We start from the raw sequence: 461,373 nt of genomic DNA, 5'->3' as shown, positions 1-461,373 counted from the left end.
CCTCGGGTGTGAAAAGCTTTTTAAAAAATAATAAAATTACAGATGAAACTTGTTTTTGTATTGGTCAAACCACCGCAAAAGCTTTGGAACATCTAACAAATAAAATCATCATCGCAAGTCAACCCAGCGTGGAGAATGTGATTGTACAAGTTATAAATTATCTAGGTTGCCAAGCCTCAAAAGGGCAGAACGGCAATGCTTAAATAATTTGTAGAGAACAGAAATAAATTATTAAAAATACAAGTAAAATATGAACGATACCAATATTCCCCCTTTGGGGGCTAGGGGGCTTAAAAACGACCTATTCTTAAGAGCATTAAAAGGAGAAACTGTAGAACGTCCACCGGTATGGATGATGCGTCAAGCAGGAAGATATTTACCAGAATTCAGAGCCTTACGTGATAAATATGATTTTTTCACGCGTTGTGAGACCCCTGAATTAGCGGCTGAAATTACGGTTCAACCTATCCGAATTGTAAAACCAGATGCGGCGATTCTATTTTCAGATATCCTAGTAGTTCCAAGAGCTATGGGAATTCACGTGGAATTAAAGGATAATTTAGGGCCTATTATTCCACATCCTATTCGTACAATGGAGCAAGTGGAACAAGTTTTTATCCCAAATATTGAAGAAAGCTTGGGTTATGTGATGGATGCCATCAAATTGACTAAGGAAATGCTGAATGACGAAGTGCCTTTGATAGGTTTTGCAGGTTCTCCATGGACCATCTTTTGTTATGCTGTAGAAGGAAAAGGGTCTAAAAGTTTTGATACCGCTAAAGGTTTCTGCTTCTCAAATCCTGTTGCAGCACATAGCTTATTGCAAAAAATTACCGATACGACCATTTTATACTTGAAAGAAAAAGTAAAATCAGGGGTGAATGCGGTGCAAATTTTCGATTCTTGGGGCGGTATGTTATCACCAGTAGATTACCAAGAATTCTCTTGGAAATACATCAACCAAATCGTGGAAGCATTAGCTGAAGAAACAGAAGTTATTGTTTTCGGAAAAGGCTGTTGGTTTGCGTTGAACGAAATGTCAAAATCAAAAGCATCCGCTTTAGGAGTGGATTGGACGTGTTCACCTACTAATGCTCGTTATTTAACAGGTGGCAACATTACGTTACAAGGAAACTTCGACCCATCTCGTTTGTTATCACCAATACCAACCATCAAGAAAATGGTACACGAAATGATTGACGAATTCGGAAAAGATAAATATATTGTAAATTTAGGACACGGTATTTTGCCAAATATTCCTGTGGACCATGCGAAAGCTTTTATTGAAGCAGTGAAGGAGTATAATCAGTAATCAGTTTTCCTGCAAGGTTTTCAAAACCTTGTAGGATTCTAAATATATAAATCCAATAGGGAAATTATATCAGCAATCCTTTAGTACCAACAGATGAAAATCAGTTACATAATTTTATCATGGTTAATTCGGAAAGATTAAAATATTATTTCCCAATTACTTTAGCTCTAAATACAACTTTAGAAAAGATTAAAGATATATTGCTGCTAAGACAAAAAGTATTGGAAATAAATGAAAAATAAATTTTATACTTTTATATAAATTCTGGAAATCATAGTTAAATATATCCTGCAAGGTTTTCAAAACCTTGTAGGTCTGAAAATTTAAAATCAGAAGTTTTAGAAAAGGATTGTTTTTATCATATATATAACCGTGGAAATAACGGGGAAACTATTTTCATTACCGATGGAAACAAATCTTATTTTCTAAGATTAATGAAGAAGTATTTTGAAAATGTTTTAAGTATATATTCCTATTGTTTGATGGATAACCATTTTCATTTGGTTGTTCAACTAAAAGAAGAGGAAAAGGTGGTTACGCAAAAATTATCTAATTTTTTTAATGCCTATGCTAAAGCTTTTAACAAGGAACAAAATAGAACAGGTAGCTTATTTGAAAAGCATTTTAGAAGGATAAAACTGAATGACGAAGAGTATTTGAAAAATCTTATTATTTATATACATCTAAATCCAAAGCATCATTTAGATGTTGATTTTGAAACTTTTAAATTTTCTTCGTATGCTTCAATTTTGAGTGATAAACTGACTAGTTTGAAAAGAGAGGAAGTGATTGAATTGTTTGATACTGTAGAAAATTTTATATTTTGTCATAAACAAAAAGCAATGCAGTTATCTGAAAAATATACTTTTGAATAAATTAAAAAAATACCTACAAGGTTTTGTAAACCTTGCAGGATTGCAAAATGGAAAATAAATTTAAGAATTTTGATATCAATCCTTTAGTACCATCCGATGTAAATCAGTTGCATGATTTTATTATGGCTAATTCGGAAAGATTAAAATATTATTTTCCAGTTACTTTAGCCCTAAATACAACTTTAGAAAAGACTGAAGAATATATTGCTACTAAGACTGTAGAGATTAAAGCTAAAACGAATTTTACTTTCGCAATTCGGAATAGTGTCAATCAGCAAATAGCGGGGTTAATGATTATTAAAAAAATTGATTGGAAAGTAAGACAAGCTGAATTTGCTTATTGTATAGGCGCAGAATTTGAAGGTCAAGGATTAACATCTTTTGCCGTAAGAGAAATGTCTAAATTTGCTTTTGAGAAGCTTGGTATTCAAACCATTCAAATAATAGCCCACAAAACCAATCGAGCTAGTTGTAAAGTCGCAGAAAAAAACGGTTTTATTTGGCAACGCACGTTATTGAAGGAGTTTACTCCTGTAAATGAGGAACCATTAGATATGGAACTGTATGAATTGTATGAGTTTGTTCGTCAATAAAGTTTGAAATAGAAAATGGGAAAGTTAAATTTTCCTAATAATCAATATACTTGAATTTAAATATGAAAATATTTCGTTTTTTTTTAATTTTAATTATTAGCATTCAAACATTTGCACAAAAAGTGACTAATGGTAGCCAAGGGTATCAAGTTACTATTGCGACTAAAAATTTAAAAGCTCAGAAGTTGCTTCTATTTATGAAATACGGAGTGAATAATCAAGTGGTTATTAGCGATAGTCTGACAATAAAAACGAACGATCAAAAAGTGGTTTTCAAGAAAAACCAAAATCTATTAGGGGTTATTTATTTTTTAAAATTAGCCTCTCAGCCTCAGGGAATTATGTTGGCTTTAGATAATGGTACTCAAGCCAGTTTAGAATTGTATGATGCAAATGTTGAAAACATTAATTGTGTGCAGAGTAATTTGAATAAGGATTTTATAGCCTATCAGCGACTAAAAAAAACAGAAAATTCAAGTGTTCAATTAAAAATATTGCGAAACACTTTACTTCCAAAATATCCCAAATCAATAGTTAATCTTTATTTGAGAATAGAAGATAAAATTCTAGAAAATGCTCCCTCCACTATTGAAGAAAAAATAAAGTTTAATCATAGTTTTTTTACCACGATAGATAAGAGTGACCAGAGAATTTATTTGTTGCCCAATATTAACCAGTATCTCTATGCATTTACAATATCTACTCCTGTAACGGATGACTATTATAAAAAAAATATAGATTATGTTTTGAAAGGTATGGATTGTAAATCCAGAAATTATCAGGTATATGCTCGTTGGTTTCTTTCTAATTTAAGTTATTTTGAATCTTTTAATCTGGATCTATCCTTTAATCATCTTTTTAAAAATTATATTGAATCTAATTCATGTAAATTGTTTTCAGATAGTGAATTAGTCACCTTTAGAACCAAATCGATAACAAATACGTTGTTACCCAATTATATCAAATTGCCTTCAATCTCTTTTGTTGACAAGGAAAATAAGACTTTCAGTTTAGAAACTTCTTATGCTAATTATGATTATACATTCTTGGCGTTTTTTAGTCCTAGTTGCCATCATTGTCAACAAACTATGCCTATAGCAAGTAGTACTTTTGCAGCTTTAAAATTAAAATACCCAAATAAAAAAATTCAATTGATTACTGTTTTAAATGATGCGGACGAATCGCAATGGCAGCAATTTATAGCCGAACGCAAGTTGAGCGGATGGCTGAATTTAAAATCAGATGACCCTAAAAGAAAATATCAAAGTGAACTAAATGCTTTTTCAAATCCCAATTTTTTCTTAGTCGATTCAAAAGGACATATTCATTTAAAGTCTTTTAATCCAAAAGCAATAGAAGAAATTTTTTTGAAGAAAATATAGTTTAATTTTGTAAAAAATAAAGATGAAAGAACAATTCTATAGCTACATACAAACCCTTCAAGACCAAATTTGTAAAGGACTTGAAGATATAGACGGAGTGGCAAAATTCCGTGAAGACTTATGGGACAGACCTGAAGGCGGAGGTGGTCGCACACGCGTGATTGAAAACGGAGCTGTTTTTGAAAAAGGCGGTGTAAATATTTCGGCCGTTCATGGCAAATTACCCGACACCATGCAAAAAATGTTCGGGGTAGGTGAAGCTGATTTCTTTGCTTGTGGACTGAGTTTGGTTATTCATCCTAAGAGTCCTATGGTGCCCACAGTACATGCCAACTGGCGTTATTTTGAAATGTATGACGATAACGGTACCATAATCAATCAATGGTTTGGTGGTGGACAAGATTTAACGCCTTATTATTTGTTTGAAGAAGATGCTATTCATTTTCATCAAACCTGTAAAACGGCTTGCGATAAACATAATTTGGAATTTTATCCCAACTATAAAAAGAAATGCGACGAGTATTTCTGGAATGCACATCGCAATGAAGCTCGTGGTGTAGGTGGGTTGTTTTTTGATTATTTGAAAGCGACTGATGCTATGAAAATGGAAGATTGGTTCAATTTTGTAACCGAAGTAGGAAATTCTTTCCTGCAAGCGTATGTTCCTATTGTACAAAGAAGAAAAGATTTGCCATTTACCCAAGAGCAACGCACCTGGCAAGAAATTCGTCGTGGTCGTTATGTCGAATTCAATTTGGTTCACGACAAAGGAACTTTATTTGGACTGAAAACGAACGGAAGAATAGAAAGTATACTAATGAGTTTACCACCGCATGTACAATGGGTATACGACCATCACCCAGAAGCGGGAAGTGAAGAGGAAAAATTACTAGAAGTTCTAAAAAATCCTAAGGACTGGTTATAATACGATGCGATATCTTTTTATGCTACTTTTAGTGATTGGAAATGGTTTTTTACTTGCTCAAAACAGAGTGGGTGAAATAAACCATGCAGAACACTATAATTACAAATTAGATTACCGTGTAAACTATTTTGATAAAATGATTTTCAAAGTAGATGTCAATACGGATATTGATAATTTTTATATCCCAAAATTAAATTATACAAACGATAGACGAAGTATTTTTTCGCCTGACGAGCAGTTAAAACTTAGATTCTCATTTGATTATAAGTTTCTAGGTATAAGTTATTCATTTTCACCTGATTTTATACCTGAAAATAATTACAAGAAGGCTGATACCAAGACACTTGATTTGAGTTTTAAGTTTTTTTATTCTGACCGTTTGCGTCAAGAAGTTATATTTAAACAAGTAAAAGGGTTTACATTAAAGAATCCGGATGATTTGTCGCCCATTGATGTTTTTAATGATTTGCAAATCAATACGCTGGGAGGGAAAACATTTTATATTATGAATAATAACTTTTCCTATCGCGCTTATGAATCTCAAACAGAACGGCAATTGAAAAGTGCAGGAACTTTTATGCCTTCTTTATCGTATTATTTGAATAATTTATATACAAATAACCCCAATCATAATATTGAATCTTTAAGTCGAATTCGTTCCTTTGATTTACGATTTCAGTTTGGGTATATGTATAATTATGTGATCAATAAAACATGGTTCGCCACAGGAGGTTTACATCCAGGTATAGGAATTAATGCGTCTAAAAGTTATTATGAAAACTCAGGCTTTACGCGTGAAGAAAATAACCCTAAAGTATTGCATTACAATTTTGATTTTAATTTTTCTTTAGGTTATAATCATGAGAACTTTTTTTCAGGAATAAGCGCTAATTATAAAAATTACCAATACGATAATAGCAAAATAAGTGATATTATGAGCACTAAATTTAATGCTTTACTTTTTATTGGTTATCGTTTTAACGAGGTTAAGGGGGTTAAAAAAGTTTTTGAAACCCTAGAAAAGAAATTGCATTTATAAAAAATAAAAATATGTTTCCATTACACAGAGGTAGAAGATTACGAGTGAACGAAAGTATCCGTTCCATAGTTAGAGAAACGAGTTTGAGTCCAGCCGACTTTATGTTTCCTATGTTTATCATGGAAGGGGAAAACACAAAAGTAGAAATTCCATCAATGCCAGGAATTTTTCGCCGCACACTCGATTTAACGGTAGAAGAAGTTAAAGAATTATTTGCTTTAGGCATTCGTGCTGTGAATATTTATGTTAAAGTAAATGACGATTTAAAGGATAATACAGGAAAAGAAGCTTGGAACCCAGAAGGTTTGATGCAACGTGCCATTCGTGCCATTAAAAGTGCTTGTCCAGAAATGTTGGTGATGCCAGATGTAGCTTTAGACCCTTATTCGATTTACGGTCATGATGGAATTATTGCAGATGGGGATGTAGCAAACGATGCTACCAATGAAGCTTTAGTAAAAATGGCTGTTTCTCATGCCGAAGCAGGCGCCGATTTTGTGGCGCCTAGTGACATGATGGATGGTCGTGTGTTGCGTTTGCGACAAGGGTTAGATGCTGCAGGTTTTCATAACGTAGGAATTATGAGTTACTCGGCTAAATACGCTTCGGCTTTTTACGGGCCATTCCGCGACGCCTTAGATTCTGCACCAAAAGATGCGGATGTTAAAGTACCAAAAGATAAGAAAACCTATCAAATGGATTATGCAAACCGTATAGAAGCGGTTAAAGAAGCTTTGTGGGATGTAGAAGAAGGTGCTGATATGGTTATGGTTAAACCTGGAATTGCTTATTTGGATATCGTTCGAGAAGTAAAAGACGCTGTTGATGTACCCGTAACGGTTTTCCATGTTTCGGGTGAGTATGCTATGATTAAAGCAGCTTCAGAAAGAGGTTGGTTAGACCATGATAAAATTATGATGGAACAATTGATGTGTATTAAACGTGCGGGTGCGAGTTTGATTTCTACCTATTTTGCTAAAGAAGCTGCAATTTTGTTGAATGATATATCTCATAGATAATACTATCTCTTGGAAGTAACTTTGAAATAAAAAATGAAAAAAATTATAGCCACTCTTATCGTTTTAAGTTTGTTTTCTTGTAAAAAAGAAAATCAAGAAAATTTTGGAAAGCCCTCGGAAACAGTAACCGAGACTGCCGCTCAAAAACCTGTAGATTTAGGGAAAGAAATTTTTGAGGGCAAAGGGACTTGTTTCAGTTGCCACAAAGCTGAGGTAAAAACAGTAGGACCTTCCTTGAAAGATATTGCTAAAATTTACAAAGAAAAAAAGGGAAATATAGTGGCTTTTTTACAAGAAAAGAGCGAACCTATTGTAGACCCAAGTCAATTTGCGACTATGAAAACCAATTTTGCTATTACTAGAAATCTTCCTGAGGAAGAACTAAAAGCCTTAGAGGCGTATATTTTGAGTTTTTAAAATTTATTTAACTGCAGGTTACACAAAGTAGTTATGCAAAGTATACTTTAGTTTGTGCGCTTTGTGATAACTTTGTGTACCTTGTAGTTAAAAATCATGGAAATAGCCTTTATACATTCTCCCCTAGGTGTCACCAAAATTGAAGGGGATAAGGACGGTATTGCTATGATTTCTGTGTTGGCAGATGGAGAGGTTTCTCCAGTAATTCCTGAAGCACTCAAAGAAGCGGTACAACAACTACAAGAATATTTTGAAGGGACACGAACCGAGTTTACTTTCAAATTAAATCCCAAAGGCACTGAATTTCAACAAAAAGTTTGGAAAGAATTACTCAATATTCCTTTTGGGAAAACGACTTCATATCTAGAATTATCTAAAAAATTAGGCGATGTTAAGGCCATTAGAGCGGTTGCTTCTGCCAACGGTAAAAACCCATTGTGGATAGTGGTGCCTTGCCATCGTGTAATCGGTTCTGATGGTTCGTTAACCGGTTATGCTGGAGGATTATGGCGTAAACAATGGCTGCTGGAACATGAAAATCCAAATAAACAACAGCGTTTGTTCGGATAATTGACTTAAACAATTTTTATATTTAACTCAATTTACTATCTTTCGTTTGAAAATGTAATCTATAAAATAAGGTTTCTTATGATTGAAAAAATCCAACTCGAAAATATTTTATTTCTTGACATTGAAACGGTTCCCGAAGTGGGGCAATTTTCAGATTTGGATGATGTTAAAAAGGAACTTTTTGCCTTAAAAACGCAATACCAACGTAAAGACGATTTTACTCCAGAAGAATTTTATGATCGTGCGGGTATCTGGGCTGAATTTGGAAAAATCATTTGTATTTCTGTTGGTTTCTTTACTTTTAAAAGTGATATTAGACATTTTCGTGTTACCTCTTTTTGGGGCGATGAAGTGAAAATTCTCAGCGATTTTTCAAATCTATTGAATTCGCATTATAGTCATCCATACAATCTGCTTTGTGGACATAATGCTAAAGAATTCGATTTTCCATATATAGCACGTAGAATGATTATCAATCAGTTGCCTATTCCTCAAAAACTAAATCTTTTTGGCAAAAAACCTTGGGAAATTCCTCATTTGGATACTTTGGAATTATGGAAATTTGGTGACTATAAGCATTACACGTCACTTAAATTATTAACCAATGTGTTGGGCATCCCTTCGCCCAAAGACGATATTGATGGTAGTGAAGTAGCACGTGTTTTTTACCAAGAAAAAAATATTGATCGCATCATTACTTATTGCGAGAAAGATGTTGTTGCTGTTGGGCAAATCCTTTTACGCTTACGTGGTGAAGAACTCTTGATTGATGATGAAATAGTCTTTGTATAACAAATCTTATATTTCCTTTTACATTAATAATCTACTAAAAAATTGTTCCATGAAAAAGTTGCTTTTTAGTGTGTTTGTCTTTTTGACTTTTTTGCACACACAACATGCTCAGGAGTCAAATGTTGAATCTAAAAAATACCGTTTTGTTTTTCAAATGGATAACCGATTTTCAAGTCTTCGCGGTGTTGATATTTCTATTTTAGGCGGAAAGTTAGGCTTTCAATACAAAAAACTTTTTCGTCTAGGTTTAGGAACTTCTTTTATACTATGGCCTGTGACTATTTCTTATGTAAATAAAAAAACACATACCGTTACGGATAACAAAGTGAGTTTTTGGTATGTGAGTGTTTTCAACGATTGGATTTTATATAAAAACAAACATTGGGAATGTTTTTTGACAGAACAGGTTGGTTTTGGAAAACCGAGTTTTGTTAGGGAGGTTAACGATGCAGTTGTGAGTGATGTAAATATTCCGTTGTATGTTAATGAGGTTTCTGGTCAGGTAAACTATAAAATTACCGATTGGATAGGTGTAGGTACAGGTATTGGTTATAGGAACATATGGAATCAGAAAGCGGCTTTAAAAGCCACTTTTGACGCTCCCATTTATATAGGGAAAATAATAATTTATCCAGAGGGTTTGTTCGGTAATTCAAAATAGATGCCGCTAATTATAGATTTGTCCCTCTTAGTTGATTTGGTTAACCGGTTATAAAATAGTTACATTTACAAAAATTTACATTTATGGTTTTAAGCAGATTTTGGCTCGTAATATTCATTTCTTCAATTACTTTTATAGTAGTGAGTCTTTTCACAGGGAGTAATTATTCAACCGATTTTATTTTAAATGGAAAAAAAGACGACCCTGTTTTAGTGTCTGAGAAATATTTGAATCAAGTTCCAAAATTTGTTGCGGATAGCATTGAGAAAGCTCCAGAAATGACGCTTGTGGTTAATAATGACACTTTGAATGCCGACACAACCTACGTGTACAAAAACCAAACGGTTAAGTTATACAGCGGCGTGCAAAAAACAGATGGTTTATTACCTACCTGTAAAAACAGCTTGATGGATTTGATTCTGCCTTTGATGGCTTACTTAGCTTTCTTTTGTGGATTGATGGAGTTGCTTATTATTTCAGGAGCTTCGGAGAAATTAGCAAAGAAATTAAGTCCTCTTTTTGCTCAAGTATTTCCTTCTATTCCTAAAAATCACGAATCAATTTCATACATGACTTTAAATTTTGCAGCTAATTTCCTAGGTCTAGATTCGGCAGCAACACCTTTTGGATTAAAGGCGATGCAAAGTTTACAAGAGTTAAATCCAGAAAAAGATAAAGCGAGCGATGCACAAATCATGTTTATGTGCTTGCATGCCGCAGGACTTACTTTAATTCCTACCTCTATCATTGGTTACCGAGCGGCCGAAAATGCTGCGAACCCTGCCGATGTGATGTTGCCTTGTATTATTACCTCTTTTATCGGTACCATTGCCGCTTTGTTAATTGTGGGCATCCGTCAGCGCTTGAATTTCAAGAGTGTTGGCTTGTTAGCCGCTTTAATGGGCGTGATAGGAGCTATCGTTGGTTTATTGTTTTACATAAACGGTTTGGACTTGATTGGTAAAAACATGTTTACAGGTAACTTATCCGGATTGATGTTGATTGCGATTATTGGATTTACCTTGGTTTTTTCATTCATCCATGAGAAGAAATTCACTGAAGCTGGTACAACCATTTTTGATACGTTTGTTGAAGGCGCACGCAATGGTGTGAATACCGGAGTAAAGATTTTTCCTTATGTAATGGGAATGTTAGTGGCAATTTCATTTTTTAGAAACAGTGGTTTATTTGAAATTATCAGTAATGGCATCAGTTTTGTGTTCTCACAAATTGGTGTGAGTAAAGAAATTACCGATGGTTTGCCAGTAGCCTTATTGCGTCCGTTTAGTTCTGGTGGTTCGCGCGGTTTTATGATTGATGCCATGCGAAACTCTGGGGTAGACTCGTTTACGGGACGTTTGGTGTGTATTTTCCAGTGTAGTGCTGAGACTACGTTTTATGTTATTGCCGTTTATTTTGGTTCAGTGAATATAAAAAACACGCGTTATACATTAGCCACCATGTTATTGGTTGATTTTATTTGTGTACTAGCGGCTATAGCGGTAGCTAGTTGGTTTTTTATACGATAAGATATGCGCTACTGGATTTTCATTTTCATAAGTTTCCTTTTTAGTTGTAAAGATACACCTAAAAAGGTGGCAAAGTCAACTGCTCAGCCTGTTTCAAAAACTAGTGAGAAAACTGTTTTAAGCATTGATACTATTGCTTTTTCGCAGGGAAATTATGTTTTGGCTAAACTTTTATCTAAAACATATAGTAAGGACAGTATTTGTGATGCGACTTTTGCCCTTGAATTTAATTTTAAAAAGGAACCTAAGGCAGTTACTAAACTATATATAAAAGGTTTTGATGAAGGTTCTGAGTGGTATGGCAATTATGTATTAGACTCTGTTTATTCGCCTTTAAAAGAAATTTCTTTGGGTTATCCTGCCTGTGGCTATACGCGCAACCACTATTTATTTCATTTGAATAAAAAGAAACAACAGTTGATTCATGAATGGTACAGCATGGGCGACAGCGGATGGAGCAGTGGAGGCGAAATTGTGGGTGGTACTCAAAATCATATCATTTTCAGAAATGAATCTTTCCTGCCTGACGAGCAGAATACCGATTCTGAAACAGACGAATGGGGAATTAATGGGTTTTCCGATTCGATACATTTGGACTACCAAAATGGTACTTGGGTTAAGAAACTCATTACTCCTAAAGATAAGGTCTATCATTCGGTTAGAAAATCTTTTGAAGAGTATCATAAATAACATTCTCTTAACTCAAATGACATTTATCGTATCTAGATGAATTATATTTCTTATTTTTGTAATCTTAATTCAATCTAAATAAAATAGATGAAAATTAATTTGTCCCAATTAATCCAAGGTCAGAAAGGCATCATCGAAGATTTTGATATCGACCATGTCCCTTTAAAATTATTAGAAATGGGCTGTTTGCCTGGTAATGAAGTACAATTACTTCAGGTGGCTCCTATGGGCGACCCTTTGTATTTATTGGTCAACGATTCGCATCTTGCTATTCGTAAAGAAACGGCGCAAGCCATTCAAGTAACTATTTCTGACGCAAGCTAATGAAAGTTGGAAATATTAACATCGCATTAATCGGTAATCCCAATGTGGGGAAAACTTCAGTTTTTAATCAACTGACCGGCTTGAATCAACAAGTAGGAAATTATCCTGGAATTACTGTAGAGAAAAAAGTTGGCGTTTGCAAATTAGCCTCCAACCTAAAAGCCACCATTCTCGATTTACCAGGAACCTACAGTTTAAATGCAAGTTCGTTGGACGAAAATGTGGTTATCGAACTGTTGTTAAACAAAAACGACAAAGATTATCCTGATGTAGCCATCGTAGTTACGGATGTAGAAAACTTAAAAAGAAATCTTCTTTTATTTACGCAAATTAAAGACTTAGAAATCCCGACTATTTTGGTTGTCAATATGGCGGATAGGATGCGTTATAAAGGAATTTCTTTAGATATACCTTATTTAGAAAAAACATTAAAAACAAAGATTGCTTTAGTAAGTTCCCGCAAAGCAGAAGGCATTGAGGAATTAAAAAACTTAATTGTCAATTATAAAAACTTGCCTACTGAACCTTGCTTGAATGCTTCTGAAATTGACCCAGAATATTTCGGCAACCTGCGCAAAGCTTTTCCGAATCAATTGTTATACAAACTTTGGTTGGTAATTACACAGGATGTTAATTTTGTAAACTTAGACCGTAAGGAATTACCGAATCCTTCGTTTACCAAGTCGAAAGATCATTTAAAAAAATTACAACATAAAGAAACCATCAAACGCTATCAGTTTATCAATGATACCTTGAAACGTGGACAAGCCATTGATATTCACCAAGCGAAGGACCTAAGAAGCCGATTAGACCGTGTTTTGATGCACAAAGTGTATGGCTATGTGATTTTCTTTTTGGTATTAATGCTCATTTTTCAATCCATTTTTGATTGGGCGAGTATCCCGATGGACTTTATTGACGGTACTTTTGCTACACTGTCAACATGGGTGGCTACTCAAATGCCCGCGGGAATTTTAACCGATTTAATCACTCAAGGGATTATTCCAGGCATAGGAGGAATTATTATATTTATTCCGCAGATTGCCTTTTTATTTATGTTCATTTCCATTTTAGAAGAAAGTGGTTATATGAGTCGTGTGGTATTCATTATGGACAAAGCCATGCGCCGATTTGGCTTGTCTGGAAAAAGTGTTGTTCCATTAATTTCAGGTACAGCTTGTGCTATTCCAGCCATTATGGCCACCCGAAACATTGAAAACTGGAAAGAACGTTTGATTTCTATTTTGGTTACTCCATTTACAACCTGTTCCGCACGTTTGCCTGTTTATGCTATCATTATTTCCATTATAGTGCCTAACCAGCGAATTTTATATATCTTCAACATGCAAGGCTTTGCACTGATGGGCATGTACCTCATCGGATTTGCAATGGCTTTAATTTCTGCTTGGATATTACACAAAACATTAGACATTCGTTCTAATTCGTATTTTGTGGTTGAAATGCCTAATTACAAGTTGCCTATGTTTAAAAACGTAGCCATCAATGTAGTTGAAAAAACAAAATCCTTTGTATTAGGCGCTGGTAAAATCATTTTGGCATTATCTATAGTGTTGTGGTTTTTAGCGTCGTATGGTCCTGGTAAAGACTTTGATAATGCGGCTCAAATTATTACTAGTCAAAATCCGTCGGGCAAAGATGTAACAGCTAAAATTGCAGCTTACAAATTAGAAAATTCTTATATAGGTCATGTGGGTAAAACCATAGAACCTGTCATACAACCTTTAGGATACGACTGGAAAATTGGTATTGCCTTAGTATCCTCGTTTGCGGCACGAGAAGTTTTTGTAGGTACCTTAGCCACCATTTATAGTATTGGTGATTCGGAAGACCAAGATAATACGGTAAAAAACAGATTAGCACAGGAAGTAAACGCGCAAACAGGCGATAAGCTTTTTAATACCGCTACTGGGGTTTCACTCTTGTTATTTTATGCTTTTGCAATGCAATGTATGAGTACATTGGCGATAACGAAAAAAGAAACTAATGGCTGGAAATGGCCGTTAATTCAATTGGTTTTTATGTCAGGATTTGCTTATACCGTAGCATTTATAGCCTACCAATTATTAAAGTAATTGTTACTTAATACTAAATTTGAATTGAAAACAGTAACTTATTTATTAAAAAAATAAAATGTTTCAACAGATTGTTGCTTTTGGATTACTGATTGTCGCATTAGTATATCTTGCGAAGAAATTCTTGTTTAAGAAAAAATCAAATAAGAAAAACTGCGATAACGATTGCGGTTGTCACTAATAACCCAATTCAATTTTATAGTCCTTTTTGTCAAGAGGTTTTTTTTGAGAAGGACCAGGTGTTACCACAACAGACTGTAATGCTTTTTTTGTTTTAGGCAATCGCTTGGCAAACCAGGCAATAATTTCTTCTTGATTATGCGGATTAAGGGTCAATTGTGTTTGTTCAATTAACTTTTGATGATCATAAACGGCAACTGCTATTGTAACTTCGCCCGCCCATATACATTGTACCCCTTCTGGACAACGTGAATCGTTAATGACCTTCTCTAAGACAATTTCACGGGTATCTTTGGCGTCTAATTTTTGGTCTATTTGAGTGATATGCTGAGCTGAGCTACAGGAAGTGAGCGCAGTAATAAAGCTAAAAAGGGCTATAAATTTTTTCATAAAAATGGATTATTCAAAGATACAGGAATTGTAACAAAATTTATGCTAATTTGAATAATCCACCAAAAATATTTCAATTGTTAATCTATTTTTACAATGTACAATGGAATTGAGATGGAGTGTCGTAATTTATCCACTGTAGTTCCGAATAAAATGTCTTTGTATCCGGTATGTCCATGTGTACCCATTACCAAAATATCATAATTGCTAGCGTTTACAATTTTGGCTATGGCCCGAGTGGGTTTGCCAAAACCTAATTTAACCTCTATTTTGTACCCCAAATGCACCAAATTTTCCTTGTACATATTCAAAAGTTTTTCATCTATTTTGGTCTCTTGGTCTTTGATATTTTTTCCATACATAATGGCGCCAACACTTTCTACCACGTGTATTAAAGTATAGTTCGCTTCTTTTCCACCTAATTCTAAAGCATGGTTTAAAGCTAACTCATCGGCATTTGAAAAATCAAGAGCAATAGCAATATTTTTTCTGCTTATTTCAAAATTTGGATTAAATTCAACACTTACATGATGCATGGAATTTTCTTTTTTGTCTATTTCCCCTTTTCTAATAAAAGGTTTGATTATAATGTATAAAAGTAGTAGTGCAAAACCTACCGCAATGGGTACTACAATCAAACCTGTGAGTGTGGGGTATTCCGCATTTTCAATAAGATTTTGAATTTCACCCACAACTAACTTTGCATTCAACCCTACAATCACCAAGGCAATTAACCAAGCAATGATTTGTGTTATTTTACCAATTTCAAAACCATTCATTTTTTCTTTATCACTTACAAAATGAATTAGTGGAATGATTGCAAAACCGAGTTGCATGCTCAAAATTACCTGACTAAAAATTAACATCTTACCGGTTACTGCCTCTCCAAAAATGGAAATAACAATCACAGCGGGCACTATGGCAATTAATCGTGTCAAAATACGACGTACCCATGGTTGAATGCGTAAATTCAAATACCCTTCCATCACAATTTGCCCTGCTAAAGTACCCGTAATAGTAGAGCTTTGTCCCGCGGCAATCAACGCAATTGCAAATAAAGCAGCGGCCCATTTAGTACCTAGCATTGGTGCTAATAATTGATGCGCATCCTGGATTTCAGCCACATCATATAATCCATTTTTATAAAAAGTTGCCGCTGCCAAAATCAAAATGGCTGCATTAACAAAAAAGGCTAAGTTGAGAGCGATGGCTGAATCAATAAAATTATATTTAATAGCTTGACGAATTCCTGTTGAGCTTCTGTCAAATTTACGTGTTTGTACTAAGGAAGAATGCAGATACAAATTGTGTGGCATTACCGTTGCTCCTATAATACCAATGGCAATATATAAAGCATCTTGATTTTGAATACTCGGGATTAAACCACTAGCTATTTTACCGAGTTCCGGTTGCGCGAAGAGCATCTCAAAAATGAAAGAAACCCCAATAATGGCCACCAAAACAATTATAAAAGCTTCCATCTTTCGGATACCTTTATTGATTAAGAACAAGAGTAAAAAGGTATCTAAAACCGTTATAGCAACGCCTTGCAACAAGGGAATATCAAATAACAAATTAAGCCCAATGGCCATACCTAACACTTCGGCTAAATCGCATGCTGCTATGGCTATTTCCGCTAAAATATACAGCAAAATATTTACAAAGGGTGAATAGGTTTCACGAGACGCTTGCGCTAAATCTCTTTGGGTAACTATGCCCAAACGTGCACTCAAACTTTGTAGCAACAAAGCCATCAGATTACTCATTAATAATACCCATAACAAACTGTAACCAAATTGACTTCCTCCCGCTAAATCTGTTGCCCAGTTTCCTGGGTCCATATACCCTACACTTATTAAGTAAGCTGGCCCTAAGAAAGCTAAGGTACGTTTTAACCAACTGGTTTTATTCTGGGTCGAGACACTTTCGTGTACTTCTTCTAAGGACTTACTCATGATTGTACTGGTTTTACAAATAAATTTTCAGCGATTTTATGAGAAATAGTTAATGGCTTTCCGCTTACTTCAATATGTAACGAAGCATCAAATTCCTCTTTGCTGACAATGTTTAGTATAACTCCTAGCGAAATATTCTGTTTGTCTAAATACTGTAGGAATTCAACCGAAGAATTTTTTACCCCAACAAAGAGGTAGGATGAGTTTGTAGTAGCTTCACTTAACACTAGTTTATGCATCATTTTTATTTCTCCATTCTTGTTGGGTATGGGGTCACCGTGCGGGTCAAAAGATGGGAAATCGAGAAATTCATCTAATTTATCGGTCAATTTTTCAGATTGTATATGCTCTAATTCCTCAGCGATTTCATGCACTTCATCCCAAGCAAACCCCAGTTTTTTGACCAAAAAAACTTCCCATAAACGATGCTTACGGATAATCATTTTTGCGGCAAGCAATCCCTTTTCTGTTAATGTTACTCCTTGATATTTTTGATAATCGACTAATTCTTTTTCAGCCAATTTTTTCAGCATATCTGTTACTGAAGAGGCTTTGGTCTCCATCATTAAGGCAATGGCATTGGTATTAACCCCTTTGGGAGTCGCTCCATGTAGATGGTATATAACTTTTAAATAATTTTCTTCAGAATGTGTCAAACCTATTTTTATTAAATTTATAACAAATTTAGTGATTTTTTACAAATACAAAAAAATAAAATTAGACGTGACTAAAAAATGTAATTATATGAAAATCTTTTGGTTAGCCTTTTTGTTTAGCTTGAACGGCATTGCTCAAGAGCTTCCCATTCAACCCGAAGAAACACCCTATTTACTTAAACCTTGGCAAATTCAATTAGAAAACAGTTTAACCTTACGAAATGAAACAAAAACTACAAACACTATTATACTTCCCAATACTCTTTTCAAAATGGGAATTTTAAAAAAATTAGAATTCAGATTCGGGCTAGAACACCAACTCGTACACATCGAAACGCAACAAAATGGTTTCAATCCTTTTATTGTGGGCTTTAAAACGAAATTATGGAAAGAATATAAAGCGCTCCCCGAAGCAGCGCTTGTGGCCCAAACAACCATACCCAAATGGGCAACTCATGAATTCCAACAAGACCATTGGGCACCTGAACTTCAAGTACTACTCCAGGGAAATTATACCGAGAGTTTCTCTATGAATTACAATTTTGGCACAAAATGGGACGGCTTTACCTCTAATCCTTTTTATACTTACAAAATAACAGCGGGCTATATGCTAACTAAAAAGTGGTGTTTATATGCCGAAGTTTTTGGACATCAACATGTAGAATCCCCTTCTCATGTAAGCTATAATAATGGGTTGATGTTTCAAATAAATGAAAATATGATGCTGGATGTATCTGGAGGATTGGGAATAAATAAAGAAGCACCACGAAGCTTTTGCGCCCTTATTTTTTCCTTTCGTTTATAGTAAATTGTTAATAGTTTAGGTAGATATTTATTTATTTTTTAGCTTTGTCTAAAAATTATTTTTTAGATAATGAAAACATGTTTTATATATTTCCTATTGTTACTTCCTTTTGGAGCACTACAAGCACAATATAGCTTGGAGGGGCGTATAATGACCGACACGCTGAGTATGCCCAATACGGTTGTGAAATTAAACAACCAAAAAAAGACAACTACAGACCTTAACGGGATGTTTCGATTTGAAAATTTACCTGCTGGGAACTATGAAATCTGTGTGAGTGAAAAAGGTTTTAAAAAATTCAAAACAAACATCGCGTTAGAAAGCAATCAATTTATCACGTTAACATTAGAACCCGAAGAAACTAAATCAAATTTAATTGATGAAATTGTGGTGACAGGCACTCTGAAACCTATTAGTCGTTTAGAGAGCGCTGTACCCGTTGAAGTTTTTAAACCTTCATTTTTCAAAAAAAATCCTGTTTCAAACATTTTTGAGGGCCTCCAAAATGTTAATGGAGTGCGTCCACAACTAAATTGCAATATTTGTAATACTGGCGACATCCATATCAACGGTTTAGAAGGCCCCTATACTTTGGTACTTATTGATGGCATGCCGATAGTAAGTGGATTATCAACAGTGTATGGCTTATCGGGAATTCCTAACGCATTGATTGAAAGAGTTGAAGTGGTAAAAGGACCTGCTTCGTCATTGTATGGAAGTGAAGCGGTAGGTGGATTAATAAACATTATTACTAAAAATCCAAAAACAACTTCGCCTTTTTCGGTCGATATGTTTACCAACAGTTGGGGAGAAACCAACGTAGATTTTGGCGGTAAATTTGAAAACAATCATTTTTCTGTCTTAACAGGAATCAATTATTTTAATTATACAAATCCTGTGGACAATAATCACGACAATTTCACAGACGTAACTATTCAAGACCGTATATCTGTTTTTCAAAAATGGAATTTAATTCGAAAAAATCACAAGCTATTTTCACTAGCCGGACGTTACTTTTATGAAGACCGCTGGGGTGGTGAACTACAATGGAATAAATCGTATCGAGGGGGGAATGAAGTATACGGTGAAAGTATTTATACGAGTCGTTATGAAGTATTAGGGTTATATGAATTTCCAACGGTTGAGAAATTGAAATTAAATTTTTCGTATACCAATCACAACCAAAACTCTGTCTATGGAACAACACCTTTCTTAGCACAACAAAACATAGGGTTTGCTCAACTTACCTGGGATAAAAACATAAAAAAGCATGATTTCCTCGTGGGAATTGCTGGGCGCTACCAATTTTATAACGACAATACACCTGCTACAGCACTGGCTGATAGAAATTGGATTCCAAGTATTTTTGCCCAAGATGAATTAAAACTGAATGAAAATCACAATATCCTACTGGGTTTTCGATACGATTATAATAAAAATCACGGAAATATTTTCACCCCACGATTTGCTTATAAATGGAAACCTAATAACCAAACCGTAGTACGACTAAATGCAGGCACAGGATTCCGAGTGGTAAATTTATTTACGGAGGAACATTCGGCGCTAACAGGGTCACGCAAGGTAGTTATAGCAGAAGATTTGCTACCAGAACAATCCTATAATATCAATGCTAATCTATTGAAAAAATGGTATCTAAAAAAAGGAGGCTTCATTAGTTGGGAGAATTCAATATGGATAACCCATTTTACAAACACCATTTTACCCGATTACGAAACCAATCCTGATGAAATTATTTATAAAAATCTTGATGGATTTGCGCGTTCTATGGGATGGAGCACAAACTTAGATGTGATTTTAGGTAATGGACTTAAAGCTACTCTTGGGGCTACTTTTATGGATGTTTATCGCAAAGAAAATGGAGTTAGAAAAAGTCAATTACTTACGGAGAAATTCTCAGGTACTTGGTCTATTTCTTATGCCATTCCAGAATGGTTTCTTTCGTTGGACTATACGGGTAATGTTTATGGTCCAATGAAATTACCGTTATTAGGTACTTTAGACCCAAGAAAACCCTATTCGTCCATGTATAGCATTCAAAATATTCAGTGTACTCTTACAAGAATTAAAAATTGCGAAATTTATTTAGGCGTAAAAAATCTATTAAATTGGACACCCAATCGTGGGAATCCTTTCTTAATTGCCCGTGCGCACGACCCGTTTGATAAAAACGTACAATACGATAGTCAAGGTCAAGTAATGGCTACTCCTGAGAATCCTTATGCCTTAACTTTTGACCCAACCTATGTATATGGACCTAATCAAGGATTGAGAAGTTTTATTGGTATTAGATATTCTTTGTAAGATAGTATATCTGTTGCTCATACATTTAAAAATATGCTAAGAAAACTAATAATGTCCATGATTCTAATCACTATGCAATTATTTATAGGTTGCGCTAGTTTTTCAAAAGAATCGTTTAAAGATGAAATGATGTATTTGTCAGAAAACAACTTCACAAATATTAATGGAAGCTATAAGACCTATCCATCAAAGGTATACGAAGAGGATATGAAGAAAATAATTTCCTCAAAAATGTTAACAAAAACAAATACCTATAAGTTATTCAATCTTAATCATAAAGTTAACTCCCTTGACTCTTTGAGTTTAAATAACAATATTGATAGAATAGAAATCATTTTTGCTAATTCAAAAGAATTTGAAGTCAAATATTTCATCGGTAAAACAATGAATTCAAACATTAAAATGTCTGGTGAGCTTAAAAATGGATTTTTTTACTTAGACGATAAAATCTCTAATAGTTGGGGAATTCCTTTGCTTTTTGGCGGGTATAACAGCCATAAACGACGAATAGGCCTCTCAAAAAAAGGGAATCTAATTTTTAATTCAGTTTATGATAAAGGAGGAGGAATGCTTTTTATTTTTTCAAATGGAAGTAGTTATAATATTTCTTATGAAATTGAAAAATTAAAGTTATGAAAAAACCTAGATGCATCCTCTTTGATTGTGATGGAGTACTAGTAGATAGTGAAACGATTGGGAACCAAATTTTACTTGAAATGGCTGGTGAATACGGATTCCAAATGACTAACGAAGAAGCACAACATCATTTTAATGGGAAGAGTTTAAAGTCAAGTTTTGAATATATTGAAAACAAAATCCAGAACAAACTTCCCAGTACTTTTGAAGCTGATTATAGACAACGCAGTTTTGAAGCTTTTCGGATGAACTTAAAAGCTGTTGAAGGTGTTAAAGAATTCCTTGAAACACTCGATATTCCATTTTGTGTAGCTTCAAGTGGTCCTGTTGAAAAAATAAGATTAAACCTGACTAGCACGGGACTGATTTCCTTTTTTGAAGGTGCTATTTTTAGTTCTTACGAAATCAATAGTTGGAAACCTGAACCCACTATTTTTTTACATGCCGCATCACAAATGGGATTTACACCTCAGGAATGTATCGTAATTGAAGATAGTGTTTCTGGAGTAGTAGCTGGAATTACGGGCGGATTTATGGTGTATGGACTAGCTAATGATTACAATGCTACTAAATTGCAGGAAGCTGGTGCCTTAACGTTTAGAAGTTATAAAGAGCTCAACAAAATGCTCAAATTATAATCCCCTGATCTATCGAATAAATCAGGGGATTTTTGGTAGTTATTCTTCTTTGTTTTTTAAAACCATTAATAAAGTATATGCATCTTTAGTTACTATCGTTTTATCTTTAAAGTCTAGGGCATTCTTTACTTCGGTAAAATCCTTGTTGCTTTGTCCAAGAATTACAGGTGTCATTTGATATTTTTCTTGACTTACTTGAATAAACAAATAGTCTTTTCCTTCATAAGATACTATGGCTTGATTGTTTATAGTTTTTGCTTCAGGAATTGTGGTTTCAATTTCCGCATTCATATAATTGCCTACCATTAATCTGTTTTTAGGATTTTGAATTCGTGCTACTATTTCCATTGCATTATTTTCATTGACACTTTTATTTATAAATAAAATTTGAGTCGCATATAGTTCTGAATTGGAATTGCTATAGGCTTTTATTTTTTGACCTGTATAAAGATGAGCAGCATCTTTGTCAAAAACATTCAATGTTAAAAATAAAGAGTGATTGTTTATAATTTCAAAAAGCATGTCTGTAGGGTTTACATACTTGCCTAGGTTGATATTGGTTTTTGATACGATTCCGCTGATGGGAGCTATCAGTTGTACCGATTTTGTGATGGAATTAGCCGTTAGTGTCTTAGGATTAATGTTTGCCAAACGTAATTTTTCTTCTAACGATTTGAGTGCGATGCGCTGTTTGGCCATTTCATTTTGAGCCATTTCAAAGGTTTTATCGCTTACAGCTTTACTTGCATTTAGTTCTTTCTGACGCTGGAAATCTTTATACAAAAAAGCCAATTGTTCTTTAGTAGTTAAATAATCCTGTTGTAATTGTACGTATTGCACATCTTCTACAATGGCTAAAACTTGCCCCTTTGCTATTTGCATGCCTTGCATGACATTTATGTTTTTTACGTAACCTCCTAATGGTAAGCTTACACTAGCCATAGCTTGTGGAGCTAATGTGATTTTTCCGTTTACTTTTAGCGTGGTGCTAAGCGGTTGTTGAGTTAAAAAACCTGTTTCAATTTGGGTGTTTTTCAATTGCTCCTTTGTGAGCGTAATTTCTAATGCATTGGTTGTTTCCGAATTTTTTGCGGTTTCAGTCTTGTCTTTGCAAGCAAAAAATAAAAGACTTATAGTATATAGGAAGATGAATTTTTTCATAGTATTTTAATTGGTATATAACATTTGAATCAGTGTGTCGTTGTGTATTTTCACAACTTCTAAATATTGTAATTGTGTGCTTATTACCTGATTAGTTAATAGGCTCCAATCCATAAAGTTAATTTCACCTTTTGAAAATTGAAGCTGTGCGGTACTTGCAATTTTTGAGGCCTCAGGCAAAAGGATTTTTTGGTAATGATCTAAAATCGATTTGTTCGACAGGTGTTGTATTTCAAACAATTTCAACTGGTTTTCGAGTTGTTGTTTTTTAGCTTCTGTTTGATAATTTAAAGCAGAATTTTCGATTTTCAATGCTGCTCTTCGAGCTTTATTAGCTTGTTGAAAAACAGGAATTTCTAGGTTAACTTGTATTGAATGAAAACGGTCGCGACTACTATACGTTTTATCGTCTGAACCTGTTCCTTGCATGGTTGTACTAAAATAGCCTAAATTAATCTCAGGAAAGTTTAGTGTTTTTTCAACCGCTATACTTGCTTGGTTTATCTTTTTGTTTTGTTCTAATAAAGTTAACTCTAAGTTGTTTTTTACAAAATCGGTTGAAATGCTTTCAGAAAGAATTAAAGTATTAGGAATGATTTTCTTATCAACTTGTAACCATTGTTGTAATTGAAACTGTAAAGCATTGGTCTGTTGTAATACAGCATTCCATTGTTGTGTCCATTGGGCTCTATTTAATTCGGCAGAAGCTTTTTCTACTAAATTAGTTTCGCCAAGTTTTAATCGTAATTGTGCTTTGTTGATAAACTGAGCATAAATAGAATCTGCTTTTTTGTAAATTTTCTCCTTTTCTAACTGGTTGGCCAAATCGGAATAAGCTTGAGTAATCATTTTTTTCAAATCATTTTCACTCATTTTATAATTTATCTGAGCTGCTTGATATTGATTTTGTAGCAAATCCCTTTTTTTAGGTTGGCTGACTAAGAAATTTAAATTTTGGCTTACACCAAATTTGTTGTCTATATAAGCACTATTTATTTGTCCATATTCGGCACTCAATGCCAGCATTGGAATTTCATTGGCTGATTTAATTAAGGTTTTACTGCCTTGGACTCTTTCTTTATCTGCTTTTAGGAGTAAGCTATTCGTTATACCTAAGTCTAAAGCTTCTTTTAGCGATAAAGGGGTTTGTCCGTACTGACTAAGTGTACAGAAAAATAACAAGGGAACAACTTTTTTTATACTTGGAAAAGTAAACTTTCGGTTTTCAAATTGCATATACAAAATGGGTAATAAGAATAGGGTTAAAAAAGTAGCGACTAGTAAGCCCCCGATAACCACGGTAGCTAAAGGGCGTTGTACTTCAGCTCCAGATCCGTTGCTAATAGCCATAGGTAAAAAACCAAGCGAGGCTACGAAAGCAGTCATTAAAATAGGTCGTAATCTTTTCTGAGTTCCTTTTAAAATGATCTCTTGAATTTGTGTTACTCCAGCATTTTTTTGGGCATTAAATTCAGCTAAAAGAACGATACCGTTAAGTACAGCTACACCAAAAAGAGCAATAAAACCAATACCCGCACTGATACTAAAAGGCATACCACGAAGTGCTAAGAAGGCAATTCCGCCAATCATGGATAGCGGTATGGCACTATAAATTAATAACGCTTGTTTGATAGAATTAAATGCAAAATAAAGCATGAGCAAGATGAGTAGTAAGGATACGGGTACAGCTACCATTAATCTACTTTTGGCTTCATTTAGGTTTTCAAAACTACCGCCATACGTTATGGTGTAACCTTCCGGTAGTTGTATTTGTTTTTCAACTTTTTGAGTTAATGTTTCTACCAGTGTTTGTACATCGGTATCAGCATTAAAACCTATTACGATGCGTCTTTTCGTATCTTCACGTTGTATTTGGTTCGGACCATTGATTATATTTACATCTGCCAAAACATAAAGAGGTACCTGCGCTCCTGAAGGTGTAGGAATTAATACATTTTTAATATCCTCTAAATTTTGTTTTGCTGTAGCATCGAGTTTAACCACAATATCAAAACGTTTTTCTCCTTCAAAAAGTTTTCCTGTGCTTTGACCTGCAAAAGAAGTGTTTATAATCCGATTAATATCTGTTATGTTTAATCGGTACTGGGCAACAGCGTTTCTATTGTATTGAATAACTACTTGTGGCATTCCTCCAATAGGCTCTACATATAAGTCTTTTGCTCCTTGGATTTTTGAAACAATTCGGCCTACTTTATCAGCGTATTTTGATAAAGTGTCTAGGTTTTCCCCATAAATTTTGCAAACCACATCCTGTCTTGCGCCCGTCATAAGTTCGTTAAAACGCATTTGTACGGGATATTGAAAACCGAAAGTAGCACCAGGAACCGCTTGTAGGGCTTTGCTCATCTGTTCTGAAAGTTCGTTAAAAGTGCTGGCTGATGTCCACTCGCTTTTATCTTTTAAAATAACCATCATATCAGCAGCTTCCATAGGCATAGGGTCAGTGGGTACTTCACCGCTACCTATTTTTGTTACTATTTTTTCGACCTCAGGAAATTGTGATTTCAAAATATCGGCAGCTTTTTGTGTACTGTTTATTGTGGTATTTAGGTTACTACCCGTTAGTACCCGTGTTTCAACCGCAAAATCACCTTCTTCTAAAGCAGGGATAAATTCACCGCCTAATTGACTTAAAACTAACAAAGATAGTGTAAAGGCTATCAGTGTTCCTATGATGATTTTTTTCTGATGGTGCAGCACAAGTAATAATCGGTTTTGGTATATTTTTTCTAAATAAGACATCATGCGTTCTGAAATACTAGAAGGATTGTGTTTGATGTTTTTTAAAACCAAACTGCTCATCATGGGAATATAAGTAAGTGACAAAATGAAAGCGCCTAAAAGGGCAAAGGCTACGGTTTGCGCCATGGGTTTAAACATTTTTCCTTCTATTCCTTGTAAAGTGAAAATTGGGAGGTACACAATAAGAATAATAATTTGTCCAAAGACAGCACTATTCATCATTTTTTTTGCAGACGTTTGTACTTCGTTATTTACATTTTCTTGAGTTAAATGTGCTTGTGTTGTTTTTTTATGATGCGAATGAATTTGATGAATGACGGCTTCAACTATTATTACGGCTCCATCTACTATAAGTCCAAAATCTAAGGCGCCTAAACTCATTAAGTTGCCGCTTACCCCAAAGGTATTCATTAGTATAATAGCAAAAAGCATGGCTAGCGGTATAACAGAAGCAACCAGTAAACCTGCTCTAAAATTTCCTAAGAATAAAACTAAAACAAATACAACGATCAAAGCACCTTCAATCAGATTTTTTTCCACAGTCCCTATGGCGTTATTTACCATTTTAGTTCGATCTAAGAAAGGTTCAATTACAACTCCTTTGGGTAGTGTTTTTTGGATTTGAGCGATACGATCTTTAACGTTTTGAATGACTTCACTACTATTTGCTCCTTTTAGCATCATGACAATGGCACCAGCAACTTCGCCATCAGTATTAAAAGTCATGGCGCCATATCTGGTGGCATAACTAATTTTTACAGTAGCTACATCACGCATTAAATAACTGCTACCATTCTTCGAACTGTTAACTACAATGTTTTCAATATCAGTTTGGTTTTTAAGGAGACCTTCGCTACGTACAAACAGTACCGAAGCCTCTTTTTCTATATATGCCCCTCCAGTATTTTGGTTGTTTTTTTCTAGAGCATCAAATACATCTGTTATTGTAAGACCTAATGCGTTTAGTTTGTTAGGATGAATGGCAATTTCTAATTGTTTTAATTTCCCTCCAAAACTACTTACTTCAGCTACTCCTTTTACCCCTACAAGTTGCCTTTTAATCAACCAGTCTTGGATGGTTCTAAGGCTTGTAGCATCGTATTGTTTTTCATATCCTTTTGCAGGTCGTACCACATATTGGTAAATTTCACCTAGACCAGTGGTTATAGGGCCTAAACTGGGAGTTCCCATGCCTTGAGGAAGATCGTTTTGAACTTGTTGCAAGCGTTCAGCTACTTGTTGTCTTGCCCAATACACATCGGTAGCGTCGTCAAAAACTAGAGTAACTAGCGATAATCCAAATCGAGAAAAACTGCGTATTTCCTTTAATCCAGATATGTTTGCATTAGCTTGCTCAATAGGAAAAGTAATTAGTCGTTCAATATCTGTGGCGCCAAACGAAGGAGCTTGTGTAATGATTTGAACTTGATTGTTTGTAATATCGGGTACAGCATCAATGGGTAATTTGGTCACATTATAGATACCAAAACCAATGAGCACAAAAGTAAATAAGGCGATAATGAGTTTATTCTTAACAGAAAACTCTATGATTTTATTTAACATTTTAAAATAAGCTTAATTAATTTAAATACATAACTATTCTTTCCAATCAAAAAAGGTTTAGAAGCTTTTTTTGAAAGGGGCTAGTTTGCGGGTATTAATTAAGTTAATTTAGGGGGTTGCCATATGGCATATTGAGGACTCGTAACTGCGTGAACTAAATATTTGAAGTTAGGTCTGAATTCTTCTTTAAATTTGATAAGAGGCTCAAAAAGAGGTGCTTCTTTAGGTAAGGCTAAAACAATGTTAGGATGATTGTCTTGAAAATTCTTGAATGGCAATTGCATGTCTTTCTCGTAGTCAGAATCTTTAAGATTGCCTTTTAAGTAATGGAGTTCGAGAAAACCAATGATTGTTAAAGATTGATTTTTTTGTTTGTGTTCTTTGTAATGCTCTAATAATACGGGCATTTTCAACAACTGATGAAGCTCAGTAGTCGAAAAAATATAGCCGAATAGTAATATGTAGAGGATAAACTTTCTCACTTCACAAACTTACAAAAAATAAGTACTACAAATAGCGCTAAGATTAATAGAATTTCTAAATTTGCCATTGTTAAAAATTATAGTATGTTACAAATAGCAGTAATTAGAGAAAACCAAGAAGCGGTAATCAAAGCTTTAGCAAAAAAGAATATCGATGCTACAGCAATGATAGAAAATGTGGTAGCTCTGGACGAAAAACGTCGTGCTACTCAAGTGGAGTTAGATAATGTTTTGGCGGAATCTAATAAACTGTCCAAGGAAATTGGTGCGATGATGAAAGCAGGCGAGAAAGCTAAAGCCGAAATCATCAAAGAAAAAACTACTCAATTACGTGATAAAAGTAAAGAGTTAACCGAAGCTCTAAATGCTATTGCGGAGGAATTAACCCAGCAATTATATCAATTACCCAATACTCCTACGGAAATCGTTCCTGAAGGGAAAACTGCCGACGATAACCTAAATGTTTTTGAAGAAGGCGAAGTACCTAGCTTACACGAAGGAGCTATGCCACATTGGGAATTGGCTAAAAAATACGATATCATCGATTTTGAATTAGGAACCAAAATAACGGGAGCTGGTTTCCCTGTGTATAAAGGAAAAGGGGCTAAACTACAACGTGCGTTAATCAATTATTTTATTGATAAAAATACAGAAGCGGGTTACCAAGAGGTACAAGTACCGCATTTAATTAATGAAGCTTCGGGGTATGGCACAGGACAGTTACCAGACAAAGAAGGGCAAATGTATCACGTAGGTATCGATGATTTATATTTGATTCCAACGGCTGAAGTACCGGTAACCAACTTATACCGTGATGTGATTTTGCAAGAATCAGAATTGCCTGTACAAGTAACTGGATACACGCCTTGTTTCCGTCGTGAAGCAGGTTCGTATGGTGCACACGTACGTGGATTGAATCGTTTGCATCAGTTTGATAAAGTAGAAATTGTTCGTGTTGAGCATCCAGATAATTCTTACCAAGCGTTAGATGGTATGGTAGAACATGTAAAAGGTATTTTAAAAGAATTGAAATTACCTTACCGTATTTTGCGTTTATGCGGTGGCGACATGAGTTTTGCTTCTGCGTTGACTTATGATTTCGAAGTCTTTTCAACGGCACAAGACCGTTGGTTAGAAATTTCTTCGGTTTCTAATTTTGAGACTTTCCAATCGAATCGTTTGAAATTACGTTTCAAAGGGAAAGATGGAAAAACGCAATTAGCCCACACGCTTAACGGAAGTTCATTAGCTTTACCGCGTGTATTGGCTGGTATTTTAGAAAATTACCAAACGCCAGAAGGCATCGTAATTCCAGAAGTTTTACGTAAATACACAGGATTTGATATTATCGACTAATTGAACTAACAAGTAGGTCTTAAACTAATGATAAAATGTACTAAAGTGGCAGAATAATTGCTATCTTTAGTACATTCTTTTTTAGTGAAAAATGAAGAAAATAGCTCGTTTACTACTCTTGCTTACTGTCTCAGTTTGGGGACAAGAATACACGGTTACGCCTCCTATTGGTGGGAATCCGCAAGCGCACATGCCTCAAAATAATACTGCCAACGAGTATTTAGCTCAAAATTATTTTGACCGCGGAGAATTTGACAAAGCCGTTGTCATGTATGATGAATTAGTTAAAAGACAACCTAATAATTACCAATTTTTTCAAAAACAAATTGCCTGTTACCAGCAATTAAAACAATTTGACAAAGCAGAAGAAGTAATTCAATCGCGAATCACTCGTTTAAAATATCCAAATTTGTACGTTGAATTGGGGTACAATTACCAGTTACAAAAACAACAAGATAAAGCCGATAAAAATTACCGAATTGCCCTCGATAAAATCAAAGAAAACCCTAACAATGTTTACACCATTGCGAGAGATTTTGAACAAAAAGTGCTTTTAGCGCAAGCTGTAGAAGCATATACTTTGGGGCAAAACCTCAACCCACAAATCAATTTTGACTATCAAATTGCTTTATTGCAAGGACAAATGGGAAATATTGATTTCATGATACAGTCGTTATTGGATTATGCCTTCAAAAACCCAAGTAATTTGGTGTTAGTTCAAAATCAATTAAACCGCTTTTTAGCTGAAGACCACACTAAAGTTTTTGCTGATACCTTGCGAAAATCATTATTGCTAAAGACGCAAAAAACACAGGAGCTTTTTTGGAATGAGTTTATGAGTTGGTTTTTTATCAGCCAAAAAGAATATGGCAAAGCTTTCATACAAGAAAAAGCCATCTACCGTCGTAACCCTGAAAGTTTTAATAATCTTTTCAATTTAGTCCGCTTAGCCTCGCAAGATAATGACCGAGAAACCGAACGTGCGGTGCTGAATTTTATTCTAGAACATGCCACGCAATCTGATGTGATTTTAGATGTCAATTACAACTTACTCCAATTAGATGTTGAAGACGCAAAGAAAGAAGAATACCTCATCATTGCTGACCGTATCAATAAATTATTGGATGCGCATGGTTACACGGCTAGTACGGTTAAATTGCAAATTCTGAAAGCACATTTTGAAGCGTTTTACCTTAAACAGTTTCCTTCAGCAATACAATTGTTGCAAAAAGCATTAGAGTTACCATTAAACACTTATGCTAAGGCAGATGTAAAACTAGAATTGGCCGATATTTTACTCATCAACGAAAAGTTTAATCAAGCCATCATTTACTATGCACAAGTAGAGAGTGATTTAGAGAATGATGCGGTGGCTCATGAAGCCAATTTAAAAATGGCTAAAGCCAATTATTTCAAAGGCGATTTTGAATGGGCAAAAAAACAGTTTGAAGTATTAAAATCAACCACGTCTCAGTTAATTGCCAATGATGCTTTAGAACTTTACCTATTGATTACTGACAACACGGTAGAAGATTCGACTCAAGTAGCTTTGAAAAAATTTGCTCGTGCAGATTTCTTACTTTTTCAAAATAAAAATGATGATGCCTTAACTGCATTCAAGGAGATATTAGCACAACATCCAAGCGAAAGTATAACGGATGATGTTTTGATAAAAATGGCTGAAATTTACGAAAGAAAACAGTTGTACCCCGAAGCATTAGGACATTACCAACAAATTATAGAAAAACATAATGAAGAAATTTTCATTGATGAAGCCTATTTTTTTAGCGCTGAAATCTATCGAAAGTATCTCAATGACACGGACAAAGCCAAAGCTTTCTACGAAAAAATCTTGTTCAATCATCCGGATAGTATTTACTTTGTAGACGCACAGCTGAATTACCGAAAACTGAGAGGTGATAATAACCTTTAAATTTGAAGAGTGCTGTAATCAGTGGTCAGAACTCAGTGTTCAGTGCTCAAAAATCTAATATCAAAATTTAATATCAAATGATAATTTACAACGTAACCATCAACATACACGAAAGCGTTCACGACCAATGGTTGGACTGGATGCAAAACAAACATATTGCGGAAGTAATCGGAACAGGTAAATTTACCTCAGCAAAAATGGTAAAGGTATTAGTGGAGGAAGAAATGGGAGGCGTAACTTACGCGATTCAATATTTTACTGATAGCAAAGAAACTTTACAACGCTATTATGACGAAGATGCTCCTGCTTTACGCGAAGAGGGCTTACGTCTTTTTGGTGACAAGATGTTAGCTTTCCGTACCGAATTAGAAATAATTTCTGAACACTAAGAGTGATGCAAGTTACGTTTCAGACAAAGGAAGAAAGTAATAGACAACAACGCGAAGCATTCTTGAAATTATCAGGAGCTGAACGTGTATTTGCTTTTATTGAATTATCGAAACAAATTAATGCCTTTCCTACGAAACACAAACCTGAAAAATCGAATAATTTTATTATTGATTTTACTAAAAAATGATAGAAAATTGGGATAACGAAATTCAACAATTCATTAAACTCTGTAATGAATGTAAAGTAAGAATGTTAATGGTAGGCGGTGGAGCAGTAAATTTCCATGGATATCAAAGACATTCAGCTGATGTTGATTTCTGGATAGAAACAACAGAAGAAAATTTTAAAAAACTAGTTGATGTTTTTAAGCAAATGGGATTTGAAATTGACGATTTCCCAGCTGATGTTAAAAGCCAAAATCAAAATATATCAATTAAATTTTCTCCTACTAGCTTGAATATAGAACTCATAACAAGATTTTCTGTAAATAGGACTTTTGAAGATGCTTACAATGAAAGTGTTCATGCCATTGTGGAAGAAAACAAACTTTTAAAATGGAATGTTTTATCTTTAGATGATTTAATCATAAGTAAGGTTAAATCAGGAAGACCCAAAGACCTTTTAGACATTCAGCAATTAAAAGAAATAAATGGTAAGCACTAAGTCTAACCTGAAACTTTTCACGTAACACAAGCTAACGTGAAACCTGAAACAAAAAATAATGGATAAAGTAAAAGCAAAAAAACACCTTGGGCAACATTTCTTAAACGATGAAAACATTGCCTCAAAAATAGCCGATGCCTTAACGCTAGAGGGCTATCAAAAAGTATTGGAAATTGGTCCAGGAATGGGTGTTTTAACCAAATACTTATTGGACAAACCCATTGACACGTATGTGATTGAAATCGATACCGAATCGGTGGAATATTTGCAAACGCATTATTTAAAACTTTCCAATAAAATTCTTTCGGAAGATTTCTTGAAATTCGATTTGACCCAAGTTTTTGGTAACGAACCTTTTTCTGTGATTGGTAATTTCCCGTATAATATTTCTACGCAAATTGTGTTCAAAGTATTGGAAATGCGTGACCAGATTCCTGAGTTTGCAGGTATGTTTCAAAAAGAAGTTGCGGAGCGTATTTGTGAGAAAAAAGGGAGTAAAGCTTACGGAATCCTGTCCGTTTTAGCACAAGCTTTTTACGATACTGAATATTTGTTTACAGTATCAGAACATGTTTTTACCCCACCTCCAAAAGTAAAATCGGGCGTGATGCGTATGCGTCGCAAAGAAAACTACCAATTGCCTTGTGATGAGAAATTATTGTTCAATGTTGTCAAAACCGCCTTCAACCAACGAAGAAAAACATTGCGAAATAGCTTAAAAAGCCTGAATTTGTCGGATATGTTGCGAGAAGATAGTATCTTTGACCTCCGTCCGGAACAACTTTCGGTAGAACAATTCATAGAACTCACTCAAAAAATCCAAGCCGATGGAGTTTAAAATTAGCCCAGAATTTATCGCTCAAGTAGAGCAACTCATCAGTGAAAACAAAGCGCAAGAGTTAGAAAACTTATTGCAGGATGTCCATTTTGCTGATATTGCCGATATTTTAGATGAGCTTGATGAATTTGGAGCTAATTATGTATTTAAACTACTAGATTCTGAAAAAACCGCAGATGCGCTTTTGGAATTGGACGATGAGGTTCGTGTAAAAATCCTTAAAAACCTTTCTGCTAAAGAAATTGCAGAAGAAATTGACGAGTTAGACACGGATGATGCGGCCGACATTATTGCCGAATTACCCCAATCTAAAAAGGAGGAGGTAATTCTTGAATTAGAAGACGTTGAACACGCTAAAGACATTGTAGAATTATTACGTTACGATGAAGATACAGCGGGTGGTTTGATGGGTAAAGAGTTGGTAAAAGTCAATGAAAACTGGAATGTACTAACGTGTGTTAAGGAAATGCGTATGCAAGCCGAGCACGTTACCCGAGTGCATTCTATTTATGTGGTAGATGATGAAGACCGTTTAAAAGGACGACTTTCCCTTAAAGATTTGTTGACTACATCTACCAAAACACCCATTAGTGAGGTGTATATTAAAAAAGTAGATTATGTAAAAGTAGATACGATGGACACGGAAGTAGCCCGTATCATGCAAAAATACGACTTAGAGGCCATTCCTGTGGTTGATGAAATGGGACGCCTGGTAGGTCGCATTACCATTGACGATATCGTAGATGTTATCAAGGAAGAAGCCGATAAGGATTACCAGATGGCGGCGGGTATCTCACAAGACGTTGAGGCGGATGACAGCATTTTAGAACTCACCCGTGCGCGTTTGCCTTGGTTGGTTTTAGCTTTATTAGGAGGATTTGTAACCGTACGAGTTTTGGGCTTATTCGAACCGGCAATGAAAGAACATCCACAGTTATTCTTTTTCACACCGCTTATTGCTGCTATGGGAGGAAATGTGGGCGTACAATCTTCAGCTATTATTGTGCAAGGGTTAGCTAATAGCTCTATTAGCGGTACACTTATTCAACGTTTGCTAAAAGAATTGTCGTTGAGTTTGTTAAATGGTTTGATACTTTCTACCATTTTACTTTTAGGAAGTTATTACTTGTTAGGGTTTGAAATACATATTGGACTTACTGTAACGACAGCATTACTTTCAGTTATTGTCATAGCTTCCTTAATTGGAACTTTTATTCCAATTGTTTTGAGTAAAAATGGGGTAGACCCTGCTTTAGCTACAGGTCCTTTTATAACCACAAGTAACGATATTTTAGGGATTTTAATCTATTTTACCATTGCGCGTTTGATATTAGGTTTTTAATGACTCATAGCTAAAAGTTATCGTTCCCCGTTCCATTCACCATAAAACTGTTCCAAAAATTGCTCCATGTATTCGTGTCTTTGTTGTGCAATTTTCTTGCCCGTAGAGGTGTGCATACGGTCTTTCAATAACAACAATTTTTCATAAAAATGATTGATAGTAGGTGCTGTTGAATTTTTATATTCTTCTTTAGACATTGCTAACTTCGGGGAAATAGCAGGGTCATAAATCACCCTATTTTTATAGCCACCATAATTAAAAGTACGTGCAATTCCTATAGCTCCAATAGCATCTAAGCGGTCAGCATCACGTACAATATCTAATTCGATAGAATTGAATGTTGTTTCAAAGTTTCCTCCTTTAAATGAAATGTTCGCTATAATTTGTACCACGTGTGTTATCGTATCTGTTGAAACACCTTGTTTTTGAAGAAAATCAGTCGCTATTCTCGGTCCTACACTTTCATCACCATTGTTAAATTTGCTATCGGCTATATCATGTAATAAAGCACCTAGTGCCACTACTTCTTTATTACACATTTCCTCTTTAGCAATCAACATTGCGTTTTTGTATACGCGTTCTATATGAAACCAATCGTGACCACCTTCGGCACCTTTTAATTGATCTTTGACAAAATCGATTGTCTTCTGAATAGTGTTATCCATAAAATAAAATTATAAAACCAAAACTATTTACATTTGTTTATTTTGAGATGAAAGCACAAAAAAATCACCTCATTGGTGATCTTTTCTATTTTAAGTTAAAGGTTTATTAAATGCCATCACTAGAATAAGCCGCTATAATTTCCTCAAAAACTTCAAGTAAAGCATTGTGGTCATCAAGTGTGACCAACTTTTGTCTGTGGTCTTTAAAATGTGGAATTCCTTTAAAATAATTGGTATAATGACGTCGCATTTCAACTATGCCTACACGTTCCCCTTTCCATTCCATGGACCAAATTAAATGATTGCGCGCCGCTTGTACACGATCGGCAATGGTAGGTGCATTCATTAATTCACCTGTAGCAAAAAAATGTTTGATTTCATTGAAAATCCATGGGTAGCCAATGGCTGCACGACCTATCATTATACCGTCTAATCCGTAGGTGTTTTTGTACTCCAACGCTTTTTCAGGAGAATCAATATCGCCATTTCCAAAAATAGGAATATGAATCCGAGGGTTATTTTTTACGCGTGCGATATGTGACCAATCCGAATGACCCTTGTACATCTGTGCGCGGGTACGTCCGTGAATGGTAAGGGCATGGATACCTACGTCTTGCAATCGTTCGGCTACTTCATCAATGTTGATAGAAGCATCATCCCAACCCAAACGGGTTTTTACCGTAACAGGTAAATTGGTACTGTTGACCACAGCTTTAGTCAAACGTACCATCAAATCTACATCTTTCAAGACCCCAGCTCCAGCTCCTTTGCAAACTACTTTTTTTACGGGACATCCAAAATTGATATCTAACAAGTCAGGTTGAACGGTTTCTACAATCTTAGCACTCATGGCCATGGCTTCTTCGTCACCCCCAAAGATTTGAATACCCACGGGACGTTCATAGTCAAAGATGTCAAGTTTCTGACGGCTTTTGATAGCATCACGAATGAGTCCTTCGCTCGAAATAAATTCGGAGTACATCAAATCAGCTCCATGCATTTTACACAAACGACGAAAAGGAGGGTCGCTCACATCTTCCATAGGGGCTAACAATAAAGGGAAATCGGGTAATTCTATCTTGCCTATCTTAACCATTGAGACTATATTTTGGCGCAAAATTACGATAATAAACCCAATCGCAAAAGCATATTCCTAGTTTCAACTTATCAGTGCTTTGAAACTGACGATTTTAAACTATATTTGCATATTAAATGCGTTAAGGATTGTAGCGGCATCCTTTTAAGGGCATGGTGAAACCAAATGCCCTTAAAAGATAGAGCGGAAAGCCTGACCCGCAGGGGAACGCCCTGAAACTGATACGTCAGTGGTGACAAAATGATATTTAGAACGATGAAGAAAATTAGAAATTTTTGCATTATTGCACATATTGACCATGGTAAAAGTACCTTGGCCGACCGTTTATTAGATGCAACACAAACTGTAACGGCTCGTGAAGCCCAAGCACAGTTGCTCGATAATATGGACTTAGAGCGTGAACGTGGAATTACCATTAAAAGTCACGCCATCCAGATGGAATATACTTACAAAGGAGAACAATATATTTTAAACTTAATTGATACTCCTGGACATGTGGATTTTTCTTACGAAGTATCCCGTTCGATTGCTGCTTGTGAAGGGGCTTTGTTGATTGTAGATGCGGCACAAAGTATTCAGGCGCAAACTATTTCCAACTTATATTTGGCTTTAGAAAATGACTTAGAAATTATTCCAGTGTTGAATAAAGTGGATTTGCCAAGCGCTAATCCTGAGGAAGTAAGCGATGATATCGTAGATTTATTAGGATGTAAACTAGAGGATATTATTCATGCTTCTGGTAAAACAGGCTTTGGTGTCGATAAAATTCTAGAAGCTATCGTGGAGCGTATTCCTGCTCCAGAAGGGAATCCAGAAGAGCCTTTACAAGCCTTGATTTTTGATTCGCATTACAATCCGTTTCGTGGGATTGAGGTAATTTTCCGTGTAGTTAACGGTGAAATAAAAAAAGGTCAGAAAGTAAAATTCATGGCAACAGGCAAGGAATATTTTGCTGACGAAATTGGTACCTTAAAATTGAACCAAGTACCGAAACAAACGGTTTCTACAGGGGATGTTGGGTATTTAATCTCAGGGATAAAAGAGGCGAAAGAAGTAAAAGTAGGGGATACCATTACGGATGCTAAAACGCCAACTACGAATATGATTACAGGTTTCGAAGATGTGAAGCCGATGGTATTTGCGGGTATTTACCCTGTTGATACCGAAGATTATGAAGAGTTACGCGCTTCGATGGAGAAATTGCAATTGAATGATGCTTCGTTAGTTTTCTCTCCAGAGAGCTCAGCGGCTTTAGGATTTGGTTTCCGTTGTGGATTCTTAGGAATGTTACACATGGAAATTATTCAGGAGCGTTTAGAGCGTGAGTTTAATATGACGGTGATTACCACCGTTCCCAACGTATCGTATTTGGCTTATACTAAAAAAGAGCCTACGACTCCAATCATAGTAAACAATCCGAGTGATTTACCAGATGCTACTAAATTAGACCGTGTAGAAGAACCGTATATCAAAGCAACTATTATTACCAAATCGGATTTTGTGGGTAATGTAATGAGTTTGTGTATTGAGAAAAGAGGGCAAATTACAAATCAGACGTATTTAACTACGGAGCGTGTGGAATTGAATTTCGATATGCCACTAGCCGAGATTGTATTTGACTTTTATGATCGATTGAAAACGGTTTCTAAAGGATATGCTTCTTTTGATTATCATCCTATCGGAATGAGAGAATCAAAATTGGTAAAAATGGATATTTTACTAAATGCGAACCAATTAGATGCACTTTCAGCATTGATACATGCGGATAATGCATATACTATTGGTAAAAAAATGTGTGAGAAATTAAGAGAATTAATTCCACGTCAGCAATTTGAAATTCCTATTCAAGCTTCTATTGGGGCTAAAATTATTGCCAGAGAAACCATCAAAGCCTTACGTAAAGACGTAACTGCTAAATGTTACGGTGGTGATATTTCTAGAAAGCGTAAGCTTCTTGAAAAGCAGAAAGCAGGTAAAAAGCGTATGCGTCAAGTGGGTAACGTAGAAATTCCTCAAGAAGCATTTATGGCGGTATTGAAATTGAACGATTAATATTTTTAAAGAGGCTTATGCCTCTTTATTTTTTATATTGTATTAAGATTTTAAATTAATGCAGAAGACTAACGGAACAACTAAACTATCTTAATATGATCACTTCTCTTGGATTACTGCTGTTTTCAATTTTTGCTTTTTTAGGAGCAATACACCTTTACTGGGCTTTTGGTGGCACATGGGGCACTACTGGCGTATTCCCTAGCAAGAACGAGCATGAAATTCCCCCAATGCCAGGTAAAGTCCCTACGCTCTTTGTAGCCTTTATACTTTTGCTTTTTGGCCTATTGATTTTAAAAAAATCAGATATTTTATTTTTTGACCTTCCAAGTCGGCTCGATGCCTATGCTTTGCGCATACTTACAGGCGTATTTATGGTACGTGCTATAGGCGATTTTAAGTATGTGGGCTTTTTTAAAAAGATTAAGCACACAACTTTCGGGATAAAAGACCGCAAGTATTACACCCCTTTGTGTGCAGTGATGGCTTTTCTACTATTGGTACTGCATGTGTTAACCGCTTAAGTGTATTTTTTAGTAAATAATTCAACCACAAATACTCAAGGCAATGGGCATTTGTGGTTGATTAGCTAAAAAGTAGCTTGAGGTTGTGTTTTTTATTTCCCCATTAAGAGCAACTCGCTTACTACGATTTCCGTGCTTGAACGTTTCTCTCCGTTTTTATCTTCCCAGTGGCGGTAAGTAAGTTTTCCTTCAATCATGATTTCTTTGCCTTTGTTTACAAACCCTTCAATCACTTCGGCGGTTTTGCCCCAAGCGGTCAACTGATGCCATTGGGTATCGGTAACTTTTTCTTTGCGGTCGTTATAATACACCTCGTTAGTGGCTAAGGTGAATTTGGCTAATTTTTTGCCTCCGTCAAGGATTTTGATTTCAGGTTCTTGACCTACGTGACCGATTAACTGTACTTTGTTTCGTAATGCATTCATGGCGTATAAATTTTTAAAGTTATTGTGTATAGACTGTCGCAGTGTGTTGTTTACTTTCGACAGGACAAAGTTGCACACTTTCGCAAGGAGGATTCGGTAGTAAAACATTTACTGTCGGATGTAAATGTTTGTTGTCGGTTGTTGTTGAATAAATGCGTATATTTGGGTGTTATGCGAAATTTGTAAAAAAATGAGTCGATTAATAAAAGTTCTTTGGGTTTCTTCGATCCTTCTTGGTTTATATCTTTTAATAAAATTTGTCACATATACTTTTTCCTATTTTTCACTATTGTACTATAATGAAAGGTGTGTTAATCTTGAAAAATTTGCACAAATAGGTGATTTTATAGGTGGTTTGTAGGAACTATTTTTTCTTTTGTGGGTTTAATTCTTCTTATTGATACATTAAGAAGTCAGCTAAATGATTCAAAAATTAATAGAGAATTAATTCAAATACAACAATTTGAAAATACTTTCTATGAACTATTAAATCTGCATAATAGAAATATTGAAGCAATTGAATTTTATGATGTATTTGGATATCAAAAAAAAGGGAAATTATTTTTTGATAGTAAAAAAGAGGAATTGTACAATACTTTTAATGCAAGTTTTTCACTATCCAAAAACAAAAGAAATGCAGTGAGTAATTTTGAACTTATTTACAATATGCATGAAGAAATATTTTCAACTTATTTTAAAACATTGTATCAACTCTACAAATTAATTGATAAGGAGGATATTCCAAATAAATATAAAGTAAAATACTCTAAAATTCTAAGAGCGCAATTATCAAACTCAGAACTCTTTTTTATACGCTACAATGCACTATCCGAAATCGGAGACGAATCAATCCCTTATTTAAATAAATATAATTATTTAAAACATTTATCAAATTTTGAATTATTGGAGTTTAAAAAGTGGTGGATTAAATTAGATAAATTTGAGAAGAATGGTTTAGGACACATTTTTAAAGATTTGAAATATCTGCTAAAAAATATAATTGACGATAGAAATACTGATACGTTAGAAAAGATTTTTAAACAGAGTAAATATAAAATTATCATTAAGTCAAAGGAGAAATTTGAATTAGAAATAAAAATCATCATCAACAATAACATTAATCCTCAAGGCAAATTTTTAATTGATGGTTTAGATAAATTTAGTGTTAAAGAAATTGAAATTCTTTTTAAATATGTTGTTAGAGAATACCTTATATATTCCAACTTTAACCGCTTCAATGTGAGAAGACAATTAGATATAAGATCATCAATAAATGGAAATGAAATCACAATTCAAATTGAACAATTTTTGAAAAAAAGAATTAATTTCTACAACAAAAGCTTCACATAACAGTTAAGGTTTCGTTGGGCTCAAAGAGCCAACAATGAATTACAATCCCTGAACACAAAAAGAAACAAACCAAGTGAAGTAAACCAGTATTGAAAGCAACCATTCTACTTCCATTATCATTGCAATTGATTTATAGGATATTTTTCAAAAAACTATTTTGGTTATCTTAGGGGAAGTTTGTGCAATTTTTTACAGATTTACGTTATGTGATATTTTTAATAAATTGGTCTTTTTAAGCCAATAAGTAAAAATAGGCTTAAAAAGACCAATCGTTCTTTTTTAAGTATTTACTCTACGTACTAACCATATATAATATTGGCAAAAACACAAAATTGGTCAAAAAGAGGCAATTATTTAAAAAAGGCTTTTTTTGACCAATTTTATTTATATTTGGATAAATCTCATTAAAATAATGATAGCAGTAATTACAGGTGACATAATAAATTCAAGAAAAGTAAATTCTGAAATTTGGCTTCCAAAACTTAAAGAATATTTTTCAAAGATTATATCAGACCCCGAAAAAAGGGAAATATATAGAGGTGATAGTTTCCAAATTGAAGTTAGTTTGGAAAGTGCGTTAGAAATTGCACTATGTATAAAAGCATTAATAAAGTCTAGCAACAAAATAGACGTAAGAATGTCAATAGGTATAGGAGAGAAAACTTTTAAAGGAAAAAAAATAACAGAATCCTATGGTACTGCATACATAAATTCTGGAGAAAGTTTTGAAAATATTAAAAATACCACTTTAATTTTAAGAAGCCCATTCAATGAATTTGACGATTATTTCAACCCAATATTAAAATTATTAAGCTTCATTAGCAACAATTGGAAACCAGTAACCTCTGAAACTATATACTATACTTTAACACACCGTGAATTAATGCAAAAGGAAATAGCTGAAAGATTATCAAAAGATAAAACTACAGTAAATAAAGCTCTAAAAAGAGGTGGTTATGATGAAATATTAGAAATCCTAAATTTATATTCTAAAAAAATGCAGCAATGTTTGAACTAATAATAAAAATTACCTTAGCTCATCTAGTTGGAGACTTCGTGCTTCAAACCAAAAACATGGTTGATGACATCGAAAGCAAAAAATTTCAATCGAAATATTTGTACATACACGCAATCATCCACTTATCATTAATTTTAATGATTACAAAATTCGAAAAGCAATACTTGTTACCTGCAATTGTATTGTCTATTCTGCATTTAAGTATAGATATAATAACAAAAATATTAATCAAAGATAAAATCAATAAGGTTAGCAATTTATTCCTTGATCAATTACTACATTCAATCACTATAGCTTTATTTATAAAATACTTCCATAATTATGAAATAGATTCTAACATAATATTTAATTCCAAAAACTATTTATTACTCATCGCTTTAGTCAGCGTTACATATGTTTCTGCAGTTTTAATGAAAAAAATAATGGAACTATTTAACTATCCTTTACCGAATGATGGAATTGAAGATGCTGGAAAATACATAGGAATGCTAGAGCGTCTATTCATTTTTGTATTTGTAATCACATCTTTTTGGGAAGGAATTGGATTTTTATTAGCCGCTAAATCAATTTTTAGATTCGGAGACTTAAAAGAGAATAAAGAGATTAGGTTAACTGAGTATATATTGATTGGAACTTTATTAAGTTTTGGAATAGCAATTTTAATAGGTGAAATATATCTAAAATTTAAAAACCTCACATGAGAGCTAAGATTCTGTTGGGCTCAAAGAGCCAACAATGAATTACAATCGCTGAACACCAAAAAAAAACCAAGCGAAGTAAACCAGTGCGGTACGAAAACAGAAACTCAAAAAGAGGCATGCTATGGAATTTAGTATTCGAAATCCGTTTTATAAATATTTCAAAAAATTAAAAACATACTTCCAAATCAAGAGCCTAGTCATAAATGATTCCTTAATTTTACCACAAACCTAATTCATATCATGCAAGTTAAACCGCTCCACCTAAGCTTCCTCGAAACTGAAAGACTACTGTTGATTCCCTATACCCAACAAATGTGTGAAAAGCTACTAAAGAGTGATTTTAGCGATGTAGAGCATCTAAATTTAAAAAGAGGACTAAGTTGGCCCGACGAGGATGTTATAGAAACTCTACCTCGCATAGTGCTTAATTTAGCAAAGGTTGAAGCACCCACGGGTTTTGAGTCCTGGATGATTATCAAAAAGGAAACGCGTGAAATTATTGGCGATTTGGGATTCAAAGGGTTCAATGTAGCCGAAGGCACCATCGATATTGGTTACGGAATCATCAAGGAGGAACGACGTAAAGGTTTTGCCGAAGAAGCCGTGAAAGAGTTGATGCAATGGGCATTTTCAAACGATGAGGTCAAAGAAATTACGGCTAGGTGTTTGATTGAGAATACAAATTCTATAAAGTTACTTACTAAATTTAATTTCACCGAACAAAAAACAGAAAACGGGATGAAGCATTGGCGTTTGTTGAATCCTAATAAGTAACACATGCTGAATTTATATAGTTGCAGAGTTAGTAAGAGAATACCTATATTTACATACCAAAAAACAATATTCCATCTGCAAATTCTTTTTATATGCTAGAGCGACTAAAAAATTACACCATACAATTTACCAAAGAAATCATTCCTGTGATTGCGGGTATTTTGATAGCTTTATTTATTGATAATTGGAATAATGACCGAAAGGATAAGAATTATATCGACCAAGTATTTTCTACCATTAATAGTGAATTAGAGGAAACCCAACAAGAAATTAAACGTGATATTCCCCAGCAAAAATCCTTAGTAGATTCGCTGGCTCATTATGCTAATAATCCAAAGGTTACGGTATTAGACGTTGCGATGAAATGCGGTGGAATTCAAATTCCCAACATCAAAATGAATGCATGGAAATCGGTTTCAAATGCTAAAATTGATTTGATTGGGTACAATAAAATTACCTCCTTATCCAATATCGAGGAGCTAAAAGGCGTGTTGAAGGATAAAACAGATTTTTTAATGCAACTGTTGTATTCTAATATGTACACGACGGAGAAAGATAAAAAGCAAACGTTTAAAATTGTGGTGCTGGATATTATGTCTACCGAACAAACCATACAAAAACATATACAAAAATTCAAAAAAGAATAAGCAAACGGGCTGAATTTTATTTGAATTTAGATACTTAGGTCGTTACTTTAAGAATGTTTTAAGAGTATTGGTTTACAACCAAGGTTTAGTTTGCGTATCTTTGAGATAAACTAAAAGTATGCAACTCGAAAACCTAAAATTCCCCATAGGAACTTTTGAATATAATCCGAATGACCAACCCCAACCCATCCAAAAATGGTTGGATGTCCTTCGTGAATTCCCACAACATTTGGAAACCAGTGTGCAGGATTTGACGCCTGCGCAAATGCATTGGCGCTATCGTCCCGACGGTTGGGCCATTTTGCAAGTGGTACACCATTGCGCAGACAGCCACATGAATAGTTTTACCCGTTTCAAGTTGGCATTAACCGAGGAAAATCCTGTAATCCGCCCTTATGAGGAACATTTATGGGCAAACATGTCGGATGAACTTACGGCAGATGTTTCCAGTTCCATGGCTATACTCAAGGGCGTGCATCAACGTTGGGTGTATTTCCTAGAGCGTTTGTCCCCCGACGAATGGCAAAAAACGTTTGTGCATCCCGCCAGTCAGAAAACCTATACACTAGTTGAAGCTTTGGGCTTGTATGCTTGGCATTGTGCGCATCACTTGGCGCATATTCATCAGGCTATAGCACACCAAGGGGAATTTGGAAGTCTTGAAAATGAAATCATCCGTTAAACTTTGAAATCCTCACTATGCTGGTATCCTTTAATAAATCATTTATTACCCAAAACATACTTTTACGGATTGTCTCCTTGAGGGGAATTGGTGTTATAATGATGGTGTTTTTTAGAGGAAATTCAAGGTTAAAAGGATATAATTTATGAAGTATATTTCAGTAAAAGTAAGCAACAAAAAATGAAAGCCTGTTTAGAATGTGGTGAGAAAATTTTGGGTCGCGAGGATAAAAAATTCTGTAGCGACGGTTGTAGGAATACCTATAACAACAAAATGAATAAAGATAGTACTAATTTGATGCGCAATATCAATAATAAACTGCGTAAAAATTACCGTATTCTTAGCGCATTGAATATTGAAGGGAAAACCAAAGTCAACCGGAATAAACTCGTGGCACATGGTTTTGATTTTGACTACTGTACTTCGGTGTACACTACTAAAACAGGAAATGTATATTACTTTTTATATGACCAAGGCTATATGGCATTAGAAAATGAAGCCTACATCTTGGTAAAAAGAGAATCTTAAAATATGAAACAACAACAAACCCTTGCTGTATTAGGTTGTGGGTGGTTAGGATTGCCCTTAGGCAAACGTTTAGTTGCCAACGGATATACCGTAAAAGGTTCGACCACCACAGCAGATAAACTGCCTCTTTTAGCGTCCGCTGGACTGCAAGCTTTTCCTATCACGCTAACCGCTGATGCCGAAGCAATACAGGCAGAAACTCTCCGTGCTTTTTTAGAAAATGTATCGGTATTGTGTATTGATATTCCACCAAAATTGAGAGTATTACCTGCTGAAAATTTTGTTGCCAAAATAGAAAATATTATCCCATATATCGTCGAGGCTAAAATTTCAAGAGTAATTTTTGTAAGCTCTACTTCGGTTTTTGCAGACCAAGTTGGTTTTCCAACGATTACGGAGCAAACACAACCCAATCCTGATACCGAAAGCGGAAAACAATTATGGACTACCGAGCAACGACTACAAGCACAACCGCAATTTGAAACCACAGTAGTGCGTTTTGGTGGGTTAATAGGTCCCGAAAGGCATCCTGTAAAACATTTGGCGGGTCGTAAAAATGTTGAAAATCCATTGGCTCCTATAAATTTGATTCATCTAGAAGATTGCTTAACCGTTTTAGAGAAGCTAATAACAAATGACAAAACTGCTGGACAAACGTATAATGTGGTCGCTCCTTTTCATCCCAGCCGAGAAACCTATTATACAGCAAAAGCTAAAATAAATAATTTGCAAGCGCCTGAGTTTACGCATACGGAACAGCAAGTGGGAAAATTAATTGAGGCTGATTGTATAAGCACAACGTTAGAAGTTACTTTCAATACCGAGTTGTATTAAGGAGCGTTATAAACCCATCCTAAACCGCACAGGTCTTCAAGACGACTTAGGTTTATAAATTTAAATAAATGAAACCACTACAAAAAATAAAATCGTTAGGATTGCCCATGTTAGCCCTTTTGTGGGTTTGTTTTTTTTGGGGTACTACTTGGTTAGCCTCTAAAGAAGGAGTACAGCACATGCCCGCTTTGCAATTAGCAGCCATCCGCCAGTTTATAGGTGCGGTTTGTTACCTTTCCTTTTTTATGTTCAAAAAAACGCCTTGGCCTAAGGGGAAGCAGTGGCGCACCATTTTTATTTTAGCAATTTTAAATTTTGTATTAAGCAACGGACTAAGTACTTGGGGGGTGAAATATATTTCCAGTGGACTGGGTGCGGTTTTAGGCGCTATATTCCCCTTGTGGATTGTGATTATTAGCTTGTTTAATGGCGAAAAATTATCACGTTTATCCATAACTGGATTACTCGTAAGCTTTGTGGGAGTTTGTATCGTTTTTTCGGATTATTTGTCTGATTTGATTCAGCCGGATTTCCAATTGGGCATACTGCTTTCTATTACTGCAACCATTACTTGGGCATTAGGTAGTATGTACACTAAAAAGAAAGCTAAAAATTTCAATCCTTATTTTAGTTTGGGACTCCAAATGCTGATTTCGAGTATCCTGCTTTTTGCTTATACAGGTGCTACGGGTACTTCAGTTCCTATATTAGCTATTCCAGCCCAAGCGTGGTGGGCTATTGCTTACCTCGTCATTTTTGGTTCTATAACCACTTTTGTTGCTTTTATTTATGCCTTGCAACATTTGCCTACAGAAATAAGTAGTATTTATGCCTATATCAATCCACTAATTGCGGTACTATTAGGAGCCATAATTTTTGGAGAACCCTTGACCGTTGTACTCGGTATAGGGATTTTGGTGGTATTGTTCGGAATTTATTTGGTGAATAAAGGGATAAGTGTTAAAAAGTAATAACGATGTAACAAACTACCACTCAATAACTACCAATAGTATAAAATCAATCAATCTAAATATGAAAAGAATAATTTTAAATGGTCTTCTGTTATGTGCTATAGGAATTCAAGCACAGGACAAGAAAAATCTGGTTTTGCCCAACGAGAATTTAATTGCTGAAAACATTGTTCCGATTTCAAAAGAATTGGCACAAAAGGTAAAGAAATATGCCGAATCGCGAGGTGCATCCTTAGTCAGTGTGCATCCAACCAAAAAGGAAATCATTGTGAGTACTCGTTTTGCCTCGACCAATCAATTGCATAAAGTGGTGCAACCCATGGGCGCACGTAAACAAATTACTTTCTTTGATGAACCTATCGCAGGTGCGGTGTACGAACCAACTAAAGGAGACTATCTTATTTATTCGCGTGATGCTGGTGGAAACGAATTTGGTCAATTGTATAAATTAGATTTAAAAACCTTACAATCGACTTTATTGACCGACGGAGGGCGTTCGCAAAATGGAAATATAACTTGGAAGAAGGATGGTTCTGGGTTCTTTTTTACCTCTACGAAAAGGAACGGGGGCGATAGAGACATTTATTATATGAATCCAAACGACCCCAATACGACCAAATTGATTTTAGAAGTAAAAGGCGGTGGCTGGAATATTCAGGATATTTCAGAAGATGGCAAACAATTAATCATTGGGGAATCTATCTCGGCTAATGAATCTCATTTGTGGTTGCTCGATGTGCCTACAGCTAAACTGACTGAAATTACCAACCGTTCAGAAAAAAGTATTGTACAAGGTGATGCTTCGTTTGGAAAAAATCCTAATGAAATTTGGTTTACAACCGACAGGGATAACGAATTTCAGCGCTTAGCTACGATGCATTTGCAAACCAAAAAAATCACCTATTATTCATCATCCATCCCATGGAATGTAGAAGGCTATCAACTGTCAGAAGATAAAACTAAATTAGGTTTTATTACCAACGAAAGTGGTTTGCATAAAGCTTATATGATGGATACGGCGACTAAAAAGTTTAAAGTAGTCCCTAATTTGCCCATAGGTCTTTTTGGAGGTATGCATTTTACAAAAGACGGTCAAGGTATCTTTTTTGCACAATCTACCTACGATAGTACCAGTGATGTGTATTATTTAGATGTCAAAACAAATACTGTTACCCGTTGGACGGAAAGTGAATTAGGCGAATTTCAAAAAGCGGATGCTTCGCAACCTAAATTGATTGAATGGAAGAGCTTTGATGGCTTAAAAATATCAGGTTTTTATTATCCTGTTGCTTCAAAATTTACGGGTAAACGTCCTGTAATGATTAATATACACGGAGGGCCTGAAGGACAATCGCTGGCAAGCTTTTTAGGCGCAAGTAATTATTATACCAATGAAATGGGGGTAGCTATGATTTTTCCTAATGTACGTGGTTCCTCAGGTTTTGGAAAAACGTATTTGGCAAAAGACAACGGTTTTCTAAGAGAAGACTCGGTAAAAGATATTGGCGCTTTACTGGACTGGATTGCCCTACAACCAGAATTGGATAAAGACCGCATCATGATAATGGGAGGAAGTTATGGGGGGTATATGACCCTAGCTACGGCTTTCCATTTTGCCGACCGTATTCGTTGTAGTGTAGATGTGGTGGGAATTTCTAATTTCAATACGTTTTTGAAAAACACAGAAGAGTATCGTCGTGATTTACGTCGTGTGGAATATGGTGATGAACGTGACCCAAAAATGTATGAATTTTTAGATAAGATTTCACCGTTGAACAATACCGATAAAATCAAAAAACCAATGTTCATCATTCAAGGGACTAACGACCCTCGCGTACCTGTTACGGAAGCTACGCAAATGCGCGATAAACTAAAAGCACAAGGCAATACCGTATGGTATCTGGAAGCTAAAGATGAAGGGCATGGTTTCCGCAAAAAAGCTAATGTTGATTTTCAGCGCTTGGCAGTCATCCGTTATATGGAAGAGTATTTGTTGAAGTAAGTCAATACAAAGATTTCCAAGGCATTTCTGAGAGTTGTTAGTTTTTGGAAATGCTTTAAAAAATAATTCGCCACTATTTCGAATTCAAAACAAGGTTTAATTGTACCTGAAAGGAATTTGAAATTAGTGGCTATTTTTATCTGAGAAAACGTAATTATTTTGTTAATTTCAAATCTTTAATGATCTTAAAAGCTTTATCAACTACTTCTTCATCCACTAAAACAGTAAACTCATTTGAGGTTGATATTACTTCATAAATTACGATGCCTTCCCAAGCTAATCGTTGAAAAATAAAGTAGTAGATTCCAGGTGTAACTGTATTTTCTTTAGGAAGTTTAACAGTAATTGATGAAAGGTTTTCTAATTTTTGAGTCAGTCTTTCATTTTTAAAATGCTTTTCAACTAAACCGCATAGCGATTCACTAATAACTATATTCGTTTCATTCACTCCTCTAGATGATGTGAAAAAGGCATCTGGATGCTGGTTAATCTCAGAAATCAGTTCTGCTTGTCTTTGAAAAATGGTATCCGAAACTAAAAAAGTATAATCATTCAAGGAGGAACGTACCGTTATTTCTCCAATACCTCTGAGTACTTTGGTTACTTTATGATTTACTTTAAAACTCAAATCTTCTGATAAGCGCTTCAATGCCATAATCACAGCTCCTTGCTTTACATCTTTACCTAATTCTGACTCTAGTTCCTCGGTCATTACACGAGCTAATGAAGTCAGGTTAATAATACCTTGTGCCAACGCATTTAAAAGAAATGGCTTAGACTTGATATAATTTTCAACTACAGAAGAAATTGTTTTCATGTGATACGAATTTTAATAACATTAAATTCGTTTTTTAGTTTTGCTTATATTTATTTAAATATAATTGATTATTTGGCAAATATATTTAAATATTTAAGATATTTTCTCTGGTAAATGGTTAAATTTCTTCTACAAAACACTCTGTTTGTTATATTTAACTTTAAAAATGATAAAAAGCATCTTCCAAATGCTCGATAGTATATTCATTCCCTTTTTTAATTACTGAAATAATATCAAAACGAATATCTAAATCAATGTCAGTTTCTTGCACAAATTCATCTATGGCTTTTACCAATAATTTTATTTTTTTCTTATCTACAAAATCCTCTGGATTTCCAAAATCTGCTGAAGAACGTGTTTTGACTTCCACCACGATTAACCAATCGTCTTTTCGTGCAATAATGTCTATTTCCGCTTTACGAGCTTGATAGTTGGTTTGTATTATTTCATAGCCTTTCGAAATAAGATACTCTACTGCAACCGCTTCACCTTGTTTTCCCGTTTCGTTATGTTCTGCCATTTTGATTTTCGATTAATGATTTAAGATTTTAGAAAAAACTCGTAAAGCCTCCTCATTCAACAATCTTACTAGTATTCAAAAACTACTTTACTGCATTCTGCAGTTACATTTATAGATATTTGGCTGCCAAAGGGTAAAGCCCTATTGTCTTTGATATGACCCGCTGGGAAATTATAAATAATGGGAACATTGTATTTTGCCGTCACATCTTGAATAATTTGCAATGCATCTTTTCCCCAAGGGATGTCGTTATCGCGCATTTTTGTCATTCCGCCCACTAAGATGCCTTTAATACTTTCTAAACAGCCGTTGCGTTTCAAATTCATCATCATACGGTCGATATGATATAAGTATTCATCTAAATCTTCGATAAATAGTATTTTATCATTACAGTCAATGGCAGAAGGAGAACCAAACAAACTGTACAAAATGGATAAGTTTCCTCCCACTAATTCGCCTTTGGCATTACCCAATTTGTTCATCGGATGAGGTTCTAAATCATATTCTAAACGTTCTTTCCCAAATAAGGCTATACGCAAGCTTTCTTTTGCTTCTGATGTAGCCTTAGCCACCGTAACAGGCATAATCCCATGAATGGATTGGTATCCCATGGTATTTAAATGACTGTGTAATACCGTTACATCACTAAACCCAACAATCCATTTCGGATGCTGTTTGAATTTTGAAAAATCTAGTAAATCTATCATACGCACAGTACCATAACCACCACGTACGCACCAAATCATTTTAATATTCGGATTGTCTAATTGGTCTTGGAAATCCTTGGCTCTTTGCTCATCAGTACCGGCCAATTGGTTTAAATCTAATCCAATGGAACTACCTATTTTTACTTCTAATCCCCAACTTTTAAGTAAATCAATTGCGGGTTTTAAATTATCATCAACATTTTTACGCGCAGTAGCTACTATAGCCACCGTATCGCCTTTTTGTAAGTAAGCAGGTGTAATCATTTGCTTTTGAGAATAAGAATAACAAAAGGTTAAAAGAAAAAATATATAAAATTTCATATTTTTGTTTGAAACTTTTACGCAAAACTAATTTTTAACAAACATAAGCTAAAAAATTATGAGAAGAATATACCTTGCTTTATTTTTATCTTTATCCTTAATAGGAACGGCTCAAACTACAGCTAAAAAGAAAACTGTGGCTACAACTAAAACTACCGCTACTAGCAAACCTAAGACAACTACAACAGCTACAAAGACAACCGAAGTTGCTAAAACAAGTTCGCAAAGTACTTCAAGACCCACTTCAACTAAAGCCCGTTCTAATTCAAACTACCCTTTAGGGATTGGGAAAGTACAATTAAATGCTGGAGCAGGTGCAAGTACTTGGGGATTTCCTGTATATGCAGGTATAGATGTGGGATTAACTAAAGACATCTCTTTGGGATTTGAAACTTCATATCGCGTACATGATTATGGGCGCTATTCAAACTACTATTATTATAATGTCAATCAAAAGACAACTGTGTTAGGTTTTATGGCAAATGGGAATTACCATTTTAATAAACTTTTAAAACTACAGAAAAAATTTGATGTTTATGCAGGGGTATCTGCAGGGTATTTGCTAAGAATTGATGATAATAAAAATGAATTATACAATGGTGTTTATTATAATTACACCTCTCCATATGCATCTGGGGTAAGCGCTAATGTACAAGCTGGAGCACGTTATTTTCTAAACGAAAATCTTGCTATCCATTCGCAAATTGAAGCTGGGAATTTAAATCAGGCTTTTAAAGCAGGTATTACCTACAAATTTTAATCGGTTCTTATTGATATAAAAAAACTGCGATTGGGTTATAATCGCAGTTTTTTTATGTATATCCGCTTTACTTTTTTAATTATAACAAAATAGAATAGTATTTTTGCACCTTTATTGTAAGGTTCTTTTCAAAGCGAAAAGTAACCAAAATAGTTAAAGAACAATTTTATGATTGCAAATCCAAAAAGATATACCATTACAGCGGCACTTCCGTACACTAATGGTCCCATACATATTGGTCATTTAGCTGGAGTTTATGTACCTTCAGATATTTATGCCCGTTTTTTAAGATTACAAGGTAAAGATGTGGCTTTTATTTGTGGAAGCGACGAACACGGAGTAGCTATTTCGATGAAAGCTAAAAAAGAAGGCATCACACCTCAGGAAGTAATCGATAAATACGATGGAATTATTCGTAAATCATTTGAAGATTTCGGGATTTCCTTTGATAATTATTCACGTACTTCAGCTGCTATTCATCACGAAACAGCTTCTGCTTTTTTCAAAAAAATGTATGATGAAGGGAAGTTTATTGAAGAAACAACCGACCAATTGTTTGATGAAGAAGCACAACAATTTTTAGCAGACCGTTTTGTAACAGGTACATGTCCTAAATGTGCCAATGAAGAAGCTTATGGTGACCAGTGTGAAAAATGTGGTACCTCGCTTAATGCAACTGATTTAATCAACCCAAAATCTACCATTACTGGTTCGACTCCTATACTAAAATCTACCAAACACTGGTTTCTACCTTTAGACCAATATGATGCATTCTTGAAAGAATGGATTATTGAAGGTCACAAAAACGACTGGAAACCTAACGTGTACGGACAAGTGAGTTCATGGCTAAACGATGGTTTAAAACCTCGTGCTGTAACCCGTGATTTAGATTGGGGTATTGATGTACCAGTAGAAGGTGCTGAAGGTAAAAAACTATATGTTTGGTTTGATGCGCCTATTGGTTATATTTCATCTACTAAAGAATGGGCTCAGAGAGAAGGTAAAGATTGGGAACCGTATTGGAAAGACCAAGATACCAAATTGGTTCATTTTATTGGAAAAGATAATATTGTTTTCCATTGTGTGATTTTCCCTGCGATGCTAAAAGCTCATGGTGATTATATTTTACCAGACAATGTACCAGCCAATGAATTCCTAAATTTAGAAGGCAACAAATTATCGACGTCTAAAAACTGGGCGGTATGGTTGCACGAATATTTACAAGATTTCCCTGAAAAACAAGACGTATTGCGTTATGCTTTAACAGCTAATGCCCCAGAAACAAAAGACAATGACTTTACTTGGAAGGATTTTCAAGCAAGAAACAATAATGAGTTGGCGGCTATCTACGGAAATTTCATCAACCGTGTGGTGGTATTGACGCATAAATATTATGAGGGCATCATCCCTACACCTAATGCGCTTACTGAAGTAGACGAGCAAACGTTAACGGAATTGAAAGCTTATCCAGCGGTGATTGCTTCTTCTATTGAAAGATACCGTTTCCGTGAAGCTTTGAGCGAATTGATGAATGTAGCTCGTTTAGGAAATAAATATTTAGCTGACGAAGAACCTTGGAAAATGGTTAAAACCGACCCTGAACGCGTAAAAACTCAAATGTATGTTGCGCTTCAAATTGCGTCGGCTTTAGCAGTACTTTCCGAGCCTTTCTTACCGTTTACTGCAACTAAATTAAAGCGCATTTTAGAAATTCCTGCCGATGCGCAAGCGCAATGGAATGCGATTAGTCAAGGAATGCCTATTATTGATGCGAATCATACCATTGGTCAAGCAGAAATATTGTTTGCTCAAATTGAAGACACCGAAATTCAAAAACAGATTGATAAATTAGAAGCTACAAAATCTGCAAACAAGGCAGAAATAGCTTCCACAAAAAATACCGTTATGCCTCAAAAAGAAGCAACAACTTTTGATGATTTTGCAAAAATTGATTTGCGTGTAGGAACCATTATCGAAGCAGAGAAAATGCCAAAAGCAGATAAATTATTGGTATTAAAAGTGGATACTGGAATTGATGTTCGTACCATCGTTTCAGGAATTGCTGAACATTTTACACCAGAAGAAGTGATTGGTAAACGTGTTACAGTATTAGTCAATTTAGCGCCAAGAAAACTACGTGGTGTAGAAAGTGAAGGTATGTTGTTATTGACAAATAATGCTGAAGGTAAATTGGTTTTTGTAAATCCAGAAGCTGATGGAGTGGAAAATGGAGCTTTGATAGGGTAATTAGGTACTAAATAAATTTTTAAAAATAGGTTGTCTTTTTGGCAACCTATTTTATTTTATAAGAAAATATTTTTAGCAAGTTTATAAGAAAGTTCATTAGTAATGAAACAAATTGGGGTATCTAATATTTGAAGGGTGCAATTATGTACTTACAAATTCTAAAATGAATTTGTGGTTAAATAGCTAGTAGCAGCTGTTTATGTTAAAACTCAAAACGCAATTGTACGACAATTGTTTTTTTGATTTCTGTGTTTAAATTTGAAAGCGAAATTCCGAGTAAACGTACCGAATCTTTCATACGGTCTTGATATAGCAATTCTTTTGCAGTTTCAAACAATAAACCTTTATCAGCGATAAAATAGGGTAGCGTTTTACTGCGTGTTTGTTGTGTGAAATCGGAGTATTTAATTTTTAAGGTCACCGTTTTTCCTGATAACTTGTGTTTGTGGAGTCTTCGAGAGAGTTCCTCAGCTATTCGGTTCAGTTTTTCTTCCATAAAAATTTCCGAGGTCAAATTAGTGTAAAAAGTATGTTCCGCGGCTACTGATTTTGTAGCGCGATTGGGTCTCACTTGGCTATTAGAAATTCCTCTTACAAGATAATAATAATGGCGACCGCTTTTCCCAAAGTGTTCATCAAGGTATTCTAAACTTTTTGATTTTAAATCGGATCCGGTATAGATTCCCATTTGGTACATCCGCTCGGCGGTAACTTTGCCAATGCCGTAAAATTTTTTAACATCCAAGCCCTCTAGAAAGTGTTCAACTTCATCAGGATTGATGGTTTTTTGCCCATTCGGTTTGTTGTAATCGGATGCTATTTTAGCAACAAATTTATTGATGGAAATTCCAGCAGAAGCGGTAAGTCCAACCTCTTCATATATTCGTTTTCTAATTTCCTGAGCTATAAGTGTGGCGCTAGGATTCCCCTTCTTGTTTTGCGTCACATCTAAATAGGCTTCGTCTAAGGAAAGAGGTTCTACTAAATCGGTATAATCGTGAAAGATTTTGCGAATTTTTTTGGAAATTTCTCTGTAACGATCAAAACGAGGCTTGACGAAAATCAATTCAGGACACAATCGCTTAGCTTGAGCGCCACTCATAGCGCTGCGCACCCCGTATTTTCGGGCTTCATAACTCGCTGCCGAAACCACCCCTCGTATTTCATTGCCACCCACAGCTAAGGGTAATCCTTTAAGTTCAGGATTATCCATTTGTTCAACAGAGGCATAAAACGCATCCATGTCAACATGGATTATTTTACGAGTATTGGTTTCCATTTTGTAAAAATACTATCTTTAAGGCATGATTGAAATAGAAAGAAAATTTTTAGTTAAAAACAATGATTTTATTGCTCAAGCCACTCGACAAGTTCGTATAGTGCAAGGGTATTTGAGCGCTAACCCAGAGCGAACTGTTCGTGTGCGTATAAAAGGTGATAAGGGGTATATTACTGTGAAAGGGAAGAGTACTGGATCTGGTATAAGTAGAATGGAATGGGAAAAGGAAATTACAGTAGCTGAAGCTGAGCAGTTGCTGGCTATTTGTGAGGCGGGTGTAATTGATAAGGTAAGGCATGAAGTTCCTGTTGGGAATCATCTTTATGAAGTAGATGTTTTTACTGGAGATAATGAAGGGTTGCTTTTAGCAGAAGTAGAGCTTCAAGAGGAGAATGAGTGGTTCTTAAAACCTGATTGGTTAGGGGAAGAAGTGAGTGCTGATGAGCGCTTTTATAATGCTTATTTGAGTGTGAAACCTTTTAAGTATTGGACTAGTTAAAATAGTTCTCCCTGGATCCCACGCGAATCCTTTAGTGTGGTAAGAAGATGTAACATAATTATAACACAACAAATCCAGTGCATTTTAATCACTGGATTTTTATATAACAAAATAGTATATTTGATAACAACAGGGGATATATATCCCTTTTTTAAAGAACACAATTCCACGCGAAAGGATTCTTTCGCGAGCGTTGGTTATACTATCTTTATATATTTAGAAGTTAATTCAATAATATTTAAAATTTGTTCCTCAGTTGGATAATTTATATTATCAAACCCTAGAAGATTATTGGCTTTATTTAAGCTTTCTAGGCTAATCAAATTTCTCTGCAAAAAAAAAACACTATCCTTGTGTCGTTTGTCACTTTTAATAAATTATTAAGTATATCAACTATCAAAAAACAAGTTGTTGTGTTTCCTTTAAAAAAATTAATATAATTGCCATAAAAAAAAAGTTGTTCTAAATATATGAAAGATATATTTTGATGCTCAATAATCAAAAAAACACTCCATAATTCATCGTCGTCTAAAGGGAATTTTAATAAATCCATTGGAAAATATGGATTATCTATAATGTAATTACTTCCTTTTCCAAGGCATAATATTGAAGTAGAAAACAACTCATTATGATTCTTTAAATTATTTAATAATTCATTTACCTCATTGGTATTTAGGGTCTGCTGAAAAACTAACTCAACGTAAAATCCTATCATTTTCTACTAAAAATCTTCAATTTTAGTAACTTTTGAAAGTTATTAATTCTATTAGAGCTTGTAAATTTGAGTTTAAAAATTATAAATTGCAAACATTTGATTTTTTGGTGCAAGGTTTTTGAAGGTGTTTGTGTAGAAACCTTGCACCTAATAATAAAATTCAAGCTCTGAATTACTGGTTTTTATGAGGATTATAGTTTTTCAGCAGACCCTATTTAATGTTTTTTGATGAAATTTAATATCATTATATAACTCAGTCAAAAATATTTCGTCTCTGTAATTTATCATTTCACAATTTCTCTACTACAAATTAAACTAATTTTTCGATAAACTGCCTATTTTGACTTTTAATAAAAACTATAATGTAAAAGCTATTGCTTTAATTATCTTATCGCAAAATCAGGAGACTTTTCTGAGCATGTGTATGAGTAAGGTGGTGAAGTAAGTGCTGATGAGCGTGAAACCTTTTAAATATTGGAGATGTTAAAATAGTTACCTCTATTAGAAATGGATTATTTTTTCAAAGCTATTTCAATTTTAACACGCATTTCTCCGCCTCCATTGCCATTAGCCAAATATTTAAAGGCTTTTCTTGATAAGTCTATTTCTCTGCCTCTGTGATGAGGACCTCTATCATTAACTTTTACTATAATGCTACGACCGTTTCGTAGGTTAGTTACTCTAAGTTTAGTGCCAAATGATAATCTTCTGTGTGCAGCAGTAAGTTTGTCGCTATAATAACGTTCGCCACTAGCAGTGCGTTTCCCATTAAATCGATTAGCATAATAAGAGGCAGTTCCTTTGCTTTTGTATAATTTGTAGTTGTATAAACCAGTTTCTATAGAAAGACTATCAATGGTTAAGCTATCCTTCAGGCTGTCTTTTTTTACGGTATCCAGAACAATAGATTTGTTTATAAAAGCATTGCTTTCAAAAGTCTTAAAAGAGTATTTTGAGGCTAATAAAGTTGCAATAATCAGCGTGAAACCAAAAAGTATTCTATTGATCATAAGTTTGTTTTTTGTTAAATATAAACAAATATCGTTCCTTAAAATGAAAAGAGCCCTATAAAAGGGCTCGAAATTTTTCTATGCTAACCATGAAGACCATGGGATTCTTGATAAAATTAGGACTAATCCTATAGAGTAAAAAATGGCAATTTTTTTGAATTTGTCAACATTGGTTTCCATTTTTTTGTGTTTAGACCATCCTATGGTGATTAATGCGATAGCTATTAAATTAATGAAAGGATGTTCTAATGAGGTTAATCGCAATGCGCTGTCTTTCATGTTGAAACCTGCCATTCCTAAAGGTGAAATGAAATAAAGAATAATACCTATTAAAAACTGCGTATGTGTTGCAATAAGGGCAAATAAAGCAATTTTTCGGTCTTTAGCAGTGAATTCTTTGTTGGATGAACTTCCTAAAAAGCTGTTCACAATAGCTACAACTAACAGGATCAAAGTTAAATAAGCCCATCCTGAATGAAATTTTTGTAAAAATTCGTACATATTATTTAGTTTTGGTGGTTATTACTTGGTTGAAGCTTGTTCTTCATTCAATTTTCTTTCTAATTCTGCCTGAAATTCTTCCATTACAGGTTTAACAGTGCTCTCAGGTAAATCAGCAATACGAATGTACATCAATCCGTCGATAGCGTTGTTAAACATTGGGTCAACATTAAAAGCAACTACACGAGCATTTTGCTTGATGTATTTTTTGATCAAAACGGGTAAACGCAAATTTCCTGGTTCAACTTCGTCAATGATTTTGTCAAATTTGTTCAAATCTGATTCAGCTTCATTAAATACAAAATCTTTGTCAGCATCTTTTAGTTTAACTTTATATTCTTTTTTAGGATGAATATATTGCGCTATATAAGGATCGTAAAAATTAGATTTCATGAATTCGATCATCAAAGATTTAGAGAATTCAGAAAACTGATTACTGATGCTAACACCTCCTATTAGGTATTTGTGTTCTGGGTGTCTTAAAGTTGTATGTACAATTCCTTTCCATAAAAGGAAAAGAGGCATGGGTTTTTGTTGGTACTCATTGGTAATAAAAGCACGACCCATTTCGATTGATTTGCTCATCATGTCGTACAACTCGGGTTCAAAGCGAAATAGATTTTGAAGGTAAAAACCGTCAATGCCGTATTTAGCAAATATTTTTGAACCTAATCCCATGCGGTAGGCACCTGCTATTTTCTTAGCATCATCGTCCCATAAAAACATATGATGGTAGTAGTTGTCAAACTCGTCTAAGTCAATCGACTCATTTGTTCCTTCCCCTACAGCTCGGAAAGTAATTTCCCTAAGACGACCAATTTCGTGTATGATGTTCGGAATTTCTGATGCTTCGGTTAAAAACACTTCGTAGTTTTTGCTTTGCAATAAACGAGCGTCTTTTTTGCGAAGTTTCTCAACTTCTTCAATCATTTTCTCTTGGTTTGCACCTGTTACAATGGTTTTTGCAGGTTTTGTAGCAGGCTTTAAAATAGGAGTTTCAAATAATTTTTTCTCTTCGGAAAAACCATTAGCAAGCATATAGGTTTTTTTTCTCAAAAACTCCGTGTAGTCCTCGAGTGTAGTGTATTCGTTTTGCTCTGCTACTGAAATAGGTTTACCGATACGAACTTTAATTACTCTGTCTTTTTGTGAGAGCAATTCAGAAGGTAATTTGGCAGTACGTAAAGTGCCACTTATTTTTGATAAGAAATAAAATAATTTGCTGTTTTTAGCATGGAAGTAGATAGGAACTACAGGGACTTGTGCTTTACGAATCACTTTAATAGCGCCCTCTTCCCAAGCTTTGTCAACTACTAATTTGCCATCTTTGTAAGTTGAAACCTCACCTGCTGGGAATATTCCTAGAGGTTTTCCATCGCTTAAATGACGGAAAGTTTCTTTTAAGCCTATCACACTCGATTTAGCGTCCTTATGAGTTTCAAAAGGATTAACGGGCATGATATAAGGCTTTAACGGCTCTATACGATGGAGTAAAAAATTAGCAATGATTTTGAAATTTGGCTCTCTCTCAAGCATTAATTTCAATAGTAAAATCCCGTCTATCCCTCCTAGAGGATGGTTAGAAATAGTAATGTAAGGCCCTTCTTTAGGTAGCCTTTTCAAATCCTCCTCGGGTATTTCGAATTTAATTTGAAATTCATCTAAGATAGCATTAAGGAATTCTACATCACTCATATGTTTATTCCTGTCATAAATATCATTTAAGGTTGATATTTGAAGTATCTTCATTAACAACCAACCCGAAAAAGTTCCTAATGGCCCGTATTTGTCCGTATTGATTGCTTTGGCAACTTCTTTTGCTGTAACTAAACCCATTTATTATTATTATGATTAATGCAAGTTGCAAATATAGAAAAAGTTCAAAACATATTGCAGTCGTTTTGGGTTGCTTTCCAAAATTGACTAGCTTTTTTAACAATAATCATGTTGAATCTGAATCATTTGTTAATTGTTTTAAAAAAAGATAAAAATGCATCTAAATATTGCATATTTTTGAACAAATCGAGCGCAATGAAACTAGAGATGCTTGATGGCTTATAAACTGTTATTTACGAGACAATGAAGATTATTTCTTATAATGTAAACGGAATTCGCGCCGCCATTACTAAAGGATTTTTAGAATGGTTGCAAGCTGCAAATCCCGATGTAATTTGTTTGCAAGAAATTAAAGCAACACAAGATCAAGTTCCTGTTATGGATATACAGTTAGCAGGATACCCTTTTCAATATTATTTTCCAGCGGAGAAAAAAGGATACAGTGGGGTGGCTGTTTTTTGTAAAAACGAACCCAAAAATGTAGTTTATGGTACTGGTATTGAGCATATGGACAAAGAAGGTCGAAATTTAAGAGTTGATTTTGAGGATGTCTCTGTAATGAGTTTATATTTGCCTTCAGGGACCAATAGTGATCGATTAGACCATAAATTTATGTATATGGATGATTTTCATGATTATGTTGATCAACTGAAAAAGGAAGTGCCTAATTTAATCATTTGTGGTGATTACAATATTTGTCATGAAGCCATTGATATACATGATCCTATTAGAAATGTTAAAACGTCTGGTTTTTTGCCTGAAGAAAGAGCCTGGTTGGATAAGTTTATAAAGTCTGGATTTATGGATAGTTTCAGGCATTTTAATACCGATCCCCATCATTATAGTTGGTGGAGTTATAGAGCAAATGCAAGAAACAATAACAAAGGGTGGCGTATTGATTATTGTTTAGTACACGAACCCTTGAAATCAAGAATGCAACGAGCTTACATTTTGCCTGATGCTAAACATTCAGATCATTGTCCAGTAGTTGTAGAAATTGAATAACCCCAAGTTTAAAAATATGATTAAAAAAACCTCAATAGGATTGTTGTTACTTGCTTTAAGTACTACATCATGCGTGTCAAAAAAGATTTATGCAGATTTAGAAAATAAATTTGCTGAAGTAAAGAAAGAACGTAATGCGTTAGCAGATGAAAATGAATTGTTAAAATCGGGGAAAAGTCAATCAGATTTAGATTTGACTAACGTGAAGTCTGAATTAGATAAAGTGAAGGCAGAGCGTGATAAACTGTCAGCTGATTATGCGGCCACTTCTAATAATTTGAAAACGCTTCAAAATTCGTATAATGCTTTAGAGAAAAATAGCGATGAAGCGCTTAAAGCAAACATGGATAAAAACCGTGAATTACTCGCACAACTAGAAGCAAAAGAAAAAGCACTTGCTGCTGAAAAAGCACGTTTGGATAAATTAAGTCAAGATTTTAAAGACCGCTCCGATCGTGTGGCGGAATTAGAAAAACTGGTTGAGGCTAAAGAAGCTTCAATGAAAAAATTGCGCGAAACTTTATCAAAATCTTTAAAAGCTTTTGATGGAAAAGGCTTAGTGGTACATCAAAAAGATGGAAAAGTATATGTTTCTATGGAAAATAAGTTGCTTTTCGAATCAGGAAGTTGGACTGTAGGTACTGAAGGGAAAAAAGCCGTTGATTTAGTAGCAAAGGTTTTAGCCGATAATCCAGATATTTCAGTGCTTATAGAAGGGCATACTGATAACGATAAAATCACAGGAGCACTAGGTGGCGGAGTGGAAAACAACTGGGACTTGTCTACAAAGCGTGCTACGGCTATCGTAAATATTTTATCTTCGAATGCAAAAGTGAAGAAAGAAAATCTTACCGCTGCTGGACGAAGCGAATACAATCCTTTAGTGTCTAATGAAAATGCTGAAGGAAAAGCTAAAAATAGAAGAATTGAAATTATTCTTACCCCTAAATTAGACGAATTAACTAAGGCATTAAATGAAATTTAATTAATAAGTTTAAAATGATAAAAGCTTCAGGAGTTCTGGAGCTTTTTAGTTTTACAAAAATTGAAAAAGTAAATTGCAAATGAAATACATTAAACTACCTCATACCGACTTAGAAGTAAGTGATATTTGTTTAGGGACTATGACTTTTGGGAATCAGAATTCAGAAACCGAAGCGCATTACCAAATGGATTATGCTTTTGAAAGGGGTATTAATTTTTTTGATACCGCTGAGATGTATCCCATAGGAGGGAATGCTCAAATTTTTGGAAATACGGAAAGATATATTGGGAGTTGGTTTAAGAAATCGGGTAAAAGAGAACGAATAGTATTAGCAACCAAAATTGCAGGTCCTAACCGTGGTTTGGAATATATCCGTCAGCCTTTGGATTTTTCAAAGAAAAGTTTAGAAGAAGCTGTTGATTTGAGTTTGAAAAATTTGCAAACGGATTATATCGATTTATATCAAATGCATTGGCCAGAAAGGGTTATGAATATGTTTGGTAAACGCGGTATTACACATACGGACGCACAATGGCAAGATAATATTTTAGAAGTGCTAACTGTTTTTGATGGGTTGATTAAGGCTGGTAAAATCAAGCATATTGGGGTTTCTAACGAAAATCCTTGGGGAGTAATGAAGTTTTTGAATGAAGCCGAAAAACACAATCTGCCTCGTATTAGCACCATTCAAAATCCATATTCCTTATTAAACCGTTTGTTTGAAGTAGGCCTTTCTGAAATATGCATGCGTGAAAACGTAGGTTTATTAGCTTATTCGCCTTTGGCTTTTGGCTTTTTAACAGGCAAATACCTCGAGGGGACACCAGCGGATTCACGTATGGGGTTATTTCCTAATTTTGTACGTTATACGAATGAAAATTGTTATAAAATTACCCCAAAATACCAAGAGTTAGCACATTGTTTAGGATTGACACTAACTGAATTGGCAATAGCTTTTGTATATCATCAACCTTTTGTTACTTCTACAATTATTGGAGCTACAACTATCGACCAATTGGAAGAGAATATTAATGCTTTCGAAGTTCGATTGACAGATGAAGTGATTGAAGCGATCAATAAAATTCACGAATCGCAACCTAATCCTGCTCCTTGATTTTAGTATTCAGTTTTTTTCAGTATTCAGTGTTCAGTGCTGAATACTGAGCACTGAACACGGATCACTTTATAAATTCCCTATCGTCTTATCCTTCGGATATTTGACTACATAGCTAATTCTAATTTTTTTGGTTTCATTAGACTTTAAATTTAATTCCCAAGTTAAAATGCCTGTTTCGGTATTTACTTTTGCACCGTCTTTTTCTAATAATTCAATTTCTATTTCCTTGTCGGTTGATAAGGGATATTGGTCTTTCAATAACATATATACCGCCTCTTTTTTATTGTTGCGAAGGGTGATGTCATAGGTAAAGGTTTGTTCTTTTTTAGAGGATAAGAACTTAGTCCCCGACTTGTCAGCTACTTTCTCTCTTTTTACCGATACTTTTTTATCTCTTCCTAAACTTAAATTCAATGTGTCAGCGGTTTGATTTGGGTTGATATAGGTTTTACCCACATACATACCTTCAAAAATAATGTTGGCTTCACCTGCTAGTAAGTTATATTTGCCATAATCGTTGATTTCTGCCATTAAAAAAGCTTCTTTTTCCACTCTTGGAGCCGAATAATATTTGAATGTGGCAGGAATTTTAAAATCTTTCAGGGCTACACTATGCGCTTTTCCGTTCGATAAAATATCGTAAGGAATATCAATATCAAAGGAAATATTAAGTTGACTTTCTACTATATCTACATAACCTGATAAACTCGAAGTTGACATTTCTTCTTTTAGTGCATCATTTTGGACTTGTACCCCCGCAGCTCTACTTTGCAACTGATTCATGACGCCTTTTTGTTTGTAACTATAATTCGGGTTGGCATAGTTTAAAAACCACGAACTCAAAATAGGCGCTTGGTTGTTCTGATTAGGATTGCCAGAAGATAAGGTCAACTTAATTTTTTTCCAGTCCAAGCCCGTGTTTTGTACCACTTGTGCTTTATACATCATTTGGATAGGTTCTTTTACGTTTTCAGCCCGTAGCTCGTAAAATGGATTCCAACTGGCATTCGGACTGATGTATGAAATTTCCAAAGGGACATTCCCAGCCGAAGTATTCATAAGTTGTAAGACCAGTTTGCCTGTTGTTGTTTTTTCCTCTTTGCTACTGTCTATTTCTAATTTTGCATTCAAACGTTGCAAAATCGTGTTCAGTTTTTTCTCTTTTTCTTCTAAAACGTTAATGGAATTGCTGATTTCAGTTCTTTTGTTTTTATAATAATCCACCATCTTGGATAATTCTATCACACTTAAACCTGAATTTTGTCCAAATACTTGTTGGTTTTTATCTAATAATTCAATGGTTTTTTGCTCGGCAGTTTTCGAGTTTCCTAATTTGATGATTTCTTTTTGTACGAGTTGAATACTATCGCGCACTTTTTTGATAGCTGGCGAGTTCGCATCCAAATCATATTCGGAAATATAATCGTTGGTGTATTGCACGGAAAGGACAGTAACCGTAGCAGGTGCGCCTATTTGAATGGAGTTTTCATTCAAGTAATTGGCAACATTTTTAACTACCACTTCACTAGTACCGTTAGTCAGGAGTACATGAGCTTGGTGAACCATCTCGGCCGAATTAAAATAAACGGTAGCTTCTTTTAATTTGGCATTGGTAAAAATAGGTTTTTGTGCCAGCAACTGAGCCGACACAAAAACCAGCATGGAGGTTAGTATAGTCTTCATCTTTTTGATTTTCGCTTATATTAGATAAGAGTACAATTTAATCAAAAAGGTTGGGAAAGATGTTTAAATTAATCTAAAATTTCTTCAACTGGAGCTAAAATACTATCTTTTGCAATGCTATCTTGTGGGATTTTGATGCGTAAAAGATTTCGTGCACGACCCGAAATATAAACAGGTACTGATTGTCCAATGGTGTCATCAACAGTAATCAATGCACGGCGTAGCATCAAGTTCTTGATAAATTTCTGATGTTTTTCTGCATAGGATTTCTGATTGCCTTCTTCATTGAACTGATACATGAATTTTTTAGGCTTTGGCACTATAGATGCCAAAAATAAACATTCATTCAAACTCAATTGTTGCGGTGTTTTTTGGAAATAGTATTGCGATGCTTCGCCTATACCATATACATCAGGCCCCCATTCAATAATATTGAAATATACTTCTAACATACGTTGTTTAGAGGCAATACGGTTGTTTTCTAAAATATAGACTAACAAAATTTCTTCTAATTTACGTGATAAGGTTTTCTCACGGGTCAAGAATACGTTTTTGACTAATTGCATACTAATAGTACTGGCGCCTCGGGCAAAGCGTTTGGTGCGTATGTTTTTAGTGATTGATTGTTTGAAAGCTTCCGAAATAAATCCACGGTGGCGCATAAATGATGGGTCTTCACTAGTGAGGACGGCATCTTTTAAATAAGACGGAATAGAATCCAAGGGGGTGTAATTCGGGTTAGCGTTGCCCACCCAAACCGCACGTTGTGGTCTACCATTTTCGATAGCACGGTATTTGAATTCAGTATTCAATTTCTCTAAATTGGCTTGACCGTATTTGCGTATGCGTAGATTGTTTTTGTTGAATTTACTATCAAAAACCAATTGATGTGGCTTGTTGATATTGACTTCAAAATTCAAAAGATAATCAAATTCTCCCTCAGCTTCCATGCCTTCAAAATGCGAAAATAAACCTTCAGGCAATGAAGAAATGAAATCCTGTGCTTTCATTTTCTCTAAGTTGAGTTTCATTTTGTAAATGGTATCCTTGGCGGTATTGTATTCTAAAAACGGTTTAACTTTAATTTTGTTGAGTTTAGCAACCGAATTTTCACTCAATGAAATGAAGTCACTTCCTAATACAAATTGAAAATCAAATTCCGCATCGCGAACAATAACGTCTTTACTAGCAATTTTTGGATGATTTACAGTCAAATTAGCAATAGAGGCTAAACCATTAATGTTGAGCTCACCAAAATTCATTTCTATTTGGTCTACTTTCAAGCGTATTTTATCGAAACTGGTTTTTAAACCAAAACGTTTTTCTATATATGGAATTTGAATTTGAGTGGTATCGGCAGAAGCAAATATCAAATCGGTTTGTTTTTTTCTGGCGTTAGCATAGCCTTGAATATTCCATTTTTGCGAAAAATCATCGGCTGTAACTTGAATCTGCGTCTGTAATTGGTCTTCTTTTAAGCTTAAATCATTCATATAAAATGCCACTTTTCGATGCATATCTTGTATGCGAAGCGACAATTTTTGAAGATGCATTTGCGTAGGAATAAGATTTAAGGCTTTGTTCAAAATGCGATTTGCTAATTGTGCATAATTCCTTTTGTCAGTAACTATTTCTTCTTCATCCTTATTTTTTTTAAGAAAAGCATCAAAGTTTCTACCTTTTTCGTTTTTAACCAATTGGATAAAACCGTTTTGCATTTCTAAATTTTGCAATTGCAAATCGCCCGTGACTAATTTAAATAAGTTGATTTCGGTTTTGATTTTTTCTACCGAAAGTAAAGTGTCTTTAGCAATGGGAATAATACAGATATTTTCCATGGCTACACTCGAGGCACCAATGAATTCGGCTTTACCAATATGGAATTCGGTGTTATAATCCGTTTTGAATTTATGTTGTGCTTTTTGCACAGCTTGTTGCAATAAGGTATCTCTAAAGAAATATAGACCTGCAATACTTAGTAACATGATACCTCCTAAAATTTTTAAAACTAAAAATAACCACTGCTTTTTTGTTCTCATTTTGTTTGGGGATTATTGCGACAGCGAAACTACAAAATCTTCCACTTCTTTTTTCTGTTGTGCATATTTTTCTTGTAGGGTAGAGCCTTCCCCCATACGTTTGTAGTATTCTAAAGCTTTATTCGCAAAAAAAAGTTGCTTGTCATCCGCTGGGCTAGGAATGTGTGGGAAGGTTTTGTGAAATAACATTTCGTAGTAGGCTTGCCATTCGCGCTCGTTTTTATCCATGACGAGGGTTTCAGGTGCTTTTTGAGCCACGTGTATCATTTCGTGTGCAATCAAATTCAGCATGAGTTTGAATTCAAAAGCAAAAGTATTTTCAGGAATGCGAATGATTTGTGGTTTGCCGAATTCCCCTTCTGTAGTCATCAAAATAAATTTGGGTTCCGCTTTTTCACGCAATTCGAAACTACCAAAATTAGGATGTTTGATGCCAAAGGTTTCAATCACATAATTCGCACAAGCGATGGTTTCTCCCAGTTCGTGGTAGGTATGAACGGTTTGAAGGATTTCTTCGAAGGATTTCATAGGATATTATTTTAGACCTAACAGGTTTTCAAAACCTGTTAGGTGTTTGACTGAACGTAAAAGTTAATTATCCAAACAATTCACTCACCACATCTTCAATTTTAGCGACCAATTTAACTTGAATAGCAAAATCTTGAGTCGTGATTTTATTATATTTTGAAACAAATATGGTGGAGAAACCTAATTTTTCGGCTTCTTGTATGCGTTGCTCGATACGGTTTACTGGGCGAATTTCGCCAGAAAGTCCTACTTCGCCTGCAAAACAAATGTCTTTGCCTACAGGAATGTCTTCGTTGGAAGAAAGGATGGCACCTACAACGGCCAAATCAATAGCGGTATCATCAACGGTGATACCTCCTGTTATGTTCAGGAATACATCTTTAGCACCTAATCGAAATCCAGCTCTTTTTTCTAATACGGCCAAAATCATGTTGAGTCGTTTCGCATTGTATCCTGTGGTACTACGTTGCGGTGTTCCGTACACAGCGGTTGAAACTAGGGCTTGAATTTCTATCATAATCGGTCGCATACCTTCCATAGTAGTGGCAATAGCTGTTCCGGATAGTTCTTCTTCCTTGTGAGAAATCAGAATTTCAGAAGGGTTAGCGACTTCTCTTAGTCCTGAACCTTGCATTTCATAAATGCCTAATTCAGCCGTAGAACCAAAACGGTTTTTCAATGAACGCAAAATACGGTATATGTGATTACGGTCGCCTTCAAACTGCAAAACCGTGTCGACCATGTGTTCCAAGATTTTAGGTCCAGCAATGTTTCCATCTTTAGTAATATGACCAATAAGAATCACGGGAGTATTCGTTTCTTTGGCAAATTTGATAAGCTCTGCAGTACATTCTTTAATTTGAGAAATGCTCCCTGCCGAGGATTCAATGTAATCGGTTTGTAAGGTTTGTATCGAATCGATGATGACCACATCGGGCTCGATAGCCTCAATTTGACGGAAGATATTTTGTGTCTTGGTTTCGGTTAAGATATAGCAATTGTCGTTTTGAGTGGTTATGCGTTCGGCACGCATTTTTATTTGCTTTTGACTTTCCTCTCCTGAAACGTATAGCGTTTTGTAGGGTAATTTTAGAGAAATTTGCAAAAGTAAAGTACTTTTTCCAATGCCAGGTTCACCGCCTAATAGCGTTAAAGAACCAGGTACAAGACCACCACCCAATACGCGATTCAATTCACCGTCGGTCGTATTCATGCGAATTTCTTCGGTCGAATCAATTTCGTGTACTAAAAGCGGTTTGGCTACTTTTTTGGTAGGGGAAACGTCGGTTTTCCAAGCTACTTTTTCTTCTTTTTGGATAACTTCTTCTACTATGGTATTCCACTGTTTACAAGCAGTACATTGTCCCTGCCATTTAGAAAATTGAGTGCCACAACTTTGACAAAAAAAAGCGGTTTTTACTTTGGCCATTGTTTACTTGGAATATTTATATGTTTTTTTATATGGGAAAGACTTGAAAGGGGAATCCCATCAAGTCTTTGTGTTTTGTAATTATAAGAAGTGTTAGTCTTGTTTCTTTTCTTCTTTTGGCGTTTCCGCTGGCGTTTCCGCAGGAACTTCTTCTATGATTTCTTCGGCTTTTTTATCTTTAGCTTTTCCGCCCTTTAACTTGTCTTTTTTAGGAAGCAAGGCTTTTAATTCTTCGGCTTTATTCATCATGAAATCCTTAGTGATATCGCCAATTTCTGCTTTTGAAAACGAATCTTGGTAAAATTTCAAGGCTTTTTTTGTCTCGCCACGTTTTTCCCAATACATTCCCATGTGGTATTCGTACAACATGGTTTTTTCATATTGTTGTCCCGAAATTTGAGCTAGTTGCTCGTATTCATACCAGGCTTCGTTTTTCTTGATAGCCGATTCTATGGCTTTCATATCATTCAAACGCATTTTCATTTTAACCCCTAATGCTTTTTCAATCTGTTCGTATTTTTTGTTTAAATACTCTACATAACCTTCTTTAAGAACTACAATTTTTTCTTGATATTCTATAGAACTGATAGGTTGATACACTGCAAAGATTTGATACAACGCACTAGGTATTGCATTTGGAGCTATTCCGTAATGAGCAATGCCTTTGAAATCATCAAATTTATAATTTAACAAATCATTTTTGATAGTTTTGATGTTCGTATCTAAGATTTTGATGTTTTTTTGAAATTTTCTCAAATCGCCATCAGATGTAGCTTGGTAATAGTGTAGCGGCTCTTTAGTTTCAGCTAGACGCGCCGCTATCCTGCCTTCCATGCCTAAAGCTAAATCTGGACTCATCGAAATATAACCAGTGAATAATGGCGTTTCTTTGTATAAAAAAGAATTGATAAAGCCTGCAGTAGTATCTAAACCAGCGATGATTCTGAAGGGTGAAATTCTGTATTTTTTTTCTAAATGTGGTAAAAGTTCAGTGCTTATAAATTCAAAGAAAGCGGCACCTTTACCCGTGGGTAATCCTGTAGATTCATCCATTTGTGAATCAGCATATCTTTCATCGTTTTTGTTTTGATGAATACCGACCAAGATTACTTCAGGCATATCGTCCCAATAATTTCCATATTTTAAAGTGCCTTCAAAAGGAGCAAAAAGGAATTCGCTGTCTAATACAAGAATCATAGGGTAGGAGCGATCAGGATTCGCTTGATATGACTCAGGGAGTTTTACAGTTATGTCACGCTTCGTGTTAAGTTTTATAGAGGCAAAATGATCTACTGTTGTCTGACAAGTTGCGATGATACTGGTAAACAGGGCAAAAGCCAAGATTATTTTTTTCATAGTGAAATATGACTTGAATTGAAGAAGCAATTTAGTGAATTATTTTCTACGATTCACTAATGGTAAAGCTAAAAACCCAAATAACCCTAAGAATACAGTTATGATAAGTTGAGAAATCCAAATTATCCAACCCAAAGCAGTACCTGCTTCTTCAGGGATATGGTAAAGAATAAGGATTTTTGAAATTAGAGCAGGAAAAAAACCAAAACCTCCATTAGTGAAAGTCATAACTAATCCACCAATAACAAAAGCTACTATAGTAGTACCTAAAGTCATGTTTTGAGTGGCATCAAGAGATTGAACGGTTAAGTAGAACATCAAGATATACGAACCCCAAATAAGTAAGGTGTGGAATAAAAATGGCCATTTGTTAGGCATGTTGAAGATGGTTAACACCCCTTCATTAAGCCCTTCAATTTTTGATTTCAACTGGATTATCAATTTCCATTTGGAATATTTATAGAGATAAATAGAAGTTAAAAGTCCTAGAAAACCTAAAATAGCCAAAATTAGTAACAGTGGAATAGGAATGTTTTTTAAAAGAAATTCTTTTAAGGTGTTAAATTCCAATGCTACTGCTGTTAAAATAAGCAGTATTAAAATAAAGAAATCGACTATGCGTTCGGCTATAATGGTTCCGAAAGCCTTGTCAAAAGGAATTTCTTTATATTTTTTTAGTACTAAGGCTCTGGATACTTCTCCTGATCTAGGGATGCCAAGATTAACCAAATAGCCTATGCTGACCGCTAAAAAATTGATGGTAAAACCTGGGTAGCTGCCTATCTCAGCTAAAGTGTATTTCCAGCGATAAGCTCTAAAAACATAGCCTAAAAAAGCTACAAAGAGCGCCATTGCTACAAAATTGTAATTTGCAGTAATAAAATAGCTTTTCATTTTAGCTAGCTGAGCTGGCGTAAATGAGGTGTAGATATAATATGTCAACCCTGCTCCAAGCAGAACAGGAATGGCTACACTGGCCACATTGCGTAATTTAGTACTGCTCACTAGGTCTTATTGTAATGAGTTGTTCTCTTCGTTAGGGAAAACAATTGAAGGTTTGAAATTTTTTGCTTCACTCATTTCAATACTGCCATAAGAAATAATGATAATAATATCCCCTTCGTGCACTTTTCGAGCAGCAGGACCGTTTAAGGTAATTTCACCACTATTTCTTGGTCCAGTAATAGCGTATGTTTCAAGTCTTTCGCCATTATTGATGTTAACAATAGAAACTTTTTCGCCTTCAAAAATATTAGCGGCTTCCATTAACGCTTCGTCAATAGTGATACTTCCGATATAATTTAAATCGGCACCGGTAACCTTTACGCGGTGAATTTTTGATTTTACAACTTCAATTCGCATAGTGCAAAGTTATATTATTTTAGTGAAATGTTATCAATCAAGCGGATATTGTTTACAAAAACAGCAATAAAAGCTCGGTAGTTTTTGTTTGACTCTTTTGTGTTGCATGTCAAGAGTGTTTCCTCTTCTGCAATTTCAAAGTACTCTAATTCAAAATGCTTTTGATTTTCAAAAACTTTAACTACCCATTCATTTACCGATTGAGGTGTTTCTGTTTTAAAAAGTTCTTTTGCTTGATTTAAGGTTTTGTATATTATAGATGCCTCAGCGCGTTCTTCTGCAGATAAACGTTCGTTGCGTGAACTCATTGCTAGTCCGTTTTCTTCTCTAAAAATTTCGCAACCCACAACTTCTACTGGAATATGATGTTTTTCAACTAGTTTTTTTACAATTTGTAATTGTTGAAAGTCTTTTTTTCCAAAGTAAGCCCGGTTGGGTTGAACGATTTCGAATAGTTTTTTTACAATAGTTCCTACACCGTCAAAATGACCTGGGCGATGTTTGCCTTCCATTTGAAATTCTAAACCGTCATAGTCAAAATGAGTAGACTCTGTTTTGTTAGTGTAAATATCTTCGATGCTAGGAGCATAGACTATAATGCTATCGTCTAATTGATTTATTTTATTCAAATCACTTTCTAATGTACGAGGGTATTTTTCTAAATCTTCTTGGTTGTTAAATTGGGTGGGATTTACAAAAATACTTACTACTGTAAAGTCATTATTGTGTTTTGATTGTTCCATTAATGATAAGTGACCTTGATGTAAGGCACCCATAGTAGGAACAAAACCAATGGTTTTATTAGCGGCGATTTGTGCTGATAAATAGTGCTTTAAGTCACTTTGTTGTGTGTATAAAGGCATACGAATATTTTGAAAATATGTGCAAAATTACTATTTTAGTCGTTATCTCCATAAAATTTTGTAATTTTGCGTGATTTGTGTCCAATAAACAAAACAGGAAAATAAGCATGGAGGATAAAAGGATTTTATATGTATCATCCGAAGTAGTACCGTATCTACCCGAAAATGAGGTTTCTCAAATGTCATTCGATTTACCAAAAATGATTAATGATCAAGGTGGTCAAATTCGAATTTTTATGCCGAGATACGGTAATGTAAATGAAAGAAGACATCAGTTGCATGAGGTAATACGATTATCAGGAATGAATTTGGTGGTGAATGATGTAGATATGCCATTGATTATCAAAGTTGCTTCTATACCCAAAGAGAGAATTCAGGTATATTTTATTGATAATGATGAATATTTTAAACGTAAATCTACGTTTTCTGATGAGGAAGGAGTTTTGTATCCTGATAATGATGAACGCGCTATTTTCTTTGCTAAAGGAGTGGTAGAAACGGTTAAGAAGTTGAATTGGGTGCCAGATATTATCCATGTTCAAGGGTGGTTAGCTTCTTTGTTACCAGTTTATATGAAGCATTATTATAAAGATGATGCTTTGTTTTCAGAGACGAAAATTGTGACTTCTATTTTTGGTGAAGGTTATCAAGGTGAATTGGATATGGAAATGTCTAAGAAAGTACAGTTTGATGGCGTGCCACAAGAGGCTGTTGCGGATTTAGATACGCCAAGTTATGAAAACTTGATGAAAGTAGCTATAATGCACTCGGACGGGGTTGCCCAAGGGTCAGAAGAAATTTCTTCAAATTTAACAAAATTTATAGAAGCTTCTGGAAAACCTTTTTTACCTTTCGCTGCGAAAGATGTATTAGCAGATGCTTATACACAATTTTATAATACACATATATTAGGATTGTAGATGAAATATAATTGGATTAAGAAAGTTGCTTTGGTTTTGACTATTGGAACTTTAATTTCATGCGATAAAGATTATAATACTATAGGTTCTGAGTTGCTTGGGACTCAAACCTTTGATTTTTTAGCTGGGGAAGATAAAAGTGATCTTGTATCTTTTGAGAATATAGAGGCCTCTAAGGTTCAAACTAATAATTTATTGGTTAATCAATTGGGGGTTTATCCAAATGAAGATTTTGGAACTACAGAAGCATCTTTTGTTTCGCAATTAACTTTAGCTGAAAAAGGGGTAGTCTTTGATAAAACTTTGAGTCCGTCTATCGATAGTGTGGTATTGAGTTTGCCTTACTTTAGTACAAAATTATCTACAGATTCAAATGGGAAAAGTACTTATCGATTAGATTCAATTTTTACGAATAAAAAAGATTATTATACGGATTATAGTACTACTAAATTGCCAAAGATAAAGTTAGAAGTATTTAGAAATAATTTTGCTTTGAACGATTTTGACGCTAATAATCCTCATTTAGGTGCAAAATATTATTCCGATCAAACTAATATATTATCTCAGGTAGGTGAAAAGTTAGCTAATGTGGATTTAGAATTTAATCAAGCTGAGTTTGAACAGCCAAAAGTTGATGCGAATAATGTTTTATTGGATATTAAAGGGAAGCCAGATAATGTTCAAGCTCGCTATTCTCCTCGTGTTCGTATTAAATTAGATAAAGATTTTTTTAGTGCAAATGTTTTAAATGCGCCAAAATCAAATTTAGCAAATGATGATGCTTTTGTGAATAATGTGAGGGGGATTACCCTTAAGGCGTCTCAAATTGGTGTAGATGGTGCTTTAGCAATGTTAGATTTTAAAAAAGCTGATGTTACTATTTATTATAAGCAAAAGAAAGCAGCATCTGATCTTGATAATGCTGTAAAAGATATGAAAACTTTTGTTTTGAAATTGTCAGGAAATAGTGTTAATATCAGGCCTACAGTGCCTGTGGTTAAAGATCCTTCTAAGGTTTATTTAAAAGGAGGTCAGGGTTCTATAGCTACTTTGTTAATTAAGGATGAGTTAATTAATGAATTAAAAGCTAAAAAGGGACTCTTGAATGATGCAAGTTTGTATCTTACAGTTGATCCATCATTCGTAGCTAAGTTATCGGCAACTGGTTCTAAATCGTTTAATTATTTGAATCCAATGCGTTTGTATTTGTTTGATTACGATAATAAAACTTCTCTGGTTGATTATTTTTCAGATAATACAACAGTTAGTAGTTTTCCTAAAAAAAACAAAGTAGTTTTTGGTGGACAATTATTAAAAGTTGGTGATAAATATATGTATCGTATCCGTATTACAGATCATCTTAATCGATTGTTGACTAATACTACAGGGGCTTACAAGAATGTGAAATTGGGCTTAGCGATTACGGAGGATATACGTTTAGTTCCAGAATCTTTAGGGAATTTAGCTTTTTCGACAGCTTTTGTAAATGGTAAAGAATCTTTCTTTCCAATGTCATCTGTTTTGAATCCTTTAGGAACGATTCTAGGTGGAACAACAGGTGCAGATAAAATTCAATTAAAAATTAGTTATACTAAACCTAATTAAATATGTGTGGAATAGTAGGTTATATTGGACATAGAGAAGCGTATCCTATTGTAATCAAAGGATTGAAACGCTTAGAGTATAGAGGCTATGATAGTGCTGGAATTGTGTTGTATGATGGAACTGACCTAAAGTTGTCAAAAACAAAAGGTAAAGTTTCTGATCTAGAAGCTAAATCAGTTAATGAAATTACTCTTAATGGAAATATTGGAATTGGGCATACACGCTGGGCTACGCATGGCGTGCCTAATGATGTGAATTCTCATCCACACGTTTCTAATTCAGGTGATTTAGTTATCGTGCATAATGGTATTATTGAAAATTATGAGCCGTTAAAAAAAGAATTGATCAAAAGAGGCTATACTTTTAAGTCAGATACTGACACGGAAGTTTTGGTGAATTTGATTGAGGATGTGCAGAAAAATGAAGGTTTAAAATTAGGTAAGGCTGTTCAGGTAGCTTTAAAGCAAGTTGTTGGTGCATATGCTATTTGTGTGTTTGACAAAAAAAAGCCAAATGAAATTGTAGTGGCTCGTTTGGGAAGTCCATTAGCAATTGGTATTGGTAAAGATGAGTTTTTTATTGCTTCTGATGCATCTCCTTTTATTGAATATACTTCTAATGCTATTTATTTAGAAGATGAGGAATTGGCAATTGTAAGTTTGGAAAAACCACTGAAAATAAGAAGAGTTAAAGATGATTCTTTAGTAGATCCTTATGTTCAGGAATTACAAATGAACTTAGAGCAAATTGAAAAAGGAGGTTATGATCATTTTATGCTTAAAGAGATTTATGAGCAACCAAATGTAATTAAAGATACTTACAGAGGGCGTTTGTTGTCTAATGATGGTATTGTGAAAATGGCTGGTGTTGAAGATAATATAGATAAGTTTACAAATGCTAATCGCATCTTGATTATTGCTTGTGGTACTTCATGGCATGCTGGTTTAGTTGCTGAGTATATATTCGAAGAGTTTGCTCGTATCCCTGTTGAAGTGGAATATGCTTCGGAATTCCGTTATAGAAATCCTATAATTTATGAAAATGATGTTGTAATTGCTATTTCACAATCGGGTGAGACTGCAGATACATTAGCTGCAATCAAATTAGCAAAAGAAAAAGGAGCTTTTGTGTTTGGTGTTTGTAATGTAGTAGGTTCTTCAATATCTAGGGAATCTCATGCTGGTGCTTATACTCACGCTGGTCCCGAAATTGGAGTGGCTTCAACCAAAGCGTTTACCACTCAAATTACTGTTTTGACTATGATGGCATTGCGTTTAGCTAAAGCTAAGGGTACTTTGTCTACTTCAGATTTTTACCGTTATTTGTCAGAGTTAGAGTTAATACCCGAAAAAGTGCAAGAAGCGTTATTAACTAATGATGTTGCTAAACAAGTGGCAGAGGTTTACAAAGATGCTACAAATTGTTTGTATTTAGGGCGTGGGTATAATTTCCCTGTGGCTTTAGAAGGTGCACTAAAATTAAAAGAAATCTCCTATATACATGCCGAAGGGTATCCAGCTGCTGAAATGAAGCATGGTCCTATTGCTTTAATTGATGAGCACATGCCAGTGGTTGTTATTGCGCCTAAACAAGTACATTATGATAAGGTGGTAAGTAATATTCAAGAAATCAAATCACGAAGTGGTAAAATCATTGCTATTGTGACTAAAGGTGACGAGCAGGTAAGTGCTTTAGCGGATCATGTTATAGAGATACCAGAAACTTCAGATGCATTATCGCCATTATTGGCAACTATTCCATTGCAATTGTTATCATATCATATTGCTGTATTGCGTGGTTGTAATGTAGATCAACCTAGAAATTTAGCTAAGTCTGTTACGGTAGAATAAAAATATTTCAAAGTATAGATTAAGAAAGCAGGAATTTTTCCTGCTTTTTTTATTTTTAAAGTATTAAAGATTAGTGCTTTTGTGTAGTATTTGTGTTAAAATATAGGTAAAACAGTTTGTCAATTGTTTGAAAAAAAGGAGAGCAAATTTTATTAGTTAAAAAAAAATGTCGTAATTTGGTGATATAAACCAATCAAAAATTTAGCGAATGAGAGTCTATTTTACTTTTTTGTCATTGCTTTTTAGCATTTTGACATTTGCTCAAAGTTCTATTTCTGGGAGTGTTACTGATGATAAAGGTCAGCCTGTGCCAGGAGCAAATGTTAAAATTGTTGGAGCTTCTTCAAGTACGTCTTCTGGTTTTGATGGGAGATTTTTTTTGAAAAATGTATCAAATTTTCCTTTTCAAATTGAAGTAGTAATGCTTGGTTATGGAAGTCAAACTGTAACTGTTGAATCTAAAGAGCAGGTAATTGCTATAGTGTTACGAGAACAGTCAACAAGTTTAAATGAAATTGTGGTATCTGCATCTCGTGCTCCAGAACGTGTTATTGAGTCGCCAGTAACGATTGAACGTATGGGGTTGAAGGAAGTTAAAAATACAACCGCTCCCTCTTTTTATGAAGGATTAGAGAATTTAAAAGATATTCATTTTAATACATCAAGTTTTAATTTCAAATCGGTGAATACTCGTGGTTTTGCAACTATTGGGAACACACGTTTTATGCAGTTAGTTGATGGAATGGATAATTCTTCTCCAGCATTAAATTTTGCTGTAGGAAATTTATTAGGTGTTTCTGATTTAGATGTGGCTAGTGTTGAGATTTTGCCAGGAGCTTCTTCTGCTTTATACGGTGCTAACGCTTTTAATGGAATCATGTTTATGAACAGTAGAAATCCATTCAATAAAGAAGGTTTGTCTGCTTATTTTAAATATGGAGTGACTTCACAAGATGTTGCGGGTACTAATAATTTTTATGATTTAGGAATAAGAGGGGCTAAACGTTTTTCAGATCATTTTGCTGCAAAAGCGAACTTTACTTATTTGCAAGCTACGGAGTGGATGGCTGACGATCGTAGAAGTTTAACTACTGGAGGTGTGGGTCATGCGGTGAATCGTAATTATGATGGATTGAATACTTATGGTGATGAAATCAGTGTGTTTATTCCAGGTGTGGGTCAAGTGAGTCGTACGGGTTATGCTGAAAAAGAATTATCTGACGGTAAGATTAATAGTGCAAAACTAGATGCCTCGGTGCACATACGTCCTTGGGCTACTACCGATTCTAAATTTGCTAAAAATATCGAATTTATTGGACAGTATAAAGTAGGTATTGGTAATACGCTTTATCAAGGAGGTAATCGTTATGCTTTGAAAGATTTCTTTATGGATCAGATTAAATTTGAAGTAAAAGGAGATAATTTCTTTGCAAGAATTTACCGTTCAGGTGAAGATGCAGGTAATTCGTATAACTTAGGGTTTGCGGCATGGAATGTGAATCGTGAGGCTAAGTCAGATCCGGCTTGGTTTAAAGATTATGCTACTGCTTATATTATGTCAAACACTGTTTTAGGGCTGCCGGTGGATCAAGCGGATCAAAAAGCAAGAGCCTTTGCTGATTATAATATGGCGATTAGTCCTTTTGTGCCTTTAGCTCCAAGTGGAGGTGTTCGTTTAGAGCCTGGGACTGCTGAATTTAATACAGCATTAACAAAAGTGAAATCGAGTGCCGATTTGACTAAAGGGGCTAAGTTAATAGATCATTCAAGAATTCATCATGTTGATTTGAATTATAATTTTAAAGACATGATCAAGTTTGCGGAAGTGCAAATAGGAGGCTCAGGTCGTCGTTATACTATGGATTCAAAAGGAACGATATTTACTGATAAACCAGGTGAGCCGCTAACTTATAATGAATATGGTGTGTATACACAATTGCAAAAGAAATTAGTAGACGATCGTGTTAAAGTTACGGCTTCTGCACGTTATGATAAATCGCAAAATTTTAAAGGGAATATTTCGCCAAGATTATCGTTATCGTATGCAGCGGGTAAAGAGAAACAACATAATCTTAGAGCTTCTTACCAAACGGGTTTCCGTAACCCAACTACTCAAGATCAATATATTGGTCTAAATGTAGGGCCTGTTGCTTTTGTGGGTTCTGCGGAAGATAATTTATTGCGTTATAAAGAGGTTATTCCGTTAAGTCAAGCTGGTATTGATGGAGGTTTTGGTCAAACTGCAACTGTAACAGCTTATGATGCTTATTATAATTCATTTACTTCGGCTTCGGTAGATCAATACAGACAGACGTTGAATAAGGCAGATTTGAAAATAGCAACCGTAGGATTAGTGAAACCGGAACGTGTGCAGGCTTTTGAAGCAGGATATCGTTCTATTTTTAAAGACATTTCATTCGATTTGAATGCTTATTATAATGTTTATAATGATTTTATCAGTAATTCAAATGTGGTGAAACCTTTGTATGGTGATGTACATACGGATATGACGGGTGCTGAAACAGCAATAAAAAATTCAGATACTAGAAAATTCCAAGTGTACACCAATTCAAAATCAGAGGTTACTTCATTGGGAGTAGGAGTTGGAGCAAGTCGTAAGATTGGTAAATTCAATGTGAGTGGTAGCTATAATTATTCGGATTTTAAATATGATAATAGTCAAGACCCAGATTTTGAGGCAGGATTCAATACGCCTAAGCATCGTGCTAAAGCATCTTTAGGTAGTGACAACTTGTTTATGGGTATTGGGTTTAATGCAAATGTTCGTTACAATTCAAAATATTTATGGGAATCTACTATGGTGGATGCTATAGTACCAGAAAACGTGGTGTATGATGCGCAAATTAATTCTGTAATTCCGTTCTTGAAGTCAATAATCAAAGTTGGAGGTACAAATTTATTTGGTAAAGATTATATCCAAGTACCTGGTGCTGGTAAAATTGGGCGTCAGTATTATATTTCTTGGACAATCAATCCGTAATGTTTAATTTAAAGTAGAGAATTATGATTAAAAATATAAAATGGGTTTTGTTAGCTTCATTTGCTTTTATGGCATGTGATAAAGATTTGGAAGAAGAAGTAGTGGCTGATGTTCCTGTGACAGCGGGTGAGGCAAACTTTTCTAAATATGTAGCATTAGGAGATTCTTTTGGTGCTGGTTATAGTGATAAATCCTTGTTTGTTGCTGGGCAATTGAACTCGTATCCTGAACAAATGGCACGTCAATTCGCAGCAGCAGGTGGTGGAGTTTTTAAATCTCCACTTATGACCGATAATATTGGAGGTTTGTTAGCTGGAGGTGCGCAAATACCTGATTTTGATACAAGATTATATTTTGATTTTGCTACACAAGGTCCTTTGCCTGTGGGAGGGAAGATAGTTAATGATGTTTTTCCAGGAGTTGCTAATTTGGGGCCGTTTAATAATGTGAGTGTGCCTGGGGCGAAATCCTTTCATTTGACTTTTGCAGGTTATGGTAGTCCTGCGGGTTTAGCAACTAAAACCGCAAATCCTTATTATGTTAGATTTGCTACTTCACCTAGTACAACTATGTTAGCGGATGCTGCTTCGCAAAATCCTACTTTCTTTTCTTTGTGGATAGGCGGAAACGACGTTTTGAGTTTTGCTACCTCTGGTGGTGTTGGTGTAGATCAAACAGGTAATACAAATCCTTTAACTTATGGAGGTTATGATATTACAGATCCTAATGTCTTTGCAAATGTGTATAGTGGAATAGTAGACCAGATGACTAAAAACGGAGCAAAAGGTGTGGTGGCTAATTTGCCATATGTAAGTACATTGCCTTTGTTTACTACAGTTCCATTTAATCCAGTGCCTTTGGATGCTGCTAAAGTAGCATTGTTAAACGATGCATTTACGGGCACTCCTACTTCGCCAAAGTATAATTTAGCTTTGTTGTCAGCTGTTAAAAATGGTTTGATTACGCAAGCTGAAGCTAATATGAGAACAATTGTGTTTAAAGTTGGCCAAAATCCTGTGGTTATAGTTGATGAAAATCTTAAAGATTTATCGGCTTATGGTATCCCTTCTTATAGACAGACTACAAAAGATGATTTTATCTTATTGCCGTCTCGTACATTTATTGGGACAACTGTTGGTGGTAATCCATTGTTGATTAATGGTTTGTCAGTGCCTTTGGAAGACAAGTGGGTATTAACGTCGAAAGAGGCAGAGTTGGTTAAAAATGCTACTGATAAATACAATCAAACTATTCAGGCTGTAGCTAATGCTAAAGGCTTGGCTTTCTTTGATGCGAAAGCAGCTATGGATCAGCTTTTAGCGGGTAATGTGCGTTTTGGTGATTATAGTTTAACGGCGGACTATGTAAAAGGGGGAGCTTTTTCATTAGATGGAGTGCATCCAGGTGCAAGAGGTTATGCTTTTATTGCTAATAAAATGATCGAGGCTATCAATGCTAAATATAAATCTACAATTCGTATGATTGATATAGGTAAAAAACCTGCGTTGTATCCGCAAACAATTCCTGCTAATAATTATGTGAATTAATACATTTTTCACAACCTAACAAGACCGACTATTAGTCGGTTTTGTTGTTTTAAAGAGGTTTGGAGCTTAAGAATTAAAAAAACCAAAATTTTGTATTGGAATTCACAATATTAAAATTATCTTTGCACTCTGAAAAAACACAGCGTTTTTTATAACTAAATAGCTATTTAATAAATACATAAGTATGTCTAAGGTAATAGGAAAAGTTGCGCAAATCATTGGTCCCGTAGTAGACGTGGTTTTCAATGCTGCAGAAGTTGAACTTCCAAAAATTTACGATTCATTAGAAATCACTAACCAAGATGGTACAAAACTTGTTCTTGAAGTACAATCACACATCGGAGAAAACACAGTACGTACTATCTCTATGGATTCTACTGACGGTTTAAGCCGTGGTGTTGATGTAGTAGCTACTGGAGCTCCTATTCAAATGCCTATCGGTGGAGATATCTATGGTCGTTTGTTCAATGTAGTAGGTGACGCAATTGATGGTTTAGGTGATTTGCCTAAAGAAGGTGCTAACGGATTGCCCATCCACAGACAAGCTCCTAAATTCGAAGATTTATCAACTTCATCGGAAGTTTTATTTACAGGTATTAAAGTAATCGACTTAATTGAGCCTTATGCAAAAGGAGGTAAAATTGGATTATTCGGTGGTGCTGGTGTAGGTAAAACAGTATTAATCCAGGAGTTGATTAACAATATTGCTAAAGGTCACGGTGGTCTTTCTGTATTCGCAGGAGTAGGGGAAAGAACACGTGAAGGAAATGACTTATTACGTGAGATGTTAGAATCAGGGATTATCAAATATGGTGATGATTTCATGCACTCTATGGAAAATGGAGGATGGGACTTGACTAAAGTTGATAAAGCTGGAATGAGAGATTCTAAAGCTACTTTCGTATTCGGTCAGATGAACGAACCACCAGGAGCTCGTGCTCGTGTGGCATTATCAGGTTTATCTATTGCTGAGTACTTCCGTGATGGAGCTGGTACTGACCAAGGAAAAGACGTACTTTTCTTCGTTGATAACATCTTCCGTTTTACTCAAGCGGGTTCTGAGGTATCTGCGTTATTAGGTCGTATGCCTTCTGCGGTAGGTTACCAACCAACGTTAGCAACTGAGATGGGTGCTATGCAAGAGCGTATTACATCTACTAAAAAAGGTTCAATTACTTCAGTACAAGCAGTATATGTACCTGCGGATGACTTAACTGACCCAGCGCCAGCTACAACTTTCGCGCACTTAGATGCAACTACGGTATTATCTCGTAAAATTGCCGAGTTAGGTATTTATCCAGCGGTAGACCCATTAGATTCTACTTCTCGTATCTTATCTCCAGAAGTTTTAGGTGCTGACCACTACAACTGTGCTCAAAGAGTAAAAGAAATTTTACAAAAATATAAGCAATTACAAGATATCATCGCTATCTTAGGTATGGAAGAATTATCTGAAGAAGATAAATTAGCGGTATCACGTGCTCGTCGTGTACAACGTTTCTTATCGCAACCATTCCACGTAGCAGAACAGTTTACAGGTATCCCTGGGGTGTTAGTAGATATCAAAGATACTATCAAAGGTTTCAACATGATTATCGACGGTGAGTTAGACCACTTACCTGAAGCTGCTTTCAACTTGAAAGGTACCATCGAAGATGTTATCGAAGCAGGTCAAAAAATGTTAGCTGAAGCGTAAAATAGTAACTAGTGATTAGTGAAAAGTAATTAGCTTGTTTTTTATATTAACTATTTACTATTTACTATTTACTAATAACTCAAAAAGTTATGATTGTAGAAATAGTATCACCAGAAGCTACATTATTCAAAGGAGAAGTTACTTCGGTAGCGGTTCCTGGAGTAAATGGCGAGTTCCAAATGTTAAACAACCACGCACCTATAGTGTCGTTGTTAGGAAAAGGTAACGTGAAAATTGAAGGTTCGAATATTAAAATTGCTAAAGAATTTGTAAGCAAGTTTAATAAAGTTAATGAACAAACATTTTGGTTGCCTATCAATTCTGGAACTATCGAAATGAATGATAATAAAATTATTGTTTTAGTGGACTAAAACAGTAAGAAATATTAAGAAAGCCAAACAGCAATGTTTGGCTTTTTTTGTTATTTTAGTTCCCTCAAATCGTATCATTATGAAGGCAAAATTTTTTGTATGGATGACCGTTCTCGGTTTTTGGATGAATGCTTTGCAAGCGCAAGGATGTACTTTGATCTTGACAAATGTAAAAACGAATAAGAAAATCAATATATGTGTGCCCATCGACCCTGATAAGGTGGAAGCTATTTTGGGCAAAGCCATTACTTTAGATAAAGAAATTCAAGAGAAAGGTGAGCCAGCCGTATTTTCATTTACTTACGACGGATTAACCATGCTCATGCAGGACAATCGATTTAAAAATGTGACGATTACCAATAAAAAATGGAAATTGAACGGATTTACCATTGGTACTTTGTTTGAAGATATCGAAGCCAAACATGAACAAATTAAAAAGATTTATTTTGCCGACTTCAAATTCAAAATTAAAGAGAGTAATGGGTTTTTGTTTATCGATGTGGATAAATTGAAGAATGTGAAACGTATAGGGGTGGAGTTTTAATGTCTGTGAATTTACCAAATAGCTTATTAGAAAAGCTTGAAGTACGTCAGCAAAACAACGCCTTACGCACTTTACCTGTTTATCAAGACCGAATCGATTTTTCTTCAAACGATTATTTAGGTTTTGCTCAATCTGAAGCTATTTTTGATGCTACGCATACGTTTTTAGTTGAAAATGGGTTTAAACTAAATGGGGCTACCGGTTCGCGTTTAATTTCGGGGAATCATGCCTTGTACGAAAAAGCAGAACACTGTATAGCGCAATTTCATCAAGCTGAATCTGCTTTATTGTTTAACTCGGGTTATGATGCCAATGTCGGTTTTTTTAGCTGTGTACCCCAGCGCAATGACGTTATTTTGTATGACGAATTGTGTCATGCTTCTATTCGTGATGGGATTCAATTAGGACACGCCAAATCTTATAAGTTTCAGCATAATGATGTGGAAGATTTGGAGCGTTTGCTTTTGAAGTTTACCGACCAACATCCAACACCCCTCACCTCTCATCCTTCATCCCTCTATATCGTTATTGAATCGGTTTACTCTATGGATGGCGATTCGCCTCCTTTAGAAGAATTGACTCATCTATGTGAGCAGTATGGCTGTTATTTGGTGGTTGACGAGGCGCATGCTTTAGGTGTTTTTGGCGAAAAAGGAGAGGGTTTGGTGCAAAGTTTAGGCCTGCAGGATAAAGTATTTGCCCGAATTATGACCTTTGGAAAAGGGTTGGGTTGTCATGGAGCTGTTATTTTGGGTAGTGGCTTGTTGCAATCGTATTTGGTGAATTTCGCCCGTAGTTTTATTTATACCACAGGGCTTTCTCCGCATGCGGTGGCGACTATTTTAATAGCTTATCAGTATTTAGAACAATCTACCCAAGCTATGGAATTGTTGAAAGCCAATATTATTCAATTCAATCAATGTAAGCAACTTTTAGGGTTAAAACCACTATTTGTGTACAGCAAATCCGCCATTCAATGTGCCATTGTTTCGGGTAATGAGAAAGTAAAAACTATTGCTCAGCAATTGCAAGCAAAAGGTTTTGAGGTGAAACCTATTTTATCACCTACAGTGCCTGAAGGGCAGGAACGTTTACGTTTTTGTTTGCATGCCTACAATACGCCTGAGCAAATAGCTGTAGTTTTGGAATCTTTAATGCAATTAATCCTATAATTTTATGAATGCTACATTCAAACAAGTGGCTTCGTTTCAGTTTTCTTCTGAAGCGATTATCGTTAAAGGTAAATTAGAATCAGAACAAATTCCTGTTTTATGTTTGATAATTACACCATTGATACCGACCCGATGGTGAGTCATGCCATAGGAGGTGTTAAATTGTTTGTTAAAACAGAAGATTTTGATAAGGCTGTGTTGGTTTTGGAATCCATCAATAAGTATGCAATGACAGATGATGGGAAAAATATTAGTTGTCCACAATGCCAAGGAAAAAAGGTAGATTATTACACTACGATTAAGGATATCAAATCCCTATTGAGTTTCCTTTTTTCTTTTCTGTTATTTATGTTGCCATTTTATACCAAAAGAAAATACAAGTGTACTGATTGTAGTTTTGAGTTTGATGTGCAATAAATTTTATCTTTCTGAAAAATCAATTTTATCTCGTTTAGAGAACTCTACGGCAATGATGATTATACTCTTTGATGTTTCTTCAATCAAGTAGTGAATGTGATAAGGGAATTATCTGATTTTATGTAACCTGACATTTTTATAAACAATGTCATCACCATAGGGATTTGTAGTGATATAGTTTTTACCTTCTTTAATACGACTAAGGAATGCTTTAGCTAAACTCTTAGAGATAGTTTTGTAGTAACTATTCGCTTTTGTCAAGTCATTTTTAACTTGTGGAAGCGCTACAATTTTATATCTCATTTTCTAAATCATCTAGAAGTTGGTCAAAATCGATTCTAGTTTTTGGATTTTGTTTTAAATAAGCTAAGCGCTCTTCTAAAAGTTGTTGAGTTGTTTCTGAGGGTTCTGAATAGTTTTCATTTGAAGGTAGAATGATAACTTCCACACGTTTGGCTCTAAAATCATCTGGAAGTATGACCTCGAATTTTTGGTCTTTTACATCAATAAATTGCCTGATTGCATCCATGATTTTTATTTTTTTGAATAAGTGATAATACAAATATAAATAAAAGATAGGTGTAGAAATGTTAAGGTGTATTTTTAAAATTTTTTCAATTTTCTTGTAACGTTTCTACATTTTGAATACTTACTTCTCAAACTAGCGTTACACAGTTATTGCGTTTATCCTAAAAGGTTTTGAAAATAAAAGAACAAGAATTTTTAGCCCGTATAGAAAATCATAAAGGAATCCTGCATAAGGTTTCCAAAATGTATATGGACAATCCTGACGACCAGCAGGATTTGTTCCAGGAAATTATCTATCAGCTTTGGAAAGCCTATGATAGTTTTAAAGGCGAAAGTCAGTTTTCGACATGGATGTATCGTGTGGCTATCAATACGGCTATTGTTTTTTTAAAGAAGGAGAAACGCAAAGTGGATACGCATGAAATTGCTTCTGAAAATATCAAAGATGAAGACGAGGATTCGCTTGTCAAAGAAAGTCAACTGGACCATTTTTATCGCGCCGTGCAAAAGCTGGATAAAATTGATAAAGCGATTATTTTTTACCAATTGGAAGGCTATTCACATAAAGAAATTGGTGAAAATTTAGGGATTTCAGAAGGGAATGCTCGAGTGAAATTGAACCGAGCGAAGGAAAAATTAAAAGAAATTATTAAAAATCAAGGTTATGGATTTTAACGATATTGAAAAAGCTTGGAAAAACGAAAAGACGCCCGAAATGGCTCTTCCTTCCAACTTAGACAAACTAGCAAGTGTCAATATGCCATTGGATAAAATCAGAAAAAATTTGAAAAATGAGTTAATCCTGCAAGCGATTTCTGTGGGTATTATTGGAGGCTTGCCTTTTTTATATCGTTTTTCAGGCGATTTAAAGGCTGTGTTTTATATGTTGTTTTTGCCTTTTGTGGCAATTTGTAGCTATTTTTTAATCAAATTATACCAGTTTTATAAACGATTGCCCAAACAACAATTAAGTACAAAGGATAGTTTGTATGAAACGTATTATGATATTTTATTGAATATCCAGTTGTATAAATCTTTTACCTATTCGCTGGTGCCCTTTGCGTTGGTTTTTGTAGGCATGATAATGTTGCATGACTTTCAAGGGGTGCTTACAGATTTTTTTAATCCAGAAAAAAATAGAAAAGCCATTGGTTTTGCAGTTGGTTTTTTTATTGGGATGACCGCAAGTATCGGTTTTGTTACAGAATGGTGGGTCCATAAATTTTATGGTAAATACGCTAAAGAAATTCGAAAGGTCTTGGATGAATTGAAGGAGTAAAAAATCAAGAATTAAATTTATTTAGTGTTCTTTGTGATGGCTTCGGGTTCCTTGTGGTTAAATAAACCATAAAAGCGTTGTAAATTTCATCTTTTCTTACCGAACTTTGCCCAAAAAAGTTACCATGAAACTATTTATAACGGGTATAGGTACCGATGTTGGAAAAACAGTAGCCTCAGCTATTGTTACTGAAGCGTTGGAAGCAGACTATTGGAAACCTGTACAAGCAGGCGATTTAGATAATTCAGATACAGATAAAGTCAAGTCAAAGGTAAAAAATACAAAATCAAAATTCTTTGATAACGCGTATGCGCTTACAACGCCAGCCAGTCCGCATCTGTCTGCACTATTAGATAGTGTGACTATCGATTTAACTAAAATTGAGACTCCTCAAACGGATAATCATTTGGTAATAGAAGGGGCAGGAGGGTTGTTTGTCCCTCTAAACGACACTGATTGTGTTATTGACTTAATACAGCCTGATTATAAAGTTATCGTTGTTTCTCGTCATTATTTAGGAAGTATCAATCATACCTTACTGACCATTGAAGCCTTGAAAAATAGAAATCTAGATATTGCTGGAATTATTTTTTCTGGAGATGAATATCCTTCTACGGAGGATGTTATCCTGAATAAAACAGGGTTAAAAATGTTAGGTCGTATTGACAATGAACCCTATTTTGACCAAAATGTGATTAGCTATTACGCGGATAAATTCCGTGAGAATCTTTTAAATTTACAAGGAGAATAGAGTAAAGATAGATAGTTAAAGATAGATAGTTAAAGACAGATAGATAAAAGACGGATAGATAAAAGATATAAGCAGATGTCTATCATCCATCATCCATCATCCGTCATCCGTCATCCGTCATCCATCATCCATCATCCATCATCCATTCTCTTCTAAAAACATAATTATGAATACTAAACAAATTTCCCCTTTGGGGGTTAGGGGGCTGTTATCAGAAAAAGACAAAAAATACAACTGGCATCCCTATACCCAACATCAAACAGTAAATGACTTTCCAGCCATTGTAAAAGGGAAAGACGCATTATTGTGGGATGAAAATGACAAGGAATATATTGATGCGATTGCTTCGTGGTGGGTCAATCCGTTTGGACATTCGAATACTTTTATAGCGGATGCGATTTACAAACAGCTTACAACATTAGAGCACGTGTTGTTTGGTGGTTTTACCCATGATAAAGCGGTTGCTTTAGCGGAGAAATTGGTCACTATTTTGCCCTCGAATCAAAAGAAGTTTTTTTATTCTGACAATGGTTCCACGGCGGTTGAAGTAGCCATTAAAGCATCGTTTCAGTATTTTTATAACAAAGGAATTAAAAAAAATACCATCATTGCATTTGAAGATGCTTTTCACGGCGACACCTTTGGTGCCATGGCAGTGAGTGGGGTTGGGTTGTTTACGCAAGCTTTTCAAGATGATTTGATTACGGTCATTCGTATTCCAGTGCCTGTAGAAGGCAAAGAAGGAGAAAGTTTAGAAGCACTGCGCAAGGCCATTCAAAATGAAAAAGTAGCCGCTTTTATTTTTGAACCTTTGGTGCTGGGTGCTGCGGGGATGGTGATGTATGAGCCTGAAATTTTAAATCAACTCCTTGCAATTTGTAAAGAAAATAACATTTTTACTATTGCTGATGAAGTCATGACGGGTTTTGGAAAAACGGGCAAGTATTTTGCTTGTGATTATCTGACGCAACAACCTGATATGATGTGTCTTTCGAAAGCCTTGACAGGTGGAACGATTCCGATGGCTATCACTTCGTTTACCGATGCTGTTTTTGAAGGATTCAAGAGTGAAAATATTAATCATGCATTTTTTCATGGGCATACTTTTACGGCCAATCCCACGGGTTGTGCGGCCGCTTTGGCAAGTATTGAATTGATGGAGCAAGCGGAGACCAATGAAAACATAAAACGTATTCACGAAGCACACCTTGCTTTTCAAGCTAGAATTGAAAAGCATCCCAAAGTAAAAGCTACTCGTTTGCGTGGGGTGATTTTTGCATTGGAAGTAGTTACTAACGGGGAAACTTCGTATTACGGTTCTATTCGGAATAAACTATATAATTTTTTTATTGAAAATGGTGTTATCCTCCGCCCTGTAGGGAATATTGTTTACATTTTGCCGCCTTATATCATTACCGATTCGCAATTGAAAAAAATCTATCAAACAATAGAAAACGCCTTGGAAATTGTGTAATAAACTTGCGGTCTCGATAAAACTTTGCGAACTTTGCAGTCCCAAAAAAGAACGGACTGCATTGCTTTTCGCTATTACGTATGAAAGAAAAAATTGCCATTACCTCGTTAGTTACCCTGTCAGCTTTAGGAAATCAACCTGAAGAAATTTGGCAAAACTATTTGTCGGATAAGACTTTTATTACGAAAAGACGAATGAATAATGCCGATGAATACGTTGCTCCATTGTCTTTAAAATCTAAAGCTTTATTGGAGGAGTTGCGTCTTTCAGAACAAAAATACAAACCATTAGACGAAACCGTTTTGATGGCTATTTTGTCCTCTAGAGTAGCGGTAGAAAAAGCAGGCTGGGGAGCTGGGACTGATTTTGGAATTAATATAGGCTCTTCACGAGGCGCTACGCAAATTTTTGAATCTGCTCATAAAACCTTTTTAGAGACAGGGAAAACTCCAACCTTAACTTCGCCAACTTCTACTTTGGGAAATATTTCCTCTTGGGCGGCACATGATTTGAAAAATACAGGCTTGGCTATTTCACATTCCATTACCTGTTCGACTGCTTTACATTCTTTGTTAAATGCGGTGGCATGGTTGCAAGCGGATATGGCTGATAAATTTTTGATAGGAGGAAGTGAAGCACCTCTTACCGACTTTACACTAGCACAAATGAATGCTCTCAAAATCTATTCAAAAGAGCAAGGGGCTTATCCGTGTCGTGCTTTTGATTTTGAAAAGAAAAAAAATAGCATGGTGTTGGGTGAAGGAGTTGCAGTGGCATGTTTAGAAAAAGGGAATCCTAAAAACACGCTTGCTTTTATTGAAGGTGTGGGGTATGCCACCGATGAATTGCAGCATAATATTTCTATTTCCGAAGAAGCGATTTGTTTTCAAAAATCCATGCAAATGGCGTTAAAAAATACAAATCCAGCGGAAGTAGATGTTATAGTGATGCATGCACCTGGAACGTTAAAAGGGGATACTTCGGAGTATAAAGCCATTCAAAAAGTTTTTAGTGAAAAAGTACCCATGCTAACGACAAATAAGTGGAAAATGGGACACACTTTTGGTGCTTCGGGTTTGTTGAGTGTTGAATTAGCGGTATTGATGATGCAGCACCAGCAATTTATAGGAATTCCTTATTTAAAAATACCCAATCAAAAAATGCAGATTAAAAAAGTAATGGTCAATGCCGTAGGTTTTGGAGGTAATGCGGTGAGTGTGCTTTTGTCGGTGTAACTTACTCGTTTTCCATTTTTCCCAATTCCTCTAATTTGTCAAAAATGAAATGACTCTCGTAGCCTTTTCGGTATAGAAAGTCACAAAACTTCTTCTTTTTCTTTTGTGGATTACTTTCTTTGATGCTGTTCCATTCCTTTTCTGCCAATTCATGAAAGTTTTTTTGGTAGTCCTTTTCTGTTATTTCTTTCAATGCTGTTTCAATATTGAATTTGGAAATCTGTCTAAATTTCAATTCGTTAGTGATACGTAACCGACCCCATTTTTTGATGTTATGTTTGCCTCTAGCGAAGGTACAAGCAAAACGTTCCTCGTTCACAAAGTTGTGTTCTATGAGATAAACTAAATAAGCGTCAATTTCATCCGAAGGTACTTTAAGTGCAATTAGTTTCGATTTAACTTCTTCGTGACAGCGTTCTTGGTAAGCGCAGTAGTGTTCTATTTTAGAAATTGTACTAGGAATAAGCATGTTTGTATGGTATTGTATATCAGCTTTTTGTTAAAAAGTTTGGTCGCTAATTTTTAAATCTCTAAATTTAGTAAACCCTAAGTTTACAATTTACGAGGTTCAAATAACTAAAAAAACTGCTTATGAAAAAAATTTTATCTTTAGTAATTTTTATTCTTACTATTCAATCTACTTTGTATGGGCAGTGTAATCTTACATCAAATACAAATGCAAGTACATTGACCTGTGGAACGGCTCCGTTAACGGGTTGTGGCGGGATAGTATATGTTGGAGACGGTGTTACTCCTATGACATTATCTATGAATGCAAATTTAGATTTGACGTGTTTAGGTGCAATACGTTTTATAGTAAGAAATAATGCTGTTTTAGATTTTGCTCCTTTTAATGGTGCAAATTTTGATTTATCATTGGGTGCGGGTTCTTCAATTGAGTTTGAGTTAGGTGCAAATATCAATGGCGGTAATTCTGGAAGTTGTAGTAATTCAGATCGGATTACTATTGGAGGAGTAGTTATAGCAACTTGTCAAGGCGGTGGGACACCTTTGAGTTTTGTCGAACTAGTTGCGGCTGGAGGTTTTACTCCTTTTACAATTGTTGCTAGTCCAAGTTCAGGATGTAGTCCATTAGCTTCGACTATAACAGTGACACCAAACTCTCTTCTTTCAGGTGTTACTATAAATTCTGTTAAATGGTATACTGTTTCTACAGGTGGTACTGCTGTATATACTGATAGTACTTCTCCTTATTCGTATGCTTTAACTGGATTAATATCTACAACTACTTATTATGTAGAAATGGTTACTTCAACCTATACTACCGTTAGAATTCCAATAACAATAACTGTAAATGCCAATAACACAGCTGGCGCTGCTTCATCGAGCCCGTCAGTTTGTATCAGTACGGCTATCCCTACTATTACGCATGTAACTACAGGAGCTACGGGTATAGGGGTAGCTACGGGTTTACCTACAGGAGTTACGGCATCATGGGCTTCAAATACCATTTCAATTACAGGTACGCCAAGTGTAGCAGGTACTTTTAATTACAGCATACCTTTAACAGGCGGTTGTGGAAGTGTTTCGGCTACGGGGACAATAACGGTGAATAGTTTGCTAACAACACCAACGATTGGTGCAATTACACAGCCAAGCTGTGTTAATGCGACAGGTAGTGTTGTGTTGGCTGGTTTGCCATCTAGTGGAACTTGGACTATCAATCCTGGTGCGATTTCAGGTACAGGCACTTCAACGACTTTAACAGGATTAAATCCTAATACTTATAATTTTACGGTTACCAATGCCAATGGTTGTGTTTCATTACCTACTTCAAATTTGGTTTTAAATAGTGTATTAACAAATACTTGGAATGGTAGTGTGTGGAGTTTAGGAGCCCCGCCTACGATTACTCAAAGTGTTGTGATTGCAGGAAATTACAATACGAATTTAGGTAATTTTAGTAGTTGTAGTTTACTGATAAATCCAGGTGTTACAATAACAGTAAATAGCAACCAATACATTGAGGTTGACAATGGAATAGTAAACAATGGAACTTTGTTTGTAGATGATGATGGCTCGTTGATACAAAATAACAATGCCTCAGTTAACTCTGGTATAGGGACAAATACAATGGTGAGAAAACCGACTAACTTGCATCTATTTGATTATGTCTATTGGGCTTCTCCTTTGGTTTCTACCCCTTTTAGTATGATTCCAAATTCGAGATATTATGAATGGGTTCCTGATTTTGCTAACCCTGTTGGGTATGGATATGGAAATTGGGTTACGCCTTCAGGGTCAAATATGACCGTAGGGAAAGGTTATATTTTTAGAGTGCCAAGTAATTTGAATCAGGATGTAACTTTTACAGGTGGGCAATTCAATAATGGAGTGGTTACAGCAACAATTAAAAAAGGACCTTATACAGGTGTTTTCTTGCCCCCACCTGGGATAAATGGTCCTATTACGATTTATGATGATAATTATAATTTAATAGGAAATCCTTATCCTTCAGCTATAGATGCGATACAATTTGTAACCGATAATAGTGCCGTTCTGGAAGATGGTTCGGTGAGTTTGTGGAGACATTTAACGTCTATTTCAAATTCCAATTCTAGTCCTTACTATCAATCATTTTCATACAATTACTCGGCTAATGATTATGTTATTTATAATGCTTTAGGTTCAAATCCACCTGGCGCTTTTGACGGAAAAATTGCTTCGGGTCAAGGGTTTTTTATTGTAATGAAAGATAATAGTAGTGTGCCTTCTAGCTCTAGTGTAGTATTTAACAACGGGCAAAGAAGTAAAACATATGATAACAGCCAGTTTTATAAATCTACTAGAGATAATAAAGTTTCAGTTCCTGAAAAGCATCGTATTTGGTTAGATTTGGTGGATAGCTTTAAAATGGCTACGGGACAATTAATTGGTTATATAGATGGAGCCACTAGTGGGGTGGATTTTCTATACGATTCGAAAGAAAGTTTGGCAGAAGGTTTCAAATTCTATTCAATTTCAGGAAATGATATTTTTAATATCCAAGGAAAAGGGTTGCCTTTTAATAACGATGATCAAGTAAAACTGGGATTAATAGTGCCTAAAGATGGGAATTATACTATAGCTATTAATGCTGTGGATGGTCGATTCTTGCAAAATGAAAATAAAATTTATCTAGAAGATAAGAAGATGGGTATTATTCATGATTTAAAACTTGCTCCTTATACTTTTACAATCAATAAAGGAAATACAGTTGATCGATTTGTGCTGCGCTATACTAACAATAAACTTGACATTGCAACAGGAAATAAAGTTTCAAATGTTTTGAAGGTTTTAAGAGATCAAAATACTATAGAACTTGTTTCGGAACAATTGGGAATTAAAAAAGTGCTTGTTTATAATTTATTAGGTCAATCGGTTTATAAAAATGAAAAAGTAGAAGCTAAAAATTGTAAAATTCAAACCTCTGATTTGCAAGATCAGATGTTGATTATAAAAGGAGAATATGAAGACGGAACCAGTTTTGTTCGAAAAATTGAACGTTAATATATTTTTTTAATTTGATAAAATATAGCTGTTTTTTAGATTTTTATTGTTCATTCGGTAACAAAAATATGTTTTGAGTAAATCATAATGATAATTTAATAATTACAAGGTATAGCTTGTAGAAAAAATTCTATAAATTTGGACGCTTTTCTGGAATTTAAATCATTGATTTTCAGAAAGGCGTTAAATTTTATAGTATGAAGATAAAATTAATGTTACTTGGGTTATTAGTAAGTGTTGTAACTTTTGGGCAAACTACTATTGCAAGTCAAAGTTTTGAAACAGTTCCATCATCACCGAATTGGGCTTATACAAAAAATGGAGGGACTGTGTCAACTACAAATACAGGAACTCCAACAAACCAGAGAATTCGAACAGGAGCTAAATCATTGCAGTTTAACAGTGAATCTGGTGACATTACGTTCAATGATATTTCGGTTTCTTCTTATAGTTCAATTAAGATCACCTTGAGAATTTCAAGTATATCGGGGAATAGTGCTAATGGTGCAGATGGAGGTGATTATTTGAGAGTTTTTACTAAATTAAATAATGATTCCTTTAAAGTTAATTCAGAAGCTAACTCAGAAATTACCGTAAAAGGGGATACTAATGCTAGATGGGGTTTTAATGCTTCAGGAGTTACCACCACAGCAGGAGTTAATACGGTTGTATCAGGAACATCAGGTACTAATCAAGGAACTGTTTATTCAACTCTGACCATAAATATACCAGATGGTACATCTAAAGTAGGACTTAGAATTAATGCCCTTAATGATGCTAGTAATGAGTTTTGGTGTTTAGATGATATTGAAATTACGGGACAAACTTGTTCAACTTACCCAACAGACCCAGTGGGTTCAATCACTGTTTCTGCAAATCCTGCCTGTGGATCTGCTACCCTAACGTATCCTTCAGGTTATTATTGGCAAACATCAGCCACAGGAGTTAGTACTTCCTACCCAACTTCTTCAAACTATACCGTTTCAACTACAGGTACTTATTATGTTAGAAACTATAACGGGACTTGTTGGAGTACAAACGCTTTGAGCTCAGGAGTTGTTGCAATTAATGAGTCAGCATCAATTAGTATTCAACCTTCAAATATTAGTGTTAGTAATGGAGGAAACACAATAGTTACAGTTGTTGCATCAAATGCTTCTTCATACCAATGGCAATTAGATACAGGTACGGGGTTTGTAGATTTATCAGAGGGTGGAATGTATTCAAATACAACTTCAGCAAGTTTATCAATTACAGGTGCTACTATAGGTATGAATGGTAATAAATATAGGTGTTTAATAATATCTAATGCTCCTTGTGGCTCAGTTATTTCAAATGAAATGGAACTTACTGTTACGAATATAACGACTACTGTTTTCAAACCTGGTGAATTGCTTTTTGTTGGTTTCGATGCTACAGCTGAATGTGTTTCAGGTTCAGCCATGGATAAATTTTATTTAACCTCTTTGGTTGATATTAAACCAGGAACAGAATTTTCAATTATAAATTCAAGGTATGAAGCAGGAGCTGGTGCAAATATTAGGACAAATAAATGGTATGGAGGAGCTGATGATCCGTTTCAAGATCTAGGAATTTTGACTTTTATATGGAATGGTTCTAGTAATATCCCCGCAGGATCTATCATTTCATTCAATGTAAAAGCATTCACAATATCAGATATTAGTATCAATAATATTATAACAAATAGTTTTTCAACAAGTACAAATTCAAATCAATGTAATATTTCATCTTCAGATTCTGATCAAATTTATATAGTCCAAGGTAATTTTACAGCATATGGAACCGTTGGTTCTAATCGTTATAATTTACTGAATGGGAAAGTGCTTTTTGGATTGACGAATGGTATTTCATGGGTTCCCTTTACAAGTGCTGTTTCAGGTGGTGCTACAAGAGAATCAAGATTGCCTGAAGATTTGCAGTGTTTTAATATCGAGTTAACCTCGATGGATGGTGTACGTTATTATAAAAACTCGGCTATTCATAATGGTTCGAAGAATGCAATACTTGGGGCAATAATGAATAGTTCAAATTGGGATACGCCAGTTAATGATGAATGTTTGAATATTACAGAAGATTTTACATCACCTTATACTAATATCGCAATTGGTAAACTGTTTGTTATTACTAATGGTAATCCTGATGGTTATTGGACTGGGAATGATGATACAAATTGGTTTAATTGTAAAAACTGGGAAGGGCTATATGTTCCTACCGAAAGTACTGATGTAACTCTTACTGATAAATCGAAAGAGCCTTCCATTGGAAGTGCAACTACAAAATATCCGAACGGAGCTTATGCTAAGAATTTACTAATTGAAACAGGTTCTACTTTGAAAATGAACAATTCGTCGAGCAGACTTCATTTGTATGGTAACTGGACTAATAATGCTGGGAACTCAGCTTTTTCAGAAGGGAACGGAACTGTTTATTTTGAAGGCACAAGTTTGCAAGTTATTAATAATGTATCTCCAGAAGGAACTGAAGTTTTCAATAATGTCATTCTGAACAATAATTTCAATACTTCCGTTTCTAATGATTTGCAGGCTAATGGCGACTTAACTTTAGCGACTAATAAAACCTTAACTATTGCTTCTAACGATTATGTGCAAGTAGCTAAAAATGTAACAAACAATGGTAGTGTTGTCATTGAGGACAATGGGTCATTAGTGCAAACAGATGATTCGGGAACTTACTCAGGTGCTGGGTCTAATTCAATGTCTAGAAAACCAACTAATTTGCACACATTTGATTATGTGTATTGGACATCCCCTCAAGTTACTACCTCATTTGCCACTATTCCGAATTCAAGATTTTATGAATGGAAACCAGATCATTTTAATGGGAATGGGTATGGGTATGGAAACTGGTTTGTACCTACAGGAACAAATTTTAGTCCAGGAACGGGTTACATATTTAGAGTGCCGAGTAGTTTAAATCAGGACGTGAACTTTTCGGGAAGCCTATTCAATAATGGCGTTGTTAATGTAACTATAAAAAAAGGAGGATATACTCTTTTAGTGCCTCCACCACCAGGTATAAATGCGCCAATTAATCGTTTTGATGATAACTGGAATTTAGTTGGGAATCCGTATCCTTCAGCAATTGATGCTGTTGAGTTTCTGACGGATAATGCAGCTGTATTAGAAAATGGATCAGTCTGTTTATGGAGGCATATCAATACTATAAGTAATGCTAATCCCAGTCCTTATTATCAAACATTTGGATATAATTATTCAGGGGACGATTATGTAACATATAATGGTACAGGGGCAGTTCCTTATGGTAAATTTGATGGAAAAATTGCTGCAGGACAAGCCTTTTTTGTAACCATGAAAGACGATGTCTCTGTTCCTACAACGGCTACCATGCAGTTTAATAATTCCCAACGCTCAAAAGCACATAATAATAGCCAATTCTTTAAGACGAGTAGTAATGAGAAACATAGAATATGGTTAGATTTGATAGATTCTTCTAAAAATGCTACAGGTCAATTGGTGGGGTATATAAGCAACGCTACGAATGAAGATGATTTTATTTTTGAATCAAAAACGAGTTTGCAATCTGGTTTTTCATTTTATTCCTTGATAGATAATACAGCTTATTCAATCCAAGGGCGTCAATTACCTTTTGATGAAAATGATAATGTGCCATTAGGAATGATTGTACCTGCTGAGGGTAAATATAGCATTGCTATTGCAAATGTAGATGGTCGATTTACAGATCGCTCACAAGCGATTTATCTTGAGGATAAAAATACAGCTGTTCTGTATGATCTTACTAAAGCACCGTATGAGTTTACTGTAAGCAAAGGAATTACAAACAATCGTTTTGTTTTGCGTTATACTGATAAAAAATTATCAAATACTGCTGTTAATATGGAAGATAATGAGGTAGCAGTATTTGTTTCGCAAGATGTGATAAAAATAGATGCCAATGAAAATACCATTACAGAAATAGATGTTTATAATGTGCTTGGTCAAAAACTCTATGGTCAAAAAATTAGTAACTTGAGGCAATTACAAATTAACACGATTACTAAAAATAATCAAGGGTTGATTGTAAAAGGAACCCTCGAAAATGGGAAAACCTTTACTAGAAAAATTATTTTTTAATTCATAAAAGAGCCTCAGTTTTTCTGAGGCTTTTTTGTATCAATTGTAGTTTGTTTTTTCTTAAAATGGATCATCGATTTCTATAGTTTTTCTAATAATTCCTGTGCTTTTGTATAATCTTCCTGATCTTCTTTAATTTGAAGTAAATAGTTTTTACAATCTTCTAAATGGTTTTGTTTTAATTGCGATAAAGCTAAATACCAAGTGGCTTTGTCTTTATAAATTGAACTGCCTTTTTGTAAAAATTTAAGTTCGTTTTCGGCATCCGTATATTGATTGTTTTCTATAAGCGTTATGGCATAATAAAAATGGATTTCAGGTGTTTTTTGTGAACTTAAAATCTGTCTGAAAATGCCTTCCGCTTTTTTGTAATCTTTTGTATTGAATGCTTTTTCGGCATTTTTAAACAAAATATTGCTTCCCCCTCTTTCAGTAAAACTAGCCATTTCATGCTGGTCATAATCGGTATAGTTAGGGTTTTCATGTTGCATTAAAAACCAAATCCCGACTGCGAAAACTACCGAAGCTGCCATAGCTAACCAAGGGCGTAAAGTAATAATTCTTGGAGCTTTTTTCGAAACTGTTGGAGAATGTTGTTGGGCTATAGCACGTAAATTTGCTTTGAAAGCCAGAGTATCTGGGCTGTTTGTGGTTTGCAAATAAGCTTGTGTTTCTTGATACAAGTTAAATGCCGTAGCAAAATCAGCATCTTGAGTTACTCGTGTTTCAAATTGATCTTTTGCAACTGTATCTAATTCGTTATTCAAATATTGATCAAATAACAAGTACATCGATTCTTTCATGGCATTACGATTTTAAAAGTTTGTACTTAGCCGATTGTTGAATCATTTCTGTAAGTTGTCCTGTGCATAATGATTTTTTCTTGCGAACATATGCATAACTCACGTTGAGCATTTCGGCTACTTTTTCCATAGAGGGAATTGAGAAACTTAATTGCAGGACTTCGCGACATTTTTCGCCCAATTGCTGAAACATTTCGTCAAACAATTGGCGTTTTTGGTCAAAAAGGGTTGCTTGTTCCACCATTTCCAATAGGTTTTCATCTTTAAATACAAACTCTTCTGTATTTGTTACCCCTGTACGTGTATTTTTTTTGAGCTCGTTAAGCCATTTTCTTTTGCAAAGCAAAAAGAAAAAAGCATCAAATGGACAAGTGAGTTCAAAATCAGGTTTCTGTGCCATGTGATACAAACTAATCAACACTTCTTGAACCACATCTTGTGCTTGGTCTTCATCACCAGAATTGTTCTTTATATAATAAATAACTTTTGGGACAAAATTCTTGTATATCGCATTGATTATGGCAGAATCATTCGTTGCCAAACCTTTGATGTATCTATAATCTTCATGCATCATAAAAATTTTTTTCAAAAAATGAGGTAACATTATTTCATAGAAGTTGATATAACTATAAATCAGCTTTTTCAATTCAAGTGTAAGTTACCATTAAAAAATAAATTGACAAAACGGGGTAACAAAAAGAAAAGGGAGTTGATATAGTAAAAAAGAGAATTAATAAACAAGAACTTTAAAATTTAGAAATCATGAAAACTCAAATTAAAATTTTAGGATTGGCATTCGTAGCAAGTATATTGTATGTAAGTTGTAGTACTGATGATGTGGTAACGGATATACCGCTAACGCCTCCATCAGCGCAAGAAATGAAAGATTTACGCGCTGCTGCATTGTCTAAACATTCACAGGTTTTTACCCTTTCAGCTCTTGATAGTATCAAGCAGTTTACCTCTCCCAAAGGCGTTAAGTTTACGATAAAAAGAAATAATTTACGCCTAAATGGAAATCCTGTTACAGGTGATGTAACTATAGATTATGCCGAAATTTTTGATGGTGGAAGTATGCTAACCACTCACAAAACAACTATGGGTGATTTAGGAGGTGGTGTAATGGGAATGATTATTTCTGGTGGTGAATTTTTCTTAAATGGAAAAGCCAATGGAAAACAGCTAGATTTAATAGCACCAGTTCCTTTCATTATTCCAGCAAATTTAACCGGACAAGCTGATCCTGCAATGCAACTTTGGAATGGAAATATTGATAATGACGGCAATATTGATTGGGTAAGAAAAGATGTGGCTAATGGCGCTGCGGGCGGTGTAAAAGTAGACGGACAAGGATCAAATGCTAATTATTTTGCTACTTTTTCGCAATTTGGCTGGACTAATGTAGATAAATTTTATAGCGATCCAAGACCCAAAACCACCATTCAAGCGACTGTGCCTTCGGGATACACTAATTCTAATTGTGCTATTTATTTGCACTATGATGGAGAACCTAACGGATTAGCTTTATTAGATACTTACAATTCGAGTACTGGAATTTTCAGCGAGCATTATGGTCAAATTCCTATAGGATTAGCTTGTCATATCATTTTTGCAACAGAAGAAAATGGGCAATGGCGTTATGCTATCAAGGCGGCAACCATTACAGCAAACGCTACTTATAGTTTTACTTTAGCAGAAACAACAGTCGTGAGTGAAGCTCAATTAGTATCGGCAATTAATGCACTACCATAATACCTATCGTTTTTAATTATTCTTGGAAAAAGCGGCTAGTTCTAGTTGCTTTTTCTTACATTTATATAGGCAAACTATTAAAAATCAAAAACATGACTAAGTTTTTTACCTCCATTTGCTTGTTAGGTTATAGCTTGTTGTTTGGACAAGTTACATCTAAAGATACAGTGACTAGAAAAGCCAGCATAACTTTTGAAAAAAAGGGAAATCAAGTTTTCTTTGTGCCTCAAGTACCGCCCTTATTGCAAATTTCAGGTGCTCCTAAAGCTTATTATTCTTATTTCTGGGAGTTGGGCGATGGGAATTATAGCAGAGAGGAAAAACCCAAGCACGTTTACAAAAAAACACCTAAAAAAGTCAATTTAAGTGTGACTAATAATTATGATTATGGGAAACCACCCAAGACACGTCCCATTTCTTTTACTATTGATGAAATTACAGAACTTCAATATACAGAACTAGCCTCCTTGCAAGATACGGTTCAAATTAAAATGTTTAATACTAGAGAGCCTGTTCCAGAAGAAGAAATGATAGTCGTAGTCAGTTATAAAAACCCATTGGATTATGTAGCAAGTGGTAAATTGTATTTGTTCTATAACGATAAAGAATTTAAAAATGATAATTTTCAGTTGCAGGAAGCTCGAACTTATTTTGATGAAAAAGAAGTCATAGAAGATGGCTTGACCGTGCATTCAAATTCTACAAATCAGTATTGGAAAGATTTGGCTGATCAAGACAGCAATCGACTGTTTAAAAATGATTTTATCAAAGAAGACAACTTAGATATAACCCTCCTAGATGCCAAAACTAATTTTAAGAATTACAAAGTCTTTGAAGTCAATGCTGTTAATCCGAACGAGACCCGAAATGTGTTTTTCTCTTTTAAGACCACTCCAGAAATGATTAAAGATACCACTGCCACAGTTCGCATGCGTAGTGTGTATGTGCCTGATAGGAGTTATAAAAATCATAAAAAGAAAACCTTAGAAATGCAGATTGTTACTTCGCACGACCCTAATAAGATGTCTAGTAATGCTACATTTATGAATTATAGGTTAGTACGATTTAAAAAATTAAAATTTAAAACTCAATTTCAAAATGATGGTGAAGGACCAGCCAGAACCATTCGTTTAGAAACGGATATACCTGATATGTTTGACAAACGAACTTTGGAAATTTTAGATTCTTATCCACAGTGTCCCATTTGCCCTAAAAATGAAGAAGTACGGTATAGCTGTTTAGATACGATTATCAAGCAAAAACAAATACATTTTACTTTTAAGAATATTTATTTACCAGGCAGTAATCAAACTAATGTGACTGAAAAAGACAGTACCAAAGGGTTTGTGCGTTATACATTAAAGTTTACTAAAGATTTTCATAAAATTAAAACCAAGAGTAAAACAGCTATATTTTTTGATAAAAATGAACCTGTGATTACTAATTATGCCGTTACTCGATTTAAACCAGGACTTTCAATAGGTGGAAAAGTGGGGTATAATTTTTTTCCAAAATTAGAAAATTCAAAAAGCTATTTTACTTCGGTTACTTTTTCTCCCTATAAATCGTATCGTTGGTATTGGCAAGCCGAATGGCAAAATAGTTTGCATCAATTTAATAGTGCGGCTACTGTGAGTGAATCTAGTATTGTGGGCAATAATGGCGTGAAACAATTGCAACGCATAACCACTCAATCAAATACCAAACAAATTACTATGGAAATCCCAGTTTTAGCAAGATATAACATCAACAATTATGTGGGGCTAGGCGCTGGAATGACTATGGGGGTTAATGTGTCAGCTAAAGAAACCGTTAATACCACTAAAGAAACATTTGAAAGTGGAAGAAGTGTATTGCTGAATACTAAATCAGATCAGCAAGAAAACGACAAAGGATTTTCCACCTTTCAATCTGGTATGCTAGTCGAAATTACGGCAGGTTTTGCACGTATAGGACCTAGTTTAGGGGCTCGATATGTCTTTAATTTCCAAAAAGATTTCAATTATGTGCAACTGTATGGGATTTGGAAATTTTAAATACGTAATATTCTTATGGATTACTAGTATTGCTTTTTCCCAGCAAAAAATATTTTGGGAAGACCAAATTTATGCGGTGACTGATGCTTTAGTGGCTCTTCCTAATGCAAAAAATATGGAACAGGCTGAAATCTTAGAAACGCAATTTTATCAGTCTGCTCAACCCAAATCGGTTAATTCGTATTTAGCTTTAGTGATTCTGTATTGTAACAAAGCATATTATCAAAACCAGTTGGGAAGACCTCTTGATGCGATTGCTACGTACGAAAAAGCTTGGCGACTTTTTGCTTCGAAACAATTAGATCGTTATGATATTGTTGAGTATTGTTATAAACCTTTAGGGAATCTATATCTGCAAACAGGTCAATACAGCCTTGCTGAAAATTGTATCAAACAATATTATTATTTAAGTACCAAAAATAACAATACAGCGCAAAAGGTAAGCGCTGTTATTAATTTGTCAATTGTGTATCAAAACACAGGACAAGCCGAAAGAGCTTTCAGTATGCTTGAAGAAGCATTAGAAAAGGAAAGCATGACGCTTGAACAGCGTTGTAAAATTTGGAACAATTTGGCAACTAATGCCATGTTGCTCAAAAAATATGCAAAAGCTAACTATTATCTGGATCAAATACTCAATGCGCATCGAAATGATGACTTACATTGGAAAGCACTCAGGAATAAGATGCAAATGTATTTAGAAACGAATGAATCTGAACAAGCCCTACAAACTTTAATAAAAGCGGAGCAAATCAGCCTAAAGTTGTCTAACATAAACAAAAGAGATTTCGCTCGTTTTTGTTACGAAAAAGCTGTGGTTTGGGTACAACTTCAAAATACCATCCAAGCCAAGAAAGCACTTAATGAGGTTTATGATTTGCTTTTACCGCAATTCAGTTCTAAAAATAGATTTCCCAAGGCTAGTGACTTGTATTTAGATACTTTGTTTTTAGATGTATTGGATTTGCAAAAGCAGATTTTATATGCTGAACATCAAGTTGAAGAAGCGTTGCAAGTAGCGCAACAAGCATTTTTATTTGAAGAAAAATTAATGCGAAGTTTAGCTTTCGAGCAAAATCAATTGATTCTTCAAAGTCAAAGTCATAAGCGGGTTGCGTGGTGTTTAGACGTATATTTAGAATTGTATGCAAAAACCAAGAAAAATAATTGGTTGGAACAGGCTTTTCTTATGTCAGAAAATCATAAGTCAGCCATGCTGTTGCGTAACCAGCAGAAATATAGTACGCCTTCAGTAAAGGAAAAAAAATTATATCAGGAAATCAATACGCTTGGGCTTTTAATCGAAAAAGAACAGCAAAAGTATGCTCATGCGAATATCAACGCCATCAATCGTTGGATTGTACAACAATCGGACTGTGTTTTAGCATTGAAAACCATGCAACAAAAAGCTGAGGTGGGTATTCAATGGAATTTGAAAAGTATATCCCAGTTTTTGCAAAAAAACAAGCAGACTTTAGTTAGTTATTTTATGGGCGATGAGCATACGTTTTTTTTCAAATTAGAAAATGGAAACTTGAGTTGCTCTAAATTATGTACCTCTGAGATGTTGAAATCTAAAATTCGATCCTATTTAGCATATTACACCTCCCCTGAAAAAATTACAAGTCATGTGACTCAATTCACTACAGAAAGCCATAATTTGTATCTTGCTTTAGGATTGCGTGCTATTCAGAATAAGAAAATAATAATCATTCCTGATGGACTTTTACGGTTTTTACCTTTCGAATCTTTGGTGGTTTCAAAATCTGCCAGTACAAATTTTACAAAAATTCCGTTTTTGGTTTTTAATAAGGAAATTTCTTATAATCATTCCATAAACACTTTGAAATCCGATTTTAAACGGTATAAATCTCCTAAAGTATTGGGAGTATTTCCTGTTTTCAAAGGTTCTGAGCAAGAGTTGGTCTTTTCAAATGATGAAAAAAACGATTTGCAAGATAAATTTGAAGGGAAGTATGTTACAGGGGTAAATGCAAATTTTATAACATTTGTAAAAGATGCAAAGCACTATCAACTGTTGCATTTGTCTACACATGCATCTGCGGGTGATTTAGAAACGTCAGCCTCTATAAAGTTTATTGATCGTGACGTGTTTTATTCTGAATTATATGGTTTGAATTTGCATCCTGATTTAGTTGTATTAAGTGCATGCGAAACGGGTTTAGGTAAGTTGTATTCAGGTGATAGTCCGCTGAATGTAGCAAGAGGTTTTCAAGTTGCTGGTGCTTCAAATTTAGTTTTTACCTTATGGAAAGTAAATGATTTTACGACTTCAAAACTCATGAGTCATTTTTACGATCAATTGAAAAAGGGAAGGCATTACGAGCAAGCATTGCATTTGGCCAAGTTGGATTTTTTAAAAGATGCAGAGGTTTCGAATGCAAAAAAATCACCCTATTATTGGGGAGCATTTGTATATTATGGTCAAGTAGAAAAGTCAGAAACGAGTCCTTTGTTTTTTGTGTTGGGGGTTATTTTGTTAGTGGCGATTTTGATTTTAGAAATTGGTCAACTATTTTTTAAAAATAAAGAGTAATCGTGCTAACCAGCAGGTGTGACACGATTACTCAAATTTTTATAAAATTTCACCCGTTGGAAGGCATTCCGCAATAGGTAATCCTGTTTTTTTCAATTCACTTTGTATGTCTGCGCCTTTACCCACTGCAAATACATGGCAATTATCGGCAAGAAAAAAGTGTTGAGCCACACGTAATACGTCGTCGGTGGTTACCCGATTCATATTCTCGATATAGTTTTCATAGAAATCAGAGGGTAAATTTTGAATTTCGGTATGCAAAGCATAACGCGCAATGGCTTCTGGTTTTTGAGATTGCATGATAAAATTACCGATATACTTCGATTTAGCTAATTGCAAATCGGCCTCACTTACTAGAGTAGTGCGAAGCAATTTTATCTCTTTTAAGATTTCAATGATGGCATCGCCCACTACATTATGACGAACTTGAGCCGATGCTTTGAATTTCTGTGTGTATTTGCCAGCACCAATAGTTGAATAGGAGCCGTAAGTCCAACCGTGTTTTTCTCTTAAATTTAAAAACAAACGCCCGTCAGCACCACCGCCTAAAATTTGATTTGCAATGACTACTGGGAAATAATCTGGGTCATTCATGGGTAAATCCATCGTGTTCACAACGCTAATGTCGGTTTGTACGGCATGGTCCATATTCACCCACGTAATTTGTGTTTGAGCAACAGTGGGAGGGATTTCGTAAGTAGTAGTAGGATAGGGGTTGGCTTTCCAATCGGAAAACAAAGTGGTGACTTTGGTTTGTACAGTTTCAAAATCAACATCACCTATAATGACTAAATAAGCTTGTTGTGGGTTGAAATAGTTTTGATAATTTGCTATTACGTCTGCTAAAGTCACATGATTGAGTGTTGCTTCTGTGGTAAATTCTCCTTTAGGATGGTTTTCGCCAAAGGTTACCAAGTTTTCAATACGAGCCAGTGTATGCTGTACGTTTTTTTCATTGGAGCGTAATGCTTCAATTAATTTGTTGCGTTCCTTGTCAAGTTCTTCTTGAGTAAAATTAGGATGCAAACAACCTTCTGCAAATAATTCCAGCATGCGTCCAGCGTATTTAGATAGACCTTCTGCTTTAGCACCTGAAGCATGGAATTGCATCTCTAGTCCTAAAAAATCAATTTCTTCAAAAAATGCTTCTTTAGTAATATTCAGACTGCCTTTGCCTAGTAAGGCAGAAGTTAGGCTATCTACGCCTTTTTTATCACCTTCTGTAAAGAGGGGATGGTCAATTTGTAGTTGGAATGTAACACGGGGAAGCTTATGATTAGCCACGACCAATACTTTTAATCCATTTGTTAAAACAAAAGTTTGCGGTTTTTGAAACTTTAAGGAAGGCATTACGCCTCCTTTTGGTTGATTTGTAACGATGGTGTTCATGTGGACTAATTTTGTGTTTTTGGATTGTAGGCTAATTCTAAACGTTGCTCTGTTTTTAAATAAGTCTGAGCAATTTGCTGAATGTCTTCGCGCGTGATGGTGTCATAGTGTTGTGCCTCCGTATTGATGAGGTTAACTTCATGATGTAAGAGATAAAAGGTGGCTAAATCATGCGCTATATTTTCTAAACTAGCTCTGCTATCCACCATGTGATTTGCCTGTTTGTTTTTGAGTTTTTGAAAATCAGTTTCGCTAATGAGTTCATTTTGAAGCTTGAAAATTTCTGCATCGATTTCTTTTTTCAAATCTTCTAGTGATACTCCAGACATAGGAATCCCATACATAATATACATGCCATAATCTTCCTGCGAATGGTTGAAAGCCCCCATTTGTAAAGCAATTTTCTTTTCATCTACCATTTTCTTGTATAATTTGGCGCTTTTTCCATCGCTCAAATAAGCTGAAATTAGGTCTAAAACTCGAGCTTCATGGTTTTTCATAGAAGGAGTTCTGTACGCTAACACCAACATAGGAATTTGAATGTTGTTATCTTCATAAGTCGCATGAATGGTTTGTGTGATTGGTTTTTCTGCTATGGGAATACGCGCAATTTCACTTCCCTTAGGAATAGAACCAAAATAAGTGTCAATCCAAGATTTAGCTTGTTCTATTTCAAAGTTGCCTGCAACTACTAAAACAGCGTTGTTAGGTATGTAATATTTTTTGTTGAAATCTTGAAATTCTTCTAGGGTTGATGCGTCTATATGCTCCATTTCTCCAATCGTAGTATTTTGGTACGGATGTTGGGCGAACAAATGCTTTTTTACTTCAGCTAAAAGCATTCCGTACGGACGGTTGTCATAGCGCATCCTTTTTTCTTCCTTTACTACTTCTTTTTGAGTATCAACGCCTATTTGGTTGATAACGGGATGTTTTAATCGGTCGGCCTCCATCCATAAAGCCAATTCGAGTTGGTTAGCTGGAAAAACTTCATAGTAATAGGTACGGTCATCAGAGGTATTGGCATTATTACTTCCGCCATTGGCGGTAACGAGTTTGAACCATTCTCCGCGTGGGATGTTTACGGTGCCTTCAAAAAGGAGATGTTCAAAAAAATGAGCAAAACCACTACGTCCCTTAGGGTCGTCCTTGGCACCTACATGATACATGATAGAAGTGACTACGACAGGCAAACTATCGTCTTGATGTAAGATGACATGTAAGCCATTGGACAAATCGTATTCTGTAAATTGAATTTCGGCAAGTTGTAAATTGCCACCTAAGGAAGATATATGTTGTTGCATGAGTGCTACTGTTTGTGATCAAAAATACTAAATAGGATTTATTGAGGGTTTGTTTTTTAAAATATTTAGTGGATTTATGCTGGGTATATTTGTTAATGAAATTATGAATAGAACCACTGAAACTGAAATTTTATGAAAGAAGCTTTATTTATCGTTTATAATGACAGTTAGACGATATTTTTTGTGAATAATTGAAAAGTGAATTAGTTTTGGAAGACCATTACATAAGTAGGTTAAGTTATGGTAGATTTGGGGCAAAAAGGGTAGACTAGGTCTACCTTTTTTATTTTAATACCTTGGGTTTTCATCCTGATGCAATAAAATATTTTGAGTTGACAAACACATTTAGGTTGTTTTAAATGTTAAAGAAATTGTAAATAATGTATTTCGTCGGGAATTTATGTAGTTAAACGTTTTTTTGCTGTTTAAAGAAAAGCAGGTTATATATTTGACTCACCATTACAATAAGTAGGTTAAGTTTATGGTAGATTTGGGGCAAAGAAGGTAGACATGGTCTACCTTTTTTATTTGTTTTTAATTAGTTTTTTAGCAATATCAGTGAGAAGCTGACGGTTTTGATCTATATAAGCTAATCCCGCTTGAATAAGGGCTTCAATGTTTACCACTGAAGTGTCGTCCATTTCGGGTGATGCATTATTCAATTCAGGCATGATTCTGTAGTAGTTTTTCTGATTCCTAGGGCCTAAATCATTATACATTTGTTGGAGATAGTAGTCAACCGTTTCTGCGTTTGAAGTAAGCAAAATATCAATCAGCGGACTAATCCATTTGAGTTTTCCTGCATTTTCAAATTCCTTGAAAGTATAGGGCTTGAGTACTTGCCCAGTACCAATTGATACCATAAGTATATCATTGACATTTGGAAAATCTACTTTATCAGGATGGTTAAGAATTTTTGAAAAATCTAATTTTCGCGCTTCGGCGAAAGCACACATAGCAGGGTTGTTAGCATAAACGCCTCCATCTACTAAAATAAATTCTTGATTGTATAAGGATTTAATTTTTGCAGGTTCAAAGTAAGTGGGTGCAGCACTTGTAGCTCTGCAAACATCTTTAACATAAAAATTTTCCAAGCCGTCATGAGCCTCATGACTACAAAAGAATTTAGCTTTCCTTGAATTAATATCGTATGCTGTGATTAGACAGGGTTTGACAAGGTTTTTGAGCTCTAAATTATTAAAGACTTCATCAAGTTGTTTTTCTATGTTTTTTTGAGATATTTTCTCTTTGAATAAGCCAAAAGGGTTTAATAAATGCTCCCAAAAATGGACATTGAAAATTTCTTCTCCTCTTTTTGCATACAAATCTAATGCATCTTGTATAGAAAATTTAGCTTTATTGGTTTCATCTGGAAACAGTATTAATGCTACAATGATGCCTCCAGTGCTTGAGCCTGCGACTAAATCAAAATAATCGCCTATACGTGCTTGGGGGTGATCAAGTTTTTGAAGTTGTTCTTCAATATATTTAAGAATCACACAGGTTATAATACCTCTTATACCTCCACCATCAAGGCTTAGAATTCGAATTTTATTTTTCATGATGTTTAGTTTTTGTTTGTCGAAATGGAGTTTCCAAAAATAAGTATTTTTTGAAATAAGGATTTGCAGAAACCATTTTTATTCTATTTAAACATAAAAAAACCTACAAGCTCTCACCTGTAGGTTCCTTAAAAAATATGTACTGTTTACTGAAAACGAAACACTATTTCTCAATCTCCTTCAAACTCTCCATTTTCTTATGCGCTAAGAAACCTTTAATGTCTTCAAAATGTTCTTTGACACGTTTGTTCCCAAATTCGAAAACCTTCTCAGCTAAACCATCCAAGAAATCACGGTCGTGCGATACTAAAATTAAAGTCCCATCAAAATCTTTTAGCGCATCTTTGATGATATCCTTAGTTTTCATATCCAAGTGGTTCGTAGGTTCATCCAGAATTAATACATTTACAGGTTCTAACAATAATTTAATCATTGCCAAACGCGTTTTTTCCCCACCTGAAAGCACCTTAACTTTCTTTTGAATATCATCACCTTTGAACATGAATGCCCCTAAGATATTTTTAATTTGGGTACGGATATCGCCTTCTGCAATACGGTCTATGGTTTCAAAAATAGTTGCTTCACCATCTAATAACGAAGCTTGATTTTGAGCAAAATAACCTATTTGTGAATTGTGTCCAATTTCTAATTTTCCACCATCGATGGCTATCTCATTCATGATAGCCTTAATCATGGTCGATTTACCTTCACCGTTTTTCCCCACAAAAGCAACCTTTTGTCCGCGTTCAATTACCATATTGGCATCTTTAAACACCACATGGTCACCATATGATTTGGTCAAATCTTCCACCACCACAGGGTATTGTCCTGAACGTGGCGATGGAGGGAACTTCAATTTCAAAGCTGAGGTGTCTACTTCATCCACCTCAATAATTTCAAGTTTTTCTAACATACGTACACGCGACTGTACTTGTTCCGTTTTTGAGAAAGTTCCTCTAAAACGCTCAATGAAAGCTTGATTCTCGGCGATGAATTTTTGTTGCTCATCGTACGCTTTTTGCTGATGAATTCTTCGGTCTTTACGCAATTCTAGATAATCCGAATACTTCGCTTTATAATCGTAAATACGTCCCATAGTTACTTCAATGGTACGATTTGTTATCGCATCTACAAAGGCTCTATCGTGGGAAATCACCATAACGGCTTTAGCTTGATTAGTCAAAAAATCCTCTAACCATTGAATACTTTCCATATCTAAGTGGTTCGTAGGCTCATCTAACAAAATCAAATCGGGTTTTTTCAATAAGATTTTAGCCAATTCGATACGCATACGCCATCCTCCAGAGAACTCCGAAGTTTTACGAACAAAATCCTCACGCTCAAAACCTAAACCTTTTAATACTTTTTCGACTTCCGCTTCATAGTTTACCTCTTCAATCGAATAGTATTTTTCAGATAATTCAGAAACTCGCTCAATCAACTTCATGTACTCATCACTTTCATAATCCGTACGAATGGTTAATTGTTCGTTGATATCGTCAATCTCTTTTTTCATATTCAAAACATCAGCAAACGCTTTAGATGTTTCTTCCATTACAGTACAATCGTCTTTGGTTAATAAATGCTGAGGTAAATACGCAATTACGGCATCGCTAGGAGCCGAAATTCCACCGCGTGTAGGCTTGTTTTCTCCAGCTACAATTTTAAGCAAAGTTGATTTTCCAGCACCATTTTTACCCATAAGGGCAATTTTGTCATTTTCATTAATCGCAAAAGTTACGTCGCTAAAAAGCGTAGTTCCGCCAAATTCAACGGCGATATCGTTTACTGTAATCATAATTTGAGTTTAAAAGTTTAAGGTTTAAAAGGTTAGAATTGTCCTTAAATTTTTGAAGTGCAAAGATAAGATTTATGTGCGGATTTGAAAATGTGATAATTTGAAATTAGTTATTCAAAAGTAACTTTATTTCTTTCTGGAAATCTGCATTATCATTGATGCCAATATGACCTTGCTGTTTTAGCACAAAAAGATGGTCTTTTGGGTTGAAATATTGCTTTAATTGGATTGAATTTTCTAATCCAATCAGATGGTCTTCATCCCCATGAAATAGGTAAATGGGACAGGTGATTTTGTGCCATTTTTTGTCCGTTTCAAATTGAAATTTCTTCAAATAATTAGGAAAATACGGCACTTTTGATTCTGTCAATTTCATTAAATTAGCATAAGGCGCTTGAAGTATCAGGGAGGTGCATTTGCGTACTGAGGCAAGATGCGAAGCTATACCTGTACCAATAGAATAGCCGATTAGGACTTTTTGGGAATAACTTTTTGTGATTTTATCAAATACAATTTGAACATCTTTCAATACTTGCTCTTCATTTTCAATTTGCCCTTCACTTTTCCCAAAGCCTCTATAATCCAAAATAAAAAAATCGTATCCTAAAGAAGTATAAAACTCGGAAATAGTGCCCCAAGTAGCTAAATTACCCGCATTACCATGTAGATAGAATATAATTCCTTTAGGCTCATTGACTTTAAACAGTAAACCATGTTGCTTTTTGCCATCAAAAGAAGAAATACTCTTTTCTTCAAATTTTTTCTCAAAATCAAACATATAATCTTTGCTTAAAGGTGCGTTCATAAATACCATTTCAGCCTGATTAAAATATACATATCCAACATAAAACAGATAAATGCTTACGAATAATGCTAGCAAAGGAGTGATTATGAATTTGATTTTATCATTCATTTATTATTTCATTTTTTTAGGATTTTGACGCGTATCAAATATCGCTAGTATTCTAATTTCGCTTTCAGAATGAACTTTGTAAACAATTTTATAATTCCTCACAATCATTCTCCTGTAAGGTGCTCCCAAAATTTCATCTACTTGATATTGCTCAGAAAAATGAATGCTTTTAGTTTGAAGAAGTATGTCTGCTACAACATTTTTTGCACCTTGTAGGGACTTTATTTTTAAATAATCAAAGATGCATTTTAAATCGGATTTCGCATTTGTATCCCATAAAATTTTAATCTTTTTAGACATACTACCAATTTTCAATTTCTCTTTCTAAATCTTCCATGGTGATAAACTGTCCCGAAGAAATACGCTCGTCTGCTTCTTTAACCATTTGAATATATTCTTCTCTATCAATTGGATACCCATTTATGGAAGTAGCTACAGCTTCTTTATCCAAAATAGTTTTAAGTGCTATAACTTTTTTAAGTTTAGCTTCATCATTGATATGAAGCAACCAATCCACTAACTCTAATTTTTTTAATGCCATATCCATAATGCAAATTTTATTCAAAAATACTATAAAATTAACAAAAGACTGCTCTAAAACAGTCTTTTACATCTTTTATTCTCTAAAAAAAATTCAATTCTACATTTATATTGATTTTTATAATGCAGATAAAATTTTGAGAGATAAAATTAGGAAACCATTTTTGAAACTATCAATTTTGCTTGAATCACATCTTTTTTATCAACCAAGACATCCACAGCCAAATCAGCAGTGCCAAATCCCGCTAACACCGCCGATTGAATATGATTTTGCAACCGAGAACCGATACCCAACTGATGCAACTCGGTTTGTATTGCTTGCGCAATAATTTCTGAACCTGAAAATATTTTTACGTATTCCATATTCTTTATTTTAATATCCCACCGCTTTATCATCTCCGCGACTGTCTGCACCACCTTCCAGTTTACCTTCTGGAAGTACTAAAATAGCATCTACTTTTCCTATAATACGGTTTTGCTTTTCATTGATATTATATCCTTTCAATTTTAGGTTTCTGATTAAAATTTCTGAAAACTTATTAGGTTCAAAAACTACTTCATCAGGCAACCATTGATGGTGAAAACGAGGCGCATCAACTGCTTCTTGCATCGTTTTTCCAAATGCTGTAACATTTAAGAAAGTTTGCAATACCGAGGTAATAATGGTGGAGCCACCTGGAGTACCCACAACCATAAAAAGTTTTCCATTTTTGTCAACTATGGTAGGTGTCATGGAACTTAACATTCTTTTGTTAGGTTGAATTGCATTGGCTTGTGCACCTACCAAGCCATACAAATTAGCTATACCCGGTTTAGCACTAAAATCGTCCATTTCATTATTGAAAAAGAAACCCAACTCATCCGAATAATGCTTGCTCCCAAAATTATCATTCAATGTTGTAGTCGCTGAAACCGCATTTCCATAAGCATCTACAATAGAATAATGAGTGGTTTCTGTACTTTCTTTGAATTCAATTTTTCCATGAGCAATATCACTTGACTTTGTCGCTTGTGCAAATGAAAAATTAGCCATGCGTGTTTTTAGATAATCAGTATCCAGCAACACTTGTTGCGGAATAGTTACAAAATCAGGGTCGCCTAAAAAATGATTCCTATCGGCATACGCTCTGCGTTCAGCTTCCACAAGTAATTGGATGGCTTTTTCAGAATTATGCCCAAAAGTCCCAATGTCGTAGGGCTCAATCATTTTTAAAATCTGAGCTAAAGTAATACCACCACTGCTAGGAGGAGCCATAGTGGTAAGGGTGTATTCCTTGTATTTTACTTGAATCGGTTTTCTCCAAACGGCTTGATAATTTTTTAAATCTTGAAAATCTATAATCCCCCCTCTATTCTTAATGAAAGCAACCATTTTTCGGGCGGTTTCACCTTCATAAAATTCTTTTTTTCCTTTTTTGAGTATACGTTTCAAGGTATTAGCTAATGCCTGCTGACGTAGAGTATCGTATGCTTTATAGGATTTTGAATACAAACTGTTAACGCCGTTGGCTTGAATAAGTTCTTCTCGGTAATTTGCAAAAGTAGTTTGGTTTTTAGGGGTAACCACAAAACCTTTTTCAGCTAAAGCAATGACAGGCTGGAAAATAACAGATAAAGGCAATGTTCCCATTTTTTTATGCACTTCATATATCCCTGCTATAGTACCAGGCACCCCAATAGCTAATCCTGAATGTGTACTTGCCCGTGCTATTACATTTCCGTCCTTATCTAAATACATGTCTTTATGCGCATGGCGAGAAGCTTTTTCACGATAATCCAAACTCCCTATACTTCCATCAGCTTTGCGATACACCATAAAACCTCCACCGCCTATATTACCCGCTTGCGGATAACAAACTGCCAAAGCTAATTCGGTTGCTATCATAGCATCAAAAGCATTGCCACCCATTTGTAGTACCTGTGTTCCAATTTTTGAAGCTTCTTCTCTTGCGGACACAACCATGGCTTTTTCTGCAACTAATCCTTTTGTGTGTTGCGCCAGTGCAAGATGGTTGCTAAGAAAAAGAACCAATAAAAATATAGATTTTGTTTTCATTGAATGCGTATAATTTTGAAAGCGAATTTATTACTATTTTCTAAAAAAGAAACAATCTGTATGTAACAGAATACTTACAGATTGTTAAATTCATAGGTTTTTACTGCTGTGACCGTTTTCGATGTCGCGTCTGCATATAATCTTCTATTGCTTTTCGGGTGGTATACCAAGTACGTCCTTCTTTGTGAGCGTCTATTTTGCCTTGACGCGCTAACAAACTGATATATTCTTGCCCATACTTCATTTCGGGTTCGTTGACAATATTTGCAATAGTATCGTATTCCTGTGTAGCCTCTGGTAAAGCACTTAAATAGATGTTGAGCGTACGCTCTACCGCTTGACACATTAAGAGCATCAAGCGTTGATAGTTGCCATTGTTAGCTTGATTTAATGCTTCGTAATATTTTTTTCGGTCTTCTTTTAAGATAATCGCTGGCGGAAAACCACTACGCATTAATAGTAAATTCATTGCCAGTCGAACCGTTCTTCCATTTCCATCAAAAAAAGGGTGAATCCAAACAAATTTATGATGGAAAATAGTAGCTAATTCTATATCATTTAAACCTAATGGGTTTTCATTTACAAAAGTTACCAATTCATCAATCAAATCAGGGACTTTGTGCGCTGAAGGAGGAATAAAATTTGCGCCTGATATACGCACACCTCCATTACGAAGCCTTCCAGCATATTCATCTTCTATGGTTCTTAAAACATAGCCATGCAAAGAAAGGATATCCAGACTTCTTAAAACATAGCTATCATTAACAATTTGATAGAGATATTCGATGGCTTTTTCGTGATTTTTGGCTTCAAAATGTTCTCTTAAAGAAACTCCTTTTATAGTAATCCCTTCTTGCAATACCATTTGAGTTTCTCTTAAAGTAAGTGTGTTCCCTTCAATACTATTAGAGTTGTATGTCCATTCAACAGAAAGAGCTTCTTTAATTTTAGCCATTGCCATTTGAGGTAATGGTCTAGCTTTTACTAGCATTTCCTTTTTTTGTTGAAGTCTTTCAAAAGTAGCCTCAAATTCTGAAAAGTATTTTCTATCAATTTCCCACATACCCAAAGTTACAAAATTATCGGTAAAGGTAAAATTTATTCTATCCGATATTATTTTCTTGTGTATTTTATGTTTTTTGTAAGTGTTTAAATTTGCTATGTTGTATATCTTTGTACCATGATAAATGATTACCCTAAGATAGAGAAACTGAAAAGTAGATCTCAGATTAATTTGTTGTTTACTGAAGGAAAAACAGTTTCAAAATACCCTTTGCGATTGGTGTATGCTGAAATAAATGATCTTGAACAAACAGATATTAAAATAGGAGTTTCGGTTTCAAAAAAGTATTTTAAAAAGGCAGTTGATAGGAATTATTACAAGCGAGTGCTGCGAGAAGTTTATAGGTTAAATAAATTAATCTTATTACCTGCATTATGCCAGAAAAAATATGCTATTATGTTTTTATATCAAACAAAAGAGCGTCTTAACTATGAGGAAATAGATGTTAGAACAAAAGAGTTGTTTGAAAAATTTGTTAAGCAACTTTAATCTTATCTGAGGAAGGACTATAAGAAACAAATAATTTCATAAGAAATTGAAATGTGTAAAAAAGCCGATTCGTTGAGAGAATCGGCTTTTTCGTTTTATTCCCCGTCAGCTTCTTTGTAGTCAGGGTATAAAAAATTATTATATGGGAAGCGTGTAATATGAATTTGTCTTACCGCTTCATAAGTTTTTTCTCTAAATTCTTCGAAATTATGTTTTTCCGTTGCTGAAATGAATAAAGCATTGTTTTCACCAAGACGATTCATCCAGGTTTTTTTCCAGTCCTCTAAAGTGTAATGTTTGGTAGTTTTTTCAGTGATCAAATCGTCATCAGCAATCGTAAGATGTTTGTAAGAGTCAATTTTATTGAAAACCATTATCGTTGGTTTGTCTACACTTTTTATGTCGTGTAAAATTTGATTTACGGATTCTATATGGTCTTCAAATTCAGAATGCGAAATATCAACCACATGAAGAAGTAAGTCGGCTTCACGGACTTCGTCTAGTGTGCTTTTAAATGATTCAACAAGTTGTGTTGGTAGTTTTCTAATGAAACCAACCGTGTCAGAAAGTAAAAAGGGAAGGTTTTTGATAACAACTTTTCTTACCGTAGTATCAAGTGTTGCAAAAAGTTTGTTCTCAACAAATACTTCGCTTTTGCCAATAGCATTCATTAAAGTTGATTTTCCAACATTAGTATAGCCTACTAAGGCTACGCGAACCATGGCGCCACGATTACTACGCTGGATAGCCATTTGTTTGTCTATGGTTTTGATTTTTTCTTTTAAAAGCGAAATTCGATCGCGTACAATTCTACGGTCAGTTTCAATTTCGGTTTCTCCAGGACCACGCATACCAATACCTCCACGCTGGCGTTCTAAGTGCGTCCACATACCTGTTAAACGGGGTAGTAAGTATTGACATTGAGCTAATTCTACTTGTGTGCGAGCATAGGAAGTCTCTGCTCTTTGAGCAAAAATATCTAGAATTAAGTTTGTTCTATCTAAGACTTTACAATCTAATTCTCGGGTGATATTTTTCTGTTGAGCTGGAGTTAGCTCATCATCAAAAATAACAGTTTTAATATCGTTTTCTTTGATGTATGTGTTAATTTCTTCAAGTTTTCCTGTACCTACAAATGTTTTAGGATTTGGTTTGTCCATTTTTTGTGTAAAACGTTTCACAACCTCTCCGCCTGCTGTAAAAGTAAGAAACTCTAATTCATCTAAATATTCGCGTAGTTTCTCTTCGTTTTGGTTTTGAGTAACGATACCTACGATAACCGTTTTCTCAAATATGTGTTTTTCTTTTTCTAGCATTACTAATAATTGAATTGCAAAATTAAGGAAATATAATAAATCAAGCTATTAAGTTTGAAGTTGAAGTGGGTTGTTTTTGTTTTTTTGTTTTTAGGGAATGTGATTTGAATAGGGAAAGAGGTTTTCTTAAAGGGGCTGATATAGAGTGAATTAATAATTTTAATATTTTTAATACATCACTTGTGCGTTTGTATAGAATTTGTATATTTGCAAACTTAAATTAATTAAACATATTGTTATGTACGCAATCGTAGAGATAGCAGGGCAACAATTTAAAGTAAGCAAAGACCAAAAAGTATTCGTACACCGTTTGGCTACAGAAGAAGGTTCAAATGTAACATTTGACAAAGTTCTTTTGTTAGACGATAACGGAAACGTAACTTTAGGCGCCCCAGCTATAGAAGGAGCTTCAGTAGAAGCAAAAGTTTTACAACACTTGAAAGGTGACAAAGTAATCGTTTTCAAAAAGAAAAGAAGAAAAGGTTACAAAAAAAGAAATGGTCACAGACAGTATCTTACTCAAATCGTAATTGAGGGAATCAACGCTTCTGGAGCTGCTCCTAAAAAGAAAGCTACTAAAGCTAAGAAAGAAGAAGGTACTAACGAATAATATTAACTTATAAAAACCATTACGTCATGGCTCACAAGAAAGGTGTCGGTAGTTCTAAGAATGGTAGAGAATCAGAATCGAAACGCTTAGGTGTTAAGATTTTTGGTGGTCAAGCTGCAGGTGCAGGTAATATCATTGTAAGACAAAGAGGTTCAAAGCATAATGCTGGTGAAAACGTTTATATGGGTAAAGATCACACTTTACACGCTAAAGTTGACGGTGTTGTTGCATTCCAGAAAAAAAGAGACAACAAGTCTTATGTTTCTGTAATTCCATTTGAAGCATAGTCTTTATAGAACATAAAAATTCAAAAGCGTTCGCATAGCGAGCGCTTTTTTTATACTTTTGCCCTAAGTTTTTTTATTATGAGTAAAATTCGAATTACCAAGCAATTTAATTTTGAAACCGGACATGCTTTATTCGGTTATGATGGAAAATGTAAAAATGTACACGGACATAGCTATAAGTTGTCGGTAACCGTTATTGGTACACCTATTACAGACCGTTCAAATGTTAAGTACGGCATGGTAATCGACTTTTCGGATTTGAAAAAAATTGTCAAAGAAGAAATTGTCGACCTTTTTGACCACGCAACCGTTTTTAATGAAACCACACCGCATTTAGAACTGGCCAATGAGTTAAAACAACGTGGACACCACGTTATTCTGGTAGACTATCAGCCTACCAGTGAAAATATGGTGATTGATTTTGCTTCAAAAATTAGAAGGCGTTTGCCGGTTGGAATCGATTTGCATTCTTTGAAGTTGCAAGAAACTGATTCTTCTTTTGCGGAATGGTATGCTTCGGATAATTTGTAATTATTTCCATTTTAAAGACTCCATTAGGATTCTTAAGTCGTTTTTTATGTATTGTGCTGCAGGTAAAACGGAATCAAAGTTGGGTTTTGCATAGAAGTAAATGGAGCCCATTAGGAAGTTTTTAGTGCTGTCGGTTACGTAAAATTGTGATTGAGATGCTGCATTTCCACCTACTTCGTAAAACATTCCAAATTTTCTTTCTTTGTTATTGATGAAAGGTTGCTCGGTAATGTTATCGGCCTTAACCACATGTTCATAAGTTAGTTTTTGAGCATCACGTAATAAGATGTCAATGTTGTTTTGAACAGGGCGGTAATTTAGAAAGACTGTGGCTTTTAGTCGTGGGTATTCTATGTGAAAACTGTTGTTCCCTTTGTTTGTAATTTTACCTAAACTATTATAGTTAAATTGATAATTGCTTGCGTTGTCAAACTTTTGGTAAGCTGCTTCTGGGTATTCTAATGCAAGATAAGCTTTTGGTTTAGGGAGTGCTTCATCTTTACAACTAGTGATATTAAAGATTAAGGCTAATAATGATAAGGTGTAAAAAAAGTTTCTTTTCATTTTAAAAGGGTAAATCGTTTTCAATTGGGTTGTCAAAAGTAGCGCTTTTTGGTGTCTCTGTTGTGTTTTTAAACGATTCTGAATCTTTTTTTGTGGTTAAAAAAGTAAATTCGGAGACTTGTATTTCTGTAGTGTATTTCGTTGAACCGTCTTCGGCTTGCCATTGACGTGATTTTATGCGACCTTCAACGTAAATTTTATCACCTTTAGTTAAGTATTTTTCGCAAATTTCGGCAGCCTTGTTTCTTACTACTACGTTGTGCCACTCTGTTGAGGTTATTTTTTCTCCTGTGGTCTTGTTGATATAAACATCATTTGTAGCGAGAGGAAAACGTCCAATACAATTGCCTCCGTCAAAATAATGCATTTTTACTTCATCGCCTAAATGCCCTATAAGCATCACTTTATTTAATGTACCGTTCATGTGGCTTGTATTTTGTGAAACTCAAATATATGAATTTTTTTAATATGGATTGCGTTCAATGAAATTGTGTAGGACTATCGGAGTGGGTAAATTTAATAATTCTTGATGAGTGAGCCCTTTATTGTGTTTGTGGTCAATGGTAATTTTCCAAAATTCTATTTCTAAGTGTTGGTGGGATAGTTTGTGGGTTATGGATTCAGACTTTATATGTGTAATCGCAGTGTTGTTAGGGTGATATTCTTTTATCTTTTGAATTAAACTTGTTTCTGAGTCTTTTTCTTTTGTTTCTATATGTGGAAGTTCATATAGGTTTTGCCAGATTCCTTTTGAGGTTCTTTTAGAGGCGGTAGCTCTGTTCTCCGAATCTAAAATCAATAAATAATTAAGAAAACGTTTTTTAACCTTTGTTTTCTTAGATTTTATGGGAAGATTTTCGATTTCGTTGTTAGCTAGTGCAAAACAAGAATTGTTTAGTGGGCATTTTGTGCAATCTGGTGATTTAGGGGTGCATTGCAAAGCGCCAAATTCCATAATGGCTTGGTTGAATAAGGCTGGGTTGTTTTTGTCGATTAATTGATTTGCGGTTTCAAAAAATATTTTTCTTGCACTTGAATGACTGATATCGGTTGTTATTCCTAGATAGCGAGATAGGACACGATATACATTGCCATCAACTACAGGGACAACTTCGTTAAACGTAAAAGAGGCTATTGCTGCGCCTGTGTAATCACCAATTCCTTTTAATTTTTTGAGTTCATTAAAGGTTTTAGGGAAATTTCCTTCATATGATTCGCAGATTGTTTTTGCGGTTGCGTGTAGGTTTCTAGCTCGTGAATAATAGCCTAAGCCTTGCCATAATTTTAAAACTTTTTCTTCGTCTGCAGTTGCTAAATCTTTTATTGTGGGAAAGTTTTTTGTGAAGCTTTCGTAGTAGGGAAGTCCTTGGTTTACACGTGTTTGTTGCAGTATAATTTCTGATAACCAAATATGGTAAGGGTTGTTGGTTTTGCGCCAAGGAAGATCTCTTTTGTTGTTTTGATACCAAGTGGTAATATGGTGGCTGAAATTCATGGTTTTGTATTGGCTTGCAAAAATAATTCTTTATGTGATTAAATTTTAATCGATTATAGTTGAAATATTGTTTTTTTTATTTCTATATTTGCACACTCAAAAAATGCGATAAACTTAATAAGGATTATAAAATGACAAAAGCAGATATCGTAGCTAAAATTGCTGACAAATTAGGCTTAGAAAAAGGAGATGTTCAGGCTACAGTGGAGTCTTTTATGGACGAAGTGAAAAGTTCGTTAGAAACGGGTGATAATGTTTATTTAAGAGGTTTCGGAAGTTTTATCATCAAAACAAGAGCTGAAAAAACAGGAAGAAACATTTCTCAAAATACAACTATCAAAATTCCTGCTCACAATATTCCTGCTTTCAAACCTGCAAAAGTATTTGTAGAAGGTGTTAAAGCTAAAGTTGACGTAGATACATTAGTAGAATCGAAATAATTATTAACATAAAACCAACAAAGTTATGCCAAGTGGTAAAAAAAGAAAAAGACATAAGGTAGCGACTCACAAACGTAAAAAGAGAGCGAGAGCTAATCGTCATAAAAAGAAAAAGTAGTTCTTAAACTACTTTTTTCTTTTTAAAAAGTTCATTGAAATTAGGATTTTTGATTACAGATTAATGTTATTAGATTTTTGAAGTTTTTCTACTTCTAAATTCTGAATTCTGAATTCTAAATTATTAAATCCTTACGGGTACGCCTGTAAAAAATGTTTAATCCATCTGTAAAATAAGCTGGAGGATGGAGGATGGAGGTTGGAAGATGCTATCTTACACCCATCATCCATCATCTCACATCAAACGTTACAGATAAAAATTTACGCCGTGAATAAAGAGCTAATTATTAGATCAAGTCAAAACGCTGTAGATTTTGCCTTATTAAAAGATGGAAAACTAATTGAATTACACAAAGACGAAGAGGATGCTGGTGAATTTCATGTTGGTGATATTTTTATTGCCAAAATACGAAAACCAGTAGCAGGATTAAATGCTGCTTTTGTGAATTTAGGTTTCGAAAAAGACGCCTTTTTACATTATCATGATTTGGGGCCTAATCTCTCTTCTCAGTTGAAATTCATCAAACAAGTATGCGCAGGTAAATTAAACGATTTTTCCCTTAAATCATTTCAATTTGAACCTGAAATTGATAAAAATGGCGTGATAACAGATGTTTTAAACGCCAACCAATCGGTTTTAGTTCAAGTGGTTAAAGAACCTATATCTACTAAAGGACCTCGAATTAGTTCTGAGTTATCCTTAGCGGGTAGGTATATTGTTTTAGTGCCTTTTTCTGAAAGAGTTTCTGTTTCTCAAAAGATTCAGTCTAGGGAAGAAAAAGAACGATTAAAACGTTTGGTTCTATCTATCAAACCCAAAGGGTTTGGGGTTATTGTTCGTACAGTAGCCGAAGGCAAAAAAGTAGCCGAAATTGACAAAGATCTACAGAACTTGCTAGACAAATGGTCTGCAATGTGCAAAAGAATTCCAACGGCTCATCATCCTTCAAAAGTTTTGGGAGAATTAAACAGAGCATCTTCTATTTTAAGAGATGTTTTTAATGATTCTTTTACTGCTATTTTGTCGGACGATGAACAGTTATTACAAGAAACAAAGGAGTATTTACAGGAAATTGCTCCGGGGAAAGAATCAATCGTTAAACTTTATAACTCTAAGGAAATTCCACTTTTTGAAAAGTATGGAATTGAGCGTCAAATCAAAACTTCTTTTGGTAAGACCGTTTCCATGAGCAAAGGTGCTTATCTTATTATTGAACACACCGAAGCTATGCATGTCATTGATGTGAATAGTGGAAATCGTTCCAATAAGTCAACTTCGCAAGAAGATACAGCACTGGAAGTAAACTTGATTGCTGCGGCTGAAGTTGCACGTCAATTGCGTTTGCGAGACATGGGAGGGATTATTGTAGTCGATTTTATTGATATGCAAAATCCAGATAATCGAAAAGTATTGTTTGATTTCCTGAAAGAGGAAATGAGTGACGATAAAGCAAAACACAAAATCTTGCCACCAAGTAAATTTGGTCTGGTGCAAATTACCCGTCAAAGGGTGCGTCCAGAGGTGAGTATTAAAACTCGTGAAGAAGACCCTAACAATGAAAATGGAGAAGTTGACGCTCCAATAGCTTTGATAGATAAAATTGCTTCTGAGTTGGAAAGAATTATCAAAAAGCAACAAAAGGTGCGTTTGCACGTGCATCCTTTTATTGCAGCCTACCTTACCAAAGGTTTTCCATCAATACGTTCAAAATGGTTTTTTGAACATAAGAAATGGGTAAAAATCATACCGCGCGACGCTTTTACTTATTTAGAATACAAGTTTTTAGATAAAGACGGAAATTCTATAGAAGATTAATAATTAACCGCCTTGAGTTATCTTGGCGGTTTTTTTATATCCTGAAATATTGTTTAGAATGAATACAAATAAAGCTTCATTCATCGATTTTTTTCTACAAAAATTGATATTTCACCCTATGCCCTTATCTTTGTAGCTTGGATTAATTATATAGAATTATGCAATCAAATCAACTGGATTTTATACCTATTTTAATGCAAGTAGGATTAGCTGTTGGGTTTGTAGGAGCTACCATCTTCATCTCGAGTTTGTTAGGACCTAAACGTCACTCAGCTAATAAAGATAAAAACTTTGAGTGTGGTATCGAATCGGTAGGTAATGCCCGTATTCCCTTTTCTGTAAAATATTTCTTAGTAGCTATTCTTTTCGTTTTATTTGATGTCGAGGTTATCTTTATGTATCCTTGGGCTGTAAATTTCCGCGAAATGGGCATGGAAGGATTATTGAAAATGGGAATTTTCATGTTTCTTTTAGTCGTAGGTTTTTACTACGTGATTAAGAAAAAAGGATTGGAGTGGGAATAAAGATTTAAGAATGATGATTAACAATTTTTGATTAACGAAGTACCTCTGAAATCAAAAATCTAAAGTCATAAATCATAAATTAAAATGAGTGATTCTTCAAAATATACAACGGTAGCTCCTCCAGATGGTTATGCTGGGGAAGGTTTTTTTGCTACCAAATTGAGCGATGTGGTAGGTTTAGCTCGTGCAAATTCGATGTGGCCTTTACCCTTTGCGACTTCTTGTTGTGGTATCGAATTCATGGCAACAGCAGGAGCACATTATGACGTGGCACGTTTCGGTATGGAGCGTATGAGTTTCTCCCCTCGTCAGGCGGATATGCTTTTAGTAATGGGAACCATTTCTAAAAAAATGGCACCTATTTTACGTCAAGTGTATGAGCAAATGTCTGAACCTAAATGGGTTATTGCTGTAGGTGCTTGTGCCTCTTCGGGTGGCGTTTTTGATACTTATTCTGTTTTACAAGGTATCGATAAAGTAATTCCTGTAGATGTATATGTGCCAGGATGCCCACCAAGACCAGAACAAATTTTAGACGGAATTATGCGTTTGCAAGAAATTGTAAAAAATGAATCGGTTCGCCGTCGTAGTTCTGACGAATACAAAGAATTATTAGGTTCTTATAACATCAAATAATATGGCATTAGAGAACGCTGTTATTCAACAAAAATTAATTGACCAATTTGGATTAAAAGTATCTGAATTTGTTCAACTTCATGATATTTTGACTTTCGAAGTAGCTTCTGATGCTATTGTAGAAGTCATGAAATTCTTAAAAGAAGACGCTACCTTGCGTTTCAACTTTTTAACCGATGTGTGTGGTGTGCATTACCCAGAATATGAAGCTAATCGTCAACTAGGTGTTGTGTATCACATGCACAACTGGATTGATGGTGTTCGTATCCGCATCAAATGTTTTCTTCCTATAGACAATCCTGAAATTGACTCGGTTACTTCTTTATTTTTAGGAGCCAACTGGCAAGAGCGCGAAACCTTTGATTTCTACGGAATCATTTTCAAAGGACATCCTCAATTAAAACGTATTTTAAATATGGACGAAATGACCGTATTCCCAATGCGCAAGGAATTCCCTCTTGAAGATGGTGGACGTACGGATAAAGACGACCGTTTCTTTGGAAGAACTACTCATAATTGTTAATAAAACTGAAAATCAATGTCAGAGTTATTATTAAAACCAGAAGAGCGTTACGCTAGCATCATCGAACAAAGAAGAAACGAAGATGGTAGCGAACTAGCCATATTAAACCTTGGTCCTACACACCCTGCTACCCACGGTATTTTTCAAAACATCTTATTGATGGATGGGGAAAGAATTATTGATGGGGAAGGAACTGTGGGATACATTCATAGAGCTTTTGAAAAAATTGCAGAAAATCGTCCGTTTTACCAAATCAATGTATTGACTGACCGTATGAACTATTGTTCATCGCCTATCAATAATATGGGATGGTGGATGACGGTTGAAAAAGCTTTAGGGATAGATATTCCTAAAAGAGTACAATACATGCGTGTGATTGTAATGGAGTTAGCTCGTATTGCAGACCATATTATTTGTAACTCGATTTTAGGCGTAGATACAGGAGCTATGACAGGTTTCTTCTACGTATTTGAATACCGTGAAAGAATCTACGAAATCTATGAGGAAATTTGTGGTGCTCGTTTAACAACCAATATGGGACGTATTGGTGGTTTTGAAAGAGATTGGTCTGCTGAAGTTTGGAAAAAAATTGACGCTTTCTTAGCGGATTTTCCAGCGGTTTGGTCAGAGTTTGAAAGTCTTTTAAACCGTAACCGTATCTTTATGGATAGAACCATCAATGTGGGACCTATCTCTGCTGAAAAAGCCATGAGCTACGGATTTACAGGGCCAAATTTACGTGCCGCAGGTATCGATTATGACGTGCGTGTAGCACAACCCTATTCGTCTTACGAAGATTTCGAATTTGATATTCCAGTTGGAAAATCAGGTGATACCTACGACCGTTTTTGTGTGCGTAACGCAGAAGTTTGGGAAAGTATCAGCATCATCAAGCAAGCATTAGCAAAAATGCCTGAAGGACCTTTCCATGCAGATGTTCCTGAATATTACTTACCTCCAAAAGAAGATGTATATACTACAATGGAATCGCTAATTTGGCATTTCAAAATTGTTATGGGCGAAGTACCAGTTCCATTAACAGAAGTATATCAAGCGGTTGAAGGAGGAAATGGTGAGTTAGGTTTTTATTTAGTTACTGATGGAAGCCGTACCCCATATCGTTTACACTTTAGAAGACCTTGTTTTATATATTACCAAGCATATATCGATATGGTAAGAGGGCAAAATCTATCAGATGCTATTGCTACTTTATCAAGTTTGAATGTTATTGCTGGAGAATTAGACGCTTAATGCTATGGAAAAACACGATTATACCCATTATAAACAAGAAATAAATATTACGCCTGAGCTAATGACTCGCATTAATGAATTAACTAGTCATTATCCTGAGGACAAACGTAAATCTGCATTAATTCCAGTACTACATGAAGTACAAGATGCACACGACCATTGGTTAAGCTATGCGTTGCAAGACAAAGTAGCGGAGATTTTAGGAATCAAACCCGTGGAAGTTTACGAAGTGGTTTCTTTCTATACCATGTTCAACAGAAGACCTATTGGTAAATATATGTTTGAATTTTGTCAAACCTCTTGTTGCGCGACTCGTGGTGTAGAAAATTTAATGGATTACACTTGCGATAAGTTAGGTGTGAAATTAGGTGAAACTACTCCTGACGGATTATTTGAAGTTCGTGGTGTAGAGTGTTTAGGTGCTTGTGGTTATGCTCCTATGTTACAGTTAGGAGATTTTTATCACGAACATTTAACGAAAGAAAAAATTGACCAGCTTATCGACGATTGTAAAGCTGGTAAAGTACAAATGTTAGATAAATAATACTATGGGAAGAAAAATATTATTAGAAAAAATAAATATTCCAGGTATTAAAACCTACGAAGTATATCGTCAAAACGGTGGATATGCTTCGGTGGAAAAAGCGTTAAAGCAAATGACCCCTGACGAAGTTACTGAGGAAGTAAAGACTTCAGGAATTCGTGGCCGTGGAGGTGCAGGTTTCCCAGTAGGGATGAAATGGAGCTTCATTGACAAAAAATCAGGAAAACCACGTCATTTAGTTTGTAATGCCGATGAGTCGGAACCGGGAACGTTCAAAGACCGTTTCTTAATGGAATACATTCCGCACTTATTAATCGAAGGGATGATTACCTCTTCGTATGCTTTGGGCGCTAACTTATCTTATATCTACATCCGTGGAGAATATATGTGGGTTTTCAAAACGCTTGAAAGAGCGATTAAAGAAGCTTACGCTGCGGGTTGGTTAGGAAAAAATATATTAGGAACTGGATACGATTTAGATTTACACGTACACTGTGGTGCAGGAGCTTACATTTGTGGTGAGGAAACTGCCTTAATCGAATCGTTAGAAGGTAAAAGAGGAAATCCTCGTATCAAACCACCGTTTCCAGCGGTAAGTGGTTTGTGGCAAAATCCAACGGTAGTTAATAACGTAGAATCCATTGCTGCGGTGCCTTGGATTGTTTTAAATAAAGGAGAGGAATACGCTAAAATTGGTATTGGTCGTTCTACAGGAACAAAATTAATTTCGGCTTCTGGACATATTAAAAATCCTGGGGTTTACGAAATTGAATTAGGTCTTTCGGTAGAAGAATTCATGAATTCTGACGAATATTTAGGCGGAATGATGGATGACCGACCGTTAAAAGCGTTAGTACCTGGAGGTTCTTCGGTGCCAATTTTACCACAGCATTTAATTTACAAAACTGCCAATGGTGACGACCGTTTAATGACCTATGAATCTTTATCTGATGGAGGATTTGCTACAGGTTCTATGTTAGGTTCAGGAGGATTTATAGTGTACAATGATACTACTTGTATTGTTCGTAACACTTGGAATTTCTCACGTTTCTACCACCACGAATCTTGTGGGCAATGTACCCCATGTCGTGAAGGAACAGGATGGTTAGAAAAAATCCTTTGGAGAATTGAAAACGGACAAGGACGTGAAGAAGATATCGAATTATTGTGGAGTATTCAATCTAAAATTGAAGGAAACACGATTTGTCCATTAGGTGACGCGGCATCATGGCCAGTAGCTGCGGCGATTCGTCATTTTAGAGAAGAATTTGAGTACCACGTTCGTTTCCCTGAAAAAATTAAAAATAGAGACCACTACGTAAATGAGCCTTTCGAAAAAGTAAGACATTTAGTAGCCAAGCAAACTGTATAAAGAGCCCCTCCCAACCTCCCCAAAGGGGAGGAGAAGGAGAATAGATAATATTAATTTTAATTTCCCGATTCCCCCTTTGGGGGTTAGGGGGCTGATAATATGAAAGTAACCATAGACGGACAATCGATAGAAGTCGAACCAGGAACAACTATCCTGCAAGCGGCTCGTATGATAGGAGGCGAGAGTGTGCCCCCTGCGATGTGTTATTATTCGAAGTTAGAAAAAACTGGTGGTAAATGTCGCTGTTGTTTGGTGGAAGTGACCAAAGGTAGTGATGCAAACCCTACTCCTATGCCTAAACTTGTTGCCTCTTGTGTAACAGGTGTTATGGACGGTATGGAAGTGAACAGTAAAAACTCGACTCGTGTGGAAGAAGCACGTAAATCGGTAACAGAATTTTTGTTAATCAACCACCCATTAGACTGTCCTGTTTGTGACCAAGCGGGTGAGTGTGATTTGCAAAATTTAAGTTTCCAACACGGTAAATCGGAAACGCGTTTTATTGAAGAAAAACGTACGTTTGAACCAGAAGATATCGGTCCAAACATTCAATTACACATGAATCGTTGTATCTTATGTCAACGTTGTGTAGCAGTTGCTGACCAATTAACTGACCACCGTGTACATGGTGTAATGGATAGAGGTGACCATGCAAATATCTCAACTTGTATTTCTAAAGCTATCGACAATGAAATGTCAGGAAATATGATTGATGTTTGTCCAGTAGGTGCTTTAACAGATAAAACATTCCGTTTCAAATCGCGTGTTTGGTTTAGCAAACCTTATGATGCGCACAGAGATTGTGATAAATGTTGTGGAAAAACAACAGTTTGGATGTTTGGTAATGAAATCCAACGTGTAACTGGTCGTAAAGATGAATTCCATGAAGTAGAAGAATTTATCTGTAATACATGTCGTTTTGACAAAAAAGAAGTTAACGATTGGACAATTGAAGGACCTCGTAAATTCGAAAAATTCTCGGTTATCAACCGTAACAAATATGCGCTTAATGCTCCAAAAGTGGAAATTCAAACGGAAGACCACATTTTATTTGGACGTGAGCAAGACCGTAAGAAAATTAGTATGACCAATGTTCCTTTAGAGAACAACGATAATTCAAATCAATAAGCAATGGAACAAGCATTAATTATAGAAAAAGGAATTATCATCGTAGCTGTTTTTGCCATCACTATGTTGGCAGCTATGTACACTACTTTAGCAGAACGTAAAATCGCAGCGTGGTTACAAGACCGTATCGGTCCTAACCGTGCGGGTAAAGGAGGTATTTTACAACCTTTAGCCGATGGTTTAAAACTATTTGCTAAGGAAGAGTTCATGCCTGATACGCCTAATAAGTTTTTATTCATATTAGGCCCTGCAATCTCTATGAGTATGGCATTAATTACTAGTGCTGTGTTACCTTGGGGGGATTCTATCCAAATTTTTGGAAGAACGGTAATTCTTCAAGCGGCTGAATTAGATGTATCCATCTTATACGTATTTGCTGTGTTATCTATCAGTGTTTACGGAATTATGATTGGTGGATGGGCATCAAACAATAAATATTCACTAATGTCTGCTTTACGTGCATCATCGCAAATGATTTCTTATGAAGTTGCTATGGGATTATCCATTATTGCAGTAATTATGATGAATGGCAACTTAAGTTTGCGAGAAATTGCCAATCAACAACACGGTATGAACTGGAACGTGTTTTACCAACCTTTAGGTTTCATCATTTTCTTAGTATGTTCTTTTGCTGAAACGAACAGAACTCCTTTCGACTTAGCAGAATGTGAAGCTGAACTTATTGGTGGTCACCACACAGAATATTCATCTATGAAAATGGGATTCTATTTATTTGGTGAATATGCGGCTATGTTTGTTTCTTCAGCTATTATTTCTATCTTATATTTTGGAGGATACAATTATCCATTTATGGATATGGTTGCTGAAGCTTTAGGGCAAAATGCTGCCAACATCATTGGAATTATGGCTTTGTTTGCTAAAATATTATTTTTCATCTTCTTCTATATCTGGGTTCGTTGGACTATTCCTCGTTTCCGTTATGACCAGTTGATGAATTTAGGTTGGAAAATGTTAATTCCTTTAGCGATTGCCAATGTAGCAATAACAGGAATTGTGATTGTATTAGCTGATAAATTGTAAAGAGAGATGTCAATAGAAAATATTTCATTATCAGGCAGAAAAAAGGAGGTCTCTAATAAAAAGATGACTTTCTGGGAAAGCTTGTATCTGGTTGCGATTGTGAAAGGATTGTTTACAACGATTCGTCACTTGTTCAAAAGAAAGGTTACCATTAAGTATCCAGAACAAGTACGCCCGTTCAGTCCAGTTTATCGTGGACAACATATGTTGAAACGCGATGAGCAAGGTCGTGAAAATTGTACGGCTTGTGGTATGTGTGCCGTAGCTTGTCCAGCAGAAGCAATTACCATGACAGCAGCTGAACGTAAAAAAGGCGAAGAGCATTTGTATAGAGAAGAAAAATATGCTTCAACGTATGAAATTAATATGTTGCGTTGTATTTTCTGTGGTTTATGCGAAGAAGCTTGTCCTAAAGATGCGATTTATTTGACAGAATCAAAAGTGATTGTAAAATCAGCATCAAACCGTGAAGACTTTATTTACGGAAAAGATAAATTGGTAATGCCATTAGATATGGCTATTAAGAACTCAAAAACAAACTAAAATGTCGATAATTACACTTTTCTATATTTTAGCGGCGATTACTCTTGCTACTGGTTTCATGACTGTAGTGAGCAAAAATCCTATCCATAGTGCCATTTATTTGGTATTGTGTTTTTTTAGCATTGGTGGGCATTACTTGTTATTCAATGCGCAATTCTTAGCCTTAGTACACATCATTGTATATGCTGGTGCTATCATGGTTTTGATATTGTTTACCATCATGTTGATGAACTTGAACAAAGAAAATGAACCCAATAAGGATATGTTATCCAAAATATCCGCTACACTTGCTTTTGGATTATTATGCTTTGTGTTGTTAGCTACTTTTGTAAAGGCTATGCCTAAAATTCAGGAGTATAAAAACACAGGAGCTGATTTCCAATCTATCAAAGTTTTGGGTAAAGTATTGTTAAATGAATACATGGTACCGTTTGAATTTGCTTCTGTATTGTTATTAGTAGCTATGATTGGTGCGGTATTATTGTCTAAAAAAGATGAATCAGTTCAATAAGATGGAGAATATTTTATCACAAATAGGAATTGAAAATTACATATACTTAGCAGTATTGCTGTTTAGTATTGGAGCTTTCGGGGTATTGTACCGTCGTAATGCGATTATTATGTTTATGTCGGTTGAAATTATGTTGAATGCGGTTAACTTATTGTTAGTTGCTTTTTCAACCTATCATCAAGACGCACAAGGGCAAGTATTCGTTTTTTTCTCCATGGCTGTAGCGGCTGCCGAAGTAGCTGTTGGATTAGCTATCTTGGTTTCTATTTTCAGAAACACAGGCTCGATTGATATAGATAATTTAAAGAATTTAAAAGGATAAATACTAATGGAAAAAAATTTAGCTTTAGTATTATTGTTAGCGCCTTTATTTGGATTTTTAGCCAATATATTTTGGGGTAAAAAAGCAGGTAAAGGATTTGTAGGACTGTTAGGAACATTATCTATTTTAATCTCCTTCTTTGCTACCACGTATTTTTTCACGTTAATCCAATCGACTGGAAAAGGAGTGCAAATTGATTTATTCCAATGGATTGCTTTGGAAAAATTCAACATTAACTTTTCGTTCTTGTTAGACCAATTATCCGTATTATGGTTACTATTCGTAACGGGTATTGGTACATTGATTCACATGTATTCCGCAAGCTATATGCATGACGATGAGAATATGCATAAGTTTTTTGCATACTTAAATCTATTCGTATTCTTTATGATTATGTTAGTAATGGGTAGCAACTTATTGATTCTTTTCATTGGCTGGGAAGGTGTAGGATTATGTTCTTATTTACTTATCGGATTTTGGTATAAAAACCAAGAGTATAATGATGCTGCTAAAAAAGCATTCATTATGAACCGTGTTGGAGATTTAGGTTTATTAATTGGTATCTTCATCTTAGCTTTTGTTTTTGGAAGTTTAGAATATTCAGAAATCGCTAATGGTATTTTTGAAAAAGGATTAGCAGTTAAAAATGCTGGATTATTATCGGTTGCCGCTTTATGCTTATTCATTGGAGCAACTGGTAAATCAGCGCAGGTGCCTTTATATACTTGGTTACCTGATGCGATGGCGGGACCTACGCCAGTTTCGGCCTTAATCCACGCTGCAACCATGGTTACCGCAGGTATTTTTATGGTAACGCGTTTGAACTTCGTGTTTGATTTAGCACCATCGGTTCAACAAATCATTGCAATTATAGGTGCTGCAACAGCAGTTTTAGCCGCAGCTATTGGTTTAGTACAAAACGATATTAAAAAAGTATTGGCTTATTCTACCGTTTCTCAATTGGGATTAATGTTCTTAGCTTTAGGTTTAGGAGCTTATGAAGTAGCCGTTTTTCACGTAATTACACATGCTTTCTTTAAGGCTTGTTTGTTCTTAGGTTCAGGTTCAGTTATTCATGCATTACATGGTGAGCAAGATATGCGCAACATGGGTGGTTTGAAAAAAGTGATGCCTATTACGTATATGACCATGATGATTTCTACCTTAGCCATTTCAGGTATTTTCCCTTTTGCTGGTTTCTGGTCAAAAGACGAAATCTTGATGACCGCTTTCCATGGGAATAAAGCTTTATGGGTAGTGGGTTCAGTCGCTTCAATAATGACCGCTTTCTATATGTTCCGATTAATGTATTTGACTTTCTTTGGTGAATTTAGAGGAACAGAAGCACAAAAGAAACATTTACACGAAAGTCCAAAGTTAATCACTATTCCTTTGATGATTTTAGCAGCTTTAGCTGTAGTGGGTGGTGCCATCAACTTACCTGGTAGCACTTGGTTATCGCATTATTTAGCTCCATTATTCCACAAAGCACATGAGGCGCATCATTTAGATGGTACTGCTTATATGTTAATGGCAATTGCTACAGTAGGAGCTTTAGTTGGAATTTATTTAGCGTATTCAAAGTATATTGCCAAAAAAGAAGTGCCTGTTCAAGACGAGCAGTTACAAGGTTTTGCTAAGGTTGCTTACCATAAGTTCTATGTAGATGAAATGTATGAAGCGGTTATCGTAAAACCTATCTATCAATTATCACATTTCTTTAGAAAGTATACAGAAGTATTTATTTCAGAATTTTTATTTGGTTTGGGTAAAGTTGCACATGCTTTGGCTAATCAAGGAAAATTGATTCAAAATGGAAATATAGGAGTGTATTTATTAGCCTTTGTAATAGGACTATCTTCTATTTTAGTATATATATTTTTAGTTTAATACAATAGTACAATGAATATATCATTTTTACTTGTTTTATTATTATTTGGAGCTGTTGCCACGTATTTATCGGGCAACAAGTGGGCCAAAACTGTTGCACTGGGGGTTAGCTTAGCTGCCACTGTGTTTTCATTTTACACGTTGAATTTACACAACCTTGGAAAAAATCCTAGTTTTATCCAACAATGGATTGATTATCCCAATGTATATATTGCTTTAAAAGTAGATGGTCTGTCGTTAGCCATGATTTTGCTATCAACCGTATTAACTTCTTTAATTGTTTATTCTTCTTTTGGGAATAAGTTTGAAAACAGCAAAGTTTTTTACGCTCTAATCGTATTTATGAACTTTGCCATGGTGGGTACTTTTTTAAGTGTTGACGGTTTAGTGTATTATATTTTCTGGGAATTAGCCTTGATACCTATTTACTTCATTGCTTTATTATGGGGTAACGGAGATGCTGAAGAACGCAAAAGAGCAATTATCAAATTCTTCGTGTTTACTTTAGCAGGTTCATTGTTCATGTTAGCCGCTTTCTTGTATTTATTCCAAAAAGCAGGTTCATTGTTACTAATGGATTTATATGCTATCCAATTGACAGAAACAGAGCAATTATGGGTGTTTTTAGGATTCTTCTTAGCTTATGCTATTAAAATTCCAATTTTCCCTTTCCATACTTGGCAGGCTAATACGTATCAAAAAGCACCCGCTGTAGGTACGATGTTATTGTCAGGGATTATGTTGAAAATGGGATTGTACAGCGTTATCCGTTGGCAATTGCCTTTAACTCCGTTAGCGGCTAAAAAATATATGACGATATTTTTAGTGATGAGTATTATCGGTGTGGTTTATGGTTCTATTATTGCTTTAAAACAACGTAACTTAAAAAAGTTATTGGCATATTCCTCTTTAGCGCACGTTGGTTTAATTGCGGCGTCTACCTACACTCTTTCGTTAGACGGATTAAGAGGCGCTGTATTGCAAATGATTGCACACGGGTTCGTGGTAGTAGGTTTATTCTTTGCTGCAGAAGTGATAGAACGCCGTTTCCAAACACAAGAAATTGCGGAAATGGGTGGTATTCGCATTCAAGATTCTAAGTTTGCTTCGATGTTTATGATAGTGATGTTAGCATCGGTAGCATTGCCATCAACCTTCAATTTCATTGGTGAATTTACAGCCTTATATAGTTTATATAATGTAAATATTTGGTTTGCTGTAATTGCAGGTACTACCATCATTTTAGGTGCTTTTTATATGTTAAAAATGTTCCAACAAGTAATGTTAGGTGATACAAATGCTAAGGCTTTTACAAGTGTAACTGTACAAGAAGGTGTTGTTTTTGTAAGTATTATAGCGTTCTTATTGTTCTTTGGTTTGTACCCAAAACCAATCAACGATTTGATTACGCCAGCATTGCAAGAAATTGTAATGAAAATTAATAGCTAAGAATTTAAAGTAAATTTTAGACAAAGATTGAAAAATCTGAAATCTGAAATCTAAAATATAAAATATACAAATGAATACATTAATTGCAATATCAGGATTAGGAGTTATTGTTATGCTTGCAGAAATGATGAATGCAAGAAAAGCAATTGTACCTGTTACCATTTTAGGATTATTGGGGATTTTAGGCTTCAATATTTCTGAATACAATGCATTAGGCGTTTATTTTAACAATATGATGTTTGTAGACCGTTTTTCGGTGGCATTCTCAAGTTTATTTATCGTAATTGCTATTTTCTTAATTGCCATGGGCGGCGAATTTTACAAAGATAAAATGTCGCGCATCTCTGACTTTGTTTCCATAAAAGTGTTTATGCTTGCAGGTGGTGTTGCCATGGTGTCTTTTGGTAATTTAGCAATGTTCTTTTTAGGGATTGAAGTACTATCTATTTCATTATACGTTTTAGCGGCTAGTAACCGTTTGAACTTGAAAAGTAACGAAGCTGGAATGAAATATTTCTTGATGGGTGCTTTTGCTTCAGGAATCATTTTATTTGGTATTGCTTTGATTTATGGTGCTACAGGAAGCTTTGATATTCAAACCATTTACCAAACGGTGCACACCATGAATTATCCACAATGGTATAATATTGGGTTAGTATTTTTATTGATAGGGATGTTGTTTAAAGTTGCAGCAGCTCCTTTCCATTTCTGGTCGCCAGATGTGTACGAAGGTGCTCCAGCCTTAACAACTGCTACTATGAGTACTTTGGCAAAAGTAGTATCGTTGGCTACTTTGTTCAAATTGATTTCGCTATTGGTACCTTTCCAAACTTATAATTTCCAAATTGTATTAGTGGTTGTAGCCATTGCTTCTATGTTCATTGGAAACATCATGGCATTACGTCAAAATAATGTAAAACGTATGTTAGCATTCTCGGGAATTTCACATGCTGGTTTTATGCTAATGACCTTGTTAATTACTAATTTTTCTGCTAATATTTTATTGTATTATGCCGTAGCTTATGCGGTAGCTGGTCTTTCTATGTTTGCTGTAATTCTATATGTAATGCATGGGAAAGACAATGAAACGATTGATAATTTCAATGGTTTTGGAAAAACAAATCCATTAATGGGAATTGTAGTTACAGCATCTTTATTATCGATGGCGGGTATTCCGGTTTTTTCAGGATTCTTTGCTAAATTCTTCTTGTTAAATCAGGTAATGAGTTCAGGTTGGGTAATTTTAGTAATTGCAGCAGTACTTGCTTCTGTGATAAGTGTGGGTTATTATTTTAAAATCATTTTAGCCATGTACACTAAAAATGCAGATGGCGAAAAATTACCAGCTATGCCTATAGTATATCAAGTTTTAGCGCTTTTAGGATTGCTTTTAAATATTGCCTTAGGTTTGTATCCAAAAGTAATTTTGAATTTGATATAGTTTAAAAATTCAATAGTATAAAAAAAGCCACTCGAAAGTGGCTTTTTTTATGAATATATTTTGCGTTTTTTTAATTTTTAGCTTTTATCAAAAAGGCATTGCTGTATTTTTTTTGCAACTCTTTTACTTTTTTTTCAGCTTCTATTCTTGTTTTGAAATTACCAACCCAAACTTTATAAATTGGGGTATGAAAAACAATAGTGGCATCTATATTTTGATTTGCTTTTCTAAATTCTGTTAAGGTTTTTTTTGCTGCTTCATTTTCTCCTGTAAAAATCTGAATTTTAAATCCTTCATTTTGATTTAAGGTGCTATTTATCTTTCTTTTTTCATTTAAAAGTTGCTCAAAACGAGGGTCTTGCGTAATTTTTGGTTTAGTGGTTTGCGACCAAGAAAAAGAGGTGAAAAATCCTATTAAAAACAGTTGTGAAATGTTTTTATAAAATGTTAAAATTTTCATAACGAATTAATTTTTAAACAAATGTAAGTCTTAGGAAACAATAATGCTAAGTAAAATTATTTAGAACAATTATAAATTAATATTTAAGATATATTTAAGGTTTTATGAATACTTCATATGTCGTATTTTTGTCGGAGTTTTTTAAATGGTGTATTGTATTCTATGCAGAAATGTATCGAAAAAAGTATGCCAAATTTAGATGATAACCATTTAATTTATGAAAAAGGTGGGAAACCATAAATCGTTTTTAAGAGTAGTTGCGCTAAATCTAGCGTTTCTATTGTCCGTTTCTTTAAGTACGTTTGCTCAAGATCCGGCTGCTGCGGCACCGGCTGCAGATGCTGCTGCGGCTCCTGCTGGGGCTGGCGATGCGGCTGCAGGTAAAGCTTTGTTTAATGCTAACTGTGCGGCTTGTCACAAGTTAGATGCTAAAATGACGGGTCCTGCACTACGTGGTGTAGCAGAACGTCGTGATAGAGCTTGGTTGGGTCAATGGATTAGAAATTCAAAAGCTTTGATTGCGTCAGGTGATGCAGATGCGGTTAAAGTATTTGAAGAAAATGAGAAAAAACCTATGACGGCTTTTCCTCAGTTATCAGATGCTGATATTGATAATATTTTAGCATTTACTTCACAACCTAAAGAAGAAATTAAAATTCCTGCTGGAGGGCCTGCTGCTGGTACTCAAGGTGGTGAATCTACTGGAATTTCTAACAATGTAGTGTTAGGTTTGTTAGCGGTAGTTTTAGCAGTTTTAGTAGGTATGTTGTTCATGGTGAATAATACGTTACGTAAAATTTCTGCGGCTAATGGAGTAGTAGTAGAGGATAAAAAATTCTCTTTATTACCATTGTGGAAATCTTTTGCTAAAAATCAATTCTTGGTGTTAGTATCTACTATCTTATTGATGTTAACAAGTGCTTATTTTGCTTATGGATACTTAATGCAGATAGGGGTTGACCAAGATTATGCGCCTATTCAGCCTATCCACTATTCTCATAAAATTCACGCAGGTGATAATGGTATCGATTGTAAATACTGTCACTCTGCAGCTCGTACAAGTAAAAATGCAGGTATTCCTTCATTAAATGTTTGTATGAACTGTCATAAAAATATTTCTGAATTCCAAGGTGATAAAGATTCTACGTATGTAGAGTATACTAAAGAATTCTATACTGCTGAAATCCAAAAATTATACGATGCAGTAGGATGGGATAAAACAGCTCAAAAATATACAGGTAGACAAAAACCAGTAAAATGGGTTAGAATTCACAACTTACAAGATTTCGTATATTTCAACCACTCACAACACGTTTCTGTAGCTGGAATTGAGTGTCAAAAATGTCACGGTCCTGTAGAGACTTTCGAAATCATGAAGCAACATTCTCCATTAACTATGGGATGGTGTGTGAACTGTCACCGTGAGACTGCGGTTAAAGTAGAAGGTAATGCTTACTACGAGAAAATCCATGCTGAGCTTTCTAAAAAATACGGTGTAGACAAGTTGACTGCAGCGCAAATGGGAGGTTTAGAATGTGGTAAATGTCACTACTAATAATTTATTAAGAAGCTAATTTTTATATATAATATGTCATCAAACAAAAAATACTGGAAAAGTGTTGAGGAGCTAAACGAAAATAGCTCTATTGTTGAGACGCTTAGAAATAACGAGTTTGTTGAAGAAATTCCAACAGATGAGTTTTTAGGTGATGCTGCCACGTTAGCCTCGTCTAATACAACACGTCGTGATTTTCTTAAGTATGTTGGATTCAGTACAGCGGCTGCAACTTTAGCTGCTTGTGAAGGTCCGGTACATAAGTCTATCCCTTATGTAGTTCAACCTGAGGAAATCATTCCTGGAACAGCAGATTATTATGCTACTTCATTCTCGGATGGTTTTGATTTTGCTAATATCTTAGTGAAGACTCGTGAGGGTCGCCCTATTAAGATTGAAAATAACAAAATAGAAGGGGCTAATTTACATGCTAATGCTCGTGTTCACGCGTCTGTGTTATCGTTGTACGATAGCTTACGTTTGAAAACTTCGAAAATTGCTGGTAAAGATGCTTCTTGGGCAGATGCTAACGCTAAAATTAAAGCTAGCGTAGCTGAAGCTAAAGCAAAAGGTGGTAAAGTGGTTTTATTAACTAATACAACGGCTTCACCTTCTACAGATAAATTAATCGCTCAGTTCTTAGCAGCTAATCCTAACGCTAAACACGTAGTGTACGATGCTGTTTCATCTTCTGAAGCTTTGGATGCTTTCCAAGCGGTTTATGGTGAAAGAGCTTTAGCTGAGTATGATTTTTCTAAAGCTAACGTAATTGTTTCTATTGGTGCTGATTTCTTAGGTGATTGGCAAGGTGGTGGTTTTGATGCTGGTTATGCACAAGGCCGTATCCCTCAAAACGGTAAAATGTCTAAACATTACCAATTTGAAGCTAACATGACATTGTCTGGAGCAGCAGCTGATAAGCGTGTTCCTATGACGGTAGCACAACAAAAACAAGCTTTAGTACAAGTTTATAACATCGTTACTGGTGCTGCTGTAGGTAGCGCAAATAATCCTGAAGTTGCTAAAGCGGCGCAGCAATTAAAAGCGGCTGGAAGCAAAGGGGTATTAGTTTGTGGTATCGATGATAAAAATGCACAATTGTTAGTATTAGCAATTAACCGTGCGTTGTCAAGTGAAGCTTTCAATACAGGTAATACACGTCAAATCCGTAAAGGTAATACAGCAGATGTTAAGCAATTAATTGCTGATATGAATTCAGGAGCAGTACACACTTTAATTATGAGTGGTGTAAATCCTGTATATTCATTACCTAATGGTACTGCTTTTGCAGAAGCATTGAAAAAAGTAAAAACTTCGGTTACTTTCTCTATGAAAGAAGACGAAACTGCTTTAGCTTCTTCAATTGCTGTGGCTACGCCTCACTATTTAGAGTCTTGGGGTGATGTAAGCATCGTAAAAGGTAGCTATGCTATCACACAGCCTACTATTCGCCCATTATTTGATACAGTTCAATTCCAAGATGCTTTATTATCTTGGACTGGAAATGGTCAATCGTACTACGATTATATCCGTGGTGCTTATGCTGGTGCTAAAACTTGGAACCAATTAGTACACGATGGTGTTGAATTTACAGCTTTACCATCTACCTCTGGTGCAAGTGCTGATTTCAATGCAGCTGCAGCGGTTTTAGCAAATGCTAAGTCAGCAGGTATGGAATTAGTGTTATACACTAAAACGGGTATGGGTGATGGTCAACAAGCTAACAACCCTTGGTTACAAGAGTTTCCAGACCCAATTACACGTGCTTCTTGGGATAACTATATTACTATGTCTAAAGCTGATGCTGAAGGTTTAGGAATTGAAAACTGGAATGTAGCTAATGGTGGTTTGAATGGTCACACGGCTAACATCACAGTTAACAATGTGAAGTTAGAAAATGTACCTGTAATGATTCAACCAGGTCAAGCTAAAGGAACTATTGGTTTAGCTTTAGGTTATGGTCGTAAAGCTTCATTAAAAGAAGAAATGCAAGTGGGTGTAAATGCTTATGCATTATACACTAACATGACAAATATTCAAAATGTTTCTATTGAGAAAGGTAACGATGAGCATGAGTTTGCTTGTGTTCAGTTACAAAAAACTTTAATGGGTCGTAACGATATCATTAAAGAAACGACTTTAGAAATCTTCAATACTAAAGATGCAGCAGAGTGGAATGTAATGCCTGTAGTCTCTTTAGACCACAAAGAAGTACCTGCTACGTCTGTAGATTTATGGGAATCTTTCGATAGAACTATCGGTCACCACTTCAATTTATCAATCGACTTGAATGCTTGTACAGGTTGTGGAGCATGTGTTATTGCATGTCACGCTGAAAACAACGTTCCTGTAGTAGGTAAGTCAGAAGTAAGAAGAAGCCGTGATATGCACTGGTTACGTATCGACAGATACTATTCTTCTGAAACTACTTTCGAAGGTGATAACGAGAAGAAACATTCAGCTTCTGGATTATTAGATTCAAGAAACAAATTCATCGAGTTAGAATCTGCATCTGAGAATCCTCAAGTAGTATTCCAACCCGTAATGTGTCAGCACTGTAACCACGCTCCGTGTGAAACAGTATGTCCAGTTGCAGCAACTTCACATGGCCGTCAAGGTCAAAACCACATGGCGTACAACCGTTGTGTAGGTACTCGTTACTGTGCAAACAACTGTCCTTACAAAGTTCGTCGTTTCAACTGGTTCTTATATAATAAGAATGAAGAGTTTAACTACCACATGAATGATGATTTAGGTCGTATGGCATTAAATCCAGATGTAAACTTACGTTCTCGTGGGGTTATGGAAAAATGTTCAATGTGTATCCAAATGACACAGTCAACTATCTTAAAAGCGAAAAATGAAGGTCGCGTAATTAAAGATGGTGAATTCCAGACAGCATGTTCTAATGCATGTACGTCAGGAGCTATGGTATTTGGTGATGTGAATGACAAGGAATCTCAAGTAGCTAAATTAGCAGCAGGAGAGCGTTCTTACCATTTATTAGAGCATATCGGAACACAGCCAAATGTGGTTTACCAAGTTAAAGTTAGAAATTAATATTAATTGAAATAAGATAAAGGATTATGTCGTCTCATTACGAAGCACCTATCAGAAAGCCTTTAGTACTTGGTAGCAAAAGCTACCATGATGTAACGGTAGACGTAGCTCGTCCTGTAGAAGGAAAAGCGAACAAACAATGGTGGACAGTATTTTCTATCGCATTAGCTATGTTCCTTTGGGGAGCTAGCTGTATGCTATACACAATCACCGAAGGTATTGGTACCTGGGGATTAAACAAAACAGTAGGTTGGGCTTGGGATATTACCAACTTCGTATGGTGGGTAGGTATCGGTCACGCGGGTACCCTAATTTCTGCCGTATTATTATTATTCCGTCAAAAATGGAGAATGGCGATTAACCGTTCTGCTGAAGCGATGACTATCTTCTCAGTAGTTCAGGCAGGTTTATTCCCGGTTATCCACATGGGTCGTCCTTGGTTAGGTTACTGGGTATTACCTATCCCGAATCAATTTGGTTCGTTATGGGTGAACTTCAACTCGCCTTTATTATGGGACGTATTTGCAATTTCAACGTACTTATCCGTATCATTAGTTTTCTGGTGGACTGGTTTATTACCTGACTTTGCTATGTTACGTGACCGTGCGGTAACTCCATTTACAAAACACATTTACTCTGTATTATCTTTCGGATGGTCAGGTAGAGCAAAAGACTGGCAACGTTTTGAAGAGGTTTCTCTTGTATTAGCTGGTTTAGCTACTCCGTTAGTACTTTCAGTACACACGATTGTATCATTTGACTTCGCTACTTCGGTTATTCCAGGATGGCATACAACTATCTTACCTCCGTACTTCGTTGCGGGTGCGATTTTCTCTGGTTTCGCGATGGTAAATACGTTGTTGATTATCATGAGAAAAGTGTCGAACTTAGAAGATTATATCACTATTCAACATATTGAGTTAATGAATATCGTTATCATGATTACGGGTTCAATCGTAGGTTGTGCGTACATCACTGAGTTATTCGTTGCTTGGTATTCAGGAGTAGAGTATGAGCAATATGCTTTCTTAAACCGTGCTACAGGTCCTTACTGGTGGTCATACTGGGCGATGATGACTTGTAACGTATTCTCTCCACAGTTCATGTGGTTCAAGAAATTAAGAACGAGCATCATGTTCTCTTTCATCATCTCTATTGTTGTAAACATTGGTATGTGGTTTGAGCGTTTCGTAATCATCGTAACTTCATTACACCGTGATTACTTACCATCTTCATGGACAATGTTCTCTCCAACATTTGTTGATATAGGTATCTTCGTAGGTACAATTGGTTTCTTCTTTGTATTGTTCTTATTATATTCTAGAACATTCCCTGTAGTTGCTCAAGCAGAGGTTAAAACCATCTTGAAAACATCAGGTGATAACTACAAAGCAGATAGAGAAAAAAATGGTCATAATCACGATAATCACTAATAAGTCATGAGTCATAAAGTTATACATGCACTATATAATGATGATGATGTGTTAATGGATGCTGTAAAAGCTACCCGTAAAGCACACCACCATATCGAAGAAGTCTATACTCCATTCCCGGTTCACGGTTTAGATAAAGCAATGGGGTTAGCACCAACAAGAATTGCTATTGCAGCTTTCTTATATGGATGTACAGGTTTATCATTTGCAACATGGTTATTAAATAATATCATGATTAATGACTGGCCTCAAGACATTGGAGGTAAACCAAGTTTCAGTTACTTACAAAACATGCCGGCTTTCGTACCGGTAATGTTTGAAGAGACAGTATTTTTTGCTGCTCACTTAATGGTTATTACTTTTTATATGAGAAGTAAATTATGGCCTTTCAAAGAAGCTGAAAATCCAGATGTACGTACTACAGACGACCATTTCTTAATGGAAGTTGCTGTAAATAATAATGAAGACGAATTAATTACTTTCTTCCAAGGTACTGGTGCTGTAGAAGTTAAAGTAGTAGAAAAGCATTAATAAGATTATGAGAAGAGTAGTATATTCCTTAACAGCTATAATGGGGTTATCTTCATTACTGTTTTCATGTAAAAGTGATGACAAACCGAACTATCAGTTTTTCCCAAACATGTATGAGTCGGTTGCATACGAAACTTATTCTGAATCGAATGCTTTCAAAAATGGTAAAGAAGGACAGTTACCTGCTCAAGGTACTATCAAGAGAGGTTTTGTTCCTTATGAATTACCAAACACACCTGCGGGTTATGAAGCATCAAAAGCTTTGCAATCGCCATTAGACACTACAGCTGTGAATATGGAAAAAGGTAAAGAATTATTTGATATTTACTGTATTTCTTGTCACGGTGAAAAAGGTGATGGTAAAGGTAAGTTAGTTCAAAGAGAAAAGTTCTTAGGTGTTCCTAGCTATAAAGACCGTGCTATTACTGTAGGTAGCGTATTTCACGTAGAAACTTACGGTTTAAATGCCATGGGGTCGCATGCTAATCAGTTAAACAAAACAGAAAGATGGCAAGTGGCTGGTTACGTAATGAAACTTAAGTCTGAATTAAAATAATAAAATACGCGATTAAGTTATGTATACATTTTCAAGCAAATTAAGAACCATATCGTTCGTCCTAATGACTTTAGGTCTTTTAGGAATTGGATACGGTTTTTTCACTGCACCTAAGACTACTGAGGACGTAGAAAAAATATTAGCAGCTGATGCACATGGTGAACACCATGCTGCACCAGCACATGCTGAAGCTAAGCACGAAGCGGCTCCTGCACATGCAGAAGAAGCTCACGCTGAAAAAGCTGAAGCAAAACACGAAGCAACTGCAGAAGGTTTAGATTCTGTAGCTAAAGAAGTTGATGCTACGCATGCTGTAGCAACTCACGAAGAAGCTAAACACGAAACTAAAGCTGAAAAGCATGAAGCAGTAGCTCATGAAGAGGTTGCTTCTCATGACGAGCATGCAGCGCATGTTGAGCATGTGTTTCACCAATTACAAAACAAGCCATGGGCTGCATTATATGTTGGTGCTTTATTCATTTTCTTAATTTCATTAGGAGTATTAGCTTTTTATGCTATTCAATGGGCTGCTCAAGCAGGTTGGTCTCCAGCGTTATTTAGAGTGATGGAAGCTATCACTGCTTATATTGTACCAGGAGGTATTGTTATATTTGTTTTATTAGTATTATCTGGTTTCCATTTCAACCATTTATTTATTTGGATGGACCCTGCTGTAGTAGCTGAAGACCATTTGATTCAAGGAAAATCAGGGTATTTAAATGTACCTTTCTTCTTAATCAGAGCAGCTATCTTTTTAGGTGGTTGGATGTTCTACCGTCACTATACTCGTAAAAATTCATTAGCTTTAGACGAAACTAAAGATTTGTCTTTCTATAAAAAGAATTTCAAAGCATCTGCAGCATTCTTAGCTTTCTTCTTAGTTTCTGAATCTATGATGTCTTGGGATTGGATTATGTCTGTAGACCCACACTGGTTCTCAACTTTATTCGGATGGTACGTATTTGCATCTTTCTTTGTAAGTGGTATTACAGTTATTGCGTTAATCACTTTATACTTAAAATCTTTAGGATATTTAGAGTTTATCAACAACAGCCATTTCCACGATTTAGCTAAATTCATGTTTGGTATTTCTGTATTCTGGACTTATTTATGGTTCTCTCAATTCATGTTGATGTGGTACTCAAACATTCCAGAAGAGGTTACTTATTTCAAATTTAGAATTGAAAACTACAACTTACCATTCTTTGGTATGGTGGCTATGAACTTCATTTTCCCATTATTGATTTTAATCAATACTGATTTCAAACGTGTGCCTTGGATTATCACTATGGCGGGTATCGTTATCTTATGTGGTCACTATTTAGATTTCCACAATATGATTTTCCCTGCAACGGTAGGTGACCAATGGTTTATTGGTGCAGCTGAAATTGGTTCTGTTGCTTTCTTTGCTGGTTTATTTATTTATGTTGTATTTACAGCATTATCTAAAGCGCCAATGTTAGCGAAAGGGAATCCTTATATCGAAGAAAGTAAACATTTTCATTATTAATAATTAAATAGGAAAAAGATGACAACTTTGTTGGTTCTAACGGTTTTAGTCTTATTATCAGTTGCTATTTGGCAAATGACTAAAATTTTCGACTTGACTCAAGTGGGTAGAAAATCTGATGATTCACAGATTTCTAATAATAATGATAATAAAGTACAAGGCTATTTGATGCTTGGATTTTTAGGTTTCTTTTATGCTTTTTTAGTATATGGATTACTTAAATGGGGGCATTTAGCTTTAGGAACACCAGCTTCTGAGCACGGTCCTGATTATGATAATTTGATGACAATCTCTTTTGTAATCATTTTCATCGTGTTGATTTTAACACAAGCTTTGTTACACTACTTCGCTTTCAAATACAGAGGTGAAGAAGGTAGAAAAGCATTATACTATGCTGACAACGATAAATTAGAGTTTATCTGGACCATTATTCCAGTTATTACATTAGCGGGTTTAATTCTTTATGGATTATACACTTGGACAAACATTATGTTTGTTGATGAGAATGAAGAAGATGTAATGGTTGTGGAATTATACGCTAAACAGTTTGCTTGGGAAGCACGTTATTCAGGTAAGGATAATGTGTTAGGTAAAGCTAACGTACGTTTGATTGAGGGTGTTAATACGATGGGGGTTGATGTAAATGATCCGAATGCGCAAGATGATATTGCTGTTCAAGAATTACACATCCCTAAAGGTAAAAAAGTATTATTTAAATTACGTTCACAAGATATCATTCACTCAGCGTATATGCCTCACTTTAGAGCGCAAATGAACTGTGTACCAGGTATGGTTACTGAATTTGCTTTCAGACCTACTTTGACAACGGATGAAATGCGTCAAGATCCTGCTATTGTTGAAAAAGTTACTAATATAAATAAATTGAGAGCTAAGAAGAGTGCTCAGTTAGTAGCAGAAGGTAAAACGGCTTTAGATCCTTATACTTTTGATTACTTATTATTATGTAACAAAATTTGTGGTGCATCTCACTACAACATGCAAATGAAAATTGTAGTGGATACTCCAGAGCAATTTGAAGCATGGATGAAAGATAAAGGTACTATTGTTAAAGCAGTAAAAGAAGAAAAAGCAGCTAAAGCTGCTGAAGCTGCAGGAGCTAAAAAAGAAGTTCCTGCTGCACAACCCGCTGATACTGCAGTAGTAGCTGAAGTTGTTGATTCAACAGCTGTGAAAAAGTAATTAATACTAATCAAGAAATTTAAATAGAAAACTATGGCAGCAGCACATGAGCACGATCACGCACACGATCACGATCACGCACACCACCATAAAGATACTTTCATTACTAAATATATTTTTAGTATTGACCATAAAATGATTGCTAAGCAATACTTGATTACAGGTATTATTATGGGAATCATTGGAGTAGTAATGTCGTTATTATTCCGTATGCAAATTGCATGGCCTGAGGAATCATTTGGTATCTTCAAATTCCTTTTAGGCGAAAAAATGGCTCCAGGAGGAGTTATGCGTAATGATATTTATCTAGCGTTAGTTACAATTCACGGTACTATCATGGTATTCTTCGTGTTAACCGCTGGTTTATCAGGAACCTTTAGTAACTTACTTATTCCATTGCAAATTGGAGCAAGAGATATGGCGTCTGGATTTATGAACATGGTTTCTTACTGGTTGTTCTTCCTTTCAGCGGTAATTATGATTTCATCTTTATTTGTTGAATCAGGACCGGCTTCAGCAGGATGGACAATTTATCCTCCGTTATCTGCATTACCACAAGCTATTCCAGGTTCAGGTACAGGTATGACATTATGGTTAGTATCTATGGCTATTTTCATTGCTTCTTCATTAATGGGGTCTTTGAACTATGTAGTTACAGTTATCAACTTAAGAACTAAAGGGATGTCAATGACAAGATTGCCACTTACAGTTTGGGCTTTCTTTATTACTGCTATTATTGGTATTATCTCTTTCCCTGTATTATTATCAGCAGCTTTAATGTTGATTATGGACAGAAGTTTTGGTACTTCATTCTTCTTGTCTGATATCTTTATTTCAGGAGAAGTGTTACATTACCAAGGTGGTTCTCCAGTATTATTTGAGCACTTATTCTGGTTCTTAGGTCACCCTGAGGTGTACATTGTATTATTACCAGCTTTAGGTATTACTTCTGAAATTATAGCAACTAATGCTCGTAAACCAATTTTCGGTTACCGTGCCATGATTGCTTCTATGTTAGCAATTGCATTTTTATCGACTATTGTATGGGGTCACCACATGTTTATGTCAGGTATGAATCCATTTTTAGGGTCTGTATTTACATTTACAACCTTGTTGATTGCAATCCCATCTGCGGTTAAAGCTTTCAACTACATTACTACTTTATGGAAAGGTAATTTACAAATGAACCCTGCGATGTTATTCTCTATCGGATTAGTATCTACTTTTATTTCTGGTGGTTTAACAGGTATCATTTTAGGAGATTCAACGTTAGATATTAATGTTCACGATACATATTTCGTGGTTGCTCACTTCCACTTAGTAATGGGTATCTCTGCATTATATGGATTCTTTGCTGGGGTGTACCACTGGTTCCCTAGAATGTTCGGTAGAATGATGAATAAGAACTTAGGTTATATTCACTTCTGGGTAACAGCTGTTTGTGCTTACGGAGTATTTTACCCAATGCACTTTATCGGTATGGCAGGTTTACCACGTCGTTACTATACGAATTCAAACTTCCCATTGTTTGATGATTTAGCTGATGTAAATGTTGTAATTACTATGTTTGCCTTAATAGGTGCTGCTTTCCAAATTGTGTTTATGTTTAACTTCTTCTATAGCATTTTCTTTGGTAAGAAAGCGGTTCAAAACCCATGGAATTCTAACACTTTAGAGTGGACAGCTCCAGTAGAGCATGTACATGGTAACTGGCCAGGTGAATTACCTACAGTACACCGTTGGCCTTATGACTACTCTAAGCCAGGTCATGATGAAGATTTTGTGCCTCAAACGACTCCTATGAAAGAAGGAGAAGAAGAGTTACACCACGCTTAATTATAAAAAGTTTCTTAAAATGCCTCTCAATATTGGGAGGCATTTTTTTATCTTTATCCTCTCAGTTGTATCTATGAAGTATATTTATTTTTTAGTGTTTTTTTCTTCTTGCTTGACGTTTAGTCAAGATCAGGAGCAACCCGAAATAGAAGTAATTGATTCTTTGTATCGTGAAGATCAGTTTTACTTTGGTATGACTTATAATATCCTTAAAAATAAACCTACAGGTTTGTCGCAACATTCTTTGTCTTCTACGATTAATTTTGGGTTTTTACGCGATTTTCCCATTACTAAATCACGCAGAGTTGCAATTGCTCCAGGCATTGGTTTTTCGTATTCTAATTTTAAGCAAAATTTAGTAATCTCTGATTCCTCGTCAGGGACTTCTTATGAGATTATGCCTGCGAATACAAATTTTGATAAAAATAAATTTTCTTTTTTAGCAGTTGAATTTCCTTTAGAACTTCGTTGGCGTAACTCTACTCCACAATCGCATAAGTTTTTTCGTATTTATGGTGGTGTAAAAGCGAGTTATGTTTTTTATAACTATTCTTTTTTCGGATCTGATTCTAAAAGTTATTCGATTACCAATAATGCTGATTTTAATAGTTTGCAGTATAGTACTTATTTGGTTTTGGGTTATAACTCTATCAATATTTTCGCTTCCTACGGACTTAACGATTTTTTTAAGCACCCTATTATTAAAGATTCAGACGCTAAATTGCGTTCATTGAATTTAGGTTTGATTTTTTATATTTTATAAAAAGTATACAATTGCCATTTGAGGAACAGCTCCAATATAAAAACCTTGTATAAGTTCTTCATAAGTATGTGCTCTTAAGGCTAATCGTGATGAAGCGACTACGCCGTTTAAAAGTAACAAAGAAGCTATCATCATGAAGTTATTAAGTTGGAAAGCTTTTGATGTTATGATTATAAAAACGGTCATTGAGACTATGCCTAGCATGTGCAAACTTATTTTTTTCTTCCAGAATGTCAATAGATATGCACTACTACTACTTACTGCGCTTGCTAGTATAAAATAGAATAACAAAGGCGTGTTTTCTAGGGTAAAGGTTTTGATAACTAACGACAAGAATAAGAGTGTTTGTAGCAATAATGGAATTCTGCGTTGCGTAACTTTACCTGCCATAATAGTATCTATTTTTTTATAGGTTACTAGAAGATAAAAAACAGCTAACGGAATTAAAAATGTAATGAGCAGTGTTTGTTTGAGATATAAGTAGATGCTTTCTGTTAGGTAATATTCACGTGTTACACTAAAGTAATAGCAAATAGTATAAAAAGGAATAAAGATGGGGTGAAAAATATAGGAAAATACGGGTAGAATTTTTTTCATGATAAGTTTACAAATATGCTGATTTTAAGGGAGTATAGCTAAAATACAAAATAGTTTGGTATACTGTAAACAGGGTCTGCAGAAAAACTCAAATCCTCATAAGAATCAGTGATTCTGAATTAGAATTTTATAATTAAGGCAAGTTTTTTACATCAAGACCTTCAAAAACTGTGCTTCTAAAAATCTAATTTGCAATTTATTTTTTTAAAGTCAAATTTACAAGCTCTAATAGAATTATTACCTTTTAAAAGTTATTAAGAATGAACATTTTCAGGGGAATATGATAGTATTTTTACATTGAGTTAGTTTATCAGCAGACCCTAAGTATAGATAGATATTTAAAGTGGCTATGTGAAAGTGTATTTTTTTATAGAAGTCTGTTATAAATAAAGAGGCTTGGAGTTTAGTCCAAGCCTCTTTAATAATTTGAAATTAAAACATATTAATAATTTCCAAAGGTGTAGCGTAGACCTGCTCCTAGGTTATATAAAATTCCCGTGAAGGAGTTATTTACATTTCCTGTTGATGCATTTTTTCCATCAAAATTAAAATGTTGTGATTCATTCATCATTACTGTAGCGTCTACTAATAAATCTAAATTGTCTACAATTTTTAGTTTAGGAGTAATTCCACCAATTAAGCTTAATGCTTTGTCATTACCCTGTTGAAGTGTAGTGGTGATATTTGTTAATCCTACACCCGCATGTAATTCTACATTGAAAATAGAATATCTTGCGCGTCTTGAATCAGCCAAATTGGTTAAATCTATTATACCTTGAAGTGCTACTGTTTTTTGATCAATTCCTGACTCTACATTATTTTGTGTACTTCTGAAAGAAAAATCTGAATATTCAGCTTTCAAGCTAAACTCGTTTGAAAATTTATAACCTAGAGCAAAGTTTTTAGCTTTAAATTGATGTATTGATGGTTCAATTACTCCATTTAAACCCATTTTACCTTCTAAAAAAAGGCCTCTTTCTTGAGCCACTACCGATGTGAATTGCAAGGAACTTAGAAGTAACGTGCAAAAAATTTTCTTTTTCATTTTAAGTGTTTTTTTATTTTAGATTTAGAATGCTAAATTAATTGCTTTTGTTCCTTTTTTTAGTTAATATTTTGTACAAACTTTTCTACATTTTAGATTTAAATAGTTGTATTTCAATGTGTATTGTTTTTGTGGTTGTTGATAAATTAATAATTATAGTTTTCAAATTGATTTGTTTGAAATCACTTTGAAATTCGCCAAGGTGGGTTTTTTCTGTTATCGCCCGCAAAGAATAATTTTATTTTGTTATGGTCTGGGTCTAATAAAATAGCTTCACGCCATAAATAACGCTCATCGGTTGGGAATTGTTCAAAGGATATTCCTTTCTGAATCAAATCTGCAACAACTGCATCTAATTTTTCGGTTTCAAAATATATCGTGGTACCCTGATGTACAACGGAATCCGCTAAAGCAATGGAAAACGTACTATCTCCTTCAGGACATTCAAAACGGGCATAATGAGGCGCTTTGACAATAAGTTTTAAACCTAGGGTTTCGTAAAAAGTAATCGACTTTTCGATATCTGTAACACTAACGGTGACTTGGTTGAGATTCATAGTTGTGGATAGATTGTGATGTTTAAATGAAAAATGCCTTCTAGTAGAAACTAAAAGGCATTTAAAATAATTATATTTTCTTGCGCATTCTTGCCACAGGAATATCCAGTTGTTCTCGATATTTAGCAACCGTTCTTCTCGCAATAGGATAGCCACGTTCTTTTAAAATGACTGCCAATTGGTCGTCAGGAAGCGGTTTGTTTTTGTCCTCTTCGGCGATTACCTGTTCTAAGATTTTTTTGATTTCAATGGTCGAAACTTCTTCACCTTGGTCGTTTACCATGGCTTCGCTAAAGAAATCTTTGAGTAATTTAGTGCCATAAGGGGTGTCTACATATTTACTGTTTGCCACACGAGAAACGGTTGATATGTCTAAACCAATTTTATCTGCGATATCTTTTAGAATCATCGGTTTTAACTTGGTTTCATCTCCATCTAAAAAATATTCCTGTTGGAATTCCATGATGGCGCTCATGGTTACATATAAAGTTTCTTGGCGTTGTTTTACAGCATCGATAAACCATTTGGCAGAATCCAACTTTTGCTTGATGAATTGTACCGCATCGCGTTGCGCATTCGATTTGTCTTTGGTGTCTTTATAAGTTTTCATCATATCTTGATAATCCTTAGACACAAAAAGCTCAGGAGCATTACGACCGTTAAGTGAAAGTTCTAATTCATCATCGGTAACTCGAATGGTAAAATCAGGAACAATGTGCTCTGTAATTTTAGAACTTCCTGAAAAAGCACCACCGGGTTTTGGGTTTAACTTTTCGATTTCATCGATGGCTTTCTTCAATTGTTCTTTAGTGATTGCAAATTTTTGAAGTAATTTTTCATAATGCTTTTTAGTAAAGGCATCAAATTGGTCTTCAATAATTTTAATGGCTAAATCTACCGATTCTGTTGGGGTTTTGTGTTTGAGTTGTAACAACAAACATTCCTGTAAATCACGGGCACCCACTCCAGAAGGTTCTAACTCGTGGATGATGTGACAAAGGATTTTGCTCACCGCAGATTCTTCGGTATACAAGGCTTGGGTAAAAGCCATATCGTCTACAATATCGCTGATGCTACGGCGTAAATAGCCATCATCATCAATACTACCTACTAAAAATTCGGCAATATCTCTTTGCTCGTCACTTAAAACGAAAGTATTTAATTGATTTATTAAGTCCTGATGAAAACTTACCGTTGCCACAAAAGGTATGTCACGGTCTTCATCATCATCGCTATAATTATTGGTTTGAGTTTTATAATCAGGCGTTTCGTCGTTGCTTAAATACTCGTCAATGTTGATTTCATTGGCATCAATACTTTCGGCATCGTCAAAATCGTCATATTCATCGGTGTCAAATTCATCTTTTTCAAACTTATCCTCATCTTCTAAAGTGCCTCCTTCTAAGGCTGGATTTTCATTCATCTCTTCCATCAGACGTTGCTCAAAAGCCTGTGTAGGCAATTGAATAAGCTTCATCAACTGGATTTGTTGAGGAGAAAGTTTTTGAGATAATTTTAAGTTTAAATTTTGTTTAAGCATAATTTTTGTTTCAAGTTAAATTTGTTTCAAGTTTCAAGTTATGTCATGAACTTGAAACTTGAAACCTGAAACTTTATTTTAGAATTCCGCGTTTTGTGGTGTTCTTGGGAAAGGAATTACGTCGCGAATGTTAGTCATACCCGTTACGAATAATACCAAACGTTCAAAACCTAATCCGAAACCAGAGTGTACCGCAGAACCGAAACGGCGGGTATCTAAGTACCACCATAATTCTTCTTCTTCAATACCTAAGGCTTTCATTTTTTCGATTAAAACGTCTAAACGTTCTTCTCTTTGAGAACCTCCTACAATTTCGCCAATTCCAGGGAAAAGGATGTCCATAGCGCGAACCGTTTCTTTTCCAGGCTCGGTGTTTTCATTCAAACGCATGTAAAAAGCTTTGATTTTTGCTGGATAATCAAATAAAATTACAGGACATTTGAAGTGTTTTTCTACTAAGAAACGTTCGTGCTCACTTTGTAAATCAGCACCCCATTCGTCAATTAAATATTGGAATTTCTTTTTCTTATTTGGTGTAGAATCCTTTAAAATGTCAATAGCTTCGGTATAAGAAACGCGTTTGAAGTTGTTGTCTAACACAAAGCTTAATTTTTCTAATAAAGCCATTTCACTGCGTTCTGCCTGTGGTTTTTGTTTCTCTTCGTCTAACAAACGGCCTTCTAAGAATTTTAAGTCTTCCCCACAGTTGTCCACCGCATATTTGATAACATATTTGATGAAATCTTCCGCTAAATCCATGTTATCCGCCAAGTCATTGAAAGCAACTTCGGGTTCAATCATCCAGAATTCCGCTAAGTGACGAGAAGTATTCGAGTTTTCAGCACGGAAGGTAGGACCAAAGGTATAGATTTGTCCTAATGCCATAGCATACGTTTCTCCTTCTAACTGTCCTGAAACGGTAAGATTAGTTTCTCTACCAAAAAAGTCTTCTTTGAAGTTTATTGTACCGTCTTCGTTTCTTGGTGCTCCATCAAAAGGAAGCGCTGAAACGCGGAACATTTCACCAGCACCTTCAGCATCTGAACCAGTGATGATAGGTGTGTTTACATAGTAAAACCCTTTTTGTTGGAAATATTGGTGTACGGCAAATGATAAAGCGGAACGTACGCGCATAATCGCTCCAAAAGTATTGGTGCGGATACGTAAATGTGCATTTTCACGTAAAAACTCTAAGGAGTGTTTTTTAGGTTGCATAGGAAATTTCTCAGGGTCGCTATCGCCAAGAATTTCCAATTTCGTTACTTGGATTTCATATTTTTGACCAGAACCACGACTTTCCACTAATTCACCCGTTACGGCTACAGCCGCTCCAGTTGTAATTCTTTTTAAAGTTGCCTCAGCTGTATTTTCAAAATCAACAACACACTGAATATTATGTATAGTCGAACCGTCATTTAATGCAATGAACTGGTTGTTTCTAAAAGTTCTTACCCATCCTTTAGCAGTCACTTCGTGCAAGGTCTTAGTGCTGTTTAATAAATCTTTAATTAAGGTGTGTTTCATTTCTTTTTTATATTGTTGTATTTATGTGAAATGGAACGCAAGCGTTTCATTTAAATTTAGAAATCAGAATCTGAAATCCAAATACTTTTAATTATAATCAGCAAATATAGTGGATTTGATTGAATAGCGAAAGTGCTAATTTTTTTAGGAACTATTTTGTAGATATAAAAAAGACCTAACAGGTTTTCAAAACCTGTTAGGTCTAAATGTAAAATATCTTTTTCTGTTGGTTAGTACGAATTCTAGGTAAACTATTTGTTTTTCTCTATAGCATCCACTTCCTCATCGCTGGCTTCTAGGATATCAATAATAGGCTCGCGTAATTCCTGTTCGTTAGCTAAGGTTTTATTTAAAGATAGGACTAAAGATGGTAATAAAACCAAGTTGGACAACATACCAAAACTTAAGGTTAAGGCTACTAAGCCTCCTAGTGCTACCGTACCTCCAAAGCTTGAAAGCATAAAAACGGAGAATCCAAAGAAAAGTACGATTGAGGTGTAAAACATACTGATTCCAGCATCATCAAAAGTAGCGAAAACCGATTTTTTGATTTTCCAATCGTTGCGTGATAATTCCAAACGGTATTGTGCCAAAAAGCGTAAGGTATCGTCTACCGACATCCCAAAGGCAATACCAAAAACTAAAATGGTAGAAGGTTTTAGTGGAATTCCTAAAAAGCCCATCAAACCAGCCGTCATTAGTAACGGTAATAGGTTAGGGATGATGGATACCAATACCATTTTGAACGAACGGAACATGATGGCTACTAAGCCAGCGGTAAGTCCAAACGCCATTAATAGTGACGAAAGTAAGTTGTCTAATAAATATTTAGTGCCTTTTTGGAACACCGATGGTTTTCCGGTAATGACTACTTCGTAGCGTGGCGATGGAAATAATTTGTCAATTTTAGTGCGTAATTGCGCTTCAATGGCTTCCATTTTTTCGCCATTTTCATCTTTTATAAAAGTCGTAATGCGTGCATATTGCCCCGTAGAATCTACATAACTTTTCATCAAGTTATCTTTAGAGTTTTTGGTTGCATTTTTTGCATACGAAAGGATAAATGCTTGTTCTTGCGCGGTAGGCAGTTCGTAGAAATCAGGGTTGCCATTGTAATACGCCTGTTTAGAGTATTTTACTAAACTTACTACAGATAAGGGCTTGGATAAATCTGGAATTTCTTCAATGGTTTGCTCCAGTTCTTCCATGCGTTTTAGAAGCGAAAGTTTCATGACTCCTTTTTTGCGTTTGGTGTCAATCATAATTTCTAAAGGCATTACTCCGTCAAATTCTTTTTCGTAAAAACGGATATCATCAAAGAAACCCGTTTTTTTAGGCATGTCTTCAATGATGGAACCTGAAATTTTGATTTTATGAATCCCTATCATACCTACAATCAAGAGGAGTACAGCAACACTATACACGCCAACTTTATTGTTTTTAACCGTATGTACAATCCATTTAAAAAAAGAAGTCAAGTATTCTCGTTCCAAATGTCCCAAATGTCTAGCAATGGGCGCAGGGATGTAGCTGAAAAAGACAGGGATAATCAGCATACACAATACGTAAATTGCTAAGATATTGATGGAGGTAACCACGCCAAATTCTACTAAAAGCGTATTGTTGGTAGCGATGAAAGTTGCAAAGCCTAAGGCAGTGGTTAGATTAGTCATTAAGGTTGCCGTACCAGTTTTGGTGATTACTCTTTGTAACGCTTTGGCTTTATTCGCATGTTTGTAATATTCTTGGTGGTATTTGTTGATTAAGAAAATACAATTCGGAATACCAATAACAATAACTAAAGTAGGAACAAGTGCTGTTAACACTGTAATTTCATAACCTAGTAGTCCTAGTAATCCAAAAGACCACATTACTCCAATAATCACAACGAGTAATGAAATAGCAGTGGCTTTTACCGAACGGAAAAAGAAAAAGAAAATGAGTCCAGTAGTAAGTAAGGCGGCACCTATAAATAAGCCTATCTCGTCGATAATCGTTTTAGCATTCAAGGTACGGATGTAGGGCATCCCTGAAACTCGTAAATCAACTTTGGTGGTATCTTCAAATTTTTTGATTTCAGGAATTAATGAATTTAGTACATAATCTTTCCGAGCTTTTGTATTTACAATTTTTTTATCAATGTAAATGGCTGAACGGATGGTGCCTGATTTTTTATTGAAAAGTAAGCCTTCATAAAATGGGAGGTTATTTAAAAGCTCTTTTTTAATTTGGGCAAGGTACTGAGCGTCTTGAATTTTGTTTGTGTTGATTAACTTTTTAAGTTCAAACGATTGAATGCTGTCGTTTTTTTGTAAAGTTTGTAAATTATCGACAGAAATCACCAAAACCACTTCTTTGTGTTTTTGGATGTTTTGCATCATTGTATTCCAGGCTTGGAAAACTTTAGGGGTAAATAGTTTAGGGTCTTGCGTGCCTAAAACGATAAGATTACCTTCTTCACCAAATTTAGCTAAGAAATTATCATAGTCAATATTTACTTTATCATCTTTAGGAATCAAATTTGCCTCCGTTTGTGTAAAACGGATGTGCTTCCATTGTGATGCGAATCCAATAGTTAAAAGAATGACTAGGCTTATAATAGCGATACGGTTGCGTAAAATAACACGGGCAATAAACTCCCAAAAACCAAGGCTTAATAATTTTTTCATGCGTACAAAAAAGTACTGCAAAGGTAGCAATTCCTTTAGAAATATTAGTCTTTAATTCAGGGAGAATCCTAAGGTGTTTTTTGTAGAATTAATTTTTAGAGGTCATCAATTAACTACATACTAATTCCTTTTGATTAATTTTATCTGCCTTTACCATTTTATTAATCAAATTGTGAAAGATTGATTCTTTATTTTGAGAACGATTTATTCTGTAACAAAACTCGTTAAAATAACGCTGAATATTTCCATCACTTACCCAAGAATGAGTCGTTCTAATCCAAGTTTTAACTTGATGAATCATTGTGTGTAAAGCTTTGAAGTTGGAACCATTTTTACTAAGAATTTGAGTGATATTATACTCTTCTGAAATAGGTGCGTATCCTTTCCACTTGTCAGTGGTTATTTTTGCTTCTTTTTCAATGTGTTTGTCAAAAATTTGACGAAGTGATTTTGAAGAAAAGTCCTTTATTTTAAGAATGTAAAATCGTTTAACTTTCCCGTCTTCTGTTAATTCTAGGGCGCAAACAGCCTTTTTCTTCTTGCTATCATAACTTCTTCCCTGTTTAGTTTCTTCATGACCTCCTACAACAAATTCGTCGACATGAACAATACCATCCATTGGATGATTTTCACTAGATTTCATGGATTCTCTAACTTTATGCATAAACAAACGAGCGGTGTTTTCCTGAACTCCATAACGTACACTCATCTGCAGAGCAGAAAGGCTTTTAGTAGTGGTAGCCATTTCAAAACAGATAAAAAATGCTTTTCTCAAGCCAAATTTACATTTGTGAAAAAGGGTATTGGCACTACTAGATTCTGTATGACTACAAATATTACAAGTCCTAGAAAAATCTTTCCGAATTTGACTAGCTGTATGACCACATTTTCTACATAAAAAACCTTCTTTCCACTTCAAATCTGACAAATATTTTTTGCAATCTTCATCTGTTTTGAAGCATTCAGCAAACTCTAAGAGGTTTTGTCCTTTAAAAATTTCCATTTTTCTCAGTATTTACAATACTTTAAAGATATGAAATTATCTAATGACCTCAATTAATTTTATATAAAATCTTGTTGAACCTATTTCAAATGAATAGTTTATTCACCATATTTGTTGGCAAAAATTTGGTATTTTAAGATACATGAAAAAGCTAAAAAACGCAATATTTTATTTCACTGTAACTAGTGTATTTACAGCCTTGATGTATTGGGTGGGACAACAAGGAAAAAACTTGGAAATAGGAAGAAGAGTCATTGCAGCAAGTTCAAAAGATTCTTTGTGGAATCAATTTTTAGAGTCGTTGATGCATAATGTCAAACATCCGTTAGCTATTTTGTTAGCTCAAATCATCACCATTGTTATTGTAGCTCGATTCTTTGGATGGATATTTAGAAAAATTGGTCAACCTTCTGTAATTGGGGAAATTATTGCGGGAATTTTTCTAGGACCGTCTTTAGTGGGGATGTACTTTCCCGAATTTACTGCGGCGGTTTTTCCTACAGAGTCTTTGGGTAATCTTCAATTCTTGAGCCAAATCGGTTTGATTCTTTTCATGTTTGTCATTGGGATGGAACTCGATTTAAAAGTACTTAAAAATAAAGCTAATGATGCGGTGGTGATTAGCCATGCCAGTATTATTATTCCTTTTGCTTTAGGGATGGTGTTGGCTTATTATGTGTACAATCAGTTTGCTCCACAAGGAGTTGAATTTTTGTCTTTTGCGTTGTTTTTAGGAATCGCCATGAGTATTACCGCTTTTCCAGTATTAGCACGTATTGTTCAGGAACGTGGTTTACACAAAACTAAATTAGGAACTATTGTAATTACTTGTGCTGCTGCTGACGATATTACGGCATGGTGTTTGTTGGCCGCTGTGATTGCTATTGTAAAAGCAGGAACTTTCGCTAGTTCGTTGTATATAATTGCCTTAGCAGTTGTTTACGTTTTAATCATGTTGTTCCTAGTAAAACCATTTTTGAAAAGAGTAGGGGACTTGTATGCGCATAGCGAGAGTTTAAGCAAGCCAGTAGTGGCTATCTTTTTTCTGACGTTGATTATTTCTGCGTATTGTACTGAAATCATAGGGATTCATGCGTTGTTTGGTGCCTTTATGACCGGGGCTATCATGCCAGATAATTCTAAATTTAGACATATATTTATAGATAAAGTCGAAGATGTTTCATTGATTTTATTATTGCCTTTATTCTTTGTATTTACAGGTTTACGCACGCAAATAGGATTGATAAATGAGCCGTATTTGTGGAAAGTGACAGGATTTATTATTCTTGTGGCTGTCACAGGAAAATTTGTAGGGGGAGCTTTAACCTCAAGGTTTGTGGGACAATCTTGGAAAGATAGTTTGACCATAGGTGCTTTGATGAATACCAGAGGGTTGATGGAACTTGTCGTGTTGAATATAGGGTACGATTTAGGAGTTTTAACCTCTGAAATCTTTACCATGATGGTCATTATGGCACTAGTAACCACTTTCATGACAGGCCCAGCTTTAGACTTCATCAATTTTATATTTAAGACTAAAGATGTGCTTGTGCCTGAAATTGAAGAAGCAGTACATAAATTTAAAGTGCTGATTTCTTTTGGGAATCATGAAAAAGGAAAATCATTATTGAAAGTTGCCAATGCGCTGACCAAAAAACAAAAAGAATCTTCTTCTATTACCGCTATGCATTTGTCGGTGAGTGACGAAATGCATGGGTATAGCATTGAGGAGTACGAGCAGGAATCGTTTATTCCTATTTTGGAAGAATCAAAGGTGTTGAATCAGGAAATTTCAACCATTTTTAAAGCTACTGTCGATATTGAAACGGATATTGCAGAAGTGGCTGGAAAAGGGGATTATGATTTGTTATTAGTAGGTTTAGGAAAATCAATTTTTGAAGGGTCTTTTTTAGGGAAAGTGATAGGTTTTACTACACGACTAATAAATCCAGACCGATTGTTAGATAAATTAACCGGAAAAGAAGGTCTTTTTGGAAATGCCATTTTTGACGATAGAACACAGCAGATTATATCTAAAAATAAAACCCCTCTGGGTATTTTAGCGGATAATGATTTGCAATCGTTAGATAAGATTTTTGTGCCGTTTTTTACAGCTGAAGATGCATTCTTGGTAGATTATATTCAGAAGTTTGTGTATAATAACAATTCCAAAGTGAATGTAGTGGATGTGAAGCATCAATTAGAAAATAACTTTTTGATTAAAAATGCTGTAGATTCGTTAGATAAATCCTATCCTGATAATATTGCTATAGTAGCCGAAAATCAGGTAAACAAAGCCTTTTTAGTCAAACAAGACTTGATGTTAATCAGCTTAGAAAGTTGGAAAAAACTAGTAGCTTCTAATAATTTGTGGTTGAGTAATTTGCCTTCGGTGTTAATTATTAAGCCCTAAAAGTATCATGTGTTTAAAAAATGCTGTCCAAACAACTTTGAGCAGCTTTTTTTGTTTATTAATATCTCTTAGTGTTTTAAATTTTGAAAACAGATTGTATAAAAAGGAGTTATCTTTTGTAAGAGTGCTTACATGAATGTGGTTTGTTCTTTTTTAAACAGTATTTTTAGATCTAGCTGTTGAATGGATTTTGGAGTATTAATAAAATTAAGTTTTATATCAATAAAAAAAGAGCGATTTTAATCGCCCTTTTATGCCTTTCAGATTTTATTTTATAGCTGTAAATAAACAAACATAAACCTAAAATTACAAAATCTACCTAAAATCATTTAGCATTAACTTATAAGTAAGATAATTTGCTAAAAAATTACTCTCTAAAAAGCCTTTTTTTCTGTATAGATGGATTGCTGGTAAATTATCTTTGTTGGTATATAGGCTTAATTCGTTAGCTTTAGTAGCAACTGCAAAGTCTATAGTAAAGTCCAGTAACCTTTCACCTATTCTATTTCTTCTATATTCGTCTTTGACACACAAATAGGCAATGTGCCAATCATAACTTAACTTAGTAAGTATATTTCGTTTTGCAAGTAAAACAATAAAACCAGATACCTCTTCGTGCACTTGGGTAATGAAAATTTTACATTGATTGCGCTCCAGTTTGTACTCTAATAAAGCTAAAGACTGGTTTCCTCCCATGAATTCATCTAGGATTAAACCTGAATCGGCTATTATTTGTTTAACTTTTCCAAACTCTTTTAATCCTATCTCACGGATTAAATGATTGCTATTGTTCATAAAAGGTGACTAATAACTTTTATGCAAAAAACGATTTAATAATATCAGCTTTTTTATCTTTTCGTTCTTTAACCACCAGCATGATTAATAAGTAGGATAACCCAGCTCCTATGACAGCAAAACCCACATTTAAGGCAAAGTTGGTTGTATAGCCGAAATGATGTACAACATACATACTTAATTTTGCGCTTATTAAATGAGCTAAACCATAACTCATTTGGAAATAGGATAAAAATTTTGCCTCAAGATTTTTGTATGATCTTTCTAAAACGAAGTCAGTAGCAAACGGGAAGGTAAGCATAACCCCAAAACAAATAATCATCAGAGATACAAATACGGCATAGATTGAATTGAAAGCCATTAATACTGCGTAACCAATTGCCATACACATCAGTCCAAACATGATTGCATTTAGGGTACGAATTACTTTTCTTTTAACATAATTAACAACGGCCATTTCAAAAATGAATAACACTGTTCCGTAAAAAACTAAGGCATAAGTATTAAACGTATTGGCTAATTTTAGAATATCTGTATAGTATAAAGGCAAAACTGTGAAGATTTGAAAAAATACTATTCCTGTTAAAACTGTAATTAAGCAGTGTAATAATAAAAGGCGATCCTTGAAAAATACAAGTTTTTCGGTTTTTATGGTGTGTAAGTTAAGTTTGTGTAATAATTTCTTCTCTTTTACAAAAAAGGCAAATAGCGAAATTGCTAATATTGATGTCATTCCGTCGATCCAGAATAATAAGTTGTAACCAACGGTTGCTATTGCAATACCAGCAATAACGGGTGAAACTACAAATCCGAAGTTTGAAGCAGTACGGATTAATGAAAAAGCAGATACTCGATCTTCTTTTTTTACATAATCCTTAAGAGTTGCAATCATAGAAGGGCGGAACATATCGGCAACAACATTTAGCATAAAAACGGTGAAGCACAATGTGTAGAACTCTGTTACAAATTGCAACATAAAAATAATTGCTCCGTTAAAAAACATACTGAAAAGCATGAGTTTATAAGGTGATATTTTCTTGGTTATTTTTCCTACTAAAAAGGTTCCTATAATTGAACCAGCACCAAAAAAGAACATAACGGTACCAATTTGCGTGTAGGAGTATTTTAGATCTTCGTATAAATACTTAGACATGAAGGGAACAACCATAGCTCCCATACGGTTAATGAGTGTCATGGTTACAAATAACCAAACTTCAACGGGAAGGTTTTTACAGTCTTTAAATAAGTTTTTCATCTGCTAAATGATTTTTGATTTGGAATTAGACAAAATTACTAACTAACTTGCAGATAATCAGTATTTAATTTATAGAAATGTTTCTACAGTGGTATCTCGATTATAATTATTATTTTTGTAATAAATTAGTTATAAACCCAAATTATGAGAACTAAAAACTTATTTGTTAATTTAATTTTTGTTTTGGCGTCTGTGGTGTTTTTCGCGCAGAATAAAAATTTATATGGTGGTATTGAAATTGGTGGAAAAGGTATAAAGGTATCTGTTATAGATGTAGATAATATCAAAAAAGGCGATTATGAAATAAAAGCTTTTTGGACAGATAATGTAGGTATAGCAAAAGGGATTTCTATTGATGGTAATTTAGCGCAAGATGATATTTTGAAAGCTACAGAAACGGTTACTGCAAATTATCTGAAACTTAAAAATGAATTTAAAGTTCCTGTTGAACAGATTTTTACTGTAGGATCTTCAGGTGTAGCGATGGCTAAAAACACCAAAGAACTTATTGATAAAGTAAAAGCCGCTATTAATAAAGATTTAGAGTTTATTACGGCTAATGACGAGGGTAAAATGTTATTACGCGGTTTGATTCCTGCAGAAAATTATCCAACATCGATGGTGTTAGATATTGGCGGAGGTAATACAAAAGGAGGGTATGTAGATGTGTTTAATAATAATACTTTTGTGTTCTTTCCCGTATCTTTAAATTATGGTTCAATTACGTTGACTGAAGCCATCAATAAAAAAACAAAATCGAATAGTCTTTCAGAATATAACGAGAAAGCTTTCGGATTTTTACCTGAATTAAGAACTCAAATTTCTGAAATGTATAATTCTAGAAGCAAAGCTCTTGAAAAAGAGAATTTGTATCTTTCTGGTGGAGCTGTTTGGGCATTTTATACTTTATACAATGGTGTTGCGAAACAGAATTTCAATGAGTTTAAGCTTGAAGATGTGATTTATTATGATGCAATTTTGAAAAATAATTTCAAAAAATTTGAGGATTTAGCTAAAACGGATCCAGAAATTGAAAAAGTATTAAAAACCTATTCTCAAAAGCATTTGATTTCAGGAAGTAATATTTTAATTGTGGCTTTAGAAGCGATACCAAATATTAATGCTAAAAAATTGTATTTTGCTAAACAAGGTCAAATTGCTTGGTTAGTATCTTATGTTGCTGAGCATTCAAATAAAGTGAAGAAAATTTGGTAATCTAAAAAACTAAGTAGTTCTTTACTCTTTTGAAAAATTAAATTATGTTTGAAAATAAAAAGCAGCTTGTCTTTACGATTTTAGCGGGTATATTTATTACTAATGCAGTTGTTGCCGAATTGATAGGAGGTAAACTAATTCAGATCGGACCTTTTGTGATGAGTATTGGTATTTTGCCTTGGCCTATTGTTTTTCTTACAACGGATTTAATTAATGAATATTTTGGTCAAAAAGGTGTAAAAAAATTATCCTATATTACTGCGGGTTTAATTGCTTATGCCTTTTTGATTTTAACTCTTGCTATTCTGGTTCCAGCTGCAAAAGGGATAAGCCCTGTTAATGATGATCAATTTATAGCTGTTTTTGGGCAGAGTATGTGGATTATAATTGGTAGTATTATTGCTTTTCTTTTCTCCCAACTTATTGATGTGATGGTTTTTCATTATGTTAAAGAGAAAACAGGAGGAAAAAAAATATGGTTGCGATCTACAGGATCCACGGTTATTTCACAACTCATAGATTCATTTGTAGTGCTAGGTATTGCTTTTTGGTTGCCCGGTAAAATGGATTTTCCCACATTTATTACTTCTGCTTTAACAGGTTACACTTTTAAACTTTGTGTGGCGGTTGCTTTAACACCTGTTATTTATTTAGGTCATAATTTAATTCAGAATTATTTAAAAGATAGTTAAAATACGTGTCTGCGCATTTTAAAAGTTTAATTTTGTACAACTAAAATTAATCAGATGGCAAACGTATTAAAGGATTTTGGGGAACAATTAGAAAAAAATATTCCGGGTTTTATTGCAATAAGTATTTTAGATATTTATAAAGGAATTAACTACTACTCTAAATCTAGCAAAGATTCAAATTACGATATTGATCAAGATTCAAATTATATTTTAGAGATGGTCAGAGCGCGGCTAAATGGCATAGCCGCTACTCAACAAGACCAAAAAATAGACGATATAACAATCACTCTGACCTCACAATTTCATATCATTAATATTTCAGGCGATCATAACTTTATGTTCTATTTAGTCGTAGATGCTACTGAGGCCAATTTGACCATGACAAAGGCATTGTTGCAGAAATATAAAAAAGAAATAAGTATTTGATAATATTACCTGAACAATACATTAGCAATTTTTTGTTTTATTTGTTCTCTTTCTTTTTTGAGTATTCTGGCCAGTAGGAAGCAAAACAGTATTCCTATTAAACCAATTGCCGTGTTGAAAAGCCAATTGGTTGCGAACGAATAACGCTGAGTGATGCTAAGTCCCATTTTTGAACTTACTACATGTGCCAAGCCATAGCTCATCTGAAAAGCTGACATATAGATTCCTTCGTGGTTTTTTAAGCTTCTCTTCATTACGATTCCACTGGCAAATGTGAAAGTAAGCATGTTTCCAAAAGTCATTAATAACATAAAGATCCATAAATAATTTTTATCAGGTAAGAAATAAAGGATTGCATGGGCTATTGTAAATAAGAGCAAACCAAATGCAATGGTTAGGGCATCATTAGCTTTCTTGTATTGAATTTTATGAATCGTTCTTACTTCAAACAGAATAAAAAGTAGCCCGCTAAAAGCAAATAATAATCCAGTGTCTATTTCGTTCAAGTTAAATTGATGTTTTTGGTAAAGCGGTAATAAGGAAAAAACTTGAAAATACAGATAACCTGTAATTAAAGCAATAACCCAGTTGATCAAAAACGGGAAATCTTTTAAGGGAGCCAAACGGTCTTGTTTTCCTTGAGTTAGTTTTAGTTTAAATACCGTTTTCTTTTCTTTTATGCCTAATATTAGTACTAGCGCGGCTAAGATACATGTTACACCATCAAGAATAAATAACGCTTTGTAGTTGAAGCTATGTATTATGAAAGCTCCTATAACAGGACCTATTACCATCCCAAAATTTGAAGCTGTTCGGATTAAAGAGAGCGAAGGTAGTTTTAACTCTTTCGAAGTGTATTCGCTAACTAAGAGCATCATTGCTGGTCGATACATATCTGCAATGGTTGTTAATAGAAACACAAAGATGCACAAGTTTGCAAAAGTTTGTACATTCATAAGTATCAGGAAAAATATGCCATTGCCTAGCAAACTTAACCACATAATTCTGTAGGCTCCAAATCGATCGGCAAGTTTGCCACTTAAGAAAGTTCCTAATAAAGATCCAAGTCCAAAACACATCATAATCCACCCAATGTGCGAATAGTCTAGTTGAAAACCTTCTTTGAGGTATTTAGACAAAAAAGGAACCACTACGGCTCCCATTCTGTTGATTAAGGTAATTACAGCTATGATTTTTATTTCTTTATCAAATTGTATTGACGAAGGTTTTAGTAGGTCTAGCATAATTTAGTTGTAGTTTAAAAGAAATTTAGTTTGTTGTTAAAAAAACGATTAAAAAAACCACTACGCATTTCTTCCATGCTTTCTGCAGTTTGTTGTTGTAGTTCTTCTTCTTCTTTTTCTGCTTGTTCTTGCGCATCATCTACCATCAATTTGGTAATTAATTGCACATAAGTTAATCCTAGTTCTTCTAGGTAACCTGTTAAAAATTTCTCACTACCTTCTATACCCCGTACTTCCTCAATTTGCAATAACTTTTTGTATAAATTTTCAACTTTGTCAATCACACCTTGCGGGACAGCTTTGCGTCTTGCAATATATTTTGTTATTATAGCATTTTCATCAACTACGTAATCAAAATCGGTTATTACCCAATAAAATTTACCGGATTTTGAAAGGTTTTTTACAATACCGTGGAATTTTCTTCCAGCTTTAATGTTTTCCCACATTACTTTAAAAACAATTTGAGGCATATCTGGATGTCTTACAATGTTGTGGGGTTGCCCAACCAATTCAAATTCTTGATAGCCTGAAACTTCTACAAAAGTTTCATTGGCATACTCAATTGTGCCAAAAACATCCGTCTTGCTAACTATTGTTTTTTCAGTGTCCCAAATAACCGCTTCATTCAGTGGTTGGGGTTTTTTAATTTCAGTTGTCATACCTAAATACCTTTTGCTTATTTGTAGAGCAAAATTAGAATGAATAAAAATTGAAAAAACTGATTTTTGTCATTCAGTTTGGAAAATATAATTCTATTTTAATATGTGTATTGAATTGAATTTCAGTTGAGTTTGTATTTCGTCGATTATTTATAATTGTAATAAATTTAACATTTTTTTAGCATTTTGTTAGATTTGTTTTTGCTTTTTGTTTAAATTAGATAGTACAAAAACATAGTAAACATTAACCCTAAAATTACTTGATTATGTCTGATTTTTTAAAACAATTTGGTGAAGACCTTAGAAAGAACGTTCCTGGATTTATTGCTGTAGCTGTAGCAGAAATTAAAAGTGGTATTTCTTATTTTACAGAAAGTGCTGTTCCTGGATTTGACCCTGAACTTGCTTCGGCATTTAACTTAGAAGTAGTAAAAGCAAAGTTAAATGCGATTAATGCATTAGGGCTTAAAGAAAGTATCGATGATATTATGATTAATTTGAAAACCCAAATTCACATTATTGATATTTCGGATAATAATGAATATTTTATTTATTTGGCAGTCGATTCAACAAAAGCGAATTTAGGTATGACAAAAGCGTTACTTAATAAATACAAAAAAGAAATTGCTGGGAAAATTTAATTTTATTTTTAAACTCCTCGAAAGAGGAGTTTTTTATTTCTGTATAATTTCAAAACTATAAAGCCCTGACAGAATATGTATTTCTAACAGGGCTTTTTAGTTGGTAATTTTATTGTTTACTTGTTTCGCAAATCATATTCAAAGGAAATATAGTTAGCGATGAAATTATGTTCTATAAACCCCATTTTCCTGTATAGTGCATGAGCTGAATAATTTTCTTTTGAAGTGTATAAAGAAATATTCTCTGCTCGAGTTTTAATAGAAAAACCTAGCACAAAATTCAGTAATTTCTCTGCGATACCCAAACGTCTAAATTCTTTTTTAACATATAAATACGCAATATGCCAGTTGTACTTTAAAACTGATATTGGATTTTCTTTTATTGTTAGAACAGTGTATGATACAAATTCATTTTTAGAATTTCGTACAGCAAATACCTTGTTTTTATTTCTATTGAATTTATTCCTTAAAAATTCAATTGCTTCGTCATAATCACGCAATCCATTTTCTATTAATTCTGATTCAATTATTAAATTAGCAATCAGTTGGAATTCTGTTTTGCTAATTTCACGTATTGAAAAATCATTATTCATATTTGGTAAATCAAACATTTCTTTCATGAGTAAATTAGGAGTTGAATTCAACAAACTAGCCATTTGTGATGCAAAAGAAAATATACTTTGATGCAATTGATTGATAGCTAATCTTTAGGCTTAAAAATTGATTTTATCATGTCTTCTTTTATTTTTCTTCTTTCTTTTAACATATGTTTGACTAAGTAAAAATTGATGCTTATGGCTAGTAAACCTAGTGCTACGTCTAAAAACCAGTTGGCTCTAAACCCATAGGTATCTACGACTAGCATACCCACTTTTGCGCTAAAAATGTGAGAAACAGAAAAACTTAATTGAAATATGGCCATGAATATGCCTTCTTTATTTTTATGCGCTCTATCTAGTGCAAAATCGCTTGCAAAAGGGAAATTAAATATGACACCTATGGATATTAATATAATAAATAAAAAAAGTGCAAAAATACTTTGACTCAAGGCTAGTGCTAGGTAGCCAAGGGTGATAAACGTTAAACCGTAAAGTACTGCTTGTAATTTTTTTATACGCTTCATCTGAAAATAAAAAACTAAATAGACTTCAAACACGAACAGAATCAATCCGTAGAGGCTTAAAAATAAACCAGAATAGAAATCATCTAATTTTAGAACTTCTTTTTGATAAATAGGAAATATGGTAAATAGTTGAAAGAAAACGATACCTGTGATGATATTAACAAAACAATGTAAAAGGAATGTAGAATCTTTTAAGAAAGGAAATTTATCCTCATCTAAGTTTTTAAACTTCAATTGATAAAGGAGTTTTTTTTGTTTTACCTTCCAAGTAAAGAGTATGACAGCTAAAATTGAGGTAATACCATCGATAACAAATAGGTACTGATAACTCCAAAAATTGATGATGGCTATGGCTAAGAAAGGCGAAACTACAAAACCAAAATTAGACATTGATCGTATTAATGACATAGCCTTGACTCTTTCAGGTTTTGTGACATAGTCATTTATGAGTACAGACATTGAAGGTCTGACCATGTCAGCAAAGAAAGTTAGCACTAATACTCCGATACAAAGTAGCCAAAAACTGTATAGAAATTGTAAAAGGAAAAGAATAATACCGTTAATAAGTAATGCTGAAACCATGACTTTATAAGCACCAAACTGTTCAATAATTCGACCGCTCATTAAAATACCAAGAAAAGATCCGATTCCAAAAAAAACTAATATCCATCCGATTTCTGGAAGCGAGAAGTCTCTTTCGTCGTGTAAGTATTTAGATAAAAAAGGGACAACCATAGCGCCTATACGGTTAATAAGTACTACCAAGGCAAAATACCAAGCTTCCACTGGAAGCCTTTTTAAGGTCTTCAGGTAAAGTTCTACTTTCATACAATATGTTTTTAGGAGATTCTGTTATAAATTTAATGAAAATTATCGAATTATCGATTTTTATTCCCTGTTAGTTTTTCCTTATATTTGCACAGCAAATAAAGTTGTAATGAAATACAAAAGAATACTCTTAAAATTAAGTGGCGAAGCTTTAATGGGTGAGCGTCAGTACGGTATAGAACCTAAGCGTTTAGCAGAATATGCTGAAGAAATAAAAAAAATCCATGATATGGGCGTGGAAATCGCTGTGGTAATAGGTGGAGGAAATATATTCAGAGGTGTAGCTGGAGCCAGCAACGGAATGGATAGAGTACAAGGTGATTATATGGGTATGTTAGCTACTGTAATCAATGGTATGGCATTACAAGGGGCTTTAGAAGAAAAAGGAATGCTAACTCGTTTGCAAACTGCTTTGAAAATTGAAGCTATTGCAGAACCTTATATCAAACGTCGTGCAGTAAGACATTTAGAAAAAGGAAGAATAGTGATCTTTGGTGCAGGTACAGGTAATCCTTATTTCACTACAGATACTGCTGCGGTATTAAGAGGTATTGAAGTAGATGCTGATGTGATCTTGAAAGGAACTCGTGTGGATGGTGTTTATAATGCTGATCCAGAAAAGAACCCAGATGCGGTTAAATTTGATTACATCTCTTTTGATGATGTGTTAGCAAAAGGATTAAACGTAATGGATACCACTGCTTTCACACTAAGTCAAGAAAATAAATTACCTATCATTGTTTTTGATATGAATAAAGAAGGTAACTTATTGAAAATTTGCCAAGGCGAAAACGTAGGAACTGTTGTAAATATATAAGTTTAGACATTCTGGACTACTTAGATAATAGATGTTTAATCAATGTAATATCTTAAAACTAGGTAAGTCTTAAAGTCTATAAATCTAAAAATCTGAAAAATGACTGAAGAAATTAACTTTATTTTAGATAGTACTAAAGAATCTATGGAAGGTTCTTTGGCTCACTTAGAAAAAGAATTTTTAAACATCAGAGCTGGAAAAGCAACTCCTCAAATGTTAGGAGGGGTATTTGTTGAATATTACGGTTCGCAAACGCCACTTTCGCAAGTAGCGAATGTAAGTGCACCTGATGCACGTACTATTACGGTGACTCCTTGGGAAAAAAATATGTTGCATCCTATTGAAAAAGCAATTATGATTGCAAACTTAGGATTTAATCCTATGAACAATGGGGATAATATTATTATTTCTGTACCCCCTTTAACTGAAGAGCGTCGTAAGGAATTAGCTAAACAGGCAAAAGGAGAAGCTGAAGATGCAAAAATCAGTGTGAGAAATGCACGTAAAGATGCTAATACAGATATTAAGAAGTTAGAAAAAGAAGGTACTTCTGAAGATGTATGTAAAGTAGCTGAAGAAAATGTACAGAAACTTACGGATGCTTACATAAAAAAGGTTGAAGAACTTTTGGCTGCTAAAGAAGCTGAAATAATGAAAGTGTAAGTTTTTATTTAAAAAAGAAATGAAAAGCAATGATTTAACTGACAAAAATCATTGCTTTTTTTATGGCGTAATTGTATCTTTACATATCTCCTATTGTAGATTTCTTTCTACATCAATGTTTCAAAAAAGGCATGTAACTTGCACTATATTTTTGAAAGATATTAAACCTAAAAAAAAATACATATGGAAATTAAAAAATTACTTTTTTTCTTATTCATTTTCTTTAATCAATACGTGTTGGCTTCTTATGATGATAGCCTGTTTGGTGGTATTGAAATTGGTAGTAAAGGAATTAAAATTTCAGTTCTTGATGTAGATAATATTAAAAAAGGCGATTACGAAGTAAAGTCTTTTTGGACAGAAAATGTTGGTATTGCAAGAGGTATAGCCATAGATGGAAAACTGGCGCAAGAAGATATTCAGAAAGCAGCTGAAACGGTATATAGTAATTATTTGCGTATTAAAAACGAGTTTAAAGTTGCTGATCAAAATATTTTTATCGTTGGGTCTTCGGGCGTTGCCATGGCATCAAATACAAAAGATCTTGTTGACGCGGTAAAAAAATTAACGAATAAAGAGCTTGACTTTATCGATGCTCAAGCAGAAGGCAAGATGCTTTTGAAGGGGTGTATTCCTCCCATGAATTATCTTAATTCGACAGTTTTAGATATAGGTGGAGGAAATACAAAAGGCGGTTATGTAGATACTTTTAATAATGATAATTTCGTTTTTTTTCCAATTTCTTTTGATTACGGAAGTATTACCTTGACTGAGACTGTTAAAAAGAAAACCAAAAACGAGAGTATAGGAGAATATAATGAAAAGCTTTTTGGTATAACACCAATGCTTCGCGAACAGGTTAAAGCTATGTACAATTCTAAGCCACAAGCTATGGAGAAAGAAAAAGTATATATGTCAGGTGGTGCTGTTTGGGCTTTTTATACTTTGTATAATGGTAGTGAAGCAAAGGATAATTTTAATGAGTTTACTCTAGAAGATGTGATTAATTATGATGCTATGATTAAGAACAACTATGCGAAATTTGAAGAATTAGCTAAGAAAAACAAGGAAGCAGAAAAGGTGTTGAAAACTTATTCTCAAAAGCACTTGATTTCAGGAGCAGCACTGATTCTAGTTTCATTAGAGAATATTCCTAACATTAATGATAAAAAACTTTTTTTCGCTAAACAAGGTCAAATTGCGTGGTTGGTTTCTTATATTGCTGATAGATCTAAAAAGGTTAAAAAGATTTGGTAAATTTAAAGGTATAATTTGTTGTTTTTATGAGGGTCTCTTTTGTGTTATTTTTTCTATTAGCTTCATTTGTTCTTGTTTCTGCTCAGGGCAAACTGGGAGGTGTTGAGTTTTCAAGTAATGAAATCAAAGTGTTAGTAGTAGATTTGAAAAGTAAAGAAACAAGGGATTTTAGATACAGAAATAATTGGCAGCAGAAAATTAAAGGAGAAAATGAAGTAGATTCTTTGAAAGTGAAGCTTTTAGAAGGACTTAAATTAAGCATCAATAAATTATTGCTTGAAAATGGAGTGGCTAAAGATAAAATTTACTTGATGGGTTCGAAATCAAGTTTTGATGATCTGGAATATAAATTACTCAATAAAAAAAATATTGAAGGGTTGAAACATCCGATAAAAATATTTAATGAGTATGAAAAAAGTTATTTCTTGCTGGATGGTCTTTTCAAAGGGAGTAATCAAAATAATGGTTTTCTGATCAATTTGGATAAGTTTGATTCTTACTTTACTGAATTTGATTTCAGAGATGTTAAAAATACAAAACATATAAGCTACTCCTTGAATAAGTGTGGTTTTGAAAGTGTTAATCAAATTGTTCGTAACGATTTTTCGAATCTAACAGAAGGGTCTAAATGTAATGTAGCAGCTGAATCATTTTACTATCAAATTCAGGATATTTACAAGAAATTCCCTAATCTTTCTAAGATTGAAAACATTTATCTGACGGGTGACGCAGCTTGGGCTTTTTTTGTTCTATATAATGGAGGAGTTGTGAATTCTGATTTTAATGAGATTAAGCTAGATGAAGTTATTAAGCATCAGCAAAATTTAGATCGTAATTTTTCTAGATATCAAATTTTAGCCACTAGTAGTGTTGAAAGTGAGAAAGTTCTTAATATGTATACTCAGAAAGAACTTCTCGCTAAAAATGCATTGTTATTGCAGTTTTTGAATCAAATTCAAAATATAAGTTTAAAAAAAATATATTATTGTAAAAATAATAATAAGGCTACTCTGCTTAGTTATTTGATAAACAGCAACTAAATTAGTAATTGTTTGCTATCGAAATGTTTCTACATGCGATTCTCGTGATTATGAATTACGTTTGTAAAAAATATATATATAAATATGAAAAAAAGATTATTTTATCTAATCCTGTTTTTATGTGTAGGACTTTCTAAGGTTACAGCACAAACAAGAGTTATAGGTAATGTACATTCTGATAAAACAGATGAGAATTTATATGGTGTAAAAGTTATTTTGGCCAGCCCTGATGAGAAAGTTTATTATGATCAAACATTTACAGATCTTGTAGGGAATTTTTCTCTTAAATCAAGAGGTACTAATGCAAAATTAATTTTAAGATTATCGGGTTATAAAACTTCATACATTTTTACTGAAACGGTTAATAAAAGTACGGATATAGGTACGATATTTATGGAAGAAGAGATTGTTAAGCAAGCTACTAATGAATCATCTTTAGTCGATTTAGCTGTAATTAGAAAATCTCCTATTTCTTCTGTTACGTTGCTCGAAAACCAAGGATTTAATACGAATTCAAACAAAGATTTCATCGAACGCACTTCTAATATTGCAGGTGTTTATACAACTACAATGGGGGGAGGCTATAGTGATGCTCAAATGCGTATGCGTGGTTACAACCAGGCAAATATAACTCCTATACTTGATGGTATTGCGCTTAATAATCCTGAAACGGGTCTTATTAGTTGGAATTTTATTGCTCCTAATGCCGATGCTTTGCAGTCAGTGCAGTTGCAAAAAGGGCTTGGGGCTTCTAAATTAGTAAATGCCTCAGTAGCAGGAACTATTAACTTCATGTTAAAGGATCCTTTTGTAGATAACGGTAACTATTTTTCACTTTCTACGGGTAATAATGGTGCTTACAAATACGCTATTAATGGTTCCTTAGGGAATATTAAAAAAGGTTTTGGTTTGAATTTAGCGCTTAACCATACTAATGGCGTAGGTTATATGAATAATACAGGTTTTAATGCTACTGGGTATTATTTAGCTATGGGTTTTACAAATGAGAAAAATCGCTTTGTATTAAAATTGTTAGGCAGTCCGCAATGGCATGATATGAATAATAGGATTGAATCTTTAGGAAAAATAACGGCTACAGATGGTTCTATTGATGCTTACTATAATCATAACTCAGGTATGTATAATGGACAAGCGTTAAATATGTATACTCAAACTAGTCATGTACCTACCTCTACTTTAGAATGGGAATATAAGCCAAATTCGAAAAATAGTATATCCTTAAAAGCCTATAGTCAGCTTGGTTTTTCATCACAAACAGACATCGTAGGTGAAAACCCATTTCTGAGCTACTCTCCTTTTCAAACTAAGGATAGACAGATTGACTTTGATTATATTAGAGGTTACAACACTAGGTCAGTTTATTATAAAGATAGTAATAATAATGATGTTCCTTATTATAACTGGTTGTATGATAATGGTCAATGGATTGCTTATGCGAGAAGTAAAGTTGCAATCCCTAATGGAAAGCTTTTATTCTTGAATTCTGGTTATAATACACAGCGAACTACAGGGTTATCATTAGTTGAAAATTACAAAGGGACTAAAGTTTTTGGAGGGTTATTAAATTACCAAGTGCAACCTTTTTCTTTTATGAAACTTAATGTAGGTTTGGATTTCAGACGTTCTACTTACACTAACAAACGTTTTGTAAATAATTTATTTGGAGCAGATGGATATCGTTTTGATCCACAACAAAGTAGAACGGCATATACGACTGATCTTTTCAATGCAAAAGATCATATGTTTGATCCTTTTTATAAGCCAAAAAGTGCTGCAGTAGATTATAATAATGATAATAATATTACTTATGGTGGTGCGTATACACAGGTTGAATTTAATTTTAATAAATTTAACATCTTAGCTCAAGGTGGTTATAACAGAAATGAATATTATAAACGTAGTTATAATTTGTTCAATTCGGAAATATCTAATGATTCTGAAGTGGTAAAACTGGATGGTTACAATGCTAAAATTGGGGTGAACTGGAATATTAGTAAAAATCATAATGTTTGGGGTAATTTTGGGGTAGTTTCTCGTGTTCCTATTTTTAGTTATGTTTTTGAGACGTATAGTATTAACCCTAATCAGCGTTACATAAATGAGAAATTTAGAGCGGCTGAAATTGGATATACATTCTTGTCTAAAAAAGTTAATTTCAATGTGAGTACTTATGCTAATCGATTGCTTGATTCTGTTGAGCCATTTGCCGATAGTGATGGTTTTTGGGGGATAAGTGAAGGGATTACAAAGGTTAATTATGGAATTGAATTAGACGGGGTAGTACAGTTAACTAAATTTTTAGATGTATTTACTAGTCACAATTTCGGGGTTTGGAAATACGATAGCGATGCTTCGTTTACTAATTTACAATATGACCCTCAAGTGGATGTTTATCCTGAAGTAAGTACTTTATATGTTAAAGATGTGAAAGTAGGTGGAGCACCACAATGGATGAGTAGTTTAGGGGTTAATGTTAAGCCTTTCAGAGGATTTAATGTTAAGGTAAATGCTAAGTACCATGATCTTTTTTATTCAAACACAGCTGTTGAGCAATTTGATCCTATTTGGTACGAAACAGCTTATGCTACTAAAGAAATGCAATTACCAAGTTTTACACTCTTAGATGCATCTATTGATTATGAATTAAAATTAAAAAATAACCAACGTGTGTTTTTAGGATATAGTATGAACAATGTTTTAGATACACGTTACATTACTGAATCTACCACAAGTTTTGGTAATGATCAAATTAAACCGAATACTAACACTACCTATGGTCAGGCATTTCCAAATGGTTTTAAAGATATAAATGGAGCAAATACAGCTTTTTTCGGATTTGGTCGTACATGGAATTTCGCTGTGAAATATAAGTTCTAAGTTTTTTAACGAATATTTAAACTTTATTTAAAACCGTAGAAAACAATCTACGGTTTTTTTTTTCTGTGCATACTTTTTTTTTGTTCTTTTGTTTAACTCAAATCTATTGTATATGAAAGTTTTAAAAATTTATGTATTCGTTTTAAGTCTTTTAGCAGTCGCTTGTCAAAAGGAAGAATTGCCTAAAGATCCCGTTTCGGATTCTCAGGTAATATCAGTTGGTAATTGTTTAAATTTGCCGAAAAATTTAAGAGCAGGAGATCAATACGTTGATCCATATACTGAAGGGGTTACTTATAATTTGAGAGCTAATCGAAATATACCTTTAGTTTTTAATATTATAGAAAGTGAAGGAGGGCGTAAGATCGATGCTGTAACAATTGAAAAACAAATTGAAATTCTTAACTCTATGTTTTCAGGAACTGATGCTGATTTTAGTGAATACACTTCTACAGTATTTCAGTCGTTAGCAGCAGGTGATACAAAACTACGCTTCTATTTAAAGAAAGTTAATAGGATACAGTCGCCTTATGGTATTCAACTTGGAAAATCGGAATGGTTTAAAACTTCACAGTACGGAATCGTACCTACAACTCCTAATAAATGTATAAATGTTTATATTTCTGATAAGGTATATGATGAAGAAGGATCTTTTTTCTCAGGGTATTCTTCAATTCCAGGAGTTGATAAGTCTACAGAAGGGGTTGTAGTTAATTCTCTTTGTTTTTATGATCCTGCCCCTACTAATGTAAGTATTAAAAATAACGGTCTGTCTAAAGGGAAATTATTAGGACATGAAATAGGTCATCTTTTAGGTTTATGGCATACTTCGGGTATGTATGGTGACTGTTCTTCGGATAAAGTTTCTGATACTCCGCAAAACAGTAAAGAACACATGGGAATAGTTTATGATTTTATCTACGAAACATGTGAAGGGGAATCACGAAAAATACTTTTCTGTAATTATATGGAATATGTTTATGAAACGCAAAGAACGATGTTTACTAAAGGACAAAAAAATAAAATGCTTTATAACTTTAGATCAGGTGGCACGCATCAATTCTTAGGGTTTTAGATTTAAATTCTATTTTTTTAAAAGAATAATATTTTTTTTAATTTATTTTAATACAGAGTAAGTTTATAAATATATATATGTAATAAATACTTATAGTAAAAAAACAAAAACCATCCTTATTTCGGGATGGTTTTTTTATTGCTCAAATATATATATATATCATTAGATTTCTTTATATGATTTTTTTATATTTGTTAGTAAATTAAAATTGTAATTATTTAATATCGAGACTGTATAAGTTGTTACTTTTTTGTATAAGACAAATAGCAACTAAAAATGATTATTCTTTGCATAGCAAGACAAATTGATTTTAATAGGTTGTTATTTTAAAAACCCTTAAAAAAAAGAATGTTGTAACCTAAAATATAGCCTTTTCATATATTATTGCGATGGTTTGCTTATTTAATTATGTTAAAAAAAATCACTTTTTCCTTTATCTTGTTTTCTTTATCGGTTTTTAGTCAAACTAAATTTGCAGGTATTGAATTTAATACTAGAGAAATTAAAGTTTTAGTGATTGAAACCAAGTCTGAAAATGCTAAGGAATTTAAACTTAAAAATTTTTGGACCGATCCTACGTATGTGATTCAAAACGAAGATCGTTTGATAATGGTAAGGAAAATAACAGAAGGTCTAATTGCTAATTTTCAGAAAGCTAAGTTAGAACAGAATGTTGAAATCGATAAAATATTTATAATTGGAGAAGTAGCCCTTTTCTCAGAGAGTGAAATGGTTGCCATTCAAAAAGATTTGCTTAAAAATAAAATCTCAAATATTGATTTTCTTGATAATAAGAAATCTTCAAAGTATTTATTCGACGGATTATTTGCAAATGTTAATAAAGAGGATGTTTTTTTAATTAATAGCAACGAAAATCAAACCACTTTTTGTGGCTATAATAAAAAAAATGAGTTTGTAAGCGGATCTCTTCAAAATAGTAGTTTTTCTAAAATAGACTTTTTACTAGATGCAACTAAAATTACAGAGTACACTAATTTGAATGATAATATAAAGCAATTATTTTATTATCATGATAATTTGAAAGATAAAAGCGCGATGTATTTAAGTGGAGAATTTGCTTGGGCTTCTTATACTTTGATCAATGGTGGTAGTATAGACAAGGAGTTCAATCCTATAGAACTTGGAGATTTAGAAAAGCATCAAAATAGCTTAGAGAAAAAGTTTAATCGCTATGAAGTTTTAGCTTCTGCTAATATAGAGGCGGAAAAAGTAATGTCTTATTATACTAAAAATGAGCTTACGGTTGGGAATAAATTATTAATGGAAATCTTAAAGAATGCTTCTGTTTTTAAAGAGACAGTACAATATTGTAAGCACGCACACAGAGCGAAATTGGCTAATTATTTGAGTTGCAAAATTCAATGATTCATATTCAATGTTAACAGTTTTAAGATGTAGTTGCTGATTAGAAATTATATTTAAAAAAACAAAACTGAAAAACCTCAAAAAAACAATACGGTAACTATTACTGAAACCTATAATTAAAACCTATGAAACAAAAATTACACTTTTTATTATTACTTAGTTTGTTTTATTACGGAACAAGCTCAGCTCAGTACCGAATATTCGGTAATATACGAAATGCAAAAGATGAAAATGTCTTTTCTGTAAAAGTGATTCTAACTACAGCAGATGAGAACAATTACATTCATCAAGTGTATACGGATAAGTCAGGTAATTTCTCGTTAAAAACAAAAGAGAAAACGGGTAAATTGATTCTTAAAGCACCTGGATATCAAACTTTGTATAAGTTTGTAGAAATTACAAACAATAAATTAGATGTAGGAATTCTTTACCTAGAAGAAGATTTATTGAAAAATTTAGAAAGTGAATCGGCCTTAGTCGATTTAGCTTTTCATAGAAAATCACCAACAGCTACAAATACTATTTTGGAGAATAATGAATTCAATCATAATAGCAACAAAGATTTTATAGAAAGAACGAATTTGTTACCTGGTGTGTATGCTAACCCTATGGGAGGGAGTTATGCGCAAAGTCAGATGCGTATGCGTGGATATAATGAAAATAACATTACGCCTCTTTTAGATGGTATTTCGTTAAGAGATTTTGAAAGTGGAGAAGTTAATTGGTCGTTTATAGCTCCAGCTAGTGATGCTCTCGATGCGATTCAGATTCAGCGCGGTCTTGGATCTTCTAAAATTGTTAACTCCTCAGTTGCGGGTACTGTAAACTTATTATTGCGAGATCCATTTGCTAAATATGATAATTATTTTTCAGCTGAAACAGGTAATAATGATTACAAAAAATACAGTTTGAGTTTGAACTCAGGCAATACTGACAAGGGTTTTGGGATTAATTTTACACTTTCTAATACTTCCGGAAATGGCTATTTTAGCGGAACTGATTTTAATGCCATTGGTTACTATTTAGGATTAGGTTATAAAACTCAAAAACATAAATTCACTTTAAAAGTATTAGGAGCACCTACATGGAATAACTTGAGAAATAAGATTTCTTCAATCAATGACATTTTGCAAGCAGATAATAGTATTGATACCAGATATAACCATGCTTATAATACTTATAATGGGCAATCAATTAGTTTAAACAGTAACGCTAATCATACTCCGTTTTCAAGTTTTGAATGGCAATATGCAATTAATAAAAATAATACGTTGGCCGTTAAAGGGTATGGGATTTATGGATACAACGCTTTTAAAGATTCTTCAGGAGCTGAAATTTATAGCGGGGTAAGTTCGTTTACAAATACTGATAATAATGTTGATTTTGATCGTATCAGATTGTATAACACAGCTGCGTTAGTTAATACCATTAAATTGTTAGATGGTTCTTTAATACCCAGCTTTTTAAGAGAAACGTATACAGTAGATGGTAAAAAACTGTTTTTAAACTCAACCGAATGGGATACTAAAACTTCAGGAGTATCGCTAGTTGAAACTGTGAGTCAGAAAAAAGTGTACGGAGGTTTATTGAACTATGCGAGTAATTTAACGTCTAAGTTGAAATTAGATGTCGGATTAGATGCTAGAAAATCGGTTTCTAGAAACACAAAATATCTTAATAATTTACTAGGAGCTGATGGTTATTTGATTGATCAGTTGCAAAATAAGACTCAATTTACAACTGAAACTTTTAGTTTGAAAGATAATTTGTTTAATGTATTTAAGCCTATTGATGCTCAAAAAATTGATTTCGATAAGGAGAATATTAGTTTGTATTACGGTGCATTTGCTCAGGTACAGTTGAATTTGAAAAAAATTAATTTCTTATTGCAAGGAGGTTACAGTCAGAATGATTTTAGTAAACGTATGATTGATGTTCTTGATCAAGGAATTTCTGAAGAGTCTGAGCATGTACGTCTGGATTCTTACAATGTGAAATTTGGCGCAAACTGGAATATGACTGCTAAAAGTAATATTTGGTTTAATACAGGTTTAGTATCAAGGGTTCCTATTGCTAATTATGTTTTTGATTTTTATACGAACAACATCAATGCAGGTTTCAAAAACGAAGATTTTAAAGCAGTTGAGATGGGGTATACGTTCTTGTCTAAAAAGTTTAATTTGAATTTAATTGCCTATGGTAACTTCTTGAGTAACTCTACTGAACAGTTATTTGAAACAGGTTATGGGATTACAGGATTTACGCATCAACTTAGTAAGCGAAATACTGGTGTTGAATTAGATTTTACGTATAAACCTTTTAATAGATTAACATTTTATTCAAGTCATTCTTATGCGCAATGGCTGTATACTAAAGACGGTAAGTACACGGAGTACGAAAATAATCAAACTACTGATTTGTACATCAAAGATACTAACATTGGGGGCGCTCCACAGTGGATGAGTAGTCTTGCTATAATGGTTGAGCCGTTTAAAAACTTAACTTTTAATGTGAGTGGTAAGTATCATGATAATTTTTATAGTAATACTCCAGCTGAACAATTTGACCCAATTTGGTATCCAAACAGCTTTGCCAAGTCTGATTTGAAACTTCCGTCATTTGTGTTGTTTGATGCAGCTTTGAAGTATAAAATCAAATTATTAAATGAACATCTTGTAAATATTGGTTTTGCTATGAATAATGTTTTTGACACGGTTTATATTAATGAATCTACTAGAAGTTTTAATAACAATCAATTTGTGCCAAATAGTAATATGAATTATGAAAGTCAATATGGTAGCAGTTTTAAAAATGTGAACAATGCCAATACAGCTTTCTTTGGTCCTGGACGTACTTGGAATTTTGCAGTACAATACAGATTCTAAATACCATTATTTTACAATTTTAAAAACCATCTCTGTTTCGGGGATGGTTTTTTTATTTCTGAAAAATTTCTACAACATAAGAGGGCTCAATAAGAATTTTTTTATATTTGTGTGTAAACTAAAAAAAAACTATGATGACTCAAAGACTAATCAAGCTTTATTTGGCAGTGCTTTGTTTCTTTTCCATACAAAATATATATTGTCAAGGACTTTATGCTGGAATTGAAATTGGGAGTAAAGGGGTGAAGACGTCGGTACTCGATGTGGATAACATCAAAAAAGGAGATTACGAAATCAAATCATTTTGGACTGAGAATGTCGGAATTGCTAAGGGGATTGCAATCGATGGCAAATTAGCTGTTGAAGATATTAAAAAGGCGGGTGAAACGGTTTTAGCTAGTTATCTTAAAATTAAAAATGAATTTAAAGTTCCAGAAGATAATATTTTTATAGTGGGGTCTTCTGGTGTAGGGATGGCTTCAAATACGAAGGATCTTATAGATGTAGTACAGAAGCTTACTGGTAAAGATTTAGATTTTATCGATGCTCAAATGGAAGGGAAAATGTTGTTGAAAGGTTGTATTCCTCCAGTTGATTATGCTAATTCTACCGTCTTAGATATCGGGGGAGGAAATACTAAAGGTGGATTCGTTGATACTTACAATGATAACAATTTTGTTTTTTTTCCGCTTTCATTCAATTATGGTACTATAACTCTTACCGAAACGATCAACAAAAAAGTGAAGTCTGATAGCAATGCTGACTTTATTGAAAAACTTTTTGGTACACTTCCTAGCTTGCGAGAAAAAATAAAAAATATGTATAATTCAAAGCCTCTTGCATTGGATAAACCAAATTTATACATGTCGGGTGGAGCCGTTTGGGCGTTTTTTACCTTGTATAATGGGCAAGAAGCTAAGAATAACTTTAGTGCTTTTACACTTGAAGAAGTTATCAATTTTGATGCGATGATTAAAAACAATTTTTCAAAATTTGAAGAATTAGCAAAACAAAATAAAGAAGTGGAACGTGTACTAAAAACGTATTCTCAAAAACATCTAATTGCTGGGGCTAATTTAATACTAGTGTGTTTAGAAGATATTCCAAATATTAATAATAAGAAACTTTTTTTTGCTAAACAGGGTCAAATAGCGTGGCTAGTGTCTTATATTGTTGACCGTTCCAAAAAAATTAAAAAAGTGTGGTAAAACACACTTTTTTAGCTCTCAAATAAACTAACTATACCTAAACGATTACCATGAAAGTAAAGACTAATTTATTTGTCTACTTTTTTACTTGCTATTCATTATTACTATCTGCTCAAGAAAAAATGGCATGCATTGCCTTTGATGAAAATAAACTAAAAGTACTTTTAGTGGAAGTCAAAGATCGAAAAAGTAAAGATTTGCGAATGCGGAATTTTTGGTCAGAAAGGCTGAAAACACAGCCTATTTCTTCGCTTACACCTAACGATATTGCTGATGCTTTAATTGAAAATATAAAAAAACTAAATTTTGAAAGTAGCATTTCAAATGATAAAATTTATATCCTCAGCGAAAGTCAACTTTTTGACGAAACCGCTATAAAGCAAATCCAACAGAAATTAAGTTTAATTCAATTTAAGAATATCAATTTTATTGGGCCTGCTGAAAACTGTAAATTAGTTTTTGAAAGTTTGCAACTTCCAGATAAATCAATGGTAATTGATGCTAATTTTGAACATACTTATGTAATAGGTCATTCTGTATCAGGTGTTTCTAAAAATGGTTTCGGTGGGATTGAGTTGAAAAACACAGACTATAAGTCGATAGAATCTGGTGTATTGAATTTAGAGGCCTATAAAACAAATTTAAATAGACATGTAAACGACTTGTTTTTGGCTAATGATTTTTCAAAGAAAAATGAAGCAATTTATCTTACAGGTGATTGGTCATGGGCCTTTTATACACTGTTTGGTGGAGGATCTCTTCAAAATGAATTTGCCGAAATTAAACTCGAGGATCTTCAAAAACATCAAGTTACTTTGGAACAAAAGTTCTACCGTTATGAGAGTTTAGCTACTGCCAATATAGAGGGTGAGCGGGTGCTTAAAAATTTTAATAAAGAGCAACTTCTGGTAGGTAATTCAATTCTTCTTAGTCTTCTTGATCATTTGAAGGATAGCAAGGACAAGCGTCTGTTTTATGCTCAAAATTTTGCTAAAGCTAAAATGCTATACTATTTAAAAAACAAACTATAATCATCTTTTTATACATTATTATACACCTATGAGTTTAATGAAAAATATCTATTTATGCTGCATGATACTTGTGTCTGGTTTATTTCAGGCTCAATATAGAATTATTGGTAATGTAAGAACCGAAAGTAATGATCAGAATTTAGCCAATGTAAAAGTGATTTTTTCTAGAGGTGATGAGAAAACTTTTTTCGATCAAACCTTTACGGATAATAATGGAAATTTTGTGCTTGAATCTACTGATAAATTAGGGAAGCTAATTTTTAGACAAAAGGGGTATAAGTCTGTTTACAAATTTCTTGAACTAAAAGAGCCTACTACTGATATTGGAACCTTTTATTTAGAAGAATTGTTAGTTAAAGAATTAGAAAGCGAATCAGCCTTAGTCGATTTAGCTTTTTATAGAAAATCACCTACAGCAACTTCTACTTTATATGAAAGTCAAAATTTCAATACTAATTCAAATAAGGATTTTATAGAAAGAACCGCTTATTTACCGGGTGTATATACGACAACTTTAGGAGGTGGTTTTGCTGACGCCCAAATTCGTATGAGAGGATATGATGAAACCAGTATTACCCCCATAGTTGATGGTATTTCATTGCGAAATTTCGAGACTGGTACTATTAATTGGAGTTTTATTGCTCCTATATCGGATGCTTTAGATGCAATTCAGATTCAGCGCGGTTTGGGATCATCTAAACTTAATGCTTCAGTTGCGGGTACTATGAATTTTATATTGAGAGATCCTTTCAAAGCTAATGGTAATTTTATAGCAACTGCTACTGGTAATGATGGCTATGCTAAGCATTCTATTAATTTATCTTCTGGTGAAATTAAAAAAGGTTTTGGGGTCAATTTTACTTTAACAAGTACTAAGGGTGATGGTTATGTTCGAAATACGGATTTCAATGCTTTAGGGTATTATTTAGCTTTAGGTTACAAAGCTCAAAAAAATACATTTGTTTTTAAATTATTAGGAGCACCTACACATAGAAATACCAATAATAAAATTGCAACTATTGATGCTTTGTATAAATATCATGGAGGTGTTGATAATCGTTATAATTTCACATACGGTAATTATAAAGGACAAAAGATTTCGTTGTTCGAAAATACAGTCCATATGCCTATGGCTACTTTAGAATGGAAATACGATATTAATGCTAACAATACATTAACAGCAAAAGGATATGGAATTTTTGGGGTTTCAGGACAAACCCGTTATGCTGGAACTGACCCTTCCTTTACTACAGGTAATTTTTATACCGCTAATGGGACTTTAGATTTTGATTTTATTGAAAGATACAACCGCGGTTTAGCTACTAATACCATTGAGTATGAAGATATGTTGATCCCTGATTATTTGCGTACTACTTTAAATGATTCAAATGGTAATCCAAAATTTTTAAATTCGATAGATTGGGAAACGGAAAGTTCTGGATATTCTTTAGTTAACTTGTTAGAGAAGAAAACAAGTTATGGTTTACTACTGAATTATACTACTAAGTTAGATACTCGCTTTAAATTAGATACAGGTATTGAGGCACTTCGCTCAATGGCTACCCAAACTAAGTATTTAGGAAATTTATTCGGGGCAGATGGTTATATAATTGACCCGAATACAGCTAATACTTTTACTACGGAAACCTATAATTTGAGTACAGATTTGTTAAATGTTTTTGAAAAAACGGATAAGCAAAAAATTGATTTTTATAATAAGAATTATGCCGATTATGTAGGGATGTTTTCACAGTTAGAATTCAATACGAGTCAGTTTAATTTTCTATTGCAAGGAGGTTATAGTTTTAATCAATATTATAAAACTTCATTCGATTTATACGATAATGCAAAACAGGAAGATTCTAAAAAAGTTAATTTAGATAATTTTCATGCTAAATTTGGAGTTAACTGGAATATCAATAGGACTAATAACATTTGGTTGAATCTTGGAATTGTAAATAGAGCACCTATTTTTAATAGTGTTTTTAAAATGAACAATGCAGAAACGACTATGATGTACGGTAAGGAAAAATTTAGAGCTGCTGAATTTGGATATTCTTATATTGCTAAGCGTTTTAATTTGAATTTTGCTACTTATTATAATGCGCTTTTCGATTCAACGCTTCCGTTAAATGACATTACCTTAGGTTACATTGGTGTTACTGATCGAATTAATAAAACTAATATTGGAGCAGAATTAGATTTAACATTTAGGTTGTTGGCTAATTTAACTATAGCGTCTAGTAATTCATATGCGCATTGGTTATATGATACTGATGCACAGTATGTTGATTTTGATCCCAAAAATCCTACAACAAATTTATTTATAAAAAATAAAGAAGTGGGTGGAGCGCCACAATGGATGAGCTCGTTGAGTTTGTTGTTTCAGCCATTTAAAAATTTCACATGGACCTTAGCGGGAAAATACCATACACATTTCCATAGCAATACAGCTCCTGAACAATTTGACCCTTACTATTACCCAAGATCATATGCTTCTGATTTAATTGAATTGCCTGATTTTACACTTTTTGATACAGCATTGAAATACAAATTGCAATTAAAGAATAAGCATGCTGTAATGTTTGCTTTGGCAATGAATAATATACTTGATACTTTATATATTAATGAATCCACAAGAAGTTATGCAAATAGTCAAGTGAAGCCTAATGGGACTACTTACGGGGAGTTCACTTCAAATCGTTTTAAAGGTGTTAACGGAGCTAATGCTGCTTTCTTTGGTTTAGGAAGAACTTGGAACTTTGGAGTGCAATATTCTTTCTAATTCAAAAAATTAATAATTGCTAAAAAACCTCAATTTAAATTTGAGGTTTTTTTGTGTTTTTATTAAAAAAAAGTAAAATATTCAGCGGTCATAAGTGATGCATTTTCAAATTGTTATAAATATTTAAACTTGTTAAAAAATGATTGTATAATTCAGAAAACTATTAATTTTGTATCTCAAATAAAAACTAAAAAAAATGCTCCAAAAAATTTTTTTAACCGTTCTTTTGATGTTGCTTACTCCCTGTTTTTTAAACGCTCAAGGCTTGTATGCAGGTATTGAAGTTGGAAGTAAAGGAATCAAAATCTCTGTAATAGATGTTCAAAATATTAAAAAAAGTGTTTATACTGTAAAGGATTTTTGGACGGAGAATGTTGGTATCGCTAGGAGTATATCGATAGATGGCAACCTTGGTAAAGAAGAGATTGAAAAAGCCAGTAATGTAGTTTGGAAGAATTACCAAAAACTTAGAGATGAATTTAAGGTTGATGATTCCAGAATTTTTATCGTGGGATCTTCAGGGGTAGCTATGGCTAAAAATACCCAAGTTTTAGCCGATAAAATAAAAGAAACTACTCATAAAAATATTGAGTTTATCAACTCTAAATTAGAAGCTAAATTATTGCTAAAGGGGGGTATCCCTCCGAAGTATTTTACCAATTCATTAATTTTAGATATTGGTGGGGGTAATACTAAAGGTGGCTATGTAGAAGAGTTTACTGAAGAAAATATTGTATTCTATCCACTTAATTTAGATTATGGTACAATAACTTTGACAGAAGCTATCAATAAAAAGACCAATACAGGTGCTAAATATAGTGAGTATGTAGAGGCTAACTTTAAGCACTTAACTACGCTTAGGGAAGGTGTAATAAAGATGTATAACGAGCACCCAAACGCACATAATAAAACAAATGTTTATTTTTCAGGGGGTGCGGTATGGGCTTTTTACACTTTGTATTTTGAGATGGGCGCCAAAGATAATTTTAATGCTTTTACTTATGATGATTTAGTCAATTATAATTTTATATTACAAAATAATTTTAAAAAGTTTGAACAATTAGCGTTAACTAATCCTGAGGTTGATAAAGTTATAAAAACGTATTCTCAAAAACATTTGATTGCAGCAAATAGTATCTTGTTAACTAGTTTGGAGGAATTGAAGAGTTTTAAATCGAAGAAATTGTTTTTTGTGAAACAAGGTCAAATAGCTTGGTTACTGGCTTATGTGGCTGACTCTGCAAAAGGAGCAAGGGTTATTTTTTAAAGGGCTTAAAAAAAAACTGCTTTTCATAATTGAAAAGCAGTAATTGTAGGTTTAGGGCAAAAAAGGCGGATTACATTTTTTTAGTAATATCTTTCTTGTATTTGTTTAATAGGGCTTTAGTCATACCTAAGTTTGCACGAGTTGAATCTACAGCTAAATAAATAAAATATTCATTGTTTTCAGAGATATCAATAATGTGAATTTGTGATTTTAGATTAATCATGATATCTTCAATCGATTCATTTAATCCCAATGCATTAATCGCATTCAATTTAGCTTTTACAACTTCTAAGTTAAAAGCAGAAGCTAATTCAGGATCAAAGTTTGGATCAGCAGATAAAGTGTAATACGAGATTCCGCTTTTAATTTCTGCAATTGCTACCGCTACAAATCCTGGAACGTTTGTTTTTAAATCTTCACCAAATTGTTTTAAAAAATCAGACATGGGTTTTGTGTTTTATGTGTTAAATTTACTATGCAAAAGTACGTCTGATGTTATTTTTTTTAATAAAAAGTAGTGTAGAAATAATTCTACGATGTGTTGTTTTTACTAAGTCTTAATTAGTAGGTGGTTTTTTTTTTGGTTTTTTTCGATGTTTCTGGAATTTTATTAGGTAAAAACAAAGGCTACCCGAAAAGGATAGCCTTCTATTTAAGAAGCAATTTCTAAACGTTTCAATAAATTTTTGTTTAAAGCGATTTCTACATACTCTTGGTCAATATGCAAGGTTTTCTCTTCCGAACTTGGAATTTCATACATCGCATCGGTCAAGATAGCTTCGCATAACGAACGCAAACCACGTGCTCCTAATTTGTATTCTAAGGCTTTGTCAACAATAAAATCCAAGGCTTCCTCTGTTATAGTGAACTCAATGTCATCCATTTCAAATAATTTCTTGTATTGCTTGATTAAAGCGTTTTTAGGCTCTGTTAAGATTGCACGTAAGGTTTCTTTGTCTAACGGGTCCATGTGTGTTAAAACCGGCAAACGACCAATGATTTCCGGAATCAATCCAAAATCTTTGATGTCTTTTGGAACTACGTATTGCAATAAATTAGTTTCATCTATTTTATCCGTTTCCATAGAAGCACCAAATCCCATAGCTTGACGGTTCAGACGTTTTGAGATAATACGCTCAATTCCGTCAAAAGCACCACCAGCGATGAATAAAATATCTTTTGTATTTACTTCCACAAATTTTTGGTCTGGATGCTTACGTCCACCTTTTGGCGGTACATTTACCACCGTTCCTTCTAAAAGTTTCAGCATGGCTTGTTGCACACCTTCCCCAGAAACATCTCTTGTAATGGAAGGATTGTCGCTTTTACGAGCAATTTTATCAATCTCATCAATAAAAACGATACCTCTTTCTGCTTTAGCCACATCATAATCAGCAGCCTGTAATAAGCGAGTTAAAATACTCTCAACATCCTCACCTACATAACCAGCTTCTGTTAAAACCGTAGCATCCACAATAGCTAAAGGAACATCTAGCATTTTAGCAATAGTTTTAGCTACCAATGTTTTTCCTGTACCCGTTTGTCCTACCATGATAATGTTTGATTTTTCAATTTCCACATCATCTCCTTGGTCTTGTTGCATCAATCGTTTGTAGTGATTGTAAACCGCAACAGCTAATACTTTCTTGGTTTGCTCTTGCCCAATCACATATTTATCTAAAAACGCTCTAATTTCTTTAGGTTTACTCAACACCAAATCAGAAGCTTTTTTAGATATGCCACTGGCTTTTAATTCCTCCAAAACAATCCCATGAGCCTGCTCAATACAATGGTCACAAATATGCGCATCGATACCTGCAATCAATATATTGGTGTCGGCTTTTCTCCTCCCACAGAAGGAACATTCAAAATTTTCTTTCTTTGCCATTTTTTTACAGTTATCAGTTATCAGTTGTCAGTAATCAGTTACGTGTTGTCATCACTAAAAGTTGCATATAGCGAACACTAAGTGCTGAATACTGAACACTAAATACTGAATACTAAATTTATCTTCTTAAAACTTCATCAATCATTCCGTATTCTTTCGCTTCATCGGCTTTCATCCAATAATCGCGCTCTGAATCTTTGTATACTTTATCGAAAGGTTGTTTAGAGTGTTTTGAAATAATTTCATACAACTCTTCTTTTAACTTCAACATTTCTTTTAAGTTAATTTCCATGTCTGTAGCTACCCCTTGCGCTCCACCTGAAGGTTGATGAATCATCACACGTGAGTGAGGTAAGGCAGAACGTTTTCCATCGGCACCGGCACATAATAACACAGCTCCCATAGATGCGGCCATACCTGTACAAATAGTAGCTACATCTGGTTTTACAAACTGCATTGTATCATAAATACCCAAACCAGCATATACACTTCCTCCAGGAGAGTTGATGTACAATTGAATATCTTTAGAAGCATCTACACTTTCTAAGAATAATAATTGCGCTTGAATAATATTAGCTACATAATCGTCAACTCCTGTCCCTAAAAAGATAATTCTATCCATCATTAAACGCGAAAAAACGTCTAATTGTGAAATATTTAATTGTCTTTCTTCAATAACATAAGGCGTCATACTTCCTACGATTTTGTCGTAATACATACTGTTTACCCCGTGATGCTTGGTAGCATATTTTTTAAATTCCTTTCCGTAGTTCATTTTTTATCAGTTTAAAAGTTTAACGTTTGAAAAAGTTTACATCGGCTTTTTTCAAATGGATTAAACGAATTACAATTTTTAGACCTTTTTCTTTTTTGTGACAGTTTGTCAATAAAAAAGCGCCAAATGAAACATTTGACGCTCAAACTTACGTATTTTTTTAGATTTACGCTTGTGTAAAAACATAAAAAATACAAAAGTCAGTCCTTCTTTTTTCTATTTAAAAAAATAATAAAAGAAAAAGGTAAACCTTATATCAATTACATTTCACCGTAAGAAGCTTTTACGAAATCTTCGTAAGTTACCTCTTTAGTTGTTGCATTTAATTTTTCTTTGAATACGTTTAATAATCTTTCGCTCATTACTTGCTCAGACAAACGACGTACTTCATCTTGGTTAGTCATTACACGAGCAACGATGTTATCAACATCTTCTTGTGTAGGGTCCATTTGACCAAATTGAGCCATTTGTTTTCTGATGATATCACCAGCATACGCTTTTAAATCATCAAAAGTCACTTGTAAATTGTTTGAAGTGATGATTTTGCTTTCGATTAATTGGTAACGTAAACCGTTTTCAGAACGAGCGTACTCTACTTCAGCTTGCTCAGCTGTTAATGGCGTTTCACCTACTGTTTGAATCCATCTTTTTAAGAATTCAGCTGGTAATTCTACTTGGTGTGCGTTGATTAAGAATTCAGTAGCATCGTTGTAGAATTTTTGGTCAGCGTGTTGAGCAAACGTTTTCTCAGCATCTTCTTTGATTTTAGCTTTCAATTCATCTGTAGAAGTAACTTTTCCTTCACCAAATAACTTGTCGAATAACTCTTGGTTTAATTCTGCTGGTTCAGTTGTAGTAACTTCTTCGATTTTGAAATCAACATTGATATCTAAACCATGAACATCATCGTGACCAAGACCCATATAATCCATTAATTTATGGTCGTCGTTGAATAATCCTTTAGTAGGAACAGCAACTACATCACCTGCTTTTTTACCAATGAAAGACTCTGCTACGGCTTTGTTTTCAAAGATATCTAAAGTGATTTGAGCTGGTTTGTTGATTCCTTTTTCTTCGTTTACAAAAGTACCACGGATATCATCACCTTGTGCTACTTCCGCTTTAGGAGACATTTTTCCGAATTGTTTTTGAATTCTTACTACTTGCTCGTCTAATAATTTATCATCAGCCACAATGTTGTAGTACGTCAAATCATTTTTACCTTCTAAGTTTACGTCAAACTCAGGTGCTAAACCTAATTCGAATTCAAATTTGAAATCATCAGCATCCCAGTTGAAATCTTCAGTGAATTTAGGAAGTGGATTTCCTAAGATATCTAATTTTTCTTCAACTAAGAATTTATTTAAACTTTCTTGGATAAGCTTGTTTACTTCTTCTGCTAATACTGCTTTACCGTATTGTTTTTGTACTAATGACATAGGCACTTGACCTTTACGGAATCCAGGGATATTAGCGTTTTTACGGTAGTCTTGCAAAACTTTCTCTACCTTTTCTGCATAATCATTTTTTGCAACTTCTACAGTTACCACTGCGTTTAACGCATCGATATTGTTTTTTGTAATATTCATTTTGTATATTTTTTACGCAATAAAATTGGGTGGCAAAATTACATATTTTCTACCACCCAACAAATTTTATTTTATTAAAATCAACTTACTCGTAGTTAGTCTTTTATAAATTGATTCAAGACCCACTGCGAAACGGACATCAGGATACTAAAAATAAATGCCGTTCCGAAGGATGCGATGTCAAAACCATCGACTAATACATCACACAGCAACACCATACCCGCATTGATTACAAGCAGGAAAATCCCTAGTGTAACTACGGTAATAGGCAAGGTGAAAAACACCAAAATAGGTTTTAAAAAAGTGTTTAACAATCCTAAAACTATTGCCACAATTACTGCGGTGGTAATTTTATCTACTTCAACACCCGTTAGAAAATAAGACAAGGCTAACACGATAACGGTTGAAATAAGGAGTTTTTGTAAAAGTTTCATCTTAAATATATTTGATTAGTTAGTTCTTTAAAAAACGAATAGATTGCTCGAAAAATTCCACAGGATTTTCGGCATGTAACCAATGTCCAGCATTGGTAATAGTTTGAATGTCTGCTTCTGGAAAATGATGGTAAATAGTTTCAAAATCGGCATCTAAAATATAATCCGATTTATCTCCACGCAAAAACAACGTAGCTTTGTTGAAATGATTTTCAAATGGTAACGCTTCGCCAATCACACTTGGATTATCAGTAAATAATTTTAAATTAAAACGGAAGCCTAATTGCCCAGGCTCAACCCAATATAGATTTTTTAATAAAAACTGACGAGTTCCAAAATCAGATATATACCCGGAAACAATCTGTTCTACTTCTGCACGAGAAGGTTTAACCGAAAAATCCACTGCATTCAACGCTTGCAAAATGATTTGATGGTGAGGCGCATAATATTTAGGTCCAATGTCAGCCACTATGAGTTTTTCGACTAAATCAGGGTAGGTTGTTGCTAAAAGCATGGCAATTTTCCCACCCATCGAATGCCCGATTACAGCAATCTTTTCTAATTGCTGTTCTTGACAATAACTCACTACATCTTCCACCATATAGGCATAACCCCAGTCATTCGAATGAAAACTTTTTCCGTGGTTACGCATGTCTAACGCATGCACCTGAAACCCTTGCTCCGCATATTGATTCGCTAATGTTTTCCAATTGTCAGACATACCTAAAAATCCATGAATAATAATAAGAGGTAGTCCATTAACCCCCGAAGCGGGAATTACGATGTTGCTGTGTATTTTTTGGTTCATTATTTATTAATACTACTTTTTAAAACTTCTTGATTCAAAAATTGTTAATCTTCAATCAAAAATTACTTTAGTTTCTGTAAATACATCTGCACCACATTCTCCATTCCCAAGTACAAAGCTTCAGAAATCAAGGCGTGACCAATTGACACTTCTAGTAAACCTGGGATATTTTGATTGAAAAACTCAATATTATCCAAACTTAAATCGTGCCCAGCATTAATCCCTAAACCTAATTCATTAGCCAATTCAGCAGCAGCAACATAAGGTAAAATCCCATCTTTGTTGCCTAAACCATACTGATGCGCATAAGCTTCTGTATATAACTCAATGCGGTCAGTTCCTGTAGCTTTAGCGCCTTCAATCATAGCTAAAACAGGGTCAACAAATATAGATGTACGAATCCCATTGCGCTTAAACTCGGCAATTACTTCTTGCAAATATGATTGATGCGTTATGGTATCCCAACCCGCATTGGACGTCAAAGCCCCTATAGCGTCTGGAACTAAGGTCACTTGCGTAGGTTTACACTCTAATACTAAATCGATGAAATTATGTTGCGGATTTCCTTCTATGTTGTATTCAGTATGGACTACTGAGGTCAAATCGCGTGCATCTTGGTATTTAATATGACGCTCGTCTGGGCGCGGATGAACCGTGATGCCCTGTGCACCAAAATTTTGGATGCGTTTAGCAGCTTCAACGACGTTAGGCGTTTGGCCTCCACGAGAATTCCTAAGCGTTGCAATTTTATTGATATTGACACTTAATTTGCAGTTATTTTGAGTCATTTCGACGAAATTTTAATTTGAGCAACAAAAATACGAACTTAACAAAGGTAGTTTGTTTATTTTTTAATTATTTTGCATAGAGACTAACGGTATTTTTCTTAACACGTATATATGAACATTCTTTCGGATTATATCAGCCATGATTTTGAGCCTTTACAAAGTAACGATGAAGTTGCTGTGGCGCAAGATTTTTTTATCGATGTTAATTTTTCGCATTTTCCTGTTATGGAAAACGGAATATTTGTAGGTAGCGTTGCTGCTGAAGATGTTGATGGATTTGATTTTAGTAAAAATCTTTCCGATTATAAATATACGTTTGATACTTTTTTTACTAGGACCAACTCGGTTTTATTGGATGTTTTGGATGATTTTGCCAAACATGAAACCAATATAATTCCAGTATTGGATGAAAACAACAATTATGTAGGGTATTACGAACTTGAAGATGTAATAAAGCAATTTAACGAAACTCCTTTCTTTAAAGAATTAGGAGGAATTATTATTGTAGAGAAAGGAATTAATGAGTATTCATTCAGCCAAATTGCACAAATTGTTGAAGGAAATAACGGAAAATTATTAGGAGCTTTTATTTCAAACGCCGATGACCAAAAAGTTCAAGTTACAGTCAAATTAGGTGAAGGTGGTGTAAATGATATTATTCAAACTTTTAGAAGATATGAGTATGAAGTCTTATCTGAACATCAAGAAGACGAACATTTAAAAACCTTAAAAGACCGTTCCGATTATTTGGACAAATATTTGAATATCTAATGAAAATCGCAATTTACGGTCAATATTACCAAAATACCACTTCGCCCATTATGGAGCGACTTTTGAATTTCTTGCTATCTCATCAAATCAGCTTTGCTATAGAGGCTAACTTTTTGAAGATGCTTCGAGATAACAACTCAGATTTTCTTGATATGCCTGCTTATGCTTCGCATCAAGAGTTGGATGCAAGTTACGATATGTTGCTAAGTGTGGGGGGCGATGGTACTTTTCTACGTGCGGCAACGTATGTTCGAAATTCAGGAATTCCAATTTTAGGGATTAATGCGGGGCGTTTAGGGTTCTTAGCCAATGTACAACAGGAGAATATTGAAAAATTCTTACAACTAGTTTTAGAAAAAAAATACAAAATTTCAGAGCGCACTTTATTAAGTGTTTGTTGTACTCCGGAAGTTGAAGCACTAAAGGATATTAATTTCGCAATGAATGAAATTACCGTAAGTCGTAAAGATACCACCTCGATGATAACTATCGAGACTTATTTAAATGATGAGTATCTTACTTCCTATTGGGCAGATGGACTTATCATTTCAACGCCCACAGGTTCTACAGGTTATTCCTTGAGTTGTGGTGGCCCTATACTAACTCCTGACACCGCAAGCTTGGTCATTACACCCATAGCACCTCATAATTTAAATGCGCGACCTATGGTTATCCCTGATTCCACCGAGTTAAAGTTAAAAGTAACAGGGCGTGAAGAGAATTATTTGGTTTCCTTAGATTCTAGAATTATATCGGTTAAAAATGAAAGTATTTTAACGCTAAAGAAAACTAATTTCAAAATAAAAATGGTTGAAATTACCGAAGAAACCTTTCTGAAAACCTTAAGAAAGAAACTTTTGTTTGGAGAAGACAGACGGAATTAATTTTATGAATACTACATTTAATTTTTTTTCGTTTTCTAAGAGATATAAGTGTATTCTTTTGAACAAAATTATAATTCACTTTGTGAAGTGCTCATAATTACTATATTTGCAACCTGTTATAAAAAATGAAAAAGTTAGTATATCTCGTTTTAGCCTTGTTGACTTTCAGTCATTTCAACGCCCAAATACACGAAGTAGGTGTTTTTGTTGGGGGAAGTAATCCTATTGCTGATGTGGGTAAATCAAGTTATATAGCGCCTAATAGCTTAGCGTTAGGCTTGTTGTATAAATGGAATAAAAGCAAAAGACATGCTTGGCGATTCAGTGTGATGAGTTCTAATATTAAGGGCAATGATGCAGATTCAGATATTTTGAGCAGAAAAGAAAGAGGTTTTGAATTTGAAAATAGAATTACCGAACTATCAGCGGGATTAGAGTTTAACTTTTTCGATTTTGATTTGCACCAAAGTAAATTTGCCGCTACACCTTATATTCACTCTGGAATTAGCTATTTTAAGCATGATAATTTATATTATTTAAAAAATGTAGCCCATGCAAAAGAAAGTTCATGGAACTTTAGTATTCCTATGACTATTGGGGTGAAAGCAAAAATTACACCTGCTGTAATAGTTGCTCTTGAAACTAATTTTCATTACACTTTTGTAGACGATTTAGACGGAAGTTTTCCTAAAAATCCTGACTTGAAAAAATATGCTGTGGGTAATATACAAAGTAATGACTGGTATACATTTACTGGAGTTTCTTTAACCTATACTTTTGGAGAAAATCCTTGTTACTGTAATAAATAATGAGTTTAAAAGATAAAATAAATATAGAAGGGCTGCCCCAACATCTTGCGATTATTATGGATGGTAATGGGAGATGGGCTAAACAGAAAGGTATGTTAAGGGTTTTTGGACATGAAAATGGAACCAAATCAGTACGTACTACTGTGGAAACTTGTGCTCGTTTAGGGATTAAAAACCTTACTTTGTATGCTTTTTCTACTGAAAATTGGAATCGTCCAAAATTAGAAGTAGATACGTTAATGAAACTTTTAGTGTCTTCATTAAAAAAAGAATTAGATACTTTTAATAAAAACAACATCCGTTTAAACAGTATTGGAAATTTGAATAGATTACCAGATTCTGTTCGTAAAGAACTTTTGAATGTAATCGAAAAAACAAAAGATAATACTCGTATGACTTTAACTTTAGCTTTGAGCTATGGTTCAAGAGAGGAAATCTTAAATGCTGTTAAAAACCTTGCAGATAAAGTTAAAAATAACATAATTTCAACAGACAGTATTGATGAATCAATTTTTAATGAGCATCTTTACACGCATAACCTCCCTGATGTGGATTTAGTAATTAGAACTAGTGGGGAGCATAGAATAAGCAATTTTCTTTTATGGCAAATTGCTTATGCTGAATTCTATTTTACAGAGGTGTTATGGCCTGATTTCAGCGAAGAGAACTTATATGAAGCCTTATTAAGCTATCAAAATAGAGAACGTAGATTTGGAAAAACAAGTGAACAGATTAAATAAAATTATCAAAATGAAAAACAGCATGAAATTCATGTTGTTTATTGCAATAACAGGATTATCAACTTCCGTTTCGGCGCAAGAAAGATTAACTCTTGAAAACGGAAAGAATTACATATTAAAAAAAATAAACGTAACAGGGAAAGTTTCTTATAATGAGGAAACGATTGTAACCTATACGGGGCTAGCTAAAGGTCAAACCATTAGTGTGCCTGGTGAGGAAATAAGTAATTCGATTAAAAAATTATGGAAACTTGGGTTTTACAACAATGTAAACTATTATGTTGATAAAATTGAAGGGGATAGTATTTCGTTGGAATTAAATTTGAACGAATTACCTAAAATAGCTGATGTAAAAATTACAGGAGTTCGAAAAGGTGCTCAGGAAACTTTGAAAAAGGATAACAATTTAGATGTGGGGAAAATTGTTAACGAAAACCTTATTGCAACTACCAAATATTATATTGAGAATAAATATAAAAAAGAAGGCTACTATAATACAAAAGTATATATAACTACTACTGAAGATCCTAATACAAACAATCAAGTGAATATGCTTGTACGTGTTGATAGAGGGCGTAAAGTGCGTGTTAAGGAAATTGTTTTTGACGGGAATAAAGAATTAACAAATGCTCAATTGCGTGGTGCTTTAAAAAATACCAATCAGTTAAGTTTCGTTAACTTCTTTATGATGCGTTCTATGAAATTTAAAAAAGACAAGTACAAGGAAGATTTAAACAGTCTTGTTGATAAATTCAAAGAGAATGGTTTTAGAGACGCTCGTGTGATATCGGACACCGTAAATTATAACAAAAGAAGCAATACGGTAAGCATTAAGCTTAAAGTGGAAGAAGGAAAAAAATATTATTTTGGGAATATCGATTTCAAAGGAAATACCGTTTACAGTGATCAAATGTTGTCTCGTTATTTAGGGATTAAAAAAGGTGACGTGTATAATGGAGTGCTTTTAGATAAGCGTATTGCTGATAAATCGAAACCAGATGGTGAAGATATTACAAACTTGTATCAAAACAATGGATATTTGTTTTCGAATATCAACCCAGTTGAGGTGAAAACAGATAACAATCAGATAGACTTAGATATCCGAATTATTGAAGGGCCTTTGGCACATTTTAATAAAATTAGTGTGGTGGGTAATGATAAAACGAATGATAAAGTAATTTATCGTGAGTTACGTACCAGACCAGGAGAAGTGTACAGCAAAGAAAATTTAGTTCGTACTATCCGTGAAATTGGACAACTAGGTTTTTTTGATGCAGAAGCAATCAAACCTGATTTTGAAAATGTGGATCCTGCTGCAGGAACAGTAGACATCAAGTACCATGTGGCTGAAAAAGGAGCTAGTCAAATTGAGCTTCAAGGAGGTTATGGAGGAGGAGGTTTTATAGGGACCTTAGGGCTTTCATTTAATAACTTTTCAATTGGAAATATTTTCAAAAAGCACGCTTACAAACCACTACCAATGGGTGATGGTCAAAAACTTTCTTTGCGATTACAAGCAAGTACCTATTTCAGAACGTACAGTTTTTCTTTCTCTGAACCTTGGTTAGGCGGAAAAAAACCAATTCAGTTTTCAGGGTCATTATCGTATAGTCAGCAGTTTGCTAATAATTATACAACCTATCAAGTAGATAAATCTAGAAGTTTTAATGTGTTTACAGCTTCTATAGGTTTAGCTAAAAGATTACAGAAGCCAGATGACTTTTTTGTATTGTCTCATGCTGTAAGTTATCAGCATTATGATTTGAATAACTACAATATTGGTTTGTTTACTTTTGGTAACGGAACTTCAAGAAACTTAGCTTACACAGTTTCATTAACTAGGAACAATAAAGGGGTTAATCCTATTTTCCCAACTTATGGTTCTGAGTTCAGTATTACAGCTAAATTAACGCCTCCATATTCCTTAATAAATAACGTGGATTATAAAAATTTAGGGAACATGGCTGAAAATAAATATACCGCTACTGAGGCTTCCTATGTATTAGGGGTTAAAAAATATGATGTAGGTGATTTATTAACCTACAATCCATCTACAGGGACTTTTACAAAGGCAAATTCTTTAGAGGAAGCTACTGCTGATCCAGCTAAAGTGGATCAAATTAAATTCAACTGGCAGGAGTATTTTAAAATCAAATTAAAAGCGGATTGGTATACTAAGGTGTATCAAAAATTAACATTACGTACTTTAGGTGAATTTGGTTTCTTAGGAGCTTATAACCAAGACAGAGGGGTGATTCCATTCGAACGTTTCCATTTGGGAGGAAGTGGTATGGCTAATTTCACTATGGATGGGCGTGAAACCATTCAATTGAGAGGGTACCCTGACGGTAAAATTTCTCCAATTATCACTAGTGGTGAAAGAAAAGGAGATCCTATAGGAGCGACAGTGTACAACAAATTCTCCTTGGAGTTAAGATACCCTATTACCTTAAAACAATCTGCTTCTATTTACGGAATGGTGTTTATTGAGGGTGGAAACGCATTTGAAAACTTCAAAACTTTCAATCCGTTCGATTTAAAACGTTCAGCAGGTGTTGGTCTTAGAGTGTTTATGCCTGCATTTGGTTTATTAGGAATCGATTTTGCACATGGCTTCGATTCTATAGTTCCTAATGGCGCTCCTTCAGGCTGGCAAACACATTTTATCATTGGACAACAATTTTAATTATATTTGACGTTATATTATAAAACCATCTTAGAAACACTTAAAAATAAATTAAAGCTAACATCAAAATTAGACTTGATTTAGTTTTAAGTGTTTTACTAAAAAATAAACTCGAGTATGAAAAGAATCTTCTTATTAATTGTTCTATCTGCAGTCAACTTATTGAATGCACAAACCAAAACAGGCATCAAAATTGGATATATTGATATGGAATATATCTTAGAAAACACGCCTGATTATAAAGAAGCTTCTAATCAACTAGATGAAAAAGCCCAAAAGTGGAAACAAGATATTGAATCTAAAAAAAATGAGATAAATAAGCTCAAGGAAAGTTTGAAAAGTGAAAGTGCGCTTTTAACTAAAGAGCTTATTTCTGAGCGAGAAGATGAAATTAAGTTTCAAGAAGGGCAATTGATCGATTATCAACAGAAACGATTTGGGCCTCGTGGTGATTTAGCTATACAAAAAGAAGCAATCCTTAAGCCTGTTCAAGATCAAGTTTTTAATGCCGTTCAGGATATTGCTGAGGCTAAAAAATATGATTTTATTTTTGATAAATCTTCTGCTCAAATGACCATGCTTTTTTCTGCTAAAAGATTTGATATTAGTGAGCAAATTGTACGCGTTATAACTAGAGCAGAAAAACGTGAGGAACTTTCTAAAAAGCAACAGAAGGCTTTAGAAGAAAAAGAAGCTAAAGAGGATGAAGTAAAAGATAATGAAGGTTTAGCGGAAAGAAAGAAAATCTTAGATGAGAAAAAATCACGACGCGAACAAATTCTAGAGCAACGTCGTTTAGAAACTGAAAAAAAACGAAAAGATTACGAAGAAAAACGTAAACAATTGTTGGAAGAACAAGCAGCTAAAAAATCTGGCACAACAATTGCTACTCCGTCTTCACAAGGGGTGCCTACTTCAATACCGTCAAATACAGAAAACGCTAAAGTGTTGAAGCCACAGGTTAAAAAGAATAATCAAGATTCTTTAAAAATTGTAAATGAAATTGCGAGACAAGAACAAATTGAGAAGAATAAAAAAGCTTTAGAAGATCGAAGAAAAGCTTTGGAAGAAAAACGAAAAAAAATCCTAGAAGAAAGGGAAGCTTTGAAAAAAGCACAAGAAGAAAAATTGAAAGCAAAAAAGAGTACTAATTAATATTTTTAAATACTAAACACTAAAAGAAGATGAAAAATTTAAAATCTTTATTTGTTGCGGCGTTACTATTTTTAGGAGCAAGTGGAATGAATGCACAATCAAAAACTGCACATATTGACGTTCAAGCTTTATTGTCAAAAATGCCTGAGATGACTGCAGCAAAAGGACAATTAGAAACTTTAAGTAAAACATTAGACGCCGAGTATTCAAAAATGGTAACAGAATACCAAACAAAAATGAAAAAATACGAAGGCGAAGCGCAAACTGCGGGTGATGCTGAAAATGAAAAAAGAGCTAAAGAAATGCAAGATATGGGGCAAAGAATCCAACAATATCGTGACAATGCTCAAAAGCAAATTTCTGACAAAGAAGCTGAAATTGTAAAGCCTATCATGGAAAAAGCGAAAGCTGCTGTTATTAAAGTAGCTCGTGCTAAAGGTTTTCAATATGTTATGGACTCTTCTGCTTTAATTTTAGCTGATGGACCTAACTTATTTGAAGATGTAAAAAAAGAATTAAAATTCTAATTTATAATAATTTCCTTTTATAAAAACTGCCTTGTTGTGTATCACAAGGCAGTTTTTTTATATTTTTGTTTTATGAGTAATTCTAATCCTATCGGACTTTTTGATTCAGGTATAGGTGGTACTTCTATTTGGAAAGAAGTTCATGCTTTACTGCCCAATGAAAATACAATTTACTTAGCAGATAGTATAAATGCTCCCTATGGGAAAAAAACAAAAGATGAAATTGTATCATTGTGTTTTAAAAATGTCGATTTCTTGCTTGACAATAATTGTAAACTGGTAGTGGTGGCTTGCAACACGGCTACAACGAATGCTATTAAAGAAATGCGTGCTAAATACAGTGTGCCTATCATTGGTATTGAACCAGCCATAAAACCTGCTGCAAATTTATCTGAAACCAAAACTATTGGCATACTTGCTACAAAAGGAACCTTAAATAGTGAGCTTTTTAATCAGCAACTTCAAAATTATTCTAACGTTACATTCCTTGAACAGGTGGGATACGGGTTAGTAGAACTTATTGAGGCAGGTAAAATTGCTACCGAAGAAATGCGAAATTTACTCAAATTGTACCTTCGTCCTATGATTGATGCGGGTATTGATTATTTGGTGTTAGGTTGTAGTCACTATCCTTATCTAATTACTGAGATAAAAAAAATAGTTCCTAATACGGTTCAAATCATTGACTCTGGTCAAGCGGTTGCTCGTCAAACTAAAGCAGTGCTTGCTCAGCATAATCTTTTGAATACCAGTAAAGAAAAAGGCAAGGCTGTTTTTTATTCAAACAGCGATGCCCAAGTTTTGAAAAATATTTTAGGATTTGAAAGTGGTGTATTCCAAAATGATTTTTAGTTTTCTTCTTTAAACCAGCTAGAATACATGATGTAATTGTTAGAAATTCGTTCAATTTCGCCAGCAAAATCACTTTGATTTAAGTCTTTTACTTTTTTAGCTGGAATGCCTGCATATATGCTTCCAGCTTCAACAATAGTATTTTGAGTTACTACTGAGCCAGCAGCAACTATGGCATTGCTTTCTACAATGCAACCATCCATTACTATAGCACCCATTCCTATCAAAACGTTGTCCTTTATTGTACAACCATGAACTATAGCTTTGTGACCTATAGATACATTATTGCCTATTTCTGTTGGATGTTTTAAGTAGGTGCAATGAATTACCGCTCCATCTTGTATGTTGACTTTGTTGCCTATTTTAATGTAATGTACATCTCCTCTTATCACAGCATTAAACCATACACTACAGTTTTCACCAAAAACGACATCTCCTACTATGGTAGCATTTTCTGCTACATAACAATCGGTAGGAATTACTGGTGATTTTCCTCTAACTTCTTTAATTATCATAGAAATATGTTTGAAAAAATACCCGAAATATCGGGTAGGTATTAATTAACAGATGGGCAATTGCAATCAAATTTCTCACGTTTGCAACCAAAATCAAAACCTAAAGTGAGTTGGTGAAAACCGCCAGTTTCAAACTTTACATCACCTACAACATAGGAGTACGCATAAGCTAGTAGGAATTTTTTATAGTTTACTCCTACTAGTGGCGTAATGTATTGCAAACGCTGATTTTCTATGCTTGCATTGCTTGAGTATTGTGTTCTGTCAAAACTTGTTCTATAGGATAAACCTGCCCAAATTTTACCAAAATCAACGGATTTATAAGCTTTAAAGTTAGCGTCAATAGTTTTTTCTTTCGTTAGTTCAGCAAGTTGAAACATTACAGAAGGCTCGTATAAAATACGCTCGCGATCGCCAAATACATAGCCTAAATTTAATAGGTATTTTCTTAAGTTACCCGATTCTACATCAGTATATATGTTTCTACTTTTGAATATTGCATTTTTTACGGTTGCGTGCGCATAAAAATCTAAGAAATTATAGGAAGCTCCAAAATCAATGTTGAAATAAGAAGCGGATTGTACCCCTCCACCAATTATCGGATCAAAAGTTGGTCCAAACTCTGTTTCATCTAACTGTAATTGGCTAATTCCTGCATTCATACCAAACGATAATCTATTTAAGTCAACTTCATTTCTTGAAAATAAGATATGATGTGCATAGGTAGCTTTGAAACCTTTGTTAGAATGATAGCCATTACGATCATTGTATATTATTACTCCTACGCCTGATTTTCCGTCACGATCTATTGCTCCATTAATACTTAAGGTTTGTAACGAAGGAGCTTTATCATTACCAAACCATTGCTGACGTCCAGTAGCTCTAATTTTAGCACAACTAGATGCTCCGGCCATAGAGGGGTGTAATAAATAGTAATTATCTGTAAGATAATCAGAATATACAGGTATGTCTACTTGTGCTGAAATGGGGATAATAAAGAATAACAGTATGATGGAAAAATATTTCATGTAATCAAAAAACTTTTAAAAGTCAAAGTTAACCTTTTTTAAAAAAATAGTTTACAAGTTCTACCTACAAATGTTATACTAAATAAGTTAAATTTCGCATAAGTTTAGCCGTTTATTGTTATATGCTCATTCTGTTTTATAAATTTGCAGTTGTATATGATATGTGAATGCGAATATTTTTTAAATAGGATTCGTATTTTAACCTTAATTAAAAACACATGAAATTAATTACAATAAAAGAAACTGCTAATCCATCTATATTAAAATTTGAATTTTCATATTTTATATGTCCTAATCAAAATTATGAATTTAAAAATGTAGATGAATGTGCTGATTCTCCTTTAGCTAAACAATTGTTTTATTTGCCATTTGTTAAAACAGTTTATATTTCGGGTAATTTTATTGCTATTGAAAAATTCAGTATAGTAGAATGGGATGATGTTAAATTTGATGTAGCTGAACAACTAGAGAATTATGTTAACGCTGGTGGTGAAGTTGTAATTGCTAAAGAGCAAAAGAAAGTTGCGGTAACTGTATATGCTGAAAGTACACCAAACCCTGCCGTGATGAAATTTGTAGCAAGTAGATTACTGACAAAACAAATTTTAGAATGCAAAAATATTGATGAAACTGCTGCCTCTCCATTAGCAAAAGCATTATTCAGTTTTCCGTATGTGAAAGAGGTTTTTATTGATGAAAATTATGTTTCAGTTACTAAATATGCTGTTAATGAATGGCAAGAAGTGACTAACGAAATTCGTTCTTTTATTAGAGAATTTATTGAAAATGGAAATATTGCTGTTGATGAAACTAAAATTAGTGTTTCTGAAAAACAGGAAAAACAGCAAATTGCTAATTTTGATCATTTAGATGTTACTTCTCAAAAGATAATTAATATCATCGAAGAATATATAAAACCAGCGGTGGCTTCTGATGGAGGGAATATTTTGTTCGACTCGTATTCTGAAACCGATAAAAGAGTAAAGGTTGTTTTACAGGGTGCTTGTAGTGGTTGTCCTTCTTCAACTTTCACACTTAAAAATGGAATTGAAAACATGCTTAAGGAAATGTTACACGATCAAGATATTGTAGTTGAAGCCTTAAATGGCTAAAAACTGCAACCTCATGTTTTAGGGTTTATTGAATATTAAGATGATATTTTTTATCCATAAGATATAAGTTCTTCTTTTTCCCGATAAAGACAGCTGTTAATTTTTATGCATATTTTGATTAGCTTAAATGTATACGTTTAAAATTATATTAAAATTGCAGAAAAGTTTCTACAGAAAAAAACATTAAAAATACGTTTCAAAAAGAAACGTATTTTTAATTTTACCTCATATATTTTTTGTAATATTACATTGATAATTAACACTAAAACAACAAAATAATGGGAATTGGAAGTTTTTTTAAAGACCTACTTGGTTCAAAAAAAGTAGAAGAAGTAGTTAATCAAGTAGAAGATTTTGCCGAGGATGCGATTGCAAAGGCAAAAGAAAGTGCAGCACCGTTAGTAGACAAAGTGGAAGATTTTGCAGAGCAAGCAGGTGATAAAATTAAAGAATTTGCGCCACAGGCAGCTAGCGCAATCGATAGCGTTGTGGATACGGTTAAAGAAAAAGCAGGTGTTGCAATTGACAAGGTTGAAGAGCTTGCACATTCAGCAGTAGATACAGCAAAAGAAAAAGTTGCAGATCTAACTGAGGGAGCAAGTGATGCTGAGGCAGAAAAAAAATCAGAATAAATTGCTATAAATAGGATGAGCATAGTGCGAAAATTTATTTGACCACTATGCTTTTTTTAATTAAAGCCATTACATTTGTCAAAAAAAATGCAATGGTTACTATAAATACGCTAGAAACAATTAAAACTTATGCCATAAACTATGCTTCTAATATAGTTATGGCTTTACTAATTTTTATAATAGGGAGTTGGCTATCTAAATTTATTACTCGCAACATAAAGAAGATTTTACTAAAGCGAAAAATTGAAGTAACTCTAGTTGAATTTCTTGAAGATCTAATTTATTGGACCATCAGAGGTCTTGTTTTTATTGCTGTAATTTCTAAGTTAGGGGTTGAAACTTCTTCTTTTGTAGCCATCTTTGGTGCAGCTGGTTTAGCAGTTGGACTTTCATTACAAGGTTCGCTAGCTAACTTTGCAGGAGGTATTTTGATTATTCTTTTTAAACCTTTTCGGGTGGGTGATAAAATTGAAGTGCATGGCGAGATAGGTAAGGTGGAAGATATTCACATATTTTCAACAAAATTAATTACTTCACGCAATCAAGTGGTTTATATTCCAAATGGTATGCTGTCGAACGGTAAAATAAAAAATCATTCGCAACGGACTATTAGCAGAAATGATTTTGAAATTAAATTTGATGATAAAAATAATATTCAAGCGATAAAAAATAATATTGAAAATAGTATTTCTTCGCATGCTTTAGTTCTAAAAGACCCTAAACCAGAAGTGTTTATTAGCACAGTTGAACCCGATTCATTTACCTTGTTAGTCCGAATATGGAGCGATAATGATCATGGTACTTTAGTTAAATCGGATATTCTTAAAAGTATTTAAAATAAGAAAGAAGCTGTCGTAAATAACTCAGCTTCTTTTTGTATCTAAAAGTACCAAATTTTAAGGGTTGATGATAAATTCAACTCTTCTGTCTTTTTGATAGTCTGCTTCTGTACAATTTATTTTACAATTTGAAAGTAATTGGGTCTCACCATACCCTTTCAAAGTTAATCGATTGGGAGCGATCCCTTTTTGAATAAGATAACTAACAGTCGATTTAGCCCTCTTTTCGGATAATTGTAAATTGTATAAGTCGTTGCCTTTAGAGTCTGTGTGTGCATTGATGGTAATTTGCATCTCAGGATTAGCATTTAGTACTTGAACAATCTTATTTAGCGATAGCGTCGACTCTGTTTTAAGGCTACTTTTGTTAAGATCAAAATATATATTTTCGATGACAATTTTTGTAGGTGTGACGATGGCTTTAAGTTGATCTAATTCAATTTTTGAAAAATGATTTTCATTTGTAGTTGTTATTGGTAAACTTAGTGGTTGATAGCCTTCTTTTAGTATTTCCAAAGTGTAATTCTCTAAAGGAGATGTTTCGAAATTAAAGTTACCTAAATCATCGGTTTGCAATTCATTAACGAGTTCGCCATCGCTATTTTTCAAGGCTATTTTAGTATTGGGTAAAGCTATTTTACTTGTTTTTTCTACGGTTTGTCCATTTAGTTTATAAATTGATTTTTGTAAACTAAACTGGTAAATATCGTTTGAGCCTAGACTATTGGCACGATTTGAAGTTAGATAACCTCTATTTTTATTGGCTAAAATAAAGGCAACTTCGTCTGAATTTGTATTGATTGTTTTACCTAAATTAATGGGAGTGGAATAATGTTTTTTATAAATTCGTGAAATAAAAACGTCAAATCCTCCATAACCGTCATGTCCTTTAGATGAGAAGTAAAGTTCTTTATGAGGTGCAACAAAAGGGAAGTTTTCATCATTTGGAGTATTAATTTCTCTGCCTAGGTTTTGTATATTGAAAAGTTTGCCTTCATTGTTTATGTCGGCTACATAAATATCGTAACCACCATATCCTCCAGGCATATTTGATGCAAAATATATTTTTGAACCATCTGTACTTATACAAGGATTTTCAATAGAGTAATCGTTGCTGCTCAAGTCTAGCAATTCTTTATTTTGCCACATGTTTTTGCAGTTGCAATTTTCATCAAAAGTAGCTTTGTAAATTTGATAATTTTTTGGGTTTTCAGGGCGACTATTAGTGAAATAAACGGTTTTTTGATCGGGACTAAATGCAATACCGCCTTCATTCCCATCTTCATTAAGTGCGCTTGCAAAAAAGTAAGGGTGTGATAAATTTCCTTTATTATCTATACTTATGCAGTATAAACCGTTATATGGTTGGTTTGTGCTGTTGTCTTTTCCAGCTCCAATGGCTCCCGTTTTTCGGGAAGAATACATAATATATTTGTTTCTGAAAAAAGTAGCTCCTATCTCAGATAAGTTTGTGTTTATACCGGTGTGATCTACTTGGAAGCGATCATTTAGTTCTAAGAAAGTTTTTTTTTCAATACTACTATTGTTGTCGTCAGTCATAAATTTATCCTGACTATAGAGGGTTATGCTTATCAGTAAAAGAGATACTGAATAAACGAAATTCTTCATAAAATTGGGTTGTTTTTTGGATATTTTACCGCAAAACTATGATGAATCACTCGGTTAATTGTAATTTTATTGATAAAAACACAAAAAAACTCGATAATGTGAAATAGTATTGAATATTTTTAATTTTAAGAAAGTAAAATCTTACATTTTTTGAAGACTTAATAGGTTTTCAAGATATTCTCTTGAGTTTGAGAGTCTTGGTATTTTGTTTTGTCCTCCTAATTTGTCTTTTTGTTTAAGCCAATCATAGAAAAGGTTCTCTCTTGCTACGTTAATTTTTAGCGGATTTAATGTCATGTTGTTATAACGCTTGGCTTCGTAATCAGAATTTAAGGATTGGATATTTTCATCCAAAAGCTGACTAAAACGTTCCAAACATTCTGGTTTCTTTTTGAATTCAATAATCCATTCGTGTGCGCCTTTTTCTTTTCCGTTCATAAAAATAGGTGCAACGGTATAATCAATTACTTCGGTATTAGTTAGTTGGCAGGTTTTAGCTATTGCCATATCGGTGTTTTCCACCATTAGCTCTTCTCCAAAAACATTGATATGGTGTTTGGTTCTGCCGGTAATGCGAATGCGATAGGGATTCAATGAAGTAAAACGAACGGTATCGCCTATCAAATAACGCCATAAACCTGAATTCGTGGTAATAACAACTGCGTAATTTTTATGTAATTCTACTTCGGCTAAACGAATCACTTTTTGTTCCGAAGTTCCAAAAGTTTCCATAGGAATGAATTCATAGAAAATACCATAATCGAGCATTAACAATAAATCATTAGAGCCATTTTGATCTTGGATGGCAAAAAAACCTTCCGAGGCATTGTAGATTTCATAATATTTGAAATCGTTTTTAGGAAGTATTTTTTTGTATTGTTCTCGATAAGGTTCAAAACTTACCCCTCCGTGAAAATACACTTCTAAATTAGGCCAAATTTGGAATAAATTCTCGTTTCGAGTTTCTTCCAGTAATTTGTTTAATAAAACCATCATCCAAGAAGGAACCCCAGCAAAACTGGTTACATTTTCAACTTTAGTTTCATTGACGATAGCCATCAACTTGGTTTCCCATTCGCTCATCAACGAAGTTTTACTAGATGGTGTACTGCTGAATTCTGCCCAAAATGGCATATTGTCAATTAGAATAGCGGACAAATCGCCAAAAAAAGTATTGTTGTCTTCGTATAATTGTTTGCTACCTCCTAAGCGTAGACTTTTCCCTGTAAAGAGTTGCGAATTTTCATTGTTGTTTAAATACATACAAAGCAAATCTTTGCTGCCTTTGTAATGACAGTTTTCGAGTGCTTCGCTACTTACAGGGATGAATTTGCTTTTCGCATTAGTTGTACCACTCGATTTTGCAAACCATTTGATGGGCTGATGCCAAAAAACGAATTGCTCGCCTTTACGAGTGCGCTCAATAAGTGGTTCCAAATCTTCATAGTGAGATATAGGAACACGCTCTTGAAAAGTATGATAGGTTCGTACGTTTGCAAAATCATATTGTTTGCCAATTACCGTATTTTCTGACTGACGAATTAGGTTCATTAATAGTTCTTCCTGAACTTCATTGGGGTATTTTAAAAACAACTCGATTTGATGAATGCGCTGTTTTAAAACCCAAGAAGCAATAGAATTTATAATAGGTAATGGCATGTGGGAAAAATTAAATTTTTGAAAGATAATTTAATAAAGTTTTAGCAATCATTTCCTGTCCCTCTTCGGAAGTAAGGTACGTTGCATCATTTTTGTTACTCAAATAACCAAGTTCAACAAGCATGGTAGGGACTTCACTTTTATTAAGGATTAAGAAGGGGGCTTTGTGTACACCCAAGCTCCTTAAACTCATTTTATTCTCGAATTCGGTCAATAAGTTTTGAGCTAATTGTAATGATTTTTCAGAGACGTGGTTTTCGTTTTTTGAAATAAAACATTCGATACCTGATTTTGTCGTGTCTTGGTTCGCGTTAGTGTGTAACGAAATGACTAAATCAGGATGTAGGTTTTTGATTAATTCTACTCGTGATGTCAAACTTAATTGCTTGTCTTCTGTACGTGTAAAATGGATTTCGATTTCAGAATTTGTGTTTAGCTGTTCTATTTTAGTTCCTATTTTGGCAACGATGTCTTTTTCTAAATGATCATTAATCTTTCCGCCAAAATCTTCTCCACCATGACCTAAATCAATAAGTACTCTCGTCTTTTTAGTATAGGATTCGAAAGACATGATCCCCAGTGTAGAAACAAGTAATAGTGATAAGATAATTTTTTTCATGATAAATTGGGTTTAGATTTTAGCTTTCAGTTTTCCGAATTTTGATTTAACTTGTAATTAAATTAGATTTAACTTTACAGTCTTTTCAAAAATAACAAAATAATCTAAAATTTAATATCTAAAATAAAAAATCTACATGCAATACGAAGGGGTTTTAACCAAAATGCAAACTGAATTTGCGCAACCAATTGAGTATTATTTGGTTTTCGAAAATGCTTTTTTACATCTTAATCAATTGTTAGGGAAGCCGTTGGAAATTATCCATCAAGGGTATCAATGCTTGGAATGTGGTAAGCCAAAGAAAATTTTTAGACAGGGTTGTTGTTATGACTGTTTTATGAGTAGTCCTTCGGTAGGAGATTGGATAATGAAACCCGAATTGAGTACAGCACATTTGGATATTGAAGACCGTGATTTAGATTATGAAAAGAAAGTGCAATTGCAACCACATATTGTGTATTTAGCCTTATCCAGTGAAGTAAAAGTAGGAGTAACCCGTAAAACACAAGTGCCGACACGATGGATTGACCAAGGTGCTGTGCAGGCTATTCCTATCGTTGAAGTGCCTAATCGCTATTTGGCAGGAATTACAGAGGTCGCTTTGAAAAATTTGTACGCAGATAAAACACATTGGCAAAAAATGTTAAAGAATGAGGTTCCTGAAGTGGATTTGATTGCGGAGCGTAACGGATTGCTACAAGCATTGCCTGATGAAGTAAAAGCGTATTTTCATCCTGAAAGTCAGGATTTATATCAATTGCAATATCCTGTACTGGAATATCCTAAAAAAGTTACAAGTTTGAATCTTGAAAAAACGCCTGCTTTTTCTGGGGTTTTAAAAGGGGTGAAAGGGCAGTATCTTATTTTTGAAGATGGTACAGTTTTTAATGTGCGTACCTATGAGGGGTATGTGGTAAGGATTTCACTTTGATTGGCATGCGCAAATAAAAAAAACCTGTCGAAAATCACGACAGGTTTTTTTTGTTGTTATTTCTTCTTGCCAAACAAACCTTCTAAAACCTGATTAGCTGTATTTTTTATAGCGTCTTTTTTGGGATCGCTTGTTTTGGTAGAGTCTTTTTTCTTGCCACCTCCTAAAATATTTGACAAAGCATCAGCACCTTGGTTTAAATATTTGTCTTTTTGTGCTTTAGCTACTTGTACCGCTAAATTTGCAGTAGCTTGCTTTAAATCGGTAGTGACTTTTGGGGATTTGAAATTACCAGTCATTAACGCCGTTAAAGGAATACTTTCAATCTTAGCCATTTCAGCAGTTGAAAGTTTTGCTAGAATTTTATTAGCATCTCCACCCAAATATTTAGCAGGTACATCAAGCTTGATATTGTAATTCATGTTTTGATCAAAACCATGAGTCCCACCCACTTCAGCTACTATATCCTGATATTTTACTTTGAATGGTTTGACAACTACACGGCCTTTTTCAAAAGTAAGGGCGGCTTTAAGATCATTTAAATTTAATTTTTTAAAATCTAAAAATTTCAACTCGGAGGTCAAAGCTGTTAGTGTTTGCGAATTGCTTGAATTGATCGAAGTAGCCAATAGCTGCCCTAGTAAATCCCCTGTTAAGCTTTTTAAATCAGGAGTCATTTCTATAGCATCTAAATTTCCATTCAATTTGATGTTAGAGTTTAGTTTGCCCGAAACCACACCAGCAATTGGTGCAATTTTTTTCAACATTTCTAATTGGGTAAATGACTTAGCGATATCCACTTTGTTTAGATTTAAATTCATGTTGAATGTAGGGACATTTCCTTTAGTAGAAACCAAACCGTTAAAGCCAATGATGCCATCAAAAATATTGGTTTTAATATCTTGTAATTGTACGGCTTCATTGCGAATTATCATTTTACCCGAAACATTTTTCAAGTTCAAATTATCATACACTACTGTCGAAGCTTTAGTATTTATGGTGCAATCTAAAAAGGCAGGAATTTTTACGGCTTCTTTTTTAGTAGCTGGTTTTTTATTACTTCCGCTTGCTGATGTTGAAGTATTTGTTGTTGCCGATTTATTTACAGGCGTTGGCGCCATAAAGTCAGCCACTAGAAACTGGTTTGAATTCAAATTGAAATTTCCTTTCAAGGTTTGTTTTCGGAAAATAAATCCATAGAAATTTTCTAGGGTTCCATTAGCTTTAATATCCGATTGTCCCGTTTTCATATCCAGCTGGTTCAATTTGATTTGGCTATTGTTAAATGCCACTTGTGCTAAATTTACCTGTACGGGTTTTGCCATTTCAGGACCTGCATAATTAAAACCTGTTAGACTTAGCGTACCCGCATTTTGTATTTTTTCGTACTGGTTTTTTTCCACGGCTTGCATATCAAACTTAGTGGTAATATCTGCCTTAAGTATTCCTGATAATGGCTTGTCCAGTTTTACGGGATAGGCTTTAGTAAAATTACCCAAATTGATAGTTCCTTGTAAAGCGGCATCAACTAAGGCATTTGACATAATGTTTTTAATAGAAGCTTTTGCATTAAATACATCTTGGTCAATTTGAAACGATAACTTGTCTAAATTTACATAAGTATCCGTCATGGCACCACTATCATTTATGATTTTAGTATCAATCACAATATTTTGAACCGATTTTGGTAAATCAGGATATTGGAACGAGGCATTGTTAGAAGCAATGGCAATGTTGAAGGTAGGGATTAAATGGTCGGTTAATTTTCCTTTTACTTTTCCATTTACAGAAAAATCACCAGAGGTTTTCACCGTTTCTAAATTACCCGAATATTGAGCAGGAACTAAACCTAAAAAGTTTTTGAAAGAAGAGGTCGGCGTTTTAAAAGTCAAATCATACTCTTGTCCGTCTTCAGCCATTTTAATAAAACCGTCAAATTCTAAAGGGAGCTCGTTGATTTTCGCTTTGTTTTGTTTGAATGTGTATTTGTTTTGTGCTAAATCTATACCTAAAACCGCATCAAGAGCCACAGAAACATGATTCATATAATTGGTTTTATCCATATCAATAGATACTTTGGCTGTAGATTTGGTGTCTAAATCTAATTTTTGAGTACCGAAATCTCCTTTACCTTCGTGGTTAATACTATCTAAAACCATTTTGATTTTCGAACGTTCGTCATAGTATTTAAAACGGAAATTTTCAAGCGCATAATTTTTGATGTTCATTGAAAAAGGTTCGCTCTTTTTTTCTTCAGTAGGCGTTTGTTCATCCTTTTTGGCAATATCAAAATTTCCAATGCCGTCTTTATTAAATAAAATATTAGCTTGTCCATTTTTTACAGAAATTGCTTCCAAAGACATCGGGTCTTTTTTGTCTTTCCAGAGCTCGTTAATAGCCATTTCTAAATTTAGTTCGTCAAAAGCGACTAAAGTATCCCCTTCAAAAGGTGCGTTATTAATGATGACAAATTTTTCTAATGTAATATTGGCTTTTGGGAAGCTTTTAAATAAACTCAAATCGGCATCCGTAAAGGATACTTTGGCGTTTACCTTTTCATTGATGGTTTCTTTAATTTTTTCCTTGATGGTGTCTTGGAAAAACAAAGGAATGCTCACTAAAACCCCAGCTAGAGTAACAAGTGTAGCGCCAAGACCGATTAGAATTTTCTTTTTCATTTTTTGAATGCTTTTATGGAATTATCGAATCAAAAATTATTCCGCTTTTCTTACAAAATTACACAAAAAAAATCCGTCTTGTTGCCAAAACGGATTTTAAGATTGTAGAAATTTTTGTTAATTTATCTTTAATTCATAAGGCATAATCACTTGCATCCCTTTACGACTGTTCATGCGTTTGATTTGATTTACCATTTCTAAGCCTTCTTCTCCCAATTGCTCTTTTAACAAAGCTTCGCGGGTTTTGAATAAGCTTACAAAACCACTTTCTTCTAACTCTTCGAAGAAACTTTTTTCATATTCAGGGTACGATACGGTACTGTAATCTTTAACTTTAGCCAAACCAGCAGCATAAGCGATAGCGTCGTCTAAACCGCCTATTTTGTCAACTAATCCTATTCTTAAAGCATCTTTGCCACTCCATACACGCCCCTGTGCTAAAGCATCAACTTGAGCAAAGGTCATTTTACGACCTGTAGCTACACGGTTTACAAAGGTTTTGTAAATGGTTTCTACACTTTCTTGTGTAAAGTTTCTGAAATCTTCATCTATAGGTTCAAACACGCTGTAGCCCGCTGCATTTTTGTGTGTTTCCACAGTTTCGGTATTAATGCCATAACGGTCGCTTACTTGTGACAAGTTAGGTAACATACCAAAAACACCGATGGAACCTGTAATAGTACTTTCTTCCGCGAAAATTTTATTTGCGTTACAAGAAATGTAATACCCTCCAGATGCAGCTAAATTCCCCATAGAAACCACCACTGGTTTTACTTTTTTGGTCAATTCGATTTCTCTCCAGATTAAATCTGAGGTTAACGCACTACCTCCAGGGCTGTTCACACGTAAAACTATAGCTTTGATGTCTTCATCCTCACGAGCTTCTTTTAAGGCACGATTCATAGAACCTTCTCCTACCGTGTTCACATCACCTTCTCCTGAACCAATTTCGCCTTGCGCATAAATTATGGCAATTTTCTCTCCTAGTGCAAATTCTTCAGATTTAGCAACTTCTTTTGAATAATCCAACACATCAATTTTGTTGTAATCTTCGTCATCAGCCACTTCTAGGCGTTTTTTGATATCGTTGTGATATACATCTTCATAAGCTACCACATCCACTAAATGGTTTGCTTTAGCCATTTCAGGTGTACGAGCTAATAAGTCGGTTGCAATTGCGTTCAATTTTTCAACAGGAATGTTTCTCGATTTAGCAATATCAGCGACCACTGAACCCCAAATGGAATTTAAAAATGTGCTAATTTGGTCACGGTTTTCAGGGCTCATCGTATTAGTTAAGAAAGGTTCCACCGCACTTTTGTATTTTCCGTGGCGAATTACTTCCATTTTGATACCTGTTTTATCTTGGAAATCTTTGAAATACATTACTTCGCTGGATAAACCTTTGAATTCTAAATCACCTACAGGGTTCAAATACACTTTGTTGGCTACAGAATTTAAGTAGTATTCTTTTTGAGAAATTACATTTCCATACGATAAGACGAATTTTCCAGATTTTTTAAAATCTTCTAATTGGTCACGCAAGGCTTTGGTTTGCGCTACACCTAAGTGTAAAGTATTGTTTAAAATCGAAATTCCTTTGATATTGTCATCCGATTTTGCTTTTTCAATCGCATTTAAAATATCAATTAATCCTTCACCTGCTCCTTTTTCATTCAAAAACGGCATGTCTTCGTAGTTGAATTTTCCTCCGTAATCTTCTTTTACGCGTTCTAAGTTTAATTCTAAAACAGAATTTTCTTTTACTTCAATTTTATCTTCTCCGCCAAATAAGGCGCCTATTAGGATGATTCCAAAAAAGCATATAAAACAGAAAGTAAATAAACCTACTATGGTTGCTAATACATTTTTTAAAAAGTTCATTTTAATAATCATTTTTAAGATTAGTAGTGTTTTGAAATAAATTGTTACAAAAAACAGGAAAGTGTTTTGTTTTTGTGAGAAAGCTCTGAAGCTTTGTTTCTTGCAAAGAAGTTATCAACACCAGCGCAAATATACTTCTATTCTCCAATTCTTTTTAGTTACTTTGCCCTTTATGAGCATGCAGAAAAAAGTTGTACTTTCATTAGGTAGTAATCAAGGGAATCGTCTTGAGCATATTTCCAATTGTATCCAACAAATTCATCAGCGAATTGGATTGGTTCTGCGTGTTTCTAAGTTGTATGAAACTCCTGCTTGGGGGTTTGAAAGTGACGCTTTTTATAATTGTGCGGTTTTAGTGCATACGGCATTTACACCCGAACAAATTCTTAGAAAAATTTCTTCTATTGAAAAGGAATTAGGACGTACACGTAAAAAAACCTTAGGATATGAAGCGCGTTTGATAGATGTTGACATTGTTTCCTACGAAAACCAAATAGTCAACACCGAGCATTTGCACATTCCGCATCCACACATGCAGGATAGAAGGTTTGTGTTGCAACCTATGGCAGACTTGAAATTGGATTGGGAACATCCTGTATTACATAAAAAAGTAGCGCAACTTTTGCAAGATTGTACTGATGAAAGTCCATGTGAAGTAGTAAGCGAATTAACTTCGCCTATGCAATTAGGGCATATCAATACGGTGAATTATATTGCTATTGAAGGGAATATAGGTGCTGGTAAAACTACTTTGGCTACAAAATTATCAGAGGATTTTAATGCTAAGCTGGTTTTAGAACGTTTTGCAGATAATCCATTTTTGCCAAAATTTTATAAAGACCAAAATCGATATGCTTTTCCTTTAGAGATGTCGTTTTTGGCAGATAGGTATCAGCAATTAGCAGATGATTTATCGCAATTTGATTTGTTTGCCGATTTTGTAGTGGCAGATTATCATATTTTTAAGTCTTTGATTTTTGCCAAAGTTACTTTGCAAGAGGATGAATTTCGTTTGTACAAAACGCTTTTTGATATCATTTATAAAGAAATGCCTAAGCCCGATTTGTATGTGTATTTGTATCAAAATACAGATAGGTTACTCAAAAATATCAAGAAACGTGGGCGTAGTTACGAGCAAGAAATTCCTGCAGAATATTTAGATAAAATCAATAAAGGTTATTTGGATTTTATTAAAACCCAATTGAATTTAAACGTCTTAATTATTGATGTTTCTGATTATGATTTTGTAAAACGCCAAGAGGATTATGTGTCTATATTGGAACAAATACACTCAAAATTGAATACAAAATAGACTACTTAGACTTCTTAGATGGTTAGATTGTTAGATTAGTCTAAACGTCTAAGAAATCTAAAAATCAAATAATCTTTCTTATTTTAGTTTACAAAACAAATCCCAAACTACAATTCCAGCGGTTACAGAAACATTTAAGGAGTGTTTGGTTCCTAATTGAGGGATTTCAATTGCACCGTCACATAGTTTAACGGCCTCCTGATTGACCCCGAAAACTTCATTTCCAAAAACAATAGCGTATCGTTTATTTGCTTCTGTTTTAAAATTGTCTAGAAAAATAGCATTTTCCACTTGTTCAATGGCATATACTGCTACTTGCTCTTCTTTTAAATTTTGAATGACTTGTAATACATCTTTTTGATATTCCCAAGCCACCGTGTCCGTTGCGCCTAAAGCTGTTTTGTTGATTTCCTTATTGGGAGGTGTAGCTGTAATGCCACATAAATATATTTTTTCGATTAAAAAGGCATCGCTGGTTCTGAATACCGAACCAATGTTGTGTAAACTTCGAATATCGTCTAAAACAATGATGATAGGGGTTTTATCTGCCACTTTAAACTCTTCAACCGTCTTGCGTTCTAATTCGCTATTTTCAATTTTTCTCATGGTGCAAAGGTACATTAATCTTTTAAAGCGGAAAAGGGAATGAAATAGAGTGTGGGTTTGATGTTGAGGAAACTTTTTTTAATTCCTTCAGCGGAAATATATAAACCTTGGTCTGTGGCTGTGATGCCTTCTATTTGTCCTAGTTTTAAAACCGAACCTAGTCGGTGTTTTTTTAATGGTTTTGAAAAAAAGAGTTTTCCGTCTTCCAGTTCAAAAGATGATAAAAAACAACTTCCGCTACGAGTATAGCCTATGAGGTAAAGTGTGTTTTGATGGATGTAGGCATCAGTGACCAAATAATTTGTAGCATAGTTTTCTAAAGCTTGTAGATTTTGTACATCAGTTGATAATGATGAAAGACTATAATGCGTAGTCGTATTTGATAGCCAGTTTTTTGTGAAAATGTGAATTTGCTGGTTGTGATATACCATGGCTTCGCAATCAAAATCGTGTTGATAAGGTGTGAGATTGTCGGTTTGATTTTGATATGTAAAACGGATTTTACTAAAAGTAGCGGTGCTATCCGTTGGAGTTTTTATTTTAAAAATTGTAAATACGTCTCGTTTTCCAGAATTATTTCCAAAATCACCTATATATAAGGAGTGGTCGTCAGTAGTAATAGCTTCCCAATCGGTGTTGGGGAAAGGTAAAGTTATTGTTTGAATAATTTTTCCAATGCTATCAAGTGTGTATAAATGACTCGGATTGCCACCATCATTTATACTGAAAAGGATATTCTGGGAAGAGGCTAAGCCCGAAGTCTCATACAGAGGAGCTTCGATGGAAGCAACTTTGAACTTTTTCAATTTCAGTTTGCTTTTGGTTTGACTAAATCCTGAGAAATTGAGTAGAAATATGAAAAGGAAGAAATAGCGCATAAATAAAAAAGCTCTCGTAAAGAGAGCTTAAAATTATGTTTTTATATGTTATTGAACTGTAGGTCCGTTAGGTTTAGCTTCTAATGGACTTGCAGGTGCAGGTTTTGCATTAACCATTCCTTTAATGAAAAGGATTTTAGTTGGATTGTCTTTAACATTTGTAGTTACCGTAACTGATTTGCTAATCGCTCCTGGGCGGTTCGTGTCATACTTAACACCAATTACCGCTTTAGCTCCTGGAGCAATTGGTTCTTTAGGGAAAGAAGGTACCGTACAACCGCAAGAACCTTGTGCATTAGTGATGATTAAAGGTTCAGTACCTTTGTTTACGATAACGAATTCTCTTTTTCCATCAGCACCTTGTTCGATAGTACCATAGTCAATGGTTTCGTTTTCTACAAACATAACTGGTCCACCAACTTTTGAAGCATCAACTTTAGTAACTTCATATTTTGGAGTTTCTGCTTTTTTAGCAACTTCTTTAGTTGCTTCTTTCTTTGCTTTTTTTGTTTTTTCTTGAGCTGTAGCGTCTAGGTTTCCTAAGAAAGCCAATGCAGCTACTACTAGTATAACTCTTTTCATAATTGATATCTAATTAGTTATATACAAATGTATAAATATTTACTCAAATATTGCGCCAAAATAAGTAAATTCGTCGCCAATAATCAAAAAAATTAACGTTTTGTCAACTAAAGCAAAAGCACCGAAGGAAACTCCTTTAATGAAGCAATACAATGAAATCAAGGCTAAATACCCTGATGCTTGTTTGTTATTTCGTGTAGGAGATTTTTATGAAACATTTGGAGATGATGCCGTTCGCGCTTCTAAAATTTTAGGAATTACTTTGACGAAAAGAGGAAGTGGGACAGAAAGTGAAACAGCTTTGGCGGGTTTTCCACATCATTCGTTGAATACTTATTTGCCTAAATTGGTAAAAGCGGGTTTGCGCGTGGCTATTTGCGACCAATTAGAAGACCCTAAAATGACTAAAACGATTGTGAAACGAGGAGTTACCGAATTAGTAACGCCTGGTGTTTCTATGAACGATGAGGTTTTGGTTTCTAAATCAAATAATTTCTTGGCTTCGGTTTTCTTTGGTAAGAAAAATTTGGGTGTTGCTTTCTTGGACGTGTCAACGGGCGAGTTTTTAACTTCGGAAGGAAATGCGGAATATGTTGATAAACTATTGCAGAACTTTAGTCCGAGCGAAATTTTAGTTCCTAAGCAAAATAAAAAAGATTTCCTTGAACAGTTTGGAGATAATTTTCATGCGTTTTATTTAGAAGATTGGATTTATAAAGAAGATTATGCGGTTGAAAGTTTGACCAATCATTTTCAGACGAATTCCTTAAAAGGTTTTGGAATTGAAGAACTAGCGCACGGAATTATTGCTTCGGGAGCTATTTTGTACTATTTGTCAGAAACCCAACACAATAGAATACAGCATATTACTTCCATTCATCGTATTGCAGAAGATGCTTATGTATGGATGGACCGATTTACGATTCGTAATTTAGAATTGTATCATAGCTACAATCCTAATGCGGTAACGTTATTAGATGTTATTGATAAGACGCTTTCGCCTATGGGCGGACGATTGTTAAAGCGTTGGTTGGCTTTACCTTTAAAGGATATAAATAAAATCAAAGGGCGTCATCAAGTAGTGGCGTATTTAAAAGAAAATCAAGAAATTTTATTCCAGATACAGCATCAAATCAAACAAATATCCGATTTAGAGCGTTTGATTTCTAAGGTAGCTGCGGGACGTATTTCACCAAGAGAATTGGTGTATTTGCGTGAGTCGTTAGATGCCATAGTGCCGATAAAAGAATTGGCATTAAAAAGTCCGCAAGAAGCGGTAAAAGTTATTGGGGATAGCTTACATGCGTGTGATTTGCTACGCGAAAAGATTTTGAAAACCTTAAATCAAGACGCGCCTGTTGCTATCAATAAAGGAAATGCGATTGCTTTTGGAATCAATGAAGAATTAGATGAATTGCGAAATATTTCCAATACTGGTAAGGAGTTTTTAGAAGCGATTGAAAAAAGAGAGTCTGAAGCTACGGGAATTCCTTCGCTTAAGATTTCTTTTAATAATGTCTTTGGATATTATATAGAAGTTCGAAATACGCACAAGGATAAAGTCCCCACGGAATGGATTCGCAAGCAAACCTTAGTAAACGCGGAGCGTTATATTACGGAGGAGCTTAAAGAATATGAAGCCAAAATTTTGGGTGCTGAGGAAAAAATCCACCAATTAGAAACGCAATTGTTTGAGCAGTTAGTGGCATGGGTGGCTACGTATATTAAGCCCGTGCAACATAATGCGAATTTGGTTGCGCAGTTGGATTGTTTAGCTTCTTTTGCACAACAAGCCATCGACCAAAATTATATATGTCCAGAAATTAATGATTCGTATGCATTGGATATAAAAAATGGACGTCATCCAGTTATCGAAAAGCAATTGCCTATTGGAGTGCCGTATATTGCTAACGATGTGTATTTGGATAGAGATGCGCAACAAGTGATTATGATAACGGGGCCTAATATGTCGGGTAAGTCTGCAATTCTGCGTCAAACAGCGCTTATCGTTTTGTTAGCGCAAATGGGGAGTTTTGTCCCTGCAGAAGCTGTTACTATGGGAGTAGTAGATAAAATCTTTACTCGTGTAGGGGCAAGCGATAATATTTCGATGGGAGAATCGACTTTTATGGTGGAAATGAATGAAACCGCTTCCATATTGAATAATATTTCTGATAGGAGTTTGGTGTTGTTAGATGAAATTGGCCGTGGAACGAGTACGTACGATGGTGTTTCGATTGCATGGGCAATTGCTGAATTTTTGCATGAAAATCCAGCGCAACCTAAAACCTTATTTGCAACGCACTATCATGAGCTAAACGAGATGACCGAAACCATGCCTCGTATTCAAAATTATAATGTATCAGTAAAAGAATTAAAAGATACCGTACTTTTTATTCGTAAGTTGGAAAAAGGAGGTAGCGCACATAGTTTCGGTATTCATGTAGCAAAAATGGCTGGGATGCCCCAAACAGTGATTCAAAAGGCGGGTAAAATTTTAAAGAAATTAGAAAAAAATCATTCTGGAGAAGTATTGAGTGGCGTAGGAAGTCAAGAGGAAATGCAGTTGAGTATCTTTAATATGGATGACCCTTTGTTAGAAGAAATCAAGGAAGAGATTGTAAATTTAGATATAAATACATTAACACCAGTAGAAGCATTAATGAAATTGAATGAAATTAAACGGATGCTGGTAAAAAAATAAATTTTTAAAGAACTGTGTTTTAATAAATTGTAAAAAAGTTGTTTTTTTTTGATTCTAAACACTTGCAGAAATCGATTCTTGTTGTATATTTGCACTCGCAATACGGAAGTAAAGCAAAGTTCTTTAAAAGAATGCGAAAATAGCTCAGTTGGTAGAGCGCAACCTTGCCAAGGTTGAGGTCGCGGGTTCGAACCCCGTTTTTCGCTCTTACTACAAAATTAACGCTCGAGTGGTGGAATTGGTAGACACGCTGGACTTAAAATCCAGTGAACATTAGTTCGTGCGGGTTCAAGTCCCGCCTTGAGTACAAAGTTTCTTAGAATTAGAAACTTCTTAACGTTCAAAAATAGACTGTTCAATAAAATATCTGCTCGAGTGGTGGAATTGGTAGACACGCTGGACTTAAAATCCAGTGAACATTAGTTCGTGCGGGTTCAAGTCCCGCCTTGAGTACAAATTACTCTGGTAAAAACGGATAGTCTTACATGGTGAAATTAAGTTTTGATTTTAATTAGTTGAAATCAAAAAAAACTGCGAAAATAGCTCAGTTGGTAGAGCGCAACCTTGCCAAGGTTGAGGTCGCGGGTTCGAACCCCGTTTTTCGCTCTTACTACAAAATTAACGCTCGAGTGGTGGAATTGGTAGACACGCTGGACTTAAAATCCAGTGAACATTAGTTCGTGCGGGTTCAAGTCCCGCCTTGAGTACAAAAGCTCCTTATCTTTGATGAGGAGCTTTTTTCTTTTAATCTTTCTTGTTTTGAAAATAGTATTTTATAATTGTTTCTTAGTTTCTTTTTGTATTCGATAGACTGGTATTTGGGTTTGATATTGTGTGTTGTTAGTGTTCAAGGTTTGTAAGGTCTTGTGAATGTTTGTTATTGGGGCTACCAAGTGTGTGGTGGTTTATTATGGTGTTTCTTGTTGGTAAGTAGTTTGAGTTCTTTTGTTTCATGTTTTTTAAACTATTGAGATTCTTAATCTTTTTATCTTGAGATTTTTTGTTGTTTTTAGCTTTTTTTGATTTCTTGATACTGGAAATTTATTTTTTTTAAATCTTTTATGTTTGATACTGAGTTTGTTGTTAATTTGATGGTGAAATTGTCTAAAAAAGAACAAGTTTGATTTGTTTATAATAAAAGAAATGTTTTATATTTGCACTCGCAATACGCAAGTATAGCAGGTTTAATGGTCCATGGTGTAATGGTAACACTACGGTTTTTGGTGCCGTCTTTCTAGGTTCGAGTCCTAGTGGACCAACAAAAAAGCTCTGAGGAATCAGAGCTTTTTTTGTGGATTAAAGTTTTGTCTTTTGTGATCTATTATGATAGGGAAAAGATGTTTGAAATTGCAAACTGTTTTAGTTATATAGGTTTTATTTCGTTGAATTTATTATCTATATAGCGTATGGTGAAAAGGGAATGTGTTAAGGGAGGATAAAGAGAAATTGCCTTTAGTAAAGTTGTTGAATTTTTGAATAGCATTTTTAAAGCGAAATAAGTTCTAATTGTTTGATTGGTAGTGGTGTAGTGCTTTGTGATTCAGAAGTTGTTGTTTTTTTGAATTTGGTAAGCTAATGTAGGGAACAAAAAAATGTAAATTTGATTTGTTTATAACAAAAGAAATGTTTTATATTTGCACTCGCAATACGCAAGTAGAGCAGGTTTAATGGTCCATGGTGTAATGGTAACACTACGGTTTTTGGTGCCGTCTTTCTAGGTTCGAGTCCTAGTGGACCAACAAAAAAGCTCTGAGGAATCAGAGCTTTTTTATTTTCATATATTTTAATATTGTTGTATGTTAAAGTGATAAAAGAAAAGAGACATACCTGTTTTGTGATTATGATTTTGTTTTTTTAATTATTAATATCTTTTCGATACTTCTGTGAATAAAAAAACCGTCAGGTTATGACGGTTTAGGATGATTTTGAAAGCAGTAAATATTACTGCATGAATTCTTCGGCTTTTGTAACCATATTTGAACTTCCGCAAAATAAAGGTGCTCTTTGGTGTAGTTCTGTTGGTTTAATCTCCATGATGCGTTGTTTGCCATCTGATGCTTTTCCTCCAGCTTGTTCTGTTAAAAATGCCATTGGGTTACATTCGTATAGTAATCGTAATTTTCCATTAGGGGCTTTAGCTGTAGAAGGATATATGTAAATTCCTCCTTTGATCATATTTCTATGGAAATCGGCAACTAAACTTCCGATATAACGTGAAGTGTATTCTTCCGTTTGACAATATTTTAGATAATCTTTTACACCTTGAGGGAAATGTTTGTAATTTCCTTCGTTTGTTGAGTAAATTTTTCCATCTTTAGAGAATTGCATATTCGGATGCGATAAGTAAAAAGTTCCGATTGCAGGGTTAAGCGTGAATCCATTTACACCATTTCCTGTAGTGTAGACCAGCATAGTTGAGGTTCCGTAAATTACATATCCAGCAGCTACTTGCTCAGTCCCTGGTTGCAGGAAGTCTTCCAATTGTACAGGAGTTCCTACAGGGGTAATGCGTCTGTAAACCGAAAATATTGTACCTACAGATACGTTTACATCTATGTTTGAAGATCCGTCTAAAGGATCCATTAACACAACATATTTATTACTATGACTATTGTCTGCGCCAGCAATTGTAATAAAATCATCGTTTTCTTCACTTGCAATACCGCATACAATTTCTCTATTAGTTAAGGTTTGGATAAAGACATCGTTAGCATAAACATCTAGTTTTTGTTGGTCTTCTCCTTGTATATTGGTATCACCTGCTGCGCCTACTATATCTACAAGTCCAGCCTGAGTAACTTTGTGATTTACTACTTTAGCAGCTAATCGTATTGCATTTATGATTTTTGATAATTCTCCCGAAGTATATTGGAAGTCGTTTTGTTTTTCAATGATAAATTCGCCAAGAGTTCTGTTGCGTTCTTCCATTTTGTCAATCTATGTAGTTAGTTATGCAAAGATGTGATTTATTTTTTAAATAATCTTTTGCATTCTGGTAATTAATAAAGGATTGTTTTTCTGTAGAAATATTTTAAGGGTATTGGTGTTGGGGTTTCGTTAAAAGTTCTATTATCTTTGTTAGTGAATTGTTGTATAATTGTAACAATCAAAATGTAATAGGCTACAGCTTGTATTGCTGTAGAAAATAGTAATGTTTATGATTTTTAATAAATAAATTTTAAAACTATGAAACAAGTTAAAATTGTATTAGGACTTTTGTGTTTGATGCCATTGAGCATGCACTCTCAAATAAATTTAGGAGAAAAAGCTTTAGGAGCATTACAAAAGGGGGTTGCTGGTTTTACATTCTCTAATGAAGATGCTGCGGCTTTATCTAAAGCTTCTGTTGAAAAAATGGATAAAGAAAACCCAATTGCGGGGCCTAAAGATTCATATACGTTGCGTTTAAATAAGTTGTTTGGGAAGCATAAAACAGAAAGTGGATTAATATTGAATTTTAAAGTTTATAAAGTTAAAGAAGTAAATGCTTTTGCTTGTGCTGACGGGAGTGTTCGTGTTTTTCAAGGGCTTTTAGATGTTATGGATGATAATGAAGTTTTGGCGGTAATTGGTCATGAAATTGGTCATGTGGTAAATCAAGATACAAGAGATGCTATCCGTGCGGCTTATCAAAAAGAAGCATTGATGGATGCTGTAGGATCACAAGTAAAAGGTGTTTCTGAAATCAGTGAAAGTTCTTTGGGTAAAATTGGTAATGCTATGTTGGATAGTAGACATAGTAGAAAACAAGAATCGGAAGCAGATATGTTTTCGTATGAGTTTATGAAAAAACACGGTTATAATGTTAATGCTGTTGAATCAGCTTTCACTATATTGGCTGGTTTAAGTAAAGGTGCTGATTCTGGTTTTTTATCTCGTATTATGAGTTCGCATCCAGATCCAGCCGATAGAGCTGCAATGGCTAAACAAAGAGCAGAAGCAGACGGTTTGTATAAGCCGTATGTGCGTCAATTGAAAAAAGCTACACCTGTTAAGAAGAAGAAATAAGATGCTGATTCGAAGAGGTAGAAAGGAAGATATGAAAGCGGTTCTGCGATTGATTCAGGAACTTGCTGTTTATGAAAAAGAGCCAGAGGCAGTTGTGGTTACAGTTTCAGATTTAGAACGTGATGGTTTTGGTGATCATCCTCTGTTTTATACTTTTATTGCTGAAATAGCAGGTGAAATTATAGGAATGGCTTTGTATTACTATCGTTATTCAACCTGGAAAGGCAAAACAATTCATTTGGAAGATCTGATAGTAACCGAACATAGGCGTGGTACTGGTGCTGGTTTTGCTTTGTATAAAGAAATAATAAAGCAAGGTGAACTTGATGGTGTGCGTCGAATTGAGTGGAATGTTTTAGATTGGAATACTTCTGCAATTGACTTTTATGAAAAAACAGGAGCTAAAGTGTTTGATGATTGGCGTGTGGCGCAAATGGATGAAAATGGTATGCAAGATTTTTTAAATCAATAATATGTTTCTTGATTAATTTATTGCTCTTTAAATCGATTTTTTGAAGAGGTTGTATAAAAAAAGCTGTTCCATTGGAACAGCTTTTTTATTGAAATGAGTTTAAATTAATTTTTAAATAATTTAAATGTTTGTGTGCCTTCTTCTGTTTGTACTTTTAATATGTAAGCGCCATTTTGTAAAAAATCAGTTGTTAACTCAATTTGATTTGATTGAGTAGCTTGTTTGATTACTTCCGAGCCAAGTAAATTGTAAACGCTTATTTGTTTGATTTCTTTTTCGTTTTTAACTACAATTTGAGAAGTAAATGGATTAGGACTCACTACCGATTTATGTGTAATTTGATCATCTGTGCTTAAAGTCGTGTCTTCAATTAAATTGATGTTATCAACGTATAATTTGAATTTATTAGCATCTGAATACGCTTGAAAACCTAAATAATATACCCCAGTAGTTTGAGCTGTAAATGTTCCAGTTCCGTTTTTTAATGTTGCACCGGTTACATTTGGATCATCAACTAAAACAGTGGTCATATCAACTGCATTTTGAGTTGTACCTACGGCAACTTTTAGTTTTTCTACAGTATTGGCTAAGTTATTTCCATAATCAAAAGTAACTTTGTATTTTTTTCCTTGCTCAAGGTTGATTCCTTTTGTGAAAAACCATGTGTTTGCAGGAGATGATAAGTTGTATGAATACTGTAAAACAGTAGTGGTGAATCCGCTACCAGGGTTTGTAGTCACATCCCAAATATTTCCCGTACCGTTATTTGTGATTTTTGTACATGTAGGGGCAAGGTTAGTAGGTTGTGTTTCAAAATTTTCCACGAAAGGAACATTTGTTGGTGTGGTACATCCTGTTAAGAAAACAATAGGACTAGTCCATATACTAGATTCCGTTGCGCTACAAATAGCTCTAACATATAATTTATAATAAGTCCCTTCGGTTAGGTTGTTTATAGATAATGAATTAGAAGTAGTTGTTGTGCCTGAAGTTGGTGCTGCAGCATTGTAAGGTGTAACTGCGTATTCCCATTGTGTCTCGTTATTTCCAGCTGTCCAGCTTATGGTTGCGCTAGTTGTTGCTGGTGTTGCCACTGCATTAGTAGGTCTTGGGCAAGGAACAGTATAATCGAAACCTATTACAGGTCTTCTCGTGTTTGACGTTGATAACGTGTTTCCAGGAATACTTGACGAGTTGCTAGATATATATTTTATATTAGCTACGCTAGTCCCTAAACATGCTGAGCCAAATTCATAAAACCAATCGATACGTGTTGCGTTGGCTGCTGTATTGCTGTATTCAACTAGTACCATTAAACTTTGATTGGTGTAGTTAAAAGGTGTAGACATGCTAAAATCTTTGTAACCAGCAGTATTACCTACAGCTGTAGTAGGATTTGCGTCATATACTTTAGTAGCGCCAGCTATCTCTGTAGCCCAATCTAAATTTGCTGATCCTAAATCAGTTAAATTAGTTTCTTTTAAATAAATTTTAGCGGTAGGATTTCCTCCTAATGTTCCTGATGCCGTTGCACGTTTGAAAAAAATCTTGGTTAACGACTGGTTTTGTAAGGCAGTAAGCTCGGAAGCTTTGTACAACATAATGTGTCTGTTTGATGTTGAAGTGCCTAAATTGGTTGTGTTCATTGGTCCGTAAGTGGTAGTAGATACGGTAGCACTACATTCATTTACTTTCCATAGTTGCGCTTTTACTTGCCCAACAAATAAAAGTGATAGCAAAATAATTTTCTTCATGTGTTTAATTTTAATTTTGCGCAAATTTAAAATTAAATTTTAGTTGTTAAGTCTTAATTGATAATTTGTTCTTTATTAAGAGGATCAGTTTTCTTTTTTTATTTCAAACATCCCTTATTCTATTTTAAGTAAGTGAAATTGGATAATTGTTATCCTAGTCGTTTTAATGTAGAAATTATTTTTAGCGTGGTTTGAAAATAAAATGAATCTTTTTTTGATTAAATCTTCATTCATGGTATGCGTGCATAGTATATTTTTTGTTATATTTGATAAAATTTATTCAAAATGGCAAAACCATCTTTACAGGATATATTAGGTATTAAACACCCAATTATCATGGCTCCCATGTTTTTAGTTTCAAACACTGCTATGGTTATTGAAGGAATGAAATCAGGAGTAGCAGGCTGTATTCCAGCATTGAATTATAGAACACTTGACGAATTAAGAGCTGCTATAAAAGAATTGCAAGCTGCAAAAGTTGTTGGTGGAAGTTTTGGTTTTAACTTGATTGTTAACAAATCGAATTTAAAATACAAAGAACAATTACGTGTGTTGTGTGAAGAAAAAGTCGATTTTATCATAACTTCTTTAGGAAGTCCTGAAGAAACTATAAAAGAGGCTCATAAAGTAGGAGTGAAAGTTTTTTGCGATGTCACTGATTTGAAGTTTGCAAAAAAAGTAGAAAGTCTAAAGGCTGATGCAGTAATTGCTGTTAACAATCAAGCAGGTGGACACAGAGGAGAATTAGGTCCTGAACAACTAATTAAGGAGTTAGATCAACATATAAGTTTGCCTGTTATTTCAGCAGGTGGAGTAGGTTGTAAGGCCGATTTAGACCGAATGATTAGTTATGGTGCTGTAGGTGTTTCTTTAGGAAGTATTTTTATCGCCTCTACAGAAGCTAATGTATCTGATGAATACAAACAAGCGTGTGTTGATTACGGCGCTAAAGATATTGTAATGACTGAAAAAATATCTGGTACGCCTTGTACGGTGATCAATACACCTTATGTCCAAAAAATAGGGACTAAATTGAATTGGTTAGAGCGCTTTTTGAATACAAATAAACGACTTAAAAAGTGGGCAAAACTTATCCGTTTTATGATTGGTAATAACGCAGTGACTAAAGCGGCTACTCAAGCAACTTACAAAACGGTATGGGTTGCAGGGCCTACTATAGAGTATACAAAGGCTATCTTGCCTACTCAAAAGATTATAGAGAATTTAATTCATTAATACTCCATTTTGGTTTGGTTAAAATGCAGGATGACTTCTTTCTGCATTTTTTGTTTAGAGTATTTGTATCTTTGCGGGTATATACATTATAGAGAATTTACAACATGCATTTTATATCTGAAGAATTAGAAAATTATGTGGCACAACATAGTGAAAACGAGCCTGAGTTATTAGCTCGTTTGAATAAAGAAACCCATCAAAAAATACTGCAACCACGTATGCTTAGCGGTCATTTTCAAGGACGCGTATTGAGTATGCTATCTAAATTAATTCGTCCTAAAAATATTTTAGAAATAGGGACCTATACAGGTTATGCTGCTTTGTGCCTTGCAGAAGGATTGACAGAAGAGGGTGAGTTGGATACCATCGATAATAACGAAGAACTTTTTGATTTTCAAAAAAAATATTTTGACCAATCCCAATGGGCTGGTAAATTACACCAGCATTTAGGAAATGCTCTGGAGATTATACCTACTTTAAATAAAAAGTTTGATTTAGTTTTTATTGATGCCGACAAAGAAAACTATATCAACTATTTTCAGATGATAGTTCCGTTGATGAACAAAGGTGGGGTAATTCTGTCTGATAATGTTTTATGGAGTGGGAAAATACTGGGAGAGGTAAAATCAAATGATAAAAGTACTAACGTCTTGCTAACTTACAATCGTTTGCTAAAAGAAGATCCGAGAGTGGAAACTGTTTTATTACCCATACGTGATGGCTTGACCGTGAGTAGGGTTTTGTAAAAACTAATGTATCCAGTCCTGAGACTGGATTTTTTATGTAAAATTTTTAACAAAATGTACGGAAAAACCGTAACTCAAAATCTTTTTTTTTTTTTTGTTTTGCTCCCGTTCGAACAAATAACATTTATTAAAAAATTAAAATTTTAAAACATGAAAAAATTAGTATTTACGGCATTGGCTGTAGTAGCTTTTTCGGGAGCGGGAATGGCGAAGACAAATTCTTTAAATATAACAAAGAAAAACCAGAACATTAAAACTACTATTGTTAAAAAGACATGTAAAGAGATTGCGATCGAATTTTATGAAATTATTGTTGGAGACGGATCTGATGATATAAAATTATTAAATCGACTGTTGTCATATTGTAGTTAATATAGCAAATGTGCCGCAACATAATTAAGTTGCGGCTTTATGTTATCTTGAAAACAATTAATTTTTTAATATTTAATATATTTGAGTCAAAACTATCTATGAAAAAAGAATTTTTAGGCATAATCTTGTTTCTTCTTTTTATAAACTCACAATTGTTGTTTTCTCAATGTGGGAAGATTAATTATAAAATTTCTGTTACAGAACCTGAAATTAAAAGTGCAGATGTGAAAGAAAGATTTTCTGGGCTAATTGATGAAGCAAGGAAACAAAATTACGAGCTAAACTTTAATGGAACTGCATCTAGCTTCGATGTTATTAAATCGATAGCTTCAAATAGTGAACAGGAAAATTATTTTTCTGACATAGCAAGATTAGCTTTTGGGTCAAGGTATAAAACTATAGTTGACAGACAAAACAATATTGTATACGAATTAACGGATGATAAAAATGTGTTAAAAACAGAAAATGCTATGCCAAATTGGAAAATTTCCAGCGAAAGTAAGCAAATAGAACAATATTCCTGTTACAAAGCTACTTATGAAGAGTTTTTTATAAATAGGAAAGGGATAAAATCAAGTAGAGTAATTACAGCATGGTTTGCTCCATCTTTACCGTATAGTTTTGGACCTAAATCATATTTTGGTTTACCAGGGCTTATATTAGAGTTAACCGAAAACAAAACAACTTTTCTTGCTACAAGAATTAATTTAATTGAAGGTTTAACTAAAATAGAACTGCCTAAGGGTAAAACAATAACCCGTGAAGAATATGATAACAAACTAAAAGCCCAAATGGGCATGTAACACGAAAAAATTGTTAAAGAAATTTTTAACAAAATATACGAAAAAACCGTAACTCAAAATCGTTTTTTTTGTTTTGTCTCCGTTCGAACAAATAACATTTATTAAAAAATTAAAATTTTAAAACATGAAAAAATTAGTATTTACGGCGTTGGCTGTAATATGTTTCTCAGGTGTAGTAAATGCAAAACAGCCAGCTAAAAATGTAGCCGTAGCGATGTCTTGTATGCAACTTTATATGGAAATTTATGATATGATGACTGATTTAGGTGCTTCGTCTTCTGATGCTCATGAGTTTGCAAGTGATTGTTATGGAGGTTGTATTGCTAACTAGTATATCATTATTAGATGAAATTTAGGGGTATGCTGTTATTAAAAAAGAGATATGTAAAGGGACTTAAAAAATCCCTTTACATATTAAAGTTGATGACTGTTTTTTTTAGTGTTTTTAATGTATGTTATGCACAACAATCTGGTAATGTTCAATATAAAATATTTCCAACTGGAGGGACATTTGAAAATTTAGATAAAGTTAAAAGTTCAAGTTTGTCAGGTTATTTTAAGGGAATTGATGATGCAATCAAGTCATTGATTGCTGAGCTGAATTTTAGTGATAATAAGGCTTATTATAATTTACTCCCTAGTATGAATATCGAGGATAGAATAAATAAAGCTGCAAGAAGTTTTGCAGGTAATGGTGAATATTTTTATACTAAGACGGGCGAATACATACATAAGAAATCACTACTTGGAGAAGAGTTTTGTGTTAAACATAGGAGTGATAATGACTGGAAATTAACTTCCGAAAGTAAAATTATTAGTAACTATATTTGCTATAAAGCAACGAGAATTAGGACCAATAATGTTAAAGGTATTTTGAAGAAATATGAGGTAGTAGCTTGGTATTGTCCAAAAATACCGGTTAATTTCGGACCAATTGGATATGGGAATCTGCCTGGACTTATTTTAGAATTGCAAGAACCGACAAAAACTTATTGTGCTTTTAAAATAAATTTGGAATCAAAAAAAATAGAAATAAAAAAAATAAATTGTGCCCCCATTTCAGAAGAGGAATTTGAAATGAGATATAAAAAAGTACTCGATGATCACTATAAATAAATGAAAGTTTTTGAGAATTTGCAAATTTTATTAATACTATTATTGTCATTTTTAGTTTTAACAGTTAAAGCTCAAACAAACAATGGGGTGATCGAGTACGGAGTTGTGGTTAATATGGAGTTGACCAAAGATAAAGAACTAGAAGATCTTAATGAAGATATTTTAAGGATGAAAACTAATGATACTCTAGTGAATTATAAGTTGCATTTTAATACTAATGAATCCTGTTTTTTTGTTGAGCCCGCTATATTGAATGGTTATGATTCATCCGAACAATTTAGCTCGATGATATTAGTGCAACCCAAACATTATATTCATAAGAAAGATAGTATCTTTAAATTTTATGAAAACCATAAGCTATTAGGACAATATACCATTGCCATGGAAAAAGAGGCAAGATGGACAATTACTAAGGAAAGTAAAATGATTAATGGGTTTTTATGTTATAAGGCTATAACGCCATTCTATAATTATGGAGGTTGGCGCGATGAAGAACGTCATTTAGATGTAACCGCTTGGTTTGCCCCTCAAATACCAGTCCCTTTTGGTCCCAATGGCTATCATGGACTTCCAGGGTTGATACTCGAAATTCACACAAAAGTAAATAGTTTCTATATTAAAAATATCAAATTGAATTTAGAACCTGAGCCCAAAATAGATAATTTGTCACAATACAAAACCATCTCGTTAGGACAAAAAATAAAAGGGATGCGTATGATGTTGACTAAAGAACAGGAAGAGTTTGTAGACAAAAAAGAACAGGAAAAAATGCAAAAAAAATAACTTTTACTAAAGTATAAACGTTTTTTTAATTAAAATGTCTTTTTAATGCGACTCCCACTTCTATTTTTATTCCTTTTCCTAAGTTTTAAGGTTCAAAGTCAAACGCTCACGGGTGTTGTTTCTGATTCCATACATCGTCCATTACCTAATGCAAATATAATAGCGGTACCTTATCAAAAAGAAGCTTCTTTAAAGTTTGCTATAGCCGATGAAAAAGGTCGCTACCGTTTAGAGTTCGAAAAAGAACTAAAATACGAAGTAACCGTTTCCTACATAGGGTATAAAGAGGCGAGTATTATTATTGAACCTAACAGTGCTATCAAAACACATCATTTTAAGTTAAAAAGCACAGGGCAGCAGCTCAAGGAAATTGTGATTAAACACGAATTCAAACCTGTTATCATCAAAAAAGACACCATGACGTTTAACGTCAAGAGTTTTGCTAACGGTAACGAACGCAAAATGAAGGAAATTCTTGAAAAACTCCCCGGTGTAGAAGTAGACAAAAAAGGGACAGTTACCGTGCAGGGCAAGAAAGTGACCAAAATGCTTGTGGAAGGCAAATCGTTTTTTGGCGGAGGTTCGAAACTAGCGGTAGAGAATATCCCTGCCGATGCATTAGATAAAATTGAAGTGATAGACCATTTTAACGAAGTGGGGTTCATGAAAAAAGTTTCGGATAGCGAAGATTTAGCCATGAATGTTAAACTCAAAGCAGATAAAAAGAAATTTCTTTTTGGGGATATAGAAGCTGGAGCAGAAATAGCTAATGACAATGGTTTTTATCTTGCGCATGCGGGTTTGTTTTACTACAGCCCCAAAACAACTTTTTGCTATATAGGCGACAGTAATAATATAGGAAGACATACTTTCACCTTTGAAGACCTGATGCGTTTTGAAGGAGGGTTTAGTAGTTTTTTATCGGGTAGAAAATCAATGAACAACCTGATGCAACTCACCCAAGACAATACTGATATTGCTAATTTTCATTCTAATTTCAATGCCATTAATTATAGCTGGGAAACAAATAAGAAACTTTCGGTGACAGGCTATGGGTTGTTTTCTAAAAACAGCTTTAAGACCTCTACCCTAACGGAGAACCAATACTTACAAAATACACAATTGACCTTTGAAAAAAGCAATTTGACTAAAAATAACCTCACTACTTTGGGGCTTTTGAATACTAAATTAGATTATAGTCCGAACCACAAAACCAAATGGTTTTACAACATTCAAGGGCAAGCCAGTACGAGTACAGGAAAAAGCATGCTAGCTTCGCAAACCCTAGCTAACAACAACCTTTTCGAAACTTTACAAAAGGCAGACAACACCAGCCTCAAACAATTTATAGAAGGGCATAAAAGCATTAACGAAAAGCATACTGCGACGCTTGTTATCAATCATAGTTGGGATAAGCAAACTCCACTAACGGTTTGGAAAAACAATCAAGTCTTTTTAACTGGTTTACTTCCTTTACAAAACGACACTACATATACCTTAGAACAAATTAAGCGTACTACAAATAACTTCTTGGACGGTTTACTAAAACATTATTGGATAATCAATAATTTCAACCATTTATACACTAATATTGGCAACAATTACGGTATGTCAAAACTCGTTACACAAGAACAACAACTCTTGACTGATGGAAGTCAAAATAATTTTGAAACGGCTGGTTTTGGCAATGATATCGGTTATCATTTAAATGATTTTTACGTGGGCTTAGAATACAAATTCAAAATTGGAAAATGGGTCAATAAACCAGGGATTTATTGGCATCAATATGACTTGACCACTGAGCAATCGATTGTCCATCGTATCCACAAATCGTTCCTACAACCGCAATTTAACAGTGAATATGAATTTAGTCAAGCTGAAAATTTGAGCTTCACCTATAAACTGAACAATACTTTTGCCGACATATCGCATTATGCAGAAAAATATGCTTTACAAAATTATAATTTGGTTTTCAAAGGAAATGCTTTATTAAATAATGAGCAGTTTCATACGGCTTTATTACGATATTCGCGAACCAATATGTTTCGAGGTATCATGATGAATGCGATGGTAAATTATACTCAAAAAACAAAAACCATTCGAAGTGAGATTCAATTAGAGGGTATCAATCAAATTACCATGCCTGTGCAAACTAATAATCCTGAGACCACTTGGCGACTAAACGGAATGTTTTCTAAAAAAATATATCGCTTTACTTTTAAATTTTCACCAAGTTTGAACTGGTTTGAATACCTACAAAAGATAAACGACATCACAAACACAACCCAGCGAAATAGCCAAAATTTAGATTTTTCTGTAAAAACGTCCTACAGAAAATGGCCTGATTTGACCATAGGCTACAAAAAAAGTTTTAATCAATTTAGAGGTATTACAAAAACACAATTTGAAACAGATGCTTTGAATGCTGATTTAGAATTTTCTTTTTTAAAATCATTTACTTTCAAATTGGAATATGAGAATTTCAGAAATGAAAATTCATTTTTTGAAATAGCCCATACTTCCCTAAGTTATCAAAGGAAAAACAAGCCTTTACGTTTTGAAATTTTTGCGAATAACCTTTTAAATAATCAAGCAAAAGTTTCTAACTCCTTTTCGGATTATATCGTTAGCCAACAACAAACTGTAATTTTGCCTCGGACCCTAATGCTTCAGTTGAGTTATAAATTATAACAAAAAGCACATTCAAAAACCAATGAATGTGCTTTTTTTGTATGTTTCAAAAGGATTATATCGTAAATTCTGAATTTTTAATCATTTTTAAATATAATTTATAAAATAAGAATCCAAAAAGCCCCCCTACCGTATAGCCTGTTAAAATATCTAAAGGGTAATGCAAACCTAAGTAAATACGACTGTATGCGAATAATAATGGGAAAATGAAGACTAAAAAAGCATATTTATAATATTTTCTAATCAATAAGAAAATAAAAGTCATTGTGGCCATAGAGTTAGAGGCATGACCAGAAAAGAAACTAAATGTATCGCTACTTTTTACAATTCTAATGATCCCAGATAACTCGGGTTCGCTACAGGGACGTAAACGTTGGAAGTAAAATTTTATAACATTGGTAAATTGGTCTGTGAAAAGAACAATTATGCTTATACTTACTAGTATATATATTAATTCTTTTTTTCGATTTAGCTTGGTATAAACAAAATAAAGTATAAGTAAGAAAAAAGGAGTCCATCGAACTTGTTTAGTGATGAATTCCCAAAAAGGGTCAAACTTTGCAGCACCCAATCCGTTTAAAAAAATAAAAATATTTTTATCTAATTCAAGTATTTTTTCCAACATTACATTTGGCGTTTGATAGGTCCTGTTAAATCTTCAAAATTTTCCTTTACTTCATTGATCTCTTTAGTAATATCCAAAGGGTTTTCAATAGGAGTATCTTTCATAATTCGATTTTGAACATTTTGTTTGATATCCTCTACTTCTTTTGAAAAATCAGAAGTCAATTGTGTTAACTCTTGACCTGTTGCGCTATTTTGAATTTCTGATTTAATATCATTAGTGGCATTTTTTAATTGCGCCATACCTTTTCCTAGCGTTCGTGCAATATCAGGAATCTTATCGGCTCCAAATAACATTAACGCAATAAAAATGATGAAAATTAATTCGCCTCCTCCAATTCCAAACATACTTAATCGTTTTTATTTTTTACAAAGTTAAAGAAAAATGATGTACGGGGGTAAAACTATAATAAAACAAATGAATTCTTGTGTGCTTCTATTAGTCAAGAAGTTCTAACTTCTTCACTAATAGTTTTCCGTTTTTCAAAGTACCTGAAACCTTAGCTTTTCGAATCGCGTTACAAAAACCGTTTTTGGCATGTGCATCGCCATGTTTGTCAATGTCAGTACCAACTACACTATATACAGCACCTTCGTAACGAATGGCTAATGCGCAGTCTTTGTCTTTTGCACCAAATTGGCACATGCCACACGAAGCTTCTACTTCTTGGTCTTTGAGTTGTTTTTTCTTATTGTTTTGAGCAGATAAATTAAGTGAGATTAAAGTAAGAAGTACAAAAAATAGTTTTTTCATTTTCAAATGAGGGTTTAGTATAAATTTCACAACGACGATTAGGTCCGCAACCTAACCTTCTTGGGCCGCAAGAGAGTAGGGCGGAGCTAATCAGAAGTGTGAATAGGACTTTTTTCATTTTAATAGATGTAATTACAATCTTATGCGTTTACAGTGACTAAGTTAGCCGTTTTTTGGGCACGCTCCACCATTTCTTCTATGGAAGTTGACGTTAAAGTTTCGTTAACAAGAACCACGCCCATTCTGCGATACGGTCTGGAAGTCGGTTTTCCAAATAGTCTAAAATCAGTTTTAGGCAAACCAGCAACGGCCTCAATACCCGTAAATGTTGGGTTTTCTGAATTTTCAGATGCCAGGATTACCGCACTTGCGCCTGCTTTTTCTAAAGTGATTTCAGCGATAGGCAATCCTAAAATAGCTCGCAAATGCAATTCAAATTCGTTGAAATTTTGTGTCCCTGCAAGCGTCACCATACCTGTATCGTGAGGTCTTGGAGACAATTCAGAGAAATAAACCCCTTCATCGGTTAAAAAGAATTCAACGCCAAAAATTCCTGCTCCGCCTAAAGCTTCCGTAACTTTACGCGCCATCTCTTGTGCTTCGGCTATATCTTTATCTGAAACTCTTGCAGGTTGCCAGCTTTCTTGATAATCACCACGTTCTTGTCGGTGACCTATAGGCGCGCAGAATAAAGTGGGTAAGTTATTATTTTGTGTTACCGTGAGCAACGTAATTTCTGAGTTGAATTTTACAAAAGCTTCTACAATAACTTCTACTATATCACCACGTGAACCTTCTACGGCATAATTCCAAGCTTTTGCGATGTCTTCTACTGTTTTTATGGTCGATTGTCCTTTGCCTGACGAACTCATTAGAGGTTTTACCACACACGGAATGCCTATTTCTGCTACGGCTTTCTCTAAGTCTTCTTGAGAAGTCGCATAACGATAGTTAGCCGTACGTAATCCTAATTCTTTAGCGGCCAAATCACGGATGGCTTTGCGGTTCATAGTAAAGTTAGCAGCCTTGGCCGAAGGCACTACAGTAATCCCTTGTTTTTCATAATCGTAAAAACGTTCGGTACGAATGGCTTCGATTTCTGGAACAATAAAATCAGGGTTGTGTTTAGCTACAATTTTGTCCAATGCATCACCATCAAGCATATTGATGATTTCACGTGCATGCGCCACTTGCATAGCGGGAGCGTTATCATAACTGTCTACGGCTATCACGTATTGCCCAATGCGTTGTGCTGCAATCACAAATTCTTTTCCTAGTTCGCCTGAACCTAAAAGTAATATTTTCTTTTGCATGTTGTTTAGTAAAATAAGGTTTCCAAAGTTAAACTATTTTGAATCATACCCGTGTTTTCATTGTTTTTTAATCCATAAGTTGAAAGTAGGGATAGAAATACGGCTTTTTTGGTTTTAGTTTCGGTTTTAAAGACAGCGATTTTGTTTAATAATTCTAGCATATACTTTGATGTTATTGTATATTCTTCTGTGCTAAATTTTATTTCAAAAACATTGATAATTTGGTCCTTTCGGTCAAAAATTAGGTCTATCTGGGCATTTTTTTCTGCTTGATGGGTTTGCCAAGCGTAAATATTGGTATAAACTCCTTCTATGCCTAATCCTTTCTTGATTTGTTCAGCATGTAATAGACAAACCATTTCAAAGGCATATCCACTCCATGCTTTAATTTTGGCGCTGTCGAAATTTTGCAACCAAAAATTGCTGTCTGTTTTTTTTGAATGAATGAAATTGTAATAAAATAAGCTATAAGCATCTACTAATTGATAGAGTACATCTCGTTCCTTTTTGCCTATTGCGTTGTATTTTCTGATAAAACCTGAGAGTTCTAAATCTTGTAAGATTGTGCTTAGACTGCCTCCTGTGTTTAGGGGTATGTGTTTTATGATTTCATTTCGAGTAAGTCCTTTGTTTTTGCTTGCTAAGACTTGAATTACTTGAATGTAGTTTTCTGGGTTTTTAAATAAGGAATGATACAGATTGTTGAATTCATTTTGGAATAGACTTTTGTCTGCAAAAAGAAGTTCGTTAATATTTTGGTCAATACTTTTTCCTGCTTTTAGGTTTTCTAGATAAAAAGGAACGCCACCAAAAACCATATATGCCTTGACGATTTGGTATTTGTTCCAAAATATTTTTCGTTTTATTAAAAACGCTTCAGTTTCTTTTAACGTAAAAGGTTTTAGGTATATTTTGTTGGTGACACGATTGTGTAAGCCACCTTTGTTGTTAAATATTTTGTTGACTATCCATGAAGTGGCTGAGCCGCATACAATAAGTATAATGTCTTCTCTGGCTGATGCCCAATGATTCCAAAAATGCTCGAGTGCCGATAAGAAATTAGATTTTGAACCGTGTAGCCATGGGGCTTCGTCTAAAAAAACAATTTTCTTTTTCTTTCTTGATTTTTCAAGAGTTTTTTGCAAATTTTCAAAAGCATCAAACCAGTTTTTAGGAGGTTTTATGCTGTTATTTTTAGAAGTGTTGATTAAAGATTTGTGAAATAGTTGTAATTGTTGTTTGTTGTCGATATTAGCAACTCCTGTATGGTAGAAATCAAAGGTTTTGAAATGGTTTCTAATGAGATATGTTTTTCCAATTCTTCTGCGACCATAAACGACTATGAAACTGGATTGTTTTTTGCTTACAATCTCTTTGAATTCAGTTATTTCTGTGTCTCTTCCAATGATATCCATATCTGTTATATATAGCCATAAATATATAAAAAAATGTACTTATGGCTGAATATAATTTTTATTTTTCTATATTTTTTTATTTTTAAGCGGGTGTGTAAGTAGCCATAAATATGTGAAAATTTATACTTATGGCTGCGTATGAGTTTGTTTTTTCATAAAAAAAATCCCCGCCATTTCAACAATGACGGAGATTTGTGGAGTTTTTGTTGTATTATTAAACTAAAGCTTCTTTAATGCGTTTTATAGCTTCTCTCAACACTTCTTCGCTTGTAGCATAAGACAAACGAATACAATTTGGATTTCCGAAAGCATCACCCGTTACTGTAGCTACATTAGCTTCAGATAAAAGATACATAGCAAAATCGTTAGCGTCTTTAATTTCAGTGCCTCTTAATGTTTTTCCAAAATAAGCTGAAACATCAGGGAAGAAATAAAAAGCGCCTTCAGGCATCGTTAATTTGAATCCAGGGATTTCAGATAATAATTGATAAACTATTTCTCTTCTGCTTTGGAAGGCATCCACCATGTATTTGATGGCTGATGGATTAGCTTCGACAGCCGCTTTGGTAGCTCTTTGTGCAATGGTGTTAGCGCCACTAGTTACCTGCCCTTGCATTTTAGTACACGCCTTAGCGATAAATTCTGGAGCACCTATGTAACCAATTCTCCATCCTGTCATGGCAAATGCTTTAGCTACACCGTTTACGGTAATAGTGTTGTTTTCCATACCAGCAATGGAACCGATACTGCAATAGTTGCCCGTGTAGTTAATATGCTCGTAAATTTCGTCAGAAACTACATAAATGTTAGGGTGTTTCTTCAATACTTCTGCTAAACCTTCTAATTCTTCTTTGCTGTATACAGAACCTGAAGGATTACAAGGCGAACTAAACCACATCATTTTTGTTTTAGGTGTGATGGCAGCTTCTAATTGCTCTGGTGTGATTTTGAAATTTGATTCTACTGACGTAGGCACTTCAACAGGAACACCACCAGAAAGTTTGATGATTTCAAAATACGAAACCCAGTACGGCGCTGGTAAAATTACCTCGTCACCTTCATTTATCATTACCTGAGCAATGTTATATAAAGATTGCTTAGCTCCTGTAGAAACTACAATTTGCGAAGGTGTATAATTTAAATTATTATCTCTTTTGAATTTCGCACATATTGCTTCTTTCAAATCTGCATAGCCTTCTACTGGTGGATAAGCAGAAAAATTATCATCAATTGCTTTTTTAGCAGCTTCTTTAATAAAATCAGGGGTGTTAAAGTCTGGTTCTCCTAAACTTAAACTGATAATGTCTTTTCCTTGAGCTTTAAGTTCTCTAGCTAATGCCGCCATTGCTAAAGTTTGTGAAACCGCTAAATTGTTAATTCTTTCTGATAAAATGTGGTTCATTGTGTTGTATTATTTTATTTCGTCGATAGTTCTTTGTAATTTAAAGCCTTATAGCTAATCACTTTTTACTTATCACTAATTACTTACTACTATTATGCTAATTGTGGTTTTTGACCAAGTTCTTTCAAATGTCTAAAGTGAGAGGCAATTGCAGCTGTCATGGTTTTATACTCATAGTACGGCAAGTTGCATTCTTTTGCGGTTTGTTTTACAATTTCAGCAATTTTATTGTAATGAATGTGACTGATGTTAGGGAAAATATGGTGTTCAATTTGATGATTTAAACCTCCTGTGTAATAGTTGATTAGCCAATTTTTAGGGGCAAAATTAACGGTTGTAAACAATTGGTGAATCGCCCAAGTGTTTTCCATTTCTCCTTCTTCTGATGGGACAGGTGTTACAGTATCTTCAATAACGTGCGCTAACTGGAAAATAACACTCAAAATAAGTCCAGCGGTGTAATGCATTACTACAAAACCTAAAACTACTTTCCACCAAGCTATTCCTAACGCCATTGGGATAACTAACCAAATAGAAAAATAAATAATTTTTGTAATAACTAAAGTTGTCCATTGAATGGCAGGGCTTTTGAATTCGCCATACGATAATTTACGCTTTAAATAACGTTTCATTTGCATGAAATCGGTAGTAATAGCCCAGTTGAACGTTAGTAAACCATAAAGAAATACCGAATAGTAATGTTGGAATTTATGGAAACGGTGCCATTTAGCCGTTTTGCTAAAACGCAATACTCTTCCAGCTTCTAAATCTTCATCATGCCCCGGAATGTTCGTGTAGGTGTGGTGTAAAACATTGTGCTGTACTTGCCAGTTGTACACATTTCCGGCTAAGATGTAAATACTTCCTCCCATGAATTTATTTAACCACTGTTTGTTAGAATACGAACCGTGGTTGCCATCGTGCATCACATTCATACCTACGCCTGCCATTCCTATACCGATTACTACATTCAATAATAGATATACCCAAAAAGGCATTTCCATACCAATTAGGAAAAAGTAAGGGGTTAAGAAAATGGCGAACATCACTATAGTTTTTAGGTATAGTTTCCAGTTGCCTGTTTTTTGTATGTTGTTTTCCTTAAAATAGTTATTCACTCTAGTGTTTAAGGTTCTGAAGAACTTCATCGAGTCGGTTCTTGAGAAGATTGGTTCATTTGTTTGCATAATTCTTAAAAATGTGTCCAAATTTAATTATTAATAAATTGAATTGATAACGAAAAGAGATAATTTTTGAACGCTAAAATGTTTAATTTTGTAAAAAAAATAAAAGATGGAGCAAATCCTTAAGTATTTTCCTAACTTATCGGAAACACAAATCCAACAGTTTCAGGATTTAGAAGTCCTTTACAAAGATTGGAATGCCAAGATTAATGTAATTTCTCGAAAAGATATAGACGAATTGTACGAAAAACACGTATTACATTCCTTAGCGATTGCTAAAATTCAGCAATTTAATCCAGATAGTACAGTGATGGATGTGGGAACTGGTGGTGGTTTTCCTGGAATTCCTTTAGCTATTTTGTTCCCTGAAACCCAATTTTATTTGATAGATGTAATTGCTAAAAAAATAAAAGTAGTTAACGAAGTAGCAACAGGCATTGGCTTGAAAAACGTAAAAGCTGAGCAAAAGAGAGCGCATACCGTTAACGAAAAATTTGATTTTATAGTGAGTCGTGCGGTGACTAATATGCCTGATTTTGTGGAATGGGTAAAAGGAAAAACCAAGAAGCACAACGGGCACGCTGATCGTAACAACGGTATTTTATATTTAAAAGGTGGCGATTTGACCGAAGAATTGCAAGATTTTCCAGAAGCTATTCAATATGATATCGCTGACTTTTTCTCGGAAGAATTTTTTGAAACAAAGAAAGTGGTGTATTTGCCGATGTAAATTTTAATTAAAAAAAAACGAACTAAAATAATCAGTTCGTTTTTTTTTTTTTTTGTAATTCCAGTAGTAAAAGCTATAGGTTTGTAAAAGCAAGAAAATGCAACTGGGATTGTTTTTGAAACTTTTGTTTGAATCTTAGTTTGTTTTTTTGTTTCTGTATCACGAGTTTTTGCCACGTAAAAATGATTTTTTTCTTTAAAAAAAACTCCGGTAATCAGCCGGAGTTTCAATCATCAATCAAAAAACGAACAGTCGTAGACTGTTGTTGTCGTATATAATTTGTAATTATAATCTTAGAAGAGGATGCAAAGTTAAGAAAAATTTAACTTATCCTAAGTAAGTTTTTAAGATTTTACTTCTAGACGTATGCTTTAATCTGCGAATCGCTTTTTCTTTAATTTGACGTACACGCTCACGAGTTAAATCGAAAGTTTCACCAATTTCTTCTAAAGTCATCGGGTGTTGGTCGCCTAAACCGAAGTACAAACGCACTACGTCAGCCTCACGAGGTGTTAAAGTTTCTAATGAACGTTCAATTTCTGTACGTAAAGATTCGTGAATTAATTCTCTATCAGGATTCGGTGATTCTCCAGAACGTAATACGTCGTATAAGTTTGAATCTTCTCCTTCCACTAAAGGTGCATCCATCGATAAGTGACGACCTGAGTTTTTCATAGACTCTTTTACGTCATTTACCGTCATGTCTAATTCAGCAGCAATTTCTTCTGCCGATGGCGCACGCTCGTTAGATTGCTCTAACAAAGCATACATCTTATTGATTTTGTTAATCGAACCAATTTTATTTAAAGGCAAACGTACAATACGTGATTGTTCTGCTAATGCCTGAAGGATAGATTGGCGAATCCACCATACGGCGTACGAGATGAATTTGAAACCACGCGTTTCGTCAAAACGTTGTGCTGCTTTAATTAAGCCTAAATTTCCTTCGTTAATTAAGTCCGGCAAGGTTAATCCTTGATTTTGATATTGTTTCGCTACTGATACTACGAAACGTAAGTTTGCTTTTGTTAATTTCTCTAAAGCTCTCTGGTCACCTGCTTTGATGCGTTGTGCTAATTCCACTTCTTCATCGGCAGTAATTAAGTCTACTTTACCAATTTCTTGTAGGTATTTGTCTAGGGAAGCAGTTTCACGGTTAGTTACCTGCTTAGTAATTTTGAGCTGTCTCATTTAAAAATCTCCTTGCTTTTTAAAAGTTGTAATGGTTATACGTATGCCATCGATAAAAAGTTACAGAAAAATAAAAAAACCTCGAAAAAAATTTTTTCGAGGTTTCACCTTATTGAATTAATAGAACTAATTAACCTTGGGGATTTTCTTTTTTAATCTCTTTCTTCTCTTCGCGAGGAGGACGAGGTAATAATTGTTTTCTTGAAACTTTTTCTTTTCGGTTTTTAGGGTCAATACCTAAATATTTCACCATAAATACATCGCCCATATTCACCACATCTGTTGGTTTTTCTGTGCGTTCCCAAGCTAATTCAGATACGTGTAATAAAACTTCGTTTCCTGGAGCTTTCGTATATTCTACTACAGCACCAAAATCTAACATTTTGATTACTTTCACTTCGTAAGCTTCGCCTAATTGTGGTTTGAAAACCATGGCTTCAATTCTGGCTAAAACAGCATCGATACCAGCTTGGTTTGTTCCTAAAATTTCCACAATACCTTTGTCGCCTTCTTCAGTAAGTACAATGGTTGTTTCTGTAGCTTTTTGTAACTCTTGAATGTTTTTACCACCAGGACCTATGAAAGCACCAATCATACTCGCTGGAATAGAGCTCATAATGATTTTTGGAGCTTTTGGTTTTACTGAAGCTCTTGGCGCATCAATAGTTTCGATGATTTTGTTTAAGATGTGTAAACGACCGTCACGAGCTTGAGATAAAGCTTGTTCCATAATGTCGTAACGTAAACCGTCAATCTTAATATCCATTTGACAAGCCGTAATACCATCTGCAGTACCTGTTACTTTAAAGTCCATGTCACCTAAGTGGTCTTCGTCTCCTAAGATGTCAGATAATACGGCAAATTTTTCACCGTCTGTAATTAATCCCATAGCAATACCAGAAACTGGTTTTACCATTTGAATTCCTGCATCCATTAAGGCTAAAGTTCCTGAACAAACCGTTGCCATAGAAGAAGAACCGTTAGATTCTAATACTTCAGATACCACACGAATAGTATAAGGACAATCGGCAGGAATCATATTTTTTAACGCACGTTGTGCTAAGTTTCCGTGTCCAACCTCACGACGTGAAGTACCTCTTAAAGGTTTCGCTTCACCGGTTGAGAATGGAGGGAAATTATAGTGTAAGTAGAAACGCTCTTCACCTTGTTCAGATGGTAGGTCAATAACGTTAGCTTCTCTAGATGTTCCTAAAGTAACTGTTGCTAAAGCTTGAGTTTCTCCACGAGTAAATACAGCTGAACCATGTGCACTTGGTAAGTAATCTATCTCACTCCAAATAGGACGGATTTCTGTAGTTTTACGTCCGTCTAAACGGATACCTTGTTCTAAAACAACATTACGAACTGCAGTTTTTTGTGTTTTGTAAATATACTTGCCAACTAATTCTTTTAAATCTGCATTTTCAGCATATTCTTCTTCTGAGAATAAGGCTTTAACTTCTTCTGCGATTAAGGCGAATTTCTCACCTCTTTCACTTTTTGCTGAAGCTTCTTGGGCTACAGCATAGTATTTATCATAAGCGAAAGCTTTTACTTTTGCATAAACAGCTTCGTCGTTTTTCTCAGCTTCGTACTCGCGGTATGTTAAAGTTCCAATTGCCGCACGCATTCTTTCTTGCGCTTCGATTTGAACTTTAATTGCTTCGTGAGCAAATTTGATAGCTTCAATCATTTCGGCTTCTGAAATTTCTTTCATTTCACCTTCTACCATACAAACAGAATCTTTAGAAGCGCCAATCATCATGTCGATGTCTGATTTTTCTAATTGTTCTCTGTTGGGGTTGATAACCAATTGACCATCTACACGTCCTACGCGAACTTCAGAAATCAAGTTGTAAAAAGGAATATCTGAAACTGCTAAAGCGGCAGAAGCAGCTAAACCAGTTAAGGCATCAGGCATTACATTGTCGTCATGAGACATTAATTGAATCATGATTTGTGTTTCAGCATGGTAGTCATCTGGGAATAGTGGACGCAATACGCGGTCAACTAAACGCATCGTTAATACCTCGCTGTCGCTTGGGCGTGCTTCTCTTTTGAAGAAACCTCCAGGGAAACGACCTGCAGCAGCAAATTTTTCTCTGTAATCAACAGTTAAAGGTAAAAAATCAATTCCAGGGTTTGCTGTTCTTGCTGATACGGCAGTTGCTAATAACATAGCATCTCCCATACGCACAACTACAGACCCATCGGCTTGTTTGGCTAATTTCCCGGTTTCGATAGTAATGGTTCTTCCGTCCCCTAAATCGATCACCTCTTGAAATACTTTTGGGATCATAAATTTTCTTTTGTTAAATTAAACAATGGGTTAGTGTGTGTTGTTGTTGTGTGTTGTTGTGTAGTTGTTTGAAACCCAATGAAAAACCAAACTTTTGTTGTGTAAAATATAAAAACAAAAAGAGGCGCGCAGGCACCTCTTTTCATCTGGATTATTTTCTGATGTTTAATTCTTTAATAATCGCACGGTATCTATTGATTTCCGTATTTTTTAAGTAGTCAAGAAGAGATCTTCTTTTACCTACTAATTTCACTAACGAACGCTCTGTGTTGTAATCGTGACGATTAGCTTTTAAGTGTTGTGTTAAGTGGTTGATTCTGAAAGTAAATAATGCAATTTGACCTTCTGCAGAACCAGTGTTCTCAGCTTTACCTCCGTGTTTAGCGAAGATTTCAGCTTTCGTTTCTTTAGTTAAATACATGCTAATATTATTTAAATAATTGTTATGTACGATTAGGTGTGTCCTAATTCGAGTGCAAATTTAGTTTTATTTTTTTAACTGGCAAATTTATTGTTGTCCGTTTTTGTTTTTTAAATAGGTAACCATTTGGTTTTCTATGTATTTAGAAGCTTTTGGGGTAACAATAAGCTGATTGACCTTCGTGAATTCTCTTTTAGATAAGGCCGTTGTGTTGTACCAACCGCCCATGCCATCGTTTTTTTTAGTAAGCACTTGTTTTATGCTTGTTATTGTGGCTTTTTCCCATTTCATTTGGTCAAAAGTGTTATCAATACGCACTTTAAATGACTCGTAAATTTGGTCTTTTTTAAACCGAACAATGCATTCTGACCAACTGTGATTTCCTTTTGTAACCACTTTTCCTTCAATGTTTAATGTCTTTAATAAGCAAATAAAAGCCATTTCACGTTCGCTACACCAACCAAAGGTTTTGAAATCACCCAAAAGAGGATGGTTGTATTTGGGCGTTTCGCTTACTAAATCGGCTAGGAATAAACTTGGAATTCTGTCTATATCCGCGTAGGATTTGTATTTTGAAAAGTTTTTTGGAGTTTTTACTTGACTTAATTTCTCATTAGTTTCCTTGTAGATGATTTCGTATCTTGGGTTAGGGGTTACCCAATGCCAAAAATAGGGGATGCTTATAATTTCGCCTCGGGATTTGTTGGTCGCATTTTTACTTGTAAATAATAAATGTAAAATTTTTAAAGTATAAAAGGTTTTGCGATTTTCTTGGTTTTCTTGGTCTAAGCCATGCCTCTTTACAAATTCCGAATAATCAGCACTATCTAACCGATGAAAGTTTGCTTGGTGATTTTTGATGAGTTGTTGGAAAAACAAGGGGAGCTTTTGATTAGGGTAGCTGTTCTCTTGTAAAGTGAGGAGTGCTTCTTTTTCTTTTGATTTAGGATTGCAACCAATTATGAAAATAGATAGAATAATAAATAAGTTTTTTCTTATTTGTGTAAAATTATTTTCATTCATAATTGAGTTGCTTTCGTAATGGGGAAATATAATCAAGATAGCAATTGACGTTGGGGATTTTTTAGCATCCTTTGTTAAACTCCTCCCAATCAAAATTTATATTCGTTGGATATTTTTTGTTTATATAATCTTTCAAAGTTTGTTCCAATGTTTGTGAGTTGAAACCGTATATTTCATTTAGTTTCTCGTACCCACTTTTCCATAGTTCTTTAAATTTTGAGATGCCATAGTTATCAATTAGAAATTTTGATATAAATGCACTTTGTGTATAAGCAATCATGTCGGGATATGCGTAAAAATCTTCAGATAACTTGTCCATAGAAATCAATTTATTACTTTGAATAAAATATTTATAAATCTCTTCTAGGGAGTATTTAAAGCAGGTTGCACCAGCGTAAGTTGCTAATCCTTCGTTCATCCAAGTTGAAGAATTAGGAGGAGTCCCCCATTTATACATAGTTATCATATGCATCATCTCGTGTTTTATTGGAGAACCTTTGTCTTTAAGCAAAGTAAAAAATACATCTCTATCGGGATAAGCTAAACCTTGAGCAGCCATTCCTCCATATTTTAGCATTTCTTTTTTTGATTTTAAGAAATCAATATCCATCTTATTCTTGAATTCTGTTTCTCCAATAAGTTTCAAATTTTCATCAATTGCTTTTTGACATTCTTCGATTGCTAGATTTCTACGTGGAATTTCAACTTCGGATGGGAAGTAATATGTTATATTGCCTATAGTTTTAGTTTCTGTAACAATCTTGTTCCAATTTTCATTGTTTGTTGCTTTTTTCTGTGCACTACAACTGTAAAATGATGCTATTAGAAGTAAAAAAGTAAGTTTTCTAGGATTCATTTTTATTGATTGTTTATTTATATGTTTTTCGATGTTAGTATCCTTATGCTAAAAATATTTAATTAAAAAGCTTAGCTACTTCTTCATTTACAAATTCTAAAAAACGTTCGTCTGCTTCTGTAAAAGGGTCTATCACGTGACTGTCGATGTCAATCTGACCAATATTAACTCCGTTTACAAATAAAGGTACTACGATTTCAGATTTTACCGTGAAACTACAAGCAATATAATTGTCTTGTGCTTTTACATCGGGAACCACAAAATTTGCATTTGATTCGGCTACTTGACCACAGATCCCTTTTCCAAATGGAATAACGGTATGGTCTGTTTCCGCACCTACATAAGGCCCTAGATGTAAAGTACGCGTTTCATGGTTAGCAAAATAAAATCCTACCCAATTATAATACGCTATATGGTCTTGTAAAAGTTGGCAAATGGCTAAAAGTTTTTCATCACGCGTGATGGTTTCTTGCGTTGTGATAGCCGTGATTTGAGGTTTTAGATTTTCAAATGACATATTTATTGGTTTTTTGACAAATGTAATGCGTTGAAATTTTAAAAATTATATAATTTTGTTAAAAATCATTATGATAGAACTGTTTCGGAAATATAAACCTTTTTTACTTTTCTTAGGAAAATTCTTTGTTTCCTACGGGGTGTTGGTGTTGGTATATCGCCTTTTCTTTATTCAGTCGGGGAGTACTATCGATTTTTTTACCGAAAATGTTTCCTTAAGCACCGAGCAAATCGCTCAAAATCTAGGAATGGATTATGTGGTGAAAAAAGATGTTTCTCAGTATCAAGTTTTTTATAACGAAAAGTATATCGCCCGAATAATAGAAGGATGTAATGCTGTAAGTGTTATTATATTGTTTGTTGCGTTTGTGATTGCTTTTTCGGGTAAATGGAAAACGACGTTTCTGTTTGCATTAGTTGGGAGTTTGTTAATCTATTTTTTTAACATACTCCGAATCGTTTTTTTAATTCATTTGATAGATGTTTATCCAGCACAAGAGCATTTCTGGCATGGGGTTCTGTTTCCTTTAGTGATCTATGGTTTCGTTTTTCTATTATGGGTGTATTGGGTAAATAAATATTCACACTATGCCTCTCACTAAAACGTTTTTTTTAAAAGGGATTCAAATGTGCGGTATTGTTCTAGTACTAGCATTGATTCGATTGTTTGAATCAGAGTGGTTTTACGACCCTTTTATAAATTATTTTAAAGGAGAGTTTATACAAAAGCCATATCCAGAAATTAATGTGTTGCATTTGTCTTTGCATTTAATGTTGCGTTATTTTTTAAATGCCTTACTCACATTAGCAATGATATATGTGCTTTTTAGAAGTAAGTCTATGCTTAAAATGACTGCTTTTTTACTTATATTGTTTTATTGCGTTTTATTCATCGCTTTTTTTATTCTCCTTTTTTTCTTTGATGAAAGTCATGCAATGACTCTGTTCTATGTACGTCGATTTATTATTCAACCTCTTTTTTTACTCTTATTTGTTCCAGCTTTTTATTATCATAATTTGGTTTTAAATAGTCAGACATCTAAAAAATGATTGTTTTTTAATGATTATTATTAGCATTTTTGGATTAGTTTGAAAGTGTTAGAATTTAGTTTTGTTTTTTTTGTATTTTTAAGGCTATAAAACTGACTAATGACTAACGAATATAATTTTGAAGAGCGCATTCGTGTGCTTGAAAAGGAGCTCGAATACCATAAAAAAAGGGATTTGTTGTATAGTAATTTTGATTATTTTTATAATGAAACTTCTGATTTAATTGCTACTGCTAATCTCGATGGGTATTTTTTACAGTGTAATAATGCATTCGTGTTAACTTTGGGGTATACACAAGAGGAATTATATGCTAAGCCTTTTCTTGAATTTGTTTATCCAGATGATCTTGAAAAAACGCTACAAGAAGTAGCTAATTTGGGTAAGGGGAAAAATGCTGTAAATTTTTGTAATCGCTATGTGAAAAAAAATGGAGATTTAGTTCATTTGCAATGGATGGCGACTATTAATTTAAATTCTCAAATTATTTTTGCAACGGCCAGAGATATTACGGTTATCGAGATTACTAAAGATAGGTTGATTACCAGTGAGCGCTTATTGAATGAAGCTCAAAAAATGGCAAAAATTGGGAGTTGGGAGTTTGATTTAGTTTCTCAAGATTTGATTTGGTCCGTGGAATTGTATAATATGTTCGAAATAGAGCCGGGTGTTAAAGAAAATCTGTATGAATCTTATCTGGGGAAATTTAATGAATCAAATATCAATGCCTTAAATGCTAAGATTAATGCAGCGATTAATGAGCGGGAGAGCTACGAAATTGAGCATTATTTTTATTGTAAAGATGGTTCTAAAAAATGGATTTTAGGATATGGAGAGCCCGTACTGGATCGACTTGGCAATGTGTGTAAACTTAGAGGTATTGCTAAGGATATAACGGCGCAGAAGGTTCATGAAGAAATGCTCAAAGCTAAAGAATATGCTGAGGCAGCTAATCAAGCCAAATCCGATTTTTTGGCAAATATGAGTCATGAAATTCGTACCCCTTTAAATGGAATTATAGGTTTTTCAGATTTATTAGTCAAAACTTCGTTAGATCCAAATCAAATGGAGTATATGCATAATATTAGTCAATCGGCTAATCTACTTCTTGAAATTATAAATGATATTTTAGAGTTCTCTAAGATTGAATCAGGAAAACTAGAATTGTTTGTAGAACCTCTTTCTTTAGAAGAATTGGCTAGTCAAGTGATTAATTTTTTTAAGCCTCAGGCTGAAGCAAAAAAATTGAAGTTGAGACTGCATTATGATTCAAATATCCCTAAAATGATTGCTGCAGATGGTTTGCGACTCAAGCAAATATTGGTCAATTTGTTAAGTAATGCTGTTAAATTCACTGATTTTGGAGAAGTGTTGTTGCAAATTGATTTAGTCGAAATCATCAAAAATCAGTTTGTTAATTTGCAATTTTCAGTTGTAGATACTGGTATCGGTATAAAAGAAGAAAATATGGATAAGATTTTTCAGTCTTTTGTACAAGAAGATGCTTCTGTTAACAAACGTTTTGGAGGTACAGGTTTAGGATTAGCAATTGTGAATAATATTTTGAAATTTTCTAACAGTCAAATTCATGTAAAAAGTATTTGGGGAGAAGGGAGTAGCTTTACTTTTAGTCTTACTTTTAAAATAGAAAAAGATAAGAAATCTGATTTTGAAGTTGTTTTGCCTGAAATGAAAGAGGAGGGGATACTAGAAGCTTGTTATGATGAAATCTCTGTGCTAATCGTCGAAGATAATCCTATTAATATGCTTTTGGCTAATAAAATGATTCATAAAATTCTTCCAAACAGTAAGATCTTAGAAGCTATAAACGGTGAAGTAGCTATGGATCTTTTGAAGAAAAATGCAGTTGATTTAGTGTTGTTAGATATACAAATGCCTGTGAAAAATGGGTATGAAACCATTGTTGATATTCGTGCTCAGGAAAATCTTAAAAATCTTCCTGTTATCGCACTTACGGCAGGTATTATGAAGAACGAAAAACAAAAGTGTTTAGATTTAGGAATGAATAATTATATTTCAAAACCTATTAATTTAAATGAATTAAAAGGTGCTATTATGCGGTATCTTTAATTTTTTTGATTTTCAGAGGCGAAAACAAGCTAAAATACTTTGATTAAAGAAGATGTAGTTTTTTAGCTTGTTTTGTTGATTGGAGTAGTTTTTTAGGGATGTATAGGTTTTCTTTTGTTCGAATACGTTACATAAGCCTCGTCGTTTATTAGGTTTTGATAAATTACATTTCTGGCATTTTCTTTTAAAACTTTTTTGTCCTCATGTTTGCAATTGTTTGTAGTAATAAAAGGATCTATTGTAACGCGTAAAGTTCCAGGTTTTCCACTTAAAAAAGTATAAGAAAATAATTCTTTATTATCAAAAAACGTCATAGGAACGATGGTGAGTTTGTGATCTATTGCGATATTGAACGCGCCTGCTTTAAATTCATCTAAAAGTACACTTTCATCATCAGGGACTTTGCCTTCAGGGAAAATACAAATGCTTAAGCCTTGATCAATTCTTTTCTTGGCTCTTTCGTAAACAGCGGTTCTACTTTTAATATTCTCCCTGTCAACCATGATAACTGCTCTTTTGTAAAAAAATCCGAAAATAGGAATTTTAACTAATTCTTTTTTTCCTACAAATACAAATGGGTTTTTGGTGGTCACCAGCATCAGCATCACATCAGTCATGGAAGTATGATTTGCTATAAATATATAACTGTGGTTGGGTAAAATGGGTTGGTTTTGAGTGATTTTGTATCGGAACCCCATGCCAAATAATATAATCTTAGCCCAAAGTCTTGCCATTTTAAAAAAGTAAGGATAAAAGGCGTCTTTCGATAAAGAGAAGATTAGAAAGGGGGACATTAATAAAATTGGGATCAATATGAGTAGGTAAAACCAGATGCGCCATATTACCCAAAAAAGAATTTTAAAGATTCTCATACCTGTTTACTGATTTGCTTTTAAAGTTGTTCAAAACGTTTACCTTTGCGAAAATATCATTTTTAAATTAATAATGGCAAAAATACTTACAGGAGTTCAAAGTACAGGTACTCCGCATTTAGGAAACTTACTTGGTGCGATTATACCAGCTATCGAAATGGCAAATCAACCTGGTAATGAATCTTTTTTGTTTATCGCTGATTTACATTCGGTTACGCAAATTAAAGATGGTCAAACGCTTCGTAATAATACTTATAGTACCGCTGCAGCTTGGTTAGCCTGTGGTTTGGATATAGAGAAAGTGGTTTTTTATCGTCAAAGTGATGTTCCTCAAGTGGCTGAATTATCTTGGTATTTGAGCTGTTTTTTTCCTTATCAAAGACTTACTTTGGCGCATTCCTTTAAGGATAAATCAGATCGGTTAGACGATGTTAATGCGGGTTTGTTTACTTATCCAATGCTTATGGCTGCTGATATTTTAGCTTATGATGCAGAAATTGTTCCTGTAGGTAAAGATCAGTTGCAGCATTTAGAGATAACGCGTGATGTTGCCGCTCGATTTAATCATCAAATGGGTGATACGTTTGTGTTGCCTCAGGCAAAAACAGAAGAGAATTCAATGCTGATTCCTGGTGTTGACGGTGAAAAGATGAGTAAATCGAGAAATAATATCATCAACATTTTCTTAGATGATAAAGCGTTGATGAAACAAATAAAAGCTATTCAAACAGATAGTACTCCTTTAGAGGAACCTAAAAATCCTGATACCTGTAATGTCTTTGCTCTGTATAAGCTTATAGGAACTCAGGAGCAAATTGATTCGCTTAGAATTAAATACTTAGCTGGAAATTTTGGTTTTGGTCACGCTAAGCAGGCATTGTTTGATTTGATTGTTTCTCGTTTCGCTGTAGAAAGAGAAAAGTATACTTATTATATGAATAATTTAGGAGAGTTAGATCAAGCATTGCAAATTGGGGCTTCTAAGGCGGCAAAGGTGGCTAATGAAGTAATTCAAAGAGTTCGGGTAAAACTAGGCTTTGAATAGTTTGAAAAAATAATCAAATTATTTTTTATTATAATTTAATTATTTTGGGTTCTGTTGAATTATCTTCAAAATTAAATCTTAAGATCGCTTTATGATTGATAAAAAAATGTTAAAATTGATATTTTGTTAGATATATTTCAGAACTCGCTATATATTTGCATCATAATTCTGAGGGGTGGTTCCCTCATGAACTAAATAAATTTTCATAATTTATAGTTTTTTGGTTGGTTAATAGCATAAAAACTCAAACTTCATAGTTTGGGTTTTTTTGTTTTTTATTACTTTTGGAATGGAAATTGTATTTAGCCTCTAAACAAAAAATATAATACAATGAAAAAAACTGTCCTACTTATTTTAAGCGCCTTTTTATTCTCTTTTCAAATGGAAAATAATAAACCAGAATCCTATGGCGTGGGTGAATGGTTGAAATATAGAATTCATTATGGAATTGTAAATGCTGGTTATGCAACTTTAGAGTTGAAAGAAGCTTCTCGAAACAATAGAAAATGTTTTTATGCTGTGGGCCATGGTTACACAACAGGGATGTCTCGTTTTTTCTTTAAAGTAGATGATCATTATCAAAGTATTTTTGATCAGGAGACAAATAAGCCTTTCCAGTATTTGCGTAAAATTGATGAAGGTGGTTATACAAAAGATCAAGAAGGTTTTTTTAATCAAGATAAAAATTCTGTTTTAGTAAAAGATTATAAAAACAAAACTGAAAAAAATATTCCTGTTACAGAAAATATACAAGATATCGTTTCGTCTTTTTATTATTTAAGAAATCATCCACGTGTTCAAAAACTTGCCGTAGGTGAATCTATAACGATTGACATGTTTTTTGATGATGAAATTTATAAATTTAAAATGCGTTTTTTAGGGCGTGAAACCATAAGTACAAAATTTGGCGAAGCTAAAGCTTTGATTTTTAGACCACTGGTGCAGTCGGGGAGGGTTTTTAAAGAAGAAGAAAGTTTGACGGTTTGGGTAAGTGATGATGAGAATAAAATTCCGTTGCGTATCAAAGCTAGTTTAGCTGTAGGATCACTTAAAGCAGATTTAGAAAGTTTTAAAGGTTTGAAAAACCCTTTTTTAGTAAATAAAAATTAAAAAATGAATAATTTCGAAGATTTAGTAAAAGAAATTGATTTAAAATATAAAGCAATCGACCAGAAAACTGAAGCTCATCTTGAAGGGCTTCTTTGGTCAAAACCAATTACCTATTGGGATTATATACAAACGGATGCTCTCTTGAGTTTGCAAAATCAGCGAACGGTTTTTCCTGATGAGAATGTGTTTATTATGTATCATCAAATTAATGAATTGTTGTTTAAGATGATTCTTTGGGAAATCAAGCAAGTATCTTATGCTAAAGAATTGACGACTGCTTTTTTTTCGGAACGATTAATGCGTATTAGTCGTTATTTTGATATGCTAACCACATCGTTTACCATTATGGGCGATGGCATGGAGGTAGAACAATATATGAAATTTCGACATACTTTAACACCTGCTAGTGGTTTTCAAAGCGCGCAATATCGCCTTATTGAATTTTGTTCTACAGATCTAATTAATTTAATCGATTATAGATACCGTGCAACTATAGATCGTAATACTCCTTATAGTCATGCTTTAGAGCATCTGTATTGGCAAGCAGCAGGCAAAGACTATAAAACAGGTGAGAAGTCTTATTTTTTAAAGCAGTTTGAAGAAAAATATAAAGGTCTTTTTCTAAGCACTATGGAAGAGTATAATACAATCAATCTTTGGAGGAAATTTAAAGAGTTGCCTCAAAATGATCAAGCAGATCCTGAGTTGATAAAGGCTATGCGTCATTATGATTATACGGTTAATATTACTTGGGTTATGGGGCATTATAAAGCGGCTCAAAAATATATTGACAATGGGCAGGGCGATGGAGAAGCCACTGGGGGAAGTGATTGGAAAAAATACATGCATCCTAAATACCAAAGAAGAATTTTCTTCCCTGAATTATGGTCAAAGGAGGAGTTGGATAGCTGGGGTGAGCATGTTTAATAAAAATTGGTTCCTGATATTTAAAAACAAAATTGTATTTTCGCCTCCCGTTTTTATATAGTCTTATCAGATTGTATTTTTAGATTTAATACATAGTAATAACATTAATAAATTATGAGTTTTCCGTCAGTAAATCCTGTTGAAACAATAGCTTGGAGTAAGTTAAAACTTCATTTCGATGAGATGAAGTTCGTGTGCATGAAGGAGATGTTTGCAAATGATACTGAACGTGCAGATAAATTTCATATTCGTTATAACGATTTTCTTTTTGATTATTCAAAAAATAGAATAACTGAAACAACGATGCAGTTGTTGCTTGATTTGGCAAATGAAGTTGAGCTAGATAAAGCAATTACAGGATTATTTACTGGTGAAAAAATTAATCAAACAGAAAATAGAGCGGTTTTGCATACGGCATTGCGTGCAAATTGTGATGAAACCATTTTTGTAGATGGTAAAAATGTCATTCCTGAGATTCTAGAAGTAAAAAAGAAAATCAAAGCATTTTCTGAGTGTGTTATATCAGGAGCTTTTAAAGGATATACCGGCAAGGCTATAACTGATGTGGTTAATATAGGTGTGGGAGGTTCTGATTTAGGACCTGCAATGGTTACTGAAGCTTTGCATTATTATAAGAACCATTTAAACCTGCACTTTGTTTCTAATATTGATGGTGATCATGTTAATGAGGTTCTGAAAAAATTAAATCCAGAAACAACGTTGTTTATTGTAGTGTCTAAGTCGTTTACTACACAAGAAACATTATCGAATGCCTCAACTGTTCGAGAGTGGTTTTTGCAAACGGCTACTCTAAAAGATGTAGAAAAACACTTCGTGGCTGTTTCAGTAAATTTAGATAAAACTACTGAGTTTGGAATTCTGGATGCTAATGTTTTTCCTATGTGGGATTGGGTAGGTGGACGTTATTCGTTATGGAGTGCTGTTGGTTTAATTATTGCTCTAGGAATAGGATATGAGAATTTTGAGCAATTATTACTAGGGGCTCAAAAAATGGATAAACATTTTCAATCAACACCATTTGAAAAGAATATGCCTGTAGTAATGGCGTTATTGAGTGTGTGGTATAATAATTTTTTTGAAGCCGAAAGTGAAGCGGTTATTCCTTATTCGCAGTATTTGCAGAAATTTACACCCTATTTGCAGCAAGGAATCATGGAGAGTAATGGAAAAAGTACTTCAAGGGTAGGGGATTTTGTAAATTATCATACAGGTACCATTATTTGGGGGGAGCCTGGTACTAATTGTCAGCATGCATTTTTTCAGTTAATTCATCAAGGTACTAAGTTGATTCCAGTTGATTTTATTGGATTTAAAAAATCATTGCATGGAAACTTGGAGCATCATAACAAATTAATGGCGAATTTCTTTGCGCAATCTGAAGCATTGCTAAATGGGCGATCGCAAGATGAGGTTTTAGCGGAAATGCGTGCCAAATCTACCGAAGAAATTCAGCAATCCATAGTTGTACCTCATAAGATATTTAAAGGGAATAAACCTACTAATACGTTGCTTATTGAAGTGTTGACACCTGAAAGTTTGGGTGCTTTGATTGCTTTATATGAGCACAAGACTTTTGTTCAAGGTGTGATTTGGAATATATTTAGTTATGATCAATGGGGGGTTGAATTAGGGAAGGAGTTAGCTACTAATATTTTAGAAGAATTTAACACAGCCGTTGTGGAAGAACATGATTCATCTACGCGCTTTTTGTTAAAGAATTTTTTGAGTTAAAGGTTTTTAGTTTGTAAAATGATAGTAAAAGATGGTTGTTAGCCATCTTTTTTGTTTATTTTTCAATAAGATCAGTCGTTATGCTTGCATAATATTTTGAAAACTTAACCTTTTCTTAACATTGGAGAGTTAAAGAAATGTGAATTTTGTAGGGTATTTTAATCTTAAAATTAAATAAGAAATGAAGGATGCAAAACAATGGCTATTATTAGCCTTTATGTTTATCAGTGCAAGTGTACTTGCTCAAGGGAAAATTACTGGGAAAATTCAAGATGAAAGTGGTGCTTTGCCAGGAGCGTCAATTTTATTAGAAGGAAATAGACAGACTGTATCATCTGCTTTTGATGGGAGTTTTGCTATGCAAACTTCGGTTAAAAGTGGGGTGATTGTTGTGTCTTATTTAGGGTACACTTCAAAAAGTATTCCTTTTAAAATTGAAGGAGGGGTTTCAAATTTAGGAACTATTGTTTTAAAGTCTCAAGGGAATGTTTTAGGTGAAGTGGTAATTACTTCTACAGTTATTGATGTTGCTAAAGATAGAAAAACTCCTGTAGCGGTTTCTACTATAAAGGCTGCTGAAATCAGAGAAAAACTTGGTAATCAAGAATTTCCAGAAGTTTTGGTTAACACACCATCTGTTTATGCAACTAAATCAGGAGGAGGTTTCGGTGATTCTCGTGTTAATATTCGCGGTTTTAGTCAAGAGAACGTTGCTGTTATGATTAATGGTGTACCTGTTAATGACATGGAAAATGGACGTGTTTTTTGGAGTAACTGGGCTGGTTTGTCAGATGTAACAACGGCTATGCAAGTTCAGCGTGGTTTAGGTTCTTCTAAGTTGTCAGTTTCTTCTGTAGGGGGAACGATAAATGTGCTAACAAGAAGTTCTGATGCTAAACAAGGTGGTAGTATGTCTACTACTATAGGTAATAATGGATCTTTTAAAAATTTATTCTCATATAATACTGGTAAACTTAAAAATGGTTTGTCTGCTTCATTTTTGTTAAGCAATAACGAGGGTAGTGGTTATGTTGATAATACTGCATTTAGTGGTCAAAATTATTTCATAGGTTTAGGGTATGAGTTTAATGACAAACATAGTGTTCAATTTACTTTTACAGGTGCTCCACAATGGCATCATCAAAGATTTACAGCGAGTAAAATTTCTGATTATTTGAAATATGGAAATGGTGAAGATCCTAATTTACAATATAATCCAGATTGGGGTTATTTAAATGGCGGTGTATTTAATACAAGTTCTAATTTTTATCATAAACCTGTTATGTCTTTAAATTGGGATTGGAAAATTAATGATAAAACGAAGTTATCTACAGTCTTATATGGTTCTTGGGGTAGAGGTGCTGGTGCAGCTACGAATGTTGGAAGAATTAGAGGGTTGCAGTCAAATAATGCTGCTTTTAGGTTAGCGGATGGAACTTTGGATGTGCAGAAAATTTATAACTGGAATTCAGGTGTGCCAGTATTGATTAATGGTGTTTTACAGACACGTCAAAAAACGGATGGTTTGTTTGTTAATGATAATAGTACAAGTTCAACAGCAAATAATTTTTCAGGTATTTCTAAAGTGAATTCTTTTAATTCACACGATTGGTATGGTGGCTTAGTTAATTTGAGTAGACAATTAGGGAATTTTGCAATTGATTTAGGGGTTGATGCTCGTTATTACCAAGGAATGCATTTTCAATCTATCAATGATTTGCTAGGTGCAAATGCTTATATAGGTAAGTATATGCCTGGTACTGCTACTACAGCAAGTTATAATGATATTAATGATCCTACGCGTGTTCCTTTGACGGAGGTGTATGAAAACAAGCCTAGCTATAATCCATTTAAAGATTATGGGTATCAAAATAAAGTGAATTATAACAATGACGGATTTGTAAACTGGTATGGAGCTTTTGGTCAAGTTGAGTACTCAAAAAATAATTTGACTGCTTTTGTTCAGGGTGCGGTTTCTCAGCAAGGTTTTAAAAGAGTAGATTATTTTAAATACCTATCAAATGATCCGCTTTATAGTACAGATTATAAAAAGATTTTAGGAGGTAATATTAAAGGAGGTGTTAATTACAATATTAATGCTAGAATGAATGTGTATTTGAATTCAGGGTATTACTCAAAACAACCTAATTTCAGAGCGGTTTATCCAAATAATCAATCTGTGGTTAATCCTAATTTGTCGAATGAAAAAATATTCGGTTTCGAAGCTGGTTATGGATTTAGATCTTCGAAATTTACTGCTAATTTGAATGTGTATCATACAGATTGGTCTAATAGATACGATAGAAGAACTATTACTTCGGGTCCTAATATCGGTGGGTATATTGATTTTCCTGGGATGAAAGAAGTTCATGATGGTGTAGAGCTTGATTTGAGTTATGTTCCTGTAAAAATGATTAAGCTTAATGGGATGTTCTCTTACGGGGATTGGTATTACAAAGGTAATGTAGATGCGAATGAATATAATCAAGCTGATTCTTTTGTAGGAAAATCTACTTTATATTTGGATAATGTTAAGGTTGGTAATGCAGCGCAAATGACTGCTTCTATGGGAGCAACTGTAGAGCCAATTTCTAATTTAAAATTTGATGCAAATTATAGATATGCAGATAATCTATATGCTAATATTAATACACAAAACTTTGGTTCTCCAACAAATAAAGGAACTTTGAAATTACCTGCTTATGGGTTGCTAGATGCGGGTGCGTCATTAAAAGTTTATAGAAATAAAGGGGGAAAAGATTCTTTTAATTTTAGAGTTAATGTGAATAATGTTTTGAATACGATTTATATAGCAGAATCTAATACGAATATTTTTGCTGATGATAAAACATCTACTGCGTCTAACGCTCCTACTTATGAGCAAGCTAATAAGTTGTACAAAGGTGTAGCTGTTGATAATGCTGTTTTCTTTGGTTTCGGAAGAACTTGGAATTTTACATTTAGATATGATTTCTAATACATTTATATAAATTAATCGGAAAAGCTGTTCTTCTAGGACAGCTTTTTTTATTTTAAAGATTTGGAACTTGTCAGGGTGTTTTTGTGTGTTTCAGTCTCAGAAAGCATATTAAAATTTAGTCAAGCTTCTTTTGTACATTCAAACAAAAAAGGGTGTTCGCTAAACGAACACCCTTTTTTGTGTATAATTCCTTTACATTTTCAAATAAAAATCTTTGGTCAATTCTTTATACTCATCGGTATAATCATGTCTAGCTATTTCAATGATTAGCTCATTTATAATTGGCTCTTGTTGTATTCTGGTAAATGCCATCAAAGAGCGTTTTATCTCACTTGCAGGGGTGCCTTTAACGCGTGTTATTTTTATCGGAAAAAGTTCTCTTTCTAAGCATAAAGAAAGTATTTTTTCTTCTTCACTAAAAGGGATGATGATAGAGAATATGCCGTGGTCTGATAAAAAGAAATCGGCAGCTTCTACGAGTTCTTCAAAAGGGAGTGCGTCTTCAAATCGGGCTAAATCTCTCGATTCGTTATTTGATTTATATTCGGCGGTATAGAAAGGAGGGTTTGATACAATCAAATCATACAGTTCTTCAACTTCGTCAACAAATTCATCTAATCCTGCATGGTAACAGTATAAACGGTCGTTCCAAGGCGAATTTTCAAAATTGTCTACACATTCTTCATAGGCATTTTCGTCTATTTCTATTGCGTCTATTTGTTCCGCTTGCGTTCTTTGTGCTAACATGAGGGCTATAAGCCCAGTGCCAGCACCAATGTCTAAAATGTTGAATGGATTGTTGATAATAGGTGTCCAAGCACCTAATAAAACGCCATCAGTACCTACTTTCATGGCAGTTTTTTCTTGTTGTATTGAAAATTGTTTGAATTGAAAAGACATACGATTTTTTTTGTATACAAATATACACTGAATAAGACTTTGCCTATCAGTGTGTGTATTTGTATTTAAATGTTAAAGTTGAAATTAACCTAAGTAAAGATCTACTAATCCTACGGGAGTGTTAAGGGTGATGCTTTTGTCAGCTCGGTTTACTGTAACAATAAACTCGTCGATCATTGGAACTAATATTTCAGTGCCATCTTTATCAATTTCAAATAATGCTTGAGCAGCACTATCGTTTATAGCTACAATTTTACCAATATTGCCCAAGCGTTGATCAATTACATCAAAACCTATAACTTCGTGGAAATAAAATTTGTTTCCTTCCAGTGGTGGAAGCATGCTTAAAGGTAAGTAAATTTCGCGGCCTAAGAGCTCCTCAGCGGCCTCTTCGGTTTCTATGTCTTCGAATTTTACTTTCAGAAAAGTGCCTTTATGAAGTTGGCTCTTTTCAATAAAAAATGGAACCAAGTCCTTGTTGTGAGCAACAAAGACCGATTCCAAATCTTCATACATTTCGGGTTCATCAGTATCTAAATAGATTAATAATTCCCCCTTGAAACTAAATTTTTTAGCGATTTTACCCAAATAGAAACAATCGTCTATACGCATATCGCTAGTTTTAATTAAGCTTCAGTTTCTTCGTTATTAGCTTCTTCAACTGCAGGAGCTTCCTCAGCAGTTTCTTCTGTAGCTTCAGCAGCTTTAGCAGCTTCAACTTGTGCAGCTAAACGTTTTTCGTTAACTTCTTTTTCAGCTTTTAAAGCATCAGCTTTAGCATCAGCTTTAGATTTTGCTAAACCATCTTTTTTAGCGTTAACTTTAGAAGCTTTTTCTTCTAACCAAGCAGTGAATTTAGCTTCAGCTTGTTCAGCAGTTAAAGCACCTTTGCGTACTCCGCCTTCTAAGTGGTGTTTTAATAAAGCACCTTTGTAAGAAAGGATAGCTCTTGCAGTGTCAGTAGGCTGAGCACCGTTGAATAACCAAGTAACTGATTTGTCAACGTTTAAGTCGATAGTTGCAGGGTTAGTGTTTGGATTGTAAGTTCCTAATTTTTCTAAGAATTTACCATCTCTTTTTGAGCGAGCATCTGCTGCTACGATCCAGTAAAAAGGTTTCCCTTTTTTACCATGTCTTTGTAATCTGATTTTTACTGACATAATCTTGTGATTAAATTTGAGGTTCTCGACCTCGGTTAATTAAGACTGCAAATATATAATTTTATTTTTAGTTCTAAGTCATTAATATGTAATAAGTTCATTTTTATAAATTCATATTTTGATTTTCATAATTACTAGTACATTTGCAAGCTGTATTTGGATCATGCTGGTTAATAAGAATTAGTAATAGAGTTTCAAATCACTTTTTTAAATTAATAGCTGTTTTATATGAAAAAAATAGTAACCGCCTTTTTTTGTTTCGTAAGTTTTTTATCATGTCAGGATGAAGTCACTTTTAGTAATCCTGGATTTCAAGCAATGATCAATAATAAACCTTGGAAAGGTACTTATTTTAAGGCTCAGGTGAGTAAAAATGGTGCGTTAACACTGGAATCAGGGGGTTCGAATCAGGTTATGGTTTTAAAAACTTTGAGTAGTAAGCCTGGGAATTATGAATTGGGTACGGTTAATCAATCTAATTTCATACAACTGAACTCGCTTCAAAGCAATGGGTTTAATTATTCTACAGGAATCACTGCTGGTGCTGTTAGTGCTTTACAACTTGTTGAATCAGGAACGGGTTATGTAGACGCACAATTAGTTGAAACTCTTGAAGGGAGTGGTACAGGATTGAAAGTGAATGTTACAACGACTTTAGGTGGTGAAATTAATGAGGTTAAGTTGAATTTGCCTGGTAACGGATATAAACCGGGTGATCTAGTTAAGATTAAAGGTGGTGATAATAATGCATTTCTTGAAGTTTTAACGGTTTCAAAAAGTGGTGGTGTCATTACCGTAACTGAAAATACGGGAAATACGATATCAGGTACTTTTCATTTCAATGCTTTTAATAGTAGTACAGGAGAAGTGCTTTCGTGTAAAGAGGGTGTTTTTTATAAAATACCTATTCAGTAGTTTATAGTAGGTTATTAATACAGTCGTTTTTAAAACGACTTTTTTATTGGTTTTTAATTTAAATTTGCAACCAAGTAAAGCTTTTTTTAATGATATTGACAGATACACACACCCATTTATATTCTTCTCAATTTGCTGACGATCGTGCAGCAATGATTCAAAATGCAATAAATAAAGGAGTTACTCGTTTTTTTGTGCCCGCAATTGATTCTACCTATATAGACAGAATGTATGACTTAGAAGCGCACTATCCCGAAAATGTATTTTTGATGATGGGATTGCATCCTTGCTATGTAAAGCCCGAGAGTTTTGAAAATGAACTGGCAAAAGTAGAAGAGGAACTTGCTAAACGTAAGTTTTATGCTGTTGGCGAAATTGGTATCGATTTATACTGGGATAAAACCACTTTAGAGATCCAAAAAATTGCTTTTCAAAAACAAATTCAATGGGCTAAAAAATATAATTTACCCATTAATATTCACTGTCGTGATGCTTTTGATGAAATTTTTGAGGTCTTAGAACTTGAAAAAGGTGAAGGTTTATTCGGGATTTTCCATTGTTTTTCTGGAAACTATGAGCAAGCTCTCAAAGCAATATCTTATGGGTTAAAATTAGGAATAGGAGGGGTGGTTACATTTAAAAATGGAAAAATTGATCAATTCCTCAATCAAATTGATTTGTCTCATATAGTATTAGAAACCGATTCGCCTTATCTAGCTCCAGCGCCTCATCGCGGTAAGCGTAACGAGAGTGCTTATGTTGAGCTGGTTGCTCAAAAATTAGCCGATATATACGGTTTGCAGGTTGCAGAAATTGCTAGGATAACCACCGCCAATGCGCAAGAAGTTTTTGGAATTTAAAATTTTACCGCAAAGGTATTTCAAACTATAATCCGGAATTTACTATTTGTTTACCCTAAATTGTTAATTTTTTTGTTCTTTTGTAAGAGAAAATTGAATTTGAAATGTCAAAATTTGATGCCATTCGACCGTATTATGATGCCGAGGTCAATCAAGCCTTACAACAAGCGGTAAATCACCCTATTATTAGGGAAATTATGAATTTTGCTTTTCCAAATACGGATGAAAGTATTTGGAAAGAACAGTTATTGCGTACCCATTCGATACGCGATTTTCAATGCAATTTTTTATACCAAGCCATACAAAAAGTACTAGAAAAAAGCTCCGATGGTTTATCTACTTCGGGCTTTGAAAAATTAGAGCCTAATACTTCTTACCTTTTTATTTCTAATCACAGAGATATTATACTCGATACTTCTTTGTTAAACATTGCCTTGTTTGATCATGGTTTAATCATGACCGCATCGGCTATTGGAGACAATTTGGTTAAAAAAGATTTCCTTCGCTCCTTATCGCGTTTAAATAGAAATTTTATTGTGCAACGTGGGCTTTCGCCTCGCGAATTATTGCAAAGTTCACAGTTGATGTCAGAATATATCGAGCAATTGCTTTTACGTGAAAATCGTTCGGTTTGGATTGCCCAACGCGAAGGAAGAACAAAAGACGGCAACGATGCTACGCATACTGGTGTTTTAAAAATGCTTGCCATGGCAACTGCTAACCAAGATGTTATTTCGTATTTCAAAAAAATAAAAATTGTACCCGTTTCCATTTCTTATGAGTACGATCCTACAGATGCTTTAAAAATGCCTCAATTGATGGCTGAGGCTAATAATGAAATTTACAAAAAAAGTTCTAATGAGGATTTTAATAATATCTTAAGTGGAATTATTGGTCAAAAAAAACACATTCATATTCATATAGGTGATGTTTTGAATGAAGAATTAGAGACTATTAAAGCTGAAAATTCGAATACGAACAAACAAATTCAAGCCTTAGTACAGCTTATTGACGACAGTATTTTACAATCCTATCATTTATGGCCTACTAATTTTATTGCCTACGATTTGTTGTATAAAACCGATAAATTTCAAGAAAAATATACCCAACAGGAAAAATCATTGTTTGAACGTAGACTAGAAATGCGAATTGATAGTAAAAATCAACAAATGCGTGAGAGTTTTTTGGCTATGTATGCTAATCCTGTGGTCAATAAGTTGAATTATGATAACAAGCGCTAAACCTAATATATTACTTATTTACACGGGTGGTACCATCGGGATGGTTAAAGACACTGAAACAGGTGCTTTGAAAGCTTTTAATTTTAGTAAAATATTAAAAAACATCCCCGAGTTAAAACTTTTAGATTGTACTATAGCGACTATTTCTTTTGAAGTGCCCATCGATTCATCAAATATGAACGTTGATGGTTGGATAAAAATGGCAGAAATCATCGCCTCTAATTACAATGATTATGATGGTTTTGTGGTGCTTCATGGTTCTGATACCATGTCTTATTCTGCTTCTGCTTTAAGCTTTATGTTAGAAAATCTAGGCAAACCTGTTGTTTTTACAGGATCGCAATTGCCCATAGGGGATTTGCGTACTGATGCAAAAGAAAATCTAATCACAGCTATTCAGGTTGCGGCATTGCAAGAAAATGGGATGCCTGTAATCACCGAGGTGTGCTTGTACTTTGAGTATAAATTGTACCGTGGTAATCGAACTACTAAGATAAGTGCAGAACACTTCAATGCTTTTGTGTCGCCTAATTTTCCTTTTTTGGTAGAATCTGGGGTGCATTTGAAAGTACGTGAGGAATATTTGTTAAAACAACCTGTGCAACCATTGAAAGTACATACACATTTTGAGACCAATGTTGCGATTGTAAAGATTTTTCCAGGAATATCAGAATCGGTTATTAGCGCCATCTTTTCAATACCTACGCTTAAAGGTGTGGTTATTGAAACCTACGGTTCAGGAAATGCGCCTACTCAAGACTGGTTTATAGCTCAATTAGAGGTTGCTATTCAAAGAGGGATTCAAATTGTTAATGTGACTCAATGTTCTGGAGGTAGCGTAAGCATGGGGACTTATGAAGCCAGTTCGCAATTGAAACAAATTGGGATTATCTCAGGAAAAGACATTACCACTGAAGCGGCTATTACTAAACTAATGTATTTGTTAGGGCAAAACATTGGAAATTCCGTTTTTAAAACTATCTTTGAAACGCCTATCCGTGGAGAAATGGAATAACAAATAAAGAGAGGTGTCCGAGTGGTTGAAGGAGCAAGCCTGGAAAGTTTGTATGTGGGTAACTGCATCGAGGGTTCGAATCCCTTCCTCTCTGCTATATGAAAACTAAAATGATTTAAAGCCCCTTCAGAAACTAGATTTTGAAGGGGCTTTTGTTTTAGGAGTTTTGAAAATTGAGCAACTAATAGCTTTCAATGTTGAATTTGCTTTTTAAACTAATTTTCGATTTATACCACAAAAGCACCCTTTTTATAGAGTGCTTTTTTTATTCATTTATTAATTAGGGTCTGCTGAAAAACTATAATCCTCATAAAAACCAGTAATTCAGAGCATTAATTTTATTATTAGGTGCAAGGTTTTTGAAGGTGTTTGTGTAAAAACCTTGCACCAAAAAATCAAATGTTTGCAATTTATAATTTTTAAACTCAAATTTACAAGCTCTAATAGAATTAATAACTTTCAAAAGTTACTAAAATTGAAGATTTTTAGTAGAAAATGATAGGATTTTACGTTGAGTTAGTTTTTCAGCAGACCCTACTTAAGTACGCATCAACTCTTGATTTAAAAGTTTTACCTCCTACCGTATATGGTACATGGTATTGAAAAGAATGACGATATTCATGAAACAAAACACCAGCAAAAAACAAATTATTTTTTGTAGATAATAAAGATTTATTCAGATGTACTGTAGTCTCTGTTGTGGTAGCATATTCTCCAGAACCATCAGCATCAAAGGCATGTGCGGGGCTTCCTCCATCTTTATGAGCCAGACTTAAACCATCAACATTATCATGCAAGTTAGCTATACCTGCATCTGAAACGTCTGCCTTTTGAAAGGCAAGAGATTTATTCTTGAATCTAGATAAAAGGGTTCGTCTTTGGTCTATTTTATGCATTGCGTGATTAAGCCCACTCACCATACCACCTATCACAACCCCTTCCCAGAAGTTACCATCAGTAAGCGCAGCACCTATGCCACCGCTAATAGCCCCAAAACCTATAGTACCTACTGCAGAATGTGCCGTTACAGGTGCAATAGCATTAAAAGCACTCGCTCCTAAACTCCCAAAAAAACCTGCCACCGCAGCTGACTTAAATTCACCTCCTTGCATCAGCGACAACACCCCTTGTGTAACCGCATACACGCCGCCTTGTACCACCGCTAAGCCTACTGTACCTATAGCACTTTTAACACTCGACGCAAAAGCGGTAGCCGTACCCGCTGCAGTTGAAAAAATACTGCCTCACCCAGAAAATAGCTTTAATTCAAAACTATAATTCTCAATATACCTATATCATTTATTTGTCTACATTTGGACATTCTCTATTCTTGCTCTTTCCCGTTTCTTGAAACTCTTCTCTCGGTTTTTATTAGCAATAAAAACAAAACTTAAAGACATTAAAACTATAAACCCGATAATTGCATAACCAACTTTTTTGTCAGGCTTAAAGTTATATTCTAAAAATATTTTAGGTTTTATTATGAACCAATAATTTAAAAGTCCAATTACTATTAATGAAATTATTACAGAAGTTTTGCCATATGGTGTGCATTATCATCTCAACGAAAGAACGAAAACTATTACTGTTCTTGGGGTATTTCATACTTCAATATCGCCCGATAAATGGATGAAAAGATTGTAAAATAACAAAACCCGAGCAATGCTCGGGTTTTCTGTTTAATAATTATGATTAAGACAACTAATTATTTTTTTTTAATTTTTAATAATCTCAACTCATTCTGTCTAACAGAATCAATATATATATTTAATTCTGTGCTTGTATAGAGGTCTAAACATTTCATTAGTATCAAACTATTATTCGGATCATGAGATTTATATTTTTTGTTTTGCCACTTTTTAATCATAGCCCAATAATTTTTATCATTAATGATATAAACACCCTTAAGATTAATAATCTGAGTATAGGTTGAACCGTCATTATCAATATCATCGCAATTTTGATATAACTCTTCTATGCAATCACAAACTGCCTGTTTTTTCAATTTTTCGAGTTCTTTTTCAATTGCGCTACTGTTTTTTTGTCCAAAAATTGTGTAACATGAAAGAAGTATAAACAGAATTAAAACATTTTTTTTCATAAAAAAAATTTAAAATGAACATTTTGTAGTACTACAATTAGGATAAGAATGAATTCCAATACGGTTATAAAAAAACACATCAACATGTCCACTAGCATCACTCCAACCACAACCTGTTTGTATAATTAAGCCATAATTTTTCATACTTGAACCAAAATTATATGTTTGCATCAAATATGGCCCCATATATTTAGTAGCAAAATAATAGTTTAAGTTGTTTTTACCTGACATGGTATAATCTGATTTTGCAATTGTAAAACCTGAATCATTTAACGCTTTACTTAATCTAAAACAACAAGTATTTTTATATGAGCTTTTAAGAGTGCCGTTCTTTTTGAGTCCGTTTTGTAAAACATCTTTATAAATATCTCCTCCAATAGTTTTATACAATTCAAGTGCAGACATTTTATCAGCTGTGGGATATGCGTCCATAATTTTTTTAATATCTGCCTCTGACAATGATTTTTTAAGAGTCGAAATATCTATACCATCCTCTTCATAAGCCATCGAATGCATCACATGATTCAACCCAGCAACAGAACAACCATCCCTCCAATGACAACCCCTTGCCAGAAATTACCGCCACTAAGTTCAGCACCTATACCCCCGCTAATCGCCCCAAAGGTAATAGTTCCTACGGTACTTCTAGCAAAATTACCTCCAATAGCACCAAAAGCACTAGCGCCTAAACTTCCAAAAGCACCACTCAAGGCTGCACTCCAAAAATTACCTCCTTGAACACTTGATAATACACCTTGGGTTACTGCATGAGCTCCTGCTTGAACTACTGCCAATCCAGCACCTCCAGCTACCCCCTTAATACTCTCAGCCAAAGCTGTTGCTGTTCCTCCAGCTGCTGAAAAAATACTACCAACACTAAAAGTCACAGCACCACTAAAAGCTCCATAAATAGCAGACACATACGCATCACCTAACTTCCAATGTCGCAAACTTCCATCTCGTGCATAAATTGTAACCGTATAACTTAACACTGCCACTAGAGCTCCTATAGCTATAGCCAAACCTACAGCATACTCCCCATCAGGATCGCTAAACATAAGCGGGTTATTCATTACATACCCGTACTTATTATAACATTGGGTGTTGGTAGGATCTTGTATGTTCTCGTCGGCATTTAAAAAACGACGCAGCATAGGGTCATACAACCTTCCGTTCATGTGTATCAGCCCCACATCCTGCAAGTGTTCATGGCTTGTATACCCTCTATCCAACACCTGCATACTGCCATGCGTCAAATTCCCCCAAGCATCAAAATGGCGTTCTTCTACCACCGTACCTTTCTCATCCGTAATGGCTAGCAGCGTCCCCAGGTAATCTTTATGCAAAAATAAGGGTTTTGCCTCGGTTTGTGCAAAATTTTTCACATAAACCACATTTGCCTCATAAGGCGTACCGCCCCGATCGCGCAGATCTACCCAAAGCATTTCTTAACGCAACAGATTACTATGATTAAAGCAAACAATAATTGTTAAAATTTTCAACTGTTTTTTGCGAATAATTCAATAACTTTAAGTTGGAAAAACACAAATAAGTCTTGCGAAGGGGAAGAAGTTTTTTTACTTCTTTCCTTTCAAAAGAAAATATATTTAATGTCTTTTTAAGCTACTTCCCTTATTATATAATGTCTGTTTTGTCTCACACAGGCACATATAATATGAATAAGTTTGTTTCTTACATTGTTTAATACAAGCATTTTATTTTTTCCTTCTTCCACTTTTCTATTAAAATAGGCTTTCATTTCTGGATTATATGTTATACTTGACAAAGCACACATATGTAATTGTTTCTTTAGCTTTTTATTTGCCATATAATGAACCTTTGGTTTAGCCCTCACGCTTTTTCCAGAAGTATATTCAAAGGGGACTACACCACAATAACAAGCCAGTTCTCTTGGTTTTTCAAATGTTGAAAACTCATTTGTGAAGCAAATTAAAAATAAAGCTGTAATTTTACCTATACTTGGAACAGAAATAATATTGTTGTACATTTTTTCAAGATCCGTGTCTTGAGAAACAAGATTTTCTAATTCTTTTTCATTTTTTGATATCTGCATTAATTCCTTTAATAGCTTGTTTTTGATGCTTTTGTGTTATGTTATAAATTTCTTTGTCAAATGATTTTAATTCATTTTCATTTTGTTTCAAAGAAGCCCTAATAACAACTAATCTTTCTCGTAAAGAAAGTAATGCTCTAATTTTCTCTAAAGATTTTTTGGGAGCTTTAAAAAGAATTGTTTGATCTTGATTTTTAAAAGCATAATTGGCAATTCTTTCAGAATCAATTTTGTCGTTTTTCCCTCGTTGAATCCCTATACTTCTAATAATTCTAAGAGACATTTCTACCCAAAGATTACAATTGTTAGCTACGAGTAAACTCGATAATAATTTTCCATACATACCTATATGTTCCATACAAATCAAAGTGTCTTCTATTAAGGCATTTTCTTTTTTAAACCATTTAATAAAATCCTTCACACCCTTGGTGGAATTAGAAAATTGATTGTGCTTACGATTACCGCTTTCTAACAATAAAAAAGTATCAAAATACTCTTTTGAAATGTCAATTCCAATGAAATGTTTAAATTTGTTCATAGCTATAAATTTAGTATAACCAATTACTGAAATCATTCGAAACCTTGATAATAGGCCTAAAGCCTTAATTACTATTCTGAAGCTTTTCAGTAAAACCTAACAAAGTCCTAATCGATGATAAGTCCTAAACTTTGTTAGCGCAAAGGTTCACTTTGTTAGGTTGGTTATTTTTATTAAAATTTACGAATTTTTCAAAGAACAAATCTAAAGGCTAGCGCGAGCATCTTGCTCGTGCCCACAAAAAAAAATCAAATTAAGCCAGTTTTTAAAATGTTATGGTTATTATTACTATTGTAATTACTGTAACCACCACACTGCAATGTGTACGAACAAGATGCTTGAACGAGACGCAAAATCATATTTCATCGTCTAAAAACGCCCGCACCATCCCAAATGATCGGTATAATTGTAAAAATACATTACTCCGTTTTCCATTTTTACAAATCCCTCCGCATGGGGTACAAAAGCTAAATTGCGATCAACAACTGATACCCACCTTGCAAGTACTGCGTCGTGGTTTGCACGGGTGCAGTAGCAAAGCAGTCTCTTGTAATGCCTCTGGTAGTACTACTTGTTGTTCTCATGCTCTCTGCTCCCTCATCTCTACAAGGTACACGTATAGTGGTCATACTAAATACTTTTTTAGCTAATTTGTTGCCTGTTGCGTCGTAAAGATACTCAATTTTGGTTTGTTCGAGGTTTATAAGAAAGCTGTAATCGTTTCAAAAAAAAAGACTTAGTTAATTTGACTAAGCCTAATTTTATTGTTTTTTTACATTTAAAGTTTACCACCAACCACCTACATTGTAAGTAACTGATTTAGGTTGACCATTACCCCAAGCCACACCTATGTCGCGCATAGCTTTTATACGTTGTTGTTCTAGGCCTAGCTCTGTGTCTACTTTTAGTTTCCATTCTCTGCCATCAAGTTCTTTTACGCGTTTAGCAACTGTGGTTACAAATGTTTTTACTTCTGCATAGCAATTTGCTCTAGAGTCAATACCGCTTAGCATTTCAGACACAGCATTAGCACCTTCTGTAGTTGGGTTAGCTGCCCAAAGCAATTTCGCCTCTTGCAATTGTGTTTTACAGTCAAAATTTATTTTCTTTAAATATGCGCTTTCAGCTGCTGTCATAGCTTTTGTATAGCATGAGGTGCAAACGTCGGGTACAGAAGTTAATCTATATAGTGCTTCGTCATATTGATTTTGCATTTCAAGCATTTTGGCTTCTTTGATAATAAAATCACAACGTGTGTTGTAAAAGTTAATTATTTTTTCTTTTCCTTTTACAATAAAGTTTTGTAGGTCTTTATCGGCTGAATTTATCATTTTAAAAGCGTTAGACATAGCTAATGATTCATTGCTGCCAACACCTTTAACCGTTTTTGTTATAGAGCCAAATTTTGTACCATCAATACCGTCGCCTATATAAAAAGTTACATCCATAGTGTAAGCAATCGTGGTAGGTGCAGTTCCTAAAACATCTTTAGTTCTTGGGGTTACATTAGCTGTTAAGATAAATCTTGAATAATTACTAGATAAACCACTTGCGCTTACAATTTGATTCAACTTGTTCATCAATGCATTTGTAGCCGCTGAAGTTTGGGACTCAACAGATGAATCTATATAAGTGGCTAAAGCAATTAGCTCGGTATTGTTTTTGGTTTGAGCTTGAGCTGTTGTATTCAAGAAAGCGCAAAAACTTACTATTGATAAGAATAATTTTTTCATAATCGGTTTTTAATTTATTTGTCTCCTAAAACAAGTACGGCTTCACCTAAACCTTTGCTCATTAATTTTACATTGATGGCATAAGGAGCTGTTTGTAAGAATTTTTGTAAATTTTTCACAAATTTTCTTGCATCAGTAGCATTACCTTTTTCATCATATAGAGGGATTCTTGCTTGTTCAAAAAGCATCATATTTTCGGTAGCAGTTGTAGTATTGAATCTTCCTTTTACTGTATTAGCTGCCATCCATTCTTCCACAACTTCGCTTAGTTCTTTACCTGCATATTCTTTTTCGAAATCGCCATCCCAAGAGTTGAATTTTTTCAATCTAATTTTGATTTCTCTTCCGTTTGCAAACATGTCATCAAAATGAGTTTGTAGCGAAGCATTGAATTTATCAATATGATTTAAGACCGCTTCTTCTAATAAAGTAGAAACTTCAGCGGAAAAAGAAGGAGCGCCAGCACCACCAGCAGAAGCTACTTCTTTGTTTGTGTATGAATCTAAGCCTTGTAAGGTAAATTCAACTAGTTTTTTAGGGCCAGTTTGTTTAACCACCCAAGTAAGTTGCATGATAATATCCGCTTTTGCATTTTTTCTAAGCTTATCAATAGGGCTTTCAGCTACCTCTGCTCCATTTTTTGAAGTTAATAAAGCGTCTTCAGCACTCTCAGCTTCTAATGATTTAATTTCAGATTCCAGATTTTTTAAAGGAAACCCGCGTTGAGCCATCAAGCCATTAATTTTACTAATTACAAGTAATAAGTCTGAATTTTCTTGAAATGCTCTTTTATAATCAGGTACATTAATTTGTTCTTCCTGGTTGTAAAATGTTTTCATAAAGCCATTTTGATTGCACCAAACATCACTTGGAACAATCATAATTGTGGGTTTCTTAGCTTGTGCATTTACTGTTGCACTAAATCCAAGCATACAAATGGCTATAACGGCATAAAATAATTTATTGATATTTTTCATTCTTTAGATTGATTTGATAATTCCCTCTTGTACTAATTTTTGTTTTAAATTGGATAGTAACACTTTTATAACAACCCCTTTTAGTGTGCCCTGTATACTGTTATGGGTTTTTTGGATTTCTTTATCTAAAGCGACTTCACGGGTAAAAAGTACATACTTGTTATAATCTCCATTTTTAGAGAAAAAATTAGAGAAAAAATTCTCGTTTTTTTCTTTTGCATTGACTTCAAAGACTAAAGGTTTGATTGCGCAACCTAGTTTGCCAGCAGTAATCCCTTTAAAAATAACATCATTTAAGGCGTTTTTTATTGCTTGTTCTTGTGCCTCTTGCGCATTAGCTCCTGTTCCATAAGCCACTAGATTTTGTGTACCTTCAAGTTCTGAACCTATACAGGTGGTTGTGTAATTGTAGTACATTGCTGTAGATTTTTTAGTTCTACATGATGTAAGTGTTAGGATTAAGCTTGCGATTAATATACTTTTTTTTATCATTTGTTGTAGCTTTTTAGAAACCTGAGCTTAAACCACGTACGATACCTGCTGCCTCAAGATCTTTGCGTAGGGCGTCTTTCATAACGGAAACTACAACGCCTATTTTGTATTCTTTTCCTACTTTTTTGCGATCATCAGCAGAAATCATTCCATCAGATGAAACAGATACGTATTTCATGTAATTACCACCGTCTTGAAAGAAAGTATCAAAAAATTCTTGTTTTTCAGTTTCTACATTAGGATCGTTAGCAATTGCTTTTTGTGAAGCGCATCCTCCTTCGCCTGGAAAACCTTTGAACACAATGCCGTGTACTGCATTTTTTTTCGCTTGTTCGATAGCCACAATGCCTCTTTTTGAATACGACCAAACTTTTACCAAGTAAGTGCCATCTTGTCCAACGCCTGCGCATTGTAACTCGTATCTGAATTCATCAGTATCTCTATCGGCTTTTCTTCTTGCTTGTGCATTTGTGGCCAAAGCGATAAAGCTAATAGCCACTAAAATTAAATTCTTCATATTTTGAAAGTATTGAATTAAATGATTTAAAAGAATCGCCTAAAATATAGGATAGTTATTTTAGGCGATTTTTATGGAAATTATTTCCCTTTTCTTTGTACTAAAAGCATACCTGGGAAAAGATCTTTACCGCTTACTTTCTTGAAATAAGTGCGATCTACTTTACTTTCTGGGTGCTCTTCTTCAGCGCCATAAGTATTGTCCCAAATAGGGAAATCAGTATCTACTTTAACTACACCAACTTTGTTGTATTTGATTTTTCCATTTTCGTCTTCAACCTGTTCTAATACATCAAATGAGGATTTTTCAGTTACCCCTTCTTTTGTACCAATTTTCGCTGTAATTGGTTCTACAGTAAAGATTGGAGTTTTAGTTTTGAATTCGTCATGATTTTTTTGTAAAGCCACAATGGTTTTATCAATTGATTTTAAAGTAGCTCTTTGTACTAATTCTTCATTGGTTTTCTTGGTAAAGATGGTTGATTGAATATCTGCCCAAGAAACATCTGTTCCAATGTATTTTAATTTGAAAAATGTAGATTCGTCAAATGCTCTTTTCTTTTCAGGTGTAATTGTAGCATCATCAGCCCAGTAATCTTTGTAGAATGTAGCCGCTGTTTCTTCATCCCAAACTAATTGGTATAAATACCCTTTCGTTTTAACGACATAACCTTTTCCAGCCACTTCTAATCCAGCTCCAGCTGTTTCAGCGATTAAACTTGCATTAGAAACTCCCATAGCACTACCAATGCTTCCTGCAGCACTTAAAAAACCAGATGCTTTTTTAGCTACCTCTTCTTTGTCTGTGTATTTGAATTCATTAATTAGGACGAATGTTTTACCTATCAAATCTTCTCCTGCATCGGCCAGTTGATCTAATCCTCTTTTACTAGCTTGTGCATTTTTTATATCTAAGGCACTCGCATCATAAAAACCTCTTTTTTTGATTAAATCCATGTTGAAACCACCTTTTGAAGAACGATTAAACCATTTGGCTACCATATCTCTTGCAATTTCATTTAAAATTGCTGGGGTAGTACCGTCTGTAGGTAACTGATCTGTCTCATAGACTCTTTTGCCTAAATTGTGGTCGTTGAATTTGTCAGGTACAGGACTTGATTGGAAATGTTGTTTAATGACATCAGCATATGGAAGTTTCGGCTGATTAATCATTACGGTGTAAATAGAACTTCTTCTGTATTTGCTCTCAATTACATCTTTGTTTTGTGCTTCCGCTTTGAATAAGGCTGAAACAATTAATAAAGAGCAGAAAAATTTTCTCATAGTTTATATATTTATTTGTGTTACTCAATTGTCTAATAAACTAAATACTTTTTGTGTGAAGTATTTGTTTTTTAGTTTTTTACGTGTAGTATGAGAAAGGGTAAGATTGGGATGACAAAAAAAATAATATTCATGCATAGAATTTCATTCTAATTGTACTATTTTTGAACTAATAATTCTTATTATTGAACTAAACAAACTAAAACGATAATGATTTCTTCTCCTGAGCGAAAGTTAAAGCAACTAAGGGAATATAAAAACTATTCTCAAGAGTATATAGCTACTCAATTAGGAATAAGTATAAGAGCTTATTCAAAAATTGAAAATGGTGAAACGCAACTCACTTTTAAAAGATTTAACGAAATTTGTGCTATTTTAAAAATGCAACCTGAGCATCTTTTAGGGCTTAATGAGGAAAGCCTCTTTGGTTCATTCAAAGGCAAAATAAATGATGCTAATACGGATTTAACCCCAAAATTAATTCAGCAATATGAGGAAACTATATTAGCATTAAAGGAGCAAATAGGTTTACTCAAATTAATGATTGAAAAATAGCTTATGCGCTTTTGTTTTGAATTGCCAAGCGGAAAATGATTTTGGCTTAAATCAGCTTTGTCAATTTAAAATACCCTTTTTTGTAAAATACAAAAGAACATGTATTCAAATTCCTGAAAAATTCATAGTTTTGAGGAACAGTCATTCGAAAGCAAATTCTTGAAAAAGGTGTTGTTTAGGTACTGGAGCAATTTTAATAAGTCGTAGGAATGAAAATATTTAAATTTGGTGGTGCATCAGTAAAAGATGCGGCAGGAGTAAGAAACGTATATGAAGTATTACAAAAAGTAGGATTTGAAGAAGTATTGTTAGTGGTTTCGGCTATGGGTAAAACCACCAATGCTTTGGAAGAAGTAATCAAGCATTATTTTGACAAATCACCACAATTGAATGCAGCCGTTCAAGAAGTGAAAAAATACCATAATCAAATTCTGATCGACCTTTTTGAAGAAGAAGGACATGAAGTGTTTTTTGAAGTAAATGAACATTTTGCTGATTTTGAATATTTTTTACGTAGTAACAAATCGCCCAATTATAGTTTTGTCTATGATCAGATTGTGAGTTTTGGAGAACTCATTTCCACTACCATTGTTTCGCATTACATGAGTTATAGAGGCATTCAGTCGCAATGGTTGGATGTGCGCAATTATGTGAAAACGGATAATAATTATCGCGATGCTAATGTAGATTGGGATAAAACACAAAAAGCAATCACTAAAATAGCTAAGAAAAAACAACTCTTTGTAACTCAAGGTTTTTTAGGTTCTGATGAAAATGGGTTTACAACAACTCTAGGGCGAGAAGGTTCTGATTATACCGCAGCTATTTTTGCTTATTGCCTGAATGCTGAAAGTGTAACTATCTGGAAAGATGTACCTGGAGTTATGAATGCGGATCCTAGGTATTTTGAGAATGCTAATTTATTGAATCAAATTTCTTACAGAGAAGCTATAGAATTAGCTTTTTATGGTGCAAGTGTTATACACCCTAAAACACTACAACCTTTACAACGTAAAGAAATTCCTTTATTTGTCAAATCGTTTATAAATCCACTATTGGCAGGAACGAGCGTATCTAAAGGTGAAGATTTAGAACCAAAGTTGCCTTGTTTTATAGTTAAAAAAGGGCAAATTTTATTGTCATTATCTTCAATTGATTTTTCTTTTATTATGGAAGAAAATATTAGCGAAATATTTGCACTACTACATAAGTTTAAACTCAAAGTAAGTTTGATTCAAAATTCAGCTATTAGTTTCTCAGTATGTGTTGAAGATAAATATGCTAATTTTTCTGAGTTGGTAAAAATCTTGTCTAAAAAATTTAAAGTAACTTATAATGAAAATGTTGCCTTATATACAGTAAGACATTTTGATGACAATGCCATGAAAACAATTGAAAAAGATAAGGCGGTTTTAGTGCGTCAAATGAGTAGAGAAACCTTACAAGTTGTGGTTAAGGAATAGTTTTTTTCTGACTATTTTTTTGTTTTAGATTGCGAATTTCATTTCTTTGAAAGAAAAGTTGTATATTTATGTATTAACAGCTTTGTTTACAGTTGATTATGCGATTCTTTTTTGTAATGAAATTCGTGATTTTCTTTTTTATCATGGGACACATTTCTTTAGCTCAAGATAGGAAGATACGTGTTTTTGAAAAAAAGCTTGACTTGAGTGTTGACGCATCTAATTATACTACAGCCGCACTTTTTTTAGTTGTGTTTCCTTCAAAAGACAATTTACTAGTTTTTATTGATCAGAATAAAGCTTGGGAGGTTACTGAAGTCAATTGGCAAGAATGGCAAGAGCTTCCTGAGAGTACACTTATAGTGGTACAACCATTGGTAGAAGGAAGTCTTAAAACGATTAAGCGTATTCCTGAACCTGTTCGATTAGGAAGTTTAAGTCTTAAGGATCTTAAAATAACTGCAAATCAAAATCCTGCTGCATTCTCACTAACTTGGTCTATGGATACACTTTACCCTGCCGAAACAAGTGTGCAGACTTCTCGAAAAATTGAATTGAGTAATTGTTGTGATAAAGGAACTTGTTCTGTTACAGTTTTTTTTGAACGAAAAAAAGAGCATATACAATTGTATACTTCGCGATGAATTTGATGATTAAAACTGTATATGATTTATAGGTTCGTTATCAAGATGTAATACCAATTTGCTATTTAAATTTTGCACATTGAAGGGTTTTGTAATATAATCGGTAAAACCCAAGGCTTGTGCTTTGCTGATGTCGTTGACAAAATTGGAAGCAGATATAGCAATAATAGGTATAATTTTGTTTGTCTTCCGAATCAAAACCGTGCTTTCGAAGCCATCCATTACGGGCATTGATAAATCCATAAATATCATATCGTAATTATTTAATATGCATTTTTCATAACCGATTTTGCCATTTTCCGCTACTTCATAAGTAATATCCCAGTTGCTTAAAATTTTTCCTAAAATTTTTACATTGATTAAATTGTCTTCGACAATAAGTACTTTATAGCCGTTAAAGCTTTTCTTTTCGTCAATTTTTTCAACTTGTAAGCTTGGTGTGTCAGATAAAGGTAATGTTAATTCAAAATAAAAAGTAGAACCTTCATCTTTTTTGCTTGCTACATTGATTTTGCTTTTATACAATCGTAGCAATTGGCTTACAATAACAAGCCCCAAGCCTGTTCCACCAAATTTCCTTGTGGTATTGTATTCCTCTTGGGTAAAAGGCTGAAAAATCTTTTTTAAATTTCCTTTTTTAATGCCTATTCCGGTGTCTTTTACTTCAAAATAAAGAGTTGCACTATGTTCGTCTCTGTGTTTTTCTCTTAAAGTTACTGTTATTGACTTTTTTTTGGAGAATTTACTCGCATTAGAAATTAAATTGGTTAATATTTGATTCAAACGCAATGGGTCTCCTATCAAATTATACTCAATGGCAGGGTCAATGTTGATATGTACTGAATTGTTGTTGCTTTTAAAATTGTATTCTTGTGCTTTGATAATATCATTTAGCAATGAGTTTACAGAAAATGGGATGTGTTCTAAATCAAGTTTGTTAGCTTCAATCTTATTAAAATCAAGAATATCATTAATCAACATCAATAAATTACTCGAAGATACTTTTAAGATTTCAAGGTGTTCTGCTAATTGATTAGCATCTTTGTTTTTATCAATAAGGTATAGTGAGCCAATGATGGCATTCAAAGGTGTGCGAATTTCATGACTCATTACTGATAAAAAATTCGATTTAGCTTCATTGGCTTTTTCGGCTTCTGTTTTTGCTTCTAATAGACTTTTTTGGTATTGGTTGTTAATTACAAGTTCTTCTTTTAATTGATTATTAATTTTGGTAAATTCTTCATCATTTAATGTGGTGGCACGCTCAAAAAGTTTGATATCACGTTCGTAATTTCTATAGGTGTCGTTTATAGTATCTAGAAATTTACACATAGACGCATCATTCCAAATGTCTCTTTCGGAGAAGTGCCTTTGTATCAATCGGTTTAAATGTGGATGTAATTCTTTATTGTTCATAAATACTAGTAATCGTGATGGTCTGATTGTATAAATCACAAGGTGAAAAATTACCATCCGGGGCGATTTCTCCATAAGAGTAAAAACCCGTTACCGTTGGTTTTATCTCAGCATGTTCATAATGTTGTAGCGCCAACTCTAACTCTTCATCGTGACGGCTTCCTAACACGATTTTGCGTCCCACACAGCTAATCAAAAAAATGAGTTGGGGTACAGCGTCTTTAAATGCGGTTTTGTTGATGGCTTCTTGTGCGGCATCGAGTAATAAATCTTTATTACTTTTCATAAAACGGACGGTACTACCTTGTGGGACATCACCAGCAAAAGTCATAGATTTGTTGTTCTCGTTTATGCTTAATACGGTACGTACAAAAAAACGGTCGCCATCAGGACTCTTTACAGACAATGGGAAATATAAGGAGGAAGCGGGAAGCATCGCGGAATATTCTCCCAAATATTCTTTGTATAAATCTAAGGCATTTTGATGGCTAAGCTCGAATAACGTGTTCTTATAAGATGATGTAATAGTGCGTTCTGGACCGAAAACATGCCATCCTCCTTCAATCCCAAAATTGAAGTGTATGTCTTTACCTATAAAACCGATGATAACTATTTTAGGTGTGGTTCCTAGCACGTTGATTCCTGCATAGGTTTTTTCAAAGCGTTCCATATCTGCAGTCATGCCCCCAAATACGGGAACGTTTTTAGGATTGCAAGTCGCTAAACAGGAAGTGAGTTCTGAGCCATTGGTAGAACTTCCTTCCGATAGAACTAAAACCGCTTTTATATCGGGCATGTTAAGAAGGTCTTGGACTTTACCGTGGGAAGGATGCTCTTTATCCGTAAGACAAGTGGCTTCTAATTCAAAAATTTCTAATTTGGTTTTTTCAAAACTCACCCCAGTAATCACTGGTTGGTCAAATAAAACTTCTTGGTTTGAAAAATGCCCTGAAGTCGTGCCAAAAACTACCGTTGCATTTGGAAATTTGGTTTGGGTCTGTTGGATAACTTCGTTGGAGAGTTGTAAGCGGTCAGCAAAAATAAATGCCAATTGTGCTTTTGAATGAGAAAATTCTTCGGATTCGCTTATGGGTATCAAAGCGCCATCCCAAGTAAATTGAGCCGTCTTAATCATAGTAGGAAGTTTCCTTTAAAATTATATATTTTTTTTAAAAGAAACAACCTGATGTTGTAAAAAATGTTTTATTTTTTGTTAATATGTAAAAATATTGTGTTAATTATAGTGAATAATGTGAGTTTATTAATTTTTTTTAACACTTGCTAAGATTTCTTTTAAAAATGTATTCAAATCTATGTGGTCGTATCCTAAACGCACCACCACCATATTGTGAGAAGGGATAATAAAAACACGTTGTCCTTGAAAACCATCAGCGTAATAAATATCTTTAGGGCAGTCAGGTAATTTTCCACAGGCATTTAACCAGAATTGTGCGCCATATTCTTTATTAGAGGTAGGAGTGGGAGTTGCAACGTATTTAGACCAAGTGGATTCAAACAATTGCTCGCCATTCCAGTTTCCGTTGTGTAGATAAAGCAAGCCGAATTTTGCCCAATCACGCGCGTTAGCCCAAGCATAAGAGGAACCAATATAATTTCCTGCTAAATCGGTTTCAATTAACATCGAATGCATACCAATTTTATCAATCAAAGCCGAGTACCAAAAATCTAAATATTCCTGATGGGTTTTAAACTGGTTGCGGATGATACCAGAAAGTAAGTTGGTGGTTCCTGAAGAGTAGTTCCAGGTAGCATTGGGTTTGCCCACTAAAGGTTTGTGTATTTGCGATTGGGTCATGTCGCTTTCTTGGAAAAGCATTTTGGTTGCATCTGAAATAGTGTTATAATTTTCTTCCCATTCCAGACCCGAATTCATTTGTAATAAATTGTGAAAGGTGATGTTTTTGCGTTCATCGTTTTTCCAAGCTGTAATTGGAGCAGGTTGATTAATATTTAATTTTCCTTGTTTTTGAAGGATGCCTAACATGGTTCCCGTAATACTTTTGGTCATGGACCAGCCCAATAATCTTGAATTCTTTGAAAATCCAGGGGCGTATTTTTCAGCAATAATCTGGTCGTTATGCACTACAACCACCGCACGAGTGCATTTTTTGCCTTCGTTACTCGGTGCAAAAGCAAAATCTACCGCCTTCTGCAAACGTTTGTAATCTACATTAGGTAAGGGCGTAGTAACAGGTTCACCATCACCGTAAGGGAATGGGATTTTAGTGTTTAAAGTAAAGTTTCTTTTAGGAACCAAATACGGTTTTGAAGCATCGTATTCGTCATTGACTAATACGGCACCTAAGCCTTCACGGTAAACGGCTTTTCGTTTTTTAAAACCATATACAGTGGCTTCGGCTAAATGTCCGTTTTCATCTATAGTATTCGACGCCAAATCAATTAAGTTAATGTCGTTGTCGCCTTTTTCAATAATGTCTAACGAACGGTTGTCTAAGAAATGACCCGATGCTACACTTTTAGCTGAAAATCCAGAAATTAAATCCAGTTTAGGATAGTTTTTGTAACCTATAAAACCCACAGTTCCTAGGACTAAAAGGCTGATAATGCCGATTGTTTTTTTCATTCGATTGATTTTGATGCAATTTAGTTTTTTTTCATGTGAATATAAAATCAAATTAGTTGATTATATTTGATAAAATTGATTGTATGAATAACATTTTTACTTTGTTAAAGGATAAGAATTTTATCACGCCTGAGCAGTATAAAGCTATTGAAGCTTACCAAGAGCTAGGCTTGTTTTCTTTGCGGAATGAACTTCTTTTTTTATTATACATTTCCATCTTGCTTTTTACTAGTGGAGTTGGTGTTTTGATTTATAAAAACATTGATACACTTGGGCATACTGTATTACTGGTGTTGTTAGGTCTTGCAACATTGGTGAGTTTTTATTTTTGTATTAAAAAAGCCAAAGGATTTACCAAACAGGAAGTCTTGTTTGAAAATCCTTTATACGATTATTGGGTGCTTTTTACTGCTATTTTGAGTTGTACATTTATAGGCTATTTTCAATACAATTTGAATTTGACTGCGACCAATTATAATATTACTTCACTCTTGTCTGCTTTGGTTTGTATTGCGATGGCCTACTATTTTGACAATAAGAGTGTTTTAGTTCTTGGCATTACGGCTTTGGCAAGTTTTGTAGGACTGTCATTACAAGTGCAGACTTTCTTTGCAAATGAACTGTTCCATACCTCAACGTTAATTTTTTCAGGCTTACTGTTTGGGGTTTTCTTGTTGTTGTGGCAAAGAGTGATTGAGGTCAAAGGTGTAAAGTTTCACTTCAGTTTTGTGTTGTTAACATTTGCCTTTCATACCTTGGCATTAAGCTGTTTGTCAGGAATAGGGAACGATGATAAAATTTGGTTTTTGTATCTATTGGTATTGATTGCTGTGATGTATTTTTTCTATAAAAAAAGTTTGGCTTTAGATGCTATTTCTTGGTATGTTTTTGTGCTTTTCTATGGGTACATTGGGTTGAATATTTTTATTTTCAAACTGTTGGAGATACTAGATGCTTCGCAATTCTATGAATTTATCATTTTTCTCTCTCCTTTTTATGTGATTAGTTCTATAGTGTTGTTTATCAAAATGATTAAGGATTTTAAAAAGAATGTTTATGTTAACTAATAATTTCACCGCTATTCAAAATCATTTTCTTTTGGAAGAAATGGAACAACTTGTAGCTAATGGGACAGTGAGTGAAGAACAGTTGCAAATGATGAAACACAATCATCCAGCTACCAAGACCAATAATAATATTTTGGTGCGCATCGGTTTCTTTTTGTTAGGAGTTTTCTTAATCAGTTCGGTGGTTGGTTTCTTATCGCTATTTGTAGCCATCAGTGGTGGTGCGGAAGGTTTTGCCCTAATAAGTTTATTGATGGCAGTGGGATGTGTGATGGCAACCGAAATTTTATTCAGTAAGAATTATTTTGCTTACGGTTTGGATGATGCTTCTGTGCTAGGGATTCCACTTTTTCTAGCTATAACGGTGGGGATTTTTAGTGAAGAGGAGCATGCGGTGTTGCTAGTTCTTTTCCTTGGAGCTTTGTATGGTGCGGTGCGATACGTCAATGTCCCTGCAACCTTTTTCGCTATCCTTTTCATGGTGAGTTTCGTTGGCTTTACGATTGTACACGATAAAATTTTACCGAGTAGTGTATTGCCTTTTGTGATGTTTGGTCTAGGCTTGGGACTTTTCTTTTTGCAGTGGAAATTAAAATCCAAGACACCGTTTTTTATCTACAAAAATATAGGGTTAACAGTTGAAATTCTTAGCCTTTTGTTGCTATATGCTTCTATGAATTATTATGTAGTTCGTGAATTGTCGGAGGAATTGTTAGAAATAACCATTGCCAAAGGTGCAGATATTCCATTTGCGTTGTTGTTCTGGATGCTTACGTTTTTGATGCCTTTAGCCTACCTCTTTTTTGGGGTTAAGTATAAAAACCGCATTTTTATTTGGTGTGGATTGGGCTTGTTAGGTTTGGCTTTTGCAACGTTTCGTTATTATCATGCCGTTTTGTCTATTGAATATGCTTGTTTGTTAGGGGGGAGTATTTTATTTGTTCTGGTTTATATTTCTATTCAAAAATTAAAAGATAAAAGTTCGGGCTTAACTTTTAAAGAAGATGTGCAATTGCAACCTGTAGCATTTGATTTGGTTAAAACCATTTTAATTAATGCCAATGCAAATATCGCGGTACCCACAAAACCCGAGTCACCTATGCCTTTTTGTGGTGGCGGATTTAGCGGTGGCGGTAGTGGGGATAATTATTAGTTATGCCGTTTTAATTTTGTATGGTATTTAATTCAAAATGGTGAAATATTTTTGGGTATCCTATTCATAATAAGATTTTAAAACTACTCAAATTTGCAAATAGATTTCATCTATAGTATATTGTAAAAAGAAATGTGAATTTGTTCGGGAATTCGTAGCTATTTAATTACTTTTGCATTTAGAATTTTTCTAAATAAGATGTTTGATATTCAAAAGATTAGAGCTGACTTTCCAATTTTGACGCAAAAGGTCAACGGAAAACCCTTAATATATTTCGATAACGGGGCTACGGCTCAAAAGCCTAAAGTGGTTATCGATGCGATTACAAAATACTACGAAGAGATAAATGCGAATATTCATCGTGGCGTACACACCTTAAGCCAGTTGGCCACTGACGCTTACGAGGAATCGCGTGAAAAAGTGCGTGCACACATGAATGCAACGCACCTTCATGAAATTATCTTTACCTCAGGAACTACACAAGGAATTAACTTGGTGGCTCATGGTATGGCATCATTGATTCAAGCGGGCGATGAGGTAATGGTTTCTGCTTTAGAACACCATAGTAATATTGTGCCTTGGCAGTTTTTATGCGAGCGCACAGGAGCAAAATTGGTGGTGATTCCCATGAATGAAAAGGGCGAACTTATCATGGCTGAATTTGATAAGTTGCTTTCTGAAAAAACAAAAATCATAGCGGTTAATCATATTTCTAATGCTTTAGGAACTATTAACCCTATTGAATATATCATTGAAAAAGCACATCAAATGGGAGCTTGGGTGCTGATAGATGGTGCTCAGGCTACACCGCATTTGCGACCAGATGTACAAGCCTTGGATTGTGATTTTTATGTGTTTTCAGGACATAAAGTTTGCGGACCTACCGGTGTTGGAATTCTCTACGGTAAAGAAGCCTTGCTAAATCAGTTGCCGCCTTACATGGGTGGGGGCGAAATGATTAAAGAAGTGACTTTTGAGAAAACAACTTATGCCGAATTACCTCACAAGTTTGAAGCGGGAACGCCTAATATTGCTGATGGGATTGTATTAGGAACTGCCTTGGATTATTTGAATGAGGTAGGTTTTGATAACATTCAAAAGCAAGAAAAAGAATTGTTAGCTTACGGTACCGAAAAACTTTTAGCAATAGATCGCTTAAAAATTTACGGTACTGCTGAAAATAAGACCTCCGTAATTTCTTTCAACATTGAGGGGATTCATCCTTACGATATTGGAACAATTATTGATAAGTTAGGAATAGCGGTTCGTACAGGACATCATTGTACACAACCTATTATGAATTTCTTTGGAATTCCTGGTACGGTACGTGCAAGTTTCTCTTTTTACAATACTAAAGAAGAAATTGATGTTTTTGTTGAGGCTGTTAAAAAAGCAAAAATGATGTTATCATAAAACTATAAGTTATGAAAAAAGTTTTTTTGACCCTATTTACTTTAACAGTAATATTGGCTTCTTGTAAATGTAAAAAAGCGGTTCTTGAAGAAGATAAAGCAGCTGTTGTGATGAGTTCCAACGAAAATTTGAACAGTAGTATGGGAAGTAATCAAAAAGAAACAGATAAGCAACAACAAGGAACCTTAGTGAAATATAGTGCAAACTCACGAGGTTATCATTTAGAAGTGGTTTTTAGCGAAGCAGGTTTGTCGTTTACAACAATTCGTGATAGTAAAGATTTTAAATCAGTTAAAATCAGTCAGAAAGACCAAGATGAGCTTGTTAGTTTAGTGAAACAAATCAATCCGGAGGATTTGCAAAAGTTGGAAGCCCCTACCATGTTGCGTTTGCATGATGGAGCAGCACATGCCGATTTTCAAATGATAAAAAATGGGATAACTTATAATTCTACTGGTTTTGACCATGGTCACCCGCCTGCTAAAATTGAAAAATTAATTAATAAATTAGTATCATTTACAGAATAATGTACTGTAAATAATGTTTTGAAAATGACTATAGAAGAAATTCAGAATGAAATCGTTGATGAGTTTTCCATGTTCGACGATTGGATGCAACGTTACGAATACATCATTGAATTAGGGAAGACACTTCCTTTGATTGATGGACAATATAAAACGGATGACAATATTATTAAAGGTTGTCAATCTAAAGTATGGGTGCATGCCGAAGAAAAAGAGGGTAACATCGTTTTTACAGCTGATAGCGACGCTATTTTGACCAAAGGGATTATCGGTATTTTAATCCGTACCTTTTCAAATCAACCTGCACAAGCCATCTTAGATGCTAAAACTGATTTTATTGATGAAATTGGGCTTAAAGAGCATCTTTCGCCCACACGCGCCAATGGCTTGGTTTCGATGATAAAACAAATTAAAATGTATGCTTTGGCATTCTTGAGCAAAAATTAAAAGTAAAGTTAGCAGTAACAGTAATCAGTTTACAGAGCTGCAACTGAAAACTATAATAAAAATGGAAGAATTTAACGACAACATTAATTTAGGAGAAGAAGTGGTAAAAGTGTTAAAACGCATTTATGACCCTGAAATTCCTGTAGATATTTACGAATTAGGTTTGATTTACGACGTTTTTGTCAATGAAGATATGGATGTGAAAATCTTGATGACTTTGACTTCTCCAAATTGCCCTGTAGCTGAGACCTTGCCTAATGAAGTAAAGGAGAAAATTGAAAAATTAGAAGCTGTAAAATCGTGTGAAGTAGAAATTACTTTCGATCCACCTTGGACAAAGGAGTTGATGAGCGAAGAAGCAAAATTAGAATTAGGAATGCTTTAATTTAGTATTCAGTGTTCAGTATTCAGTGTTCAGTAAAGCTGAATACTGCACACTGAATACTGATCACTATAAAAATGGAAGAAATTGTAAATAAAGTAGCCTCGAGTGCTTTAGAGGTTTTTGATTTAGAAGATTATTACCAAGAGGGTATTCGCACAGGAATAGATATCAGTCAATGGCTTGTTGAAGGGTTTTTGTTAAAAGAAAAAGACTTTAGAGAGGCACTTAAACAACACGATTGGTCGCAATATAAAGACCATTTTTGTGCTATTTATTGTAGTACTGATGCTATTTTACCTACTTGGGCGCCTATCTTAGTGTCCTCTTTTTTAAATCAATATGCTAAAAAAGTAATAGTTGGGAATATTCAAGAAATTGATGTAAATTTATACATAGAAGAAATTCTACGAATAGATTTCAGTAAATTCCTTGACAAACCAGTAATTTTGAAGGGTTGTTCAAGGAAGCCTGTTCCGAAAGAAGCTTACATCATGGCGATGACACAATTACAAAAAGTGGCAAAGAGTGTCATGTTTGGTGAAGCTTGTTCGGCAGTTCCGATATACAAGAGAACCAAATAAAAATTATATCTATGAAAAAGACATTACTTTGCTTAGCATTAGTAGGATGCCAAGCGCTATTGAATGCACAAACTAACGAAGGGGAACTTATTAAAAGAACTGCTGAAACTGAAAAAAAAGCAGCTGACAATTCAAACTTGGGTTGGAAAAAAGTGGGTAATTTTAATTTTTTATTCAATCAATCTGCTTTTAATAACGATTGGAGAGCTGGCGGAACTTCAAGTGTTGCCGGTAATCTTAATCTGAATTATGATTTTAATTTCAAATCAGAAAATTTAATTTGGGATAACAAAGTAATTGCTGCTTATGGATTGACTAAATTGAAAGATGCCAATGTGCAAAAATCAGATGACCGATTAATGTTTAGCTCTATTTTAGGTAAGAAAGCTTCAGGATATTGGTTTTATTCTGCCTTTTTAGATTTTAAAACACAAATGGATTCTGGTTTTGATGGTAAAACGGGAGCTAAAATTTCACATTTTTTCTCTCCTGCATACCTTCAAGTTGGTCCAGGTATGATGTGGAAAAAACATGATAACTTCAAATTTAATATTGCTCCAGCAACGGCTAAAATGGTGTTGGTACATTCTCATTTTACTGAATTGGGTTCTTCATTTGGAGTTCAACAGGGAAAAACTACACGTTTTGAATTTGGAGCAGGATTACAAGGATACTATAAATGTAAGTTAATGGATAATATCACTTGGGAAAATATTTTGAATTTGTATTCAAATTATCTTGATAAACCTCAAAATGTTGACATTGATTATCAAGCTAATTTATCTATGAAAGTGAATAAGTATATTACTACAAATTTAGCTTTTCAAGCAATATACGATGATAATGCAGTAGGGGCATTTCAAGTTAGAGAAGTTTTTGGTTTAGGTTTCAATTATGCTTTCTAAATTAGAGTTTTAAAGTTTCACAAATATTAAAAAGGGTTTGCAGTTGTAAACCCTTTTTTTATGGCTTATAATTTTTAGTATGTATGATTCTAAATGTGTTAATTGTGATGCTAATTGTGATGCTAATTGTGTTCGTTCTATCATTTGAACTTGAAATGGCTTGAATTACAAAAATTGAAGTTCTTGATGCTTTTTTTTTTGTTAATAATAAAAAAATCAATGGTAAGTAATATGGATGTTAGAAAGTAATGGGCTTACTTTCTAAGAATTTTATTTTGATTTTTAGAATAACTATCTTTGCAGGATGCAAACAGAGAAAAAAGATATCCGTTCTTTGACTAAAGAACAATTGCGTGACTTTTTTGTAAGTCAGGGTGATAAAGCTTTTAGAGGCAATCAGGTGTATGAATGGCTATGGCAAAAGAAAGCGCATAAATTTGAAGATATGACCAATGTATCCAAGTCAACTCGGGATATGTTGGAAGCGAATTTTGTAATCAATCATATCCAAGTTGATCAAATGCAAAGAAGTGAGGATGGTACTGTAAAAAATGCGGTGCGTTTGCATGATGGATTGATTGTAGAATCGGTTTTGATTCCAACAGAAACCAGAACTACAGCTTGTGTTTCAAGTCAAGTTGGTTGTAGTTTGGATTGTAATTTTTGTGCTACAGCACGTTTAAAGCGTATGCGTAATTTGGAACCAGGAGAAATCTATGACCAAGTTGCTGCTATCGATTCAGAAAGTCGTTTGTATTATGGTCGTCCATTGTCCAATATTGTTTTTATGGGTATGGGTGAACCCTTGATGAATTATCCAAATGTGATGAAGGCCATTGACAAAATTACCTCTGTTGAAGGTTTAGGAATGTCTCCTAAAAGAATCACGGTCTCCACTTCTGGAGTTTCAAAAATGATTAAAAAAATGGCTGATGATGAGGTGAAATTTAAATTAGCCGTTTCGTTACATTCGGCAGTAGAGGAAATTCGAAATCAAATTATGCCATTTACAAAAAATTTCCCTTTGACTGAGTTGAAAGAGGCTTTAGAATATTGGTACAAAAAAACAAAAAGTAAAGTTACTTACGAATATGTAGTTTGGAAAGGTATTAATGATGATAAACGATCTATAGATGCGCTAGTAAAATTTTGTAAATATGTGCCTTGTAAAGTCAACTTGATTGAATACAATCCAATTGATGATGGTGAGTTTCAGCAAGCTTCGGAGGCTTCAATAAATGCTTATATCAAAGCCTTAGAAGCTGTTGATATAGTAGTAAAAGTAAGAAGAAGCCGTGGTAAAGATATTGATGCCGCTTGTGGTCAGTTAGCTAATAAGGAAGGTTAAAATAATAAAAAACTCTCGAGAGATCGAGAGTTTTTTATTGGTATTATTTTCTTAAATATATATCGTAACTAATTCCGTTAATTGTTAATATTGCTTTGTTGTCGCAAGCTCCATTTCCAAAATCTAAAGTTGCGGTTTTGTCGTTTTTAACAAAAGTGATAATTCCTTTTACTATTTCTCTAGATGCACAACTCATTTTAATATTTAAAGCGCTTGTGATTGTTGCAGTTCTAGTCGCTCCGTTAGGGAACACGGTTTCCCAACTTCCAGTAACAGCATATACATTGTCAGAAATATCAGGTGTAGCTTCACCTTCTACAATCTCTCTTTTTTTATTTCCTGTTATTTTTAGGATTTTTCCGTTAGGAAGAGTAACTGTAACGTTTAAGTTGATGTAGAAAGCTAAATGAGTTGGATTTACATTGTTAGGTTCTACTTTGATAGTTATAGTTCGAGTACCGTCTAATTTAATTTCATTGTGGTAGAAATTTTCAAAAGTATAAGTAATCTCGTGGCTAGTAGCTTTAGGATGGTAATAAAAACTAATGATGATTTTACCTTTTAAAGTATTTCCATTTGGTAATACACAGCCTGTAGTACCATAGTCAATGGTTTTAGTAACCTTGTCGCCATCAACTAATGGAGTGCCTATAGCAGGAACTCTTGTAATAGTTGCACAAGTAGGGGCAGGTGCTGCTTTATCAGTTTGAGCTAAACGTGAAGGAAAAGCATCTACACTGAATTGTTCTAAAATGATTGCTGAAGCGTCATCTACTGCTGCATCTGACTTAGCTGAATAGCTCACGTCGTCTTGAGTAATTTCAGGGGTGAAATCATCCGTTTTTTCTTTGTTGCAACTCGTCAGGAACACAAATGTACTTACTAATGAAGCAATTAAAATTCTTGTTCTCATAATTTTAAAGTTTTAAGGGTTTAAGGGTTAGACTAAAGTAATAAAAAAAGGTTTAATTTAATTTGAAAAAAAATGTTTTTTTTCATTCATTAAAATTCTTTTATCTTTGAAACCCTGATGGATACAACTACTTTAATTAAACAACCGATACGGACTGAGATGGAAATTTTTGAAAGAAAATTCCACAGTTCTATGTCTTCAAAAGTTGCCTTGCTCAATAGAATTACGTATTATATTGTGAACAGAAAGGGAAAACAAATGCGTCCTATGTTTGTTTTTCTAACAGCTAAAATGATTTCTGGAGGTGATGTTTTAGAACGTACTTACAGGGGAGCCTTGGTTATTGAATTGATACATACCGCGACCCTTGTGCACGATGATGTGGTTGATGATAGTAACCGTCGACGTGGTTTTTTCTCAATCAATGCTTTATGGAAAAATAAAATAGCCGTATTAGTTGGCGATTATCTTCTTTCAAAAGGGTTGTTGCTCTCTATAGATAATGGTGATTTTGATTTGTTGAAAATAATATCTGTTGCCGTACGTGAAATGAGTGAAGGGGAATTATTACAAATTGAAAAAGCCCGTCGATTAGATATTACAGAAGCGGTATATTATGAAATTATTCGTCAAAAAACAGCTACATTAATAGCAGCTTGTTGTGCCTTAGCTGCTTGTTCTGTAAAACCTGATGACAAGCAATTAATTGAGGATATGCGTAAATTTGGGGAGTTAATAGGTATGGCGTTTCAAATAAAAGATGATTTGTTCGATTATTCTGAAGAAGCTATTGGCAAACCTACAGGTATAGATATTAAAGAGCAAAAAATGACGCTTCCTTTGATACATGTTTTGAACAATTGTACTTCCAAAGAAAAATCTTGGTTAATCAATTCTATTAAAAATCATAACAAAGACAAAAAACGAGTTAAAGAAGTTATTCAATTTGTTAAGGATCAAAATGGTTTAGCTTATGCTGAAAAGAAAATGTTTGAATTTCAACAACAGGCTTTAGCGTTACTAGAAAAATTCCCTAATTCTGATTATAAAAAAGCTTTAATTTTAATGGTTAACTATGTGATTGAAAGAAAAAAATAATTTTTTTTCAACTCCATGCAACCTTTTTCTTTTTATTATCGTCTCTATTATTAGAAGCGATACAGTAATCTATACTTTAATATTTGGGGACAGTGAAAGTAATCCATCTGCATCAAGAAGAAAAAAAAATCATTGAAGAGGCCGTTGTTCAAAACAGGCAGGCACAACATAAGTTGTATGTTAAATATGCACCTAAAATGTTAAGTGTTTGTAGGCAGTATATTAAAGATTTGCAACAAGCGGAAGATGTAATGATTACGGCTTTTATGAAAGTGTTTGTTAATTTGAAATATTTTGAACATAAAGGGAGTTTTGAAGGGTGGATAAGAAAAATTATGATTCATGAATGTATTTCGTATTTACGGGTAAAAAAGGAAATGAAATTTGTAGAGGATGAAGAGTTTACGCACGAAATGCATAACAATATTGAAAGTCAGTTTTCTGTAGAAGCTATTCAATTTTTAATAGATGCTTTGCCTGATGGGTATAAAATGGTTTTCAATTTATATGTAATAGAAGGGTATAAGCACCATGAAATTGCAGAAATGTTAGGAATTAGTCCAGGAACTTCAAAATCACAGTTGTCAAGAGCGAGAGAAGTTTTGCAAACCCAAATCAATTCACTTAATAAGTTTAATCATGGAACAATCTAAGTTTGAAGAACAATTGCAACAAAAAATGCAAGCCAGAGAAATTATGCCATCAGAAACAGCTTGGGATCGTCTAGATGCTATGCTGAGCGTTACTGAGATGTCTGTAGTGCCTGCTAAAAGAGAGAAAAAAGGGTTTGTAATTGCGGCTTCAATTCTGTTAATGTTGAGTCTAGGTGTTCTTATTTTGATGGTGCGAACAAATGATTCAATAAAAAATGAAGTTGTAACTAGCGATAGGGCTATACCCAATAAAGCAATTCCTAAAAATAATGTTGATGTAATAGCTTGTCAAATAGTTAAGTCACATTCAGAAAATGAATCCTTGTTAAAACAAAACAAGAGTACACATAAAACGGAACTTGTACAGATTGAAGTTGTAAAGACAACTGACAAAAATAATAAGGAAACATTAAGTGCTGTTGCGGTAAATACTGAAACGATTGAAAGTGAGCCTGTTTTGATGCTAGAAAAATCAAGTGATGAAAGGCGAAATGATTTAGCACAATCAGAAAAATTGGAGTTAAAAATAGATGCTCAGGCATTGTTAAATCAGGTTGACGGTGAAATGCAACAAACCTTCAGACAAAATGTTTTTAAAAGAATAAAAAAAGATTATAACAATGCAAAAGAAGTTTTAGCTTCTAGAAATCAAGAATCATCAATTAATCATTAATCATAAAACGAACAGTATGAAAAATTTTATTATTTATTTAGGGATTTTAATTATGGCTGCCACCATTAAAGTTTTTGGGCAAGAGAGTTTTGAACATAGAGCTAAAATTATTGCTTTGCAAATTGAAAAAATTACTCAGGAAGAGAAGGTAGCATTGAAAGAAAAAATTGCTGCGGTTAATACGCAACTAGAACAAGGAAAGTTAACTAGCGAACAAGCAGATGAAGAAAAATTAAAATACGCTCAAGAATCTGCAAAAATTATAGAAGAGCGTGTGTTAGTAGAACAAAATAAATTGACCATTTTAGTTAAAGAAAAAGTAGATGGAGAAATTGCATTGACTGATACAAGTAGTGCTAAAAAGAAAATTACTATCAAATGGAATAAGAAAAAGGATAAAATTTTCGGTAATGAAAAGCGCAACATTACAGAGTTCGTTTTTGCTATGGGACTCAATAACGTAGTTACAAATGGAGCTGTGGCAAATTCAGATTTTAGGTATTATGGGTCGCATTTTTATGAAGTAGGATTGATGATGAATAGCCGTTTGTTGAAGAGTAATAACTTGTATCATTTGCGCTATGGTTTGACACTTCAGTATAATAACTTGCGACCTACTGATAATCGTCAGTTTGTAGAGGTTAACCAAAACACGGAGTTACAAAATGCACCTTTCGAGTTAAAAGATTCAAGGTTTAAAAATGTAAATCTTGTTGCACCTGTATATTTTGAATTTGATTTTTCAAAAAACAAAAAAATTGATGGCAAAGAGTTTTTTAGAACTCATCAAGGAATACGAGTTGGGTTTGGTGGGCATATAGGATTGAATGTGTCTTCGAAGCAATATTTAGAATTTGAACAAAATGGTCATGATTTTTCACAAACAGAATGTGGTAATTTTAATACTAATAAATGGGTATATGGTGTAGGGTGTTACATAGGTCATGAGGATATGAGTTTGTATCTCAAATATGACTTAAATCCTGTTTTTACGGCTAACCCTGTAAAGCAAAATAATATCTCACTAGGAGTCCGATTTGATTTTAATTAATTATTTTGGTATGATTTTTGAAAAATGTCTCATTATGAGGTTTTTTTTAATTTTATTAACAATAGAATAATATAATAACTTTGATATTATTAAAACTAAGGTTAATTTTGTAGCCTCTTTTTTTTAAAAAAAATTATACCATCAGAAAATGAAGAAAATTGTACTAGGGTTGGTTTTATTTGGTTCGATGTCCTTAGCGGCACAAAAAAATCAAGGAATTGTAGGTGACTTTAATTGGTTTAGTAATTGGACTAATTTTAAGCCTAAAACTACTGAGTATGCTGCGCCAAGTAGGATTATAAATGGGGAGATTTCTGAGAATACTACACTCAAAAAGGGAACTTATTCCTTAATGGGGTCCGTTTATGTAACTAATGGAGCTGTATTAACTTTAGAACCAGGAGTGGTTGTGCGTGGCGATACAGATTCTAATGGAACTTTGATTGTAACTAAAGGTTGTAAGTTGATGGCTGTGGGTACTGAAACAGATCCTATTGTTTTTACTTCTGGCAAATCTTCCTTTGATAGAAAGGCTGGTGACTGGGGTGGGATTATTTTATATGGTGATGCCTCTGTAAATCGTTGGGGAGGGCAAATAGCATCTATTTATGATCCAAATCCTAAATATAATTTATTTGGAGGAACAAATGAAAATGGTAGCGCAGGTATGTTAAAATATGTGCGAATTGAATTTGCAGGTAAAAAAGTTAACGAAAAAACCATGTTGAATGGTTTGACTCTAGGGGCTGTTGGGAAAGGTACAAAAATTGAGTATTTGCAAATCAGTTTAGCTAAAGATGATGCAATAGAAGCCGTAGGAGGAAATTTTGATATGAGTAATATTATTTCTTTTCAGAATGCGGATGATGATTTCGATTTTTCTATGGGGACCCAATGTGTAATGAGTAATTCGATTGCAATTCGTAATCCTTATATTTCAGATAATACACGCTCTCGAGTATTTGAAATCGATTCATATGATAAGTTAGAAAACTTCGATCCTACAAAGAAAAAAACGGTTATTAAAGCTGTTAATGTGACCATGGTGAGTAATGAGGATAATGCTATGGGCTTAGTTAAAGAGGCTGTTTCGCTTAAGTATGATTCTTTTTTTGAAATGGACAAATGTGTTATTTCGGGGTTTGCATGTGTAGTCGCTTTGGATGATAAATATTTGCAGGGCGAAAATTACAAGCAATTAAAAATGAAAAATTGTTTAATAGATAATTGTCAGGAGCTAATAACTAATGAAGCTTTAGTTAAGTCTGAAGTCCCTTCGGACTGGTTTTCTTCTAATGATAAATTAAATTTTGTATCGCGCGTTGGTTTGTTAGAGTTGTTTAAAAGTAATGACGTGAAAAAGAAACCTGATTTTAGATTGAAATAAAAAATATAAACGCTTCCCTACGGAGGCGTTTTTCTTTTCTGGGAAAACCGTATATTTGAAACCCTTTTTATTTTTTTATTGTGATTTCCAAGAATACTATAGAAACTGTTTTTGAAACCGCTCGTGTAGAGGAGGTTATTGGTGATTTTGTGCAACTCAAAAGAGCGGGTACGAATTTGAAAGGGTTGAGTCCTTTTTCTGATGAAAAATCGCCCTCCTTTATGGTTTCGCCGGTAAAACAAATTTGGAAAGATTTTAGTTCAGGTAAAGGAGGAAATGCAGTGACTTTCTTAATGGAGCACGAGCATTTTTCGTATCCTGAAGCCATTCGGTATTTAGCTAAAAAATACAATATTGAAATTGAAGAAACAGTGCAATCGACAGAGCAAATTGCAGAAGCGAATGACAGAGAGAGTATGTATTTGGTCTCGGAATATGCACAAAAGTTTTTTCAGGATAAGATGCTGACTTCCGATGAAGGTCAGGCTATCGGCTTGTCCTATTTCAAAGAACGGGGTTTTACTTTAGAAACTATCAAAAAATTTGGATTAGGCTATTCGCCAGAAGCTTGGGATGTGTTTACCAAAGAAGCGTTGGGAAAAGGATATAAACTGGAGTTTTTAGAGAAAACAGGATTGACTATACCCAAGGAAGATGGTAGGCACTTTGATCGTTTCAAAGGTCGCGTGATGTTCCCTATTCAGAGTATGTCGGGGCGCGTGCTGGGTTTTGGTGGACGTATTTTGACCAATGATAAAAAAGTAGCTAAATATGTCAACTCACCCGAAAGTGAAATCTACCATAAATCGAAAGTGCTTTATGGCATTTTCTATGCAAAACAAGCCATAGCTAAGCTGGATAATTGCTTCCTGTGTGAGGGGTATACCGATGTAATACAAATGCATCAGGCAGGGATTGAAAATGTTGTGGCTTCTTCAGGAACAGCCCTTACACCAGATCAGATTCGATTAATCAATCGATTGACTAAAAATGTTACGGTACTTTTTGATGGCGATGCCGCAGGTTTGCGTGCTTCCATTCGTGGAATTGACTTAATTCTCGAAGAAGGGATGAATGTAAAAGTATGTACTTTTCCTGATGGTGATGATCCTGATAGCTTTGCAAAGAAAACCCCTCAAGATCAGCTTGTAAAGTATTTGGAAGAGAATGCAATGGATTTTATTCAGTTCAAAGCATCTTTATTGATGAAAGAAGCCAAGAACGACCCGATAAAAAAAGCTGATTTGATTCGCGATATGGTTACTAGTATTTCTAAAATACCTGATCGTATCAAACGTGAAATATACATCCAGGAATGCTCGCGTATTATGGATATCTCAGAAGAGGTATTGTTTAATACATTGGCACAATTGGTGCAAAAAGAAATTGTTGACACTGGAAAAAAACTTAAACAGGAACAAAAAGAAAAAGTATTTGAGGTTGTAAATAATCAAGCTGATCAAGTTCAATCTAAAGTGGATGTGCAAAATCAGTTGGAAAGAAGACTCATTGAAATTTTACTTTTATATGGTAATGCCGAAGAAGAGTTTGCTGATTATGTGTATAAAGCTGCCGATGATGGGGAACTGAAAGAAGTTAAGGAAATGAATGTATATAAAGTCTATCAACGTATCTATTTGAGTTTACAGGAAGATGAGGTTGAATTGGCAAATCCATTGTTTCGATCTATATTTAATGAGGTGATAAATTATTACCATCAAAATGAAAAATTTGAAATTGAGCATTTTTTAATGCAATTAACATCAGAAATGGCTCAAGAAGTAACTTCTATTTTGATGGAAGATGAAAAGATGAGTTTGCATAATTGGGAAGTAAAGTTGATTTATGTTAAGCTAAAAGATCAAACTATTGGGCAATATGTTACAGAAACTATATTGACGCTACGTTGGTATCTAGTAAATAAAATTATTGAGGAAGTAAAACACCAAATATCTCCTGATCCCAATGTGGATAATTCGGAGATATTAGCATTAGTCATGGATTATTCCAAGCTTGTCGGTAATTTTTCAAGTAAACTCGGGAGGGTAATGTCCCGCTATAGTTAAACGATTTCTAATGTTTTGGCTTTGTTAACTAAGTCAACTAAATTGGTTACATTTAATTTAGCTAGTAATCTTAATTTATAAGTACTAATTGTTTTCTCATTAAGATTTAATGCCTCAGCTACTTCCTTGTTCTTTTTTCCGTTTGATAAATAACGCAAGACCTCAATTTCACGAGAAGAAAGTTTACGGTATAAACGTTCAGACTTTGATTGTTTTGAAATCAATGCCATGTTGCGCTTCACAGCTTCACTAAAAATCACCGCGCCTCGATTGACTTTTATAATTGTTGAAGCTAAACTTTCTAATTTTTCTGTCTTTTCGACAAAAGAAGATACGCCTGCTTTAATTGCATTTGGAGCGTATACCTGTTCGTTTAAACTTGAAAATAAAATAATTTTCAGTTTGGGGTGATTTTGCAACAACGTTTTTATCGCGTTAATACTCGTCAGACCATTTAATTCCAAATCCATCACTAAAACATCTAATTCCTTACGTTTTAGCATTTCCTCTACCATATCAAAGTTGTCGACGATTCCAACCAAGGTAATGTCTGAATGTTCTTTGAAATAGGCTTTAATACCATAGTGCACCACCGGATGATTATCCGCAAGACCGATCTTTACCATACCTCATCGATTTAAAATTGTGTAAGTACAAATTTACAAATAAAAATATAATTAACTGGAAATCAATCCGAAAAAATGTTTTTTCGTTTGGGTTCCTTAAAAATAGGTTTCAAAAAATATGCCATAAATTCTTACTTTTTGTAGAAATAAATGGAAGTGCATAATTGTGGAAGGCTTTTGTCTTGTAAGCGACATCTTTGTAGATGCCTATTTTGGGATTCAAAATAACATTTTGAATCCCAATTATTATATCAAGTCACTATGTGAGTGATAAAAATCGAAGTTGCTTATTTATACTCCTCAGGAATCACACATACTGGAATCGGATGCATTTTGTGTTGGTTGATGGTATTTAAACGTTTGTAAATATCGAATACTTGTTTTTCTCTACCTTCAAAATTTTCTGACTTTTTCCCAGCTTCCATTTGTGCCATTGCCCATTCTAACTCTTCGTAATTGGCGCCTAATTGGTCTTCGTCGCTGCGGTCATCGCCAAATAATCCATCGGTAGGTTTGGCTTCTAATATCGATTGAGGTACGCCCACATATTTTGCTAAAGCGCGTACATCACTTTTTAATAAATCAGCTATCGGACTTACATCGACACCGCCATCGCCATATTTAGTAAAGAAACCTACTCCAAAATCTTCTACCTTGTTACCAGTTCCTGCAACTAAATAACCATGTAAACCTGCCAAATAGTATAACGAGACCATACGCAAACGCGAACGGGTGTTGGCTAAAGAAAGGTGTAGTTTGGCGTCATTATCCGAGCTTGGGACTTCTGATTTAAAAGTTTCAAAAACAGGGGTCAAGTCTACACGGGTATCGGATACATTCGGGAAACGTTCTTTAAGTTGGTTGATGTGTTCGTAAGCTCTATTCACATGACTAGGAGCTTGATGTATCGGCATTTCTACACATAAGGTAGGGAAACCAGTTTGTGCACAAAGTGTAGAAGTTAAAGCGGAGTCTATTCCTCCAGAAATTCCAATCACAAAACCATTTACTTTGGCATTTTCGGCATAAGTTTTAAGCCAGTTCACAATATGGGAATTAACTTTCTCTACATTAATAGTGCTTATTTTTTGCATAACGATGATAGTATTAAAAACGAATGTATATTTGCAAAAATAATAAATTTAAATCCATTTCGTTTCTTCAAAATGAGAACGATAAAATTGAATAGATGAAGAAATTTTTCACCATAGCTTTATTGGGATTAACCTTGTTTTCGTGTAAGAAGAATGACAAAGTGAAAGCCGAAGCAGAAGAAATTAAACTTGCGGTAACTGTTGACCGTTATGACCAAGCTTTTTTTGAGTCTAAACCACAAGATTTGCCAAAATTGAAAGCGCAATATCCTGATTTTTTCCCTCAAGGAATTGACGAACGCTTTTTGATGGATAAAATGCAAAATCCAATGTGGCGTCAGTTGTATGCTGAGGTGCAAAAAAGATATAGTAATTTTGATTTGGAAAAAGAGAATCTGGAAAGTATTTTTAAGTACTTACAGTTTTATTTTCCAAAAACGCAAGTGCCTAAAGTGGTTACTGTAATTCAGGATATGGACCCAGAATACAAAGTAATCTATTCGCCTCAAAAAAAGGTTTTAATTATTTCTTTAGAATTGTATTTAGGGAAAGAACATAAGTTTTATGAATTTCCTGATTTCATGAAAAAAACGTTTGAACCTGCGCAAATGATGCCTGATGTGGTGGATGCGATTGCGTTTACTAAAGTAAAACCACCAACGGATAGAGATTTTCTTTCACAGATGATTTATGCGGGTAAGAAATTGTATTTAAAAGAGGTGTTGTTGCCTAAGGTTTCTGATGAAGATAAAATGTGTTATACCACAGAAGAGTTGAAATGGTGTGAAGAGAATGATGAAAATATGTGGCGCTTTATGGTGGAGGAGAAGTTGTTGTATGATACAAATCCAATGTTGGTAACCAAATTAATTGCGCCAGGGCCTTTTTCAAAATTTGGACTTGAAAGTGATAATCAAACCCCTCCTAGAGTGGCTACCTGGATAGGTTGGCAGATTGTTAAAGCCTATATGGATAATAATGAGGTTTCAGTGGCAGAGTTGATGACTAAGGATGCTAAAGAAATCTTCCAAAAATCAAAATACAAGCCAGTTAAGAATTAGTGTTCAGTAATCAGTGTTCAGTGCTCAGTTGCTGTACTGAGTGGAATATAGTAATCGAGAAAATAGTAATAAATATAAATCAAGATTCGGAGTTTGGTTTTTTGTTGAATTCAGAAATCTAAAATCTAAAATCTAAAATCTAAAATCTAAAATGTCAATAGTAAAAACCTCAGATATTAATTTTAAAATTTCATTAGACGAGAATCATGTGCCAGAAAAATTACATTGGACGGCTAAAGACGGTGGCGTAGCTAATGAAGAAGCAAAAGCTATCATGTTGAATATTTGGGATAGTAATGCTAAAGAAACCATGCGCATTGATTTATGGACTAAAGATATGCCTGTGGATGAAATGAAAGTGTTTTTCCACCAAACTTTAGTAGCAATGGCAGATACATTTGAGCGTGCTACTGCTGATGAAAAAATGAGTGCTACGATGCGTGATTTCTGTGAGTATTTTGCTGAGAAGTTAGAATTGCAAAAATAGTTCTAAGAAATAGTTAAACAAAAAAAGGAATCCGTGAAGATTCCTTTTTTTGTAAGTGTTGTACTAACGATTATACAAAATCATCATTACTGAATATTTCCTGATTTACACTGTCAATGTAATTTAATACTTCATCACGTCCCACAGCATCTAAAGAAGAGGTTACAAAGTGTTGTGGCATTTCTTCCCAGTTGTTCGCTAGTAATGCTTTGCGGTAGGCCGCAACATGTTGTTCGGTTTTTCCTTTGCTAATTTTATCAGCTTTGGTGAAAATGATGCAAAAAGGAACACCTGCTTCTCCTAAATAATTGATAAACTCAATATCGATTTTTTGAGCTTCATGACGGATGTCAATTAATACAAAGGCACATACTAATTGTTCTCTTTTTTCAAAATAATCAGTAATGAATTTCTGGAAAATTTCCTTCGTTTTTTTAGAAACTCTCGCGTAACCATAACCCGGTAAATCCACTAAAAACCAATTGTTATTGATTTTAAAGTGATTGATTAATTGGGTTTTTCCAGGACGCGACGAGGTTTTTGCTAAGTTTTTATGATTTGTTAGCATATTGATTAAGGAAGATTTTCCAACATTGGACCTTCCAATAAATGCATATTCAGGAATACGGTCTTGTGGGCATTTGCTCACTACGGAATTACTGACTATAAACTCGGCGGTATTGATTTTCATAAGATACTTATTGTAATATAAAACAAATTCCCCTTTCAAGAAAAAGGGGAAATCATTAATGTTTATGTTCTGCTTTGGTTGCTAACCATTCTTCCAGAATTCTGTTGAATTCGTCAGGATGTTCCATCATGGCGGCATGACCGCATTGGTCTATCCAATATAAGGTAGAATTAGGGAGTAAGCGATGGAATTCTTCGGCTACATCTGGAGGGGTTACTTTATCTTGTTTGCCCCAAATGATACCCGTAGGGACATGCATTTTTGGCAAGTCTTTTGCCATATTGTGGCGAATAGCACTTTTGGCAATCGTTAAGGTTTTTAAAAGTTTGATACGGTCGTTTACGGTAGCATACACTTCATCTACAATTTCCTTAGTGGCAACCTCTGGATTGTAAAACACATCTTGCGCTTTTTTCTTGATGTATTCGTAATCCCCACGTTTCGGATAGCTTTCGCCCATAGCGCTTTCGTATAAGCCAGAGCTACCGGTAATCACTAATCCACAAACTTTTTCAGGAAAAAGCTTTGTGAAATATAATCCTATATGTCCTCCTAATGAGTTTCCAACTAAAACCACCCGGTCATACCCTTTGTAATCGATGAAATTTTTAAGGTAAACTGCAAATGCTTTTACATTGGTTTTTAATATGTTTTGTGTGTATAAGGGCAGTTCAGGGATAACCACTTTGTATCCTTTGCTGGGAAAGTATTCGGCTACTCCGCCAAAATTACTTAAACCTCCCATCAAACCGTGTAAAATAACAATTGGAGTCCCTTCTCCTGCTTCGAAATATTTGTACTTGCCGTCTTCTATTAAGTGCTCCACTTTAATTTTTTATGCAAATATAATGTTTTATGATTTCTTAAGTGTAAATAAATTATTTCAAAAGTAATTTGTTTATATAATTTGTATAGATCGGAATTTCATTTTTTAAAGCATTTTTACTACGAATATAGTTGAAGAAGTAGTAAGGCGGGATTTGTTGTAAAATACCTTCTGATTTATAAAAGTTGTAGACCTCTTCTATTGAATTTAAAATATAGCTCCCTTTTGCTGTTATCGCTAAAAGTTTTCCATCTATGTTAAGGACAGCATTTTCATAGGGTAATAATTCAGGATCGTTAACTGATTTGAGTTCTCCAGGGTGTGCAATTAAATAGCTCAGGTAGTTGGTTTGAGCTCCGTGCCTAATAGTTGAATATGGTGAACTATGTCTTCTTCCCAAATGGTTATTGGTTTTTTTTAGTCGCTCTGTATCGCTAAATAAAGCAGCAGTGGTTAGTTGATTAATAGTTGAAAGTTCTTCAGGAGTGTTTGCTAATATTCGAATGTTTTTTTTTAGTAAATCATGCATATCGTAATCTCCTGTGTAAAGACTTTTGGTGTTTTTTGTTTTATTAAGCTCAACTAGGGCACTTTTTTCTTCATTAGTTACGGTCCATACTTTTTTGAGTTCAGGTATTTCGCTTTGATCATCTTTTTCACGATGTCCTATAAAACCTTTGAGCTTTTCAAATTCCGAATCTTTGATATTGTACGTGTAACTTGTTCTTCTTTCTTTTATTGATTTATCTAATACATCATGACCTTTGCACGGGTTTCCATTTTTGATTCTTGAAATAGTATGTTTCCCTGCATTTCGAAGTGTGAGTGTAATATTGTTTTTTTTACAGTACTCTTCTATACCTGTAAAATGCTCATATACTATAAAACCTTGTTCTTCTACAGTTCTTTTATTTGTAATAGGCGATGGTTTTTTGAATGGAACAAGTTGATCCATTGTTTTAATGACATTCAAGCGTATTTCTTCTACACTTAACGCCTTGGATTTAGTATCGTAACTTTTAGTTGTTGTATTTATTTCATCTGCTGAATTACAGCTTAAAACTAAGGATATAGACGCAAGAATAAGTTTTTTTTTCATTTTATTTTTTTGTTCCTAATTCACTATTATATTTTCCTTTTTGGAAAAAGTATCTCATTCTATTGATTTGTCCGTTGGTGAAAAAACATCTTACATCATGAGGAGTATAATCCATATAGTTCATAAACATCTGATTGAAGTTTTGACCGTGACAATTGTCAAAATAAGGATATTTTAAATAATCATAATGAAAATATGCCTGAGTAGGGGTGTCACTAACTTTATCGTCACCACAATTTACCTCATTAAATTTACTATCTACTCCTGTCATGTGGTACAAGCCTAAACAATGACCCACTTCGTGTGTTAGTGTTTTAGATCGGTTGTGCGTTTTGTAAGTTATATGAGACTCTTTTTCATAGAAGAAAATTTCTCTGGTTGTCACCACACCAAAATCTGATTTACTAGAACTGTTGTCAACCCCTGGGTTGATCGCAAATCCTGTTATTTCTTCATCATCATCAAGTGACGGATCAGAAATTGCGTCTAAAATCCAGATGTTTAGGTAGAAGTTACCATTTCCGCCCATAATCCCATCACCCAGTTTATAGTCGTTGCCGTTAGCATCCCAAACTTTTATACGCGTAGTTTTTCGATTTATTTTTTTAACAAAAAAACTTATTCCGGAAGGTTCAGACATCCCAAATCGAATGAAAGGTAATGGAAGATTAAAAGGGATTTCAGGATCCTCTCCTTTGAAATTTTGATTCAATATATCTACTTGTTTTTGAACCTGTGCATCCGTTATTTTTTTAGTTTTTGCAGTTTCAAGAATATTGAAAATTAAACCTATTTTTCGTACTGATTTTGGGTATATTTTGGTTGGGTTATAATCATACTCCACCCAAGGATCAATTTTTCGCTCCGTTGATTCGTTGTTAATCTTGTCTGTAAGACAAAACTCATTCCCTTTTATATTTTGATCTTGTTCGGTAGGTTGTTCGGTAAGTTGTTCTTTGTTACATGACAATTGTAAACAAGTTAAAGCTAATATTGATGTGTTTTTAATGTAGTTTCTAATCATATTCTATATTTTAACTATTTGTAATCGAAACACTTATTTTGGAAGTGTTGCTGCCATTAATTTTCGTTCCGCATTTTTACCCCAAAAACTTTGTCTCCACATTCTTTCCGTTTGCCCTTTTGTAAATATGTATAGCATACTTTCGTCTGAATAATCCATGTAGTTAACAACCATTTGATAGTTGCTTTTGCCATTGCAGGTCTCTTTGAATGGTAGTTTAAATGTGCCTTTATGAAGTTTCTCTGCTGGAGGGGTATCAGCCACAAAGTCATCACCACAAGGCATTTCTTCTTTTCCTATTAGATGATGTAAGCCGAGGTAATGGCCTACTTCATGTACTAAGTTTTTTCCTTTTTGGTCCTTCATCGTTTTTATTTTTCCGCTTATCGGGTTTAGGAAAGCTCTAATACCTCTATTTGTCTCTGGGAACGTAACACTGTTAATAGCTATACCATCCCACTCAGCTCCTGCGTCAATGGGATTTGAGCTTAATCCTAGATTTATGCTGCTAGTGGGAAGAACATCATTTTCATCAACTACTATAAGACCATCTATTACCCAAATATTTAAATTTTTCCATGGATTTACAGGATCTAAACCACCTTCTGATTTTTTTCTTGGATTGGGATATTTTTTAAAATCATTCCAAAACGACCAAATTTTTTGATTTGTATGTTTTGCTTCCGCCTCTTCGAGTACAAAACGGATTTTTGTGTCTTTGGTTTTTACACTGTTGAAAATTACATTGATTAAAGGTGAACCTCCATGATCCTTCCCACTAAACGCTTTATTCAAGGCATCCATTTGTGCTCTAATATCAGAACTTGTTATTTGAGGGATTTTTGAATTATATAAAATGTGAAAGTAAACGGGTATGGTAACCGTTTTCATATTCTCTAAATTAAAAATATCTTCGTCTGGTTTGTTGTTTTTTTCTGTTCCTTTTTGTGGTAGTACTTTACAGTTACCTATTAGGGGTTGGTTTGTTTCAAAAACGGTGAGCTCATCTTCCTTTTGGCAGGAAAGAATATAAAAAGATATTAGAAATATTTTTACAATTCTTTTCATTCTATCATTTTCTTACGTTTCGCATCTGTTCCATAAAAGCAAAGTTTCCACATTTCATTTACCTGCCCTTTGGTAAACATATATCGAATTTCATCGTCTGTATAATCCATCATGTTCATAAACATTTGAAAGTTTGCTTTGCCATCGCATTTTTCAGTAAAGGGGAGTAGTGGTTTACCTGAATGAAGTTTTTGAGCAGGTGGAGTATCTTCTATGTCATCATCACCACAAGGTATATCAAGTGGGCCAAGTAAATGGTCTAAACCTAAATAATGACCTACTTCGTGTGGTAGAGCTCTACCTAGCCTTGCTGATATTGTTTTCTTTTCATTGGTAAATGGATTTATGAATGTTCTGGTTTTTTCCTGTGCATTAGGAAGTCCTAAATTGCTTAGTAATATACCGTCATAATCAAGATTTTCAGCATCAAATGGACTGGATGATTTTCCTAATGTAAATGCTTTATCGTTTGGGTTGTAAGTTTTGTCAAGAATCATACCTTCCAGCACCCAAACGTTAATCGTTTTTTCTGGTGAATAAGGACGTGATCCCCCTTCAGATTCATTTTTTGCATCTGAGTATTTTTTGAATATTTTTAAACCTGACCATACATTACTATTTGTTTTTTTAAAACGTATACCTTCTAGGATAAATCGTATTTTGGTATCTTTAGAGCGTACGTTTTCAAACCTTACATTGGCTAATTTTGCTGCGCCCGTTGCTTTGCCACTAAAACATTTGTTTAGTTCCGTCATTTGCAGTTCAATGTCTTTTGCTGTTACCGTTGGGGTTTTACCACTGTATAGAATATGAAAATACACAGGTAAAGTAATAGGCTTTTGTTTGTTTATGTCAAAAGTTGCATCTGCTAAATCAGTTGAGGTTTGTTTGTTTACTTTTTCTGTGCAATTAGTGTTTTGAATTAGTGTTCCTTCCTGAGGTGTTAAAGGTGATAATTCATCTTCCTTTTGGCAGGAAATAATTAAGAGTAAGGAAAAGGCTAATATGGTTTTTTTTAATTTCATGAGCGCAGTAAAGAAAGTTAAACGGAGAGATTTTAAAAAAAGGACCTCATAATTGTACAACTATGAGGCTTTTTTATATTAGAATTTATACATAAGTCCAAAAGTGTCAATCATAAATATACTCTGTATATTTCCTATATTGGTTTCGAATTTAGTTTTATGAGTTTGATTGTTGTTTTGATATGTTATGGTATAGTCGTTATACTGTATTATATCATTTAAACCTACTGTCAGTGCTAGTTTTTTGGTTATAAAATAACCTGCACCTATAGATAAGGTTGCTCTAGTTCCTTTTGTATTAAAACTTGTTGCGATATCGTTTGTGTTAGATTTCGATCCAACAACTCCCGCATCTAAATCCATATTTACAAAATATCTAGTTTTGTTTAATGGAATATATCTTGCAGATAGTAAGTAGCTATTTGTACTTTCATCTGTTTTTTGAGAATTTGCCTCATTCGAATTATCTGTTGAGCTCTTACTGTAAAAACTTAATTTTGCTCCTAATTGAAAATTGTCACTTATTGAATAGTGAAATTGAGGGGCAAATGTAATACTCGGCTCAGCACTGCTTTCTGTTATTTTTCCGTCTACCGTTTTGGTCGTCTTTTTTGAGTTGTAAATTAAACTAAAAGCTATCGTTTTATTACCCTTCTCAAAAGCTTTTGCTGGTTTTTCTATTTCTTTATTAGGACTAACTTCTATATTAGAAACAACTACTGGATTTTTTTCGATTATTTTTTCAGTAACGATTTCCTCTTTAGTTGTTATTGTTTCAGGTTTTTTTGTTATTTCTGTTTTAGTAGGTACGGCGTTTTTTGTTGGTTTTCTTGTTTGTGCAGTTACAAAGTTTAAACTGCTTAAAATCAATAATGCAATTGTAAATTTTTTCATTAGGCTAATTTTTAAAATTTGGGATGTGCAAACTTATACTCTTTTTGAATTCTTTTGTTTCTCAGTTTTGTAGAAATATTTCTATTAATCTTTTGTTAAAAAAGCTAAGGTAAGTTGTGAAAGTTGTGCTTACTTTGACAACCCAAATTTTTTAATATGAAGAAAATTTTATTCTCACTTTTTGTGCTGACCATGCTTGGTTGCGAAGCAGATTCTGTCAGTATCGATCGAACGTCTCAGGATGCAACACCAGTAGAAGATAATAACAGTCTTTTTAAAACTCTGGAAGATTTGATTACTCCAACTCCTAAGCCTCCAATTTCTATAGGGGATCCGGTTGTTGTTGATCAGGATGATAATTATGAATATCTAGAACAGTTAACAGAAGAGGCAGATGCCATTCCTGAAGTTAATTTATTAGACTCTAAGTCTGATATTTTTTATCCGGGTGCTTTGTTTGATGGGCAAAGTGTTTTAGATGCTCGTTATGAACCTATTGTTGTGCCACGTAATAAAATCACAATTTCTACTTCATTAAATGGTTCCGGAAATGTTGTTACTACAGAAGTTGAAAATCCTAAATTGTCAACCGTAAGGCAAGCTGTAAATAAATTAATTACACAAGATTTTGATGTGCCTCCTGCTAATATGAGCTATGATATATCTGAGGTTCACGATGAAAATCAGTTGCGCATTGCTTTAGGTGCGGCCTATGAAGGAGGAATTGGGAGTATTAAAGGTAGTTTTGATTTTTCTAAACGTAGCAAGGTTTCAAGAACAGTTTTTAAATTTAAGCAAATATATTATACGTTAGATTTAGACTTGCCTAAAACTCCTGCTGACTTTTTTACTTCTCCTTTGGAATCCTCAATTTTTAAAGGGAAAACGCCTGTTTATGTTTCTTCGGTGACTTACGGTCGTCAAATTTATTTAATGGTTGAGTCATCAATGAGTGCTCTTGAGGTTAAAGCTTCGTTACAAGGGATGTTTAGTTCATCTGTTGGTCAGTTTTCGGCATCTGCTGAAGCTGAATTTAATAAATTGTCTTCTAAATCATCTATCAAATCAGTTGTAGTTGGTGGTGGAGCAGGATCTGCGGCTTCAAATATTGGTTCTCTAGCTGATTTAAAAACTTTGGTTTCTGATGGTGGTAAATTTGGTAAAAGTAATCCAGGAGTTGCTATATCATATACTTTAAGAACTTTGAAAGAGAATAAGAAATTTGTAACGGTATTAGGGGCTAAATTTAAAAAGGCTATTGCTAGACCTAGAAAGCCTAAAGCATTTAATTGTGTTGTGCGATTAAATAAAGTTGAGGATACTTTTGGATATGAAATTGGGTGTAGTCCTTTTGCATTAGATAAATTTATTGGCTCAGAATTGGTTTCTACCAAAGATACAGATGTGAGGAAAAATGAATATTTATTAAACGTATCTTATGAAAATGGAAAAATTGTATTCAGGAGTAAAAGTGTTTTTATTACTGGAAAATTGACTTTTTCTATTGATAATGAAGAGTTATTTAAGAAATATTATGAAACTAAAAGCGGTGCTGTTTTTCCTGATCCAGGTATTCAGGTAAAAGGGTCGTATAATGGAGGACTTTCTTCATATTCTGCTTATATAACGGTACTGAATTATGAGCCTATTTATGAATAATTTTTTATTTTTTAATTTAAAATGTGTGTAATGAATATTAGATATTATTTGTTTTTAATGGCTTCACTTTTATTGTCTTGCGAAGCTGATAATGTGGATGCATATAGTCTTCCAAAAGGAGCCTCGGATGAAGCTAATAATGAAGTAGTTGCTAAATTAAATGATTTAGAAAATCCACCTATTCAAGCTCCCATACCTATTGGAGATCCTGTTAATGTAGGTGAAGATGCTGAGAACTTGTTCTATGAGCAGTCTTATGAGGAAGCTGATGATATACCAGAGTTGAATTTGTTGGATACTAAATCAGATATTTTTTATCCTGGAGCTTTATTTGACGGACAGAGTGTCTTAGATGCACGCTACGAACCTATTGCAGTGGATCGTAACAATATAATAATTTCAACATCTTTAAATGGTTCGGGGCAAGAAGTGTCAGTTAATGTGGAAAATCCAAAATTATCTACGGTGAGGGCGGCAGTTAATAATTTAATTTCACAAGATTTTGATGTGCCACCAGCAAATATGACTTATGATATAACAGAAGTGCATGACGAAAATCAATTACGCATTGCTTTAGGTGCTGCGTATGAAGGTGGGATTGGTAGTATTAAAGGGAGTTTTGATTTTTCTAAAAGAGGTAAAATATCAAGAACAGTTTTTAAATTTAAGCAGATTTATTATACATTAGATTTAGATTTGCCTAATAGTCCTTCTGATTTTTTTAAAGGTGAACTAAATCCTGAGGTTTTCAAAGGGAAGACTCCGGTTTATGTCTCTTCTGTAACTTTTGGGCGTCAAATTTTCTTAACGGTTGAGTCATCAATGAGTGCAACAGAGGTCAAAGCTTCTTTACAAGCAATGTTTAAATTTGGTGGTCAATTTACGGCAAACGCTGAAGTGGAATTTTCTAAAATATCAAGTTCCTCTTCAATTAAATCAACTGTTGTTGGAGGAGGTGCCGGATCAGCGGCTACAAATATAGGCTCTTTGGCTGATTTGAAAAGTTTAGTTGCTGAGGGAGGAAAGTTTGGTAAGGACAACCCAGGGGTTCCTGTTTCTTATACGTTACGTACATTGAAGGATAATAAAAAATTTGTAACGGTTCTAGGAGCCAAATATAAAAAAGCTTTTTTTAGACCTAAACCTTTCAAATCTTTTGATGCAAGATTTAGAGTAATGGATATAGTTGATACTTTTGTGGATGATGTTGCTCCTTCAAATTTTGATCTCGTTAAAGTATGGGGTAATGGTTCTAAATCGTCTGAAAACACTAGAAAATTCAGTTATGTTTCCTTGAAGCAAATCAATTTTGATGACGAAAAAATTTATTATAAGGCTAATTTGCGTGGACAAGATGTTTATTTTTTTGTTCCTTTTAGTAAGATTAAAAATAAATATGATAAATGTAAATGTGATTGGTTATTCACGGATTCAGAACCTTTAAGGATTCAGGGTGAAAATGAAGCGGGTGTCAAAACTGAATTTTATTTGAGTTTAGAAATTTCAAGTTTTAAGGCGATCTACTAGTTTTTATAGGTTTTATTCTTTGAAAAAGAAAAGGAAGCATACGCTTCCTTTTCTTTTTTTTTATAATTTATCAACAAAGTGGTAGTTTGTGGTAAAATGTGGTAAAAATATTTCTATCTTTGTCATTATTCACTACAAAGTGTAACTCCTTGAATACCATAGTAGGAACATATGAATGTAAGGCAGATGCTAAGGGCAGGTTAATGTTACCGGTGGCTCTCAAGAATCAATTGGCCGCATCGTTGCAGGATGGATTCGTGCTAAAACGCTCTGTTTTTCAGCAATGTTTGGAGTTATATCCTATGAGTGAATGGAACGTAATGATGCAAAAAATTAACAAGCTGAATCGTTTCAATAAAAAGCATAACGATTTTATCCGTCGTTTTACAGCGGGGGTTCGTATGGTGGAAATTGATGCAACAGGACGTTTGTTAGTGCCTAAGGATTTGGCGGTTTTTGCAAATATTACAAGCAATGTAGTCTTGTCTTCAGCGGTGAATATCTTGGAGATTTGGGATAAAGAGTTGTATGATAAAGCTATTGATGATGCAGAAATTGATTTTGCAGATTTGGCTGAGGAAGTAATGGGGGATTTAAATTTTGATGACAATGGAATATCATAATCCGGTTTTATTAAAAGAGACGGTAGATGGTTTGAATATCAAACCGGATGGCATATATGTAGATGTAACCTTTGGTGGTGGTGGGCATTCGAGAGAAATTTTATCTCGATTAGGTCCTAATGGAAAATTGTTTGCCTTTGACCAAGATGAAGATGCTTGGGCGAATGCTATAGACGACCCGAGATTTACCTTAATAAAGGAGAATTTTAGATTTTTAAAAAATTTCCTTCGCTTTCATGGGATTCGTAAAGTAGATGGGATTTTAGGTGATTTTGGTGTTTCCTCTCATCAGTTTGATGTGCCCGAAAGAGGATTTTCTACTCGTTTTGATGGAGCTCTTGATATGCGAATGAATCAAAAAAGTGAATTAAGCGCATACACAGTAGTAAACGAGTACGACGATATCAATTTACGTCGTATTTTTTTCGAATATGGTGAGTTGAAAAATGCTTCTGCCTTGGCTAGAACCATCATTGAATCTAGAGACCAAGAACGTATCGTGAATACGGAAGATTTAAAGCAGGTACTAGCTAAACATTTGCCAGGACATAAAGCGAATAAAATTTTAGCACAAATTTATCAGGCTATCCGTATAGAAGTGAACCAAGAAATGGAGGTTTTAAAAGAGTTTTTAGAACAATCTTTAGAAGTTTTAAATGTGGGCGGTCGTTTGAGTGTGATTTCGTATCATTCGTTAGAAGATAGATTGGTGAAGCGTTTTGTTAAAAACGGTATGTTTGAAGGAGAGCCTGAGCGTGATATGTTTGGTCGTTTTGAAGTGCCTTTCAAATCTATAGGGAAATTGATAGTGCCTACAGAAGAAGAAATTAAGATAAATAATAGAGCACGTAGTGCCAAATTGCGCATTGCAGAAAAGATGTAATCGATAGCTTTTACAATGAAAAATAAAATTTTCAACATACTAAAAGCGCGTTATCTTCTGAATGAAGACGCCTCCAAAAACTGGATTTTCATCCTGTATTTGTTGGTTTTGGCTATTGTTATGATTGCAAATACGCATAGTTATGAAAAAAAGGTGTTCCGAATTGCTGAATTGAATAATGAAGTAAAAGAACTACGGTCTGAATTTGTAGACAGACGTTCGGAATTAATGAAAATAAAAATGGAGTCGAATGTAGCGGATAAAATGGCAAAATTACAAATTGTGCCGTCATCAGTTCCTCCAAAAAAAATTAAAGTAGCAAAAGAAAAATCGGCTTGGGAAAAGCTATGGCAGTAGAAGACAGAAACATATTAAAACGTATTTATGTGGTGGCATTCGTCATTTTGATGATGTCATCAGCTGTTGCTATTAAGCTAACCAATATCCAGTGGGTTGAAGGAGATTATTATCGAAAATTAGCACAAGAGCGTACTATCAAAAACTTCGTAATTCCGGCTAATCGTGGTAATGTGTATTCTTCTGACGGGAGTTTGTTAGCTACTTCCATCCCAGAATATACCATCCGTTTTGATGCTTGTGCACCCTCGCAAGAGAATTTTGATAAGCATATTAAAGGATTGTCTGATTCATTGGCAGTAGTTTTAAAAAAATCGAGTAGTGTTTTGCTAAACGATTTTCGCAAAGCACGTGCACACAAGAATCGTTATATGTTGGTGGGACGCAAATTGAGTTATACCGAACATGCCACTATTAAAGGTTTTCCTCTTTTCAATCTAGGGGCTTACAAAGGCGGAATTATCATTGAGCAAGAAACGGTACGTGAACATCCTATTGGTAAAATTGCTGAAAGAACCATCGGTTACGAACGTTTTAACGATGCTGGTTTGCTAACGCGTGTGGGTATTGAAGGGGCTTTTGGTCAATATTTAAAAGGAAAAGACGGAAAAGTTTTAAAACAAAAAATAGCTAAAGGTCAGTGGAAACCTATTCGTGATAATAATGAAGTAGAACCCGTAGATGGTTACGATGTGGTTTCTACCATAGATGTATATATACAAGATATAGCGCACCATGCGTTGCTTAAACAATTAGAGTTATACGAAGCGGAACACGGTTGTGCGGTGGTGATGGAAACCAAAACAGGAAACATCAAAGCGATTTCAAACTTAGGGCGTGCAGGCGATGGGTCGTATTATGAGACCATTAATTATGCCGTAGCGGAATCGCACGAACCTGGTTCGACCTTTAAATTAGTGGATGTTATAGCGTTATTAGAAGATAAAAAAATAGATACAAGCAAGATTTATAATACCTATGGCGGACAAGTAACGTACCGTAACCGAAAAGTACGTGATTCGCATGAGGGCGGGTATGGTAAAATTTCATTAGCTCGTGGATTTGAAGTGTCTTCTAATACGGTGTTAGTGCAAGCGGTGTATGAAAATTACAAAGAAAACCCAAGTCAGTTTGTTAATCATATCAACCGTTTTGGGTTGAATCAGTCCTTAGGCTTGCCTTTTAAAGGAGAAGGTAGACCAAGGATTCCACAACCTGGTGAAAATGGTTGGAGTCGTATTTCATTACCTTGGATGGCTATGGGTTATGGGGTTGCGGTTACGCCTTTACAAACATTGACCTTATACAATGCTGTAGCGAATAACGGGATAATGGTGAAACCAAAATTTGTGCAGGAAGTAAAAGAATGGAATAAAATTGTTAAAACTTTTGATACAGAAGTAATCAATTCTAGAATTTGTTCTGACGGAACTTTGAAAAAAGTACGTGCGATGTTGCAAAATGTGGTGAAAAGAGGAACAGCTTCTAAATTGTATTCAAAAGATTTTTCGATGGCGGGTAAAACAGGTACAGCACAGATTAATTACCACAAGGGCGATACACACATGTATTATGCATCTTCGTTCGCAGGTTATTTTCCTGCCGAAAATCCAGCCTATTCTTGTATTGTAGTCATTCACAAACCGAATACGTCTAACAATAATTATTATGGAGCGGATGTAGCGGGACCTGTTTTTAAGCGTATTGCTCAGAAAGTATTTACCGATGTGCCTTCCACGGATGTGATTAAAACATTGCAACGTAAGGTTAAAAATCAAGAGAAAAGTTATATCACTTATAACGATAAATTGAATAAAAAACCAACCGTAATTCCTAATCTAAAAGGGATGCCAGGCATGGATGCCGTAGCCTTGTTAGAAAATTTAGGGATGAAGGTAAAAGCCGTTGGTTTTGGAAAAGTAAAAAAACAATCTATTCAGGCAGGACAGCCTATTAGAAAGAATAATATAATCGTATTAGAATTGTCGTAAATGAATTTAAAAGACATTTTATATAAAGTTGCTATCGAAGCAGTTCATGGTTCTACAGAGGTGGAAGTGAATCAGATTCATTTTGATTCTCGAAAAATTGAGAACAATGATGTCTTTGTAGCTATCAAAGGAACCTTGTCTGACGGACACACGTTTATTGATAAAGCGATTAGTTTAGGCGCTACGGTGGTAGTTTGCGAGGTTATGCCGAATAATCTTTTAGCGCAAATTACCTATGTGCAAGTAAAAGATACCAATGAAGCTTTAGCGCATTTGGCTACTAATTATTACGATAATCCATCGGCAAAATTGCAATTGGTAGGAGTTACAGGAACGAATGGAAAGACAACCATTGCTTCGTTGTTGTACCAAATGTTTAAAAAAGCAGGTTATAAAGTAGGATTATTATCTACCGTAAAAATCATGGTAGATGATGTTGAACATAAAGCAACGCATACTACGCCTGACTCATTGACTATAAATTATTATATGGAGCAAATGCTAAAAGCAGGTTGTACCTATTGTTTTATGGAAGTGAGTTCGCACGGGGTGCATCAAAAACGTACCGAAGGCTTAACTTTTGCAGGTGGCGTTTTTACTAATTTGTCACATGACCATTTGGATTATCATGATACGTTTGCAGAGTATCGCGATGTGAAAAAGTCATTTTTCGACCATTTGCCAAAAACCGCTTTTGCCTTGGTGAATAGCGATGATAAAAATGGGCCAGTCATGTTACAAAATACGCAGGCTAGAAAATTGACTTATGCTTTGAAAACCTATGCGGATTATAAAGCACTTATTTTAGAGAATCAATTGACAGGCTTGCAATTAAAAATCAACGACCAAGAAGTTTGGACACGGTTAATTGGAAACTTTAATGCCTATAATTTATTGGCTATTTATGGTGTAGCGGTAGAATTAGGCATCGAAAAATTAGAGGCGTTACGTTTATTGTCAGAATTAGAAAGTGTTTCGGGGAGATTTCAATTTATTGTTTCTAAAGAAAAAATCACGGCTATTGTAGATTATGCACATACGCCCGATGCTTTAGAAAATGTGTTGCACACCATCAATGATATTCGTACGAAAAACGAACAATTGATTACTCTTGTGGGCTGTGGTGGAGACAGAGATAAAACCAAGCGTCCTATCATGGCAAAAATTGCTACAGAAATGAGTACGCAAGCCATTTTGACCTCTGATAACCCACGTACGGAAGACCCAGCAGTGATTCTGTCAGAGATGGAAGCGGGGATAGCGCCTGAAAATTTCAAAAAGTTTATCACTATCCAAGATAGAAAGCAGGCCATTAAAACGGCTTGTCAAATGGCGGAAAGAGGAGATATTATCCTTATTGCTGGCAAAGGACATGAAACTTATCAAGAAATCAACGGTGTACGTCATGATTTTGATGATATGCAGATTGTAAAAGAAATGTTAGAACAGTTTAATAAATAATTTGTTTAATGTTTAAAGTTTCATGTTCCAAGTTATTGGAGGAAACCTTAAACCTTGAACCTTAAACAAAATAGAACAATGTTATATTACTTATTCGAATATTTAGACAAAGTACTTGATGTTCCAGGAACGGGGGTATTTCAATATATTACGTTTCGTTCGGCTATAGCCATCATTATGTCGTTATTGCTTTCTACCATTTATGGGAAAAAAGTCATCGGCTATTTGCGTAAACTTCAAATTGGAGAAACCGTGCGCGAATTAGGGCTAGAGGGACAAACACAAAAAGCGGGTACGCCTACTATGGGAGGTATCATTATCATTTTTTCTACGTTGATTCCCGTGTTGTTATTGGCACGCTTAGATAATATTTATGTGATATTGTTGATAGTTTCTATGCTTTGGATGGGATTAATTGGTTTTTTAGATGATTATATCAAAGTATTCAAAAAAGACAAAGAAGGCTTAAAGGGGATTTTTAAAGTATTCGGGCAAGTAGGTTTAGGGGTATTTGTGGGAGCGGTATTGTATTTCCATCCACAAGTAACGGTTCGTAAAGAGGTTGCTAAAGCGAAAATTGAAATCAACGATATGCAAAATACCATCAAACCAATGATGGTGGAAGAAAAATCGACTGCGACGACTATTCCTTTCTTTAAAAACAACGAATTTGATTACGCTGAACTGATTTCATGGGCGGGTGATGACTACCGTGATTATGCTTGGTTAATTTTTATTCCTGTGGTAATTTTTATCATCACGGCAGTTTCTAATGGAGCAAACCTTACTGATGGTATCGACGGTCTTGCTGCGGGAACATCAGCTATTTCTGTCATCGCACTTGGAGTGTTTACGTTTGTATCAGGAAATATCATTTTCTCTAATTATTTGAACATCATGTTCATTCCGCATTCTGGGGAAATGACCGTTTTTATCGCCGCATTTGTGGGGTCCTTGGTTGGGTTTTTATGGTACAACAGTTTTCCAGCAGCAGTTTTTATGGGCGATACAGGAAGTTTGACTATTGGTGGAGTCATTGCGGTTTTAGCTATTGCGGTTCGAAAAGAAATGTTGATTCCTGTGATTTGTGGGATTTTCTTAGCCGAAAATTTATCGGTGGTGTTGCAAGTTGCCTATTTTAAATATACTAAGAAAAAATATGGCGAAGGACGTCGCATCTTTTTGATGTCGCCTTTGCACCATCATTATCAGAAAAAAGGGTATCATGAAAGTAAAATTGTAACCCGTTTTTGGATTGTAGGAATTTTATTAGCCATTGTATCAATCATAACGTTGAAACTTAGGTAATTTAAAATTCAAAATTAAAAATGAAAGAAAATCTAATTCAAAAAAAGTCTTTCGCTTTCTCAGTAAGAATAGTTAAGCTCTATAAAAATTTAGTTGAAAATAAAAGAGAGTTTGTGCTTAGCAAGCAATTGTTGAGAAGCGGTACTTCGATAGGAGCTAATATAGAAGAATCTATTGGGGGGAGGTCAGAAAAGGATTTTTTATTCAAAGTAGAAATTGCATATAAAGAAGCTAGAGAAACAATTTATTGGTTGAAGCTTTTAAAAGAAACAGATTATATAAGTGTTGAAGAATTTAATGAGGTACATAATCTTGCAGATGAAGTTTGTAGGATATTGGCTAAAATTATCATCACAGTAAAAAATAAGGTCTAGTAATTTTTAATTCTTAATTCTCAAATTTTAATTGATGAGTAGACTTGTAGTATTAGGTGGAGGAGAAAGCGGTGTTGGTACCGCCATCCTTGGCAAGAAAAAGGGTTACGAAGTTTTTGTGTCTGACTTCGGAAAAATAAAAGATACTTACAAAGAGGTTTTATCGCTTCATAAAATAAAATTTGAAGATGAAAAACATACGGAGGACTTGATTTTAAATGCAGATGTGGTCATGAAAAGTCCCGGTATTCCAGATAAAGCTCCCATTGTAAAAAAATTACTAGAGAAAAACGTTCCTATTCTTTCTGAAATCGAATTCACAAATCAATATACTGAGGCTGTAACGGTGGGTATTACAGGTAGTAATGGAAAAACCACCACGACCATGCTAACCTATCATTTGTTAAAACAAGGTGGGTTAAATGTAGGTTTGGCTGGGAACATCGGTAAAAGTTATGCCTGGCAAGTTGCCGACGGGAAATACGATACTTATGTATTGGAGTTGAGTAGTTTTCAATTGGATGGCGTAGAAACTTACAAACCTCATATTGCCATTATCACGAATATAAGTCCTGACCATTTGGATAGATATGAATATAAATATGAAAATTATATTGCTTCCAAGTTTAGGATAACCATGAATCAAACCGAAGAAGACTATTTGATTTATGATGCAGATGATGAAGCGATAGGGAATTGGTTGAAAAATAATACGACTAAAGCCCAACTGATTCCGTTTTCGATTTCACAGCAATTAGAATTCGGAGCCTATTTAGAAAACGATAAAATAATATTCAAGATAACAAACGAAACATTTGATATGTCAGTAAACGAATTGTCATTAGAAGGAAAACATAACGTAAAAAATGCTATGGCAGCAGCTACAGTAGCCCAATTATTAAAAATTAGAAAATCGACTATCCGTGAGAGTTTGTCTGATTTTCAAGCTGTAGAGCATCGTTTGGAAAAAGTATTGAAAATTAACAATGTGCAGTATATCAACGATTCTAAAGCAACTAATGTCAATGCTACTTTCTTTGCCTTAGATAGTATGACGACGCCAACGGTTTGGATTGTTGGTGGTGTGGATAAAGGAAATGATTATGCTGAGTTATTGCCTTTGGTAAATGAAAAAGTAAAAGCTATCGTTTGTTTGGGTGTTGACAATCAGAAAATCAAAGAAACATTCAGTAATATCGTTGATGAGTTAGTAGAAGCTGATTCGATGAACGAAGCGGTAAAATTAGCTTACCGTTTAGCTGAAAAAGGAGATGCGGTTTTATTATCGCCTGCTTGTGCAAGTTTCGACTTGTTTGAGAATTACGAAGATAGAGGACGTCAGTTTAAACATGCTGTGCAAAATTTGTAAAAGAGTTTTTAAGCGTTTAAAAGTTTAAAAGTTTAAAAGTTTAGAAGTTTAGAAGTTTAGAAGTTTAGAAGTTTAGAAGTTTAGAAGTTTAGAAGTATTAGGGATAAACAGCTATAAAGTTCAGTCTATTAAACGGATAAACTACTAAACTTATAAACTACAAAATGATATTTATGAAAAAATTACTACAAAAATTAAAGGGAGATAAAGCGTTATGGGTGGTACTCATCCTGTTGGCGTTATTTTCCTTTTTGCCGGTGTACAGCGCCAGTAGTAATTTGGCGTATTTAGGAAAAGGAACTGGGAATACCTTTGGTTATTTGTTAAAGCATTTTGTGCATTTATCCTTAGGGTTTGTTATTATCTATTTTGTACATAGAATTCCTTATCACTATTTCAGAACGATTTCGCGGGTATTATTGCCAGTTTCGTGGTTGTTGTTGCTTTTTGCTATGGTTCGTGGTACCGTAATCGAAGGGGCTAATGCTAGTCGTTGGATTCAGTTGCCGTTAGGGATTTCATTCCAGCCTTCAACTTTTGCATCCATTACGTTGTATTTGTATGTGGCGCGTTATTTATCCAAAACAGAAATTGCCGATATGACTTTTCAGAAGTCTTTACTTGGACTTTGGTTGCCAGTGTTTGTAACGGTAGGGTTGATATTTCCATCTAACTTTTCCACTGCGGCTTTAGTGTTTTCCATGGTGTTGATGATAACCTTTGTAGGGCAATATCCAGTGAAAAATAGTGCAGTAATAGTTGGATTAGGAATGGGAGCGGCATTGTTTTTTATTGTTTTGGTAAAAGCTTTCCCAGGAGCATTTCCTAACCGTGTGGATACATGGATGAGTCGTATTGAAAACTTTACCTCAGACAAAGTAGACCCCGATGAGGATTATCAGATAGAACGTGCTAAAACTGCCATCGCAACGGGTGGGGTGTATGGTATAGGTCCAGGAAAGAGTGTGCAACGTAATTTCTTACCACAATCGTCTTCCGATTTTATTTTTGCTATCATCATCGAAGAATATGGACTAGCGGGTGGCTTTTGGGTGATTTTCTTGTACTTGGTGTTGTTTATTCGTTTTATGATTGCCTCGTATAAAGCGCCTACTTTATTCGGAAAATTGGTAGTGGTAGGACTTGGAATACCTATCGTTTTTCAAGCCTTTATCAATATGGGAGTAGCAGTACAATTGTTGCCTACTACGGGACAGCCATTGCCTTTGATAAGTAGTGGGGGTACTTCCATTTGGATTACCTGTGCGGCATTAGGAATCATTTTAAGTGTGACCAAGAAAGAAGAGGAAATTGCTCAAGAGAAAATGGAAGGTGAAAAAAGAGAGGAAGCCTTACAACGCATTATTGATAGAGAACTAGAGAAGGAAGAAGCTATTGAAGGGGAAGATTTTTCTATAGAAGAAGCTCAAAATCCTATGCAAGCAGTTATGGGTAAACCCTAAAGGAGAATATAAGAATCAAAAGTTAAACCAATGAATCAAAAACCAAAATTCATAATCAGCGGAGGAGGTACAGGGGGGCATATTTATCCTGCTGTGGCAATAGCGAATGAAATCAAGTCTCGTTATCCTCAAGCGGATATACTTTTTGTGGGTGCCAGTGATAAAATGGAAATGCAAAAAGTGCCTCAAGCGGGTTATCCTATTGAAGGTCTGTGGATTGCGGGGATTCAGCGAAAATTAACCTTGCAAAATGCGATGTTTCCATTAAAATTGGCATCGAGTTTGCTAAAATCTTTCAGAATTATCCGACGTTTTAAACCCGATGTGGTGATAGGAACGGGTGGTTTTGCCAGTGGTGCAGTTTTGAAAGTGGCTTCTATGTTAGGAATTCCAACGGTGATTCAAGAACAGAATTCATATCCTGGAATTACAAATAAATTGCTGAGTAAAAAAGCAAACAAAATTTGTGTAGCATACGAAAATTTGGAACGTTTTTTTCCAAAAGATAAAATGATTATCACGGGCAATCCGGTACGTCAGGATTTGTTGGAGGTTGCAGATAAAAGAGCGGAAGCTTTGTCGCATTTTAAACTGGATGTGACTAAAAAAACCTTGTTGGTTTTAGGAGGAAGTTTAGGAGCTAGACGAATCAACCAATTAATTGCAAAAGAATTAGATTTTATTCGCTCGCAAAACATGCAAATCATTTGGCAATGTGGTAAGCTTTATGAAGAAGAGTACAAACAGTATGATGGAAAAGAAGGTGTTCAGGTAGTATCCTTTATTGATAGAATGGATTTGGTGTATGCAGGAGCAGATGTGGTCATTTCGCGTTCGGGAGCTTCCTCGGTTTCGGAATTATGCTTGGTAGGTAAACCAGTCATTTTTATTCCGTCGCCTAATGTAGCAGAAGACCATCAAACTAAAAATGCTCAAGCCATTGTAGATAAAGGCGGAGCAGTTTTATTAAAAGAAAAAGAACTTGATGAACAGTTTGAAAACGTGTTTCAAAACCTGTTAGCAGATGCATCAAGACAAGAGCAATTAGGAAAAACCATCCAAACTTTGGCACTGCCTAATGCAACCAAAGACATTGTGGATGAAATAATGAAATTAATAAAATAAATTCCCCCTTTGGGGGTTAGGGGGCTTATGAATCTAAATCAAATACATAACGTTTATTTCATCGGTATCGGAGGTATCGGAATGAGTGCGTTAGCACGTTACTTTAAATACATTGGTAAAAACGTGATGGGCTATGATAAAACGCCTACCATGTTGACAGATGATTTGGTTGCGGGAGGTATTGCTATTCATTTCAACGATGATGTGGCAAATATTCCGGCTGGATTTACCAAAGAAAATACATTGGTAATCATTACGCCAGCAGTGCCAAAATCGCATACAGAGTGGAATTATTTTTTAGACCAGGGTTATGAAGTAAAAAAACGTGCAGAAGTATTAGGAATCATTACAAAAGATACCTTCTGTTTTGCTGTTGCAGGAACGCATGGTAAAACCACGACTTCCAGTATTTTAGGGCATGTGTTGTACGAATGTGGTTTAGATGTGACGGCATTTTTAGGAGGTATAGTGGAAAATTATAACTCCAATTTAATTGGAAATGGAAAGACAATTACTGTGGTAGAAGCGGATGAATTTGATAGGTCTTTTCTATATTTGCACCCCAATATTGCTTGCGTAACCTCTATGGATGCTGACCATTTGGATATTTATGGAGATGATGAGGCGATAAAGGCTACGTTCAGAGAATTTGCAGATAAGATAGAGGATAAGTCTAAGTTGTTCATTACCGAAGATTTACCGCTTGAAGGTGTGGTTTGTAAAGTTGATTATACCACGGCTGTTTCCACTACGGATGCGGAAGCTGTGTTTAGAGCGTACAACATTCGAATTGAAGAAGGTTGGTATGTTTTTGATGTAGCAACTCCCTCTGAGGTTATAAAAGAGGTGAAGTTTGCTTTGCCAGGAAAACATAATTTAACCAATGCGTTGATGGCATTAGCGATGGCAAAAACCTACGGAGTAGAAACTTTGGCAATTGTAAATGCCTTAGCAACTTTCAAGGGAGTGAAACGTCGTTTTTCGTTTCAAATTAGAAAACCAGATTTTGTGTATATCGATGATTATGCACATCATCCTACGGAAATAAATGCCGTACATCAAGCAGTACGCGAGTTGTATCCAGGCAAAAAAGTGTTGGCCTTATTTCAGCCTCATTTGTTCAGTCGTACCAATGATTTTGCAGATGATTTTGCAAAAAGTCTGTCACAATTTGATGAAGTATTGCTAATGGAAATTTATCCAGCGCGCGAGTTGCCTATGCCAGGAGTTACCTCGCAGTGGTTGTTGGATAAAATTGCGAATCCAAATAAAAAATTGGTTCAAAAAGAAGAAATAATAGAACTATTGAAAGCTTCAGATGCGCCTGTAATCGTAACCATAGGTGCGGGTGATGTAGGTGAAATGGTTCCAGAAATAAAAAAAGCGTTAGATGCGTAAAAATTGGGTGTTAAATATTCAGCTGTTGGCCATTTTTGGTGTGGTTGTTTTTCTCTATGCGTTTGCTTCGGGCAGAAACCAAAAGAGAGAAATCACTAAGCCAGAAGTGGAAATTGTGGATAATAACAATCCTTTTTTAACCCCAGAAATGGTTAATAACTTGTTGAAAGAAAAAATGAGGGGCTCTTTCTCGGTTGCTAAAGAAGATTTAGATTTGAGAATTATAGAAGAAGCTATCAACAACCACAAGCTTGTCGATTCGTCGGAAGTGTATGTTAGTGTTGACGGTAGATTAAAAGCTATAGTTACCCAAAAGACCCCAATCGCTCGAGTTTTTGACCATAACGACACTTATTATATTGATTATAAGGGTGGTAAAATGCCGTTGTCTGGCAATTATAGTGCACGTGTACCTTTGGTTTATGGGAGTATTACCAACTCCTATAGCAAGGAAATCGTGGGCTTATTGCGTTTGATACACGATGATGAATTTTTGAAAAAAAATATCATCGGGTTGCAAATTAAGACGGACGGTAGTGTGGTTATGAAGAACAGAAATTATAGTTATGATATAAATTTTGGAAGAACCATTCACATGGAGCGAAAGTTTAATAACTATAAAGCTTTTTTTCAAAAGGCAGTGCAGGATACAGTTTTAGATGCGTATAAAACGATTAATCTAAAATTTATTAAACAAGTAGTTTGCACCAAATAAAATGAGTATGGAAAGAGAGAATATAGCAGTAGGACTTGATATTGGTACGACTAAAATCGTGGCCATGTTGGGTAAGAAAAATGAATATGGAAAGCTGGAGATTTTAGATGTAGGTAAAGCCAAAAGTCTTGGAGTGGCACGTGGAGTGGTAAACAATATTATGCAAACCATTCAGTCCATTCAAGAAGCGGTAAGTCTTGCTGAAAAGGATTCAGGGTATAAAATAAAAGACGTAGTCGTTGGAATTGCGGGACAACACATCCGCAGTATCCAACATAGCGATTATATATCAAGACCTAATGCCGAAGAGGTGATTAGTGAAAAAGATATCAACGAACTGATAGCACAGGTTCAAAAATTGCCAATGCTACCAGGGGAAGAAATAATTCATGTGTTGCCTCAAGAATTTAAAATTGATGGTCAAGAAGGAATTAAAGAACCTATTGGGATGTATGGTGGTCGTTTAGAAGCAAGTTTTCACGTCGTGTTAGGACAAGCTTCCTCGATTCGCAATGTAGGTCGTTGTATCAAAAGTGCTGGTCTGGATTTATCTGGATTAACTTTAGAACCGTTGGCATCTGCTGATGCAGTTTTAAGTCAAGAAGAAAAAGAGGCAGGTGTTGCCTTGATTGATATAGGTGGTGGAACTACCGATTTGGCTATCTTCAAAGATGGTATTATTCGTCATACGGCGGTGGTGCCTTTTGGTGGTAATGTAATTACGGAAGATATCAAAGAAGGTTGTTCTATTATTGAAAAGCAAGCCGAATTGTTAAAAACAAAATTCGGTTCTGCATGGCCAGGAGAAAATAAAGACAACGAAATTGTTTCTATTCCTGGTTTAAGAGGTCGTGAGCCTAAAGAGATTTCGTTAAAAAATCTATCTAAAATTATCCACGCTCGTGTGTTGGAAATTGTAGAACAGGTATATGCCGAAATTAGAGCTTATGGTCATGACGACCCAAGAAAAAAACTAATTGCAGGTATCGTGCTTACTGGAGGTGGCTCTCAGTTAAAACATATCAAACAATTGGTTGAATACATCACAGGTATGGATACGCGTATTGGTTATCCAAACGAACATTTGGCAGGGAATTCAGGCGAGGAAATTTCCAGCCCATTGTATGCTACAGCGGTTGGTTTGGTAATGAACAGTATTCGTAACAACACCATGAGTGCTGTACCACAAGAAGATTATGTGCCTGAACCTGTTTTGGTGCAAAAACCGACGGTGGAAGAGCAAAAAATTATCGAAGCCGAATTGGAAAAAGAGAAAGAAGAAGCGAAAGTGGCTGAAACCGAATCTACCGAAAAAACCATTCGTCGTTCGTTTTTTGATAAATATATAGATAAGATAAAAGATTTTTTAGATAACGCCGAGTAATCGTTTGTTGTCGATAGTAATACAAACACAAAGTAAATACCAAATAGTATGGAAAGCAACTCAGGATTTGGAAGTATTTCATTCGATTTGCCTAAAACCCAATCGAATGTTATCAAAGTAATTGGTGTAGGAGGTGGCGGTAGTAATGCCATCAATCACATGTATAAACAAGGAATCAAAGGTGTTGATTTCATTGTTTGTAATACCGATTCGCAAGCATTAGAGAATACGAATGTTCCTAATCGTATTCAATTAGGTGCTAATTTGACGGAAGGTTTAGGAGCAGGTGCAAACCCTGAAGTAGGGCATCAAGCCGCTCTTGAAAGCATTGAAGAAATCGAAAAAATGTTGGATAACAACACTAAGATGGTTTTCATTACCGCGGGTATGGGTGGTGGTACTGGTACAGGTGCTGCGCCAGTAATTGCTCAGTTGGCTAAAGAAAAAGACATCTTAACGGTTGGTATTGTAACCATTCCATTCCAGTTCGAGGGGAAAATCCGTTCGGAACAGGCTTTATTGGGTGTTGAAAGATTAAGAAAACAAGTGGATTCTTTAATCGTTATCAATAATAACAAATTGCGTGAGGTGTACGGAAACCTAGGTTTCAAAGCAGGTTTCTCAAAGGCAGACGAGGTTTTAGCGACTGCTTCTAGAGGAATTGCCGAAGTAATCACGCATCACTATACCCAAAATATCGACTTAAAAGATGCTAAGACGGTATTGTCTAATAGTGGTACAGCTATTATGGGTTCTGCATTGGCAGAAGGTGAACAAAGAGCTAAAGAAGCTATTGTAGCAGCTTTAGACTCTCCATTGTTAAATGATAATAAAATTACAGGTGCTAAGAACGTTTTGTTGCTTATCGTTTCGGGTACTAATGAGATTACTATTGACGAAATTGGAGAAATTAATGACCACATCCAGGAGGAAGCAGGTTTCAACGCCAACATTATTATGGGGGTTGGTGAAGACGAAACTCTTGGAGATAAAATATCGGTTACAGTTATCGCTACAGGATTTTGTATAGAACAACAAGCAGGATTTGTAAATGCTGAGCCAAAGAAAATCATTCATTCTTTAGATGATGAACAAAGAATGGTGCATAATTTGACGCAAAAATTTGAAGCACAAGGTTTTGATTTTAATAAAGTAGTTACGCCAGCTGAACCCGTAGCAGAAGTACCACCAACGCCTGTAGTGCCTGAGCGTGTAGTGTATACTTTAGAAGATGATACGGTAGTGCCTCAACAGCCTATAGCTGCGCCTGTAGTTACTCCAGCTTATGTGCCACAACCAGAAGCGGTACAACCCGTAATGCCTCAGCAACCTGTAGTGCCACAGCAAACTATAGCGCCACAACAGCCTGTACAACCGCAACAGCCACAAGCTATGCAACAAATGCCTGTACAGCCTCAAATGACGCAACCGTTAGTGCCAGCTATGGATTTGGTAGCTTCATCAGAGTTTATTAAAAATTTGGATGTGACTTTTGAAATCGTGAGTCCAAACCAAATGCAACATAACGAGTTTTATATCACAACTCCAGAAGTAAGAGCTATGGAAGTGGTAGAACCTCAATTTGTATCAACACCGGAGCCAGTAGCATTCACTTTTGATTTGCCGGTAGCGCGTAAAGAGCCTGTTAGCATGCCAGAGCGTACTGCTTTCGATTTTTCGCAAGAGGTAAATAACATCACCGTAAATCAAGCGGTTGAATTTGTGCCGGTAACAGAAGTTGCACAAGATGGTGTGATTCGTCATTCTTTGGAAGAATTTATGGAAAATGAAAATCCATTTTTTCAATCTAAGAAAGTAGAACCTGTGGTAGAAAAAGTACCTGAGGAATTAAACATCACGATGAAACAAGCTGAAGAACCAGTTGCGCCTCAACAGCCGTTGTATACTTCTAACGATGTTTCGCCTGTTGAAATGTCTATCGAAGATACTTTACGTTTGAGAGCAGAAGAGCGTCGTCGTAAGATGAAAGAATTTAACTACAAGTTTCATAACAATGCGGCGCGTGTAGATGAATTTGAGAAAGTGCCAGCATACAAAAGAATGGGATTAGATGTTACCAATAACCCTGTTCAAAACAATCAGTCAAGATTGTCATTAGGTTTAGATAGTAATGACGAAATTCAGTTGCGTTCCAACAATTCGTTTTTGCATGATAATGTAGATTAATACACAAATACCATAACCAAATGACCCGAAATTTCTGCTGATTTTTCGGGTTATTTTTTTAATTTCGCATTTCTTCTTCGGAAGTATGGAAAAATAAACGATTCAAAAAAAATAAGTACTAATAAGTATAGTTTTTAGCAGTTCAGAAATCTAAAATCTATGCTCAAAAATCTAAAATACAATGAGTTTATCAGCACAAATCATGGTGGAAATGAAAGAAGCCATGAAAGCAAAAGATGCAGTTGCTTTAGAGGCATTGCGCGCTATCAAGTCGGCAATTTTATTAGCACAAACCGAAAGTGGTGCTAAAGAAGAATTATCGGCTGATGATGAAATCAAATTGTTACAGCGTTTAGTAAAACAACGTAAAGATTCGGCTACAATTTACACGGAACAAAACCGTGCAGATTTAGCAGAACCTGAATTAGCGCAAGTAGCCGTGATTGAAAAATTCTTGCCTGCACAATTGTCAGAAGCAGAAGTAGAAGCGGCTGTGGCTAAAATTATAGCGGATGGTGGATTCTCAGGAATGGCAGCTATGGGGCAAGTGATGGGACAAGCATCGAAAGCTTTAGCTGGACAAGCGGATGGAAAAACCATTTCAAATGTTGTAAAAAAACTTTTAGCATAAGAATGCTGAATGAAGATTAACGATTTTAAATTTTAGAAGTTTTTATCTTCATAAGTCGTTAATTTAAAATCAAAAATTTTAAAAAAAATTATCCCTTAATTCCCCCTTTGGGGGTTAGGGGGCTTAGGCTCCATAGTTCAATTGGATAGAATATCAGATTCCGGTTCTGACGATTTGGGTTCGAATCCCAATGGGGTCACTTTTATAACAATTCTAAAATTGTTGCATACAATTTCATAATTTTACAGACACCTACTTTAGGTGTTTTTTTATTTTCATGCGAAAGATTTTAGTACAGCTGTTAGGTTTTATTTTTATGCTGTTTTTTATGGTTTGCCAATCGCAAACAGTAAAAAACGGAAAAGATAATGCTGTGAATATACCAGCCTCAGCAGTTCATTATGATAAAACGGTTCAGTTAAAAGGTAATTGGGATTTTTATTTTAAACAATACGGTACTTCAAAACAGTTTTTGAAATCGCAATCCAAAGAAAATGTCGCAATTCCAGGAGGATGGCGAGGTAATTACTATTTACCCAATACACATTCAGCGAAAGGATATGGAACGTTTTATAAAAAAATTAGTTTCGATAAAATTCCAAGTGATTCGGTTGGGATACTTTTTCCAGATATCAACGCCGCGGGTGAAATTTGGATAAATGGAGACTTTGTGACTGAAAAAGGAAATTTTTCGCTTAAAGAAAATAAAAATTTAAGTCTGATAGAACCCATATTGTTACCCTTGCCTAAGGTTAAAGAAATCGAACTATTTATACCCATTTCTCACTACAACCATCGCATGGGAGGAGGTATGTTGCAGGCGCCTATAATTGGGAATTATTTTCATTTGCAACAACAGCTAAAAAAAGACTTAATTTATGAGAGTATATCGACGGTTATTGTTTTGATAATTGTCATTTTTTCATTGTTAAAATTCTTTTTTATCACCCGTAAACGAACCTATTTGTATTTCGGGTTGATGTGTAGTATGGCAATGTTGCGTCAAATTGCCATCGGTTCAGGATTATTGACCATCCTGTTTGGTGAAGTTGATTTTGTTTGGGTTCAAACCTTTCGATATATTGGTTTTTACTTGGGTACGGGTTTTGGGGCTTTGTATTTTTATGAACTTTTTCCAAATTTTGTAAAACGCAGTAGAGTACGATTCGTATTTATTGCTTCTGTTGTGGTATCGGTATTTGCTATAGTTGCTAATAAGTTTTACGCTTCGTATGGAACAATTTTATTTCAAATCATTGGACTTCTCACTACTGTTTTAGTTTTCGTGCGTATTCAAGTTTTTTTGGTTAAAAAAAATGACGAAGTCTCTCGTTTTACCATTATTTCTTTGGGCGTTTTCTTGTTGACCGTTATTAACGATATTTTATATACGCAAATGCTTTTGCCTACGCGTCATTTGCAACACATCGGATTTTTGTTGTTTGCCTTGATACAATTGTATGTACTCATGTTGTATTACAAAAATCAAATGTACCAAATTGAAAATTTGAGTAAGACCATTGAGGAAAAAGATAAGGTGATTGAATTTAAAGACCGCGATATTGATTATCTGGCCTTGCATCATCGTGATAAAATGCAATCCAAAAAAGAAATTATCGAGGAGCTTACGAATCTTCTTAAAAATGCCGATGTAAATCAGTTGGCAGAATTGAAGAAAACCATACAGGAGTACAAACGTGAAATTCTAATAGAGGAGCATGCTTCCAATGCTGTAATTGATGCTGACTTGGTACGGTCGGAATTTGTAGATAAACTTCAAACACAATTTCCAATGTTGACCAAATCGGAAGTGGAAATTTGTTTACTTATCCGATTGAATTTGTCAACCAAAGAGATTGCTTTGAAACGTAAAGCTACCGATGCTTCCATCAAAGTAGCTAAACATCGTATTCGCGCTAAGGTAGGAGTGAAGTCTACCCAAGAGCTAGAAAAACTACTGGTTTCTTTGTAGTTTTATAAAAAAATGTAACCCTTGTAACCTTTTGTAACCCTTGATTTTATTGGGGTTGTTGAATGTGTATGTACTATTGCTTGAAATTAATTTTCGAGCAAAAATTGGAAGAACACATGCTCATAGAACAACTTATACAGGCCAACCACCAGGCCTATGTGTACCTTTTGGAGCAATACGAAAAGAAGGTTTTTAACTTATGTCTTTCTTTTATTCCAAACAATACCGATGCCGAAGATGTCGCTCAAGAAGTTTTTATAGAGGTGTTTCAATCGATAGGAAAGTTTAAGAAAAACGCCAAATTATCCACGTGGATTTATGCGATTACTAAAAATAAATCCTTGGATTTTATCCGCAGTCAAAATGCTAAAAAACGTAAATCTTTATTGCATACTATTTTTATGGACGATGCTGAACGTTTTGATAATTTGTTCGTAGAGTTTGAACACAGTGGGGTGGTGTTAGAGAACAAAGAGAATGCGGAAGCTTTGTATAAAGCGATTAATTTGCTTCCAGATAATCAACGGGTAGCATTTACCCTTCATAAAATGGACCACATGAGTTATGAAGAAGTGGCGAATGTTATGGAAACATCCTTGTCTTCGGTAGAGTCTTTATTGTTTAGAGCTAAAGGGAATTTAAAAAAATCTTTAAAAAATTATTACAAGGAAAATTTTTAGCGCAAGTTTTTGTAAAACTTCCCGTCTAAAAATACAAACACAAACGGCAAAAGCTATGGGAAAGAAAATAGATGACATTTTGGACAGTATGGATAAAGTATCTGAACAAAGTCCAAGTGCTTTTTTCAAGGAAAGAGTACTCAAAACCTATTATCGGCATCAAGAAGCATTGGGCTCGCGTTTTGAAACGTGGTTTCCGTGGTTAAACCCTAGATTCCACATGGCATTTGCAACAATGGTGTTGTTGTTAAATGTGTTTTTAGTGCAAGCAGCTAGTCGTAAAATAGCGTATGAACAAGATGTGAAAACATTAGAAATGGTTTTTAATGCCGCAGGAAATGAATAAAAGGGATAATCTATATTATGTGGTATTGCTCATGCTGGTGCTCAATGGCTTTTTAGTTTTTAAGCTATTTAGTATGGATTGTAATAAGCCTATGGAAATGCGAAAACCACCGCATCAAATTTTAGTTGAGCGTCTGCATTTTACCCCAGAACAGGAAATGAAATTGCATGAAATTTATGGGAGTAATGAACAGGAATTACATGTTTTAGAACGACAAATGATGCAATTGAAAAATGAATTGTTTAATTATTCCAAATCAGAAGCGTATTCAGAAGCGAGAGTGGGACAATTAGCCATTCGTATAGGCGATACGATGCAAGCTATGGATATCAAGGTTTTTCATTTGATGCATGGAATCCGAGAAATTTGCGATGCGCAACAGAAGAAAAAATTTGATGCCATATTCAAAGATGTTTTTCATATAGAAGGACGAAAAAGACATCTGCAAGCCAGTCAGAACTTGAATTAAAGAGCTTGTAATTTTCTTACTTCTAAAAGAAATCAAAGTAAATTAAAGATTAAATGGAGTTGTCCAGTTTGTTGTTTATAGTAATTATGATGAATGCGAAGTTGTTTTGTATATTCAAAAATATATAGTTTTCAACTTGGTTAAACTCAAGATAAAATTGCTCTCAATTTTGGTATAACCCTAAAAGGAATCCTATCTTTGCCACAAATTTTTCAACTATGTATTCGGATACGGATTTTATAACTTCAAGCTATACCATTTCAGTGACTGAGGGACGCTTTCAATGGAGTGCGCCCAGTAATATTGCCTTAGTAAAATACTGGGGGAAGAAAGATAAACAAATTCCAGCTAATCCCTCTATAAGTTTTACGTTAGAAAATTGTAAAACCATTACTCAATTGGATTTTTCAAAAAAAGAATCTAATACTGATTTTTCATTTGATTTGTTGTTTGAAGGAAAACCAAAAGAAGAATTCAAACCTAAAATTCAAAAATTCTTTGAGCGTATCTTTGAGTACTGTCCGTATTTAAAAGATTTTCATTTTATTATTAATACTGAAAATACCTTTCCCCATAGTTCAGGAATTGCATCATCGGCTTCAGGGATGGCTGCTTTGGCTATGAATATCATGAGTTTAGAAAAAGCATTGTGTCCAGCCATGACCGAGGACTATTTTTATCAAAAAGCGTCTCTTTTGGCACGACTGGGTTCAGGTAGTGCTTGCCGAAGTGTAAAGGGACAAGTGGTGGTTTGGGGAGCGCATGAAAATACTGCGGGAAGTTCCGATTTATTTGGCGTTGAGGTAACGGATATTCATCCGAATTTTAAGAATTACCAAGACACGATTTTATTGGTTGATAAAGGTGAGAAGCAAGTTTCGAGTACTGTGGGGCATGAATTGATGCACAACCATCCGTATGCGCAACGTCGTTTCGAACAAGCCCATGAGAATTTGACAGCTATCAAAACGTTGTTAGCAACAGGAGATATTGAAGCCTTTATTAAAATCGTGGAAAGTGAAGCTTTAACCCTTCATGCCATGATGATGACTTCTATGCCATATTTTATTCTGATGAAACCAAATACCTTGGAAATTATTAATAAAATATGGGCTTTCAGAAATACAACACAAATTCCAGTTTGCTTCACACTCGATGCAGGAGCCAATGTGCACCTGTTGTATCCTGAAAATGTAAAAGATAAAGTTTTAGAATTCATTAACAAGGAGTTAGTTGGATTTTGTCAAAACGGTCAATATATTTGTGACCAAATAGGAATGGGGGCAAAAGCGATACAATAATTTTGTATCTTTAGCTAAATTTGAGGTGATGGACATTCAATTCGAGAAAATACAGCTAATGAAGTTACTTCTGGAAACAGAGGATGTCTCGATTATTGAGTCTATCAAGCAGGTTTTTCAAAAAAAATATCACGATAAGGAGGATGATTTGCCTGAGGCTTTAAGAGAGTCTATAGATGCAGGTTTGAAAGATATAGCTGAAGGTAGGGTAGTGCCTTATGAAGAAGTGAAGAAAAAATATGGATGGTGATGAGAGAATTTGAATTTTCTCAAAAAAGTCTGAAAGAAATAGATACGATTGCGGAGTATTTAGCATTTAAATGGTCAACACGAGTTCGAGAAAAGTTTCTGAATGATTTAAATAAGAATTTTCAATTTATAGCATCCAATCCAGAAATGTTTCCAAACGGGAATTATAAAAAAATAAATAAATGTGTGGTCTCAAAACAAACTACTATTTATTTTAAATTTGATACTAAAAAGATTACTATTGTTACTGTTTTCGATACACGTCGAAATCCAAACAATATATAAGACGTAAATAAATATTAGATAAAATCTATACATAGATTCAAAAACATAAAGAATAAAAAATGAAAGGACCGTTGTTTTACTCAAAAATTCTTCTTTTTGGAGAGTACGGAATTATTAAAGATTCTAAAGGATTGGCTATCCCGTACAATTTTTATAACGGGGCACTAAAAATTGAGGAAAATCCTTCGGAGGAAGCGATAAAATCCAATCAAAGTTTACAGCGTTTTGCGCAATATTTGAAAGAGTTGCAAGAAGAACAACCTGCATTGGTTACGTTCAACTTCTCAGCTTTAGAGCAAGATGTGGCTCAAGGAATGTATTTCGATTCGAGTATTCCACAAGGTTATGGTGTGGGGAGTAGCGGTGCTTTAGTGGCATCTATTTACGATAAGTATGCTTTGAACAAAATTACGGTGTTAGAAAATTTAACCCGTGAAAAATTATTGCAGTTAAAAGGGATTTTCTCACAAATGGAATCGTTTTTTCATGGGAGAAGTTCAGGTTTAGACCCTTTAAACAGTTATTTAAGTTTACCTATTCTGATTAATTCGCAAGATAATATTGAAGCTACAGGGATACCTACACAAAGTGCTACGGGTAAAGGAGCAGTTTTCTTGTTAGATTCTGGAACTGTGGGTGAAACAGCTCCTATGGTGAGTATTTTTATGGAAAAATTGAAAGAAGAAGGTTTCCGTAAAATGCTTAAATCTGAATTCATCAAATATACGGATGCCTGTGTGGAGCATTTCTTAAAAGGGGAAGTTAAAGCTTTATTCAGCAATACGAAGGAATTGTCTAAAGTGGTATTAAGCAACTTCAAACCGATGATTCCTGAGCAATTCCACCAAGTGTGGCAAAAAGGTATTGATACTAATGATTACTACTTGAAACTGTGTGGTTCAGGTGGAGGTGGGTACATTCTTGGTTTTGCTGAAGATTTTGAAAAAGCAAAACAAGCCTTGAAAGAGTATAAATTAGAAGTGGTTTATCAGTTTTAATGGTAAGGTTTAAAGTTTAAAGTTTCAAGTTCAAAAGTTTTGAATTTGAAACTTTTTTCTTGTTCATCATTTCAAAAGATTTTAATAAAAAAATTTCACCTAAAACTCAAAGGAAATTTTATCTGTGTTAACCCGAAAATCCAAATATCTCCTTTTAAAAATACTCAGTTTATTCTCCGTGGTTCGTGGGTATAATATTGCTATTATTGTATTGGCTCAGTATTTATCATCCATTTTTATTCTAGCGCCAGAACGTCGGGCGTTGGATGTTGTATTAGATTGGCGATTGTTGCTATTGGTTTTCGTGTCCACCTTAGTAATTGCCTCGGGGTATATTATCAATAATTTTTACGATTCAGAAAAGGATTTGATTAATCGCCCGAATAAGTCGATGTTGGATAGATTGGTAAGTCAAAAAACAAAATTGCAAGTATATTTCGCGTTGAATTTTTTAGCAACGGCTTTAGCTTTTATTATCTCTCTTCGCGCAGCCTTGTTTTATTCGGTATATATTTTTCTAATTTGGTTCTATTCACATAAATTAAAAAAATATCCTATAGTGGGTAATCTTACCGCTTCCTTGCTGGCGGTTTTGCCATTCTTTGGGATATTGCTGTACTTCAAAAATTTCTATCAGGTCATTTTTGCGCATGCCTCTTTTTTGTTGTTGTTGATTTTGATTCGTGAAATGGTCAAAGATTTAGAAAACATCAAAGGCGATTTGGCAACTAATTACCAAACGATTCCTGTTCGTTTTGGAGAAAAAATTTCCAAGTACATCATCACCATCTTAACGTTGGCGACCATAATCCCTATTTATATTTTGGTTGAAAAATTTAATGTAGGTTATATGGAAGTCTATTTTTATGTCAGTTTGCTTGTTTTAATGGCTTTTCTTATCAAACTTTGGCAGTCTAATGCACACACCGATTATGTGCGTTTGCATACAGCTTTGAAAGTCCTTATCGTTGCGGGGGTATTCAGTATTATACTTATAGAGCCTTTGGTTTTGGTACACGGGAGGCAAGTCATTGGGGTTTAATAGTTTTATATTTTACAGAACAGCTGTTTTTTTCATAATTAACTAATATCTTTGCAAAAAAATATTCGCGATGATTAAAGGAAGAGGAAATAATAAAAAGACATCAAACAAACCGTCTTTTGGAAAAAGAGATGGAGGAAATTCGAAACCTAATTTTAAAAAATCTGGTCCCGCAACGGGTAAACCAAGATTTGAGAAAAAACCTAAACCGGTGACTTCATTAAATGAGGAAGAAATTCGTTTGAATAAATATATTTCTAATTCTGGAGTTTGTTCGCGTCGTGATGCAGATATCTACATCCAATCGGGTAATGTGCGTGTAAACGGTGAAGTGGTTACAGAAATGGGATACAAAGTTAAACCTGGTGATGTAGTTAATTTTGATGGGAGCGTAGTTACCCCTGAAAAAAAAGAGTATCTTTTACTAAATAAACCTAAAGGTTTTACCACTTCAAAAGAAGAGGATGCTAATGCTAATAACGTACTTGATTTAGTTCGAGGTGTGTCCAAATCACGATTAGAACCAGTAGGACGTATGGATAAAACCACAACAGGATTGTTGTTGTTTACCAATGATACGGATATGATTCGTAAATTTACCATTCCTAATCAGCGTACAGCAAAAATATACCAAGTATCTTTAGATAGAAACTTGAAATTTGAAGATTTAGAAAAAATCCAAAAAGGATTGTATATTAACGAACACAAAGTGTTTGTTGATGAGGTTTCGTATATTGAAAATTCACCAAAATCTGAAATTGGGTTACAAATCAAAACGGCTAATGTGAAAGTAGTACGTTCAATTTTTGAACATTTAGACTATAATGTGTTAAAAGTAGACCGTGTAGTTTTTGCTGGATTAACGAAAAAGAATTTACCTCGTGGTAACTGGAGATTCCTAACGGAACAAGAAATCATCAACTTGAAGAATATCTAAAATAGAGAATTTCAATATAGAAATATCCGTTGAGGTCATTTCGAAGTTTATGTAGTGCACATAGTTTCGGAATGATTTTGACGGATTTTTTTGTTTTATATCGCTGAAATTGTTTTGATAATGTTATTGTATAGCGTTTTTGTAAATCAAATCTGTAACTTTGTGGGTTATTAAGTTAATTACTTCTTTATTACTATAATGTTCAAAAAAATTAAAAAAATACACTGGATTATTATCGCTGTGCTGTTGTTAGTTATAAGTGTCGTGAGTATCCCGTTTTTGTTTCCTGATTTTATTACCCAAAAAGTCAAAGAATACGCCAATAGTCATTTGAAAGGAAACTTAAATTTTAAGGACGCACATTTATCTATCATCGAGCATTTTCCAGCGCTAACTTTATCGTTGGACGAATTCCATTTAACTGGAGCACAGCCTTTCGAGAAGCAAGATTTGATAGCTTCAAAAGAAATTGCTTTTGGTATTGATATCAAAGAGTTGTTAGCAGGAAAAATCCATATCAATAAAGTGTTTTTGGATAATGCGGAAATTCATGTGTTGGTTGATAAACACGGGAATGCCAATTATAATGTGTATGAGAGCGAACCTCAAAAAGACACCAAAAAAGAAGAGGAAACAAGTATTGAACTAGAGGAAATTGTTATTAATAATGCCCATATTAGCTATGATGATGCTTCTGCTCAGGTGAAAATGGATGCGCAAGGGTTTGATTATATTGGGAATGGTAGTTTGAAAAATAATATTTTTGAAATTAAAACAAAAGCCAAAATAAATGCTTTCGATTTTGTATTTAAAGGAGAAGAATATTTGAAAGACAAATCAGTAAATGCGGATTTAATTACTCGTGTGAATACGAAATCCCTAGCCTTTGTTTTTGAACAAGATGATTTACTTATCAATAAATTACCTGTAGACTTTACCGGAAATTTTGATTTCTTGCCTAATGGTTATACCATGAATTTTTTAATAAAGACGGATAAAAGTAATCTAGAAGATATTTTTACTGCTTTGCCTCCTAAGTTAGTTACTTGGATGGAACATACGCAATTGAAAGGAGTAACGGATGCTGTTTTAGCTTTGAAAGGTGATTTTATAGCGGAAACGAATAAAAAGCCTGATATGACGCTGGATATGAAAATCAAAGATGGTTTTATTCAGTACGATGGAGCTCCGTTTCCATTAGAGCAGTTTAATATGGATTTGCATGTAAAACTACCTCGTTTAGACCCAGAGTTGTGTGAAGTAAATATGCCTCAAATACAATTTGCCGTTGGAAAAGACTATTTAAAAGGAAATTGGTTTTCAAGAGGGGTTGCAAAGCCTTATGTGAAGTCAGATTTGAATGCAAATTTAAATTTGTACAATTTAACCAAGGCATTAGGAATCATGCCTGAATATGGAATTAAAGGACAACTTGCAACGCAACTAAAAGTAGACGGGGTACTCGATACAAAACAGAATGTACTGCCTCTGACGTTAGCTAAGTTAGATTTGAAAAATGGTTTTTTACAAACGCCTCACTATCCTAATCCTATCCAAAACATCCAGGCACAGTCGGTGGTTACAATTCAGAAGAATTTAGAAACAACACGAGTAGTTCTGAAACCGTTGCGTTTTCAGTTTGAAGGACAACCTATGTTTGTTGATGCGGATATCAAGAATTTAGTGGATGCGCAATACAATGTTAAAGCTAATGGAGGCTTGGATTTTGGGAAGATATATAAGGTTTTCGGTGTCAAAGGACACACGGTAGAAGGCTATGCAAAAGGCAGTGTATATCTTAAAGGAAGGCAAAGTGATGCGCAGGCAGGTCGTTTAAATAAATTGGTTAATAAAGGACAGTTTTATTTGCGTAATGTAAGAACGACTACCGAAAATTTACCGTTGCCTTTTTATATCCATCAAGGTTTATTCAAATTCGATAACGATAAACTGACATTTTCTAATTTTAAAGCGCGTTATGGTCATAGTAATTTGAATTTTAATGGATATGTGCAAAATGTAGTGAATTTCTTGACTTTGAAAAATGGAGTTTTAAAAGGTACTTTTGATATGAAAAGTCCGTATTTGAATGTCAATGAATGGATGGCTCCAGTAGGAAATACAACTAGTAGTACTTCCAAAAAAGTAGATACCAAAGGGGTAGTAGTGTTGCCAAAGAATTTTGATTTTGAGTTTACTACCGCTATAGATAAAGTACTTTTTGACGATTTGCAAATTCGTTGTTTAGAAGGCAAAACGACTTTGAAAAAAGGGGAAGTGGTACTCACTGACGGTAAATGCATGATTATTGATAGTCCGTTTCGTTTTGGAGGAAATTATAAAGCTAAGAATGCCCGTCGTGCCCAATTTGGAATGGACATTGCGGCTGAAGAATTTGATGTGCAACGTGCTTATAAAGAAATCAAATTATTTCGTGATATGGCGTCATCGGCTTCGGATGCTGAAGGAATTATTTCTTTGAATTATCAATTAAAAGGAGTTTTAAATGATGATATGTTCCCTATTTTTCCATCTTTACAAGGTGGAGGCGTGGTAGGCGTGAAGAAAGTGAAATTGAAAGGATTCAAATTGCTTAAAGCTGTGGGAGGCACCACGGGTCATAGCGGTTTTGATAGTGGCGAAGTTAATGATTTTGAAATTAAAACCTGTATTCAAAATAATCTGATTGAAATTGACCGATTTAAGTTTAAAATAGCAGGCTTTCGACCTCGAATTGAAGGGACAACAAGCTTTGATGGTAAATTGAGTTTGAAAATGCGTTTGGGATTGCCTCCTATGGGAATTATTGGTATCCCTTTGAAAGTTGAAGGAACGAAAGATAAACCCAAAGTTAGAATAGGAAGCAAAACACAAGGTATTCAAGGGGAACAGTATAATGAAAACACAGAAGATGCGGATTAATTCCGCATTTTTTATGAAGTTTTTTTAGTTAGAAAATTGTTAAAACATCTGTAAATGTTTAAATAAATTATAGATTTACTAAAAAATATGATTCAAATGAATAACTTAAGAACCCCAATACTCTCTTTGTCATTTTTATTGTTAACGATTAGTTGTAAAAAATCAGAAGTTGATTTTAAAAGTTTGACAGCTGATTACTTTAAAGATAAAAATATTCTAGATCCATTGAATGCAACTTTAAATGGACAATCGGAATTAAATGGTGATTTTGTTTATGAAATGACCGACTCACATCGTGCTAAGCAAAAGGAATTCATAGCTAAATATGAAAAAAATCTGGAGCAAGTAGATTTTGAAAGTTTAACCGAGGAAGAAAAATTGAGTTATGAAATCATACAATGGGAGTTAGGTATTCAAAAAGATTTGTTGGCTACAAAGGTCAATTTGATGCCTATTCAGCAGTTTTGGGGTACACATCTTACCATGACTCAATATGCTAGTGGTACAGGCGCACAACCTTTTAAAACTGAAAAAGATTATAAAAATTTTGCCAAGCGTATGGAGTCCTACAGTAGTTGGATAGACTCCGCTATGGTATATATGCGTAAAGGAGTTAAGGAAAAAATGGTGTTGCCCAAAGCGCTTACGCTTAAAATTATTCCTCAATTTGAAGAGCAAATCACACCGGAGTTAAGGGATAATATTTTTTATTCGACTATTAAAAATTTTCCTAAAGACTTATCAAGCGATTCAAAAAAAGCCATAACTGCAGAATATACGGAGGTTATTAATAAGAAATTGATGCCTAAATATAAAAAAATGGTATCTTTTTTAAAAAATGAATATTTGCCAGCAGGTAGAACCACAAGCGGTATAGGAGCTTTGCCTGAGGGAGATAAATTATACACTGTCCTAGCTAAACAATGGACCACTACGGATAAAACACCTCTAGAAATTCATCAGTTGGGTTTGCAAGAAGTAGCGCGTATCAAAGCGGAAATGGAAAAAGTAAAAACGCAAGTGGGCTTTAAAGGAACTATTGTCGAGTTTTTTGATTATGTGCGTAATAAGAAGGAATTAATGCCTTTTAAAAAGCCAGAAGAAGTAATTGCTAATTTCAATGCTATTCATAAAAAAATTAAGCCCAATGTAGATAAATTATTCTCGTTGCAACCTAAAACCCCTTTTGAAGTGCGTCGTGTGGAAGCTTTTCGAGAAAAAACAGCCAGTGCTGAGTATGTTCAGGGCTCTGCCGATGGGACACGTCCGGGGATTTTTTATGTGCCTATTCCTGAGGTAACTAAATATAATTACTATGGTGATGAAGATTTGTTTTTGCACGAAGCTATTCCTGGGCATCATTTTCAAATAGCTTTACAACAAGAAAATGAACAATTGCCTGACTTTAGAAGATTCAATTGGTTTGGGGCTTATGGAGAAGGTTGGGCATTATACACCGAAAGCTTAGGAAAAGAATTAGGATTGTATCAAGACCCCTATCAATATTTTGGGATGTTAGGGAATGAAATGCACCGTGCTATTCGATTAGTAGTCGACACAGGTATGCATTATAAAGGCTGGACACGTGAGCAAGCGATTAAATATTCCTTAGAAAATGAAGCCGAGAGTGAAGCGAGTATCGTTTCGGAAGTGGAGCGTTATATGGCCATACCTGGACAAGCATTATCGTATAAAATAGGGCAATTAAAATTGTTAGAGCTTAGAAAAAACGCCCAAGAAAAAATGAAAGATAAATTTGATATTAAAGTTTTTCATCAAAAAGTTTTAGAATCTGGGGTGTTACCTCTAGCATTGTTAGAACAAAAATTAGCGCAATGGATTAAGGAATAAAGTATCGAATGATTTCTACAAGTATTCTTACATAAGTTCATCATTTGTTAGTATCTTTATAGAACTAAATTTATTTCAATTGAGTTATGAAAAAAATAATTGCATTTTTAGGAACGTTTTTATTAGGCAATCTGAATGCTTTTGCACAAGAAGTTACGACTCCTGTAGTTGAAAAAACTACCGAATTAGTTAAACAAGATTCTTTAACTAAGTTAAAACAAATTGAAGAACAGCGTGTACTGGAAGCTAAAAATTTAGAAGCTAAAAAAATGGCTGAAGAAGCTAAACTAGAAGCAGCTAGAAAAAAGGCAGAAGAAGATAAAGCAAAAGAGGAACAACGTCGTTTGGCTAAATTGGAGAAAGAAAACAAACGCATGGAGAAAGAGCTCAAGCGTGCTGAGAAAGAACGCGAAGAAGCTATGGAGGCTAAAGAAGATCTTGCAAAAGCTAGAGAAAAGCAACAAGATATTTATGACGATATTGAGAAAGCTCAGAAAAAATTTGATAAGTTAAATCAAAAAGGAAAACTTTCTCCAAATGATATTGAAGATTGGAATAAAAAAATTGCTCGTTTGAAAGAAAAAGCAAGCGATCAAGAGAAGAAAATTAAAAAAGCACAACGAGAAGTAGAAAAACTATAGTATCATCTCCTCATAGCGCAAAATAATATCATACCCTTTAGCTTGAAAATAAGCTGAAGGGTTTTCTTTTGAAACAACCATAACAAAATCGCCTCCCCAAGCGCCAAGACTTTTAATAGTCCCTTCAAAATCCGCAAATAGATAGGATTGTACCGTGGGCGTTTCAAGCACCCTGCTCATCAGTGATTCGTGAGCTGTAAGTATATTTGAAAACTCTTCTAAAGTTTTAGCCTCAAGGATATTTTGGGTATAGGTGTTGATTTGTGTAATTATAGAGGCTATATCGTGTCTTTTCTCACGATAATTAGCAATAGCCGATCTGGAATTCTGTTTTTGATTCAAATAGACAAAATAGATGTTTTCTTTGAAATCAGGTAGAAAAGTCACTGGGGTAGCTAAAGGGGTTTTATCTGATAACTGATACGTGATAGGGCAGTCGTGTTGTGCGCAAGCAATGTCATAGCCACTACCTCCAAAACTATTGTGTAACAATTCAAACGCATCCACCGCTGTCCACTGTGCAATGTTATTGATAAGGGTAGAAGAGGTGCCTAATCCCCACTGTCTCGGAAAAGTAAGTTGCGTGGTTACTTTGTACCCCGTTGACGCTGTTAAAAAATCAGGATTTAAACTATAGGCATGGTGTAAAATAGCGATAAGCGTTGTTTTGATAGCGTCATTTTCAAAGTTTTCTTTTTGAATAACCGAATCAAAAGTAAACCTGCTTTCAAACCATATACTGCCATCACTATCTTGGCTGGCCCATTCTATAAGTTGGTTTTCGCCTTTTTCAATCAGCAAACGCTGACCGTATTTCGTGGGTAATGCTAAAGCTTTAGCGCCATCCAATACGGTATATTCTCCAGTGATTAATAATTTTCCGTTGCTGTAGAAGGATGCTTGCATGTTTTAAAAGTGTTTACTAGGTTTTAACGCAAAATTATGAATTCAAATATGATAAAGCTGTAAACTCATCTTTAAATTTGTAATAGGAATATGTTTGATTCAGGATTATATGAAATTTGTTTTTTTATCAGTTCTACTTTTTTTTACATCTCACATGAGTAGTCAATCAATTACCGCCTTGGAGGAAGTAGTTGTCAGAAATAAAGTAGATTTTTCTAAAATTTTAAAGAAAATAAAAAGTAAGCTTAACGAGAAAAGCGATACAGTTGGTGTTTATTATAACTTAAAAATGAATTTACTTCAGGATGAAAAAACGTTAATTGATATTGATGATACATTGCAATTGAAGATGAAATCAATGGGGTGTTTATCAAAGCTAGGCTTTTCTAAAAAGTATGCCAATAAGATGGAGTCATTAATTGCTGAGAAGTTTAACACTTTTAAATATCGGGATTCTCCTTTGCATTGGATAGCTGAATTTCCTTTAAGAAAGAATTTGAATGTTTCAAAACTTGATTTTTTGAACAATTTAAAAGAATACAGGTATGAATTAGTTGATGAAAATTCTATGGAAAATGGTTTAGTTTTTGTTTCTGACTCTCTGTATTCAGGAAAGATGGTATATAATAAACAAAGTAAGGAGCTTGTGTCTATTATTTATGAAAACGTTACTCCATATCGTTTTTATAATATCGTAGCAGTTAATGCTAGAAAATATGATGTGGAACAGAGCAATTGGAAGTATCTGAAGGAAAAAGTGATATTGAAATTTTCAAACAAGAATCCAAATGTAATTGAAACATTAAGTATAGAAGAGACAATAGATAATTTCAATTCGAAACAATTTAATAAAAAAGGTGAAGTCGAATTTTCCTTGTTAAATGATTATAAAAGTATATTCAAATTGACTAGATTGACCGATAGTATTAAAGGCTAGTGAGTTTTTTCTCTAGCCTTTGTACTTTTCTTACTTTCTAATCTCTTCCAAATATTCCACAACCGCACTATGCGATACGGTATTTTTTTCAAAATGTTTTACCACTTGCTTGCGTTCTTCCTCATTCGCTTGAAATTGATTTAAAATATTCATCAAGTGCATTTTCATATGTCCTTGTTGGATACCTGTGGTAGTCAAACTGCGTAAGGCGGCAAAATTTTGCGCTAGACCCGCCACCGCTATAATTTGCATCAATTCCTGAGCAGAGGGTTTTTCTAGCATTTCTAAAGCCACTTTTACTAAAGGATGTAAGCTGGTTAACCCACCTACCGTTCCTAACGCCAATGGAATTTCCATCCAAAAAGTAAAGATGCCCTCTTCAATTTTAGCATGCGATAAACTAGCATATTGACCCTCACGGGAAGCATAAGCATGTACACCTGCTTCCACGGCTCTGAAATCGTTGCCTGTAGCAATTACCACGGCGTCAATACCATTCATGATGCCTTTATTGTGGGTTACGGCACGATAAGGCTCAATCTCGGCTATGCGAACGGCTTGAACGAATTTTTCAGCAAATTCTTGTGGGTTTTCAATGTGTTTTTCAGCCAGCTCTTCTACTTTGCAAGAAACTTCAGCACGCACCAAACAGTTAGGGACATAATTAGATAGGATGCTCATCACTACGGTGATTTCTTTTTCCGTTTCGGTAAAGCTTTCGAACTGTAAAGCCTCCTCTTTCAAAGTTTTTGCAAATTGCTCCAAACACGAATTGATAAAGTTGGCTCCCATCGAATCCTTAGTTTCAAAAGTGGCATGCAATTGGAAATAATCGGCTAAGTCGGCCGTTTTATCTTTTAAAATAATGTCTAAAATTCCGCCTCCACGTTTTTGCATGTTTTTAGTAATGCTCTCCGTTTCTGAAAAGAATTTGGGTTTGATATGGTTGAAAAACGCGGTTAACTTTTCTTTATCTCCTTTGTAAATAAAGTGAACTTGACCAATTTTTTCAGTATTGATAATGGTGGTTTTAAAACCTCCACGGTTTGCCCAAAATTTAGCGGATTTACTGGCAGCGGCAACTACAGAACTCTCTTCTACAGCAAAAGGAATGGTGTAATTCCTACCATTGATGGTAAAATTAGGAGCTACGCCTAAAGGGAGATAGAAATTGGTAATTGTGTTTTCAATGAATTCGTCGTGTAATTTTTGCAAAGCCGCATCATCGTTCCAATATTGGGTGATGATGTGTTTAGCATGTTCCGCATTTGAAAAATGAGTAGTTACTATCCAATTGATTTTTTCTTCTTTTGAAAGTTTTGAGAAACCTGACACTGATTTGGGCATTTTATTTAATAGGTATTTTTGTTTTTAATTATACCAATAATTGTTATGAATTTTTCTTTTTCATCAATTTCATAAGTAATGGTATAACCTTTATGAATATAATCTCGATATAAATAGCTATCGAAGTAAGTTGATTTTTTATAATTGTACGGAAATTTTAAATCTTTTCTTATTGATTTCAATAAATCAGTCTTGAATTTTTTAGATGCTTGAGGTTTGTCTTTAGCGATAAAATTGATTATTTCGGTCAATAAAAAATAAAAATTTTCGGAAAATTTAATCTTCATGTTTAGATATAGTTTTTTCTAACATAGCGTCAAGTTCATCTATATCGTATAACTTACTTTTACCAGATTTTATATCTTCTACTTCTTTATGTAATTTGTTTCTATATTCCAAAAAAGAAGAATCTTCATTAACTTGATTGTCTTCTTCAATGATTTGCAATTCATTCTTAGAAAAAACTTGAAGCAAAGCTAAAAGTTTATCTTTGATGTCAGGCTGAAATGCTATTTTAATAGTTTCCATAACAGAATTATTTTGAATAACAAAGGTATAAAAAAAACACGCTCTCCGTTTTTTGAAATGTGATTAGCGTACTAAAACATGGAAATTAACAAAAAAATAAGTCTATGTTTACTTTTTTTTTACTAAAATTGGGCAATTTTTTATATAAATCAAAAGATGAGAAATAAATTAACGGCACTTTTAGTGTTGGTTTTGACATCCATTTCTGGACTTGCTCAAAAACAAATAACCTTAGATGAAATTTGGAATGGGACTTTTAGAGCTAAAGGCATGACCGCTTTAGAAGCCATGAAAAATACAAATCAGTACACAGTATTAGATTTTGACCGTGCTTCACAATCATCGCAAATTAATTTGTATGATTTTGCAAGTTTGTCTAAAGTCGCTACACTTATTGATTCTAAAGATTTTAAGGCTCTAGATGGTATTGATAGTTATGTGTTTAGCAAAGACGAGAAAAAGTTGTTGATTGCTAATCATACGGACCAAATTTTCCGTCATTCGTTTGTTGCCGATTTTTTTATTTATGATATCGCTACCAAAACACTGACTAAATTAGCCGATTATAAGGTGCAAGAACCTACTTTTTCTCCAGATGGTTCTAAAGTGGCTTATGTATATGAAAATAATATGTACTTGTACGATATTGGTTCAAAAAAACATACCCAACTAACCACAGATGGTAAGAAAAACAGTGTGATTAATGGTGTTACAGACTGGGTTTATGAAGAAGAATTTGCTTTTGTACGTGCTTACGATTGGAATTTAGGGTCTGATAAAATTGCGTTTATTCGTTTTGATGAATCGCAAGTGCCTCAGTTTTCTATGGATATGTATAATGAAGGTTTGTATCCTTCGCAGTCTGTTTTTAAATACCCTAAAGCAGGGGAGAAAAACTCGGAAGTTTCGCTACATATTTATGATGTAAAAAAGGGTTCTACTCAAAAAGTGACTTTAGGGAACTACAATGATTTTTATATTGCTCGTATCAAATGGACTAATGATGCCAATGTGTTAAGCGCGCAAGTACTCAACCGTCATCAGAATAATTTGGATTTACTTTTTGTAGATGGTACATCAGCTACTGCTAAAGTGGTTTTAAACGAAAAAGATAAAGCTTATGTGGATGTGTCAGATAATTTGACATTTTTGAAAGATAATAGTTTCATTTGGACTTCTGAAAAAGACGGTTTCAACCACATTTACCATTATGATAAAACGGGTAAATTGAAAAAACAAGTAACCAAAGGAAATTGGGAAGTAACGTCTTATTATGGTTTTGATGAGAAAAACAGTACCATTTATTACCAATCGGTGGAGAATGGTTCGATAAATCGTGATGTGTTTGCGGTAAAATTAGATGGTAGTGCTAAAAAACGTTTGACGACGTTAACAGGAACAAACACAGCCACGTTTAGTCCAAATTTTCAGTTTTTCATCAATTCGTTTTCAAGCGCAACGCAAGCACCTCGTTATACTTTGAATGATTCTAAGTCAGGAAAAGAGCTTAAAGTGATTACTTCTAATGAAGAATTAGAGAAAAAATTAACAGATTATCAATTATCAAATAAAGAATTTTTTGAACTAACTACGGAGAAAGGACATCAATTAAATGCTTGGATGCTTAAGCCTTCAAATTTTGATGCGAATAAGAAATATCCTGTATTTATGTTTCAATATTCAGGGCCTGGTTCACAGCAAGTGGCTAATCAGTGGAATAATTCTAACGATTACTGGTTCAAATTGTTAGCACAACAAGGTTACTTGGTGGTTTGTGTAGATGGTCGTGGTACAGGCTTTAAAGGTGCAGAGTTCAAAAAGTGTACCTACAAAGAATTAGGCAAGTATGAAGTAATTGACCAAATTGATGCCGCAAAGGTAATTGGTAACTATTCTTATGTAGATAAAACTAGAATTGGTATATTTGGCTGGTCATTTGGAGGATTTATGGCATCCAACTGTATTTTTCAAGGGGCTGATGTGTTTAAAACGGCTATTGCCGTAGCGCCTGTAACGTCTTGGCGATTCTATGATAGTATTTATACAGAGCGTTTTATGCAAACTCCTCAGGAAAATGCAAGTGGTTACGATATGAACTCGCCTATCAATCATGTGAGTAAATTAAAAGGGAATTACCTTTTAATTCATGGTACAGCCGATGATAATGTGCATGTTCAAAATACCATGAAAATGATTGAGGCATTGGTTCAAGCCAACAAGCAGTTTGATTGGGCTATCTATCCTGATAAAAACCATGGCATTTACGGTGGAAAAACCCGTTTGCAATTGTACACTAAAATGACCAATTTTATTAAAGAGAAATTGTAATTTATTTAAATAAAGAATCACCTTATAGTGATTGATATTAACAACCAAAACCAAAATTAAATATTTAAAAATGAGCGAAACAGCAAAACAAGGACACCCGAAAGGTCTTTATTTCCTTTTCTTCACTGAAATGTGGGAAAGGTTTAGTTACTATGGAATGCGAGCTATTTTCATTCTATTCATGACCAAAGTTTTATTAATGAAAGATGCCGAAGCTTCTGAAATTTACGGAAGTTATACTGGATTAGTATATTTAACACCATTGTTAGGTGGGTATCTTTGTGATAAATTCTTAGGAAACCGTAGAAGTATCATGATAGGTGGACTATTGATGGCTATCGGTCAGTTTTTTATGTTCTTGAGTGCTACCACAGGTGCAAACGGTGGAGTAGCTTTAATGTGGATGGGTTTAACCGCTATTATTATTGGTAATGGTTTCTTTAAACCAAATATTTCAACGATGGTAGGACAATTATATCCTGCTAACGACCGTCGTATTGATAGTGCCTTTACCATTTTTTATATGGGTATCAACTTAGGGGCATTCTTCTCGCCATTAGTATGTGGTTCTATGGATTTCAAATGGGGATTCTTAGCGGCATGTTTAGGGATGGTAGCGAGTTTGATTTTCTTTGTATTATACCAAAAGAAATATTTGATATCTGAGGAAGGGAAAGAAATTGGTTTACCTGTTAAGAAATTAGATTTAATTAATACGTTATATGTAGTAGGGTCAATTGGAATCGTATTTTTTATGTTGAACTTTAAGCAGTTATTCAATACAGATACTGACGTTATTGGGTACTTTATTTACGGTTCGATGGTAGTGATGCCTTTAGTGATTTTAACAGATAAAAGTTTGAATAGTGTTGAACGTAATCGTATCATTGTTATTTTCATCTTGGCTTTCTTCGTGATTTTCTTCTGGGGAGCTTTTGAACAAGCAGGTGCTTCTTTAACATTATTTGCAGATAGACAAACAGACAGAAATTTGATGGGATGGGAAATGCCAGCTTCTTATTTTCAATCGGTAAATCCGTTAGCGGTAATTTTGTTAGCTCCTGTGATGTCTATGGTATGGGGCTTCTTATACAAAAGAAATGCGGAGCCAGCATCTCCTAAAAAAATGGCTATTGGTTTAGCTTTAGTGGCTTTAGGTTACGGCGTAATTGCAATAGCTGTTAAAGGTTTAGGAATGGATGAAAAAGTATCAATGTGGTGGTTAATTGGATTATACATTATTCACTCTATTGGTGAGTTATGTTTATCTCCAATTGGATTATCTATGGTTTCTAAATTAGCACCTTTACGTTTGTCTTCTTTATTAATGGGAACTTGGTTCTTAGCGAATGCTGCGGCTAATAAATTTGCAGGTACACTTTCGTCATTAATTCCTCCAACACCAGAAGCGGGTAGTACTACACCAGTAGTTTATCCTTCTTTTTTAGGATTCCAAATCACAAACTTATATGAATTCTTTATGTTGTTTATCTTAATGACAGGTATCGCAGCAGGAATTTTATTTGTATTAAGTTCTTGGTTGCAAAAAATGATGCATGAAGACCACAAAGAAGGAATCGATTTGTCTGTAGAAAACAGATAGTCGTTTTTCTTAAATAAATTTTATATCTTTCAAGCCCGTAACCATCGTTACGGGCTTTTTTAATATATAATTTATGAAAAACAAACACCCTAAAGGATTATTATTTTTGTTTTTTACTGAAATGTGGGAACGTTTTGGTTATTATCTCATCATTGGAATTTTTGTTTTATACATGATTGACCCAGCAGCTACGGGCGGGCTAGCATTTACAGACAAACAAGCCGATGATATTTTTGGTAGTTTTATTGCATTGACTTATTTGACTCCGTTTTTAGGAGGTTATATGGCCGACCGTTATTTAGGCTATTTCAAATCGGTATATCTTGGTGGTGCATTGATGGGATTAGGTTATATCGGACTTGGTTTTCATAGTCTTACCGCTTTTTATATTTCCATGGCATTAATTGTAATAGGTAATGGTTTTTTCAAGCCTAGTATCTCGACATTAGTAGGAAACTTGTATTCGGATGAAAAGTATAAAGCTAATAAAGATTCTGGATACAATATTTTTTATATGGGTATCAATTTAGGAGCTTTCATCTGTAACATTATTGCTGCTTTTATGCGCAATCAATACGGTTGGAGTGCGGCTTTTACCACGGCAGGAATTGGAATGTTTGTAGGATTAATCGTCTTTACTCTAGGGAGGAAGCATTTAGAGCATGCCAATGTAACCAAACCGGTTCAGGAAGGTGATATTTCGTTAGTAAGTATTTTAGGAAAAGTGTTTGTGCCCGCTATTATTTGTGGGGCTATCGGTTGGATGATACCAGATAATATTTTCAAATCAGATTCTACCGATGCTTTTATTTTTGCATGTATCCCAGTCGTTATTTTCTATGTAAGTTTATATGTAAAAGCGAATTCAGAAGACAAACGTCCGTTAGGTGCTTTACTGGCAATTTTTGCAGTGGGTATGTTATTTTGGGCGGTTTTCAAGCAAAATGGTACAGCTTTAACACGTTGGGCAAATTATTATACTGACCGTCAGGTTACAGGAACTACGGAAAGTGCTTTGTCTTCAATTTATTTGGTTGACCAAAAAGATTATGTGACTAAAGAAGTTCAGAAATACGACCATCAGTTTCAAGCGGAAAAGGACGATAATGGCGAACCTATTAAAGTGCAAGGGAAAGAGGTGTATTTCCAAAATGAAGCTCCTGAAAAAGTGGCTGTTTTAGAAAATAATCCTGACCAAAAAGTTTCGCTTATCAACACTGAATTATTTCAGTCGGTTAATCCAGGATGGATTATCTTGTTAACGCCTGTGGTAGTTGGTTTCTTCATGATGTTACGTCGAAGAGGGAAAGAACCAAGTACACCAACAAAAATTGTTTTGGGATTATTTATCTCCGCTTTATCGTGTTTGGTCATGGTAGCTGCGGTTTATGCAGGTAGCAATGGTGCAGTAAAAGTATCTCCTTTATGGTTAGTAGGAACGTATGGCGTGATTACTATAGGAGAATTATGTTTATCGCCTATGGGCTTGTCAATTGTTTCTAAATTGGCACCGCCTCGTTTAACAGCCTTAATGATGGGTGGTTTCTTTTTGTCTATTTCCATTGGTAATAAATTGTCTGGGGTGTTAGCAAGTATGTGGTACGATTATGAAAACAAAGCCAATTTCTTTATCGTTAACATGTTGTTGTTGCTTTTTGCTACAGCATTAGGGCTTTCTATTTTGAAACGTTTGAATGCGGTAATGAAAGAGAAAGGGATGAATTAATTTGAGAACATGAATAAAAATTTGCCAGATAAAATACTATTTGCTGATATTTCGAATTTAATACAGGAAAGCAAACAACAGGTAGCAAGTACTATTAATGCAGCTATTAGTATTTTATATTGGCAAATAGGGCATCGTATTTTGTCCGATGTTTTAAACCATCAAAGGGCTGAATATGGAGAGAAGATAGTCATTGAACTTTCTGTCCAATTAACAGAAAATTTCGGAAAAGGATGGAGTGAGAAACAACTCCGACAATGTATCAAATTTGTTGAGGTTTTCCCTGAAATGGAAATTGTATACACACTGTGTAGACAATTAAGCTGGTCACACATTAGACAAATTATGTATATCAATGATTCTTTAAAAAGAGAATTTTACATTGAAATGTGCAAAATTGAAAAATGGAGTGTTCGCACATTTAAAGAGCGTATCAATTCTATGCTATATGAACGAACAGCCATTAGTTCAAAACCAGATGAATTAATTAAGTCAGAATTAGCACAGCTTAAATCAGCACAAAAACTCTCGCCTGATTTAATTTTTAGAGACCCTTATGTGTTGGATTTTTTAGGGTTAAAAGATACGTATTCTGAAAAAGATTTAGAAGATAGCATCTTATTCGAGCTTGAAAAATTCATCATTGAATTAGGGTCGGACTTTGCGTTTATGGGCAGGCAAAAAAGAATCACTATTGATAATGAAGATTATTATATTGATTTATTGTTCTATCATAGAAGATTAAAAGCGTTGATAGCTATTGAGTTGAAACTCGGTAAATTTGAAGCTGCTCATAAAGGACAAATGGAATTATATTTAAGATGGTTAGAAAAACATGAAACTCTAGAAGGTGAAAATCCGCCCATAGGATTAATCCTTTGTGCTTCAAAAAATAAAGAACATGTGGAGTTGCTACAATTGGATAAAAGCAATATTAAAGTCGCTGAATATTTGACACAATTGCCCGATTTTAAATTAATTGAAAACAAACTCCATCAAGCCATTAAAAAAGTTAAAAATAAAATAGACAATCAAGAATAAGATGCAAACAATAGAAGAAATTCAGAATTTTAAAGGGAAATACCCAAAACAATTGTGGTATTTGTTTACGGTGGAAATGTGGGAACGTTTCTGTTTTTACGGTATGCGAGGAGTGCTTACTTTTTTTATGGTCGACCAGCTTAAGTTAGCTGAAGATGTATCTAATTTGCAATATGGAGCCATTCAAGCTTTTGTGTATGCCTTTACTTTCATTGGCGGTATTTTTGCAGATAAAGTACTAGGGTTTAAAAAATCATTAGTTTTTGGAGGTATCGTAATGATTTTAGGGAATTTGCTTATCGCTTTCTCTCCCCAAACGTTATTCTACTATGGGATTGCCTTTTCAATCATTGGGACTGGTTTTTTTAAACCTAATATTTCATCCATGGTGGGTGAGTTATATCATACTGACGACCCAAGACGCGATGCGGGTTATGGAATGTTTTATGCTGGAATTAATATTGGTGGTTTCCTAGGGGGAATTTTATGCATTTATTTAGGTAAATTTTATTCTTGGCAGTTGTGTTTTCTATCGGCGGCTATTGTTATGTTTTTAGGATTGGTAACTTTTATGATGACCAAAAAGCATTTAGGGCCAATTGGTGATTCACCTTTAGTACAATTAACGGATAGCAAAAGAAAAATGAGAGAAATCTCAGTTTATGTAGGTTCAATATTGAGTATTCCTCTAATTTATACCATGGTACGTAATACGGCATATACCGATTATTTTATGTACACTATTGGAATTGTTGCGTTGGCTTATTTTGCTTTTGAAACGTTCAATATCAAAAATATAAGTGGTCAGAAAAAACTCATTGCTGCTTTTTCATTTATCTTTTTCTATTTCTTATTCAATGCTATTTATGAGCAAAGTGGTGGTTCTTTATCGTTGTTTGCTAAGGATAATTTGAGTAGTAATTTGTTAGGTTTTACCGTTGACCCCAATGCGGTGAATAATAGCTCAAATACTTTGTTTGTTATCTTGTTGAGCCCAATTATTGGGTTGATTTGGTTGTGGTTAGCAAAACAAAAGTTGGAACCTAATACATTAATCAAATTTGGAATCGGATTTTTGTTCCTTTCGGCATCGTTCTACATCTTTTATTATACACGTTTCTTTGCTGATGTAAATGGAATTACATCGCTTAATGTATTTACTTTTGCTTATTTCATAACTACTATTGGTGAGTTGTGTTTAGGACCTATTGGAATGTCCATTATAACCAAATTATCCCCAAAAAGATTATTCGGAATGATGATGGGATTATGGTTTTTAGCCAGTGCTTTTGGACAATTGGCTGCCGGTAAGTTAGGTGCAGAGATTTCACAATCAAATACGGGTACAACTTTATTATCTAAATTACAATCTTATACAGATGGGTATTATACTTTAGCAATTTACGCTTTAGTGGCGGGTGTTATTCTGATTTCGATTTCTCCTTTGATTAAAAAGTTGATGCAAGACGTGAAATAATTTTGTAATTTCGGCATTGTTTTTGTTGATTGAAAATTAAAAAAATAACGATGAAGAAAACTTTACTCATATTATTATTTACTCTCGGAGGATTTACATTATACGCCCAAGAAATTAATTGGTTAACTTTGGATGAAGCTTTAGCAAAGCAAAAGCGTGCTCCTAAACCTATTTTTATGGATGTTTATACCGAATGGTGTGGGCCTTGTAAACTGATGGACAAAGGGACTTTTAGAGATGCCGAAGTGGTGGATTATGTCAATAGAAATTTTTATGCGGTAAAGTTTAATGCCGAAGGGAATTCGAAAGTAACGTATTTGGGCAATAGTTTTGCTAATCCTAACTACGACCCAGACCGCAAAGGGCGTAACAGTGCACATGAATTGACTAAATTTTTAAAAGTACCTAGTTATCCAGTTATGTACGTTTTGGATAGTAGAGGTAATGTGAAAGAAATTATTGAAGGGCCTAAAGACCCCGCAGATTTATTACGTTTGTTAAAAAATTAAAAGAGTATTCTTATGAAGCTTATTCAAAATAGTTGTTTGGCGTTATTAGCCTTTTTAATGGTGAGTTTTGGTGAACTTCCTAAAAAAAGTACGAATACTACCGAGTGGCATACCGATGTTGCTAAGGCGGTTGAAATAGCTAAAAAGAAAGATAAACCTTTGTTTTTCTTTTTCACAGGAAGCGACTGGTGTGGCTGGTGTATACGTTTGCAAAAAGAGGTTTTCAAAACCCCTGAGTTTGAAAAATGGGCTAAGGATAATGTGGTTTTAGTCGAGTTAGATTTTCCTAGACGTGCAGAACAAGCGGAGAATATTAAGGCTCAAAACGCACAACTGCAACAACTGTTTCAAGTAAGAGGCTATCCTACGGTATGGTTTGTGCAAGCGCAAGACAAAGAAGGTAAAATCAACTTTCAACAGTTAGGAAGCACGGGTTACGTAGCTGGTGGCCCAACCGTTTGGATTGATGGTGCTAACAAGATTATTGCGAATTATGTTTCGAATAAGAAAAAGAAAAAATAAGAACAGTTTAATTCAATCGATAGAATCCCTTTTCATACGTGCTATGGAAAGGGATTTTTAGTTTTGCACAAGTTTTTTTACTCCAAGCAATATAGTTTTTATAATTTGACGCATCAGCTATGACTAGTTTTGGATGATAACGTTGGAGGAAACGTTCTAAATTTAGCTTAGGAGAATGGCTTAAAATAAGAATATCTAGAGAGCTGACATTCGGATAAATCTTAGGGTTGTTCAGTATCAAAATGCGTTTTTGTTTTTGAAAAAGTACATTTTTCAATGCTTTTTTTGAATGCACTTCTGTAAAATTATCCATGGCATAATCGTCTATCATACGTGTTTCAAAGCTTTCTTTTTCGATGAGACTGTCAGAATAAATCGTGAGTTGTTTGTTTTTCTGTTGCGCAATCAACGTTTGCTTTTTTGCATGAAACACGATAAGTTCTTCCTTGTTTTGTGTGAATTGTTTCTGCATCCATAGTAATTGAAATGCGAGTAGCGTGAGTAAACTGTAGAGTGCTGTATTAAATTTGGGCTGATGTAGCCAACGAAAGAATAGTAGCAATAGTAGATAGGCAACTACCAGTAAACCTATGGTAAAGGGGATTTTGGTTAGTACGAATGTATCCCAAGAAGCCAATTGATTAATAATTAAATTCATCCATTGGATGCTTTTCGCTAAACCGTCGGTCATTATTTTAGGAACGATGTCAAAATATCCTAAGACTACCACTAGAGCACCCAAGGGCATAATGATGAATTCTAATAAGGGAATGACGACTAAGTTGGCTATAAAAAATAAACTTGGAAACTGGTGAAAATAATACAAACTCAACGGTAATGTACCTAACTGTGCCGCAACGGATACCGTGAATAGTTTCCAGAAAAATCGTGTGATTTTGTGTTTTGGTTTATAAAAAGCAGATAAAATGGGTTCAAGGCTAATTAAGGAAAAAACGGCTAAATAACTTAATTGAAACCCGATGTCAAACAAAAAGGCAGGTTCGAATACAAGAATGATGATTAAAGAGGCTACGGTTGTATTATAAATATTTGTTACGCGTTTTAAGTGCAACCCAATGGCAATGCAACTGAACATGACCGTAGCACGAACTACTGAAGGGGCGAGTCCAGCCACGCAAGCAAAACTCCATAGCCCAACTAAGGTAAGTAGCAATTTGCCGTAAGTCCCCAAACGATTTTTAGGGAGATAATTTAATATAAAATGAAGAAAATAGAGTAATATGCCTACATGGAGTCCGGAAACCGAGAGGATATGTACCACTCCAGTAGATTGATAGGATTTTAAGGTTTCTGGGGCTATATCTTGTTGTTGTCCTAAAATTAAGGCATTTACTACGGCTAATTCTTTTTCAGGAAAATTTCGTTTTTCTAAATTGGTTTGTATGCGTTGTCTAAACTGGTCGGTGTAAAATCTGAAATCACGAATAGGATAGGGAAGTGGTTTGATATCTTGAAGTGTAGAAAATAGTTGCCCATAAATGTTTTTGTTTTCTAGATAACGTCCATAATCAAATTGATTAGGATTGGTAGTTTTGAAATGCTTGTGTATGTTGCCGTGCACGAGTAAGACTTGCCCGACATAAAAGTTGTTTTGTAGTTCCGATTTTTTAATGTTTAAAACGATTTTTCCAGAAACAGTTTGCTGATTCATTTTTTGTATCGTCAAGATATAACGATGGTATTTTGTACTACTTTTTAGTCGTTCCGTAATATGAACTTTTAGGTTGGTGTCTTTTTGATAATTGAAATGTGTGAAATGATTGGGTTGTAAATCGTCTTTGTGTATTTGACTAATGAAAATACCTGTAAAGACAAAAGTAAAGGTAATGGCAATTGAAAATAGCAAATGATTTTTAAGTTGTTTTCTAGAAAGGTAATGGCCCAAAAAAGCAATACCAATACTTCCCAGAAGCATTACTATGGTTTGAACTATTGAAATGCAGAGGTAATGGGAAATACTAATGCCTAGTATAAACCATACCGCAATTTTTATCAATGGAAATTGATAAAGCTTCATGAAAAAATATTGTTTAGTTTGCGTTTGTTTGTGCTGTTTTTTTGACAGTCTTATAAATTTAGGAATAAAATTTTATTTCAGGAAATTAAGCCGTTGTTTTTTAATACGAGACCTAACAGGTTTTAAAATCCTGTTAGGTCTAATGTTAGATAAAAAAAGAAATCGCAACAGAAATTAAGTTGATTTCTCTTGCGATTCTGAAGTATATTTTGAATTTTTTAATGGAGCAATTAAACTTTTAAACTTGAAACAATCAATTTTGCAGTAGCATCACTAGCGCCACTTCCACCAAGGAGTTGTTGTAAGTTGTTAAAATTTTGAAGCATTTTTTCTCTTTCTGAACCCTCTATTATTTTTGCTAATTCCGCTTTGATGTTTATAGTATTGCATTCATTTTGAATCAATTCGGTCACAATAGGAGCGTCCATTATCAAGTTGACTAACGAAATGTATTTCAAGGTAATAATACGTTTGGCAATTTGGTAGGAAATCGTACTTCCTTTGTATAGTACTACTTCAGGTACTTTAAACAATGCGGTTTCTAAAGTAGCGGTACCCGAGGTAACTAAGGCAGCATGAGCAATACTGAGCAAATCGTAGGTTTTGTTTGAAATGAAATTAATGTTTTTTCCATTCAAAAATTGTTGGTAAAATTCGAACTCCTGACTTGGTGCTCCTGCAATCACAAACTGATAATCCGGAAAGGCATCTACTACGGATAACATCTCGGACAACATTTTTTTTATTTCCTGTTTACGACTACCAGGGAGTAATGCGATAATAGGTTTGTCTGACAAATGATGTTCAGCTCGGAAAGCTTTTTCATCGGTATCTGGTCTGTTTTTAATGGCATCTAATAGAGGATGTCCCACAAAAGATACCGGGAAATTGTGCTTCTTTTCATAGAAATCTTTTTCAAAAGGGAGTATGACATACATTTTGTCGACATCTCTTTTGATAGCATTGATGCGATTTTCTTTCCATGCCCAGATTTGTGGAGAAATATAATAGTGCGTAGGGATACCTTTCTCCTTGGTCCATTTGGCAATACGCATGTTGAAACCAGGATAATCTATAAAAATGATAGCGTCAGGGTTGAAATCCTCAATGTCTTTTTTGCAAATTTTCAAGTTATTCAAAATGGTTTTCAAATTCATTACCACTTCTATAAAACCCATAAAAGCCAAGTCACGGTAATGTTTTACCAAAGTTCCTCCAGCGCTTTGCATCAAATCGCCACCCCAAAAACGAATATCGGCTTTTGGGTCTTCTTTGTAAATCCCTTTCATAAGGTTGGCACCATGTAAATCACCTGAGGCTTCACCTGCAATAATATAATACTTCATTTATACAAACAATGTAATTAGTGTTAGAATAATAGTGGCTAAAATTACACCTCTAGCCATTAGTTCCTTATTTAGTTTTAAGAGTCCAAAAAAGCAAATAAGGTTCATTACAGCTCCCATGGTAATCACTTTGCCCAAGAAACCCATGCTTTTCATGTGCTGAACGCCTTCTGCAAAATGATATGCAGTGAAGCATTCAAAAAATAAAAAAGTTCCAACAAACGTAGCTATAAACCCGATGATAGTCCCGTAAAGTAAATCAATCTTTTTCATGGAATTCCCAGTTGTTTAGTTCTTGGATATAATGGTGTGCGGTCAAATCAAACTGCACAGGAACAATAGAAACATAACCTTGGTTTAAAGCCCACTCATCGGTATCTTCTCCTTTGTCTTCACAAACAAATTCACCTGCTAACCAGTAATAATCTTTCCCAAAAGGAGATTGGCGCTTGTCAAAACGCTCAATCCATTTGGCATTGGCTTGACGACAAATTTTTATTCCTTTAATTTCTTCGGCAGGGAGTTTTGGAATATTTACATTCAAAACTACACCTTTAGGTAAACCATTTTCTAAAACTTCTGTAACGATTTTTCGTATGTAGGGTTTTACTGCTGAAAAATCGGCTCCCCATGAAAAATCACAAAGGGAAAATCCAATAGAAGGAATTCCTTCGATACCTGCTTCAATCACAGCGCTCATCGTACCGGAATAGATAACATTAATGGCTGAATTAGAACCGTGATTGATGCCCGAAACACACAAGTCAATTTTTCGATTCAAGATTTCATACTTAGCCATTTTGACACAATCGGCAGGTGTTCCAGAAGTTGTATACTCAGTTACAGGAGCATTTTCGGGTGATATTCTGTCTAAATGTAATGTTTTGTTAACGGTAATTGCGTGTCCCATACCGCTTTGTGGACTGTCAGGAGCCACGACTATAACTTCACCAAATTCACTTACAATATCAATTAAAGTTCGTATGCCAGGAGCGGTAATGCCATCATCGTTGGTTACCAGTATTAAAGGTTTTTTCATTGAAAAAATAAATAATTTCTACGGCTAAAATAGGGATTTTAAATTGTAGATGCTAATTTTACTGCTTTAACAAAAAATTATCTAAACCGTTGTGCATTGGCATAATTTTTTATGTACTTTAGTAACTATGAATGCAATCTGGATGTTTATGAGAAAGAATTACAAATTACTGCTAGGTGTTGTAGCGGTATCGGCAGTTTTGTGGAGTTTTAAGCCTAATTTTAAAACAGAAGATCCCGAAAAGGATAAAGCTTTGCTGGAAATGATTACTGTGGTAATCGATAATTTGCATTATAATCCAGCAGCAATGGATGATAGTTTTTCGAAAAAAGTTTTCGAAAATTTTATTGATGCCCTAGATCCTTCAAAACGTTTTTTTATTGAATCTGATATTCGTGAATTCAAAACTTATGAGCTGGATTTGGATGATATGATTCGAGAAAAAGATTTGTCATTTTTTAACTTGATCTATGATAGATTGCAAAAAAGAATGACTGAAGCAAAGGTTATTTATAGAGCGTTGAATGACAAACCGTTTGATTTTAATGTAGATGAAACCTATAATATTGACACTGATAAAGTTGAATTTGCAAAAAATTATAACGAATTAAAGAACAGATGGCGTTTACAAATTAAGCTTTCAACTCTGGCTTCTGTAGTTGATAAACAAAAGTTAGAAGACGAGAAGAAGGCTAAAGATGCTAGTTATACAGTAAAAACGATTGAACAACTCGAAAAAGAATCAAGAGAATCTGCTATTAAGAACTTGGATGAATACTTCGAGTTTGTAAGCGATTTTGATAAAGAAGATTGGTTTAATGTTTTTTTGAATTCTATAGTAGTTCAGTACGATCCACATACTTTTTATTTTGCTCCTGAGGAAAAAGAAAAGTTTGATATTAGCATGAGCGGAAAAATGGAAGGCATTGGCGCACGTTTGCAAAAGAAAAATGATAATACGGAAATCTCGGAATTAATCTCGGGAGGTCCTGCTTGGAAAAGCAAAGAACTAGAGCCTGGGGATGTGATTTTAAAAGTTGCACAAGGAAGTAGTGAGCCTGTTGAGGTTTCAGGAATGCGTTTGGATGATGTGGTTAAGAAAATTAAAGGACCTAAAGGTACCGAAGTTCGTTTAACTGTTAAAAAAGTAGATGGATCAATTAAAATTATACGTTTGATAAGAGATGTGATTGAAATCGAAGAGACTTATGCTAAATCAAGTATTATTGAGAAAAATGGCAAAAAGTTTGGTTTGATACATTTGCCGAAATTTTATATTGATTTTGAAAATGATGACAACCGTGATGCTGCTAAAGATGTTGAGGCAGAGGTGTTGAAATTAAAAAAAGCGGGTGTTGAAGGGATTGTAATGGACTTGCGTGATAATGGAGGCGGTTCTTTGAAGACGGTTGTTGATATTACAGGTTTGTTTATTCAAGATGGGCCAGTTGTACAAGTGAAATCATTAGGTGATAAAAAAGAAGTGTTGGTAGATCATAACCCTAAAGTGCAATGGGATGGTCCTTTAGTGGTGCTTCAAAATAATTTTTCGGCTTCTGCTTCTGAAATATTTGCTGCTGCAATACAAGATTATAAGCGTGGTATAATTATAGGAAGCAAACAGTCTTATGGAAAAGGAACTGTGCAAAATGTTATAGATTTGAAACAGTTGAAATATCCTGGAATTTCCAACTTTGGTGAAATTGGGGCTCTGAAATTAACGACTCAGAAATACTATAGAATTAATGGTGGAGCAACGCAGTTGTTAGGGGTTGCCAGTGATATTGTAGTGCCAGATCGATATTCTTACATGAAAATAGGTGAGCGCGATGAGAAAAGTGCATTGGCGTGGGATAAGATAGATGCGGCTAATTATCAAGCTTCGGGGTCAATATTAAATTTTGGACAAGTAGTAGCAAATAGCGCTAAGAGAATAGCTGAAAATCCACAATTTAAATTGATTGATGAAAACGCTAAATGGATTAATGATCGTAAAGATGATGATATTGTTAGTTTGAAAATGGATAAATTTATAGCTGAGCAAAAAAACATTGAAGAAGCGACAAAGAAATTTAAAGAAATCACGAAATATAAAAATTCGCTTTCAATTTCTAATTTGATGGAAGAAGCAGAGCAGCTGAAAAAAGATCCTACTTTTGCTCAAAAACGTAAAGATTGGTTTGAATCGCTTTCTAAAGATGCTTATTTAGATGAAGCTATAAATGTGTTGAATGAAATTAAAACACCTGCAACTATAAAGGCTTTAGCTGTTAAAAAGCCAAAAGTTTTGGTTAAATCATAAGTTTTTTTAAATATCTAGGAAGACCATTTTCGAAAGATTATGGTCTTTTTTTTGTGCTTTAAAAGAAATTTAGAAGTGTTTTGACGGTTAAAGTGTATATTTTATCGATGTTTTTTGTAAAGAAACATATTAACAAGAAAATAGTGCCTAATTTTGTAAATATTTTGAGGCATTATGTTGAAAGCTCCCTTTTTTAAAATAATTTACTATTGTTGCCTTTACTTTATCTTTTTATTTATTGTAAAGCCAACTGTTTATGCGCAATGTGCTGGTGGTGACCATGAGATTACTATTTGTGATATAACGAACCCCACTAATACAGCGGTTAATCTATTTAATTATATTCAAGGTCCATATCAAACTGGAGGAACTTGGACAGATGACATGTTAAGTGGTGGCTTAAATAAGACTACCGGACTATTAAATGTGCAAGCTATCAATGAAAGCGGAACATATACGTACACATACACGGTTTCTGGGGTAAATGGATGTGCTGATAATACAGCTACTATTAAGATTAATGTAGGTCCTTATGCTGGTGTTTCAAGCAAAGCATCTGTCTGTGGTGAAGCTTCGAGCTATAATTTGTTTAATATATTTGATACTAGTGGTTCTAATTTGAGACCTCAATCAAATGGACATTGGTTTAATGTGACTTCTGGAATTCCTATTTCTGGGAGTAACTTTAATCCTTCTGCCGTAGTACAAGATGACCCAGTTACCATTAAATTTACGTATACGGTTGATCAAGTAGACACTTGTCCATCTCAAAAAGTAGATTTAGAATTGACAGTACATCCGCCTGCTTTTGCAGGTACACCTGTAGATATCAATTTATGTAGTACCGATGATTTAACGAAATTCACCAACGTTAATTTATTTGATCAACTTATAGGTGAGGATGAAGGAGGTAAATGGCACGATGATAATGCAACTGGAGAAATTACTTCGTTATTGGATTCTACTATAAACGTTGAAGAGATTTATAAGAAGTTTGGTCAAGGCGTTTATGGTTTTACTTATACAGTAAGTCCGAAAAACAAGTTCATCTGTCCTGACAGAAGTAAAACCGTTTATGTTAGAATTGAGACCTATATTGATTATGCCAATATAGATCTCACTATTAATCCTGAAAAGATATGTTTTAATGAACTAAATCAAACAACTTTTAATGCAACCATACGACAGAACCCTGTAAAAATGCCAGATGGAGACTATGTTATTAACATAGGGCTAACAGGCTCAGGCGGGAGTACTCGGGTTTTGAATTTTAACAACGGAATTGCAAGGTTTGAAGTTCCCAAGAATAATTTTCTGCAACCTGGTATTTATACATTAGCGATTGTAAATATTAAATCCGTAAAAGCATTAGATATCTGTGATAATAATTTTGTTATAATTGAAAAGTCGATAAAATTAAATCCTATTCCAAATATGGATACGGCAGTATTGAATATTGATGAAGTTTGTCAAAAATCAGATGCTACTGTATTAGTCGAAAACGCCTTAGGTTTGATAGATGGAAATTATACAATTACCTATTCACTTTCTGGAGTAAATGCAGTTGCAGGTCAATTAGCGCAACTGGTTGTTAAAAATCACCAAGGGTTTTTTGTGATTCCTGGTGATTTTTTATTAAAGGATGGCAAAACAAATATTCAAATAACATACGTGTTAAATAACGATACGGGTTGTGCAAATACAGTAAATTTAAATAAAGATTTTGTTGTGAAACCACGTCCCGATGTCTCTAAATTAAACATAACTGCAAGTAGTGTATGTTTAGGCAATGATGTAAAAGTGATTGTTACGGGGTTGGGTACTTTGATAGATATTAATTTGAAATATGTGCTTTCAGGGGGTAACAATGGAACATACGATGCATTGAATTTAAAAGTTACAAATGGAGAAACCTTTTTTCTAATTTCTGAAAAAAAATTAACAAATATTGGTGAAACAACCATAGCTGTTGCCTTAATTGAGAACATTGCAAATTTATGTTCTAGTACTGTCGATAATATAAAAATTACATTTAAAATACATCCTATTCCTTTAATTCCTGTGGCCTCTGATCAGGTTTTTTGTGAAACGCAATCAGCGACCATTACCGATTTGTCTCCTAAGGGGAATCAATATAAATGGTACACTTCTCTAACTAGTACAAATCCATTATCTTTAGCTGATCCCTTAGTAGAAGGTAGTTATTTTGTGAGTCAATATAACAGTGATACTAAATGCGAATCCGATAGAAAAGAAATAAAAGTTTCAATTATAAAACTAAATCAACCAGCTTTAATTGCGAATGGTGATCAATTTTGTGGAAAAACAAAACCGAAAATTTCTGATTTATCTGCAAATACGAATATGGTGAATACGATTGTATGGTACGATGCCCCAGTAAATGGTAATTTATTCCAGTCAGATGATTTGTTAGTTGATCAAACGATATATTACGGTTTTGATAAGGACTTAAATTCTGGTTGCTTGTCAAAATTGTCTTTACAAGTTCTAGTTTCTCTTTCTAATTGCGATGATAGTAATTTTTATGTTCCTGATGGTTTTTCACCGAATGATGATGGAATTAATGATACTTTTCATATCCCTGATATCGAATTTATTTATCCTAAATATACTATTGAAATCTACAATAGGTATGGTAATTTGTTGTTCGAAGGAAATAAAGATCACTTGTGGGATGGCAAGAACCATAATTCAAATTCATTAATGAATGGAGTGGTTCCTAATGGTGTCTATTTTTATGTATTGTATTTTAATAAAGATAATAAACCTACAAAACAAGGACGTTTGTATTTGAATCGTTAAATGAATATGAAAGAGATGAAAAAAATGCATTACATATTAGGTTTGTTCCTTTTTTGTCAAACAATCCTTGGTCAACAAGATCCTCAATATACGCATTATATGTATAATATGGGTGTGATTAATCCTGCTTATGCTACTGCAAAAACTGCTATGTTAGATCTAGGGCTATTATATCGATCTCAATGGGTTGGGGCTGTAGGTGCTCCAAAAACATTAACGGCTTTTGGACATTTACCTGTTGGAAAAAAAATAGAACTCGGACTTTCTTTTATTTCTGATGATATAGGAGATGGAGCAAAAAAAGAAAACAATGCTTATGCTGATATTGCTTATGTTTTACAATTGAATGGAAATCAACGTTTGTCATTTGGTGCAAAAGTAGGTTTTACTAATCTAAGTACTAATTTCAACGGCTTTAGGTTTGAAAATGAAAACATAAGTTCGGATAAAGCTTTTGAGCAAAATTTGAATCTTTTTAAAGGTAATTTAGGATTTGGAGCATATTACTTTACAGATCATTATTATGTGGGTTTGTCTGCGCCAAATATTTTGCCTTCAACACATTTGGAAGAAAAAAACGGCATTAAAGCATTGGGTTCAGAAAATATACATTTATTCGCCACAGCTGGATATGTGTTTGAGGTCAATGAAGATTGGAAGCTAAAACCCGCTATGATGGCTAAAATGATTAAAGGCACACCTATTTCATTGGATCTTTCAGCTAATGTATTATATGATAACAAATTTGAATTTGGATTGGCATACAGACTTAAGGATGCTGTAAATGGATTGGTAGGAATGAAAGTTGCTAAAGGTTTAAAAATAGGGTATTCTTATGATTATACGCTGTCTAATCTTGGGCAATTCAATTCGGGGACACATGAGGTGTTTCTGTTATTTGGATTGGATTTGTTAGGGAAAGGCTATGATAAATCACCTAGATTTTTCTAAACCTAAATGTATTTTTTTGGAGTGCAGATTGTTCAACCTGTTTGTGCTAAATTAATTTTTTGACCGATGAGAAAAATAATATACTTCTTCGTTTTATGGCTTTCTGTGCAATCCATATGTGCGCAAGAGGGTGATATGGAACGCGCTAATCGTTTTTTTGAACGTACTTATTATAGCGAAGCTATCCCTTTATATGAAAAAATAGTAAAAGAGAATACCTCAAAAGAAGTTGTTCGAAATTTAGCAGATGCCTATTTTTATACCAATGATTTAAAAAGCGCACAACGCTACTATCGATTCTTTATTAAGAATTTCGGTAAAGAATTAGATGAGGAGTATTATTTCCGATTTTCGCAAACCTTGAAAGCTACTTCTAGTTTTGCCGAAGCGAATGAAGTAATGCTGAATTTTTATAAGAATAAAGGAGATCAGGCTATTGCTGATAAATACACCCGTGATTTAGTTATTCTTGAGAATGTTACCGCCATAGGGGAACGTTATAGTTTGCAAAACTTAGAAATTAATACTGATAAATCAGAATTTGGAGGAGTGGTTTTTGGGAATCATTTGATTTATGCGGGTGCTAAAAGCAATCCTAATGCATTGGATAAAAAGTACAAATGGAACAATGAAACCTATCTGAATTTACTGTCAATTCCAATTGCAAATAGTGATAAGAAAGATTCACTAGCGGTTGATTTTTCAAGTGAATTGAACTCAGTTATGCATGAAGCTTCCGCTGTTTTTACTACGGATGGTAAAACGGTTTACTTTACAAGAAATTTCACTAAGCCAAGTGGGAAAAGAGCGAAAAACGAAAAGAAGGTTTCTGTTTTATATATCTATCAAGCTGAATTGGTCAATGGTAAATGGGCAAATATAAAAGCGTTACCATTTAATAATCCTAATTACTCTATTGCACATCCTGCTTTAAGTCCTGATGGTAGAAAAATGTATTTTAGTTCTGATATGCCAGGTGGATTTGGTTCTTACGATCTCTATGAAATTGATTATAATGAAGGGGCATGGGGAGATCCTAAAAATTTAGGACCTTCTATTAATACTTCCAGAAGGGAGCAATTTCCATTTTTGGCTAATGACAATAAACTATATTTTTCGTCTAATGGACATCTTGGGTTTGGATCGCTGGATGTTTTTGTTTCAGAAGTCACCAAAAATGGTTTTACACAACCAGTAAATGTAGGTCTGCCTTTAAATTCAGGTACTGATGATTTTGCATTTTATATCAATTCAGATACTCAAAAGGGTTATTTTTCTTCTAACAGAAAAGGAGGAAAAGGAAGTGATGATATTTATGCTATTACACAATTAAAGCCATTGGTTGTAGAAGATTGTATGCAATATATAGCTGGTGTAGTCACAGATGAGAGTACAAAATTGCCATTAGATAAAGCTAAGGTAACTTTAATTGATGCATATACTTCTGTGGTAGTTGATTCGGTAGAAGTGTCTGAATCGGGTAAATACAATTTTAAAGTACCTTGTGAAAAAGGATTTAAAATAAAGGCTTCGAAAGCAGATTACAATGAAATTGAAAAGAGTATATTTCTACAAAAAGAGCGCAATAAGATAAATAGTGTTGACTTCGCATTGAAAACTTTGGCAAAAATTAATGAAGAAAATTTAATTGCCCAACAAAACAAGGCTAAAGCAGAAGCAGAAGCTCAGCAGTTAGCGTTAGAAAAAGAAAAACAGTTAGCGGATGCTAAATTGAAGGAAAATGAATTAAAGAAAAAAGCAAGAGTCAAAGAGCTGTTGAAAAATGAAAAAGATGTAGTTGAAGAACAAGATAAATTATTAATCAAAACAGAGCCTATCTATTTTGATTATGATTTGTGGTACATCCGTCGCGAATCGAAACCCGTTTTGGATAAAGTAATCGCTATGATGAATAAGTATCCAGATATGAAAGTAGAAATAGGTTCACATACCGACATTCGTGGTGGGAGAACTTATAATCTTATTCTTTCAGAAAATAGAGCAAGAGCCACTAGGGGTTATTTTATAGATAAAGGCATAGATCCGAATCGTATTTCTTCAAAAGGATATGGTGAATCTCAACCTATAATTAAATGTACTACTGAGGAATCATGTAACGAAGAACAACATGAGTTGAATAGAAGAAGTGAATTTGTGATTAAAGACTTGTAAAATTAGGTTTTAAAATAGAAAGACTCTTTAGCTTTTGGTTAAAGGGTTTTTTTATGCCATTTTAACTTTAAAATTACCAAAATTCAAATGTCTTATGAAAAATATTATTTGTAGTACAATAGCATAATTTTGATCAGTGTCCCCTTGAGGGGACTATAGGGGGGAAGAATTGTTCTTTTTTAAAAGGAAAATTCAAAAATGAAAACGGTATCAGATTTTAAGTTTCGATTGCTTTCCCAAAAGGCACAAAAAAAACCGCTTCTAAGCGGTTTTTAAGTGGTACCTCCAGGAATCGAACCAGGGACACACGGATTTTCAGTCCGTTGCTCTACCAACTGAGCTAAGGTACCATTAATTTTTTGAACGTAATCACTTTTGTGATTTGTGGTACCTCCAGGAATCGAACCAGGGACACACGGATTTTCAGTCCGTTGCTCTACCAACTGAGCTAAGGTACCAATAATTTTTTTTTTTTTTTTTTTTTTTTTTGAACGTAATCACTTTCGTGATTTGTGGTACCTCCAGGAATCGAACCAGGGACACACGGATTTTCAGTCCGTTGCTCTACCAACTGAGCTAAGGTACCATTTCTTAAAGCATCACTGCTTCTCGAATGCGGATGCAAATATAGGCGTGTTTTTCGTTTCTGCAAAATATTTTTTTAAAATAATCTCTTTGTATCTTTGTAAAAAGACTTAATTGCAGATGGTTTTAATAGTTGATGTAGGAAATACTAGAGTTAAAGCGGCTGTTTACGAGAAAGATACGTTGACGGAGTTGCTTGTTTTTAATGTTGAATTTTTTTTAGAAGAAATTGAAAAAATTTTAAAAAAATATTCAAAAATCAAGGAAATGGTGCTTTCTAGTGTGGGTAATCTAAAGGAAGATACATTAATGGAGCTTCGAAAAGTTGTAAATATTCATGTCATTACTCGAGATTTGAAATTTCCATTTCTAAATAAATACGCTACACCTCAAACATTGGGAATAGATAGAATGGTTATAGCGGCTGGTGCAGTTTTGCAGTTTCCTCAAAAAAATCGATTGATTATTGATGCAGGAACCTGTGTAACTTATGATTTTGTAGATAGTAATGATGTGTATCACGGTGGGGCAATTTCGCCAGGGTTACGTCTTAGATACGAAGCCATGCATGCATACACGGCAAAATTGCCGTTACTGACTTTGCAAGAGGTTGAAGTGTTAATTGGTGATACAACTAGTTTAGCTATGCATTCGGGGGTTGTAAATGGTTTGACTTTTGAAATTGATGGTTATATTGATCACTTGAAAGGAGCACGCGAAAACTTTATCATAATTTTAACGGGTGGGGATGCTAATTTTTTGGCTAAACGATTAAAAAATACCATATTTGCCAATTCAAATTTCTTAGTGGAGAGTTTGAGTAAATTATATCAATATCAAATTGGCAATGTTTAAAAAAATAATTTTAGGAAGTTTTTTTCTTTTCTCATTACATAATCAAGCACAAGAGGGTACTGCTTCTGCATACTCGGCTCATGGAATTGGAGAAATTAAGTTTAAAGGTACAGCTGAAAACCGCTCAATGGGAGGGATGAGTGTTTTGAATGATAGTATTAATATTAATATTCAAAACCCAGCGGCACTAACCTCGTTAAAACTAAGTAGTTTAACGGTTGGGGGAACATTTGCTTTTAGTGATTTAGTATCAGGCTCGGTTGCAGAAAAAACTCAGCGTACGACTGTCGATTATTTTGCAATGGCTTTTCCAGCAGGAAAATTAGTGGTTAGTTTAGGGTTGTATCCGTATACCAGTATAGGGTATAAGATAGATAATGTAGCAAATGGCCTAAATACAAGAGCAATAGGTTCTGGAGGTTTGAATCGTTCTTTTGTGGCTGCTGGATATCAGTTGAATAAGAAGTTTTCTGTGGGAGCGGAGTTTAATTACGATTTTGGAAAATTTGAAAAACAGGCTGTAGTTAGTAATTCAGAAAATGCTAATGGTACTTTTGAGAAGAAAACAGGACAATTGTCGGGAACTAATTTTAAACTAAGTACTTATTTTAAGACTAAAATTGCTAAGTATGATTTAGTAAGTTCGGTGTATTATTTAATGCCTTTATCGTTGACTTCAGACTATAAAGTTAATCAAGGTGTTTTTTCAACGTTAAATGGTACAGAGACAAATTCGACAGATCCTCGTTTTAATGTTGAAAATAGACTTAATTTAAGAAATCAGGCGGTGCTATCTTTTGGCTCAGGTGTTGGTTTAGATAAAAAATGGTATGTAGGTTTTGAGTCTCAATTCCGTTCTGCTGGTGATTTGATGCAAGGAACTGTTGCTGGCGCTGACTTAAATCCGTATTTTGAAGCTTCTTCTAAAATTATTTTAGGAGGTTATTATACACCAAAGTATAATTCATATACTAATTATTTGAGTAGAGTAACCTATAGAGCTGGAGTGCGTTATGAAAACTCTGGATTAGTAATTAAAGGTGAATCTATTAAGGATAAAGCTTTTACACTAGGTTTAGGTTTGCCATTTGGAAATGGGTTTTCAAATTTGAATTTTGGAGTAGAATTTGGTAAGAAAGGAACAACAGTAAATGGTTTGCTTCAGGAAAATTATACCAATCTTTCAGTAGGGTTAACTTTTAGTGACAGATGGTTTGTTAAACGTAAGTATGACTAAAAAAAACAACAATATATTAGTGGTAAAAGTGTGGCTGTTTCTTACGGCTTCACTTTTTTTTATTTCTTGTGAAAATAGTTTGAATGAAGTAAGGAAAATTAATTTAAAAGAAATTAATCCTACTGGGGTGGCAAAAGATTTTAATTTGAAATACACGGATTCAGGGAAAATTAAAGCGGTTTTAATTTCACCTGAAATGTTAGATTTTTCAACCACTGAATTTCCTTTTAATGAATTTCCACAAGGATTGAATTTGACCTTTTATGATGAAAATGGGAATAAAAATTTTGTAACAGCTAAATATGCGGTTTCTTATGCGGCTACTTCCTTATTTGAGTTGAAAAATCAAGTGATTATTTCTACTTATGATGGGAAACGATTAGAAACAGAGCAGTTGTATTACGATCAAAAAAACGAATGGTTTTTTACGGAAAAACCTTTTAGGTTTACAGATCGAGGGAGTGTTATTAACGGAGTTGGAATTGATTTTAGTAAGAATTTTGACTTTTTGGATACCCAGCAAATTCAAGGAAATTATAGTTTGTAAAACATAAAATATAAAATATGACATACATGAAATACACGCAATATGCGTACTTAATTGCAGCAGGATTTTTATTCTTTGATGCCTATTCAAAAATGAATTCAGGGACAGATACTCCTTATTTGAGTTTGATTTTAGGAATGGGTGCTGTAGCAATGTTCTTCTTTCGTAGAAAATTTGCTAAAAAATATGATCCCAAAAATAATAATCAATAAAAATTTAAACTTTAATTTAAAATAAAAGCGAACTTATTTTATTATTTCATAGATAATTGTATTTTCGCCATCTGAATTAAAAAATTAATTATAAAAATGGCAGTTTTATCAAAAATCAGACAGCGTTCTTTATTGGTAGCTACAATAATCGGATTGTCGTTATTTGCATTTGTAATTGGTGCATTAATTGACAAAGGAAGTTCTTTATTTGCTTCAAGAAATGCTGGAACTATTAATGGTGTTGATATTTCATTTGAAGATTTTAGAAACAAAGTTGATGCTATGCAAAAAAGTCAGCAAGGTGTTTCATTAACCCAAGCTGGAAATGGTGTATGGGAACAAGAGATTAAAAGAGTACTTCTTGACGAGCAGTTTGAAAAAACCGGCTTACGTATAGGTGACGATCAATTAATCAACGTAATCAAAGAAGATCCGCAATTTGCTCAAAATCCACAGTTTTTAAATGCCGCTGGAAAATTTGACAAGGCTAAATTCAACGAGTTCTTAAACTCTATGAAAAAACAACCTGCATCTTGGAATCAGTGGTTAAACTATGAAAAACAAATTGCACAATTTGCTAAAGAGCAAATGTACAATAGTATGGTTAAAGGTGGTTTCTACACTACTCAAGCGGAAGGAAAATTCCAATATGCTTTAGAAAATAATAAAGTTACTTTCGATTTAGTTTCTGTACCTTATTCTACTATCGAAGATAAAAAAGTTGAATTGACTGACGACGAAGTAATTGCATACATGAAAAAGAATGAGAAAAAGTACAAAGCGGAACCTTCTCGTGAAATTGAGTATGTAATGGTTGAAGATAAACCGTCTGCAGCTGATGAAAAAACAGTTAAAGATAAAGTAAATGCTTTAATGAATGCTTCTGTAGTGTACAATGCTAAAACAGGTAAAAATGATACTGTTGCTGGTTTCCGTAACACTACTGATGTGATTGGCTTTGTTAATGCTAACTCTGATATCAAATACGATTCTACATACATTGCTAAAAAAGATTTACCTATTGATCATGCTGAAGCTTTATTCAACACCCCACAAGGTGCTACTTATGGTCCTTATGTGTTTGGTCAATACTACTGTATTTCTAAATCTTTAGGAAAAGAGGCAGGAATCAATGCTAAAGCGAGCCATATCTTATTGTCATTCAAAGGTTCAGCTGGTCCACAAGCTAACAGAACTAAAGAAGAAGCGCAAGCTAAGGCTAATGCTTTATTAGCGCAAGCACAAGCTAATCCTAGTGCATTTGCAATGTTAGCAATGACTAACTCAGACGATAATTCGAAACAACAAGGTGGTGATTTAGGATATTTTTCAAAAGGTCAAATGACTAAAAACTTCGAGAACTTTGTGTTCGGTAATCCTGTAGGTAAAATTGGAGTTATAGAAACTGAATTTGGTTACCATGTAATTCAAGTTACAGATAAGCAAGACGGTATCCGTATGGCAACTATTGCTCAAAAAATCTTACCTTCTGAAGCAACAAGTGATGCTGCATTTACTAAAGCATCTAAATTTGAAATCTTAGCTAACGAAAAAGGATTTGAAGCGGCTGCTAAAGCAGAAAAAATGACAGTAGCACCAGCTGCAAGAGTAATGGTTTTAGATGAAAATATTCAAGGTGTAGGACCTCAAAGAGAAATTGTTCGTTGGGCATTTACAGCTGATAAGGATGATGTAAAACGTTTTCAAACACCAGCAGGTCACATTATTGCAAGAGTAAAATCAATTAACGATACTGGCTTAATGGCTATCGAAGATGCTAAAAACATGTTCGGTTACAAATTAAGAAATGAGAAAAAAGCTAAAATGCTAGAAGCTAAAATGACCGGTACTACTCTAGAAGCTGTGGCTAAAGCTACAGGAACTCCTGTAAAAGCGGTTAAAGATGTAACTGCAGCGGGTTCATTTATCGAATCTGTAGGTCCAGAGCCAAAAGTAGTAGGAGCAGCTTTCTCTTTAAAACCAGGTGTAGTTTCTCAAACGATTGCTGGAAATTCAGGGGTTTTCAAAATTAAAGTGAAAGCAACAGCTAAAGCTCCAGTAGCTAAAGATGTAAAAGACATCGTTTCAAGAGTAAACGGTCAGTCGAAAGGTTCCGCTACAGGTAGATTATTCTATTTGTTAAAGCGTGATGCTGATATTGAAGATAACAGAGCACAATTTAACTAAAATTATCTGTCTTAAATATAAAAAGAGCTTACAGTGATGTAAGCTCTTTTTGTATATTTGTATTACGTTGTTGTAGGATTACTACCCTTTTGGTAGCTTAGTACCAAATCGTCACGGTAGCTCATCTTCATATCGTTACGGGTTTAATGGTATGGAGAAAGATGATGAATTAAAGGGTGAAGGGAATTCGTAGAACTATACTTTTAGAATGCACGACCCGCGTGTTGGACGTTTCTTCTCGACAGATCCTTTAGAGAAAAAATACCCTCATAATTCACCATATGTATTCTCTGAAAATAGAATTATGGATGCAATAGAATTAGAAGGCTTGGAGGCTTATATGCTTCACGGCACTGGTACAGATTGGGATGCCAACATATATTTCGGGCCTAAATTATCTAATAATTTGAAAAATGATTTCGGAGGATTTAAGTCATTAGCTTGGTCAGGGAGTATGTGGAGTGGGGATAATAGTATGAATAAATCCTTAGGTGGAGGGAGAATTTCTGAAGGTCATAGATTGGCAAGAGAAAAAATAATTCCTGATATAGAAAGAAACATAGTAAATGGGAAGTATATTGGAAAAGGGATAGTGATAGGAGGACACAGTCACGGTGGTAATGTAGCTCGAGTTGCTACAAATGACGTGTACAGCCATTTACAAGGATTGGTTAAGTTTGGTAAACTAGATAAATTACCTACAATTAATTTACTTATGGTTAATACACCTGTAATTGATGGTCCTGACAGGAATAAAGCTTATGAGTTTTCATCTGATGCTCAGAAAAACATTAATATAGTTCAAATTGATTCTAAATTAGATTTGATGGCAAGTTTAGGCAACACTTTATCAGCTGGAACTGATCATTACATTTGGGGGATTGTAGCAATGCCATTTGCTTCTGCCAAAGAGTTTAACCTGATGCAGATTACAGAGTTGAATATGAAGACCAGTATTCTGGTTGGCATCCTAGTGATTGGGGTAATCATTTAGGGCAATATGATAAAAATGCGGATATATGGTATAAAGCAGCTAGTTCTGTGTTGAAAAAAGAAGAGAATAATGATAAAAAGAGTAAGAAGTAGATTAGTTATTATATTTTGTTTGTTTCATTTACTTTCTTGTCAAGAAGGAGATAGTGACTTTGCAGAAATGGAATTTATTCGACTTCCCAAAGAAGTACAAGCGGAATTTAATAAATTGTATGATTATGTTAATAGGAATAATACCAATTATCTTCCTCCATTTAGTGAATGTGCAAACATAAATGCCAAAGGTGATTGTAAAGTTGAGTATAAATATCACAATCCATTTTTAACAGTTTTTATACCACAGAAGTTTATAATTAGTTCAAATAAGAGAAAAGCAGAGATTCCTTTTGGTACACTTGAACGTATTTTTGTGATTAAAAATGATTCCGTATATTATCCTTTTACATTGAATGGAGGTATGACAGCAATGGGGGAACCAAGATCAAGATATATAAAAATAGATACCGTTATGTTTAGGGCGAAGAAGATGTTTAAAGAATAAGGAGATACCCCCCCCCCCAGCTCTTCTAAGTCTGAGCCATTATTTTAAGATGCGTATGCTACGCGAATGTCGCAGTTGCAATTACATATGGAGTAGCTCAGACTGGTTATGGAATTGGAAAAATAGCACTTGCTCATAAAGGTAAAAGCGACCCAAGATTTGATAATTCAAATAACATACTACAAATGGCTGGTAATGACTTAGAAGCCAAAGGTACTCCGTATGCTGGCGATATTGGCTATTATACAGGGGAAGCGATAGATATTTCCTCAAATTTGGCAGCTGGTTTTTACAAATTGACAGCTAAAGGGAGTTCTCTCTTTACTAGGTATAGAGGTGCTGCTAAAATTAGTAAAAATTTCACTGAAGCTGTAAACCTTTCAGCTCAAGCTTCTTATGATGTCTTTGTAGCAGATGCAAATAGCAAAATAAGCGATATTACAAGTTTGAAAGCTAAAATTGAATTTATTGAAACTGAAACAGGTGTTGATATTATTTCATATTTTGAAGCTTCAAACAATAAAGGAGATCGAATTGAGCAGACAAATAAAACTACAGTCAAATATCCAGAAAATAAAGGAGGAACAACAACGGTAAATGATAACAAAATTGAAGATAAGCAAACAGAACTTAAAAATTAAAATATGACATATAAATTTAATGTTACAACTAAAATAAGTTTTTTTCAATATTTAATAACGGTGTTATTTTTTTTAATATCTATATTTTTGTCTTTTATAGGATTTAACTTTTTAAGTTTTATATTTACTTTTCTCTTGTTTTATAAGGCATATAAAATATATTTAAAATTTAAGTATAAAGTAAAAGAAATTGAAATTGATGGTGAAATGGTTAGGTTATATAACCTAGAAAATAAAATCGTCTTAGAAGATAATAAAGCAAACTTGATTTTTGATGAACTAGGGAATGGATTGTATGGTTTAAATTCTAAATCTTCAAAAACTATTTATTTGGATTTTTTAGGTAAAGACAACGAAGTAAAAGAAGTGATAGGACAGAAGTCTTTTTCTAAACTAAAAAAAGAATCGTATTTTAGTTTAGATAGTATTTTGGATATTATAGATTTATTTAGATAAAAACCCGTCACCCCAGCTCTCCTAAGTCTGAGCCATTATTTTAAGATGCGTATGCTACGCGAATGTCTCCTGACTTTGCGTTACGATAAAATAAAAGGGTATAAAAACAAAACACGCTTACGGGCGTGTTTTTTTGTAGATTATTGTAATAAGGTTAGTGACTGCGTCATTTAAACGATGAAACATGATTTTAAGACTGGTTCTGCACTTGCTTATATTATAAAGTAAAATTTATACCCGCAAAATGTAGCTTCAAAGCAAACTAATTTTTATCTAATGTTTTTAAGTGTAAATAATTGCTTAACTTTATGGTTGTAAGTGATTTAAAGATGAAAGTAACTAAGCATTCAGGAGAAGTGGTTGAGTTCGATATTGAAAAACTTCGTCTTTCACTTTTAAAGTCAGGAGCGGAAAAAGATATTGTAGCAGCAATTGTTGCTTCAGTTCAAAAAAGTCTTTTTGATGGGATAACGACTAAACAGATTTATACCAGAGCATTCGAGGAATTAAAAAAACATAAACGTTGTGATGCCGCTAGGTATAATTTGCGTTCGGGACTTGAAATGTTAGGTCCAGCAGGTTTTTATTTTGAAAAATATGTTTCACGTCTTTTTGATTATTTAGGTTATCATACGCATGGTAACCTGCTACTTCAAGGTAAGAGTGTGACTCATGAAATTGATTTAGTAATTCAAAAGAAACATCAAATTAGCATTGTAGAATGTAAATTCCATTCAATCAGAGAATCAACAACTGATGTTAAAGTACCCATGTACATTTTGTCTCGTTTTAATGATTTAAAAGGCAATGTTTACTCCATTTTTTCTAACTCGGATTATATTGACTCCTGTTTGATAGTGACTAACACACGATTTTCTGAGGACGCTATTATTTTTTCTAAGTACTATGGTTTAGAATTGTTAAGTTGGGATTACCCCTCAGGAAATGGATTGAAAAAAAAAATAGACGATTCGGGATTGTATCCTATAACTTGTTTGACTTCTTTGTCTATTGAAGAAAAAGAGGCTTTAATGATGCGAGACATTATTGTGGTTAATCAACTAATCGGTGCTAAGTCAATTTTGGATGTTGTTGGAATTAGTCCATTGCGGTTTAATAGAATTGAAGGGGAAGTAAAAGGATTGTGTAATTTAAAATAAACACTATGAAAATACAGTTTTTTGGAGCAGCTGGAACGGTTACGGGGTCAAAGACATTGATTGAATCTAATGGGATTCGAATATTAATTGATTGTGGATTGTTTCAAGGTAGTAAGGAAACGCGTCAGCTCAATTGGGAGTCGCTAAGTGTTTTGCCATCAAGTATAGATTATGTATTGCTTACTCATGGACATTTGGATCATTGTGGATGGTTACCTCGATTGGTCATGCAAGGGTTTGAAGGGAAAATATATTGCACGAGACCTACGAAATCAATTGCTCAATTAATCTTGTTAGATTCTGCTAAAATTCAAGAAGAAGAAGCGGAAAAAGCAAATAGAGAGCAATTTTCAAAGCACCATCCCGCAGAACCTTTATATACTGTGCAAGATGCAGAACGGGTTTTTCCTTTTTTTCGGGTAATTCAACTTGAAACCGAGGTGAATTTAGATGCCGAAATTTCTGCTCGTTTTTTCTACGCTGGACATATTTTAGGGGCATGTTCTATAGCATTGCAATTAGAAGGTAAAACCTTAGTTTTTTCGGGTGATATAGGAAGAGATAATGATGATTTGATGTATCCGCCTATAAAACCCCGTAAAGCAGATTGTGTTTTTCTTGAAAGTACTTATGGTGATCGTTTGCATCCTGATAGTGTGCCTTTAGAAGATTTAGAGGATTGTATTAATGAAACAATTGCCCGTGGAGGAACTGTGGTAATACCAAGTTTTGCTGTAGAACGTGCCCAAACCATTATGTATTTAATATGGCAATTAAAAAAGCAAGGTCGTATACCAGAAATACCCTATATCATTGATACACCTATGGGAATTAAAGTGATAGATCTTTTTACAGAAAATAAAAAATGGCACAAGTTGGATTTACAAGAGTGTGATGCGATGTGTAGTATGTTTGAATTGGTAACGGATTTTGAAGAGACCATGGAGACTATTGCTAATGATTTTCCTAAGGTAGTAATTGCGGCTAGTGGTATGGTTACAGGGGGGAGGGTATTAAGTTATTTGGAAAAATATATTTCAAGTTCCAAAAATACAGTGGTTATAGTAGGTTTTCAAGCCGAGGGAACCCGTGGAAGAAAATTAATAGAAGGCGTTAAAGAAATAAAGATTTATGGTCATTATTATCCCGTTGAAGCGAAAATAGTTGAATTGGAAGGTTTATCTGCGCATGGAGATCAAGAAGATTTGTTATTGTGGTTGTCAGAGATTGACCCCAAACCAGAAAAAATATTTTTAGTGCACGGGGAAACCAATGCTTTAAAGGTTCTAAAAGAAAAAATTGAAGAAAAGTATGGGGTGTTTTGTGAATTGCCTTTTATAGGTCAGCAGTTTGATTTCGATTAACAAATAATTAGCATATCTATTAGTTTTAATTATTTACTTTTGCGACAATGAAATTTAAAATACACATAAATGTTTTATTAGCCATACTGGTTTTGGTCTCCAATACTGGCTTGGCATTCAATGTGCATTATTGTGAAGGAAAAATTTCTGGAATTTCATTTAACTATCAAGTTGCTGAACCTTGTTTAGAAGAAAAAACTTGTGAGGTAAAAGTTGAAAAATCTTGTTGTGCGGTTGCTGATACACACGAAAGTTGTTGTGAAAACAGTAAAGTAGACATAAAAAAAACTACCACCGAGCAAGTATTATTGAAAACGATTCAGTTGGATTTACCTTTTTTTGTGTTGGCAGAATCATGGCGAACAACTTTTACTACAATCCCAGTAACTGAAAAAAAGGGGACAGATGCGCCAGCGTATTTCTGTGAGACGCACGCACCACCACGGTACAAACTCTATTCGCAATATTTATTTTACGATTCTATAATTAGTTAAAACCCTTTGGGAGTTTCGACTCCATTTCTTATTGTTTTACTAATTATTTATAAAAATGAAATCTTATTTTATAGGGATTTTGTTCTTAGTAGCTGTGCCCTTAGTAGCGCAAAAGCAAGATACCTTGCAAGCTATAAAAGTGGAAGCTAAAAGAGGAAAAATCCAAAAATCGCTTATCAAAGCTACTAATACGACAGTTTTGTCAAGTAAAGAATTGCTCAAAGCGGCCTGTTGTAATTTAGCCGAAAGTTTTGAAACCAATCCTTCCATAGATGTTAACTTTTCGGATGCATTAACTGGTACGAAACAGATAAAGATGCTCGGCCTGACCTCACCTTATTTGTTGATAGCTGAAGAAAATATTCCTTCGGTTCGTGGCGCTTCTCAAGTGTACGGACTTTCTTTTACGCCTGGGACTTGGGTGGAAAGTATTCAAATTACCAAAGGTGCTGGAAATGTGATTAATGGCTATGAAAGTATTTCGGGACAAATTAATACGGAATTGTTAAAGCCTGCCAAAGAAATTCCGTTCTATTTAAATTTTTATGGTTCAACCGATTCACGTTTTGAATTGAATACTCATGTCACGCAGAAAGTGAATCCGCATTGGGCTACCACTTTGTTAGCGCATGGCAATATGCGAGTGGCTAAAAAAGATATGAATGACGATGGCTTTTTAGATAATCCCTTAGGACGTCAAATCAACGTGATGAACCGTTGGCAATATGCTAATCCTGAAAAAGGATGGGTAGGATTTTTTAACGCTCGTTTTATGCGTGATGAAAAGCAAACAGGTGAAATGACTTTTAATCCTAATACGGATAAACTTACCACTCAAAAATGGGGTTCTGAAATTATGACGGACCGTTTCGATTTTTCGTCTAAAATAGGGTATGTTTGGAAAGATATGCCGTATCAAAGTATCGGTTTTCAAAATGCTTTCAGTTCGCATCAGCAGGATTCTTATTTTGGTTTACGTACGTATAAGATCAAGCAAAATAGCTTTTATTCGAACCTGATTTTTAATTCGATTATTGATAATACGCTCAATAAGTTTGCTACAGGATTAAATTTTACTTCGGACGATTATAATGAATTTGTTTTTTCCAATGATGTGAGTCGCAGAGATAACTCCGTGGGGGCATTTTTTGAATATACGTATGATAATGCCGATAACTTTAGTATTATTTTAGGAGGTCGTGCAGATTTGCATAATCGTTTAGGTTTCTTTGTGACGCCTCGTTTGCATGGTCGTTATAATCCTTGGAAAGATGCAGTATTGCGTTTTTCAGCCGGTAGAGGTAAGCGTTCAGCAAATATTTTTGCGGAAAATCAAGCGTTTTTAGGGAGCAATAGAAATTTTAATATACTAGATACTAACGGGAAAATTTATGGATTAAATCCTGAAATTGCCTGGAATTACGGTTTTGGTTTTTTACAAAAATTCAGATTATTCGGAATGCAATCTGATGTTGCAGTCGATTTTTATCGTACCGATTTCCAAAATCAAGTGGTGGTTGATGTCGTGCAATCGGCTCAAGAGGTTAATTTTTATAATTTGAAAGGAAATTCGTTTGCCAATAGCTTGCAAGTGGAGTTTAATACGGAAATCATCAAACATTTGAATTTTCGCTCGGCCTATAAGTATTATGATATTCAAACGGATTTTCAATCAGGAACAATGCAACGACCGTTACAGGCTAAACATCGTTTCTTTACCAATTTAGAATTTGAAACTCATATTAAAGACAAAGGGCAACAATGGAAGTTTGATTTTACCTTGAACTGGACAGGGAAACAGCAATTGCCTAATACAGCAGCTCAGTTGCCTGATTTTTCGCCAGCTTTTGTGGTGATGAATTCACAAATTACCCGTACCTTTTCATCCACTTTTGAAATGTATACCGGTGTGGAAAATTTAGGGAATTATAAACAAAAAACAGCTATCGTAGGAGCGAATAATCCTTTTGGAATAAACTTTGATAGTAGTGTGGTGTACGCACCTGTTTTTGGACAAATGATTTATGCGGGTTTGCGTTTTAAAGTGAAGTAGATTTTTTAGTAAAAAGTAAAAAGTAAAAAGTAAAACTCAAGGTAATACATAAGATATGAAAAGAATAATTTTAATTTTAATGTTGATGATAGGTTTATCGACAGTAGCACAAGAGAAGAAAAATAAAAATGCAAAATTCGACATTGAAGTCAATGGGAATTGTGGGATGTGTAAAAAACGTATTGAAACGGCTGCTTATTCTGTAAAAGGGGTAAAAAGTGCTCAATGGAATTCAGAAGATGGCGTTTTACATCTCATGTTAAATGAAGAAAAATGTACTTTATCCGAGGTAGAAAAAGCCATAGCAAAAGTAGGACATGATACTAAAAATGTTAAAGCAACCCAGGCAGATTACGATAATTTACACGGTTGTTGTCAATATGAACGAAAATAAAAATTGCCCGATTCTTGTCGGGTTTTTTGTTAAATAAAAATCAACTTAATTTGTTTCTTACAAAGAAAACAGTATTTTCGTCCTCGTGAAATTTCTTTTAAAAATAGTAATTATACTCTTTTTAGCCTTTCAGTTTCTACCGGCTATAGTGTCGTGTATGGATAAAGAAAAAGGCGAGAAAATCTCCTTGGTATTATTAGACGAAGACGAGGATGGTTCCGAAGAATCAAAAGAAATTAAAGAATTTAAGGAGTTTAAGGCTGAATATCTTCCCTCTCAATTGGAATTACAGTTTGTTAATTTTACTTCGGACAAGCTTCAAGCTGCAGATACTTATCGTTTAAATACATATACTACAGTTACCGTTTTACCCGTATTGCCACCTGAATTTGTTTAAATCAATTGGTTTTTAAGCACTATTTGTGCTTGATATTTTATGGATTTAAATTTAATAAGGATGACAAAAAAGAATTCTATTTTTGGAAGCCTTAATTCCGATTTACCAGCGGGATTAGTGGTTTTCCTTGTGGCATTACCTTTATGTTTAGGTATTGCCTTGGCTTCTGGAGCCCCTTTGTTTGCGGGAGTAATCTCTGGAGTAGTGGGAGGTATTGTGGTAGGTGCCTTAAGTAACTCACCGCTATCCGTTTCAGGGCCAGCTGCTGGTCTCACCGCAATTGTGTTGACAGCTATTACTGATTTAGGGGCTTATAACGCCTTTTTATTGGCCGTTTTTATAGCTGGACTTTTACAATTGGTTTTAGGTTTTGTGAAGGCTGGAACCATTTCTAATTATTTTCCTAATAATGTAATTGAAGGAATGTTAGCGGGTATTGGGGTAATTATTTTTACCAAACAATTGCCGCATGCCTTTGGATACGATAAAGATTACGAAGGTGATTTAGCTTTCTTGCAACCCGATGGTGAAAATACTTTTTCGGAGTTATTTTCCATGATAGGTAATATTCATTTAGGTGCTACGATAATTGCAGTGGTTTCTATAATGATTTTGATTGGTTGGAATAAAGTGCCTTATCTTAAAAACTTAAAATTAGTTCCTGCTGCTTTAGTGGCAGTTGTATTTGGTATTCTGTTGAATCAGTTGTTTGTAGCTAGTGGCACTTCCTTAGCCGTTTTAGATGCTCATTTAGTGAAATTACCAGTACCGAATTCTTTTTCTGAGTTTAAAGAAAGTTTTGCGCTCCCCGATTTTACACAATTCACGAATCAAAAGGTGTGGATGGTTGGTATTACCATTGCTATTGTAGCTTCTATTGAAACTCTGTTGTGTATTGAAGCAGCTGACCGTATGGATAAGCACAAGCGTTATACGGACACCAATAGAGAACTAAAGGCGCAAGGCGTTGGTAATATGGTGAGTGCCTTGTTAGGTGGTTTGCCTATGACCTCGGTAGTGGTACGAACTTCGGCTAACGCTAATGCAGGGGCAGAATCAAAAATGGGAGCTATCTTTCATGGGGTTTTATTGATTGTATGCGCTATCGCAATTCCTAGTGTTTTGAATATGATTCCGTTAGCAACTTTAGCAGCGGTGCTTTTGTTAGTAGGATATAAGTTAGCGAATCCTAAAGTAATAAAGCATTTCTACGAAAGAGGAAAGTATCAGTTTATCCCTTTTATAGCAACCATGTTAGGGGTAGTGTTTACAGATTTATTGAAAGGTGTAGCTTTAGGATTAGTAATCAGTGTGATTTTTATTCTAAAAGGGAATATGCAACGAGCGTATCATTTTAGAAAAGAACAAATCCAGGATGGCGATGTAATTCATATCGATTTAGCGCAAGAAGTGTCGTTCTTGAACAAAGCTGCTATCAAACAAACTTTATCTAATATTCCTGAGAACTCAAAAGTAATTATTAATGCAGCAGATACCGTGTATATTGCCCATGATGTATTGGATTTGATTAAAGAATTTAAAAAAATCAGAGCTAAAGAGGGAAATATCAAAGTAAAATTAATTGGTTTTAAAGAGGCCTACGAATTAGAAAATACAGGAGAAGAAGAAAAACACGTATTCGTTGAACACAAAAACTAAAAAAATCATGAGAACTTTAAATAAAGAATTACAATCACAAATTTCTCCTAGAAAAGCTTTAGAAATTTTAAAAGAAGGGAACCACCGCTTTGTAAACAACCTGAAATTACACCGCGATTTATTGGAACAAGTAAATGATACGCGTGATGGACAATGGCCTTTTGCTACCATTTTAAGTTGTATTGATAGCCGTACTTCGGCAGAGTTAATTTTTGACCAAGGATTAGGAGATGTGTTTTCAGTACGTATTGCTGGAAATGTCGTGAATACTGATATTTTAGGAAGTATGGAATTTGCTTGTAAAGTGGCAGGTTCTAAGTTAATTGTCGTCTTAGGACATACTAAGTGTGGTGCTGTAAAAGGAGCTTGCGACCATGTTGAAATGGGTAATTTGACGGAGTTGTTATCAAAATTGCAACCAGCCGTTTACGAAGAGCAAACAACGACAGAAGATAGAACTTCTATGAATAGTCAATTTGTTGAGAATGTAGCTGAAATCAATGTGAAACGTACAGTGAAATCAATTATCCAAAGAAGTTATGTGTTAGAACAAATGATTGAAAATGGAGAGATAGGTATTGTGGGAGGGATGTATAATATTGAAACGGGAGTAGTAGAGTTTTACCCAGAAGCAACTTTTATCAAAGACGAATTAGCAGTGGAATTGTCCTTGAAAGAATTTTCTAAGTAAGCTTTATTTTTATACTATCTTTGTTTTAATGGAATAGATATGACCGATTTTTATAAAAAGTTATTAGAAAATAATAGCCATTGGGTGGAAAAGAAACTAGGAGAAGACCCTAATTTCTTTAAGGATTTAGCCCATGGACAACAACCACCTTTGCTCTGGATAGGTTGTTCTGATAGTCGTGTACCTGCCAACGAGATTACAGGGACAAAAGCAGGAGAAGTTTTTGTGCATCGTAATATAGCTAATATGGTAGTGCATAGCGATATGAGTATGTTGAGTGTTTTAGATTATGCCGTCAACGTGCTTAAAGTGCGTCATATAATTGTTTGTGGACATTACGGTTGTGGCGGTGTTAAAGCCGCTATGGGCAATGGTTCGTACGGTATTATTGATAACTGGATTCGTCATATTAAAGACAGTTACCGCTTTAATAAAGAAAAATTAAACGCAATTGAAAACGACGACGAACGATTTAATAAATTTGTAGAGTTAAATACCAAAGAACAAGTGCTTAACCTAGCTAAAACCTCCATCGTTCAAAATGCATGGAAAAACGGTCAAGAGCTCTACTTGCACGGTTGGGTGTATGGATTAAATTCCGGATATGTGACTGACTTGGAAGTGAATTTTTCTTTTAATACCGATTTGCACGAAATGTATCAATTGGATATTTAAAAATTTAAGAATAAATTAGAATAAAATTATTGAGGCGAATGTACCAAAATGAGTACCTTCGCCTTTTTGTAAAAAATAATAACAGTATTGATGAAAGATTTTAACTGGTTGCAATTGTTAAACCCAGAGTTTTATATATTATTAGAATTCGGTGGAATCAAAATTGGATTAATCGTTGTGTTATTTATTGTTTTTGCTGAAACAGGCTTGTTGGCGGGTTTTTTCTTGCCAGGGGACAGTTTGTTGTTTTTAGCTGGAATCTATAGCGAAACACTAATGAGTCAGATTTCATTAGGTAGCGATTTTTTAAATGTAACCGTTTTTGCAGCTTTGGTAGGATTGATGGGGGTTTTGGGTAACATGACTGGCTACTGGTTTGGTGCTAAAAGTGGGAATTACTTATACAAACAAGAAGATTCGTTTTTTTTTAAGAAAAAATACTTATACCAAGCAAAAGCCTTTTTTGATAAATATGGAAATCGAGCTATTGTTTTTGCTCGTTTCTTACCCATCGTTCGTACGTTTGCCCCTGTAGTGGCAGGTATAGTAGAGATGGATAAGAAAAAATTTATGTTCTATAATATCTTAGGGTCTTTCCTTTGGGCATTCTCTATGATTTTTGCAGGACATTATCTACATGCTTTATTCTTAAAGAGCTTCGGAATCGATTTAAAACATTATATTGAATTCATTGTAATAGGTATTGTTGCTTTTACGACTTTTCCAGTATTATGGAAATTGTTTAAAAAGGAAGTGCATATTGAATAGGTTAAAAATGAAAAAGTACTATTTCTTTATTGTCGTTGCACTTTTTGGTTTGCAAAGTTTTTTTGCGCAAGTCAAATCCACCAATGAGAATGTTTGGTTGCATTATGTAGGTAAAAACATGCTTACCAAAAAGCTATCTTTTACTCTTGAGGCTACGATGCGATATGCAGACGGTTTTAATCAAAAACAACAATATTTTATTCGCCCTTCTGTAGATTATCAATTTACAAAATCATTTAATGGTAGTATAGGCTATTCGCATTATGAAACCTATAGTTATGGAGAGGTACCTATGAATAAAATTACCACACCCGAAGATCATATTTGGATTCAAGGAACCTATGCTAAGACTTGTGGGGATTATAAATTTACCCACCGCTTACGCGATGAACACCGTTGGGTAGGAATTTCTGGTAAAAACGCTAATGGCGAGTTAGTCATAATGGATAAAGAATACAGAAACCGTTTGCGTTATATGTTTTTAGTAAATTATACGTTGACTAAAAAAGACGATAAACCCAAACTCTTTGCGCTTGCTGGCGATGAGGTTTTTATGAATATAGGCGTGGAAAATGCAAAAACTTTTGTGCAACAAAACCGTGTTATTGCTGGCTTAGGCTATAATATCAATGCCCACCATCAGCTGCAAGTAAGTTATGTACATCAAAACGTATGGAATTTAGGCAACACGATACAAGAAAACAATCCTACTGTTCGATTGTCTTATCTGACTAATTTTGATTGGTATAAGAAAAATGATTAAAATTTAACCTCGAATTGTTCGAGGTTTTTTTTTGGAAAGCATCAAGAAAACTATCTTTGCACTCAATTTAATAAATAATGATGAAAAAACTTGTATTAGGGGTTATGGCTACAATGTTTGTTGTGGCAACTGGTAATTCCCAAATGAAAATGTCGCCTGAATATTCGTATAAGGTAAGTGAGCCCTACCGCGTTTTTGACGCTAAAGAAAAAATTTATTTTTCTAGAGGTAATGAAGTTATGGCTGTCAAATTAGATGGTAAAGAAATAATGATTCAAAAATTTGATTCAAACAAGCCTGCCTTTGTAAAAGAAAATAAATATGAGAAAATTTTTCCTAAAAATTACTCTTTTGAGGATATTTTAGAAATTGACAATAAATATTTTCTGTTCTATTCTTCTTGGGATGGTGATGCTAAAAGAGAACAATTGTTTTCAAGAGAAATCGATTTCGCTAAAGGAGAATTTATGCCTGAGTCAAAATTATTATTCCAAGTTGAAGGTAAAATTGCGGGTACTTTAGCGGTAGGGGGTATGGGTTTCTCTTTTTCAGTTGAAGATAAATTTGATTTTTATCAATCCAATGATAAAGGCAAATTGTTGATTCAATACCGAAGAAAACCTGAAGTAAAAAATGATAAAAAGAGCTATGATATTATAGGGTTATATTCTTTTGATAAATCATTGACAAAATTATATTCAAACGAAGTGACTATGCCTTATACAGAGCGTAGAATGGAAAATTTAGATTATCAATTGGACTCAAAAGGAAATCTTTTTATGTTAGAAAAGGTGTATCATGATGATTCGGAAGATGATAAAAAAAGAAGGAAAGATGCCGAAGCTAATTATCATATTGAGTTGTTGACAATTAAAGCAGGTAGTGATAAGATTAATATTACTAAATACGATAATGCGAATAAGTTTGTAAACAAACTATGGATTTTAGACAATGCTAAAGACCAATTGATTTGTGGTGGATTCTATAGTGAAGTAGTGCAAGGGAAATCTGATTTTGATGATATTGATGGGATGGCTTTAATCAAGTTTGATAGCGAAGGTAAAACTATTTCTTCAACTTTTCAACCCATTCCATTAGAGGTTTTGAATCAGTATGAAAGCGCTCGTACAAGAAAAAGAAACGAGCGAAAAGAAAGAAAAGGTGATGATCCTCAATTTACAGACTTGGTTTTTAGAGATATGAAATTAAACGCTGATGGAAGTGTTGTTTTAATTGGTGAACAATATTATATTGTAGCACATCAATCATCGGGAATGAATGGAGGTATGGGACGTACATATTATACCTACCATTACTGTGATATTTTAGTGTCTAAATTGAATGCTGATGGCTCACTTGCGTGGATGAAGAAAGTGCCTAAAAACCAAATGGGAGTTTCGGGTAGAGGAGGAATGTCTTATAAATATTTCAATGCTGATAACAAGCATTACTTAGTGTATTTAGATAACGTTAAAAACATCGATTTACCTATGGATAAAGAACCAGCTCGTCACAATGATGGTAAAGGAGGATATTTGACTTCAGTTAAAATTGATGATGCTACAGGAACATTGACTAAAGGTTCTATCCTAAACTCAAGGGATGTGGAAGATTTTAAAATTTATCAGTTTTCAACGAATAGAATTGTAAAAACCGCAGAAAATGCGTTTTTGCTTGAAGTTTATAAAAAACAAAAAGAAGATATTATGATTAAGGTAGATTTAAATTAATTTTTAAATAAATCCTTAAAATAAGCCATCTCAATAGTGATTTTTGGGATGGCTTATTTGTTTAATACAAGTTATGTATATGACATTGTAGAGATGATGACAAGAGTAAAAATTGACAAACAAAGTTTAAACTGATTTTTTAAAACACTACCTAATAAGTTCTCAAGGCCTGTTAGGTTTTTTTAAAATCATCTCTTCGAGTCTCCATAGTAAAGCACTGTATGAGTCCCGTAAATTTTTATATCTAAACCGTGAAACTTCATATGAGCATCGTGAATTTTATATAGGTATCGTAAAAAGCTATATAAACACCGTTAGTTACTATATTCGCTCCGTAGGCAATTTGAATCTTATAGTTACCAACTCGAAAAATTTATATCTTTTTAATTTTGATTATACTTTATTCTATTAATACATCTTCAAAAGCAACTAAAATTATGTTTAGCTTTCGATTTGCTTCGAACTCCAGCTGATTTTTGTTTTATTAATCATCCCGCAAAGTCAGAGACGTTTGCGGAGCATGTTAATCTTAAAAATATAGCTCAGACTTCGGAGAGCTAAGGGCTTATTTGTTTAATACAAGTTATGTATATGACATTGTAGAGATGATGACAAGAGTAAAAATTGGCAAACAAAGTTTAATCTGATTTTTGACACTATCCAAACAGGTTCTCAAAATCTGTTATTTTTTTTAAAACCATCACTTTGTCTCTCTGTCGTAAAGAACTGTATAAGTGGCGTAAATTTTTATATACGTATCGTAAAACTTTGTGTTTGAACCGTAAAACTTCATATGGGCATCGTAAAACTTCATATGAGCATAGTAAAAGTTTATATGAGTATTGTAAATTTTTATATACGTATTGTGAAACGCTTTATAAATACCGTAAGTTTCTATACTCGCTACGTAAGCAATTTGAATCTTATACTTACGAACTCGAAGAATTTATATTTTTTAAATTCTGATTACTCTTCGCTGTATTAGTACATCATCAAGAACAACTAAAATTAAGCTTAGCTCTCGATACGCATCGCACTCCAGCTGATTTTTGTTTTATTAATCATCCCGCAAAGTCAGAGACGTTTGCGGAGCATGTTAATCTTAAAAATATAGCTCAGACTTCGGAGAGCTAAGGGGAAAAGTGTAATGTAAAATTTTTCAACTCTTTTTAAACCAATGAAACAGTAGCTTTTATTAATTTCCAATTTCTTAGAATCGGGGGTTTTATATTATTCCAGTATCCATTTTATCAAACCTTCTCTTTCCACTAAATTCCAAGTATGTGGATTCCTAGAGCCATCGGCGCGGTAGCCTCTATTGTTGGGAATTACACACTCCGAATTTTTAGCACCTAGTCCTTGTAAGGCTTTGTGCATCTGTTCCAATTGATAGGCATTCAATTCTTCATAATCCCTTCCTGAATCTTTTTTGTGGTATTCCAGCGCAGGTTCGTAGTAAAAACGCGTTTTGATGTCTTTTAAATAGTACAGATTCTTTATAGCATGGGTAGATAAGGTATAAGGTGCCAGCGCTTCGTAAGTAGCCCTATGCTGTTCTGGTTTGCCTAATTCTTTTTCTAGTAAATCAATAATAAACTTCCCTTCCTCTATTGCTTCGCTATTGCTATTTCGTTTCAAATCCATTTTGGCATTCCAATAAAGTTGCTCCACGTCAACGGGCGAATCAATGGCAAATACTCCTTTGGGCGTTAAGGCATTTTGGGTTGCTAGTAGGTGATTAGCGAGGAGTAACGAGACATTACCTCCGCTGGAAAATCCGCCTATAAATACAGCTTTTTTATCCAATTGATGCTTGTCGAATATCCGGTTGATGGTTTGCGTATACATTTTTTTTTCAGCCTCCGATAAATAGAGTCTTTGGTTAAAATCCATTAAAAGAGTTGAAATGCCTTCTTGGTCTAAATCTTTCAAAAATTTAGCCTCCGCTTTAGTATAGGCAATATCGCACGGAAAACAGGGAAATAACAGTAATGTTGCTTTCGAGTGGGGTGCAACCCTTAGTTCATAATGTTCTCCTTTTTCTGTAACACTTTTGTTTTGACAACCTAGCCATAAGAGACCAGCGCAGAATAGTACAATTTTTTTCATCCGTAAATTTTAATGTTGTTGTATATCGTTAAATTGCCACAGGACATTCACTAATTTCCAATTCCCATTGAGTTTCACGATGTGCATATAATCAATCCATTGGCAATCAATTTAACCGATGCCGTACGGGACGAAACATCTAACAAAATAACGTCCTTTTTAGGATGAGGCGGAAAAGCATCTCCTTTTTTGTTATAACTTTCCGCTAGTAAAATCATTGATTCTGTTGTGGTTTCACGAATGTAGTCTTTGCCAGTACCTTTATCTTTCCAAAAAGTACGTTTCACCATTCTTGGATGCAGGGCGCGCTCCATTTGTTGCGGATTGGAATTGTGTTGTGCTTCAATATAGTCTAAAGCGACTTGTTTGATAGCAAGTGTGTCTTGTTTGTTTTGTCCCAAAAATAGGTTTGAACATGATAATAGTAGTAGTAAACTTAGTTTTTTGAGTGACATATTTGGTTGTTGTTTTTTTGTTGTTATATGTCAAACTTAGTAAAACACTCAGGAACGGAAACCTATTTTAGCTTTTTATTAAGAAGAAAAAAGCCATTCGAGACGCAATCTCCCAAAAAAACAGTCACAATTTTTTGGGTTGCATTTCGAACGGCTTTACTATTTAGTTATCGAGCCTCTCGACTACATCATTCCTGGCATACCGCCACCCATTGGCATACCACCAGCAGGAGCTTCTTCCTTAATGTCAATTAAAGCACACTCGGTTGTTAAAATCATTCCTGAAACCGAAGCCGCGTTTTCTAAAGCTACACGAGTAACTTTTTTAGGGTCAATGATTCCTGCTTCCAGCATGTCTACATACTCATCCGTTTTAGCGTTGTATCCAAAGTTTTCTTTACCTTCCGCCACTTTAGCTACAATTACCGAACCTTCTAAGCCAGCATTTTCAACGATAGTGCGTAATGGCGCTTCAATAGCACGAGAAACAATTTGAATTCCTGTAGCTTCATCACCATTTTCAGCTTTGATGTTCGCTAAAACCGCTTTGGCTCTTAATAAAGCCACACCACCACCAGCAACGATTCCTTCTTCCACCGCAGCACGAGTTGCATGTAAGGCATCATCCACACGGTCTTTTTTCTCTTTCATTTCCACTTCAGAGGCAGCACCAACGTAAAGAACTGCAACACCACCGGCTAATTTAGCCAAACGCTCTTGTAATTTTTCACGGTCGTAGTCAGAAGTTGTCGACTCCATTTGTGCTTTGATTTGGTTTACACGATTTTTAATCATTTCGTTGTCACCTGCACCGTTTACAATCGTAGTATTGTCTTTGTCGATAGAAACTTTTTCAGCAGTACCTAACATTTCTAAAGTAGCGTTTTCTAAAGTATATCCGCTTTCTTCTGAAATTACGGTACCTCCAGTTAAGATAGCAATATCTTCTAACATGGCTTTTCTACGGTCACCAAAACCTGGAGCTTTTACCGCAGCAATTTTCAAAGCACCACGCAATTTGTTTACTACCAAAGTAGATAAAGCTTCTCCATCTACATCTTCCGCAATGATTAATAACGGTTTAGAAGATTGTGCCACAGGCTCAAGAATAGGTAATAATTCTTTTAAAGAAGATACTTTTTTGTCGTATAATAAAATGTAAGGTCTTTCTAATTCCACCTCCATTTTCTCCGTATTGGTTACGAAGTAAGGTGATAAATACCCTCTGTCAAACTGCATACCTTCTACTACATCTACATAAGTATCTGTACCTTTTGCTTCTTCCACAGTGATAACGCCTTCTTTACCTACTTTACCAAAAGCAGTCGCAATTAAATCACCAATCACTTCGTCGTTATTCGCTGAAATAGAAGCTACTTGTTTGATTTTATCGGTAGATGAACCTACTTCTTTAGCTTGTTTGCCTAAATCCGCCACGATAGCCTCCACCGCTTTGTCGATACCACGTTTTAAATCCATTGGGTTAGCACCTGCAGCCACGTTTTTCAAACCTTCTTTAACGATAGCTTGCGCTAAAACAGTAGCCGTAGTCGTTCCGTCACCCGCTAAATCATTGGTTTTAGAAGCTACTTCTTTTACCATTTGCGCCCCCATGTTTTCCAAAGTGTCTTTCAATTCCACTTCTTTCGCCACAGAAACCCCGTCTTTAGTCACGTGAGGCGCACCAAACGATTTAGAAATAATTACGTTACGACCTTTAGGCCCTAAAGTTACTTTTACTGCATTGGCTAATGCATCTACACCACGCTTTAAACCGTCACGTGCTTCAATATCAAATTTTATATCTTTTGCCATTTTAATTTTTTTTTAGTGATTAGTGATAAGTAATAAGTGAACAATCCTTTTGAAATTTACTTTTCACTATTTACTTTTAACTTTTTACTATTTTTAGATGATTGCAAGTATATCTTCCTCGCGCATGATTAAATAATCTTTGCTTTCAAATTTTAAATCAGTTCCAGCATATTTTCCATAAAGAACCGTGTCGCCAACTTGTACTGTCATGGGTTGGTCTTTTTTTCCGTTTCCTACAGCCACCACAGTTCCTTTTTGAGGTTTTTCTTTTGCGGTGTCAGGGATGATAATACCAGAGGCTGTTTGTGTTTCGGCAGCCGCAGGTTCCACGATAACGCGGTCTGAAAGTGGTTTAATGTTTAATGCCATAATTATTTTAATTTATGTTATTATTAAATTTTGTTTCTATTTTGACAGAAATTGTGCCAAGCGGTAAAAGCTGTCAAAATTGCAAACTAAAAATGCCAGCGCTGACAGGCTGGCATTTTTAAATCCGTATGTTGGAAATTATTTTTTCTCTGGTGTCATAGGTTTTGCTGCATCAGATGGTGTAGCTGCTGGAGCCGCAGGAATAGCTGACTCGTCCATCACTTTAGACTCAGTGTTGCTACCTGTACCTGTAAAACTTAAGCTAGATAAAAGTATTAATACTAATAAAGCACCTGCTAAATACCAAGTGGATTTGTCTAAGAAATCCGTTGTTTTTTGAACGCCACCTAAAGTTTGTGAACTTCCAAAAGTAGATGATAATCCTCCGCCTTTAGGGTTTTGTACCATGATAACTACCACTAATAAAAAACAAACTATAGTGATTAATACTAAGAAAATTGTAAATGTACTCATTGTGTTTATCTGTTGTTATTTTGTTGCAATTCTTTAATATCCAAAATTCGGTCTGCAAATAAACTACTTTTTTCTGGATATTTCAAAATTAAAATTTCATAAGCTTGTATTGCTTTGGTATATTTTTTTTGTTCTAAATAAATTTTTGCCAAAGTTTCTGTCATTAAGTAAGGACTGTCGGGCTTTTTGGCGATATAGCTCGGTGGCGGAATATTATCTTTTACGGGTGCAATTTTAGGATTAGTTTCGATAAATTTATCAATTAAATCCATTTTTGTGTCTTTCAAAGGTGCTTTTTCCTCAGTCGTTTCAACCAATTCTGTAGGTGTGTCCGTAGTTGCATCAGCTAAAATGGGCTGGTCTGTATTCTCCTTTTCAACTTCGTTTTCTGTTTTTGGAACTACCAATTCTGATCGTTCAATTGGTTTGATCTTAGAAATTTGTAACCATTGTTGAAACGATAAAGTGGCTGATTTTACATCTTCCGTCGTGTGTGAAATTTCTTCTGTGGTATGCGATGAATTTTCGTTGTTTTCAACATTAGAATCTATTTTGACCTCTACAATTGCTGGAACCTCATAATCTAAATTATCTTCTAACCATGATGTTTTTTCTTTGAAAACGTCATGATTTGATTGCGATACATGTTCATCTCCTGCGGCTTTTTCTATTGAAGATAGAATAGATTTTTCCAATGGGTTTTCTAATTGTATTGCGGGTATATCTGTAGCAACTGTCTCTTCTTCGTTGATTTTCTTTTCATTGGCAATAAGAATAGAATCTAAAACTGATTTTTCTAGAGGTGATTCAGGAATTATATCTTCAGAAAGTATTGTTTCAGTATTTGGATTCACTACTTCTGATTGGTTTATTGAATCGACTGAAACAGCTTCGGTGTTTTCGTTTTCATGTACAGTTTCTGCTTCTATTTCAAAATTCTGGTTTGAAATAGGATCGTTTTCTAAGTCAGTTAATGCTTCTTGTTCTTCCGTTTTTTGTTTTTGGGAAATAATTTTAAAATCTTCAGAATGAATAAAGTCAAATAAAATGCTTCGGTCTGTGGTATGAACCGCTGTAAGTTTTAATTGAGAGTTAAATTTGAAATTATTTTGTAAATGTAAACTTTTTAGGTATAAACTGCGGGCACACTGAAAATAAGGGTATTCTTTAAGTACCGATTCTAGTTCAAGACTTTGTGAGCTGCTTGTTGATTCGGGATTGTTTAAAAGATATATGAATTCTGCTGTGTTCATAATATTACCACTTGGCTAAGGTTTCTGTGAATATGTCCTGTGTTATTCTTGAAAATATTTCGTCTAAGGCTGTTTTTAGTCGACTACCATTGAGTTGTTCATCGGCAGGGTAATCGTAATAAAAAGAGAAGTTTTTTTCGAAGTTATCCTCGGCTTTGTTCTTATTTGAAAATCTTAGATTAACGGTAATGGAAACACGGTTTTGAGCGGCTTTTAAATCAGCCGTAGTAGTCATTGGACTGATACGATAATCAATGATTTCCCCTTCATATGTCAAGTCAGCGTTTGAATTGGTTAAATTTAAATTGGTTTGATTTTGGATTAAGTCTTGTAGTTTTAATGTGAAATTTCTTTCAATTCCTGGCTCTACGAGTTCAGAAATGTTTTGAAATGTTTTTACTTGAAACGTTTTAGCATTTATTGCTCCGGCGCCAGTAAAATTGTATATACCACAGCTACTCATTAATAGCGCTACAAGTAATAAGGAAATCGTTTGTTTTAAATTTATCATTGGTTTCTTAATCTTAAAATCAAAAATAGCAGTTTTCAACTAAAGTAAAAGGGTTTATAAATCAAATTGTTTGATTTTACGATACAATGTGCGTTCAGATATACCTAATTCGTCCGCGGCTGCTTTGCGTTTGCCTTTGTTGCGTTCTAAGGCTTTTTTAATCAATTCAATTTCTTTTTGGTCTAAACGCAACGAGTCTTCCTCGTCTATAGCATCTGCAAAAATATAATTAGCATCGTCATCTTCATCATCTAAAAACTCTTCTTGTTGTACAGCAGAAGGTTCGTTGGAAGGAATGACAGAAACTCTGGTTTCTTCGTTAAAGAAAGGGGCAGGTTCCTCGTTTTGTCCATAAATACGTTGAATAAGCCCTTTGTGCGATTCTTGAACTTTTGAACTGCCACTTTGCATCAATTCCAAGGTGAGTTTTTTCAAATCGTTCAAATCACTTTTCATATCAAAAAGGATTTTATATAAGATTTCTCTTTCCGTTGAAAAATCACTTTCTGATTTTGGTCCCACCACTTGGGGTAGGTTAGTACCTTCGTTAGGTAAATAGTGGATAAGCGTTTGCGCAGAAATGTCTCTGTTGGTTTCTAATACCGAAATTTGTTCGGCTACGTTACGCAACTGACGGATGTTTCCGCTCCAGCGGTATTTGGTTAAATAATTTACCGCCTGTTCTTCTAATTTGATGGGAGGCATCTTGTATTTATGAGCAAAATCGGCAGCAAATTTTCGAAACAGTAAGTGTATGTCTTCCTTGCGGTCGCGTAAAGCGGGTAAGCCTATTTCAACCGTGCTTAAACGATAATATAAATCTTCGCGGAATTTTCCTTTTTCAATGGCTTCCTGCATTTTGACATTGGTCGCCGCTACTATGCGTACATTGGTTTTCTGTACTTGTGAAGAACCTACTTTGATAAATTCGCCATTTTCAAGTACACGAAGTAATCGAACTTGGGTAGTCAGTGGCAATTCGCCCACCTCGTCTAAAAAAATAGTACCGCCATCGGCTACTTCAAAATAGCCTTCGCGTGTATTAGTAGCTCCAGTAAAAGCGCCTTTTTCGTGACCAAAGAGTTCACTGTCGATGGTTCCTTCAGGAATGGCACCACAGTTTACGGCTATATATTTACCGTGTTTGCGATGCGAGAGCGAATGGATGATTTTAGGAATACTTTCTTTACCCACACCGCTTTCACCTGTAACCAATACCGAAATATCCGTAGGGGCTACTTGAATGGCTTTTTCAATAGCACGGTTTAATTTCGGGTCGTTACCGATAATCTCGAATCGTTGTTTTATATTTTGAACGTTTTCCATTTTAAAAAGTTTAAAAGTTTAAAGTTTAAAAGTTTAAAAGAATCTCTTCGCAATCTTGTTTTACACTCGAAAGGAGAATCTAGTAATCTTATTTTAAACTTTTTTTAATGTTTAATGATTTGAATAATAAGGCTAAATCATTAAGTTGTTCATTGTTTAGATTTTCTTTTATAATTATTCTGGCGTTATTTGTGGATTGAAATAGTAAATAAGCTGTTTTTGTTTCTATTATTTTTGAAAATTCATTCCAGCTAAATTTTATTCGAAATGTTTCTCCTATTTCTTCATAAAAAGAATTATTCAAATGAATTTTAATTTCTTCTTTTATTTTAGGGTTGTCCAAGGCTCGCTTAGCTAAAATGTATGATGCGACAATAATTATTGTTGGAAAAATGAAAAAAGGAAAACAATTATTAATGAAATCGCCAAATGATAATTCATTCGTCAGAATAAATAGTGCTAAGTTCAATAGAACTATTAAACTAAAAATGAATAACAAAATTCTTGTCAAAATCCTTCTGCTATAAATATATAGATTAGCTTTAAAATATTCTTTGAATGTAAAATTGGGTGTAAAAACTATTTCCTTTTCCATTTAAACTAATATATTTCGATATCATATTCCCCCTTTGGGGGTAGGGGGCTACTGCATAACTTCAGAATATCCTACAGCTTCACCTATTAGTGTAGCAGCCGTACAATCGGTTACTTTTACTAAAACGAAATCACCTGGTTTGTAATTTTCTTTAGGGAAAACCACTACGGTGTTTTGAGAGTTTCTGCCGCTCCAGTGTTGGTCAGAACGTTTAGAGTCTTTTTCAACTAATACTTCTACCGTTTGTCCCACAAATCTTTGGGTGCGTTGTAATCCTAATTTTTGTTGTAAGTCGATGATTTCATTCAAACGACGTTTTTTAACTTCTTCAGGAACATCATCCTCCATCTTACGAGCCGCCAAAGTTCCAGGTCTTTCAGAATACGCAAACATAAATCCGAAATCGTATTTACAATGCTCCATCAAGCTTAAAGTGTCTTGGTGGTCTTCTTCAGTTTCTGTTGGGAAACCTGCAATCATATCTTGTGATAAAGAAATTTCAGGGATAATTTCATAAATTTTATCCACTAAAGTCAAATACTCTTCACGAGTGTGCTGACGGTTCATTTCTTGTAAAATACGGGTGCTTCCTGATTGTACGGGTAAGTGAATGTATTTGCAAATATTATGGTGTTTTGCCATGGTTTCAATCACTTCAATATGCATGTCTTGCGGATTTGACGTCGAGAAACGGAAACGCATTTTAGGATATTGCGTAGCACACATGTCTAATAATTGTGCGAAATCAACCGCTGTCGCTTTTTGCATTTCAGTCGCCTTAACGAAATCTTTTTTCAAGCCACCACCATACCATAAATAACTGTCTACGTTTTGACCTAATAAAGTGATTTCTTTAAACCCTTTATTCCATAAATCTTGAATTTCTTCCATGATGCTGTGCGGGTCACGGCTACGCTCACGTCCACGAGTGAAAGGAACGACACAAAACGTACACATATTATCACATCCGCGGGTAATAGATACGAAAGCATTTACCCCATTGGAATTTAAACGAACAGGTTGAATGTCGCCATAGGTTTCCTCTTTAGAAAGAATTACGTTTATAGCGTCACGACCTTCTTCTACTTCTTTTAATAAGTTTGGAATGTCTTTATAAGCATCAGGACCTACTACTAAGTCCACAATTTTTTCCTCTTCTAAGAATTTTTCTTTCAAGCGTTCCGCCATACAACCTAAAACGCCCACTTTCATACCTGGGTTAATTTTTTTGATGGCGTTGTATTGTTCTAAACGCTTACGAACGGTTTGTTCTGCTTTATCGCGAATGGAACAAGTGTTAACCAATACTAAATCGGCTTCTTCTAAATTTTGTGTGGTGTTGTAGCCTTGTTCCGTAAGTATGGAAGCTACAATTTCACTATCGGAGAAGTTCATTTGACAGCCGTAGCTTTCAATAAACATTTTTTTAGTATTGTCTTGATTTTGGTTTAATACCAAGCTTGTTCCTTGTTTGTTTTCGTCGATTACTTTTTCCATAATTAAAGCCTTTCGTATTTTAAGCCTGCAAAGATAATACTAAATTTGATATTCTGACAAGATGGCAGATTTCTTTAACATTTGTTTTTAGTATAAATAAGCTGTGCATGTGGGTTTTTATGGTTTGAAATCCAAATTTTTAAATTTTGAAAACACATTTTTGTAACAAAAGTTGTAGAAAAAAAACTAAAAAAATAGAGTTTTAAAAAAAACCGCTACTTTTGTCCCATAATTAATACGTGTAAATGGCAAAGAATTTAGTAATCGTTGAGTCGCCTGCCAAGGCGAAAACCATAGAAAAGTTTTTAGGGAAAGACTTTCAGGTGGAATCAAGTTTTGGGCATATAGCCGATTTGCCTTCCAAAGAAATGGGAGTGGATGTAGAAAATAGATTTAAACCGAAATATGAAGTTTCTCCTGATAAAAAAGCTTTAGTAAAAAAACTAAAAGATTTGTCTAAGACCGCTGAAATGGTTTGGTTGGCATCCGATGAGGACCGCGAGGGAGAGGCTATTGCATGGCACTTGGCGGAAGAATTAAAATTAGACCAAAAGAAAACAAAACGTATTGTATTTCATGAGATTACTAAAACGGCTATTCAAAAAGCAGTCGATAATCCACGTACAATAAATTATAACTTAGTTAATGCACAACAAGCGCGTCGCGTGTTAGACCGTTTGGTTGGATATGAATTGTCGCCAGTACTTTGGAAAAAAGTAAAAAGTGGACTTTCCGCTGGACGTGTACAATCGGTTTCTGTTCGTTTGATTGTGGAGCGTGAGCGTGAAATTCAAAATTTCAAAACAGAAGCTTCTTACAGTATTACTGCTGAGTTTGTCAATGAAGCAGGGAAATCCTTTAAAGCTAAATTGTCTAAAAATTTTGGTTCCAAAGAAGAAGCAGAGCAATTTTTAAATCAAAATATTGGTTCTCAATATAAAGTAGCTGATTTAGAGACTAAGCCTACTAAAAAATCGCCAGCAGCCCCTTTTACGACTTCAACGTTACAACAGGAAGCAGCTCGTAAGTTGTATATGCCTGTGGGAATCACGATGCAAATTGCACAACGCTTGTACGAGGCGGGGTTGATTACCTATATGAGAACAGACAGTGTGAATTTGTCTCAAGAAGCGATGACAGCGGCACAAGCGGAGATTTCGAACTATTATGGTTCTGAATTTAGTCAACCGCGTAACTATGCGACTAAGTCTAAAGGAGCGCAAGAAGCTCACGAAGCCATCCGTCCAACGGATATGACTCGACATACGGTTGATTTAGACCGTGACCAATCGCGTTTGTATGACTTGATTTGGAAGCGTACTATTGCTTCACAAATGAGTGATGCGCAATTAGAGCGTACCAATGTGAAAATTCAAGCGAGTAACCATAAAGAAATTTTTGGAGCAACTGGAGAGGTTATCAAATTTGAAGGATTCTTGAAAGTGTACCTTGAGGGGAACGATGAGGATGAAGAACAAGAGGAAGGAATGTTGCCAGCTTTGAAAATCAATGAAAGTTTACGTAATAATTATATAAAAGCAACCGAACGTTTTTCAAGACCAGCGTCTCGTTATACAGAGGCCTCTTTGGTTAAAAAATTAGAAGAATTAGGTATCGGTCGTCCTTCTACTTATGCGCCAACGATTTCTACCATTATCAATAGAAATTATGTTGAAAAAGGGAGTTTTGAAGGTGCTGAAAGAAAATATACGCAAATTGTATTGCAAAACGGAGCTGTAGTAGCTCAAGTGCTTACTGAAAAAGTAGGGGCGGACAAAGGAAAGTTGGTGCCAACGGATATTGGTACGATTGTAAATGACTTCTTGGTTAAAAATTTTGAAACTATTTTGGATTATAATTTTACTGCTAAAGTAGAACAAGATTTTGACGAAATTGCCTTAGGAAATAAGGAATGGGAAAATATGATGTCTGATTTTTACAATCATTTTCATCCCAATGTGCAAGATGTTGAAAAAAATGCCGACCGTGAAAGTGGCGAACGTATTTTAGGGGTTGACCCTGCTTCGGGAAAACCCGTTTCGGTACGTTTAGGGAAATTCGGGCCTATGGTTCAAATTGGTGATGCGGAAGACGAAGCTAAGAAATTTGCAAGCTTACGCGCAGAACAAAACATTGGAACGGTAACGCTGGAAGAAGCTTTGAATTTGTTTTTACTGCCTAAAATGTTAGGTACATATAATGGTGAAGAAGTAGAGGTGAGCAATGGTCGTTTTGGACCTTATGTTCGTTTTGGAAAAACTTTTATTTCATTACCTAAAGGGGAGGAACCTTTAGATGTGACCTTGGAGCGTGCACAAGAATTAATTGATGCAAAAAATAGAGCAGATGCTCCAATTGGGCAATACCAAGGACTAGATATTCAAAAAGGAGTAGGGCGTTTCGGACCATTTATCAAATGGAACGGGATGTTTATAAATGTGAGCAAGAAATATAATTTTGATAATTTATCTCAGAATGATTTGGTAGAATTAATTCAGGATAAATTACAAAAAGAAAGTGATAAGCTTATACATCATTGGGAAGACGAGGGTATTCGCGTGGAAAAAGCACGTTGGGGGCGTTCGGTTATCTTAAAAGGTAAGGTGAAAATCGAATTGAGTAAAGATATTGATGCTACACAATTAACTTTGGATAAAGTCAAAGAAATGATTGAAGCCAAAGCGCCAGCTAAAAAAGCACCAGCCAAAAAAGCGACAACTGCTAAAAAAACAACAACCAAAAAGAAATAAATGATGGTGTTTGATTTTTTGCGCCCTATTGATGTCGATTTGATGATTGATTTACAGAATCAGTCAGAAGCTTGTTTGGCTAAAAAGGTGGTGTTTCATACCGAAGAGGCATTTCCGAAATTAGAAGAGGTAAAGCTTGCTATTATAGGTGTGCTAGAGGTAAGAGGTGCAGAACAAGATAATGTAACGGTTGATTTAGATTCGGTTCGGAAAGAGTTTTATAAATTGTTTCCAGGGAATTGGAATGCTTCAATAGTCGATTTAGGTGATATAGTTGCGGGTGAATCGATTGAGGATACCTATTTTGTTTTGAAAGAAGCTGTTGCTCAATTGGTCAAGCAAAATATAATTCCTATTGTAATTGGCGGTTCACAGGATTTAACCTATGCCATGTATCGTGGCTACGATAAGCTAGAGCAAATGGTTAATGTGGTTTCGGTAGATTATAAATTTGATTTTGCGCGAGAACATTCAAGTTTAGCTGACTCTTATTTGATGAAAATGATAGTCGATGAGCCTAATAATTTGTTCAATTATAGTAATATCGGTTATCAAACGTATTTCAATGCACAAGAAGAAATTGATTTAGTCGAAAAACTATATTTTGATGCGTATCGATTGGGGGAAGTGGCTAGTAACCCTACCATAACAGAACCCGTTTTTAGGGATGCCGATTTAGTTTCTATAGATATGCGTTCTGTAATGAGTGCTAATTCAGGAAATTTTATTACCTTTATGCCTAATGGATTTTCTGGTAAGGAAATTTGTACATTTTCGCGTTATGCGGGTATCAGTGATAAGGTAACCAGCTTTGGAATTTTTAATCATAATAATTCACAAGCAGAAGCGGTTTTAATTGCACAAGTCATTTGGTATTTTATAGAAGGATTTCATTATCGTTCTAATGAGTATCCTTTTGGGACTAAGAGTAATTTTATTAAATACATCGTTGCTCAAGAAGAAGAATTGATTTTTTATAAAAGTGACAAAACAGAACGCTGGTGGATAGAAATACCATTTTTGTCGAATAGTCACAATAAACTAAAAAAAGCTACGTTACTACCTTGTACATATGAGGATTATTTAGAGGCCTGTGCGGGCGTAGTACCTGAAAGATGGTGGAAAGCACAAAGGAAAAATCTTTTGTAGAAATTTTTCTCGGTCTTTTTTTTTGATATTTTTTTGCAATTTTAAAAATAAATAGATAGGTTTACAATCTTAAAAGAGGAATGAATACATACATAACCCAAATTTATATGAAGAAGTTCGTTTTATTAGCAGTTCTTGTTCCGTTTATATACAGCTGCGGTTCCAAAGATAATGGTCAGCTTGTAGGTGTTAAAGGAAAAGCATGGCACTCAGAAAAGCCATACGGAATGACTTTAGTTCCCGGAGGTTCTTTCATCATGGGTAAATCTGATGATGACTTGGCAAATGTTCAAGATGCGCCTACTAAAACAGTAACAGTACGTTCATTTTATATGGATGAAACTGAAATCTCTAACAGTGAATATCGTCAGTTCGTTCACTGGGTACGTGATTCTATTGTGAGAACTAAATTGGCAATCGCTGCTGATGAGTTAGGTCAGAAAAATGACGATAAAAAATCATCTAAAAAAGGTGGTAGTATTGGTGATTATGCATTTTTAGATGCAGATACCACTAAAATGACCGTGTATGATAAGTATATGTATGACAATTACTACAGTGTAGGAACAGGTGATGATCCTTACGCAGGTAGAAAATTGAATAAAAAAATTCCTTTAAAATGGAAAACCAGCGAGTATCCAGATGCATATTATGCAGAAGTTATGGACTCGTTATACATTCCTACTGCTGAAGCTTATAATGGATTAAGAACATTGCGTTCTGAAAAATTAGAGTTTAAATATTCTTGGATGGATATTCAAGCAGCTGCAAAAGCAAAAGTGGGTAAAAGAACTGATTTTATCAAACAAGAAAAAGTAACTATCTATCCTGATACTACAGTTTGGATTAAAGATTTTGCTTACTCATACAATGAGCCAATGCACAATGATTATTTTTGGCATCAAGCGTATGGTGATTATCCAGTAGTAGGTGTTTCTTGGAAACAAGCAAAAGCATTTTGTGCATGGAGAACTTTATATCACAATGGGGCTAGAAAAAAATCGCATAGAGATAATGTAAATGCTTATCGTTTACCGACAGAAGCTGAATGGGAATATGCAGCTCGTGGAGGTCTAGAGTCAGGAACTTTTCCTTGGGGTGGGCCATACGCTAAGAATGACAGAGGATGTTATTTAGCAAACTTTAAACCGTCACGTGGTGATTATGCCGCTGATCAAGCTTTATATACAGTAGAGGTAGATGCTTACGAGCCTAATGATTATGGGTTGTATAATATGGCAGGTAACGTAGCTGAATGGACTGATTCTTCATACGATCCTACAGCTTATGAGTTCTTGTCAACTATGAATCCAAATGTGTCTGATCAGAAAAATATGCGTAAAGTTACTCGTGGAGGATCATGGAAAGATGTTGCTTATTTCTTACAAGTAAGTACTCGTGATTTCGAATATGCTGATTCAGCTAGAAGTTATATAGGTTTCCGTACTATTCAAGATTATATGGGAACTGATGTGACTGGCAACGCAAAAAAATAAACCAAAATTAATTACCAATCGAAAATTATTAACTTAACTAAATTTATTTATTATGGCACTATTAAGCAAAAAAACTATGAATTTCGCTTACGGTATGGGAGCGGCTGTTGTAATCATTGGAGCGTTATTTAAAATTACGCACTTTCAAATTGGTCCTTTAACAGGTACTTTGATGTTAACAGTAGGTCTTGTTACGGAAGCATTAATCTTCGCGTTATCAGCATTTGAACCTGTAGAAGATGAATTAGACTGGACTTTGGTGTATCCTGAGTTAGCAGGAGGCCAACCTACAGCTAAAAAAGCTAAGAAAGAAGAACCAGTAGAAGCGCAAGGTTTATTGTCTCAAAAATTAGACGCAATGTTAAAAGAGGCTAAAATTGATGGTGACTTAATGGCTAGTTTAGGTAATAGTATCAAAAATTTTGAAGGTGCTGCTAAAAATATGGCTCCTACAGTTGATGCTTTAGCAGGTCAGAAAAAATATGCAGATGAAATGTTAGCTGCTGCAAACAACATGGAATCTTTAAATAAATTATATACATCTCAATTAGACAGTGCTACTCGTAACGCTGAAGCTAATAAAGAAATTGCAGATAATGCAGCTAAATTAAAAGAACAAATGCAATCAATGACTGCTAATATCGCTACTTTAAATTCAGTTTATGGTGGTATGTTATCAGCAATGAGCAATAGAGGTTAATCAGCCATTTTCTTTACTATTTTTTAACTTATAAACTAAAAAGAAATTTATGGCAGGAGGAAAATTAACCCCTAGACAGAAGATGATTAACCTAATGTATTTGGTTTTCATCGCAATGTTAGCAATGAACATGGGTAAGGAAGTTTTATCAGCTTTTGGCTTGATGAACGAAAAATTTGAAGGAGCTAATGATTCTTCAAAAGCTACTAATGAGCAAATGTTAATGTCTTTAGATCAAAAAGCTTCTGAAGCTAAAGGTGAATTCGCAACCGCTGCAATTACAGCTCATAAAGTTGAAGCGGCAACTAAAAAGTTTTTTGACTTTGTTGCTGGTCTTAAAGCTGATGTAGTACAAGGAATTGAGCCTGAAAATGGTAAATTACCTTACGAATCTATGGATAAAGCAGATAATTTAGATAATAAATTATTTCAGGGTGAAGGATATGCCGCTCGCGGAAAAGAAGTAATTGCTGCTATCGAAGCTTATAAAAATGATATGAAATCGGCTTTAGGGTCTGAAAAGAAGTATGCTGCTATCTTAAACGAAGTAACAGGTAAATTTGACTTGTCTGACGTTGCTAATAAAGAGGGAATTAAAGTGAAATATTTAGATTATCATTTTAAAGGTTTCCCTGCAATTGCATCTTTAGCAAAATTATCAGCTTGGCAAAATGATGCTAAAAAAGCAGAATCAGATGTAATTAGTGCTGCTTTAGGTAAAGCTGCAGTTCAAGCTGCTTCTTACAGCAATTATCAAGCTATTGTTGTATTAGAGAAAAATGCATATTTCCAAGGTGAAGCCGTAAAAGGTAAAGTAGTTTTAGGTCGTTATGATGAAAATACAAAACCTACATCTTTCCAAGGACCTGGACGTTTAGAAAATGGTCAAGCGATTATTTCTACTACAGCTGGTGGTGTTGGCGAGCAAAATATTAATGGTCAATTTACGTTCTTAGAAGATGGTAAAACGATTCCATTGAAATTTGCTGGTAAATATGTAGTTGTTCCTCGTCCTAATTCAGCGACTATCTCTGCTGATAAAATGAACGTGGTTTACCGTGGTGTTCCTAACCCAATTTCAATTTCATTCGCTGGAGTAGCAGATAATAATGTAAATGCATCTGCACCGGGTATGTCAAAAACTGGAAATGGTAAGTACATCTTAAACCCTGGAGGTGGTGCTTCAGTTATGATTAATGTAAGTGCTAAGTTACCTGATGGTAAAGTGGTTTCTGATAAAAAAGAATTCCGTATTAAAGGTTTACCTGCACCAACTGGTAAAATTCGTGGAGAGGTATCTGCTAAAGGTTCTAAATCTAACTTAGAAATGTGTACAATTTCAGCAGTTATGGAAGATTTCGATTTCCCAGTTTCTGTAAACGTAACACAGTTCAATGTTAAAGTACCTGGACAACCTACAATAGTTGTTTCTGGTAGCAAAATGGATGCAAGAGCTAAAGCTGCTATCCAGAAAGCACAAAGAGGAGATGTGGTAGTAATTTCTGAAATCAAAGCTAGTTTCTCTGGTATTGATCAAGTTGCTAAACGTGTTTCATCTTGTACTTATGAAGTACAATAATAAATATTAAATTTCGTTTAAATTTTAAACGCCTCAAATAGTAAAATATGAATTGGAGAAATTTATTATTAGCAGTTTTTGTTAGTGGGAGTTTTGCAACTTTCGCACAATCAAACTTATTGAATGCAAAAAAGCCTCAAGATATAGGGATTAAGTCTGCAGCTCAATTGTCTAAGGATAATGATAAACCATTGGAATATGGTTATGTAGATGATCGCGATATTTTGATGTCTAAAAAAGTTTGGGAAATAATCGATCTTGATGAGCGTATTAATTTTCCATTATATTACCCAATAGATACAGTGAGTATTGGTCCTGATAGACGTTCTTTATATGATGTATTGGTAAAAGGGATTAAGTCAGGAAAAATCACGGAAGTGTATGGTGATAGTTATTTTAGAGAAAAGAAAACATTAAAAGATATTAATGCTTCTTTAACTAAGATTGATACAACTGATGCTGGTCGTGAAGAGATGAACTCAGATATTAATGCTTATAGAAGTCGTACTGTAGAAGTGCCTGTATATGAAGGTACAGGGAAAAAACGTAAAAAAGTGGGGGTTGAAACGAAAGTTGTTCCAGCTTCAAAGTTTATTTCTCCTGAATATATCAATAAAACTGATTTAGCTTCTATAGATGTATCAGATTACAAAATAGTGGGCTTGTGGTATTTTGATAAAAGACAATCTGATTTGCGTTACCGTATCTTAGGTATTTGTCCAGTAATACCAGATGTTTATACTATGGGTAAATCGGAAGAAGAAAAAGATTATGTTGAACTATTCTGGGTTTTTTATCCTGATGCAAGAGCAGTACTACATGATTATAAGGCTTTTAATGAAAAGAATTCATCAATGCCTATCTCTTTTGATAGATTATTAAATTCAAGAAGATTCAATTCTGTTATTTACAAAGAAGAAAACGTGTATAATGACAGAGATATTGCAAAATATATGAAAGATAATTCATTGATGCAATTGATTGAAGCACAGAAAGTTCGTGACAAAATCCGTGATTTCGAACAAGATATGTGGACATATTAATTGTAAATTTCTCCAATTTTATAAAAAACTCCAGGCATTCGGCTGGAGTTTTTTATTTTTGTATTATGATAGATTTTTTGATTGTTGGTGCAGGTATTGCAGGAATAAGTTTTGCTGAAATAGCAAGACAAAATGGGAGAACTGTTGTTTTAGTGGATGATTATTCTACTAATTCGTCTCGAATTGCAGGTGGTTTATACAATCCAGTTATTTTAAAGCGTTTTAGTGAAGTATGGAATGCAAAATTACAGTTAGATTTTAGTATACCTTTTCTTAAAGAAATTGAGCGTAAATTACAGACTCAATTTTTGTATGAGTTACCTGTACTTAGAAAATTTGCTTCTGTAGAAGAACAAAATAATTGGTTTGTAGCTTGTGATAAACCTAGTCTTAGTTCTTTTTTATCTACAGAGATTATTCATAAAACGTATCAGTCGATAACTTCGAATTTTGGGTTTGGACAGGTGTTTCATACAGGATATGTTGAAATTTCAATACTGATGGATGCTTATATCAATTACCTTAAATCTGAAAATGCCTTTTTGAATGAGACATTTGTTTATAATCAATTGGCTATCGAATCGGATTTTGTTGTTTACAACGATATTTCTTACAAACAGGTTGTATTTGCTGAGGGGTTTGGTTTGAGAAATAATCCTTTTTTTAATTATTTACCACTTGATGGTACAAAAGGTGAATTGTTGATTATCAAAGCACCTCTATTGAATCTTGACGTTGTTTTAAAATCAAGTATTTTTATTTTACCAATTGGAAATGATTTGTTTAAAGTTGGTGCAACTTATAACTGGGAAGATAAAACAGATCTGCCCACGGAAGAAGGGAAGAATGAGTTAATTGATAATTTGAAGGAACTTATTGATTGTGAATTTGAAATTGTGAAGCACTTTGCAGGGGTTCGACCTACAGTTAATGATAGAAGACCACTACTGGGGACACATCATCTATATAAACAATTACATATATTGAATGGTTTAGGAACTCGTGGTGTTATGTTAGGACCTTGGTTAGCTAATGGTTTGTTTGAAAGTATTGAGTCTAAAAATGATTTAGATCCAAATATAACTATCCGTCGTTTTGATAAACGTTTTGGTATAAAAAAATAAGTGCTAAAGCACTTATTTTTTTAATATGGATTTCCAGTTTTTATCATAAGAAACAAAAAAATTAATCCATATGTTTCTTGATATCCGCATGATTAATGGCATTGCGAGTAATAATGTCAAGCAAATTCCAATGAAAGCTGTTTTTAGATTTGTTTTTAAGAAAAAATAGAAAATTATAAATGAAGCGACTCCAAAAGCAACACCTACTGCGTAACTTACATACATTGAACCGTAAAAGAAAGAAGGTTCCATAACATAGTGTAAACCGCAATGACTACACTTTTCATTCATTTTGATAGTATAACTCGGATGATACAAGTTTTTGCCTGTATACATACTTTCTTGATGGCATCGAGGACAACTTCCTGTTAAAATGCTATTGATTTTCAATCCTTTTTTTAACATTTGCAAAAAATTTTCTCAAAGGTAGTTTTTTTACGCTTTTGAGTATGTAATTAAAGTCACATTTATATGCTAAATATACACAACTTATCAATTTCTTTTGGAGGAACCTATTTGTTTGAAGAAGTAACCTTTCGTCTAGGTGCAGGTGACCGCGTGGGTCTTGTTGGGAAAAATGGTGCAGGTAAGTCAACCATGCTCAAAATTTTAGCGGGTGACTTCAAACCTGACTCCGGTGATATCGCTACTGAAAAAGATGTGAAGATAGGTTTCTTACGTCAGGATATTGATTTTGTCAAAGGACGTACCGTTTTAGAAGAAGCTTATATGGCTTTTGAGGAAATCAAGCGTACCGAGTTTGAAATTGATAAAATCAATCATGAATTAGCTACACGTACAGACTACGAAAGTGATTCGTATACGGAATTGATAGAAAAATTAAGTGACTTGCAACATCGTTACGAAATCTTAGGTGGATATAGTTACGTAGGACAAGCAGAACGAGTATTGTTAGGACTTGGTTTTAAACGTGAAGATTTCAATAATCAAACCGATACTTTTTCCGGGGGATGGCGTATGCGTATTGAGTTAGCAAAGTTGTTATTGCAAACCAATGATATTTTATTACTCGATGAGCCTACCAATCACTTGGATATTGAAAGTATTATCTGGTTGGAAAGTTTCTTGAAAACCTTCCCAGGGGTAGTGGTTATCGTATCGCACGATAAAATGTTCTTGGATAATGTGACTAATAGAACTATTGAGATTTCTTTAGGTAAAGCCTATGATTTCAATAAACCCTATACTGAATATTTAGTTTTAAGAGAAGAAATCCGCGAAAAGCAGTTGGCTACCCAAAAGAACCAGCAAAAGAAAATTGAGGAAACTCAAAAATTAATCGACAGATTCAGGTATAGTGCTACCAAATCTTCTATGGCGCAGTCACTCATCAAAAAATTGGATAAAGTGGAGCGCATCGAAGTAGATGAGGATGATAATTCGGTTATGAGTATCTCGTTTCCCGTTTCGATTACTCCTGGAAGAGTGGTCGTAGAAGCTGAACACGTGACTAAGGCTTATGGCGACAAAGTGATTCTAAAAGATATTTCGCTTTTAGTCGAGCGTGGCAGTAAAATTGCTTTTGTGGGGCAAAATGGTCAAGGAAAATCGACTTTTATTAAAGCGATAGTAAACGAATTTAAATACGGCGGAAGTATAAAATTAGGACACAATGTGCAATTAGGTTATTTTGCTCAAAACCAAGCCGAGTATTTGGATGGTGAAAAAACGTTGTTAGATACCATGCTCGAAGCGGCTACTGATTCTAATCGAATGAAAGTGCGTGACATGTTGGGAGCATTTTTGTTCAGAGGCGATGATGTCGAGAAAAAAGTAAAGGTATTGTCGGGAGGGGAAAGAAACCGATTGGCGTTGTGTAAGTTGTTATTACAGCCTATAAATGTCCTGTTAATGGACGAGCCTACCAATCACTTAGATATTAAATCAAAGAATGTCTTGAAAGCGGCTTTACAGAAATTTGAAGGGACACTTTTACTGGTGTCGCATGACCGTGATTTCTTACAAGGAATGGCGAATAGGGTTTATGAATTCAAAGACCAAAAAATTAAAGAATACTTAGGAGATATTAATTTCTTCTTGGAGCAACGCAATGTGGATAATTTCCGTGAAGTTGAAAAACGTGAGGTAGAACAACCTCAAGCGACAGCATCAAAGCCTCCTGTTAAGAATTTAAGTTACGAAGAACAAAAAGCTAAGAAAGCTTTGATGAATAAGTTGTCAAAAGTTGAGAGTCAAATTCAAGAGCTTGAAAAACAAATTCAAAAGGATGATGCAGCACTTGCCGAGAATTATGAAAAAATGTCTCAAGACGCTTCTTTTTTTGCGGCTTATGAGAAAAAGAAAAAAGATTTGGATGCCTTTCTTGAAGAATGGGAAATGATTCAAATCGAGATTGAATCTTAAAATATGTAATGAGACACAGTTTTTACCGTAATGTTATGAAATCGGTAAATACTGTGTCCTGCAACTGCCCACTGAATACTACTCATAGCGTTCCTCCGCAAGCTCCGGTCGGGCTGTCCGCTGTATCTGCCGTCTGGCTATATAAGATTTCGGTTTCAAAAGAACCTTCTCAGCCATCCGTCAGGATGCCGCTTCCATCCCTAACGCAAGTATTCGTGGGTTTGAAAGTACCCCGTTCTATTACATATATTATATATAGGAGTGTTTTTTAAAAAATTCTTGTCATTCGTGTTATTCGTGTTTGTTTGTAGATAGAGTTAATCTGTTTCCTCTGTGCGCATTTGTGTTTAATTTGCGGTTAATTAAATTCGTGTCATTCCTGTCATTCCTGTTTGTTTATAGATAAAGTTAATCCGTGTCCTCTGTGCTTATCTGTGTTTTATATACGGTTTTCAAATTCGTGTTCATTCGTGTCATTCGTGTTAATATAGGTAAAGTTAATCTGTGTCCTCTGTGCTTCTCTGTGTTTAATATTCGGTTTTCAAATTCGGTTTTCAAATTCGTGCTCCTTCATGTCATTCGTGTTTATATGGGTGAAGTTAATCTGTGTCCTCTGTGCTCCTCTGTGTTTAATATTCGGTTTTCAAATTCGTGTAATTCGTGTCATTCGTGTTTGTTTATAGATAAAGTTAATCTGTGACATCTGTGCTTCTCTGTGTTTTTATGTGTTTCTCTGTGTTTAATATTCGGTTTTTAAAGAAATTTCACGGTTAACTCTTTGGTTTTAAAAGGATAGCAAAAAACTTTTAAAAAAGTCCTTCAAAAGTTTTGGAAAAAAGAAAAAAACGGACGTATCTTTGCACCCGCAACAGCGAAGTTCTTTAAGATAATGTTAAGATGTTTTTAGAAGCTTACTTCAAAAAAAAGTTTTCAAAAAAGTCTTGCAAATTAAAAAAGAAGTTTTACCTTTGCACCCGCTAAGACGCTAAGTCAAAAGCGAAAAAAAGTAAATAAAAAGTTCATAGACATATTGGATTGACAGCACGTTTTAATAGCAATATTAAAACAAATAAAACTTAAGAGAGTAAGAAAACCTAGCCTTCTTTGTCCACAACATTTAGCTGAAAAGCTATAAAAAACATACGATGAAGAGTTTGATCCTGGCTCAGGATGAACGCTAGCGGCAGGCTTAACACATGCAAGTCGAGGGGTAGAAGGAGCTTGCTCCTTTGAGACCGGCGCACGGGTGCGTAACGCGTATGCAATCTACCTTGTACAGGGGGATAGCCCAGAGAAATTTGGATTAATACCCCATAGTATCTTCGGAAGGCATCTTCTGATTATTAAAGTTCCAACGGTACAAGATGAGCATGCGTCCCATTAGCTAGTTGGTGTGGTAACGGCACACCAAGGCAACGATGGGTAGGGGTCCTGAGAGGGAGATCCCCCACACTGGTACTGAGACACGGACCAGACTCCTACGGGAGGCAGCAGTGAGGAATATTGGTCAATGGACGCAAGTCTGAACCAGCCATGCCGCGTGCAGGATGACGGTCCTATGGATTGTAAACTGCTTTTGTACAGGAAGAAACACTCCCTCGTGAGGGAGCTTGACGGTACTGTAAGAATAAGGATCGGCTAACTCCGTGCCAGCAGCCGCGGTAATACGGAGGATCCAAGCGTTATCCGGAATCATTGGGTTTAAAGGGTCCGTAGGCGGTTTTATAAGTCAGTGGTGAAAGCCAGCAGCTCAACTGTTGAACGGCCATTGATACTGTAAGACTTGAATTACTTGGAAGTAACTAGAATATGTAGTGTAGCGGTGAAATGCTTAGAGATTACATGGAATACCAATTGCGAAGGCAGGTTACTACGAGTATATTGACGCTGATGGACGAAAGCGTGGGGAGCGAACAGGATTAGATACCCTGGTAGTCCACGCCGTAAACGATGGATACTAGCTGTTTGGAGCAATCTGAGTGGCTAAGCGAAAGTGATAAGTATCCCACCTGGGGAGTACGCTCGCAAGAGTGAAACTCAAAGGAATTGACGGGGGCCCGCACAAGCGGAGGAGCATGTGGTTTAATTCGATGATACGCGAGGAACCTTACCAAGGCTTAAATGGGAAACGACAGATTTGGAAACAGATCTTTCTTCGGACGTTTTTCAAGGTGCTGCATGGTTGTCGTCAGCTCGTGCCGTGAGGTGTCAGGTTAAGTCCTATAACGAGCGCAACCCCTGTTGCTAGTTGCCAGCGAGTCATGTCGGGAACTCTAGCAAGACTGCCGGTGCAAACCGTGAGGAAGGTGGGGATGACGTCAAATCATCACGGCCCTTACGCCTTGGGCTACACACGTGCTACAATGGACGGTACAGAGAGCAGCCACTACGCAAGTAGGAGCGAATCTATAAAACCGTTCTCAGTTCGGATCGGAGTCTGCAACTCGACTCCGTGAAGCTGGATTCGCTAGTAATCGCAGATCAGCCATGCTGCGGTGAATACGTTCCCGGGCCTTGTACACACCGCCCGTCAAGCCATGGAAGCTGGGGGTACCTGAAGTCGGTGACCGCAAGGAGCTGCCTAGGGTAAAACTGGTAACTAGGGCTAAGTCGTAACAAGGTAGCCGTACCGGAAGGTGCGGCTGGAACACCTCCTTTCTAGAGACAAAAAAAGAAGCTGATTTTAATTAAAAATTAAAGATTCGAAATTAAATTTAATTTTTAATTCCAATTTTTTAATTAAATCTTACTCTCGCTGTTAGTTCAAAACAAAAAAAGCTTAAAATACAGAGTCTCGTAGCTCAGCTGGTTAGAGTACTACACTGATAATGTAGGGGTCGGCAGTTCGAGTCTGCCCGGGACTACTTTTTAAGAGTTATAAATTATAAGTTATAAGTTGAAAAAAAGAGAAAATTTTAAGTTTAAAAGGAAATTCTAGAAGTTGAAAATTCAAAAGTTCTGAATTCTAATTTCTAAATTCTAAATTAAGAATGGGGGATTAGCTCAGCTGGCTAGAGCGCCTGCCTTGCACGCAGGAGGTCATCGGTTCGACTCCGATATTCTCCACCAAATTGATTTGAAAATGAATTGATTTGAAAATTTGAAAATGATGATCATTTTCAAATTAACGAATCTTAAAATCTTCAAATTGAGTAAAGTTCATTGACATATTGAGATAAACATACAAACAAGTAGAAAGAACACTTTAGTAATTAGTAAAGAGTGAATAGTAATTAGTCTTAGGACTAGTCACTAATTACTTAGAGCTAATCACTAAAAAAAAGAAAACAATAAGCAAAATAAGGGCGTATGGGGGATGCCTAGGCTCTCAGAGGCGAAGAAGGACGTGATAAGCTGCGAAAAGCTGCGGGGATTGGCACATACAAGATGATCCGCAGATATCCGAATGGGGCAACCCACTATGTTGAAGACATAGTATCCGATAGGAGGCGAACCCGCTGAACTGAAACATCTAAGTAGGCGGAGGAGAAGAAAACAAAAGTGATTGCGTGAGTAGTGGCGAGCGAAAGCGCAGTAGCCCAAACCAGTGTTGTTACGGCAATGCTGGGGTTGTAGGACCACGATATTTCTTGTAAACTGAATTAGAATAACCTGGAAAGGTTGACCAAAGAGGGTGATAGTCCCGTATAAGTAAGGAATATAAAGAATAGTGGTATCCTGAGTAGGGCGGGGCACGTGAAACCCTGTCTGAATCTGGCGGGACCATCCGCTAAGGCTAAATACTCCTGAGAGACCGATAGTGAACCAGTACTGTGAAGGAAAGGTGAAAAGAACCGTGAATAACGGAGTGAAATAGAACCTGAAACCATACGCCTACAAGCGGTCGGAGCAGCATAAGCTGTGACGGCGTGCCTTTTGCATAATGAGCCTACGAGTTACCGTTGCTGGCAAGGTTAAGTGATTAAGTCACGGATCCGTAGCGAAAGCGAGTCTGAATAGGGCGCTTGAGTCAGTAGTGGTAGACGCGAAACCGTGTGATCTACCCATGGACAGGATGAAGCTGTGGTAACACATAGTGGAGGTCCGAACCCGTTGACGTTGAAAAGTCTTGGGATGATCTGTGGGTAGGGGTGAAAGGCCAATCAAACTCGGAAATAGCTCGTACTCCCCGAAATGCATTTAGGTGCAGCGCTGTGGTCTAGTTATATAGAGGTAGAGCTACTGATTGGATGCGGGGGCTTCACCGCCTACCAATTCCTGACAAACTCCGAATGCTATATAATATACACAGCAGTGAGGGCTTGGGTGCTAAGGTCCAAGTCCGAGAGGGAAAGAACCCAGACCATCAGCTAAGGTCCCCAAATGTATGCTAAGTTGATCAAACGCGGTTTGATTGCATCGACAGCTAGGATGTTGGCTTGGAAGCAGCCATTCATTTAAAGAGTGCGTAACAGCTCACTAGTCGAGCGATCGAGCATGGATAATAATCGGGCATAAGCATACTACCGAAGCTATGGATTTGTACACTGTACAAGTGGTAGGGGAGCATTCTAACATCGCTGAAGGTGTCTCGTGAGGGATGCTGGAGAGGTTAGAAAAGAAAATGTAGGCATAAGTAACGATAAGGGGTGCGAGAAACACCCCCGCCGCAAAACTAAGGTTTCCGCAGCTATGCTAATCAGCTGCGGGTTAGTCGGGTCCTAAGGCGAATCCGAAAGGAACAGTCGATGGCCAACGGGTTAATATTCCCGTACTACTTATAATTGTGATGGAGTGACGCAGTGGTGAAAGTACCGCGAACTGACGGAATAGTTCGTTAAAGCACATAGCTATAGGCCCGGTAGGCAAATCCGCTGGGACTGGTGAAATGCGATAGTACTCGGAGTCTTCGGACAATGGGATAGTGTACCTAAAGGCTGCCAAGAAAACCTTCTAAACTTAGATTATAAGTACCCGTACCGTAAACCGACACAGGTAGTTGAGGAGAGTATCCTAAGGCGCTCGAGAGATTCATGGCTAAGGAATTAGGCAAAATAGACCTGTAACTTCGGGAGAAAGGTCGCCAGCGCAAGCTGGCCGCAGTGAAAAGGTCCAGGCGACTGTTTATCAAAAACACAGGGCTCTGCAAAATCGTAAGATGAAGTATAGGGCCTGACACCTGCCCGGTGCTGGAAGGTTAAGAGGAGATGTTATCTTCGGAGAAGCATTGAATTGAAGCCCCAGTAAACGGCGGCCGTAACTATAACGGTCCTAAGGTAGCGAAATTCCTTGTCGGGTAAGTTCCGACCTGCACGAATGGTGTAACGATCTGGACACTGTCTCAGCCATGAGCTCGGTGAAATTGTAGTATCGGTGAAGATGCCGATTACCCGCAGTGGGACGAAAAGACCCTGTGCACCTTTACTATAGCTTAGTATTGGTCTTGGATAAGTGATGTGTAGGATAGGTGGGAGACTATGAAATGGCGTCGCCAGGCGTTGTGGAGTCATTGTTGAAATACCACCCTTTGCTTATCTGAGATCTAACCCGCCCCTGGCGGGGACATTGCTTGGTGGGTAGTTTGACTGGGGTGGTCGCCTCCAAAAGAGTAACGGAGGCTTCTAAAGGTTCCCTCAGCACGCTTGGTAACCGTGCGTAGAGTGCAATGGCATAAGGGAGCTTGACTGAGAGACATACAGGTCGATCAGGTACGAAAGTAGAGCATAGTGATCCGGTGGTTCCGCATGGAAGGGCCATCGCTCAAAGGATAAAAGGTACGCCGGGGATAACAGGCTGATCTCCCCCAAGAGCTCATATCGACGGGGGGGTTTGGCACCTCGATGTCGGCTCGTCACATCCTGGGGCTGGAGAAGGTCCCAAGGGTTGGGCTGTTCGCCCATTAAAGTGGCACGCGAGCTGGGTTCAGAACGTCGTGAGACAGTTCGGTCTCTATCTACTGTGGGCGTTAGAAATTTGAGTGGATCTGACTCTAGTACGAGAGGACCGAGTTGGACCAACCGCTGGTGTATCTGTTGTTCCGCCAGGAGCACCGCAGAGTAGCTACGTTGGGAAGGGATAAGCGCTGAAAGCATATAAGCGCGAAACCCACCACAAGATGAGATTTCTTTTAAGGGTCGTGGAAGATGACCACGTTGATAGGCTATAGATGTAAAGGCAGTAATGTCACAGTCAAGTAGTACTAATAACCCGTAAGCTTATTGTAAGAGCCCCCTAACCCCGCCGAGGCGGGGAACCTCAGGGGGCTCGTAAAATTCTTTCCAAATTGAATATTTATCTCAATATGTTAAAATATAGCAGCAAAGCTGCGTTTGAAGTTCCAAGTTTAAAGTTCCAAGTTGTCTAACTTGAAACAAATAAAACTTGAAACCCCAAACCAAAACCTTAAGGTGGTTATTGCGGCGGGGCTCACCTCTTCCCATTTCGAACAGAGAAGTTAAGCCCGCCTGCGCCGATGGTACTGCATCCTGTGGGAGAGTAGGTCGCTGCCTTTCTTTATTCCAAAAATATATTGGAATCTAACATAAAATTCCCCTGCAACTCAGGGGATTTTTTATCTCAGCAAAGCAAGTACGTTCCTTTTACTATTGAAATCCAGAGTTTTTAAATTTTTGAAAAAAAAAGTAAAAAAACACTTGGAAATGCTAAAAGAAACACTACCTTTGCGCCCGCTAAGACGATAAGTCAAAAGCGAAAAAAAAGTAAATAAAAAGTTCATAGACATATTGGATTGACAGCACGTTTTAATAGGAATATTAAAACAAATAAAATTTAAGAGAGTAAGAAAACCTAGCCTTCTTTGTCCACAACATTTAGCTGAAAAGCTATAAAAAACATACGATGAAGAGTTTGATCCTGGCTCAGGATGAACGCTAGCGGCAGGCTTAACACATGCAAGTCGAGGGGTAGAAGGAGCTTGCTCCTTTGAGACCGGCGCACGGGTGCGTAACGCGTATGCAATCTACCTTGTACAGGGGGATAGCCCAGAGAAATTTGGATTAATACCCCATAGTATCTTCGGAAGGCATCTTCTGATTATTAAAGTTCCAACGGTACAAGATGAGCATGCGTCCCATTAGCTAGTTGGTGTGGTAACGGCACACCAAGGCAACGATGGGTAGGGGTCCTGAGAGGGAGATCCCCCACACTGGTACTGAGACACGGACCAGACTCCTACGGGAGGCAGCAGTGAGGAATATTGGTCAATGGACGCAAGTCTGAACCAGCCATGCCGCGTGCAGGATGACGGTCCTATGGATTGTAAACTGCTTTTGTACAGGAAGAAACACTCCCTCGTGAGGGAGCTTGACGGTACTGTAAGAATAAGGATCGGCTAACTCCGTGCCAGCAGCCGCGGTAATACGGAGGATCCAAGCGTTATCCGGAATCATTGGGTTTAAAGGGTCCGTAGGCGGTTTTATAAGTCAGTGGTGAAATCTGGTCGCTCAACGATCAAACGGCCATTGATACTGTAAGACTTGAATTACTTGGAAGTAACTAGAATATGTAGTGTAGCGGTGAAATGCTTAGAGATTACATGGAATACCAATTGCGAAGGCAGGTTACTACGAGTATATTGACGCTGATGGACGAAAGCGTGGGGAGCGAACAGGATTAGATACCCTGGTAGTCCACGCCGTAAACGATGGATACTAGCTGTTTGGAGCAATCTGAGTGGCTAAGCGAAAGTGATAAGTATCCCACCTGGGGAGTACGCTCGCAAGAGTGAAACTCAAAGGAATTGACGGGGGCCCGCACAAGCGGAGGAGCATGTGGTTTAATTCGATGATACGCGAGGAACCTTACCAAGGCTTAAATGGGAAACGACAGATTTGGAAACAGATCTTTCTTCGGACGTTTTTCAAGGTGCTGCATGGTTGTCGTCAGCTCGTGCCGTGAGGTGTCAGGTTAAGTCCTATAACGAGCGCAACCCCTGTTGCTAGTTGCCAGCGAGTCATGTCGGGAACTCTAGCAAGACTGCCGGTGCAAACCGTGAGGAAGGTGGGGATGACGTCAAATCATCACGGCCCTTACGCCTTGGGCTACACACGTGCTACAATGGACGGTACAGAGAGCAGCCACTACGCAAGTAGGAGCGAATCTATAAAACCGTTCTCAGTTCGGATCGGAGTCTGCAACTCGACTCCGTGAAGCTGGATTCGCTAGTAATCGCAGATCAGCCATGCTGCGGTGAATACGTTCCCGGGCCTTGTACACACCGCCCGTCAAGCCATGGAAGCTGGGGGTACCTGAAGTCGGTGACCGCAAGGAGCTGCCTAGGGTAAAACTGGTAACTAGGGCTAAGTCGTAACAAGGTAGCCGTACCGGAAGGTGCGGCTGGAACACCTCCTTTCTAGAGACAAAAAAAGAAACTAGACTATTCTAAAATCTGAATTCTAAATTCTGAAATTAGAATCTTACTCTCGCTGTTAGTTCAAAACAAAAAAAGCTTAAAATACAGAGTCTCGTAGCTCAGCTGGTTAGAGTACTACACTGATAATGTAGGGGTCGGCAGTTCGAGTCTGCCCGGGACTACTTTTTAAATGATTTCAGATTTAAGATATTAGATTTGAGATTTAAGAAGTAAAAATTTTAAGATAAATGGAAATTCTAGAGTTGACAAATCACGTTACTCATTTGGATGTAAGGTAAAGTTACTGAAAACTGAAAACTGAACACTGCCAACTGAAAACGGGGGATTAGCTCAGCTGGCTAGAGCGCCTGCCTTGCACGCAGGAGGTCATCGGTTCGACTCCGATATTCTCCACCAAATTGATTTGAAAATGAATTGATTTGAGAATTTGAAAATGATTATCATTTTCAAATTAACGAATCTTAAAATCTTCAAATTGAGTAAAGTTCATTGACATATTGAGATAAACATACAAACAAGTAGAAAGAACACTTTAGTAATTAGTAAAGAGTGAATAGTAATTAGTCTTAGGACTAGTCACTAATTACTTAGAGCTAATCACTAAAAAAAAGAAAACAATAAGCAAAATAAGGGCGTATGGGGGATGCCTAGGCTCTCAGAGGCGAAGAAGGACGTGATAAGCTGCGAAAAGCTGCGGGGATTGGCACATACAAGATGATCCGCAGATATCCGAATGGGGCAACCCACTATGTTGAAGACATAGTATCCGATAGGAGGCGAACCCGCTGAACTGAAACATCTAAGTAGGCGGAGGAGAAGAAAACAAAAGTGATTGCGTGAGTAGTGGCGAGCGAAAGCGCAGTAGCCCAAACCAGTGTTGTTACGGCAATGCTGGGGTTGTAGGACCACAATATTTCTTGTAAACTGAATTAGAATAACCTGGAAAGGTTGACCAAAGAGGGTGATAGTCCCGTATAAGTAAGGAATATAAAGAATAGTGGTATCCTGAGTAGGGCGGGGCACGTGAAACCCTGTCTGAATCTAGCGGGACCATCCGCTAAGGCTAAATACTCCTGAGAGACCGATAGTGAACCAGTACTGTGAAGGAAAGGTGAAAAGAACCGTGAATAACGGAGTGAAATAGAACCTGAAACCATACGCCTACAAGCGGTCGGAGCAGCATAAGTTGTGACGGCGTGCCTTTTGCATAATGAGCCTACGAGTTACCGTTGCTGGCAAGGTTAAGTGATTAAGTCACGGATCCGTAGCGAAAGCGAGTCTGAATAGGGCGAGATTCAATCCTCGGGATTGAAAGCGTATTTATACGCTGAGTCAGTAGTGGTAGACGCGAAACCGTGTGATCTACCCATGGACAGGATGAAGCTGTGGTAACACATAGTGGAGGTCCGAACCCGTTGACGTTGAAAAGTCTTGGGATGATCTGTGGGTAGGGGTGAAAGGCCAATCAAACTCGGAAATAGCTCGTACTCCCCGAAATGCATTTAGGTGCAGCGCTGTGGTCTAGTTATATAGAGGTAGAGCTACTGATTGGATGCGGGGGCTTCACCGCCTACCAATTCCTGACAAACTCCGAATGCTATATAATATACACAGCAGTGAGGGCTTGGGTGCTAAGGTCCAAGTCCGAGAGGGAAAGAACCCAGACCATCAGCTAAGGTCCCCAAATGTATGCTAAGTTGATCAAACGCGGTTTGATTGCATCGACAGCTAGGATGTTGGCTTGGAAGCAGCCATTCATTTAAAGAGTGCGTAACAGCTCACTAGTCGAGCGATCGAGCATGGATAATAATCGGGCATAAGCATACTACCGAAGCTATGGATTTGTACACTGTACAAGTGGTAGGGGAGCATTCTAACATCGCTGAAGGTGTCTCGTGAGGGATGCTGGAGAGGTTAGAAAAGAAAATGTAGGCATAAGTAACGATAAGGGGTGCGAGAAACACCCCCGCCGCAAAACTAAGGTTTCCGCAGCTATGCTAATCAGCTGCGGGTTAGTCGGGTCCTAAGGCGAATCCGAAAGGAACAGTCGATGGCCAACGGGTTAATATTCCCGTACTACTTATAATTGTGATGGAGTGACGCAGTGGTGAAAGTACCGCGAACTGACGGAATAGTTCGTTAAAGCACATAGCTATAGGCCCGGTAGGCAAATCCGCTGGGACTGGTGAAATGCGATAGTACTCGGAGTCTTCGGACAATGGGATAGTGTACCTAAAGGCTGCCAAGAAAACCTTCTAAACTTAGATTATAAGTACCCGTACCGTAAACCGACACAGGTAGTTGAGGAGAGTATCCTAAGGCGCTCGAGAGATTCATGGCTAAGGAATTAGGCAAAATAGACCTGTAACTTCGGGAGAAAGGTCGCCAGCGCAAGCTGGCCGCAGTGAAAAGGTCCAGGCGACTGTTTATCAAAAACACAGGGCTCTGCAAAATCGTAAGATGAAGTATAGGGCCTGACACCTGCCCGGTGCTGGAAGGTTAAGAGGAGATGTTATCTTCGGAGAAGCATTGAATTGAAGCCCCAGTAAACGGCGGCCGTAACTATAACGGTCCTAAGGTAGCGAAATTCCTTGTCGGGTAAGTTCCGACCTGCACGAATGGTGTAACGATCTGGACACTGTCTCAGCCATGAGCTCGGTGAAATTGTAGTATCGGTGAAGATGCCGATTACCCGCAGTGGGACGAAAAGACCCTGTGCACCTTTACTATAGCTTAGTATTGGTCTTGGATAAGTGATGTGTAGGATAGGTGGGAGACTATGAAATGGCGTCGCCAGGCGTTGTGGAGTCATTGTTGAAATACCACCCTTTGCTTATCTGAGATCTAACCCGCCCTTGGTGGGGACATTGCTTGGTGGGTAGTTTGACTGGGGTGGTCGCCTCCAAAAGAGTAACGGAGGCTTCTAAAGGTTCCCTCAGCACGCTTGGTAACCGTGCGTAGAGTGCAATGGCATAAGGGAGCTTGACTGAGAGACATACAGGTCGATCAGGTACGAAAGTAGAGCATAGTGATCCGGTGGTTCCGCATGGAAGGGCCATCGCTCAAAGGATAAAAGGTACGCCGGGGATAACAGGCTGATCTCCCCCAAGAGCTCATATCGACGGGGGGGTTTGGCACCTCGATGTCGGCTCGTCACATCCTGGGGCTGGAGAAGGTCCCAAGGGTTGGGCTGTTCGCCCATTAAAGTGGCACGCGAGCTGGGTTCAGAACGTCGTGAGACAGTTCGGTCTCTATCTACTGTGGGCGTTAGAAATTTGAGTGGATCTGACTCTAGTACGAGAGGACCGAGTTGGACCAACCGCTGGTGTATCTGTTGTTCCGCCAGGAGCACCGCAGAGTAGCTACGTTGGGAAGGGATAAGCGCTGAAAGCATATAAGCGCGAAACCCACCACAAGATGAGATTTCTTTTAAGGGTCGTGGAAGATGACCACGTTGATAGGCTATAGATGTAAAGGCAGTAATGTCACAGTCAAGTAGTACTAATAACCCGTAAGCTTATTGTAAGAGCCCCCTAACCCCGCCGAGGCGGGGAACCTCAGGGGGCTCGTAAAATTCTTTCCAAATTGAATATTTATCTCAATATGTTAAAATATAGCAGCAAAGCTGCGTTTGAAGTTCCAAGTTTAAAGTTCCAAGTTGTCTAACTTGAAACAAATAAAACTTGAAACCCCAAACCAAAACCTTAAGGTGGTTATTGCGGCGGGGCTCACCTCTTCCCATTTCGAACAGAGAAGTTAAGCCCGCCTGCGCCGATGGTACTGCATCCTGTGGGAGAGTAGGTCGCTGCCTTTCTTTATTCCAAAAATATATTGGAATCTAACATAAAATTCCCCTGCAACTCAGGGGATTTTTTATCTCAGCAAAGCAAGTACGTTCCTTTTACTATTGAAATCCAGAGTTTTTAAATTTTTGAAAAAAAAAGTAAAAAAACACTTGGAAATGCTAAAAGAAACACTACCTTTGCGCCCGCTAAGACGATAAGTCAAAAGCGAAAAAAAAGTAAATAAAAAGTTCATAGACATATTGGATTGACAGCACGTTTTAATAGGAATATTAAAACAAATAAAATTTAAGAGAGTAAGAAAACCTAGCCTTCTTTGTCCACAACATTTAGCTGAAAAGCTATAAAAAACATACGATGAAGAGTTTGATCCTGGCTCAGGATGAACGCTAGCGGCAGGCTTAACACATGCAAGTCGAGGGGTAGAAGGAGCTTGCTCCTTTGAGACCGGCGCACGGGTGCGTAACGCGTATGCAATCTACCTTGTACAGGGGGATAGCCCAGAGAAATTTGGATTAATACCCCATAGTATCTTCGGAAGGCATCTTCTGATTATTAAAGTTCCAACGGTACAAGATGAGCATGCGTCCCATTAGCTAGTTGGTGTGGTAACGGCACACCAAGGCAACGATGGGTAGGGGTCCTGAGAGGGAGATCCCCCACACTGGTACTGAGACACGGACCAGACTCCTACGGGAGGCAGCAGTGAGGAATATTGGTCAATGGACGCAAGTCTGAACCAGCCATGCCGCGTGCAGGATGACGGTCCTATGGATTGTAAACTGCTTTTGTACAGGAAGAAACACTCCCTCGTGAGGGAGCTTGACGGTACTGTAAGAATAAGGATCGGCTAACTCCGTGCCAGCAGCCGCGGTAATACGGAGGATCCAAGCGTTATCCGGAATCATTGGGTTTAAAGGGTCCGTAGGCGGTTTTATAAGTCAGTGGTGAAATCTGGTCGCTCAACGATCAAACGGCCATTGATACTGTAAGACTTGAATTACTTGGAAGTAACTAGAATATGTAGTGTAGCGGTGAAATGCTTAGAGATTACATGGAATACCAATTGCGAAGGCAGGTTACTACGAGTATATTGACGCTGATGGACGAAAGCGTGGGGAGCGAACAGGATTAGATACCCTGGTAGTCCACGCCGTAAACGATGGATACTAGCTGTTTGGAGCAATCTGAGTGGCTAAGCGAAAGTGATAAGTATCCCACCTGGGGAGTACGCTCGCAAGAGTGAAACTCAAAGGAATTGACGGGGGCCCGCACAAGCGGAGGAGCATGTGGTTTAATTCGATGATACGCGAGGAACCTTACCAAGGCTTAAATGGGAAACGACAGATTTGGAAACAGATCTTTCTTCGGACGTTTTTCAAGGTGCTGCATGGTTGTCGTCAGCTCGTGCCGTGAGGTGTCAGGTTAAGTCCTATAACGAGCGCAACCCCTGTTGCTAGTTGCCAGCGAGTCATGTCGGGAACTCTAGCAAGACTGCCGGTGCAAACCGTGAGGAAGGTGGGGATGACGTCAAATCATCACGGCCCTTACGCCTTGGGCTACACACGTGCTACAATGGACGGTACAGAGAGCAGCCACTACGCAAGTAGGAGCGAATCTATAAAACCGTTCTCAGTTCGGATCGGAGTCTGCAACTCGACTCCGTGAAGCTGGATTCGCTAGTAATCGCAGATCAGCCATGCTGCGGTGAATACGTTCCCGGGCCTTGTACACACCGCCCGTCAAGCCATGGAAGCTGGGGGTACCTGAAGTCGGTGACCGCAAGGAGCTGCCTAGGGTAAAACTGGTAACTAGGGCTAAGTCGTAACAAGGTAGCCGTACCGGAAGGTGCGGCTGGAACACCTCCTTTCTAGAGACAAAAAAAGAAGCTGATTTTAATTAAAAATTAAAGATTCGAAATTAAATTTAATTTTTAATTCCAATTTTTTAATTAAATCTTACTCTCGCTGTTAGTTCAAAACAAAAAAAGCTTAAAATACAGAGTCTCGTAGCTCAGCTGGTTAGAGTACTACACTGATAATGTAGGGGTCGGCAGTTCGAGTCTGCCCGGGACTACTTTTTAAATGATTTCAGATTTAAGATATTAGATTTGAGATTTAAGAAGTAAAAATTTTAAGATAAAAGGAAATTCTAGAGTTGACAAATCACGTTACTCATTTGGATGTAAGGTAAAGTTACTGAAAACTGAAAACTGAACACTGCCAACTGAAAACGGGGGATTAGCTCAGCTGGCTAGAGCGCCTGCCTTGCACGCAGGAGGTCATCGGTTCGACTCCGATATTCTCCACCAAATTGATTTGAAAATGAATTGATTTGAGAATTTGAAAATGATTATCATTTTCAAATTAACGAATCTTAAAATCTTCAAATTGAGTAAAGTTCATTGACATATTGAGATAAACATACAAACAAGTAGAAAGAACACTTTAGTAATTAGTAAAGAGTGAATAGTAATTAGTCTTAGGACTAGTCACTAATTACTTAGAGCTAATCACTAAAAAAAAGAAAACAATAAGCAAAATAAGGGCGTATGGGGGATGCCTAGGCTCTCAGAGGCGAAGAAGGACGTGATAAGCTGCGAAAAGCTGCGGGGATTGGCACATACAAGATGATCCGCAGATATCCGAATGGGGCAACCCACTATGTTGAAGACATAGTATCCGATAGGAGGCGAACCCGCTGAACTGAAACATCTAAGTAGGCGGAGGAGAAGAAAACAAAAGTGATTGCGTGAGTAGTGGCGAGCGAAAGCGCAGTAGCCCAAACCAGTGTTGTTACGGCAATGCTGGGGTTGTAGGACCACAATATTTCTTGTAAACTGAATTAGAATAACCTGGAAAGGTTGACCAAAGAGGGTGATAGTCCCGTATAAGTAAGGAATATAAAGAATAGTGGTATCCTGAGTAGGGCGGGGCACGTGAAACCCTGTCTGAATCTAGCGGGACCATCCGCTAAGGCTAAATACTCCTGAGAGACCGATAGTGAACCAGTACTGTGAAGGAAAGGTGAAAAGAACCGTGAATAACGGAGTGAAATAGAACCTGAAACCATACGCCTACAAGCGGTCGGAGCAGCATAAGCTGTGACGGCGTGCCTTTTGCATAATGAGCCTACGAGTTACCGTTGCTGGCAAGGTTAAGTGATTAAGTCACGGATCCGTAGCGAAAGCGAGTCTGAATAGGGCGAGATTCAATCCTCGGGATTGAAAGCGTATTTATACGCTGAGTCAGTAGTGGTAGACGCGAAACCGTGTGATCTACCCATGGACAGGATGAAGCTGTGGTAACACATAGTGGAGGTCCGAACCCGTTGACGTTGAAAAGTCTTGGGATGATCTGTGGGTAGGGGTGAAAGGCCAATCAAACTCGGAAATAGCTCGTACTCCCCGAAATGCATTTAGGTGCAGCGCTGTGGTCTAGTTATATAGAGGTAGAGCTACTGATTGGATGCGGGGGCTTCACCGCCTACCAATTCCTGACAAACTCCGAATGCTATATAATATACACAGCAGTGAGGGCTTGGGTGCTAAGGTCCAAGTCCGAGAGGGAAAGAACCCAGACCATCAGCTAAGGTCCCCAAATGTATGCTAAGTTGATCAAACGCGGTTTGATTGCATCGACAGCTAGGATGTTGGCTTGGAAGCAGCCATTCATTTAAAGAGTGCGTAACAGCTCACTAGTCGAGCGATCGAGCATGGATAATAATCGGGCATAAGCATACTACCGAAGCTATGGATTTGTACACTGTACAAGTGGTAGGGGAGCATTCTAACATCGCTGAAGGTGTCTCGTGAGGGATGCTGGAGAGGTTAGAAAAGAAAATGTAGGCATAAGTAACGATAAGGGGTGCGAGAAACACCCCCGCCGCAAAACTAAGGTTTCCGCAGCTATGCTAATCAGCTGCGGGTTAGTCGGGTCCTAAGGCGAATCCGAAAGGAACAGTCGATGGCCAACGGGTTAATATTCCCGTACTACTTATAATTGTGATGGAGTGACGCAGTGGTGAAAGTACCGCGAACTGACGGAATAGTTCGTTAAAGCACATAGCTATAGGCCCGGTAGGCAAATCCGCTGGGACTGGTGAAATGCGATAGTACTCGGAGTCTTCGGACAATGGGATAGTGTACCTAAAGGCTGCCAAGAAAACCTTCTAAACTTAGATTATAAGTACCCGTACCGTAAACCGACACAGGTAGTTGAGGAGAGTATCCTAAGGCGCTCGAGAGATTCATGGCTAAGGAATTAGGCAAAATAGACCTGTAACTTCGGGAGAAAGGTCGCCAGCGCAAGCTGGCCGCAGTGAAAAGGTCCAGGCGACTGTTTATCAAAAACACAGGGCTCTGCAAAATCGTAAGATGAAGTATAGGGCCTGACACCTGCCCGGTGCTGGAAGGTTAAGAGGAGATGTTATCTTCGGAGAAGCATTGAATTGAAGCCCCAGTAAACGGCGGCCGTAACTATAACGGTCCTAAGGTAGCGAAATTCCTTGTCGGGTAAGTTCCGACCTGCACGAATGGTGTAACGATCTGGACACTGTCTCAGCCATGAGCTCGGTGAAATTGTAGTATCGGTGAAGATGCCGATTACCCGCAGTGGGACGAAAAGACCCTGTGCACCTTTACTATAGCTTAGTATTGGTCTTGGATAAGTGATGTGTAGGATAGGTGGGAGACTATGAAATGGCGTCGCCAGGCGTTGTGGAGTCATTGTTGAAATACCACCCTTTGCTTATCTGAGATCTAACCCGCCCTTGGTGGGGACATTGCTTGGTGGGTAGTTTGACTGGGGTGGTCGCCTCCAAAAGAGTAACGGAGGCTTCTAAAGGTTCCCTCAGCACGCTTGGTAACCGTGCGTAGAGTGCAATGGCATAAGGGAGCTTGACTGAGAGACATACAGGTCGATCAGGTACGAAAGTAGAGCATAGTGATCCGGTGGTTCCGCATGGAAGGGCCATCGCTCAAAGGATAAAAGGTACGCCGGGGATAACAGGCTGATCTCCCCCAAGAGCTCATATCGACGGGGGGGTTTGGCACCTCGATGTCGGCTCGTCACATCCTGGGGCTGGAGAAGGTCCCAAGGGTTGGGCTGTTCGCCCATTAAAGTGGCACGCGAGCTGGGTTCAGAACGTCGTGAGACAGTTCGGTCTCTATCTACTGTGGGCGTTAGAAATTTGAGTGGATCTGACTCTAGTACGAGAGGACCGAGTTGGACCAACCGCTGGTGTATCTGTTGTTCCGCCAGGAGCACCGCAGAGTAGCTACGTTGGGAAGGGATAAGCGCTGAAAGCATATAAGCGCGAAACCCACCACAAGATGAGATTTCTTTTAAGGGTCGTGGAAGATGACCACGTTGATAGGCTATAGATGTAAAGGCAGTAATGTCACAGTCAAGTAGTACTAATAACCCGTAAGCTTATTGTAGAGCCCCCTAACCCCGCCGAGGCGGAGAACCTCAGGGGGCTCGTAAAATTCTTTCCAAATTGAATATTTATCTCAATATGTTAAAATATAGCAGCAAAGCTGCGTTTGAAGTTCCAAGTTTAAAGTTCCAAGTTGTCTAACTTGAAACAAATAAAACTTGAAACCCCAAACCAAAACCTTAAGGTGGTTATTGCGGCGGGGCTCACCTCTTCCCATTTCGAACAGAGAAGTTAAGCCCGCCTGCGCCGATGGTACTGCATCCTGTGGGAGAGTAGGTCGCTGCCTTTCTTTAGAAACCCTTCATCCGAAACGATGAAGGGTTTTTTGTTTTATACGCATTTGTGCTATCAAACCGAAATCACGGATCAAGTCCAAAACCTGTGGATTTGATAAATTAGGCATATAAATTTGTAAGTCTAAAAAGAAAGAATTCTATGTTTCTTACGCCTCTAAATTTACTTCTAAAAGCCTTTATTTTTGCATTAAAAGATTCGGCTGAAGCATTGGTACTTCTGTTGTCAAAGTAATTTAGTATTGTTTTATAATGATTTGTTATTGTTCTTGATATTGTATTGAATGATTTAAAATTTGATTGACTTACTTTTTCGTGCCATTTTGCCAATTTTGTATATGCGTAAAGTTTGTTTGTTGTATTTTGAAAGATGTTAGCCAGTTCTATCGAAAGTTGATAAGCAAGTTTTAAATCACGCGTGAGCGGGCGTAGCAAGCTACCGTGTAGCGCGAAGCACGCGACCCGCCGAAAGAGGAAACTCACGCCAAAGGCTGACGAAAGTTTTGTTTGAGGCGGGGCACGCCCAAAAAAAAATCCTCAAAACTAATTTGAGGATTCCGTATGAAATGTATTGGTTTAAAGTTTTTCTAGTATTCTTTCGAGTGCCATACCTCTTGAACCTTTGATGAGGATGGTTTTGTTTGTAATGGGGTCTAATATGTGATTTAGGAAATCTTCATACGATTCGAAATAATTGAGGTGTGGCTGTTCGATTTTGGAGGTATAAAAATCTTTGCCTATAAAATAGAATTGGATATTTGTTGTGTTAACGATGCTTTCTATAATTTTTTTGTGCTCGTCTAAGCTTTCGTTACCAAGCTCGAACATATCACCTAAAAAAGCGATTTTAGAGCCGTCTAGTTGTTGGAAATTGGTTAGAGCGGCAGCCATGCTACTTGGGTTGGCATTATAAGCATCTAAGATGATTTTATTGCTGTTTTTTTCGATAAGTTGCGAGCGATTGTTGTTTGGGATATAATTTTCGATGGCATCCTTAATTTCAGAATCAGCAACGTTGAAATATTTCCCGATGGTAATCGCTGCATTGATATTATTAGCGTTGTAAATGCCGATAAGGTGTGAATTTATGCTCGTATTGTTGTAGTTTATGGTTGCTAAAGGATTTGCTGAGCAGTTTGAGATATAAACATTTGGTTTATTCTCTATGTTTGTGCTGAAACTGTATCGATTGGCTGTTGAAGTTTTAGTAAGCTGTATAGGGTCGTCAGCGTTGATGAAAATGGTTTTATGATTCTGGATAAGATAGTCGTACATTTCGCTTTTGCCTTTGATAACTCCTTCGATGCCTCCAAAACCTTCTAAGTGTGCTTTGCCAAAATTAGTGATGTAACCAAAATCAGGTTCGGCGATGGCACACAATAATTCAATTTCTTTTTGATGATTAGCACCCATTTCAACGATAGCGATATCCGTGTCTTCTTTGATAGAAAGTAACGTTAATGGAACACCAATGTGATTGTTTAGGTTACCTATTGTAGCAATCGTTTTGTACTTTTTAGAAAGCACTACGTTTATTAATTCCTTAGTAGTTGTTTTTCCGTTGCTGCCTGTGAGTGCAATTACGGGAAGTCCTAATTGATTGCGATGGTAATTAGCAAGTTCTTGTAATGTTTGTAAGACATTGTTAACAAGAAACATTTTATTTTCGTCGGTTAAGTATTTTTTTTCATCAATAACGGCAAAGAGTGCGCCTTTATTTAAGGCTTCTTGAGCAAATTCGTTAGCATTGAAATTATCTCCTTTTAATGCAAAAAAGAAGCTGTTTGGAGTTATCTTTCTTGTGTCGGTAGTTATGCCGTCACATTGTAAAAAACATTGGTATAATTCTTCTATTCTCATAAGACGAAGGTAATAAAAAATAAAATCCCGCAAAAGCGGGATTTTAAGTTGAAAGTATGAATTTTTTATTTTCTATTTCTAGGTGTTTTCTTGAAGTCTGATTTTGGACCTACTCTAGACATAGCACAACGGAAACCGATGTAATCTGTAGCGATATCTTGATTTAAATATCTTCTAGAAGCAGGGTCTAACCAATAAGCTCTGTCTTTCCATGAACCTCCTTTGTATACTCTTACGTTGTCACCTACTAAAGTAGTGCGTTTGTCAGATTTATCAAATTTACGATCAATTTTTCCAGTGCTATCTGCTGCAACTTTATGGATTGGAGAATCGTACATTCTCTTTTTGTCTTTTAAATTACCGCCGTCTTCATCACTACCGGAACTAAAGAATCTTGAAGATTGTTTGTCTCCATCTCTAAAGCCAATGTTGTTGCTTTGAGAGAAGTTTTGTCTTAAATAAGTTTCATTTTCATCAACTGGAACTTGAGCTATTTCTCCTGGTTTAGTTCTAGCTACTACTTTACCATTGCTTAAGGTGTCGTATTTGATGGTTTCTGAAGTTACGAATACAATTTTACCTTCCTTATCAATTTGGTTTTTTGTATATACGTTACCACGGAAATAGTTGAAGTCATTAGCTTCGTCATCAACGATAGGACGGTAAACATCTTGTACCCATTCCGCTACGTTACCTGCCATATCATATAATCCGAAATCATTTGGTTTGTATGATTTAACTGGAGCAGTGATGTCTGCATTATCGTCAGACCATCCAGCAATTCCTCCGTAGTCTCCTTTTCCTTGTTTGAAGTTAGCCAATTGGTCACCACGAGTTACTCTGTTTCCAGAACGAGTGTATTGTCCTTTCCAAGGGTATTTTTTCTGACCTCTATAGGTATTGAATTCTCTAGTTCCTACGTCAGCAGCGGCAGCATATTCCCATTCAGCTTCAGTTGGAAGTCTGTATTCAGGTAATAATAATCCTGATGTTTTTTGTGCATAAACATTTTTAGGTCCTCCATCTGCACTTGCTGTAGCGTCAGTAGCAGCGTCTGCTTTTTTGCTTTTCTTAGCTGAGGATCTCCCTGCTGATCTGCCAGGTTGTTTTTGAAGGATGATTTCTTCATTTCCGCCAAATGAGGTAGAAGGGGAAACTAAATAAGCTTCTGTGTCGAAGTTGTTGTTGCCATCAACGTCTACTAATTTAGCACCTTTTTTCATATATCCTTCACGCTCTAATAATGACTCATTAACGCGATTTGTTCTCCACTTTGCAAATTCTGTTGCTTGTAACCAGTTAACACCAACTACTGGATACTGTGAGTAAGCAGGATGACGTAAATAGTTGTTAGTCATCGTTTCGTTATATCCAAGGCGATTTCTCCAAACTAAAGTGTCTGGTAAAGCACCATCATATATGTGTTTGTAATTTTCTTCTGTAGGGGGGAATACTCTTTTGATCCAATCTAGGTATTCCATATACATAATATTGGTTACCTCAGTTTCATCCATGTAGAATGATTGCACATGTTGTTGGGAAGGAGTATTGTTCCAGTCATGCATTACGTCATCTTGGATTTTTCCCATTGTAAACGTTCCACCTTCAACTAATACTAAACCAGGGCCTGTTTCTTGTTTGGTAAAGTTTGAGTTGTACTGGAAACCACCGTTAGGGTCGTTGATTTTCCATCCAGTAGCAGCCGAAGTGTTCTTTGTGCTTGACTTTTTACTACAACTTGTAGTAAAACCTAAAAGCACCATCGCAGATAAAAGCGCTCTTACCGTCATCGTTTTGTTTACTTTCATACTATCAGTAGGTAATTATTTATGTGTCGCAATATAATAATTAACAATTAAACAGCAACACTAGTTGGTGATTTATTTTAAAAATGTGAAAATATTCTACAAATATAATCTAATAACGCTTTAATTTGCAATTTATTGTTTGCTAAACTCTTTTTAGGAAACAATATTTTTTACTAATTTACGTTTTTTTGAGTGTATGAGAAAAATTTTTACCTTAAGTTTTTTGGTCTTCAATTTGTTTTGTTTTTCGCAAAACAAAGGTCATATACTTTTAAATTGGAAATTAGTTAGTGTAAAAGATGATTACGGAATAGTTTTAAATAATTCACAATTTGTAGATACTAATTTATATTATGCTGATGCTTCAAATAGTTTAGTCTACGGCAAGAAAGTGAGTGATAATGTTTTTGCTGATACGACAAGCTTGGAAATTTCAAATTTGAATACGATTGAGATTTCTGAAAATGAATTTTTAAATTTAGAAAAATCTAATAAAAAATCCGATCCGCATTTTAATCTGTCAAATGTTTATTTTGGAGATTTACATAATGTTTATCTTTCGTTTAATCCTGTATATCAAGAGGGTAGTCGCTATTTGAAAATAGTTTCTTTTGACTATACCTTTAAAACGAAAACTTTTGACGAAAATAGGACTCAAAAATTGGTTGGAGGTCCTTTGAAATCGGTTCTTTCTAGTGGTGATTGGCGTCGTTTTTATGTCGAAAAATCAGGAGTATATAAATTGACTAAAAGTTTTTTAAAGCAAATAGGGGTTAATGTTAATGTTGATCCTAGAACGCTTAAAGTTTTTAGTTACGGTGGTAAAATGTTGCCACTTAAAAATAGTCAAAATAAGTTTTACGATTTGCCTGAATTAGCCATTCAATTTGTTGGAGAATCTGATGGTGTATTTGATGATACGGATTATATTTTGATGTATTGTGAAGGAATCGAAAATTGGAGTCCTGAAAATTTGACGCATAGAAATTTATATGCGGATAAGGCATATTACTATGTTACATCTAGCGCTGATTTAGGTAAGAGAATTCAAGATTTTGTTCAGCCCACAGAGGTTGCAATTGCTAATTTTAATACCTATGATTCCTATGCTTTCTATGAAGTTGATAAGCTTAATGTGGGGGCTTTAGGACGTAAATGGTTTGGTGAAGATTTGTCATTAAAGGCTAGTAATGATTTTGTCTTAACGTTGCCTAATTTAGATTTGACTCAAACTATTTCTTTACAACTTAATTCTGCTACAGTAAGTAGTACCTTTTCAAATTTAAATGTAAATGTATATGGGACTTTAGTTTCTAATGTCAATTATTCATCGATTACTAATAGTGCTATTAAATATGTAGAAGGATTTTCAAGTGTTAATAAAATAACCGCCGTATCTGATAATTTAGCTGTTTCATTAATTTATAAGAATGGAGGGAATCCAAATGCTAAATGTTATTTGGATTATTTAGCAGTTCAAGGGAAATCTTTTTTAAAAGGCTATGGTAAACAATATTCTTTTAGGGTTAAGCAAATCTTGGAAAAAAATGGGGTATGCCAATTAGATTTTACAAATGTTTCTACTGTAGCTCAATTTTGGGATGTTACTGAGCTTTCGGAGGTGAAAACCATTCGAAAAGCAAATGAGAGTAATTTTTCATTTAAAGTGCCAGGGTTGCAAGTAAACGAATTTGTTTTAGTTGAAAATACTGATTTTTATGAGCCTAAGTTCGATAATTCAACCGTAGTGGCTAACCAGGATTTGAAAGGTCAGATCTTTTTAGATAATCAAAACAAACTAACAGCTTTGGATTATTTGGTGGTTTGTCCTGCTAATTTGCAAAGTCAAGCGGAACGATTGGCTGATTTTCATAGGAATTATTCAAAACTAAATGTCAAAGTAGTTTCGTTAGATAAAATATATCAGGAATTCTCTTCAGGGAAACAAGATATTAGTGCTATTAGGAATTTTGTTAAATATATTTATGAAAATAATCCGAATGGTGCTAAACTTAAATACTTGTGTTTATTTGGTGATGCATCATTTGATTACAAAGATCGTATCAAGAATAATACGAATATAGTTCCAGTTTTTCAGTCTTTAAATAGTAGTTCTTTAGCGGGCACTTATGTTTCTGATGATTTTTTTGGAATGCTTGATGCTAACGAAGGGGATTTAGTAATAGGTAACCAAGGTGCTGATGTAGCTGTTGGACGCATTTTAGTAAGTAATTTGCTTCAAGCCCAACAGATGGTTGATAAAATTATAGAGTATCATAGTGAAAATGCTATGGGGAAATGGAGAAATAATATTGTTTTTTTAGCAGATGATATTGATAAATCTTCTGACGCTACTTTAGAGCAAAATTTAAATGCAATGTCAGATGAAATTACAACGAATAAACCTTTTTTTAATTCTAAAAAAATATTTTTAGATGCGTATAAGCAAGAAATTACTTCTGGAGGGCAAAAGTATCCAAAAGCAAAAGAGGAATTTTTAACTGCTTTTGAACAAGGAGCTCTTGTGGTTGATTATTTGGGGCATGGCGGTGAAATTGGTCTTTCGGCTGAACGTATGTTTGAATTGGCAGATGCTAAAGCTATCTATAATAGGTATAAATACCCTCTGTTTGTTACTGTTACTTGCGAATTTACTCGATTTGATAATCCGCTTGCAGAAACAGGAGGAGAGGTGGCATTTCAGAATCCTACGGGAGGACCTATTGCATTAGTAACTACTACCAGACAAATAGGTCAGGCAAATGGAGAAGGGTTTAATACGGATCTTGCTAAATATTTGTTTGCTTATGATGGTAATTCTAAAATGTCGATTGCTGAAGCTGTACGAAGAACAAAAGCGGAATCAATGGATCCAGGAGTGTATTTAGTTAGTTTTATAGGGGATCCAGCAATGCATTTAGCCATTGCAGATCCTGAAATAAAAATAACAAAGATTAATGATGTTCTTTTAAAAGACTTTTCAGGTGCTCTTGAGGCATTAGGGAAGGTGAAAATGACGGGGGAAGTTGTAGATGAAAATGGGGCGTTGCTTTCTGGTTTTAACGGTGAGTTGTTTGTAAATATATATGATAAGTTTATGGATAAAACAACTTTAGGTAATGATGGCGATTCATTTTTGATGAAATTTAAAACTCTAGGAGAAACTATTTTTAGAGGGAATGCTACTGTTAAAAATGGTGTTTTTGAAATAAATTTTGTATTACCAAAAGATATTATGATTCCAGTGGGTGCTGGAAAAATTAGTTTATATGCGAAAGAAACAGGGAGTTTGAGAGATAGAACGGGGGCTGAATTAAGTGTTAAAATAGGTGGTGTCAATGCTAATGCACCTGTGGATAAAACCCCTCCTGTGGTTAAGCTTTTTTTAAATGATAAAACGTTTGTGTCTGGTGGTATTGTGAATCAAAATCCAATTTTGATTGCGGAACTCAGTGATCAAAATGGAATTAATACGGCTAGTGGTATCGGACATGATATAATTGCCTATCTTGATGGGAATGAGACCAAACCAATTGTTTTGAATGATTATTACAATACACAAAAAGATGATTTTAGCAATGGAGTTGTTAAGTTTCAATTCAGGAATTTAGCACCGGGAATGCATACTTTGGTGTTCAAAGCTTGGGATGTGTATAATAATTTGGTTACTTCTGAGTTATCATTTGTAGTCATTGATAATTCAGAGCTAGAATTAACGAATGTGCTTAACTACCCGAATCCTTTTGTTAATTATACCGAATTTTGGTTCAATCACAATAAAGCCAATGAACCTTTGGAAGTTATAGTGCAAGTAATGACTGTTACAGGTAGATTAGTTTGGCAGAAAAACACTACTATTCTTAATACGGGCTTTAGGTCTAGAGATATAGTGTGGGATGGTAAAGATGATTTTGGGGATGCTATAGGTAAGGGGGTTTATATATATAAATTGACTGTAAAATCAACCTTGTCAGATAAAAAAGCTGAAAAATTTGAAAAATTAGTGATTCTTTAAGAAAAGAAATTATATTTGTGGACTTTTTATTATAACGAAATGAAAAAAATTAGTATTGCATTTTTGAGTTTATTTGTAGGGGTAAATGCTTTTGCACAAACCGAAGAAACTCCGATAACTACGGCTGTACCCTTCTTGATGATTGCGGCGGATGCTAGAGCAGCAGGTATGGGTGATATGGGGGTAGCTACTTCACCAGACGCTTATTCGCAACAATATAACCCTGCTAAATATGCCTTTTCGTTAAAAAAGCAAGGTGTTGGGTTTAGTTATACGCCTTATTTAACGGCTTTAGTAAATGATATCAATTTAGCACAATTAAATTATTTTAATCGTTACAATGAAAGAAGTGCTTTTGCCTTAAGTATGCGTTACTTCGGTTTAGGTGAAATTGAATTGCGTGATATTAGTGGAAATTCTAATGGAATTGCTAAGCCAAATGAAATGGCAATTGATGGTTCTTATGCTTTGCAATTGAGCGATAAGTTCTCGATGGCAGTTGCAGGACGTTATATTCGTTCTAATTTAAGATTAGGGACAGGAAATGTTGATGCAACGGCTGCAAATACTTTTGCAGTGGATGTGGCTGGTTATTATGAATCTGCAGAGGTTGCTTATAATTCTTTCAATGGTCGCTGGAAAGGTGGCTTTAATATTCAGAATTTAGGACCTAAAATTTCATACGATAAAAATGTTGAAAATAGTTCGAATTTTTTACCATCTAATTTGAAATTAGGAGGTGGTTTCGATTTTATTTTTGATGACTATAATAAGTTAAGTACTTCGTTAGAATTTAACAAGCTTTTGGTTCCAACTCCTGCAATTAAAGATTTAAACGGAGATGGAGTAATTGATTCGAATGAAAGAACTCAAGCGGCTGCGGATTATAGAGGTATCGGTTGGGCTTCTGGAGTGTTTAAATCTTTTGGTGATGCACCAGGTGGATTTAGTGAGGAGTTAAGAGAAACTACTTGGGCTGCGGGCTTAGAGTATTCCTACCAAGATTCGTTTTCAATTCGTGGAGGGTATTTTAATGAAAGTGAGACTAAAGAAGCTAGAAAATATGCAACTTTAGGTGCAGGTTTCAAATATACTTCATTGAAATTAGATGTTTCGTATTTGTTCTCAATGTCGAAAGTAAAAAATCCATTAGAAAACACACTTCGTTTTTCATTGACTATCAATTTTGGTGATGATTACGATCAGTATTAAAAAAAATATTTATTAATTGTGAATCCAAATTTCAGTAAAATGAGATTTGGATTTTTTTTCCCCTTAACACAAGAAGATGAGAGAGATTAAAATTGACACGCAACTGACAGTTTTTGATGGAATTACGGAGTTGCAGGATGTGGCTAAAACGTTGATGGAAAAAGCGGTGCAAGCCCGATTAGATGCTTATGCGCCTTATTCAAAATTTAAAGTTGGAGTAGCTTTATTGTTGGATAATAATGAAATTATAATTGGCTCTAACCAAGAAAATGCGGCTTATCCTTCTGGATTATGTGCAGAACGCGTGGCTATTTTTTATGCTGGAGCTAAGTATCCCAACGCTAAAATTTTAAAAATGGCAATTACAGCGGGTTCGACTACTACGGTTACAGATAAGCCTATCCCACCTTGTGGAGCTTGTCGTCAGTCGGTTTTTGAATATGAATTTAAACAGGATTCTGGAATAGAAATTTATTTTATGGGTGAAACGGGTGAGGTGTATAAATCAGATTCTATTCAAAATTTATTGCCATTAACCTTTGATAAAAACTTTTTATAGGTCAAAAATTACGTTTTAAATTTTAGTACTTACTTGGAAAGTTTTACTTTTGCAACGCATTGAAGTGGGTTTGCCCTTTTTTAATGTATTTATATAGAGAATTTTTATGCCTTAAGTCGTTAAGGTATAATTAATAAAGCAAATATAAGCTACGTATGAAACCAATTACAAAAGAAGTCTACCTTAAGTGGTATGAAGACATGCAGTTTTGGAGAAAGTTTGAAGATAAACTGGCTGCCTTGTATATTCAACAAAAAGTTAGAGGATTTTTACATTTATATAATGGACAAGAAGCAGTTTTAGCTGGGGCTTTACATGCTATGGACTTGTCTAAAGATAAAATGATTACCGCTTATCGTAATCACGTACAGCCTATCGGTATGGGGACTGACCCTAAAAGAGTAATGGCTGAATTATTAGGAAAAGTAACAGGTACTTCTAAAGGTATGGGAGGTTCGATGCACATTTTCGATAAAGAACATGGTTTCTACGGAGGTCACGGGATCGTAGGTGCTCAGATTCCTGTGGGAGCTGGTATTGCTTTTGCTGACAAATATTTTGAAACGGGTGGTGTTACCTTAACTTATTTTGGAGATGGTGCAGCACGTCAAGGTTCATTACACGAAGCATTCAACATGGCAATGAACTGGAAATTGCCAGTAGTTTTTATCGTTGAGAATAATGGATATGCTATGGGTACTTCGGTAGAACGTACAGCAAACCATACTGATATTTGGAAATTAGGGTTAGGATATGAAATGCCTTGTGGTCCTGTAGATGGGATGAACCCAGTAAAAGTAGCTGAAGCTATGCATGAAGCTATTGATAGAGCACGTCGTGGTGATGGGCCAACGTTTTTAGAAATGAAAACTTACCGTTATAGAGGTCACTCCATGTCGGATGCTCAGTTATACAGAACCAAAGAAGAGGTAGAAGAGTATAAAAAAATTGACCCGATTATTCAAGTGTTAGATATCATCAAAGCGGAAGGTTATGCAACTGAAGCAGAAATCGAAGCGATTGACCAACGAGTGGTTGAATTAGTAGCAGAATGTGAAAAATTCGCTGAAGAGTCTCCATTCCCTACGCTTGAGCAATTATACGACACCGTATACGAAGAACCAAATTATCCATTTTTACCTCATAAATTATAAGAAATATGGCAGTAGTAGTTACCATGCCACGCTTAAGCGACACGATGACCGAAGGAACAGTGGCAACTTGGCTTAAAAAAGTTGGGGATAAAATTAAAGAAGGAGATATTCTTGCAGAAATTGAAACAGACAAAGCAACCATGGAGTTCGAGTCGTTCAATGCAGGGGTATTATTACATATAGGAATCGAAGCAGGACAAACAGCTCCTGTAGATTCATTGTTAGCAATCATCGGTCAAGAAGGAGAAGATATTTCTTCTTACTTAAATGGTGGTGCAACTGCTAAAGCAGAAACGAATGAAGTAGTAGTAGAAAATAGCGCTGCTTCATCAACTCCCCCTTCGGGGGCTGAGGGGCTCATCCCTTCAAATGTAAAAGTAGTGACCATGCCACGCTTATCAGATACCATGACTACAGGAACTGTGGCAACGTGGTTGAAGCAAGTGGGTGATGCGGTTAAAGAAGGTGATATACTTGCCGAAATTGAAACGGATAAAGCGACGATGGAGTTCGAATCTTTCAACTCTGGAACTTTATTATATATTGGTGTACAAGAAGGTGAAAGCGCTCCTGTAGATAGTATTTTAGCTATTTTAGGACCTGCTGGAACAGATGTTTCTGGAATTGTGGCTAATTTCTCAGCAGGTGGTGCAGTTGAAACGCCTAAAACGGAAGAAGTGAAAACCGTTGCGCCAGTAGAGGTAACTTCAAATACTCAGCTTCCTACAACAAACAATTCAGGAAGAATTTTTGCTTCTCCATTAGCTAAAAAAATTGCTGAAGAAAAAGGAATCAATCTAGCGCAAGTAAAAGGTACTGGTGAAAACGGACGTATTACTAAAGCAGACGTAGAAGGATTTACACCTCTAGCAGTGGCTGCTCCTGTAGCTGTTGAATCTCCAGCGCAAGCAGTGGCTCAAGCAACTGTTGAAGTTCCTGCGGTGAAACCATTTGTGCCTGCTGGCGAAGTGTACCAAGAAGAGGTAAAAAATTCACAAATGCGTAAAGTAATTGCGAAGCGTTTGTCAGAATCTAAATTTACTGCTCCGCACTACTATTTAACTATCGAGTTAGATATGGACAATGCGATTGCATCACGTAATATGATTAATACTTTACCTGGAACGAAAGTTTCTTTCAATGATATGGTTATCAAAGCTTCGGCTATGGCATTGAAAAAACATCCTCAAGTAAACTCTCAATGGAAAGATGATGCGATGATTTTAAACCATCATGTAAATATTGGGGTAGCTGTGGCTGTAGAAGATGGTTTAGTAGTGCCTGTATTGAAGTTTACAGACCAAATGACTTTGTCACAAATTGGTGCTAATGTAAAAGATATGGCAGGTAGAGCTAAAGTGAAAAAGATTATGCCTAACGAAATGGAAGGAAGTACTTTTACGATTTCTAACTTAGGAATGTTCGGAATTCAATCGTTTACTTCTATTATCAACCAACCTAATTCGGCTATTTTATCCGTAGGAGCTATTGTTGAAAAACCAGTAGTTAAAAATGGTCAAATTGTAGTAGGTAATACCATGACGGTTACTTTAGCTTGTGACCACAGAACTGTGGATGGAGCAACAGGAGCACAATTCCTTCAAACGTTTAAAGCGTTTATGGAAAATCCAGTAACGATGTTAGCCTAAGCAATCAGTTAAATATATTTTAAATCCCGAGTAGATTACGCTCGGGATTTTTTATTTTTATGCCATGAATAAAATACTAAACCTTGTAAAAATTGTTTTAGTGGCTTGGCTCTTGCAAAATTGTCAATCTGCTAAACAAATGAATAAACATATTGACTCCGAAATTTCGGTGAAACGTTTGCATAAAGATGTTGATTTTGTGCACAAGAAAATTTTCAAATTGCATCCCGATTTAGATAGGTATATTACCAAAGAAAAACTGACTTTTAAATTTGATAGTTTAAAAAAGTCGATACAACAGCCTTTAAAACCTAATGCATTTTTCTTTGGAATAAGTCAGGTCGTTGGGAGTATTCGCCAAGGGCATGCTACCATTCAGCCTTTGCAAAAACAGTACACTACCAAAGAATTAAAAATACTGAATAAACGAGGGAAGTCCCCTTTGTCATTGCTTTCTTATGCTTTTGTTAACGAAGAATTACTCATTGCCAAAAATTTTGGAAAAGATTCAACTTTAAAAGTGGGAACCGTGATTAAAAGTGTAGCTGGAATTACACCCCAATTTCTTTATACTAAATACCGAAAAACGGAAGCTTCTGATGGCTATAATACCACGTATTTTCAAAGAGGTTTTGCAAGGAAGTTCAACACTTTGCTTAATCTTGAACGACCAATGGCGGATAGCATCCCCATAGTATTTAGTTATAAAGATAGCATTTTTGAAAAGACATTAACTAGAACTTCTGAAAAAGCTAAGGTGAAAAAGAAGAGCGACAAAGAAACTAAGGTTGCTCCTGTAGTAGTTTCCAAAGAAGCTAAAGAGAAGCAGTTGTTAGCTAAAAAAGCGCTGGAAAAGAAAAAGAAAATCTTTGGATACGACGAAGTAAGAAAGGAATTTACCCGTCATTTGTCCTACATTCCTTCGGATTCTTCCATTGCCGTTTTGAAAATCAAAAGTTTTACAGGTGGAAAAGAAAAAGTAGCCTATGCTCATATTTTTAAAGAAATTGAACAAAAAAAAGTAAAATCTTTAGTGATAGATTTACGAAACAATGGCGGAGGTAGTTTACCCGAAATTATCAATTTGTACCGTTATATCGGTCAAGATTTTACCACATTTGTCGATACGATGAAAGTCACTAATCGTACAGGGGTGGTGTATAATCGTTATCGCAATGTTCCCAAAACCGCTATGGTGATTGCCTCGCCATTAATTACCTATTTGGCGGTGAAAGAATTATGTTCGATTAAAAAATCACCTTTTGGGTATTATTATCAAAAATCAAAATTGACTAAAAGAATCCAACCGCGCGATAATAATTTTCAAGGGAATGTTTATGTATTGATAAATGGAGCTAGTTTTTCAGCTTCAGCTGTTTTTTCAGCTAATCTAAAACATCTTAAGCGTGCCACTTTTATTGGTGAAGAAACAGGTGGTGCTTCTAAAAGTACAGTGGCTGGTGTGTTGCCCATCATGAGATTGCCTCATTCTAAATTAAAATTGCGTTTTGGGCTTATGGAAATTGCCGTGCCCCATAAAACCACGGTAGAAGGGCATGGCGTTTATCCAGATATTACATTGCTACCCACTAAAGAAGATTTTGAAAAAAATAGTGACCCTGAATTAGAATGGGTAATTCAGAAAGAAAATGAGTTGAAAGCGAAATAAAAAGGAAACCAAGAATGTATTTTGGGTTAAATTAGATAATCTATTTTATCTCATAGTCTATTATCTCATGGTCTATTCTCTCATAATCTATTCTCTTTCCTATAAATATTGAAATTTTAAATAAACAAAATATGCGTAAATTTTTTATTACACTAGCTTGTAGTTTTTTCGGCTTTTCAAATGCGCAAGAAGTAAAAACTATTTCTTCGCTAGAAGGTATTGAAAAAACCTTAAAGTTTTTAACCGCTGACGAGAGAAAAGGACGTGAACCTGGTACACCAGAAATGGAACAAGCCATGGCTTATTTAGAGCAGATTTTCATCGACTATCAGGTCAAACCGTATTACAGTTCGTATAGAGACCGTATTGGGAATTATGATAAACCTTCGTTTAATATTGTAGGTGTGATTGAAGGCATTGACCCAGTGTTGAAAAATGAAATTGTTGTGATAGGTGCGCATTATGACCATATTGGGATGAGTAGTCTATTGAATGGTGATGCGATTGCGAATGGTGCCAATGACAATGCCGTGGGGACTACTGCCGTAACAGAATTAGTGAAATATTTTGCTAAAGCTAAGAATAATAAACGTACGATAGTATTTGCCCTTTTTACAGCTGAGGAAAAAGGCTTGTTAGGTTCATATCACATGGCGGAGCAAATGCAAAAGGCGCATAAGGATATTTATTTTATGTTTAATTTTGAAATGATTGGCGTGCCTATGAAAAATAAGGAGATGCTTGTGTATATGACAGGGATTACTAAGTCTAATATGGCTAAAAAAATGAACGACTATGCAGGTGAAAAATGGGTAGGTTATATTCCTGTCGAGTCGCATTATCAACTGTTTAAGCATTCCGATAATTATCCGTTTTATAAAACGTGCAACATTCCTGCGCACACCATTTCAACTTTTGATTTTGAGAATTACGAATTTTACCATCATGTGGACGATGAATATGAAAAAATGGATATAAAACACATGCAACAAGTAATAGATAAAAGTATACTTGCTTTAGAACAAATGATAAATGCCCCAACAAAAGAAATTCAATTAGATGGAAAATAAAAACATAATTATTACAGGAACTTCAAGAGGAATAGGATACGAGCTTGCGCTACAGTTTGCTAAGGCAGGACATAATGTGTTAGCCCTTTCAAGAAAAACGCCTCAAGCATTATTGGAAAACGAAAAAATCACGTGCTTGTCTGTTGATTTGTCATTGGAAAATGAGTTGCAACAAGTGATTCAATTTTTAGAAACTACTTGGAAAAAAGTAGATGTGATAATCCATAATGCAGGAAGTTTATTGCACAAACCGTTTGAGCAAATCACTAGTGCCGAGTTTGAAACTATTTATAAAGTAAATGTGTTTGGAGTGGCCTCCTTGACAAGAATTTGTGTTCCTTTTATGGTAAAAGGGAGTCACGTGGTAACTATTAGTTCCATGGGTGGAATTCAAGGAAGTATGAAATTTCCTGGGCTCTCGGCTTACAGTTCGAGTAAAGGGGCGGTAATTACATTGTCTGAATTATTAGCAGAAGAATATAAAGAGCGCGGAATTGCTTTTAATGTATTGGCATTAGGAGCGGTACAAACCGAAATGTTGCAAGAGGCTTTCCCAGGGTATCAAGCACCTATTTCGGCTCAGGAAATGGCGGATTACATTTTTAATTTTGCACTAACGGCTAATAAATACTACAATGGCAAAGTGTTACAAGTAAGTTCTACAACACCTTAAAATTTTGTATATTGTACTGAATTTTAAAAATATACGCCATGACTAGAGTAAATGCCATTCAGCTATTTGAAGAAAAAAAAGTGAGAACCCTTTGGGATACCGAACAAGAAAAATGGTTCTTCTCGGTTATTGATGTTGTAGAAGTTTTGACTGCTTCAGAACGTCCTAGAAAATATTGGGCTGATTTAAAAAGTAAACTTCATAAGGAAGGAAGTCAACTGTCCGAAAATATCGGACAGTTGAAAATGGAAGCACCCGATGGGAAAATGCGTTTGACCGACGTTGCCGATACCGAGCAATTGTTTCGATTAATTCAGTCGATTCCTTCGCCAAAAGCGGAGCCATTTAAATTATGGCTCGCACAAATTGCATCTGAACGATTAGAAGAAATACAAGACCCAGAATTGTCTATTGATAGAGCCTTATCACAATATCTTAAGTTGGGCTATTCAGAAAGTTGGATTAATCAACGGTTGAAAAGTATTGAGGTTCGTAAAGAGTTAACCGATGAATGGAAAAAAAGAGGGGTTAAAGAAGGTCAGCAATTTGCTACTTTAACCGATATTATTACCCAAGCTTGGTCAGGAAAAACAACGAAAGAGTATAAGGTTTTAAAAGGTTTAAAAAAAGAAAATCTTCGCGACAATATGTCAAATACCGAACTCATTTTGAATATGCTTGCAGAAGCATCTACAAAAGAGATATCGGTTGCAGTACATCCAGAAACTTTTGAAGAGAATGTAAATGTGGCTAAACAAGGGGGAAATGTAGCACAAGTTGCACGTAAAGAACTAGAAGCTAAAACAGGAAAACAAGTAGTTACTAACCTCAATGCAAAAGATTTGCATACAACATTGAATCTAGAAGAAAACAATGGCTGAAGTACTTTATAAATATCTTCCTGAACATTCAGTGCCCATGTGTTTTGAACTTATCAAAACCAATCGGGTGCATCTAAAAATTGTTAATGAACGTGTCACACGTCATGGCGATTACCGTAGAGAATTGGACGGAAGACATGTGATTACGGTGAATTATTCCCAAAATCCCTATCGTTTTTTAATTACTTTAATTCACGAAATAGCACATTTGGTTGCTTTTGAACGTTATGGGAGGAGTATTAAACCTCATGGAGACGAATGGAAACTCACGTTTCAACGTTTGATGGTGCCTTTTATACGTCCTGAAATTTTTCCGCCTTCGTTGTTAAGCCTTGTGGCGAGACATTTTCGTAACCCTAAAGCCAGTAGCGATACAGATGCGACGTTGGCTTTGGCACTAAAGCAATTTGACCCAGAAAATGATAAACATTATGTGTTTGAAATTCCTTTTGGGAGTACGTTTCGAATTCATAATGGGAAAATATTTAAAAAAATTGCCCTTCGTACTAAACGTTTTGAGTGTCTTGAACTTCACTCAGGTAAAACTTATTTGTTTAATCCCAATGCGGAGGTTGAGTTGCTGTCAAATTAATTTAGAATTTAGAATTTTGAAATTAGAAATAGTAAAGACGAGAAGTTATTTTTTATTTTTAGTGTTAGCATTGGTTTTTCTTATGTTTTCGCTTTTTAGGATAAGTGATGATACATTAGATATAAATATACATGATACTTATTATGTGATTGCACATAGTCATTTGCAATTGATGAATTGCTTCATATTGTTTACTTTTTTTTCTATTTATTGGAGTTTAGACAAATTGAGGTTACAAACAATTCGTATTTTGAGTAATATGCATATTTATGTTACCTGTCTAACTGTCTCAGGGATATATTATCCTTATATTTTTCTTTTTCCAATTTTTTTCGAAGATTCAATGAATCTATTAATTGCAATTTTAGGTTTGTTGTTAGTTGCTGTTCAAATAGTATTTGTAATAAACATTGGAATTGGAATTTTTAGGATGATACCTAAAAAATCTTCGTAACTTTGTGACCTTGTTACTCGGGAACTTTTAAAATATGAACAAAAATTATTACGCAATTATCATGGCTGGGGGAGTAGGTTCTCGTTTTTGGCCTGTATCAACTACTCATTTTCCAAAACAGTTTCACGACATGTTAGGAACAGGGGAAACCTTGATTCAAAAAACTTTCTCGCGACTTTCTCAAGTAATTCCTAAAGAGAATATCTTGATTTTAACTAACGAAAGTTATAATGACATCGTGTTAGAACAATTGCCAGGTGTAAAACAGGAACAAGTGGTGCTGGAACCTGCCATGCGTAATACCGCTCCTTGTATTTTATATGCCACGCTAAAAATTAAAAAACAAAATCCTAACGCAGTTGTAGTGGTGGCACCTTCAGACCATTGGATTGAAGATGAAGTGCAGTTTTGTGCCAATCTGCAATATGCTTTTGACTTCTGCGAGCGCGACGAAAACCTGATGACTTTAGGGATTTTACCTACATTTCCTAACACAGGTTATGGGTATATTGAATATGATAAATTAGACACCCGTACCATTAAAAAAGTCAAGCAATTCCGTGAAAAACCAGACTATGCAACGGCTCGTAAGTTTGTGCAAAGCCGTAATTTCTTGTGGAACGCTGGAATATTTGTATGGAGTGCGAAGAGTGTTTTAAAATCGTTCGAAGCTTTTCAACCTGAAATGTATGCGCATTTTATGAATGGATACGATTTTTACAACACGGAAAATGAAAATGCTTTTATTCAAAATAATTATCCTTTAGCAGAGAATATTTCTGTGGATTATGCCATTTTAGAAAAAGCAGAAAATGTGTTTGTATTGCCTGCTACCTTCGATTGGAATGATTTAGGAACTTGGGGTTCGCTTTACGATAAATTACCCAAAGATGAGCAGGATAATGCGGTAGTTAATGCTAATGTGTATTTAGAAAATGCCAATAACAATATCATCCGTACCGAAGGAAAAAAATTAGTGGTGATTGACGGTTTAAAAGACTATATCGTAGTGGATAAAGACGATGTGTTATTAATTTATCCAAAAAATAAAGAACAAGATATTAAAACGGTTGTAGCTAAACTACAATCTTAAGTTATAAAGTAGTTATACTCCTAAAAGCATCCTCGAAAGGGATGCTTTTTACATTGTATTAATCTGTAATTAGAGAAGTTAACATAGACTCAGATAAGTTAAATATTTGTTTAGCTAAACATCGTTTTGAATTAAATTTAAGCTAAACTCAGCGGTATAGTTTTGCACGAAAATATTTATAAAATGAAAAAACTACTACTGCTTTTCGTGGCTATAGCCTTTGTTTCTTGTTCGGAAGAGAATTTGTTTTCCATTGAAAATGCTGAAAAATCAAATGCGCGATTAAGCACCACCACCGAATCTTTGTCGGTAATGAGTTACAATGTGTATCAGTTGCCTAGTATTTTGCCTCAGTATAAAAGTAAGGAAAGAGCTTCTGAATTGTTCAAGTATATTACCAATTTAGGTGAAAATACACCCGATGTTTTGGTTATTGAAGAAGGTTTTAATGTTCGTTTTGGTGATGAATTTTTGGCTAAAATTAAAATTACCTATCCTTATGCAACACCTTTGTTAGGTTTGTATTGTAATTCTAAAGGAGGTACTGCTCTTTATCCTAATAATTGGGATGGGTATTATGGCAATTGTGGAAATACCTTGTTTAATGTTAATGGAGGTATTATGATTTTGAGTAAGTATCCTATTTTGAAAAAATACCAATGGATTTTTCAATCGCAAATTAATTCTGCTGAGGGACTTTCTAACAGAGGGGTGGCGTATGCGGTGATTGAAAAGAATAATAAGAAGTATCATATTTTTGGTACTCATACGGCGTCGGAACAGCCTAATTATCCTGGAAGAGCAACGCGTGAAAAGCAATTTACAGAAATTAGAAACTTTAAAAATTCGTTTAATATTCCAAGTTCAGAAGCGGTTATTTATGCGGGAGACATGAATGTGGAATACACTTTATCGGAGGAATATATGAAGATGAAAACCTTGTTAAACGGAACAAATAATTATTTCTTCAATCCTTTGCAAGAGCGTGGAACCTACTCAAACCAAAATACAGTAGTGCAATACCAAGGATTTAAAGGGTATAATGATACGCTGGATTATATCTTTTTGGCTAACGAAAACAAACAGCCTCTAACGATAAGTCCTACCCAACATTTTATAGCAAAATATTTTGGTGGCGATATTTCTGACCATGACCCTGTGTATGTCAAATATGCGTTTCAGTATTAGTGGTCAACTTGTGTGTTTTTAAAAAAAGCCCTGAGTTCAATTTACTCAGGGCTTTATGTTTGATTTAATTTTATAAACCTTCTTTCAAAACGGCTTCTCTTACTTTTTTAAACAATTCAGAAGAATACACAAAGTCGGTTACTGCTTCGTTGTCTGTTTTGAAAATTTGAGTTTTATCGCCTTCCCAAGCTTTCAAACCATTTTTTAAGAATACAATTTTATCGCCAATTTCCATTACCGAGTTCATATCGTGGGTGTTGATGACCGTAGTGATATTGTATTCCTTAGTGATTTCCTGAATCAAATTGTCAATGACAATCGCCGTTTTAGGGTCAAGACCCGAGTTGGGTTCGTCACAAAACAAATATTTTGGATTGTTTACAATCGCACGGGCAATAGCCACACGTTTTTGCATCCCTCCTGAAATTTCAGAAGGTTTTTTATGATGAGCATTGATAAGGTTAACACGTTCGATAACAAAATCCACACGCTCTTTGATTTCTTTTTTGGTTTTGTTAGAAAACATTTTCAATGGGAAACCTATATTTTCCTCCACCGTCATGGAGTCAAATAGGGCACTGCCTTGAAATACCATGCCAATTTCAGTGCGGAGTTCACGACGTTCATCGTCATTCATACTTTCGTATATGCGTCCGTCAAAAGAAATAGAACCGCTATCCACTTTGTGAATTCCTAGCAAGGATTTTAAAAATACAGTTTTTCCAGAACCTGATTGCCCAATGATGAGGTTTGTTTTTCCAGCTTCTAACGTAGTACTGATGCCTTTTAAAACCATTTGTTCGCCAAATGATTTTTTAATGTCGTTAACTTCAATCATAATTAATTCGTTAAAAGGAGTTGCGTTAGAATATAATTACACAAAATGATAACTACCGAGGTCCAAACAAAGGAAACCGTACTGGCTTTTCCTACTTCTAAAGCACCACCTTTCATGTAATAACCATGAAACGAAGGGATGGTAGCAAGCAAGAAAGCAAAAACAAAAGTTTTGATAAAAGCATAAACCACATGAAACGGAATAAATTCAGATTGTAAACCCGACATAAATTCGTCGGCTGTGGCAAAACCACCATACACCGCCGCAAGCCAGCCTCCAAAAACGCCTAAGAACATACTCAATCCAATTACAAAGGGATATAAAAGCAACGCAATCAGTTTTGGAAAAACTAAATAATTTAGTGAATTTACACCCATCACTTCCAAGGCATCAATTTGCTCGGTTACACGCATAGTACCTATACTCGAAGTGATAAAAGAACCCATTTTTCCCGCCATGATTATCGAAATAAAGGTAGGGGCAAACTCCAAAATTACCGATTGACGCGTAGCAAAACCTATTAAGTATTTTGGAATCAATGGATTGGTTAAGTTTAATGCGGTTTGAATAGCAACAACTCCACCTACGAAAAACGAAATAAACGATACAATTCCAAGGGAATCAATAATTAAATCGTCTATTTCTTTAAAAATGAGGGTTCGCATTACCGACCATTTGGTAGGTTTCTTGAAGATTTCCTGTAACATTAAGAAATATCTTCCTATTTGCGATAAGTATCGGATTAACATCATTCTAATTTGTATAAACAGCGAAATTAAGCAAAAGCCCCCTAACCCCCAAAGGGGGAATCGAAAACTTTAAAATTGTAAGTTTATTTGCGGTGCGTTAAGCCCCCTTTGGGGGTTTGGGGGCTATCTTTTCTTTCATCTTTTTCCATCGATACGCTTTTACAAACTTCGCTTGCTCAGGAGTAACCAGCATGGTTTTATTTTCGGCTTTGGCTTTCCAAAACCCTTTGATGTAATCAATAAATAAGAGCGGTTTGCCTTTTCGCATGGCTAATTTCAATGAAGCAACGGCTGTGATGAAAAAGCCATAACCCAGTGTGTAAAAAGCTTCTCCTTGTTTGTAGCGTGACGCTTGGTTGTAATTCGCTCCAGTAGGTTTTAAATGTTTTACCTTTAGAGATTCGTCGGTAACGACTTTCCAATTGTAGAATTTACAAAGTAATTCATCTACAGTATCCCAACCCATAGCAGGTTTTAAGCCACCAATTTGTTGGAAGGTTGCTTTGCGATACGCTTTAAAAGCTCCTCGAATATGGTCTTTGTCGGTTAGGTTCTCTAAAATCCACTCCCCATTTTTTTCAATATAAGCAAAACCACCCGCCATACCTATTTGTGGGTCACTTTCAAAATGCTTGATGATGGTTTCGAAATAATGCGGAGGAAAAATCAGGTCAGAATCCCCTTTGACCATAAGGTCGTAGGCTTCATCCAAAGTGGCTAATCCTGTTTGAAAAGCTTGAATAACCTTGCTTCCCGGCAGGTGAATCGCATCTGATTTTTTTTCAACCAAGGAAATCCAAGGATGTTTTTCGATATACGATTGTACGATATTAGCCGTTGCATCGGTAGAATTATCGTTTACAATTACTGCTTTTTTTGGTAAAACCGTTTGATTTACTAACGAATCTAGGGTTAAACCTATAAATTTTTCCTCGTTATGAGCTGGTATGATAATATAATAGTTCATTGTTTTGAGTAAGTGTATGCAAATATCTTTATTTTTGTGCGAAGTTTGAATACTTTATAAGACTTTTAACCGCAAAGTTCGCTAAGGTAAAGCAAAGCTCGCTAAGAAAATTTTAGCTTTGTGTAACTCTGTGTTAAAACTTTGTGTAACTCTGTGTAATACAACTTGAAAAAGAAAATAGCCTTTATCGAAATGGAAACCCACTCGGCATTGCTCGAACAGTGGTATTTGTTAGTCAAAGAAATGGCAACTATCGATTTTCATTTTTTTGTGAGTCAAAAAGTATTTGAAAAATTAACCGCTATTCCTCAACAACATCTAACGATAATTAAAACCGTTGCTACTACTGATTTTTCTGTTTTTGATAGTATCATAGTCAATACCTTGCATCGGAATTATGATGACTATAAAAAGTTGTTTGCAGAAAAACCTGTTTTATGTCTGGTGCATAATTTGAATTATAGTCTCTTTTTTAAATCTATTTCTCTAAAAAATATTTTCCAAAATCCTGAAAGATTCACTTATTTTCTAAAGTTGTATTTGAAGGAAAAGGTAGGAATCCGTCGAAAAGAAATTTTGAAAGCGCAACAATTCGGAGTATTGTCTGCGTCGGCTTTGGAAACGATTAAAAAAGAGGGAAAGTATACCGACAAAACGCAATTGATTCAAATGAATTATTGCAAGCAGTTTGAATTTTCTTCAGCTACAACCATTCAAATCGTAATGCCTGGTAATGTGTCGAATAAAAGGAAAGATGTCGATTTAGTTTTTAGAGTATTGAAAAATCTTCAGCCTGAAAACAAATTGCATTTTACGTTTTTAGGAAAACCAGAAAACGAGCAAGTGTTACATCAATTAGAAAATTTGAAAGCTACTTGCCATCAAAACATAAGCATAACGCATTACCATCAGTTTATTCCGTGGGAAGAATATTCAAAAGTAATTGCAAAAGCACATGTACTGCTTTGTCCTATCAAGCAAGAGACTTCTTTTTATTGGGTAGATGAGGTGTATGGACAAACCAAAGTGAGTGGTGCCGAAGCGGATTGTATGTATAACGGTAAAATTGGAATTTTTCCTTCGAGTTATCCAAAAATGGATTGGTACAATTGGTATTATACCGATGAAAAGGAACTAACCGAATTACTTCAAAATATAACTCTGGGGGATTTAAGAAATGAATATCAAAAGTTACTGCCTTACACAGAAAAGTTTGCTTTTGAGAAGGTGAAAAATGAATTGGAAATAAAATTAGCGATGTAGAATTAATTCTACATGTAATGTGTTTATTTTCAGGGTTTTATTTTGTAATTTTAATTGAATTAAAATTGCAAAATATGAAGGTTGGTCACTTGTTTCTGTTGTTCTTTTTTGTGAATAGTTTTTCGCAACAAAATAAACTGGACGAAGAGAAAGAATCGTTTGATTTTGAATTAAAACATCAAAGCAAATTCTGGTTTAAAGCTATGAAGCCTGGAGCTGATTATTTAAGTGTTAAAAAGGAATTTGATGATTATTTTTATAAGAATAGGAATGAAGCAAGTAGGTCAAGACAAATAGGTGAAGATTGGGTAAAGACTTCTGTTTTTTATCTTGATGAGAATAATATCGTTCAACCTGAACCGATATTGTTTAGAAATAAACAAATAAATGAAAAATTTGCAAGTTCGACTACTACACAAATCGGAACTTGGACACTTTTAGGTCCTGTAAACAGTGCTTCAACGGGTTATTCATCAAATGGTAGTCATGGAGGGTACGCTAATTTGGTGAGGATTTCTACTGTAAATCCTAAAAAAATTTATAGAGGTCATCAATTAACTACATACTAATTCCTTTTGATTAATTTTATCTGCCTTTACCATTTTATTAATCAAATTGTGAAAGATTGATTCTTTATTTTGAGAACGATTTATTCTGTAACAAAACTCGTTAAAATAACGCTGAATATTTCCATCACTTACCCAAGAATGAGTCGTTCTAATCCAAGTTTTAACTTGATGAATCATTGTGTGTAAAGCTTTGAAGTTGGAACCATTTTTACTAAGAATTTGAGTGATATTATACTCTTCTGAAATAGGTGCGTATCCTTTCCACTTGTCAGTGGTTATTTTTGCTTCTTTTTCAATGTGTTTGTCAAAAATTTGACGAAGTGATTTTGAAGAAAAGTCCTTTATTTTAAGAATGTAAAATCGTTTAACTTTCCCGTCTTCTGTTAATTCTAGGGCGCAAACAGCCTTTTTCTTCTTGCTATCATAACTTCTTCCCTGTTTAGTTTCTTCATGACCTCCTACAACAAATTCGTCGACATGAACAATACCATCCATTGGATGATTTTCACTAGATTTCATGGATTCTCTAACTTTATGCATAAACAAACGAGCGGTGTTTTCCTGAACTCCATAACGTACACTCATCTGCAGAGCAGAAAGGCTTTTAGTAGTGGTAGCCATTTCAAAACAGATAAAAAATGCTTTTCTCAAGCCAAATTTACATTTGTGAAAAAGGGTATTGGCACTACTAGATTCTGTATGACTACAAATATTACAAGTCCTAGAAAAATCTTTCCGAATTTGACTAGCTGTATGACCACATTTTCTACATAAAAAACCTTCTTTCCACTTCAAATCTGACAAATATTTTTTGCAATCTTCATCTGTTTTGAAGCATTCAGCAAACTCTAAGAGGTTTTGTCCTTTAAAAATTTCCATTTTTCTCAGTATTTACAATACTTTAAAGATATGAAATTATCTAATGACCTCAAAAAATTTATACAAGTTTTCTAACTGGAGGGCTATGGGTAACGGAAAATGGAGGAAGCAGTTGGACATTAACTGATAGCTCTTTTTCAGATGATATCTATTTAGATATAGATGAGTGTGTAGCGGATTCGCAAGTTGTATATGCTTTGAGTAGCTCTCAATTGCTTAAGTCTGTAGATGGTGGATTAAATTGGGGAACTACTAGTTTTAACAACACCGTTTTTAGTGGGGCTATGTATGATATTGCTGTGAGTCCAACAGATTCTAATGTGGTTTTAGCGCGAGTGGGAAGTACTTTAAAACGCTCGATTGATGGAGGGGTTAGTTGGTCAAATATTTTGACGGGATTGCCTAATGCGGTAACAGGTGGTGCTAGGAATAGTGAAACTTTGGATTGGGATTTGAATACGAAAACGGATGTTTATTTTATTACAACGTCAAATAATAATAAATATACTATTTATAAATCTACTGATGGAGGTATATCGTTTAATATATTAGCTGATGTTACTTTGCCTTTAACAGCTAATTCACAGGTAATAGCGTGGTGCAAATTATTTTTACCTACAAATAATACTACCTCTTTTTATGTTGCAGTGGGGACAGGTACGGATACTTATGCTCATAGGGCTGTGCATTTGTATAAGTTTAATAAAAATACAGGAGCCGAAGAGCTTTCTCGTATCAATATGTTAAGCGGTATTGGTGATCCTTATAAACATGGCCCAATTTTACATCATGGCGATATGATGATGGATAGAACTAATGAAAATAAAATAGTATTCGGAAGTTATGGAAATGAGAAGCTACAATATTCAATAGATAATGGACAAACATTCAATTTGTCAAATACACCAACCCATCCAGATATTCGGGCAGTTGATTTTGTAAATGGACAAGTTGTTGTTGGTTCTGACGGTGAAGTTGTTTACTCTGCGGATTCAGGTGTTACATGTAAAACGATTTCAAATAGCATAAGTAATCATGAATTATGGGGGTTTGGTTCTGCTCATAAATCAAATTTGGTAGCTTCTGGAAACAATCATGGGCCTGTGATGATTAAAGAAACTTACAATGGTTTTGATTGGTATAATGGTTCGGGAGCCGATCAAGGAAATACAGATGTAAATCCATTAGATGATCGATATATTTATAGTAATGGATATAGTAATTATCGCTATTTTAGAACTGGTCCGCATGCATTGCAAAATGAAGTAAATTTATTAGATAATGGAGGTTTTTATAGCTATTTTAATCAAATGGAATTCCATCCTAATAAGTATTATACCTTAATAACTCATCATGCAGGACAATTTCCTAGTGGCAATGCGAATCTTTCAACTTGGAAAAATTCTCTTATTAAAACTGAGGATAATGGACAATCAATAGCTGTTGTTAAGACATTTAATAAGCAAGTATTTAGAGAAAAGATTTCGATGCGTAATCCAAATGTGATGCTCGTGGTTGAAGGGATATCGGCAAATAGTTTGTGGAAAACTAATGACGGAGGTGTTACTTGGGTAAATATTACACCTTCTACATCAGTAACTATAGGTTCAAAAAATATTTCAGATATCGCAATTGGAGATGTAAATCCACAAGAAATATGGGTAACTTATAGTGGTGTACAATCAGTTTGTAAAGTCTTAAAGTCAAATGATGGAGGATCTACTTGGACTAATTTAACAACACCCGTTTTGACTACTTCACCTATTACAAAATTGATTTATCAGCGAGGTACAAATGGAGGTGTTTATGTGGGGAACAAAGCAGGTGTTTACTATAGAAATAACACAATGACAAATTGGGAGATGCTAGGTAAAGGTTTACCTATGTGTGATATACGATTTATGCATATAAACTATAATGAAGGTAAACTTAAAATAGGTACTTCTCGTGGTGCTTTTACGAACGATTTGTACGAAAAAAGTTTAACGCTTGCTCAAATTTCAGTAAATACTAACAAGGTGACTTGCGGTGTTGGAGAACCACTACGATTCAAAGATTATTCTGTAGTGAAAAATGCTTCGGCAACTTGGCAATGGAGTTTTTCAGGAGGTGTTCCTTCAACTTCTACAGAAGAAAACCCTGTAATTTCGTATGCTAATGCTCCTAACGGATTTTATGATGTGACGCTTACAGTTACTGATGCAAATGGAACAAGTACACAGACATTACCTAATTTTATAGAAGTAACAAATATTTGTGGAACTTCAGTACCTGATAAAATACCTGGTAATTCCGTTTTATTAACTGGAGCAGCTAGTACTGATTATGTTAAAATAAACGATTATATATTTAATAAAAATTCTTTTACTTTTTCTTGTTGGATTAAACCTAAAGGGATTCAAGCAAATTATAGCGCGGTATTTATGAGTCAGAATGATTTAAACCCTTTCGGGCTTAATTTTTTAGGGAGTAATAATACTTTAGGTTTTCATCCTGCCTGGACTTGGAGTTCGGGTTTAATTGCTCCAGCTGATAAATGGTCACATGTGGCTTTGGTAAGTAACGGTACGAATGTTAAAATATATGTAAACGGAAAAGAAAGCGTTAATAGTACCGCAATGACTAATGAAATATTTGCACAATTAGACTTAGGAAGATACGGACGAGGAAGAGGTGATCGCTATACTAATTTAGAAATGGATGAAGTAGCCGTTTGGAATCGTGCTTTGACAATAGATGAAATCAGAAAGTGGCGTCATTTGACAAAAAGTATAGCAGGTGACCCGATTTTGAACGGATTGGTTTATTATTTCCAATTTAACGAAACAGCAGGAAATATTACTGTAAGTAAGAATAATACAAGTCGTTTTGCAACTTATGCTGGTACAGGGTATTCTAGACCTATTTCTAATGTTCCAGTTTTTGAAGGAGTTAGTGAAAAAATAGCGGTTAACTCTTCAGGAGTAAAAGATTTTACAACTACTGGTTTGGCTTTGGAATTTTCTTCTGGGACTTATCCAAACGGTGATGTTTGGGTGTCAAGAGGTTCAATTAACCCTGATCAATTGCCTACAGCAAATACAAATTATGGTTATTATACTATTGTAAATAATTATGGAACCAATGCAACTTTCAGTCCATTAACGGCGATGTCTTTCTACGGGACTGCAGCTTTTGAGCAAAATACGACCCCTGCTGATTACAAATTGTATAAACGTGGTAGTAATGATTTTGGAGCTACTTGGGGATCTTTTATAGATACAGCAGATAGTGTAACTGGTACTGGTTTGAATACAAAAGTAATCTTTAATTCAGGGTTAAATGTGACTGGTTTTAGTCAGTTTGTTTTAACTAATGAAGTAGCTTTAGGAACTGATCAATTAGGAAGCAAAACGCTACGATACAGCATTTTTCCAAATCCAATACATATTGGGGAGTCTTTACATATCAATTTGAAAAGTGAAGTGCATTCGGAAGTTAGTTTATTTGTATATGATAGTAATGGAAAAAAAGTTGCCGAAACAACACTTGAGAAAAGCGAAAATCAGTTATTATTGAATCTGCCTCAAGGTATTTATTTAGGAGTCTTGAGCGAAAATGGAAACAAGCAAACGTTGAAGATTGTGATAAAATAAATTTTTAAAGATCATTTGAAATGGCTGGCTTATTAGTCAGCCTTTTTTGTTTCATTTGTTTACCTTTGAAACCTATTGTTGAAAATATAACCACAAAGTAGCACAAAGTGGACACAAAGTATCACTAAGCTTTGTGTAACTTTGTGCAGAACTTTGTGTAACTCTGTGAAACCTTAAAATGAAATTTTTAATCAACCTAGCTTACAAATACTGGAAATCTTTATACAAAAAAAGATATTACAAAACCCTAGCTTCATTGGCAACGGGAAACTATACATGCGAACCTGAGTTACTTTTAATCCATCAGTTATTAAAAGAGGATTCGGTTTTTGTAGATATAGGAACCAATAAAGGGATTTATTTATACCAAGCCGAAAAGAAAATCAAATCAGGAAAAATTTACGGATTTGAACCTAATAGAAGTTTGGTGAATTACATCCAACCGTTGTTTCCTAAAATTAAATTATTCCCTTTAGCTGTTTCTTCAAGTACAGGAACATCGGTATTACATATTCCAAAAATAGCAAACGGATTACAAGATACTCGTGCATCCTTAGAAGCGATGGGCGATGCTGTTGAAAAGATAGAAATTCAAACCATCACTTTAGACGATTGGGCAAAACAAGAAAATGTTTCAAAAATTGATTTGGTTAAAATCGATGTGGAAGGTCATGAGTTTGATACCATCAAAGGATGTAAAACGATTCTAGAAACCATCAAACCTACCTTCATTATCGAAATTGAATTGCGTCACGCGAAATATCCTATCAATGAGATTTTTGATTTCATTAAAGGCTATGGGTATGAAGTGTTTTATTTTGATAGAAGTTTGTTAAGCATGAAGCCGTTTGAGGTATCGCAAATGGCAGAATTTCAGAAGGATGAGTATTTGAATGATTTTAATAAATACATTAATAATTTTATTTTTAAAGCGATTTAACCACTAAGTTCAAAAAGAAGGCACAAAGAGCGCCATGTTTTTGACTATAGAATTCTTTACGAACCTCGTGTTTTACTTAGTGATAACTTCGTGGTTAATAAAAAAATATAATGAAACTACTTCAAATAACTTCCTTATCCGAAAATCAAAAGCTACAATTATTTCAATTGTGGAATGCAGAATATCCAGTTAATTTGTCGTATGTTTCCATAAATGATTTTGAAAACTATCTTTCAAAATTAGAAAAGGCAAGACATTTTCTTTTTGAATCGGAAACAAATGAAATCAAGGCATGGGCTTTTACATTCGATAGGGAAAATGAACGCTGGTTTGCTATTATTTTGAGTCAGGATATGCAGGGCAAAGGTATAGGGAAACAACTTATGGAGATAATCCAGACTCAAGAAAATGCGTTATCAGGTTGGGTTGTTGACCATAATAACTATACTAAAACCAATGGTAAAGCGTATGTGTCACCGTTAGGGTTTTATGAAAAGTGCGGATTTACTTTAATTTCTCATACCCGTTTGGAAATGGAAATGATTTCAGCGGTTAAGATTTTTTGGAAAAAATAAAACGTTTTCCCAATGGCAGGTATTTTTGATTTATTCGGGTGATTTTTTTTTAAGTAATTAAGTAAAAAGATTTGAGTTTGAAAGTTGAATCGCGATTGGAAAATATTTAATAACTTTACAAAAAATGATTAAATGAGTTACACAGAAAAACATATCATCGAAACCTATTCGTCTTTATTTGACGGATTAAGTTCATTGACTAAGATTGAACTCATTGAAATTTTGACTAAATCTTTGAAAAAGGAAAAAACAGTGAAAAAAGATGCATTCTTCAAATCTTTTGGCGCTTTTGGTTCAGATAAAACAGCTGAAGA

At 34.8% G+C, this 461,373-nt stretch carries 399 protein-coding genes, 18 tRNA genes and 9 rRNA genes (2 of these 426 running past the window's edge); 281 read left to right on the top strand and 145 right to left on the bottom strand.

The features are described 5' to 3' along the window. From ACQY29_RS02955 to feoB, 16 genes are all read left to right on the top strand, one after another. Nucleotides 1–203, top strand: the end of a protein-coding gene (locus ACQY29_RS02955) for a uroporphyrinogen-III synthase (protein ID WP_428223769.1). 493 nt of this gene lie to the left of the window's left edge; 203 of the gene's 696 nt are visible here — the last part of the coding sequence; its start codon lies beyond the left edge, outside the window; the stop codon is at nucleotides 201–203. 47 nt (nucleotides 204–250) lie between these two features. Beyond that, nucleotides 251–1,312 carry a uroporphyrinogen decarboxylase gene (hemE, locus tag ACQY29_RS02950; protein ID WP_428223768.1) on the top strand — a complete coding sequence of 354 codons (1,062 nt, stop codon included), beginning with the start codon at nucleotides 251–253 and terminating at the stop codon, nucleotides 1,310–1,312. Nucleotides 1,313–1,593: 281 nt separating this feature from the next. Continuing rightward, the gene (locus ACQY29_RS02945) at nucleotides 1,594–2,187 is read left to right on the top strand and encodes a transposase (RefSeq protein ID WP_428225860.1); all 594 of its coding nucleotides are present in this window, start codon (nucleotides 1,594–1,596) and stop codon (nucleotides 2,185–2,187) included. Between the two features lie 47 nt (nucleotides 2,188–2,234). After that, nucleotides 2,235–2,780: a GNAT family N-acetyltransferase gene (locus ACQY29_RS02940; protein ID WP_428223767.1), complete on the top strand. Its 546-nt coding sequence runs from the start codon at nucleotides 2,235–2,237 to the stop codon at nucleotides 2,778–2,780. A gap of 62 nt (nucleotides 2,781–2,842) precedes the next feature. Then, entirely contained in the window at nucleotides 2,843–4,162 is a 1,320-nt protein-coding gene (locus ACQY29_RS02935; RefSeq protein WP_428223766.1) for a TlpA family protein disulfide reductase, read from the top strand. Between the two features lie 22 nt (nucleotides 4,163–4,184). Further along, the gene (gene hemF / locus ACQY29_RS02930) at nucleotides 4,185–5,087 is read left to right on the top strand and encodes an oxygen-dependent coproporphyrinogen oxidase (protein WP_428223765.1); all 903 of its coding nucleotides are present in this window, start codon (nucleotides 4,185–4,187) and stop codon (nucleotides 5,085–5,087) included. A gap of 4 nt (nucleotides 5,088–5,091) precedes the next feature. Further along, entirely contained in the window at nucleotides 5,092–6,126 is a 1,035-nt protein-coding gene (locus tag ACQY29_RS02925) for a DUF4421 family protein (protein ID WP_428223764.1), read from the top strand. 11 nt (nucleotides 6,127–6,137) lie between these two features. Then, nucleotides 6,138–7,145: a porphobilinogen synthase gene (gene hemB / locus ACQY29_RS02920; RefSeq protein WP_428223763.1), complete on the top strand. Its 1,008-nt coding sequence runs from the start codon at nucleotides 6,138–6,140 to the stop codon at nucleotides 7,143–7,145. 33 nt (nucleotides 7,146–7,178) lie between these two features. After that, nucleotides 7,179–7,562, top strand: a complete 384-nt coding sequence (locus ACQY29_RS02915; protein WP_428223762.1) for a c-type cytochrome — start codon at nucleotides 7,179–7,181, stop codon at nucleotides 7,560–7,562. 96 nt (nucleotides 7,563–7,658) lie between these two features. Continuing rightward, nucleotides 7,659–8,132 (top strand): methylated-DNA--[protein]-cysteine S-methyltransferase, encoded by a 474-nt coding sequence (locus ACQY29_RS02910; protein ID WP_428223761.1) that lies wholly within the window; start codon nucleotides 7,659–7,661, stop codon nucleotides 8,130–8,132. A gap of 78 nt (nucleotides 8,133–8,210) precedes the next feature. After that, nucleotides 8,211–8,924: a 3'-5' exonuclease gene (locus tag ACQY29_RS02905; protein ID WP_428223760.1), complete on the top strand. Its 714-nt coding sequence runs from the start codon at nucleotides 8,211–8,213 to the stop codon at nucleotides 8,922–8,924. 49 nt (nucleotides 8,925–8,973) lie between these two features. Continuing rightward, nucleotides 8,974–9,585: a hypothetical protein gene (locus tag ACQY29_RS02900; RefSeq protein ID WP_428223759.1), complete on the top strand. Its 612-nt coding sequence runs from the start codon at nucleotides 8,974–8,976 to the stop codon at nucleotides 9,583–9,585. Between the two features lie 83 nt (nucleotides 9,586–9,668). Next, entirely contained in the window at nucleotides 9,669–11,114 is a 1,446-nt protein-coding gene (locus ACQY29_RS02895) for a nucleoside recognition domain-containing protein (protein WP_428223758.1), read from the top strand. A 66-nt stretch (nucleotides 11,115–11,180) separates the two neighbouring features. Further along, a complete protein-coding gene (locus tag ACQY29_RS02890) occupies nucleotides 11,181–11,804 on the top strand; it encodes a hypothetical protein (RefSeq protein ID WP_428223757.1) in 624 nt (207 codons plus the stop codon). Between the two features lie 87 nt (nucleotides 11,805–11,891). Beyond that, nucleotides 11,892–12,128 carry a FeoA family protein gene (locus tag ACQY29_RS02885; protein ID WP_428223756.1) on the top strand — a complete coding sequence of 79 codons (237 nt, stop codon included), beginning with the start codon at nucleotides 11,892–11,894 and terminating at the stop codon, nucleotides 12,126–12,128. After that, complete coding sequence (gene feoB / locus ACQY29_RS02880) at nucleotides 12,128–14,221, top strand: ferrous iron transport protein B (RefSeq protein WP_428223755.1); 2,094 nt, start codon at nucleotides 12,128–12,130, stop codon at nucleotides 14,219–14,221. Before ACQY29_RS02885 ends, feoB begins: the two co-directional genes overlap by 1 nt. A 177-nt stretch (nucleotides 14,222–14,398) precedes the next feature. Here feoB and ACQY29_RS02875 read toward each other — a convergent pair whose 3' ends face one another. From ACQY29_RS02875 to ACQY29_RS02865, 3 genes are all read right to left on the bottom strand, one after another. Next, entirely contained in the window at nucleotides 14,399–14,791 is a 393-nt protein-coding gene (locus ACQY29_RS02875) for a hypothetical protein (protein ID WP_428223754.1), read from the bottom strand. A gap of 80 nt (nucleotides 14,792–14,871) precedes the next feature. After that, nucleotides 14,872–16,746, bottom strand: coding sequence for an Nramp family divalent metal transporter (locus tag ACQY29_RS02870; RefSeq protein WP_428223753.1), 1,875 nt, complete (start codon nucleotides 16,744–16,746; stop codon nucleotides 14,872–14,874). Then, complete coding sequence (locus ACQY29_RS02865) at nucleotides 16,743–17,402, bottom strand: metal-dependent transcriptional regulator (protein WP_428223752.1); 660 nt, start codon at nucleotides 17,400–17,402, stop codon at nucleotides 16,743–16,745. Before ACQY29_RS02865 ends, ACQY29_RS02870 begins: the two co-directional genes overlap by 4 nt. 88 nt (nucleotides 17,403–17,490) lie before the next feature. Between ACQY29_RS02865 and ACQY29_RS02860 the strand changes: the two genes are divergently transcribed. From ACQY29_RS02860 to ACQY29_RS02845, 4 genes are all read left to right on the top strand, one after another. Further along, on the top strand, nucleotides 17,491–18,207 hold the full coding sequence (locus ACQY29_RS02860) for a transporter (protein WP_428223751.1): 717 nt from the start codon (nucleotides 17,491–17,493) through the stop codon (nucleotides 18,205–18,207). Nucleotides 18,208–18,276: 69 nt separating this feature from the next. Further along, nucleotides 18,277–20,529, top strand: coding sequence for a TonB-dependent receptor (locus tag ACQY29_RS02855; protein ID WP_428223750.1), 2,253 nt, complete (start codon nucleotides 18,277–18,279; stop codon nucleotides 20,527–20,529). A 33-nt stretch (nucleotides 20,530–20,562) separates the two neighbouring features. Next, nucleotides 20,563–21,165 carry a hypothetical protein gene (locus tag ACQY29_RS02850; protein WP_428223749.1) on the top strand — a complete coding sequence of 201 codons (603 nt, stop codon included), beginning with the start codon at nucleotides 20,563–20,565 and terminating at the stop codon, nucleotides 21,163–21,165. Continuing rightward, on the top strand, nucleotides 21,162–21,803 hold the full coding sequence (locus ACQY29_RS02845; RefSeq protein WP_428223748.1) for an HAD family hydrolase: 642 nt from the start codon (nucleotides 21,162–21,164) through the stop codon (nucleotides 21,801–21,803). The genes ACQY29_RS02850 and ACQY29_RS02845 overlap by 4 nt, the downstream gene beginning before the upstream one ends. Before the next feature lie 39 nt (nucleotides 21,804–21,842). Here ACQY29_RS02845 and ACQY29_RS02840 read toward each other — a convergent pair whose 3' ends face one another. The 3 genes from ACQY29_RS02840 to ACQY29_RS02830 all read right to left on the bottom strand — a co-directional run bounded on the left by ACQY29_RS02840 (nucleotide 21,843) and on the right by ACQY29_RS02830 (nucleotide 27,697). Then, nucleotides 21,843–22,964 (bottom strand): efflux RND transporter periplasmic adaptor subunit, encoded by a 1,122-nt coding sequence (locus tag ACQY29_RS02840; RefSeq protein WP_428223747.1) that lies wholly within the window; start codon nucleotides 22,962–22,964, stop codon nucleotides 21,843–21,845. Between the two features lie 6 nt (nucleotides 22,965–22,970). Continuing rightward, the gene (locus ACQY29_RS02835; protein WP_428223746.1) at nucleotides 22,971–27,290 is read right to left on the bottom strand and encodes a CusA/CzcA family heavy metal efflux RND transporter; all 4,320 of its coding nucleotides are present in this window, start codon (nucleotides 27,288–27,290) and stop codon (nucleotides 22,971–22,973) included. A gap of 98 nt (nucleotides 27,291–27,388) precedes the next feature. Beyond that, nucleotides 27,389–27,697 carry a hypothetical protein gene (locus ACQY29_RS02830; protein ID WP_428223745.1) on the bottom strand — a complete coding sequence of 103 codons (309 nt, stop codon included), beginning with the start codon at nucleotides 27,695–27,697 and terminating at the stop codon, nucleotides 27,389–27,391. A gap of 159 nt (nucleotides 27,698–27,856) precedes the next feature. On the opposite strand from ACQY29_RS02830, the gene serS reads away from it, so the two are divergent. The 7 genes from serS to mgtE all read left to right on the top strand — a co-directional run bounded on the left by serS (nucleotide 27,857) and on the right by mgtE (nucleotide 34,294). Beyond that, entirely contained in the window at nucleotides 27,857–29,128 is a 1,272-nt protein-coding gene (gene serS / locus ACQY29_RS02825; protein WP_428223744.1) for a serine--tRNA ligase, read from the top strand. Nucleotides 29,129–29,219: 91 nt separating this feature from the next. Further along, entirely contained in the window at nucleotides 29,220–31,061 is a 1,842-nt protein-coding gene (locus tag ACQY29_RS02820; RefSeq protein WP_428223743.1) for a tetratricopeptide repeat protein, read from the top strand. Between the two features lie 77 nt (nucleotides 31,062–31,138). After that, nucleotides 31,139–31,450 carry a DUF4286 family protein gene (locus tag ACQY29_RS02815; RefSeq protein ID WP_428223742.1) on the top strand — a complete coding sequence of 104 codons (312 nt, stop codon included), beginning with the start codon at nucleotides 31,139–31,141 and terminating at the stop codon, nucleotides 31,448–31,450. A 5-nt stretch (nucleotides 31,451–31,455) separates the two neighbouring features. Continuing rightward, nucleotides 31,456–31,638, top strand: coding sequence for a hypothetical protein (locus tag ACQY29_RS02810; RefSeq protein ID WP_428223741.1), 183 nt, complete (start codon nucleotides 31,456–31,458; stop codon nucleotides 31,636–31,638). Further along, on the top strand, nucleotides 31,635–32,114 hold the full coding sequence (locus ACQY29_RS02805) for a nucleotidyltransferase (RefSeq protein WP_428223740.1): 480 nt from the start codon (nucleotides 31,635–31,637) through the stop codon (nucleotides 32,112–32,114). Before ACQY29_RS02810 ends, ACQY29_RS02805 begins: the two co-directional genes overlap by 4 nt. Before the next feature lie 58 nt (nucleotides 32,115–32,172). Continuing rightward, a complete protein-coding gene (rsmA, locus tag ACQY29_RS02800) occupies nucleotides 32,173–32,952 on the top strand; it encodes a 16S rRNA (adenine(1518)-N(6)/adenine(1519)-N(6))-dimethyltransferase RsmA (protein WP_428223739.1) in 780 nt (259 codons plus the stop codon). Continuing rightward, nucleotides 32,942–34,294, top strand: coding sequence for a magnesium transporter (gene mgtE, locus ACQY29_RS02795; protein ID WP_428223738.1), 1,353 nt, complete (start codon nucleotides 32,942–32,944; stop codon nucleotides 34,292–34,294). The genes rsmA and mgtE overlap by 11 nt, the downstream gene beginning before the upstream one ends. A 17-nt stretch (nucleotides 34,295–34,311) precedes the next feature. Here mgtE and ACQY29_RS02790 read toward each other — a convergent pair whose 3' ends face one another. Both ACQY29_RS02790 and dusB read right to left on the bottom strand, forming a co-directional pair. Then, nucleotides 34,312–34,959 (bottom strand): HD domain-containing protein, encoded by a 648-nt coding sequence (locus ACQY29_RS02790; protein ID WP_428223737.1) that lies wholly within the window; start codon nucleotides 34,957–34,959, stop codon nucleotides 34,312–34,314. A gap of 106 nt (nucleotides 34,960–35,065) precedes the next feature. Beyond that, nucleotides 35,066–36,055 (bottom strand): tRNA dihydrouridine synthase DusB, encoded by a 990-nt coding sequence (dusB, locus tag ACQY29_RS02785; protein ID WP_428223736.1) that lies wholly within the window; start codon nucleotides 36,053–36,055, stop codon nucleotides 35,066–35,068. A 255-nt stretch (nucleotides 36,056–36,310) separates the two neighbouring features. Between dusB and lepA the strand changes: the two genes are divergently transcribed. After that, nucleotides 36,311–38,107: a translation elongation factor 4 gene (lepA, locus tag ACQY29_RS02780; protein ID WP_428223735.1), complete on the top strand. Its 1,797-nt coding sequence runs from the start codon at nucleotides 36,311–36,313 to the stop codon at nucleotides 38,105–38,107. Nucleotides 38,108–38,202: 95 nt separating this feature from the next. Next, the gene (locus ACQY29_RS02775) at nucleotides 38,203–38,631 is read left to right on the top strand and encodes a DUF3995 domain-containing protein (protein WP_428223734.1); all 429 of its coding nucleotides are present in this window, start codon (nucleotides 38,203–38,205) and stop codon (nucleotides 38,629–38,631) included. A gap of 92 nt (nucleotides 38,632–38,723) precedes the next feature. On the opposite strand, the gene ACQY29_RS02770 is transcribed toward ACQY29_RS02775, so the two are convergent. After that, nucleotides 38,724–39,056, bottom strand: coding sequence for a single-stranded DNA-binding protein (locus ACQY29_RS02770; protein WP_428223733.1), 333 nt, complete (start codon nucleotides 39,054–39,056; stop codon nucleotides 38,724–38,726). Nucleotides 39,057–39,434: 378 nt separating this feature from the next. Between ACQY29_RS02770 and ACQY29_RS02765 the strand changes: the two genes are divergently transcribed. The 10 genes from ACQY29_RS02765 (at nucleotide 39,435) to ACQY29_RS02720 (ending at nucleotide 48,563) form a co-directional block, all read left to right on the top strand. Next, nucleotides 39,435–40,406 carry a putative phage abortive infection protein gene (locus ACQY29_RS02765; protein ID WP_428223732.1) on the top strand — a complete coding sequence of 324 codons (972 nt, stop codon included), beginning with the start codon at nucleotides 39,435–39,437 and terminating at the stop codon, nucleotides 40,404–40,406. A gap of 412 nt (nucleotides 40,407–40,818) precedes the next feature. After that, nucleotides 40,819–41,424 carry a transcriptional regulator gene (locus ACQY29_RS02760; RefSeq protein ID WP_428223731.1) on the top strand — a complete coding sequence of 202 codons (606 nt, stop codon included), beginning with the start codon at nucleotides 40,819–40,821 and terminating at the stop codon, nucleotides 41,422–41,424. Beyond that, a complete protein-coding gene (locus ACQY29_RS02755) occupies nucleotides 41,412–42,125 on the top strand; it encodes a DUF3307 domain-containing protein (RefSeq protein WP_428223730.1) in 714 nt (237 codons plus the stop codon). Before ACQY29_RS02760 ends, ACQY29_RS02755 begins: the two co-directional genes overlap by 13 nt. A gap of 240 nt (nucleotides 42,126–42,365) precedes the next feature. Next, nucleotides 42,366–42,899, top strand: a complete 534-nt coding sequence (locus ACQY29_RS02750) for a GNAT family N-acetyltransferase (RefSeq protein WP_428223729.1) — start codon at nucleotides 42,366–42,368, stop codon at nucleotides 42,897–42,899. Between the two features lie 92 nt (nucleotides 42,900–42,991). Further along, nucleotides 42,992–43,546 (top strand): hypothetical protein, encoded by a 555-nt coding sequence (locus ACQY29_RS02745; protein WP_428223728.1) that lies wholly within the window; start codon nucleotides 42,992–42,994, stop codon nucleotides 43,544–43,546. Between the two features lie 118 nt (nucleotides 43,547–43,664). Continuing rightward, nucleotides 43,665–44,228 carry a YfiT family bacillithiol transferase gene (locus ACQY29_RS02740; RefSeq protein WP_428223727.1) on the top strand — a complete coding sequence of 188 codons (564 nt, stop codon included), beginning with the start codon at nucleotides 43,665–43,667 and terminating at the stop codon, nucleotides 44,226–44,228. Between the two features lie 180 nt (nucleotides 44,229–44,408). Further along, on the top strand, nucleotides 44,409–44,756 hold the full coding sequence (locus ACQY29_RS02735) for a hypothetical protein (RefSeq protein ID WP_428223726.1): 348 nt from the start codon (nucleotides 44,409–44,411) through the stop codon (nucleotides 44,754–44,756). A 3-nt stretch (nucleotides 44,757–44,759) separates the two neighbouring features. Beyond that, a complete protein-coding gene (locus ACQY29_RS02730; RefSeq protein ID WP_428223725.1) occupies nucleotides 44,760–45,590 on the top strand; it encodes an SDR family NAD(P)-dependent oxidoreductase in 831 nt (276 codons plus the stop codon). Nucleotides 45,591–45,658: 68 nt separating this feature from the next. After that, a complete protein-coding gene (locus tag ACQY29_RS02725) occupies nucleotides 45,659–46,561 on the top strand; it encodes a DMT family transporter (protein ID WP_428223724.1) in 903 nt (300 codons plus the stop codon). Nucleotides 46,562–46,622: 61 nt separating this feature from the next. Beyond that, on the top strand, nucleotides 46,623–48,563 hold the full coding sequence (locus ACQY29_RS02720; protein ID WP_428223723.1) for a S9 family peptidase: 1,941 nt from the start codon (nucleotides 46,623–46,625) through the stop codon (nucleotides 48,561–48,563). A 154-nt stretch (nucleotides 48,564–48,717) separates the two neighbouring features. Here the strand turns inward: ACQY29_RS02720 and ACQY29_RS02715 are convergent, their stop codons facing one another. The 3 genes from ACQY29_RS02715 to ACQY29_RS02705 form a co-directional block, all read right to left on the bottom strand. Beyond that, nucleotides 48,718–49,380, bottom strand: coding sequence for an aspartate kinase (locus tag ACQY29_RS02715; protein ID WP_428223722.1), 663 nt, complete (start codon nucleotides 49,378–49,380; stop codon nucleotides 48,718–48,720). Nucleotides 49,381–49,540: 160 nt separating this feature from the next. Next, the gene (locus tag ACQY29_RS02710; RefSeq protein WP_428223721.1) at nucleotides 49,541–49,900 is read right to left on the bottom strand and encodes a YraN family protein; all 360 of its coding nucleotides are present in this window, start codon (nucleotides 49,898–49,900) and stop codon (nucleotides 49,541–49,543) included. A 68-nt stretch (nucleotides 49,901–49,968) separates the two neighbouring features. Beyond that, nucleotides 49,969–50,928, bottom strand: coding sequence for a S66 peptidase family protein (locus tag ACQY29_RS02705; RefSeq protein WP_428223720.1), 960 nt, complete (start codon nucleotides 50,926–50,928; stop codon nucleotides 49,969–49,971). Nucleotides 50,929–50,986: 58 nt separating this feature from the next. On the opposite strand from ACQY29_RS02705, the gene ACQY29_RS02700 reads away from it, so the two are divergent. Further along, nucleotides 50,987–51,688 (top strand): hypothetical protein, encoded by a 702-nt coding sequence (locus ACQY29_RS02700; protein ID WP_428223719.1) that lies wholly within the window; start codon nucleotides 50,987–50,989, stop codon nucleotides 51,686–51,688. Between the two features lie 168 nt (nucleotides 51,689–51,856). Beyond that, nucleotides 51,857–53,935 (top strand): methionine--tRNA ligase, encoded by a 2,079-nt coding sequence (metG, locus tag ACQY29_RS02695; RefSeq protein WP_428223718.1) that lies wholly within the window; start codon nucleotides 51,857–51,859, stop codon nucleotides 53,933–53,935. Between the two features lie 202 nt (nucleotides 53,936–54,137). Here the strand turns inward: metG and dinB are convergent, their stop codons facing one another. Beyond that, nucleotides 54,138–55,214 carry a DNA polymerase IV gene (dinB, locus tag ACQY29_RS02690; RefSeq protein WP_428223717.1) on the bottom strand — a complete coding sequence of 359 codons (1,077 nt, stop codon included), beginning with the start codon at nucleotides 55,212–55,214 and terminating at the stop codon, nucleotides 54,138–54,140. Between the two features lie 25 nt (nucleotides 55,215–55,239). On the opposite strand from dinB, the gene ACQY29_RS02685 reads away from it, so the two are divergent. Then, on the top strand, nucleotides 55,240–55,713 hold the full coding sequence (locus ACQY29_RS02685; protein ID WP_428223716.1) for a CYTH domain-containing protein: 474 nt from the start codon (nucleotides 55,240–55,242) through the stop codon (nucleotides 55,711–55,713). 1,227 nt (nucleotides 55,714–56,940) lie between these two features. Here the strand turns inward: ACQY29_RS02685 and ACQY29_RS02680 are convergent. From ACQY29_RS02680 to ACQY29_RS02670, 3 genes are all read right to left on the bottom strand, one after another. Then, the gene (locus ACQY29_RS02680) at nucleotides 56,941–57,438 is read right to left on the bottom strand and encodes a septal ring lytic transglycosylase RlpA family protein (RefSeq protein WP_428223715.1); all 498 of its coding nucleotides are present in this window, start codon (nucleotides 57,436–57,438) and stop codon (nucleotides 56,941–56,943) included. A 78-nt stretch (nucleotides 57,439–57,516) separates the two neighbouring features. After that, complete coding sequence (locus ACQY29_RS02675) at nucleotides 57,517–57,939, bottom strand: hypothetical protein (RefSeq protein WP_428223714.1); 423 nt, start codon at nucleotides 57,937–57,939, stop codon at nucleotides 57,517–57,519. Between the two features lie 21 nt (nucleotides 57,940–57,960). Beyond that, on the bottom strand, nucleotides 57,961–59,775 hold the full coding sequence (locus ACQY29_RS02670; RefSeq protein ID WP_428223713.1) for a GNAT family N-acyltransferase: 1,815 nt from the start codon (nucleotides 59,773–59,775) through the stop codon (nucleotides 57,961–57,963). A gap of 243 nt (nucleotides 59,776–60,018) precedes the next feature. Between ACQY29_RS02670 and ACQY29_RS02665 the strand changes: the two genes are divergently transcribed. From ACQY29_RS02665 to ACQY29_RS02655, 3 genes are all read left to right on the top strand, one after another. Continuing rightward, on the top strand, nucleotides 60,019–60,780 hold the full coding sequence (locus ACQY29_RS02665) for an exodeoxyribonuclease III (protein WP_428223712.1): 762 nt from the start codon (nucleotides 60,019–60,021) through the stop codon (nucleotides 60,778–60,780). A gap of 16 nt (nucleotides 60,781–60,796) precedes the next feature. Further along, nucleotides 60,797–61,765 (top strand): OmpA family protein, encoded by a 969-nt coding sequence (locus tag ACQY29_RS02660; protein ID WP_428223711.1) that lies wholly within the window; start codon nucleotides 60,797–60,799, stop codon nucleotides 61,763–61,765. Nucleotides 61,766–61,844: 79 nt separating this feature from the next. Next, a complete protein-coding gene (locus ACQY29_RS02655; RefSeq protein ID WP_428223710.1) occupies nucleotides 61,845–62,879 on the top strand; it encodes an NADP(H)-dependent aldo-keto reductase in 1,035 nt (344 codons plus the stop codon). 69 nt (nucleotides 62,880–62,948) lie between these two features. Here ACQY29_RS02655 and ACQY29_RS02650 read toward each other — a convergent pair whose 3' ends face one another. The 8 genes from ACQY29_RS02650 to panC all read right to left on the bottom strand — a co-directional run bounded on the left by ACQY29_RS02650 (nucleotide 62,949) and on the right by panC (nucleotide 72,142). Next, nucleotides 62,949–64,565 carry a mucoidy inhibitor MuiA family protein gene (locus ACQY29_RS02650; protein ID WP_428223709.1) on the bottom strand — a complete coding sequence of 539 codons (1,617 nt, stop codon included), beginning with the start codon at nucleotides 64,563–64,565 and terminating at the stop codon, nucleotides 62,949–62,951. Between the two features lie 68 nt (nucleotides 64,566–64,633). Next, complete coding sequence (locus ACQY29_RS02645; RefSeq protein WP_428223708.1) at nucleotides 64,634–66,604, bottom strand: transglycosylase domain-containing protein; 1,971 nt, start codon at nucleotides 66,602–66,604, stop codon at nucleotides 64,634–64,636. Nucleotides 66,605–66,616: 12 nt separating this feature from the next. Next, entirely contained in the window at nucleotides 66,617–67,132 is a 516-nt protein-coding gene (locus ACQY29_RS02640) for a hypothetical protein (protein WP_428223707.1), read from the bottom strand. Between the two features lie 67 nt (nucleotides 67,133–67,199). Further along, on the bottom strand, nucleotides 67,200–68,561 hold the full coding sequence (gene radA / locus ACQY29_RS02635; protein ID WP_428223706.1) for a DNA repair protein RadA: 1,362 nt from the start codon (nucleotides 68,559–68,561) through the stop codon (nucleotides 67,200–67,202). Nucleotides 68,562–68,654: 93 nt separating this feature from the next. Continuing rightward, on the bottom strand, nucleotides 68,655–69,917 hold the full coding sequence (locus ACQY29_RS02630; protein WP_428223705.1) for an alpha/beta hydrolase: 1,263 nt from the start codon (nucleotides 69,915–69,917) through the stop codon (nucleotides 68,655–68,657). Between the two features lie 39 nt (nucleotides 69,918–69,956). Then, nucleotides 69,957–70,922 (bottom strand): lysylphosphatidylglycerol synthase transmembrane domain-containing protein, encoded by a 966-nt coding sequence (locus ACQY29_RS02625; protein WP_428223704.1) that lies wholly within the window; start codon nucleotides 70,920–70,922, stop codon nucleotides 69,957–69,959. 6 nt (nucleotides 70,923–70,928) lie between these two features. Further along, nucleotides 70,929–71,279: an aspartate 1-decarboxylase gene (panD, locus tag ACQY29_RS02620; RefSeq protein ID WP_428223703.1), complete on the bottom strand. Its 351-nt coding sequence runs from the start codon at nucleotides 71,277–71,279 to the stop codon at nucleotides 70,929–70,931. Nucleotides 71,280–71,293: 14 nt separating this feature from the next. Continuing rightward, nucleotides 71,294–72,142, bottom strand: a complete 849-nt coding sequence (gene panC, locus ACQY29_RS02615; RefSeq protein ID WP_428223702.1) for a pantoate--beta-alanine ligase — start codon at nucleotides 72,140–72,142, stop codon at nucleotides 71,294–71,296. 107 nt (nucleotides 72,143–72,249) lie between these two features. Between panC and ACQY29_RS02610 the strand changes: the two genes are divergently transcribed. The 10 genes from ACQY29_RS02610 (at nucleotide 72,250) to ACQY29_RS02565 (ending at nucleotide 85,265) form a co-directional block, all read left to right on the top strand. Continuing rightward, on the top strand, nucleotides 72,250–73,062 hold the full coding sequence (locus tag ACQY29_RS02610; RefSeq protein WP_428223701.1) for a glycogen/starch synthase: 813 nt from the start codon (nucleotides 72,250–72,252) through the stop codon (nucleotides 73,060–73,062). Next, on the top strand, nucleotides 73,063–74,667 hold the full coding sequence (locus ACQY29_RS02605) for a DUF4270 domain-containing protein (protein ID WP_428223700.1): 1,605 nt from the start codon (nucleotides 73,063–73,065) through the stop codon (nucleotides 74,665–74,667). It begins immediately after the preceding gene. A 2-nt stretch (nucleotides 74,668–74,669) separates the two neighbouring features. After that, nucleotides 74,670–76,517 carry a glutamine--fructose-6-phosphate transaminase (isomerizing) gene (gene glmS / locus ACQY29_RS02600; RefSeq protein ID WP_428223699.1) on the top strand — a complete coding sequence of 616 codons (1,848 nt, stop codon included), beginning with the start codon at nucleotides 74,670–74,672 and terminating at the stop codon, nucleotides 76,515–76,517. A 208-nt stretch (nucleotides 76,518–76,725) separates the two neighbouring features. Further along, nucleotides 76,726–79,518: a TonB-dependent receptor gene (locus ACQY29_RS02595; RefSeq protein ID WP_428223698.1), complete on the top strand. Its 2,793-nt coding sequence runs from the start codon at nucleotides 76,726–76,728 to the stop codon at nucleotides 79,516–79,518. 23 nt (nucleotides 79,519–79,541) lie between these two features. Further along, entirely contained in the window at nucleotides 79,542–81,065 is a 1,524-nt protein-coding gene (locus tag ACQY29_RS02590) for an SGNH/GDSL hydrolase family protein (RefSeq protein ID WP_428223697.1), read from the top strand. Nucleotides 81,066–81,249: 184 nt separating this feature from the next. After that, nucleotides 81,250–82,761 (top strand): F0F1 ATP synthase subunit beta, encoded by a 1,512-nt coding sequence (atpD, locus tag ACQY29_RS02585; RefSeq protein WP_428223696.1) that lies wholly within the window; start codon nucleotides 81,250–81,252, stop codon nucleotides 82,759–82,761. Nucleotides 82,762–82,850: 89 nt separating this feature from the next. Further along, on the top strand, nucleotides 82,851–83,132 hold the full coding sequence (locus tag ACQY29_RS02580; protein WP_428223695.1) for a F0F1 ATP synthase subunit epsilon: 282 nt from the start codon (nucleotides 82,851–82,853) through the stop codon (nucleotides 83,130–83,132). Nucleotides 83,133–83,211: 79 nt separating this feature from the next. Then, nucleotides 83,212–83,676: a hypothetical protein gene (locus ACQY29_RS02575; RefSeq protein ID WP_428223694.1), complete on the top strand. Its 465-nt coding sequence runs from the start codon at nucleotides 83,212–83,214 to the stop codon at nucleotides 83,674–83,676. A 5-nt stretch (nucleotides 83,677–83,681) separates the two neighbouring features. Continuing rightward, on the top strand, nucleotides 83,682–84,848 hold the full coding sequence (locus tag ACQY29_RS02570; protein ID WP_428225859.1) for an aminotransferase class I/II-fold pyridoxal phosphate-dependent enzyme: 1,167 nt from the start codon (nucleotides 83,682–83,684) through the stop codon (nucleotides 84,846–84,848). 99 nt (nucleotides 84,849–84,947) lie between these two features. Then, entirely contained in the window at nucleotides 84,948–85,265 is a 318-nt protein-coding gene (locus ACQY29_RS02565; RefSeq protein WP_428223693.1) for a DUF2007 domain-containing protein, read from the top strand. A gap of 292 nt (nucleotides 85,266–85,557) precedes the next feature. On the opposite strand, the gene ACQY29_RS02560 is transcribed toward ACQY29_RS02565, so the two are convergent. Beyond that, a complete protein-coding gene (locus ACQY29_RS02560) occupies nucleotides 85,558–85,794 on the bottom strand; it encodes a hypothetical protein (protein WP_428223692.1) in 237 nt (78 codons plus the stop codon). 170 nt (nucleotides 85,795–85,964) lie between these two features. Between ACQY29_RS02560 and ACQY29_RS02555 the strand changes: the two genes are divergently transcribed. From ACQY29_RS02555 to ACQY29_RS02535, 5 genes are all read left to right on the top strand, one after another. Further along, nucleotides 85,965–86,468, top strand: a complete 504-nt coding sequence (locus tag ACQY29_RS02555; RefSeq protein WP_428223691.1) for an RNA polymerase sigma factor — start codon at nucleotides 85,965–85,967, stop codon at nucleotides 86,466–86,468. Then, entirely contained in the window at nucleotides 86,458–87,072 is a 615-nt protein-coding gene (locus ACQY29_RS02550) for a hypothetical protein (RefSeq protein WP_428223690.1), read from the top strand. Before ACQY29_RS02555 ends, ACQY29_RS02550 begins: the two co-directional genes overlap by 11 nt. A gap of 124 nt (nucleotides 87,073–87,196) precedes the next feature. Further along, entirely contained in the window at nucleotides 87,197–87,823 is a 627-nt protein-coding gene (gene bioD / locus ACQY29_RS02545) for a dethiobiotin synthase (protein WP_428223689.1), read from the top strand. 166 nt (nucleotides 87,824–87,989) lie between these two features. Beyond that, the gene (bioA, locus tag ACQY29_RS02540) at nucleotides 87,990–89,297 is read left to right on the top strand and encodes an adenosylmethionine--8-amino-7-oxononanoate transaminase (protein WP_428223688.1); all 1,308 of its coding nucleotides are present in this window, start codon (nucleotides 87,990–87,992) and stop codon (nucleotides 89,295–89,297) included. An 80-nt stretch (nucleotides 89,298–89,377) separates the two neighbouring features. Beyond that, nucleotides 89,378–90,532 (top strand): beta-ketoacyl synthase N-terminal-like domain-containing protein, encoded by a 1,155-nt coding sequence (locus ACQY29_RS02535; RefSeq protein WP_428223687.1) that lies wholly within the window; start codon nucleotides 89,378–89,380, stop codon nucleotides 90,530–90,532. Between the two features lies 1 nt (nucleotide 90,533). Here ACQY29_RS02535 and ACQY29_RS02530 read toward each other — a convergent pair whose 3' ends face one another. Then, nucleotides 90,534–91,001, bottom strand: a complete 468-nt coding sequence (locus ACQY29_RS02530) for a regulatory protein RecX (RefSeq protein WP_428223686.1) — start codon at nucleotides 90,999–91,001, stop codon at nucleotides 90,534–90,536. 122 nt (nucleotides 91,002–91,123) lie between these two features. On the opposite strand from ACQY29_RS02530, the gene ACQY29_RS02525 reads away from it, so the two are divergent. Together ACQY29_RS02525 and ACQY29_RS02520 are read left to right on the top strand one after the other, a co-directional pair. Further along, the gene (locus ACQY29_RS02525) at nucleotides 91,124–94,042 is read left to right on the top strand and encodes a hypothetical protein (protein ID WP_428223685.1); all 2,919 of its coding nucleotides are present in this window, start codon (nucleotides 91,124–91,126) and stop codon (nucleotides 94,040–94,042) included. A gap of 197 nt (nucleotides 94,043–94,239) precedes the next feature. Then, nucleotides 94,240–98,175 carry a T9SS sorting signal type C domain-containing protein gene (locus ACQY29_RS02520; RefSeq protein WP_428223684.1) on the top strand — a complete coding sequence of 1,312 codons (3,936 nt, stop codon included), beginning with the start codon at nucleotides 94,240–94,242 and terminating at the stop codon, nucleotides 98,173–98,175. Between the two features lie 80 nt (nucleotides 98,176–98,255). Here the strand turns inward: ACQY29_RS02520 and ACQY29_RS02515 are convergent, their stop codons facing one another. Then, complete coding sequence (locus ACQY29_RS02515) at nucleotides 98,256–98,978, bottom strand: tetratricopeptide repeat protein (protein WP_428223683.1); 723 nt, start codon at nucleotides 98,976–98,978, stop codon at nucleotides 98,256–98,258. Nucleotides 98,979–98,982: 4 nt separating this feature from the next. Then, nucleotides 98,983–99,552, bottom strand: coding sequence for an RNA polymerase sigma factor (locus ACQY29_RS02510; RefSeq protein ID WP_428223682.1), 570 nt, complete (start codon nucleotides 99,550–99,552; stop codon nucleotides 98,983–98,985). A gap of 188 nt (nucleotides 99,553–99,740) precedes the next feature. Between ACQY29_RS02510 and ACQY29_RS02505 the strand changes: the two genes are divergently transcribed. From ACQY29_RS02505 to ACQY29_RS02495, 3 genes are all read left to right on the top strand, one after another. Beyond that, nucleotides 99,741–100,730, top strand: coding sequence for a hypothetical protein (locus ACQY29_RS02505; protein ID WP_428223681.1), 990 nt, complete (start codon nucleotides 99,741–99,743; stop codon nucleotides 100,728–100,730). A 92-nt stretch (nucleotides 100,731–100,822) separates the two neighbouring features. Beyond that, a complete protein-coding gene (locus tag ACQY29_RS02500) occupies nucleotides 100,823–102,766 on the top strand; it encodes a DUF7619 domain-containing protein (RefSeq protein WP_428223680.1) in 1,944 nt (647 codons plus the stop codon). Then, entirely contained in the window at nucleotides 102,735–105,323 is a 2,589-nt protein-coding gene (locus tag ACQY29_RS02495; protein ID WP_428223679.1) for a CHAT domain-containing protein, read from the top strand. Before ACQY29_RS02500 ends, ACQY29_RS02495 begins: the two co-directional genes overlap by 32 nt. 39 nt (nucleotides 105,324–105,362) lie before the next feature. Here ACQY29_RS02495 and ACQY29_RS02490 read toward each other — a convergent pair whose 3' ends face one another. From ACQY29_RS02490 to ACQY29_RS02445, 10 genes are all read right to left on the bottom strand, one after another. After that, nucleotides 105,363–106,712, bottom strand: coding sequence for a M16 family metallopeptidase (locus ACQY29_RS02490; protein ID WP_428223678.1), 1,350 nt, complete (start codon nucleotides 106,710–106,712; stop codon nucleotides 105,363–105,365). Between the two features lie 5 nt (nucleotides 106,713–106,717). Continuing rightward, nucleotides 106,718–108,016, bottom strand: coding sequence for a M16 family metallopeptidase (locus ACQY29_RS02485; RefSeq protein WP_428223677.1), 1,299 nt, complete (start codon nucleotides 108,014–108,016; stop codon nucleotides 106,718–106,720). Between the two features lie 524 nt (nucleotides 108,017–108,540). Further along, nucleotides 108,541–109,578, bottom strand: a complete 1,038-nt coding sequence (locus tag ACQY29_RS02480; protein WP_428223676.1) for a patatin-like phospholipase family protein — start codon at nucleotides 109,576–109,578, stop codon at nucleotides 108,541–108,543. A 163-nt stretch (nucleotides 109,579–109,741) separates the two neighbouring features. Continuing rightward, the gene (locus ACQY29_RS02475) at nucleotides 109,742–111,376 is read right to left on the bottom strand and encodes an ABC-F family ATP-binding cassette domain-containing protein (RefSeq protein ID WP_428223675.1); all 1,635 of its coding nucleotides are present in this window, start codon (nucleotides 111,374–111,376) and stop codon (nucleotides 109,742–109,744) included. A 106-nt stretch (nucleotides 111,377–111,482) separates the two neighbouring features. Further along, the gene (locus ACQY29_RS02470; RefSeq protein WP_428223674.1) at nucleotides 111,483–112,289 is read right to left on the bottom strand and encodes an alpha/beta hydrolase; all 807 of its coding nucleotides are present in this window, start codon (nucleotides 112,287–112,289) and stop codon (nucleotides 111,483–111,485) included. A 3-nt stretch (nucleotides 112,290–112,292) separates the two neighbouring features. Continuing rightward, nucleotides 112,293–112,589, bottom strand: a complete 297-nt coding sequence (locus ACQY29_RS02465; RefSeq protein WP_428223673.1) for a type II toxin-antitoxin system RelE/ParE family toxin — start codon at nucleotides 112,587–112,589, stop codon at nucleotides 112,293–112,295. 1 nt (nucleotide 112,590) lies between these two features. Continuing rightward, complete coding sequence (locus tag ACQY29_RS02460) at nucleotides 112,591–112,830, bottom strand: hypothetical protein (RefSeq protein ID WP_428223672.1); 240 nt, start codon at nucleotides 112,828–112,830, stop codon at nucleotides 112,591–112,593. 149 nt (nucleotides 112,831–112,979) lie between these two features. Beyond that, nucleotides 112,980–113,192, bottom strand: a complete 213-nt coding sequence (locus ACQY29_RS02455; protein ID WP_428223671.1) for a putative signal transducing protein — start codon at nucleotides 113,190–113,192, stop codon at nucleotides 112,980–112,982. 10 nt (nucleotides 113,193–113,202) lie between these two features. After that, complete coding sequence (gene ggt, locus ACQY29_RS02450) at nucleotides 113,203–114,885, bottom strand: gamma-glutamyltransferase (protein ID WP_428223670.1); 1,683 nt, start codon at nucleotides 114,883–114,885, stop codon at nucleotides 113,203–113,205. 100 nt (nucleotides 114,886–114,985) lie between these two features. Beyond that, nucleotides 114,986–115,948, bottom strand: coding sequence for a Fic family protein (locus ACQY29_RS02445; protein WP_428223669.1), 963 nt, complete (start codon nucleotides 115,946–115,948; stop codon nucleotides 114,986–114,988). Between the two features lie 117 nt (nucleotides 115,949–116,065). On the opposite strand from ACQY29_RS02445, the gene rnpA reads away from it, so the two are divergent. Further along, entirely contained in the window at nucleotides 116,066–116,437 is a 372-nt protein-coding gene (gene rnpA, locus ACQY29_RS02440; protein WP_428223668.1) for a ribonuclease P protein component, read from the top strand. 95 nt (nucleotides 116,438–116,532) lie between these two features. Here the strand turns inward: rnpA and hflX are convergent, their stop codons facing one another. Then, entirely contained in the window at nucleotides 116,533–117,753 is a 1,221-nt protein-coding gene (hflX, locus tag ACQY29_RS02435; RefSeq protein ID WP_428223667.1) for a GTPase HflX, read from the bottom strand. A 238-nt stretch (nucleotides 117,754–117,991) separates the two neighbouring features. On the opposite strand from hflX, the gene rplU reads away from it, so the two are divergent. From rplU to ACQY29_RS02420, 3 genes are all read left to right on the top strand, one after another. Next, the gene (rplU, locus tag ACQY29_RS02430; RefSeq protein WP_428223666.1) at nucleotides 117,992–118,363 is read left to right on the top strand and encodes a 50S ribosomal protein L21; all 372 of its coding nucleotides are present in this window, start codon (nucleotides 117,992–117,994) and stop codon (nucleotides 118,361–118,363) included. 26 nt (nucleotides 118,364–118,389) lie between these two features. Next, the gene (rpmA, locus tag ACQY29_RS02425; protein WP_428223665.1) at nucleotides 118,390–118,650 is read left to right on the top strand and encodes a 50S ribosomal protein L27; all 261 of its coding nucleotides are present in this window, start codon (nucleotides 118,390–118,392) and stop codon (nucleotides 118,648–118,650) included. A gap of 78 nt (nucleotides 118,651–118,728) precedes the next feature. Next, complete coding sequence (locus ACQY29_RS02420) at nucleotides 118,729–119,181, top strand: 6-pyruvoyl trahydropterin synthase family protein (protein ID WP_428223664.1); 453 nt, start codon at nucleotides 118,729–118,731, stop codon at nucleotides 119,179–119,181. Here the strand turns inward: ACQY29_RS02420 and gldD are convergent, their stop codons facing one another. Genes gldD through mutY form a run of 3 tightly spaced genes read right to left on the bottom strand, consistent with a single transcriptional unit; the run spans nucleotide 119,182 to nucleotide 121,240 of the window. Continuing rightward, nucleotides 119,182–119,745: a gliding motility lipoprotein GldD gene (gene gldD, locus ACQY29_RS02415; RefSeq protein WP_428223663.1), complete on the bottom strand. Its 564-nt coding sequence runs from the start codon at nucleotides 119,743–119,745 to the stop codon at nucleotides 119,182–119,184. Nucleotide 119,746: 1 nt separating this feature from the next. Beyond that, nucleotides 119,747–120,169 carry a single-stranded DNA-binding protein gene (locus tag ACQY29_RS02410; RefSeq protein ID WP_428223662.1) on the bottom strand — a complete coding sequence of 141 codons (423 nt, stop codon included), beginning with the start codon at nucleotides 120,167–120,169 and terminating at the stop codon, nucleotides 119,747–119,749. A 39-nt stretch (nucleotides 120,170–120,208) separates the two neighbouring features. Further along, nucleotides 120,209–121,240, bottom strand: a complete 1,032-nt coding sequence (gene mutY, locus ACQY29_RS02405; protein ID WP_428223661.1) for an A/G-specific adenine glycosylase — start codon at nucleotides 121,238–121,240, stop codon at nucleotides 120,209–120,211. A 131-nt stretch (nucleotides 121,241–121,371) separates the two neighbouring features. On the opposite strand from mutY, the gene ACQY29_RS02400 reads away from it, so the two are divergent. From ACQY29_RS02400 to ACQY29_RS02325, 16 genes are all read left to right on the top strand, one after another. Then, entirely contained in the window at nucleotides 121,372–121,680 is a 309-nt protein-coding gene (locus ACQY29_RS02400) for an HU family DNA-binding protein (RefSeq protein WP_428223660.1), read from the top strand. A gap of 385 nt (nucleotides 121,681–122,065) precedes the next feature. Further along, on the top strand, nucleotides 122,066–123,613 hold the full coding sequence (locus ACQY29_RS02395) for an Rne/Rng family ribonuclease (RefSeq protein ID WP_428223659.1): 1,548 nt from the start codon (nucleotides 122,066–122,068) through the stop codon (nucleotides 123,611–123,613). Nucleotides 123,614–123,771: 158 nt separating this feature from the next. Beyond that, a complete protein-coding gene (locus tag ACQY29_RS02390) occupies nucleotides 123,772–124,137 on the top strand; it encodes an NADH-quinone oxidoreductase subunit A (RefSeq protein WP_428223658.1) in 366 nt (121 codons plus the stop codon). A gap of 84 nt (nucleotides 124,138–124,221) precedes the next feature. After that, nucleotides 124,222–124,773 carry an NADH-quinone oxidoreductase subunit B gene (locus ACQY29_RS02385; RefSeq protein WP_060381556.1) on the top strand — a complete coding sequence of 184 codons (552 nt, stop codon included), beginning with the start codon at nucleotides 124,222–124,224 and terminating at the stop codon, nucleotides 124,771–124,773. Between the two features lies 1 nt (nucleotide 124,774). Next, complete coding sequence (locus tag ACQY29_RS02380; RefSeq protein WP_138425274.1) at nucleotides 124,775–125,296, top strand: NADH-quinone oxidoreductase subunit C; 522 nt, start codon at nucleotides 124,775–124,777, stop codon at nucleotides 125,294–125,296. Between the two features lie 15 nt (nucleotides 125,297–125,311). Next, the gene (locus ACQY29_RS02375; RefSeq protein ID WP_428223657.1) at nucleotides 125,312–126,547 is read left to right on the top strand and encodes an NADH-quinone oxidoreductase subunit D; all 1,236 of its coding nucleotides are present in this window, start codon (nucleotides 125,312–125,314) and stop codon (nucleotides 126,545–126,547) included. Nucleotides 126,548–126,551: 4 nt separating this feature from the next. Next, nucleotides 126,552–127,091, top strand: coding sequence for an NADH-quinone oxidoreductase subunit NuoE (gene nuoE / locus ACQY29_RS02370; protein WP_428223656.1), 540 nt, complete (start codon nucleotides 126,552–126,554; stop codon nucleotides 127,089–127,091). A 4-nt stretch (nucleotides 127,092–127,095) separates the two neighbouring features. Next, nucleotides 127,096–128,463: an NADH-quinone oxidoreductase subunit NuoF gene (gene nuoF / locus ACQY29_RS02365; RefSeq protein WP_060381560.1), complete on the top strand. Its 1,368-nt coding sequence runs from the start codon at nucleotides 127,096–127,098 to the stop codon at nucleotides 128,461–128,463. Nucleotides 128,464–128,562: 99 nt separating this feature from the next. Then, a complete protein-coding gene (locus ACQY29_RS02360; protein WP_014164159.1) occupies nucleotides 128,563–129,591 on the top strand; it encodes a 2Fe-2S iron-sulfur cluster-binding protein in 1,029 nt (342 codons plus the stop codon). Nucleotides 129,592–129,594: 3 nt separating this feature from the next. After that, nucleotides 129,595–130,632 carry an NADH-quinone oxidoreductase subunit NuoH gene (gene nuoH / locus ACQY29_RS02355; RefSeq protein ID WP_192188427.1) on the top strand — a complete coding sequence of 346 codons (1,038 nt, stop codon included), beginning with the start codon at nucleotides 129,595–129,597 and terminating at the stop codon, nucleotides 130,630–130,632. Nucleotides 130,633–130,638: 6 nt separating this feature from the next. Continuing rightward, a complete protein-coding gene (gene nuoI, locus ACQY29_RS02350; protein ID WP_192188428.1) occupies nucleotides 130,639–131,175 on the top strand; it encodes an NADH-quinone oxidoreductase subunit NuoI in 537 nt (178 codons plus the stop codon). A gap of 1 nt (nucleotide 131,176) precedes the next feature. Then, on the top strand, nucleotides 131,177–131,686 hold the full coding sequence (locus ACQY29_RS02345; RefSeq protein WP_014164162.1) for an NADH-quinone oxidoreductase subunit J family protein: 510 nt from the start codon (nucleotides 131,177–131,179) through the stop codon (nucleotides 131,684–131,686). 1 nt (nucleotide 131,687) lies between these two features. Beyond that, nucleotides 131,688–132,008 carry an NADH-quinone oxidoreductase subunit NuoK gene (nuoK, locus tag ACQY29_RS02340; protein WP_041253135.1) on the top strand — a complete coding sequence of 107 codons (321 nt, stop codon included), beginning with the start codon at nucleotides 131,688–131,690 and terminating at the stop codon, nucleotides 132,006–132,008. A 6-nt stretch (nucleotides 132,009–132,014) separates the two neighbouring features. Beyond that, on the top strand, nucleotides 132,015–133,898 hold the full coding sequence (gene nuoL / locus ACQY29_RS02335; protein WP_428223655.1) for an NADH-quinone oxidoreductase subunit L: 1,884 nt from the start codon (nucleotides 132,015–132,017) through the stop codon (nucleotides 133,896–133,898). 12 nt (nucleotides 133,899–133,910) lie between these two features. Next, nucleotides 133,911–135,347, top strand: a complete 1,437-nt coding sequence (locus ACQY29_RS02330; RefSeq protein WP_428223654.1) for a complex I subunit 4 family protein — start codon at nucleotides 133,911–133,913, stop codon at nucleotides 135,345–135,347. 70 nt (nucleotides 135,348–135,417) lie between these two features. Next, the gene (locus tag ACQY29_RS02325) at nucleotides 135,418–136,788 is read left to right on the top strand and encodes an NADH-quinone oxidoreductase subunit N (protein WP_428223653.1); all 1,371 of its coding nucleotides are present in this window, start codon (nucleotides 135,418–135,420) and stop codon (nucleotides 136,786–136,788) included. A gap of 70 nt (nucleotides 136,789–136,858) precedes the next feature. Here ACQY29_RS02325 and ACQY29_RS02320 read toward each other — a convergent pair whose 3' ends face one another. Then, the gene (locus ACQY29_RS02320; RefSeq protein WP_428223652.1) at nucleotides 136,859–137,248 is read right to left on the bottom strand and encodes an SPOR domain-containing protein; all 390 of its coding nucleotides are present in this window, start codon (nucleotides 137,246–137,248) and stop codon (nucleotides 136,859–136,861) included. 217 nt (nucleotides 137,249–137,465) lie between these two features. Between ACQY29_RS02320 and ACQY29_RS02315 the strand changes: the two genes are divergently transcribed. From ACQY29_RS02315 to ACQY29_RS02275, 9 genes are all read left to right on the top strand, one after another. Beyond that, complete coding sequence (locus ACQY29_RS02315) at nucleotides 137,466–138,803, top strand: c-type cytochrome (RefSeq protein ID WP_428223651.1); 1,338 nt, start codon at nucleotides 137,466–137,468, stop codon at nucleotides 138,801–138,803. 33 nt (nucleotides 138,804–138,836) lie between these two features. Beyond that, nucleotides 138,837–141,863 carry a TAT-variant-translocated molybdopterin oxidoreductase gene (locus ACQY29_RS02310; protein ID WP_428223650.1) on the top strand — a complete coding sequence of 1,009 codons (3,027 nt, stop codon included), beginning with the start codon at nucleotides 138,837–138,839 and terminating at the stop codon, nucleotides 141,861–141,863. A 26-nt stretch (nucleotides 141,864–141,889) separates the two neighbouring features. Beyond that, nucleotides 141,890–143,296 carry an NrfD/PsrC family molybdoenzyme membrane anchor subunit gene (gene nrfD / locus ACQY29_RS02305; RefSeq protein WP_428223649.1) on the top strand — a complete coding sequence of 469 codons (1,407 nt, stop codon included), beginning with the start codon at nucleotides 141,890–141,892 and terminating at the stop codon, nucleotides 143,294–143,296. A gap of 6 nt (nucleotides 143,297–143,302) precedes the next feature. Then, the gene (locus ACQY29_RS02300) at nucleotides 143,303–143,827 is read left to right on the top strand and encodes a DUF3341 domain-containing protein (RefSeq protein ID WP_428223648.1); all 525 of its coding nucleotides are present in this window, start codon (nucleotides 143,303–143,305) and stop codon (nucleotides 143,825–143,827) included. A gap of 7 nt (nucleotides 143,828–143,834) precedes the next feature. Beyond that, on the top strand, nucleotides 143,835–144,383 hold the full coding sequence (locus tag ACQY29_RS02295; protein WP_428223647.1) for a c-type cytochrome: 549 nt from the start codon (nucleotides 143,835–143,837) through the stop codon (nucleotides 144,381–144,383). A 19-nt stretch (nucleotides 144,384–144,402) separates the two neighbouring features. Next, a complete protein-coding gene (locus ACQY29_RS02290; protein ID WP_428223646.1) occupies nucleotides 144,403–145,893 on the top strand; it encodes a quinol:cytochrome C oxidoreductase in 1,491 nt (496 codons plus the stop codon). A gap of 18 nt (nucleotides 145,894–145,911) precedes the next feature. Further along, a complete protein-coding gene (locus tag ACQY29_RS02285) occupies nucleotides 145,912–147,093 on the top strand; it encodes a cytochrome c oxidase subunit II (protein ID WP_428223645.1) in 1,182 nt (393 codons plus the stop codon). A gap of 33 nt (nucleotides 147,094–147,126) precedes the next feature. Continuing rightward, nucleotides 147,127–148,929, top strand: coding sequence for a cytochrome c oxidase subunit I (locus ACQY29_RS02280; RefSeq protein WP_428223644.1), 1,803 nt, complete (start codon nucleotides 147,127–147,129; stop codon nucleotides 148,927–148,929). 73 nt (nucleotides 148,930–149,002) lie between these two features. Beyond that, nucleotides 149,003–149,692 (top strand): porin family protein, encoded by a 690-nt coding sequence (locus tag ACQY29_RS02275; RefSeq protein WP_428223643.1) that lies wholly within the window; start codon nucleotides 149,003–149,005, stop codon nucleotides 149,690–149,692. Here ACQY29_RS02275 and ACQY29_RS02270 read toward each other — a convergent pair. The 7 genes from ACQY29_RS02270 to ACQY29_RS02240 all read right to left on the bottom strand — a co-directional run bounded on the left by ACQY29_RS02270 (nucleotide 149,687) and on the right by ACQY29_RS02240 (nucleotide 158,627). Further along, a complete protein-coding gene (locus ACQY29_RS02270) occupies nucleotides 149,687–150,289 on the bottom strand; it encodes a hypothetical protein (protein WP_428223642.1) in 603 nt (200 codons plus the stop codon). The genes ACQY29_RS02275 and ACQY29_RS02270 overlap by 6 nt on opposite strands. Nucleotides 150,290–150,731: 442 nt before the next feature. Continuing rightward, nucleotides 150,732–151,334 carry a hypothetical protein gene (locus tag ACQY29_RS02265; RefSeq protein ID WP_428223641.1) on the bottom strand — a complete coding sequence of 201 codons (603 nt, stop codon included), beginning with the start codon at nucleotides 151,332–151,334 and terminating at the stop codon, nucleotides 150,732–150,734. A gap of 182 nt (nucleotides 151,335–151,516) precedes the next feature. Further along, nucleotides 151,517–151,891 (bottom strand): VOC family protein, encoded by a 375-nt coding sequence (locus ACQY29_RS02260; protein WP_428223640.1) that lies wholly within the window; start codon nucleotides 151,889–151,891, stop codon nucleotides 151,517–151,519. Between the two features lie 70 nt (nucleotides 151,892–151,961). Then, nucleotides 151,962–153,431: an RNA polymerase factor sigma-54 gene (gene rpoN, locus ACQY29_RS02255; RefSeq protein ID WP_428223639.1), complete on the bottom strand. Its 1,470-nt coding sequence runs from the start codon at nucleotides 153,429–153,431 to the stop codon at nucleotides 151,962–151,964. 78 nt (nucleotides 153,432–153,509) lie between these two features. Further along, the gene (asnS, locus tag ACQY29_RS02250) at nucleotides 153,510–154,955 is read right to left on the bottom strand and encodes an asparagine--tRNA ligase (protein WP_428223638.1); all 1,446 of its coding nucleotides are present in this window, start codon (nucleotides 154,953–154,955) and stop codon (nucleotides 153,510–153,512) included. A gap of 251 nt (nucleotides 154,956–155,206) precedes the next feature. Beyond that, complete coding sequence (locus tag ACQY29_RS02245) at nucleotides 155,207–157,624, bottom strand: efflux RND transporter permease subunit (RefSeq protein ID WP_428223637.1); 2,418 nt, start codon at nucleotides 157,622–157,624, stop codon at nucleotides 155,207–155,209. A gap of 109 nt (nucleotides 157,625–157,733) precedes the next feature. Beyond that, nucleotides 157,734–158,627 carry an IS1595 family transposase gene (locus ACQY29_RS02240; protein ID WP_138424779.1) on the bottom strand — a complete coding sequence of 298 codons (894 nt, stop codon included), beginning with the start codon at nucleotides 158,625–158,627 and terminating at the stop codon, nucleotides 157,734–157,736. Between the two features lie 142 nt (nucleotides 158,628–158,769). Here ACQY29_RS02240 and ACQY29_RS02235 point away from each other — a divergent pair, with 142 nt between their 5' ends. Continuing rightward, nucleotides 158,770–161,040, top strand: coding sequence for a cation:proton antiporter (locus tag ACQY29_RS02235; protein ID WP_428223636.1), 2,271 nt, complete (start codon nucleotides 158,770–158,772; stop codon nucleotides 161,038–161,040). 315 nt (nucleotides 161,041–161,355) lie between these two features. Here ACQY29_RS02235 and ACQY29_RS02230 read toward each other — a convergent pair whose 3' ends face one another. Both ACQY29_RS02230 and ACQY29_RS02225 read right to left on the bottom strand, forming a co-directional pair. Next, nucleotides 161,356–161,835 (bottom strand): GNAT family N-acetyltransferase, encoded by a 480-nt coding sequence (locus ACQY29_RS02230; RefSeq protein WP_428223635.1) that lies wholly within the window; start codon nucleotides 161,833–161,835, stop codon nucleotides 161,356–161,358. 19 nt (nucleotides 161,836–161,854) lie between these two features. Then, nucleotides 161,855–163,090: an MFS transporter gene (locus tag ACQY29_RS02225; protein ID WP_428223634.1), complete on the bottom strand. Its 1,236-nt coding sequence runs from the start codon at nucleotides 163,088–163,090 to the stop codon at nucleotides 161,855–161,857. A gap of 144 nt (nucleotides 163,091–163,234) precedes the next feature. Here ACQY29_RS02225 and ACQY29_RS02220 point away from each other — a divergent pair, with 144 nt between their 5' ends. The 3 genes from ACQY29_RS02220 to ACQY29_RS02210 are packed head-to-tail and all read left to right on the top strand — an operon-like array spanning nucleotide 163,235 to nucleotide 165,423. After that, nucleotides 163,235–164,305: an exopolyphosphatase gene (locus tag ACQY29_RS02220; protein WP_428223633.1), complete on the top strand. Its 1,071-nt coding sequence runs from the start codon at nucleotides 163,235–163,237 to the stop codon at nucleotides 164,303–164,305. Between the two features lie 44 nt (nucleotides 164,306–164,349). Beyond that, a complete protein-coding gene (locus ACQY29_RS02215; RefSeq protein WP_428223632.1) occupies nucleotides 164,350–164,997 on the top strand; it encodes a queuosine precursor transporter in 648 nt (215 codons plus the stop codon). A gap of 54 nt (nucleotides 164,998–165,051) precedes the next feature. Then, nucleotides 165,052–165,423 (top strand): hypothetical protein, encoded by a 372-nt coding sequence (locus ACQY29_RS02210; RefSeq protein ID WP_428223631.1) that lies wholly within the window; start codon nucleotides 165,052–165,054, stop codon nucleotides 165,421–165,423. Between the two features lie 5 nt (nucleotides 165,424–165,428). On the opposite strand, the gene ACQY29_RS02205 is transcribed toward ACQY29_RS02210, so the two are convergent. Further along, the gene (locus tag ACQY29_RS02205; protein WP_428223630.1) at nucleotides 165,429–166,667 is read right to left on the bottom strand and encodes an MFS transporter; all 1,239 of its coding nucleotides are present in this window, start codon (nucleotides 166,665–166,667) and stop codon (nucleotides 165,429–165,431) included. Nucleotides 166,668–166,681: 14 nt separating this feature from the next. After that, nucleotides 166,682–167,326: a PAS domain-containing protein gene (locus tag ACQY29_RS02200; RefSeq protein WP_428223629.1), complete on the bottom strand. Its 645-nt coding sequence runs from the start codon at nucleotides 167,324–167,326 to the stop codon at nucleotides 166,682–166,684. A gap of 266 nt (nucleotides 167,327–167,592) precedes the next feature. Here ACQY29_RS02200 and ACQY29_RS02195 point away from each other — a divergent pair, with 266 nt between their 5' ends. Beyond that, complete coding sequence (locus ACQY29_RS02195; RefSeq protein WP_428223628.1) at nucleotides 167,593–167,967, top strand: hypothetical protein; 375 nt, start codon at nucleotides 167,593–167,595, stop codon at nucleotides 167,965–167,967. A gap of 116 nt (nucleotides 167,968–168,083) precedes the next feature. On the opposite strand, the gene ACQY29_RS02190 is transcribed toward ACQY29_RS02195, so the two are convergent. Both ACQY29_RS02190 and ACQY29_RS02185 read right to left on the bottom strand, forming a co-directional pair. Beyond that, complete coding sequence (locus ACQY29_RS02190; RefSeq protein ID WP_428223627.1) at nucleotides 168,084–168,587, bottom strand: GNAT family N-acetyltransferase; 504 nt, start codon at nucleotides 168,585–168,587, stop codon at nucleotides 168,084–168,086. An 80-nt stretch (nucleotides 168,588–168,667) separates the two neighbouring features. Beyond that, nucleotides 168,668–169,918 carry an MFS transporter gene (locus tag ACQY29_RS02185; RefSeq protein ID WP_428223626.1) on the bottom strand — a complete coding sequence of 417 codons (1,251 nt, stop codon included), beginning with the start codon at nucleotides 169,916–169,918 and terminating at the stop codon, nucleotides 168,668–168,670. Between the two features lie 109 nt (nucleotides 169,919–170,027). On the opposite strand from ACQY29_RS02185, the gene pyrH reads away from it, so the two are divergent. The 12 genes from pyrH to ACQY29_RS02125 all read left to right on the top strand — a co-directional run bounded on the left by pyrH (nucleotide 170,028) and on the right by ACQY29_RS02125 (nucleotide 188,230). Continuing rightward, a complete protein-coding gene (pyrH, locus tag ACQY29_RS02180) occupies nucleotides 170,028–170,735 on the top strand; it encodes a UMP kinase (RefSeq protein ID WP_428223625.1) in 708 nt (235 codons plus the stop codon). A 99-nt stretch (nucleotides 170,736–170,834) separates the two neighbouring features. Beyond that, nucleotides 170,835–171,398: a ribosome recycling factor gene (gene frr, locus ACQY29_RS02175; protein WP_428223624.1), complete on the top strand. Its 564-nt coding sequence runs from the start codon at nucleotides 170,835–170,837 to the stop codon at nucleotides 171,396–171,398. Between the two features lie 183 nt (nucleotides 171,399–171,581). After that, a complete protein-coding gene (locus tag ACQY29_RS02170; protein ID WP_428223623.1) occupies nucleotides 171,582–172,655 on the top strand; it encodes an exopolyphosphatase in 1,074 nt (357 codons plus the stop codon). A gap of 41 nt (nucleotides 172,656–172,696) precedes the next feature. Continuing rightward, nucleotides 172,697–173,695 (top strand): hypothetical protein, encoded by a 999-nt coding sequence (locus ACQY29_RS02165; RefSeq protein ID WP_428223622.1) that lies wholly within the window; start codon nucleotides 172,697–172,699, stop codon nucleotides 173,693–173,695. An 84-nt stretch (nucleotides 173,696–173,779) separates the two neighbouring features. Continuing rightward, nucleotides 173,780–176,593: a TonB-dependent receptor plug domain-containing protein gene (locus ACQY29_RS02160; protein ID WP_428223621.1), complete on the top strand. Its 2,814-nt coding sequence runs from the start codon at nucleotides 173,780–173,782 to the stop codon at nucleotides 176,591–176,593. A 112-nt stretch (nucleotides 176,594–176,705) separates the two neighbouring features. Next, the gene (locus tag ACQY29_RS02155; RefSeq protein ID WP_428223620.1) at nucleotides 176,706–177,668 is read left to right on the top strand and encodes a M43 family zinc metalloprotease; all 963 of its coding nucleotides are present in this window, start codon (nucleotides 176,706–176,708) and stop codon (nucleotides 177,666–177,668) included. 408 nt (nucleotides 177,669–178,076) lie between these two features. Continuing rightward, nucleotides 178,077–179,054 carry a hypothetical protein gene (locus tag ACQY29_RS02150; RefSeq protein ID WP_428223619.1) on the top strand — a complete coding sequence of 326 codons (978 nt, stop codon included), beginning with the start codon at nucleotides 178,077–178,079 and terminating at the stop codon, nucleotides 179,052–179,054. A gap of 125 nt (nucleotides 179,055–179,179) precedes the next feature. Beyond that, nucleotides 179,180–181,939 carry a TonB-dependent receptor gene (locus tag ACQY29_RS02145; RefSeq protein ID WP_428223618.1) on the top strand — a complete coding sequence of 920 codons (2,760 nt, stop codon included), beginning with the start codon at nucleotides 179,180–179,182 and terminating at the stop codon, nucleotides 181,937–181,939. A gap of 131 nt (nucleotides 181,940–182,070) precedes the next feature. Next, on the top strand, nucleotides 182,071–183,147 hold the full coding sequence (locus ACQY29_RS02140; RefSeq protein ID WP_428223617.1) for an exopolyphosphatase: 1,077 nt from the start codon (nucleotides 182,071–182,073) through the stop codon (nucleotides 183,145–183,147). Between the two features lie 122 nt (nucleotides 183,148–183,269). After that, complete coding sequence (locus tag ACQY29_RS02135) at nucleotides 183,270–184,178, top strand: hypothetical protein (protein ID WP_428223616.1); 909 nt, start codon at nucleotides 183,270–183,272, stop codon at nucleotides 184,176–184,178. 37 nt (nucleotides 184,179–184,215) lie between these two features. Beyond that, the gene (locus ACQY29_RS02130) at nucleotides 184,216–186,963 is read left to right on the top strand and encodes a TonB-dependent receptor plug domain-containing protein (protein WP_428223615.1); all 2,748 of its coding nucleotides are present in this window, start codon (nucleotides 184,216–184,218) and stop codon (nucleotides 186,961–186,963) included. A 196-nt stretch (nucleotides 186,964–187,159) separates the two neighbouring features. Further along, nucleotides 187,160–188,230: an exopolyphosphatase gene (locus ACQY29_RS02125; protein WP_428223614.1), complete on the top strand. Its 1,071-nt coding sequence runs from the start codon at nucleotides 187,160–187,162 to the stop codon at nucleotides 188,228–188,230. A 70-nt stretch (nucleotides 188,231–188,300) separates the two neighbouring features. Here ACQY29_RS02125 and ACQY29_RS02120 read toward each other — a convergent pair whose 3' ends face one another. The 7 genes from ACQY29_RS02120 to ACQY29_RS02090 all read right to left on the bottom strand — a co-directional run bounded on the left by ACQY29_RS02120 (nucleotide 188,301) and on the right by ACQY29_RS02090 (nucleotide 194,512). Beyond that, complete coding sequence (locus ACQY29_RS02120) at nucleotides 188,301–188,675, bottom strand: hypothetical protein (protein WP_428223613.1); 375 nt, start codon at nucleotides 188,673–188,675, stop codon at nucleotides 188,301–188,303. Nucleotides 188,676–188,882: 207 nt separating this feature from the next. Beyond that, the gene (gene clpX / locus ACQY29_RS02115; RefSeq protein WP_428223612.1) at nucleotides 188,883–190,118 is read right to left on the bottom strand and encodes an ATP-dependent Clp protease ATP-binding subunit ClpX; all 1,236 of its coding nucleotides are present in this window, start codon (nucleotides 190,116–190,118) and stop codon (nucleotides 188,883–188,885) included. Between the two features lie 118 nt (nucleotides 190,119–190,236). Beyond that, complete coding sequence (gene clpP, locus ACQY29_RS02110; protein WP_428223611.1) at nucleotides 190,237–190,893, bottom strand: ATP-dependent Clp endopeptidase proteolytic subunit ClpP; 657 nt, start codon at nucleotides 190,891–190,893, stop codon at nucleotides 190,237–190,239. A 260-nt stretch (nucleotides 190,894–191,153) separates the two neighbouring features. Next, nucleotides 191,154–192,482 (bottom strand): trigger factor, encoded by a 1,329-nt coding sequence (tig, locus tag ACQY29_RS02105; protein WP_428223610.1) that lies wholly within the window; start codon nucleotides 192,480–192,482, stop codon nucleotides 191,154–191,156. 95 nt (nucleotides 192,483–192,577) lie between these two features. Further along, entirely contained in the window at nucleotides 192,578–192,916 is a 339-nt protein-coding gene (locus ACQY29_RS02100; RefSeq protein ID WP_428223609.1) for a phage holin family protein, read from the bottom strand. Between the two features lie 19 nt (nucleotides 192,917–192,935). Further along, complete coding sequence (locus tag ACQY29_RS02095) at nucleotides 192,936–193,724, bottom strand: alpha/beta fold hydrolase (RefSeq protein WP_428223608.1); 789 nt, start codon at nucleotides 193,722–193,724, stop codon at nucleotides 192,936–192,938. A 62-nt stretch (nucleotides 193,725–193,786) separates the two neighbouring features. Further along, nucleotides 193,787–194,512, bottom strand: coding sequence for a pyridoxine 5'-phosphate synthase (locus tag ACQY29_RS02090; RefSeq protein WP_428223607.1), 726 nt, complete (start codon nucleotides 194,510–194,512; stop codon nucleotides 193,787–193,789). A 111-nt stretch (nucleotides 194,513–194,623) separates the two neighbouring features. Here ACQY29_RS02090 and ACQY29_RS02085 point away from each other — a divergent pair, with 111 nt between their 5' ends. The 8 genes from ACQY29_RS02085 (at nucleotide 194,624) to murI (ending at nucleotide 202,936) form a co-directional block, all read left to right on the top strand. Further along, entirely contained in the window at nucleotides 194,624–195,283 is a 660-nt protein-coding gene (locus tag ACQY29_RS02085) for a CBS domain-containing protein (protein ID WP_428223606.1), read from the top strand. Further along, the gene (locus ACQY29_RS02080; RefSeq protein WP_428223605.1) at nucleotides 195,283–196,167 is read left to right on the top strand and encodes an NAD kinase; all 885 of its coding nucleotides are present in this window, start codon (nucleotides 195,283–195,285) and stop codon (nucleotides 196,165–196,167) included. The genes ACQY29_RS02085 and ACQY29_RS02080 overlap by 1 nt, the downstream gene beginning before the upstream one ends. A 125-nt stretch (nucleotides 196,168–196,292) precedes the next feature. Continuing rightward, nucleotides 196,293–196,976, top strand: coding sequence for a DUF6089 family protein (locus ACQY29_RS02075; RefSeq protein ID WP_428223604.1), 684 nt, complete (start codon nucleotides 196,293–196,295; stop codon nucleotides 196,974–196,976). Next, the gene (locus ACQY29_RS02070) at nucleotides 196,976–197,716 is read left to right on the top strand and encodes an isoprenyl transferase (protein ID WP_428223603.1); all 741 of its coding nucleotides are present in this window, start codon (nucleotides 196,976–196,978) and stop codon (nucleotides 197,714–197,716) included. Before ACQY29_RS02075 ends, ACQY29_RS02070 begins: the two co-directional genes overlap by 1 nt. 10 nt (nucleotides 197,717–197,726) lie before the next feature. Next, nucleotides 197,727–200,402, top strand: coding sequence for an outer membrane protein assembly factor BamA (gene bamA / locus ACQY29_RS02065; RefSeq protein ID WP_428223602.1), 2,676 nt, complete (start codon nucleotides 197,727–197,729; stop codon nucleotides 200,400–200,402). 117 nt (nucleotides 200,403–200,519) lie between these two features. Continuing rightward, complete coding sequence (locus ACQY29_RS02060; protein WP_428223601.1) at nucleotides 200,520–201,557, top strand: OmpH family outer membrane protein; 1,038 nt, start codon at nucleotides 200,520–200,522, stop codon at nucleotides 201,555–201,557. Nucleotides 201,558–201,586: 29 nt separating this feature from the next. Continuing rightward, a complete protein-coding gene (locus ACQY29_RS02055) occupies nucleotides 201,587–202,084 on the top strand; it encodes an OmpH family outer membrane protein (RefSeq protein WP_428223600.1) in 498 nt (165 codons plus the stop codon). 72 nt (nucleotides 202,085–202,156) lie between these two features. Then, nucleotides 202,157–202,936 (top strand): glutamate racemase, encoded by a 780-nt coding sequence (murI, locus tag ACQY29_RS02050; RefSeq protein ID WP_428223599.1) that lies wholly within the window; start codon nucleotides 202,157–202,159, stop codon nucleotides 202,934–202,936. Here the strand turns inward: murI and ACQY29_RS02045 are convergent. After that, nucleotides 202,933–203,451: a gamma carbonic anhydrase family protein gene (locus tag ACQY29_RS02045; protein ID WP_428223598.1), complete on the bottom strand. Its 519-nt coding sequence runs from the start codon at nucleotides 203,449–203,451 to the stop codon at nucleotides 202,933–202,935. The genes murI and ACQY29_RS02045 overlap by 4 nt on opposite strands. A gap of 41 nt (nucleotides 203,452–203,492) precedes the next feature. Further along, nucleotides 203,493–204,479, bottom strand: a complete 987-nt coding sequence (locus tag ACQY29_RS02040) for a PorP/SprF family type IX secretion system membrane protein (RefSeq protein ID WP_428223597.1) — start codon at nucleotides 204,477–204,479, stop codon at nucleotides 203,493–203,495. A gap of 218 nt (nucleotides 204,480–204,697) precedes the next feature. Here ACQY29_RS02040 and ACQY29_RS02035 point away from each other — a divergent pair, with 218 nt between their 5' ends. The 3 genes from ACQY29_RS02035 (at nucleotide 204,698) to ACQY29_RS02025 (ending at nucleotide 207,059) form a co-directional block, all read left to right on the top strand. Then, nucleotides 204,698–205,591: a NifU family protein gene (locus tag ACQY29_RS02035; protein ID WP_428223596.1), complete on the top strand. Its 894-nt coding sequence runs from the start codon at nucleotides 204,698–204,700 to the stop codon at nucleotides 205,589–205,591. 278 nt (nucleotides 205,592–205,869) lie between these two features. Next, nucleotides 205,870–206,223, top strand: a complete 354-nt coding sequence (locus ACQY29_RS02030) for a hypothetical protein (RefSeq protein ID WP_428223595.1) — start codon at nucleotides 205,870–205,872, stop codon at nucleotides 206,221–206,223. A gap of 47 nt (nucleotides 206,224–206,270) precedes the next feature. Beyond that, the gene (locus ACQY29_RS02025; protein ID WP_428223594.1) at nucleotides 206,271–207,059 is read left to right on the top strand and encodes a mechanosensitive ion channel family protein; all 789 of its coding nucleotides are present in this window, start codon (nucleotides 206,271–206,273) and stop codon (nucleotides 207,057–207,059) included. A 60-nt stretch (nucleotides 207,060–207,119) separates the two neighbouring features. Here the strand turns inward: ACQY29_RS02025 and ACQY29_RS02020 are convergent, their stop codons facing one another. The 3 genes from ACQY29_RS02020 to ACQY29_RS02010 all read right to left on the bottom strand — a co-directional run bounded on the left by ACQY29_RS02020 (nucleotide 207,120) and on the right by ACQY29_RS02010 (nucleotide 210,969). After that, a complete protein-coding gene (locus ACQY29_RS02020) occupies nucleotides 207,120–208,691 on the bottom strand; it encodes an OmpA family protein (RefSeq protein ID WP_428223593.1) in 1,572 nt (523 codons plus the stop codon). Nucleotides 208,692–208,832: 141 nt separating this feature from the next. After that, nucleotides 208,833–210,350, bottom strand: coding sequence for a GH3 auxin-responsive promoter family protein (locus ACQY29_RS02015; RefSeq protein WP_428223592.1), 1,518 nt, complete (start codon nucleotides 210,348–210,350; stop codon nucleotides 208,833–208,835). Nucleotides 210,351–210,360: 10 nt separating this feature from the next. Continuing rightward, nucleotides 210,361–210,969 carry an N-acetylmuramoyl-L-alanine amidase family protein gene (locus ACQY29_RS02010; RefSeq protein WP_428223591.1) on the bottom strand — a complete coding sequence of 203 codons (609 nt, stop codon included), beginning with the start codon at nucleotides 210,967–210,969 and terminating at the stop codon, nucleotides 210,361–210,363. 136 nt (nucleotides 210,970–211,105) lie between these two features. Here ACQY29_RS02010 and ACQY29_RS02005 point away from each other — a divergent pair, with 136 nt between their 5' ends. Next, nucleotides 211,106–211,900, top strand: a complete 795-nt coding sequence (locus tag ACQY29_RS02005; RefSeq protein WP_428223590.1) for a DUF2797 domain-containing protein — start codon at nucleotides 211,106–211,108, stop codon at nucleotides 211,898–211,900. 56 nt (nucleotides 211,901–211,956) lie between these two features. On the opposite strand, the gene ACQY29_RS02000 is transcribed toward ACQY29_RS02005, so the two are convergent. Continuing rightward, nucleotides 211,957–214,578 carry an AsmA-like C-terminal region-containing protein gene (locus ACQY29_RS02000; RefSeq protein WP_428223589.1) on the bottom strand — a complete coding sequence of 874 codons (2,622 nt, stop codon included), beginning with the start codon at nucleotides 214,576–214,578 and terminating at the stop codon, nucleotides 211,957–211,959. Between the two features lie 117 nt (nucleotides 214,579–214,695). Then, nucleotides 214,696–216,462 carry a signal peptide peptidase SppA gene (gene sppA, locus ACQY29_RS01995; RefSeq protein WP_428223588.1) on the bottom strand — a complete coding sequence of 589 codons (1,767 nt, stop codon included), beginning with the start codon at nucleotides 216,460–216,462 and terminating at the stop codon, nucleotides 214,696–214,698. Between the two features lie 172 nt (nucleotides 216,463–216,634). Here sppA and folK point away from each other — a divergent pair, with 172 nt between their 5' ends. After that, nucleotides 216,635–217,774: a 2-amino-4-hydroxy-6-hydroxymethyldihydropteridine diphosphokinase gene (folK, locus tag ACQY29_RS01990; protein WP_428223587.1), complete on the top strand. Its 1,140-nt coding sequence runs from the start codon at nucleotides 216,635–216,637 to the stop codon at nucleotides 217,772–217,774. A gap of 78 nt (nucleotides 217,775–217,852) precedes the next feature. Here folK and ACQY29_RS01985 read toward each other — a convergent pair whose 3' ends face one another. The 3 genes from ACQY29_RS01985 to ACQY29_RS01975 form a co-directional block, all read right to left on the bottom strand. Continuing rightward, nucleotides 217,853–218,380 carry an RNA methyltransferase gene (locus tag ACQY29_RS01985; RefSeq protein WP_428223586.1) on the bottom strand — a complete coding sequence of 176 codons (528 nt, stop codon included), beginning with the start codon at nucleotides 218,378–218,380 and terminating at the stop codon, nucleotides 217,853–217,855. 14 nt (nucleotides 218,381–218,394) lie between these two features. Further along, nucleotides 218,395–219,186, bottom strand: coding sequence for a hypothetical protein (locus ACQY29_RS01980; protein WP_428223585.1), 792 nt, complete (start codon nucleotides 219,184–219,186; stop codon nucleotides 218,395–218,397). A gap of 120 nt (nucleotides 219,187–219,306) precedes the next feature. Beyond that, nucleotides 219,307–219,840, bottom strand: coding sequence for a DUF1573 domain-containing protein (locus ACQY29_RS01975; RefSeq protein WP_428223584.1), 534 nt, complete (start codon nucleotides 219,838–219,840; stop codon nucleotides 219,307–219,309). Nucleotides 219,841–219,979: 139 nt separating this feature from the next. Between ACQY29_RS01975 and mutS the strand changes: the two genes are divergently transcribed. The 8 genes from mutS (at nucleotide 219,980) to ACQY29_RS01935 (ending at nucleotide 224,283) form a co-directional block, all read left to right on the top strand. After that, nucleotides 219,980–222,544 (top strand): DNA mismatch repair protein MutS, encoded by a 2,565-nt coding sequence (gene mutS, locus ACQY29_RS01970; protein WP_428225858.1) that lies wholly within the window; start codon nucleotides 219,980–219,982, stop codon nucleotides 222,542–222,544. Nucleotides 222,545–222,677: 133 nt separating this feature from the next. Next, a tRNA-Gly gene (locus ACQY29_RS01965) sits at nucleotides 222,678–222,750 on the top strand. A gap of 17 nt (nucleotides 222,751–222,767) precedes the next feature. After that, nucleotides 222,768–222,851 (top strand) — tRNA-Leu (locus tag ACQY29_RS01960). Between the two features lie 62 nt (nucleotides 222,852–222,913). Beyond that, nucleotides 222,914–222,997: transfer RNA gene (locus ACQY29_RS01955), tRNA-Leu, on the top strand. 80 nt (nucleotides 222,998–223,077) lie between these two features. Beyond that, nucleotides 223,078–223,150 (top strand) — tRNA-Gly (locus ACQY29_RS01950). A gap of 17 nt (nucleotides 223,151–223,167) precedes the next feature. After that, a tRNA-Leu gene (locus tag ACQY29_RS01945) sits at nucleotides 223,168–223,251 on the top strand. Nucleotides 223,252–223,732: 481 nt separating this feature from the next. Next, nucleotides 223,733–223,803: transfer RNA gene (locus tag ACQY29_RS01940), tRNA-Gln, on the top strand. A 409-nt stretch (nucleotides 223,804–224,212) separates the two neighbouring features. Continuing rightward, nucleotides 224,213–224,283: transfer RNA gene (locus ACQY29_RS01935), tRNA-Gln, on the top strand. 202 nt (nucleotides 224,284–224,485) lie between these two features. Here the strand turns inward: ACQY29_RS01935 and fbp are convergent. Continuing rightward, on the bottom strand, nucleotides 224,486–225,472 hold the full coding sequence (fbp, locus tag ACQY29_RS01930; protein WP_428223583.1) for a class 1 fructose-bisphosphatase: 987 nt from the start codon (nucleotides 225,470–225,472) through the stop codon (nucleotides 224,486–224,488). 258 nt (nucleotides 225,473–225,730) lie between these two features. On the opposite strand from fbp, the gene ACQY29_RS01925 reads away from it, so the two are divergent. Then, entirely contained in the window at nucleotides 225,731–226,552 is an 822-nt protein-coding gene (locus ACQY29_RS01925) for a M48 family metalloprotease (RefSeq protein ID WP_428223582.1), read from the top strand. A 1-nt stretch (nucleotide 226,553) separates the two neighbouring features. Next, complete coding sequence (locus ACQY29_RS01920) at nucleotides 226,554–227,024, top strand: N-acetyltransferase family protein (protein WP_428223581.1); 471 nt, start codon at nucleotides 226,554–226,556, stop codon at nucleotides 227,022–227,024. A 104-nt stretch (nucleotides 227,025–227,128) separates the two neighbouring features. Here ACQY29_RS01920 and ACQY29_RS01915 read toward each other — a convergent pair whose 3' ends face one another. Further along, complete coding sequence (locus ACQY29_RS01915; RefSeq protein WP_428223580.1) at nucleotides 227,129–228,778, bottom strand: T9SS type A sorting domain-containing protein; 1,650 nt, start codon at nucleotides 228,776–228,778, stop codon at nucleotides 227,129–227,131. Nucleotides 228,779–229,063: 285 nt separating this feature from the next. On the opposite strand from ACQY29_RS01915, the gene ACQY29_RS01910 reads away from it, so the two are divergent. The 8 genes from ACQY29_RS01910 to ACQY29_RS01875 all read left to right on the top strand — a co-directional run bounded on the left by ACQY29_RS01910 (nucleotide 229,064) and on the right by ACQY29_RS01875 (nucleotide 236,525). Continuing rightward, on the top strand, nucleotides 229,064–230,014 hold the full coding sequence (locus ACQY29_RS01910) for an NAD(P)H-dependent flavin oxidoreductase (protein ID WP_428223579.1): 951 nt from the start codon (nucleotides 229,064–229,066) through the stop codon (nucleotides 230,012–230,014). 104 nt (nucleotides 230,015–230,118) lie between these two features. Then, on the top strand, nucleotides 230,119–230,760 hold the full coding sequence (locus tag ACQY29_RS01905) for an O-methyltransferase (protein WP_428223578.1): 642 nt from the start codon (nucleotides 230,119–230,121) through the stop codon (nucleotides 230,758–230,760). 150 nt (nucleotides 230,761–230,910) lie between these two features. Beyond that, entirely contained in the window at nucleotides 230,911–231,132 is a 222-nt protein-coding gene (locus ACQY29_RS01900) for a hypothetical protein (protein WP_428223577.1), read from the top strand. A gap of 98 nt (nucleotides 231,133–231,230) precedes the next feature. Continuing rightward, the gene (locus ACQY29_RS01895) at nucleotides 231,231–231,935 is read left to right on the top strand and encodes a GLPGLI family protein (protein ID WP_428223576.1); all 705 of its coding nucleotides are present in this window, start codon (nucleotides 231,231–231,233) and stop codon (nucleotides 231,933–231,935) included. A gap of 124 nt (nucleotides 231,936–232,059) precedes the next feature. After that, complete coding sequence (locus ACQY29_RS01890; protein ID WP_428223575.1) at nucleotides 232,060–232,266, top strand: hypothetical protein; 207 nt, start codon at nucleotides 232,060–232,062, stop codon at nucleotides 232,264–232,266. A 29-nt stretch (nucleotides 232,267–232,295) separates the two neighbouring features. Further along, a complete protein-coding gene (locus tag ACQY29_RS01885; RefSeq protein ID WP_428223574.1) occupies nucleotides 232,296–233,051 on the top strand; it encodes a GLPGLI family protein in 756 nt (251 codons plus the stop codon). Continuing rightward, the gene (locus ACQY29_RS01880) at nucleotides 233,052–233,834 is read left to right on the top strand and encodes a GLPGLI family protein (RefSeq protein ID WP_428223573.1); all 783 of its coding nucleotides are present in this window, start codon (nucleotides 233,052–233,054) and stop codon (nucleotides 233,832–233,834) included. Nucleotides 233,835–233,879: 45 nt separating this feature from the next. Continuing rightward, nucleotides 233,880–236,525, top strand: coding sequence for a carboxypeptidase-like regulatory domain-containing protein (locus ACQY29_RS01875; RefSeq protein ID WP_428223572.1), 2,646 nt, complete (start codon nucleotides 233,880–233,882; stop codon nucleotides 236,523–236,525). Nucleotides 236,526–236,580: 55 nt separating this feature from the next. On the opposite strand, the gene ACQY29_RS01870 is transcribed toward ACQY29_RS01875, so the two are convergent. The 7 genes from ACQY29_RS01870 to ACQY29_RS01840 form a co-directional block, all read right to left on the bottom strand. Beyond that, entirely contained in the window at nucleotides 236,581–237,150 is a 570-nt protein-coding gene (locus ACQY29_RS01870) for a phosphatase PAP2 family protein (protein WP_428223571.1), read from the bottom strand. After that, a complete protein-coding gene (locus ACQY29_RS01865; RefSeq protein ID WP_428223570.1) occupies nucleotides 237,150–237,497 on the bottom strand; it encodes a Sec-independent protein translocase subunit TatA/TatB in 348 nt (115 codons plus the stop codon). Before ACQY29_RS01865 ends, ACQY29_RS01870 begins: the two co-directional genes overlap by 1 nt. 91 nt (nucleotides 237,498–237,588) lie before the next feature. Further along, on the bottom strand, nucleotides 237,589–237,903 hold the full coding sequence (locus ACQY29_RS01860; protein WP_428223569.1) for a DUF6370 family protein: 315 nt from the start codon (nucleotides 237,901–237,903) through the stop codon (nucleotides 237,589–237,591). Nucleotides 237,904–238,043: 140 nt separating this feature from the next. Next, a complete protein-coding gene (gene purT / locus ACQY29_RS01855; RefSeq protein WP_428223568.1) occupies nucleotides 238,044–239,216 on the bottom strand; it encodes a formate-dependent phosphoribosylglycinamide formyltransferase in 1,173 nt (390 codons plus the stop codon). 5 nt (nucleotides 239,217–239,221) lie between these two features. After that, complete coding sequence (locus ACQY29_RS01850) at nucleotides 239,222–240,631, bottom strand: AAA family ATPase (RefSeq protein ID WP_428223567.1); 1,410 nt, start codon at nucleotides 240,629–240,631, stop codon at nucleotides 239,222–239,224. 214 nt (nucleotides 240,632–240,845) lie between these two features. Next, a complete protein-coding gene (locus tag ACQY29_RS01845; protein ID WP_428223566.1) occupies nucleotides 240,846–242,033 on the bottom strand; it encodes a pyridoxal phosphate-dependent aminotransferase in 1,188 nt (395 codons plus the stop codon). A 92-nt stretch (nucleotides 242,034–242,125) separates the two neighbouring features. After that, nucleotides 242,126–243,220 (bottom strand): fatty acid desaturase family protein, encoded by a 1,095-nt coding sequence (locus ACQY29_RS01840; protein ID WP_428223565.1) that lies wholly within the window; start codon nucleotides 243,218–243,220, stop codon nucleotides 242,126–242,128. Nucleotides 243,221–243,326: 106 nt separating this feature from the next. On the opposite strand from ACQY29_RS01840, the gene rsmG reads away from it, so the two are divergent. Beyond that, nucleotides 243,327–243,947, top strand: coding sequence for a 16S rRNA (guanine(527)-N(7))-methyltransferase RsmG (rsmG, locus tag ACQY29_RS01835; protein WP_428223564.1), 621 nt, complete (start codon nucleotides 243,327–243,329; stop codon nucleotides 243,945–243,947). 327 nt (nucleotides 243,948–244,274) lie between these two features. On the opposite strand, the gene ACQY29_RS01830 is transcribed toward rsmG, so the two are convergent. From ACQY29_RS01830 to ACQY29_RS01805, 6 genes are all read right to left on the bottom strand, one after another. Further along, entirely contained in the window at nucleotides 244,275–245,138 is an 864-nt protein-coding gene (locus tag ACQY29_RS01830; protein ID WP_014164868.1) for a sigma-70 family RNA polymerase sigma factor, read from the bottom strand. A 130-nt stretch (nucleotides 245,139–245,268) separates the two neighbouring features. Further along, the gene (locus ACQY29_RS01825) at nucleotides 245,269–247,437 is read right to left on the bottom strand and encodes a polyribonucleotide nucleotidyltransferase (protein ID WP_428223563.1); all 2,169 of its coding nucleotides are present in this window, start codon (nucleotides 247,435–247,437) and stop codon (nucleotides 245,269–245,271) included. A 151-nt stretch (nucleotides 247,438–247,588) separates the two neighbouring features. Beyond that, complete coding sequence (gene rpsO, locus ACQY29_RS01820; protein WP_428223562.1) at nucleotides 247,589–247,858, bottom strand: 30S ribosomal protein S15; 270 nt, start codon at nucleotides 247,856–247,858, stop codon at nucleotides 247,589–247,591. 87 nt (nucleotides 247,859–247,945) lie between these two features. Beyond that, nucleotides 247,946–248,881, bottom strand: a complete 936-nt coding sequence (locus ACQY29_RS01815) for a hypothetical protein (protein WP_428223561.1) — start codon at nucleotides 248,879–248,881, stop codon at nucleotides 247,946–247,948. Between the two features lie 61 nt (nucleotides 248,882–248,942). Continuing rightward, nucleotides 248,943–249,737 (bottom strand): peptidase MA family metallohydrolase, encoded by a 795-nt coding sequence (locus tag ACQY29_RS01810; RefSeq protein WP_428223560.1) that lies wholly within the window; start codon nucleotides 249,735–249,737, stop codon nucleotides 248,943–248,945. Nucleotides 249,738–249,795: 58 nt separating this feature from the next. Continuing rightward, nucleotides 249,796–250,254, bottom strand: a complete 459-nt coding sequence (locus ACQY29_RS01805) for a GAF domain-containing protein (protein ID WP_428223559.1) — start codon at nucleotides 250,252–250,254, stop codon at nucleotides 249,796–249,798. A 55-nt stretch (nucleotides 250,255–250,309) separates the two neighbouring features. On the opposite strand from ACQY29_RS01805, the gene xrtF reads away from it, so the two are divergent. The 3 genes from xrtF to ACQY29_RS01790 all read left to right on the top strand — a co-directional run bounded on the left by xrtF (nucleotide 250,310) and on the right by ACQY29_RS01790 (nucleotide 253,391). Then, nucleotides 250,310–250,855, top strand: coding sequence for an exosortase family protein XrtF (xrtF, locus tag ACQY29_RS01800; RefSeq protein WP_428223558.1), 546 nt, complete (start codon nucleotides 250,310–250,312; stop codon nucleotides 250,853–250,855). Between the two features lie 25 nt (nucleotides 250,856–250,880). Then, a complete protein-coding gene (locus ACQY29_RS01795) occupies nucleotides 250,881–251,303 on the top strand; it encodes an exosortase F system-associated membrane protein (RefSeq protein WP_428223557.1) in 423 nt (140 codons plus the stop codon). 99 nt (nucleotides 251,304–251,402) lie between these two features. Further along, entirely contained in the window at nucleotides 251,403–253,391 is a 1,989-nt protein-coding gene (locus tag ACQY29_RS01790; RefSeq protein ID WP_428223556.1) for a response regulator, read from the top strand. Between the two features lie 92 nt (nucleotides 253,392–253,483). Here ACQY29_RS01790 and ACQY29_RS01785 read toward each other — a convergent pair whose 3' ends face one another. Beyond that, nucleotides 253,484–254,125 carry a lysophospholipid acyltransferase family protein gene (locus ACQY29_RS01785; protein ID WP_428223555.1) on the bottom strand — a complete coding sequence of 214 codons (642 nt, stop codon included), beginning with the start codon at nucleotides 254,123–254,125 and terminating at the stop codon, nucleotides 253,484–253,486. A gap of 211 nt (nucleotides 254,126–254,336) precedes the next feature. Between ACQY29_RS01785 and trpS the strand changes: the two genes are divergently transcribed. The 5 genes from trpS (at nucleotide 254,337) to ACQY29_RS01760 (ending at nucleotide 262,074) form a co-directional block, all read left to right on the top strand. Continuing rightward, nucleotides 254,337–255,308 carry a tryptophan--tRNA ligase gene (gene trpS, locus ACQY29_RS01780; RefSeq protein ID WP_428223554.1) on the top strand — a complete coding sequence of 324 codons (972 nt, stop codon included), beginning with the start codon at nucleotides 254,337–254,339 and terminating at the stop codon, nucleotides 255,306–255,308. A 330-nt stretch (nucleotides 255,309–255,638) separates the two neighbouring features. Next, on the top strand, nucleotides 255,639–256,418 hold the full coding sequence (locus ACQY29_RS01775) for a DUF3108 domain-containing protein (RefSeq protein WP_428223553.1): 780 nt from the start codon (nucleotides 255,639–255,641) through the stop codon (nucleotides 256,416–256,418). Nucleotides 256,419–256,421: 3 nt separating this feature from the next. After that, the gene (locus tag ACQY29_RS01770; protein WP_428223552.1) at nucleotides 256,422–257,345 is read left to right on the top strand and encodes a tryptophan 2,3-dioxygenase family protein; all 924 of its coding nucleotides are present in this window, start codon (nucleotides 256,422–256,424) and stop codon (nucleotides 257,343–257,345) included. Nucleotides 257,346–257,459: 114 nt separating this feature from the next. Continuing rightward, complete coding sequence (gene pgi, locus ACQY29_RS01765) at nucleotides 257,460–259,097, top strand: glucose-6-phosphate isomerase (protein ID WP_428223551.1); 1,638 nt, start codon at nucleotides 257,460–257,462, stop codon at nucleotides 259,095–259,097. A 181-nt stretch (nucleotides 259,098–259,278) separates the two neighbouring features. Continuing rightward, nucleotides 259,279–262,074 carry a TonB-dependent receptor gene (locus tag ACQY29_RS01760; protein WP_428223550.1) on the top strand — a complete coding sequence of 932 codons (2,796 nt, stop codon included), beginning with the start codon at nucleotides 259,279–259,281 and terminating at the stop codon, nucleotides 262,072–262,074. A gap of 195 nt (nucleotides 262,075–262,269) precedes the next feature. On the opposite strand, the gene ACQY29_RS01755 is transcribed toward ACQY29_RS01760, so the two are convergent. The 3 genes from ACQY29_RS01755 to ACQY29_RS01745 all read right to left on the bottom strand — a co-directional run bounded on the left by ACQY29_RS01755 (nucleotide 262,270) and on the right by ACQY29_RS01745 (nucleotide 264,137). Then, nucleotides 262,270–262,977, bottom strand: coding sequence for a tRNA1(Val) (adenine(37)-N6)-methyltransferase (locus ACQY29_RS01755; protein WP_428223549.1), 708 nt, complete (start codon nucleotides 262,975–262,977; stop codon nucleotides 262,270–262,272). Between the two features lie 84 nt (nucleotides 262,978–263,061). Then, nucleotides 263,062–263,589, bottom strand: a complete 528-nt coding sequence (gene rimM, locus ACQY29_RS01750; protein ID WP_428223548.1) for a ribosome maturation factor RimM — start codon at nucleotides 263,587–263,589, stop codon at nucleotides 263,062–263,064. 14 nt (nucleotides 263,590–263,603) lie between these two features. Further along, nucleotides 263,604–264,137 (bottom strand): 30S ribosomal protein S16, encoded by a 534-nt coding sequence (locus tag ACQY29_RS01745; RefSeq protein WP_428223547.1) that lies wholly within the window; start codon nucleotides 264,135–264,137, stop codon nucleotides 263,604–263,606. A 228-nt stretch (nucleotides 264,138–264,365) separates the two neighbouring features. Here ACQY29_RS01745 and ACQY29_RS01740 point away from each other — a divergent pair, with 228 nt between their 5' ends. The 5 genes from ACQY29_RS01740 (at nucleotide 264,366) to ACQY29_RS01720 (ending at nucleotide 268,262) form a co-directional block, all read left to right on the top strand. Then, on the top strand, nucleotides 264,366–265,052 hold the full coding sequence (locus tag ACQY29_RS01740; protein ID WP_428223546.1) for a DUF6252 family protein: 687 nt from the start codon (nucleotides 264,366–264,368) through the stop codon (nucleotides 265,050–265,052). Between the two features lie 89 nt (nucleotides 265,053–265,141). Next, nucleotides 265,142–265,912 carry a TatD family hydrolase gene (locus ACQY29_RS01735; RefSeq protein ID WP_428223545.1) on the top strand — a complete coding sequence of 257 codons (771 nt, stop codon included), beginning with the start codon at nucleotides 265,142–265,144 and terminating at the stop codon, nucleotides 265,910–265,912. A 104-nt stretch (nucleotides 265,913–266,016) separates the two neighbouring features. After that, entirely contained in the window at nucleotides 266,017–267,153 is a 1,137-nt protein-coding gene (locus tag ACQY29_RS01730) for a 1-acyl-sn-glycerol-3-phosphate acyltransferase (RefSeq protein ID WP_428223544.1), read from the top strand. Next, nucleotides 267,137–268,168, top strand: coding sequence for an asparaginase (locus ACQY29_RS01725; protein ID WP_428223543.1), 1,032 nt, complete (start codon nucleotides 267,137–267,139; stop codon nucleotides 268,166–268,168). The genes ACQY29_RS01730 and ACQY29_RS01725 overlap by 17 nt, the downstream gene beginning before the upstream one ends. Nucleotides 268,169–268,175: 7 nt before the next feature. Then, nucleotides 268,176–268,262: transfer RNA gene (locus ACQY29_RS01720), tRNA-Ser, on the top strand. 430 nt (nucleotides 268,263–268,692) lie between these two features. Here the strand turns inward: ACQY29_RS01720 and ACQY29_RS01715 are convergent. From ACQY29_RS01715 to ACQY29_RS01665, 11 genes are all read right to left on the bottom strand, one after another. Next, nucleotides 268,693–269,328: a hypothetical protein gene (locus ACQY29_RS01715; protein WP_428223542.1), complete on the bottom strand. Its 636-nt coding sequence runs from the start codon at nucleotides 269,326–269,328 to the stop codon at nucleotides 268,693–268,695. A gap of 545 nt (nucleotides 269,329–269,873) precedes the next feature. Further along, nucleotides 269,874–270,269 (bottom strand): hypothetical protein, encoded by a 396-nt coding sequence (locus ACQY29_RS01710; protein ID WP_428223541.1) that lies wholly within the window; start codon nucleotides 270,267–270,269, stop codon nucleotides 269,874–269,876. 9 nt (nucleotides 270,270–270,278) lie between these two features. Next, complete coding sequence (locus ACQY29_RS01705; protein ID WP_428223540.1) at nucleotides 270,279–270,785, bottom strand: T6SS effector amidase Tae4 family protein; 507 nt, start codon at nucleotides 270,783–270,785, stop codon at nucleotides 270,279–270,281. An 8-nt stretch (nucleotides 270,786–270,793) separates the two neighbouring features. Then, on the bottom strand, nucleotides 270,794–271,714 hold the full coding sequence (locus ACQY29_RS01700; RefSeq protein WP_428223539.1) for an RHS repeat domain-containing protein: 921 nt from the start codon (nucleotides 271,712–271,714) through the stop codon (nucleotides 270,794–270,796). A 173-nt stretch (nucleotides 271,715–271,887) separates the two neighbouring features. Next, on the bottom strand, nucleotides 271,888–272,343 hold the full coding sequence (locus ACQY29_RS01695; protein WP_428223538.1) for a transposase: 456 nt from the start codon (nucleotides 272,341–272,343) through the stop codon (nucleotides 271,888–271,890). After that, a complete protein-coding gene (locus ACQY29_RS01690; protein WP_428223537.1) occupies nucleotides 272,324–272,881 on the bottom strand; it encodes an IS110 family transposase in 558 nt (185 codons plus the stop codon). Before ACQY29_RS01690 ends, ACQY29_RS01695 begins: the two co-directional genes overlap by 20 nt. 785 nt (nucleotides 272,882–273,666) lie before the next feature. Then, complete coding sequence (locus tag ACQY29_RS01685; protein WP_428223536.1) at nucleotides 273,667–274,614, bottom strand: hypothetical protein; 948 nt, start codon at nucleotides 274,612–274,614, stop codon at nucleotides 273,667–273,669. Between the two features lie 14 nt (nucleotides 274,615–274,628). Further along, entirely contained in the window at nucleotides 274,629–275,591 is a 963-nt protein-coding gene (locus ACQY29_RS01680; protein WP_428223535.1) for a DUF6175 family protein, read from the bottom strand. A 3-nt stretch (nucleotides 275,592–275,594) separates the two neighbouring features. Further along, on the bottom strand, nucleotides 275,595–276,008 hold the full coding sequence (locus tag ACQY29_RS01675; protein ID WP_428223534.1) for a hypothetical protein: 414 nt from the start codon (nucleotides 276,006–276,008) through the stop codon (nucleotides 275,595–275,597). A gap of 88 nt (nucleotides 276,009–276,096) precedes the next feature. Then, entirely contained in the window at nucleotides 276,097–276,600 is a 504-nt protein-coding gene (locus ACQY29_RS01670) for a hypothetical protein (protein ID WP_428223533.1), read from the bottom strand. An 80-nt stretch (nucleotides 276,601–276,680) separates the two neighbouring features. Continuing rightward, a complete protein-coding gene (locus ACQY29_RS01665) occupies nucleotides 276,681–277,883 on the bottom strand; it encodes a hypothetical protein (protein WP_428223532.1) in 1,203 nt (400 codons plus the stop codon). Nucleotides 277,884–278,093: 210 nt separating this feature from the next. On the opposite strand from ACQY29_RS01665, the gene ACQY29_RS01660 reads away from it, so the two are divergent. The 3 genes from ACQY29_RS01660 (at nucleotide 278,094) to ACQY29_RS01650 (ending at nucleotide 280,545) form a co-directional block, all read left to right on the top strand. Continuing rightward, nucleotides 278,094–278,438, top strand: coding sequence for a helix-turn-helix domain-containing protein (locus ACQY29_RS01660; protein WP_428223531.1), 345 nt, complete (start codon nucleotides 278,094–278,096; stop codon nucleotides 278,436–278,438). Nucleotides 278,439–278,647: 209 nt separating this feature from the next. Continuing rightward, nucleotides 278,648–279,901 carry an aspartate kinase gene (locus ACQY29_RS01655; RefSeq protein ID WP_428223530.1) on the top strand — a complete coding sequence of 418 codons (1,254 nt, stop codon included), beginning with the start codon at nucleotides 278,648–278,650 and terminating at the stop codon, nucleotides 279,899–279,901. 98 nt (nucleotides 279,902–279,999) lie between these two features. Beyond that, a complete protein-coding gene (locus tag ACQY29_RS01650) occupies nucleotides 280,000–280,545 on the top strand; it encodes a hypothetical protein (protein ID WP_428223529.1) in 546 nt (181 codons plus the stop codon). A gap of 9 nt (nucleotides 280,546–280,554) precedes the next feature. Here the strand turns inward: ACQY29_RS01650 and ACQY29_RS01645 are convergent, their stop codons facing one another. The 3 genes from ACQY29_RS01645 to ACQY29_RS01635 all read right to left on the bottom strand — a co-directional run bounded on the left by ACQY29_RS01645 (nucleotide 280,555) and on the right by ACQY29_RS01635 (nucleotide 284,566). Beyond that, on the bottom strand, nucleotides 280,555–281,961 hold the full coding sequence (locus ACQY29_RS01645; RefSeq protein WP_428223528.1) for a hybrid sensor histidine kinase/response regulator: 1,407 nt from the start codon (nucleotides 281,959–281,961) through the stop codon (nucleotides 280,555–280,557). Further along, nucleotides 281,951–283,096, bottom strand: a complete 1,146-nt coding sequence (locus tag ACQY29_RS01640) for an FIST signal transduction protein (RefSeq protein WP_428223527.1) — start codon at nucleotides 283,094–283,096, stop codon at nucleotides 281,951–281,953. The genes ACQY29_RS01645 and ACQY29_RS01640 overlap by 11 nt, the downstream gene beginning before the upstream one ends. A gap of 126 nt (nucleotides 283,097–283,222) precedes the next feature. Then, a complete protein-coding gene (locus ACQY29_RS01635) occupies nucleotides 283,223–284,566 on the bottom strand; it encodes a serine hydrolase domain-containing protein (protein WP_428223526.1) in 1,344 nt (447 codons plus the stop codon). Nucleotides 284,567–284,649: 83 nt separating this feature from the next. Between ACQY29_RS01635 and ACQY29_RS01630 the strand changes: the two genes are divergently transcribed. The 9 genes from ACQY29_RS01630 to rlmN all read left to right on the top strand — a co-directional run bounded on the left by ACQY29_RS01630 (nucleotide 284,650) and on the right by rlmN (nucleotide 292,389). Further along, nucleotides 284,650–285,633, top strand: a complete 984-nt coding sequence (locus tag ACQY29_RS01630; protein WP_428223525.1) for a DUF2157 domain-containing protein — start codon at nucleotides 284,650–284,652, stop codon at nucleotides 285,631–285,633. Beyond that, on the top strand, nucleotides 285,623–286,786 hold the full coding sequence (locus tag ACQY29_RS01625; RefSeq protein ID WP_428223524.1) for a hypothetical protein: 1,164 nt from the start codon (nucleotides 285,623–285,625) through the stop codon (nucleotides 286,784–286,786). Before ACQY29_RS01630 ends, ACQY29_RS01625 begins: the two co-directional genes overlap by 11 nt. A 198-nt stretch (nucleotides 286,787–286,984) precedes the next feature. Beyond that, nucleotides 286,985–288,199, top strand: a complete 1,215-nt coding sequence (locus tag ACQY29_RS01620; RefSeq protein ID WP_428223523.1) for an aminotransferase class V-fold PLP-dependent enzyme — start codon at nucleotides 286,985–286,987, stop codon at nucleotides 288,197–288,199. A gap of 11 nt (nucleotides 288,200–288,210) precedes the next feature. Continuing rightward, on the top strand, nucleotides 288,211–288,726 hold the full coding sequence (locus ACQY29_RS01615; RefSeq protein WP_428223522.1) for a hypothetical protein: 516 nt from the start codon (nucleotides 288,211–288,213) through the stop codon (nucleotides 288,724–288,726). 24 nt (nucleotides 288,727–288,750) lie between these two features. After that, nucleotides 288,751–289,170 carry a SufE family protein gene (locus ACQY29_RS01610; protein WP_428223521.1) on the top strand — a complete coding sequence of 140 codons (420 nt, stop codon included), beginning with the start codon at nucleotides 288,751–288,753 and terminating at the stop codon, nucleotides 289,168–289,170. Nucleotides 289,171–289,231: 61 nt separating this feature from the next. Beyond that, entirely contained in the window at nucleotides 289,232–289,555 is a 324-nt protein-coding gene (locus tag ACQY29_RS01605) for an SUF system Fe-S cluster assembly protein (protein WP_428223520.1), read from the top strand. 74 nt (nucleotides 289,556–289,629) lie between these two features. Next, on the top strand, nucleotides 289,630–290,136 hold the full coding sequence (locus ACQY29_RS01600) for a DUF2480 family protein (RefSeq protein WP_428223519.1): 507 nt from the start codon (nucleotides 289,630–289,632) through the stop codon (nucleotides 290,134–290,136). Between the two features lie 11 nt (nucleotides 290,137–290,147). Next, nucleotides 290,148–291,041, top strand: a complete 894-nt coding sequence (locus tag ACQY29_RS01595) for a DUF3078 domain-containing protein (RefSeq protein ID WP_428223518.1) — start codon at nucleotides 290,148–290,150, stop codon at nucleotides 291,039–291,041. A gap of 304 nt (nucleotides 291,042–291,345) precedes the next feature. After that, nucleotides 291,346–292,389, top strand: a complete 1,044-nt coding sequence (gene rlmN, locus ACQY29_RS01590) for a 23S rRNA (adenine(2503)-C(2))-methyltransferase RlmN (protein ID WP_428223517.1) — start codon at nucleotides 291,346–291,348, stop codon at nucleotides 292,387–292,389. Nucleotides 292,390–292,432: 43 nt separating this feature from the next. On the opposite strand, the gene ACQY29_RS01585 is transcribed toward rlmN, so the two are convergent. Then, nucleotides 292,433–293,302 carry a hypothetical protein gene (locus ACQY29_RS01585; protein WP_428223516.1) on the bottom strand — a complete coding sequence of 290 codons (870 nt, stop codon included), beginning with the start codon at nucleotides 293,300–293,302 and terminating at the stop codon, nucleotides 292,433–292,435. Nucleotides 293,303–293,419: 117 nt separating this feature from the next. Between ACQY29_RS01585 and ACQY29_RS01580 the strand changes: the two genes are divergently transcribed. From ACQY29_RS01580 to dnaG, 6 genes are all read left to right on the top strand, one after another. Further along, entirely contained in the window at nucleotides 293,420–294,400 is a 981-nt protein-coding gene (locus tag ACQY29_RS01580) for a polyprenyl synthetase family protein (protein WP_428223515.1), read from the top strand. A 92-nt stretch (nucleotides 294,401–294,492) separates the two neighbouring features. Next, the gene (locus ACQY29_RS01575; protein WP_428223514.1) at nucleotides 294,493–295,053 is read left to right on the top strand and encodes an RNA polymerase sigma factor; all 561 of its coding nucleotides are present in this window, start codon (nucleotides 294,493–294,495) and stop codon (nucleotides 295,051–295,053) included. Further along, entirely contained in the window at nucleotides 295,040–295,726 is a 687-nt protein-coding gene (locus ACQY29_RS01570; RefSeq protein WP_428223513.1) for a hypothetical protein, read from the top strand. Before ACQY29_RS01575 ends, ACQY29_RS01570 begins: the two co-directional genes overlap by 14 nt. 16 nt (nucleotides 295,727–295,742) lie before the next feature. Then, nucleotides 295,743–296,777: a hypothetical protein gene (locus ACQY29_RS01565; RefSeq protein ID WP_428223512.1), complete on the top strand. Its 1,035-nt coding sequence runs from the start codon at nucleotides 295,743–295,745 to the stop codon at nucleotides 296,775–296,777. Nucleotides 296,778–296,925: 148 nt separating this feature from the next. After that, a complete protein-coding gene (locus tag ACQY29_RS01560) occupies nucleotides 296,926–298,164 on the top strand; it encodes a hypothetical protein (RefSeq protein ID WP_428223511.1) in 1,239 nt (412 codons plus the stop codon). 80 nt (nucleotides 298,165–298,244) lie between these two features. Beyond that, a complete protein-coding gene (gene dnaG / locus ACQY29_RS01555; RefSeq protein WP_428223510.1) occupies nucleotides 298,245–300,230 on the top strand; it encodes a DNA primase in 1,986 nt (661 codons plus the stop codon). Here the strand turns inward: dnaG and ACQY29_RS01550 are convergent. Both ACQY29_RS01550 and nadE read right to left on the bottom strand, forming a co-directional pair. After that, nucleotides 300,227–300,856, bottom strand: coding sequence for a LuxR C-terminal-related transcriptional regulator (locus ACQY29_RS01550; protein ID WP_428223509.1), 630 nt, complete (start codon nucleotides 300,854–300,856; stop codon nucleotides 300,227–300,229). The two genes, dnaG and ACQY29_RS01550, sit on opposite strands and share 4 nt — an antisense overlap. Before the next feature lie 287 nt (nucleotides 300,857–301,143). Then, nucleotides 301,144–301,950: an NAD(+) synthase gene (nadE, locus tag ACQY29_RS01545; RefSeq protein WP_428223508.1), complete on the bottom strand. Its 807-nt coding sequence runs from the start codon at nucleotides 301,948–301,950 to the stop codon at nucleotides 301,144–301,146. 95 nt (nucleotides 301,951–302,045) lie between these two features. Here nadE and gldB point away from each other — a divergent pair, with 95 nt between their 5' ends. Beyond that, a complete protein-coding gene (gldB, locus tag ACQY29_RS01540; protein WP_428223507.1) occupies nucleotides 302,046–303,011 on the top strand; it encodes a gliding motility lipoprotein GldB in 966 nt (321 codons plus the stop codon). 151 nt (nucleotides 303,012–303,162) lie between these two features. After that, nucleotides 303,163–303,498, top strand: coding sequence for a gliding motility protein GldC (gene gldC, locus ACQY29_RS01535; protein ID WP_428223506.1), 336 nt, complete (start codon nucleotides 303,163–303,165; stop codon nucleotides 303,496–303,498). A gap of 70 nt (nucleotides 303,499–303,568) precedes the next feature. On the opposite strand, the gene yihA is transcribed toward gldC, so the two are convergent. From yihA to ACQY29_RS01500, 7 genes are all read right to left on the bottom strand, one after another. Continuing rightward, on the bottom strand, nucleotides 303,569–304,189 hold the full coding sequence (yihA, locus tag ACQY29_RS01530) for a ribosome biogenesis GTP-binding protein YihA/YsxC (protein ID WP_428223505.1): 621 nt from the start codon (nucleotides 304,187–304,189) through the stop codon (nucleotides 303,569–303,571). A 55-nt stretch (nucleotides 304,190–304,244) separates the two neighbouring features. After that, on the bottom strand, nucleotides 304,245–305,015 hold the full coding sequence (locus ACQY29_RS01525; RefSeq protein ID WP_428223504.1) for an alpha/beta fold hydrolase: 771 nt from the start codon (nucleotides 305,013–305,015) through the stop codon (nucleotides 304,245–304,247). A 52-nt stretch (nucleotides 305,016–305,067) separates the two neighbouring features. Continuing rightward, the gene (locus ACQY29_RS01520) at nucleotides 305,068–306,114 is read right to left on the bottom strand and encodes a hypothetical protein (protein ID WP_428223503.1); all 1,047 of its coding nucleotides are present in this window, start codon (nucleotides 306,112–306,114) and stop codon (nucleotides 305,068–305,070) included. Nucleotide 306,115: 1 nt separating this feature from the next. Continuing rightward, on the bottom strand, nucleotides 306,116–307,138 hold the full coding sequence (locus tag ACQY29_RS01515; protein ID WP_428223502.1) for a M43 family zinc metalloprotease: 1,023 nt from the start codon (nucleotides 307,136–307,138) through the stop codon (nucleotides 306,116–306,118). A 33-nt stretch (nucleotides 307,139–307,171) separates the two neighbouring features. After that, nucleotides 307,172–308,206 (bottom strand): M43 family zinc metalloprotease, encoded by a 1,035-nt coding sequence (locus ACQY29_RS01510; protein ID WP_428223501.1) that lies wholly within the window; start codon nucleotides 308,204–308,206, stop codon nucleotides 307,172–307,174. Beyond that, a complete protein-coding gene (locus ACQY29_RS01505; protein ID WP_428223500.1) occupies nucleotides 308,203–309,231 on the bottom strand; it encodes a M43 family zinc metalloprotease in 1,029 nt (342 codons plus the stop codon). Before ACQY29_RS01505 ends, ACQY29_RS01510 begins: the two co-directional genes overlap by 4 nt. A 78-nt stretch (nucleotides 309,232–309,309) precedes the next feature. Continuing rightward, nucleotides 309,310–310,125, bottom strand: a complete 816-nt coding sequence (locus tag ACQY29_RS01500) for an outer membrane beta-barrel protein (RefSeq protein ID WP_428223499.1) — start codon at nucleotides 310,123–310,125, stop codon at nucleotides 309,310–309,312. 156 nt (nucleotides 310,126–310,281) lie between these two features. Between ACQY29_RS01500 and ACQY29_RS01495 the strand changes: the two genes are divergently transcribed. The 31 genes from ACQY29_RS01495 to ACQY29_RS01345 all read left to right on the top strand — a co-directional run bounded on the left by ACQY29_RS01495 (nucleotide 310,282) and on the right by ACQY29_RS01345 (nucleotide 344,273). Beyond that, complete coding sequence (locus ACQY29_RS01495) at nucleotides 310,282–311,784, top strand: thiol-activated cytolysin family protein (RefSeq protein WP_428223498.1); 1,503 nt, start codon at nucleotides 310,282–310,284, stop codon at nucleotides 311,782–311,784. Nucleotides 311,785–311,814: 30 nt separating this feature from the next. Beyond that, nucleotides 311,815–313,311 (top strand): thiol-activated cytolysin family protein, encoded by a 1,497-nt coding sequence (locus tag ACQY29_RS01490; protein ID WP_428223497.1) that lies wholly within the window; start codon nucleotides 311,815–311,817, stop codon nucleotides 313,309–313,311. 149 nt (nucleotides 313,312–313,460) lie between these two features. Beyond that, a complete protein-coding gene (gene mraZ / locus ACQY29_RS01485) occupies nucleotides 313,461–313,934 on the top strand; it encodes a division/cell wall cluster transcriptional repressor MraZ (RefSeq protein WP_428223496.1) in 474 nt (157 codons plus the stop codon). Then, a complete protein-coding gene (gene rsmH, locus ACQY29_RS01480; RefSeq protein ID WP_428225857.1) occupies nucleotides 313,909–314,817 on the top strand; it encodes a 16S rRNA (cytosine(1402)-N(4))-methyltransferase RsmH in 909 nt (302 codons plus the stop codon). The genes mraZ and rsmH overlap by 26 nt, the downstream gene beginning before the upstream one ends. A 15-nt stretch (nucleotides 314,818–314,832) precedes the next feature. Beyond that, nucleotides 314,833–315,174, top strand: a complete 342-nt coding sequence (locus ACQY29_RS01475; protein ID WP_428223495.1) for an FtsL-like putative cell division protein — start codon at nucleotides 314,833–314,835, stop codon at nucleotides 315,172–315,174. After that, on the top strand, nucleotides 315,165–317,165 hold the full coding sequence (locus ACQY29_RS01470) for a penicillin-binding protein (RefSeq protein WP_428223494.1): 2,001 nt from the start codon (nucleotides 315,165–315,167) through the stop codon (nucleotides 317,163–317,165). Before ACQY29_RS01475 ends, ACQY29_RS01470 begins: the two co-directional genes overlap by 10 nt. Continuing rightward, nucleotides 317,166–318,626, top strand: coding sequence for a UDP-N-acetylmuramoyl-L-alanyl-D-glutamate--2,6-diaminopimelate ligase (locus tag ACQY29_RS01465; protein ID WP_428223493.1), 1,461 nt, complete (start codon nucleotides 317,166–317,168; stop codon nucleotides 318,624–318,626). A gap of 78 nt (nucleotides 318,627–318,704) precedes the next feature. After that, entirely contained in the window at nucleotides 318,705–319,934 is a 1,230-nt protein-coding gene (mraY, locus tag ACQY29_RS01460; RefSeq protein WP_428223492.1) for a phospho-N-acetylmuramoyl-pentapeptide-transferase, read from the top strand. A 20-nt stretch (nucleotides 319,935–319,954) separates the two neighbouring features. Continuing rightward, nucleotides 319,955–320,308, top strand: coding sequence for a four helix bundle protein (locus ACQY29_RS01455; protein ID WP_428223491.1), 354 nt, complete (start codon nucleotides 319,955–319,957; stop codon nucleotides 320,306–320,308). A 34-nt stretch (nucleotides 320,309–320,342) separates the two neighbouring features. Further along, on the top strand, nucleotides 320,343–321,677 hold the full coding sequence (murD, locus tag ACQY29_RS01450) for a UDP-N-acetylmuramoyl-L-alanine--D-glutamate ligase (protein WP_428223490.1): 1,335 nt from the start codon (nucleotides 320,343–320,345) through the stop codon (nucleotides 321,675–321,677). Between the two features lie 173 nt (nucleotides 321,678–321,850). Beyond that, a complete protein-coding gene (locus ACQY29_RS01445; RefSeq protein WP_428223489.1) occupies nucleotides 321,851–323,140 on the top strand; it encodes an FtsW/RodA/SpoVE family cell cycle protein in 1,290 nt (429 codons plus the stop codon). 30 nt (nucleotides 323,141–323,170) lie between these two features. Further along, nucleotides 323,171–324,265: an undecaprenyldiphospho-muramoylpentapeptide beta-N-acetylglucosaminyltransferase gene (gene murG, locus ACQY29_RS01440; protein ID WP_428223488.1), complete on the top strand. Its 1,095-nt coding sequence runs from the start codon at nucleotides 323,171–323,173 to the stop codon at nucleotides 324,263–324,265. Nucleotides 324,266–324,292: 27 nt separating this feature from the next. Next, complete coding sequence (gene murC / locus ACQY29_RS01435; RefSeq protein WP_428223487.1) at nucleotides 324,293–325,663, top strand: UDP-N-acetylmuramate--L-alanine ligase; 1,371 nt, start codon at nucleotides 324,293–324,295, stop codon at nucleotides 325,661–325,663. After that, on the top strand, nucleotides 325,656–326,378 hold the full coding sequence (locus ACQY29_RS01430; protein ID WP_428223486.1) for a cell division protein FtsQ/DivIB: 723 nt from the start codon (nucleotides 325,656–325,658) through the stop codon (nucleotides 326,376–326,378). Before murC ends, ACQY29_RS01430 begins: the two co-directional genes overlap by 8 nt. 7 nt (nucleotides 326,379–326,385) lie before the next feature. Next, nucleotides 326,386–327,762 (top strand): cell division protein FtsA, encoded by a 1,377-nt coding sequence (gene ftsA, locus ACQY29_RS01425; protein ID WP_428223485.1) that lies wholly within the window; start codon nucleotides 326,386–326,388, stop codon nucleotides 327,760–327,762. A 48-nt stretch (nucleotides 327,763–327,810) separates the two neighbouring features. Further along, nucleotides 327,811–329,949 (top strand): cell division protein FtsZ, encoded by a 2,139-nt coding sequence (gene ftsZ, locus ACQY29_RS01420; RefSeq protein WP_428223484.1) that lies wholly within the window; start codon nucleotides 327,811–327,813, stop codon nucleotides 329,947–329,949. A gap of 181 nt (nucleotides 329,950–330,130) precedes the next feature. Then, nucleotides 330,131–330,580 carry a GatB/YqeY domain-containing protein gene (locus tag ACQY29_RS01415; protein ID WP_428223483.1) on the top strand — a complete coding sequence of 150 codons (450 nt, stop codon included), beginning with the start codon at nucleotides 330,131–330,133 and terminating at the stop codon, nucleotides 330,578–330,580. A gap of 126 nt (nucleotides 330,581–330,706) precedes the next feature. Continuing rightward, a tRNA-Arg gene (locus tag ACQY29_RS01410) sits at nucleotides 330,707–330,779 on the top strand. Nucleotides 330,780–330,857: 78 nt separating this feature from the next. Then, nucleotides 330,858–332,552 (top strand): 7TM diverse intracellular signaling domain-containing protein, encoded by a 1,695-nt coding sequence (locus ACQY29_RS01405; protein WP_428223482.1) that lies wholly within the window; start codon nucleotides 330,858–330,860, stop codon nucleotides 332,550–332,552. Nucleotides 332,553–332,668: 116 nt separating this feature from the next. Next, nucleotides 332,669–333,232: an RNA polymerase sigma factor gene (locus ACQY29_RS01400; protein WP_428223481.1), complete on the top strand. Its 564-nt coding sequence runs from the start codon at nucleotides 332,669–332,671 to the stop codon at nucleotides 333,230–333,232. A gap of 55 nt (nucleotides 333,233–333,287) precedes the next feature. Then, complete coding sequence (locus ACQY29_RS01395; RefSeq protein ID WP_428223480.1) at nucleotides 333,288–333,578, top strand: hypothetical protein; 291 nt, start codon at nucleotides 333,288–333,290, stop codon at nucleotides 333,576–333,578. After that, the gene (locus ACQY29_RS01390; protein WP_428223479.1) at nucleotides 333,571–334,047 is read left to right on the top strand and encodes a Spy/CpxP family protein refolding chaperone; all 477 of its coding nucleotides are present in this window, start codon (nucleotides 333,571–333,573) and stop codon (nucleotides 334,045–334,047) included. The genes ACQY29_RS01395 and ACQY29_RS01390 overlap by 8 nt, the downstream gene beginning before the upstream one ends. 218 nt (nucleotides 334,048–334,265) lie before the next feature. Continuing rightward, nucleotides 334,266–335,348 (top strand): diphosphomevalonate decarboxylase, encoded by a 1,083-nt coding sequence (gene mvaD, locus ACQY29_RS01385; RefSeq protein ID WP_428223478.1) that lies wholly within the window; start codon nucleotides 334,266–334,268, stop codon nucleotides 335,346–335,348. Between the two features lie 58 nt (nucleotides 335,349–335,406). Continuing rightward, on the top strand, nucleotides 335,407–335,598 hold the full coding sequence (locus ACQY29_RS01380) for a hypothetical protein (protein WP_428223477.1): 192 nt from the start codon (nucleotides 335,407–335,409) through the stop codon (nucleotides 335,596–335,598). Continuing rightward, a complete protein-coding gene (locus tag ACQY29_RS01375; protein ID WP_428223476.1) occupies nucleotides 335,598–335,882 on the top strand; it encodes a type II toxin-antitoxin system RelE/ParE family toxin in 285 nt (94 codons plus the stop codon). The genes ACQY29_RS01380 and ACQY29_RS01375 overlap by 1 nt, the downstream gene beginning before the upstream one ends. 59 nt (nucleotides 335,883–335,941) lie before the next feature. After that, the gene (locus ACQY29_RS01370) at nucleotides 335,942–336,880 is read left to right on the top strand and encodes a mevalonate kinase family protein (protein ID WP_428223475.1); all 939 of its coding nucleotides are present in this window, start codon (nucleotides 335,942–335,944) and stop codon (nucleotides 336,878–336,880) included. A gap of 124 nt (nucleotides 336,881–337,004) precedes the next feature. Then, complete coding sequence (locus tag ACQY29_RS01365; protein ID WP_428223474.1) at nucleotides 337,005–337,922, top strand: geranylgeranylglycerol-phosphate geranylgeranyltransferase; 918 nt, start codon at nucleotides 337,005–337,007, stop codon at nucleotides 337,920–337,922. Between the two features lie 70 nt (nucleotides 337,923–337,992). Beyond that, nucleotides 337,993–338,859, top strand: coding sequence for a pseudouridine synthase (locus ACQY29_RS01360; RefSeq protein ID WP_428223473.1), 867 nt, complete (start codon nucleotides 337,993–337,995; stop codon nucleotides 338,857–338,859). 198 nt (nucleotides 338,860–339,057) lie between these two features. Then, entirely contained in the window at nucleotides 339,058–341,781 is a 2,724-nt protein-coding gene (locus ACQY29_RS01355; protein ID WP_428223472.1) for an AsmA family protein, read from the top strand. Nucleotides 341,782–341,877: 96 nt separating this feature from the next. Next, the gene (locus ACQY29_RS01350) at nucleotides 341,878–343,632 is read left to right on the top strand and encodes a DUF885 domain-containing protein (protein WP_428223471.1); all 1,755 of its coding nucleotides are present in this window, start codon (nucleotides 341,878–341,880) and stop codon (nucleotides 343,630–343,632) included. Nucleotides 343,633–343,718: 86 nt separating this feature from the next. Further along, nucleotides 343,719–344,273 (top strand): hypothetical protein, encoded by a 555-nt coding sequence (locus tag ACQY29_RS01345; RefSeq protein ID WP_428223470.1) that lies wholly within the window; start codon nucleotides 343,719–343,721, stop codon nucleotides 344,271–344,273. Here the strand turns inward: ACQY29_RS01345 and ACQY29_RS01340 are convergent. Then, nucleotides 344,268–345,179 carry a GYDIA family GHMP kinase gene (locus ACQY29_RS01340; protein WP_428223469.1) on the bottom strand — a complete coding sequence of 304 codons (912 nt, stop codon included), beginning with the start codon at nucleotides 345,177–345,179 and terminating at the stop codon, nucleotides 344,268–344,270. The genes ACQY29_RS01345 and ACQY29_RS01340 overlap by 6 nt on opposite strands. A 154-nt stretch (nucleotides 345,180–345,333) precedes the next feature. Between ACQY29_RS01340 and ACQY29_RS01335 the strand changes: the two genes are divergently transcribed. After that, entirely contained in the window at nucleotides 345,334–346,116 is a 783-nt protein-coding gene (locus tag ACQY29_RS01335) for a hypothetical protein (protein ID WP_428223468.1), read from the top strand. Between the two features lie 30 nt (nucleotides 346,117–346,146). Here the strand turns inward: ACQY29_RS01335 and ACQY29_RS01330 are convergent, their stop codons facing one another. From ACQY29_RS01330 to ACQY29_RS01320, 3 genes are read right to left on the bottom strand one after another with little or no spacing between them, the layout of a single operon-like run. Next, complete coding sequence (locus ACQY29_RS01330) at nucleotides 346,147–347,463, bottom strand: hydroxymethylglutaryl-CoA reductase, degradative (RefSeq protein ID WP_428223467.1); 1,317 nt, start codon at nucleotides 347,461–347,463, stop codon at nucleotides 346,147–346,149. A gap of 5 nt (nucleotides 347,464–347,468) precedes the next feature. Further along, the gene (locus ACQY29_RS01325; RefSeq protein ID WP_428223466.1) at nucleotides 347,469–347,750 is read right to left on the bottom strand and encodes a type II toxin-antitoxin system RelE/ParE family toxin; all 282 of its coding nucleotides are present in this window, start codon (nucleotides 347,748–347,750) and stop codon (nucleotides 347,469–347,471) included. Next, nucleotides 347,740–347,991 carry a hypothetical protein gene (locus ACQY29_RS01320; protein WP_428223465.1) on the bottom strand — a complete coding sequence of 84 codons (252 nt, stop codon included), beginning with the start codon at nucleotides 347,989–347,991 and terminating at the stop codon, nucleotides 347,740–347,742. Before ACQY29_RS01320 ends, ACQY29_RS01325 begins: the two co-directional genes overlap by 11 nt. 156 nt (nucleotides 347,992–348,147) lie before the next feature. Between ACQY29_RS01320 and ACQY29_RS01315 the strand changes: the two genes are divergently transcribed. The 7 genes from ACQY29_RS01315 (at nucleotide 348,148) to ACQY29_RS01285 (ending at nucleotide 357,197) form a co-directional block, all read left to right on the top strand. Further along, nucleotides 348,148–350,319 carry a S9 family peptidase gene (locus tag ACQY29_RS01315; RefSeq protein WP_428223464.1) on the top strand — a complete coding sequence of 724 codons (2,172 nt, stop codon included), beginning with the start codon at nucleotides 348,148–348,150 and terminating at the stop codon, nucleotides 350,317–350,319. Nucleotides 350,320–350,389: 70 nt separating this feature from the next. Then, nucleotides 350,390–351,922, top strand: a complete 1,533-nt coding sequence (locus ACQY29_RS01310; RefSeq protein WP_428223463.1) for a peptide MFS transporter — start codon at nucleotides 350,390–350,392, stop codon at nucleotides 351,920–351,922. A 73-nt stretch (nucleotides 351,923–351,995) separates the two neighbouring features. Continuing rightward, nucleotides 351,996–353,648: a peptide MFS transporter gene (locus tag ACQY29_RS01305; protein WP_428223462.1), complete on the top strand. Its 1,653-nt coding sequence runs from the start codon at nucleotides 351,996–351,998 to the stop codon at nucleotides 353,646–353,648. Between the two features lie 9 nt (nucleotides 353,649–353,657). Then, nucleotides 353,658–354,689, top strand: a complete 1,032-nt coding sequence (locus tag ACQY29_RS01300; RefSeq protein ID WP_428223461.1) for a PDDEXK nuclease domain-containing protein — start codon at nucleotides 353,658–353,660, stop codon at nucleotides 354,687–354,689. Between the two features lies 1 nt (nucleotide 354,690). After that, nucleotides 354,691–356,166 carry a peptide MFS transporter gene (locus ACQY29_RS01295; RefSeq protein ID WP_428223460.1) on the top strand — a complete coding sequence of 492 codons (1,476 nt, stop codon included), beginning with the start codon at nucleotides 354,691–354,693 and terminating at the stop codon, nucleotides 356,164–356,166. 50 nt (nucleotides 356,167–356,216) lie between these two features. Continuing rightward, complete coding sequence (locus ACQY29_RS01290) at nucleotides 356,217–356,675, top strand: thioredoxin family protein (RefSeq protein ID WP_428223459.1); 459 nt, start codon at nucleotides 356,217–356,219, stop codon at nucleotides 356,673–356,675. Between the two features lie 12 nt (nucleotides 356,676–356,687). After that, complete coding sequence (locus tag ACQY29_RS01285) at nucleotides 356,688–357,197, top strand: thioredoxin family protein (protein WP_428223458.1); 510 nt, start codon at nucleotides 356,688–356,690, stop codon at nucleotides 357,195–357,197. 7 nt (nucleotides 357,198–357,204) lie between these two features. Here ACQY29_RS01285 and ACQY29_RS01280 read toward each other — a convergent pair whose 3' ends face one another. The 4 genes from ACQY29_RS01280 to surE all read right to left on the bottom strand — a co-directional run bounded on the left by ACQY29_RS01280 (nucleotide 357,205) and on the right by surE (nucleotide 361,620). Beyond that, on the bottom strand, nucleotides 357,205–359,235 hold the full coding sequence (locus tag ACQY29_RS01280; RefSeq protein WP_428223457.1) for a ComEC/Rec2 family competence protein: 2,031 nt from the start codon (nucleotides 359,233–359,235) through the stop codon (nucleotides 357,205–357,207). A 230-nt stretch (nucleotides 359,236–359,465) separates the two neighbouring features. After that, nucleotides 359,466–360,581, bottom strand: a complete 1,116-nt coding sequence (lpxB, locus tag ACQY29_RS01275; protein ID WP_428223456.1) for a lipid-A-disaccharide synthase — start codon at nucleotides 360,579–360,581, stop codon at nucleotides 359,466–359,468. Beyond that, the gene (locus ACQY29_RS01270) at nucleotides 360,582–360,854 is read right to left on the bottom strand and encodes a hypothetical protein (RefSeq protein WP_428223455.1); all 273 of its coding nucleotides are present in this window, start codon (nucleotides 360,852–360,854) and stop codon (nucleotides 360,582–360,584) included. Further along, entirely contained in the window at nucleotides 360,841–361,620 is a 780-nt protein-coding gene (gene surE, locus ACQY29_RS01265; protein ID WP_428223454.1) for a 5'/3'-nucleotidase SurE, read from the bottom strand. The genes ACQY29_RS01270 and surE overlap by 14 nt, the downstream gene beginning before the upstream one ends. A 127-nt stretch (nucleotides 361,621–361,747) precedes the next feature. Between surE and ACQY29_RS01260 the strand changes: the two genes are divergently transcribed. From ACQY29_RS01260 to ACQY29_RS01245, 4 genes are all read left to right on the top strand, one after another. Continuing rightward, nucleotides 361,748–363,922: a carboxy terminal-processing peptidase gene (locus ACQY29_RS01260; protein ID WP_428223453.1), complete on the top strand. Its 2,175-nt coding sequence runs from the start codon at nucleotides 361,748–361,750 to the stop codon at nucleotides 363,920–363,922. A 174-nt stretch (nucleotides 363,923–364,096) separates the two neighbouring features. Next, entirely contained in the window at nucleotides 364,097–366,745 is a 2,649-nt protein-coding gene (locus ACQY29_RS01255) for a gliding motility-associated C-terminal domain-containing protein (RefSeq protein WP_428223452.1), read from the top strand. Between the two features lie 24 nt (nucleotides 366,746–366,769). Next, a complete protein-coding gene (locus ACQY29_RS01250) occupies nucleotides 366,770–367,696 on the top strand; it encodes a PorP/SprF family type IX secretion system membrane protein (protein WP_428223451.1) in 927 nt (308 codons plus the stop codon). 66 nt (nucleotides 367,697–367,762) lie between these two features. Then, the gene (locus tag ACQY29_RS01245) at nucleotides 367,763–369,868 is read left to right on the top strand and encodes an OmpA family protein (protein ID WP_428223450.1); all 2,106 of its coding nucleotides are present in this window, start codon (nucleotides 367,763–367,765) and stop codon (nucleotides 369,866–369,868) included. 277 nt (nucleotides 369,869–370,145) lie between these two features. On the opposite strand, the gene ACQY29_RS01240 is transcribed toward ACQY29_RS01245, so the two are convergent. The 3 genes from ACQY29_RS01240 to ACQY29_RS01230 all read right to left on the bottom strand — a co-directional run bounded on the left by ACQY29_RS01240 (nucleotide 370,146) and on the right by ACQY29_RS01230 (nucleotide 370,454). Beyond that, nucleotides 370,146–370,218 (bottom strand) — tRNA-Phe (locus tag ACQY29_RS01240). 35 nt (nucleotides 370,219–370,253) lie between these two features. After that, nucleotides 370,254–370,326 (bottom strand) — tRNA-Phe (locus tag ACQY29_RS01235). A gap of 55 nt (nucleotides 370,327–370,381) precedes the next feature. Further along, nucleotides 370,382–370,454 (bottom strand) — tRNA-Phe (locus ACQY29_RS01230). Nucleotides 370,455–370,573: 119 nt separating this feature from the next. On the opposite strand from ACQY29_RS01230, the gene ACQY29_RS01225 reads away from it, so the two are divergent. The 21 genes from ACQY29_RS01225 to ACQY29_RS01125 all read left to right on the top strand — a co-directional run bounded on the left by ACQY29_RS01225 (nucleotide 370,574) and on the right by ACQY29_RS01125 (nucleotide 390,270). Continuing rightward, on the top strand, nucleotides 370,574–371,308 hold the full coding sequence (locus ACQY29_RS01225) for a type III pantothenate kinase (RefSeq protein WP_428223449.1): 735 nt from the start codon (nucleotides 370,574–370,576) through the stop codon (nucleotides 371,306–371,308). Beyond that, the gene (locus ACQY29_RS01220; protein ID WP_428223448.1) at nucleotides 371,301–372,545 is read left to right on the top strand and encodes a hypothetical protein; all 1,245 of its coding nucleotides are present in this window, start codon (nucleotides 371,301–371,303) and stop codon (nucleotides 372,543–372,545) included. The genes ACQY29_RS01225 and ACQY29_RS01220 overlap by 8 nt, the downstream gene beginning before the upstream one ends. Next, entirely contained in the window at nucleotides 372,538–373,092 is a 555-nt protein-coding gene (gene lptC / locus ACQY29_RS01215; RefSeq protein ID WP_428223447.1) for an LPS export ABC transporter periplasmic protein LptC, read from the top strand. Before ACQY29_RS01220 ends, lptC begins: the two co-directional genes overlap by 8 nt. 26 nt (nucleotides 373,093–373,118) lie before the next feature. After that, complete coding sequence (locus ACQY29_RS01210) at nucleotides 373,119–373,304, top strand: hypothetical protein (RefSeq protein ID WP_428223446.1); 186 nt, start codon at nucleotides 373,119–373,121, stop codon at nucleotides 373,302–373,304. A gap of 96 nt (nucleotides 373,305–373,400) precedes the next feature. Continuing rightward, nucleotides 373,401–375,491, top strand: coding sequence for a peptidylprolyl isomerase (locus ACQY29_RS01205; RefSeq protein ID WP_428223445.1), 2,091 nt, complete (start codon nucleotides 373,401–373,403; stop codon nucleotides 375,489–375,491). Nucleotides 375,492–375,699: 208 nt separating this feature from the next. After that, nucleotides 375,700–376,485 (top strand): hypothetical protein, encoded by a 786-nt coding sequence (locus ACQY29_RS01200; protein WP_428223444.1) that lies wholly within the window; start codon nucleotides 375,700–375,702, stop codon nucleotides 376,483–376,485. Nucleotides 376,486–376,554: 69 nt separating this feature from the next. Then, nucleotides 376,555–377,025: a hypothetical protein gene (locus tag ACQY29_RS01195; protein WP_428223443.1), complete on the top strand. Its 471-nt coding sequence runs from the start codon at nucleotides 376,555–376,557 to the stop codon at nucleotides 377,023–377,025. Between the two features lie 185 nt (nucleotides 377,026–377,210). Continuing rightward, nucleotides 377,211–377,666 carry a hypothetical protein gene (locus ACQY29_RS01190; RefSeq protein WP_428223442.1) on the top strand — a complete coding sequence of 152 codons (456 nt, stop codon included), beginning with the start codon at nucleotides 377,211–377,213 and terminating at the stop codon, nucleotides 377,664–377,666. 3 nt (nucleotides 377,667–377,669) lie between these two features. Next, nucleotides 377,670–378,122, top strand: coding sequence for a hypothetical protein (locus ACQY29_RS01185; RefSeq protein ID WP_428223441.1), 453 nt, complete (start codon nucleotides 377,670–377,672; stop codon nucleotides 378,120–378,122). Nucleotides 378,123–378,451: 329 nt separating this feature from the next. Beyond that, nucleotides 378,452–379,282, top strand: coding sequence for an ATP cone domain-containing protein (locus ACQY29_RS01180; protein WP_428223440.1), 831 nt, complete (start codon nucleotides 378,452–378,454; stop codon nucleotides 379,280–379,282). A 5-nt stretch (nucleotides 379,283–379,287) separates the two neighbouring features. Next, complete coding sequence (locus ACQY29_RS01175; RefSeq protein WP_428223439.1) at nucleotides 379,288–380,646, top strand: MBL fold metallo-hydrolase RNA specificity domain-containing protein; 1,359 nt, start codon at nucleotides 379,288–379,290, stop codon at nucleotides 380,644–380,646. A 47-nt stretch (nucleotides 380,647–380,693) separates the two neighbouring features. After that, on the top strand, nucleotides 380,694–381,140 hold the full coding sequence (locus ACQY29_RS01170; RefSeq protein ID WP_428223438.1) for an HYC_CC_PP family protein: 447 nt from the start codon (nucleotides 380,694–380,696) through the stop codon (nucleotides 381,138–381,140). Nucleotides 381,141–381,195: 55 nt separating this feature from the next. Further along, a complete protein-coding gene (locus ACQY29_RS01165; protein WP_428223437.1) occupies nucleotides 381,196–383,193 on the top strand; it encodes a TonB-dependent receptor plug domain-containing protein in 1,998 nt (665 codons plus the stop codon). Between the two features lie 55 nt (nucleotides 383,194–383,248). Beyond that, entirely contained in the window at nucleotides 383,249–383,587 is a 339-nt protein-coding gene (locus tag ACQY29_RS01160) for a heavy-metal-associated domain-containing protein (RefSeq protein WP_428223436.1), read from the top strand. A gap of 157 nt (nucleotides 383,588–383,744) precedes the next feature. Continuing rightward, nucleotides 383,745–383,984 (top strand): hypothetical protein, encoded by a 240-nt coding sequence (locus ACQY29_RS01155; protein WP_428223435.1) that lies wholly within the window; start codon nucleotides 383,745–383,747, stop codon nucleotides 383,982–383,984. A 60-nt stretch (nucleotides 383,985–384,044) separates the two neighbouring features. Continuing rightward, the gene (locus tag ACQY29_RS01150) at nucleotides 384,045–385,643 is read left to right on the top strand and encodes a SulP family inorganic anion transporter (RefSeq protein WP_428223434.1); all 1,599 of its coding nucleotides are present in this window, start codon (nucleotides 384,045–384,047) and stop codon (nucleotides 385,641–385,643) included. Between the two features lie 7 nt (nucleotides 385,644–385,650). After that, nucleotides 385,651–386,334: a carbonic anhydrase family protein gene (locus ACQY29_RS01145; RefSeq protein ID WP_428223433.1), complete on the top strand. Its 684-nt coding sequence runs from the start codon at nucleotides 385,651–385,653 to the stop codon at nucleotides 386,332–386,334. Between the two features lie 39 nt (nucleotides 386,335–386,373). Then, the gene (locus ACQY29_RS01140) at nucleotides 386,374–387,009 is read left to right on the top strand and encodes a carbonic anhydrase (protein ID WP_428223432.1); all 636 of its coding nucleotides are present in this window, start codon (nucleotides 386,374–386,376) and stop codon (nucleotides 387,007–387,009) included. Nucleotides 387,010–387,099: 90 nt separating this feature from the next. Beyond that, complete coding sequence (locus tag ACQY29_RS01135) at nucleotides 387,100–387,777, top strand: DedA family protein (protein WP_428223431.1); 678 nt, start codon at nucleotides 387,100–387,102, stop codon at nucleotides 387,775–387,777. 7 nt (nucleotides 387,778–387,784) lie between these two features. Next, entirely contained in the window at nucleotides 387,785–388,540 is a 756-nt protein-coding gene (locus ACQY29_RS01130; RefSeq protein WP_428223430.1) for a DUF2490 domain-containing protein, read from the top strand. A 77-nt stretch (nucleotides 388,541–388,617) separates the two neighbouring features. Further along, complete coding sequence (locus ACQY29_RS01125; RefSeq protein ID WP_428223429.1) at nucleotides 388,618–390,270, top strand: hypothetical protein; 1,653 nt, start codon at nucleotides 388,618–388,620, stop codon at nucleotides 390,268–390,270. A 1,230-nt stretch (nucleotides 390,271–391,500) separates the two neighbouring features. On the opposite strand, the gene ACQY29_RS01120 is transcribed toward ACQY29_RS01125, so the two are convergent. The 10 genes from ACQY29_RS01120 to miaB form a co-directional block, all read right to left on the bottom strand. After that, on the bottom strand, nucleotides 391,501–392,379 hold the full coding sequence (locus ACQY29_RS01120; RefSeq protein WP_428223428.1) for a hypothetical protein: 879 nt from the start codon (nucleotides 392,377–392,379) through the stop codon (nucleotides 391,501–391,503). A gap of 74 nt (nucleotides 392,380–392,453) precedes the next feature. Next, nucleotides 392,454–392,834 carry a nuclear transport factor 2 family protein gene (locus tag ACQY29_RS01115; RefSeq protein ID WP_428223427.1) on the bottom strand — a complete coding sequence of 127 codons (381 nt, stop codon included), beginning with the start codon at nucleotides 392,832–392,834 and terminating at the stop codon, nucleotides 392,454–392,456. Nucleotides 392,835–393,017: 183 nt separating this feature from the next. Then, complete coding sequence (groL, locus tag ACQY29_RS01110) at nucleotides 393,018–394,649, bottom strand: chaperonin GroEL (protein ID WP_428223426.1); 1,632 nt, start codon at nucleotides 394,647–394,649, stop codon at nucleotides 393,018–393,020. Nucleotides 394,650–394,742: 93 nt separating this feature from the next. Then, nucleotides 394,743–395,018 carry a co-chaperone GroES gene (locus tag ACQY29_RS01105; RefSeq protein ID WP_428223425.1) on the bottom strand — a complete coding sequence of 92 codons (276 nt, stop codon included), beginning with the start codon at nucleotides 395,016–395,018 and terminating at the stop codon, nucleotides 394,743–394,745. A gap of 138 nt (nucleotides 395,019–395,156) precedes the next feature. Continuing rightward, nucleotides 395,157–395,492: a preprotein translocase subunit SecG gene (secG, locus tag ACQY29_RS01100; RefSeq protein WP_428223424.1), complete on the bottom strand. Its 336-nt coding sequence runs from the start codon at nucleotides 395,490–395,492 to the stop codon at nucleotides 395,157–395,159. 5 nt (nucleotides 395,493–395,497) lie between these two features. Then, entirely contained in the window at nucleotides 395,498–396,745 is a 1,248-nt protein-coding gene (locus ACQY29_RS01095) for a tetratricopeptide repeat protein (protein WP_428223423.1), read from the bottom strand. A 4-nt stretch (nucleotides 396,746–396,749) separates the two neighbouring features. After that, nucleotides 396,750–397,256 (bottom strand): LPS assembly lipoprotein LptE, encoded by a 507-nt coding sequence (lptE, locus tag ACQY29_RS01090; protein WP_428223422.1) that lies wholly within the window; start codon nucleotides 397,254–397,256, stop codon nucleotides 396,750–396,752. A 54-nt stretch (nucleotides 397,257–397,310) separates the two neighbouring features. Continuing rightward, nucleotides 397,311–398,582, bottom strand: coding sequence for a sigma-54 interaction domain-containing protein (locus ACQY29_RS01085; RefSeq protein ID WP_428223421.1), 1,272 nt, complete (start codon nucleotides 398,580–398,582; stop codon nucleotides 397,311–397,313). 88 nt (nucleotides 398,583–398,670) lie between these two features. Beyond that, nucleotides 398,671–399,177 (bottom strand): YcxB family protein, encoded by a 507-nt coding sequence (locus tag ACQY29_RS01080; RefSeq protein ID WP_428223420.1) that lies wholly within the window; start codon nucleotides 399,175–399,177, stop codon nucleotides 398,671–398,673. 48 nt (nucleotides 399,178–399,225) lie between these two features. Beyond that, complete coding sequence (gene miaB, locus ACQY29_RS01075; RefSeq protein ID WP_428223419.1) at nucleotides 399,226–400,674, bottom strand: tRNA (N6-isopentenyl adenosine(37)-C2)-methylthiotransferase MiaB; 1,449 nt, start codon at nucleotides 400,672–400,674, stop codon at nucleotides 399,226–399,228. 245 nt (nucleotides 400,675–400,919) lie between these two features. Here miaB and topA point away from each other — a divergent pair, with 245 nt between their 5' ends. The 7 genes from topA to ACQY29_RS01040 all read left to right on the top strand — a co-directional run bounded on the left by topA (nucleotide 400,920) and on the right by ACQY29_RS01040 (nucleotide 410,515). Then, nucleotides 400,920–403,424, top strand: a complete 2,505-nt coding sequence (topA, locus tag ACQY29_RS01070) for a type I DNA topoisomerase (protein WP_428223418.1) — start codon at nucleotides 400,920–400,922, stop codon at nucleotides 403,422–403,424. 3 nt (nucleotides 403,425–403,427) lie between these two features. After that, nucleotides 403,428–404,573, top strand: a complete 1,146-nt coding sequence (locus ACQY29_RS01065) for a formimidoylglutamase (RefSeq protein WP_428225856.1) — start codon at nucleotides 403,428–403,430, stop codon at nucleotides 404,571–404,573. Nucleotides 404,574–404,680: 107 nt separating this feature from the next. Next, on the top strand, nucleotides 404,681–406,069 hold the full coding sequence (gene gldK, locus ACQY29_RS01060) for a gliding motility lipoprotein GldK (RefSeq protein ID WP_428223417.1): 1,389 nt from the start codon (nucleotides 404,681–404,683) through the stop codon (nucleotides 406,067–406,069). 52 nt (nucleotides 406,070–406,121) lie between these two features. Then, a complete protein-coding gene (gene gldL, locus ACQY29_RS01055; protein ID WP_428223416.1) occupies nucleotides 406,122–406,769 on the top strand; it encodes a gliding motility protein GldL in 648 nt (215 codons plus the stop codon). A 49-nt stretch (nucleotides 406,770–406,818) separates the two neighbouring features. Then, the gene (gldM, locus tag ACQY29_RS01050; RefSeq protein WP_428223415.1) at nucleotides 406,819–408,348 is read left to right on the top strand and encodes a gliding motility protein GldM; all 1,530 of its coding nucleotides are present in this window, start codon (nucleotides 406,819–406,821) and stop codon (nucleotides 408,346–408,348) included. Nucleotides 408,349–408,395: 47 nt separating this feature from the next. Next, nucleotides 408,396–409,391: a gliding motility protein GldN gene (gene gldN, locus ACQY29_RS01045; RefSeq protein ID WP_428223414.1), complete on the top strand. Its 996-nt coding sequence runs from the start codon at nucleotides 408,396–408,398 to the stop codon at nucleotides 409,389–409,391. A 65-nt stretch (nucleotides 409,392–409,456) separates the two neighbouring features. Continuing rightward, entirely contained in the window at nucleotides 409,457–410,515 is a 1,059-nt protein-coding gene (locus tag ACQY29_RS01040; protein WP_428223413.1) for an NAD(P)/FAD-dependent oxidoreductase, read from the top strand. 12 nt (nucleotides 410,516–410,527) lie between these two features. Here the strand turns inward: ACQY29_RS01040 and ACQY29_RS01035 are convergent, their stop codons facing one another. Then, nucleotides 410,528–410,920 (bottom strand): DUF983 domain-containing protein, encoded by a 393-nt coding sequence (locus ACQY29_RS01035; RefSeq protein WP_428223412.1) that lies wholly within the window; start codon nucleotides 410,918–410,920, stop codon nucleotides 410,528–410,530. A 66-nt stretch (nucleotides 410,921–410,986) separates the two neighbouring features. Here ACQY29_RS01035 and ACQY29_RS01030 point away from each other — a divergent pair, with 66 nt between their 5' ends. From ACQY29_RS01030 to rrf (ACQY29_RS00955), 16 genes are all read left to right on the top strand, one after another. After that, nucleotides 410,987–412,900, top strand: coding sequence for an ABC-F family ATP-binding cassette domain-containing protein (locus tag ACQY29_RS01030; RefSeq protein WP_428223411.1), 1,914 nt, complete (start codon nucleotides 410,987–410,989; stop codon nucleotides 412,898–412,900). Nucleotides 412,901–414,042: 1,142 nt separating this feature from the next. Beyond that, nucleotides 414,043–415,558: ribosomal RNA gene (locus ACQY29_RS01025) — 16S ribosomal RNA — on the top strand. Between the two features lie 132 nt (nucleotides 415,559–415,690). After that, a tRNA-Ile gene (locus ACQY29_RS01020) sits at nucleotides 415,691–415,764 on the top strand. A 128-nt stretch (nucleotides 415,765–415,892) separates the two neighbouring features. Beyond that, nucleotides 415,893–415,969: transfer RNA gene (locus ACQY29_RS01015), tRNA-Ala, on the top strand. A 219-nt stretch (nucleotides 415,970–416,188) separates the two neighbouring features. Continuing rightward, nucleotides 416,189–419,063, top strand: a 23S ribosomal RNA gene (locus tag ACQY29_RS01010). Nucleotides 419,064–419,243: 180 nt separating this feature from the next. Continuing rightward, a 5S ribosomal RNA gene (rrf, locus tag ACQY29_RS01005) occupies nucleotides 419,244–419,352 on the top strand. Between the two features lie 343 nt (nucleotides 419,353–419,695). Further along, nucleotides 419,696–421,211 (top strand): 16S ribosomal RNA (locus ACQY29_RS01000). A gap of 108 nt (nucleotides 421,212–421,319) precedes the next feature. After that, nucleotides 421,320–421,393 (top strand) — tRNA-Ile (locus ACQY29_RS00995). 158 nt (nucleotides 421,394–421,551) lie between these two features. Continuing rightward, nucleotides 421,552–421,628, top strand: a tRNA-Ala gene (locus tag ACQY29_RS00990). A 219-nt stretch (nucleotides 421,629–421,847) separates the two neighbouring features. Then, nucleotides 421,848–424,757, top strand: a 23S ribosomal RNA gene (locus tag ACQY29_RS00985). Nucleotides 424,758–424,937: 180 nt separating this feature from the next. After that, nucleotides 424,938–425,046: ribosomal RNA gene (gene rrf / locus ACQY29_RS00980) — 5S ribosomal RNA — on the top strand. A gap of 343 nt (nucleotides 425,047–425,389) precedes the next feature. Continuing rightward, nucleotides 425,390–426,905, top strand: a 16S ribosomal RNA gene (locus ACQY29_RS00975). A 132-nt stretch (nucleotides 426,906–427,037) separates the two neighbouring features. Beyond that, nucleotides 427,038–427,111, top strand: a tRNA-Ile gene (locus ACQY29_RS00970). A gap of 158 nt (nucleotides 427,112–427,269) precedes the next feature. Further along, nucleotides 427,270–427,346, top strand: a tRNA-Ala gene (locus tag ACQY29_RS00965). A gap of 219 nt (nucleotides 427,347–427,565) precedes the next feature. Further along, nucleotides 427,566–430,475, top strand: a 23S ribosomal RNA gene (locus ACQY29_RS00960). A gap of 179 nt (nucleotides 430,476–430,654) precedes the next feature. Continuing rightward, a 5S ribosomal RNA gene (gene rrf, locus ACQY29_RS00955) occupies nucleotides 430,655–430,763 on the top strand. The 16S, 23S and 5S rRNA genes sit together here with 6 tRNA genes alongside, the layout of an rRNA operon. 106 nt (nucleotides 430,764–430,869) lie before the next feature. Here the strand turns inward: rrf (ACQY29_RS00955) and ACQY29_RS00950 are convergent. The 3 genes from ACQY29_RS00950 to gldJ form a co-directional block, all read right to left on the bottom strand. Beyond that, complete coding sequence (locus ACQY29_RS00950) at nucleotides 430,870–431,250, bottom strand: transposase (protein WP_428223410.1); 381 nt, start codon at nucleotides 431,248–431,250, stop codon at nucleotides 430,870–430,872. A 93-nt stretch (nucleotides 431,251–431,343) separates the two neighbouring features. Further along, complete coding sequence (locus tag ACQY29_RS00945) at nucleotides 431,344–432,627, bottom strand: UDP-N-acetylmuramoyl-tripeptide--D-alanyl-D-alanine ligase (RefSeq protein ID WP_428223409.1); 1,284 nt, start codon at nucleotides 432,625–432,627, stop codon at nucleotides 431,344–431,346. 65 nt (nucleotides 432,628–432,692) lie between these two features. Continuing rightward, complete coding sequence (gene gldJ, locus ACQY29_RS00940; RefSeq protein ID WP_428223408.1) at nucleotides 432,693–434,435, bottom strand: gliding motility lipoprotein GldJ; 1,743 nt, start codon at nucleotides 434,433–434,435, stop codon at nucleotides 432,693–432,695. Nucleotides 434,436–434,631: 196 nt separating this feature from the next. On the opposite strand from gldJ, the gene porU reads away from it, so the two are divergent. From porU to ACQY29_RS00880, 12 genes are all read left to right on the top strand, one after another. Then, nucleotides 434,632–438,450, top strand: a complete 3,819-nt coding sequence (porU, locus tag ACQY29_RS00935; protein ID WP_428223407.1) for a type IX secretion system sortase PorU — start codon at nucleotides 434,632–434,634, stop codon at nucleotides 438,448–438,450. A 39-nt stretch (nucleotides 438,451–438,489) separates the two neighbouring features. Beyond that, nucleotides 438,490–439,662: a type IX secretion system outer membrane channel protein PorV gene (gene porV, locus ACQY29_RS00930; protein ID WP_428223406.1), complete on the top strand. Its 1,173-nt coding sequence runs from the start codon at nucleotides 438,490–438,492 to the stop codon at nucleotides 439,660–439,662. A 76-nt stretch (nucleotides 439,663–439,738) separates the two neighbouring features. Then, a complete protein-coding gene (gene cdd / locus ACQY29_RS00925; protein WP_428223405.1) occupies nucleotides 439,739–440,221 on the top strand; it encodes a cytidine deaminase in 483 nt (160 codons plus the stop codon). A 155-nt stretch (nucleotides 440,222–440,376) separates the two neighbouring features. Continuing rightward, nucleotides 440,377–441,375, top strand: a complete 999-nt coding sequence (gene pdhA / locus ACQY29_RS00920) for a pyruvate dehydrogenase (acetyl-transferring) E1 component subunit alpha (protein WP_428223404.1) — start codon at nucleotides 440,377–440,379, stop codon at nucleotides 441,373–441,375. A gap of 5 nt (nucleotides 441,376–441,380) precedes the next feature. Further along, a complete protein-coding gene (locus ACQY29_RS00915; RefSeq protein WP_428223403.1) occupies nucleotides 441,381–443,024 on the top strand; it encodes a 2-oxo acid dehydrogenase subunit E2 in 1,644 nt (547 codons plus the stop codon). A 139-nt stretch (nucleotides 443,025–443,163) separates the two neighbouring features. Next, nucleotides 443,164–444,693, top strand: coding sequence for a S41 family peptidase (locus ACQY29_RS00910; RefSeq protein WP_428223402.1), 1,530 nt, complete (start codon nucleotides 443,164–443,166; stop codon nucleotides 444,691–444,693). A 131-nt stretch (nucleotides 444,694–444,824) separates the two neighbouring features. Continuing rightward, a complete protein-coding gene (locus ACQY29_RS00905) occupies nucleotides 444,825–445,763 on the top strand; it encodes a M20/M25/M40 family metallo-hydrolase (RefSeq protein WP_428223401.1) in 939 nt (312 codons plus the stop codon). Next, complete coding sequence (locus ACQY29_RS00900; protein WP_428223400.1) at nucleotides 445,753–446,436, top strand: SDR family NAD(P)-dependent oxidoreductase; 684 nt, start codon at nucleotides 445,753–445,755, stop codon at nucleotides 446,434–446,436. Before ACQY29_RS00905 ends, ACQY29_RS00900 begins: the two co-directional genes overlap by 11 nt. Nucleotides 446,437–446,474: 38 nt before the next feature. Beyond that, a complete protein-coding gene (locus ACQY29_RS00895) occupies nucleotides 446,475–447,317 on the top strand; it encodes a BRO family protein (protein WP_428223399.1) in 843 nt (280 codons plus the stop codon). Continuing rightward, the gene (locus tag ACQY29_RS00890) at nucleotides 447,310–447,909 is read left to right on the top strand and encodes a SprT-like domain-containing protein (protein WP_428223398.1); all 600 of its coding nucleotides are present in this window, start codon (nucleotides 447,310–447,312) and stop codon (nucleotides 447,907–447,909) included. Before ACQY29_RS00895 ends, ACQY29_RS00890 begins: the two co-directional genes overlap by 8 nt. Nucleotides 447,910–448,397: 488 nt before the next feature. Then, complete coding sequence (locus ACQY29_RS00885; protein WP_428223397.1) at nucleotides 448,398–449,456, top strand: mannose-1-phosphate guanylyltransferase; 1,059 nt, start codon at nucleotides 448,398–448,400, stop codon at nucleotides 449,454–449,456. 183 nt (nucleotides 449,457–449,639) lie between these two features. After that, nucleotides 449,640–450,644, top strand: a complete 1,005-nt coding sequence (locus ACQY29_RS00880) for a sphingomyelin phosphodiesterase (RefSeq protein ID WP_428223396.1) — start codon at nucleotides 449,640–449,642, stop codon at nucleotides 450,642–450,644. 70 nt (nucleotides 450,645–450,714) lie between these two features. On the opposite strand, the gene ACQY29_RS00875 is transcribed toward ACQY29_RS00880, so the two are convergent. The 3 genes from ACQY29_RS00875 to ACQY29_RS00865 all read right to left on the bottom strand — a co-directional run bounded on the left by ACQY29_RS00875 (nucleotide 450,715) and on the right by ACQY29_RS00865 (nucleotide 453,198). Then, a complete protein-coding gene (locus ACQY29_RS00875; RefSeq protein ID WP_428223395.1) occupies nucleotides 450,715–451,482 on the bottom strand; it encodes an ABC transporter ATP-binding protein in 768 nt (255 codons plus the stop codon). 2 nt (nucleotides 451,483–451,484) lie between these two features. Continuing rightward, nucleotides 451,485–452,234 carry an MlaE family ABC transporter permease gene (locus ACQY29_RS00870; RefSeq protein WP_428223394.1) on the bottom strand — a complete coding sequence of 250 codons (750 nt, stop codon included), beginning with the start codon at nucleotides 452,232–452,234 and terminating at the stop codon, nucleotides 451,485–451,487. A 94-nt stretch (nucleotides 452,235–452,328) separates the two neighbouring features. After that, nucleotides 452,329–453,198, bottom strand: coding sequence for a glycosyltransferase (locus tag ACQY29_RS00865; protein WP_428223393.1), 870 nt, complete (start codon nucleotides 453,196–453,198; stop codon nucleotides 452,329–452,331). A gap of 165 nt (nucleotides 453,199–453,363) precedes the next feature. On the opposite strand from ACQY29_RS00865, the gene ACQY29_RS00860 reads away from it, so the two are divergent. Both ACQY29_RS00860 and ACQY29_RS00855 read left to right on the top strand, forming a co-directional pair. Continuing rightward, nucleotides 453,364–454,461 (top strand): hypothetical protein, encoded by a 1,098-nt coding sequence (locus tag ACQY29_RS00860; RefSeq protein WP_428223392.1) that lies wholly within the window; start codon nucleotides 453,364–453,366, stop codon nucleotides 454,459–454,461. Nucleotides 454,462–454,535: 74 nt separating this feature from the next. Next, a complete protein-coding gene (locus tag ACQY29_RS00855; RefSeq protein WP_428223391.1) occupies nucleotides 454,536–455,030 on the top strand; it encodes a hypothetical protein in 495 nt (164 codons plus the stop codon). Here the strand turns inward: ACQY29_RS00855 and ACQY29_RS00850 are convergent. After that, entirely contained in the window at nucleotides 455,016–455,909 is an 894-nt protein-coding gene (locus tag ACQY29_RS00850) for an IS1595 family transposase (RefSeq protein WP_138424779.1), read from the bottom strand. The two genes, ACQY29_RS00855 and ACQY29_RS00850, sit on opposite strands and share 15 nt — an antisense overlap. 212 nt (nucleotides 455,910–456,121) lie before the next feature. Here ACQY29_RS00850 and ACQY29_RS00845 point away from each other — a divergent pair, with 212 nt between their 5' ends. From ACQY29_RS00845 to ACQY29_RS00830, 4 genes are all read left to right on the top strand, one after another. Continuing rightward, nucleotides 456,122–459,544, top strand: coding sequence for a LamG-like jellyroll fold domain-containing protein (locus tag ACQY29_RS00845; RefSeq protein WP_428223390.1), 3,423 nt, complete (start codon nucleotides 456,122–456,124; stop codon nucleotides 459,542–459,544). Nucleotides 459,545–459,722: 178 nt separating this feature from the next. Next, entirely contained in the window at nucleotides 459,723–460,484 is a 762-nt protein-coding gene (locus ACQY29_RS00840; RefSeq protein WP_428223389.1) for an FkbM family methyltransferase, read from the top strand. A gap of 110 nt (nucleotides 460,485–460,594) precedes the next feature. Continuing rightward, nucleotides 460,595–461,059, top strand: coding sequence for an N-acetyltransferase family protein (locus ACQY29_RS00835; protein ID WP_428223388.1), 465 nt, complete (start codon nucleotides 460,595–460,597; stop codon nucleotides 461,057–461,059). 132 nt (nucleotides 461,060–461,191) lie between these two features. Further along, nucleotides 461,192–461,373 carry the 5' portion of a hypothetical protein gene (locus ACQY29_RS00830; protein WP_428223387.1) on the top strand. Its footprint extends 58 nt past the window's final position, so the window shows 182 of its 240 coding nt (coding positions 1–182); the start codon lies at nucleotides 461,192–461,194; its stop codon lies off the right edge, out of view.

Source organism: Flavobacterium sp., assembly GCF_965262375.1.
Lineage (GTDB): Bacteria > Bacteroidota > Bacteroidia > Flavobacteriales > Flavobacteriaceae > Flavobacterium.
The sequence above is the reverse complement of the archived record's forward strand: the minus strand, read 5'-3'. Positions and strand labels throughout refer to the sequence as shown.

What these genes read in the sequence shown, in the direction of transcription:
- ACQY29_RS02470 (WP_428223674.1), bottom strand. Translation starts at nt 112,289, where the DNA reads ATGAATGATAAAATCAAATTCATAATCACTCCTTTGCTAGCATTATTC.
- ACQY29_RS01225 (WP_428223449.1), top strand. Translation starts at nt 370,574, where the DNA reads ATGGTTTTAATAGTTGATGTAGGAAATACTAGAGTTAAAGCGGCTGTT.
- sppA (WP_428223588.1), bottom strand. Translation starts at nt 216,462, where the DNA reads ATGAACTTTTTAAAAAATGTATTAGCAACCATAGTAGGTTTATTTACT.
- ACQY29_RS01165 (WP_428223437.1), top strand. Translation starts at nt 381,196, where the DNA reads ATGAAATCTTATTTTATAGGGATTTTGTTCTTAGTAGCTGTGCCCTTA.
- ACQY29_RS02125 (WP_428223614.1), top strand. Translation starts at nt 187,160, where the DNA reads ATGCTCCAAAAAATTTTTTTAACCGTTCTTTTGATGTTGCTTACTCCC.
- ACQY29_RS01635 (WP_428223526.1), bottom strand. Translation starts at nt 284,566, where the DNA reads ATGAAAAAAACAATCGGCATTATCAGCCTTTTAGTCCTAGGAACTGTG.
- ACQY29_RS00910 (WP_428223402.1), top strand. Translation starts at nt 443,164, where the DNA reads ATGAATAAACATATTGACTCCGAAATTTCGGTGAAACGTTTGCATAAA.
- ACQY29_RS01080 (WP_428223420.1), bottom strand. Translation starts at nt 399,177, where the DNA reads ATGGAAAAGGAAATAGTTTTTACACCCAATTTTACATTCAAAGAATAT.
- ACQY29_RS02670 (WP_428223713.1), bottom strand. Translation starts at nt 59,775, where the DNA reads ATGGGTTTAGTTACAGCAAAAGAAGTTGCCAAAGCAATCAATACGGAC.
- ACQY29_RS01190 (WP_428223442.1), top strand. Translation starts at nt 377,211, where the DNA reads ATGGCTGGTAATGACTTAGAAGCCAAAGGTACTCCGTATGCTGGCGAT.
- ACQY29_RS01310 (WP_428223463.1), top strand. Translation starts at nt 350,390, where the DNA reads ATGAGCGAAACAGCAAAACAAGGACACCCGAAAGGTCTTTATTTCCTT.
- ACQY29_RS02665 (WP_428223712.1), top strand. Translation starts at nt 60,019, where the DNA reads ATGAAGATTATTTCTTATAATGTAAACGGAATTCGCGCCGCCATTACT.
- ACQY29_RS01200 (WP_428223444.1), top strand. Translation starts at nt 375,700, where the DNA reads ATGCACGACCCGCGTGTTGGACGTTTCTTCTCGACAGATCCTTTAGAG.
- ACQY29_RS02280 (WP_428223644.1), top strand. Translation starts at nt 147,127, where the DNA reads ATGGCAGCAGCACATGAGCACGATCACGCACACGATCACGATCACGCA.
- ACQY29_RS02200 (WP_428223629.1), bottom strand. Translation starts at nt 167,326, where the DNA reads ATGACAACTGAAATTAAAAAACCCCAACCACTGAATGAAGCGGTTATT.
- ACQY29_RS01095 (WP_428223423.1), bottom strand. Translation starts at nt 396,745, where the DNA reads ATGAACACAGCAGAATTCATATATCTTTTAAACAATCCCGAATCAACA.
- ACQY29_RS01250 (WP_428223451.1), top strand. Translation starts at nt 366,770, where the DNA reads ATGCATTACATATTAGGTTTGTTCCTTTTTTGTCAAACAATCCTTGGT.
- ACQY29_RS02840 (WP_428223747.1), bottom strand. Translation starts at nt 22,964, where the DNA reads ATGAAAAAATTCATCTTCCTATATACTATAAGTCTTTTATTTTTTGCT.
- ACQY29_RS02760 (WP_428223731.1), top strand. Translation starts at nt 40,819, where the DNA reads ATGATAGCAGTAATTACAGGTGACATAATAAATTCAAGAAAAGTAAAT.
- ACQY29_RS02550 (WP_428223690.1), top strand. Translation starts at nt 86,458, where the DNA reads ATGGATTTTAACGATATTGAAAAAGCTTGGAAAAACGAAAAGACGCCC.
- ACQY29_RS02745 (WP_428223728.1), top strand. Translation starts at nt 42,992, where the DNA reads ATGCTAGAGCGACTAAAAAATTACACCATACAATTTACCAAAGAAATC.
- ACQY29_RS01905 (WP_428223578.1), top strand. Translation starts at nt 230,119, where the DNA reads ATGCATTTTATATCTGAAGAATTAGAAAATTATGTGGCACAACATAGT.
- ACQY29_RS01135 (WP_428223431.1), top strand. Translation starts at nt 387,100, where the DNA reads ATGAAAGATTTTAACTGGTTGCAATTGTTAAACCCAGAGTTTTATATA.
- ACQY29_RS02265 (WP_428223641.1), bottom strand. Translation starts at nt 151,334, where the DNA reads ATGAAAAAGAAAATTTTTTGCACGTTACTTCTAAGTTCCTTGCAATTC.
- ACQY29_RS02150 (WP_428223619.1), top strand. Translation starts at nt 178,077, where the DNA reads ATGTTAAAAAAAATCACTTTTTCCTTTATCTTGTTTTCTTTATCGGTT.
- rnpA (WP_428223668.1), top strand. Translation starts at nt 116,066, where the DNA reads ATGATAAATGATTACCCTAAGATAGAGAAACTGAAAAGTAGATCTCAG.
- ACQY29_RS01805 (WP_428223559.1), bottom strand. Translation starts at nt 250,254, where the DNA reads ATGTCATTTGAAAATCTAAAACCTCAAATCACGGCTATCACAACGCAA.
- ACQY29_RS02735 (WP_428223726.1), top strand. Translation starts at nt 44,409, where the DNA reads ATGAAAGCCTGTTTAGAATGTGGTGAGAAAATTTTGGGTCGCGAGGAT.
- ACQY29_RS01245 (WP_428223450.1), top strand. Translation starts at nt 367,763, where the DNA reads ATGAGAAAAATAATATACTTCTTCGTTTTATGGCTTTCTGTGCAATCC.
- bamA (WP_428223602.1), top strand. Translation starts at nt 197,727, where the DNA reads ATGAAAAACAGCATGAAATTCATGTTGTTTATTGCAATAACAGGATTA.
- ACQY29_RS02005 (WP_428223590.1), top strand. Translation starts at nt 211,106, where the DNA reads ATGCAATACGAAGGGGTTTTAACCAAAATGCAAACTGAATTTGCGCAA.
- rlmN (WP_428223517.1), top strand. Translation starts at nt 291,346, where the DNA reads ATGCAAACAGAGAAAAAAGATATCCGTTCTTTGACTAAAGAACAATTG.
- ACQY29_RS01065 (WP_428225856.1), top strand. Translation starts at nt 403,428, where the DNA reads ATGGTGTTTGATTTTTTGCGCCCTATTGATGTCGATTTGATGATTGAT.
- ACQY29_RS02855 (WP_428223750.1), top strand. Translation starts at nt 18,277, where the DNA reads ATGAAAACATGTTTTATATATTTCCTATTGTTACTTCCTTTTGGAGCA.
- ACQY29_RS01260 (WP_428223453.1), top strand. Translation starts at nt 361,748, where the DNA reads ATGAATGCAATCTGGATGTTTATGAGAAAGAATTACAAATTACTGCTA.
- ACQY29_RS02870 (WP_428223753.1), bottom strand. Translation starts at nt 16,746, where the DNA reads ATGAGTAAGTCCTTAGAAGAAGTACACGAAAGTGTCTCGACCCAGAAT.
- ACQY29_RS02160 (WP_428223621.1), top strand. Translation starts at nt 173,780, where the DNA reads ATGAAAAAAAGATTATTTTATCTAATCCTGTTTTTATGTGTAGGACTT.
- ACQY29_RS01665 (WP_428223532.1), bottom strand. Translation starts at nt 277,883, where the DNA reads ATGAGAAAATTTTTCTGCTCTTTATTAATTGTTTCAGCCTTATTCAAA.
- ACQY29_RS02070 (WP_428223603.1), top strand. Translation starts at nt 196,976, where the DNA reads ATGAGTTTAAAAGATAAAATAAATATAGAAGGGCTGCCCCAACATCTT.
- ACQY29_RS02010 (WP_428223591.1), bottom strand. Translation starts at nt 210,969, where the DNA reads ATGAAAAAAATTATCTTATCACTATTACTTGTTTCTACACTGGGGATC.
- ACQY29_RS02385 (WP_060381556.1), top strand. Translation starts at nt 124,222, where the DNA reads ATGAGTGATTCTTCAAAATATACAACGGTAGCTCCTCCAGATGGTTAT.
- ACQY29_RS01280 (WP_428223457.1), bottom strand. Translation starts at nt 359,235, where the DNA reads ATGAAGCTTTATCAATTTCCATTGATAAAAATTGCGGTATGGTTTATA.
- ACQY29_RS01705 (WP_428223540.1), bottom strand. Translation starts at nt 270,785, where the DNA reads ATGCATTCGATGGCTTATGAAGAGGATGGTATAGATATTTCGACTCTT.
- ACQY29_RS01320 (WP_428223465.1), bottom strand. Translation starts at nt 347,991, where the DNA reads ATGGAAACTATTAAAATAGCATTTCAGCCTGACATCAAAGATAAACTT.
- ACQY29_RS00895 (WP_428223399.1), top strand. Translation starts at nt 446,475, where the DNA reads ATGACTAGAGTAAATGCCATTCAGCTATTTGAAGAAAAAAAAGTGAGA.
- ACQY29_RS01145 (WP_428223433.1), top strand. Translation starts at nt 385,651, where the DNA reads ATGAGAACTTTAAATAAAGAATTACAATCACAAATTTCTCCTAGAAAA.
- ACQY29_RS02490 (WP_428223678.1), bottom strand. Translation starts at nt 106,712, where the DNA reads ATGAACACCATCGTTACAAATCAACCAAAAGGAGGCGTAATGCCTTCC.
- fbp (WP_428223583.1), bottom strand. Translation starts at nt 225,472, where the DNA reads ATGGAAGAACGCAACAGAACTCTTGGCGAATTTATCATTGAAAAACAA.
- ACQY29_RS01740 (WP_428223546.1), top strand. Translation starts at nt 264,366, where the DNA reads ATGAAAAAAATAGTAACCGCCTTTTTTTGTTTCGTAAGTTTTTTATCA.
- ACQY29_RS02520 (WP_428223684.1), top strand. Translation starts at nt 94,240, where the DNA reads ATGAAGATAAAATTAATGTTACTTGGGTTATTAGTAAGTGTTGTAACT.
- ACQY29_RS01125 (WP_428223429.1), top strand. Translation starts at nt 388,618, where the DNA reads ATGATGAAAAAACTTGTATTAGGGGTTATGGCTACAATGTTTGTTGTG.
- ACQY29_RS02770 (WP_428223733.1), bottom strand. Translation starts at nt 39,056, where the DNA reads ATGAATGCATTACGAAACAAAGTACAGTTAATCGGTCACGTAGGTCAA.
- ACQY29_RS01375 (WP_428223476.1), top strand. Translation starts at nt 335,598, where the DNA reads ATGAGAGAATTTGAATTTTCTCAAAAAAGTCTGAAAGAAATAGATACG.
- ACQY29_RS01085 (WP_428223421.1), bottom strand. Translation starts at nt 398,582, where the DNA reads ATGGAAAACGTTCAAAATATAAAACAACGATTCGAGATTATCGGTAAC.
- ACQY29_RS02220 (WP_428223633.1), top strand. Translation starts at nt 163,235, where the DNA reads ATGAGAACTAAAAACTTATTTGTTAATTTAATTTTTGTTTTGGCGTCT.
- ACQY29_RS02810 (WP_428223741.1), top strand. Translation starts at nt 31,456, where the DNA reads ATGCAAGTTACGTTTCAGACAAAGGAAGAAAGTAATAGACAACAACGC.
- ACQY29_RS01455 (WP_428223491.1), top strand. Translation starts at nt 319,955, where the DNA reads ATGAAAGAAAATCTAATTCAAAAAAAGTCTTTCGCTTTCTCAGTAAGA.
- glmS (WP_428223699.1), top strand. Translation starts at nt 74,670, where the DNA reads ATGTGTGGAATAGTAGGTTATATTGGACATAGAGAAGCGTATCCTATT.
- ACQY29_RS01295 (WP_428223460.1), top strand. Translation starts at nt 354,691, where the DNA reads ATGCAAACAATAGAAGAAATTCAGAATTTTAAAGGGAAATACCCAAAA.
- purT (WP_428223568.1), bottom strand. Translation starts at nt 239,216, where the DNA reads ATGCAAAAGAAAATATTACTTTTAGGTTCAGGCGAACTAGGAAAAGAA.
- ACQY29_RS02875 (WP_428223754.1), bottom strand. Translation starts at nt 14,791, where the DNA reads ATGAAAAAATTTATAGCCCTTTTTAGCTTTATTACTGCGCTCACTTCC.
- ACQY29_RS01675 (WP_428223534.1), bottom strand. Translation starts at nt 276,008, where the DNA reads ATGTACTACAATTACACAACCACCTGTATAGGTTCAGAACTTGAAGGT.
- ACQY29_RS01290 (WP_428223459.1), top strand. Translation starts at nt 356,217, where the DNA reads ATGAAGAAAACTTTACTCATATTATTATTTACTCTCGGAGGATTTACA.
- ACQY29_RS02015 (WP_428223592.1), bottom strand. Translation starts at nt 210,350, where the DNA reads ATGCCATTACCTATTATAAATTCTATTGCTTCTTGGGTTTTAAAACAG.
- ACQY29_RS02505 (WP_428223681.1), top strand. Translation starts at nt 99,741, where the DNA reads ATGAAAACTCAAATTAAAATTTTAGGATTGGCATTCGTAGCAAGTATA.
- ACQY29_RS01330 (WP_428223467.1), bottom strand. Translation starts at nt 347,463, where the DNA reads ATGCCCAAATCAGTGTCAGGTTTCTCAAAACTTTCAAAAGAAGAAAAA.
- ACQY29_RS02535 (WP_428223687.1), top strand. Translation starts at nt 89,378, where the DNA reads ATGAAAGAAAAAATTGCCATTACCTCGTTAGTTACCCTGTCAGCTTTA.
- yihA (WP_428223505.1), bottom strand. Translation starts at nt 304,189, where the DNA reads ATGAAAATCAATACCGCCGAGTTTATAGTCAGTAATTCCGTAGTGAGC.
- ACQY29_RS01875 (WP_428223572.1), top strand. Translation starts at nt 233,880, where the DNA reads ATGCGACTCCCACTTCTATTTTTATTCCTTTTCCTAAGTTTTAAGGTT.
- asnS (WP_428223638.1), bottom strand. Translation starts at nt 154,955, where the DNA reads ATGAAACACACCTTAATTAAAGATTTATTAAACAGCACTAAGACCTTG.
- ACQY29_RS02485 (WP_428223677.1), bottom strand. Translation starts at nt 108,016, where the DNA reads ATGCAACAACATATATCTTCCTTAGGTGGCAATTTACAACTTGCCGAA.
- ACQY29_RS02345 (WP_014164162.1), top strand. Translation starts at nt 131,177, where the DNA reads ATGTCGATAATTACACTTTTCTATATTTTAGCGGCGATTACTCTTGCT.
- ACQY29_RS01975 (WP_428223584.1), bottom strand. Translation starts at nt 219,840, where the DNA reads ATGAAAAGAGTTATACTAGTAGTAGCTGCATTGGCTTTCTTAGGAAAC.
- mutY (WP_428223661.1), bottom strand. Translation starts at nt 121,240, where the DNA reads ATGAATTTCAGCCACCATATTACCACTTGGTATCAAAACAACAAAAGA.
- ACQY29_RS01035 (WP_428223412.1), bottom strand. Translation starts at nt 410,920, where the DNA reads ATGTTAAAAAAAGGATTGAAAATCAATAGCATTTTAACAGGAAGTTGT.
- ACQY29_RS01610 (WP_428223521.1), top strand. Translation starts at nt 288,751, where the DNA reads ATGACTATAGAAGAAATTCAGAATGAAATCGTTGATGAGTTTTCCATG.
- ACQY29_RS01360 (WP_428223473.1), top strand. Translation starts at nt 337,993, where the DNA reads ATGATTAAAGGAAGAGGAAATAATAAAAAGACATCAAACAAACCGTCT.
- ACQY29_RS02530 (WP_428223686.1), bottom strand. Translation starts at nt 91,001, where the DNA reads ATGCTTATTCCTAGTACAATTTCTAAAATAGAACACTACTGCGCTTAC.
- ACQY29_RS01210 (WP_428223446.1), top strand. Translation starts at nt 373,119, where the DNA reads ATGAAATACACGCAATATGCGTACTTAATTGCAGCAGGATTTTTATTC.
- ACQY29_RS02755 (WP_428223730.1), top strand. Translation starts at nt 41,412, where the DNA reads ATGTTTGAACTAATAATAAAAATTACCTTAGCTCATCTAGTTGGAGAC.
- ACQY29_RS02680 (WP_428223715.1), bottom strand. Translation starts at nt 57,438, where the DNA reads ATGATCAATAGAATACTTTTTGGTTTCACGCTGATTATTGCAACTTTA.
- gldK (WP_428223417.1), top strand. Translation starts at nt 404,681, where the DNA reads ATGAAGAAGTTCGTTTTATTAGCAGTTCTTGTTCCGTTTATATACAGC.
- ACQY29_RS01920 (WP_428223581.1), top strand. Translation starts at nt 226,554, where the DNA reads ATGCTGATTCGAAGAGGTAGAAAGGAAGATATGAAAGCGGTTCTGCGA.
- ACQY29_RS01170 (WP_428223438.1), top strand. Translation starts at nt 380,694, where the DNA reads ATGAAATTTAAAATACACATAAATGTTTTATTAGCCATACTGGTTTTG.
- gldN (WP_428223414.1), top strand. Translation starts at nt 408,396, where the DNA reads ATGAATTGGAGAAATTTATTATTAGCAGTTTTTGTTAGTGGGAGTTTT.
- panC (WP_428223702.1), bottom strand. Translation starts at nt 72,142, where the DNA reads ATGCCTTTATACACACAACAAAGTGACTTAAAGCACTATTTATCAGCA.
- lpxB (WP_428223456.1), bottom strand. Translation starts at nt 360,581, where the DNA reads ATGAAGTATTATATTATTGCAGGTGAAGCCTCAGGTGATTTACATGGT.
- ACQY29_RS01505 (WP_428223500.1), bottom strand. Translation starts at nt 309,231, where the DNA reads ATGAAATTAAAAAAAACCATATTAGCCTTTTCCTTACTCTTAATTATT.
- ACQY29_RS02715 (WP_428223722.1), bottom strand. Translation starts at nt 49,380, where the DNA reads ATGAAAACAATTTCTTCTGTAGTTGAAAATTATATCAAGTCTAAGCCA.
- rpoN (WP_428223639.1), bottom strand. Translation starts at nt 153,431, where the DNA reads ATGCTTAAACAAAATTTAAACTTAAAATTATCTCAAAAACTTTCTCCT.
- ACQY29_RS01570 (WP_428223513.1), top strand. Translation starts at nt 295,040, where the DNA reads ATGGAACAATCTAAGTTTGAAGAACAATTGCAACAAAAAATGCAAGCC.
- ACQY29_RS01140 (WP_428223432.1), top strand. Translation starts at nt 386,374, where the DNA reads ATGACCGATTTTTATAAAAAGTTATTAGAAAATAATAGCCATTGGGTG.
- ACQY29_RS02705 (WP_428223720.1), bottom strand. Translation starts at nt 50,928, where the DNA reads ATGAAATTTTATATATTTTTTCTTTTAACCTTTTGTTATTCTTATTCT.
- ACQY29_RS02260 (WP_428223640.1), bottom strand. Translation starts at nt 151,891, where the DNA reads ATGAATCTCAACCAAGTCACCGTTAGTGTTACAGATATCGAAAAGTCG.
- ACQY29_RS02030 (WP_428223595.1), top strand. Translation starts at nt 205,870, where the DNA reads ATGGGAATTGGAAGTTTTTTTAAAGACCTACTTGGTTCAAAAAAAGTA.
- ACQY29_RS02000 (WP_428223589.1), bottom strand. Translation starts at nt 214,578, where the DNA reads ATGAAAAAGAAAATTCTAATCGGTCTTGGCGCTACACTTGTTACTCTA.
- ACQY29_RS01660 (WP_428223531.1), top strand. Translation starts at nt 278,094, where the DNA reads ATGATTTCTTCTCCTGAGCGAAAGTTAAAGCAACTAAGGGAATATAAA.
- cdd (WP_428223405.1), top strand. Translation starts at nt 439,739, where the DNA reads ATGAGAGAGATTAAAATTGACACGCAACTGACAGTTTTTGATGGAATT.
- nuoK (WP_041253135.1), top strand. Translation starts at nt 131,688, where the DNA reads ATGGAGAATATTTTATCACAAATAGGAATTGAAAATTACATATACTTA.
- ACQY29_RS01685 (WP_428223536.1), bottom strand. Translation starts at nt 274,614, where the DNA reads ATGAAAAAATTATTCTTATCAATAGTAAGTTTTTGCGCTTTCTTGAAT.
- secG (WP_428223424.1), bottom strand. Translation starts at nt 395,492, where the DNA reads ATGAGTACATTTACAATTTTCTTAGTATTAATCACTATAGTTTGTTTT.
- pdhA (WP_428223404.1), top strand. Translation starts at nt 440,377, where the DNA reads ATGAAACCAATTACAAAAGAAGTCTACCTTAAGTGGTATGAAGACATG.
- ACQY29_RS02835 (WP_428223746.1), bottom strand. Translation starts at nt 27,290, where the DNA reads ATGTTAAATAAAATCATAGAGTTTTCTGTTAAGAATAAACTCATTATC.
- atpD (WP_428223696.1), top strand. Translation starts at nt 81,250, where the DNA reads ATGTCTAAGGTAATAGGAAAAGTTGCGCAAATCATTGGTCCCGTAGTA.
- gldD (WP_428223663.1), bottom strand. Translation starts at nt 119,745, where the DNA reads ATGAAAAGAAACTTTTTTTACACCTTATCATTATTAGCCTTAATCTTT.
- ACQY29_RS02525 (WP_428223685.1), top strand. Translation starts at nt 91,124, where the DNA reads ATGAAAAAAATTTTATCTTTAGTAATTTTTATTCTTACTATTCAATCT.
- ACQY29_RS02245 (WP_428223637.1), bottom strand. Translation starts at nt 157,624, where the DNA reads ATGAAAAAATTATTAAGCCTTGGTTTTTGGGAGTTTATTGCCCGTGTT.
- ACQY29_RS02820 (WP_428223743.1), top strand. Translation starts at nt 29,220, where the DNA reads ATGAAGAAAATAGCTCGTTTACTACTCTTGCTTACTGTCTCAGTTTGG.
- ACQY29_RS01180 (WP_428223440.1), top strand. Translation starts at nt 378,452, where the DNA reads ATGAAAGTAACTAAGCATTCAGGAGAAGTGGTTGAGTTCGATATTGAA.
- nuoL (WP_428223655.1), top strand. Translation starts at nt 132,015, where the DNA reads ATGGAAAAAAATTTAGCTTTAGTATTATTGTTAGCGCCTTTATTTGGA.
- topA (WP_428223418.1), top strand. Translation starts at nt 400,920, where the DNA reads ATGGCAAAGAATTTAGTAATCGTTGAGTCGCCTGCCAAGGCGAAAACC.
- ACQY29_RS02595 (WP_428223698.1), top strand. Translation starts at nt 76,726, where the DNA reads ATGAGAGTCTATTTTACTTTTTTGTCATTGCTTTTTAGCATTTTGACA.
- feoB (WP_428223755.1), top strand. Translation starts at nt 12,128, where the DNA reads ATGAAAGTTGGAAATATTAACATCGCATTAATCGGTAATCCCAATGTG.
- rpmA (WP_428223665.1), top strand. Translation starts at nt 118,390, where the DNA reads ATGGCTCACAAGAAAGGTGTCGGTAGTTCTAAGAATGGTAGAGAATCA.
- ACQY29_RS02400 (WP_428223660.1), top strand. Translation starts at nt 121,372, where the DNA reads ATGACAAAAGCAGATATCGTAGCTAAAATTGCTGACAAATTAGGCTTA.
- ACQY29_RS01350 (WP_428223471.1), top strand. Translation starts at nt 341,878, where the DNA reads ATGAATAACTTAAGAACCCCAATACTCTCTTTGTCATTTTTATTGTTA.
- ACQY29_RS02500 (WP_428223680.1), top strand. Translation starts at nt 100,823, where the DNA reads ATGACTAAGTTTTTTACCTCCATTTGCTTGTTAGGTTATAGCTTGTTG.
- ACQY29_RS01870 (WP_428223571.1), bottom strand. Translation starts at nt 237,150, where the DNA reads ATGTTGGAAAAAATACTTGAATTAGATAAAAATATTTTTATTTTTTTA.
- ACQY29_RS01185 (WP_428223441.1), top strand. Translation starts at nt 377,670, where the DNA reads ATGACATATAAATTTAATGTTACAACTAAAATAAGTTTTTTTCAATAT.
- gldB (WP_428223507.1), top strand. Translation starts at nt 302,046, where the DNA reads ATGAAGAAATTTTTCACCATAGCTTTATTGGGATTAACCTTGTTTTCG.
- ACQY29_RS02640 (WP_428223707.1), bottom strand. Translation starts at nt 67,132, where the DNA reads ATGAAATCCTTCGAAGAAATCCTTCAAACCGTTCATACCTACCACGAA.
- nuoE (WP_428223656.1), top strand. Translation starts at nt 126,552, where the DNA reads ATGGAAAAACACGATTATACCCATTATAAACAAGAAATAAATATTACG.
- ACQY29_RS01335 (WP_428223468.1), top strand. Translation starts at nt 345,334, where the DNA reads ATGAGTAGTCAATCAATTACCGCCTTGGAGGAAGTAGTTGTCAGAAAT.
- ACQY29_RS00870 (WP_428223394.1), bottom strand. Translation starts at nt 452,234, where the DNA reads ATGATGTTAATCCGATACTTATCGCAAATAGGAAGATATTTCTTAATG.
- ACQY29_RS01640 (WP_428223527.1), bottom strand. Translation starts at nt 283,096, where the DNA reads ATGATTAAGACGGCTCAATTTACTTGGGATGGCGCTTTGATACCCATA.
- serS (WP_428223744.1), top strand. Translation starts at nt 27,857, where the DNA reads ATGTTACAAATAGCAGTAATTAGAGAAAACCAAGAAGCGGTAATCAAA.
- ACQY29_RS01205 (WP_428223445.1), top strand. Translation starts at nt 373,401, where the DNA reads ATGGCAGTTTTATCAAAAATCAGACAGCGTTCTTTATTGGTAGCTACA.
- ACQY29_RS01860 (WP_428223569.1), bottom strand. Translation starts at nt 237,903, where the DNA reads ATGAAAAAACTATTTTTTGTACTTCTTACTTTAATCTCACTTAATTTA.
- nuoI (WP_192188428.1), top strand. Translation starts at nt 130,639, where the DNA reads ATGTCAATAGAAAATATTTCATTATCAGGCAGAAAAAAGGAGGTCTCT.
- ACQY29_RS02685 (WP_428223716.1), top strand. Translation starts at nt 55,240, where the DNA reads ATGATTGAAATAGAAAGAAAATTTTTAGTTAAAAACAATGATTTTATT.
- ACQY29_RS02275 (WP_428223643.1), top strand. Translation starts at nt 149,003, where the DNA reads ATGAAGTATATTTATTTTTTAGTGTTTTTTTCTTCTTGCTTGACGTTT.
- ACQY29_RS01615 (WP_428223522.1), top strand. Translation starts at nt 288,211, where the DNA reads ATGAAAAAAGTTTTTTTGACCCTATTTACTTTAACAGTAATATTGGCT.
- rimM (WP_428223548.1), bottom strand. Translation starts at nt 263,589, where the DNA reads ATGCGTATAGACGATTGTTTCTATTTGGGTAAAATCGCTAAAAAATTT.
- ACQY29_RS01520 (WP_428223503.1), bottom strand. Translation starts at nt 306,114, where the DNA reads ATGAAAAAAAAACTTATTCTTGCGTCTATATCCTTAGTTTTAAGCTGT.
- ggt (WP_428223670.1), bottom strand. Translation starts at nt 114,885, where the DNA reads ATGAAAACAAAATCTATATTTTTATTGGTTCTTTTTCTTAGCAACCAT.
- ACQY29_RS01515 (WP_428223502.1), bottom strand. Translation starts at nt 307,138, where the DNA reads ATGATTAGAAACTACATTAAAAACACATCAATATTAGCTTTAACTTGT.
- ACQY29_RS00890 (WP_428223398.1), top strand. Translation starts at nt 447,310, where the DNA reads ATGGCTGAAGTACTTTATAAATATCTTCCTGAACATTCAGTGCCCATG.
- ACQY29_RS01895 (WP_428223576.1), top strand. Translation starts at nt 231,231, where the DNA reads ATGAAAAAAGAATTTTTAGGCATAATCTTGTTTCTTCTTTTTATAAAC.
- ACQY29_RS02815 (WP_428223742.1), top strand. Translation starts at nt 31,139, where the DNA reads ATGATAATTTACAACGTAACCATCAACATACACGAAAGCGTTCACGAC.
- ACQY29_RS02315 (WP_428223651.1), top strand. Translation starts at nt 137,466, where the DNA reads ATGAAAAAGGTGGGAAACCATAAATCGTTTTTAAGAGTAGTTGCGCTA.
- ACQY29_RS01585 (WP_428223516.1), bottom strand. Translation starts at nt 293,302, where the DNA reads ATGAGAACAAGAATTTTAATTGCTTCATTAGTAAGTACATTTGTGTTC.
- ACQY29_RS01735 (WP_428223545.1), top strand. Translation starts at nt 265,142, where the DNA reads ATGATATTGACAGATACACACACCCATTTATATTCTTCTCAATTTGCT.
- ACQY29_RS02740 (WP_428223727.1), top strand. Translation starts at nt 43,665, where the DNA reads ATGCAACTCGAAAACCTAAAATTCCCCATAGGAACTTTTGAATATAAT.
- ACQY29_RS02465 (WP_428223673.1), bottom strand. Translation starts at nt 112,589, where the DNA reads ATGTCTAAAAAGATTAAAATTTTATGGGATACAAATGCGAAATCCGAT.
- gldJ (WP_428223408.1), bottom strand. Translation starts at nt 434,435, where the DNA reads ATGAAAGTAAACAAAACGATGACGGTAAGAGCGCTTTTATCTGCGATG.
- ACQY29_RS01770 (WP_428223552.1), top strand. Translation starts at nt 256,422, where the DNA reads ATGAATAATTTCGAAGATTTAGTAAAAGAAATTGATTTAAAATATAAA.
- ACQY29_RS02750 (WP_428223729.1), top strand. Translation starts at nt 42,366, where the DNA reads ATGCAAGTTAAACCGCTCCACCTAAGCTTCCTCGAAACTGAAAGACTA.
- rsmG (WP_428223564.1), top strand. Translation starts at nt 243,327, where the DNA reads ATGGAGCAAATCCTTAAGTATTTTCCTAACTTATCGGAAACACAAATC.
- ACQY29_RS01565 (WP_428223512.1), top strand. Translation starts at nt 295,743, where the DNA reads ATGAAAAATTTTATTATTTATTTAGGGATTTTAATTATGGCTGCCACC.
- ACQY29_RS01760 (WP_428223550.1), top strand. Translation starts at nt 259,279, where the DNA reads ATGAAGGATGCAAAACAATGGCTATTATTAGCCTTTATGTTTATCAGT.
- ACQY29_RS01430 (WP_428223486.1), top strand. Translation starts at nt 325,656, where the DNA reads ATGCGTAAAAATTGGGTGTTAAATATTCAGCTGTTGGCCATTTTTGGT.
- ACQY29_RS01390 (WP_428223479.1), top strand. Translation starts at nt 333,571, where the DNA reads ATGAATAAAAGGGATAATCTATATTATGTGGTATTGCTCATGCTGGTG.
- frr (WP_428223624.1), top strand. Translation starts at nt 170,835, where the DNA reads ATGACTGAAGAAATTAACTTTATTTTAGATAGTACTAAAGAATCTATG.
- ACQY29_RS02775 (WP_428223734.1), top strand. Translation starts at nt 38,203, where the DNA reads ATGATCACTTCTCTTGGATTACTGCTGTTTTCAATTTTTGCTTTTTTA.
- ACQY29_RS02575 (WP_428223694.1), top strand. Translation starts at nt 83,212, where the DNA reads ATGAAGGCAAAATTTTTTGTATGGATGACCGTTCTCGGTTTTTGGATG.
- ACQY29_RS01650 (WP_428223529.1), top strand. Translation starts at nt 280,000, where the DNA reads ATGCGATTCTTTTTTGTAATGAAATTCGTGATTTTCTTTTTTATCATG.
- ACQY29_RS02455 (WP_428223671.1), bottom strand. Translation starts at nt 113,192, where the DNA reads ATGGAATACGTAAAAATATTTTCAGGTTCAGAAATTATTGCGCAAGCA.
- hemB (WP_428223763.1), top strand. Translation starts at nt 6,138, where the DNA reads ATGTTTCCATTACACAGAGGTAGAAGATTACGAGTGAACGAAAGTATC.
- ACQY29_RS02240 (WP_138424779.1), bottom strand. Translation starts at nt 158,627, where the DNA reads ATGGAAATTTTTAAAGGACAAAACCTCTTAGAGTTTGCTGAATGCTTC.
- surE (WP_428223454.1), bottom strand. Translation starts at nt 361,620, where the DNA reads ATGAAAAAACCTTTAATACTGGTAACCAACGATGATGGCATTACCGCT.
- ACQY29_RS01445 (WP_428223489.1), top strand. Translation starts at nt 321,851, where the DNA reads ATGAAAAAATTACTACAAAAATTAAAGGGAGATAAAGCGTTATGGGTG.
- ACQY29_RS01730 (WP_428223544.1), top strand. Translation starts at nt 266,017, where the DNA reads ATGTCAAAATTTGATGCCATTCGACCGTATTATGATGCCGAGGTCAAT.
- ACQY29_RS02480 (WP_428223676.1), bottom strand. Translation starts at nt 109,578, where the DNA reads ATGAAAAATAAAATTCGAATTCTAAGCCTTGATGGTGGAGGTATAAGA.
- ACQY29_RS00885 (WP_428223397.1), top strand. Translation starts at nt 448,398, where the DNA reads ATGAACAAAAATTATTACGCAATTATCATGGCTGGGGGAGTAGGTTCT.
- dusB (WP_428223736.1), bottom strand. Translation starts at nt 36,055, where the DNA reads ATGGTTAAGATAGGCAAGATAGAATTACCCGATTTCCCTTTATTGTTA.
- ACQY29_RS01595 (WP_428223518.1), top strand. Translation starts at nt 290,148, where the DNA reads ATGAAAAAGACATTACTTTGCTTAGCATTAGTAGGATGCCAAGCGCTA.
- ACQY29_RS02060 (WP_428223601.1), top strand. Translation starts at nt 200,520, where the DNA reads ATGAAAAGAATCTTCTTATTAATTGTTCTATCTGCAGTCAACTTATTG.
- ACQY29_RS02580 (WP_428223695.1), top strand. Translation starts at nt 82,851, where the DNA reads ATGATTGTAGAAATAGTATCACCAGAAGCTACATTATTCAAAGGAGAA.
- murG (WP_428223488.1), top strand. Translation starts at nt 323,171, where the DNA reads ATGAATCAAAAACCAAAATTCATAATCAGCGGAGGAGGTACAGGGGGG.
- ACQY29_RS02460 (WP_428223672.1), bottom strand. Translation starts at nt 112,830, where the DNA reads ATGGCATTAAAAAAATTAGAGTTAGTGGATTGGTTGCTTCATATCAAT.
- ACQY29_RS01690 (WP_428223537.1), bottom strand. Translation starts at nt 272,881, where the DNA reads ATGAACAAATTTAAACATTTCATTGGAATTGACATTTCAAAAGAGTAT.
- hemF (WP_428223765.1), top strand. Translation starts at nt 4,185, where the DNA reads ATGAAAGAACAATTCTATAGCTACATACAAACCCTTCAAGACCAAATT.
- ACQY29_RS02225 (WP_428223634.1), bottom strand. Translation starts at nt 163,090, where the DNA reads ATGAAAAACTTATTTAAAGACTGTAAAAACCTTCCCGTTGAAGTTTGG.
- mutS (WP_428225858.1), top strand. Translation starts at nt 219,980, where the DNA reads ATGAAGCAATACAATGAAATCAAGGCTAAATACCCTGATGCTTGTTTG.
- ACQY29_RS02885 (WP_428223756.1), top strand. Translation starts at nt 11,892, where the DNA reads ATGAAAATTAATTTGTCCCAATTAATCCAAGGTCAGAAAGGCATCATC.
- ACQY29_RS02390 (WP_428223658.1), top strand. Translation starts at nt 123,772, where the DNA reads ATGCAATCAAATCAACTGGATTTTATACCTATTTTAATGCAAGTAGGA.
- ACQY29_RS01305 (WP_428223462.1), top strand. Translation starts at nt 351,996, where the DNA reads ATGAAAAACAAACACCCTAAAGGATTATTATTTTTGTTTTTTACTGAA.
- ACQY29_RS01400 (WP_428223481.1), top strand. Translation starts at nt 332,669, where the DNA reads ATGCTCATAGAACAACTTATACAGGCCAACCACCAGGCCTATGTGTAC.
- ACQY29_RS02790 (WP_428223737.1), bottom strand. Translation starts at nt 34,959, where the DNA reads ATGGATAACACTATTCAGAAGACAATCGATTTTGTCAAAGATCAATTA.
- lptC (WP_428223447.1), top strand. Translation starts at nt 372,538, where the DNA reads ATGACTAAAAAAAACAACAATATATTAGTGGTAAAAGTGTGGCTGTTT.
- ACQY29_RS02935 (WP_428223766.1), top strand. Translation starts at nt 2,843, where the DNA reads ATGAAAATATTTCGTTTTTTTTTAATTTTAATTATTAGCATTCAAACA.
- ACQY29_RS00855 (WP_428223391.1), top strand. Translation starts at nt 454,536, where the DNA reads ATGAAGGTTGGTCACTTGTTTCTGTTGTTCTTTTTTGTGAATAGTTTT.
- rplU (WP_428223666.1), top strand. Translation starts at nt 117,992, where the DNA reads ATGTACGCAATCGTAGAGATAGCAGGGCAACAATTTAAAGTAAGCAAA.
- rpsO (WP_428223562.1), bottom strand. Translation starts at nt 247,858, where the DNA reads ATGTATTTAACTAAAGAAACGAAAGCTGAAATCTTCGCTAAACACGGA.
- ACQY29_RS02720 (WP_428223723.1), top strand. Translation starts at nt 46,623, where the DNA reads ATGAAAAGAATAATTTTAAATGGTCTTCTGTTATGTGCTATAGGAATT.
- ACQY29_RS01040 (WP_428223413.1), top strand. Translation starts at nt 409,457, where the DNA reads ATGATAGATTTTTTGATTGTTGGTGCAGGTATTGCAGGAATAAGTTTT.
- ACQY29_RS02590 (WP_428223697.1), top strand. Translation starts at nt 79,542, where the DNA reads ATGATTAAAAATATAAAATGGGTTTTGTTAGCTTCATTTGCTTTTATG.
- ACQY29_RS01345 (WP_428223470.1), top strand. Translation starts at nt 343,719, where the DNA reads ATGAAAAAAATAATTGCATTTTTAGGAACGTTTTTATTAGGCAATCTG.
- mvaD (WP_428223478.1), top strand. Translation starts at nt 334,266, where the DNA reads ATGTATTCGGATACGGATTTTATAACTTCAAGCTATACCATTTCAGTG.
- ACQY29_RS02135 (WP_428223616.1), top strand. Translation starts at nt 183,270, where the DNA reads ATGGCATGCATTGCCTTTGATGAAAATAAACTAAAAGTACTTTTAGTG.
- ACQY29_RS01270 (WP_428223455.1), bottom strand. Translation starts at nt 360,854, where the DNA reads ATGAAAAAGATTGATTTACTTTACGGGACTATCATCGGGTTTATAGCT.
- lepA (WP_428223735.1), top strand. Translation starts at nt 36,311, where the DNA reads ATGAAGAAAATTAGAAATTTTTGCATTATTGCACATATTGACCATGGT.
- ACQY29_RS01475 (WP_428223495.1), top strand. Translation starts at nt 314,833, where the DNA reads ATGAAAAATAAAATTTTCAACATACTAAAAGCGCGTTATCTTCTGAAT.
- ACQY29_RS01985 (WP_428223586.1), bottom strand. Translation starts at nt 218,380, where the DNA reads ATGAGAAAAATTGAAAATAGCGAATTAGAACGCAAGACGGTTGAAGAG.
- ACQY29_RS01500 (WP_428223499.1), bottom strand. Translation starts at nt 310,125, where the DNA reads ATGAAAAAATTTACAATTGCATTATTGATTTTAAGCAGTTTAAACTTT.
- ACQY29_RS00835 (WP_428223388.1), top strand. Translation starts at nt 460,595, where the DNA reads ATGAAACTACTTCAAATAACTTCCTTATCCGAAAATCAAAAGCTACAA.
- mraY (WP_428223492.1), top strand. Translation starts at nt 318,705, where the DNA reads ATGTTATATTACTTATTCGAATATTTAGACAAAGTACTTGATGTTCCA.
- ACQY29_RS02170 (WP_428223623.1), top strand. Translation starts at nt 171,582, where the DNA reads ATGGAAATTAAAAAATTACTTTTTTTCTTATTCATTTTCTTTAATCAA.
- ACQY29_RS02120 (WP_428223613.1), bottom strand. Translation starts at nt 188,675, where the DNA reads ATGTCTGATTTTTTAAAACAATTTGGTGAAGATTTAAAAACAAACGTT.
- clpX (WP_428223612.1), bottom strand. Translation starts at nt 190,118, where the DNA reads ATGGCAAAGAAAGAAAATTTTGAATGTTCCTTCTGTGGGAGGAGAAAA.
- ACQY29_RS01645 (WP_428223528.1), bottom strand. Translation starts at nt 281,961, where the DNA reads ATGAACAATAAAGAATTACATCCACATTTAAACCGATTGATACAAAGG.
- ACQY29_RS02145 (WP_428223618.1), top strand. Translation starts at nt 179,180, where the DNA reads ATGAAACAAAAATTACACTTTTTATTATTACTTAGTTTGTTTTATTAC.
- ACQY29_RS00915 (WP_428223403.1), top strand. Translation starts at nt 441,381, where the DNA reads ATGGCAGTAGTAGTTACCATGCCACGCTTAAGCGACACGATGACCGAA.
- pyrH (WP_428223625.1), top strand. Translation starts at nt 170,028, where the DNA reads ATGAAATACAAAAGAATACTCTTAAAATTAAGTGGCGAAGCTTTAATG.
- ACQY29_RS01300 (WP_428223461.1), top strand. Translation starts at nt 353,658, where the DNA reads ATGAATAAAAATTTGCCAGATAAAATACTATTTGCTGATATTTCGAAT.
- tig (WP_428223610.1), bottom strand. Translation starts at nt 192,482, where the DNA reads ATGAATATTACAAAAAACAATATCGATGCGTTAAACGCAGTGGTAACT.
- groL (WP_428223426.1), bottom strand. Translation starts at nt 394,649, where the DNA reads ATGGCAAAAGATATAAAATTTGATATTGAAGCACGTGACGGTTTAAAG.
- porV (WP_428223406.1), top strand. Translation starts at nt 438,490, where the DNA reads ATGAAAAAAATTAGTATTGCATTTTTGAGTTTATTTGTAGGGGTAAAT.
- ACQY29_RS02445 (WP_428223669.1), bottom strand. Translation starts at nt 115,948, where the DNA reads ATGTGGGAAATTGATAGAAAATACTTTTCAGAATTTGAGGCTACTTTT.
- ACQY29_RS02185 (WP_428223626.1), bottom strand. Translation starts at nt 169,918, where the DNA reads ATGAAAGTAGAACTTTACCTGAAGACCTTAAAAAGGCTTCCAGTGGAA.
- ACQY29_RS01395 (WP_428223480.1), top strand. Translation starts at nt 333,288, where the DNA reads ATGGGAAAGAAAATAGATGACATTTTGGACAGTATGGATAAAGTATCT.
- ACQY29_RS02100 (WP_428223609.1), bottom strand. Translation starts at nt 192,916, where the DNA reads ATGAAACTTTTACAAAAACTCCTTATTTCAACCGTTATCGTGTTAGCC.
- ACQY29_RS02095 (WP_428223608.1), bottom strand. Translation starts at nt 193,724, where the DNA reads ATGAACCAAAAAATACACAGCAACATCGTAATTCCCGCTTCGGGGGTT.
- ACQY29_RS01255 (WP_428223452.1), top strand. Translation starts at nt 364,097, where the DNA reads ATGTTGAAAGCTCCCTTTTTTAAAATAATTTACTATTGTTGCCTTTAC.
- folK (WP_428223587.1), top strand. Translation starts at nt 216,635, where the DNA reads ATGAGCATGCAGAAAAAAGTTGTACTTTCATTAGGTAGTAATCAAGGG.
- ACQY29_RS01465 (WP_428223493.1), top strand. Translation starts at nt 317,166, where the DNA reads ATGAATTTAAAAGACATTTTATATAAAGTTGCTATCGAAGCAGTTCAT.
- ACQY29_RS02660 (WP_428223711.1), top strand. Translation starts at nt 60,797, where the DNA reads ATGATTAAAAAAACCTCAATAGGATTGTTGTTACTTGCTTTAAGTACT.
- ACQY29_RS02330 (WP_428223654.1), top strand. Translation starts at nt 133,911, where the DNA reads ATGAATATATCATTTTTACTTGTTTTATTATTATTTGGAGCTGTTGCC.
- ACQY29_RS02420 (WP_428223664.1), top strand. Translation starts at nt 118,729, where the DNA reads ATGAGTAAAATTCGAATTACCAAGCAATTTAATTTTGAAACCGGACAT.
- ACQY29_RS01795 (WP_428223557.1), top strand. Translation starts at nt 250,881, where the DNA reads ATGTGCGGTATTGTTCTAGTACTAGCATTGATTCGATTGTTTGAATCA.
- nrfD (WP_428223649.1), top strand. Translation starts at nt 141,890, where the DNA reads ATGTCGTCTCATTACGAAGCACCTATCAGAAAGCCTTTAGTACTTGGT.
- ACQY29_RS02725 (WP_428223724.1), top strand. Translation starts at nt 45,659, where the DNA reads ATGAAACCACTACAAAAAATAAAATCGTTAGGATTGCCCATGTTAGCC.
- bioD (WP_428223689.1), top strand. Translation starts at nt 87,197, where the DNA reads ATGAAACTATTTATAACGGGTATAGGTACCGATGTTGGAAAAACAGTA.
- ACQY29_RS01700 (WP_428223539.1), bottom strand. Translation starts at nt 271,714, where the DNA reads ATGCTTTGGGTAGATCTGCGCGATCGGGGCGGTACGCCTTATGAGGCA.
- mgtE (WP_428223738.1), top strand. Translation starts at nt 32,942, where the DNA reads ATGGAGTTTAAAATTAGCCCAGAATTTATCGCTCAAGTAGAGCAACTC.
- ACQY29_RS01910 (WP_428223579.1), top strand. Translation starts at nt 229,064, where the DNA reads ATGGCAAAACCATCTTTACAGGATATATTAGGTATTAAACACCCAATT.
- ACQY29_RS00875 (WP_428223395.1), bottom strand. Translation starts at nt 451,482, where the DNA reads ATGATTGAAGTTAACGACATTAAAAAATCATTTGGCGAACAAATGGTT.
- ACQY29_RS01915 (WP_428223580.1), bottom strand. Translation starts at nt 228,778, where the DNA reads ATGAAGAAAATTATTTTGCTATCACTTTTATTTGTTGGGCAAGTAAAA.
- ACQY29_RS02650 (WP_428223709.1), bottom strand. Translation starts at nt 64,565, where the DNA reads ATGAAGACTATACTAACCTCCATGCTGGTTTTTGTGTCGGCTCAGTTG.
- ACQY29_RS02805 (WP_428223740.1), top strand. Translation starts at nt 31,635, where the DNA reads ATGATAGAAAATTGGGATAACGAAATTCAACAATTCATTAAACTCTGT.
- ACQY29_RS01885 (WP_428223574.1), top strand. Translation starts at nt 232,296, where the DNA reads ATGCTGTTATTAAAAAAGAGATATGTAAAGGGACTTAAAAAATCCCTT.
- ACQY29_RS02560 (WP_428223692.1), bottom strand. Translation starts at nt 85,794, where the DNA reads ATGGATGCAATCAGGCAATTTATTGATGTAAAAGACCAAAAATTCGAG.
- ACQY29_RS01785 (WP_428223555.1), bottom strand. Translation starts at nt 254,125, where the DNA reads ATGGCAAGACTTTGGGCTAAGATTATATTATTTGGCATGGGGTTCCGA.
- ACQY29_RS02565 (WP_428223693.1), top strand. Translation starts at nt 84,948, where the DNA reads ATGTTTGATAATTACACCATTGATACCGACCCGATGGTGAGTCATGCC.
- ACQY29_RS02190 (WP_428223627.1), bottom strand. Translation starts at nt 168,587, where the DNA reads ATGAAAGAAATGTTTGATTTACCAAATATGAATAATGATTTTTCAATA.
- ACQY29_RS01695 (WP_428223538.1), bottom strand. Translation starts at nt 272,343, where the DNA reads ATGCAGATATCAAAAAATGAAAAAGAATTAGAAAATCTTGTTTCTCAA.
- ACQY29_RS01490 (WP_428223497.1), top strand. Translation starts at nt 311,815, where the DNA reads ATGAATATTAGATATTATTTGTTTTTAATGGCTTCACTTTTATTGTCT.
- ACQY29_RS01325 (WP_428223466.1), bottom strand. Translation starts at nt 347,750, where the DNA reads ATGAAGATTAAATTTTCCGAAAATTTTTATTTTTTATTGACCGAAATA.
- hflX (WP_428223667.1), bottom strand. Translation starts at nt 117,753, where the DNA reads ATGCTAGAAAAAGAAAAACACATATTTGAGAAAACGGTTATCGTAGGT.
- ACQY29_RS02495 (WP_428223679.1), top strand. Translation starts at nt 102,735, where the DNA reads ATGTGCAACTGTATGGGATTTGGAAATTTTAAATACGTAATATTCTTA.
- ACQY29_RS01115 (WP_428223427.1), bottom strand. Translation starts at nt 392,834, where the DNA reads ATGTCACTCAAAAAACTAAGTTTACTACTACTATTATCATGTTCAAAC.
- ACQY29_RS01160 (WP_428223436.1), top strand. Translation starts at nt 383,249, where the DNA reads ATGAAAAGAATAATTTTAATTTTAATGTTGATGATAGGTTTATCGACA.
- ACQY29_RS02910 (WP_428223761.1), top strand. Translation starts at nt 7,659, where the DNA reads ATGGAAATAGCCTTTATACATTCTCCCCTAGGTGTCACCAAAATTGAA.
- ACQY29_RS01845 (WP_428223566.1), bottom strand. Translation starts at nt 242,033, where the DNA reads ATGAACCACATTTTATCAGAAAGAATTAACAATTTAGCGGTTTCACAA.
- ACQY29_RS01150 (WP_428223434.1), top strand. Translation starts at nt 384,045, where the DNA reads ATGACAAAAAAGAATTCTATTTTTGGAAGCCTTAATTCCGATTTACCA.
- miaB (WP_428223419.1), bottom strand. Translation starts at nt 400,674, where the DNA reads ATGGAAAAAGTAATCGACGAAAACAAACAAGGAACAAGCTTGGTATTA.
- ACQY29_RS02325 (WP_428223653.1), top strand. Translation starts at nt 135,418, where the DNA reads ATGAATACATTAATTGCAATATCAGGATTAGGAGTTATTGTTATGCTT.
- ACQY29_RS01370 (WP_428223475.1), top strand. Translation starts at nt 335,942, where the DNA reads ATGAAAGGACCGTTGTTTTACTCAAAAATTCTTCTTTTTGGAGAGTAC.
- ACQY29_RS01815 (WP_428223561.1), bottom strand. Translation starts at nt 248,881, where the DNA reads ATGAATGAAAATAATTTTACACAAATAAGAAAAAACTTATTTATTATT.
- ACQY29_RS01380 (WP_428223477.1), top strand. Translation starts at nt 335,407, where the DNA reads ATGAAGTTACTTCTGGAAACAGAGGATGTCTCGATTATTGAGTCTATC.
- ACQY29_RS01355 (WP_428223472.1), top strand. Translation starts at nt 339,058, where the DNA reads ATGTTCAAAAAAATTAAAAAAATACACTGGATTATTATCGCTGTGCTG.
- ACQY29_RS02895 (WP_428223758.1), top strand. Translation starts at nt 9,669, where the DNA reads ATGGTTTTAAGCAGATTTTGGCTCGTAATATTCATTTCTTCAATTACT.
- ACQY29_RS02040 (WP_428223597.1), bottom strand. Translation starts at nt 204,479, where the DNA reads ATGAAATATTTTTCCATCATACTGTTATTCTTTATTATCCCCATTTCA.
- ACQY29_RS02045 (WP_428223598.1), bottom strand. Translation starts at nt 203,451, where the DNA reads ATGATAATTAAAGAAGTTAGAGGAAAATCACCAGTAATTCCTACCGAT.
- ACQY29_RS01880 (WP_428223573.1), top strand. Translation starts at nt 233,052, where the DNA reads ATGAAAGTTTTTGAGAATTTGCAAATTTTATTAATACTATTATTGTCA.
- ACQY29_RS01830 (WP_014164868.1), bottom strand. Translation starts at nt 245,138, where the DNA reads ATGAGACAGCTCAAAATTACTAAGCAGGTAACTAACCGTGAAACTGCT.
- ACQY29_RS01120 (WP_428223428.1), bottom strand. Translation starts at nt 392,379, where the DNA reads ATGAAAAAAATTGTACTATTCTGCGCTGGTCTCTTATGGCTAGGTTGT.
- ACQY29_RS02675 (WP_428223714.1), bottom strand. Translation starts at nt 57,939, where the DNA reads ATGTACGAATTTTTACAAAAATTTCATTCAGGATGGGCTTATTTAACT.
- ACQY29_RS01925 (WP_428223582.1), top strand. Translation starts at nt 225,731, where the DNA reads ATGAAACAAGTTAAAATTGTATTAGGACTTTTGTGTTTGATGCCATTG.
- ACQY29_RS02845 (WP_428223748.1), top strand. Translation starts at nt 21,162, where the DNA reads ATGAAAAAACCTAGATGCATCCTCTTTGATTGTGATGGAGTACTAGTA.
- ACQY29_RS02605 (WP_428223700.1), top strand. Translation starts at nt 73,063, where the DNA reads ATGAAATATAATTGGATTAAGAAAGTTGCTTTGGTTTTGACTATTGGA.
- ACQY29_RS01580 (WP_428223515.1), top strand. Translation starts at nt 293,420, where the DNA reads ATGGATACAACTACTTTAATTAAACAACCGATACGGACTGAGATGGAA.
- ACQY29_RS01865 (WP_428223570.1), bottom strand. Translation starts at nt 237,497, where the DNA reads ATGTTTGGAATTGGAGGAGGCGAATTAATTTTCATCATTTTTATTGCG.
- ACQY29_RS02700 (WP_428223719.1), top strand. Translation starts at nt 50,987, where the DNA reads ATGAGAAGAATATACCTTGCTTTATTTTTATCTTTATCCTTAATAGGA.
- ACQY29_RS02475 (WP_428223675.1), bottom strand. Translation starts at nt 111,376, where the DNA reads ATGATTACAGTAAACGATATCGCCGTTGAATTTGGCGGAACTACGCTT.
- gldC (WP_428223506.1), top strand. Translation starts at nt 303,163, where the DNA reads ATGTCAATAGTAAAAACCTCAGATATTAATTTTAAAATTTCATTAGAC.
- ACQY29_RS01630 (WP_428223525.1), top strand. Translation starts at nt 284,650, where the DNA reads ATGAATAACATTTTTACTTTGTTAAAGGATAAGAATTTTATCACGCCT.
- ACQY29_RS01470 (WP_428223494.1), top strand. Translation starts at nt 315,165, where the DNA reads ATGGCAGTAGAAGACAGAAACATATTAAAACGTATTTATGTGGTGGCA.
- ACQY29_RS02925 (WP_428223764.1), top strand. Translation starts at nt 5,092, where the DNA reads ATGCGATATCTTTTTATGCTACTTTTAGTGATTGGAAATGGTTTTTTA.
- ACQY29_RS02830 (WP_428223745.1), bottom strand. Translation starts at nt 27,697, where the DNA reads ATGCCCGTATTATTAGAGCATTACAAAGAACACAAACAAAAAAATCAA.
- ACQY29_RS02860 (WP_428223751.1), top strand. Translation starts at nt 17,491, where the DNA reads ATGAAAATCTTTTGGTTAGCCTTTTTGTTTAGCTTGAACGGCATTGCT.
- ACQY29_RS00865 (WP_428223393.1), bottom strand. Translation starts at nt 453,198, where the DNA reads ATGAACTATTATATTATCATACCAGCTCATAACGAGGAAAAATTTATA.
- ACQY29_RS02075 (WP_428223604.1), top strand. Translation starts at nt 196,293, where the DNA reads ATGAAAAAGTTAGTATATCTCGTTTTAGCCTTGTTGACTTTCAGTCAT.
- ACQY29_RS01550 (WP_428223509.1), bottom strand. Translation starts at nt 300,856, where the DNA reads ATGGTAAAGATCGGTCTTGCGGATAATCATCCGGTGGTGCACTATGGT.
- ACQY29_RS02210 (WP_428223631.1), top strand. Translation starts at nt 165,052, where the DNA reads ATGGCAAACGTATTAAAGGATTTTGGGGAACAATTAGAAAAAAATATT.
- ACQY29_RS01670 (WP_428223533.1), bottom strand. Translation starts at nt 276,600, where the DNA reads ATGAAGAATTTAATTTTAGTGGCTATTAGCTTTATCGCTTTGGCCACA.
- ACQY29_RS02510 (WP_428223682.1), bottom strand. Translation starts at nt 99,552, where the DNA reads ATGATGCATGAAGATTATAGATACATCAAAGGTTTGGCAACGAATGAT.
- ACQY29_RS02915 (WP_428223762.1), top strand. Translation starts at nt 7,179, where the DNA reads ATGAAAAAAATTATAGCCACTCTTATCGTTTTAAGTTTGTTTTCTTGT.
- ACQY29_RS02375 (WP_428223657.1), top strand. Translation starts at nt 125,312, where the DNA reads ATGTCAGAGTTATTATTAAAACCAGAAGAGCGTTACGCTAGCATCATC.
- ACQY29_RS00840 (WP_428223389.1), top strand. Translation starts at nt 459,723, where the DNA reads ATGAAATTTTTAATCAACCTAGCTTACAAATACTGGAAATCTTTATAC.
- ACQY29_RS02285 (WP_428223645.1), top strand. Translation starts at nt 145,912, where the DNA reads ATGACAACTTTGTTGGTTCTAACGGTTTTAGTCTTATTATCAGTTGCT.
- ACQY29_RS01195 (WP_428223443.1), top strand. Translation starts at nt 376,555, where the DNA reads ATGATAAAAAGAGTAAGAAGTAGATTAGTTATTATATTTTGTTTGTTT.
- ACQY29_RS01175 (WP_428223439.1), top strand. Translation starts at nt 379,288, where the DNA reads ATGAAAATACAGTTTTTTGGAGCAGCTGGAACGGTTACGGGGTCAAAG.
- ACQY29_RS01130 (WP_428223430.1), top strand. Translation starts at nt 387,785, where the DNA reads ATGAAAAAGTACTATTTCTTTATTGTCGTTGCACTTTTTGGTTTGCAA.
- ACQY29_RS02055 (WP_428223600.1), top strand. Translation starts at nt 201,587, where the DNA reads ATGAAAAATTTAAAATCTTTATTTGTTGCGGCGTTACTATTTTTAGGA.
- ACQY29_RS02195 (WP_428223628.1), top strand. Translation starts at nt 167,593, where the DNA reads ATGTCTGATTTTTTAAAACAATTTGGTGAAGACCTTAGAAAGAACGTT.
- dinB (WP_428223717.1), bottom strand. Translation starts at nt 55,214, where the DNA reads ATGGAAACCAATACTCGTAAAATAATCCATGTTGACATGGATGCGTTT.
- ACQY29_RS01030 (WP_428223411.1), top strand. Translation starts at nt 410,987, where the DNA reads ATGCTAAATATACACAACTTATCAATTTCTTTTGGAGGAACCTATTTG.
- ACQY29_RS01600 (WP_428223519.1), top strand. Translation starts at nt 289,630, where the DNA reads ATGGAAGAAATTGTAAATAAAGTAGCCTCGAGTGCTTTAGAGGTTTTT.
- ACQY29_RS01405 (WP_428223482.1), top strand. Translation starts at nt 330,858, where the DNA reads ATGCGAAAGATTTTAGTACAGCTGTTAGGTTTTATTTTTATGCTGTTT.
- ACQY29_RS01755 (WP_428223549.1), bottom strand. Translation starts at nt 262,977, where the DNA reads ATGTCTTTTCAATTCAAACAATTTTCAATACAACAAGAAAAAACTGCC.
- ACQY29_RS02900 (WP_428223759.1), top strand. Translation starts at nt 8,974, where the DNA reads ATGAAAAAGTTGCTTTTTAGTGTGTTTGTCTTTTTGACTTTTTTGCAC.
- ACQY29_RS02300 (WP_428223648.1), top strand. Translation starts at nt 143,303, where the DNA reads ATGAGTCATAAAGTTATACATGCACTATATAATGATGATGATGTGTTA.
- ftsZ (WP_428223484.1), top strand. Translation starts at nt 327,811, where the DNA reads ATGGAAAGCAACTCAGGATTTGGAAGTATTTCATTCGATTTGCCTAAA.
- ACQY29_RS01825 (WP_428223563.1), bottom strand. Translation starts at nt 247,437, where the DNA reads ATGATCCCAAAAGTATTTCAAGAGGTGATCGATTTAGGGGACGGAAGA.
- ACQY29_RS00900 (WP_428223400.1), top strand. Translation starts at nt 445,753, where the DNA reads ATGGAAAATAAAAACATAATTATTACAGGAACTTCAAGAGGAATAGGA.
- ACQY29_RS02085 (WP_428223606.1), top strand. Translation starts at nt 194,624, where the DNA reads ATGAACATTCTTTCGGATTATATCAGCCATGATTTTGAGCCTTTACAA.
- ACQY29_RS02630 (WP_428223705.1), bottom strand. Translation starts at nt 69,917, where the DNA reads ATGAAAAAAATAATCTTGGCTTTTGCCCTGTTTACCAGTATCATCGCA.
- ACQY29_RS01105 (WP_428223425.1), bottom strand. Translation starts at nt 395,018, where the DNA reads ATGGCATTAAACATTAAACCACTTTCAGACCGCGTTATCGTGGAACCT.
- ACQY29_RS01285 (WP_428223458.1), top strand. Translation starts at nt 356,688, where the DNA reads ATGAAGCTTATTCAAAATAGTTGTTTGGCGTTATTAGCCTTTTTAATG.
- ACQY29_RS01560 (WP_428223511.1), top strand. Translation starts at nt 296,926, where the DNA reads ATGAAGAAAATTGTACTAGGGTTGGTTTTATTTGGTTCGATGTCCTTA.
- nuoF (WP_060381560.1), top strand. Translation starts at nt 127,096, where the DNA reads ATGGGAAGAAAAATATTATTAGAAAAAATAAATATTCCAGGTATTAAA.
- porU (WP_428223407.1), top strand. Translation starts at nt 434,632, where the DNA reads ATGAGAAAAATTTTTACCTTAAGTTTTTTGGTCTTCAATTTGTTTTGT.
- ACQY29_RS01495 (WP_428223498.1), top strand. Translation starts at nt 310,282, where the DNA reads ATGAAGAAAATTTTATTCTCACTTTTTGTGCTGACCATGCTTGGTTGC.
- panD (WP_428223703.1), bottom strand. Translation starts at nt 71,279, where the DNA reads ATGCGAATTGAAGTTGTAAAATCAAAAATTCACCGCGTAAAGGTTACC.
- clpP (WP_428223611.1), bottom strand. Translation starts at nt 190,893, where the DNA reads ATGAACTACGGAAAGGAATTTAAAAAATATGCTACCAAGCATCACGGG.
- trpS (WP_428223554.1), top strand. Translation starts at nt 254,337, where the DNA reads ATGGCAAAAATACTTACAGGAGTTCAAAGTACAGGTACTCCGCATTTA.
- ACQY29_RS01340 (WP_428223469.1), bottom strand. Translation starts at nt 345,179, where the DNA reads ATGCAAGCATCCTTCTACAGCAACGGAAAATTATTAATCACTGGAGAA.
- ACQY29_RS02610 (WP_428223701.1), top strand. Translation starts at nt 72,250, where the DNA reads ATGGAGGATAAAAGGATTTTATATGTATCATCCGAAGTAGTACCGTAT.
- radA (WP_428223706.1), bottom strand. Translation starts at nt 68,561, where the DNA reads ATGGCCAAAGTAAAAACCGCTTTTTTTTGTCAAAGTTGTGGCACTCAA.
- rsmA (WP_428223739.1), top strand. Translation starts at nt 32,173, where the DNA reads ATGGATAAAGTAAAAGCAAAAAAACACCTTGGGCAACATTTCTTAAAC.
- ACQY29_RS02090 (WP_428223607.1), bottom strand. Translation starts at nt 194,512, where the DNA reads ATGACTCAAAATAACTGCAAATTAAGTGTCAATATCAATAAAATTGCA.
- gldM (WP_428223415.1), top strand. Translation starts at nt 406,819, where the DNA reads ATGGCAGGAGGAAAATTAACCCCTAGACAGAAGATGATTAACCTAATG.
- ACQY29_RS00905 (WP_428223401.1), top strand. Translation starts at nt 444,825, where the DNA reads ATGCGTAAATTTTTTATTACACTAGCTTGTAGTTTTTTCGGCTTTTCA.
- ACQY29_RS01890 (WP_428223575.1), top strand. Translation starts at nt 232,060, where the DNA reads ATGAAAAAATTAGTATTTACGGCGTTGGCTGTAATATGTTTCTCAGGT.
- ACQY29_RS02380 (WP_138425274.1), top strand. Translation starts at nt 124,775, where the DNA reads ATGGCATTAGAGAACGCTGTTATTCAACAAAAATTAATTGACCAATTT.
- ACQY29_RS02140 (WP_428223617.1), top strand. Translation starts at nt 182,071, where the DNA reads ATGATGACTCAAAGACTAATCAAGCTTTATTTGGCAGTGCTTTGTTTC.
- ACQY29_RS01155 (WP_428223435.1), top strand. Translation starts at nt 383,745, where the DNA reads ATGGATAAAGAAAAAGGCGAGAAAATCTCCTTGGTATTATTAGACGAA.
- ACQY29_RS01680 (WP_428223535.1), bottom strand. Translation starts at nt 275,591, where the DNA reads ATGAAAAATATCAATAAATTATTTTATGCCGTTATAGCCATTTGTATG.
- ACQY29_RS02940 (WP_428223767.1), top strand. Translation starts at nt 2,235, where the DNA reads ATGGAAAATAAATTTAAGAATTTTGATATCAATCCTTTAGTACCATCC.
- ACQY29_RS02020 (WP_428223593.1), bottom strand. Translation starts at nt 208,691, where the DNA reads ATGAAGAATTTCGTTTATTCAGTATCTCTTTTACTGATAAGCATAACC.
- gldL (WP_428223416.1), top strand. Translation starts at nt 406,122, where the DNA reads ATGGCACTATTAAGCAAAAAAACTATGAATTTCGCTTACGGTATGGGA.
- ACQY29_RS01625 (WP_428223524.1), top strand. Translation starts at nt 285,623, where the DNA reads ATGTTAACTAATAATTTCACCGCTATTCAAAATCATTTTCTTTTGGAA.
- ACQY29_RS01790 (WP_428223556.1), top strand. Translation starts at nt 251,403, where the DNA reads ATGACTAACGAATATAATTTTGAAGAGCGCATTCGTGTGCTTGAAAAG.
- ACQY29_RS02035 (WP_428223596.1), top strand. Translation starts at nt 204,698, where the DNA reads ATGAAATTAATTACAATAAAAGAAACTGCTAATCCATCTATATTAAAA.
- ACQY29_RS01620 (WP_428223523.1), top strand. Translation starts at nt 286,985, where the DNA reads ATGTTTGATATTCAAAAGATTAGAGCTGACTTTCCAATTTTGACGCAA.
- ftsA (WP_428223485.1), top strand. Translation starts at nt 326,386, where the DNA reads ATGGAAAGAGAGAATATAGCAGTAGGACTTGATATTGGTACGACTAAA.
- bioA (WP_428223688.1), top strand. Translation starts at nt 87,990, where the DNA reads ATGAATACTAAACAAATTTCCCCTTTGGGGGTTAGGGGGCTGTTATCA.
- ACQY29_RS02205 (WP_428223630.1), bottom strand. Translation starts at nt 166,667, where the DNA reads ATGCTAGACCTACTAAAACCTTCGTCAATACAATTTGATAAAGAAATA.
- murD (WP_428223490.1), top strand. Translation starts at nt 320,343, where the DNA reads ATGAGTAGACTTGTAGTATTAGGTGGAGGAGAAAGCGGTGTTGGTACC.
- ACQY29_RS01900 (WP_428223577.1), top strand. Translation starts at nt 230,911, where the DNA reads ATGAAAAAATTAGTATTTACGGCATTGGCTGTAGTAGCTTTTTCGGGA.
- ACQY29_RS01850 (WP_428223567.1), bottom strand. Translation starts at nt 240,631, where the DNA reads ATGGATATCATTGGAAGAGACACAGAAATAACTGAATTCAAAGAGATT.
- ACQY29_RS02080 (WP_428223605.1), top strand. Translation starts at nt 195,283, where the DNA reads ATGAAAATCGCAATTTACGGTCAATATTACCAAAATACCACTTCGCCC.
- ACQY29_RS02230 (WP_428223635.1), bottom strand. Translation starts at nt 161,835, where the DNA reads ATGAACAATAGCAATCATTTAATCCGTGAGATAGGATTAAAAGAGTTT.
- ACQY29_RS02310 (WP_428223650.1), top strand. Translation starts at nt 138,837, where the DNA reads ATGTCATCAAACAAAAAATACTGGAAAAGTGTTGAGGAGCTAAACGAA.
- ACQY29_RS00850 (WP_138424779.1), bottom strand. Translation starts at nt 455,909, where the DNA reads ATGGAAATTTTTAAAGGACAAAACCTCTTAGAGTTTGCTGAATGCTTC.
- nadE (WP_428223508.1), bottom strand. Translation starts at nt 301,950, where the DNA reads ATGCAAAAAATAAGCACTATTAATGTAGAGAAAGTTAATTCCCATATT.
- ACQY29_RS02655 (WP_428223710.1), top strand. Translation starts at nt 61,845, where the DNA reads ATGAAATACATTAAACTACCTCATACCGACTTAGAAGTAAGTGATATT.
- ACQY29_RS02290 (WP_428223646.1), top strand. Translation starts at nt 144,403, where the DNA reads ATGTATACATTTTCAAGCAAATTAAGAACCATATCGTTCGTCCTAATG.
- ACQY29_RS01315 (WP_428223464.1), top strand. Translation starts at nt 348,148, where the DNA reads ATGAGAAATAAATTAACGGCACTTTTAGTGTTGGTTTTGACATCCATT.
- ACQY29_RS01415 (WP_428223483.1), top strand. Translation starts at nt 330,131, where the DNA reads ATGAGTTTATCAGCACAAATCATGGTGGAAATGAAAGAAGCCATGAAA.
- ACQY29_RS01605 (WP_428223520.1), top strand. Translation starts at nt 289,232, where the DNA reads ATGGAAGAATTTAACGACAACATTAATTTAGGAGAAGAAGTGGTAAAA.
- ACQY29_RS01775 (WP_428223553.1), top strand. Translation starts at nt 255,639, where the DNA reads ATGAAAAAAACTGTCCTACTTATTTTAAGCGCCTTTTTATTCTCTTTT.
- ACQY29_RS01810 (WP_428223560.1), bottom strand. Translation starts at nt 249,737, where the DNA reads ATGAATCCTAGAAAACTTACTTTTTTACTTCTAATAGCATCATTTTAC.
- ACQY29_RS02295 (WP_428223647.1), top strand. Translation starts at nt 143,835, where the DNA reads ATGAGAAGAGTAGTATATTCCTTAACAGCTATAATGGGGTTATCTTCA.
- ACQY29_RS02515 (WP_428223683.1), bottom strand. Translation starts at nt 98,978, where the DNA reads ATGAAAGAATCGATGTACTTGTTATTTGATCAATATTTGAATAACGAA.
- ACQY29_RS01220 (WP_428223448.1), top strand. Translation starts at nt 371,301, where the DNA reads ATGTTTAAAAAAATAATTTTAGGAAGTTTTTTTCTTTTCTCATTACAT.
- metG (WP_428223718.1), top strand. Translation starts at nt 51,857, where the DNA reads ATGATTGCAAATCCAAAAAGATATACCATTACAGCGGCACTTCCGTAC.
- ACQY29_RS00880 (WP_428223396.1), top strand. Translation starts at nt 449,640, where the DNA reads ATGAAAAAACTACTACTGCTTTTCGTGGCTATAGCCTTTGTTTCTTGT.
- ACQY29_RS01840 (WP_428223565.1), bottom strand. Translation starts at nt 243,220, where the DNA reads ATGCAAACAAATGAACCAATCTTCTCAAGAACCGACTCGATGAAGTTC.
- lptE (WP_428223422.1), bottom strand. Translation starts at nt 397,256, where the DNA reads ATGATAAATTTAAAACAAACGATTTCCTTATTACTTGTAGCGCTATTA.
- ACQY29_RS02320 (WP_428223652.1), bottom strand. Translation starts at nt 137,248, where the DNA reads ATGAAAATTTTAACATTTTATAAAAACATTTCACAACTGTTTTTAATA.
- nuoH (WP_192188427.1), top strand. Translation starts at nt 129,595, where the DNA reads ATGGAACAAGCATTAATTATAGAAAAAGGAATTATCATCGTAGCTGTT.
- ACQY29_RS02850 (WP_428223749.1), top strand. Translation starts at nt 20,563, where the DNA reads ATGCTAAGAAAACTAATAATGTCCATGATTCTAATCACTATGCAATTA.
- ACQY29_RS01745 (WP_428223547.1), bottom strand. Translation starts at nt 264,137, where the DNA reads ATGTCAGTAAAAATCAGATTACAAAGACATGGTAAAAAAGGGAAACCT.
- ACQY29_RS01510 (WP_428223501.1), bottom strand. Translation starts at nt 308,206, where the DNA reads ATGAAAAGAATTGTAAAAATATTTCTAATATCTTTTTATATTCTTTCC.
- ACQY29_RS02270 (WP_428223642.1), bottom strand. Translation starts at nt 150,289, where the DNA reads ATGAAAAAAATTCTACCCGTATTTTCCTATATTTTTCACCCCATCTTT.
- hemE (WP_428223768.1), top strand. Translation starts at nt 251, where the DNA reads ATGAACGATACCAATATTCCCCCTTTGGGGGCTAGGGGGCTTAAAAAC.
- ACQY29_RS02235 (WP_428223636.1), top strand. Translation starts at nt 158,770, where the DNA reads ATGAAAAAGCTAAAAAACGCAATATTTTATTTCACTGTAACTAGTGTA.
- ACQY29_RS00945 (WP_428223409.1), bottom strand. Translation starts at nt 432,627, where the DNA reads ATGAGAATAGAAGAATTATACCAATGTTTTTTACAATGTGACGGCATA.
- ACQY29_RS01725 (WP_428223543.1), top strand. Translation starts at nt 267,137, where the DNA reads ATGATAACAAGCGCTAAACCTAATATATTACTTATTTACACGGGTGGT.
- ACQY29_RS02410 (WP_428223662.1), bottom strand. Translation starts at nt 120,169, where the DNA reads ATGAACGGTACATTAAATAAAGTGATGCTTATAGGGCATTTAGGCGAT.
- ACQY29_RS02360 (WP_014164159.1), top strand. Translation starts at nt 128,563, where the DNA reads ATGAAAGTAACCATAGACGGACAATCGATAGAAGTCGAACCAGGAACA.
- murI (WP_428223599.1), top strand. Translation starts at nt 202,157, where the DNA reads ATGAGTAATTCTAATCCTATCGGACTTTTTGATTCAGGTATAGGTGGT.
- ACQY29_RS02905 (WP_428223760.1), top strand. Translation starts at nt 8,211, where the DNA reads ATGATTGAAAAAATCCAACTCGAAAATATTTTATTTCTTGACATTGAA.
- ACQY29_RS02025 (WP_428223594.1), top strand. Translation starts at nt 206,271, where the DNA reads ATGCTTTTTTTAATTAAAGCCATTACATTTGTCAAAAAAAATGCAATG.
- ACQY29_RS02130 (WP_428223615.1), top strand. Translation starts at nt 184,216, where the DNA reads ATGAAAAATATCTATTTATGCTGCATGATACTTGTGTCTGGTTTATTT.
- ACQY29_RS01655 (WP_428223530.1), top strand. Translation starts at nt 278,648, where the DNA reads ATGAAAATATTTAAATTTGGTGGTGCATCAGTAAAAGATGCGGCAGGA.
- ACQY29_RS02645 (WP_428223708.1), bottom strand. Translation starts at nt 66,604, where the DNA reads ATGAGAACAAAAAAGCAGTGGTTATTTTTAGTTTTAAAAATTTTAGGA.
- pgi (WP_428223551.1), top strand. Translation starts at nt 257,460, where the DNA reads ATGAGTTTTCCGTCAGTAAATCCTGTTGAAACAATAGCTTGGAGTAAG.
- ACQY29_RS02710 (WP_428223721.1), bottom strand. Translation starts at nt 49,900, where the DNA reads ATGGCAGAACATAACGAAACGGGAAAACAAGGTGAAGCGGTTGCAGTA.
- ACQY29_RS02215 (WP_428223632.1), top strand. Translation starts at nt 164,350, where the DNA reads ATGTTTGAAAATAAAAAGCAGCTTGTCTTTACGATTTTAGCGGGTATA.
- murC (WP_428223487.1), top strand. Translation starts at nt 324,293, where the DNA reads ATGAATCTAAATCAAATACATAACGTTTATTTCATCGGTATCGGAGGT.
- ACQY29_RS02730 (WP_428223725.1), top strand. Translation starts at nt 44,760, where the DNA reads ATGAAACAACAACAAACCCTTGCTGTATTAGGTTGTGGGTGGTTAGGA.
- ACQY29_RS02155 (WP_428223620.1), top strand. Translation starts at nt 176,706, where the DNA reads ATGAAAGTTTTAAAAATTTATGTATTCGTTTTAAGTCTTTTAGCAGTC.
- ACQY29_RS01710 (WP_428223541.1), bottom strand. Translation starts at nt 270,269, where the DNA reads ATGAAAAAAAATGTTTTAATTCTGTTTATACTTCTTTCATGTTACACA.